The sequence below is a fragment of the Paenibacillus sp. 2KB_22 genome, assembly GCF_052115745.1.
Classification (GTDB): domain Bacteria; phylum Bacillota; class Bacilli; order Paenibacillales; family Paenibacillaceae; genus Paenibacillus.
Genome location: NZ_JBFRHG010000001.1, coordinates 1,903,158 through 2,364,530 on the forward strand (window position 1 = coordinate 1,903,158; position 461,373 = coordinate 2,364,530).

Consider the following 461,373-nt stretch of genomic DNA (forward strand, 5'->3'; position numbering starts at 1 on the left):
GCTTCAGCCGTGTACCCTTGTTGCTCATACCAATCTGCAGCAAGAGCATGTAATTCATTTACTTGTTCTGTGCCACAACGATCCAGCTCACGCTTTAGAAATGCAGAGAACAAATGATGATAACGATACCAGTGTGCTTCCCGATCAAGTGGAACAAGAAAAAGATGCTCCTTCTCCAGTTGCCTTAACAATTGTGGAGCTTCCTGCATATCACTTAATACCTGACATAGACTGCTGTTCATTCTTCTCGTGATCGCTGTTCGGAGAAGAAATTGCTGCATTTCCGGTGACTGACGCTGGAATACCTCTTCAAGCAGGTAATCCGAAATCGTCCTCTCGCCAGTTGTTCCATGATCTTCACGAGACAGAGGTGAGGATATTGAATTCATAGGGCTGACCAAAGCGTTTCCACCCCATGCGTGAGATAAAGCGAGCAGCTTTAATCCGGCAGCCCAACCCTCTGTCTGCTGTACCCATCCACTCGCATCTCCCCCGGTAATATCCAAGTGCATGATCTCTTGGCAAAATTCAATGCCCTCTTCTGGCGTAAATGCCAGTTCCTGAAGCGTAAATTGCTTCAACTCACCTCTCAGACGCATCTTTTCAAGCATGAACGGAGGATATGTGCGAGTAGACAGGACTAGATGAATGGAAAGGGGAAGATTTTCAATAAAGTATTGCATCTGATCATGAATCTCCGGCTGAGTAACTGCATGATAGTCATCCAGAATGAGCAGCGCATGTTGATTGGTCTGGGCAACACGGTTCAGCAATAATATCAATGCCGACCTGGGATCTACCGGGTACCGTTGCAAAAAATGTGGCAGTATATCCCCGCAGAGACCCTTATTGACTCGATCCAGTGCATGAATAATGTAGAGCCAAAATTGAAGCGGGTCCTGATCTTTATCATCCAGGCAGACGCAGGCTGCATGAACAGCTTCACTTCTCACCCAGCTACCTAAAAGTGTTGACTTCCCTGAACCCGCCGGGGCAGTCAACAACGTGACTTTGGATTGGAACAATTCTTTGTGTTGCAAACTTAGCCGTGGACGGTCCATTGTGTCCGCTGGCAAAGGTGGAAGTTCCAGTTTAGTTGTTAAAATCATAAATTGAAGCCAGTCTCCGTGGTGACCAGCGGTATGTTCCTGTTGCATGAGATCCTCCTGAATCAGCACCATGGTGCACTTTTTTCCGATTCATTATATGTACATTCAGATACTCTAAGTATACAAGGAACCATGACTATGCCCCACATATTTTTGAACGGAAATCAACGACAAACAAACCCTGTACATTGTGTACAGGGTAACATTGGGATTATCGAACCATTATCCGATTGGCTCTTCTATTTTCCTGTCTGAAGCAACTTATAGTTCACTACAATATAATTCAATCCCGATAACAGCGTAACACCTGCTGCCAGCCACAATAGAATTACATCAACCCGCACCTCAGTCAGCAAACTGAACGGAACATTATTCAACAAAATTGCAATGATCGCTGCCACCTGAAGCACCATTTTGATCTTGCCATATCGATCGGCTGCAAGAGCAATACCCTGCTCTGTTGCTACCATTCGTAACGCTGTAATGACTATTTCACGCCCAATAATGATTACAGCAATCCATGAACTGATCATATTCTCCTGAACCATCAGGATTAACGCTACCGCAATCAACAGTTTATCTGCCAGCGGATCAAGAAGCTTCCCCAGATTCGTGATTTGATTATATTTTCTCGCTACATATCCATCCAGTTTATCCGTACCTGCCGCTACTGCAAATATAACTAGTGCAAACATCAAGCTATGCTGATTAAGGAAACAGATCATAAACAATGGAATCAACGCAATTCTAGCCAATGTGATTTTATTTGCCAGATTCATTGAACATCACCTCTCCTCGATTCAATGTTATCCGTGGATCAGATTCCGTGACTCTATCATCATTTCGACTCAATTCCATTATCATCCTTTTTTTCATGAGGCATTATACTTAGAAAAAGAAAAAAAGAGCAGTCTGTATATATTACAGCTACCCTTTACTCAAACTATTTTTGTTATATCAGCATACGCCTGATCCCAATTCTACAAAGCTTCCTTAATCACCCGTTTATAGTACCACACGGACAACAGACCAAAGATCGAATATAACAATGTATAGACTATCATGACAATGACCGTAGGTGTCGCCAGCTCTGTGCCAAAGAAGAACCACCCTGATTTTACGGCAAAATAACTATGGCTCAATCCCACCATGAGTGGAATACCGAAGTTGAACAATTGTTTGATCTGAATACCACGCAACAGATTGCCTTGTGTAAACCCGAGCTTTCGCAGAATGGTATAACTGCTCTTCTCCTCTTCACTCTCATTCATTTGTTTAAAGTACAAGATGCATCCCGATGTAATTAAAAACGTCAAGCCGAGGAATCCAACAATGAACATAATTAGGCCCATCGTGTTACGTTGGTTATTTCTGAACTCAATCTGGGAGAAACTTGGGGCTTCCAACTGCTGCTCCTTATATACAGCATATGCATCTTCAGCCTGTCCCTCCTTCACAATACGTACACCATAGTAGTCAGCCCTATCGGCTTTCTGCAGCTTGGGATCGATGTCCTGCTTCAGTTGCTGATATACCGTCTCATCCACGACCGCTACAGGCGTGCCCCCAGTATAGTACGCGGGAAGGACTCCATGTTTGGTCGTTCCGATCAGTTGTTGTGCCAGCCTATGTTTCAACCCGTGCAAGACGATTGGACCTTTCTCCTGAATGGAAATTAACTGCTGAATGGCATTTCCATATCCCATGAAGACCACTTCACCTGCTTGCACATCAATGTTATCTACCATGTTGTCACTCAGCACACTACTGAACAGGTATTGTTCCGTCATGGACGCATCCATCACTTCATGAGCATCAATTTCAATATAGATAGGCTCTCTATGCTTCTCTTCATAAGCAATCTGTTTGTGTTCCAACTCCGTTACAAAGCGATTTTTCACCTCAACCTGAGCAAAAGAGAAATCCTCCGGCAAACTTTCCTTAGCCTGCGCCTCTGCCGAATAATACGAAATGTAACTGAGCGACAGCATGCCAATAGCAAGCGCCGACACGGTTGTAATAATCGTGAGCAGTAAGGCATTAGACTTCATGCGGAACATGATTGAAGATAACGATAACACCTCATGGATGGATAGGTAGCCGTTTTTGCTTTTGCGAATCAGATTAAAGATAAAACTTACCGACCCCTTATAGAACAGGTATGTCCCCAGTATGACCGAGAACAGAATCAGGATCATCGTATACATCAACTGCTGCATATCCATTGCCTCACCACTGAACAACCGTGCAGACACGAAGTATCCATACACAATCAGGGCAATGCCCAAGACGCCAACAATCATCTGTCCAAACGACATCTTCTGCACCTGCTGCTCCGAAGTGGCCGACACCCGAAAGAGCGAGAGAATACTCTGCCCCTTGATAAAGATATAATTCATCAGCATGATGAGCAGATACATCATCGTAAAGACGATCACCGTTTGCATCAGTGCCATCGGAGAAAAGTACAGTTTGGTAATCGCATCCACACCGAGAATTTTGAACAATATCATCAATACAAGCTTGGACGCAAGAAACCCAATCAACACACCGATGGCCATGGAGCCAAAATAGAGAATACTGTTCTCCGCACTCAAAATACCAAAAATTCTGCCTTTCGTCAGTCCGATCAATTGAAATAATCCAATTTCTTTGCTACGCCGCTTGATAAAGATCGTATTGGCATAGAGCAAAAAGATACCGACAATGACGATTAACAGTACCGAAGATGCGCCTATAGCCGCCGCACCTTTCGTTGAAGCAGCTACCTCATCCATGGAAGGATCATACTGTAACGTCACAAAGGAAAAATATAAGGCCACACTGAACACAAGCGCAAAGACATAGAGATAATAATTCTTCAGATTTTTCCTGAGATTACGGAAGATAATATAATTCAAGCTCATTGCTGCACACCACCCAATACGCCCTGGGTTTTGATAATATCGTTGAAGAACGATTGCCGTGACTCGTCTCCTTTATTCAGCTGGGTGTAGATCTGACCGTCTCGAATGAAGATCACTCTGCTGCAATAACTTGCAGCAACCGGATCATGGGTAACCATAATAATGGTCGCCTTTCGGGTGCTGTTCATCTCACTTAACTTGCCTAGCAGATCGGAGGCAGATTTGGAATCGAGCGCTCCTGTTGGCTCATCCGCAAAGATGATACTTGGCTCATGGACAAATGCTCGTGCTGCTGAAGTCCGCTGTTTCTGCCCACCCGAAATCTCAGATGGATACTTGTCTTTCAATTCGTAGATTCCCAGTTCATTGGCAATCTGTTCAAACTTCCGGTGTGCCTCCTGTTTTGGAATGCTCGTGATCGAGAGCGGCAATAATACATTTTCCTTCACCGTAAGGGTATCCAGCAGATTATATTCCTGAAAAATAAAGCCCAGATGATGTTTACGGAACTCAGCCAGCTGTTTCTCCTTCATTCCGGTGAATTCCTTGCCCTCAATATCAATCGTGCCCTGGCTCACCCGATCGATGGAGGAAAGTACATTAAGCAACGTCGTTTTACCCGAACCCGAAGGCCCCATAATACCGACAAACTCTCCCTTGCTTACCCCAAGATCAATCCCCTTTAGCACTTCCTGTTTGTTCAATTTATTACCATAGACTTTATGAATTTTTTTGGCTTCCAGTATCCACATATCCCACTCACTCCTCTTTGAACTTCTGCAAAATGCTCATGTCTATATCATAGGCGGGATGTGTAATGTTATCGTGCGATTCACCGAACAAAACCAAAAAGCATGTGACATTGTTGTCACACGCCTGCAAGATGCACCATGTCGTTTTTTCGTGGAAAAGTAAGTGTGACGGTTGTGCCCTCGCCAGGAGAAGACTCTACATGAATGCGCATGTGAAGGGTTTGAACCACCTGTCGAACCAGATACAGCCCCATCCCGGTCGCCGCCCCATCCATTCTGCCTCGGGTAGACGTAAATCCTTTATCAAATATTCGCGGCAGATCCTGAGCCTCAATCCCCCGTCCGTGATCCTGAATCCTGAGTATGATGTGTCCATCCTGTTCCCGACTTTCAATGAGGATGTCCGATGAATCACTATATTTCACCGCATTACTCAACAACTGCCGGAGGATGAAACCTAACCATTTGCTGTCTGTAAGCACACGCGATACCATCAAAGACACATCAAAGCCAATGCCCTTGGATATGCACCATGATCTCAGCGCTCGAATCTCGCTATTCAATATTGGTTCAAATTCCGTCTCTTCGATGAACAGATCATTATGCATGAACGGAATACGCTTCTGATGAAGCTGCTGATCCAGTAACTGATGGATTCGTAACCATTCATATGTCATTTGGCTCTGTAACTTGTCATCTGGCAAACGCTCAATCATCAGTTGCAACGCAGTCAGTGGAGTCTTCACCTCATGAATCCAGGACAACATCTCGTCCTTCTCCTGTTCCAGGGCAATAAAATGATGTGACGACTCCTTACGATATCGCTGTGTCTGGGAACTCAGGGCCTCATATACGATCTGCTCATACGGACTATCGGCGATATCGAGTTCTCTCAGATCATAGGTATGATCCCAGGTGCTCAACTTTTTATAGAAACGAGTCTCTTTCAGATATCTCGCCCAGATAAAAACAAGACAGACCACCACATTCAGCACTACGATATACACCACAGATTGGAATGGAATGGACGAGTCCATGTAAGCTACCAATAAAATAATAAGTTGTATGCTTACCAGTAGACATAACCAACTAGCCCTTTCTCGTATGTACTTACCGATCATGCTTCTGCCTCTTCCGTTGCCATATACCCCTGACCTACTTTGGTTTCAATGTACTGCTCCAAGGCGATGGGTTCAAGCTTCTTTCGTAACCGATTAACATTAACCGTCAGTGTATTGTCACTCACGAAATGTTCATGATCCCACAAGCTCCGGATGAGATCCTCGCGGGTAACAATCTGATTTTTGTGCTCCACCAGCACTTTAAGAATGAACATCTCATTTTTGGTTAACAGAACAGATTCATCCCCGTAGGTCAACGTATTTTTCACATATTCAATAGCAGCACCGCGCCAGGTTCGAAGTTCAATATGCTCTGTATTATAGTTGTACACCCTTCTCAGAGTCGCTTGGATCTTGGCAATCAATACATCGAAGTGAAAAGGCTTCTGGATAAAATCGTCTGCACCCAAGTGCATGGACATGACCATATCCGCAGGATGATCCCGTGAGGACAAAAAGATAATCGGCACATTGGAGTGGGAACGAATGATCCGGCACCAATGAAACCCGTCATATTGGGGTAACTGAATATCAATAATGACCAATTGCGGCTGAATTACGCTATACTCCTGCAATACCTTGCCAAAGTCCTGCACACCATACACGTCATACGACCATTGGGACAAGCGTTCCTTGATTTCACTGAATAACGACTCGTCGTCTTCAATGAGCATAATTTTAAACAAGAGACTTCACCACGTTTCTGATCTTCTAAGGTTGAATATTCATTTTCGATCGCTGATTCCAGTGTACAGGGAAGTTGGGCTTATATCAAAAGGGTTCCATACTAATTTCGTAAATAAGACGAAATGAAATACGTATATCATATTAGCTCTCAATAGGGTGTATCACATTGTGCTTGTATCATTGTGTTTGTCCATCCGCTCGATCAACTGCATCGCTACGTCTCGTGGCGATTTTAATTGGCCTGCTTCATATACTTGATTAAACATGCCTGCAAGAGCAAACTCCTCTGCACTTTTGCCTCGTGCAGCAGCCTGTAACTCTGTATCGACCATCCCCGGATCAAAAGCAATGATCTCAACAGGGTTCTGTCGACCCGTTTGCTCTAAAGATACGCATTGGGTAAACATGTTCATGCCTGCCTTGGATGTACAATACACTGCCATTGAAGGCGCGGGATAACTTCCCGAACCCGATGAGAGATTAACAATTTTACGTCTGGCGGACAGGTGATTCGTCTGTTGAATAAAAGATGAACTCAATATCATTGGCGCTGCAAGACTGATGTTAAGACTCTGACTTATCTCTGCCGCACTGCATTGTTCTATGGGTCCTAGAGGCTCTAGCATCGCTGCATTATTAATGAGTCCAATGCAATCAGCTTCCTGAGATGGGATTTGGTCCAATAGACGTGTAACCACATCATCAATCCCGCTCAGGTCGGCTAGATCGTACTGAACATGATGGTAACGCCCTCTCCATTCCTCGCTTGATTCCAACTCGTCCGAATGCCCGCGTGAAATGCCATAGACCCAGTCTCCCCTGGCTAACAACAACTCCGCGAGCTGTTTGCCAATTCCTTTGGATGTACCTGTAATGATAAAATACCTCTGTCCCATATTCCCCCGCCTTCTCTCGCTCAATGCAATATTGGTTAAACTTCAACCTATGACTTTATAAATCTATAACTAAACGCCCGGTTTTCTCCACATGGTCACCCACAAAATCGGTAATCCAAAACAATTCTCATCCTGGCTCATCGCCTTCATTGGGCGTAATTCCACGCATTCAAATGGATCTTGCAGTAAATAACGAAGCTTTTCCTCCGTAAAGGCCAGTCCGCCTTTCATCGACTTCTCTTGATATACCTGCCAATCGTCCATGACGCTCTCCGGCCCACCTTGACCGCCAAAACCAGGAGCAAAACAAGTCATTCCAAAGTATCCTCCGGGCTTGAGCGCTTGGTGAATCATCTCTATGTAAGGAATCCGCTGATGAGGTAACAGATGGTGCAGACAACCCGAGTCGTAGACAAGATCATATTCTTGCTCCGGGGCCAGTTCAAACACGGAGCGACATTCAAAATTCACGTCCAGTTGCTCTTCTGCCGCCCTTTCCTTAGCCCAGGCAATCGCAGTCTCGGAAAGATCATAAGCATCTACCTGATATCCTTGGCGGGTCAGATACAACGCATTTCTGCCTGGGCCACAACCCAGTTCCAGTGCCTTGCCGCCTGCCAGCACACCTGCGTTCACATGCGCTACCAGATTTTCATCCGGTTTGTTAGGGAAAAAGGGTATGGGTCTGTTCCGATCCTCATAGAAAGGCTCCCAAAATTGCTTGGCAGCTCTGAAGTCCGCATCGAGCATATCATATAGATCTTGTACACTTTTAATCGTCTTTTCCACAACCACATTCCTCCTTAAATTCTCCATCCGAACCTTCATTTCCGACTATTCATTCCTCATCATTTTCATTAAATCAGCGACACTCTATTATAACATTTTTACCCATTAATTCTCTATTTTTCTTGCGTTTTTCTACTACAAAATATAAGCTTTTTCCCAACAAAAAAACGACCGACATGGATGTCGATCGTTTGCAATCATAGCGGTTTTGAGTTGTAATTTACTTCGCCCGTTCCAAGACTGCAAAGTAATTTCCTTCATTATCCGCAAAGTTGAAAACACGCCCGGTTGGCATCTCGACAATCTCTCCCACTGTTACATGTTTGCCAGACAAGTCGGCATATAACTGATCCAGATTTTCGGTGAAGAACATTAACGAAGGTGTGCCCAGATTTACCCCCGCTGACATCCGTTCGACGAACTCTTTGTCATGGAGAATAATACTCGTCTGCGAATCTGGGGTGGGCGCGATCTCAATCCATCTCATGCCCTCGTCAAGGTTTACTTCATCCACAATGTGGAATCCTGCAACTTCCGTCCAAAATGCCAATGATTCATCTTGATTGTTGACATACAACATAACCTGGCCGACTTTGCTAAACATGGATCATTCACTCCTCTAGTCATCTAATCTCTCAACGTCCTGCTTATCATTCCTCAAATTCCAATAGAGTATAACATGCAGGACGGCTTTTTATCATATTTCTTTGGAGTGAAGTGGATTTCTTTATGAGCATCAATGTTTAGTCAGCAGATGAGTTTCTTGAAGTTCCCTTATAGTGTTTTAACAAGTGAAAGTCTATGAAACCCTGAGGAATAATAATTCATATCGATACCCTTCTTTTGAAAATTCATTCGTTCATAAAATACGAGCGCTGCTTCATTTTCTTCATGATCAAGTGTGTAAAGCATGACGTCACTACATCCGAATTCAGCTACTTTTATGCATATTTCAGTAATCAGTGTACGTGCAACACCCTGTCGAAGGTGCGATTTACATGTAACAACGCCAACGATCTCATACCGGTTAACGGTAGGCTGAAAGATATAACCAGCATGACCTATGACAACATCTGCTTCGTCAACCATGACATAATAAGCACTGATACGTTCATCCATCATATTTAAGAATAAATCCCAGCGCGCAGGATACTGATCGCGTATAAACGAAGGGAACTGAAAATTATGATCCGTCATCATTTTCAGCACTGCTGGCTGATCAATCGCTTGAAAAAGACGAATAGTCATCTTTTTATCACCTCGCCCTTAGTTTGCATGTAGACATCTTTTAAGTTACCAACTTCATAATATTTCATTGCCGCCACCAGTCCTTTCGTTACCTCAATAAAAAATAAAGTGTTTGATCAAAAGATCAAACACTTTGCCCAGGCGTACGGCATATAATATATGTGCTTCCTCGTGGTTCACTCCACGTTTACGCCAGTCACACACAAGAGATATTTAACAACTAGTATACATGAGTTACACTTATTACTTGCCTTTTAATTTCTTCGTAAGATAAAGCACAACATCGTCGTCAATAACTGTTTCTTCACCTGGCTGAATGTAATGATCGTGTCTGTGGACACCATGACCGTCCGGTATATATCCGCGATGGGCATATAAAACTTGCGCTTTGCCATAATCGGAAAATACACCTACACCAATACCTGCCACATCCGTTCGTTCCGAAATAACTTCCTCTGCGCGGTCCATCAACCGTGAACCAATACCTTGGCGTTGGAACTTGATCAGCACATTGAAATCGTTAATTTCAGGAATGCCTTGTTCCCTGAAAGACGGGTATTTGGAATGCCACAATACATTCACGTACCCAGCAAATTCTCCATTCAACTCGGCTACCAAGGTTACACGGTCCCCATTCTGTTGTTCAGCCAAGTAATGAAGATACTGCTCAGCGTATCTCCCCCACCCCTGCTCCTGAAACGCCTTTGATATGCTTACAGGATCACTCTCATTTAATAATCTGATATGTACAGTCATTAATGAATTCTCCCTAATAAGATATTTTGCCTAGCTATATTCCCAGTCGATCTCGAAGCGATGTGATATGCGCAACATGGTGTTTGCCATGCCAAGCATACATGCCCAGATTATAATCCAGTCTCGTGGTTTCTTGCGATGAGGGATGATAGAATTGTTTGGCATAATCTGCATCTGTTAATGCGTTTAACAGAAACACCCAACGACGATGAAGTGCATCCAGAATCTGAAGCGAGAACTCAACATCCAGGTCCCTTGAATCACTCAGTTCAGCCCAACGCTCTTCATAATACGGTCGAATCGTAGGTGTATCCTCTGTCAGTGCCAATTTGAAACGAATCATACTGTTCATATGGCTGTCTGCCATGTGGTGAATGACCTGTTTGAGCATCCATCCGCCTTCTCGATAGGGTAGACTTAATTGCTCTTCACTCAGTCCCTTCACCGCTTCTCGCGCGTGCTCAGGCAACTCAGCAATGTCCTGAATCCACTTCTCCCGCTGTGCCAAGGTAACTTCACCTGTGTGTACAAATGGTCCTATCGGAAATCGTTCGTCCATCTATTATTCCTCCTTGTTTGTATGATTCAAAATAACTTTTAATTATCTAAGGAGCATATTCCATGAGCCAGCAGTCTCTCATCTGTCCTTCATGCTGCTCATGTTTCTCCAACAGTTTAATCCTTTGAAAACCACATTTCTCATAACAGAATATCGCTCGCAAGTTCCAGGATTGAGGGTCCATAACCACTTTACGGGCTTCTTTTTCATGAGTCAGATAAGCCAGCATGGATTGCACCAGCAATGTTCCGATACCTTTGTTCCAATAATCTATCTCACCAATGAACTGATCCGTTCCATAGATGATCTCATCCGTGTCTCCATAACCATACTCCGTTCGTTCTTCTTCCTCAAGCTTATAGAACTGAATGTATCCTATGGGACTTCCTGCATACTCAACGATACAACGGGTAGCATCATCATCCTGATTGTAGAAATGCTCTCTTACCTGCTCCAGATCATGCGGCCGATCACGGCCTTCATAGTATTGAAGGACTTCCGGGTCAGTCAGCCACTTCACCAGCTGGTGTTCATCTTCTGTTTCCAAGAAACGTACGGTGATTCCGTTTGATTCATATACGCTCATCACTCTGCATACTCCTTAATGATCTCCAGATTTTCACCCGTAACCCAACTTAGATCCTTCCCCAACAACTGCTCGTTGTGAACATAATACACGATGGGATTTTCAAGCGGTTGAGTCGTTCCATCCAAGGATCTGAGCGTAAACCTCAACTTGTAGCTCCCCATCTCATCAGGGATTGCAAATCCTATCAGATTCTCAGCTGATTTCCTCGTTTTCCCCTGCACCTTCAGATACTCTTCCAGAATGACTTGATCAAGATAGGAGCTGCCAACAGACGAAGGCACGTACCACGCATCATCTAGATCTTCAGTGAAGGTGGCTCCTCCCCACCCCGGGACAACGGGATACACCATATGTTGATCTTTGTCTTCTCTTTTTCGCGTTATCTCTAACTCTACCTCAACTGCATTCGCATCAATCTGCCTGATGGTACCTGCCATCACAACATCTTTGGCATTCACACTTGGAATAACATAGCTGTAGATGAGCAGAGTCACCAAGAGAATGATCGTTATTCCCGTAATCCACAATATTGTACTTTTACGCATCTGCCTGATCCTCCCGTCTGGTTAATCATACTTCTGGAGCTCATCCTCTGTTACAGATTGAGTTAACCTATCCAACTCAGGTGACGCCGTCCAATCACTGGATGTATTCAATCCATGTTTGATTGTATGGATCGCGCTATGTGCAGACATGTATATATTGTGGTGGATTCCAGGTTGGACAATAATATGCTCTCCTTCACGCATCACTCGAATGGAAAACACCTGATCGTCTCCATAACTGGCATAAGCAATCCATCCGGATTGCACCACATAAAACTCCGTTAGACTGATATGTACATGACTGTTTTGCCATGCTCCCTGGGAAGAAGCAACGGTTCTGCAATAATAACTGCCATCTTCTGATATCATTTTATATTTCTGTTCCCCGTTCGCCATCTGCTCAAAGCTGGTTTTGACACCAGTCTCACCATATTTCTGTTCTGAAAATTCTGTGTTCAATCGGCTTCATCTCCTGACAAAAAATCCCTTTATTCTAACATTCGACATCGGTTAAGCGAATCTCCTGTTTGAATGTGCGAATATCTTTGCCAAAATTTGAAACGTTTCCCTTCCAGCTTCCGTATTAAGGTCGAAGTCGTATGTATCCCCTATAATAAACCATCTGATCTGGAGGTTAAGCGCATGTCATTTTTCAAGAAAATGTTAGCCAGTGTAGGTGTTGGAGCAGCCAAAGTAAATACGGAATTGCATACACCAGAGGTCACGCCTGGAGGAATCATCTCGGGGATTGTGTATATTGAAGGTGGAGATGTGGAACAGAACGTAGATCGAATCTATCTTTCAATCAAAACCCATTACATACGGGAGCACGATGATCGCAAAGTAAAAGAAACAGCCGTTATCGCCAAATACCTGCTCACTGAAGGGTTCACATTACAGCCTGGAGCCAAATTAGAGAAAGAATTCTCATTTGACCTGCCAGAAAACCTGCCGATTACACTGCATCGTGCCGAAGTTTGGGTAGAAACGGGGCTCGATATCTCAAGCGCGGTGGACCCATCAGACCGGGACAGATTGCATGTTGTTCCCAGCAAAGACATGAACACCGTGCTCGATGCAATTGATATCCTTGGTTTCAAACTACGTGAAGTCACCAATGACTATGCACCAAAGTTGGGCGGAAATCTGCCATTTGTACAGGAATTTGAATTTGTACCAACAAACAAATTCCGTGGGCATCTGGATGAGTTGGAAGTCATGTTCTATCCCATGGGCGATTCGCTGGAGCTGTTATTACAGATCGATCGCCGCGCTCGTGGACTCAGTGGAATGTTCTCGGAAGCGATGGGCACGGATGAAAGTTTCGTCCGCCTGCATCTGTATGAAAGACATCTGGAGCGGGGTGCACATTCTGTCGCTCAAGGATTGGAAGAAGTTATATCCAAACATATCTAGTCTATAGTCTGGAAAAAATAAAACCGTCCTCTATCAGACAAATCTGATAAAGGACGGTTTTCCATTTTAGATAAGGGAACTTAATGGACTCAGGGCAGTTGTAATTGAGTTGCAATTGGTGTGCTGCAAAGGCACCGTAAAGGAACATGTGATATGGAGCTTATGAGGACAATCCTTCAAGAACGCTGTGTCCAGCGCTGCATTCCAGATCGAAGACCGTAATATGCTGCGGCGAGCAAAATGAATCCGGCAACAGCCATGATCATGGATGTTGAATCCCACCGAACCATAGTTCCAAAAGCAACCTTGGATTGCAATGGGTTAACGGATGAAGCGGTGTTTGTCAGATCAGGTACGTAATTCATGGTCATGATCATGCCTTGCACAACATTCCAAGCTGCAAAACCGATGATGAATAACAGGGTAACCAGAACGGATTCCATCACTAATCGTTTGTTCATGTTTGTCAATTCCCCCCCCTCTTCCCATTCAATTAGACAAGAAGTGATCCATCTCCTGTTTCAGACGATCTTTATTTGCATCCACATACTGATACAGCAGGTCGAAACTTTCTTCGTTATCGGATTGCATGCTTAGGTTGCCGGCTTCCAGTTCAATGCGCTGCAATACCTCATGAATCTGTTCCCCATGCGTTTGCAGGCTTGTCGTGATGTCATCTTCGGACAGGCCATTCACATTATCTCGTAATTGCCCGTGCGTTACGCTGCTTTCGGACAACACTTGCTCTATTTTCTTCAGGATCACGGCATCTGCATCATTGCCGATCCGTTCCATAGCTGCTATCGTCTCACCCAGATACTGCCCGCTGGCATTCTCAAGGAAACCGGTCATACCGTTCATGGACAGCTCGGTATCCAGATCGATGATTAGAATGATATCTCGCAATACTTGCGGAAGTTCCGGCCCACTCTCTCGAATCGTCTCGAATTCAGCCCGATAAAGGTCCATGGCAACACTCCCCACCACTTCTTCACCTGACATCTCTTCAAGCTGATCGAGTGGTAACAACTCCTGCAGTTCTTCTTGTAACTTGTTCATCTTTCTCTGCCTCCTGTATCTCTCTGTCTGAATAGTTTAAACGAATTTTTTACACTGGACCACTACGCGGTCAGAATAAACTTCCGATCGCTGTTATCCCCAGATTTTTTCATTCCCTTTATTAAAGAGGAAAATCCGGTGATAAAGGCGAAGTGTATGCTTCCGAAGCAGCTTTCTTGCAGAAAGCTTTTAGCTCCGCTTCTTCAGTTTTTTTCTGTCCTCTCCGTTATCGTGTAAATTACAAGCTTAACTACGCCGACACGTTATTACATCATAGCAGAATACATTATATAAGTTGAACTTATAGTAGTTAGTATTGTCTATCCCGTTATCAAATTTACAGGGAATATCGTCAAGTTAACGTGCACTTGACCTCGGGAAAACGTTCCACTGTTATGATCTTGGCATCACGAGTCTTGGGAGGGGTAATGATGCGCCTGGCCTTGTTCACAGACACCTATCTTCCTGAAACCAATGGTGTTGCTGGCACGCTCCACCGCTTGAGTAACCATCTGAACCGCAGAAGAATTGAACATCTGCTGTTTACTCCGAACTCCATCATTGAAGGAAGCCATGAGACTCAAGTCAGATCGGTTGCCAACATTCCCTTTTTTCTGTATCCAGAATGCCGCATTGCGCTACCCAACAGAGCTAACACTCACAAGCAGCTGCAAACCTTTCAACCCGATCTGCTGCATATCGCCACGCCTTTTAATATGGGGCTGCTTGGTCTGAGGTATGCGCTCAAACATCATCTTCCGCATGTTGTCTCCTACCATACCCACTTCGATCGTTATCTCGAATATTACCGGTTGAAAAGTATGATTCCTCTCTATTGGAAATATATCCAATGGTTCCACCGTGCCTGTGGTGCAACCCTGGCTCCATCGCAGGAAACTTTAAATACCCTTCAAGTCCAAGGCATTCAGCGTCTGAAGCTCTGGTCTCGCGGAATTGATTGCAACCTGTACTCCCCTGATAAACGCAGCTCGGATATCCGTGAACGATACCACATCACCGCTCCCCTTATTTTACTCTACGTTGGTCGCATTGCCCCGGAAAAAGATATCGCTACGCTCACGACTACGATGCAACAGTTGCCCCAGGAAATGCAGTCCCGTGTACACTGGGTTATCGTTGGTGACGGCCCATCTCTTCCCAAAATGCGTCTGCACTCCCCACCAAATGTCACCTTTACAGGCTATATGCATGGAGAAGAACTTGCTGTTATGTATGCTTCGGCAGACCTGTTTGTGTTTCCTTCCTCTACGGAGACATTTGGCAATGTGGTGCTGGAAGCGATGGCTTCAGGGCTTCCTGTGGTGGCGGCCAATGCCGGAGGTGTAAAGGATCTGGTGTCCCACCACCGTAATGGTGTATTGTTCGAGCCAGGTCAGGCTGATGCACTGATTCGGGAGATATGTCTCTGGGGAAATCACGTGGACCAATTGAGGATGATGGGACTGGAAGGCAGAAAGCTGGCTGAACAGCGGTCGTGGGAGCATATTTTTGATACATTGATCGTGGATTATGAGGAAGCTATAGACCATCGGAATAGACAAACGAAAAATCGAATTATTACAGCCTGATCTGGTCGTAAAGGCTTCATTCGTCAAAGACATATTATATGTTGATATAAAAAGACATGATCTCATTGAACTGGATCATGTCTTTTATTGCATACATCTATTGGTTGAATTTAGTGTATGGGACTTTGATATCTACAAATCCTTTAGCGTAGGGTGCAACCTCATAAGGATGGAATCGGATGACGATCCCTTTGTCATATAAAAAGAATTCAGATGTTTGATCAAGCTGAAAATCATAAATATTTTCTTCAAAAATTGAAACTCCTGCATTATACATGGCTAATAGACTGTTGGAGATTGATTTCTCTACCTTCTCCATCTGAATATCATCTTTAACATACTCGCTTAGCTTCAGTTCTTTCCCTGTTCTTAAATCATAGTTATATGATTTTGTCGCATCCATTCCATGTGCTCCGCCAGTGTACACATGATCTTCATATACCACAGATAACTTTTCTTTTGCATTGTATTTTACACTGGCCATGGTAATGTAGAAATAAGCTTTGTTTGATTGCTTTTCTTCTTTGTCCAGGCGAGCTGCTTTCACTGCGTGGAGTTTAAACGTCTTGTTCAGCTTATCCGTCACAGATTTCTTTCCACCTGTTAGATGTATGTATGGCTGTCCTTTGTAATATTGGACCTTCGTTTTCACTGTAATCGTGTTGCCTGCCTCTACATGACTACTCGGAAGAATTATAGCAACCAGTACAGTGATCAACAGATAATTTATCCATCTCCATTTTTTTCTTCCAGTTCTATGTTTCAATATTATCGATAACCCCCTTTCGCTCAAAATGATTTCGTTTCCTGCATTATGTTCCATATTACCTGTGGAGTGCCCTTTAAGTCTGTTCCGCCCTGAACGTTGCCAATCCAGATGTCTTCTGCTCCCGGATGTTGTAAATAGTGCCTGAGCGTTGCTTTGATCAGAATAGACGCATGCAAATCCAGTACCTCATCCAGTGGGATCCAGAATAACTCTCCTTCATCGGAGGGCACAAAATGTCGATGCTTCGTCTCTCCGAAATATACAAACTGCTGCCAAATCTCACCACCGCTAACCTCTAACAGAATAGTTCGAAGTCGAAAGTGTTCGATATCCTCTGGCTTGAATCCGGTCTCTTCTTCAATCTCCCGATAGCTGGCAGTCATCGGTGCGTTCAGTTCACCTTGTTCCAGATGCCCGCCGATGCCGCCCCAAAATTCAAAATCAAACAATCTGCTGCCTGCCTTCTTCATCATCAGCATGTCTGAGCCATTGCTCATAAACGCTGTAGCCATCTGTCTAATCTCCATATGTTCCTCGCTTTCCAGACTGTAATTATCGAAGTCTTCATCTATATAAACTGAACAAAAAAATATTTACACTCAGCCACTCCGATGACAGAACAACCTTCCGATCGCTGTTATCCTCAGATTCTTTGATTCCTTTCCTAAAGGGAAAATCCGGGGATAAAGGCGAGGTGTATGCTTCCGAAGTAGCTTTCTTTCAGAAAGCTTTTAGCTCCGCTTCTTCAGATTATTTCTGTCCTCTCCGTTTTGTGTAAATGTTATATTCAATTTATATAACCGCCTTCTACAGCAATACCTTTAGCTCACTTAGATGTGCAATCGTATGTAAAGGACCGGATGTAATGCTATCCTCCCACGGCTGGTTGACCTTCATCCAGATGGTGCTCATGCCTACGCTTGCTGCTCCTTGAATATCATTCACCGGATGATCGCCAATGTAGATGCATTGGTCGGCAGTAAGAGCGAAATGATCAAGCGCAAGCTGAAAAATCCGAGGATCGGGCTTTTTGACTCCAGCCTCTTCGGAAACAATAATATGGTCGTAGTCATCCCGGATACCGAGTTGATCGATTTTCCCATACTGAATATCAGTCTGCCCATTGGTAATTAACCCGGTTTGATATTCCCCCCGCAGATGCTGAACGACTTCTCGCGCCTGTTCCATCAGAACTGAACTTCGCACATACTCTCTGCCATAGAACTCCATCAGTTCTGCATGTGGCGGATGCTCTGCCCAAGGCAATTCATGCAACAATTCGTTGAACAGGAGGGTTTTGTCCTTATAACCATCCTGGTCTAGTTCAATAATTCGCTTGCTTATCTCTTCGGTTGACTCAAGGTGACCAAAATAGGTCTTAATCAAACTCTGTGTGAATCCGTCAAAGGTCATCGTTCTGTTTAGAATTGTATTGTCCAAATCAAAAATAACGGCTTTAATATGATTCATCGCTCTTCTCCCCCTGTTCAATAATGTAAAGCAGTGCTTATTTTTTCTTTTTATGGTAGTGATAGCCCGTGCATAGACCCTTTTGCTTGGATTTGGCTGAACAGTTATGTCCACCGTTCTTATCCAGTCTGCCTGGATGAGCATAAGCAGAAGAAGATACACCAACAAGAACGACAAGAGACAGAATTACAATAACAACCTTTTTCATAAGTCACCCTTCGATCTACACCCTATGCTTTAGGGCTTATTACGTGCTATATCATTCTACATGAAAATCCACAATTGGGATATCCTTCATCTTTTTTATACGTACATTCTTATAACATTTTAAATTGCTCCAGCGCATGGCTGACGCCATCTTCACTTGCCCGTAGAGTAACATAATCTGCGCTTTGTTTAATTCGTTCTCCGCCATTACCCATCGCAATTCCGATTCCCGCATACGCTAGCAGATCCACATCATTCTCCCCATCGCCAAAGGCCATTGTATCCTCTCTGGATATCTTCAGGTAATCGAGGACTTTCTCTGCGGCAATCGATTTGCTGACTTCGCTTGCTTCCAACACATTCACTACATACGGATGGAATCTCACGAATCGTAAAGAAGGAAATCTGGATTGGAATTTCTCCGTCTCCGTTTCATCCGCATATAAACAAATGCAGTATACATCCTGTTCCAACGTGCTGATTTTCTGCGGAGAAACCATGAGTCCAAGCGTATCTCTTAGGGCATCAGTAACACGACCATCTGTTGTACACAACCCGTTCGTCTCAAATGATTCTGTAAAATATGAAATACTGTGCCCATGCAACTCGGCAAACTCACTGAATGCTCTTACCATCTGTGCAGAAAGTACAGACTTATGTATCACTTCATCACCTGCTTTGATCAATGCCCCATTAGCCGAAATAATCGTATCGATTCCGAGATTTCTGAATTCTTCGCATAGATTATAGGGCCTACCTGTGACAAGTACGACTTGAACGCCTTTATGAATCAATTCCCGGATCGACTCTGCTGTACGCGGTGACAAACTCCGATCTATTTCGCTCAGCAATGTACCATCCACATCAAAGAACACAGCTTTCATCAAAATATCCTTCCTCCTCTAATCCGCTTCCTGGGACTTCTAGTAAAAAGAGCAAGTACAGAATAACCTGATGTGGTCTTCCTGCACTTGCTCTTGCGATTACCGGGTCTGAACATCTTGGGTACGTCCCATGTACCATAATTGAAATGATTCCGCTGTATCCAGGGGAATGTCATGTGCACGATGATGCAGTACAGGTTTGGCACGGTTTACCGTATGAATGGAAGCAACACCGAACCAGCGCTGTAACACGTTACGGGTGATCTGTACTTCGATGACTTTCTCACGCTTGGAGATGAAGAGTGTTGAAGTGAGCGCACCGGTCCGAAGTTGAATAAAATTTTGATGTAAAATGTATCTGGTATGGAAAAAGTCCATCACTCTGCTTGTTGCAATCCACACGAGCAGAATCGCCGAAATCATCCACCAGGCATGCTTCTGCCCAAACACAAATGGTTTGAAATACCACAATAAACCCGTAATCATGATCCATCCCCAGCTTGGTTTGAGCAGACGCAGCCATAGTGATATTCTCGGAAGTTTTTCCATCTCCTGCGTCACCTGATAGGATGGTAGTATCTCTTCAATCATGGTATAAGCTTGCTTCACCGGCAAGAAGGGATAGAGCGAGTTTACCTCCTGCTCGGATTCCCCCAGACTACCTGCAGTGGTCAGTTCTACTTCCGCTAGTCCAAGCAGCCTTTTCATCGGAGACTGTGTAATTTTCACGGCCTGAACTCGTTCTTTCAAGATTGAAAATGACGTTTGTTCCATCATGCCCTTCGAGATATAGATCCGCTTGGCATCCGAGGTAATCTGAAAGTTTCCATACTTCACAAAGGTTCTGACAATCCCCAGAGCGATGGATATGATCAATAAAACCAAAATCATCAAACTGGCAATCCACCAGGAATCAAGCCAGGTTAACAACAAGCTTTCTGTAACTTCTTCATCAGGGAAAAAATCTTTCACCCAGGAATAAAGCGTGATCAGAACCGGAATCAGTACGAGAAAGCTGAGCGAGGTAAACGATGCTTTGAATATGTCCTTGCGGGTAGAATGATAATGAACAACCCGTTCTTGTTTCTCTTTTGCAGGCAGAGATATGGCTTCATCGGTTATAACAGGGAGGGAGTGCTCTACTCCCTCTTCCATATCCTTAACTGCATCTAACGTATCATGTTCCTCTGTTGCTTCTACTGTTTCTGCTTCTGCATCTTCTGCCATATAACCCGATACAAGCTTCTCCAACTGTTCTGCTTCGGAAAGTGAAACAACGTGTAACTGAAAGGTAGCATCTTCTCCCTTAATCCCGGTCTCGAATCGGATCGATGTCACGTTGAACAACCGATGGAACAATGTCGTATGCCGGTTCACGTTCTGGACCTTGGTATACGGTATCGTTCTTCGAGTACGGTTGAACACCCCACTGTAGATGTGAAAGGCCTTATCGTCTGCTGTATAACGAGAGGTAAACCACTTCCAGATGATTGACACGATGCCGATCGAAATACCTGCATAAAAGGCAATTCTTCCATAGTAGAGCCATTGGGACTCTGAACCCTGGCGGAAGACAAACAAAAACAAGATGATCGCAAACGAATTCTTCAACAGTTTCCACAGACTCCACAGCATGGATAATGGATGATGTCGCTTCATATCGATCATTCGTCCACCTCATTAATCCGTGCGTAGGATGCAATCTGATGACGGAGTGCAAGCGCGACTTCCTCTGGCAATGCCGGGATTTCATGCGATGACCCCATCGTGCCAACCGATACGGAATAGAGCCCATATTTTCGCATCAAAGGTCCCTGATTTGTTGTAACCGATTGTACTTTCGCCATGGGAATAATCTGATGTACCTTGGTTAGCGCCCCACGCTTCAATTGCAGGAACTCCTCATTCACATCATAGTACCAATGCTTGTATAACCATGAAGGCTGGATGAAAATATCCCACACCGCATAGAGCACCGATATGGCCGTAACACCCCACAGGATCCAACCGACCCACGTCTTCCATCCATAGATGGAGTCGAGTATTAACAGTACGGCAAGTATCAGGAAACCTATGACATTCATTAGGATGGCGCTAATTCTCCACAGCTTTACCGCTTGAGGGGATAGCCGTTGCTCGGGTGGTTTCCACTGTATTGACATATGTTCACTCCTTTTTCCTTCAGCTACATAAAAACACACATAATACAATGTACGAATAATCGTCCACGATCGATGCAGAAAGATTCACTTAGTAAAAGAGATGACCCCTGTAAAGTACAGGTCGTCATCTCTTTTGTTCACTTCATTTTACTTTAGTGCATGTTCAAAAAGACTGGTTTTTAGTACCGAGAAGATGGGATGAAGCTAGAAATGGAGTAGCGGAGCGTAGGGAAAACTACGTGAGCAACTACAATGTTTCCGAAGGAAACATACTTCGTAAGCATCTGCTTGTTCGGCTGAGTTCCATATTCGACGTTGATGATGCAACTTGGCATCATTCGTAATCAAAAGCGGGCTTTTTGAACAACCTCTATAAAATCCCGTACTTTACACAGCCAAACCATATGATCTGTTCCTTCACCCCAATAGTTCTTCGCTATGACATAGGGTTCACCGAATTTGCGTTGCCACTTCTTCTGTGCAATTCGATAGCCGCAATCCAGGCAGAATTGCTGAATTCCCTGCTGCTGCAATTCGTTAACCAGTGCGACTATGAGCGCCGAACCAATCCCTTGCCCTTGAACCTCGGGCATCACGTACAGGCTACCCAGTTCTCCGATATCGTTCAGTCGGCCCTCTGTACATTCTCGAATCTCCTCACCACAAGGTCCATACGAGATCGTGCCTACAATAACATCTCCCCTCTTGGCGACGAGGAAAAATACACTTGCTTGTATATTGTCCTTTGCTTGCAATGCCGTGTGAATCATCGCTTTTTTGTGTGTTATTTCATCCTGAATATCATCCAGAAGCGAGCCTATTCCCTCCTGATCAAATGCTGCGGGAATGGTTGTCTCGAACACCTGATACGCTCCATCTGCATCTGATTGCTTCAAAGGTTCAATGGTAATTTTGTCATCCACAGGTTCTTCTCCGTTCCATATATCTTCTTAATCTGTACGTCGCTGGATCAGTCTTCTTAGTTGATTCGAATCCTCAAGAGGAATGCTATATCCAGTATTCGTGTCTTCCTGGTTTACTAACAGCCCTTGCATCTTGGGATCCATTCCTAATGAAAAATCATACCGTGTAACCGAACCATCTGCATTATTAATACTCATCTTGTACTGCGTACCATAATCAATAATGCCCGTCATACGCTCTGCCTTATGTATGGCCTCCATCATGATTCGAATCTCGTCAGATCGATCAAACACAACATCTTGGCATGGTTCCAAGGCGAGGTTGGGATTACACGTTAAAGTGATCAGGACAGGAAGCCCCTCTTCCGAGTCTGGTTCACTCGGTTGACTGCATCCTGCAACGAACGCGGCAAAGACAAATACGAGCAAGACTCCTACATGTTTCACCATACTGTGTTCCTCCCTGACTTCGTTTTGATTAGATTCGTAATGAATAGAGAAGTAAAGATTACAGCATCTAGTGACACAACTGCACTAACTATCTGTAGTCATATCCGTAACTCTGGGTCCCATGAAGACAACAAAGCGCACAGTCGCTCTACGACCTCTTCCACAAATAACTGAACTCTCTCACCCGTAATGAACTGAGGGGTTATTCCCGGTTCTTCCCCATTAAGAAAAGAAAACGTGTGATCCCGCCAACGGATAATCTCATCAGCAGTTAAACGATCCGTCATGTCATAACCCGGTGAGCTGTTGAGCACCTGCCATACCTCTTCGCTCCAACTCGAACCTTGATAGAGATTGAAATCGATCTGGTCCGTCTCCTGATAGTATAGACGCGCCAGTTCTTCCTTGGATCTACTCGTACCTATGGAGAAGTCTGCCTTGTTGACCCGTTCGACGAATTCAGGATGCACACTCCGGAACCAGTAATAGTCTGTCATCACATGCATAAAGTACCCACGAACAAACCACTTCCATCCTTCATCTGCACGTTGTTGCATATAGGATAAGTAGCGTTCCTTCAGTCCTCCGACGTAATCTCCTTCATCTGTCGGGTTGAAATGGGTGTACTCCTTATCATCTCTGGTTGTGCCTTCACGCATATGTATGGAATCCGGGGCGATATTCCCCAGATAGAATGAACCTCGATCAGCCTGCATTTGCAGCGAGTCAGCAATTCGATTAGCAATATTGAGATGAACCATAGGTAACGGCATAGAGTTGATCTCCTTTTTATCGGGAAGTATTCTACATTAATTAAAAAAACGATATACCTACTGGTGCAACATACAAATCACTTGATTAGTGAGACTCCGGTATCTCCACCTTTTTCAATGTAGATGCGTGATTAATTCTGTATTCTCTCCTCTTGCATTCGATCAAACAACTGCTCCAGATCCGTATGGTACTCGGGGTGCGCCTTCACAAGCAGACTAATGTATTCCGATCCACATTCATAGAACATCAAGCGGTTAAACGGGGCAGTGTCTCCCATATGATTGCTTTTCTGGCCGAATTTTGTCCGAATCAGATTCTCAATATAACGTGCGTAACCCTCGTTCCACTCCAACCAGCTCCAGTACTCGGCTTGCTCTTCATTTAATGAAGTGAACAACGCCTTTCTAGCTGTGTGTACTTGTGTTAGGTCTTTACTTTTCAAAGCAGACAACAATGAATTAATACGCTCCACAACGACTGCATCTTCGTACGGAAATTCATAATCCAGTTCCCATGTCACCCGCTTCAGTTGCGTCATTTTATGCTTAATCTGGAGACGGTCCACGATCCGTTCATCATACTTCTCATATACATAGCAATGAACATATTCGTGGAACAGGTAGACTTTCTGCTCAAGGTCTCTGAACGCTGCGTCCGTTACAATCGCACACATTCGTCCATCCATATGAGGCACTGGCATGGCTGCAAGGCATTCATCTGGAATATATAAATCGTCTGGCACCGTCTTTACCCACTCATATTGCTGCGTCTTGGACGAATAATCATAGATATATAATAAAGCTTCATAGGCGACAACCACTGGATAATGTTCTGCAAACAAAGGATGTATGCTAACCAAGTCTTTCTGAAGCTCGTTTAACTCGTTAATTTGCTCTAAAAAAGCTTCCATGTCGTGAACCTCTCTTTACTGAAATGATGCGTTAATCATACTAGATTAGAAAAGATAAAACACTGAGAGAAAAATGATAATTCTATTCGAGTATGAGATAGTGAACGTTAGAAACGTTCGCCGCGCTTCTCATACAGGTAGATATCCAGTGCCTGAATCCCGCGCCGGGCCAGCTTAATAAACAGGATCAGCGCATACACACCGAGTCCATATAACAACACATTAATCAACATTAAAAACATTGTAATCATAATTGTTATTCCTCCTATGAATCTATTAAATTATCATTTCCTATTCTAGCATATTTTTCCTCAGTTAACTTTTATGGTGGATAAAAAGGTTATTCGGTGTGCTTATTGATTCAAAACCAAAGAAACTTCCACATCCTTATGCGAAAGGTGGAAGTTTTTTAATCCGGCATACATTTTTTCTAAGTTCGTTCACCACTGACTATATGCCAATGTTGATGCTTCGAGTCCTGATAACTGCCCAGGTTAGTTATAATCTTTGATGAGCCTGTCTGAGCTAACATGTCAGCAGCTACTTTTTTGATGACCCGCATCATTTCAATAAGCAGCTCATCATTATTCTCTTCCTCTTCTGAAATGAAGGACTGAATATGTATCTTGGGAATTACAACAATGTGATGCTTGTAGTATGGCCGAGTGTGATGATAAGCCATAACGTTCTTTGTTTCCATCACAACTTTGACTTGCGTTTTACCACTTAACACCTCATCACAATAAAAGTCCTGCGTCATTATACTCCTCCATCTTCGAAATGCATACGTTAAAACGTATCCTTATGATTTGGTCAAGATTCCCTGGTCCACAGATTTCTGAATAAGCTGCTGCGCATATTCCCACAATGTCTCGGAACCGTTCGCAATCTCACGGTTTCTGTTTAACACCTGATCACTTGTAATGTTATATTTCTGCCATGTATCTCCCTCATTCTGATGGTTGTGGATAATAGGCTGCAATCGATCGAGAGATGAGGCAAATTGCGCTTCAGGCGTCTGTTTTGCTTCAAACTCCAACCATAAGTGGAGTAGTTCTTCAGCCTGTTCCTTAGGCAACATTCCAAACAGTCGATGAGCCGCTTTGAGTTCACGATCATATTTATCCGTATTCCCTACCGTATCGTAGGCGAAAGTATCTCCAGCATCAATCTCGACCAGATCATGAACGAGAAGCATCTTAATGACTTTGAGGATATCCACATCCTTGTTGGCGTGACCCTGTAGAACCAAAGCCATCATCGCCAGATGCCAGGAATGCTCCGCATCATTTTCAAGTCTATCACCATGAATAATTCTTGTTCTCCGTTCAATCGTTTTGAGTTTATCAATCTCAATGAGAAATTGAATCTGATCCTGTAACGATTCGCTCACAGCATATCCTCCTTCATATCTTAAATCAAATCTGATATTCATAGATTCTCGTCTCTTCATCATCAAGCAGATATCTTTTCCAATATAGGCAATGTTACTCTCCCTTCATATGGATCTGATTTAACATATATTCTGCATACTCCAGAAGTAAGGCTTCACTCAAATTCACATTCTCCAGATCACCATTGTACTTCGCAAGGCATTGTGAGTTGACATCCTTGTATTTAGAGGGAAGCTCTGTAAGCGCCCATTCTCCTGCTTCTCGTTTGGAGCGAATGACTGAATCTCTCACGTACAAAAGAACACGGCACAGACTCAGTACATAGTAGACTGGGTTGTCCAGAATTTCTTCTATAGCTGAACTCGCGTCCGATGTAATTGAAGCAATCATATGTTCACGATTTTCCGGTTGGAACAGGTCCAAAATGGGTTTACCATCGAGCACAATACCTCGATCATAGATGACCGCCATATGAGCTACCAGATCTGGATCTTCATATCCACCACATAGATATTGCTCATCGGTTCTATATCTCTCCCGGTGATAAGCAGAGTAATGAAACTCGAAAGGAGTAGGGTATGCCATAACAGCAACTGTAGATTCCAGTACGATACTGAGTTCAAAACCTTTCGTAATGCGCATCTCATCTTCGATATGCATTATTTTTTTTGCAATCCTTCGATAGGTGTCGGCAGATCGTTTTTCCCGGCTAACGACCAATATATCGATATCACTCTGATTCGGATGAAAGCATCCCATAGCCATAGAACCGTGTAGATAGATTCCCACTAAAGCATCCGTTAATTCTTCTTTCAAGACACGAGTAACGCTATCTAAAACAGTCTTTTCATTCAAAATAAGCAACTCCTTTATGTATATGAACATGTGTCCAATTCAACGTTTAGTTCACGCACAAAAACAGCTGTCCCCTTCATTCTGACATCCATATCTGCACCATCCCGAATCACACTCACTTGAACCTTTCCATCTCTTCCAATCTCATGCCCTTGCTCTACCACAAACTGTACCTCATCGATCTCGGGTTTCACATAGGTTAAATAATAAGCACCCATCACCCCGGAGGCTGTTCCAGTCACTGGATCTTCCGTCGTACCTGAGTAAGGTGAAGAGAAATGTCTGGCATGCATCATCGCATCAGAATCACGGGTTTCGAAACAAAAGGGATGCAGGGAAGCTTTGGGATTCTCAATTAAAATTCCTGGGAACAGGGAAGAATCCGGTTTCATTTTCATAAAAGAGTTCAAATCACGAATGGGGATTAATAATGTCCAGGCTCCTGTACTTCCATAAACGATTGGCGTAGAAAGGTCAACATCATCCAGAGTGAGGTTTATGGCGCTTACCAGCTTCTCGATATCCCCCTGGAACGGTATAAACTGCGGATGATCCTGTTTCATTTCCATGTAAATGGTGTTGTCATTTCGCTCAAATCGAATAGGTAATATGCCTACATTGGTTTCAATCGTGATTAACTCTTTGTCACCCAACATACCACGCGTCTTCAAACCATACAGTGATGCCATTGTGGCATGTCCACACAGATTAATCTCATGACCCGGCGTAAAATAACGTAATCTGACGTCAGCTACTTCCGAGTTCAACACAAATACCGTCTCATTAAAACCAACTTGATAAGCGATCTGCTGCATTGCTGTCTCACTGAAATGATCAGCGTCAAAAACCACTCCTGCAGGGTTACCTTGACCGGGAACTGTAGAGAAAGCATCATAATGATAGACCTTAATATTACTCATCACTTGACCCACTTTCTTTGCCATCTACGAGACGCACATTTCCATATAACTCTACGCTTTCACCATCAACTACAACCCCGCCTCCATCTTGGCACGCGTAGACCGCTGTACGGTGAACATGAGTATATTCTCTTAATGCATTTAGTTTATCTTCCGAACCGTCCCAATGCGGTGCAAACTCAAAATTAACGAGTTCCAGTGCTTTCATATCTTTCAGATCTACTTCGTTTTCATCAGCATCTTCCCCATACCCCGCTATCTCTATCGTAGGTGTCGTCAAAATACTTCCTGCGCTGACCCCGATCAGCATTCCGCCACTCTTCACATAGGAACGTAGCAAACCAAGCATATTTCTCTTCTGTAATAAACTTAGAAAATAAAACGTATTTCCGCCGGATAGATGAATTGCATCACACTCGAAAATAGAGCCAAATGCGCTATCCTCATACTCCAGATCAAGATCGTAATATTGAATGTTATCTATTCCTATTTGATTATAGTAACGTCTTGTGTGCTCAAAATACCTTCGCTCTGGGTCGGAACATGAAGGAATATAGCCGATGGAAGGCTGTTCACTGTGGAATAAGCTTCGTATTTTCTGATCCAATTTATCGTTAGATTCGAACACCAAATCACTTAGCAGAATCAACGTAGTCATCTTATTTCCTCCCGTACTTGTCAAACTGGCTTAAACTCTCTATCCAAAATCGAGAAAAAATACTGGTCTGTCCACTGATTGTTCCACCATAATTCTTCCTGGAAAACGGCCTCCCGTGTCATACCCACATGCTTCATCAGTGCTGCTGAGCGGACGTTTAGTGAATTGCACATGCCGACGACCTTATGAGCTTGTAACTCTTGAAATGCAAAATATAGCAAAAGTCGGGTAGCTTCACTCCCGTATCCTCTACCTGCGTATTCCGAAAGTACAGCGAATCCAAGTTCCCAGCTTTTTCGGTGATCCACATAACTCCACATCTGAACGATACCAATGGGTGTATCTTCTGGATCATTCATGCGCCGTATAACGAAATCATAAGCATACGGTTTCTCATCTGCGACAGCAAAATGGCTGCGATATTTCTCACGGACCTTTTCCTCATCCGTTTCAACAGTTTCCTCAAAGCTCCATATGCTTGTGTCACATTCAAGTTGACCTATGAAGTCGAGGTCCTGCTCTGTGACTGTTGTTATTCTTACCTTCTCTCCTACGAATTCCATGTGGCTTCATCTCCTTTGGATTATGTCATCATTCCCATAGACTACTGCATCAGACCGTTAATATATCTTCTGTGACTTGCAGATGCATCTTGAACCCATAAGTCCAACTCAACTCTACTCACAAAAAATTGATCCTGAACCTTAATGAACGGGAACATTCTCCCATCAAAGAAACCTGATACGGTAAAGCTCCCTTGTTCCGCCTTAATAATGCTCGTCACCTGTTCTTCAGTCATACTCAGATACTCGGCAGTTTCTTGCATCGTCAATAATACTTTATCGTTTGGTACTACTTGCTCTACTGCCTGAGTGAGTTCACTATTTCTCTCATGAGTGGTTAAAATTATACAGCCAATGATAAAGGAGATACCCAAAACGACACTAGATAACAGGATAGAGAGCGTTACAGATTTCATTGTTTTGGAATCTCCCACTCTGTATCAAGCAAACCTCTACTAATATTCCATTTGGCGAGTAAGGCTCTCTGTCTGTTTTCCAGATCAAGGTATGGTGCTGCAACACAGGATAACGTGTCAAACATATGGATAAAGTGCGGTCCTTCCTTGAAACGTCGAAGCCCTCCATACTCTTCATCATCCGCTGCCCATACAATCTTTTTAATGCCCGACATTAATATCGTACAGGAACACATAGGACAAGGTTCACAGGTAGTATAGAGAGTCAGGTCGTTCTTCGTGTATCTCTTCTTCTCTACATCCAGCAAATGTTGTCCGGCCTGACGTATGGCATCCACTTCAGCATGTGCAGTGGGATCGCACGCAGAGTAGACCCTGTTCCTGCCTTTACTCACGACATTCCCATCCACATCCACGATTATCGCACCAATCGGATACGTTCCTTCAATAAGCGATTGCTCTGCTTCTTCCATAGCCAAAGTTAAATATTCATAATCCGATAACTTCATTGAAGATCCCCCTAAGCACAGTTATAGTCACTTACAAACAGGTTCCTTTTCCATAAACCGGGTTACATCCGGTTCAGCGAAATGTTCATACACATCCTGCCGGTCTGCTAAGGTTAATTCTCTGAGGTACACTCGTTCAGTCTCTATTATGAGGAAAATGTGTCATGATAGGCTCTCCTTAATCGTTAAACGTTTCGGATTGTGTACTGCCCGGACTCACCAAGAAAATCACTTTTGGTTAATCCTTTTTCTCCGAGCAACATCCTGTAGTTCGTAATCGTGCCATCGTGGGAAATGATAAACGTATTGCCCCTCTGTTTCCTGCACCACTCCAGAAGCTGTTCAGCTAATATCTTGAATCGACATGCATCCATCTGATTAATACTTTCTTCCCAACAATCCAGCCCCAACTCAACCATTCTTATGCCAGGATACTTATGGCTGAGTTCTTCCTTGGAATAGATCTGATCGCAGACGAAAGGAACAAACTCCGGATTCTGAGGAAACATTCTTGGGCCAACCAGCGGGCTGAACGTAAGATTGACTCATCTTGCTGACCATCCATCAGACACTCCATCTATAAATCCCATTATGAATGAAAAAATAACGAGTCCAAGCAATAAAATCAAACTGGCTATACCCCATTTAAGCAAAATTTTCCTTTTGCTTTTTGCACCAATCCCTAACAATAAAGCTGTTACAACAATCAATGCTACTTCCAACAAGAGCATGAAAATAAACCTCCGTTATGTATTATGCTGAGCAGTTTTCATATATGTTCTGACCTGTTCTGCAAACCGAACTGCTTCCGCTTCCGTTTCAAAAGATCGTTTCGGAATCACATGTGCACTTGCCTTATTAATGAAAATAAAGAAATATTGTTTTGTCTCATTGAAGCTTTCCAAACCTTTCCACTGCGTTGCACCTGAAGTCATATCGTTGCTCCAGCGAATGTCCTGCTCTGTGATTTCAAGCTGATGATCACCCAATATCCCCTTGCTCTCACGTGCCAATTTCTTAATTTTCTTTTAGGTTCGTATGTAGGTCATACCATTGGCAAATATACTGCAAAGCAGTGCAGCAATAATAGCTTGTATCCATGAAAAATCAAGTTGTCTAAATATGATGGCAATAGCCACAGGCAGCACACAAACAGCGATCAGCACACCTTTCCCATACAGTTTAAACATCGCAAATTTGTTCATTTGCCAGTAATCTTCTTCTGTCAGCTGAATTTGCATCATGTTACTAACTTCCTCCACTCGTTATAATCTAGTCTGATATTACTCATAAATCTTGCCCATATACAGGATCTGGGCACATCTCTTCCATGGGTTATCCGGCTTCTCATAATGGATTAATCCATCTACCGACGCTTGCCCCCACTCCGCTGCTGCTTCCAAAAATGACGCTATTGAATCATTCTGCCATTCATCTGCAAGATCTTTTCGATCCTTGCTTAATTGTTGCAGGAAAGCCATAAAGGTCACTTCATCTTCGACTTCATTTACAAGCTCAAATAACGTTTTTTTCATGTTGTTTTGTTCACCTGCTCTCGATATTCTTAGCTTCGTAAGGTTACTCCAGAATTTTTTCCAGTTTGCGTCTACAAAGCTCCAGGTCATAATCAGAGTTATACAGCCATACCTTATCCATCTGAAGTAAGCCATAGATTTTGGACTCCAGCTTCTTTCTTTCCTGTAAAACTTGTACCGTACCCTGAACACCCTGATAACCCTGCGCTTGCCCAAAACCCTGATTCGTATAATAGTTAATAAAACCTTCTGACCATTCCTTCGGTCTTTCACTAACCGCCTTATCAAAGGTATAGGATATATTCTTCTGGTCGATATAGATGAGAAGCGGATTCAGAGCATGAATGATACGACTCAGTTCCAATACATACTGCACATTGTGCTCTTTGGATTGATTGCACTTTACGAGACCCATGGTTAGTGGATTCTGGATAAAACAACACTCAAATATCGTGATGCAGTCATCCTCCGTGCTTAACACGTTCTGGGCAAAACCTTGCCACTTCTCGGTGATCAGCTTCACATTTTGCCCAAAAGGAATTTCGTAAATATCTCGGCTGAAAATATCCTGTACAACGTGATCGGGGAGCTCTATTCCCCATTGTTCTCTCATCTTACGATAAGGAATCAGGTATCCTTGATCATGGGCAGTCGCATGGCTTTCCAGAATCTCTCTGTATTCTTCATGCGTTTTCAATAAGGATTCGAAGTCTCCAGCATCATAAAAAGCAACACCTTCGTAATCAGCAGGGTGATCCAGGTTCCCTTCTTGAAATAGTTGTACCTTCATGCCCTTTTCTATCAAAATTTCGGATACCATTTTGGCAATTGTTGACTTGCCTGAACCCGGTAAGCCTTCAATCAGTATTAATCGCCTTGTCATCATTACATCACCCTTTATGTTGTGTGAATGTGAAGATATAAATCTTCCATGTGTCAGACACTATGTTATTAATTAATATCTGCAATAACCCATTGCGCATCCTCGCCGTCTTCTTTCTTTTTCCAAAACTCGTATAAATAACGCATACGGGCATTCATAAATTTCAAAAGAAGACTTCCTATCTATGTAAAATTTTCTCTCAAGGTACATCATAACCCATAATGTGGGATTTGCGAACGAACGAAATTAGCCATTCTAACGTATAAGGCATCTCACGCCAAAAACACGCTTCTCTGCACAAGTTACATCATGCATAGAGCGTGGATATAAGCAGAACTTTTTCCTAACTTTTTTAACTGTCCATAGTCAATCTACCTATCGATTCCATAGCATATTCATTATGCCGACCGCTTCAATCTGGATCTCTTTTCCTTCATGATCCGAGAAAAGATAACTATACGTTGAAAAGATTCCCATATGGCGTATATGTCCACCTTTATAGTGAAGTATCTTTTCCGCACCGTCAATCGTCTGCGTGAACATCCTGCCTTCACTCACATTATACGAAGAATGGATATCATGTTCACTTGAGAGCCAGGCAACAAAATCCTCTTCGTTTGGATTGGTCATGACCAGAACAATGAACAGAACAACCAACACAACCATGGCCGTTCTTAGTCCTGCGCCCTTCTTGCTACCATGCTGCGTGTGTTCATGCTTCATCTTGATCACCCATTTCTTGAACAGAAATCTCTACGCTCTTCGCCAGAACCCAACCACTCAATCCATACGAGGATGAGATCACCATGTACTTGTATTTCTCCTTGATTAGCCGGATTTGCAATTCGTCATAGGACTCATAACTGACAGGCAAGCCTTGGCCTTTCCCCGATTCCAATAACTCGCGATTATATGGGATAAAATGCTTTAGATCCCTCTCATCCAGATCGAAAATAGTGCTGCCATGCAGCGGTGTATCAAACGCATGGGCCATTACACCAGAGAATAAAACATCCATATTTTTCGGCACAGCATGACTTGAACGAGTACGCATCCTGATTCTTTCGTTCTCTAAATCTACTTCGTAGCTTAATATGATGTTGTCATGCAAACTTGGCATACTCCCCCTCCTTCCAATATGTCCGTTAGCTCGTTTATCCTCAAACACCGTAATATCGTTTATAGTCCGAGACCCATTCCACTTTGGAGAAATTAACAAAATCATACGGCTCGCACTGTCTAAGGTACAGCAACTCCTTGTGCGCCTGTTCCCCGTCCATATTTTCCAGGTAAAACAATGTCTCCTCATATCCTGCACCACATAATAACTGCACATCAATATAACTGCTCGTATCCTGATTCTTTTGTTTGGCCTGCCAAATCAGCGTGGTGTCCTCTACATTTCCGATACAGAACAACATGATGCACAGTAGTTTCAGAACTTCGTTATCTTCTGACTGTCGATTCTCCATCTCTTGATGAAGCAACTGTCGGATGGCCTCCCGGTTTACCCCATCAGGTTCCAATCCGTACAGCTGCAATAGTTCTTTCTCGTTCATACGTGCACTCCCTGCCTACTTGAGAATGTTATTTAACTCTTCCGCTTTTTTCCTGCTATCCATTCTAGCATAAAAATAAAAAGCGATGATGTGCAGCACGATAGATAATAACCACATGCCGGGGAACCAGGGAGCAATGAACTGGAACATATCTACCGAGAACAACCATACCATCCCCATACCTCCTGCAATATTGAATGTGGAAGAAATAACGATATTCCATATCGGTTTTAACGTAAAATAGTTCCACAGTATGTTATACATCACTCCAAACAACACAGCTGCAATGATAGCAATACCCGCTATGTTCCATAGATAGGACATCTGAATGGGCAGATCACCAAAGAATATTGTTGCCAAGAGCGTGATCCATAGCGTCATCATAGTGAATACTTGAAAAAAAGAATGCCTAAGTTGAGTCATCATGATAATTTCCCCCTAAAGTTTTTAATATAAAATCGGCTCACAAAGTAACTGGAGCGATCGCTCAGGTCTACCTTAATTCGGGCATGGTCTGTTGCAGAGAATGCGGTGATGTATCGTGTATTGATGATCGTTTGATTATTGATTTTCACAAAATGAACGCCATCCAGATCCTCTTCTACAAATTTCAGACGTTTATTAAGCAAATACCTCTCACCTGAGACCACCCGGACACAGCACATCCGATCCTCTGATTCAAAGGCAACCACCGAGCTCAATTGGATCTGTATATTACGATTATTCTTGGCATGGATGACCGTTAATTGAGTTTCCGATTCGCAGATCGCCTTCTGAATACGATCCCACTTCGACTTCTCCTCCGGATGTGTAATGACCTTGGCTACCCTTTTTTCAACAGCCGTATCCTCTTTAAAAATGACTTTCATGTGTTGGCCCTCCTCTCACAACTCATATTACAAGCATAGTTACAACAATCCCACTGTATTGCGTTTTGTTGCAGGATTTTGCAAGTTTGTTGCATCGGCACTATGTAGACAATAAAAAAACCACTCCGTAGGAGCAGTTCGTCTATGTACTCATCCAGAGTATTCAAGGCATGAGCTATTCTTCTTTTATCAAGGTGCTGCCTTAACCTACTCGATCTCCAAATACATCTCCTGATTTTGCAGGATCATCTCGTTCATGTATGCAATAGCTGCTTGCGCCACGGTCTGATAGTTCGCATACAACACCTCTGTTCTCTGAAGCAAGATCGGGTCCTTCTCCAGATCAGTTGCCAGCACCTCACGCCACGTTTCATCCACTCTATTGTGGTCCGTAATCAGGCTTTCTATCTGATCCAGTACATTCACCATCTCATCTAAATGAAAAAATCGCATCCCATTTTTAATTCCATTCCAGCTCTTGATCTCAATGATGTTATATGCCGAAAACCAATAAAATTCTGCCAGACTCTTCGTGTGATTATGATAAGAATAGAACAAAAATAAAGCTTGTTGTCCCTCATGTAACTGTCGGTATATCTCTGTTTTGGCGGCCATATCTCTGCCCCGTACGGAAACAAGCATCGGTTCAATACATAACCAGCTTAATTGCTTTGAATATATATCTTCTGGTCGAATTCTAGCCTTCATAACATGCTCCTCTCTATTCACTAATTTAAGGATTCTCTGGTGTATCCACCGCCGGGTCATTCTCTCCGCCCATTCTGCGTCTGGATGTCTCCATCTTGCCTGTCGAAGGCACATGGTCAGACGCTTTAGCTAATCCGAATTTGGGCATGTTAGCGTATATGGTCTCGAAGGAACCTGACTGAGCCTTATATGTTTCATGATAGATCCCTACCGTTCCATCGGAACCAATGGAGCGGTTGAATCTTTTCCAAGCCTCCAAGTGTATTCCGCCCCGTGCGTATTTCTCCAATTCATCGTAAGAGCGCCAGTATTGAAGTAGCGTCACCCCACGCCAGCTTATAAAATACTCTGTACTCAGAAATCCGGTCTCCGGATTCATATAGAGTTCTTTAATCATCGGGCCCATGGACTGTAGAACAGGCAGCCATTTATGTATAGCCCACAGACGATTGATCCTCATTCCAATGATAAAAACAACAAATTCTCCCTCAATTTGAGCTGAATATCTTCCCTTATGAATATTGACCACGTCACTCCTCCTTCTCGTCCAACATGTACCTGCGTTCAATAAAATTGATCTTACTGGCAATATTAAAAGCTTGGCTTGTCGTCACACCCTCTTTAATTATATGACCCTCGATCTTCATCCTCCTTTATGTGATTCTATTATGCCAAATTAATTGCCGACCATGGATGCCCATCTTTCGAACGCCTCTATTGTCCTTAGACTTCAATTTCCCCCCACTGCCAATCTCCAGTCGTTACATTGTATGGTCGTCCCCACAGGGTATTCAAAATCACACTCACCAATATACGAAAAGCCCAGCTTACGACAAATGGCATTCGAAGCAGGATTCTTGGTTTTAGGAAAAGCGTGAATAAATTTATGTTTCTTCTTTTCAGAACGGATAGAAGCTATGGCCTTCGCTGTTGCTTCTGTCGCTATTCCTCTACCTTGATATTCAGATAAAACACTCCAACCTATCTCGTAAATAGATTCTTCTTTCCAGATCTGATCCCAATACCCTACACTACCCACGACTTTAAGATGCGGAAGCAAGAGAATCTTGAACATTTTCCCAGTTCCATTTTGTGCAATTTCATAATAGCGCTTATGGCGTGCTAAGATTTTCTCCTCTGTCTCTGGTCCTCCGAAGTGTACTGTCATCTCAGGCGAATTTAATTGGCGAAGCAAACCTAGATCTCCTTCGTCCCATAGTTCAATTCTTACCTCTGGCGTATTCCTTTGTTCCATCTTGTCACTCACCTCACTGTTCTTATTTTCAACCAAATTCAGAGAGTCTTCGGACCCTCTTTTGTATCATCTTCAGCCAGACCTAAAAGCGTCAGTGATGCTGCGTAAATCCTTATAAACATCCCATTTCGTATACAATTGTTTTAGCGCTAATCCTGTTGTATGTATGAATTCTTCCATAGCTTCCATGGATATAATATTTAATTCACCCGAAGGTTCGTTGTCAGGGTTGGCTAAAAACTCCAGTTTCTTTCCCCTATACTGATACACCTCAGCTTCCAGCAATCCACCTAAATCATATGCTTTTCCCACGTTCAGCTCACTTAACCAATCGTTGACCCTGTTCCAATTCCGTAAAATCAGAAATTCAAGCTTCGTGACATCCTGTGTATACATGCTTCTTCCGTTGGGATGAACTTCATAGGCAGGATATATATCGAATGTCCACACGCGATCCGTATAGATATGGGCGATGTAGCCGCACAGATAGTGCATGAATTTGGGATTTCTATAAGCTAACTTCTTGTTGGACTCAAAAAACTCTTTAAGTTCTTCGTCTGTTGCGAACCTTCCTGCCTCTGGCATGAGGTGGGTTTTTGCCTTTTCGGTACGAAGATTAGTTCTTACATGGATGGAATCAGGGGCAAGGCTTCCCAATAACAATTCAGAGGATGGCTCTGATATCAATTCCGATGCAATTGCAAAATGAACCATAGGCCAAGGCAATGTAAAAGCTCCCTTCTATATCTGAAATATTCTATTAACGCGATCACTCGCGAAGCAATTTAGTCTCTCCTTGCTTCTAGTCTACAAATATAGGCTTCTGCACATTGTTAATTGTGGCAATATCAATCTCATCCACACTTTTAAAAATAAGCTGTAATGACTCCTGTTCTTCATCTTCAAATAAAAGAGTTACCTGGTCATCACAGAGTTTTCCTTCCAACTCCGCAATAACGTCAAATAAAAACATTACAAATACTACTTCATTTCCATCCGGATACGTATAGTGCATCCTCTCGCCCGTGTAGATGGAGGCCAATTTATAAGAACTCACGTCAAGCCCTGTTTCCTCTTTCACTTCTCTAATCATGGTTTCTTCGATTCGTTCACCTGGCTCCATACCCCCACCTGGTAATCCCCAATCTTCATAATCTGATCTCTTTTGCAGCAGAACCCTCCCCATATGATCTCGAATAATAGCTCCACCCGTAACAACAATACGACTAGTCATTACTCTTGCTCCTTTCTATTAGGCTGCTTCTCAACAGATCACAATTTTAATCAGGAAACGTTCCTATTGATTCATATTCCAAAATGCACAATGCATTTCCCATTTACCTCAGCATACTTTGCCATGTTGGCAAGCGTGGTTAGATCATTGATTAATTCGACCTTATTGTATGCAAGTTTCTCGTAGTAGCCCTCCTGTTCTTCTCCATCAAAACAGTAACTCCCTGTTAGAACAATCGGATCAGTCGCATGGCTAAATAGATCAATCCAGGCTTGAATCAATTTATGAAACTTCAACAATGCATCCTGCTCTTCAATAACGGTTATTCCACAGTTGTTCAATCCACTACATCTCATACAGGTAGATGGATTCCATGTATCCAACCATCGAAGGGAATCATAGATGTATGCAATGAATTCGTCTTCCAGGGCCGCATAAAACTCTGACTTCAGCCCACTTTTATGTATGTTGCCATGAGAATCCCATGAGTAGGAGGTATGAATATTCCCGTTTACTCGCGATTTGTTTTCAATCACAAAATGATGTTTTGACATACCTACACACTTCCCCCTTACACGGCCACTCCCACAGGCTCCTCTTTCTTCATCATAACCCATGTATTGGTAAATGGAAATTGAAAAAGATCCTATCCACCTCCCAACGCAGGAGAAGCAAATCGGACCTAAAAAAAATCAATTACACTCAAAAAACCTTTCGTTTACTCAGAAACTCTGCCCCTTCCTCACGATACATCTCTATCCATTCATTGGTCACATGATCATGCCTCAGTATTCCCATACAATCTGTTCCAGGTTTCTTTGGTCTATAATCTGAATCAATCGTGTAGATATTGAAGTGTACCTCATCTTCGTCATCTGACACATCTGTATGTTCAAAAAGTGAAATCACTTCATCTTTACCGAGAAACCTAAATGGAGATTCCTGACGCTCTATAATATAAAAAGGATATGTGATGTTCTCTACCTGAACAAATTCCTGGTATCCCTTGAGCTCATCAGGTATAAGATCCATGTACTGTTTAGCTACATCTTCTGCCTGAAATACACCTGAAACCCACTTCCAATTCCCCTTGGTTGCTATGATAATAAACAAGCTAATCACCTTCTAATTTAAATATTTCTATGATATACAGGTTACTGTTTATCCAAATATCGTGTGTATACCTTTAATACGTATTCATCACCTCCATTTTTTTCATTAGTATTTTGAGTTATCTCACCATAAACATTTGACTTCAAAAAAGTTCTATAACTTCATCAGGCTCACTCATATTCTGAATCTTGCATCTGAAAGGTAGCTCCTTATTGCTATCCGAGATTAGATTAAATCTTAGTTGACTCGCCATAAAATCATACCATAGATAAAATATCATTCCACTCTGCATAGTCGAACGATTAATCTGATTCTGGCGGTTGGCTATGACGTTCATAATAAAACCATGAAAATCACTCACCCTCACCTCATTAGACATTTCTTCTGTAATTGAAATACACCACATATTCGTTTGCATTTCTTTCTGAAGTTCAGATTTAGAAGAACTTATATAGATCACATCATGAATAATTTCTTCGAGGTTCTTGAAATATTGCTCTTTAGACATTAAACATACTTGCCCCCTTCATACGTCTATAGCGTCATCCATTACAAAAGTCTGGGACACAATCCGGTGGCTACCCGGTATGTTGTCAATCTCAATGTGATATGCAGACTCGGTATATTCGATCTGATGTTGCTCATAATATTTTTTCCAGAACGAAACTGCGGCTGCATTGTTAGCGAGTTGTTCTACTTTGAATCTACCCTCAAATTGAGCAAACACCAAGTCAACCGCTTGTGCTGCCAGCCCCTGCCCCCGATATTTTTTGACCAAGAACAGCTCTTGCACGGTATAATCCACTTCTTCCGGCACATATGGGGGTGAGCACACCAGCACGAATCCAATAACCTTCCCTTCATACTGAATCAAAAACGGATGTAATTCATCGCGTTCCAGATATAGATAGGTGTTCGTTGGATCGTATGTGCCATCTTCAAGTAGATCCTCGCCAGAAAATTCAGACAGATCATATAAGTACAAGTTGTACAGGTTGAGAAACAGTTCCTTTTGTTCTGCCAAAATACTCGTAATTTGTACATTCATCTTCATGCCACATCTCCCTTAGTTAATGAGTTGGTTAGTGATCCATACACGACTTTCCCGATATCCTCAACGAGCTTGCTGCGCCCTGTTCTCAATATATCGTTTCAACTACAGCAGATATAGGCAACGTTTGGTTTAAACCATAGAGTAACCTTACTTTCACGGTGGACATGAACATATGTACAAAAAAAAGACTCCCTGCAGAGTCCAATTATTGATCTTATCTTTATTTTCCGCGCCAAGTATCCATTAGCACTTAGCTAATAATTATTGAATTATATAGGTTCAACTAAACTTTTTACACAAAAACGGAGAGGACAGAAATAACCTGAAGAAGCGGAGCGTTCGCCTTTATCACCGGATTTCCCCCTTTAAAAAGGGAATCAAAAAAATCTGGGGATAACAGTGATCGGAAGGTTGTTCTGTCATTGGAGTGTTCAGTGTAAACCTCTTTAGTTGAATTTATATAGATAATCAACCACAGGATATGAGATCACATTACGATCCCTGTACGTTGAACTCACCGCTTCGTGATGGGTGCTTAGAATTCCATTTTGCAACATTACCGGCCGGAAACCTCGCTCCATCGCTCCGTTGTAGGTGAATAGAACACATTCCTCTGCGGCAAAACCAGTGATGATCAATAGTTCAATTCCATGACTCTTCAACACCTGTTCCAGATCAGTCTGCCAGAAGGCATTGGAAGCTTCTTTGGTAACCGTGAGATCCTTCTCGTTCATATCCACCTCGGGAATGATGCGATACTCATCTGACGCAGCTTCTTCCATGCCCTCCACATCCTGAATGTGAACGACCACATGGTCGTTCGAGCGCAGCACTCCTGCAACATGATTAATGTACTCGCAAGCATGGTCTATCGAATTCTGGTCCATCTTTTTCCGCACAATACTCTCTTGCATATCAACAATCAGCAAACCTACCTTCATCCAATCTCTCCTCAAAAATCAATTTTACGCGCATGATTTAGTATCTTCTCTTGTTTACACAGATAACTTTAACTTAATCCTTAAATAATTCATTCAGCATCCGGTCACGGTTCTCCAGAAAGCTGCGGGTAATCTGATAGTGATCGGTCTCCTCATAGGTTACCTCTTGAATATGGCTATCGTCAAAGCTTAAAATCTCTGCCCCCGGATACCCCAGCAAAATGGGTGAGTGCGTCGCAATAATGAATTGCGAAGTGCCTGACAGATCATGAAGGATACGTAATAAGGAAAGCTGCCTAGCTGGAGATAAAGCGGCTTCGGGCTCGTCGAGCAGATAGATGCCTTTGGAACTGAACCGATTGACGAACAGACTGAGAAAGGACTCCCCGTGCGATTGTTCATGTAATGAACGCCCACCGTAATACCGAAGCGATTCTGGCATCTCATCGACATGTGATGCAAACTGATAGAAGGACTCCGAGCGCATGAAGAAGCCATTTGTTATTTTGGGCAACCATGCCAGTCTTAGATAGTTCCCGAGCGAGGATTCCGAAGCATGTGTCTCATAGGCATTATTCCTGCCTCCGCCTGCGGTATTGAATCCACATTGATGAGCGATGCCTTCCAGCAGCGTCGATTTTCCTGAACCATTTTCACCTACAAAAAAGGTAATGTTATTCTTGAGCTCCAATCGTTCCAACGATCGTATCGCGGGGATGTCAAAAGGATATTGGTTCCGATTCTCAATCTTGGCCGACATGAGTTCTACACTTCGAAGATACATTATTATCCTCCCCATGTGTTCTATTTCAATCTAACGCTCAGATTCATTCCCTTTCCATCGTACCCTATAACGGGGTGCATATGAAACCGTATCAACCAAAAAAGAGCAAGCCATAAGCTTACTCTTTCTTCAGGGTTAATAGACAAATCTGCGCTGGGCCCAATAGCTAAATACAAAGATGGACACCTCGGTCAATAGTTTGGCTGCGAGTAGCGGAATAATCAGTTTTTCATTATAAAAATACAGTAAACCGTAGTTTAATAACAGCACCAGCAGGACAAGTGAGAAGTATTTGGGCAAAGACTGCCGAACCTTCGAGGTTCGTCCTGCGGAGAACACATACTTCCGGTTAATCGTATAGTTGAAGATGGAGCTGCACAGTCTTGCTGCAACAACCGACAGAAACAGATTATGCGTGAAATACTGAATAACGAATAGTAATCCAAAATCAATCAGAGCAGACAATACTGAAGAAGTGCTGAACATCAGAATCGGCATATATATCCGGAACGAATCAACCAGTGGGCGAAAATGAGAGGACTCATTGTGATCCAGATACACCGTATCAATAAACTCCTCCGTAATCTCATACCCTTCCTTGTGTGCCGTTAACAGCATGTTCATCTCGTATTCAAACCGATCCCCGGGAATCTGGTTCAGCCAGTCCAGCATAGCGTAAGGAAAACCGCGCAGACCCGTCTGCGTGTCATATACTTTGGTACCTGTCGTGAGGGAAAAGACCGCCCGTGTGACGGTGTTGCCAAAACGACTCCGTGCTGGAATCTTACCACTGAAAAGACGACTGCCGAGTACAATTCCAGGTGTCGTTTGTGCGAGCAATACTTCGAAGATACGCTTAATATCATGTGGCAGATGCTGCCCGTCACTGTCTGCACACACTACACCTCCCTGAGGTCCATACTCCTTAATATACTGAAAGCCTGTCTTCAATGCTCTGCCCTTCCCGAGATTGGAGGGATGTGTCAGGACCGTACAGCCATAGGCTTCTGCCGTTTCGAAAATTCCACGGTAACCGGGCCCACTGCCATCGTCCACGATCACAATAGGTCCGAGCTTGAATGTCTGTAACTGCAAAACGAGATTCAGTAAACGCACATCGGGTTCATAAGATGGGATTAATATCGTCATGATCCTTGTCCCTCCGTCAGATATAAAATGTCACTTACACCACGTTCCTGGTTGCGCCCCAGTGGATTATTGACGACTCGGCCCATAAAATACATCGTGGATGAACCGCCGCCGTCCAGATTGTAGGCTTCGGTTGCCCCGAGGCCTTTCATGACATCGGCCAGTTCTGCCAAGGTCATGCCACGACTGTCGTCCTGCCGTCCGTCCACCACCACGAAGACGTAATGATTCGGAGCAATCATGCCGATCGCAGTTCTTGGATTCGCATCCTGGATGGAACGGTTACCGAAGTTGTTGTCAATTTTCACACTGCTAAAATCACTGACAATCTCGCCATCCTGAATCAGAATGGGCCCAAAGGATAACGTATTGGTAGCACCTTCAGCCAGCAGTTCCGAGGAAGAAATCTCGTTCTCGTTATATGTTTTCATGGTCCCATTGTTGAACAGGGCAAGTGCATCCCGCGTCGGGCTGTCCCGGTACAATGTACCATTTCGGATAATGACACCATCATCGCGGAATCCGTAGTAATCCCCATTAATGGCGAAGATCGCATTGTTGGCTGCGGCAATCTCTGACGTATTCTCGGTAATGTTCGTTCCAAAACTGTTATCCGCCAGCGCTGTTCTCAGGCTGCTTGCATCTGTTAGCTGAACATCAGCGACATAATACGTAATCTGATCCGAGCCAGATCCTGACTGTACCTTTTCAATATTGACCTTCATATCATCACTCGAATAATTCCAATCATCTGACGTTGCATTGACTTTAGTTGCGGTGGTTGAAGTGCTGGTGGAATCATTCATGTTGCCCGTTGCAGCTGTTGCCGTGTTCTCATCCGCTACAACTACCTGCACATGCCGGATCAGGTAACGGTCAGCCAGGCTGTACAGGATTCCACCTACTGCGAGCACCATGACAAGTGTGATGATGAGCCATCTTCGCTTTCTTGGGGAAATCGGTCTTTTATGTGGGTCTTTCCGGGTTGGTTTCTGATAGATCTTCATCATGTGAAGCTCACCTCTTCATCTAAGTTCTTAAGGCCATATTAGGCCGGGTAGCTTAAATGAATCTGAAACCAAATAATTGAACTAAAGAATGTTTACACTGACACTACGATGACAGAACAACCTTCCAATCGCTGTTATTGTGTAAATGAATAGTTCAATAAAATAAGGTGATCCGTTTTCCCATTGAGGAAATTAGATCACCTTTATTTTTAATCTATATAATCTTAAATGTCGCTGTTATCGTGTACATGTTTCGTTCAGCTTACAGATCAAAACATCTTCGTCAGAGCTTCCTGTTATGCGTCTGCAAAAAGAGCATCATATGCGGGACAAGGCCGCTTTTTCAAAAATTCTGTTAACGCCGGCGGCTGCTGGGTATAAATATCCTTCAACGACGTTCCGTTATAGATGTTGCCAATCACGACAGGATGGCATAACTCACAGATGAGAATATCCCCGTTGCCGTGCAAGTGCAGCTGTTTCGTGCCATCTACACAATTAGAGAAATATACACCCGGTTGTTCACGCAAATTCAACTGTTCAGCGAACCGGTCCATACAGGTGAAATAGAGCGTTGTATCTGGCTTTCTATGTTCAATCAGCTCCGTTACAGATCGAATGAGGGACTCTTTGGATACAATCTGGCTCCAGTCGGTATGCGGCATCTTAATGCTGTTCTGGATCTCATGGATGCGCACACCCAGATCATACACCTTATCGCTAATGTCCTGCATGTTCGCTTGGTTCCCTTCAAACAGTAACGTTTCCAGCACCGTCTCCAGACCGGCTTCCGTACACAATCGGATATTCTGCTCCAGTCTCTCATACATGCGAGGATGCACACGGTAGTACGCAGCATACGACTCCGCATCTGTATAATTGAACGAGATATGAATGTTGGACAAGCCTGCATCACGCAACGCGAGAATCCGTTCTTCTGTCAGCAGACTGGCATTACTGTTCAATTGTGTATCGATGCCATGTGCCGCACAGTACGCCACGATCTCCAGGCAATCCTGGTATTTCAAAGTAACTTCTCCCCCGGACAATCGCACTCGCTTAAGACGAGGAAGCTCACTAATAATACGGATGACTTCCTGACTATCGATGCACGCTCCATCGTCCCGATTGTAGGCGCAGCAGTAGTCGCATTTATAATTGCAGTTCGATGTCACTCCCACCTCAAGCCCTTCCAGCTCATATAAGCCGGGGGTCTCCAGTTCGAGTGATTTATATTTGTTTTTGGCTATCAATTCGTTGTACCTCCTGGTTCCTTCATTCTTCCAATTTATATTAACTTGAAGATTATAGCGAAAGGCATCAGGTTCACGATATGACATTATGTACGTTGGTTGCTGGAACACCCAAAATAAAACCCATTACCTCAATGTTCGGGAATGGGCCAAAGCTTGGTATATGATTATTGAATTAGACAATATAAAATACGATACCTTGACCTTTTGATGCAGCAATACGGTAGAACTTCTGAATCTCCGTCAGGTGTGATATGAGGTATTCCCAGAAGCCCTCATCATCTGCCCCTTCAAAAAGCGGATAGATTTGCTCTTCCACAAACCGTTCGCTCGAATATTTGGCTCGAAGTTGTTCCGTGGTCAGAGTGTCCAGATAGGACACTGCCTCCTGTACCTGATCATTCTTCAGATAAAACGTACTGAAATCTGATCGTTTCAGAGATTGGTCATTCAACAACGGCAGAACATAACCCTCTGGCGGTGTGCCATTGTAATCGGTATCACATAAAAGAAAGTGAATACCTTCCCATGATCGGTCGATATCTAATAAGTCATATTCGCTCCGGTCTATGTCTTTGAATAGAAGGGTTCCTTCGATTAATTGCGAGATCACTTCCTGAGGCAAAGCCAGATACTGTCCAATCAAGCTCATTTTGTTTCCTCCTTTAAGAGTTAAACTGAGGTTTATAGGCCTACTCATAGTCTGCCATTATGAAGAAGGCAAACGTCCTTTTTGATCAAAATAATGTTCTTTATTTAATACGAGTATAGAAATCTTCTTTTACAATTGCATACATCTTCAGATCCTGAAGCTCATTTTTTACCTTCATGTATTTCCTCAGCACACCTTCAAATTGCATGCCGGCCTTTTCCATGACTTTCGCGGAGCCCGTGTTCTTCACTAAACATTGAGCCTGGATTCGTTCCAATCCCACTTCGTCAAATCCAAATTGAATGATTCGTTTCACCACTTCGGTCATGTAGCCTTGATTCCAATACTGATCAGATAATACATATCCCAACTCGACTCTCCTGTTATCGCTATCACAACCCAGATAGTTACAACTCCCAATCAGTTTCTTGGTTTGTTTATCTTCAATGCCCCATGGGCCTATTAAATTCACATCATACCGGCTCATGACAAAATCCAAAAAAGCTTTGGTATCTTCTTTGCTCTGATGCGCGTCCCAAGTGGTGAACTCCGAGACAGCGGGTACAACACAATAACTATACATATCATCCAGATCATCATAGGTAAGCCGCCGGAGTATTGTCCTTTCGGTCTCCAACACCGGAAATGGTTCGAAGAAACTTTCAATCGTTTTCATAGATTCGCCCTCCCTAAGTTTGTTAAGAAAAGAAATACATAACCGTTCGATCTGCGTTGCCTACTCATCATCTGTTATACAATCAAGGCCACAATCTGCGTGTCTTCCACTGCCCATCTTGCATCACATATTGGACTCGCACATGCTTACGCTCTGAATCTCCCTGCCAGAACTCCACCTCTTGTGCATTCACGGCATATAAACGCCATTGAGGTGTAACGACATCGGGGTCACGTTGGATGTGTTCTTTCTGAGCTTCAATGGAGCTATCCAATACTTCCTCACTATCCAATACTTCACTCTGATGCCCTGTCATGGCAACTGCTCGCGCTCCAGCTGAACGTTTGCGGAAATCATCAGCGCCCGCTTGATCTCCCTGATCCTCGGCAATTCCCTTTATCCGAATCTGTCTTCCCAGGGAAGGCCAGTAGAAGGTGAGAGCCACATGGGGGTTCTCCTTCAACTGCTGCCCTTTTCGGCTCTCCGAACTGGAGGCAAAATAGAACGTTTCGTCGATTACGTTTTTCAAAATCAAAACCCGCGCATCAGGATAACCATCGTGATCCACGGTGGAGATCGTCATGGCATGAGGTTCTTTCACTTCGTTCTCAACCGCCAATCTCAACCACTCCAAAAATAGCTTCCCTGGCCGCTCCGGCAACTGCCCCATATCCCACGTTGGAAATGGTCCAGATAAAGACTTCAAATGTTGTAGCAGTTCAATGGGTTGATTACTCATGTCATCGCCTCCATCTTCTATTTTTACCATTGTAATACATTGGGGCCTATGAATCTCTACATCCTGATTAAGTCGACTGATCAGCTCTGGATCTAATAAACAACTACTCTAGATGACTTAATGCATTTGCACTGCTAAGTTTCCAACCACGCCTTCCCTTTTCAACGGTATGTACACTGGTGTTGCCCATGGGATAAAAGCTGGACTGATTGCTCCATTCCCGATGCTCAAGCAGATAATAAAGGATGTTAATCACTCCGCCGTGAGTAATTAACAGAACATTGGACTTGAGCGTATTCTCCTCTAGACCTCTGAAAAGATTCTCGAAAGCAGTGCTTATCCGGCTATAAAAGTCTCTTGGACTTTCTCCTCCCGGAAAAGGGGAATGCATCTCAAGGGTGTTGAAATACACTCCTGGATAACGCACTTCCGCATCCTTATGAAGCATACCTGCCAACTCTCCGTTATTCATCTCCCTCCATTCTTCCATGAAGATCGCCTGCATGTTTAATCTCTTCTCAATTTCCCGTGTAGTCTGTACTGCACGAGGCAAATCACTGCTAATAATCGTATGTATGTCATACTCCTCAGCATGAAGATGCAAATACTCTCCCAACCTCTTCGATTGGTTGATCCCCTGTTCCGTGAGTCCACGCTCACTCCATCCGCCTCGATAGCCTTCCTCATCCATCCCATGTCTTACCAGATAAATTTTCAAGCTCTCTCCTCCTTTTCAGATTCCACTGCACAGATTCCTTAACATACATACCTACTTTACGTTTATCGATGCTTTCAATAGAATCAAATAAACCCGACCTCAGATAGCTTCTATCCAAGATCGGGCATTTCCTGCAACCCATTTATCTTACAAAAGTGTTATGAACTCGTTCCGACTTGATAAAGTAAGGAATCCAGATGGCACAAGTGATGACAGATTTCACAATCTCCTGTATTCCATTTCCATCTTCCAATTCCCGCATCATGGGGATTTGAAGCACGAGTATATAATCAACCATATAGAGCACCAGACTCACACTGTAATAGATGATCATTAACCGGGGTAAGATTGCTTTTTTTCTATAAAAAGTTACAACTATATATACGGTGAATAATAAAAAGACCACATTATATATAGCTTCAAAAATAATGACCGGTCCCCAAAGAACGTGGTAGTATTCGGAGTCCTTGGAAACAAATAAGTCCCACATTTCGGGTGTTAATGCTGGTAAAGTGTTTTGCATCAACTGTACTGCGAGCAGAATAATGGTAAGAAATAATCCAATCTGGATGAGAATCAGCCAACCACCCAAGCCCGATACGCCTAGTGGCCGGTAATCTGTTTTTTGCTCTGGAATATGTGGTTCCACTTGGTAACACTTCCTTATACATTTTAGTTTTTCAGAGATAAGTCTTCCACGTAATCGTACTCATGCAAATCAAATCTACAGGTACTTCTTTCCCCTTACTACACGTGCGTTGTATGTATTCTCACACCCTTCTTATAGCTACCTCTCCATCCTCCTCTTATATAGAATTTTACACAACTTCCTTATTGTACTACGTGTGTCAAGGACAAACCCTCTATTTCAAAAACACCGTACTTATACACCGTGAAAGCCAAAGAAGACCTTCGCTATACTTCCGCCATGTTCAGTTTAGTACGTGCACGTCATAATCCTCTTATACAGATGCAGATGGTGACTCAGCATTTGACTACAAAGGAGGATATGGATATGTCCAATCCCAAAGTAAACCTTTTGCCTTTTGCCGATATTTCAAATTATGTCGAAGGCTTCGATATCGTTTCCACCCAGTGGGGCGGGGATGGCCTTGTCTATGTGCTGTTGATGAATCAGATCCCCGAAAGAAAACGAGGTATGTTCGTCCAAAGTAAATTGAATCAAAGCTATACGTACAAAGTGCTTATTGTGACTGATCAAACTATCGAGGAAGTTGTCATTTGGGGACAAACGTTCAATTATCATTACGTACAACCATTACTAGATCACCTGCTGCTCGTCGGAGCACGGTGTGCGAATTATGGGAATGAACAGGTTGATCTGAACGCCAAAGTGTGTGATTTAGACGGAAATACAATTCGCGAGTTTTTGTTGGGAGACGGTATTCAGAGTGTACAGGTCACCGAAAAGGGAACGATCTGGACTAGTTACTTCGATGAAGGGGTATTTGGTAACTACGGATGGAGCGATCCGATTGGATCATGTGGTCTGCTGGCCTGGGATGAGCACGGGAATAAGCTATATGAAAATCGGGAAGCTGACATTGCGGATTGTTACGCACTCAATGTGGTGAATGAGAAGCAGGTCTGGTTCTACTTCTATACCGATTTTGAACTCGGTTGTATCTCAGGGGGCACCCGTGAACCCAACGTTACATTCATGAATCCAAACATCTCCGGTTCCTCCGGCTTCAGTACGGATGGTTATCATTTTTTGTTCGATGCCGGGTACGGTAAACATGGGACGTTTGTGCTTAAGAAGATGGAGAAGCCCGGAAGATTCAGCAAGGGGCAGAAGATTGATTTATTAAATGAAGATGGTCAGCCCTTCAAGCAGGCAAGGCAGGATTTTCGCCAACATCGTCTGCTACTCAGTGAAGGTAACTTGTTGTATCGGGTAACGATGGAGGAGATTATTATTTCAGCTCCTGGTTTGGATTAGCAGAGTATTCTGAAGAGGGTTACTTCTTAAACGATAATTCCTCTTCATCCAAAGCATCTCGCAATTTAGGCATTGCAGATGGTCCGATTCCATGGAGTTTCAGGATCTCTTTTTCCGTGTACTCTGCAAGTTGCTGTAGTGTCGCAATGCCTTCATTCTCCAAAGCACGTCTGGCGGGAGCTGACAGCAAGGCTAGAAACCCATCTGTCGGTTTACGTTCAGCTTCGCACGTTGGACAGGTTGGGCAATCACTTTTTTTATAATACGAATGTCCTTGTTCGCATGTTCTGAGTGTTCCTTTATCGTTTGCCATATGGGCATCCCCTCCTGGATTAAGTATTCAACCAGTTCTTCATATCTGAAATCATGTTTTCGTATTGTTTCAAAGCCTCTAAAGTGTAAATGACTTGTGATGTTCCCACTAACTGTTCCTCTATGTCCGTACATTCAATCCACAGTGACCGTTTAAGACTATATTCGAGCCAGTCCAACTTTCCAGCAAAACCATGATCCAGAACCACTTCCCAATTGGCTGTTAGACTCCCCACTCGCTTCTCATAACCAGCTATAAAAGCCAAGAACTTTTCCTTGTTTATACTTCCAGTGCTACCTACTGACCAATACACAGCGGTCTCGACCAGATCATGCATGGGATTAATATAACCTGCCGATTCCCAATCGATAATAATAGGTATGCCTTGTTTCCACATCACATTCTTCGGCTCCAGATCTCTGTGACTAATTACCTTATCGGATGCTAGCATTGAAAATGACTTCTTAGCCTTTGTGCTCCACTCATACAGCTTATTGATATTGGAATCCAAAATATCAATCCATTCTATATTCTCTTTCTTTCCTTTGTTCAGATAAAACATCCAATCTATTGTTTTAGGATTAGTTACCTGTGAACTATCCAATTCTAGTTGTCTAAAATCCGTTTTGTGGATATCTGCAAGGATCGTACCCATCAGAGAACTGTTATTGATCGTGACTTCATCTTGTTCCAAACGTTGACCCTCAATCCAATCAAATATTAGATAGAATTGATTATCAATGTTATGCATAGAAGCGCCCTTTAACCTTTTTGCAGGTTGAGCATGGATATGTTCAGCTGCCACGTTTGCTATTTTTTCTGAATCCATATAATTCTGCACAGCAGAAGGTCTTATCATGATCTGGGGATTCAATGCCTTAACTGCATAATTAGCTTGCGTCGTTTCAATGCTGTACATTCGATGAAGAAGTCCACCTGAGATTGGTTTGGGCGAACTGATCAATTCACCAAGCTGTAATTCGCTACACAGTTTCTCGAAATTCAAATTATATTGAGTATCATTCATATGTCATCCCCTCATTTTGGCTATTTGTCTGGAGCAAAGCTTACAATCCGTACTCAGCAAAAATGGCTGCATATTTCTTTTCAAATATCGTCCAGCGCTTTTCGGCTCCGTATTTGGCATGTAGTTGCTGTAAATATTGCTTGGCTTCTTCCAGATCGCCAGCATGCAGCAGGAAACGGAAGGTTTCTTCGCTTAAATGTAGCGCTGTCTTCGCCATATAATAATGGACTATATCTCTGGCCCCTGTTAGCGAGTGTAGGAATGAAATACCCTCTTCCAAATGTGAAACCAGTTCTTTCGATAAAGCGTCTGGATTGATATCGGGCGTTAAGATATAGTGCGCCGGAGCGGAAGGGACTATTTCCTCGATCCGGCAAGTAAAATGCGATTTTTTCTCCAATACGACCCCGCTCAAAGCAACGGACTGCAACTCCGCGAGCTCGGTGGAATGGATACTACAGTTAATATAAAACTGCACGTGACTACTGCTGTTAACCTTTGATTTTCGAACGTTGAACTTGTATACGAGGCTTCCAGCCGCTTTGGAGAAATTCAGATCTTTCTTGGAATAGCCGTGTTTGGCCAATAAGGGTTTGACGTCTGTGTTGATGATCTTCTTAAACAGTTCCTGCATAAGATATCACTCCCAAGTCAGAGTTTATTGAATACGATGCTATCCCTTTTTGTTCAAAATTCATACTTGTTCTATTTTATAAAAATAAGGGCCACACATGGATTCGTGCGTATACACGTACGTCCATGTAAACGCCCGGTCGAAGATATAGATATCTTGCTCCGAATCAAAATCCGCTGCAATGATCCGATTCGCATTTTCGTATAAAAGTACCCAACCACCACTTTCATACATCACATATACTTCATCTTTCGGCTCGGCATCAAAAGCATCTCGTGCTTCATCATGTGTCAGACATTTCTGTTGTTCATAACTGAACATATGCCACTTGTACTCGCTGTAATGGATAGACTCTTTGACCACATCATCGATATTATGGGCAAACACGCTATCCCATTGCTTTACAATCCCTTCGGATTCCTCGTACAGTTCGGACACGATAACTCTCTTATCCTGCAAGTTCTTCTTGAACATATATTCCTGATGGATACGCTCAATCCCCCAGTATGCCCGGTTCAGTTCCAATTCGGGTAAAGTATCCAGCAGCTCGTTAATTTTATCTCGAATCATCATTACCTCCCTAAGGTATCGGATTTAAAATAAATGGTTCTTGCCTACCTGTTTAGCTTCTTCTCGCAGCATATGAGCCAGTTGGTACATCTCCGCAATATCATATCTGTTCTGTGCCCGAAACCTCCGAATCGCTTCATCAATCTCTACCACTTCAACAGCAACCACCTGCTCGCCATCCTCTGGATTCAGCGGATCAGCAACAAGTTCAACGTCTCCATAACCGATGATTCTTACAAAATGGGGGTGCGGGATATGCGGTCGATACGGTTCTAATGAACTCGATGTGCAATAGAATTGACCAAAAATCTGATAGGAGCGCATTTCTGCCCCAAGTTCCTCCATCAGTTCGCGCTTCAGTCCGTCCATATACGGTTCACCTGCTTCAAGCGTCCCTCCAGGCAGCTCCCAGTCTCCATTATCCAGTTGAAAGACGACACATTGATCCCCGACAAATGGAATGATGCTAATATTGCTCACCAACTTTTCATCCACGATGTCGTTTAATCTGAACTCTGCCTCAACAATACCCCAATGAATCGAAGTAGTCAGTGCCGGGAATTGTTCTGCATTCAAGCTGCTCATCCGCACCGTTCCTCTCTATGTAAAATAAAATCTCTCATTTATATACTTCTCCCAATTATAGATGAAAATGAAGAAAGAAGGCCACCTTCCCCTTGAGGGAATACATGACCTTCTTGTCCTTAACCACATCAGATCGTTCCGTTCCTGACAAACTCACCTAATCATCTAATGCTGTACCAGCTTTCCCTTTTCCAAAAAAAGAACCCGGCTACAGAGCGGCAAAATCCGCTCATCATGCGTAACCATCACTGCACTCTTGCCCTGCTCTTTCACAAGCCGTGCAATCATGCCGACAATATCCAGCCCGCGCTCCGCATCCAGGCTAGCTGTCGGTTCATCTGCGAGCAGGACAGCCGGATCGTTCATCAACGCCCGCGCAATAGCGACCCGCTGACGTTCCCCGCCAGACAGCTTCTCCGCATACGCCTTCCGCCGATGGGTCAGCCCTACGGTATCCAGCAGCTCATCCACTCGCTTCTCCGCCTTGTTTTTATCCGTTCCGGCGAGCTTCGCAACCACCATCAGTTGTTCTTCTACTTTCAGGTAAGGAATGAGGTTGGCACTTTGAAATATAAAACCAAGCTGCTGAAGCCGTACATCGGATATATCTTGTTTGCTTTTGCCCATAATAGAGGCCCCATCCAGCAGAACCTGTCCTTCCGTTGGTTCAAGAAGTGCGCCAGCAATGGACAGGAATGTACTTTTGCCAGAGCCGGAAGGTCCCATCACAGCTACAAGTTCCCCTTCGGTCACCTCAAGGTCGAGCCTATCCAGAATCGTTCGTTTGCTGCCACCATCTTCAAAGGTCTGGGTAATTCCCTGTAATACCAATCGATTTCTCATGCTGCAGTCCTCCCAATCGCATCAAGCGCATCAATTTTGGTAACCTTCCACACCGAGAATAACGAACCCGCCACAGACATCAGGATGAACAATACACAGGTCAGTGCGAGGGTGGATAAACCTAACTGAAACGGCATTGATGCCGGCAGAATGGACTCAAACAGTCGAACCAACAGTACGCTAATGACCAGACTACCAACCGATAGAATGAATACTTGTAAAGAAACACTACCCGCCAGATATCCATTCCGTGTTCCGATCGCTTTCAATATGCCGAACTGACTTGTTTTCTGAATCGTGATGACATAGAAGAATACCGCAAGTACAAACGCTGAGATGACATATAGAAAAGCGATCATCATGAGCAACGATCCCTGCTCTTCCTTATATCCAGGAATGGCCGATACGGCATCCGACTTCGTGATGACTTCCGTATCAGGCATTGCAGCACTTAGTTCGTCTACCTGCTCACCCGCGTCCTTTACCGCAATGGCATTGTATATTGGAGCATTGGCATTGGTGTCGGCCGAACCTTGTGTAGTCCGTGTCCCTCCTTGAAGCGTAAGCCATTCTTCTTCATTCAGGAACACGACCGGAGAGTGACTGAAAGACTCATTTTGTACAAATCCGCCAACGGTCCACTTCATCCCCGAAGCTTGATCGACCAGGACGGTGCCAATCGTCACACCAGATTCAGCTAACTTATGATCCACCACAACCTGCCCGTTGGTCTGATCCGTAATCGGAGTTCCTTCGGTAACCGCTGGAGCAAGCCAGCCTTCCGGATTCACCATGAACAACGTGACATCGATCTTTTTCGTGTCGCCCATTGGACTGACGGTTGTCATTTTCACACCGAGCGGCTCAGCGTTCTCTTGCCCCACCACGGAGCGAGCTTGATTAAGCTGATCCTGATCCACTTGTGACCGGGTAAACCGATGATTCGAATCCTGTTCCAGCACAAAGTGGGTTGCTGCCATATTTTTGACCGAAGCTGCGTTATCATACGCCAGCCCCTGTGCAAGACCTGTAACAAACAGTACCAGAAATGAAACCAGCACCATGATTGTAGCAATTAAGGCATACCGCCCTTTGGCATACCTCATTTCCCGAATAGCCAAGTACATGTTCTGTGACCTCCCTCTTGATAACCCAAGTATAAGAGGCGAAAATGAACGGCAAATGAATAACAGATTACATCTGCGGAAGTGTCACGGTAAAGACCGTACCCGCTGGCGAACTGGCAACCTCAATTGTACCGTCATGGATTCGAATAATTTTCTGCACAATGGCAAGTCCAAGCCCGGTTCGGCCGGAAGAACGTTCCCGCGCACGGTCCACCCGATAGAATCGATCGAACAGGAACGGCAGATGCTCCGCAGCAATCCCGTCCCCTGTATCCTTAATCTGAATCACACACTGGTTATCTATCTGCTCGGCAAGAATCTCGATGCTTCTTCCCTGTGGCAGATGATTCACCGCATTACCCAGCAGATTCATCCAGACTTGCATGAGCAGCACTTCATTGCCAATCAGCTGAATGGATTCGGGCACCGAAATCCGAAGTAGCAGTTCTTTTTCTTCCAGTTGCCATTGCAGCACCTGAACCGCTTGCCGGAATTGATCTCGCAGAGAGAACTTTACTTTGGACAGATCTTCGTTGCCTTGTTCGAGGGAGGACAGGAGCAGCAGTTGTTTACTGAGTAGGGAGAGATGACGGCTCTCCTCCTCAATGATCGATGCATAGTGCTCCCGCTCCTGTTCAGGCAGATCCCGATCCGCCACCAACTGGGCAAAACCCTGAATGGAGGTCAGCGGGGATTGAATCTCATGGGATACGTTGGATACAAACTGCTGCCGAGCCTGATCGACCCTCTCCAATTCACGACTCATGGTCATGAAATGCTGAGCCAGTTGACCAATCTCATCACGCCTTGCGGTAGGCAATTTCAGATTATATTTTCCTTGTGCAATGCGCTTGGTCGCCTCGGACAGACGTTCAATCGGATTGACCAGATATCGGGTACTGATCAGAAAGATCAGAATACTAATGCCTATGGTAAATGCGCCAATCAGTGCAAAAAAGATACGCAGCTCACCGAACTGCAGGATTACATCCGGGCGCATAAAGAGAGCGTAATTCGCATTGCCTAGCTGTAGATGAACACCCACGGTATTGCTTAATTGATTATCGAAGAAACCGGTAATGAACGGTTTACTTGGAAACTGGGCGACGCCATGGTACACCTCACCATTAAGTACCAGATCTACAGCTCGCTTGTCCAGGTCCTTCTCACGGAATTCGCGGCCGTAAAATTGGTCGTTGCCTTTTCCATCCGTCACATAGATTTCGTATCCAAGATCGGCGGCATTGTTCAAATACTGCTCCATTGTGTCCGGTTGTTGCTCAACAAATTGCTTCATTTGCGTTGCAATGCCCACCAGCTTCTCATCATTGAAGTCCTTGAGCTTCGCATGATAGTAGATATTCGACAAAAGGAAACCAAGCATGCCGCTGACCACAATCACCGCCACCGTAATGAGGAATACCCGGACGTACAAGGTCCTCAAGGTGTTTTCACCTCCATCTTGTAACCAATGCCCCGCACCGTTTGGATCACAAAATCGTCCGTATATTCGGCAAACCGATCACGGAGTCGCTTAATATGTACATCAACGGTACGGTCATCTCCTTCGTAATCTGCTCCCCAGACAAGTCGAATGAGTTCATCCCGAGAGAACAAACGCCCCGGAAACTGGGCAAGCTGTGAGAGTAATTCAAATTCCTTCATTGGTAAAAATAGAATGGATTGCCCGTCCGTAACCTCCACATTGTTCCGGTCGATCACGATCCGGTTCATACGGATGATATCACTGGACGTGCGATGGTACCGACGAAATAACGCCTTTACCCGGTAGACTAATTCTTCCGGTTCAAACGGCTTGGTCACATATTCATCCGTTCCTTTCAGATAACCGTCTCGCTTGTCAGATAGCTGATCTCGTGCCGTCAGCAACATAATCGGAATGTCGTAATGCTGCCGAATGAAATCACATAACTCCAATCCGTCCATGCCTGGCATCATGACATCGAGAATCGCCAGATCGATTGGCGTTTCTTGCATCAGTTTCACCGCTTCTACACCATCCTGCGCTTCATGTACCCGATAGCCTTCCTTGGTCATGACATGCCGCAAGAGTGCTCTAATATTCGCATCATCGTCTGCCAGCAGCAGATGTTTCATATCGTTGTCCGCCCTTCTATGTAGCGAGAACATCTCACTATGATCCTGCACAGATGGTAGCACAAAAGCAATCTCATTCGCCAGCACGTGCACGGAGATACCTTGGTATGTTTACATTTCCTTAAATCTGGTTGACACTACTATGAGGCGCAACTATAATAAAACCATAACATATGAACAAACGCTCATATATTCATTTGAAGGTGGTTAATCCTTGTTAAGGATCATTTATAGTCACACTAGAAATCATTTTACATAAGGAGCAAAGCTCCAAAGGAGAGGATTTATATGTCTGGACATCAACACAGTCATGACCATGGGCACGATCATGGGCACAACCACGCTCACACCACCAATAACAAGAAAGTCCTGTTGTTTTCCTTCATTATTATTACCGTCTATATGATCGTTGAAGCCTTTGGCGGATTCATTACCAACAGTCTCGCACTTATTTCGGATGCAGGCCATATGTTATCAGACTCCATTGCGCTCGGGATCGCTTTGCTGGCGTTCACGTTTGGTGAAAAAGCAGTGAATACCGGCAAAACGTACGGATACAGAAGATTTGAAATTCTGGCTGCCACGTTAAACGGAATCACGTTAATCGCCATTGCGCTCTACATTTTCTACGAAGCCATTGGTCGATTCATTAACCCGCCAGAAGTCGCAACCGTAGGCATGTTAATCATCAGCGTCATTGGTTTGCTCGTCAATATTCTGGTGGCTTGGATCATGATGCGTGGTAGCGATACGGAGAATAACCTGAACATGCGCGGTGCTTATCTGCATGTCATCAGTGACATGTTGGGATCGGTTGGAGCCATTGCTGCGGCATTGCTGATGATGTTCTTTGGCTGGGGTTGGGCCGATCCACTGGCGAGTGTCATTGTCGCAGCACTGGTATTGCGTAGCGGGTTCTATGTCACCAAATCATCTCTGCATATCTTAATGGAAGGTACTCCGGCCAATGTGGATGTGAATGAGCTGGTGCAGACCATCAAACAAGTGGATGGCGTCAAAGGCGTACACGATGTGCATGTCTGGTCCATTACCAGTAACCTGAACGCACTGACTGCTCATATCGTCGTAGATGGAACGATGGATGTGTATGCATCTGAGATCCTGGTTCAGAAGATTGAACATATGCTCGAGCATAAAGAAATCAAACATGTAACGCTCCAAGTGGAGTCCGAGAAACATCTGCATGACACCTCGGTACTATGTACGGTCAAAGGCGACGCACCAGATGCCCACGCACACCATCACCATTGAGATGGGTAAAAAATATTAGTTGTTTCTAAATGAAAACAGGGCAGATTCCCCGGTGAAGGGAACACCCTGTTTTTGTTTGCCTAAGTTCAGCTTTTGGGGATGAGTAGAAAATGAATAGCCTTTACCTTATAGCAGCGGGCTCTGGACTACTTGTATTTGGAGAGTAACCTCTCTTTCTTTTGATCGAATTCATATTCTGAGATGATATTTTTCTCTTTTAATTCACCCAACTGTAGCAGTTGTTCATGAACATTAACAGGGGTCTTTTTTCCCTTGCCAGATATAATCAAGGCTAGAATTGAGAAAAGCAGACCATACAGGACACCCAGAAGTCCCAAACCCGCCGCTGCCTCCGCACTTTCTTGCGAACCATCTAAAAAAACTGTTATTAATAAAAAATTGAGTACGAACCAAATAAGGCTGAAGATCGATAATGCTTTCAATGAATGTTCCTCCTACTTGTTATGTATGTTTTTATTCAACACCAGGAAAGGTCGTTCAGAAGACTAAACATTAACCTCGTCCCAGTTTGTTATGACGTATCCAAGCTGAAACAACAGGATGACAATATAACTGATGTTGATTCCCAGACTGGTCTTCACTCTCTTGGTCTGATCCCAGAATTCCTCTTTGTTCATTTTTCCGCGTTCCAACTTGGACTTCATCTTTTGTTTTTCTTTCCACAACATGTAGAACTCAAGTATAGCAAAGACTCCCCACGCCAATGGATAAACCAGTAACACTGCATTAGCAACTGACAATAGCATAAGGGAACCTTCATCCAAGCCTTTCTCCATTCCTAACTTAAAGCTTACATTTACACTCAAAGTCAGAATAACTAAACCAAAACCTATTAAACTTAAATACGGTGTGAATCTGGAGCTGCGCAATACTACCTCTCCTTTCGGATAATATAACCCTAGCACATATGCTAGGGCTCTTCGATTCAAACTCAAATTCTCTTTAAGAAACTTTGATCTTATAAACCACATAACTAATCTGAAAGTCATAGTATATAATTACTTTCGAACTGTCGATCTATTTCTTCTGTGCCTGTAACAATTGATCATTAACAAATGCTTTCAAGAAGAAAAGTTCATTCCCATTAGGCTCCCGCAGCTGATCCTTATTAAAAAGTGCTATCGCCTGCTCCAATGAAGTAGATGTAACCGCTCTACTACTAGTAGTAAGCTCTCTCCAGAATACATCCATCTCTTCCCGATCACATATAGACTCGTGTCCGAGAATGAAATGTTCTGCATCATACATTTGGATATCTTGTATCATGTGGCTGAGCAAGGATTGCTTAAAATGAAACATTTTATTCGTTGTTGTTCCATAAGGACTATCTCCGAGAAAAATAGTCTTATCATCAGGAATATAAACAACTGTCGAATCATCCGTGTGCGTACTTTGAATCCTCTCCAGCATACAGAGCTTGTTCCCCAAATCAATCTGGAAGGAATCTTTAAAGACAATACCAGGCTTATCTAGTATAAATGATTCTCGCATCGGGATTTCCGTCTGTATAATTTCCATGCAATGCGCGCTGATCATATCGGCATCTACATACTCACGAAGTGACTGATCATCGAAGGAATAAGATCTCCAGTCGTTCAAGCGCTTATTGGTTAAACGATTAACGATGATCGTCGCATTGAATTCATTCATTCCCAAAAAATGATCCCAATGCGCATGCGTAATAACCACATACTGAACGGGCGGTACATCCAGGGATCGAATTTCCTCGATAAAATCTCTGGCATGTTGAACCGAATTTCCACCATCGATCACCAGACTATATTTTTCCCCACACACCAAACCTAGTACCGGTCTTTCTCTATCATTATCGTTGGACATATAATAAATGGAATCGCTCAATTGATTTAACATGTCAATTCTTCTCCTCTACATGAGTATTTTCATATCATAGGCAGAGAAAAACCGCATGCTTATTCAAGCTAATACATGGATTTTTCTCCGTTTATGGATTTACCAATGGAATCACCTCTTTCAATCTGTAATCAATATTTCAACGCCATCTTATGACATAGCCACTATTACACTACTTATCAGCATCAACAACGTTACGGGCGCCCAGATCCTTCGTTCCCATACACTTTTCGTGATCAGATTCAATATCGTCCCCAACACCAAATACCCCACAATGAACCAAATCGCTGTCCTTGCAAAAACAGACCACTGAGACCAAAGCAATCCTGCTTTACTCAGAACAATGGCCGATAAATGCCAAAATTGCGATCTGAACTATGCAGGTAAAACGCATGGAGATGGGATATTTCCCGGGAAACTTCCCACCCATGGCGTACTCTCCCCACGGCACACCTACCGCCAAAGCAACTTGAAAGAGAATCACGATTAGAATCAAAACAGTGAATACGATTGCTGACGTTAATACGATCATGAGCATGCTCCAGTATTCAAAGTGGCAGTAGAATCACTCTCATAATAGGAATGACTTATTTCCAATCATAGATCCTTCATTCTCTACAGAAATACAAACATGATTGCTCTCTAAATTATACAGGAGATTCCACTAAATCATACTTCCTTTTTTCCTGTTCGCCTCCCCAGCCTGTCCGTTCGTGTCTCTCGATTGGGATGAATACAAATAGAGACTTTCACTAAAGGAAAGTCTCTTTTGTATTCCATATTTGTATTTTTGCTGAGCAACTACTTCACATTAAATAATAAGTTATAGGGACATTTTTACCCGTTAAGCTGTGTCATCATTTCTTTCATATAACGTGTTCCATGGACCTCGTTTTGGGGACTTACCTTTTCAATGCGAGCTAAGTCATCCGGTGTCAGTTCAATTGTTGCAGCGTTCGCGTTTTCCTCCAAATAGTTGATTCGTTTCGTTCCCGGAATCGGCAATGCGTTATTAGCTATTGTCCAAGCTAAAGCCAATTGTGCAGGAGTACACTCCTTCTCCATCGCGATCTCTTTGATTTTATCCACAACTTCTATGTTTTTGAGGAAATTATCTCCTTGGAACCTCGGCATATATCTGCGCAGATCATTAACATGCAAATCTTCGAATTTCCGTATCTCACCTGAGATAAACCCTCTGCTTAAAGGACTGTATGCAACATGTGTAATATTCAGTTCTCTCGCAGTCGGCAGAATCTCGTCCTCAATATCCCGGCTCCACAGTGAATATTCGCTCTGCAACGCAGAAATCGGATGAACGGCGTGTGCCCGGCGCATAGTGGAAGCCGATGCTTCCGACAAGCCGAGGCAGCGGACTTTTCCCTCTTTAACCAAATCAGCCATCGCACCAACGGTTTCCTCAATTGGAATCTGAGGATCTACCCTGTGTTGGTAGTACAGATCAATATAGTCAGTGTCCAGCCGGCGAAGACTTGCTTCTACAGCTTTTTTCACGTAATCTGGATGACTATTCAACGTCTCATAGTTCGGGGTATACGCAAATTTGGTAGCAATAATGGCCTGATCGCGACGTCCCTTCAGCGCTTTCCCCAATAGTTCTTCATTATGACCATTACCATACACATCAGCTGTATCTAGCAGTGTAACACCAATCTCCAGCGCGTGATGGATGGTCTTCATTGACTCCTCATCATTGGTTTCCCCGTACATCCCTGGAGACATGCCCATTATTCCCAATCCAATCGAAGATACAACAATATCGCTATTTCCCAGCACTCTTTGCTTCATTTCTCCATCTCTCCGTCCGTTAGTATTAGTCTAGTCTTTGCCGATGCTTTCCATTTGGTCTAGCAACTTGCTTTCTGAAGGAAGCTTTCCTGTCTCTATGTCTTCATAGATCGTCAATTTGTTATCCACCGCTGCAAGTGCCTCGGCAATTTCAAGTTGGCGGCGATGTAATTCCTCTTTATATTCGTGAAGGATCGCTTTCCGTTGTGGAATCGTTGAATCCCCCTCCAGCGCCAGACTAACCATATGTTTCAATGTAGATACCTTCATACCCGTTGCCCGGAAACAGGACATCAATCTCATCCAATCCAAATGTTCTTCCTCGAACATCCGATTACCATGTTGATCCCGCCTAATGTAAGGAAGCAGTCCCTCCTTCTCGTAATAACGAATTTTATGTGCAGGACAACCCAGCCGCTCGGAAGCTTCTTTTATCGAAAAAGCCATATGCTGACTCCTCCTTTATGTTCATTTTTGGATGCATTTGGCCGGTTCTTTTACATCCTAAGGCTTCATGTTCACATTAAAGCAAGCACAAATTTCAAAAAAAGAAATGAACAGACGTTCACTATTTTTAAAAAATGGAGGACATAACACACGCTTCAGTACTGGGAAGTAACGATTAGAGGAGATTTGCCGAGAAGATCGATGAAAGCAGAAATACGGAGAAAAAGAATCTGGAGATGCTGGGGTTGTTTCACTTACTTCAATCGTTGGGTGTCATAGAGTGCCCGGGCTTGATCATAATTCAATTGTTCAGTAAAAGTAGACGTCACTGCCAAGAAGTATTGCAGCTGCCATTGCTGCGTTTTGCTAGTTCAACGTTCCTGACATAGTCGTTTCCATTCCTGCCATGCCTTCAAGTATTCAGGCAGATCATCTGGGTGATGCTTGTTACTCAGCCCAATTCGGCAATATAGATGGACCAGAGCTTCCTCGATCAATCTGGATTTGTCCATTTCCACATGTTCTAACAGTTCGAACGTAGTAAATAAGGTTTCGGTGTTGATATCATCCGGCGAGGAGCTAAAAGCATATAAGAAATCATAGAGGATAGGTCCAACCATTGGAGAAGGGTCAATAACGCCGATGAGTTCATTTTGATCGTATACAAAATTATGAACCCCCGTATCACCATGTAAAAGAAACTTTTCCTCTGCCTCATGAAAGAGACGATCCACTTTGGATTGAACCAGATGATAATCATCTGTCGTTAAAATATTTCCGATATTTATCTTGGCTTCATGAATACTAATCTGATTGAATTCTTTCCATGTCTTCTGCGGGAACTCTATTCTGCCCCATGATTCCGTATCTGTAGAACGCACATAGGTATTGAACATCTCTTTCACCAGACGTGTTAACCAGTCTCTCTTCAGTCCCCGGTTGAAATGGGTTGTGCCTTCGATATAGGAGTAAATTAGATAAGTGTTGTCCCGATCAGTCAACAAAACTTCAGGCAATAACGAAGAATTCTTATACGTGTCCAAAAACTGCTTGGTCATGAGAATCTGTTTGGGTTCATCTGATTTCAGAATATAATGCTTATTCAGACTTGTACTCAACCGATAAATACGTCCTAGCGGTGGTACCTGACAATCGTTGAATTTCAGATATTTCTTCGTTGATATGATGCATCTTGAATAAGTTATTGATCTCATTTACCGTTGGATTGATTAACATATAGTTCTCCTCATATAACTAGGATCTTGATTTATTTGGTAAACATACGGTGAGGTTAGCTTCCCAATTGCACAGTGGGTTATCTTTCAAAATGGGCTCGTTCTTCTTGCTTGGAGCTAAAAATATAATCCGGATACTGGTTTGCCATGGATGGAAGCTGATCCTCGGGGAAAAACTGCAAATCCTTCATCTCTTCATTATCGGGCGTGAGTTGCCCAGATTGGATCCTGCATTCAAATACGATAGTCAAATATTCGACCTGATGACCGTTACTGTATGTAAACCGTCTTGCTTCACCACCGTATACTCCGATAATCTTCTCGGGTTCAACGACCAGACCTGTCTCTTCCAGTGCCTCTCTCACCATCGCTTGCGCCGGTGTCTCACCAAGCTCAATGGCTCCGGCAATCAAGCCCCAGGTTGATTCGTTATGTTTACGACCGAACAGGATCTCCCCTTGTTCATTTCGGATAATTCCAGCGACACCCGGCATAAAAATAAGCTCGTTGCCGATCTTTCCCCTGAGGTTTTTGTAATAGTCTGACATGCCCATACACAGTTACCTCCTGTCTTTTATTCTCTGAATTCTTTTCCATGAATGATCCATTGTACAGCGTCCCAAATATCTGCTGCGATATAATCAGGTTCGGTCTCCATCCATTTGTCTCTAAATTGGGTTAGTGAAGATTCCCCCCAGCCTGTTCTCACCATGATCTTGGTCGCTCCTACAGCATGGGCAGCAAGCATGTCTGTATCTCCCACATCTCCAATAACTACGCATTTGGATAAATCCAGACCGTGATCCTCTGAGGCCTGTAATAACATTCCGGGTTTCGGCTTTCTGCAACTGCATTCTTGTTCATGTGGACATATATAGGAGTGATCGAATCCATACTCGCGAAATTGCTCTTCAAAATCCTGAACACTTGCTTCTCCACGTGAGATTCGATATTGATTCGTAAACGCCAGTACCATAATTCCTTCTCTTTTCAAACGCATAATGGCTTCTTGAGCATTGGGGTATAATCTGAAATCTCTCGGATGAATAAAATGACCTGCACCACCGATGGTTCCATCTCTATCTATAAAAACAGCCTGCACGTTCCCATTTGGCTTCATCATGGTCTGTTCCTTTCCTTACCGAGAACATATTAATTGGATCTCTCGCCTCTGACCTAAAATTATTATTTCCCTATACTTTCTCATCGATAATATGCTTGCTATCATCTTGTTGCTTATGGTTTTGCTGTTTTTTGATTTCAGTTTTAAGATAGTGTACTTCTTTAATTAATTCATCCAACTTTTTCGATGTTTTGGATGAATCTACGGCATAACGAATTATTGCCGCAATGATAAGAACTACAATAATACTTATAAGTGAGATGATTAAAGCCCAGAAAAACTCCATATTGTTGTTCAACTCCTTGATGACTAAAAAAACATCCTTTGGTTAATAGTACCATTTCATTGAAACTAAAATAAAGGAGATATCCCTTTTCTCATCAAAAATTTCATCCACCATATATCAGAGAATTGACCAAGTAGTATATTCTATTTTCCAATGCACAATCGAGTATTTAATAAGCCATCACAATAACGTAGAATCTGCTCTAGAAATGGTGCATTTGTCAAATTCCATATCCATCAGGAACACTAGTAGAAGAATATTGTAATTATTGAACCCAGTACTATGTTTCTATCCCTCCAATTTTATATTGGAGATAAATCCTCTTTTTCGCCATTTTATACAGATTAATTACAAATAAATCCATTGTTTAGGTTGAATTACACAATCACACAATGTATAATATGGGTTATTTTCCCTATTAAGGAGAGGGGAAGGATATAAAATAAATAGACTATTATTCTGAGGAGGATTTACACGTATGAAGAAAGTCACAAGTATGCTTTTGTCTTTTGCATTGATTCTAATGTTAAATATTCCTGTTTATGCTGATAGCGGTTCTAACGATGCCCCCACGAAGTACTTAGGAACCTCAATGCCAATAAAAGAGTTCGATAAAGTATACGGTAGTAAAAATAGTGAGTCTCATGTAAACAAATTACAAAGTTCAGATGCGTTACTATTTCTTGATGAGATAACAATTGATCAAGAGAACGTTAGTTTTAATGCTGAAATTGAGTATAACAACTCTAAAAAAACATTAAATGCTAGTGGTAGTTTGCGTAGTAGTTACAAAAATGAAGATGGTATTAACAGTACCGTTGGAGAAATGATTGATCAAAGTAATGAATTTAATGTTCTTCTTTTTGAAATCTATGATGATGTTCAACCCACTAAAAATTTAATCAATAAGGAACTTGAAACTCATCCACATGTAAAATTATATCTAACTGATAGTGAATCCAATATCTTGCTTTTTGAATTAAAAATTCCTGAATCTTTAACCAGTATCGAAACAAGTAACTTGCCTCCATCTGATCCACAACACGACCTGTTTTGGTTTGTCAATGTTGTGAGTCCCACTGAACAAAAGGAAATCCCAGTAGATGATACTATGCTAAAAATTATAGCTGAAAATGAAAATGATCTCTTTACTCCAGCAGCAATAGGTAGTTTTACAGATTGGGTACATCCCACAACCTACAGTAATACTTATTATGTAGCAGGCGATGAAATCAAAAATTTCTCACTTCCATATGGATCTTGGAAATCATTAAACGTTACCCCGTCCTCTACTTGGGTAAATAGTTTTAAAATAGCCGAGCACGTTACGGTTAATGGAAAAAAGACAAATGCTGAGAACCTGTTCACATACAAAAATGTTAAACTAACAACAGGGGTAGGTGCATATTCTTCTATTGATAGATCATTTATTGATGGGAGTATGGTCGGAAAGGGGTCCGGATCAGCTTTAGCAATGAAAATCGCTGAAACTGTTTGGTCAAAAATAAATGTTGTTGGTCTCCCTTCATTAACTAACATAAAAAGCTGGATTACTGCTTCAAATCAAGCTCTTACAAGTAAAAACGTAACTTTAGGTAGCTCAAATGTCAGATTAAGTACTAATCCTGCTGCGGTATCAGGGATTTCTTCAGACAATTATACGCTCCATAAAAGTACTGGTAGCAATACCGGGCACTACTTAACACTTCAAAGTGATGTACAGTTTAATGGAAATTCGGGACAATCTGCTTCTGCTGCCAATGGTGTGATGTTCGTTAGCTGGGATACTTATTTTAATGGTTCAAAATATAATTCAGGCCAAAAAACACTTGAATTCCAGTATAAAGTGAATAATTAAGCATATAAGTTTTAGATAGCATAGACTTTGCAAGGAGAAGTGGACATCCCCTTTATATTTTGTAAATCTACTTCTCCTTGCAATTCACTTATCATAAGTATTAAGTTTATAATTAACAAATTACTTAAGTGAGAGGAGCCTAAGATGAGACTAAAAATAAATATATCTATTATTATGAATGTGTTACTAACATTGTGTCTTATTGCATTAACGGTGTTTTCTATTCACCAATACAAGCTTCAAACCTCGTATAAAGATTATTTATCGCAAAATTTATCCTATGATATCATAACATTGGCACAAGCTATTGAATCTAATAATAAGTTATATGAACAACTATTACAGACAGACACATCAACAAGTGATATTCGTATTGGGCTTAATGTCCTCTATAATAATTACAGATCAATAGCTTCCATAGCTGGCACTTATTCTTCGATGTATAATCAATTCCAAGATTTTAATGAATCTGCCTCATTGGATATTGAGAATTTATCAAGCTCTACTGTTAAAATGAGGGATTTTTTACAAGATGTTATGAAAAAAAACAGCCTAATCGATTCAAAAATTAAGACGGTTTTGGAAAAAGAGTACGCTTCTAATTCTAAATGGCTACAAGTTATTGAACAGAGTGAACTATTTTCAGTTAAAGAAAATGGGGAAATTAGTTTTAATAAAGATGAAAACTTATCTATTAATGATTTAACTTGGGTTAACTTCTTCAAAGAATTGGAGGCTAATACTAGCAATAGTTAAAGAAAATTATAAATCACTCGTCCCCTTCACTATACTCTGTAGACTCCATTTCCGCATAAGTAAATGTACATCTTGCAGAAGTGGAGCCTAAAGGAAGTTAATACCAGAGAAATACTTTTCATGCATCTCAAGATGACTAACATTTTGAACTGCCCGTTAAAAAAACATTAGTTTCAACTACAGTTATTACAACTTTTTGGAATCACCTTTATTTCAGCCGCGCTCCTCCACCACCAGAATGTCAGCACAACGAACAATTAGCTCAGGCATATTCTCTCCATCAAATAGAACATGAAGCTCATATCCGTTATCGATCCGATACAGCTCTTGATACAGCCAGTAAGTGCCTACAATCCCACCGTCTTGCTTGATGATTTCGGGTGCAACCAGCGTAAGTTTATTTATATTGGTGAAGCCCCCGCGGGTGTCAAAACGAATGAGCACTTCATCCCCTGTCAGTAGTTCCGTCACTGTACAATCATGAAATTGAACCCGGTTACGAATTTCATCGGGAATACCCGGCGCTATAATAACTTCCCGGTATTCATTTGATACGCGCTCCATCTCTCTCCTATTTTCTGCACTCAGTTTCTTTAGCTGTAGCATAACTTCTCTCGTACAGTAGCCCAACGTAAACACACGGATATCCGCAATTTGTTCAACGATTTTCTGTGGCAAATTCTCTGCCTTATATCGAAAATTCCATTCCATTGATTCTTTGTACTCTTCTTTGCATTTCTTCTCATCAAACGGAGGGCGTACATCATACTCTGCAATAAGTTTCTCGATATGCGCTCTCTTTGTTCCGGAGGCATGCGAAATACCATCTGATCCTCTTCCGTTATCTCTTCCCCGCTAAAAGCTTTCTCTACACGAGTCATGACCTGACCATCATGTTCCAGCATGAAACGCGAGTCCAAGTTATATAGCTCTCGCTCCTGCTCCACATGCGCTTTTTCCTTTCGTTTATATAGCCTTAAAAATAGATTCTCATCGAACTCATACGCTCCGCTATGTACTCTTATACCAAAATGAAGATGTGTCTGCTGACACAGCTCATACCATTCCTTCGTTAAATATCTTATATGCACCTCTCCTGCTGATTTTTAGAATCTACTTTGCGATTGAAGCGTAAAGCTTTTTAATTTGTGACGAGAATTTAGCCGCATCTGGAATATGTGTGCGTTTAAAATAAGCTGTTAATTGTTTAGGATGATTTTTGACCATATCATATTCAATGATGGTGTTAGCGATAACAGATCTCGTAAAACCTAATACCTCGACCACTTCAGATCGATCTCCTGCCTCAAGCTCCTCGCCTTCTGGAAATTCTCCATCTGGATCATCTTCCAACTGTTCACTGAATGTTAATCGAGCTAGAACATAGGACATCATATGGTTCTTGTCTCTGTCCATCTGCTCCATGATCCACTGTATACACTCTTCTTCGGTTGGAGCCGAAACACCGAAACCCTCTAGTACATATTTCCGTTCTTTAAATGAGTCCATCAGCAACGATGCTTCGAAACTGGCATGCTCGACAAATTGGACCTGAGGTTTAAGCTGAATGATTTCAGCTGTTACCTGTTTATACCAATCACTCGTTAAGAATTGCTCTATGGTTTGCATCGCTACGCCTCCCCTATCTTCAGCCTTAACCATTCCTTATACTTAACAGACGCACGGGTCTACGCCAAGGTTTGAAAAAATCTGTGTTTTATCTCTTTGTCGTTTCGCGCCGCCCATTCGTGCACAGCTTCTACACCTACGGACTCCTGGCCTCTTTGAAAATAAAAACATAGATCGATCGGCACTAACCGTTTACCGTAGAGTTTGATGCCAATCCGTCTGTAATTCACATAAATACACTCAATCTGAGATGCATCATATCTCTGATGTTTCGTAGAAATCACATGATCGCTTGCCAGCGTAATACTGGGTTTAGTGAAAAATAACCGCCAGATCAGGAAAACGATATAAACCAGAATATAGGTCAATAGAGCGATCAGGGAGTACTTCCAAATCCCATTTTTATCGTAAATACCATCCCTGAGGAGTATTGCTTCAATGACCAACATACATAGTAGGCTCAACCATGCTCTTGGATAAATCGTCTTGTATGTGATGAGTTCCACCTCCTAATCATTCTCTCCATGAATTCGAAGCCACTTGGAAGGGGCTTTCTTGGCAAAATGCTTTTCAACAAAATGCAAAATGTCATCGATGCCGGGTAATGCCGCATTGTCTTTGGCTTCGTCAAACGTCATCCATTGGTACTCGGTATGTTCATGATTTAACCGGACAGGCTGGCTTTCATCCACGTATCCTACAAATACGGGCGCGGTATAGATATACTCCTCCTTGGATGAATAATATTGTTCAAATTGATTGGCAGAATACAACCGGACTTTCGTAATGCCTGTTTCCTCGTGAACTTCTCTCAGTGCAGCTTCCCATGCCTTCTCGCCCTTCTCTATCCCCCCGCCAACATAACACCATTCATTATGCAACATACGCCCCGCCCGCTTTAACATCAGTACACGGTATTGATCGAGGCTCTTCTTCAACAGAACTACAGCCACGCCTTCACAACGAATGGGAACTGCCTGTTTCGCGTGCTCCGCACCATTCATCTTCCCGACCCCTTCTCTTCGGAATCAAAGTCCTCCAACACTTTAAACTTGTCCCCGTGGATTTTGTCCAGATGATCTTCTCCCCAATAACACAAATGGTCCAGGGCAGGCTTGAGTCCCCAGCCGTAGTCCGTTAACTCATACTCCACTTTGGGAGGAACCTCCGAATATACCTTGCGCTGCACAATCTCATCCTTTTCCAGACCTCTGAGCTGTGTTGTCAGCATCTTCTGCGTAATGTCGGGTATTAATCGTCGAAGCTCTGACGTGCGTTTCCGTCCAGTCATCAAGTGATAAATAATCAATGGCTTCCACTTCCCACCCATTACTTCCAAAGCCGCTTCCACGCCTACTTTATATTTCTTTGGAGCACTTGTTTCTCCATGTTCCGTCATTTTGAACCCCTCCATAATCAGGCTGTATCCTAGGTGAAAACATAATCTTCTTGCTTCTCTTTTTCCATTTATTCAAGCCCATTTCGGGGCCGCCATTTAGGGTACTTTGATGTTCCTATGGCACTTCATTCTTCCTATAGAACAACAAAGTGCGTACTTCCAGATGTTCTCATACCTGTTTATAATAGCATCAGCCATTGAATTATGGCTACAAGACTGCAATCCAGAAAGGTAGTGAAAGTTAATATGAACGTACTCGTTGTAGTATCCCACCCGCGTAAAGATTCGTTGACCTTCCAGGTAGCTGAACGTTTTGCAAAAGGGCTTACCGAGGCTGGTCACGGTTATGAAATATTGGATTTGCATGGAATTGGATTCGACCCGATTCTTCGTGAGATGGATGAACCAGACTATACCCAAGAGAATCAAGTGTTCTCACCTGAGGTTGTAACCGAGATGGAGCGGTTGAAGAAGCACGATGCTGTGGCTTTTGTGTTTCCTCTCTGGTGGTGGCATCTGCCAGCCATGTTGAAAGGTTATGTGGATCGTGTCATGAACAACGGGTTTGCATATGGCAAGAACAAACTTCCTCATCAGCAGATATTGTGGATCTCTCTTTCAGGTGTGACGGAAGAACAGATGCAGAAGCGCAACTATGGTGAATCGATTGCCAATCTGCTCAATGTAGGTATTGCCGATTACTGCGGCGTGTCCCGATCCAGGGTTGAGTTTTTATATGAAACGTTGGAATCCAAACCTGAGCATTATGAGGCACTGCTGAACCATGCGCATAACCTGGGACTGAACTACGCCAATGTTCCTTCGACGCTATAAAGGCATTACAACCCCGATATGAAGTCTGAAGACCTGGTTTAATTTCTGTGGCCTGAAGCCTTCTTTGTGAACATAAAAATCACGTTAACCATCACGATGACCTCTTGCGTTTACGGTAAGAGAACAACTACGCTTGAACACGGCAAAAGGGTCGCTCCGAAGAGCGACCCTTTCTGTGTGTCTTGCATTATTTTACGGTCGAGAGAAGGAACTTCTCCAACATACTGGTATCGGTGATGCTATGGTTGCAAGCTGTGTTATCCATGCATACATACTGGGCAACAGAAGATACGTTATCCGGCGTATAGCTCTTGGTCTTCACGTTGAAGAATCCGAGCTCCTGATGGCGATGACAGAACATGCAATACCCTTTCTTGTTCGTGGCTGTAAGCCGCCCCTCAATTCCGAGGAATCTGCCTTCGTGCGGATACACGATGAACAAGCGATCGGTAGCAATGTCGGTCCATCTCAGATAAGTTGTACGTGCGTAATCGATGGATTCCAGATCCGGCACTTTGAGCTTCTTTACTTTGGGAAACAGCTTCTGAATTTGCTTCGCGGATACTTGCGGAAATGGAATCAGATATGCTTCCAGCTGGTTCAGATAGGTCTGCAACTCATGTGTCTTCTCATACGTGGATAACTGCTCCAGCAGTTGCTTTTGTTCCGGCGTCAGATCATTGAAGATGCCAACGGCATTCGTGCTGACGGTATAACGGACCGTATCCAATACCTTGGGGTCCACGACCGAGCGCAGCGTTTTGAGCAGGAAATCAGCTTGTTTATGAATATAATTGAATTGATGATTGTGAATAAATGGTGTTTGCATGGCTTTCAGCCCCTTATATTTATTATGAAAATAAAGTAAGGTGCAAAGCCTTCGGGTTGAACCATGATGTTGATGTTGATTTCAGGGCAAACGATCTCATTTGTCGCGCCCTACACAAAGTCCGCCCCTATTCAGGCTTTGCGTAAGGCTTTCTAGCGAACGAGCAATCCGGCATCATCCATATTGCCACGTCATAACCCCCAATGCAGTAGATATATCGAAATTATAGCAGGATTGGGAGTATATGGGCAACGGGCTTCGTTCCGATCTCCACTTTTCAGAAATATAGCCTACAAATTACACTTTGTCTTTACATACCTCATATTCAATAATCCCATATCGACTGATGTCTCTAAGTATCCAACGATCTGGTTAAACGTAAAAACATTAAGATTTTCATCCAATATTGCGTTATCATATTCCATATCACCCAGTACATATGGAACGAATTTTTCAACATCTTTTGATTTAACCTCATCTAATTCAGGCAATGTAGGAATGTAATTCAGCGACCTTCTTAATTCATCTGTGTATCCATAATGCTCTAATAACTTCCCATTCAATATTCTGAAATCATTATGATACAGTTTATATAATTCAGCGTCTGCATCCATTCTGTTTTTTAACCAAGGCAGATTGAAACCTTTCAACCAAATATCATCAGCAATCAAATGTGTAAAATAACCAAGTACATATAAGTCTTCTGCTTGCGATCTATATTTATGTATAAAGCCTTTGTAGTCAACGTTCCTTGAAAAGTCTTGTACTTCACCAGCAAAGAAATGTGACGAATCTTTTGATGAAACAGCATCCGGAGCGATACTTCCAAGTAAAAAAGGCGTCTTATCTTTGATTGATAGGCTATCAGCAATTCTATTTGCAATTACCAGATGCATTATTCTTGAACCCATATACTCTCCTACCCTTCAACGAATATTTGAGATCGAGCCTGGATGTTTCCAGTTTAACGAAATTGCTTCAAAACCTATTGTTCTGCATAAAAGTCATGGCAAGTTATTCTTCGCAGTTATTCGAACCATGTTCTTGCTGTTATTGGATTCCCATTGAACTTCCTTACCATATGCTTCACTAATTGCTCTTAACGGCAAATAAACTCTTCCATCTACCATTAATACTTTACTCTTTAGTTCAATTCGCTTGTCGAACTCGGTAAAAGAGCTTTCTCCCACCTTAAAGGTTAACCTTGGTTTTGGATAATCATCTTTGTCGACATATGCAAATATTACACTTTTGGCTTCGTTATCCCACCATATCCCTTTACCAGGCACATCGAAATCTAGTACCTTCGTAATATAGGCTGGCGAAACGAGTATGTGGCCGTCAGAGATGATATAATCATTTGACTCTACTAATTGAAATGTTTCCAAGTTAATCGTAACTTCAATTGATTTCTTGGGAGCTTCAGCACCTGCTGGAGTCTTTAGTTCTTTTTCATTAAGTAATATATTGATCTTTTTCGGTGCGCTTGTGGCTGTAAAAGTCATGGATACGCTCAATAACGTCAAAGCAAGGGTAACAACCATAATCTTCTTCACTTTGTCCACATCCTCCTATTGGTAAATGACTCATGCTCTTAATCAACTCTCATAGTACCATTTTATTCAATTAAAGGTAATATACTTCTATTCCATAACAAAAAAAGAAGCCACCTCCCTGGCCTTCCCCAGTTCAGTGACTCCTATTTCACAGCCCTATTCTAACCCTTACATTTAACTACTCCTTAACAGCACCAACCACGATCCCAGTAACAAAGTACCGTTGCAGGAACGGATACACTAACAAGATCGGAAGTGCACTGATAAAGATCTGCGAAGCCCGAATGGTCCGTTGGGACAGGTTCTTCACCGCTTCCGGATCAAGCTTCGACATGTCGGCCTGCACGATGATCGTCTGCATGAATGTCGCGAGTGGCAGCTTTTCCGCATCACGGATGTAGATGATCCCATCAAAGTATGCGTTCCAATGCCCAACCATCATGAAGAGTGAAACCGTTGCAATAACAGGTACGGAGACCGGCAGATAGATTTTGATAAACGTCTGCAAGTGACCTGCCCCATCAATAAATGCAGCTTCCTCCAGATCCTTCGGAACGGTACGGAAGAAATTCAGCAATAGAATAATGTTGAACACCGCAACCAATCCCGGCAGGATCAAGGCCAGCAATGTGTTCATCAGACCCAGCTTCAGAATCAGGATATACCCCGGAATGAGGCCACCGCTGAACAGCATCGTGATGACAAAATACCACAGATAGATGTTACGTGCGCGGAACACCCGCGTCTCCTTGGAAAGTGCGTAGGCTGCAAGCGTATTAACGATTAACGCAAGCCCTGTACCGAGTACGGTCCGCTCCACGGATACCCATAAGGAGGAGAGGAAGTTCGTATTGGCAAATGTTTTTGCATACGCCTCCAATGTAAATCCAATCGGCCAAAACGTGACGAGACCAGCATTCGCAGGTGCAGATGCACTAAGAGATACCATGAGTAAGTGATACAAAGGCAGCAAGCAGAGCAATGAAAGCAGGGTCAGTAACACATTGTTGAATATGCTGAATATGCGGTAAGGCATCGTTTTATGATACATTCGTTTGTCCTCCTCTCTAGAAAATGCGGTATCCGGCGAATCTGTAAGCCAGTCGGTACGAGATCACAATCAGGATCAGGCTGATGACCGATTTGAACAGATTCACAGCGGTAGCGAAACTGAACTGCCCACTAAGCAGACCTTCTCTATACACAAACGTATCGATAATATCACCTTGTTGGTAAATCAACGGACTATATAAGTTAAAGATCTGGTCAAAGTTGGCGTTAAGCACATTTCCCAGTGCCAAGGTTGCAATGACGATCCCTATCGGAATAAGTGCCGGGATGGTAATATACATCGTTTGCTTCCAGCGTCCTGCGCCATCCACTTCAGCTGCTTCATACAGTGCTGGGTTAATGCCGGACAATGCCGCAAGGAAGATGATGGTGTTGAAACCAAACTCTTTCCAGACATCACTCGCGATAATCGTGAATCGGAACCAGCTGCCATCCCCCAGGAAGAAGATCGGCTTGATGCCGAATACCGAAACCAGGAACTGATTGACAATACCCGTCTGGGCCAAAATGTCGATCAGGATACCGGATAACGTTACCCAAGACAGAAAGTGTGGCAGATACACGAGCGTCTGAATCGTTCTTTTCAGCGCCATCTTCCGTACCTCGTTGAGCAATAAGGCGAAGACAAACGGAATGATTAGATTCATGACAATCTTCGTACAGGCAAAAAATAGCGTGTTCCACGTAATTTGCAGGAAGTAATCATTTTCCCACATGTACCTGAAGTGCTTTAGCCCTACCCATTCGGAATTGAAAAATCCCAGTGCAGGTTTATAATCCTGAAATGCCATCAAAATCCCGGACATCGGAATGTATGAAAATATAAAGACCATAATGGCCGCCGGCAACACCATGAAGTGCAGAATCCATGGCTGTTTATAGCGTTTTTTTCTCTTTTTCTCCAGCTTGTTCCCAACGTTTGCCTGCGGGACCCGCTTACCCTCCAATTTAGCCTCCATAGCACTGCTCCTGTTCCCAAAAAAAGTTTTTGTGTGTGATGGGGTTCTCTGATATAAATAGTATCAAGCCATACTGAGGTCTGCTATATAACATTGTTAGGCTTGATAGTGTTTTGTTAGGGCCATCCTAGGAAGAGGTTGTTTACACACGAATTATAAGGAGACTTTTTATGTATATATGGAAGCGCTTCATGCCTTTTCAAAATAAAACCAGATCCCGATTCAGTCTATTCGCCAAAATAAATCTGTTAATTGTGGTCTTGTTCATCCCCATTCTGATCATGTACACCTACTCGAACAACGTCACCTATGATGTCGTCAGCAAAGAATTGCAGATCTCTAACACGAAGCAGCTCACGTTCTTGTCCAGTCAGATCGACTCCCGTATCAATCAGATGATGGATTTCAGCCTGATTCTCTCCCGTGATCCGAATGTCAGAGCCTTCAACGGCCTGAACATGTGGGATGATCGATATGACCGGATGCAGACCCGTTATGTGATTCAGGAGAAAATGACGCTTCAGACGAGCGTTACCGATATATGGCCTACCCGATATGCGGTGTATTCACAGCAGAATGAGGATGTCATCGCCAACTACAATCGAACTACCGGATATGATGAGGCCTATTTGAAAAAAAATATGAGCGGACAATGGACCTATGGGGACCAAAGTGCGGAATCACAGGATGAGATGAAATCCTTCTATTGGTTCTATACGGACTCCCTTGCCCAACCAGGAATGCTCACGGGAAGCAATCTGGTGATTGAAGCCAGCTTCAGCTATGAGAATATTCAGAATATGCTGGATACGTATAAAGCAGGCGGACAAGGCGATCCTTTCTTATATCACAAAGGAAATGAACCCATTATGAATCGCAGCGCGGACAAGCAATTATCCGCAGCACTCACTCAGTATCTGGATACGCACTCGCCAGAGGATACCACACAGGACGTGGTCGAACTGAACGGAAAGAAATATCTGGTTAGCTCCGTGAAGTCCACCTATCTGGATTGGCATCTGGTTGACGTCATCCCGCTGTATCAGATTTTGAAACCCATCTCACTCAGTCAGAATCTGTTCTACACAAGTATGATTTTGCTACTCGTTGTGGGCATCTCGGCTTCCATCCTGCTGTACCGGAATGTCCAGTATCCCATCAAACAGCTCATCAAAGGCTTACGCCGCGTAGAGCAAGGCGATTATTCTGTCCGACTGCATAGCAAAAACCAGAATGAATTCTCATTCCTGTTCCGCCGATTCAACGATATGTCCCATCAGATTCAGGATCTGATTGAGAATGTGTTCCATGAGAAGATTAGAGCGAGGGAAGCTACGCTGAAGCAATTACAAGCGCAGATCAATCCGCATTTCCTATATAATTGTCTTGGTTATATCATCAACATGGCCCAGATGAAGGACGAACAAGCTGTGGTCTCCATGGCGCATAACCTAAGTGCGTATTATCGCTATACCACCCGTATGGAAAAAGAGACGTCTTCGCTTCAGGAAGAGATCAAGCTGCTGATCAACTATCTGGACATTCAGAAGCTGCGCAATGGCCGGATTGAATATCACATCGATATCCCTGAGGATATACTTGCCCAATCGGTGCCACGATTAATGCTTCAGCCAATGGTTGAGAATTCCGTCATACACGGCGTGGCGAAGTCCTATTCATCCGGGGAAATCCGAATTACCGGGGAGCGCAAGAACGGTTTTGGCAGAATATACATCGACGACGATGGCCCCGGCCTAAGCTCGGAACAGTACGAAGCGCTGAACTTGAAGATGCAGGAACCACTGCAAGAAGAAATGGGCTGCGGCCTTTGGAATACGAATCAACGAATCATGCACACATTCGGAAGCCATTCCTACCTCCTATTCGGCCCATCCCCACTTGGCGGATTCCGAACCGAAATTATCTGGGAGATATCAAAAGAGGACACCGATTCCGATAAAGATAATACCGATACGAATTGATACGATACGAACGATAAGTTGACGATTTAATTTTGAACAAGATCATGTACACGATAACGCAGAGGACAGAAAAAACCTGAAGAAGCAAAGCGTTCGCCTTTCAAGCACCATTTTAACCTTATATCAATTAAGTCAGAAAATGGGGCTTGAACAGCGATCGGAAGGTTATTCTGTCATCGGAGTGGCAAGTGTACATATGTCTGCGTTCAACCACCAAGGAGACAATACAAACATGCAAATGATGATCGTAGACGATGAAGCACACTGGGTCGATAACCTGTCCATGACCAAACCCTGGCATACGCTGGGGATCGAACATGTGCATAAAGCCTACTCGGCACACGAAGCACTGCAAATGATCGACACCCACCCCATCGATATCGTGATCTCGGACATCCAGATGCCCGAAATGACAGGCATAGAACTGATCGAACGCATCCGCATCCGGGACAAAAAGATAAAATGCATCCTGTTATCCGGGTATTCCGAATTCGAGTACGCCAAAAAAGCCATCCAGTTCGAAGCCGTAGACTATCTGCTGAAGCCGCCCACTGACGATGAACTAATGGGTGCTGTTCAGAAGGCCATCGATCAATTGAACAATGAATGGGAACTGGTCAGTTCGCTGACACGAACGCAATTTACATTGCGAGAGAATCTCCCTCATTTGCGAGGAAGACTGCTCCTTGGGGCTTTGCAGGGACAACGAATCGCAGCTGCCGAATGGGAGCGGAGGCTCGCCAATTACGATCTCCCTTTTCACACCGGGGATGCCGCATTAATGTTGGTTCGTTTGGAAGAAGAATTCGGACATTATGACAGCACTGATCAGACCCTGATCGAATATGCGATCATCAACATGGCGGAAGAGATTATGGGTGAGTTTATGGAAGTGTGGGGTGTGAAGGAGGAGCACGGATATCTGGTGTTTTTGCTCCAGTTGAAAGAACGGAAAGGCGATATTGGCAAAGAAACCATACTGGAGAAGCTGTCGATTCAGCTTCAATCCAAAGTAAAACAATTTCTGAAAGGCTCCCTCTCCATCGTTATCACCGAGTGGTTCACCTTCCCGGAACAGATTTACGATCGCTTCCGTCAGGCTTCCGCCTATTTTCGGCAGATCGTCGGCGACGAACGCGAATTTGTCATGCGCGTTAGCGATGTCGAGACACCTGCGGCGCAAGGCCCACTGGATGTGCTGTATACCCCACCAACGTTCATTAGTCTGTTGGAAAGCGGACAGTGGGATGCCGCCGAAGAGAAAATCCTCGCGGTCTGCGCCGAGTTGGACGAGAAATGGTCGGAATCCTGGGAACACTGTATGGAGGCAGGTTTCCTCATTACAGCATCGTTCACCAACATCGCCCACCGAAACAAGCTGACTCTGACCACTTTAATGGGAAATGATGTTGAAGATTTGCAAAGTGGTGAAGTCTTCGCTACCATCAGCAAACTGCGGAAGTGGTCGCTCAGCGTGCTCGGCAAACTCAAGGAAGGCACATCCAATGAAATCAAGGATATTCGTTCGGATTATGTGAAGAAGATTCAGGATTTTACAGATAAGAACCTGCATCTGGATGTATCTTTGCGTGTGCTCGCAGATCATGTGAACCTGCACCCGACCCACCTGTCCAAGATCTATAAGATCGAGACGGGCGAAGGCATCAGTGATTATATCTCTCGCCTGCGTATGGATCGGGCCTGTCACAAGCTGGTGACGACCACCAAAAAAGTGTATGAAATCAGCATGGAGATTGGCTATATGGACCCGGCTTATTTTATCAAAGTGTTCAAGCGTCAATTCGGCGTTACGCCGCAGGAATACAGAGACCAGCACAAATAACATGACTGAAAACCGAATTTTTTGAACTTCATTTGCACATTCACTAATAGAGTCCTATGGAAACTAACAAACTCATATAGATGCCCTCCCGCCCAAATTGGTACAGTTACATTGTAGAGGTTGTTCAAAAAGTCCGCTTTTGATTACGAAGGATGCCTAGCGGCATCATCAGCATCGAATATGGGATTCAGCCGAAATAAGCGGGAGGCTTACGAAGTATGTTTCCTTTGGAAACATTTTAGTTGCTCACGTAGCTCTATCTACGCTCCGCTACTCCATTTCTAGCTTCATCCCATCTTCTCGGTACTGAAAACCGGCCTTTTTGAACACGCATTTTTAAAGATCATACACCGTAGGGGGATTGAACAATGATCAAATTTAAAACATGGTGGTCACTGCTCATGGTTATCGCGCTCATCACGATCACTGCGTGCGGCAGTGGCGAGACAGCCAGTGACAATGGTACCGATAATACGCCGGGAACTGTCGGCTCAGCGGAAGCAGAAGCTGCTTTTGCCAAAGGAAAATATGACCCACCCATCGAGTTCAGCTCGGTATTGATGCCGAAGAAATACGTGCAAGGAGATACCAAAGAAAATAACGTGCACGATCGCTGGATGCTCGAAACGCTGGGTATGAAGCATAAAGATACTTGGTATCCGGCCAATGACGATCAATACAGACAAAAGCTTCAACTGGCTATCGCTTCTGGCGAGAAGCTCCCTGATTTTGTAACCGTACCGACCAATGCGGTACTGACCAATCAGCTGATTGACTCCGGTCAATTCATCGCCATCGATGAGTTGTTCGACAAGTACGCGAGTCAGACCCTGAAAGATCACGCAGCAGCACATCCTGAACTGTGGTATCCGTTCACCAAGGACGGCAAGAAATACAACATGCCGATCATGGAGTACACCGATAACGACGATACACTGCTCTGGCTCCGCGAGGACTGGATGGAGAAGCTGAACCTGGAAGCTCCGAAAACCATAGCAGACCTTGAGAACATCATGGACAAATTCAAAAACGAGAACCCGGACGGTCTGTCTCCAGACAAAGTATTCCCGCTGGCGATCTCGCTGAAAAATAACACCAACACCTGGATGGGTCAGCTCGACTGGTTGTTCGGTGCATACGGCACAATCGAGGAACAATGGAACAAAGACGCAAACGGCAACCTTGAGTACGGCTCCGTTAACCCGGGTGCCAAACAAGCCCTTGCCAAGCTGGCTGAATGGATGGATAAAGGTTATATCCACGCTGACTCCGCTCTGTGGGACGAAGGCAAATCCGCTGAAAGCTGGACAGCTGGCAAAGCGGGCATTCTGCCTGGCGCCAACTGGGTACCGGACTGGCCTGCACCTGACCTGCTGAAGAACGTACCTGGCTCTAAGTATAAAGCTTACCCTGTTCCAGCTGGCCCAGACGGTAAGATCGGTACAAAGTGGCAGAACTCTGGTGTCAACGCAAGTATCATGATTAACAAAGATGCGAAGCATCCAGAAGCCATCTTCCTGTATTACAACTACCTGCTGGATAACCTTGCGAACCCGAAAGCGGGCAGTGAGTATGAATACGGCTTCGCCAAAGGGTACGACTGGGATATCATTGACGGACAACCGACCAGTGACAAAGAGAAGATCAAAGACTTCTCCAACGAATTCCCTTTCCTGACCGGCCCAGCACGTATCCCGGATCTGTACATGAAAACACTCGTGAAGCTGGCCAATGGCGAGAAGCCTGAGACACCTTACGAGAAACAAATGGCCGAATTCCGTAAACCGGAAAACTGGTATGCAGGTAAAGTCGTTATGTCCCAGATCGACATCCGTAAACAAAACTATTTCACTGGCGCAGCCACACCAACCATGGTCTCCAAATGGAACCTGCTCCGCCAGTCCGAGATGGAAACCTTCAACAAAATCATCTACGGCAATCTGCCAATTGATGCCTTTGACCAATTCGTCGCCAACTGGAAATCCAATGGCGGAGATCAGATCACGCAAGAAGTGAATGATTGGTTTAAGTCGGTAAGTGCGAAGTAAGATTTTGATTTTGGAAAAGTAAAGCATTAAAAAACCAGCCGAAGCGGTAAGTTACACGCTTCGGCTGGTTTTTTGTTCAAAGATACTATAATTATGGCCATTTGGTTTCTTACTCCTGTTGTCCCCATCGAATGACCTAGCAAGATAGTATGAGTTAAATACATAAAAGAGTTTTCTGCGAGTACATTTGTTTGGAACCATCTCACAGACAAAAAACTTGTTAGAATTGAAATTGAATAACATATTTCACACAATCTTGTTTCTTTCCATTTATATCGCTACTCTCTTAACCTAACTTCTACCTAGCTTGTAGTTGTAAGGCTCGTTGATACAAGCGATCTGCTTCTTCTCCTACCTTCCTTTTAGATAAGTTCTCTAAATCAATCCCCCAATTCTTATACACTGTCGGCTTGTCCGGTTTAATCTCAACTGCCTTTTGATATTTATCAAAGGCTTGTTGATACAGGGCGTCTGCTTCCTCACCTTCCTTCCTTCCAGCCAAATCCCCTAAATCAATCCCCCAATTATGATATGCGTCATGCTTATCTGGTTTGATTTCAACTGCCTTTTGGTATTTCTCAAAGGCCTGTTGATACAGGGCGTCTGCTTCCTCACCTTCCTTCCTTCCAGCCAAATTCCCTAAATCAATCCCCCAATTATGATATGCGTCATGCTTATCTGGTTTGATCTCAACTGCCTTTTGGTATTTCTCAAAGGCCTGTTGATACAGGGCGTCTGCTTCCTCACCTTCCTTCCTTCCAGCCAAATTCCCTAGATCACTACCCCAGTTTTGATACGCTTTATCCTTATCTGGTTTGATCTCAACTGCCTTTTGGTATTTCTCAAAGGCTTGTTGATACAGACCGTCTGCTTCCTCACCTTCTTTTCTCTCAGCCAAATCCCCTAGATCACTACCCCAGTTGTTATACGCTTCATCCTTATCTGGTTTGATCTCAACTGACTTTTGGTATTTCTCAAAGGCTTGTTGATACAGACCGTCTGCTTCCTCACCTTCTTTTCTCTCAGCCAAATCCCCTAAAGCAATCCCCCAGTTGTTATACGCTTCATGCATGTCTGGTTTGATCTCAATAGCCTTTCCATACTTCTCAAACGCTTGTTGATACAGGGCGTCCGCTTCCTCACCTTCCTGGCTCTGGGCCATTCTCTTTAATGTAATCCCCCAATTACTGTAAATACCTGATAATAAGTTGTAAAGTGTATTATCCTCAGTCTCCTTTATTTTCTCTTCTATTCTCGATATTTTTTCAAAGTCGTAATCTTTAGTGATATTAAGATTAATCAATTCTTTTTTCAAGTTATCAATCTCAATTTCTTTTAAGTTTGTCTCTACGATTGCATCTTCATCTTCATATTGCTTTATGGCCTTTGAGACCTGTCTTTTTGCAATTTCTAAGCGTTCTTTAACCCCTTGGAAATGCTCTTTATCATCAATGTCAACGATTCCTTGAAGCATTTCTGCTAAAGCGGTAAACGGCTTATCAACAATACGTGGTTGTGCTAATCCTAGTTCATTATTAAGTTTCAGCATAAACGAATCTGAATCGTACCCCTTTATTAAGAATCCATTAGTGTGCGGATCAGAAATAAATTTCTCTACCTCAGGTTTAGGATCTTCATCAATGTATGTAACCCAATAAAGACCATTATCAAATCTTCCTAATTTTTTTATATGCTCAAAAATCGGATCTTCTCCACTATAACCAATAAAAACCCAAGGTCTCTGGTTCTTGATACTATCAAAAATACGAGGAATCGTAGTCTTCACTTTACCCATTTCCTCAGGCGTATTAAGCAACCATAAGCCATGACTTTGCCCATGAAGATAAACAACCGATTTCTCTTTAAATGTTGTTGTTGTTAAATCCTTCAAGATCGCCATATCGTATGTTGAAGGAAACATATTAAACATTGATAATGCCCTCAACATCAAATTATCAAAGTTAACAGTCAATATATAATCTAAATATCCTTCTTTTAATAATTGCGCTAAGTAAATATGTGTAACATTGATTTTTGCTTTTTCTATGTATCCTTTCAATAGTTCATTTCTTTCATGTGGAGCAAGACAATTCATCAAATTTGCATATGTCCTTTTTTCTTCGTCTAATTCTGTAATAAAAGGACTGTCGGGATGCTTTTTCAATATATCTTTTATGATTTCTTTTGTTAGCGGAATATTACCAGATCGCGAGGCTCCAGCACCTAAAAAGAAAATAGGTTGAGGTTTATTATGTTGCTTTGCTTTTTTCAATAAATACGCTAAATGTTCTATTTTCAACTCTTTCATCTATTTAACTCTCCTTTTATTTAAGGGTTGCTATTAACTCGCTAAATTCATTCCTCTGCATTCCGATGTGTAAATTTAATGTTAAGTGAAATTACTGTTTTAATCTTTCATTTCAATTGCAAGAAAATGCTTTTATAGAGTTTTTGATATTTCCTGTATATTTTATTTCTGTTGCTACTTCAAGAATTAAATCTTCCGAAAATGTCTTCTTATTTCATTACTTACAAGTCACTTCTCCCCCTGATAAATATGTAATAACTTCTTTTTTATTAGTTTTCAAAGCTAACTTCCATAATTTTAGCACTTTTCTTCTGCTCCATCTACTAACACTTGTAATGCATCTATAACACCATTCACTGACTTCATAGTCTCATTCCGTTCTTCGTCATTAATTGCTCTTTTTGCGTGTTATTTCCATCAAGTTAACAGGATAAAAGCACTTCAAGCTTTCATCTAAATTAGAGTTTAATTCAAAAGCATATTCCGCTCATATCATTTTCAATTTTCCAATCGTATAATCTTCAGTACCAAATACTAGTCCTTAAGACATTCAGTAAGATCAACTTTTAACTTTAATTGAATTCTCTCATTCATTATGGACGATCCATAATTAAATAATTGTATAATATCATAAAATAATCGTTACATTTACGAAGAAAAAAAGGGAGATTTCATGTTTTTCTGGAATCCCCATGACTAAACTATTCGATAAGCTTCAAATAAAAGGAAATGCTGTCTTGAAATCCATAAATTTTTCATGATTAAATCTACTTCATATACCTCCATTCATCTTCCGAGAAATAATGTAATTTACGAATTATATATTTTATTATTTACTACCCTAAACATACAAATGCCAACCCACAATAAAAGCAGCCAAGATGAACGCCGAGATGCCAGACATGATGTATATCACCTTTTGCTTTTTGCTGTAACTGCTCTTCCGCAGTTTGTAAATAAGCAAGCCAAGATACGCCACTGCTAGAAGCACATAAAGTAGGTTAAACATTAAATTGATCCGTAACGAAGAATAAGCAGGATAATTCGGAAACCTCAACTTCGTTTGTAGGATGAAAAGATTAAGAAGGAGTGCCACACCTGCAAAGTTAATTGCAAGATGATATTTATTAAAATTGGTGGTAGGATTTCCTCGTTTACGTAGTTTGTTAATAAGCATCCGGATTAAATAGCCGATCAAAGCAATTAAACTGAAAATGATGGCTAGCGCAACAGGAATAAGAGATATCTTAAGTAAGTTCACCTTTACATTCGATACAGGCAAATAATCAATGTAAGGAGTAAAAGAAATTTTCTCAACAACACCATTATGCTCGACAACGTTATAAGAACTACTTAATTCAGCTTTTGTGAATTTCTTTATATCAAGGGCAGTAAATAAATTAGTAAATTTAGATGCTGCCCGTCGTGCGGATTGAAAATATCCTCCCCCCTCCGAAGTAATTCTATTAGAATTGACGTTATTACCGAAAATCTCTTTAGTAAGTCCATAATAATAAATTTCCTCAAAAGACTGGTTTGTCATGACTACCATCCCAAATTTAGATTCGGGATCAAAGACAAGTTTGCTGGAAAACCCTTTCAAATTCCCCTCATGCATCAGTGTAGGCACCCAGTATTCCATCTCAACGAACCCATGCGCAAATCGCGGAGTAGAAGTCCCCTCATAATATAGACTTGTTGACAACATTTCGTTCAACGTATCCCTGTCCTTAAATAATACATTGCTATCATCCACAGGCATCAACGCAGCAAGAAATTTGCCTAAATCTTCTGCTGTCCCTATGGCTGCCCCTGTAGGATAAAACGTAACGTATACTCTGTTCTCAGGGATCAGTTTCAAATCTTTTGTATACCCTTCAATCTCATTCCTTCTTTGTACTAGGTCTGGATGATCTTGCCCCGTTGGATGAATTGAAGTGTCGTTCATATGAAGTGGTTTAAATATATGTTGATTGACATACTCATAAAAAGGTTGGCCACTTATCTCTTCCACGATGTAACCAGCTAGACCAACGCCGTAGTTCGAATAACCCACTATGCTATTCGGTTTATATATCTGTTTCGGCTCATTTCTACGCAACGTTTCTCCTAATTCTAACGTTTCATCCTCGGAGTAATAAAACACCTCGGCCGCTGTTTGATCTTCCCAACCCGCATTGTGATGCATCAGATTCATTAAAGTAATCGGATCATCGTATTTCAGCTTTTTGAAAAATCCCTCTGGCAGATATTCCTGGATATCCGTCTCCAAATCAAGCTTTCCTTGTTCGACAAGCTGCATCACACTCGTATAGACCAACAGTTTCGAGATTGAAGCCCATTCAAAAACAGTAGAGGTATCCGCCTTTCGCTGATTCTCAATATCTGCGTAACCATATGCCTTATTCACAATGGTTTCACCATCTTTGATAGCCACAACCGAAACGGCAGCGGTATACTTCTCATACGAGGCAACATAAGCATCAATCGTTTCCTCTAACTTGGATAAAGGAATCCTGGATGGTGTAGTCTCAACCTGTTTCTCTTCTGCGTGGGCAGGTACTGCTATTGCCATACTGAAAAATATGATTGACAGAACACAAGCGATTACTTTGTTTACCGTGTGATGTCCACGATTCATCTGCATTAGCTTCTCTCCTTTTATATTAAATGTTAATTGCATCTCTTGTTTTCGAGTATGCGTTTTCAAAAGAATCCACATGAAACTAAATTATTCTCAAATACAATCACACCCTATTCAGGAGAGAGGTCGGAGAAGTTCACCTTTCCAATTAACGATGTTTATTTCTTTGTCTTTCAAGAGGCACCAATCAATGATTTCACCTATCAACTTTGGCGTGATGATCTCGTCGCTCCATTTGGGTGTTAGTACTCTTCTGTATCCTATATATTCTGTTGTCCAGCCTTCGAATTCTTCTCCGATGATGACTATAAATGGGGGTTTGTTCTTAATACTGTGTTGTCCCACTTCATAAGTGACGATTAACTTCTTATCCTCAGAAACGATATGTAATTTGATTATCCCTTCATCGTCAATATCCGGTTCAACATACCAATAAAATAATCGATTGGATCGAACGATTTTACGTTTATATTTTTTTCTTACGCCCATAACTCACCTCGCATATTTCTTTTTTCTTTTGATCGCAGTATTTGGTCAGTTATTTAAGACACAGCTACAGTAGTTTTGGAAAGTGATATCATAAGCCACACTAAGTTTAAGGAGTAGTACTCTTGTAGAAATCAATGACTCTATCAAAGATCTCGATCTCTCGTTTTTTTATGTCCGGTAATGTCTCGCTATGCTTTACAATATGATGTATATTATCTGCTACAGTCTCTGCTTTATGAATCCCCACATACCCTGGTACGAGTTCATTAAGGTAATGGAAGTATCTCATTTGAGGTTCAATCATGCGCAGATGTTTATCAAAATTTCTTCTCGATCTTGTCTGATCCATCTCCTTTCGCTTGCGCAGCTCGTCTTCTTCCGCCCAGAATAGTACGTAAGCATCCGGTAATGATATTTCATTCTTCAATAATTTCTTTCTAAAAAAGTTCGCTGTTTCATCTAAAGATAGATGCTCATAACCATATATCCAGCTGTACCACATCTTAAATATATCGCCATCCAAAATTACATACTCATGTTGTTGATTCTTCTCATATGCTATATGCCATCTATCGATTTGTCTCTCCAGTAACCACATTATAAGTTCCTTACCTTCAAGTTGAGGAGATTCAAAAAGAAGCCCTGTTTCTGGAACAATATATGCATCATATTGTGTAGCGAACTGCTGACAAGTCGTACTTTTACCTACAGAACTGGCACCTTCGAGACAAATTATCGTCATTGAAATATATTACCTCCTGATATGACTCACAAAATAATTAATCAACCTTCACTGGCTCTTAAGTGATCATGTTGAATTTCATATTAGACTATGCATTGTAGATTTCTTTGATCTTCAGCCATGTTTCATACCAAAATGTTTTTCGTTTAAGAGGTTTTATCACCTTAATTTGGACTTCTTTTCGTTTCAAATAAACCGTGCCATCCACTTCGATGAGTCTATCGCCAAATGCAAATGCCATATCCTTGCAGTCTTTGTGATAGTGGTTCTCTCTAGTTTCTGACCACTCCGCTTTATCAATAGAATGCCTTTTTCTCATTATTTAAAATCCTCCTTTAAGGAAACACCATTTTTTACAGCAAAAAGGAAGCCTGTCCCGATATTGATGAGCCTTAAGATTCGTCTATTCCTACGACTTGTTCAGTTGCTATATTAAATTCTTTAACATTGATGTTTAATTTCATGTTTCCTTCTTTATCAAGCCCTTCGGTATCTAATCTAAAAGTACCTGTCAGTGCTTCCGAAGTATCACCATCAATTTTTTCATTTATGTCCAATTTAATATTTGTATCTATTAACCGCTCCTGAATATCCTTACTTAAGATCGGTTCAACTGTTTTTATCATGATTGATGTATTGGTTCTATTCCATAGATTGAAATGATATGTTACGACTGTTATACCTTCATCTTCTTCGCTCCCTCCCAGTCCAATTGAAATCGAGTTTATGATCAACCCATCTTCAACAATTCCATCCGTTTTCACACTGCTTGAAATACAACCACTTAGGGCTAGTATCATTAAAAGGAATAGTAAAATCATTGCATGCTTTTGATTCTTCAATTTGGAAACTCCTTTAATTTTTCTCTTCATTTTTAAGATCGATATTTGCAAGTTCAAGTGCGATCGCTAGTCTAATCTGTGTATATTTCCTAATTCCTTTTAAATAGCTATTGTCTAGTTGTTTGCTTTCAATTATAGGTTTAATATCGTGGTTGTAGCGATCGATTTCTACTTTTGCAATTGTATCGTTATTAATCAGCAACGAAAAAATGTCTTCCCCTTGTTCAGGTGTCCAAAATAAGATATAGGCAGTTTTCATTTGTGGAAAAAACCTTTTAATAACTGAAAACAATCCTGATCTTATTTCATCATTAAATAATGACTCATGCGATCCTATTAATTCTCTTCTTATATCTTCTTCAGTTTTACTGCCCTTTAATTTTATTAATTTCATAATGCCTCGCAAGTTATCCTTATTTTAATTTTTTTGACTTGTTAATTTCCTGTTACGTTTATGTATTCACGACGTCCGACGTTGTCGGACGTATCCGCTGAATTCTCAAGCTCTCTACTCAACATTATCTTCCAGATCTATTTCTTTAAAAATCTTTTCTACAATATTTTGCTTACTATTTAAGCTCTCTTTAATCCATATGTCTCCTTGCTTGGATGTATAATAATTATCGCTTGTGTCACTCACATAAAATTGCACCCACTTAATTGCAACACTCGCATCTTCAACCCCTAAGTAATACAGAGGTCTTAATGCAATTTTCATCAGCAAATGTTCAAGATCAGGTCTGTAATAACAAATATGCGAAATAATAGAGAAGTATCCTTTAGTGGCCCCCTCACAATTTTGACTTGGTTGGAATCTCTCTACGTACTGAACGATCTCTTCATCAAGGTACTTTTTAGGATCTGTTCCTATTGTCTTTAATAAGATTTGAAGTTTTTCACTTCTTGAGAACTGCTCAATCATTCAATATCTCCTTTTCAATATGTTTTGGATATTTCCTATAATCTTTGTTGATTCACGAACCCTAAAGGCCTGTGTGCAGGATCGAACGCCTAACACCGCTTCTTGATTCCTTAGTTTCTGGCGATCCAAGGACCGTTCCTTTCACAAAAGCTTTGTTTTTTTGAATGTATTTGCAGTACTTTCAAATACCTTTCCTATATCCACTAGCCAGCGACTGCCGGATTCAAGACGAATGCCCGCAGCATGAATATTATATTAGGCTCTGTCCTGCTCTTGTTCAGTCTTCTATCATCAATTCTTAGCTATAAATGTATAAGTCAAAATCAAGTTCTGCCCCTAAATCATAGATGAACTTTATGATATCTTTGTTTAAATACATTGCTGGTTTTTCATTATTCTCAATATTAATTACAACTTCAAACTTACATTCGAGATTGTACTGCCTAATTAATTTTACAACTTGATCTTTTCGATCCTGAATTAGAATTTTAACCTTATCGATCTGATCATTGATATCCAAAGATTCTTCGTACTCTGTAGCTAGCTCCCAACACGTTTCCTTACGAAATAGATCTCTCTGTATAGGATCACCTTTGAGCCAAGCTCTTGTTGGAGGAATTAACAATGTATTTGTAATTATATTGAGGTCAAATTGATCTCCAAATATACTGAATTCTACTTTTACATTCGTTCTTTCCATCTTGGAATCTCCTCGATTTATATGTCTAGCAGGTTTTCATCTAACGATGATCCTGTATTCACCACCCAGCTTATGCTGGTACCCGGCAACTGTCGGACCAAGGGCGTATGATTGATGCATGAATATAATGTTAACTAAAGTACTTAGCCTCCTTGAATACCCTTAAATAGGATCACTTCTGTATTTATTTATGTACTCTTCTAATGTCTTTCTCGCCTCTTCATATGTTCTAATTACTTCATCTAATTCGTTCTTCAGTTCTCTATGTTCTTCCCAATATTTTTGCCCTACCTTGAGCACCGAACAAAATAAATCCCCCATGTACAAATCTCCTGATCTTAATGGGTTCTCCACTAATTTCTCCAAAGCTAGAGGTAAAAGAAGATCTAGACTCATTTGTTGCCCGATCAAAAGCCTTAAATCCTCATTATTCAATTCACAGAGAGGTTTCTTTCTTAATTCATTTGTTCGGAGAACTAATCGAGAAGCAAAGTTCGGTTCATCCCACCTATCGTCTTCTAGCTCTTCAAGGGTTTTGGTTAAATCCACTTGCTGCATAGCTTCCCCCTCTTAAATAAGTGATTTCCGGCATTTCACATAACGTTGTGTATTCACGAACCCTCACTGGCTTAAGCGCATAAGCGCGGATCAGACGGACTTAGCCAGTACAGAGTTGTCCGCTTGATTCAGCTTCCCCGAAATCCCTCCTGGCGACCGAGGGCAAATGTCCGATGTGTGAATATGGTGTTATGAGATGGTGATGTCTTCTATAGACTACTTTCAAAGATCACGCTAGAATATGGTTCTATTACTTGATCCGAAAAATATTCTTTAAAGAATTCATTGGTTGTTCCAGGAAATTTATAATGTTCTAAAGATTCTTCTTGCCTATACACTGTCCTCTTAATTTCATTAATAGGTAACCATTCAATCCCAACCTGTCCAACATCAGCTTGTAGGCTTCTTAATTCATTATTTAGGAATTGAGTGCTACACTCATAAATAAAATCAATAGAATGAACTTCCTTCATTATGAAAGAGTATTCATGATTGCGCGACATGTATTCTCTTACACAAACTAACCTACTACTTAATATTTCAATACCCAGTTCTTCCATACACTCGCGACTTAAAGCCTGTTCCAATGTTTCGTTCTCTTCTTGAGCTCCTCCAGGCAGTACATAATAAATACCTATATTTGCTCTCCTTTTCTTTATTAATAGAAGATTGTCATTCTTGATAATCAATGCTCTTACTGTATTTCGAATCATCTAGAATAATCTCCCTCCATACAACCACATATCCTGCATTATATCTGAACTACGTATAGGTGGGGTGTTGTATTGGAATAACCTTTTTTTATTTTGTTAACCTTTTATATTAATGCTTCACTATAAATTTCACGCAGCTCAGTGGAGTTAACATGCCACTGAATGGGTTTACCATTGATGATTTGCACCAATACATCCAGACACCTATGCCATCCTGCAGCGGTATTCACTGCCCACGAATCATCGTTAAACGTATGGGTAAAGAACATTAAACATCCTTTATCCTCTGCCTGCAATGAAATGTTAACAAGATCATCAACTTCACGGAAACCAAATACTTATGGCTTTTCTAACTCTGTAATGGTCCCCTCATATGTCGTTCCTTCACCATCATCGAAGGCTGCCACCAAATTTGAGATCCATCTCTCCTGCTGAGAAAGGATACCATTGGGCAAAGGAACAGGCTTCGTGATCACAAGGAAAACATCTTCTGGATTATGATGAAGAAATCGTTCAAATTTTAGAGCATAACGACCGTTTAACTCATGTAATGTACCATAATCACTCATTATTAGATCCTCCTTCTTTCATCACACATATCCATCTTCAGGTTCACCAACATCAAAACCCAACACTTTTGACGCTTCCAACTTAAATGTCTCTATCCAAGATATCCAATCATCGTTATTCATCTGTGCATAAAATGATAATCCACTAGGCTCAACGGATGCTTCAATAAAAACATCATCCTCTTCAGACCCGAACCAATATGGAATTCCACTTTTATAACCCATCCACCCTGGCATACACTCATATACTTTAGAAACTTTATCCCACACCTCATCAGGCAGGTCATATCTTATATTTAGATTGCAATTATGAGAGTTTATGTTGTGCATTTACATTCTCTCCTTCTAAGTCAATTTCACCTTAGCCGTTCAAAAGAGTCTTATTTCAAAATTCACTTATGTAATTCTAATCTCTTCAAGTCAATAATAAACTGTTGTTGTTTCAGAATATCCAAGCCGAGAAGACCTTTATGATCTTTAGGCAATATGCCTACATCGATCTCTATATTCTCAATGCTGTTTGTACCTATTAAAATCCTATCCATGATTTTGGTGTAGAAAGGAATACTCCCTCCAATCCCGTATGCTTCAAAAATTGAATCCCCTGTTTCGTAAGTCACGCCAATTTCCTCTAGAACATCAGGACTAATGATCGTATGTGAATATCCAGTGTCTATAATAACATCATCTATTTTCAGTATTTTTCCTCTAAATGTAACGGTAAGTGACGTTGTAATTAGCTGTCTATCATAGTTAATTTTCATTCGTATTACGACTCACTCTCATTAATGGATCTTTACGGAGATGAATCACAAAGTCTTGATTCGAAGTATGATATACAACGTTACCAGGCTCTACTCGAAAAAATTCTTTATTCGCATCTTTTTCTGATACGGTACGAATTGGTGCAACTTCATCTACGATTTTTTTGTCATCTTCCTCATGATAATGAATGATAGAAACCAGAACAAATTGATCAGGGAACAGTTCTCTAACTTCCTGCCATTTCATGTGTTATACCTCCTTTTTTTTCTTAACGGATCAACTTTCTATCATTTTAACATATCCCCCTAACTCATATATCGTTCCTACATTATTAACACCTAGCATAGTCCAATGTGTCCTCATTCAAGTATGTAAAATGTACAAAGAAACCGTCTCCTTTGGTATATGGTTGATCTCACTTCCATTTACTAAAGAACGGTTTCTTTTGTTTTCCCTCATGAAAAAGCTTCCTGCTCAAGCCAACAACGCTTGTTCAATCTGATCCACAATCCCGTTAATCCCCATTGGCCCATAACAACCGATCCATGTTGCGGCATCTACGGGATGTATGTGCTGACGCTCACCCGTATCGAGCATCCCCCACACACGCTGTTCTGTCGCGGATATCCCATCCTGCATAAGCTCATTACTGAGCAAAAAGTAATGACTGGCTTGTACAGCCGGTAGTCTATCAACCGAGATATGATAGGCCGTGTCGGCGGTATCGGATACAAATAACGGGACAGGCAGACCCAGATCACGATATAACACAGCACCTGTACGATGAGCAGCAGAGTGAACCCGAACGAGAGAGTCGAGCGGACGGATCAGGGCTACACTTTTACCTGCCAGTACCGGAGCCAGTTCTTCAGACAGCAAAGCAGTACGTCGATGATAATCCGCAAGTATTTGTTTGGCCACTGCCCGCTTGCCTGTCAGTTCACCGAACAGACTCAGGATGGTCTGCCAGCTCTCATTACGCTTGAACATGATTACTGGAGCAATTCGGTTTAACCGTTCAACATGTTGATCATGTACCTCGGTACAGATAATCAGATCCGGCGACAATCGTTCTACAGCAAGCAGATCAGGGTACTCATACGTCCCAAGTAATTCGGTACCTTGAAGTCCTGCCCGGATGTATTGAGGGAAATTAACCACCGCACTTCCCGATCCTACACTTCCTGCTGGAGATAATCCAAGCGCGAGCAAATGGTCGGCATATTGAACATCCAATACGGCGATCCGCTGTGGTGATTCAGTAACTTGATATTCACCTCGCATATGGCAGATCACCGGACCTTGGGCCGACTCGTATGAAGAAGCTGTGCGATTCCGCAGTAAGGCTTGAGCATACTTTTCATCTGTTTCCGAAGTGGCAGCTAGTCTGTAACGCAGTGGAGGAACGCCATAATATTTCTTAAACGCCCTGCTGAAATAATACATGTCTCGGTAACCCATTTTGTCAGCAATTTCCCCAATGGAAGCATCCGTATGGAGCAACATTCGCGATGCATTCTCCATCCGCAACTGGATGACGTACTCCATCGGCCCGAGCTGCTTCTCTTGTTTGAATCGTCGCTGCAACTGCCTTACGCTGCATCCAGCGAGGGCTGCCAGCTCTTTCAGTTCCAGATTGTGGCGATAATGCGATGATATATAGGACACGACAACATCCACCATGTCGGACTCTGCTCCGCCTTGACCACGTTCATACTCCATGATCAGTTCGTAGATCATCCCCTGGAGCAACGCATTGGCATGAAAACGCTCCAGCCCTTCACCGCGACGCCATTTGGCAACGATTTTTTCCGCATTCTGAATCCATTCTGCCTGAGTCACAGGGTTCTGAATAAACGAAGTTTGCAGCGGGTGTTTGCGATACGAGGGCAACGCATGGGAGGCTCCTTCCATGGAAGAAGCCTTATACCTAATCACGATATAATAAAGTTCGTCTGATCTGGCCGTCAGTGTAAAGGATGTTCCCTTCGCCACATGACAAGCAAAAGAAGCTCCAATGTGGCAAACTTCACCATTCATTGCAAGCTCCCCTTCCCCGCCTACCGCCAGCAGTAACACATTTGAAATTAATTCGGTTTCGTGAAGAACACTGCCAGTCTGCAAAGTACCACTATATCCGTCGATCATCTTGATCGTCGTATCACTCCATAGACTTGTCTGTTCTTGCAGCGGCATTTCTCTCATCTCCTGACAATCGCATAGGTAAATTGTTGCTGTTGTCATTTTAATTGAGATTCTTTCTCATTGTCAATTTTCGGACATTTGAGACAATATTCCCCTGACATCTGGTAATAGAAACAGCAGGTGATCCGCTCACTTTTGGCAACATGCACATTGTCCTTACAATCGGTGAAGCGGGTTAACGGATTCTTCCTCTCACCAAATACCTCCCCGGATGCCACCTGCGTCAGATAAGAAAAGTCCTCTCGGATGATCTTACTTTCCTGCTCTGTCTCGGCTTCATCAGGAGCGAATAGTCGGCCAATCCGTACCATAATATTCTCCCAGAGAATGCTCATCGAAAGAGGTGCAATCGCAGCAAGTGTCTTTAACAAAGGTGTCAGCTGTACCGCAAACATCTCCTGGACCACTTTTTCCCGCCATACGTTCCTGTCTCCAGTCAGTTCTTCAGCCTGAAGCCCATTCACCGCTAGAAAAGGAAACCGTGTACCGCCCTCCTGATCTGAGAGCGCCGGATGATAGAGATAACTGTTCTCCAGCTGAAAGGTTACATGCTGATGATGAAACGTCATCGCGATCACGAGCGGAGTCGTCCATAGATAGCCAAGCCGCTTGGCCAACATGGAGGCTGCAACTTTCATGTCAGGCGCATCGATATAATTCTGAAACCAGCGGATATACTCTCGACACGCCTCTTCGTCATGCAACTCACTCAAAGCAATGGTACGGATACTATGATCAGGCGGCTCACCAAGCAAAATCGAATGATCCTCTACCGTCTCTTTCCATAAGTCTGTCGAGAGATATGGGTTCATATTAATTCGATCCGAGCAGGGCTTCCGCTGCCTGATCTACAATCAGATTAATCGCAAGCGGTCCATAATAAGCGATCCAAAGTGTTGAGTTCACGTCATACGTAAGGTTATTTTTTACAGCATCGAGGGATTTCCACACTGGATTAGTCACCATAGCTTCTGCTTCTGCCGCAAACAACTCATCCGACAGGACAAAGTAACGATCTGCCCCGATCTCAGGCACTTTTTCCATCGAGATTTCTACGGAACCATCTTCATTAATCTCCTGTACCAGAGCAGGCATTTTCAGCCCCAAGTCATTGTACATGATACCGCCGATGCGATGCTCAATACCGTGAACACGAATTCCTTCTTTTCGTGGACGAATGATCGCCATTGTTTCATCGCCCAGCTTCTCTGACAATTTTGTCTTCAGCCCAGCAATTTTGTCTTCATACGCTGTGCGCACTTTCTCTGCCTCGTCCTGCTTGTCTGTAACTTGGGCAACCGTGGCTAACGTATCACGCCAGTCTTCGTAGAAGTCGAGTACCAGGGTAGGTGCAATTTTGCTTACACTCTCATACTGTTTCTCTTGAAAGTCGGTCATGATGATCAGATCCGGGTCGAGTGCAACAATGGCTTCCAGGTTAGGCTCGTCCCGTGTACCCAGAACTTCTACGCCATTTGGTTGGTCTCCTAAATATTCTGGAAAATCCGTATTACCTCCAGCGATAACACTACCTGCTGGCTTCTCGCCAACCGCTAACATTTGATCCAGAAATTTAACATCAAGCACTGCAATTTTCTGTGGTTTTTCGTTTAGAGTGATGTCACCCTTCATGCCCTTGATCGTTACGGGAAAAGCTCCGTCCGTCTGCGTTTCCGCATTCGCAGGTGTCTCCCCTGGTGTTGTTGCAGATTGCTTACCGCTATCTGTACCTGTTGCAGCACCGCAAGCCGTCAATACAAGAATAAGGGCCAACATCAAGCCCATGAATAATCGTGATTTGTGAGCAGCATAGGCTTTGTTACTAGCCGTTTGCCCCTTTGTTCCTTGTTTCATGATGAATCCCCCTTATGTATATTACTGATAATGATTTTCATTATCGAAACATAAAGAGAGTATATACGATCTCCGTATCGGGTTACCATGTACTTTTGCGACATTTCAGCCGGACTAATGCGACATCGCGAATCACTTATCCGCCCTTTAACTTTTCTGCAATGTACGCTTGCAATCGGTAGATGTCTGAAAGAAGCTCTTCTTCCTCTGGCGTATTGCCATACTCCCCTAACCAGCGTGGTGTGCGAATATGCCACTCATCTGTCATGTATTGCTTTTTAACCCGATACTCTAAAATATGTCCCAGGAAATATTCCAGTGAGCCAAGAGATTGTTTACTGCCATCCTTAATGATGGATTGTGTTTTTTCGATGATCACCTGCAACATATGTTGGATATGGTCTTCTGGATTCATAGCTTTAGTTTCCATCGTAACCTCCCCCTATCTCTATACAAAAAAATGAATTAGTATATTATTCAAATGGGCCTCCTATTGCTAAACGTAGAATTCTATTCTGATTAAATACAATAAATCGATGCCCAAAGAGTATTGAGACATCGATTCATATCATCTAATTATGGAGGTGAATCATGAGTATGCGACCAAACATGAAGTATAGCATTATTTTTAGCGTAGTTATTATTGTCGTTGTTCCTATTATCATTGGATTTTATATGTTGAACAAGGTTGTCGATCCTGACGAGACAATGGTTACGAGAACTGAAGTTTCTCCTGAGCTTATTACTATAAAAGGTGGATTTGCAGACAGTATTAGCAGATATCACGGCTACTACCTCTCACATCATAACAATTCACTTTACATTCAGATTAAAGGCAGAAAACTTCCTATCGGTGGTAGTAAAGACTTCACAATTTCATTTTCTAATACTTATGGGAATGTTGATGAAATCTACTTATTAGGTCCTGGCAACTCTAAGAAAAAGATTTGGCCGAATCCCTAACTTTCATTGGAATGGATATCATATGATCTGACGCAATCAGCTTAAGTCTCTTCTGCTTAACTTCTTAAATGCGGAGTATTCCTGATCAGACTTGATATAACTTAATATCTTTTCCGCACATGCAGCTGAGCTAAGCTCTTCCGTATTCACTTCCAGATCATATTCATCATAGGCGTAAATGTAGTCGAATTGGGAATGGGCTAGTCCAATCTCACGATCTCCCCTGGTCTGCTCTCTTCTGGTGAGTTCTTCTTTGGAGCAGTGTACACCTACAAACAATATCGGATAATCCGATAGTAAATCATAAAAATCGTTAAACCACTTGTCATTGCTGATGACTGTATCAACGATGACATTCAGACCCATCTCCGAAAACAGTTTAATGGTTGCACAGTACAACGAATTGATGGGGTCGAACAGGATATCGGTCATCACATGGTGTTCCACTTCTCTTGTTGGATTCATATCTGGGTATGTATTGTCGATGAATTGATCATAATTATGAAGAAATTGATCTACAGATAGATGATGAAACGGAAATTCTCCCTGATTCTTCATTTCCATCGCGATGCTTGTTTTCCCCGAACTTGATGTTCCGTTCAAAAATATAATGAGTCCTTTTTCCATATCTATCACCCTTATCTATAAAATAAAAAAACGCTTCGGCTCGGCCGGATTACCACTCTCTCCATTCTTCCGTAATATCTTCATCCTCCTGGATCTCCAACCCTGCAAGCCTTGCTGCCTTGTCGATAAAATCAGCCAATTCTTCACGTTCCATCGTCTCAATAAAATAATCTTGGGCCTCATTCATTTTGTTAAATTAGATTTGTATAATTAATTTACAATAATTTTCAGTTATGTGTATAGTAGAACTGCAGCAAAATCCTTGCAAGAAACTCAAATTCACGGAGTGGGTGAGATCATGTCTCTTTTCAAAAATAAAATAATACTAACCTTTGTATTGTTATTCTTAGCTTTCTCCATAGGTACAATAGCATATATGAATGGTCAATCGAAACCGGAGAAGCCCATTCATAATGTCGTCAACCTTTCAGCTAACTCCCTAACATTTCATGAAATAGATAAGCTGGATGCATTCGCTGAACTGATCGTCATTGGTTATGCAACAGAAAATTTCAAAGATCGCGAGCATATCATAACTGCATTTGATGATGGGACCATGCAATCTTTTCACACCAATACGAATATAAAAATTGAGAAGATATTGAAGAAACCCGACGATTTCCCTTCAGATCAAAACGAATTAACGATCATCGAACCCGTCAGTCTGGAAGGAGACGTCAAGTACACAGTTAATGACTATATGGAACTACAGAAGGGTGATAGAAGTGTTCTTTTCTTGATGAAAAATACTTTTGGTAATTATGGATTGATTAATGATAACTTAGGCAAATTCAGCCTTGAAGGGATAACTCAATATAGTGTACCTCAATCCTCCACTGCACAAGCGTTATCAGAATACGAAACATTTCGTAACTCTGTCATGGAAATGTATAATATACAGCAAGTTCAATAGCAGACCACCAGCAATAGCATGATTAATTTGAGTCGAAACCACTCCAAACAGTTACTCTTCCCCATCCATTTTGGATAATAAAAAATACAATTGTATAAATAGAAATACTTTCTTTTTTTCATTGGTTGGCAAGTAAAGTTAATTCATAATGTTTTGAATGTACAAAGAAACCGTCTCTTTTGGTATATGGTTGCTTGCACACCCATTTACCAAGGAACGGTTTCTTTGGATTTTACAATTTATAATGGGGCTATGCATAATCATTTACGACTTATTGGAGCAGCCACACGAGCTGTGGGTCCATAACAGCAGATCCATGTCGCGAAATTTACCGAGTATATGCGCTGTCGCTTATCCGTGTCCATATTTCCAAGACACTTGCTCGATCGCTGATATTCCGCCCTGTATGATTGTTCAACCTTTTATACCGCTAAATGTAATGCCGCTAATAAACGTCTTTTGAAGAAAAAAGAACAGAACAATAATAGGTAATGTCATCAAGGTGGATACGGCCATTAATAGCCCCCATTCGGATCCCTTTTGACTCTGAAATTGCTGCAATCCGAGCGAAACCGTGTAAGATGGTTCATTGGTTAAATAGAGCAAGGGGCCCATGAAATCAGTCCAGCTCCCCATAAATTGAAACAATGCCACGGCTAAAACGGCGGATTTGGCGAGTGGAAACATGATCTGTAAATATATGCGGAACTCACTAGCACCGTCTAAGCGGGCCGCTTCGCGCAGGGCATCAGGCAGTCCCATGAAAAACTGCCGCAATAGAAAAATGTAAATGGGCACTCCAAAAAATTGGGGTACAATCAGTGGAAGAGGTGTCCCTACCCAACCTAATTTAGTAAACAACAGGAATAGAGGAATCATGGTCACCTGTCCGGGGATCATCATAACAGCAAGGGTAACAAAGAAAAGTAAACCTCTTCCACGGTACTCTAACTTGGCAAAACTATAGGCAACCAAGGGACAGGATATGATCACACCAAGCGTACTAACGATTGTTATAATCGCCGTGTTTTTCAGATATGTCCAGAAAGGGATATACTCAACAGCACGGGAATAATTACTCCACAGAATTGGACGCGGAATCCACTCTGGTGGGAATGTAAAGATTTGTGTGAGTGGTTTAAGAGAAGTCGAAAGCAGCCAAATGAACGGAATCATGAAAAATGCAGAAGCAACAATTAGACATACGTAGGCTAACGCACGATTGATTCTTTTGATAGCGGTAGGATTCATCCCTTACTTCCTCCTCCTTATTTTCCCTGATAATGAACCCAGCGTTTAGACGTAATAAAAATAATTCCGGTTAATGCCATAACGATAATAAATAAGATCCAGGCCATTGCGGAGGCATAACCCATTTTGAAATACCTAAATCCGTTCTCATATAAATACATGACGTAAAATGTCATGGAATTTGCAGGAGTTCCTTGCCCTTTGGTCAACGTATAGGGAAGAGTAAACTGTTGGAATGCACCAATCATTCCCATGACAAGGTTGTAGAAAATAACGGGAGTGAGCAAAGGCAGGGTTACCTTTCTCGTTTTCTGAAACCAGTTAGCTCCATCGATTTGCGCCGCTTCATAGTACTCCTCAGGGATGTCTCCTAATCCTGCGAGGTAGATAACGACAGCTTGCCCAATACCCCAAAGCGACATCAGAATGAGAGAGGGCTTGGACCACGACTCACCGCCAAGCCAAGCAGGTCCATCGATACCGATATTCGCTAACATCCCGTTCACCAATCCGAAGTTTGGATGTAACAGCCACATCCAGAGAACAGCCAGAGCTACTTGTGGCACGAGAGTAGGTAAGAAAAAGATCGTTCTGAATACAGCCATACCCTTGACCTTCATATTCAACATCATAGCGAGTGCCACACCGAAAAATATACTTAATGGAACAAAAAATACCGTAAAATAAATCGTGTTGTATATGGATTTCCAAAACAAAGGATCATGAAAAAGCTCTTTATAATTATTCATTCCGACAAATTCACCAGGCTGTAGAATGCTGTAAGTAGTGAAGCTGAAGTAGATGGACATTAGCATGGGAATTGCATAAAAGCATAGGAGCCCTATAGCCCAAGGTGAAGCAAACAGCCACCCAATCGCGTTAGTTCTGTGGAGTGCTCGTTTCCTTGCCGATGGAATTGCTTTTACTTGAACTGGATCGGCCAGTTTCGCCATGTACATTCTCCTTCCAATTGTCATTCATGAATAGGCAAGGAGAGAGAGTTCGCTCCCTGCCTACCGAGCACTCTATTTGTCGTATTTTTCTAAAGCCTTATTAACGGTCTCTGTTACTCTATCCAGGTTCTCTTTCGGAGTACCGTTACCACGGGTAGCCTTTTCCGTAGCGGAAGCTAACTCATTCCACAGCAGTTGTCCTTCAGGAATAACCGGGCGGTTATGTGAATTGGGCAAAATATTAATAAATTCCTTCATAATCGGATCGTCCTTGTAACCGTATTTGTCGTTAACCGAATCAATAACGGAAATTTGAGAGTCAGCGTTTAATAACGTTTGCCCCTCTTCTTTCCCTAAGAATTCGAGGAATTCCCAAGCAGCAGCGACGTTCTTGGCGCCTTTAGGGATAATAGCGGACCCGCCTCCCGACCATGTCGTAAAATTAGTACCTGTTGGGGTCGGTATGGGTGCAACACCGTAGTTTAAATCCGGCTTAAATTTTTCGATACCCTTCACCGTAAAGTTTCCACTTATCTTCATGCTGACTTGACCGGAAATGAACGGATCCATTTCCTCCGTACCTGCTGCACTTGTGAATCCGGCAATATCCTCGACATTGTATTTTTTGCCGAAGTCGGTCATCCATTGTAGCGCTTCCACGACTTTAGGATCATTTGCCGTAATTTTGCCAGTGGCAGCATCCTGGAATTCTCCTCCAAATGCCCATCCCCAAGTATACAGCCAGCCTTGCGAATACCATGGGATGAACCCGATTCGTTTGAATCGTTTACCTTCCTTGATGGTTAACTTATCGGCGGCCGCTTCAAGCTCGGCGATCGTTTGTGGTGGTTTGTTGGGATCCAACCCCACTTCGTTGAAATGATCCTTATTGTAGAATAGCAGGCGAGAGTCTGTATCCATCGGCATTGCATAAAGCTTTCCTTGATAACTGGACTCCTCCCATGCAAATGGATAATACGTTTCCTTACGAATTCCGGATTCTGCTGCCATCGAGGATAAATCAGTCAGAGAACCTTGCGCAGCCCAAGTACCGACCTTAAACCGATCGAAAAGTGCAACGTCAGGAGGATTGCCGCCTGCGACTGCAGTCAGCAGCTTCTGATCGGATCCCTCGTTGGATTCTGTATAAACCAAATTCATTTTGATCGTAGGGTTTTTCTCTTCAAATGCCTTCACGACTTTATTCAGATTATCTAAATCAATTGAGGTAAGACCATGCCACATCGTAACCGTTGTAATCCCCTCTCCAGCCTGATCGCTAGAGCCTCCCTTCGTTGAACAAGCCGTTACAAGTAGTAACATAACCAGAAAGCAAACAAGAATTGGAAATGCGTGTTTTTTAGATCTCCTCATTCAAAGTCCCCCTTAGTTAAATGAATTCGTTTAACTTGAATTCCTATAGGATCCACTTCATTTTCTGATCATTCACAATTTATGTAAGCGCTAACAACTCTGGTGATATGAACTATAAAATCAGAAAATGATGAACACCGTGAATTTGTTATAGGAGCCCACTAGTTATACTAAGTATATTAATATGACATTATAAAACATGTCAATTGCAATATTACGACATCACTATTCATGATGTTTGGCTATATTTTAGATATAGAGACCGACGTTTCAAGGTTGGTTAATCTCCGGCCAGGAAGGTCCATGCTTCGAAGTTTATATGTCTGATATCAAAAAAAGTGCCGATAAGCCCCCTCGGGACTTCTCGACACTTTGAACAATATCCTTGCTTTGGTTTAGCTGCACTTGTATAAACCCTACCCGTTATTTTTCACGACCATACGATGTTTAATAATGTTCAGCTCGGGAACTACTGTTCCATGCAATTGAGAGATTAACATATCCACTGCCAATTCACCCATCTGCTTCTCATCCTGTTTAATATGAGTGAAGATGGGTTGACCCAGGTGATCGTTCAGGGAGTCGAAACAAACGATCTCGAATTCCTCCAGAGATTTCCCCATCGAGTGGATGACTTGAGCCAGCATGGTAGCTATTAGAAATTCCGATGCGACAAACGCCTTTACATCAGGGTGTTGTTTCAAAAAATGCTTTACTGTTTCTTTATCACTTTCAATCGCTGTTCCGTTTATGTTCTTGGGAAGGGTGCCCTTCAAGTTCGTCAATACATAATCTTTGTTCAAATTCATTCCTTCCTGGGTGAAGGCAAACGTATATCCGAGCAGCCTTTCCTCCAATGTGGAAGTGTTCTCTTCCGGCGGAGATAAAAAGGCAATTTTTTTATGACCTTTGCTAATCAGATGACGCGTAAGATCCATGGCTGCTTTCTTATTGTCTGTATATACCGAACAAACCGGAATTCCTTTTAGATATCTATCGGCCAAAACAATTGGAAACCGATCTAATACAAGTCGGAGCAGTTCAGAATTATAGTGTTGACCATGAATGGGGGTCACAATTAATCCTTTGATGCCTAAACCAATAAATAAGTCGATCGCACGTTTTTCCTCATCCCGATCCCCGCAAGTTCGCTTGATAACGAGTTGATAATTATGCTCAGCACTCCGCTTTTCCATCGCTCTAAGAAGTTCCAGGCCAAACTCGTCAGAAAAATTCGGTATAATAAATCCGATCACCCGCTTATCGTCCTCAAGAACCAAAGTTGTTCTTACCTCTGAATAATGCTTCGGTTCTTGTCCTCCAATGAGACCATCGGCTACATATGAACCTTTTCCTTGTATTCGTTTAATAACCCCAGAATCTGCTAATTTCTCCAGAGCCTTTTTAGATGTAATACGACTGACGCCAAATTTTTCAGCCAACTCTTTTTCAGAAGAGACTCGGTCACCTTCTTTTAAACGACCTTCTTTAATCTCTTGTACAATATAGCTATATATCTGCTCGTATAAATGCAATTCCACAAAACCACCCTGACATCATAATATTAATATACTAAGTATATTACACAAGAAGTAATTCGCAAAGTTACTGAGAATACCGACGAACTTCTGTAGCACGGAATAAAAGGTCCTTAATCTACAGCTCATTCCCGTTTATCTTGTGGATATGATGGTGGTGAAGTTTCTTGAAGAAGGTCGAGTGCCTCCTAGAGGCTTGATGATTGTACAGGCTTCCTTTCTATTGTAAACGTTCTCATAGATTCAGATTCAATACGTCTTTTATCTCTTATGAACGAAGTAATTTAAATTCCTTTAGATCAATAGCAAATTCTCCTTCCGTCAGTATATCGAGTCCCAAAAGTCCGTTAATGTTGTGATATTTAAATGAAGTAAAATCTATGTATACATCCTTTAAAATAAAATCCCCTACCTGTATTTCCTCGATTCGCTTACTGAAGGAATGCTCTTTACCTCCAATCCCGTAGCTGGTTATGATTTCATCGTCCATACTCACTTGTATCCCAATCTCATCTACTTCATCCTGTGAAATCAAGCTGTGACTGGCTCCTGTATCGATCACAATGTTCGATATCACTTTCTTTTGCTTATTAAAATGGACTGTTATTTCCGTAAATAACAGTCCATCTCTATATTCAATATTCATTTAAAGATTTCTCCTTAATCCTATATTTTTCCTTACTTTCACAACGATTTGATCTTTGGAAGTATGATAAACCAAAGTCTTGTCTCTACTGTTCAATAATTCACGAGTCGCTTCTTCATCACTGATCGGGCCAATCACAGCCACATCATCAATGATCTCTTGATTGTCGGTTTCTTCAGAATGAAGAACTTCGAATTTGACGAATTGATTCGGAAAGATTTGTTGAACTTCTTGCCATTTCATCATTGTCCCTCCTCTAATTTGATGGTTATATTATACCATCTCATGCCTATAACTCTCACTGGAATTTCACCTAACATTCCTGTATTCATGACGTCTAACTACCTTAAGCCCGAAAGGCGGCTGCGGTTAGCTGGTGCGGATGTGTCCGACTGATTTCGCTTTTCTGCTGCTGCCAATTTCTTCTCCGATTCCTCATTTATCTTCTGCCGGAACGAGGGCCGAATGGCCCGAAGCGTGAATATTATGTTAGCTGGAGTTAATGACTCCCATGAAATATGCCTTCGAGTTCTAACGACCTTCTTCGTTTTCCTCCTTATAAAAACATTCTCCATTCTTACATCCATATGTAATTTTCGAGTCAAAGTCTTCGTAATATATGACTTCATTAAAATCAGCAGGTGTGGTTCCTTTAATTTTCTCTAGCAAAGCTTTGCAGGCTTCCCTTGCGTTTGTTTGATTTTCCTTTTCATCATAACCAATTGCAGGTCCTGAAGGACCTTCATAAACAGTAAAGTACCACTTACTCGTATCATCGCTTACTTCTATTAAATAATAGTAAGCATCTTCAGCATTATCTGACTTATATAACGGTTCACCAAACAAAGTAAGAAGCGATCCTCTAAACTTCGCACTTTCTTCACCCGCAATAATGCCTGTATCCAGAAATTTTGAGGATCCTAATGTTTCACTTCTTCAGTAATAGCTTTATAGGAATACATTTCATTAAGCTCCTCATTCAAAGTACGATCATTTATTACATCATTTTGTTCGGAGCTCCTTCGCGTATTATCCGAACAGCCCAACAGAACTACTAAAATCAATAAAGTTATTAACTTATACATGTTTATCCTTTCTGGAATTTAGTAAAGGTTATAACGTTTCTTCATTAATTTCAGCTAACGTTCCTATATTCACGACGTCCTCCTCCCCTAGATAGCTCCTATCTTAGGGGATCGATATGTCTGGCTGTCTATGCTTCCTCGAAACTGAAATTCCCCTTCGAATCCACTTCTAACTTCTGCCGGACCGAGGGCATATGCCCGATACGTGAATATATTGTTATAGGATGTCAGCGTCTTGATTAATTCACCCACAGATTCATTCAATTGTTAATATAGCTATAAAAATCATCTTCTCTCACATCAATCTTATTAGTTCTTGATGGGATATGGTTTTCCAACACTTTCAATATTTCTTGAAATGTTGTTTCTACATCACTACTTGAATTTATTATTCGATATTCATTCGGAAGTTTGTTCCTTCCCCTAATGAGGGAGTTCATTTTTATAGACGTTTCCCAATCAGTATAACTATTCCCGTTATCTCTATTTAGAATTCTATATTTAATCACTTCATCTTGTTCACTACAAAGTGTCAAAATAGTATAGTTATATCCTTCAAATTCTTTAGGAATATCCAACATTCTAATATCATTAAGATCTGTAATAATAATATGCTTAAACCCATGACGACTATAGTTTTTTACGACTAACATCAAATTCTCAAATGCTAATTGTTCTTCTTCTTTTTGAGTGATCTGAACTGAAGGTGCTAGAGAGCGAAATTCTGGAATCCAACCAAACTCAAAATATGGAGTCCTAAAATGTTCATGTAATCTCTGGCACAATGTTGTCTTTCCATTCCCAGGCGAACCGTGGAGAATAATAAAATCGATGTTCAAAGTCTTCACCTGCTCTTACTAAAGAATTTTCGTCTTTATGCTCTAACGCTGATTTCCTATACCGTTCCTGTGTTCACGACTCAGCACATGCTGAGTGTCCGGCGAATGCCGGACCAAGGACTATTGTCCGCAGCGTGAATATTATGTTATGTGATGCCACATCTTCTTCGAACTATCCACCTACAATTAGTTATGGATTTGAGATTTGATTTTAGAAATTTGTTTATCTATTAAGTTATAGATTTTTTCGATTTCATCTTCTTTTATCTTGTTTTTTGCCAATTCATTTTTAATTTCTTGTTGAAGGTCAATTAATGCTTCTAGTTTCAATGTTATATACCAGCCTGTCCATTCTGTAACTAGGCTATCGTCAAAGCATTCTCCATTGGTATAAAAAAACATACTATAATAACCTATTCTATTATTTTTGTAGTAAATGTCTAACGTAGATATAACCCTCTGAGAATAGTAACTGTCTGCGATCTGATAATCAGGATGAAAAATAGTTTTATACTCTATTGTATCTATTGAAGGCTTAATATCTTCCAAATTCAATTCATCAAAAAACAAACTGACTTCTTCTGGGCATTCTTTTAAGTAATTATTGAATGCTACCCAAAAACCTTCTAAAGTTCTATCCATAATTTTATATGTACCGATCCAGCTTTCTAGCTCAATATTATTCAATTTAATCACCCATTCTTTAAAATCTTATTTGGTTTCGCATAACGTTCCTGTATTCACGACCCGACGTATGTCGGGTGTCCGGCAAATGCCGGACCAAGGACGAATGTCAGCAGCGTGAATATTATGTTATAGGATGTCAGCAGCTTCTACGAGTACCCTAGCATCTATTCTTTCATTTGAAATACTTGAACAGGTCCATTCCAGCTTTCATTGTTTAAAATAACTTCTTCGTACTTCCCACCTGTAAACTCGTTAATTACCTTGTTCCAAAATAGCTTTGCTGGCCTATTTTGTGGAGTCTGTCGTACTTCCCATATCCCTTTATAGGTATTAAAAATAAAATGGGCTACTTCTTTTCCATATCCCTTATTTCTGAATTTGCGCATTATAAAAAAATCACTAATTACATTTGTCTGAGTTGATGTACTTGCTTTTACATACTCTTTAGGAACATCTGTTAAAACAAGTACGAAGCCAGCCAGTTCTCCATTAATTTTTAAGTAAAATGGCTTACGATAGTCATCTGTCCATTGATGATCTAGATACTTGTAAAGATAAACTCCATGATTAGTCAATTCATGTCCATCAAATTCACTTGAGTCATATCTGTAGAACTGGATCAAACTGTTTAAGATCATTTTATCTTCATATGGAACTCTCAAGATCTCTAACATGTTATTTCTCCTCTGTCTGAAATTTCTTATTTATTTTATGTATATGTTTTTCCATTCTGGTTTCATATACACCTTTAGTTTTTTGCTAATTTCCTATAACATCTAATTTATGTACTTCGTAAATACCACACTTCCAAAGTAATATCTGAACTACGTATATGATAACCTATGAGGCGATATATGCGAAGAAAAATTTGGTGAAAAAGGGAGAGATTTGAGATACTCAATCTCCCATGTCCATACGATCCAGTGGACTCTGAATACGCTGAATATTTTTCGTGCTCACATGCGTATATCGTTGTGTTGTTTGTGCACTCGTATGACCAAGAAGCTCCTGAATATAGCGCAGGTCTGTTCCATTTTCCAGCAAATGTGTAGCGAAAGAGTGCCGCAAAGCATGAATGCTGCATTTTTTTACAATACCCGCTCGTTGTCTAGCTTCTTCAAAAACCTTTTGTACACTGCGCTCCGTAAGATGTCGATCTGAAGACTGTCCCTGAAACAACCAACGATCGGTTTTATATTCGGCGATGTACTTCTGTACAATCTCCCAAGCAAGATGGGAGAGAAGAGTTCTTCGATCCTTTTGACCTTTTCCCTGCCTTACGATAATGGTCTGACGCTCAATGTCCAGATCACTACAGCGTAGACGAACGACTTCGCCGACACGAAGCCCTGCCGAATAGGTTAGATAAAGAATTGTTTTGTGTTTGAGATTAGTCACAGCTTTCAGCAATTGGGTGACTTCTTTTTCGGACATGACATTGGGCAACTTATTTTGTTTTTTAGGACGTATATATTGAAACTCGGCAGGATGAAGTAACACATGTTTACAATAGAATCGGATCGCACTAATCGTCTGATTTACACTGGAATGGGAGACTCCTCGCTCAAGCAATCTCAAACAATATGTCTGGACATGAGATGCACGAATTTCTGTATCGATCTGAGGAAGACTGGTCACAAATCGTTCAATCTGATTACAGTATGCTTTCATCGTTTTGCGACTGTACCCTCTCAATTTTAGAGCTTGTTGCAACTCATCTCTTCTCCATTGTGTTTTCTCTCCATGTAACTTCCATTTTCTCAATATATCACTCTCCACCCACAGCTCCGGGGAAATCTCTACATCTCGCGCATCAAAGTGCTTTGTAAACTCCTGAAGAGATGTGCCTGAATAGGGGACGACCCAACGTTTCGTGTCAGGCTCCCACCTTCTTCCTGTTACCTGACGAATGCGCTGGATATGCATCGTATTATACGGAATTTGCACATACAACTTATCATCAGAACCTTTGGTTAAAATGATGGTGTTTTCTGCTTTATCTTTCATAAAAACTCTCCCTTCAGCTTAATTGGATTTATGAGTTCTATAAAATTAAAAAAATAAAAAAGGAAGATCATCTTCATCCCGTAAGGGAATCTAGTGATCTTCCGATGCTTTCGGAAATATGGTCGCTGAACCTACATGGCAGCGGCTTCTTCTCCCAGCGGCAGCGTGTAATACTGCGCCTGCTGCCCTTCATGCTGCTGGTACACTACGACCAGCAGCGTCCGGCCTTTCGCGGCAAGCGGGCTGGCGCCAGCTAGCACACGCTCAAGCCGGAACGGAAGCACATCGAGTACGGTGTGCTTCTGCAGTTCTTTTTCGCCGAGACCAAGGTCGGCGAAAGCACGGGCACCCATGACCGTCTGTGCGGTCATGGCTGAGGTCATCGGCAACGCACGCGAAGCGTTGCCGTCTTCCCCGTCCGCCGCTCCATCCGCGGCGGACCCTGTTGCGTCGCCCGAAGTGAGCGACGCTGCATCCCCAGCTTCGCTGCCGATCACACCCGCCGCATTCGCGGCAGCGTCTTCTCCGGCAGCAGCCGAACTTGCCCCAGCGGCACTCGCACCCGTGCCGCTGCTTTCGAGCCATGCCGTGCCAGCGGCACCGGCAACACGTGGCAGACGAACGTCTTCCGGACGTTCAGCCAACGTTTTCATATAACCAGCCCACTGGTCTTTCTGGAGCGGATCTTCCCACCATATTTTTCGCGGTTTGTATTTGTGGCCGAGGAAATAATCCAGCTTCATCAAACCTAGCACAATCTCCATATGCGGCGTATTCCGCGACTCCAGGAAGCTGTGCAGACGAGTAAACAGATCTTCCAGTTGGTGCCCGATCTTCTGCCAACCCTGACCTTCCCAGTAATCCCCGAACGCCTGGAAGAAATCAAACGGCGAATTGAACTCCTGCTCCATCAGATACTTCAGCGTGTGGTCCATCCGGTGTGCGTTCCAGTATTTCTCCAATACATCCTCCAGCCGCTTCAGGCGTACGATGTCGCTGAACGGCAGCACATCACTGCCCAAAATCTCATATGGCGCGTGATCCATATACGTATAGTTGTACTTCTCCGCATCCAGACGCAGACCCGTACCACGCAGCATTTTGAGGAATCCAAGCTGAAGCTCTTCCGGCCCCAGTGCAAATACATCGTTAAATGTCTTGCGGAACGTATTGTAATCTTCCTCCGGCAGTCCGGCGATAAGATCCAGATGCTGGTCGATTTTGCCACTGGCTTTGACTTTGTTGACGGTCCGGCTTAGCTTGGTAAAGTTCTGGCGGCGTTTCACCAGTTCATTTGTCGGATCATTCGTGGATTGAACCCCGATCTCGAAGCGGAATGTGCCCGGCGGCGCATTCTCTGCCAGATAGTCCAGTACTTCAGGACGCATAATATCCGCCGTGATTTCAAACTGAAACACCGTTCCCTGATGATTCTCGATCAGGAATTTGAACATTTCGAGCGCATAATCCCGTTTGATGTTGAACGTCCGATCCACAAACTTGATCAGCTTCGCACCCTTCTCAATCAGGTACAGAATGTCCGACTTCGTCCGCTCAATATCGTAATACCGCACGCCGACCTCAATACTGGACAGACAGAACTGACAACTGAACGGACAGCCCCGACTGGTTTCAAAATAAACAACACGCTTCCCAAGCTCCGGAATATCTTCTTCAAATCGGTGCGGTGACGGCAGATCGTTCAGATCCGACTTCGGCCGTCCTGGCATGAGAATGACTTCTTCCCCTTTGCGATAAGCCAGTCCATAGACAAAGTGGAACTTCTTGCTTCCCTCCAGCTCCGTCAAAAGCTGATGCAGCGTCTCCTCCCCTTCACCCATCACGATGAAATCAACATTGGGAATCCGGTTCATCCAATATTCCGTGTCGTAAGACACCTCCGGCCCGCCCAGCAAAATTTTCACGTCAGGCATAACCTTCTTCAGATTATCAATGACCTTGATCGTCTCTTCGATGTTCCAGATGTAACACGAGAAACCAATCACGTCCGCGCCGCGCTGATATAGATCAGACACAATGTTCATGACTGGATCTTTGATCGTATACTCCGCCAGGTCAATATCAAAATCCTTCTCACTGTACGCCTTCAGACAACGCAAGGCCAAGGAGGTATGGATGTACTTTGCATTTAATGTAGAAAGAATAACCTTCATGGTTCACAACCTTTGCCTGGACACCCAGACCATATTTTTTTGGTAAAAGTAAAGCTGCACAGCCATCCTGCCCCGGATGCTGTTCATGCAAACCTCTCTAATCATAGCCATTCCACGTCTCATGGACATATCCAACTTTTGTCTTTCAAAGAGTGGACACACTTTTCAAAAAGACATATACACCCTGTCAATGCTCAAACACAACATACAGTGCGAAATCAACTAAATAAAGCTACATATTGTACATACTACTTTCGGCCATTCCTAACGCCAATGTCCACCCTTTGAAAGACAATTCACCTTAATTTGTCCACAATACAGAGACACACTATAGTCCAAGTCCATTTCAAACTTAATTGCGCTCCGGCTTTCGACAGGATTGAAGATATCCTCTGGATAGACATATAGCCTCTCTACAATCATTTAAGCTTTACGCAAATGAGCTTCAAAGACCTGAAAGCACGAATGTAACCACAATTCACACTTCATCCCAACTTGCTCAACCTGATCATACTCACTCATATCTGATTATACCTTCGCCTACTACTCATACTCGTAAAATGCATCATCATCCGTATCGACTTCTTCGCCCGATTGCTTCTGGAAAAACTCCAGGAACGGCAGTCCGTACTTGCGATACTTGACCTCACCGACCCCTTTAATATCCAGCATGTCACGTTCCGTCTGTGGACATACCACACTCATCTCGCGCAGGGTCGCGTCATTGAAGATAATGTACGACGGCACATGCTCTTTCGCCGCCAGATCACGACGGATCAGACGCAATTGTTCGAATACCGTCTCGTTAACCGCAGATGGCATTGCATCGCGTCCACGACGTCCACCATAGTTTGTACCCGAAGCCGTCGCCGCTGTCTTGCGGACGACACGTTGCATCACTTCACGCTGACCCTTCAGCACTTCCACCGCAAGTGGTTGCAGACGTACAACTGGATACTGCCCCTCGGACAGCATTAGATATCCTTCGGATACCATGACGTTGATGATCTCCGATATCTCGCGCTCTGTCCGATTGCCCATCACACCGTAGGTTGGCAGAGAGTTGAAGCCGTAATCGAGTACCTTTTTGGCACGGGAACCTTTGAGCACCGAAGCGACCAGTGATACACCATAGCGTTCACGCATGCGGTGAATGCAGCTGAATATTTTCTGCGCATCAATCGTCATGTCTACCAGCTCGCGGTCGTCCGTACAGGAACTGCAAATGCCGCAAGGTGTGTCGTCATGCACCTCACCGAAATAGTCCAGCTGTGCACTACGCAGACAGCGGGTCGTGTAACAGTAATCCACCATCTGTTGCAGCTTCCGGTAATCGTTCTGTTTGCGGTCGCCCTCCATTGGATTCTGCTCAATCAGGAACTTCTGGGTGATAATGTCCTGTGCCCCGAATAGCAGAATACACTGGCTTGGCTCTCCGTCCCGTCCCGCACGACCAGCTTCCTGCACGTATGCTTCCATGTTCTTCGGCATGCTGTTATGAATAACGTAACGCACGTTCGACTTATCAATCCCCATCCCGAACGCATTCGTTGCCACCATCACTCGGATATCATCGTACAAAAAAGCTTCCTGGCTATGGGCCCGTTCATCATCCGTCATTCCAGCATGGTAGCGCCCAGCAGGCAATCCCGCCTGCAACAAACGCTGATGCAGATCGTCCACGTCCTTACGGGTCGCGGCGTACACTATCCCCGGCTCGCTGGCATGCTCGCGCGCATAATTCAGGACAAAATCCTTCTTGCTCTCGCCGCGCAGCACGCTAAAAGCCAGATTATCCCGCCCAAGTCCGGTCACATACGTCTGCGGGTCCTGCAAACGCAGCAGCCGCAGAATATCGCCCATGACCTCGGGCGTCGCTGTTGCCGTGAAGGCCGCAACCACCGGCCGCTCCGGCAAACTGTCCACAAACGGCGCTACTGCCAGGTAGCTTGTCCGAAAATCATGCCCCCACTGTGACACACAGTGAGCCTCATCCACTGCAACGCACGAGATCGGCAAATAGCCCATCTCCTCGCGGAACCAATCCAGCTCCAGTCGCTCAGGCGCGACATAGAGCAACTTCAGCTCACCGCGCTGCGCCGCGCGGATGCGATCATTCACTTCTTTGCCGCTAAGTGTACTATTAATATACGCGGCAGCAATTCCGGCGGTCGTCAACGCATCGACCTGGTCCTTCATCAATGAGATCAACGGGGAGACAACAAGCGTCAGTCCCGAATATAACAGGGCGGGGATCTGATAACAGATCGACTTACCGCCCCCGGTTGGCATAATGCCGAGCGTATCTTCACGTTCGAGCAGGCTGGCTACAATTTTTTTCTGTCCCTCACGGAAGTCGGGGTAGCCATAATATTTTTGCAGGAGACCCTGCGCTTCTTCAATAGTAGGTGTTTGCACACTCATGTAAAGACTCCTTACTTATCACCGGTGTTCTTCCACCAGCTTGGTCCGATCCGATTCTGACATCCGAAAGCGGCTCATATACCGCATCCTTGACAACAAAATGGCGTTCTCATGACTTGTCCGTCAAGCAAACGCCGCTCCCTTTAGTTTAACGGCCCAGCCCCGAATGAGCAACCGCGTTTTACTGTAAAACGCTCGAACCTGCTTCATTAAAATAAAAACAACCGTCCTGCCCTAGTTGGACAAAACGATTGCATATAAACTTTGATTCACGAACCACACACATATTTCGCTGGTATACCCGTATCAATTCATCTGGTGAATTGGTGAACCTACTACCTTCGCAACCATCGGACTTAAAACATATGCAACATTTTAATTTATCTATCATATCTATTCTGCTTCTGCTTCTGCTTCTGCTTCTGCTTCTGCTTCTGCTTCTGCTTCTGCTTCTGCTTCTGCTTCTGCTTCTGCTTCTGCTTCTGCTTCTGCTTCTGCTTCTGCTTCTGCTTCTGCTTCTGCTTCTGCTTCTGCTTCTGATTCAAGCTCCGCTGTACTCCTCTGTCCTAATTCGTCCTTGCCCGTGCCCATCCCTCTTCCTACTTACGAGGTGACACTTCACCACGTTCTTCCCGCTCCTTCATCTCTTTACGCACTACTACTTCAAGCTTCTGCCGATTGGCAAGCAATCCGGGATCGTCGGGCAAATACTCACGGGCTTTGGTGTTATGCATCAAGGCCTGTTCCCAGTTGCCCAGATGGGCATAACAAAGGGAAAGCCGGGCATGTGGCAACCAAGTGCGGCAAGCCACAGGCACCGGGCGCAGACCCGGATCGCGGCTACTCACGTCAACTGCCTGCATATACCAATAGATCGCCGAGACGGGTTCCTGCCGTTCATGGAAACAGGCCGCAATGGCGCAACAGAAATCGGCATGTGGCAGATCATATTGGAACGACTGTAGCAATGCGCCAAGCTTACGGCCCGGATCGCCAAGTCGTTCATGACATTCCGCCAGACGCGCACAGGCAATCAGGCGATCCTCGCGGTAACCGCTTGGCTGCTCCAGCAGTTTCGCGTACCCGCGTGCCGCCGCCGCATACTGCTTGCGGTCATAACATTCGCCTGCATAATAGAACAGCAGGCGACCTTGGGCTACGCCCTCTTCGGCGATCCATTTGCGCAGAATGCGCACGTTACGCGCCGAATGATGTCCCGCTTCGCGGCGATGCGTGACGGCAATGTCTGCCGTAATGACCTCGCCCCGCGGGAAGCTAAGCTGCTCGTGCAGCCGGCCATGCCAGCGGCACCCGGCATCCCGCTTGACCAGGCGAAGGCGTCGGTCCGTCACAAGTGGACTCCCCTCCGCTCCCTCGGCCAACGTGTAGTTCAAGATCACAGCTTCCGTCTTCCCCCCGGACGGAAGCTGCTGCTTCAACACCTCCAGCTTCGCCCGTTCCGCGGGCAGCAGCACATCATCCGCATCCAGCCACAGGATATACTCCTGCGTGGCCTTGGCAAATGACTCATTCCGCGCTGCGGCAAAGTCTTCCTCCCATTCATACGTGTAGACCTGGTTGGTGTACTGCGCAGCAATGTCCATCGTGCGATCCGATGAACCGGTATCCACAATGACGATCTCGTCGGCGATACCAGCAACCGAGTCGAGACAGCGCGCTAGCGTGCGTTCCTCGTTCTTCACAATCATGCACAGACTGATAGTGATCACGTTTTGAGCCCCTTCCTGTCGTACGCGTATTGCGAAATGTCATAACGGCTTTGCTCTTTTATTGACTAGGTACTTCAAACAAAGTACTAGCACTCTCATTCCCACAAATCTCAAAGTCCAATAAAGAATACACATCGACATCATTTTCACTGTGGCTAACGAACTGAGGTGACGCTACTAGGTGTATTTCATCTACTTGGAAATTGTAACGAATCTGAGGCGTGCTATTCTTGCATTTTAGGCATTCATTCCTCGTTTATCGCAGCTTTCGGATAGAATAGCATCACTTAGATTCGTTAGATTTCTCCCCTGTCGAAAATCACCAATATAAAGTGTGTGAGATTTATTAGAACATAGAGTTGCTCCAACCCTGCTCTTACCCTTGCCGCTGTCTCTGTCTTAGGATCTCTCTGTCCCTACCTTCAATGCTGCCCTTCCCCACTCTCCTGACGGCGAAGACGTTTCACCTGCTCCACCGCACTGTCCAGTGCCTTCTTGCGCTGTTTCATGGCGCGTAGATGCTGTTGTTCCACCTCGGAAAAATGTGCATGATCCAGCTCCATCCACGTCATCAGTTGATCTAACGTTGGCGACATATGCAGCTGTGTTCTCCGCCGTCTGCGGGCCACGCAACATAGATATTTATGATGAACTTCGAGTTTCAAGACTTCAAAATATGGCATCAGGGTCATCGCCAAGCTTCCAGCATAGAAGGTTTGCTTGTGATCATAGAACGGATGATATCCATATGGCACGGTTACAACCAGCGTCCCCTCTTCTTGCAACAGCCGATGAATCTGAATCAATAACGTCTCTGGATGAGCAAAATGCTCCAATACTTCTCCAAGCAGTACCGTGTCAAAAGTCGTTCTGACTTTCCATTGCGTAATATCCAGCATCCGAAAATCCACATTGTTCCTGACGGGCCTGGATTCTTTGGCAAGCTCTTCTTGTGCATACCGGATGCTCTCTTCTTCCAGATCAATGCCAGTGACACGAAATCCTTCACGTCCCAGCAGAATTGACGTAATGCCCTGACTGCACCCGACATCCAGGATGCGTTTACCTGTCGCTTCACGGCACATCCAGTGGATACGCGTTCTCGTTGCTTCATGAGAATCTTCTGAGTTAATCTCGCCATAGTAACGTTCACTTACACGATCATGATTCGCCATGGGCATCTCCCTGATCCTTGTCGGGATCGATGGCAACTTCATGGTGAGCTGCACTATCCTCGACTGCCGCTTCTTTTTGTCCTACCCATGCTACGATCTCCTGTGGCTCGCGAACTCCCTTCACCTCAGGCCGTACAGGCTGGCCCAGTACCACAATATTTCCCCCGTGGCAGTCGGCCGTTGCGTTACGTGTATCAAAGATCAGCTTCGCATGATCTGCCATCTCCTGATAATCGAATCCCGAATGATCCGTTGTGATAATCACCAAGTCAGCCCATGCCCACAATTCCGGCACCGCCGGACTAGCGTGCAGCACTGTCCCATCATCCTTGTGGAAGACAGGCACCATCGGATCGGCGAAAACCACTTCTGCACCCGCTTCACTCAGCAGCCGAAAGACGTCCAGCGCTGGTGATTCGCGCAAGTCGTCAATGTCCTTTTTGTAAGCCATTCCCGCCAGTACAACGCGCGCGCCCCGCATAGATATTCCCTTCTGCTCCAGCAACTCCGCTGCACGCTTCACTACTTTCTCTGGCATTTGCCGATTGGTTGCATCTGCCAACTGGATGAATTGCAGCTCCGATCCCTGACGGTTGGCAGCCCAGGACAGATAGATCGGATCGATTGGAATACAATGTCCGCCGATGCCGGGACCGGGATAGAATGGCATGTAACCAAACGGCTTGGTTGCCGCCGCACCCAACACCTCCCAGATGTTCACGCCCATCTGTTCACAGGCTGGAGTCAGCTCATTTACAAGTGCAATGTTGACACTGCGAAATGTATTTTCGAACAGCTTTGCTGTCTCCGCTACCGTCGTTGAACTGACCGGAACAACTTCGTTGAGGAACGAGCCGTAGAACTGTTTACCATACTCCAGACAGGCAGGAGTAGAGCCGCCAATGATCTTTGGCGTATTTTTCACCCCATAATGCACGCTGCCCGGATCTACCCGCTCGGGAGAATAACAAACGTAGAACTGCTCTCCCGCCCGCCAGCCGTTTGCCACTTCTATCGGTTGTTTCACACGCTCTTCCGTCGTCCCCGGATAAGTCGTGCTTTCCAATATAACAAGACTACCCTCCTGCAGATATGGAATCATGCCATCCACCGCCGCCGCAATATACGAGATGTCCGGTTGGTGCTCGGCAGTCAGCGGAGTGGGCACACAGATTACAATGACATTCGCCTGTGCCATCGCTGCATAATCCGTACTGGCCGTGAACAAACCTGCCCGCATCAGAGACTTCAGGACATCATCCTCAATACCAATGACATACGAGTGCCCTGCACGCAGCTTGTTTACCTTGGAGGTATCGATATCGATCCCGTGGACCTGATAACCTGCCTGGGCCATCTCCATGGCCATGGGTAAACCTACATAACCGAGACCGATGACAACAGCTTTCAAGGAGCGGTCATGAATAGGTTTTATTAGGGTACGTGGCTGTAATTCTTCATTTCCTTCGTGCTGCTCATGCTGATGATTCTCTTCCATTCCTTCCAACTCCAAATGCTCCGCCTCCCTTCGGCGGGCGTATCTGAAAACTCCGAAAAGAAGCTTTGAGACACACCCTAATCGATATAACCGCCTGCACGCAAAAACCGGGCAATCGCTGGTTTGTTCATCATGGCACTGTCCGAACGATACTCGGTGAAGTTCACACGAGGCAGGCTGCTGTACTGTTCCGTCAGTCCCTTGTCCTGGTGCTCTGGCAGGATCACATAATACTGCGCATCGTATTGACGAGTGCGTGGTGCTTCAAAGGGCGAGATCAGCACTTCATGCAATTTCTCCCCCGGACGAATTCCCGTCACCTTGTAATCGAAGGATGGACGACCTGCCTGTTCCAACATGACGGAGGCCAGATCGGTCATCTTGCAAGCTTTCATTTTCATCACAAACGTTTCCCCGCCCACGGCTGCCTCAGCGGCCTTAAGCAGTAAATGTATAGCTTCGGTTCGTGTCAGGAAAAAACGGGTCATGCCTTTGTCTGTAATGGTCAGGCTCTTGCCTTCATCGATCTGACGACGGAACAAGGGCACAACACTTCCGCTGGTTCCAAGCACATTACCGCCGCGGATGCAGACAAACCGGGTACCTTCACTCAGCCAATTGGCACGGATCATCATTTTTTCACCCAAAGCCTTCGTCATGCCATATACGTTAATCGGATCTACCGCCTTATCCGTGGACACATCAATAACTTTGGGAATCTGCATACGGATCGCAGCCCGAATAATGTTCTGCGTCCCAATCACATTGGTCTTGAACGCCTCATCTGGCTGGTCCTCGCAGACCGGAACATGCTTCAGCGCAGCCAAATGGAAAAGCACATCCACGCCCCTGCATGCATCTTCCACTGCCCGATAATCCCGGATATCTCCAATGATGAATCGCAGACGCGGGTCATGGTTGAACTCACGCTGCATCGCAATCTGGGCGTATTCATTGCGTGACAGAAGGCGAATCTCAGCCGGGTCCTGCTCCAGCAGCACCTCGGTCAGCTTGTGACCCCAGGAGCCTGTTCCTCCGGTGATCAGAATCGTTTGTCCTTGAATCATCGATGAATCCCCCCTGATCAGATCATGAATTCGCGTAATACCTGTGCCATCTCATCCCGGCTTAATCGGTCTTTGGGCGGTACTTTTTTCACTGAAGTATTGTTTGAATGTACGATGTTGACATAATTGCGCGGAGCAAGCAGTTCATGCGGCAAGTCTATGACATTGCCATGTGTACCTCTGCCCGGAAGCTTGACCCGGTATCCGGATGCGTACTCCGCTGTTTTATACAGGTAGACATAGAATTGCGGAGAACGATGAAACGCTGGTGCCATCTCGTTGTTCACGCTATCCCAGAGATAGCCGTTCTGATTAATCAGTGCCATCGTCTGCGGCTGTGGCTGAATATCGTAGAGTTGTTGAACAAAGGTTCTATGGTACAGATCATCCGAATCCAGACGGGCAATATAGATATCCTCTGCGCCTTCAGCAAAAGCCAAAATGGCACGCACGCTTTCAATATTGGTTCCAAAACGGATATTGGAAGGAAGCGGCTCCTGATCTGCAAGAATCTCCTGCATCAAGTCCCCCGATTCCTTGGACAGCTTCACCACCGTAAGGAAATCCTGATTCGTCTGTGCCTTCAGGCAATGCAATGTGAACGTACGGAAGATGCTCATCCGACGCTCCAGCCACTCCCGCGTCAATCGCTGCGGATCCAACCCGTAATTATTAAAGTTAATCTCAATCACAACTTTCCTGGACATAACATACCTCCTCATATACGCTGCATGTTCCGCTTGGCGGATACAGACTGTTTTCATAGTATTGATGCCGTCTTCCTATGAGACATTTCTATTACATTCTGATGATTTCCAAGCAACATCTCCTTTTGAATCCAGCACTCTATAGCGTATGAAACGTTAATAGAAGCGGTACCGACAGATGTACTAACTTTCATATAAATAGATTGATATATACCAAAAGAGGCTGCCTCCGGGTCGAACGTACATATCGTTATCGCAATGACTACATAGAATAGAGCAGTTCAATTTTCAAAGGGGGTTCCACTGGAATGAATTCGATCTACCTTGAATTACAGGATGTACTTGATCAACTTGAAGCAGCCATTATGGAACAACGACCGCTGTCTCTTGTACGCGTCGGCGATGGCGAGAATATCGTCATGTCTCAAGAAACGGTGTGGACCACGGAACAGGTCCTTCAGGAGCGTTGGGCCAAGAAAGCCAATTTAGGACAAAAGGGATTGCGTCTTCCCAACCCGCAGCTCCGGGATGAAGTCGCCGCTTCCTTGCAACGGGCGGATATCGTCGGCGTTCTTCCCCGCGGTGACAGTACCATTAACGCGCCGGATTATCTTAAAAGACCTCTGACCGATATGGTGTTTGCACACTTTGGCATCTCTCCCTCACGGACTTGTCATGCCTGTGTCAATCGGGAACTGGCGCAAAACCCGCGTTTCTGGCAGATGCTTGCAGGCAAGCGTGTGCTTCTGGTTACCCGTGAGACCGAAGCCTTGCGTGCTACGCTCGAACGTGAGCCGTATCATTTAAACATTGTGACCGCACTCCCTTTCGACAGTTATGATCAAATGGGAGAAACGCTTCACTGGATTCAGACGAATCAAGATACCTTTGATGTCGCTCTCTTCTCCTGTGGTGTCAACGCGGTTATTCTTGCTGAGCGTACAGCCACACTCGCAGGTAAAGTTGCCATCGACTTCGGCAAAGCTAACAACATCATTCTGAAAGGGCGTGCCAATTGATCCAGGACACCTCCAATCTTTAGATTCGTGAGTTGTATTGAAACGCGCACAGGCTTGTATGACAAAAACCCCCGACTCCTTGAGCCGGGGGTTTCTTGCTGAGCGCCAATCGAAACATATCGCTGCACAGGTCTTGCACTTCTGGTTTCTGGGATCTGAAGCAGACTCTGCCGTCAACAAAAGCGATGATGATGTACTCTGCTATTCACATTTAAGTCCTTCACAACTAGCCAGCAGCTGCAATACCGTATAACATCTCCGGCCCCGTTCTTACCGCTGTGGACACCCCCGAGATGAATGATGTGTACACACTTTCCAGTGCTGGTGGTGCAGACAGATCCTGAGCTGTGAATGAATGAAATTCGGCACCGCCGTTCTGTCCAACCGTCCCTTCAGCACGGTAGATGACATAGAATGGATCATATAGGAATCCCCGTACCAGCTCCACAACAAAAGTATCTCCCAGTTCTCCTGTAACGCCTACTGTCCCGTTCAACGTAATAATGGGATTCACCACGCCTTGGGTCTGAAGACCAATCGCGCCGAATGCTTCCGGGGATGGACCTAGCGGTATTCCGGGCTGTCCTACGGTTCCCGAGTTCATCGAAGTTCTCATATCGAGAAACACGCCCATGAGTAACACCTCCAATGCTATGGGATACCATATCCTATGAATCTCACAACTCTTCGGATTGGATGTATAGCAGTTTCATGAACCTATTTTTATTTGTCGACTGTTAATGGTATATTGGACTGCATAACGAAATGAACGGATCGTATGCACACAAGCGGTACAGGCTGTTCAGAAGGAGATTACTATTCATGAATAAACGCAAACGTCCAACAGGCAAAACATCGGCCTCGGCCAAGGGAAAAACATACGCAGGTTCATCTACAGCACGTTCTGGCAAGTCTAACTTCTCATCTGCAAAATCATCAGGAGCTTCCGCATCACGCAATACGGAAGAGAATAAGAAACCACTAGCTGCCAAATCATCGGCCGCACCGAAGAAAGCCGGAGGTAACAAAACCAAAAATGGCAGTGCAGCCAAACGCCCGGGCAATTCCTATTATCGCAAGCAGGAACCACCACGCCAGTACAAAGTAACCGAACCGGACGAACTGCTGAACTTTCTGTTGCAGCATTTGAAATCGGGACGGAACGCGGTGAAGTCCATTCTGGGTCGTGGACAGGTGTCCGTGGATCAGAAGGTTGTAACCAAGTTTAATGAAGCACTGACGCCAGGTCAGATTGTCTACATCCGCAAAGAAGGTGCAGTCGCTGCTCCATCCTTGACAGGCATTAACATTTTGCATGAAGACGATGATATCATTGTCATTCGCAAGGAAGCTGGACTGTTGTCCATTGCTGCTGACAAGACGGATGACCTGACGGCTTATCGCCAACTGACAGAGCATGTACGCCGCACCAATCCGCTGAACCGGATCTTTGTTGTACATCGTCTGGATCGGGATACGTCAGGTGTGATGATGTTTGCCAAAAGTGAAGAGGTACAGCAGAAGCTGCAAAACAACTGGAAAGAAAATGTGCAGGACCGTGTCTACGTTGCCCTTGTTGAAGGTGCAGTAGCCAAAGAAGAAGGCACGATCTCTTCCTGGTTGAAGGAAACCAAAACATTGAAAATGTACTCCAGCTCGCGTCCGAATGATGGACAACATGCCATTACCCATTACAAACGTCTAAAGTCGAACCGTGATTTCTCCCTGCTGGAAGTGCGTCTGGAGACAGGTCGTAAAAATCAGATTCGTGTGCATATGGAAGATCTCGGACATCCGATTGCCGGTGACCGAAAATATGGTGCACGTACGAGAGATCTCGGCCGTCTCGGACTTCATGCTCGTATACTCTCATTTATTCATCCGACAACGGATGAGCTGATGTCATTTGAAACGGATATTCCGAAACCATTCCTGTATCCGTTCCGTGCAGATGCTCCACCTGCGAAGTAACTGTTTCTTTAGTGTTTGTATATATAGAAAATTCACTGATCCATTGATTATGCCTGAAAGGAGGAACGGACACTGAAAAACCTGTTGATTACCGGTTACCGGGCACATGAATTACAGATTTTTGGACAGAAGCATGAAGGTATTCCTTTTATCAAAAAGGCCATCTCTTCCCGCTTAACGCCTCTTGTCGAGGATGGTCTGGAATGGGTGCTGACGCCGGGACAATACGGTGTGGATCTGTGGGCCTGTGAAGTGGTAATTGATCTGAAGAAGACTTATCCGCATCTAAAGCTGTCAATTATTACTGCCTTTCAGAACCCCGAGGAACAATGGAAAGAAGACAAGCAGGAGTATTACCGTTCCATCCTCTCGGGTGTGGACTATTACGGTGCGATTAGCAATCAACCTTATATTGGGCCGTGGCAGTTCACTGCCCGGGATGACCTGTTGCTGCGCAAAAGCGACGGTCTTCTGCTCGTCTATGACGAAGATGCCGGGGAAGGCAGTCCCCGTTTTGTGAAGGAAAAAGCCGTGAAGAAACAACAGAACGAGGACTATACGATCATCAGTGTCACTTCAGAGGATATCCAATCGGTAGCTGAGGATGAGCGCATGAACGATATTGTAGACTTCGACGATTCTTCCTTCTGAATCATCTGGATCAATGCAGACCGTTCAAGGTCCATCCGTTCACGTCCATCATCAGAGGAGATTAGCATTTCGTATGACGTACATATGTTTTTTTTCGAGGCAGGTTGGGTATAAGTAGTATTATAACTGCGATGATATGTCGTATGGGATAAGGGGAACTGCAACCATGACAATTACGCCAGAGCAGCGCATTCAACTGCATGGATTTAACAACCTGACCAAGTCGCTGAGCTTCAATATGTACGATATCTGTTATACGAAAACCAAAGACGAACGCGAAGCTTACATTGAATATATTGATGAACAATATAACGCCGACCGGCTGAGCAAGATTCTGAACAACGTCTCCGACATCATCGGGGCCCACGTGTTAAATGTTGCTCAGCAGGATTATGTGCCTCAAGGTGCCAGCGTGACGATACTTGTCTCGGAAGGTCCCATTGTGGAGATCCCAGAGGAATCACTCGATGAATCTCCCGGTCCCCTGCCCGATAACGTCGTTATGCAACTGGACAAAAGCCATATCACGGTGCACACCTACCCAGAGTTTCACCCCAGTGAAGGCATCAGTACCTTTCGTGCGGACATCGACGTCTCCACCTGCGGTGAGATTTCACCGCTCAAGGCGCTTAATTATCTGATCCACTCGTTCGATACAGACATTATGACGATGGATTACCGGGTACGTGGCTTCACGCGGGACACCAGCGGACGCAAGCTGTTCATTGACCATGAGATCGGCTCGATTCAGAATTATATTCCCGACGAGATCAAGAACAGCTTTGACATGATTGATGTGAACGTCTATCAGGAGAATATTTTCCACACCAAATGTAAGCTGAAGGAATTTGATCTCGATAATTATCTGTTTGGGTACACCAAGGATAAGCTCAGCAAAAAGGAACAACAGGAGATTACGGAGTGGCTGAAGCTGGAGATGGACGAGATTTATTACGGCAAAAATATGAATCGTTCCACTTAAAAGTCTGTTCAAAGGCTGATCCATAAAGCCAGCCAAGGTCTAAGACAAGATTTCATGAAGGCAAGGTTCTTTTGAAGGACCTCCGGCATGTGCTTGTCTTTTTCTATGTTATGTTGACAGTGTGCAACTTTTTTTTTTATTATAGGAGTAACTGTATCAATATGCAGTGAAGGAGACTGAGCCTGTGATCGAAACGAATACCACCAGACGTAACGAATCACTGTTACAAGCGCTTACTGCACAGCACAATGCCATTACCAACAACATAGCCAATGCAGACACGCCCAACTACAAAAAGAAAACGGTAGAGTTTCAGGAAGAGCTGAGACGGATCGTTGAGAATGGCAAAACAGATCAGCTCGCTATGAAGCGGACTCATGAAAAACACTTCCCTGTCAGTGATCCCCATTCTTCCATCGTACAGTACCGAATTGTCGAGAACAACGAAACCACGATGAACAATAACAACAATAACGTTGACATTGACAAGGAAATGGCAGACCTTTCAGAGAACCAACTCATGTATAACTACATGGTTGATCGGGTCAGTGGTCACTACAAAAAAATGAAGAATTTATTGAATGATCTGAAATAATGAATGTACAAGCAGCCCGAAATGGCTGCTTTTTTTTGTTGTTTTTTAATGAGTGTAGACTGTTTAGTGCCATTTTTCGGTATCCGCTCCTGTTCGTAGTATAATGGAATGAAATGAAAGATTTCATATCGAACAAAAGAGGTGCAACATGGCTCCACGTCATTTAAATGCTTTTCAAGGTTCCAAAGTCAGACTCGCGGCCCCATGCCCGGAAGATTGCATGCGTCTCTCCCGCTTCACGGACGATTACGAATATTTGCGCAACATGGATACCGATATTGCTGTTCCATTAACGCCGGATGAGACAGGTTCCTCCTCTGTCCGTCGAGACAACGGCTTTGAATTTGCATTACGTACACTGGAGGGAAATCGATTCATTGGCTTCACCGCCCTCTACCGGATTGAATGGAACAATCGCTCCGCCCGTCTCGCCATTGGCATCGGTGAAGAAAATGATCGGGGTAAAGGATATGGCAGCGATGCCCTCGCCCTGATTCTCCGATATGGCTTCCATGAATTGAACCTCAACCGGATTGCGCTGGAAGTCATCGAATACAATGAAGCCGCGAGACGCGCATACCTCAAAGCCGGATTTCGGGAAGAGGGGCGTCAGCGTTCTGCAGTTCTGCGGGATGGCATGCATTATGACCTGATCTCGATGAGTATCCTTGCGGAAGAATGGTCGGTACAGTCCGGGCTTCCATTGTCGTTCGGATCTAATCGTTCTGCTCCTGCTGCGGAATCCGGAAAAATGGTAGCTGGTGATTTTTCACAGCGTTATGAGAACGAACAAGCTGCGCTGTCCCTGTCGGAACTACGTTCAGATCCAAAAGGTGATGCTGACATTTCACCACGCATTGGCGTAGGCGCGGTCATCCTGAATGAACGGGGCGAAGTGCTACTCGCCTGGCGGAATCGCCAGCCTGAACAGCACACCTGGAGTATTCCTGGCGGGAAAGTAGATCCCTATGAATCACTGGAGACTGCCGTCATCCGTGAAATCAAGGAAGAAGTGAATCTGGATATCGCCATCGACAGTCTGCTCTGCACGGCGGAGACAATCCAGCCACAACAGCAGGAACATTGGATATCCGTGCTCTATTCCACCAAGGTGATTGGCGGCCATGCTCGTAATCTGGAAGAAGGCGGAGCCATCGGTGAGATCGGCTGGTTCCCGCTCCATGATCTGCCCTCTCCACTCGCTTGTTTTGCCGTACCTGGGCTGGAAGCTGTGAAGAAGCTGTATAATGAATCCCTGTAATTAAATTATCTCATCAGATGGAGGTAATCCTTATGAATCATGCAGAACAGATGAATCAACTATTTCAGGCTGCACAGGCTGGAGATGTGGTAACCATTGCAGCAATGCTCGCTTCTCAGCCGGAACTCACCAATACTGAAAATCAGGATGGGTTAACTCCGCTGGGGTATGCCTCTCATTATGGACAAGCAGGAGTAGTTCGTGTTCTTCTGGAGCACGGAGCCAATGTTAACGCCCTGTCTCATTCCAAAATTTCATTTATTCCGTCCAATACTGCACTGCATGCTGCTCTTGCCGGGGAACGTTCATCCGAAGTGATCCGCCTTTTGCTCCAACATGGCGCATCCTCAAGTATTCTGGACAGCGATGGCCAATATGCATTGCACTCAGCAGCATTTCATACGGATCAGACCGAACTTATCGAGATGTTAATCCAGCATGGTGCAGATCCACATGCGCTGAACTCAGCGGGTCAGACCCCATTGGACATTGCACTTGAACGAGGTAACACGTCTACAGCTTCATGTCTGCGAGCAGCTGTTGCAGCTCAGCAGCAATAATGTTTAGGTAGCTTGGACCATAACATGAACAACCGCCAGAACTCTTTTTGCAGTACAGAGAGAAGGTCTGACGGTTATTTGTGTTGTCCTCTACGTTCTCGTATACATATGTAGTTCAACTTCTATAGAAATCGTAATACATCATATTTTTTTCAGAAAACAAGAACCGTTTGACGCATTACACGGTCTAATACTCAACATATCCATGAAAGGAGGAGCCATGTGACCCCTACTCAGCTCACTACCGCCGCACAAAAAGGGGATGCCGAGGCTTTTGCAGCCTTAATGGAATTGCATCATAACCGACTGTACCGTATCGCCTATGCCTACCTGCACAACGAAGGTGATGCTTTGGAGGCAATTCAGGAATCAACCTTCCGGGCATTCCGTAAACTCAAAAAATTAAAGGAGCCATCCTACTTTGGCACTTGGCTCATCCGCATTCTGCTCAACTACTGCGCAGACGAACGCAAACGCAAAAGTCGATTTAGTCCGGATACCACAGTTCACGAACCCAGCAGCTGGGATCGTCCTGCCGACCCTGATCTTGCTGACGCTGTATCCAACCTTGATCGGGATTGCAAACAGATTATTATCCTGAGTTATTTTGAAGGTTTCTCCCTAACCGAAGTCGCCGATATTCTGGAAATCCCGACCGGAACCGTCAAATCCCGATTACATCGGGCACTCGGACAGCTCCGGGATCAACTTGAAACGAAAGGAGATGCATCTTCATGACGGATGAACAAAAATCATTCGACGCATTGGAAGAACGTCTGAATGCTCGCAAGATGGAATACGAAACCATGCCTGTACCGGATGCTGCCTCTCAGGCTGTGCAAGCGGGAATTCGCCAAGCTGCCCGTAAGCGAAAGTCCCGGCTGCGCTGGTATATGAGTTCCATCTCGGCAGCTGCCCTCATCCTGCTGTTTACGGGATGTATCCGTGTCTCTCCCGCTTTTGCGTCCTTCGTGGAGCAATTGCCTGGCATGGAAGGCATTGTTAGCATGATTCGCCAGGACAAAGGATTAATGATGGCGATTGATCAGTCCCTCTTACAGAAAGTCGGCGTCACCGACGAGCATGATGGTACTTCCTTGACCGTTGATGGCATTATCACAGACGAGTCACGCATGGTTATTTTTTACACGATGAAAGGTATGAAAGATCCCGAGAAATTCAACTATGATATCGATTTGCTGGATGAGAACGGTAAAGATCTGCCTGTTGCGTTTACTCACTCTTATCCAACACCTTCTTCAGACGAGAATGTGAATGAGAATATGATAGACGTGATCTTCACGGATGGAACCTCTCCTCCTGAAGAGCTGAGCGTCGTGTTTAAGTCCAGAGATACAACGCGTGCACAAAAGTGGAAAATAACGTTCCCGGTAGACAAGAATCTTACCAAAGGCATGAAAAAAGTCATTCCTGTGAATCAGACGTTAACAGTGGATGGACAGCGTATTGATGTGAAACAGGCTACTCTGTATCCAACACGTCTTGTGCTTGATGTGAATTTTGATCCTAAAAATACCAAGAAGGTATTTGGCCTCAGCGATCTTCAACTAGTCGATGAGCAAGGCCGCGCGTGGAGAACAGATACCTCAACAGGTGAGGATGAACGTTCCATTTATTTCGAAAGCATGTACTTCTCCATACCGAAAAAGCTGACGTTACAGGGATCTGGCTTCTCCGGATTGGATAAAGATGAGTTGGATCTTACCCTTGATCTGAAGTCACACCGGATTACAGGCGGCCCTCCTGGATTGAAGATGCTTGGCAGCAAGGTCGAAGGCAAAGATCTAATTATTGACTTCTCCGTTGCTGGCAGGATGGACGGTGGGTTCGTTCTCACTTTCAGGAAAGTTACAGACAGTGCAGGGAAGTCATATGAAGTCCCAGGCGCCAGTTGGAGTAGTGGGGATGGGACGGATGACAGTCATACGATTGTTTCTTCTACTATCGAAAATGGAGCCAAGTTACAAGGGGAAGTGAAGATGAACATCTCCACCTATCCGATGAAAATCAAGTCACCATTCTCGTTGGATATTCCTGTTAATCCTTAATTTCTACCACTAGGCTGTGATTATCGCAAATATTCTATATAATGGAAACATTCATTATTACGAGCAATGATGTTCATAGGGAAGGTGTGTTTAGATATGAATCAACGTTCCATCCGTTATCCGCAGCCACTCGCTCCGGGAAATACCATCGGTGTAGCTGCACCCTCCAGCGGTGTAGGCGAATCCTTGCACCATTATCTTGAGGAGAGTAAACGCAACATGGATCGCCTTGGTTTTGGCGTGATAGAAAGCCCATCGCTCCGCCAGAACATTAAATGTGTGAGTGCCTCCAAAGAGCAACGCGCCGAAGAGATGAATGAATTTCTTCGCAATCCGACTATTCAAGCCATTATCCCTCCATGGGGCGGGGAGTTTCTCATGGATATCCTGCCCCTGCTGGATTGGGAAGCTTTGAAAACATTGCCGCCCAAATGGGTCATGGGTTATTCGGATATCAGCACCTTTTTATTCGCATACACCCTGCTCACCGGCACAGCGACAGCGCACGGCACCAATTATGTGGATTTAAGATCACACGCCCTTGATCCCGTAACTGCGCGCTGGATCGATGTATTACAGACCCCTTACGGCGGACAGATTACACAATCGTCTTCCACGCATTATCAATCGGAATGGAAAATGGAACTACCTGGATTTAACCTGGATACACCCTCACGCTGGAAACAGCTCGGCCATTCGGAAGATGCAGTTACCGCTGTATCGTTCTCCGGTCGACTGATCGGTGGCTGTATGGATACCATCACCTGTCTGATCGGCACCCCGTATGCACCCATGCAATCGTTTTTGGATCAGTATTGTGCAGAAGAAGGAACCATCTGGTATCTGGAGAGCTGTGAGATGAGCGCAGGAGATATTTACCGTCATCTGTGGCAGATGAGACAGGCTGGCTGGTTTGCAGGCGTGAAAGGTTTCATGTTCGGCCGACCTGCGGGTTATTCCGATACAGCGGATTTCAACTTCACTGATGCTCTCTCCTCTGCACTCGGGGATCTGGATGTTCCTGTACTGTATGACGTGGATCTTGGCCATATGCCGCCCCAGTTAACCTTTGTGAATGGAACATTGGGCAAAGTCGCCTATGAAAATGGACGCGGGAGCCTGGAGATGGCGTTTGTGTAATCACCCTTTGTAGGCAGATGCATACCTTGAAGTAAGAACTTATTTTGAGGAAGGGTTGTGCATCATGTCTGAATCCACATCCACGCCATCCATGCGTGTCGTGTATCAAGCCAATCAACCGATGCTTCAATCCGTGCAAAGTGTGCGGAATATGCTTCATCATACAGCCCGACAGCATATAGGCAAGAAGGTACAAGTCCAGAATATCGATGGTCAAGTGTGGGAAGGTGTCATCATCAGTGCAGACCGGGGGATTTTGTATCTCCAGGTTACCCCGATGCATGGATATCCTGAACCGCGCGCGTTGTTTGGACCTACGATTTTGCCGCTTGTGCTGTATGAATTGTTGGTTATTACCCTGTTGATGTAGGATATTGTTCCTGTTTATCCGTTTATATCCGAACCTGTTCCAAGAAGCTTCGCTCCTGAGATCTTCAAGTCTTGGGAACGAAGCTTTTTTATGGTCTTGGGGATGGTGCGGTATGATTCCTTGCGGGCGTGTGAAATATGATACAATGGTGTCGCACCACCCCATATCACTTATGAAACGGAGCTTGATCCGGTTGGAATACATACGTCATGATTCATCACCCGTATCACAAGTCGAGACGGGTATGATTGGCAACAACCCTACTGAACAATCCCGCGTAATTGCAATCTGTCTGCTCGCAGGCAAAATCATGCTGCAAAGTGGTGGTGAAACCTACCGTGTGGAAGATACGATGAAACGTATGGCCGCAGCGCTCGGTTTACCCCATTCACACAGTTACGTAGTGCCTACAGGCATCTTCTTCTCTGTTGATGCAACCGAACCCGCCAAGCTGATTCGTATCTCCGATCGTACGACAGATCTGGATAAGGTATCCGAGGTGAATGCGGTCTCCCGCCGTATTGGACAAGGTGAGCTATCCGCGCAGGAAGCCCATGAACTGTTGGTACAGATCGAAGGCAAGCCTTCCTCCTACTCAACGGCTGTACAGCTTACGGCCGCGGCGTTATCCAGTGGTTGTTTTACCATTATGTTTGGCGGAGGCTGGAGCGACTTTCTTCCTGCGCTGATCTGCGGGGGCATAGGTTATGCAGCCGTTATTGCCTTTCACCGGCTGGTACGGGTCAAATTTTTTGCCGAGCTTACAGCATCCTTCGTTATTGGCTTACTCGCGTTTCTCCTGATCTATATGGGAGTGGGCCATGAACGGGACAAAATTATTATTGGTTCGGTTATGCCGCTGGTTCCGGGGCTGCTGATTACCAATGCTGTACGTGACCTGATGGCCGGACATCTCGTCTCCGGACTATCCAAGGGAGCCGAGGCATTTCTGACCGCCTTTGCCATAGGTACCGGCATTGCAGTTGTATTTTCACTTTTTATGTAAGACGGAGGAATGCAGGATATGCTCCATTTTATTGAACAAGCCTTAACCAGTTTTGTCGCTTCAGCCGCGTTCGGTATTATCTTCAACGCACCACGGCGCATGCTGCTCCACGGTGGATTTGTCGGCATGATCGGCTGGATTATCTATATCGTGCTTGAATATGCAGCGGATGCGGTGCCTGCTACCCTTGCAGCGACCATAGCCGTCGGTGTCATCAGCCAGATATTCTCTCGCATGTTTCGTGCCCCCGTTATCATCTTCAGCGTTGCAGGGATCATTCCCCTGGTTCCTGGTGGGCTGGCGTATAATGCGATGCGGAGTTTTGTGCAAAATGACTACAGTGCCGCCATGGAGATGGCCGCCAAGGCACTCATGTTATCCGGCGCTATTGCCGTAGGCCTTGTGCTGTCCGAGGTATTAAACCAGATGATACGCCGAATTCCCGCCTCAATCCGGACCAAATCATCATCGAAATGATTATTTTTCCCACATATAAGGCCCGTTAGCACACAGGATGAACTCTTGTATGCCAGCGGGCCTTATGTATTACTATTCCAATTCATCCTTTTTACTTCACAAACGTATTCTTCACACGTACCGACCTCAGGAAATACGGAATGAAGAAACAACATACCAGAATGGATCGTACGATCAGATGAAAAGCCGGAGTTGCATCAAGCACATGCTGTTCTCTTGGGATTTCATTTCGCGCAATCAGAATCCAGGTCACGATGCTTATAATCACATTCATCACGTACATCACCATCATCATACGTGGAAACTGTCTCTTCCGTTTATATAAAAGAATGAGATTCACGATAACGATCATCAATAAAATGATACTGCTTATGAAGCCAAACCACAGGAGTGGACGAATCATCTCCGTGTAGATCTGCGGGTCAACACCACGGCCGACTTCCCATCGAGCAGGGTCCATGATGACATTCACCTGCGATACATCCGAGATAAGAAACACTAGGGCAAGCCAAAGACTGATCTGGATTAAAATAAGCCATCCACCTAATCCGGAGATACCAGGCCGTTCCGGTCTGATACCGGTTTTGGGTTGCAGCGAATTCATATCCGTATCTGTATCCGAGTTACTGTATTTACGTTCCATTTCATTCTCCTTTTACACTAGATAAGAAAACATATTATACATTAAAATCTAGATTCTGTGTATTTTAGAGGACGAACGGAGCGTCTGGCCTATGATCTCCCTCACTTCAACGTCTATTACATCGCTCGTTTCATTACCGTTGCGAACAAATCCGCTGCAACACCACTTCCTGACCTCATATAATGTTCTGCATCCGTATGATCAAATCCCATCCAGACCGCCGCAGTCCAGTTACTCGTATAGCCTACAAACCACAGATCCCGATTGGCCTCCCTTCCCACACCAGGTAATGCAGCCTGTGTTGTTCCCGTTTTACCCGCTACCTTGTGCTGACCTAACTGTGCCCGACTCCCTGTTCCCTGACTGACTACATTTTGCAGCATTCTGGTCATGGCATTCGCCGTGCTAGAGGAGATTACCTGCTTATTTTCCGACTTATGAGCGTAGATTGTTCGTCCACGGGAATCTGTTATCTGGCGTATCAGATGGGCTCTGTTCAACTTGCCATTATTCGCAAACACGGTATAGGCCTGTGCCATCTTCATTGGAGACACCCCCTGATGCACACCTCCCAAGGCAATCGAGAGGTTCAGGTCTTCTTTCCCCAGTTCAATACCGAGTCGTGCCGCAAATTGATGTGCATATTTCAGTCCGGTTTCATGAAGCAGCCATACGGCTGGGGCATTGATGGACTTTTGCAGAGCTTGGGACATCGATATTGAACCGCTGTAACGCCCACCCAGATTGCTGGGCTGATAGTTGCCATAACTCATGCGTTTATCCGGCAGTATGCTCTCTGGCTTGAACTTCCCTAACTCCAACGCAGGGCCATATGCAATAATCGGTTTAAAAGAAGAGCCTGGCTGCCTTGCATCCATAATCGCCCGGTTGATGCCCCCTTTCAAGGGATTACGTCCACCCATCATCGCTTTCACTTCACCGTTATGCTGGTCGATAATAACCATACTTGCCTGAACCAGTTCGTCTTGGCGATCATCGGGGAATCGGGTAATGTCTGCAAATGTTTCTTCCATCGCCATTTGCGCCTGTTGGTCCAGCCCGGTTTGAATAACCCAACCTGCCGATTGGATCTCCGCTTCACTTTTACCTGTGAGCCGGGAAGCCTCCTGAATCACAGCATCTACGGCAGAGACATATGTGGGCTCGCTCAAGCCCGATGAAGTTGCTGCATCCAATACAGTTTCAGACGGCGTGTAATCGACGCTACGAGCTTCGAGCATCTGCTTTCGTGTAATTAGTCCCTGTTCATGCATTAGTCCAAGGATAACGGCACGTCTTTGTTTGGAAAGTTCAGGATGATCTACTGGATTGTATATGGATGGACCTTTGGGCATTCCGGCCAATGTAGCAATCTGCCATAGTTCCAACTGATGCATATCCTTCATTCCAAAATACCGCCAGGCTGCCGCTTTTACACCATACTGCTGGCGTCCCATGTAGATCTGATTCAGATACATCTCCAGAATTTCATCCTTGCTGTATTTCTTCTCAAGGGCCATCGCAATCGACATCTCATTCACCTTTCGATTCAAGGTTTTATCCCCATTCAAGTACAGATTTCTTGCCAATTGCTGCGTGATGGAGCTTCCTCCCTGACTCAGATTCATATGTATAATGTCTTGCACAATGGCCCTGCCGAGACCGATGAAATCCAGTCCATCATGGTTGTAGAAACGTCGATCTTCTGTAACCAAAAAAGCCATCTTTAATAAATCCGGCATGGCGTTCAGATCAGTATATTCCGAATACCCTTTGGTCTGCGTAAGCAACCTCGAAATTTCGGTCCCCTCTGCATTCGTAATAATGGTTGAAGCGGCCACCTGCATAGCCTCGGGGCGATTGCGAAGCACCCCTTCGCCATAAGTAATCAGATAGAGATAGAAAAGCGCCAACATCACAACTCCAACCACTGCTGCATCAAATACGTAATACATCCATCGCTTGCCCCTGTGCTTCAACATTCAGGCTCCTTGTGTACCTGTTCAACTGAAACTCCGCGTTCCTGTCCATCCCGTTGTGTAATCTCCAGAGCATGTTGAAGCAGCAATGTCTGTTCATACGCCAACCTGACCCAATGCTGAACTTCTACCTCGTCCTGACAGCGCCCTTGGATGATCTCATCCAGAGAGGAACGGACGCCGTATAGGGTAAGCTTTATCGGTAAGTCAACCTGTGCAGAACTAGTCTGAGCATTCTCCTTGTCTTCTTCCACATCTTGCTTTAGTTCGGGTTGCTCATTGTTAATAGTCACACCCTCTATCTCTCTTCTCTCATGTTTCCGTTCTGATATGCTCAGCCCTTCCTCATGCAGGAGAGACGCAATCGTATTCAGATTGGTAGCAATTTGTTTTAGTTCACCACCACTTAGAACATCAATTCTTCCAGGATTGTGGCCCAAGGCAAGTTCGGCTGTTCCGCGTGCAAGTTGACTGAGATCTTCCGTAATCTTCTGGGATCGAATCCAGAAAAAGATCGCAAACAAAGCTCCGCCAATGAAGATGAAGAACGGCTTTGTGCCGATATGGTTGATTCCCCAGTTCATCATACGCGTTATCCATGCTGTATCAGGAAGGACATGGTTATGCGCAAATCGTAGCACGTGATACACGACAAAAAGGAGCGCTGCGCTCAGTAACGCGCTTGCTCCTCCAATGTATATGTATCTTAGTCTTACAGTACTGAATCGGGACTTCATATTCGGTATCCTCCTCTATACAACAATATGGTAATAGAGGTAGCATACCGAATATTTCTTAATGAGGAAGTAGTTAACTTCTTACCAAATTCTTAATTATTATTCTTCTGAGTAATTACTTGGTGGAGCAGTAGTTACAGGGAATCGGGTAACAAAATCCGTTCTGCCATTTTCACTGTAGGCAGCGATACTTCCTCGATGTAATTCAATCATCGATTTGGCAATCGCCAGGCCGAGACCCGTGCCTCCCGTTTCCCGGGAACGGGATTTATCCACACGATAGAATCGATCAAATAGATGTGGCAGATCTTGTGCCGGAATCGGTTCACCATAATTACTGATGCGGACTACAGCCTCTTGACCTTCAAGAGCCAGCCCAATCTCCATTCGTTTACCTTGCGAACCATACCGAATGGCATTGCTGAACAGATTCTCATACGCTCTTACAAGCTCCCCCGGAGCAGCTTGTATCCATAGTGGCTCTTGCCCGCCGATGATCTTATAGGTCATGCCAGCATCCTCCAGCATGGGAGCAAACTCTTCAGCCAGCTGCATCAGAAACGAATTCAGGTTCAACGCTTGCAAAGACAACGGAAGACTCCCGCCACTCACACGCGTATATTCGAATAAATCATCGATCAGCTTACGAAGAGTCAGGGATTTCTCATAGGCGATGCTAACGTAATAGCGCATCTCAATCTCATCCTGGTAGCGATCCTTCTCAATGTACTCCAGAAATCCCAGAATAGAAGTGAGTGGTGTTCTCAGATCATGTGATATCCCCGTAATCAGATCGTTTTTGGCAGCGACTGCATTACGCTCTTCCTGAAGCGACACCTGCAACTGTTCAGCCATCTGATTAATGCTTGCAGCAACCACTCCGAATTCATCCGAAGTCTTCACTTCGATGCGATGGGAAAGCTCTCCTTTGGCAACTTCCTGAATTCCTGCCGTTATTTCGTCCAGAACCCGCATCACCTTGCGAGAGAACAGGAAAAAAAACAGCACAAAACAGAGCACGCCTACCACAATCATCAAAGGCACCGAACCGATATTATTCACCAACCACCTGATCCCTTGGGCAGGAATGGAATAATCCGGATATGTCTGTGCTTCCAAGATGGTCTGCCCCACCTGACTGCCTCCGTACAACATAACTGCAGTTAATATGCCGCTCAGCAAAAATGCATAGATAAATTTCCATCGGACTGTATTAATCAACTTTGAATTCATAGTAGGAACTCCCTGAATGTGTTCATGTCAAATGACATCCTGTGGATGTACATGTTTATTGCGGTTTGATCATCTTATAACCAACACCCCATATGGTCTGAATGAACTTGGGATGTTTGCTGTCAAGTTCAATTTTCTCACGAATCTTGCGAATATGCACCATGACGGTATTGTTCGACTCCATGAATTCTTCTTTCCAGACTTGACGATAGATCTGTTCCATACTAAGTACTGAACCTTGGTGACGAGCCAGTAGTTCAAGAACAGCAAATTCACGCGGAGTCAGACGAACCGGCTGCTCATCCACCCAGACTTCATGTGTATCGGTATTAATGACCAGATCATCAATAACCCACTCGTGCTCTTTGTTCTCACGACCTTCATTAAAGGTATGATACCTGCGCAGCTGAGATTTCGCCCGTGCGACAAGTTCAAGCGGGTTAAACGGCTTGGTCACATAATCATCAGCACCGATGCTTAACCCTGTGATTTTATCCATATCCATGCTTTTGGCGGACAGCATAATAATCGGCATTTTCTGCTCTTCCCGAATTTTCATACAAGCTTCAATTCCGTCCATATTCGGCATCATGACATCCAGAATAATGAGATCAATCGACTCTTTTTTCAATTGTTCCAGCGCTTCAAGCCCATCATTCGCAGTAAGAATCCGATAACCCTCGTTGCCAAAATAAATTTCCATCAGTTTAATAATCTCCTGCTCATCATCGACAAGCAGAATGGTTGCTGGCTGTGCCACGGCATTATTCCTTTCCCTTCCATAATTCATGATCTGTTCAAAGTATACCACCGAGGGATGAAACTGCGAAAATCATCATGATCTTCACGGACACGCTCGATCTTGGTCGTCATCTCATGTATCTCTTCCAGCTTCACCTGCTGAATCCACACCACGCCAAAATCCTCTGTTATTTCACTTATATCGTGTAGTATCGTCGGTCTATTCCCACGTTAACCCATAATGTTCTCTATAACATGCTTATATGTATTCTATCCGTTTCTATCATTACCTTATGTCTCGTAGAGAATAATACCTTTCTATTTAAAAAGCACTGATTCAGGTTCTTTGCCCGTCAGGGTCAGCATTGTATACAATTGTCCTCTGTGATGATACACATGTCCCATAATCTCAAGCAACCACTCCAGCCGACTATAGGAGGCTCCCCAGTATGAATCCGTCACATGCAGTAACTCTTCCGTGTTAAACTGCCTGTATCGTTGGTATAGATACATCTGGTTATCAATCAAAGCCTGCTTGATCTCACGGAGCGAATGTACCTGATTCTCTGCATAGAATTGAGCCATCTCTTCCTCCGATGCACCTTCGGAAATATAAACATCCGCTCGGCAGATCACAGACAGATGGGCTAGAAGTTCTCCAACAGGCCGTTTACCTTCAATCGGAGTCAAAGCCAAATCTTCTTCCGACAACTGATCACATATATCAATCAACGATGTTACGGCCACGTCAATATGTTTGAACGCAGATTGAATCAACAGATACACTTCCTTTTTATTCTATTATACAGAACATATGTTCTATTATCAACCAAGATATCCCTCCCTAATATAAACCCCAAATCTATATAAATTGAACAAAACATATACACAAAACGGAGAGGACAGAAAGGACCTGAAGAAGCGGAGCGTTCGCCTACAAGCTTTCTGTAAGAAAGCTACATCGGAAGCATACGCTACCCCGGATTTCCCCTTTATAAAAGGAATTAATAAAATCTGGGGATAACAGCGATCAGAAGGTTGTTCTGTCATCGGAGTGTGCAGTGTAAATATTCTTTAGTTCAATTTATATAACAAACTACGAACAAAAAAGTCCTTCCTCCTTCTTATAGACGGGATTCGGGACATTTTGTTGCTTATATGAGTTCAAATCTTTACTCAACTTGAGTATAACGAACAATACGTATGTTCGAACCGTCCAGCCTCCAAGTCAGACTTGCGAATGAAAAATTGCAGTTCCCCGCAATCCCACCATTGAAAACCTATGGCATCATGTGTATCTATCTTCAACAGCAGCAGCGTATCAGATAGTTCCTGCCAAGTCCGATCCTCATCTCCGCCGTAATACTTGGTCAGCTTCTTCTCACACGCCTGCTCATTATAATTGTACTCTTCTCCCAGTGCGATCTGTAACAAGGCCCGATGCTCGGCATCCGGATGCTGCCCGTCAGGATATCCAAACATACCGCCCCAATTCAGCGTACTTGGATGATTCCAGCTCGACTCGAATTCAAGGTATCGGTCATACAGACTTACTTCCGCTTCGGTCTCATCGGTCTCAAGCAGAGCTGGCGAGAGCTCGTTCAGCGCGGCGGCATCAATATAAGCGTATGTAGGAAACTCAAGATTAGGCAGTACAGTCACTGAATGTGCAACAAAGGGTGCTCCATCCAGCGCGGTATCACCTTCAGGCTCTCGCCTTATTAGGTTATGAGAACTCGGCTCAAAAATCACACGATGTTCAATGGGACTAGCAGATTCATCCGTGCCAACGAAAAAGTATAACATTCCGCGTTCAGGCAAAGTCCCGCGCCCATCATTCGGCGCATACGGCGACAGATCCACCAGGTTCAACTGGGCCAGGAAAGTCATCGGAACTCCTTCTTGTGTTACGGGCCACTCCATGCCACTTGGCAAATCCGGATGTCCACCTACACGTGAGTTTCCTGTCCTGCGATATTCGTCCAGTGTGGATACATCGAGGCGAATTCCCCAGCGGCTTGAGGACAACAGCAGATCGGCAGCAACTCCCAAACCATATTCCTCAAGTGTTTTACGGGCTTTTCTGGTCAGACGTTCACATTGTTCTGGCTTAATCATATAGATCCTCCCCTTTTGACAATACACCTATGCTGAGACATATTCAGGTTCACACCTGTATATTCTTCCGCCCAGTCGTCTTTCCCTGCTTCTATATAAATTGAACTTAAGAATATTTTACACTTACCACTCCGATGACAGAACAACCTTCCGATCGCTGTTATCCCCAGAATTTTTTAGATTCACCTTTGCAATGGTAAAAATCCGGGGATAGCGTATGCTTCCGATGTAGCTTTCTTGCAGAAAGCTTGTAGGCGAACCGTATGCTTCCGAAGCAGCTTTCTTGCAGAAAGCTTTTAGCTTCGCTTCTTAAGCTCCTTTCTGTCCCCTACGTTCTCGTGTAAATATGCTAGTTTAATTTATATAGAAAAAAAGAGACTGACATTCCTTGTCAGTCTACTTCCTTATCCTATATTCCATTTAACGATTTGGATCAGAGGAATTTTCCTGGTAAGCACGCATATGCTCCTCACCGTCCAGGAATTCATGGGCCTGATGGGCTGCCATCACACCATGATAGCTGATATCCAGACCCAGATCTTCCTCTTCCTCTGTCGATCGTACAGGCACAATTTTGCCAATCAACTTTAACCCGATCCAGGTCATGGCGAACCCCCAGATAACCAGTGCTGTAAGGCCAAGCGCCTGAACACCCAGCAACCTCCAGCCGCCGCCCATGAATAAACCACCATCCGTGGCAAACAGACCTACAGCAATCGTGCCCCACATTCCTGATGCGGCATGCACCGGGAAAGCACCAACTGGATCATCAATCTGCCGACGGTCCAGCCAGTTGGTGGCTACCATCATCAATAAGCCGGATACTGCTCCAATGAATATCGCTGCTACATCGCCAACAAAAGCGCAACCTGCTGTAATTCCGACCAGTCCCGCAAGCGAACCGTTAATGACCGAAGGTGCATCTGAACGATTGAAGCGGAATAACGTGTACAGCAACGTAACTGCACCACCGGAGGCCGCGGATAACATCGTAACAATCGCAATGTGACCAATTCTTACATCCGTGGCGCTGAGTGTACTACCAGCATTGAAGCCAAACCAGCCGAACCATAACAGAAATGCACCCACAGATGCCAGTGGCAGATTGCTCGGAAGTGCAATAGCACTTACGCCAAGTGGCGTGTATTTCCCTTTACGTGGACCAATAATAATTGCAGCAGCCAGTGCCGAGAATCCACCTAGCGCATGGATCACAGCCGAACCGGCAAAGTCCTGCATCCCCAGCTGACTAAGCCAACCGCCGCCCCATGCCCAGTGTCCACCAATTGGATAGATGATCGCCGTCATCAATATGATATACAGAAGATAGGCTCGGAAGTTGATCCGCTCGGCTACCGCTCCTGAAACGATGGAAATAACGGCAATGGTAAAGGCAGCCTGGAATAACCAGAATGTCTCCAGCGATACTGGTACGTCCAGATGAGACAAATCCCCATTCAGGAAAAATCCCGTCACTCCCGCAAAACCGCCAACGTCCGAACCGTACATCAGTCCAAAACCGATGGCATAAAACAGCAACGTTCCAATCGTAATGTCAGCAAAAACCTTCATAATAATGTTCACACTATTTTTGTACCGCACAAAGCCAGCCTCGAGCAGGGCGAATCCACCCTCCATCAATAAAATCATCGCTGCACTTAGTACGACCCAGACCGTATCGATCCCGGTGCTTAACGTCTCCAAAGTCATGCTTGTACATCCTCCGTTTCACTAAGCTGTCTGAGCTCACGGATTGTATCGGGCGCAAGCTCAATCTCGTCCCGCTCAATGCTGTCCGGATGTTTGATTCGTTCTGCGATCTGATCCAATTCACGTATACGTCTGCGAATCTGTTCCATCTTGCGAAAACGTTCCTTCACCTGAACCATATATTCCACCGCCTGATGATGGGTTGCAGGGCGTCCCGCAAACCATTTGCGTACGGTCGACAACGATTGATAAGCGACCTCTTCCGCTCGACGCTTTTGTTCGAACTGTTCGATCTTCTGCTTGAGCGTTTGAATCTCATTTTCTTTTTTGACCTTCATCCGTTCGATAAGGTACAATAAATCGGACGATGATATTTGCAATGCTGTGTGGTGATAAACCTCGTCGATTACTAACATATCATGTCAGGACTCCTTACATATCAAGTTACTTGTACCGATTATAGTTTGCCGGGGTCTGCCCGTCAATCTTTTTTTGGACTTTGTATGAATTGAAATGAACCGTTCATAGAGAACGGCTTTTTTTTATTTGACACAGATTACATCTAACAAGGCTAATCTTGCCTGGATTCGCATTTACTCATTCCACTCCCTATGCTTATAGAATAAGCATCCACATTTGGGGTAATGAACATACACAGACTACCCTCATCACAGAAACTGTACCTATAAGGAGAGGATTACACGATGTTTACTCGTAATGACGATATACGTGACCAAATCTGGGAAGCCGTCTCGGGACTCGAAGAAGAACAATTGAACCGGAAGCCTTCACCCAAACAATGGAGTATTATGCAAGTACTACGTCATCTGAATCTGATGGAGAATGTAATTGGAAAACAAGCTCGCCTTGCACTAGAGAAGGAACAGACGGTGGCTGTAGACAAAAAACCATATGAATTATCGGTGGACCGCAGCCGCTCCGTCGAGGCACCACCTCATCTTCAACCTCCAGCTGCGCCTGAAGCACTCGCAGACGTTCGCACCGATCTGGACGAATCTCACCAAGCGTTAAATAACTTCGCATTGGATCATGATCCTGACCTGCTGCGCAGCAAGTCCTTTCCTCATCCCGTATTCGGTGAGATGGATCTTACCCAATGGATTGACTTTGCAAGTTATCATGAGGAACGTCATCTGGGACAGATTCAAGAGATTAAGCATCAACTTGGCGTATAAGTACAACCTGCACTTTCCCATAGCGAAGAATATATGTACGACAAAAAAACCTCCAATCCTATAAAATGGGTTGGAGGTTTTCTTCAGTGTTCTTATTTTCCGAATAAATTATGTTCCGAATAAGAACGACACTTATATTTTTTTGCCCAATATCGCCAGATCTCTATTCACACCATCCAGCACGGCTACTTCGGGATAATATCCCCACTGTTCAAAACCATGCTTGCGCAACAACCCCAGACTCGGTTCGTTATGCCCGAAGACAAATCCGAGAATGGTCGTAATTCCAAGTACAGGACACGCCGCAAATACCGTTTCGAGCAAACGTCCTCCAGCCCCAATTCCGCGGCATTGCTGATCCACGTATACACTGACTTCCACCGTTCCATTATACGCAGGGCGTCCATAGAACGAGCTGAGACTTGCCCAAGCCACCACATGACCTGTCTGCTTCATCACCCAAAGCGGACGATGATCCGGTGAATGGTCCTCAAACCAAGGCACACGTTGCTCCACTGTCACCGGCTCCAAATCCGCTGTTGCCATACGGCTCTCAATGGTAGAATTATAAATTTCCACAATCCTCGGCAAGTCCTCCAGGCGCGCATATTCAATCTGCACATCTTCCAGTTTCATCGCTATTCCTCCATCATTTCAGATCGTGCTCTTATCATAGAGGATATTATAATGGAAAATAGAAGCCTTCGTCATCCCTAACATTCTGACAGAGAATTACTCCATGATTACTCTGAAAGTCCCTGAATCGTGTTGCCACGAGTTAACTGCTGACTCTGGTCTGCCCAACGAATGTTAATGGAGCGAGAGGTGAACAGATCCGCACCATCAGACACTTGGAAATGCAGATGAGCTTCACTGGAGTTCCCTGAATTACCAAGCTCACCGACGAGGTCCCCCTGTTTGAGCTTATCTCCTTTTTTGACTGCAACACTGCCTTCCTTGATATGTCCTGTGAGGCTGTACTCTCCATTTCCATGGTCGATCACTACATAGTTCCCCGCCGGCTCTTCCGGATTCATGACACCCGGTACATTGTCCGGTATATCGTTCTTGATGTCGACAACAGTTCCATCTGCAGCTGCATAGAGCGGTTCACCAAAGGCATAGTAGTTTTCGTTTACTGTTGCATCCCCTTGATAACTGGATTGTTCTTTTGTCCGGACGATGTCCAGCGCATATCGCTGCGTTTCATGCTCATAATGATAGTTCGACAGGACATCATTGCCTCCCCAGAATACATACCACTCGCCCTTCATGGGGAAATGAAACTCGGTTTTGGTGAATTTGCTGTCCGTATCCTCATAAGTTTCTAACGGCTGAATTAAGAGACCCTCAATCTGATTTTCTGCGGAAAGATAAACTTGAACACCTTTCGTTCCAGTTTGATCCTTCCAGCTATGCTCGTTTAATTGATTCATTTCTACATTTACCACAGGCTCCCAAGATTCCACACCCTTCAGAAACTGGTTAGCAGCTTCCTTGAATTGTTCCAACGTTAAGGCTTCCTTCAATTCCGGAGAAAACTGACTATAGATCGCCTCCTTCGAACCGGTCATCAACGTATCGATGAAATTGTCTGGTGTAATTGTCATGCTCGCCTCCGAACTTGAGTTCTTCTCCTGATTGGAATTCTCGCTCGCTTCACTATTCGACGTCTGTTCGGCTGACTGCTGCTCCGCCTGTTCGGATGTAACCGGGTTACTGTTGCCGCAAGCAGATAATATCACGCAGGCGCCAAGGGCAATCGCAAGCACCTTCCAGTTTCTTTGCTTCATTTTCAACATCCCTTCTGCTAATTCATTATACTTTCCAGTTAAGTGTACAGAATGAGTCTTATCCTTCGTCTAACCCCAACTTACCAGTAGTTAAACTCACCATGTCTTCTTAGCCTGCATAATTAAGATTCCGTTAAGATTGCTGTACGCTATACAGCCCCATAGGATGGTATGATTATCATAAACACAATGGAAGCATCAGGAGGTCATTTTCAAACTATGGATAACGTCTCAATACTGCTTGTGGATGATGAACAAGCTATTCTGCATATGCTCAAAACCGTTCTGCTCAAAGAACAGTTTCTCGATATTGATACCGTTACAACAGGTGAAGCTGCCATTGAGGCCTGCAACAATAAAACGTACCATTGTATCGTGCTCGACATCATGCTTCCCGGCAAAAGCGGACTGGAAATCTGCCCTTTTCTACGCCAGGTCACCGATGCGCCCATCCTGTTTCTGACAGCCAAAACAACCGATTATGACAAATTAACGGGATTCGCCGTTGGTGGCGACGATTATGTAGCCAAACCCTTCAATCCTCTGGAAGTCGTTGCTCGAATTAAATCCTTACTAAAGCGTTATTTGCCATCAAAAACAGCTGCGATCTCGGATCTCATTCAATCGAACGTAAATACGTCATCTCTCAGCATGCCGGAAGGCATGTACGACTTTGGACGGTTTCAGGTATTGGAATGGGCTGGTGAACTTCGAGTTGAAGGAGAGTCCGTATCCTGTCCGGCACTTGTATTTCAACTGCTGCTCTTTTTCTGCAAGCATCCCAATCGCATTTTTACCAAGTCTGATCTATATGAGCGGGTCTGGGGCTCAGAAGCCATTAGTGATGACAATACCGTGATGGTTCATATTCACCGCATTCGGGAGCGCATTGAAGCCGATCCTTCCAATCCAGTGTATCTCGTTAACGTCCGAGGTTTGGGATACAAGCTCATTCAGCCGGAACATGTGTCACGCCCATGAGCATTCGTCGCAGGTTAATGACCCGGTTTATCGGGATGCTTGCTGGTACAGTCGTTCTTATCATCCTGCTTGGGTCTGTAGCCACCTACTGGGTGGTGCAAAAGATAAATGAAGTGAATCTGGTGGATGACTTTGCGCTTAACGGTCTGGACCAATTGATTAATACAGCAGAATTCATGCCAGACAATACCGTTAAATATGACCCCAAATTGCTAAAGCAAGTGGATAAATATCAAGGGTGGCTCCAAGTTTTGGATGAACAAGGCAACGTCATTGATGATTATCACGCACCCGCTGATGTTCCGACTCACTATAAACCGGGAGAATTGATTGCATACTGGGAAAATCAAAAACCTTTCCCTTATCAGATTGTCATACTCATCCGGGAGAAGAACAGTAAGAATTTCACTTTGTTGTATGGCGAGAGTAACCCGGCCAAATCGCTCATCAATAATATTCGTTCAGATCTCATTCTGACCAACGGGAAGTTTACTCTTCAACCGGGCCGACAGGAAGCCCTTCGTGCTGCTAATGCCTATCTTCAAGTATTGGATGCGTCAGGACGCGAACTCTCCTCCTTTAACAAACCAGCTGTGGGTGTACCAAGCGAATACACCCTTCAGGAGTTGGTCCTGCAGATTCGCTATCCAAGTCGATCAGGCAAGTCTACTGCTACATGGTACGATGAGAAGAATGAAACCACCTGGTTGATTGGCATCCCTGGCGATGCAAATGGTACGGGGAATTCGAATCCCTACCGTTTTATTCTGGAACCGGCATTGGTTATATTGATTGTGTCCATCATCATTCTGCTTATCTTGCTTGCCTTCTGGTATGCCAACCGATTCGGCTCGCCCATGCTGCATATGCTCCAATGGTTACAACGTCTGGAGCGAGGACATTACGAGGAACCTACCGGAGCCTTCGGAGTGCCTCGCAGTCAGCGCCGTAACGGTAAGTGGAAACGAAAATACAACGTGTATGCTGAAGTGCTTCGCTCCATGCAGGCCCTGTCTCACACATTGAAGAAAGATGAAGAACTCCGCAAACAGACCGAGTCCTTACGGGAGGAATGGATTGCTGGCATAACACATGATCTGAAGACACCCCTCTCCTCCATTCAGGGATACGCTCATATGCTTGAGGCGGATAAGTATAGCTGGACCGCGGAGGAAGTCAGGGAATTCGCAGGCATCATGCTCGATAAATCCATGTATATGGACAGGCTTGTCAACGACCTTGCCATGACTTATCGATTACGCAGTGGTGGATATCAACCTGCGGTGGAAGAAACTGACGTAAATACGTTACTTCGTGATCTGATCCAGCGCGCTGAACGAAACCCGGCATATGGGAAAGGTCGCATCCTATTCCAACCTTCTGAAGTACCTGTGTATGGACACGTCCATATTCCATCTTTTGAACGAATTGTGGATAATCTGACCGCCAATGCCCTTCTTCATAACCCGCCTGAGTCCATCTTGGTTGTCAGTGTGCATTCCGGTAAACACGCAGATGCATTCAGCATTCAGTTTGCCGATAATGGACGAGGTATGGACGCCGAGACGGTATGGAAGTTATTTGAACGATACTATCGCGGTACAGATACAGGTACATCGGACGTTGGATCAGGGCTAGGTATGGCGGTAACCAAAGGGTTGATTGAAGCGATGAAAGGGCATATCGAGGTACAGTCCACCCCGGGTGAAGGAACGATCATTCGCTTAATATGGGATGGGCCGTCCGAAGAGAATTAAAATGTTCCGCTTGACCTTTCCATTTTCAGTCTATATAATCGACACTCAATAACACCTGTTCCCATATATTAATATTGAATACAACACATTTCAGGATCATCTGATGAGTTGATCTAACATATTTGGCGATGACCAGAGACATGATTTCGTTTGCGTGCTGCCCAGAGAGAGAGGGGATTGGTGAAACCTTCTTCAGCGAACGGACCGGAATTACCCCTCTGCAGCCGTGACCTCGAACCTCAGCATTACGGACCTCCTTCGGATGTTCGGCTTGTTGCCAGTAGAGTTCACCGCCTGATCCCCGATAACGGATTCCAATGAGGGTTATGATGTTTCCTGTTCACGGCGGCTGGCCGAGAGCAGAGTGCACCATAACCAAATTAGGGTGGAACCACGAGCCAAGCGCACTCGTCCCTTTTCCGGGACGGGTGTTTTTTGCGCTTTCATTTGATGAAATGGAGAGTGGTTCACATGAGCAAACAGGAAAACAGTAACTCAGCTAGCAACATATCAGGTAACGAAGTAAACAACCAAGCCGTTGATCTTCAACCATCCAGTCGTTCCATTGAGGTCCGTCTGCAAGGTGGAGCCGTACGTTCTTACGAAGCAGGCATCACTGTCGGAGCAGTCGCCTCATCCATCAGCACAAGTCTAGGGAAACAGGCTATCGGCGGTATTGCAGATGGTCAGAATATCGATATCGATGGGGTGCTTGAGCAAGATTGCGAACTCGTCATCGTTACTTTGGACAGTGCGGAAGGTCTGTATCGTTACCGTCACAGCGCAGCACATGTGCTCGCACAGGCGCTCAAACGCATCTACGGTGCTGAACAAGTGAAACTGGGTATCGGCCCCGTCATTGAAGATGGATTCTATTACGATGTTGATCTGGAGCATGCCTTGTCCATCAGTGATCTGGCTGCCATCGAGCGGGAAATGAACAAAATCATTCAGGAGAATCATAAGATTAGTCGCCGGGTCGTTAACCGGCAGGAAGCCCTCCGTATCTTCGGAGAAATCCAGGACCCCTACAAGCTTGAACTCATTCAGGATTTGCCAGAGGACGCCGAACTTTCGATCTATGATCAAGGAGAGTTCTTCGATCTGTGTCGCGGTCCCCATCTTCCGTCCACTGGCCGGATCAAAGCGTTCAAGCTGCTGAATGTGGCTGGTGCGTATTGGCGGGGTAACTCGGATAATAAGATGCTGCAACGTATCTACGGCACTGCTTTCCCAAACAAAGCCCAACTGGATGAACATCTGCACATGCTCGAAGAAGCGAAAAAACGGGATCACCGCAAACTCGGTAAAGAGCTTGAACTATTCATGTTCTCCGAAGAAGCTCCAGGCATGCCCTTCTATCTGCCTAAAGGCATGACTGTTCGTACTGAACTGGAGCAATTCTCGCGTGAACTGCAATTACAGGAAGGTTATCAGGAAGTACGGACGCCGCTCATGATGAACAACCGGCTGTGGGAGCAATCCGGCCATTGGGAGCATTACAAGGACAATATGTATTTTTCGGAAGTAGACGATTCCACTTTTGCTCTGAAACCGATGAACTGTCCCGGGCACATGCTGATCTTCAAAAATACACTCCATTCCTACCGCGAATTGCCGATTCGCATGATGGAATTCGGTCAGGTTCACCGCCATGAATTCTCAGGTGCCCTAAACGGCATGATGCGTGTGCGGACATTCTGCCAGGATGATGCCCATCTCTATGTCATGCCAGAGCAGATCGAGGACGAGATTAATCAGGCGATCTCACTGATTGGACGTATGTACGATATCTTTGGATTCGAATATAAGATTGAGTTGTCCACTCGACCGGAAGATTCCATGGGATCGGAAGAGCTGTGGGATCAGGCGGAACGTGCATTGCAAAATGTACTGGATCGCCGAGGTGTGGAGTATCGCATTAACGAAGGAGACGGTGCCTTCTATGGACCGAAAATTGACTTTCATATCCTCGATGCGTTGAAGCGCAGCTGGCAATGTGGAACAATCCAGCTTGATTTTCAAATGCCGGAGAAGTTCGACCTCACTTACATTGGCGAGGATAGCCTGAAGCACCGTCCGGTCGTGATCCATCGTGCCATCTACGGTTCCATCGATCGTTTCATCGGTATCTTGACTGAACACTACGCAGGAGCGTTCCCACTCTGGCTTGCACCTGTGCAAGTGAAGCTGCTGCCTGTATCGGATCATTACGCAGATTATGCGCTCCAAGTACAGAGCCAGCTCCGGGCTGCGGGCATTCGGGTCGAAACAGATCTACGAAGTGAGAAACTTGGATACAAAATCCGTGAAGCCCAGATGGAAAAAGTGCCTTATTCACTCGTGCTTGGTGAGAATGAGAAAAATGCCTCATCCGCCTCTGTCCGTGTATACGGTCAGGGAGATCAAGGCATCCAACGTATTGAAGCTTTTATTGAACTGGTTCAACAAGCTGTGAAGGCAAAAGTATAAAAAAAGTAGCGGCTCTACTCTATGGTCAATCATCCACTTGTGTTGAATTACAACTTCTCGTCAGGTTTTAGCCCAACTTGTTCTTCGCTCCACGCCCAGAAACGCTCAGCTGAAGCATCATCAACGGCATGCGCCTTCAGCTGCTGCTCTTTCTGTTGATAGAAGTAACGCCCGGTGATACCTGCAACATCAGGGCTTGTAGCCAAATAAACAGCCGTTCGCGCCCCTTCTTCAGGGGACAGAAAAAATGGAAGCTTGCCTACAAACGCCATAATGCGTGTGCCAAATCCGGTATTGCGATCTACGCCAATACTCGTGCCCACCGCACCAGGGTGTAGACAGTTCACTATAACCGATGTACCTGACAGTTTACGGGCCAGCGCTCGGGTGAACAACACGTTAGCCAATTTGGATTGGGCATAGCTTTTGATCGGATTATAACCTTTGTGCAGATGTGGATCTTCGAAGTGGATTTTGCCGGCCTTGTATGCACCTGACGACACGTTCACAACCCGGCCCTGCGTTGCAGCTTTCAGAGGTTCGATCAAAAGTAAAGTCAGCAGGAAATGTCCCAGATGGTTAATCCCGATACTTTGTTCGAACCCATCTGAGGTTTCCTTCCGCTTGACCATCACCACCCCCGCATTATTAACCAGAACGTCAAGGCGATCATGACGCTCGCGGAATGTGCGGGCAAACTGGCGTATACTTTCGAGTGAACCCAGGTCACACAGCATCAATTCAATCGCAGAAGAGCCGGACTGACGCAAAGCTTCCTGAAGAGCCTCCTGTCCGCGCTTCTCACTGCGGCATGCCATGATTACGCGATATCCTTGTCTTGCAAGTTCAATGGTGGTCGCCAACCCCATACCTGAGTTAGCTCCAGTTACAATTGCTGTCTGATTGGACATGAGGTACTTCCCTTCTGAACCTGAGGTTCTGAAATTAGAGGCGCGACGACGGACAATATGAGATAATGATAGGATCACATCTCGGTTTCCATGGGAGGACAAGTATGCTGACCAAAGAAGATTTTAAAAAAGTTAAAAAACAAGCCAAACTTGAAATCGCACTACTCGAACAGGAATATCAGGAAATCTTGCAGAACGTTGATTCTACGCTGTATGAAAAATACGGTATTTTGGACAAAGAAGAAACACGTGAGCTCACCCGAAAACGCAAAAACCGAAGATATGCTTCACTGGTCATCGAACTATGCGCCATCATAGAACAGATGTTACATCAACTGTACAGACACGTATATCAGAAAAAGTTTAATTCGACCCAGCTGATGAAAACTCCTGCCTACCGTTCACGCTCCAACATGGAGATGATTCAAGCCGAACTGAGTAAAGAGTTCATTGCTCTGGAATCCGAAAAAGAACACTTCGCTGAAGCCCTCGGTCTGGTATTTCAGACAAGAAACAAACTTGTTCATGATAACTTCTCGTTTGTCTCCATCGTTAAGGATGGCAGTAATGAAGAAGAAACGTTCGAATCACTGCTCCATACGGTAAAAAAATATAGAAAACACTTAAAATATAATCGCCCTGAATAACAACAATTATCGCTAAAAAAGAAAAGGAGGTGTACCGGACTACGGTCCGGATAACCATGAGCCATTCAACAACTTCGATTACTGTGCTAAATCTTCAGATTCCCACACCTTCCGGGAACAGCCCCATATTCCCCGTCATGCTTCGTGATGAAGATGGCGTTACCTTGGTGGATACGGGCATGATTGGCCAATTTGCTGAACTTCAATCCGCATTAGAACACGAGGGCGTACAACTCTCGGACGTCAAACGTGTGATTATTACACATCAGGACATCGATCATATCGGTAATCTGGGCGCTCTTCTGGATGCCATCCCCGATCTGGAAATCTGGGCGCATGCCGATGAGATTCCATATCTAACCGGTGAGAAACCTTTGATCAAGTTCACGCCTGAACGTCGTGCTCTGCTGCCTGCGCCCGTTCTGGCACTGGCAGACCAACTGCTCTTGCAGCTGCCCGAAGTGAACATCAGCAGAACGCTCGCAGACGGAGACCTGTTACCCCTGCAAGGAGGCACACAAGTCATTCATACACCTGGACATACCCCAGGTCATATCTGCTTGTATTTCGGTGAGCAGCAGTTCCTGCTTGCCGCCGATGAACTTCGTGTGGTTGATGATGAACTGGTCGGCCCTGCGCCACCTGCGACACCGGACATGCCTGAAGCGCTGCGAAGCCTGAAGAAACTGACAGACCTTAAACTCGATAAGGTTCTCTGTTATCACGGTGGAGAGTATACGAATGATCCGGCTCAGCGCATTGCCACACTTGCGGAGAGCGCAGAATAAGTAAAGAAAGTGGACTTGTGAGTATTTTTGGAACGATAACGCATTCTCATAATGTTTGATAATTTAGTGTGGCAACCCTATGTTGTGCCACATTCAGGATTAGGTTGACACATCCATTACAATCAAGGAGCTGTCCCATAAGTCATGAATTTGACGGGACAGCTCCTTTGATTAATTAAGCATGTGTATCTACTACCGTACTGGTGTTGACCGTATGGCAGATCCTATTGCGCACGATATGCACGCAGTATCTTATGTTACACCACGGCATGTGCACAGTATCTTTCCCCTGCCCGTTTGGCAAAACAATTCACCGAAAAATCCGTAACGTAAGTGTCTGATTTTTTTGACAGAGTTCCGCCTGTAATGAATTGGGCACACTCCAAACGCTGTAGCTGTTCTGTAACGAATCTCAGACACTCTATACGCAGAATTTTGAGCATTAAGATTTTCTAACGAACTCCAGACACCTTATTTACTCACTTCGTTGATTTTCCCGCAGGTTTCGAGTGAATTTTGGCGATATAACATGGCTGAGGTTCGTTCCATTCTACAAACGCCATTAAACCTCTATTTAAGGTGCGTCAGGTTCGTTAGAATAAATCAACTCTCCGGAGTAAGTACAATCAGCTTGTCATCCCCATCACGTGGCGATCCTCGTCCATCCCGATTGTTCGTAAGCACGTATAACTTTCCGTCCTCGCCAGCACTCACATTGCGAATCCGGCCCCATTCATCTTCGAAGATGGGTTCCACCTTCTCTACCTGTGTGCCATCTTCCGAAAGAGTGATCTTCAGCAACTGTTCTCCACGCAAATTCGCTGCAATCAGCGAGCCGGCCCAAGGTCCTTCCTCAACAAAAGCTACACCGGACGGCGCCCATGTATCGTTCCCACTATGTGCGAGCGGAGCCTGGTATGCGCCATTGTCATCGTCGTCTCCCTCCACCTCAGGCCAGCCATAATTCTCACCAGCTACAATCCGGTTAATCTCATCATGATTACGCTGACCATGCTCAGTAGCATAGAGATAACCGTTGTCCGGGTTCCAGGCCAGTCCCTGTGCGTTGCGGTGTCCCATACTGTATACAGGTGAATTCGACCATGGGTTGTCAGCAGGGATCGATCCATCGAGACCAATCCGTAATATTTTACCCCCAAGGCTATCTTTGTTCTGTGACAGTTCCGGTTCATACCGCTCACCTGTCGTGATATAGAGCAACTTGTCCGGGCCAATTTTGATCCGCCCACCATTATGATTCGTTCCGCCCGGAATGTTACCGAGCAGTTCTTTGTCTATAACCGCTTTCCCGTCATTCACCTTCAAACGTAGCACTCGATTGGCAATGTCGTCGCCTTCCAGATAGGAGTGGTACGCATACAAGTAACCGTTCTCCTCAAAGTCCGGATCAGCTGCAAGACCCAACAGACCTCCTTCCCCTTCTTCATTAAATGGGGCTGAGAATTCAATCAGTGGTTCAGGGGCTAGTTTTCCATCCTCAATAATCCGAATTGCACCAGGGCGTTCCGTTACAAACATCCGACCATCAGGCACACTTACAATCTCCCATGGTGCATTCAGTCCTTCAACCAGAACGGAAGCCTGATACGGAATAACCGCCTCTCCCTGCGCTCCACTCTCAGTTCCACTCGCACCGGTATTGCCTCCGTTGGCTGTCTGTCCCTGACCTGTTCCCTGCCCCTGAGACGTCTGCTCTACTCCTCCCGTTGAGGGTTCGCCTGAAGAGCATGACGCGGTCAACAGTGCCACACTTAATAATGAAGCATACAGTGGAACGTTTACTCGATTATTCATGATTACATCTCCCTTCGCATATCGTTCTTTTGTATAAAATAAATAAGCCATGTTTCAACGTATTGTTAATGTATTGCTCTCTATTGTTGTGACGCTATTATTCATGTGTAAAGCGGTTTCGCCCTGTATTACCCTTCATACTAGCCGCTTAAACCGAGAATTCAAGGGATTCAACCGATCTGAAATCACTCCAGTTTGGAATTCCTTCATAATCTTCTATAATAGAAGGATAGTATTGAATGGAAAGGTGGACAACTACACTTATGAATCAAAATCCTTTATCTCGTCTTGAAGCCGATCTGTCCGGGCAAGGATTGGACGCCATGTTGATCACAGATCCAAAACATATCTACTATTTAACTGGATTTGCGAGCAATCCGCATGAACGCTTCCTTGGCTTGGTTATCGCACGTGGCGAAGAACCCCTGCTGATTGTACCCGCTCTGGACGCTGAAGCTGCCGCAGCCGCTTCCTCGGTAGCCAACATTGCGACTCACACAGATACGGATAATCCGTATGCTTTGTTTGATCGTTATCAGGGGCGCTTGGGCCGGGTAGGTCTCGAAAAAGAATACGTGACGGTCGCACGTTATGAGCAGCTGACCGCAGCGCTGGGCGCTGCCAGCTTCCAAGATGTCGGCCCCCTGCTTCGCACATTACGTGTAAAAAAAACACCCGATGAAGTAGCTCGCATTCGCCATGCCATTCACCTGATCGAAGAAACATTGCGTCAAGGCCTCTCTCATGTTCGCACAGGCGTAACCGAGATTGAACTTGTCGCCGAGATGGAGTATCAGATGAAAAAGCTGGGTGCTGACGGCCCTTCCTTTGATACCATGGTGCTCACTGGACCTAAAACAGGTCTGCCACACGGGACACCGGGTGAACGGAAACTGCAACATGGAGACCTGTTGATGTTTGACATGGGTGTATATGCTGGCGGATATGCCTCGGATATCACACGTACATTCGCCTTTGGTGACATCTCACCTGAACTCAAAACCATCTATAACACGGTGCTCGCAGCGAACGAAGCTGCTATCCAAATCGTAAAACCAGGCATCACCTGCGCTGAAGTGGATCGTGCAGCACGTCAGGTCACGGAAGAAGCCGGGTACGGAGAGCGCTTTATGCATAGAGTAGGCCATGGACTGGGGATTGACGTACATGAGTATCCTTCTCTCCATGGAGAGAATATGGACATTCTGAATGAAGGTACCGTGTTCACAATTGAACCGGGCATATATACCGCAGCAGGCGGCGTTCGTATCGAAGATGATGTGATTGTGACCGAGACAGGTGTCGAAGTTCTGACAACATATCCAAAAGAACTGCGAATCCTTACCGACTAGTCCAATTGTGATCTAAGTCCAAAACACCATATATATCAATGCTCAGCCGATATTATCTATCATGAACTAAACTGCACGGAACTGCGCTGAACTGTAACTTCAAAATAATATACTCTTTTCGCGTACTCCTTAGGCCTGTATACAGAAAAAGTAGCAAGTATACACGCAAACGCAAAAATCCCGCAAATCCATGGTATCATGGGTTGCGGGATTTTATTTATACGAAACATATTCTTAAATTACTTCGTCTGCATCCTACGTGTCTTATTCCTGCTTACTCATTAACCATTAGTCAAACTCATGCGTGATATCCTGCCAGGATTCCAGCTGTGGCAGCTGTTGCTTCCCCCAATAATCCAGAAACCATTGAATAATCGCAGTCGGATCTGTTGTGCTGTAGCTGTAATGCCGGAAACCGTCCTCGCCTTCCTGCAAACGAATCTCCGCCACCATTTGCCCTGGTTCCTCAAGCGCAGCAGCCTGCATATACATACTTCCCTCCACCAGCTCCGAAGGTGCAAGTACTACGTAGTCCTGCAATTCCAGATTGGTGATCAACTCCACCAATAACGAGGCATTAATGCTATCATTCTCGTAGGTTGTGCCATTGCTTTCCAGTGTATAACGCAGTGTAGAGTACATGTGCGATTCCCCCCTTTATATGTAATCATCGTTGGCTAATGATACACGCTCATAACGACAGGTCGTTTATATTATAACTTTTTCATAATAATGTAAAAAGGGTTTTTCTTGTTTCGGGGACATGTGTTTTCTATAAAAAAATCCCCTTGCAGAGTCCGAATTACAATGGACTGCGCAAAGGGTGATTTTAAGTGATCCGCTTTGAATATTGTCTAAGCTTCATCTTTAAACTTAAAGCTACGTGCAGCATACAGGAACGGTGTTCCAACCGCAGTTAATACGAATTTGATAATATACGTCGTCAGGAAGATTTCCAGCCATACATCCCAAGGATAGATGAAGACAAAGGCAACCGTGCAGAACACCAATGTATCCACGAATGAACTTATGATTGAACTACCGTTGGTACGTATCCACAACTGATTGCGTCCTGGTGCTACCTTGCGTAACCAGGAGTATAATCGTACATCCAAGAACTGACTGATGAAATATGCAGACAAACTGCCGAGCGCCAATCGTGGCAGCAGACCAAACAATTTTTCCATGGATTCCTGTGCAAAGTCCGTCGGTGCCGGGTCAAAGTACAACACCATCTGCATCAGCACCGTCGTCATGATCAACGTAAAGAATCCGAACCATACGGCTTTGCGCGCCTCACCTGGTCCATACTTCTCATTCAGTAGATCACTGGTCAGATACATGCTGACATACATCGTGTTGCCAAGCGTCAGTACAATTCCCATGATATCTATCGTTTTGGTCACCTGAATGTTGGCTATAACCGTAGCCACACCAATCCAGGCATAGAGACCTTTTTTACCGAACAAGCGGTAACACAGCAGGAAAAATCCATAAGTTACGAGAACAAAAACTGCTCCCCACCCTAAGTTAAACATAAATACATACACTGCCTTCCTAGTTTTGATTACGCGGGATGGTTACGAACCGCGGTTTGGCTCAGGGCCAAAACATGAATACTCTATCACATTTCTCGTCCCATGAACAGAACTAAATAACTGCAAGTGTGCCTGAGTACTACGATTCCTCCTATATTCCTCCCGTGTTCCTCTCGACCATACTACGCTTTTCCTGCCTCCCTCTCTCTTACTACGAGTATCAAAAAGTAGATGGCTTCACACAACATGCACAGGTATGATGATGCGATTGCTACAAAAAAAACCGCCCTCCGGATTCCTCCGAAGGACGGCTTTTCTCACTTGGCTTGCAGACGGCTCTAGCTATCTTAATATGAGCCTCTATCTAATCCATTCTGTATTAAGCCTGAACAGCTGAATCCAGCTCACGACTCTGATCATTGAATGTGTCATGATCATTTTCTTTCAAAATTTTGCTGGTTACAAGTCCAGAAGTCATGGACCCGTTCACGTTAAGCGCTGTACGACCCATGTCGATCAGCGGCTCCACGGAAATGAGTAGTCCAACCAGAGCCACAGGCAGATTCATGGTGGACAATACAATTAGGGAAGCGAAGGTTGCCCCGCCGCCAACGCCAGCCACACCAAACGAACTGATCATGACTACGAGGATCAGAGTCACAATGAAGTCCCAGCTCAGCGGGTCGATGCCGACCGTCGGAGCAATCATCACCGCCAGCATGGCCGGATAGATCCCGGCGCAGCCGTTTTGCCCAATAGTAGCACCAAAGCTTGCAGACAAGTTGGCAATACCGTCGGATACGCCCAGTTTCTTCGTCTGTGTCTCCACATTCAGCGGGATCGACGCTGCACTTGAACGGGATGTAAAGGCAAATACCAGTGTTGGCAGAACCTTTTTCACATACGTAATCGGGTTGAACCCGGACAGTGAGATAATGATCAAGTGAATGATAAACATCACGATGAGGGCCACATAGGACGCAATGACGAATTTGATCAACTTGAGAATTTCATCCGGATTCGTTGTCGCCGTTACTTTGGTGATAAGGGCAAGAATCCCGTATGGTGTAAGCCTGAGCACCAATGTTACAATCCGCATAACCACCGCATATACGGCATTAACCATACCTCGGAATGTTTCCGCCTGTTGTGGTTTTTTGCGATCCAGTCCAAGTACGGCTACACCGATGAACGCGGAGAAGATAACCACCGCCAGTGTGGATGTACGACGTTCTCCTGTCATATCTGCAAATGGATTCGAAGGAATGAATTCCAGCACTTGCTGCGGGATTGTCTGATCCTTCACATCGACAAGCCGTTCCTCCACCTTCTGAATCTGCGCATTCTCCCGGTCTCCTCCTTGGATCTCAATGGAAGTCAGGTTAAAGCCAAGGCTCGTTACAATGCTGACCCCTGCGGCAATCGCTGTAGTGATCAACAGAATGGCAATAATGGAAACACTCATCTTGCCGAGATTTTGCTTCCCCTTCAAATTCATGATGGCTGAGATGATTGATACCATGATCAATGGAATCACGACCATTTGCAACAAACGAACATATCCTGAACCGACCAGATTGAACCAATCGACTGATTTTGTAACTACATCAGAACCTGATGTGTACACCAATTGAAGAATAACCCCGTACACAATCCCCAGTCCCAGACCCGCAAATACGCGTTTCGTAAAGGAGATATGCTTTTTCTGCATCCAGTAGAGGATGCCAAGTAAAGCAAGCATAACCACTACATTCAATATGACTAGAAACGTATCCATTTCTTTAAATCCTCCTCAGGCATGTGTGTAACCGGAACATATCCGATTCTCTTCTATTTTTTATACTTCCAACAAGACATTTTACAATATACCATATAACAAACTATTCTGGTAGGTATTAATTGATATTATGTAATATGCATGTAACAGATTCATCTATTTCTGAAAAAAATACACCAATTCGTGAAAATTGTTCTATTCAACCTCCGGTTAATTTTGTAATATAGGTATATCCGCTTATTCCCAAGTTTTCTCAACCTATAATTTAGGTCTTTCTTCATTGGTAGATAGGTCTTATGAGTACGGAAAAGCGACAATGTTAATGAACTTGACGTGAAAGGATGATCATATGTTTCGTAATCGCACCGTTGCCGGTAAAATCAGAGGCACCTTGTTCCTCGTTCTGCTGGTTGCTTCCCTGTTGTTCAGTATTAGTTTCTATGCCGTATCGATGAATATTATTCAAAGTTACGTTCTTCCGCAGTTCGACAAAGTCCTAAACACGTCCATTCAGGATATATACAAGAACACTTCGGCATCCAAAATCCTACAGGTACAGAGTGGCGGAGCCGGTGCTGAAGGTGCTGCCATGACCGTGGAATCGTATCTGGCAGATAAAGCAAAAGAACATAATCTGGATGCAGCTTACGTTGTCGCTATCCAGGATGGCTCAGCCAAAGTTGTTGTGGCCAACTCTTCCTCAGGTATGAAAGCCCAGGATGATATCACGGTAGAGCCAGCAATGAATACAGCCATCGAGAGCAAAGAAATGGTAATCAGCGAAGTCTATTCCGATTCCTTCGGTGTACATAAGGCAGCATTCATTCCAATTGCAGGAAGTAACATGATTATGGCTGTAAGCATGGATGCCCAATTCATTCAGGATAAGATTACCCAGATTTTCTGGCTATGTCTTGGGATTACAGCATTAGTCTTTGTACTCGGCTGGCTTATCACCACTAGTATGATCAAAAGAGTAACCAAACCGATCATCAAGCTCGTCCAACATAGTAAACAAATATCCCAAGGTGATCTGACCGCTGAACTCCAGATCAAAGGCAAAGATGAAATTGCCCAGCTCGCTTCAAGCTTCCAGACGATGACGCATAATCTGAAAGAAATGATCAGCCGTGCCTTGTCCACGTCCAATGAAGTTGTGTCAGGCTCCAATGACTTGCTTCAGCGGGTTGAATCGATGTCCGGTATGGTTCGAAACTCCAGCCGCTCCGCTGAAGATGCAGAGAAAGGTAGCATCAGCATTGCGTCAAGCGCATCCGAGAACGCCAGAGCCATGGAAGAAATTACGCAAGGTATCATGCATATTGCTTCTTCTTCCGCTGAAGTGTCTGACCAGATTGGTGAAGCAGCCAACGAGGCAGTTAACGGTAACCGACTGGCTCAGAATGCCATTGAGCAGATGGAGCGTGTAGGCCAGACAGCAAGCGAATCGTTGCGATATGTGGAAACCATGAATGAACGTTCGGTAGCCATAGGCACCATTGTTGCTTCCATTTTTGAGATCACCAAACAAATTAACATGCTGTCACTTAACGCCTCTATTGAAGCAGCACGTGCCGGAGAGCATGGCCGCGGATTCGCTGTTGTTGCTGGAGAAGTTCGCAAACTTGCCGAGCAATCCAAGACAGCCACCGAAGAAATTTCGGATTATCTGGGTACCATTCGTGAAGATGCTGAACGTTCCGTTGACGCCATGAACCGTGTAACCCAGGAGATTGGTTCAGGTACAAATGTTGTTCAACAAGCAGGTTCAGCCTTCAAGCAACTGAATGAGTTGATCCAGAACGTCAATCTGACCATTCAGACCGTCTCTGCTTCGACACAACAAGTATCCGCTGGTGCTGAAGAAGTGAGTGCGTCCGTTGAAGAAACGGCACAGATTACGACCAAATCCCGTGAGAGCATGTTACAGATTGCTTCAACAGCAGATCTTCAGCTCAGCGAGATGGATTCACATTCGAATACGGTTCGCCATCTGCATGAACAAGCTGTAGAGCTGCAATCCGCTATGAAGAAATTCAAAATAAACTAACAGGTATACCATTAACCCATCATCACCTGATTTAAACCTCATTTAATCATAGGATATACAATACCCCCATGCCGCTAACATTCCGTTTCCAAAGAACGGTTTGTCGGACATGGGGGTATTGTTGTATATAACGATAATGCCTTAGCTGTACTAATGATGTTCACTCCGGTAACTTAATACCCATAATCTCGTACACACGCTTCATATCCAATGCCGAACGCAATGATTCGGCTACCCGATCGAACTCCATCTCCTTACGTTCATGTACACTATATGTCTCCTGAAGTGGAGCCAGTCCCTTTCCTGCACGCAAACCATTAAGCCACGAACGGCGGAACAGATCACTTTCAAACAAACCATGCAAGTAGGTTCCCCACACGCTGCCATCCGCTGATCCCCAGCCCTCTTGGAAAGGTTGCCCACCTGGATGTGAGATTTCAAACAACGTGGTTACACGTTCAGGCTCGTGGCACTCCGTAACGCCCATATGAATCTCATATCCGTTAACAGGTAATGAAGCATCTGTTACATCTAGCTCACCATACAGACGAATAGGGTGATTAGGCTGCACCCGTCCGGAAGCTCTGACGGTCTGCTTGTTCTGAAGAAACGTTGTCGATAGCGGGAGCCAACCAAGCCCTTTCGCTTCCTGGATCTGATTCGCTTCCACAGCGAACGGGTCCTTCAGATGACGTCCCAGCATCTGGTATCCGCCACATATGCCTACGAGCTGAACATTCTCACGCTCAGTCTGGCTGGCAATCGCTTGCTCCAACCCTGACTCTCGCAGAAACGCCAGATCCCCTATTGTATCCTTCGTACCCGGTAGCAGAATGGCATCCGGACTGCCCAATTCCTCTGACGAGGTCACGTAACGCACATTCACATCCGGTTCACGAGAAAGGGCATCAAAGTCTGTAAAGTTGGAAATTCGCGGATATCGGATCACCGCCAGATCCAGCTCGGTTTTGCCGGACTTCCCATGACGCATGGAGTCCAGCACCACTGAATCTTCCGCTTCAATCTGAATATCTCTTATGTAAGGCAATACACCTAATACTGGAATGCCTGTCCGTTCTTCGAGCCAGTCTAGTCCCGGTTGCAACAGGGACAGATCGCCGCGAAACTTGTTAATTATGAATCCTTTGACACGAGCTACTTCATGCGGTTCCAGCAGCTCCAGCGTACCTACGATGGAAGCAAACACCCCGCCCCGATCAATATCGGAGATCAGAATCACCGGCGCATCGGCCCAGCCTGCCAGATTCATGTTGACGATATCCCGGTCCTTCAGATTGATCTCGGCAGGACTGCCCGCTCCTTCCATCAGCACAATATCATAGGTATCCCGTAGCCGGTTCAAGGCATCCATAACCGTCTGCTTTGCTTCAGGCAGGAAATGCTGACGGTAGTCCGAAGCACTCATCTGGGCAAAAGGTACACCGTGTACCACGATCTGCGAATGCATGTCCCGCACCGGCTTGATCAGGATCGGGTTCATGTCGGTTGTCGCCTCAATACCGCAGGCCTCTGCCTGTGCCCCCTGGGCCCGACCGATCTCCTTGCCATCTTCCGTCACATAGGAATTCAGTGCCATATTCTGTGACTTGAACGGAGCAGGCTCGAAGCCATCCTGTTTAAAAATTCGGCACAATGCCGTTGTAATCACACTTTTACCTACATCGGAAGCCGTTCCTTGCAGCATGAGTACTGCCGCTGTTTGCTGTACAAGCTTACCCTCCACGATCTTTCCCCCTGTCTCCGTGTTATCTCCAGATCACCTTGCTGCCAACCTCATGCGTAACGCTATCCAAACTGCTTCACACTTCAAAAGTTAAAGCCAGAACAGTCCTTGAAGCACGCTCAGCACGGTCAACAAAACCGCCTCCAACAGCTCATTCATGGCACCATACGTATCCCCGGTTAAACCGCCGAGCCGCTCACTGATCCGGGCAGCCACGAATCGGCCGATGTAATAACACGCCACAGGCAGTATAATAACCGCCGTCATCGGGTATAGCCACCATGGCAGTGTTCCCAGACCACTCACCATGGCATCTGCAATCCCCATATCCGGCTTGAATAGCCACACCGCGGCAAACGTAACTGCCCCTGCGATCAAGGTCAGCCCCACGGCTGAGCTGCGTGCTCGCTGGACTTCCTTCCGCTCACCGAGACCTTTGAACAATACGGCAAGTCCATCATCTCGGCGCGCATTCGGCCAGGCTGACATGGCATACACCATGAACCAGCGGCTCCAGATCATGGGCAGGATCAGCAGCGCACCGTACACCCAGTGGCCCCGGGCAATAAAGTCGGCGATCAGCGCCGCTTTCATCATCATCAGCAAGACGCAGGCGATCACGCCCATGGCCCCCACTCGGCTGTCCTTCATAATCTCAAGCATCCGCTCACGGGTACGATAACTGAGCAAGCCATCCGCCGTATCCATCCATCCGTCAAGATGAAGGCCACCAGTGAGCCATACCCATAACGTCAAGGTCAGGACAGCAGCCGGAAAGGCTGGAAGCACTGCACCGCTTAAGGCTCCCGCGAGCCAGACACACAGACCGATTGCAGCACCGACCAGCGGATAAAAGACAACACTTTCCCGCAGCAGCGGCGGGACAAAATCGATTTGCATTTTGACAGGGAAACGGGACAAAAATTGAAAAGCGGCTGCCGCCGCCGTATGTTTGCGCTGAGGAGCAGGCGTGCCATCCTTCATAAGCGATACTCCTTGCTTTTTAGCTCAATCGCGATGCCTACGGTCACCAGGAACACTTCACCGCATATCGCCGCAATGCGCTGATTCAGTAGACCGGCCAAATCCCGATATTTCCTGCCAAGGGCATATTCTGGTACGATTCCGTCCCCCACTTCATTCGTAACCAGAACAAGCAAACCGGGATAGGTTCGAATCGCTTCAACCAGCGCGTCCAAATGTCCCTGTAACACCTGCTTCTCGTCATGCTCATGTGCTAACAAAACATTCGTCAGCCACAGCGTCAGGCAATCCACCAGAATGGTGGGTGCAGAAGTCCCTGTATGCCCTTCACCCATGCGGCTTATCAAAGCAGGCAGATGTATCGGCTCTTCCATCGTATGCCACAGATACCCTGATGCCTCGCGCTGATGCTGATGCATGGCGATACGCTCACGCATTTCATCATCGTACGCCTGGGCTGTCGCCACATACCAGGCCTCCGAGGAACGCTGCATGCAGAGACGTTCGGCAAAGGAGCTTTTGCCACTGCGTGCCCCGCCCGTCACCAGTACACTCATCGGGAACCCTCTCTTTGCACGGATGAGTCATCCGACGCAGCAGAGTCCAGAGCAGGGCTTGTCCCGTCCGAGACACCCGCGCTTGCAAAGGTTGCCATCTCGTTCAGAATAAGACATGCTGCGTCAATTAGATGAAGACTGAGCACACCACCTGTGCCTTCACCCAGACGCATGTCCAGATCCAGCATCGATTTCAGGTCCAGTTCACGCAGCAGCGCTCCATGTCCATTTTCATGTGAAGTATGAGAAGCGATCATATAAGCTGTGCTCAGCGGTGCAAGTTGTCTCGCAACCAGCGCTGCTGCGGTAGAGATGAACCCGTCTACAACGACCGGGCAACGATGAGCAGCTGCTGCGAGGATAACCCCCGTGAGTCCGGCAATCTCCAGTCCACCCACCTTGCACAGAACATCCAGTGCATCTTCCGGGTTCGGTGCGTTTACGCTAAGCGCCCGGCTGACTACAGCAGCCTTGCGCTGCAAGCCTGCATCATCAATGCCGGTACCTCTCCCCACGGCAGCGGCAGGGGCAACTCCGGTTAGTGCGCTCATTACCGCAGCACTTGCAGTGGTGTTGCCAATTCCCATCTCCCCAGTGACAAACAACTGTGTTCCCTTCGCCACCTCTGCCGATACAACTTCGGCTCCCGCAAGGATAGCCCGAACTGCCTCATCCCGGGTCATCGCTGCGCCTCGGGCCATGTTGGCCGTGCCTTTGCGAATTTTACGGGTGAGCAGGCCCGGATGTTCAAGATCGGCATTCACCCCGATATCCACACAGATCACATCAGCACCTGCGTGACGTGCAAGCACATTCACGGCTGCGCCCCCAGCGAGGAAATTCATGACCATCTGCGGGGTTACTTCAGCAGGAAAAGCACTGATGCCTTCTTCCACTACGCCGTGATCTGCGGCCATGACAATGACCGCCCTGTGATCAAAACGCGGACGTACATTGCCCGTCATGCCTGCCAGGCGGATTACCAACTCTTCCAATTTGCCCAGACTCCCCGGCGGCTTCGTCAACGAATCCACGTGCGCAGAGGTCTCTGCCGCCACTTCCTGGTCAGGAGCGGTAATCCTTTGGGTTAATTGCTCCAACACCTGTTCATTATTCATACAACCAGCACTTCCTTCATCAAAATATGGGTTGCCCGCTTCAATTAATCGATGTCCCGCCGCAGCAGCAGTTGAGGTATCGCATGGTCGGGATGGGAAACAATTGCGGGTTTGACGCGAAATATGTCCTGAATATTCTCATCGTTGATTAACGTATGAGGCGTCCCCTTTCCCACCGCTACGCCCTCTCGCAGCGCCAGAATGTGATCGCAAAATAACGCGGCGAGATTCAGATCATGCAGCACAGCCACAATCGTAATGTTATTTCTCTGTCGCCATGCCGATAACAATTCCATGAATTGCAATTGATACTTAATATCCAGAAACGTAGTCGGCTCGTCCAGCAGCAGCAACCGCGGCTCCTGAGCCATAACTTTGGCAAGTGCGACCCGTTGTCGTTGCCCGCCGCTGAGTGCATCCAGCGGTCTGTCCGCCAGCTCCGTCAATCCCAGGTCTTCAAGCACTCTGTCTACCACAAGTGCCCCATCACCCGCTTCCCGCCCCAGCCAGTTCTGGTACGGATATCTCCCCATCTCCACCACATCTCGTACGGGATAAGAGATGGGTGGCAAGCCGTCCTGCTGCAATACAGCGATCATGCGCGACAGGTCCTTACGGCTGTATGAGCCGATGTCTCGACCATCGATACGGATCTGACCTTCGCTTAACTGTTCCGTTCCGGCAATAAGCTGGATCAGAGTGGACTTGCCGCTGCCGTTTGGACCGACAACGCCCCACCAGTCACCTTCACCAACATGCCAGTCTACACTACGCAATGCCTGGTGATTGCCATATGACTTCCCTGCTCCCTTAATGGAAATAAGGGAAGTTGAGTTTGAATCGGTACTGGAATTCATGGCATCATCCCCTTCTGCAACTTTTTGTTCCGGTGCAGCAGGTAAGCAAAGAACGGCGCACCAACAAAGGCGGTGACGACACCGAGCGGAATTTCAGTTGGCGCAAGCAACGACCTGGCGATGGTATCGGCCCACACCATGAAGATTGCTCCACCAATGGCAGACAAAGGTACCAGCAGTCGATAATCCGGCCCCACCAGCAGCCGCAACATATGCGGGATCACTAATCCAACAAATCCGATGACACCTGATACCGAGACAGCACCTGCGGTCAGCAGTGTGCCGACTGCCAGCACGGACAGCTTAAGCCTGTCCACGCCAATCCCGATATGTGCCGCTTGACGTTCTCCCAGCGCAAGCACATTCAACGAGCGTGCCCGGCTCCAGAGAAAGACCAGCCCTAACAGAAAATACGGGAAAAGGATGGCCGTATACGACCACCCACGCAGAGCCAGACTTCCCATCGTCCAGTATATAATTTCATTAATCGTCTGTTTCGACATGGTCGACAGGAAGGAAACAACTGCGCCCAGGAAACTTTGCATGACCACACCAGCCAGAATGAGGCTATGTGTAGGTATTTTGCGCCCTTCACGAGCCAGTGCCATAACAAACCATAACGTGATTACACCCGTCAAAAATGCAATCAAGGGTAAGGTCCAGATTCCAATCAGTGCATACTGCAATCCGAAGAAAATCAGGAAAGCAGCCCCCACCGATGCACCGGATGATACACCCAGCGTAAACGGATCGGCCAGCGGATTACGCAGCACCCCCTGGAAGCCCGCACCCGCAATGGCTAGTGAAGCACCCACGAGCACAGCAAGCAGTACGCGCGGAAAACGGACTTTCCAGATAATCTGTTCGGCCGCCTTATTCCAATCCGGTGTAATCCAGTCGCCTACCCAGGGAATTTTGTGAATCAGAATACCTGCAATATCCCGGATTGGCAACGCTACTGAACCAATGCCCGTGCAGATGAGCACAGTGAGCACCAGCAGCACCATGCCCGTCGTCCCGAACAGGATCAGCTTTTTACTCATTGGAACAAGTCAGGGTAGATCGTTTTGGCTACTTCTTTCAACCCTTGAGTTACCCGTGGACCCGGACGGCTCAGCAGGTTGGCATCCAGGCCAATAACCGCGTCATTTTTCACAGCAGTAATTTGATCCCAGCCGCTGCGCGCCTTGATGATTTGATCCAGTGTTTTGGAGTTCTCATCAATCACATCGTTGGCATACAGGATCACATCGGGGTTGGAGGCAATCACGTTTTCTTCATTAATTTCATACCAGCCCTCTTTGTCCGAAGCAATATTGCTACCTCCGGCTACAGTGATGAGTTCATCCATGAATTCGCCTTTACCTACAGTCCAGCCTGGGGAGAACTCAACGTATACTTTTTTCTTATCTTCCGTTTTAACGGCCTTCACCGCTTCGGTTACATCCGTCACATCCTGTTTCATCTGAGTGATGATTTCTTGTGCTTTTTCCTGATGATCGGTGATTTTACCGAAGGTTTCGATATTGTTCATCACATCGTCGATGGATTTAGGATCCGTTTTGAAAATGGTAATACCCAACTCGCGCAGCTTCTTCACGGCATCCTCGCTCATCGAGATACCTGTGAAGACGATGTCGGCTTCAGCTGCAATGATGGACTCTTCATTGGGCTTGGTGATCCCGCCCATTTTCGCTTTGGTTGTTGCTGCTTCAGGATAATCATCATAGTCGGATACACCAACGATCTGTTCATCCAATCCAAGGGCAAACAGGGACTCTGTCTCAGCCGGAGACACGGATACAATTTTGGCTGGCGCCTTTTCAAAAGTAAACGATTCACCCGTTGCATCTGTAACGGTAAGTGGATATTGTGTTTTGAGGTCCGTCTGCGCCTGGCCTTGGGACTGCTCCTGTGCCGGTTGCTGTGAAGTACCTGTGCCCTCGTTCGTTGTTGCATTGCCACATCCGGCCAAAGCCAGTGCGAGTGCCGCTGCACTTAGCAGGGACGCTACGCTTTTCCAATTCTTGAAATTCATTCTGTTATTCTCCCCTTCTCTATTTGTGCTATTTTCTTGCATCGTGCTTAAACTCCTGCTCCCATGCCTTGGTGTTCCTGTATAAGGTTTGAACTGCAACATTTACACGTTAACGGAGAGTGCAGAACCGATCTGAAGAAACGAAGTGTTCGCTTAAAGCTTTCTACAAGAAAGCTAAATCGGAAGCATACGCTTATCACCGGATTTCCCCTTTCAAAAAGGGCATCAAAAAATCTGGGGATAACAGCGATCGGAAGATGGTACTGCAATCGTAGTGACCTCGTGTAAAATTGGTCTCGTTCATCTTACATGAACAATAAAAAATCCCCAATCCATACGTCCAGGATCAGGGATGACGTCTCGCATATGGCGATCTGTACATGTTCAACCAAAGGTTGTCCATGCGCATAGAATAGCCCGAAACGCTGTCCTTTCCTCGAAGGAACACCGGTTTGTACGTCCAGGGCAGGTAACCTGACTTACAGGAATCATCCTGTTTTACAGTGGCGGGACCGTGCCGGATTTGCACCGACTTCCCCATTTCACCCTTGTGTGTTTCACGACTCGTACTAATCTGCCATGAAAACAGCCTTCACACGCGGGACCCTTGGTCGCTGATATGGTAAACCATTGCCGTGTAATTTCTGCATGTTGCATACTCGTTGAGGCTTCACTGCCTGAGCGTATCTGTATCCATGCTGAAGTCACACTTCTGTTGTGATTATAGGGTATATTGTACATCCTTACAACCCGATTGGCGGAAAAGTCACTCTGCTGCCAAACCATTGATTCCCCTGTCGATCAAGCTGAACCTGAATCGCCTGTCCCGGTACGACATGTGTATCCCAGAACCCAAGCCCGGCAATCAGACGGGACAAGGCATACCGGATGACACCACCATGCGTAACCACAACCATGGTAGGAACTTGCCCCTCATCAACGTGGATCGAAGGACGACCCTCCAACAACATCTCTTGAAGAAAGGAATCCATTCGCCCCGTAAACTCCTGCCACGATTCCCCACCGGGCGGAGTGACCTTCTGCGGCGCATCAATCCAGCTTCGGTACACAGGGTTATCCTTGAGCTGCTCATACGTCAGCCCTTCCCACTGTCCAAAATCATTCTCGCGCAGGCGCGAGTCGAACTTCACCTGTCCGCTGGCATCAGGAAGAATCTGTTCCAGCGTCTGCCGGCAGCGAAGAAGATCACTGCAATATAGCTCGTTCCACGGAACATTGCTCAATTGTTCATGAAGCGGAGCCAGTTCTTCTTTGGCATCTGGCAGCAGACCGATGTCGGTATGCCCCAGGTATCTTTTTTCCACATTCCACAGCGTTGTCCCGTGACGGACCCACAGAATGTTTCGTTTCAGCGGACCGGGTTGATCCCTATGTACTTCATTGCCTGCATTTCCTTCATTTACGGCCATAACAGCGTCCCTCCTGCCAGCCACATACCCAGCGTTATGAACACGCACAGTACAACAAAAGCCCCTGCCGACCAGAACATCAGGCGTGATGTTCGCACAATATCCTCGGCTTCCATCGGCCGTTTGGCCTCCCCCATGTAGGCGCGAAACGAAGCAACTCCATGATACACGTTATGTCCACCAAGCCGGATGCCCAGTGCTCCAGCCACCGCTGATTCGGGAAAACCGCTATTCGGACTTGGATGCAGTCTTGCATCCCGTGCGACCATGCGTGCTGCTCCTTTGGCGTCCATCTTCATCACCCACGCACCCACGATTAATAGCATCGCGGTCAACCGGGCAGGTATCCAGTTCGCCACATCATCCAGACGGGCCGAGGCCCAGCCAAGATGCAAATACTTGTCATTTTTATATCCAACCATGGAATCCAGCGTGTTGACGGCACGATAAGCCATAGCAAGCGGAGCGCCTCCAATAAGCGCATAGAATAACGGGGATACAATGGCATCAACGATATTTTCGGCAACCGTCTCTACCGTTCCCCGCACAACCTCCGGTTCATCCAGATGCGCTGTATCACGTCCAACAATCATGCCCAGTGAACGTCTGGCCGCCGGCCAATCCTGCTGCTTCAGATGACGATACACTTCCATACCTGCATCCTTAAGCCCTTTTGAAGCAATGGTCGTTGCGATGAGCACTACTTCAGCTGCCACCGCAATGACAGGATGAATCAGCCCAAGCACATATACAAGTCCCCACGTGATGGCAAAAGACCCCCCCGCGATCACAATCGGAAACAACAGCCCTGCTCTCTTCAGCCCCGAATCTGTGCTCACACGCGAGCGAATGACACGCTCCAACGCCGAGATGCCTTTTCCCATGCCAATCACCGGGTGGGGAATCCAGCGCGGATCTCCGATACATCGGTCCAACAGGTACGCCAGTATAATAATCCAGGCTCCCGCCATGCCTGTCCAGAACGGCCAAGTCCATAGATGCTCCACCTCAAAAGTCATTTGTGCCTGATCCTCTCTTTCCGTACAGTCCGGCCTGAAGGCTCTCCGTCACCGTGTCGTATACCAGTCTGCCAATCGCCGCCCCTGCCGTAGTCGCTGTCCCGGCATAAGCGATCATCGGTTGTGTTTCCTCCACTGCCTGACGTACCGCAAATACAATGGCATCAGTTGTGGTGCCGGTGGCGGGCAACCCGTTCTCCGAATCCAGAACCCCCGCATCCGCCAGCGCTGCCGCTTTGGCTTCCACCGCCGTCTGTACTGCATTCACCATTGCCCCGCTGGTCATGCGTCCATTCAACCAGAGCATGATGTTAATTGTACCTGGGACATAGGATGGCATCGTCAGATTCCGTGCTGAAGGAGCAGAGCGCTCCCTGCCGGAAGACATCGTCTTATTTCCTGCCGCATCAAATACCGTTCTCTCCGACCCCGCTCGTGCGGCATTTGATACACCCGCAGTGGTACAGCACAGAAGGCCAAATTCATCACTTGTATATTCCTGAATGGAAGTATGCTCCAGCCTTACGGCCGTCAATAATCCGGCACATTGATCCCGCGGCTCTTGCCATTCGTTCAGCGCTTGTTCGATATCACGCGGCGGATCATCACAGCGGTAATGCCTGTCCACATAGATGTTAAATATGCGATCCAGTTCAAGCATCCCGCCGCCATATACCGCATTCGACAGCGCTTGGGCTGCCCTTGGACTCTGTGCTTTGATATGTCGTTCATGTGCAGATATGTTCAGTCCTGGCCAGGAAAAGGCCGCATACTCATTCTCGTCTGTTTCTCCATTCGTAAAGTAGTTATAAAACGGGAGTGTCATTGCCGCTTCCCTCCCTGTTCCTGTTCCGAATCTTTCGCCTTCTCCTGCTGACTGGATTCATGAATGGAAGACTGATCGACATTTGGATATCCCTTGGTTTCCAACACGCTGCCCAGCACTTCGAGCAAAGTAGCATTGGCGTCTGCATCCTTGACCGCGAAACGCACATGGCCTTCGTCAAGCCCCGGATACATGGCACAGCTGCGAATCAGGATACCCCTTTGCCCCAGCGCCTCCTGCATGGATGCTGCTGTCCAAGGGGCCGGCACACGTGCCAAAATAAAGTTCGCCTCTCCCGGTGTCACCGCACATCCATACGCCTGCAGCCCAGCGATGAGATGTCCCCGTTCCCGCGTGATCTGTGATAGGGTCTCCAGTTCGTACCGTTCTCCACTGCGCAGACAGGCTTCACCTGCCATAAGCGCCAGACCGTTGACACTCCAGGTCACCTGTTTCTTCGTCATTGCCTGAATATATTCCGCACGGCCCAAAGCATATCCTAGACGCAAGCCCGGAATGGCATAAAACTTCGTCATCGAACGAATGATGATCACATTTGGATAGTCGTTCAGATGTGCTGCCAGGGACTGGCGCCGGGCTACCGGAATAAAATCGATAAAGGCCTCGTCAATGACGAGTACGGTTTCCGTTTTTTCTGCTTTACGGGCAAGTCTTTGCAATACTTCAAGCGGATATTGTACACCGTTCGGATTGTTGGGCTGGCCAAGGAAGAGCAGGTCTACCTTTTCCATGAGCTGCTCAATGTCATTGGGTTCCGCTCGCCACGCCAGCTCTTCCCTGCCCTCCGTATGCACAACCTCGGCACCGAATTGTCGGGCCAACGCCCGGTACTCCGAGAATCCCGGTTCCACCGTACCCACCTTGCGCGGGGCAAGCCCCAGCAGAATGAGCGCCATACTCTCGGCTGCACCGTTGCCCACGGAAATCTGCTCCTGCATCACACCAAGACGCTCGCTCAGCAGTGCTTTGAATCCCCGATGCCCCGGATCGGGATACCGAATTACCGACTGCAATCCTTGCTGTATAGCCTCCAGCACCTCTCTGGGCGGACCGAGCGGATTAATGTTGGCACTGAAATCCAGAAAATCAGTGGCGGCCCTCCCGAATCGTGACGCAGCCGTCTCCACGTCCCCGCCATGTCCGAACACTTCGATATAACCGGTCATTCTTCCGTCATCCTTTCTGTATGTCCTTTTTATTATGGATGGCACGGGAGGTGTGGGTCAATCCTGTTTTCTTTGTGTCCCAACCATAATTCGTTTACAATAGAAGAGGAATTTCGGTTCCGTTTGATATACAAGGTTCACTACATAAGGGACTAGCAATCCCTCACATACATTAATGGAGGAATGACCATGCTGTTTGTAGACAATCAGGGCATTACAGATCCTTCTGTAAACCTGGCGATTGAGGAGTACATTCTGAAACATCTGCCGATGGAGGATGACAGCTATCTGCTGTTCTACATCAACCGTCCGTCGATCATCATCGGAAAGCATCAAAATACCATTGAAGAAATTAATATCGAGTACGTTCAGGATAACGGTGTGCAGGTGGTTCGTCGTCTATCGGGAGGCGGAGCGGTATATCACGATCTGGGCAACCTGAATTTCAGTTTTATTACAGCCGATGACGGTCAATCCTTCCACAATTTCCGCAAGTTTACCCAGCCTGTCGTTGAAGCATTGCACGAGCTTGGTGTAAATGCTGAGTTGACCGGGCGTAATGATCTGCAAGTGGGTGAAAAGAAAATTTCGGGCAATGCCCAGTTTTCCACGCGTGGGCGTATGTTCAGTCATGGCACCTTGATGTTTGATCTGAATCTGGAGCATGTTCAGGCTTCCCTGAACGTCAATCCCGAGAAATTCAAATCCAAGAGCACCAAGTCCGTGCGCAGTCGGGTCGCCAACATACGGGATCTGATTGACACCAACCTGACGATTGAGCAGTTCCGCGATGAGCTGTTACGTCACATTTTCAGAATGGAGCCACAGGACGTCCCGCAATACAAGCTGACTGACAAGGACTGGGACAAAATTAAGGAAATCTCCGCTGAGCGTTATAACAACTGGGACTGGAACTATGGCTTGTCTCCGGAAAGCAATGTGAAGCACACTCGCAAATTTCCTGTCGGCATCATCGATCTGCGCATGAACATCAAGGATGGACATATCGAAGATATCAAAATCTTCGGCGACTTCTTCGGTGTAGGCGATGTAGCGGATATCGAAAATATGCTGCGCGGCAAGCGTTATGAGGAATCCGATGTGCGCACTGCACTTGAGGGCCTGGATGTAAAACATTACTTCGGTAACCTTGAGCTGGAAGACTTTATTGGCCTTGTTTTCCTGGAAGAGTAGGATTTAGATGGAAGTATAGTTTTAGAACGAAGTCTAAGATTACACGTTAACGGAGAAGACAGAATTTATCGGAAGAAGCGAAGCGTTCGCCTTTATCAACGGATTTCCCCTTGGGGAATGGAATCAAAAATCCGGGGATAACAGCGATCGAAAGATGAATCTGTATTCGGAGTGGCCTCGTGTAAAACTTATTTTTTCGTTCGTTAGTATAGATACAGATAAAAAAGGAGAGAAACACAGATGACCTATAAATTAATCGCAATCGACATTGACGACACACTGATCAACGACAACAAGGAAGTAACCCCTGCTACACAGACTGCACTGGAACAAGCAGTTGCCCATGGTGTAACTGTAACGCTCGCGACTGGACGTGCTTATGCTTCAGCACAAGCGCTTGCTCGTCAAACCGGACTTAACGTACCCATCATTACGTATCAAGGTGCTTTGGTAAAAAACCTGCTGGACGAAAAAGTACTTTATGAGCGTTACGTTCCACAGGAAGCTTCCCGCAAATTGTATGATTACTGCCTGGAGAACAATCTCCACCTTCAAACATACATTGACGACAAGCTGTATGCCCGTGAGGAAAACGACAAGCTGCGTGATTATGCCAAATTAAACGGCACCCAATATTATATCGAATCTGATTTCATCAAAGTCATCGAACAAAAAACACCGAAGCTGCTTATTATCGATGAGCCAGACTACTTGGATAAGGTTGCCGTTGATTTGCGTGAATTGCTCGGACCTCAAGTGCATATCACAAAGTCCAAACCTTACTTCCTGGAGATCATGCATAATGAAGGAACGAAAGGCCATGCCCTGACCTTCCTGGCTGATCATTTCGGTCACCAACTCAGCGAGTGTATTGCCATCGGCGATTCCTGGAACGACCACGAGATGCTCGAAGTTGCTGGACTTGGTGTAGCGATGGGGAATGCCATCCCAGCTCTTAAAGAGCTGGCGGACTACATTACGGCAAGCAATAACGAAGACGGCGTAAAAGAAGTTATCGAGAAGTTTGTGCTGAACGCAGAGTAAATAAGATCAATGAACAGCCCTGTCGGCGAATTTCGCTGTACAGGGCTGTTTTTTTGATTTTAAAAATATGTTCATTATCCTGTTTACACGATTATATTAGGTATATTTCTCTGTTATTTTTTATGTTTTGAGAGCAACAATGCGGTAATCAAGGATAATTGTAGTGAAATCGTAATCGCCACAGATAAGATGACACGATTTGTATCTTGGACATCGGCAAAAAACAAAACAATAAAAAATACAATGAATGAGATTACAATGCTAGCTATGAAATTTAAAGTTATTCGTTTCATGTTTTGCCCACTTTCACGCACCACGGAGTATTGTCTTACTTGCTCAAGGCATGTTGAAAAGACTCCAGCAGTTTCTTGATTCGACCATCAGACTCCAGCTGAAAAGACGGAAGGATCTCATCAATTCTATGCTGGAACCGCTCCGGATCTTGGACACCAAGCTCCGCTCTTAACTCCATTTCTTCTTCAGAACCATTGTCGTTCAGGATCATGTTCAGGATTTCACCTTTAAAGTATTCACTTGGAGGAAGGATTAGAGCATTCATCAGGAACTGGGTAAAAAAGAGATGTTTATTATTTTCCTGACTCGCCTTTTTCATGGCCTGCTTGTTGAACAAATTGATATATTTCTGCGCAAAGGCAACCCCTTTCATTCGGGAAGTCCCGACATGTTCGACCCCTTTCCAACGCAGATCAGCTACAGAACTAAGCCACCAGGCCGGTTCAATGGCCTGCTGCATACGAAGCAGCACTTGGCGCTCAAACTGCGGCTCAGGATGCATTCGCTGCTCATCCAGACATTTTCCTATGGTCTCGGCTTCAATTGCAGCGACCGTCATGCCTTGGCCATGAATCGGATCGAAGCTGCAAAATGCATCACCAAGGACGAGTAATCCGGAGGGCCAATTCTCCATGAGTTCAAAATGTTGACGGACAGACTCGGAAATACGGTATCCCCGCGGCCCTTGAAAAGGCTCCAGCTGGTTTTCCAACGCTACGATTTCATCCGAAGCAAACAGATGTTTGATTTGCTCTTGGAACTCATCCGGATGGGTTGAAGGATATTCATCTCCTCCTGCGTTGAACAGTAATAGTCCAGCGATATCATTTTCAATGCGCCACAACATGCCCGCACGAATTCCTTGCGCAGGATCGGACTCTGTTATCACCGTTCCCCAGTTATTTTGAATAGAGGGTGGTATCTTATAATAGCGGGTGCTGTAACCAAGAGACACCTTCAGCACTTCCGGCTCAGGCACGGACAGCCCTATCTTATCAAGCCATCTGATTAATTTGGAAGAACGTCCCGCGGCATCAATAACCATATCCGCCGCAAGCATTTCTTCCCGGTTATCCCGACCTCTTTCTTTGGTATACACACCTGTAATGGAACGCTGATCTTCTGATGCCATTAACCCGGTAACTTCTGTACTCGTTAAGAAGCTTATATGATCTATGTTCTGGACTCGCTGACGCAGTACCCATTCCAGCAGGGCTCTGCTACTCGATGCAATTTTGAATGAGGAAACAGCATTCGCCTTATTGACTAATGTACCGTAGCGATTTGCAATCACAAATTTCTCTTCCTGTGAAGGAATGGCGCCAAGTGCGACCAATTCGTCATTGTATCCGGGAAAGTAATGTTCCAGAATGAGTCCGCCGCGCGGTAATACACGATGCGGATGAAAGGATTGAGGCACACCTTGCCGATTCGCCGGCTCAGAAGGCAATTCATCTCGCTCAATGATACATACCTCATCATAATAATCAGATAACATCCTTGCAGTGATTAACCCTGCAATACCTGCCCCAATTACCACAGCTTTTTTCATATCGGGCATCGTCACTTCATCCTCTCTGATCCGTCAGATTTTATCTACACTTGTAGCACTATCAAAAAATTACTTATAATACCAATATACACTTCAAATCTCGTATCAAGTAAGAATCAATATCAGGATACTATATAGCTAAACTACAATAAGGAAATGGTGTAGATGAAAATGATTAGTAAAAAGGTGGATTTGAGAGTTACCCGAACTCATAAATTGTTAACGATAGCACTACTCGATCTGTTATGTGAGAAAGGCCAGCTATTCAGCAACATCACGATTAATGAAATATGTGACAAAGCTATGGTCCACCGGACCACGTTTTACAAACATTTTAAGGATAAATTTGCTCTACTGTCCTCCACCCTAACTTTGGTCCTTCGGGATTATTTACAAATGAATGTAGAAGATCGACTACAGCAGCCTTTGCAAAGCATATCTAAAATTTTGTTCGGCAATGTACTGGAGACCATCGTGCAGAACCAACAGAAGGATGAGGGCTTTAAAAACTTTTTCATACATTTTATCGGAGAGATATTCAGAAGAGATTTGCTGGAATTGAAGAGAAGAGGTAAACAATTTTCACTTCCCATAGAACTGGTAGCCGAGTTTCACTCGGGGGTAATTCGTTTACTTGTGACGTGGTGGATACAACATTTCGAAGAAAATGTTACAGCAGAACAGATGGATGAATATTACTACCAACTGGTTAACGAGAACATCATGTTTGAATAACAAACAGCTCAACCTAAAATCAAGGGCTGATTTTGAGATTGAGCTGCATACTATTAGTCTTTACCTACTTTAAAACAGTTTCGGAAGCCTGTACTGTCACCCTCGCACGCTTTCCTTTTTTCAACCAGCCGCTCACCTTCTCATTCATCGTCAGCAGACCTGAAACGACCAGCACCACACCGATCCACGTAATCCAGCTGACATGTTCACCATAGACAACAGCGCCAAGACCAACGGCAATGGGCGGAGAAATGTATAACCAGGTTGCCGGGAACAGCGGATTGGTACGCGACATGATCCAATAGAACAGACTATGTCCAACCATCGAGCCAACTACAGTCAAATATATCACGGACGAGACAGCAGGAACCCAATCCAAAGCAGACATGTTCCAGGATTCTGTCACCGCTGAGAGCAAGCTTAACAACAGTCCCCCATACATCATCTGTACTGCGTTAATCGCGACGGGGTTTGCTTCTTTGAACTGATTAATAACCTTTTTGGAGTACAATGCACCTGCCGAATAACAGACTTCCCCCACCAGTACTGCAATACATCCCCACATGAACAGGGAACCCGCACCAAGCGATACACCTGGCAGCACAACCAAAACCACACCGGTGAACCCGATTAGGCAGCCTACCATCATACGGGCAGATGTTTTTTGCCGTAACAGCGCCGTCTGCATCAACATTATCATCAGTGGCCCTGTCGCTGACAGAATGGCACCCACACCCGAGCTCACATGCTGTTCAGCCCAATATAATGTGGCAAAGGTACCGAAGGTCAGACCCGCTCCTGTCAACAACATCTCCTTGCGGAACAGGAGGGACCAGCTCACTTTGCCCTTCATCCACATCCATGCAAACATCAGCGCTCCCGCAACTACAAATCGCAGTCCGGCTGACAGAAAAGGCGGCATGCCTGCCTCCACTCCAATTTTAATAGCCAAAAACGTTGTACCGAAAATAAGACACATGACCGTAAATGCAATACCCACCATGATAACCACTCCTTTATCTGTTCTTCATCATATCTCATGGTCTACAGAACAGAATGAACAAAACAGAACAGTTGTCGCCTATTAGCTGTTACAATAGAGTTCAAAAGGAGTGTGAGCCGGATGGGCAAAACCTTGATGATGACAGATAACAGCCTGAAATTATATGAGCAAGTCATCCACTATCTCGTTGTACGAATTGAAGCGGGAGAGTGGGTTGAACATGAAAAACTGCCATCTGTACGAAGCCTGTCCGAGCTACTCGGCGTACATCGGCTGACCGTTTTCAAAGCCTATCAGGAGTTAAAGGAGCGTGGGAATGTTTATGTGAAGGATAAGTCCGGCTATTATGTCAGTCCAGCAACTCCATTCTCAGTAACGGATCAGGCGGATGATCCCGCCGTGTCTGCCTGGCTGCATTGGGACTCCCTCGCGCGTGTACAGTCGCTTGAAGCCGAATTCCAGTTTTCCAAATCACTGATTGATCCCGCCCTGCTTCCCAATCGGTATTGGGGAGAACTGATGCGTGATCTGCTGGATCAATATCCACGTCTGCTCGGAACGTACTCCACGATTCAGGGAGATCTGGAATTGCGTAGTGCGATGGCAAGCCATCTGACAACCAAGGAACGCTTCTACCTCTCCGCAGACGAGGTGTTAATTACATCGGGTGCCCAGCAAGCGATCGACGTCATCTCTCGAACGCTGGTCAAGCCCGGGGATCGGGTCTTGATGGAACGGCCTACGTATGGACCAGCAATGGAGATTTTCCGTAAACAAGGTGCTCGTCTGATCTTTACAGATATTCACTCGGACGGGTATGATCTGGAGCAGATCGAACATCTGATGAAGAGTGAGAAGCCGCGCCTCTTTTATATGACACCGACTTTTCAGAATCCAACCGGCATGAATGTTCCAGTAGAACAGCGCAAGCAGTTACCCGAACTTGCAGAACAGTATGGTTGTTTTCTGCTCGAAGACGACAGCACCTATGATATCTATTTTAAAGAGAAACCTCCTGCACCCATTTTCACCTACGACACCACAGGACACACCCTGTACATCCGCAGTTACAGCAAGTATGTTGCACCCGGGCTACGGATTGCAGCCATCATATGCCGTCAGCGTTTCATGCCAGGACTACAGGCCGTAAAATCACTGACAGATAACGGATCGCCTCTCCTGAACCAGAAGCTTTTTCTCCGTTATTTTCAATCAGAACGTATGCATCAGCATCTGTCTAAGCTGCGGACCGCCATCCAGCTACGGATGGAAGTGATGGAACAATATCTGCTGGAAACGGACTGGACGTGGACCCGGCCGGAGGGCGGACTCAACTTTTGGGTAGAGCTTCCTGAGGGTGTGGATACAGGGAGACTGCTTCACCGATGCATGGAACAATCCGTTGCCTTTGTACCCGGAACCGTATTTGATTCTTCGGATCATTCAGCCAGTCGCAAGCTGCGCCTGTCCTTCTCTTATGCACATGAGCAGCAGATTCGGGAAGGCATGAGCAGGCTTATTACGCTTGAAAAAGAAATGTAAGGTTTGAATTATAAATCAAAAAAGCCCGAAAGGTCACATGACCCTCCGGGCTTCTGTTATGAGCTGGATATGACTTTATCCACCAATCCATATTCGACTGCTTCAGCAGCGGTGAGGAAATAGTCTCGATCCGAATCCTTCTCAATCCGCTCAATTGACTGTCCTGTATGTTCGGCTAACAGCTTGTTAAGACGTTGACGATGTTGAATGATGCGGTTAGCATGAATCAGCATATCCGACGCCTGCCCTCGCGTACCGCCATGTGGCTGATGGATCATGATTTCACTGTTGGGCAACGCCATACGCTTACCTTTTGTTCCACCCACCAACAATATCGTACCAAAACTTGCCGCCATACCTGTACAGATCGTGGAGATATCCGGCTTCACGAATTGCATCGTGTCATAGATCGAAAATCCCGCGTTCACCGACCCACCAGGGCTGTTAATGTACATCTGAATATCTTTTTCCGGGTCCTCGGCGGTCAAAAATAACAGCTGAGCCACGATGGCATTGGCCATCTGATCTTCAATCTCCCCGGACACCATAATGATTCGGTCTTTGAGCAAACGTGAATAAATATCATAACTCCGCTCACCGCGAGCGGTCTGTTCCACTACATAGGGTACTACATTCATATGTGTCGCCTCCTTGGTTTAGGCAACCATGTTGGCCGTGTACCCACCTCCATACGACATCGCATTCGTTCCGGAAGCGGCGTACCCGTACATCACTGGCTGCATGGATGGAGACGGCAGAGTCTGCTGCAAAATACTACCCGCCACAGCCATCGGATCATCCGTCCGATTCAGGCACAGATCAATGATGCGAGCGGTATCTCCCGTGCGGAATGCCAGCAGATAGCTGCGTAGCTCCTCCCGATTGTCCTCCACTGCGCCCTCTTCATACTGCAATTCAGCGTCCGAATGTTCCAACTTGTGCCTCACTTCAGCTATGGCTGAACGGGCACGACTTAACGCCGCTTTCACAGCGCCTTCTGTCGTCTCCAGCATATCCGCAGTCTCTGCCGCCTTATAACCCATAATTTCACGTAATACATATATGGCTCGCTGCCAGGGTGGTAATTCGCTAATTAATAACTGAACAGCAGATTCTAGCTCTTCAAAATGCTCTTCCTCTGCGAACTCTCGCATAACAGGCTTCAAGCCATCCAATATGGAATGCAATCTCTGCTGCTTCCGAAGCATATCAATCCAGCTGTTGCGAGCAATTCGGATCAGATAAGCCTCCCAGTTCATCTCTTTCATCGTCTCGGAAGATTGCACCGCCGTGGACGACAATACTTTGAGACAGGTATCCTGAACCAAGTCCTCGGTCTCGGGTACAGATCTGGTCAGAGATAAACAATATGCATATAACGGACCCATCAGGTCGGTTAAGACGGCATGAATGCCCTGGTTAACCGGATGTCCGGCGATATCACCGGATTCCAGATCAGGTTTATTTTTTAGATCATCCTCTTGTGGTCTGTTCATGCGGCAATTCACGGACTTCACAAAGGCCATATCGGGGGCCCCCCTTTGCTGGTTCCTGATTATTGTGACTTACACTATGTAAACGAAGAACCTCCTCCAAAGGATACGCTCTTCTAAAATCATTTTTTCCCTGCTCCCACTTTTAAGATTAAAGGGTTCCAAGCAGCACTTTCATCCCGGTATGGGCAATCGTAATACCTTGATTCAGATTATAATTCTGGCGTACATCAACGTCATGGGACATATGTGTAAAATAGGTATGACCCGGTTTCAGTTCCCGCAGCAGCTCCTGCGCCTCACGCATATCGTACACGGAACGTGTGGAGAATTCCGCATGTTCATGCACAAAACTTGTTCCCAGCACCAGCATATCCAATCCGTGCAGCGGCTCTTTCTCGGATGCCTTCAGGTCAATGGCATCTGAACAGTACGCCCAGCTATACCCAACCCGATCCAGCCGATACGCGTACGAATACCCGTTATGCCCATGGCACACTTTCCAGGAATGCACCTTCCATCCCCCGAGTTCAATATCATCATCCGTTTCCAGAAAGTCCATATGACGCCCCAACCAGGGAAACTGTCCCTGAATGGTGGATATCACTTCACGCGGTGCATACAAACGTCCCTTTACACCCAACCAGCGGCACGCATCTGCCCATTCCGGCAATCCTCCAATATGGTCAAAATGGGCATGAGTGATGAGCAGCGTATGCACCATACGCAATCCCTCATCCTCCATCTGTGATCTCCAGTCCGGCCCGCAGTCAATCATGAACTGTTCACTCGCACCATCGCCACCATAGTCAATCAGAACGGAAGAGCGTTTCCGTTTATTCTCTCCCGTAAGCCTCGCCTCTGTACATACTTCGCAATCGCAATACACACGTGGAACGCCCATCGCATCGCCAGTGCCCAGAAATGTTAGCTGATTCAATCTGCATTCCCCCCTGAATTCATGATATGTAAATTGTAATCGTGCACCTCTTTTTTTGCAAAAAAAAGACCATCCCGCCGCAGTTATCCTCTGCAATTCGGGACAGTCTGTGGTCTGACTGTTCACCGTCAGACTCCATCTCCATGCTTCGCTCCATTCGGGAGCGAGCGCTCATCTAAATTTGGTGCGCCCTTTAATAAGCCGGTCGCCCGCATCAAGAGCAGGCCTTACCTTTTCCAGAAGCCACGAGCTATTGTTTCAACTCATATTAATTCAACGCTCGAACTACACCAGTGCTCGCAGCTTCAATGTCAATTCCTTACCCGCAGGTACATCCTTTGTATTGGTAATGACCCAGTTCGACGCAAGTCGCTCAGCCAGCACCTCTGCCTGTTCCGGTTTCAACTGTAGTCCGGTCACGATTCCTTCGCCCACCGTGAAGTCTTTCTCTGGCTGCACCTTAAAGGCCTTTTCCAACCAGATTCCGAGCCCACCACGCGTGTTAAAGGTAATCCGGTAGCCGTCTTTCACTGCTGCCTCCACATTTTCACCATGCTCGTCCGCATACGAGAAAAATTCATTATATCGGTATTCCTCTTCAGACACTGCGTCAAAAGCGGAAACGTCTTTGGCTTGAATGGCTTTTAGAATATCTTCCTCGGACATCCCCTTACCGCGGGCCTGCTCCAGTCTAATCGCTGTACTTTGGGATAATTTAATCTCTGAACTCATCCAACTCACACCTTCCTGCACTATGTAACAATTATGGTCTAGTATACCTCTATTATATCCTATTGGCAGTAAAAAACCTCCATCTCATCTTCCATTGAAATGAAGGTTTAGTATCCACACGCTCGGTTACCTGTTCTTGATTACAACGATACTCATATTCCCGCAAGCACCTGATACCACACGCCACGTTTGGAGTACAGCGTACTACGTACCTCATCCCATCCCCCCAGATAGTTAATATCAAATAACCCTTCGGGCGTTGGGAATGTCGACTCCGTCTGTGCAAATACATCCGGGTCTACTGAACGAAAGCCATGCTTAGCGAAAATCTGCTGGGCTTCTGGTGTACGCAAATATGCGACAAAAGCTTCAGCCAGTTCACGATTCCCATGTTTATCGGCATACTTATTCACTACAACTGCCGGATTCTCAATCAGGATCGTATTTTTCGGAATAACGATGTCATAATCCACACCTTTGGCGATCCGGGCAAGCAATTCATTTTCATACGTGACGATTACATCACCCACACCATATTCGAATGCCGCCATCGAAGACCGCCCACTCTTGTCCAATGACTCAACGTTACGATGTACCTGTTCAAGAAAAGCCTTGGCTGCAGCAGGATCTTTCTTCCCTTCTTGCTCCTCCGACAGTTTCAATCCGGCACCGTAAATGGCATTAATATCCCATTGTGCCCCACCGGATGTCTTTGGATTAGGGTAGAGTACCTTCACTCCCGGCTTGGTTAAATCCTGAAAATCATGAATTCCAAGCGGGTTGCCTGCTCTTGTGCCCAGAACAACAATCGAGCGGGTGATCATGCCCTCATTAGGGGCCTGTTTCCAATCGGAGCTAACCAGATCGGCTTTGACCAGCTTGTCGATATCACTCTCCATCGCGAGCAAGGCCACATCAGCCTCGAATCCACCAACGATGGCTCTTGCCTGTGTACCCGATGCTTCATAGGATTCCTGGAAGTTAATCGTCTGTCCAGTCTTCGCCTTCCACTCCTCCTGGAACTTGGGTAGCAACTCGCCTACAGCATCTTTCGCTACACTATAAGCACCGATCACCAGCGTATTGGATGAATCGTTACCAGCGGGCTTGTTCTGTTCGCTTGACTCCTCCTGCTTGCTGCATCCAGCGGTCATGCAGACGAGCAGAAGCATGAGGGCGACATATAAAAGGTTGATTTTCTTCTTCCTCGTCTGCATGGGCAGCCCCTTTCTTCCACTTGACTAAATCATCACCGGCATCGGATCTTCCTTCAGTCGGTTCTCAACCACCCAACTGTTGGAGTCATTGAACAGGTATGCACGATGTACCAGGACACGAATTTCTTGACCGATCTCCAATGTCGTTTTCTCCAGGGAACGATATGTGATTAACTTGTGCCCCTGTACGTCCACCTCTACCATCCATTGACTGCCGCGGAAATGAAGATGTTTGACTGTACCTTTTTCCGTTGCAGACAACATGGTGAACTCGTTTTTCAAGCCGATCTCAATATACTCCGGTCGGATTAGCGCTTTGGTGTGTTCACCCTCGACGGCATGTTCGAATCCTTTCAACTGGGAAGCATCCTCCACAACCGTAGACTCCCCGATAAATGTAGCGACAAATGGTGTCTGCGGGTTTTTGTAGATATCCCAAGGAGTGCCCTTCTGTTCCAGACGACCTTGGCTGATAATCATAATCTCGTCCGCCACTTCAATCGCTTCATCCTGGTCATGTGTTACAAAGATCGAAGTAATTCCCACTCGCTCGATTAGCTCCCGTAACCATGAACGCAGTTCCTGACGAATTTTCGCATCAATGGCCGCGAACGGTTCGTCCAGCAATAACAGCTGCGGCTCCGGGGCGAGTGCTCTGGCAAAAGCAACACGCTGACGCTGCCCACCAGACAACTGGTGTGGATAGCGCTGTTCGAAACCTTTTAACCCGGTCAGTTCAACAAGTTCCATAACCCGATCACGGATCTGGGCTTTCGGTGTCTTCTTGACCTTGAGTCCAAAAGCAATATTCTCAAATACCGTCATATGTTTGAACAGGGCATAGTTCTGGAATACAAATCCGATTCCGCGCTCCTGTGGAGGCAGATGGTTCACGACTTTCCCATGAAAGCGAATCTCTCCGGAACCCGGATTCTCCAGACCCGCAAGCATCCGCAGAATGGACGTCTTCCCGCCTCCGCTGGGTCCAAGCAGACCGATCAGATGGCCTTTGGCAATATCGAATGAGACATCTTTTACCGCATGAAAATCACCGAAATGTTTGTTCAGATCACGGACTTCTACATGCATATCAATGCACTTCCTTTCGCTTCTTGGCCCATTCCATCATGAGCAGCAGCCCGACGGAGAAGGTGACCAGCACCAATGCAACACCATTTGCGGCAGCCACATTAAAATTCTCAACATCCTGATACACCAGGGTTGTTGCTGTCTGCGTTTTGTTCATAATATTACCGGATACAACCAGCACTGCACCGAATTCCCCAAGCGAGCGCGCAACCGTCAAGACTAGACCATACACTACCGCCCAGCGGATCGAAGGCCATGTCACACTCCAGAACGTTCTCCAGCCGTAGGCGCCAAGTGTAGATGCGGCCTCCTCTTGCTGAGAACCGAGTTCCTGCAGGACAGGCATAACCTCTCTTACCATCAGTGGAAATGTAACAAATAACGTTGCGATTACCATACCCGGGAAGGCATAGACCACATTGAATCCAATCCCTTCAAAAAAAGCACCCATAATGCTGTTAGGTCCCAACATCAACACAATCATCAAACCGCCAATGACAGGAGATACGGCATAAGGCAAGTCTACAATGCTGTTCAGCAACCCTTTTATCCGTTCACTCAACCATCCGGCACGAACCAGATACAGAGCCATCATGATGCCAAACAATGTATTTAACAGGGTGACCACCAGGACCACCAGTCCGGTCATCATCAAAGCGTGTAGCGCCTCAGGGCGCATCAGCCCTTTCAGGAACCCACCTGCCCCGTCTTCAAATGCACCAATAAAAATGCGTCCAAGCGGGATGATCAACAGTACAATAAATACCGCAAACGTCAGTCCGATTAAGAGTCGTCTCATCGTCTTCTCCCCCGCATCTGCACCAGATTGATCAGCCAGAGGATCAGGAAGGAGAGCGTTAGGAGCAACACGGATACTGCAGCCGCTCCCGTTGGATTATCACTTTCAATCTCCCCATATATAAATACGGAAGCAGTCAGTGTTCTTCCCGGAATGTTACCAGCCACCAGCACGACAGCCCCGAATTCAGCCAGTCCTCTGGAGAAAGCCAACATCCCTCCACTGATCATGCCAGGTGCCATGGACGGCAGAATAACCTGCATGAACGTGCGCGCCTTGGATGCCCCCATCGTGTATGAGGCCTCTTCCTCGGAAGGATCGATTTCTTCCAGCAAAGGCTGCACCGCACGGATCACAAACGGAAACGTGACAAAAGTCATCGCGATAACAATTGCGGGCTGGTGAAATACAATCTCAAACCCCATGGATTCTGCCAGTTTCCCGATGGCACTGACCGGACCCAATAGCAGCATAATCATCAAGCCGCCCACCGCTGTTGGCAGTGCAAACGGGAGATCAACCAGACTGTTAAGAAACGATCGGCCTACAAAGCGATACCTTGTCAGCACCCAGGCAATCATCGTGCCCAGAACCACATTAATCAGCGTAGCAATCACGGCCAGCCGAATCGTCAGCAGTACGGCTTTCCACGCGATGGGGTCCATAATGCTCTGAACAAAGTTGCTCCATCCTTCAGAGAAGGAATTGACGTACACACCGATGATTGGAAGTACAATAAGTACGATAAAATATAACAAAACGGTACTGCGGAATCCCCAAGTCCATCCCTTATGACGAAGAACGGTATTCATTGCTGCGTTCCCTCCCAGCCTCCGGCTTTAGCTCCGGTCGGCAGTCTTCCTGGATTCAATACGACATTTCCCTAAGTTGGATGATATTACTTTATTATTATTCCCATTAGTCTACTTGGTTTTGCTTTTCTGATACTTTACCAGTTTGCAGTGCCAATCGTCAATGCTTTTATTGAATATAATTAGGCCAGATATAAGATCAATTAATTAAAATCGCACCTGTACACTGCGAGGCCACAACAACCTTCCGATCACTGTTATCCCCAGATTTCTTTAATCCCCTTTTATTAAAGGGGAAATCCGGTGATAAAGGTGAAGCTTATGCTTCCGAAGCAGCTTTCTTACAGAAAGCTTTTAGCTTCCGCTTCTTCAGGTTATTTCTGTCCTCTCCGTTATGAGGCGATTTTCTTTTTTCACCTTACATATGTGGTTTGTTTGGTATGTAGTGGTTAAGGTACAATCGAGGGTAAGAACAGAGATGATAAGGAGTGATTAAACATGTTATATACGAAGAATATATCCACTTCCACACGAGATGAAATGAAGGATATCACACGGGACGTGAAGCAGCTTGTCCAGAGTAGCGGTGTGCAGAATGGGACGGTGCTCATCTACTGCCCACATACAACAGCGGGTATCGCCATCAACGAAAATGCTGACCCGGATGTGAAACACGATGTCTTGCTCCGTCTGGACGAAGTGTATCCTTGGGAGCATCCCGAGTATCGACATGCCGAAGGCAATACAGCCTCTCACCTCAAATCGATCACAACAGGGCCATCACAGACGGTGATTATTCACGAAGGCAGGCTGCTGCTTGGCCGCTGGCAAGGCATTTATTTTTGCGAATTCGATGGACCACGTGAGCGGGAGTACTTCCTCAAAATCATGGAAGGCTAGTTCCAGTCCAACAGGCCTGCATCCGTTCTTTCGTTTTTGCATACACAAACAGGCGGTCCACCCTCATACCGGGTCGGAGCCGCCTGACTTGGTCTTCTGCACTCATTAACTTTCGCGAGACAATGTGATAAAGAATTAAAGCTATGACAAATCACCGCCCTGAAGTGTAGGGGTGCAACAATTGCGCCATTATTGGCCGCCAGACTCAGGCTGCTGACCCAGATTGCGGCACAGCACTTTGACATGAGACAGCGCAGACGATTCAATCTCCTCAAACGTTAAACGGTCCTGAATGTAATAAGAAATGAATCCGTGCATAGCCAAAAATAGCGTACGCGGTACCCTTTGAATATCCTCTTCCGTACAGTTCGCTTCATTCATATACTGCCTTATAATCGATGCAAATAATTCGAAGCAGCGTCCCTGTTCGGTACGACAATAAGACAACAGTTCTTCGTCCCTGATCATAAACATAATCTCGTATTGATAGGGATTCTCCAGACCAAAACGAATAAACTCCATCATAATGTGCTCTACCTTGCTCACATCATCACGAACCGGCCTGACCATAGCTTGCAGCAGCAAATGCCCCAGATAATTGAAATCTTCAACCACGATGGCATAGAACAGCTCTGCCTTTTCCTTAAAGTGATAATACAGCGACCCATGACTATAGCCTAGATGCTGGCCGATGCTTCGCATCGAAATGGCGCGGTATCCTTTGGTAATAAAAAGGTGCCTCGCCGCCTCCAGTATCCGCTCCCTCGACAACTCCTGTTCGACTGCTCTTCTAGCCATATATTTTATTCCCCTTCAATAAAATAAAGCCGCTGTCCCTCCGTGATCCGGGATTGCCCTTGCGTCAAATCCGTGATCCAGGCTACAAAAGCCTCGGTTTCACTATCCGGCGGAAGACAAGTCAACGTAACCTTATCGGTGAATCCAGTTTCACCTGTACGGACTTCCCGGCTCCTTAACTCATTTTCCACTTTACCCAACCATGTATAATCCAGTTCAACAAACACTTCACGATGCAGCACGTTGGTAATGGCTTCTCCGGCTTCAATGGCTGCTACAGCCCCATCCGTATAAGCGCGAATTAACCCACCGGCTCCAAGCATGATTCCCCCAAAGTATCGTGTAACCACAATTGCCACATTTTTTAATTTCTGATTTTTGATTACTTCAAGAATGGGTTTCCCTGCTGTTCCGCTAGGTTCCCCGTCATCGGATTGCTTCTGGATCTCATCCCGCTCCCCAATCATGTACGCAGAGCAGTTATGAGTCGCATTCCAATGTTTTTTCTTGATATCATCAATAAAGGCAACGGCCTCTTCCTCTGTCGTGACCGGCATAATATGTCCGATAAATCGCGACTTCTTGATTACAATTTCCAGATTGCCCGGTCCTCGAACCGTGCGATAACGTTCAATCATCCCAAATCCAACTTTCTAGTCTTTTCCTGAGTCCCATTTTACAAGAAAGCAGTTCCCCGCGTGAACGCGGACGAACTGCCCTGGTTATCTATATCCGGGAACCCTGCATTATACTCAACAGTAATCCCCGGATAGATTTACATTAGCTTATTTAACTATATGAGCAGACCGATGAATTATTCGGAAAGTCTCGCTTCGAGCGCTGCTTTCTGTTCTTCAAAGCCTGGTTTGCCCAGCAATGCAAACATATTTTTCTTGTAAGCTTCCACGCCTGGTTGGTCAAATGGATTGACGCCCAGCAGGTAGCCACTGATGCCGCATGCTTTTTCAAAGAAGTATACCAGATATCCGAAAGAATATGGAGTCATATCTGGAATGTTCACAATCAGGTTTGGTACTTGACCATCAGTATGTGCAAGCAGTGTTCCCTGGAACGCTTTTTTATTAACAAAGTCCATCGTTTTACCTTCAAGGAAGTTCAGACCATCCAAGTCATCCGGATCGGATTTGATCGAGATATGTTCCGCAACTTCAGTAACCTGAATCACGGTTTCGAAGATATTCCGGCTACCTTCCTGGATGAATTGACCCATGGAGTGCAAGTCTGTAGAGAAATCAACAGATGCTGGATAGATCCCTTTGTAGTCTTTACCTTCACTCTCTCCGAATAACTGTTTCCACCACTCGGACACGAAGTGCAGGGATGGCTCATAGTTTACAAGAATCTCTGTGCCTTTGCCTTTACGATACAATGCGTTACGAACAGCTGCATATTGATATGCTTCGTTCTCAGCTACGTTCGGGTTGCTGTATTCCTTGGATGCGTCAGCCGCACCTTGCATCATTTCTTCGATGTTAATACCAGCTGCTGCGATTGGCAGCAAACCTACAGCTGTAAGAACAGAGTAGCGTCCACCTACATCATCCGGAATAATGAAAGATTCATATCCTTCAGCATTTGCTAGTTCTTTCAGTGCACCACGCGCTTTGTCTGTTGTTGCATAGATGCGTTTGCGAGCTTCTTCCTTACCATATTTCTCTTCCAATGCTGCACGGAAGATACGGAAAGCGATTGCCGGCTCTGTTGTTGTACCGGATTTGGAGATAACATTTACGGAGAAATCTTTGCCTTCAACCAGATCCAGCAAGTGAGTTACATATGTGGAACTGATATTGTTTCCTGCAAAATAGATTTCAGGTGTTTTGCGTTTATCTTTTGGCAGGTTGTTATAGAAAGAGTGTGTCAGCATCTCAATCGCTGCACGTGCACCCAAGTAAGATCCACCAATACCGATAACGATCAGTACTTCGGAGTCGCTTTGGATTTTGGCAGCTGCTTTTTGAATGCGGGCGAACTCTTCTTTGTCATAAGCCGTTGGCAGGTCAATCCAGCCCAGATAGTCGGAGCCTGTTCCTGTTCCGTTGTGAAGCTGCTCATGAGCCAAACGAATCGGTTCAGCGAAATAATCCACTTCGTGCTGATTTACAAATTGCAGTGCCGTGCTATAGTCAAATGTCACTTTTTTTGCCATGATCTCAAAAACCTCCTGATTTCGTTTATAAAGCGGTCTTTTTGAACAACCTCTTATATTATTTCCGTATTCCATTCTAAACAACTTGCCTTAAGGATACTTCAAATCCACGGGGCTGACAAGCTTGCCGCTCGAACTTTGTCGTTCGTATTCAAGAAGCAAAAAGGGTAAACCGAATCCGCGGGTTGCGGTTCTGCTTACCCTTCTTATGTTATTCCGCCGGGTACGAGCAGACGTAGTCAGTAACGCTGCGTATCTCCAGTTTAAATTTGGATTCGGCAGGCACGTGGAACGTAGCTTGGCCTTGAATCTCTTGCCACTCTTCTTCTCCGGGAAGCAATACTTTCAGATCTCCGGACAGAATCTCCATAATTTCACGGGAATCCGTACCGAATTCATAACTGCCTGGAAGCATGATGCCCAGAGTCACTTTGCTGCCATCCCCCAAAATAACTGTTCTGCTGGTTACCTGACCATCATAATAAATGTTGGCCTCTTTCACTACACTGACTTGATCGAATTGTGACATGCGTACCCGCTCCCCTGAAGTTAATGAAAACAAAAGGCAAAACAGATCAGGGCGATAACATTTACCGCCCATGTTCTGCGGAAATAACTTGCTGCCATGGATCAGGACAGCATGATGCCCTCCCAACCATAGCAGCGCTTATGAAACTATAGGTGCGTGTTCAAAAAGTCAGGTTTTCAGTACTTTTCGGCTGAATCCCATCTTCGACGCTGATGATGCCGTGAGGCATCCTTCGTAATCAAAAGTAGACTTTTTGAACAACCACTATTACAGCAATGCTTTTACGCGGCTAACTACATTGTCCACTGTAAAGCCATACTCTTGGATAACACGGTCGCCAGGCGCGGAAGCACCGAATGTGCTGATTCCGAGAATGTCACCTTGATCTCCAACATATTTCTCCCAGCCCATTGGATAAGCCATTTCAATTGCAAGACGAGCTTTAACATCCGGAAGAAGAACGGACTCTTTGTAAGCTTTATCTTGTTTCTCGAACAGATCCCAGCTTGGCATGCTGATTACGCGAACTTGAATGCCTTGTTCAGCCAGTGCTGCTTGAGCTTTAACAGCCAGTTGCACTTCAGAACCTGTAGCGATGATTTGTGCTACCGCTTTGCCATCTTTTGCATCAGAGACAACATAAGCACCACGTTTCACGTTCTCACGTGAACCTTCAACGGTACCTTCGAGGATCGGCAAGTTTTGACGAGTGAGTACGAGTGCAACTGGATTGCTCTTGTTCTCAAGCGCGTAAGCCCAAGCAGCCGAAGTTTCATTACCATCAGCCGGACGAATAACCGTCAGGTTAGGAATGATACGCAGGGATGCCAGTTGCTCGATCGGTTCGTGCGTAGGACCATCTTCACCAACAGCGATACTGTCGTGAGTCAGAACATACGTTACAGGCAATCCCATCAGGGCAGCCAGACGAACAGCCGGACGCAGGTAATCGGTAAATACGAAGAACGTACCTCCGAATACTTTCACACCGCTGTGCAGTGCCATACCGTTCATTGCTCCAGCCATACCGAATTCACGGATACCGAAGTAGATGTTACGGCCAGAGTAATCTTCAGGTGTGAAGTTCTCCAGGTTGTTCAAGTGAGTCATTGTGGAGCTTTCCAAGTCAGCAGATCCACCTGTCAGTTGTGGCACGTTGTGTGCCAGACCGTTCAGCGCGTTACCGGACGCTACACGAGTGGAGAGCGCTTTGTCTGTTGCTGCATATTTAGGAAGATCACGGTCCCAACCTTCTGGAAGGTCGCCGTTAATCGCTGTTTCAAATTGAGCTGCCAGCTCAGGGTATGCTTTTTTGTACTCGGCAAATTTCTCGTCCCAAGCTTTGTTAGCAGAGATACCACGATCTTTCACTTGTGCAAAGTGATCGCGAACTTCAGCTGGTACGTGGAAGTTTTCTTCGTAAACCCATTTGTAATACTCTTTAGTCAATTTGGCTTCGTCTGCACCCAGTGGAGATCCGTGAGTACCGCCGTGACCGCCTTTACCTTGTTTGTTCGGGCTACCATAACCGATAACCGTTTTAACTTCGATCAGTGTAGGACGCAGCGTATCTGCTTGACCTTCCTGAATTGCTTTTTCAATTGCAGGCAGATCGTTACCATCTTCTACGCGCAGCACTTGCCAGCCATAAGCTTCAAAACGCTTCGCAATACTTTCGGAAGAAGACAGATCCAATTTACCATCGAGTGTGATGTCATTGGAGTCGAACAACATGATCAATTTGCCCAAGTGCAAACGTCCAGCCAGGGAAGCTGATTCATGCGATACGCCTTCCATCAAGTCACCATCACCACAGATTGCGTAAGTGTAGTGGTCAACTACGTTGAACTTATCTTTATTGTAAGTTGCGCCCAGTTGAGCTTCAGCCATCGCCATACCTACAGCCATTGCAATACCTTGACCCAGTGGGCCTGTAGTTGCATCAACACCTGCAGTATGTCCGAATTCCGGGTGACCCGGTGTTTTGCTTCCCCATTGACGGAACTGTTTCAGTTCTTCCATTGGAAGATCATATCCGCTCAGGTGCAGCAAGCTGTACAGCAACATGGAGCCGTGTCCTGCAGACAGGACAAAACGGTCCCGGTTAACCCAAGTTGGGTGGTCCGGGTTATGAGTCATCGTTTTTGCAAAAAGTTGGTACCCCATTGGAGCGGAGCCCATAGGCATACCCGGATGTCCGGAATTTGCCTTCTCAATTGCATCAATCGCCAAAGTACGTACGGTAGTAATCGACAGGTTGTCGATCGTGCTGTTCTCGTCCTTTTGAATCGCTTCGTTCTTGTCAGTCATGGTTTGTCCTCCTCATGTCTTTAGATAAGTCGGGCGCGCAAGCGAATCCCTCTCATCATACAAGCAAACCGAATTTCACAATAAGTGAATCCGCTTGAGTGTTTCATTTTGACTTATTCACTTTTGTATTGTATCACTTGGCGTGAAGCTTTTCCATAACCTTCTTTGAGAAGTTCATGAAAAATTGGTTGTTTGTGATGAATAATCCCTTGCCAATCAAGCAAAAACCGTACCAGGACAAGGAATTAAATTCCATAAACAGACCTATTAAGCCTCGCAAATCCATCGCATGAAGTATAACCTTTAACACGAAAACCATACACTTTTTAGATATCCAAGTTAAATTTACATAACATATCCTGAATATGGATTCGAAAGCGGGACTGTGGTTTACTTTTCAAAGTAAGCATCAATCATAGGAGGTTGTTATCATGTCTGTACCTGCTGCTCACCCTACTGGGTACTCAAATCGTTCATTACCCTGGATCTCGGGCATTTTAACAGGTATGGTTTCCGGAGTTGTCCTTGGATTATTCCTCAAAATAATTCAGCTTTACACTGGTGAAAAGGTATATACCCTGCTTCTGAATATTGATTTTGTACCTGGACTTCCGCCAACACTTCCCGAATGGATTGAATTTTCTCTGCATCTCTTCGTGTCCGTGTTCATTGGCATCTTCTATCTATGGTGGGTAAGGCATTCTGGTCACCCGATGTTCAAAGGAATCTTGCTTGGTGCTGGATCGTCCCTGCTCTACATCCCGCTCTCTCAACTATCTTCACGTGTACCAAACCTTTACGATATAACTGCCATTCTCTACTGGGTAATCGGACATCTGCTATTCGGTATTGTGCTCGGCTTGTGTGGAAAGTATATAAGCGCGAAAAAAGCGACTCACCGTTCGTAAACGAATGGGGTCGCTTTTTTCTCAATCTGTTATGTGGTTCCGAATCAACCTTGCACAGTATTAAAGTGTAAACTTAAAATACGACCGTCTTATTTTCATGAACGAGAACCCGGTCTTCAACATGCCACTTCACGGCACGTGCAAGCACAACACGCTCAATGGTACGTCCAATGCGCTTCAGTTCGGTGACATCATCCCCGTGGCTTACACGTTGCACGTCTTGTTCAATAATCGGGCCGCCATCCAGTTCTTCCGTAACATAGTGCGCTGTCGCACCAATGATTTTGACACCACGGTTATACGCTTGTGCATACGGTTTACCACCCACAAAGGCTGGCAGGAATGAATGATGGATATTAATGATTCGATTGCGATAGTGCTCAATGAACATTGGAGAGATGATCTGCATGTAACGAGCCAGAATGATCACATCCACATCGTTGCCGATGACGTCGAGTTGACGCTGTTCCGCTTCTTTTTTGGTATCTGCTGTAACCGGAATATGATGATATGGAATGCCAAATGATTCTACATAATCCTTCATGTCCAGATGGTTGCTGACCACAAGGGCAATATCTGCATCCAGGTCGCCTGCCTGCCATTGCCACAACAATTCAACCAGACAATGATCTTCTTTGGATACAAAGATAGCCAGTTTCTTCTTGCGGCTAACCGCAGATAACGTCCATTCCATTTGGAAACGGCTTGCCACTTCTGCAAAATCAGATTCCAGTTTCGGCAAATTGACCAACAATTGCGGAAGATCAAACTCAATTCGCATAAAGAACATGCCGCCAGCAGGGTCCATGGTGTACTGGTCCGACTGAACAATGTTCGCACCATGCTGGTGCAGGAAATGAGATACCGCAGCTACAATTCCTGGACCATCCGGACAGGAAATGAGCATGCGCGCACGGTCGGCGCGGTTTTTAGAATCAGGGCGTACTTGTTTAGCGTGGATCTCCATCGGGTTATTCTTCCTCCTTCAATTAAGCCATGACCTGCGGGGTTAACCCGCAAGCCATGCAATCAAGCGATGATTCAGTTGTTCTTCATTCAAATGTGGGAACAACGCAGCTTCAGTCACCATGTCATAGAGGCGTTCCAGCGGTTCGCGCGGGTCTGCCTTTTTGGCTTTGGCATCATTTTTGAGCAACGTCCACACATCCAGAATATACGAACGGGACTCAATCTCTTTACCTTTGAAAAAGTGTTGCAATTGTTCTACTTCTGTCAGGAATTCCTGGCCGAATCGACCAGCAACATCCCCACGAAGCAACGCAATCTCCACCTCATACATTGGACGCTGTGTTTTGGCCTCTTTGCCAATCCAAGGTGTCTCCAGAATAAATGGACGTCCTTGAAGCTTCTCATGGTTAACAATGCGGTTAATCGCTTCAAACCCAATCCAGCCAGAGCCAATTGGAGTATGACGGTCCTTGTGCGCACCCACAGCATTCTTACTATCATTAATATGCATTACGGCAATGCGGTCAAGTCCTACAGTGCGATCGAATTGTTCCAATACACCGTCAAAATCGTTAACGATATCGTATCCGGCATCGTGAATGTGGCATGTATCCATACACACAGTCAGGCGTTCGTTATACGTTACTTTCTCGATAATCTGGGCAATCTCTTCGAAACTGCGACCCATCTCCGTACCTTTGCCAGCCATGGTTTCCAGAGCGATGTTCACATCTGTCTCTTTCACACCTTCCAGCACTTCATTCAACCCTTCTGCGATCCGTCCGATTCCATAGTGGGCATCTTTATCTGTAAAAGCACCGGGATGTAATACGATGTTTTTGACACCAATGGCATGTGTACGACGGATCTCTTCCTGAAGGAAATCTACAGCGAGTCTATACGTGTTGTCTTTGTATGAGCCAAGATTAATAATGTACGGTGCATGGACAACGATATCTTCCATTCCACCCTCTTGCATGGCAAGCTTGCCTTCTTCAATATACATGGATTCAATTGGCTTGCGACGTGTATTCTGTGGTGCACCCGTATATATCATAAACGAACTGGAACCGTACGAGGACGCTTCCTTCGTTGCACTCAATAATCCCTTGTCCGAAAAGGAAACGTGGGAGCCGATTTTCAGCATTATTGATCCCCCTTAATCTGAATTATCCCTTATTCTAACGCGATTATCGAAATAAATCTAGAAATGCGTTATAATTCGGGATAGAGGCTATTTCTGACAGCTAATTTATGGAACATGGGTAGGCGGCGGAATCCGTCTTTCCGTGAAAATCAATGAACCGAGGTGACTCCGCAATGATTTTCGACTCCTACACGATGATACTGACCAGCAGTTCCCCCAGCAATTGGTTTATGAATACGATCGCATTCTGGACTTTTTTATTGCTTGGCAGCATGTGTATCGGTGGATTTTTCATGATGCGCAAGTTTTTGAAAGTGCTACCAAAAGCAGACGGCAAGTCCAAACTAGATTGGCAGAATTATTGGGTGGAAGCCAGCCGTCACTTGTGGACTGATGAAGCCAAAGCTTTTTTGGATCAACTCGTCGAGCCTGTACCTGGGCCATTTCGTGACATCGCCAAACATTCCATTGCTGCAGAGATCGGTAAAATTGCAGTTGAAGACAACGCCACGGAAGTATCGAGAGATCATTGTATCAAAGGATACATTATTGCCACACCGAAGCGGGATAATAAGTTTTTGGTAAAATTCTTGGAGAAAAACAAAATCGATTATTCCCCTTATCAACATTTGATTAAATAAAATATAAATATAAAGATGAGTTAAGCCATATATAGATTTGGTTAATTTACAGATATGCTCCGTCAGGTAAGTCGTTCCCAACAGGCATTGCTTACCGTACGGGGCTGTTTGTCGATTCATAGGTGTATATTAGGGCAGTGAAAATATAGAGAGGATGTTTGTTATGAAAATTGCCATTTGTGGAGGTACCGGATTTGTGGGAGGAGCACTTGTAGATTACTGGCTGCAAGCCGGGCACCATGTGAAAGTTATTACACGAAAACTGCCTGACCTGCATAATCCAAGTAAAAATCTTACATATATATCATGGGAGCAAATCGAAGAACAACCTCACTTGCTGGAAGGTATGGACGCTCTCGTTAACCTTGCCGGCGAAACGCTGAATCAACGTTGGACAACCAAGGCGAAGCTGGAGATTGTTGAATCCCGAGTAACGACCGTAGCGCGGGTAGCCCGATTGGTGGAATCTCTGGAGCAAAAGCCGGAAGTAGTCGTTCAGGCTTCTGCCATGGCCATCTATGGAACCTCACCGAACGAAACCTTTGATGAGAGCAGTCCGCAAAAATCCATGAATTTCCCATCCCGGGTTTCGGAACAATGGGAAGTTGCTGCAGATGCAATCAAGAATGTAAGACTCGTTAAAATCCGGGTGAGTTTGGTTCTCGGTCATAAAAAAGGTGCTTTTCCATTGATGAAACTTCCTTATATGCTGGGTTTTGGCGGCAAGATCGGCAGTGGCAAGCAGTGGACCAGCTGGATTCACATTATGGACATCGTAAGACTTATTGATTTTAGCATTCAAAATAAACAAGTGTCAGGTCCGGTCAATGCTTCCTCCCCGAACCCTGTCACTAATGATGAATTCGGTCGTACAGTAGGCAAGGTGTATCATCGCCCTCACTGGTTCCCTGTACCCAGCTTTCTGATTAAAAGCTTAGTAGGTGAACTATCCGTTGTTCTGCTTCAGGGGCAGAGAGTCATTCCGCAAAAAGCACTCGACCACGGATTCCAATTCACCTTCCCTACGTTAACTCAAGCGCTGGAAGACTTGAAACATCGTGGATTATCCGATTAATACAAATGCGGGACTGAACGTTGCTTATCCAATCGACCGATAGGTGTAGACAGACTCCGCCAATGTAAATGTATCTCCATCCGCCAAGGGATACTCCTTGTAAGGAGCAAGAATATTACCCTGAAGAATAGTCCCATTCACAGAACCCAGATCCTTAATGACATAGCCCGATTTGTTCCGGCTCAATTCCACATGAGCACGGGACACCCCGGTCGCTGTATCCACCCACTGAACCATATCCGCTGATCTTCCGATGACAAAAGATGCTCCTTTCACATCCATCCGTTCATTTTGGTCACTGGTGCCGGATCTTCGTTCAAGATAATAAGACGCCATCACTGGGCCTTCCCCTTTAAAGTTACCTTTAGCCACATTCTGTAAGTTCACGGTTGCTTCCGCAACTGTATCATGTCGGATTAGCTCTGAAGTTGAAGCTACCATCTCCACAGGCCGCTGAACGAACGGTGGTTCGGAAGGTTCTGTTGCCATATGCATACGTTGATAACGGGAATGTTCATTTCCATCTAATATCGGTTCAATCGCTTGTTGTACACGTTCCTCTTTCCTATCAGCTGTATTCCATCGCCAACTTTCCTGAAATGGTTCCTCTTCATCTTCCGCTTGCTTCCCTTTGTTCTTACCTAAATTGAATGAAAAAGACCGCTTATTCTCTGGTTCATTATGAGAGCTCCCCTTACGCTTCCACGTCCATCCTGCTACACCAAGCAAACCAAGGCTTAGTACCATGCACAGGATCATCTGCGTCTGTCCCGGTTGCTCCATGTAAATGAATCTCCACACCAGTGCCATGGCAACCATGTAGCCCAATATGATATAGGTAACTTTGGAAGATTCGGACTTTTCCTCCGTTTCCATATCAACACGCTCTAGCGAATCATAAGAGTTACTCAATCCATGATGTACACCGCGTGAGTCCTCCAATGAAGATTGTCCAGGTGAGCGCCTGTTTGGAAAGGTTCGAGATCTCACCGGAAAGTCTTCAACCTCGGATTCACTCGTTTTTTGCGGCTGACGGAAATTTAGTTGCGACTCCATAGCATTTTGAACGGGAGCACCGGGTTGATCTGGACGAGAATAACCAGTGGATTGCCTGCTATCACGCCCAGTAATTGACGAATGAAGATTACCTCCTGGCGGACCATCGACGATTTCCGACGTTCTGGACGAGAGAAATGCCGCTCTTCCTCCGCTCTCTTGCTCGTCTGCGTATAACTCCAGTAGAAGCTCTCGCAATTGTCTAATATCCCAGCGTTCATGGTCACATAACTGCAGAACACGCTGAATTCCTTCTCCCTGCAGTTCCTCTACATGAGCCATCAGCCTGATTACCAGCTCACGGAATTGCTGAGGCATCGGATCAACATCAACGGTGTCCAAGATAGGCACATATACCATGCCAAGCTCACCCTGTTCGAATGAACTGTTGATGAATAGGTACTCTTCCTGGATCAATAATTTACGAGGCTCCAGCATATATTGTCGACATTCCGTGAAGGCATCGGCTAATTGGAACAACAGACCATACAGAACACGCAACTTGATTTTGCTTGACTTTAACATCTGGGATAACATCTTGTAGCCGGATATGTCGTACTGCAAAGTTACATTACGGTCCACTTCCCGAATATGAACAGGAAGAAGTCGCGGAATCTGATTGGAGGACAACATCCCCATCTGTACCCGGCTCAATTCCTCCATTCGTAACCCTTCCTTTTTCTCCAAAACCATGAACGCTCCGCCGTTACGAATAAAATCTCTCGTTAATCCATACATGCCAATCCTCTCTTTCCATTGTTATATAGGATCAACTAAAGAAAGTTACACTGGGCACTACGATGACGGAACAACCTTCCGATCGCTGTTATCCCCAGATTTCTTGATTCCCTTCTATAAAGGGAGAAATCCGGGGATAAAGGCGAGCGCTACGCTTCTTCATTTTTTTTCCGTCCTCTCCGTTCATGTGTAAAAAGTTTAGTTGATATAAGTTGAGTTACAATATGTTACACTCTGCCATTCCAATTGTAGTGCCATCTTCTATCACTGTTACTCTCAAAACTTCTTTACTCCTTCACTCAAGGGAAAATTCCTGAGATAAGCACCGTGATAAACCCAGGCAATACGGCTAGCATGAATGGAAACTTCAATGTCTTCTCTTTGTTCAGCAGCTTGAGGGAACCAAGCATAAAGAACCCGGCAAGATTACCTGCCATGCCCCGAATCCGTTTCGCTGAGTCCTTGCGGAATAGAAGTATCACTAAACCAATGGCTCCTGCATACAAAACGGAGTAAATAATCACATGAATGCCAAAAGCAAGTCCCGTCCATGCGCCAATCGCACCAAACAATTTCACATCTCCTGCCCCTACTGCGCCAATCGCATACATCAGAAACAAAATACCAAAACCTGCTCCAAATCCAGCGGCTGAGAACAAGAAACCATCCCAACCACCCCATATGATATGGGCCAGTACGCCTGCAACAGTCACGGGTAAAGTCAATCGATTTGGAATTTTCATGAAACGAATATCTGTAACAAAAGCTGCAATAATGTATAGGCCACAGGCAATGTAGAACCACTCCACCTCCATCATCCCCTTCCTTATTTCCTGGAGGCCACGTTAAACGTAGTCTCCGTCTTGGCACCGTCTCCTGTCTCGACAACAAAACTCCATGTTCCTTCTGTTGTCCGAGTACCAACAAACCAGGTCCATTCGATCATTCCATTCTCATCCGCGGTGGCCCAGCCGATGTGCTTCGCGGAACTTTCACCTGACTTGTAAAATATCGTTAAATTGGCTGTTGCTCCTGGTTCCACCTTCACCTTGATCGTTGCATTGTTGCCTATGTAAGCTGGTTCAGGCTTCGATAGTATCGTTGCTGAACCCGCAGTATCCCCATCTCCTGCGCTGCCATCTGCCCCTTCTCCGGTATCTCCAATCCATACCCGTTCTGCCGCAGCAGCCTGAATCCGAAGCGGTTTACTGAGAAAGGGGACTTTAACCGGCAATTCATAACTCAGTTCAAGTCGGAAATATGGATTTGTTTTGTTTTTGAGATCAGGTATGGAAATCCCATTCACATGAACCCGTTCCATATCCAGCAGAGTTGGCTCGATAAATGGTTGAAGCAGCGGTTTTACCGTGGGATCAAGTACGGTTTCCAAGACGGATGTCTTGATCTCCTGTAGTGGTTGTTCACCACTGGCAGCCGCTGAACGTACCCAATTACTTAATGGCTCGGGCAGAGAAGAAGCATAACCTTCTGCCCACTCTGTCAGAGACAACTCCGGTATCTTCCACCCTCCTCCAGAGCCTTCACCACCTGCAGAATCCGAAGGTGTAAATGCAAGGGAAACGGGATATATTTTCGTTGATAACTGCTTCACCGCTTCCCCTGCTGTGCTCTGTAGCGCTGTGAAGATTAGAGTCATTTGCACAATGAAGATAAGAAACATGATAAAGAACAGAAAGACAGGTAACACCAGTGAGGCTTCCAGAACCATGCTGCCCTGTTCTTTTTTCGGAGGACATATCTGCTTATTCAGAGACTTCAAACGTTGCAATCTGATTATCCTGGTTAACCGAATCTGTAATTGTGCACTTTCTTTTTCATATTGTTGCTGCTTATCCATAATCCCTCCACCGAAACGATCCTGATCACTCAATAGGAATAATCCGCCTTCCGCTCAATGAAAATTCGCCCATCTTCAACCTGGTCTGCACTCCCCATAACTGCACCTATGCTTCTAACTACCCCTGGCAAAAACCACAGCTTGATGCTGCTGCGCATGTTACCCGAAGCGTATGTCTGTTTCTCATCTGGGTTCACACCCGTATTCAATCGAATTAACGCCAGCATGCGGGACATTTTGCGTTCATTGTTGCTGTGCATCAAGAGGAACAATCGAAGATGATCCCTGTACGTTAATTTGACTTTGATATACTTGGACAATTCCACACTGCCCTCTTTTGCTAGTTTCACCATATCGGCAATGGCGTTTGTAATTCCGTATAAAATGGCAGCCGATAACACCAAAAGTGGATTCCCCAACTTGCTGTGTTCAATTAACCCTTCTGCGGTTCGAATAGCGAGGCGCATCCCGAAGATTTCCGCATATGCCGCAGCGATGTTACCCGATGGATTATGAAACCCGTAAACGATATACTCCAGTTCCTGATTTTCCAGTTTGAAGACATCACCCGCATCTCCACCACCTTCAGTCCAGGTAAATAGTTGACCAAAATCCATGGAGTTGAAATAGGCTAGAGCGTATTCATTCTGGAACAATTCGTCGCCAAGACTATCCAGCAGACCTGACATCCCGCCAAACAAACTGTCCATTCCCTTCATGGCATCGCCACCAGAGTCATAGGGATCACCAGCAATCTCTGCCTTTTTGGATTCCTCACGACTAGCCTCATTAAAAGTAATATTAGCGTTGTAATACTCCTCCAGCTGTTTGAAAGCGTCCATGGAACCAGCACTTCCATTCTGAATCTGCGACAAGATTCGTTTAACTTCCTTTAATTTCCCTTTGGATTCCTTATCATTCGCTTTGCGCTCAGCATCCGACCCACGACCACTCTCCAGCTGCTGCTTACTTTGCAGGATGAGATTAGCAGGACCGCTACGCACATAGGTGTCCATATATCGTTCTGTAACCTGACTTGCCTGTCTGACTGCCGGTTTAATCGGAACACCACTCATACCCGTGACGCTACGAAGCTGTGTATTCAATTCCATGTTGTCTCTTCTGACGTTAGAGAAGTCCGAATTCTGGGAAACAACTCGTGCCTTCAACTGATCGAATAGGCTATCTGCCCTCACAAGCTCCGAAGCAAGAGAACGTGTACTTTTGGCTTCAGTGCCTGATCCTGTAGATGCGGGACTCGTTCCAGGCAGATTCGAGTTGCCCACGTTGTCGTAACTGGCATTCTGCGAACGGTTCTCCCCCTCCGCGATCACACGTTTCATTTCCTCATTGATCTTGCGTGCTTCTTCGATCTTGGACTGTGCTTCCTCCAGCTTCGTTTGATGGGCCTGTAACGCCGGTTGTATGACCATGCTGATGCCTGTCACCACATTACCAACACCAGTCCGATAACGAGCCAGTTCCAATATGTATTGTTGCTCTCTGAACGGCAATCCCTCATCCGCCTGTTTCTTGTTAAGATAATCTGCATAACGTGCCGCTGCCTCGGCAGCTGTCTCTGGTGTTTCTTCCAACATTTCTTCATAGATGCCCTGTGAAGGCGGGTCCATGATTAACTTCGGAAGATTCTTCAGGTTCTCCGCGGATTCCGTCTGATTGGCAATGGCTTCATCCAACAATTCTTCACGTTTGTCATATAACTTCTGCAATTTTTTCAACAAGTCTACCGTGTGCGAGGCTTCCTTCATCTCGTCTGACATCGGTTTGAACCGATTGATCACTTCAAGGGTAAAGTCAACCGGAGCCCGATACTTCATATCCTCCTGAATCTGCCGATTAAATATATCGTATCTGCCCAGTTCACGCTCCATGCTCAGCTTAGTTGTATCCCACTGGATATCCAGAATGGGGAATCCATCTTTCACAGATGAAGGCCTCACACTATCATTCAGCACTTTAGCCATAATCGCATCCCCACTACTGTCGCCATACCCGAATAAACCATACTCCCTCAGTGAGGTGTCATAGGCTGACATGACGGATCTCATCGCAGCATGAGTCATTCGTTCAGTCTGCACCTTGAATGCCGCTATACGAGCATAATCAATAAATATAGCGACAAACATATAAACTCCGGCCAAGATTAATATTAAAAAAAGGGTTACGGCCCCCAACTCACCGTCTTTTTTTCTAAACAGCTCCGCCCTCCTCCTTTTCTCACTTTTTGCTTTTGCCAAAATGCTGCACAACCTGTCCTGCTTCCGCCGCAGTACTCGCGGCTTCTCCGCCTTTGCCTTTAAACTTGGCTGCGTAATAACGGACCAGATCTACCGTTCGAATGAATTCCACCGGTTCAACAACCGCGGATGATCCTTGGGTCAGCACACGGTTACCTGAATCGAACAGAAAAGAAGGAAGAGGCAAAGAGATTACTTGTTCCAGCTTGGTCGTTACTTTCCGCTGAATCAGAGAATTCTGATACTCAATTGTTCCTTTCATGACTGAGGGCATCTGTTGAACTGCTTGTGCTAATTTCTGTTCCGAGAGACTTCCGCCTTCACCAGCAGGTACAGATACGCTAACCTGATTGTCCGCTCCCGCCCAGCCAAACAGCGCTCCAAGCATACGATCATCCGTCAGTCTCCAGTACAGACTGTCATGTTCTCCAGCAACATATTCACCCGTCATCGCCTGTTTGTGACTGTTGTCCCAGCTGTAGGCTGCACGCTCAGAAGCTGCATAGGCATGTTGATTCAGGAATGTCTTTTGATACATGTACATGGTAAAGAAGAGCAACAACACAAGAATAAACAGCACGACAGGGAAGATCAGGGAGGCTTCAACGGTGAAGCTCCCCTCTTCCTTCTTCAGCCTGTTAACCCGGGAAAAATTCATTACTTTTTGTATCCACTTTGCTAAGAAGAGACTTGATTAGTGCCGTTATTTGGTCTTTAAAAATCAAAGCAATAATGATAATAACCCCGATGATCAGAATCAGCTCCAACGTACCAAGTCCGTCCTCTTCCTTCCAAAATGCGTTTACCTTGTTTTTCAACATTTCCATCATCCCAATTCCTCCTACATATTCATCATCATAAAAGCAGGTGCACCGATCATGACCACAATCGTAAAAAAGATCAGTACCATCGGAAACACCAGTTTGGAAGAAGCCTGTTCTCCCTTCGCCCGACTGACAGCTTTGCGTTTCTCCCACAACACATGTGACAGATCCCGCAGCGCCAATACAAAGTCACCTCCCCCACGCCGGAAATTCAGCAGCACCGTTGTTGTAAAAATCGTCACTTCCTGTACACCGCAGCGGCGACTGAACTGTTCAAATGATTGTTGAAACGAGTACCCATTATTCCAATCTCCCACGGTCTTTCTAAGTTCGTTGTACAGCGGATGATCTCGTTCCCCCTGGCTTGTGACACAGTGAACGATGGCACGCTGAACAGTCTCCCCAGCGCCCACTAATAGAACAATTCGGTTCAATAGTTCGGGCAGCTCCATAAGGATGTCCTGATCTCTCCGCTGGACCTTGGTATTGAGGTCTCTATAGAGTGCAAAAGGTAAAGCTATTCCTAACGCTAGTCCACCCACCATACCCCCGATGCCCATAACTCCAACAAGTGTTAACAGACAACCTGCCAGTAACATAAGCCACGTGTAGGTTAACATTTCAGCGCAATAGAGCATCGTTTTCTCCCCACTGTGCTGTATGCCATACATTTTCTGAATGGCATGTTGCATCCGAAACATGAGCACAGGCAATCTGCGTCCAATCTCGAACTTGTCCAATATAAACAGGAAGGGACCATGCAATTTCTTCAGTCGTAATCCTTCCATATCCAGCTTGCGCAGATGCCGGTAGGTCTGTCCCCGGGTTCGATCCAGCGCCAGCCATCCCGCTCCGAGCATCCCTGCGACTATAACGGGAAGCAGCATCGTTTCAGCTCCTTATACTTTGATATCCATAATGCGATTAATCCACAGATAACAGCAGGCGAGTACTGCCAAGGCACCGCTAGAGATGAGGTAACCCATCCCGCTATATAACGGCTCCATAAAGTCCTTGGCGGTCAGATTGAGGAATATCAAAAAAATAAATGGAGCGGCAAACATCACCTTCGATTCGAACTTTTTCTGTGATACCGCGACCATAATATCCTGCTGAATATCCAGTTTCTCACCAATCACCGCAGAGGTACGGCGCACAACCTCAACCAGATCACCGCCAGTTCGTTTGCACGTAATGAACACATCTGCAAAATTCGTAATATCCTCAATCTGCGCCCGATCCGAGAAATCCTGTAGTGCTTCTTCAATCGGTTGTCCATACTCCATCCGTGTCCGCAATATCGTGAACTCACGAATCAGATCGGTATCCGCTTCCGGGTTCAACATTCGCAGATCCTCCACGGATTCCTTGAATCCATTTTCCACCGATTTTCCTGCGGCAAGTGCCGAAGATAATGCATATAATGCTTGCTTAAAATGTAAACTGAGTGTCATTCTTTTTCGTTCCAGCAGCACTTTAGTCCAATGTTTTGGTACCCATATGCAACCCGCAGACAGGATAGCTCCAGCCAACCAGTGATGGTAGAACAGAATTCCGATGCCAAAAAAAAGCAGACCACTAATCAACATACAAACCATTCGTTGTCTCCGGGAAAGCGTATATACGGTGTAATCCGTCAACATCTGTCTGGCTTCACCCAACAGTAATCACCTTCCAATGACTTTAATTCACGTTGTTATCTGATGAATCTGATTCAACTCTATATTGTTCTATGTATTCATCCAGCCATCCCCCGAGCCCAGCCATTTGAATTTTATCCACCTGATTCAACTTTCCAACCTGTACTAACCCGCCAATAATTTTGCCTTCACGCTCTTCTTGTTCCTGGAAACGAAACAGTGGATTCAACAAAACCTCACCATTCTGCATGCCAATCACTTCACTAATTTCTGTCACCCGCCGTGAGCGGTCCCTTAGCCGGGATAAATGTACAAATATATCGATCGCCGAACTAATCTGCTGCCTTACAACCGCAATAGGAAGATCCGCACCACTGAGCACCATCGTTTCGAGTCTGCTAATCATGTCGGAAATCGTGTTCGCGTGCCCTGTAGACAATGATCCATCATGGCCGGTGTTCATGGCCTGTAACATATCCAGCGCTTCTGCGCCCCTGACTTCCCCAATCACAATCCGGTTCGGACGCATCCGTAAGGAAGACTTGATCAGATCCCGAATGGATATCTGCCCTTTGCCTTCGGTGTTAGCATTCCGCGTTTCCAGTGATACCAGATTCGGTACCGTAACAATCTGTAACTCAGCCGAATCCTCAATGGTAATAATCCGCTCATCGGCAGGGATAAACTGTGATAGTGCGTTCAGAAAGGTCGTTTTTCCCGATCCGGTCCCGCCTCCAATGAAAATGTTATATTTGCTCCGTACCAACTGTTGCAACAGTTCTGCGGCTTCTTCATGCAAGGCACCTTTTTCAATCAGATCAGACATCTTCATCGGTTCACTGGGGAATTTACGAATCGTCATCGTGGGGCCTTTCAAGGCAATAGGAGGCAACACGATATTGACCCGTGAACCATCCTTTAAACGGGCATCTACGATTGGTGAAGACTCATTCACAATCCGGTTTACCCCGGACACAATCATCTGAATAATATCCTCGAGCCGTTCCCTTGACTCAAATTCAAGGGTGATCTGGCTGACTTCACCTTCCTGTTCCACAAAAATCTCCTTGTGACTATTGATCATAATCTCCGTAATATCGGGATGATCCACGAGCGGCTGCAAAATATCCAATCCACGAAAGGAGTCAAACAATCGCTGCACCAGCGTATGACGCTCTCCTGAGGTCAGATCATCCAGCTTCGGGTCAGTGAGAACTTTACGTTCTATCCCCTGCCACAGTTCATCATCTCCTGCGGAAGAGGTTAGATCGAGCCCAGCCCTGACTTCCCTGCGCATCATCTGAAACTGTTCTTCACGCTCCAATATTCTATTGGATGAATCCATCATAGTGCCCACCGATCCTGCTTCTGAATTCGTCCCGTCTGCTTCAATTCTTCTTCACCATCTTGTACCAGCATGGCACATAATCTCTTCACTTCACGTTGGAAGATCGGTGAACTAAGCATGACTTCCTCCTGACTGAGTTGTTTCCAAGAAGGGATAAAGGGCAACACTGCATCCAGATGCAGATCAGGACGTGGGAGTGCATTGACGACATTGTCCCGATATTTGTTAACCACAAAGCGTGAACGCTCCAGCATACTTTCGTACAAATCTGGCTTCGTTCGTTCAGCATGCTGCAACCATTGTCCCCATCGATGCATGGCAGATATATCATCCTCAACCAACCAGACAAATGCATCTGCTGTATCCAGCACCCCTTCACTGCGCCCATCCCAACCGGAATCCCCATCCAGGATCAGCATGTCATATTGTCCGCAATCGGTTAAATAACGAAGCAGATTCGACGTATTCTCACGAGTCATTTGCAACAATTCTTTCCGATTCGATAATGGCCAGAACACATCGGATTTCAATGCTTCATGCCGGACCACATATCCATCTACGCCCTTCGATAGCGCCTGTAACTGCTTGCCGGATTCCTTTCTGCCCACCTTCAGATCGTATAACAGGCGTGACAATCCCGTCTCCGCATCCGGGTGGCGCTGCCCACTTCTAGTTAGTCCCTTTTCCAGAAACGGGAGCGCACTGTCCAGCGTCTCCAGATTCAGATAGAGAACAGCATAACCTGCAAGTCCCAGTTGCTTCGCCATATGCAGGGCTACTGCCGTTTTGCCACTTCCACCCGAAGCGGATATTACACCGATGGAGAGAGTCTCTTGCCCTGGATGGTGTATCTTCTTGCGGCGTGGCTGCCGACAAGCATGCATCACAGCATCCAGCAAAGCAGGCAAGGGTTGGTATTTCATCAGCCGCTTGGCCTCTTCCACCTCTTCCATCCCTTCACTAAGCATCAGCCAAGGTACACCTGATCCTTCTCCCCCGTTATTGAGCCAGTCATTCAGAAACTCCGGTTCCGCAATAACCAGATCCGGTAATTCACGACCTTCCTGCTGATTCATATGATCCTTGAACGAATCCCCTTGGGAGAATGCCGTGAAACGCACATGGAAACCAGACGAATCTCCCTGTACATAATCAAGCCAGGCGCTAATGTAATCTCTATCCTTTGAAACCAGAACAACCTTCAGTACAATCAATTTTTCCTTCCCTCCCTGTCAAAAAGCACAAAAAAGCACCGCCCAATAACCGCATGAATATGCAGTATATGGACGGTGCTTCCGTCACGTGCTATGAATGTATGGATAATATAGCATACAATTTCTGGTGGAGCAAGGGATTTATTCTAACCCTGCACCCTTAGGATTGATATGGTGAATCGAACTCAATAATGTTACGGTCGGGATCAAGTACAAAAATCTGTGCGAATCCCGCTACACTATTAGGTCTCGCTTCGTACTCAATTCCCTGCTGCTCCAACCAAGCTATAGTCCCTGAATAACTGGTCACCCAGATCGCAAAGTGGCCGTCTGTTGTATCAATCCCAGCCTCGCGTAACGTGTGACCCTCGGGGTGCTGTAACAGATGAAGCTGCTGGCTACCGATGGCATACCATGTACCTGTGGAGCGGAAAGGCGGACGTTCAATCTCCTGCATTCCCAGTAACCCCGAATAGAACTTTTTCGCGATTTCCAGATCACGTACAGCCAGACTAACATGGTGGATGTGTGCATATTCGATCATCTTTGATCTCCCCTCTCTACTTCAATATGACTATACTATAACACCTTGGACCCTGAACATATTCTCCTCTAAAAAGAAAAACACCCCTGTTTGAATCCGGTAAACCTCTCGGTTCACACAGATCTAGTTCAGAGGTGCCTGTAAACGGTACACAATGATGTGCGTTCATCGCTTTAAATGATCTTCAGCATTTCATTTGGCAATTGTGCTAGCCAACTTATTTAGCGCTATCCAATGCTTCTTGTGGTATCTTGATCTCTTCCACTTGATCATGGTTGGAGAACGTACTGTTCATCTTCATGTCCATCGTCATTTTCTGTCCATTCTGTTCCATCTCCATGACCATGGTTACATCCGTACTTGCCGGCAAATACGTTTCTTTGTTGATCATGTATTTCATCTTCATGCTGGTAATATTCATCTGATCAAGCATAGCTTGCATCTGGGCATCCGAGCCGTTTTGCTCCATCACGGCTTTGGCCAGTTCTTTTACATTATCACCGGATACGTCAGCGTTAATCACATAATTGTCGCCTTCTTCGGTTACTTCAGTATCTTCTTCGATCTTTTTGAATTGCTCCAATTCACCTTCTGGATTCATGCTTGCTTTCATCTGCTCAATCAATGCAGCAGTTTGAGCTTCAGGAATCGCAACCCATTGCTCCCCAACTTGGGAGTAGATTTTATCCGAAGTGATATACTGCTTCACATTCTGAGCTTCCTGTCCCGACATTTCCATATTCATTTCTTGATAGATCATCATTGGATCTTTGATAATATCCATCTTGAGCGATGTTTTGACCTGTTGATCCTGGGACTGTTCACCAGCATCCAGTTTCAGATTCTGATCAATGTTTGCTTCAGTTGTGAAGCTTTTCATTTCTTTCGTTGCTGCATTGGTTTTGGTAATCAATTCGTCTAAGGTAGGGATCTTTGTTTCCTGCTCCGCAGGTGTATTGCCCTCGTTGGATGTTTCGTTGTTAGTTGCTGGCGGCGTTGCCGTATTATCTGTGTCGTTACCACATGCTGCCAAGCTCACTGCTAATAATGCCCCGATAAATAATGTAGTCCACTTCTTCAAGTTGTTGTCCTCCCAAAATAGATATGATCTGTAGTCATTACCCAATTATTTCCGTTATTAATCATAAAAATCGATCTTTGATCTCCGGGGTAGGCAACATGCACGCCTCATCCTTGCCAAACCAGCGATAACGGTTGCGAGCAACCCAATTATAGATTGCATTACGAATAAATTTCGGTACAATAATGAACACATATAACAATGGATAAGGAAACTTCAGACCTTTAGCCAATCGTAGTGCGGCCGTTGAACGTGTATAGTATTTTTCATTTTCAATCAAAACAAAAGTATCCATACTGTCTGTCGACAGATTGCCCTTCACTAGCAGTGCCTTGGCTACATCCGATTGGAGCGAAGCAAAATGATATTTCCCTTCCGGGTCACGTTTGATAATCCATTTGGTTAAGCCCTGGCAGAAGTGACAGACGCCATCCACCAGTACGATGGGATGTCCCTGATGCACATCTGTTTGATTTGCTGTCATATTGACTGCCTCCTATTGTTGCGGTTAGAGTAACTTACCCAATCTGAGCCTTCTTGTTCACTAATTCTAAATTTATTTCTTCTAGAGGTAGTTCAAAAAGTCCGCTTTTGAACACGCATTGTTAGGAAATAAAAGAAAAAGAGCGCAGGCACTGTGCCCACGCTCGTATCTGTCCGGCAATTACTCAGCAATTGCCTTTTCCATCCATTGGTCATCGATCATTTGTTGATGCAGGTCACTTGCCCACTGGTCCATACATTTGCAAATGAAATCTTTGCGACATACTGGACAAGGCGTTTTCTGCAGACGGCTGATATTGGTCATCTTCCATTCCGGAGAACGGGTGTAGAATACACGGCATTTTGTACCGTCTACCAAATTCATTTTGAATTCATACAATCCGTCTTCCTTGTTACCATAAGCTAATTCTAAATCTGCAATACGCGGTCTATAAGACATGGATATCACCTGTTTAATTCAAATTTGGTTCATGCAATGACACTACTCAGTACTAAGTTATATTAAAGAAAATTCAGTTCAATGTCAACTCGCGCATGTCTACCCGCCAAACAGAATATCCAGAATCGTCCCTACCTGTCCTTGTTTTTTACCTTTCAAAACATCCGGATCAAATACTTCAACATAGCCGCAGGAAGCACAAGCCACAAACAGGTAGTGGTTATGTTGTATATCGAACATCTTGCTCAGGCCTGCTCCTGACATGGAAACTTCCTTAATGTTACAATCCGTGCCCCTGCATTTTGTACATACAAATCGGCGCTCAATCATCTCTTCAATACTCATCTTCGTTCCCCCTTTATGGAATGTGTAGCATGAAGTGGGAGTGCAATTATGTAAAAAGTACGCGATCTGGCATCTGATCTCCTGCATCCTGTCCTTATATTATAATCAACACAAAACCCTGCCGATTGCCAGCAGGGCTTTGTAGTCGAACATCAGGTATCTGGGATACCCTGCTCTATATGTTCCCCTTTACTTGGCGGGAGTCAAATCTTAGACTACGTTTAAAACAACATCAATGTTGCCACGTGTCGCTTTGGAATATGGACAGAAATCATGTGCCTTGCGGGCCAGATCTTCTGCTTGACTGTGATCCACACCAGGCATACTCACGTCCAAGCGAACAGATAATTGGAAACCGTCATCCGCAGGGTCTTTACCAATGGATACGTTACTTGTAACGACCACATTCTCCAATTTCACACCTGCTTTACGTGCTACATTGGCAAGGGCACTTTCATAACATGCTCCATATCCAGCGGCGAAGAGCTGTTCAGGGTTGGTACCTTCACCACCGGGACCTCCGAGCTCTTTGGGCATTTTCAGATCATGTTTGAGCACGCCATCCGAAGAAGCCACAGAACCTGTACGTCCACCTTTAACTGTTGCTACTGCTGTATATAAAGCTTCCATTAAGAATCTCTCCCTTATCCATATAGTTTTAAATGCCTTCAATTGAATTTAAACTTCTGGCTCAATTTGAAACGCATTTTATATCTTTATCAGCTTTTACATCTTTATTATTTTCATGCATCCTATCTCCATGTCTGTATTTTTTCTGAGGTTGGGTAATATAAAAAAGGGCATTTTCAAATTAGAACATAAATTTTGTGTTAATACATAAAAGTTGCACTAGACAAAAATTATTGAAGGAGTACAATGTAACAATAAACATAAAAATTTAGATATATCTTGAGCGGTTCGTCCCGCATCACTATTCCAAAGAGTCAGGTGATAAACGTATGAGTAAAGAAAATCCATTCAACGCTCCTTCAAGAGAATCATTGTCTACTGCAGGCATGGCCCCTTCACTCGGAGAAGCACATAGTTCCATGAAAATACCGCAGAATGCGGCATGGTGGAAGAAATTCCTCGCTTTTGTAGGGCCAGGTTACCTCGTTGCCGTAGGTTACATGGACCCCGGCAACTGGGCAACAGATATCGCAGGCGGATCGCAGTTCGGGTATACCTTGTTATCCGTCATCCTGCTCTCGAATCTGATGGCCGTTGTGCTTCAATCGTTGGCTGGAAAGCTTGGAATTGTCACTGGACGGGATCTGGCCCAAGCCTGCCGCGAACGCTTCAGCATGCCTGTTGTCGTCATGTTATGGATTCTGTGTGAACTGGCCATTGCAGCTACCGATCTGGCTGAGGTCATAGGTTCTGCCATCGCATTAAAGCTGTTATTTAACATCCCCATGTTATATGGCGTTATTATCACCGCAGTTGATGTACTCCTGATTCTTGTACTGCAAAACAAAGGTTTCCGTGCTTTGGAGACTCTCGTCATTGTGCTAATGGCGACCATTGCCCTCTGCTTCGGTATTGATCTCTTCCTGGCGAAACCCGATATGGGCGGTGTTCTCCATGGTTTTGTACCAAATGTTGAGATTTTGCAAAACCCGGCCATGCTCTATATCGCTATTGGTATTATTGGAGCAACTGTGATGCCGCATAATCTGTATCTGCATTCTTCCATTGTGCAGACCCGTCAGATCGAACAGACCCCACAGGGCAAAAAAGAAGCTATTCGGTACTCGACCATGGATTCTACAATCGCGTTGACACTCGCCTTGTTCATCAATGCGGCCATCCTGATTGTATCAGCTGCTGTATTCCATAGTGCCGGCATGACGCAGGTTGCCGAGATCTCAGATGCCTACCACTTGCTCACACCCCTATTAGGGACTACAATCGCAAGTATCCTGTTCGGTGTGGCGCTGTTAGCATCAGGCCAGAATTCTACCCTTACAGGTACACTCGCTGGGCAGATTGTTATGGAAGGTTTCCTCAACATTCGGATTCCGGCTTGGCTGCGCAGACTGGTCACACGTCTGATCGCTATCATCCCGGCAGTAATTGTCACAGCAATCGCAGGAGAACACGGCACAGAAGAACTGCTCATTTTGAGTCAGGTTGTGCTGTCTCTTCAATTACCTTTTGCAGTAATCCCTCTGGTGATGTTCACGAGTGATAAAAAAAGCATGGGTGCATTCGCCAACAAAATGTGGCTCAAAATCATCTCATGGGTCATTACAGCGATTATCGTTGTGCTGAATGTGTATCTGATCATTCAGACGATCCGGTTATTCTGATCTCGTTCTGATCGACTAAATACTAAAAAGGCTGATCAACTCCGGTATTCAATACCAAGTTGATCAGCCTTTATTGTTGCAGTACAGCAACGTGTTTCTTTTTGCAGTAAAACTCTAGCTCTAACAAACAATCATCTAATCCTGATCCGGCACAAGTAAAGGCAGAAGTTGATCCAATGAATCCACAGTCCAATCCGCGCGTTCATCATCCGATCGGTCTGGCTGGAATCTTCCATAACCCTGCATAATTCGAATCGTATGCATGCCCAGCTTCCGGGCAGGAATGATATCGTTATCAATCCGATCCCCGACCATGACGGCTTCCTCTGGCGCACAACCTGCCTGTTTCAAGGCTACAGCGTATAACTCTGGATCTGGCTTGGACACCCCTTCTTCAGCCGAGCAGGCCAGAACATCAACATACTTCCGCAGTCCGTAACTCTCCAGTCTTTCTTCCGTTCCAGGACTTTGATTGGCAATAATGCCAATGCGATAATACCGCGACAACTGCTGAAGAACGGAATCCGCTGAAGGAAAAGGACGTTCAAGATCTTTTTGAAACTTCAGCTTGTCCTGAATCTGTTTCTGATGTCCCTCGTCTTCAATGAATGTGCGGATCGCCACCCTCATAGGCCATTGCTCATATTTCTGGTAACAGTTCGCGAACAGTTCGCGTACCGCCTCAATCTTTACCGGATACCCCAAAGCACTGGCTTCGCGGACGAACTGTCCGATAATATCATCAACCGGCTCCCATTCGTCCACCAGTGTATCTCCAACATCAAAAAACAACCACTTTAATCCACTCACATCCGGCACGCCAATTCCTCCTTGTAAGCATAAAAAAGAAGACTCACCATCATGCATGAGTCTCCTCAAATTTCCGTTTATCGATACTTTCAATTATAACAGGCACCTTACACCTGAGCAATCACAAGCTATGGCATTAACCATTGAGGAGAAAGCCGACCTCTCCGTTAAGCGAATATACAATCCGGTCTGCACCCATTCCCCGATAGATTCCCTTCGGATGGCTTTGCTCCGTAATGACGCACAGGGATTTCGATGTCCATGATCGACATATCTGTAAATAACGACAGGTCAGGTTCAGGCTATTCTCGAAAATAAACACGTTGCCCACACTGCCCTGCGGCAAAAACCATTTTTGAGCTGCAGCCGTATTCATGCGAATGACATGCTCTACTCCGATTCTACGGAGTCTGCGCTCTTCCCCTGCACTGTTGGTTAGAACGGCAAACGGCATTTTTTTGTACATCAGCAATTTGATAAATTTGCGTCCTGCTTCATTAGGAGCAGTCACTAAGATCATCTCAGTATCCATCATTCGTTCCTCCCTTGGCGTGAAAAGACAACAAAAAAGAAGCGTGGGGGACCAAGGCCTCCCGAACGCTTCTTAAAGAACCCATGGCGAAAACGCCATGAATCAGCGTACGGCTTGTTGCCTCTCCCTTTAACGCTTACGAGGTTAGCTGACGGATTCGGGCGCGAGAGTCGCCCTATTTCCGGCTGTCACCGGAAAATTCACCCCATGAATGCCTACTGTCCAAGACAGCGCATTCTGTTGGTTCCCCCGTTTCCCACTCATGAATGAATGGAAACTCAGCGATTAAAACATCGTTCGTATATCTTAAGTTAAGATCGAGCGATATTATCGTTTGTTTCGTTTTTCAAGTACAATTTAGTTTAAATTGAAATTACGTTATGAATCATACACCCGTGCCATGGCGGTGTAAAGTCCGGACAGATCACCGAATCGACAGATTTTCGCCATTATTCATATATAATAACGCTTACAATATGGTTATACTCTATCTACCTCTTCAAGGCTATCTAATTCTCACTCTGGTGAAAATCACTTCGCAATTCATTCACGCAATCTGCACAACTTGCCTGTTTTGATTCATTTAACACCATATAAGTTTTGCATTAATTAATTGCAACCAATATAATAAGAGGTATCAGATGATATCATGGAGGCGATTGAGATGACAGTCTACGATTACAAAGTGAATACCCTTCGCGGTCAAGAAGTTGAAATGTCCGACTACCGTGATAAAGTGTTACTGATTGTGAATACGGCAAGCTCATGCGGACTTACTCCTCAATTCAAAGGTCTGCAAGAACTGCAAGACAAGTTCCAGGATGCGCCATTTGAAGTCCTTGGTTTTCCAAGCAACCAGTTTGCACAGGAAAAAGGATCTTCCGACGATATCGCCGAGTTCTGTCAGATGAATTATGGCGTAAGCTTCCCGATGTTTGAGAAAATTGATGTGAACGGCTCAAGCGCTCACCCTCTCTTCCAGCACCTTAGCAAAGAAGCACCCGGCCTGCTCGGCTCCAAAGCAATCAAATGGAATTTTACCAAGTTCCTCGTGGATCAGAACGGACAGGTAGTTAAACGTTATGCTCCCAAAACAACACCTGACAAAATTGAAGAAGATATCAAGAACTTGCTGCAAAAATAATACATGGGCCGCCATAGCTGGAAGGGAAGGTACAATCGTCCCCGGTAATGGATGGCCTTTTTTTCTCAAACCTTGATGTCAGACTGTTCAAAAAAGCAAAAAAAGAAGCTTTCCATTAATGGAAAGCTTCTTCTTAATCGTTCATATGATGCGGTCGAGAGGACTCGAACCTCCACGGGCATACGCCCACTACCCCCTCAAGATAGCGTGTCTGCCATTCCACCACGACCGCATGTCGTAAATAATCGGCAACAGAATTGATTATACCGGGTTCAGAACTAAAAGTAAAGTATTTTTTAAACCTTCTTTTTGGGTAGGCATTTTCCTCAAAAAACGCATATTCTCGTCATGTTTATCCATGAACTGCATATCATTAGATTCGATCCCCTCTTTTTTCGGCTAGAGCCGATTTTGTTGATTCATTATATATAGTCCTCCCTGCAACTCACAACTTACATTATACGTAATATAAAATAACACATATAACTGAATTTAGATTTAATACATTAAATCCCACCAATTCTATTGACAAAATGCGGACATTTATGGGATGATAACTATCATATAATTCGGATTTTCAAACATAAAGCAAACAAAAAAGAATATAAATGTCACTTAATATGACATTTAACGAACACAGGAGGCGAATGATTGTGAACCGTGGGAATAAGCTGCTCGATTATGTCAAACTGCTTGATTCCTCTATTCAGGTTGGAGGGTTTACCCATTCCTTCGGCATGGATATCCATATCAGGGAGGGTACCATTCGTAATGCTGAAGATCTCGAATCATTCATGCGTTGTCAGTTGCATCCCAGCATTGTTCGTCTTGAAGGCATGGCCATCAAAGGCATCTATACCGCAGCAGATCACAAGGATACATGGCGGATAGCTCTGATCGACAAACTGGTCCATGTTCAGCGAACTCCTGGAGATCTCAGAGAACAAGCTGCCGCCATGGGAAAACGATTGATCAGACTGGCACGCGCTCTGCACCCCTGGATTGATTTCAGCCAGCTCGAACAGATCTTCGCCAAATACGATTCGGTTGGCTGCCTCTCCACTGTTCACGCCTGGATTAACCACCACCTCGACATCCCGGTTGAGGAAGCGGTCCTTGGTTACCTGCATTCAGCCATGAATGCCTGCATAACCGAAGCCTCCAAAGTCATTCCCCTGAACAACGATACAACCAAAGATCTGATGGTCCGCCTGGCCACGGATCTTGAGAATGAATGGAATACCGTCAGCGCCTCCGCTGCGGATGGACTGGCACAACCAACCTCGATGTCCATGAAATCATTTTTCCCCAGTTTCCATATGCTTGGAGCTGGACTTCATGCCTATAGGGCCTAGTTCTCTTCCTCATCAAACCTCCCCCTTCATTCAGACAAACTAAAAAACACGCGGCAACCTCCTTGCCGTCGTGTTTTTTGTCATTTTATTTGTTTATTTAACGTATTTACGCCATTAAACATCACAAAATACACTTTTTTCCGTCTTTTTTAATTGTTAGATGACGCATTTACGTATATAATGAAATATACAGCTCGCATTTCTATATATTCTACATGAAGAAAGGGCGACTGAATACTACATTCTAACCAGGGGTGAACCCTTTTGAACAAGAACAAGAAAAAACCAGTGACTCCGTTCGGATGGGCCATCAAACGACGGCTAACCGAACTACAAGTGGACCAGAAGACCTTTTGTGAACAGCACGGCATTCCACCCTACCGTCTATCCAATCTCATTCACGGCACACGCAAAGCAACCCGATTCAGGCACATGGTCGCTGATATTTTGGATATTCCAGATGAACCGAGATAAGATTTCTGTCAAAGGAGGGTCCCATCCATGAGACATGTTACATCCGATCTGGAAAGGCTGTCGTTCCAGTCCATACGTCACCAGCTCATCATCGTTGATCACAATTGGATCATCCACAGTTGTAACCGTGCCTGGCAACAGGGACTCGGCCAACCATCACCTAACCCGGATGCGAATATTAATCATAAACACTACCTGCATCTGACGGAAGCCTGGGCAATACGAAGCAAGAACGCAAACATGGCACTTGTCGCACAGAATTTGAAAGAACGCGGAATACCCTTTAATCGAAATCATACATATGACATCTGCGTGTATACTGCATACAACGAAGAGAGGTGGTTTCGCGTGGATCTCACCCCTCTATCTCATACGAATTCAATTCTGGATACCGATCTCGCTTTGATTGCACACATGGATATTACCGAACAGAGGAAGACAGAACACCAATTAAAGAAGGCATTGTCTGAAGTGCGCACATTGCGTGGACTGTTGCCTATTTGCGCCGTCTGCAAACAAATCAAGGACGAAGAGGAACATTGGACCTCCGTTGAGAGTTATCTGGAGAAGCACACCCACGCCGAATTCACCCATGACATCTGCCCGGAATGCATCCGGCGGTTATATCCGAAATACTCGAATATCCTGGACAAGCGTTCCTGAACCTCTCTACTCAACACGCTAAATACAACTACACGGACAGATGGTGTTCAAACTGTGACATATCCAGTTCTTGCGGTGTCCCATGCAGGGTGATGGTTCCTTTGTCCATGATATAGATATAATCTGCGGCACTCTTTACAAAATCAATACTCTGCTCCACCAGCAGAACAGAGAGGTCTCCCTTTGCCTTGAGCTGCAAAATAACCTGCCGAATGTCCTCCACGATAGAAGGCTGGATGCCTTCTGTCGGCTCATCAAGTAGTAACAACCCCGGACGTGAAGCCAACGCCCGGGCGAATGCCAATTGTTGCTGCTGCCCACCACTCAGATCCCCGCCCTGCCGTCCATACATCGTAGCAAGCACTGGAAACATCGCCAGCACATCCTCTGGGAACGTTTTTACACCCGGCGCACTTGTCTCCAGGCCAAGCAACAGGTTTTCTTTCACCGTAAGCTGCGGGAAAATCTCCCGCCCCTGCGGTACATAACCGATTCCTGCCCTTGCGCGCTTAGCTGTGTCCAAGGTGGATAACTCCTGATGTTGCCACTGAATACTGCCCTTGCGTGTTTTGAGCAGCCCCATTAATGTTTTCATCAACGTGGTTTTACCTACACCGTTACGGCCCATCAGACACACCACCTGTCCAGGCTGTACGTCCAGATTCACACCACGAAGCACATTGCTCTCCCCATAGCCGGATTCAATTCGTTGCAGCGACAGCATGGTCATCCCTCCTTTTGCCCAGATACACTTCTGCCACTTTCGGGTCTGCCTGTACCTCCGCCATCGTACCTTCCTTCAGCAGTTTCCCTTCATGCATTACCGTTACCTTGGCTGCGAACTCTCGCACAAACTCCATATCATGCTCCACCACCACAACCGAGCGTTCACGCGCAATCTCTTGCAGGAGTCGCCCTGTCTTGTGGGTTTCTTCATCCGTCATTCCCGCGGCTGGTTCGTCCAGTAACAACACACGTGGCTCCTGTAGAAGCAACATGCCGATCTCCAGCCACTGCTTCTCCCCATGCGATAACGCTCCTGCACGAGTCTCAACGCGGTCTTGCAGACCAATCTGGAGGGTAACACGCTCCATGGCAGCACTCATTTTCCCATATCGACGAATACCGATGGCTTGCAAAGGGGAACGGCGAGTCTCCGCTGCCAGCGTCAGATTCTCCTGCACCGTCAGACCCGCGAAGATTGACGGCGCCTGGAATTTGCGTCCTACACCTTTGCGAACAATCTGGTGTTCCTTCAGTCGCGTCAAGTCCACGCCATCCGCCATCTTCACCGAGCCGGACAACGGTTTGGTTTTACCACAGATCACATCCAGCATCGTCGTTTTCCCTGCACCATTCGGTCCAATCAGAAAATGCAGATCATGCTTAAGCAGCTTCAGATTCATGCCTTTGACAGCAACGAACCCGCCAAAGGCCACCGTAATATCCTCAGCTACCAGGACCGCCGAATCCTTAGTAGACTTCAGGTTTTTCCCGAGTGACTTGGACATGCGCTCTCTCTCCTCTCCGCTTCAGCAAGCGAACGACATGACGATACACACCTACAATACCGTTTGGCATGAACAAAACTACCGTTACAAATAGCCCACCAATGACAAACAGCCAGCCTTCGGGGTAAGCCTCGCTTATACCTGTTTTGGCTGCATTCAGCACCACCGCTCCGATGACCGCTCCAATAAGCGTACCGCGACCACCCAACGCGACCCACAGGACCATCTCAATGGAGGGTACAATCCCCATCATGGATGGTGAGATAATACCAACTTGAAGAACAAACAACATGCCCGCGATGCCTGCAAGCGCACCGGAAAAAGCAAAAGCCAGCGTTTTATATCCTGCCGGATCATATCCGAGGAATCGCACCCGATTCTCTCCATCACGTGCAGCTTCGAGCACTTGGCCGAACCGACTGTTCACCATTCGACGACAGAGCACATAAGCGATCACTAGAACAGCAAGCGTTATATAGTAGAGAGCAATTGTTGTTCCTGCCGAATGAAGTGTAAAACCAAAGATTGAATTATACCCGGTAATGCCATTCGTTCCACCCGTCCATTCCTGTTTACCAACAAATAATGTCACCGTAATGAGAACCAAGGCTTGTGTAAGAATAGTAAAATATACACCAGTGATCCGGTTACGGAACGTAAACCATCCCAGGGCAAAAGCAAGCAATGCCGGAAGGGCTATCCCCAACAATAGCGCCACCGGGAAAGAACGAAACGGTTCCCAGAACCACGGCAGACCGCTGAGACCGCTCCACCCCATGAAGTCAGGAAGCGTTGATCCACTGGCCTGGAGCTTCAGATACATTGCCATCGCGTAACCACCCAGCCCAAAGAACACGCCGTGCCCTAAACTCAGCACACCCCCATATCCCCAGATCAGATCGAGACCAATGGCCAGGATCGCCAGCGCCAAAAACTTGGCTAACAGACTCAGACGAAACTCCGTGGAGATCAGTGGAGCAAGACACATCATGATGAGCACAACCGCCCAGATGATCCTCATTTTCAGACTGCCAGTCTTGAGTAATGCCGACATGAACTAACCCCCTTCTTCACGTTAATCGAGACTCCGTGTACGCATTGCGACCAAGCCACGTGGTTTCCATTGCAGAAAAGCAACGATACACACAAATACCAGCACCTTGCCAATGGAGGCAGAGGTATACGTTTCGAACAGCGTGTTGAACATACCAATTCCCAGTGCACCACACACAGTTCCAACCAATTTCCCTACGCCGCCCAGAACAACGACCATGAATGCATCCACAATATAATACGTGCCAAGGGAAGGGCCAATTGGACCAATGAGCGTTAATGCACAACCAGCAATTCCGGCGATGCCCGAACCAATGGCAAAGGTCATGCCATCCACCCGCCGAGTCGAAATTCCAAGGCACCCTGCCATACTCCGATTCTGCATCACAGCCCTCATTCGTCTTCCGGATGATGTTCGATAGATATACAGATACATACACAGCAGCACAACCGCAACCAATGCGATAATGAAAATTCGCTTGTACGGAAATACAATGCCATCCGAGATCGCCAATCCTCCATTGAGCCAAGCCGGACTGGATACCCCCACATTCGGCGCTCCGAATATCGTACGGGCCAGTTGTTGCAGCATCATCCCTACGCCCCATGTCGCAAGCAGACTGTCAAGCGGCCTGCCATATAGATGCCTGATCAGCACCACTTCGAGCAACCAGCCAATCAGAGCAGCTACGATGAACGCAATCGGCAAAGCCACAACAAAGTAGGCACCAAACCACGCTGCTGGAGCATAGGACATGAACAGATTCTGTGTTACATATGTGGCGTACGCACCGATCATGATCAGTTCACCGTGAGCCATATTGATGACATTCATCAACCCAAACGTTACCGCCAGACCGAGTGCAATCAACAACAGAATTGAACTGATACTCAGACCATTGAACATCTGCAGGATAAACATATCCATCGCTATCCCCTCCTCCATACGTGAGTCTCGCTATGCACATGACTTCATCAGCCCCAGTCACATACACACATATAGTTATCGCATCAACGCTTTACCGCAATACGGTGAGAGGATGTGTTGTCACACCCTCGTTTCTGTTCGGGTTGCTTTGAAGCGAGTTACCTGTGTTTATTACGAGGTTTCTATGTTATTTGGCGCTAAGGGAAGCTCCCCATTCATACGTTTTCAGATAAGGGTCCGGCTTGACAGGTGTGCCAGAATTCCACAATTCCTTGAACTGCCCATCTTCTTGCACCTCACCGATCCGTACAGTTTTGTAGATATGCTGATTCTCTCCATCCACGGTTACCTTACCTTCCGGGGCATCAAACTCCAGACCCTTGGCAGCCGCCTTCACCTTCTCTACGTCAGTTGATCCTGCCTTTTCCACTGCTGCCTTCCACAGATATACCGCAACGTATCCCGCTTCAATCGGATCTGCTGTCACCCGATCAGCACCGTATTTTTCTTTATACTTGGCAACAAATGTTGCATTTTCAGGCGTATCCGTTGTCTGATAATAATTCCACGAAGCCAGATGCCCCTTCAATACGTCTGCGCCAATACCACGGATTTCTTCCTCCGCTACACTTACTGACAGGGTCGTCATCTGATCTGAGGAGATTCCGGCATCCTTCAATTGTTTGAAGAAGGCCACATTGCTATCTCCGTTCAGCGTATTGTATACAATATCCGGCTTCGCAGCCTTGATTTTGCTAATGATTGTACTGTAATCGGTATGTCCCAGCGGTGTGTATTCCTCACCCACCACTTCGCCGCCCTCAGCCGCGAGTTGCGCTTTGATGACCTGATTGGCCGTTTTTGGAAATACATAATCCGAACCGAGCAGATAAAACGTCTTGCCCCTGTTCTCCAGTAACCAGGTTACGGATGGAACGATCTGCTGATTGGTTGTTGCTCCTGTATAAAAAATATTTGGCGACGATTCCAATCCTTCATATTGCACCGGGTAAAACAATAGACCTTTGTTCTGTTCGAACACCGGGAGCATAGCCTTCCGACTTGCAGAGGTCCAACCGCCAAATACAGCAGCAACCTTATCTTGTTGCAGCAGCTTTCCAGCCTTCTCCGCAAAAGTGGGCCAATCCGAAGCGCCATCCTCAATTACCGGCTCGATCTGCTTACCCAAAACTCCACCCGCGGCGTTAATCTCTTCAATAGCAAGCATCTCGGCATCTTTAACAGATACCTCACTGATTGCCATCGTTCCGCTGAGGGAGTGAAGAATGCCCACTTTAATCGTATCACCGGATGCAGCCTGCTCTCCTGTACCACCCGAACCTGAGACTTCAGGTGGAGCTGTACCCTCCACACATCCTGTCATGACAATGACCGCACCCAGCAAAATACTCCATAACTTGACCGTCCTCTTCTTCAATAGCCTACACTCCCTTTTTTTAGTCTATTGCCGAACATTAAGGTCATTTACACCGGAAATGTTCGTTGATCCAAATTATGGAGCGTTACACTCATCATGTCAATATAGCTAACATAATTTTATTTTATGCCTACTCGTTTCATGCATGCTGCTAATAAGCTTTGAAGCTTATTGACAAAGGATTCACCCTGTGTGAGTATATTTAACATACAATATGTTCCACGAATATATCAGACTCTATAAGCGAAAGGTCGGATTACCTTGCACTGGACTGAGCAGGAAAAGGAAAAACTCCTGATTACCGTGGCCGCCAACCTCGCCCGTGAACGAAGAGCACGCGGACTCAAGTTAAATGTTCCCGAAGCCATCGCTTTATTGACCTCCGAACTCATGGAACGGGCACGGGATGGAATGAGTGTTGCCGATTTAATGAGACACGGAGGCACCATCCTGACACGCGAAGACTGTATGGATGGCGTTCCTGATATGATCCCTGAAGTACAGGTAGAAGCCACATTTCCTGACGGCACCAAACTCGTTACCGTACATGAACCTATACGCTGAGAAAGGCAGGAGAAGCTATGATTCCTGGTGAATATCGCTTGAAGCCAGATGACGATATCATCTGTCATCCGGATCGTCCAACCCTAAGCCTGATTGTCCTGAACCGCGGCGACCGTCCCGTCCAGGTCGGCTCTCACGTTCACTTCTATGAAGTTAATGCCGCGCTGGACTTCGATCGCACTTCAGCTTTTGGACACCGTCTGCATATTCCGGCAGGCACCGCCGTCCGTTTCGAACCTGGTGAAGAGAAACCCGTCGAACTAACGACCTTTGGCGGCAAACGCCAGATTCACGGGTTCAATGGATTAACGGAAGGCTCAGCGGATCAACAACCCGATCCACAGAAACTGGAGGCATTCCTGAAGACGTTCTCCCCTCCCATACAGGATGGAGGTGAGCCTTCATGAAACGAATGAGTCGCGAGCAATATGCTTCGATGTTCGGACCCACAACTGGGGATGCCGTAAGACTAGCAGATACCGAACTATGGGCAGAGATCGAACATGACTATGCTGTATACGGAGATGAGAGCAAGTTCGGGGGTGGCAAAGTCATCCGCGACGGGATGGGCCAGTCCACCTCCGCCCTGCGCAGTGACGGTACTCCTGATACCGTTATTACCAACGCCATCATCATTGATCATTGGGGCATTGTAAAAGCAGACATCGGTATTCGGGATGGTCATATCTGCGCCATTGGCAAATCAGGTAACCCGGATACAATGGATGGGGTTCACCCCGCGCTGGTCATCGGCGCTTCCACCGAAATCATTGCTGGTGAAGGCATGATTGTAACCGCTGGCGGAATTGATACCCATATTCATTTCATCTGTCCACAGCAGATTCAGACTGCATTATCCTCCGGGGTAACGACCATGATTGGCGGTGGAACAGGACCAGCAACAGGAACCAAAGCCACCACCTGCACACCAGGGGCCTGGCACATTCACCGAATGCTGGAGTCCGCAGAGGCTTTTCCCATGAACATCGGTTACCTCGGCAAAGGCAACAGCTCCAGCACCGCACCTTTAATCGAACAGATTGAAGCGGGTGTAATCGGTCTGAAGCTGCATGAGGATTGGGGAACTACCCCGAGCGCTATCGATGCCTGCCTGACTGCCGCCGATGAACATGATGTTCAAGTCGCTATCCATACCGATACACTGAACGAAACCGGATTTCTCGAAAACACCCTGGCCGCGATCAATGGCCGGACGATCCACACGTACCACACGGAAGGCGCTGGTGGCGGACATGCACCGGATATTATTCGGGCCGCTGGGGAGTCCTACGTCATCCCCTCATCCACCAACCCAACACGACCGTACACACGCAACACTGTAGAAGAACATCTGGATATGTTGATGGTGTGCCATCACCTGGACCCTTCCATTCCGGAAGATGTGGCATTTGCCGATTCGCGAATTCGTCCCGAAACGATTGCAGCCGAAGACATTTTGCATGATCTTGGGGTGTTCAGCATCATCAGTTCGGATTCACAAGCCATGGGCCGAGTGGGCGAAGTCATTATACGCACTTGGCAGACAGCCGACAAAATGAAAAAACAGCGCGGCAAACTTGAACTCAACCCAGATTCACCTTCCGATAACGATCGGATCAAGAGATATGTCGCCAAATACACCATCAATCCAGCGATCGCTCATGGAATCGGACACCTCGTCGGTTCGGTGGAAGTCGGCAAGCTGGCAGATCTAACCATATGGAAACCAGCCTACTTCGGTGTAAAACCCGAGATTGTCATCAAAGGCGGCATGATTACATTCGCCCAGATGGGTGATCCCAATGCATCCATCCCGACACCTCAGCCGGTTTTTGGCAGACCGATGTTCGGAGCCTATGGAAGCGCCATTGCCAACGGATCAATCACCTTTGTCTCCCAAGCCGCAGCAGATGCGGGAATCAAAGAGATATTAGGGCTGAAAAAGCGGGTTGAACCTGTTAAAGGCTGCCGCTCGGTAAGCAAAAAAGACATGATTCATAACGACGTCACCCCTATCATTGAAGTCGATCCCGAAACCTATGAGGTACGCGCCGACGGCGAGCTGCTCACCTGTGAACCCGCAGACGAGTTGCCTATGGCACAGCGCTACTGTATGTTTTGATCTGAATACGGTTAGCTGAGAAGGGGGCACTCATGATGAATAGCGGCACGAAGCTACTTCGTTACGTTCAACTGCTGGATTCAGCCCTGCCCATCGGTGGTTTCTCCCATTCCTTCGGTCTGGAAGCTTACACACATGACGGCACCGTGCGGAATACCGCGCAACTTGAACAGTTTATTCGCAGCCAGCTTCATTCCAGTCTAGTGCGAATAGACGGCCTTGCCATCAAAGGAGTCTATCAGGCAATACATCAGCAAGATGCCGCTCTACTTGCCCTGTATGACAAACGTGTCCACGCCCAGCGCTCCCCTCGGGAACTCAGGGAGAGCGGCCACAAAATGGGAAAGCGACTACTTAAACTCGCCCGTTCACTCTATCCATGGATGGACTTCACCCTGATAGATGAGGCCATACGGGAATACGGCGCGTATTGTGGCATCACGACCATTCACGGTTATATCAACTATCAATTGGAGATTGAATTGGATGAAGCCGTTACCGGGCACCTGTATACCTCAGTTAACGCTTATGTAAACAGCGCACTTCGCCTTCTGCCCATCGGTCAAACCGAGGCGCAAATGCTGATTCAGAAACTGCTTCATGACATTGAAGCGGAATGGACTCTCATCCGGGAGAATGACCCGGAGGACATGCACAGCTTTGGAATCGCCCAGGAAATCTACGCCATGCGGCACGAGATCTTACCCGCGCGGCTGTTTATGTCTTAACTACAACTTATATCTAACCTAGGAGGAATTGTTATGTGTGGAGGAGCTAATCATACGCATCATCCGGAGTGGGAACGTAAGGCATTTGATCGGAGTCGTCCGATGCGAATTGGCATTGGCGGACCGGTAGGTTCAGGCAAAACAGCCCTTGTCGAGAAGCTGTCCAAGGCACTGCGTACACGTTATAGCCTCGCTGTCATCACAAATGACATTTATACCAAGGAAGATGCCGAGATCTTGCTGCGTCAGAATGCATTGGCACCAGAACGTATTATCGGTGTAGAGACAGGCGGATGCCCGCACACGGCTATTCGTGAGGATGCTTCCATGAATTTCGAAGCGGTTGACGAGTTGATTGAACGTTTCCCAGACCTGCAACTGATCTTTATCGAGAGCGGTGGCGACAATCTCTCCGCTGCATTCAGTCCGGAACTCGCTGATGTGTTCATCTACATTATCGACGTTGCCCAAGGAGAGAAACTTCCTCGCAAAGGCGGTCCTGGCATTACGCGTTCAGATCTGCTGTTAATCAACAAAACCGACCTCGCCCCTTACGTCGGAGCAAGCCTGGAAGTTATGAAAAATGATACCGAGCGGGTACGCGAAGGCCGCCCTTATGTCATGTCCAATCTAATGAGCGGTGAAGGTGTATCCGAGATTGTCCACTGGCTTGAACATCAGTATATGGATGACGATGCTTCCGCTGCACATCTGCATTCACACAGCCATGAACATGGCACTCACTCACATTAATTCATCTTCTGTTCCCACCGGGACAGAGATGAATCGGAACGAAAGTACAGGTGAGCCCGTCACGCGCCGCAGCGAGCTTCGGGCCACCTTTGCCTTTCAAGGCGAGCGGACGGTTATGACCGATCGTTATTACAGCGCCCCTCTCCGGTTTAGCCGATCCTTTCGACCTCCCGGAGGCGGAACCGAATTATGTGTGTACACGTCAGACGTCTCTCCCGGAGTCCTTAACGGGGATCATTATCATTCCGAGTGGGAATTAGGTGAAGGCACGCATGTCATGCTGAGCAGTACATCAGCGACCAGGCTTCATCCTACACCTTCCCTTCCCTCATCCGTTAATCATCACTTTCGGTTGGGAAAAGGAGCCACACTGGAATACTTCCCGGAATGCGTCATTCCCTTCAAGGGAAGTTCTTCTTCACTCGCTGTAACCTTTGAGCTGGAAGAACAGGCCATTCTTGCCTATGCGGATATCTGGTCTGCCGGACGGATTCATCGGGGAGAAGCGTTCCAGTTCGAACGCTACCGCAGCTTGACGGAGATATGGCAAGGTGAGCAACTGGCTGTCTGGGATCGCTTCGGACTCGTACCGGAAACCGATGACCCCAAACACTCAGCGTCCCTCCTTCACTACACTCATACCGCTGCATTGTGGATAATCGCCCCGGGGCTTGGCACTGCGGAGTTGGAACAAGTCAGATCCGCGCTGCCACCCGATGGACGAATGCTCGCAGGTGCGAGCTTGCTGGCAACTGGGGGTATCGGTATTCGACTTCTTGGCATGGCCGCTTGGGAGCTTCAGGAACAGTGCCTTCAGATCTGGAACACACTTCGTCCCCAGCTGCTGGGCAAAGAAACTCTTGTCTTTCGCAAATAAGGACATGAAGCATAGTTAACACCAAAAAACCTCTGAACTTTTTCCGAGTGATTCGGATTAGTCCAGAGGTTTTTGTTCATTCAGTCTATGGATGCTGCTCATATCACTTACGCTTCGTTCTCATCAGAATTGTTCTCTGATTTGTTCTCAGGCTTATAACGATATTCGCCTGCATCCTTGCTTTCCTTGGATTTGCGGTAACGGGTGAACTCAATATATTCGCTGATAAAAGACTGTTCCACAGTCGATAATTCACTTTCTTGGCAATTCAATTGCCGCAAAACGTCAAAAAAATAATCCTCCCGTTTTTCCCGAACCATCGCTTCCTTCGATGGACGCCCAATCATGAGCCAGTCAAGGCTCACATCAAAAAACGAAGCAATCTCAATTAATTTATTCGTACTCGGAATAGACTTGCCACGTTTCCAGTCACCCAGATTGCCTGTGCTAATCTTCAGCTGTTGGCAGAAAGCCTTTTTGGTCATTCCTCGTTCGGCAATCAGGTGTTCAATTCGCTCATAGATCGACTGCATACAAGAACCGCCTTCCAACCGTAATAATCAACTCATCTGCTTAAATTATACCACATTATTCCTGAATGCTCAGCCTTTATATACCCGGAACAGGATAAGGTATATCGTATAACATAAAGATAGACTTCCACGAATGATCATGGAAGTCTATCTTATAACGTTGTTGCTGTGATGCGGTCGAGAGGACTCGAACCTCCACGGGTATACACCCACTACCCCCTCAAGATAGCGTGTCTGCCATTCCACCACGACCGCATATTCAATTGTAAAAATGGTGAGCCATGAAGGGCTCGAACCTTCGACACCCTGATTAAAAGTCAGGTGCTCTACCAACTGAGCTAATGGCTCTTGCTGTAAACTTCACCGGATGTGCCATGCTTCATTCTTGTCTATAAGAGCAATGACTTAGAGGATTTCTCATCGAAAATATAAATCTCATGAGGTGGTGAAGATATGACCCGTAGGGGATTCGAACCCCTGTTACCTCCGTGAAAGGGAGGTGTCTTAACCCCTTGACCAACGGGCCTTAATAACAAGTTGTCTTTCTTGGCGACAAGAATGAGTATACCACAGGACAATTTGAACTTGCAATACTTTTTTTAAAATTTATTTTTCAAGCCTTTTTCCTTTGTAAACTGCTTATCAGAGACCATTATAGCCGCCTCCACATGCACGCCAATGTCACCCCTGTACGGGAAAAATGTAAACCATCCATCAAAACACTTACAAAAACTTACGTTAACTTATAATATTGCAAATCACATTAAGAATACTTATAATTAAAGTATCATGATAAGTACGGTCATCCATACACTTGGAGGTGACATGTTTGTTTCAAGAAGAACGAATGCAGCTCATTGTTGAACATCTACACAAACACAATCGCATCTCAGCCGATGATATTGTCACTTTGTTTGATGTATCACGGGATACTGCTCGCAGGGATCTGATCAAGCTCGAGGAACAGGATGCCATCATTCGAACACGTGGCGGTGCAATTCTCCCCCCTCCTCCGCAAAAGTTCAGATCCTACAAAGACCGTTTACTCGATGTATCTGAGGAAAAAAGAGCCATCGGCAAACTCGCTGCCGCTATTGTAAGACAAGGCGAGATCATTATTCTGGATTCTTCCACGACCGTGCAGGCCTGTGCCGAGAATTTGAACGGCAAATCCTGTACTGTCATTACCAATTCGATTCATTCCGCTGATCTTCTCTCCAATCACACGGCTGTCCAGATTCGTTTGCTCGGTGGCAAAGTCGATAAGGAACAACGTTATGTCTACGGTACCTCTGTGATCGAGACCCTCTCCCACTATTATGTAGATAAAGCCTTTATCGGAATTGGCGGTATCACCATGGACGGCTTCAGCGCTTCCGAAGAGGAAGGCAAAATAAAACACCAAATGATGAAGGCTGCCAAGAAAGTCATTGTTCTTGCAGATCAATCCAAGTTTGATAGACGTTATGGTTATCGTTTTGCCGACTGGTCATTGGTAGATGTATTGATTACGGATCAATGGCCAACCAAAGAATGGCTTGTTTTTCTAGCCGAGCAACAGGTCGAGATTCTCATTCCTGAACCTACAGATGATAAGGAGTTGTAAATATATGAAATTATTTGCCACAGATTTAGATGGAACTTTGTTGAACAGAGATAGCCAGATTAGCCCGGAGAATGCCGCAGCCATCCAAAAGGCCCAGCAATCGGGTATGAAAGTTACCATTGCTACAGGGCGTGTCTATTCCGATGTTGTGACCATCAGCCGCGAAGGCAGAATCAAAACCCCAATTATCGGCTCCAACGGAGCGACGATTCATGATGCCGACGGTGAACGTCTATTCCATCTTCCACTTGAACGTGACACAGCAGCTTCCGTCATGCAGTGGCTGGAAGATCATGATGTCTATTATGAAGCTTCAACGCAACAAGGCATCTACGCCCCGCTTAGCAGCCATGAGACCTTGCTCGCCGAGATGGAACGTGTTCTTGGTTCGAACCCTGGTGAGGACATTGCACGCATGATTCGGGGCATTAAGAAACACTATGAAAAAAAAGACTACCACCGCGTAAACAGCCACCTCGAAATTCCGGCAGAAGCCTATATCTATAATATTATGGCCTTCTCCATGAATCCGGACAAAGTAAAAACAGGACGAGAATACTTCGCTTCCCGATCCGATGTCGCTATGGTTGTATCCTTTGAGCATAACTTCGAAATGCAGCACCCTGACGTTTCCAAAGGTAATGCCCTCACCAAACTGGCGGCTCACCTGAGCATCTCCATGGAAGATACAGTAGCGATCGGTGATAACTTCAACGATGTCTCCATGTTACAAATGGCAGGACTCGGCATCGCCATGGGAAATGGCGAACCCGAAATTCAGGCACTAGCCAAAGCCATAACGCTGACTAATGTGGAGCACGGTGTTGCCCATGCCATCGAGTGCCTGCTTGAAGGTAAGCCGGTGTCCCGTCCAGAAACGATTGTCGGAGAAGGTCAGTAATTGAACCCATACTGAATTAAACACTAAACCTGCATGGTCGCCTATTGAGCCATGCAGGTTTTCTTCATTTTAACTCAGCAGATCGAACGTGAGGCACGTCCTGTAACAAAATAATCAGTTGCTCGCCCCGATATGAACCCGGCAGTTGCAACGTGAACTCAAGCACAGTCTCTTCCACGGAGTCTGTGCTTGTTTGCTGTTCTGTCTTAAATCCGACGACCGAGATCTTCTCCTGTCCCAGCAGTGCCAGAACACGTTTCAGGGCCTCCCCCTCATTCTGCAGATGGATGGTTAACGTCTCTGTTCGGGCGGATACCAGCCAGCGTGTGGGCCTATGCAGTAACATCTGTGCCACGACAATAAGCAGTGTCACGCCTGCACCAGTCCAATACAGGCCTGAACCCACAGCAAGTCCCATGCCCGCTGTAGCCCATATGCCAGCCGCTGTGGTCAATCCCCTGACCGTGTGTCGCTGTGTGAAGATCATGCCTGCTCCAATGAACCCCACACCACTAACGACCTGTGCCGCAATCCTTGATGGATCAAGCGACAGATTGGCCCAGCCAGCCTGATCCTGGAATCCATACTTCGACACAATCATCATCAGGGCCGCACCGACAGCGACCACAAAATGAGTACGGATTCCCGCCTCTTTCATTCGATTCTTGCGCTCATATCCGATTAACACACCACATATTCCAGCTATGAGTACACGCATCAAATATTCCAATTCCATGCACATCACCTCTTTTACTATGTATATGCTTACATGTGTCTATCTTTACTATTACCCAATCTTTCCATGACTACATAAGTTGAACTAAAGATTATTTACACTGGCACTACGATGACAGAACAACCTTCTAATCGCTGTTATCCCCAGATTTTTTCCATTCCCTTTCCTAAAGGGATAATCCGGTGATAGCGTATGCTTCCGATGTAGCTTTCTTCCAGAAAGCTTATAGGCGAGTGTATGCTTTCGAAGTAGATTTCTTACAGAAAGCTTTTAGCTTCGCTTTTTCAGGTTTTTTCTGTCCTATCCGTTATCGTGTAAATGATTAATTCATCTTATATAATAAAAAGCCTCCACTCAGGTCATTTCTCTGCCCGAAAATTGCCCCCTTGTCTCTCTCCCAATCCGTAATAATGTCTGAAATTATATATCAGAGGATGCCATTCTTCTGGATTAACCTTGTTTGGTCCAGATATCAGTCGTGTGTGCGCGTGCACCTTCAACGCTTTCACTTCCACAATCGCCATGAACGGTGTATGTTCGGGAATGCGTATGTGTTGTACAGCCGCTTCAATCTGGAGCGGACATTCGACTATTTTATCTGGAGCCACCTGAACCGAGCATTCGGATGTCAGTCCAGCCACAGTGAATTTATCATGACAATATTCATAGCCCATCTGCCTTTTCTCCTCAGGAACCGGGTTGACTCCCGTATAACGTCCTAATGCCTCAACCTGTCTCCACATGGTCGCATCTGGTAAATTAATCACACACTCCGGATGTCGACTCAGATTCTCATAGGCTTTACCCTGTGTACCTAGACCGAGAACGAGACAGTCCCCCAGCGCCCAAGACGAGGACAGTGGAGACAAGTTGGTTGACCCATCCTCATTTAATGTACTTAGCAGCAATACAGGCGTACCATAATATAAAATACTGGGATTAATCGTTTCATGTCGTACCACTGCGGAAATTTTGTTCAACTGCTCAGTGGCAGCGTCCGTTTTCATTATCTTGTTCATCTTGTACCTCTCCTGTTCCAATCCATTCGTTTATAAGCTCCATCTGACCCGTATGGGACGATACAACAGAATTGTAATACAGTAATAGTTCAGATATGATCGAAGTATGAATGTATATCCGAATATTACTGTTATTGCGTCGTTAATCGCTGATCCAAGTCGCTCCATTTTTCTGTCATCCTTACTGGATGGCCGGGCGTTGCCCGCAGGTGAGCTTGCTCATATGGCAAGTGTCACTCCCCAGACGGCAAGCAGCCATCTAGCTAAACTCGTAGAGGGAGGATTACTTGAAGTTGAACAGCAAGGCCGTCACCGATACTACCGTCTTGCAAACAAGGAAATTGCTAATCTGATTGAAACCATGGCCAGTATTGCCCCGCCTGTACAGATCCGCTCTCTCAAACAATCCGATCAGCTTCAACAACTGAGTTATGCACGGACCTGTTATGGTCATCTGGCCGGGAAATTGGGAATCTCGCTCTGTGAAGCCTTAATACAGAAGGGTTATCTTGCAGAGCCCGAAGAAACACTCAGCAAGGATTATCAAGTTACAGAGAAAGGAACGCAGTGGTTCACCTCGTTCGGTATTGAACTTCAAGTGAAGCCGGGATCACGCCGGGCCTTCGCTCGTAAATGTCTGGATTGGAGTGAACGCCGTCATCATCTCTCAGGCATGCTTGGGGAACAACTCAGACATCGATTATCGGAACTGGACTGGATTCGTCAAAAAACAGGAAGCCGCTCTGTCGAAGTAACAGAAGCAGGCAAGAAAGGTTTATACGAGGTTCTGGATATTTCATTCTAGATTCGTGTAATTGAGAGATGACCAAAGAGGAGAACGCAAAAAATCCCCTTCACAGTGACCGTTAACCAGTCAAATGTGAAGGGGATTTTGGGTTGAATCAGAACGGAGAGAGAGGGATACTCTCACTTCGTTCGAGACTGCGAAGTATTGCTAACGAAGTCTATGCTCCGACGAACCTTTAGGGTTCTCATCCCTTTGCAGAGAAGTTATTACAGAACGGAGAGAGAGGGATTCGAACCCTCGCACCGCTTACGCAGTCTAACCCCTTAGCAGAGGGTCCCCTTATAGCCACTTGGGTATCTCTCCAAGAAATGGCTCCCCGAACAGGGCTCGAACCTGTGACAACTCGATTAACAGTCGAGTGCTCTACCAACTGAGCTATCAGGGAAAATTAACTTGAATAAGATTAATTTATCATGATTAATAATCCAAGTCAACATGCCTTCCATCACTTTCTCCAATACATTGAATGATACTCACATCAGATATTCTGAAGGCCCAGCTTTCCCGCGCAACGACCACAGCGGTAACGCTTCGGATCTATTTTCCGCTTGCGCAAATATTCCGTCCCACAGCTCTTGCACACCAGCTTATAACGATATGGCAGCGGCTTTCTGCCTTTGCCATCAGGCAGAGATTGACAGTAACGCGAACCGCCCACCTTCTGTAATAAAGCCTTGAATTCCGGGTCACGATGCTGATAGCCGCGCCCTCGAATATGCAGATGATAGTGACACAGCTCATGCTTGATGATTTTTTCAACCTCATCTCGCCCGTAGGCTTCGAGTTGATGCGGATTGATCTCAATCCGGTGACTTTTGAGCATATAACGCCCTCCCGTAGTGGTCAGACGACTGTTAAACAACGCTTCATGGGTGAACGGCACTCCGAAATGATCCAGTGATACCTGTTCAATCCATTGTTGCAATTCCTCATTTTCCATCGGTATCCTCTCCTTGCACCCCCTCGGAGCATTTGTTTTTCCGGCATAATACTTGAATTTTAACCGTTTCGTAGGCTACACTGTCAAGTAGAATGTATGAGGGGAGATTATTACTCGTTATGCCTACAATGCGCTATGTCATCCTGCAGCAGGAACAACAATTGCAGTTCGTGGAAATGCCGGCGGATTACGCCTATCAACTAAGTGCGCTCAATCTGCGCCTTCACAAGGAGATAGATAAACTCACGGCAGCAGATGTCCCTGTCCTGCCTTGGGCGATCGCCGAATGTGACAGCCTCGATCTCCTGAACGAAAATCTTACTATCATTGGCGGCCTTGATTATATCAATGCGCTTGAAAAATCTTTTGCAGCACTACGTGAAAGCCATTATCCTTTGATTTCTCTGCTTACCGAAATCCGGGCGCTCCAAGCTCAATTGGAACAATGGTATGAAGAAGAGATGGAAGCCCTCTAATTCATCTGAGGTATCATTTTAAAATGACAAGTTCAAAAAGCGCAACTCCCTGCATTGGGAATTGTGCTTTTTGGCGATTGAGATAATGATTTGGCGGAGCTCCTCACTTAAGCCGCACAGTCCAGGCTATTGCCACATATGCTAACGTACAGATGAATTATGCAAGAGGAGGAGATACCCTTGCCTCAATGGCTTTGCAATCAACTGATGCGTGCATTTCACAAAAAGGATAGCCGGCAAATCAAGTTGCTGAACGAATGCTGGTTCTTTTATCGCAACAAACCAGCAAGTGGCACACCACGTAGTGCAGAGAACGAACTTTAAGAGGTTTCCTAAAGTCTGCTTTGGATTACGAAGGATGGCCTTTAGAACTCGCACTTTAAGAGAATGCACATATTCCCACCGTACTTACCAGAGGAATTAGAACGGACAACGGGACCTATTACTGTTGACAACAAACAGCCTTCCCTGGTCAGGGAAGGCTGTTCTCCAATCCTAATGCTTAAGAAGACTGTTGCGCAGAGGCAGGCTTCTTCATCGTAAGGCCGACACGGCCTTTTTTGGTATCCACATTCATGACCCAGACCGTTACGTTATCCCCGACAGATACAACATCCATCGGATGTTTAACATATCCGTTGCTGAGCTGTGAAATATGGACAAGCCCATCACTCTTAATCCCAATATCAACAAAGGCACCAAAATCAATAACGTTCCGAACTGTACCTTGCAGCTCCATGCCTTCCACCAGATCCTCAATTTTCAATACATCCGTACGGAAGATTGGCAACGGCATCTCCTCACGCGGGTCACGACCCGGACGCTGCAAGCTGTCCAGAATGTCACGCAATGTAGGTACACCTACGTCCAGTTTCACAGCCAGTTGCTCCGGCTGTTGCTTTGACAGTAACACCGACAGTTCCTTGCTGCCCAGCTTGTCCAGTGCAACCTGAAGTTCCTTGAACAGCTGATCCACAACCTTGTAGGACTCAGGGTGAATTGGTGTACGATCCAATGGATTCTCACCCTCACCAATACGCATGAATCCTACGCACTGCTCATAGGTTTTGGCACCCAGACGCGGCACCTTCTGAAGCTGACGGCGGTTCGTAAACCGGCCATTCTCTTCGCGGTACTTCACAATGTTTTTGGCAATCGTAGCGTTAACTCCGGCAACATATGACAGCAGCGAAGGTGAAGCCGTATTCACGTCCACACCCACATGGTTAACTGCGGATTCGACAACAGCCTTCAGGCTTTCTTCCAGAACCTTCTGGGAAACGTCATGCTGATATTGCCCCACACCAATGGCTTTGGGATCAATCTTAACCAACTCCGCAAGCGGGTCTTGTACCCGGCGAGCAATGGAGGCTGCACTACGCTCCGCAACATCCAGATCCGGGAACTCTTCCTGGGCCAGCTTGGATGCAGAATACACACTCGCCCCTGCTTCGTTAACAATCAGATACACAAGACTTTCATCACCGTTCTCCTGAATGATCTCTGCAACAAACTGCTCCGTTTCACGCGATCCGGTACCATTACCAATGACGATCAGTCCGATATCATATTGCTTGATCATGCGGTGGAATACTTCCGCAGCTTCACGTTTCTTGTTGTGTGGGGGCGTTGGGTAGGTCACAGCCACTTCCAGCAGCTTGCCCGTATCATCTACGACAGCCAGTTTACAACCCGTACGATAGGCCGGATCGACACCGAGGACACGTTTGCCATGAATCGGTGGTTGAAGCAACAGATTACGCAGATTGGCGGAGAATACCGAGATGGCCTGATTTTCACCTTTTTCCGTCAGTTCTCCACGAACTTCACGCTCGATGGAAGGCGCGATAAGCCGCTTGTATGCATCCTCAATCACGTCACGCAGGATATCCTGCACAGCAGAAGCACCACGAATGATCTGTCCTTCCATATGACGATGGGCCGGTTCTGCCTGTACGTCCAGGCCGACCTTCAGAATACTCTCACGTTCACCGCGATTAATCGCGAGAATCCGGTGTGGAGGCATCTTTTTGGATAGTTCGCGGTAATCATAATAATTTTCGTACACGGACTCCTCTTGAGCATCCTTCGCTTCTGAAGTCAACATCCCGTGATCCAAGGTGTACCGACGAATCCATGCACGAATGGCAGCATCGTCTGCGATATTCTCAGCAAGAATGTCTTTGGCTCCCTGAAGCGCCGACTCCGCATCTTCTACACCCAGTTCAGCATTGATATATTTCGCAGCTTCCTGGAGTGCATCGCCTTGTTTCGGTTGACCCCAGATCCATACAGCAAGGGGCTCAAGACCTTTTTCCTTGGCCACACTCGCACGCGTTTTCCGCTTCTGACGGAACGGACGATACAAGTCTTCCACTTCCTGCAGCTTCACCGCTTGGGTTATGGATTGCTTCAGTTCTCCGGTCAGCTTGCCCTGTTCCTCTATAATACGGATGACTTCCAATTTGCGATCCTCAAGATTGCGCAGATAGACAATGCGTTCTTCAATGGATCGCAGCTGGTTCTCATCCAGCTCTCCAGTCATTTCTTTACGGTAGCGGGCGATAAATGGAATCGTATTGCCTTCGTCCAGAAGCTCCGACGTCGTACGGACCTGCTTCAAGGACAGTGACAGTTCCTTGGCTACCTGTTTGATGATTCGTTCATGGCGTTCTGCCTTTATTGTTTCTTCATTGGGTTCCAGAACCGTTTCCTGTTCAGACAAATAAATCCCTCTTTCCTTCCTGAATCGTTCGTTACAATCATTTCAGGGCAGCTTTGCTGCTGTAATTGCAGTATAGTTGAACCAATTGTTTCTTCCACTCTACCTATATTATCACAAAATCACGCCTAGATTTCCATCAATCCGCAAGCATACAAGTTCTGACAGAATGATGTCATCCTCCAGCCTTCCCCATTACGGCAAAAAAAGACCGAAAAACGTCATCACGACGCTCCTCGGTCCTCCTTTATTTAAAACTCTATACACAATAGCAATCTATAAGTGAAACTACTCATTTACACCATGACGGAGAGGACAGAAAAAACCTGAAAAAGCGAAGCTACAAGCTTTCTGCAAGAAAGCTACTTCGAAAGCATACGCTATCCCCGGATTTTCCCTTTGAGAAAGAGAATCAAAAAATCTGGGGATAACAGCGATTGGAAGGTTGTTCTGTCATCGCAGTATCCGTGTAAATAACTGTAGTTCACTTATCTAGACGCGCTCGAACCGGAACAGTTCGCTCAGATAGTCTCCTGATGCGCTACCTACCGAAATACCGCCATACATCAGGGCATCGCCGGTAAAGGTCTCTGATCCGCCTTTCAGACGATAATCCGCATTCGGGTCCAATCCTTTCAGCTTCAGGCGCTGAAGTGGCGCATTAGGCTCAGAGAGCACACGGAAGTAGAATACAACAGCTTCGCTTCCGTCTGGTGCAATAAACATCCACGCCGTCTCATTGCCTTCAAACGGACTGAGTAAGCGACGGAATGTTCCATATTGGACCGTTCCACGGATCTCCTTGTACAGTTCAACCTGGGCTTTCACGATGTCGTTCTCTTCCTCCGTGAATTTCGTCAGGTCCAGCTCATACCCGAAGTTGCCCGACATCGCCACATGTCCCCGAATCTCTAGAGAAGTGATCCGGTTCACCTGATGATTCGGTACCGCCGAGATATGGGATCCCATGGAGCTCACCGGATACACAAGACTGGTACCATATTGAATCCGAAGACGAGAGATCGCATCGGTGTTGTCACTTGTCCAGGTCTGTGGCATGTAATAGAGCATACCTGGGTCGAAGCGGCCGCCACCACCTGAACAGCTCTCGAACAGAATGTTCGGGAACGCCGAAGTGATCCGTTCCATGACGTCATACAACCCCAACATGTAACGATGTGCGGTCTCACGCTGTCTATCTGCCGGAAGTAACGCAGAACCCACTTCCGTCATATTGCGGTTCATGTCCCATTTCACATAAGTGATTGGTGCAGAACCAAGTACGTCTGTTAACATGCGTACAATCTCATCACGTACATCCTGACGAGAGAAGTCGAGTACCAATTGTTGACGTCCTTCTGTCCGGCGACGATCAGGCACATGCAGACACCAGTCCGGGTGCGCACGGTACAGCTCACTGTCTGGTGAGATCATCTCAGGCTCAAACCACAGTCCGAACTGCATGTCCAGACCTGTTACGCGGTTAGCCAGATCATCCAGCCCCTGTGGCAATTTGTTTTTATCGACAATCCAGTCACCCAGCGAGGAGTTATCACTGTCCCGGTGTCCAAACCAACCATCATCCAAGACAAACAGCTCAATACCCAGCTTCTGTCCAGCGCGAGCAATCTGTTCAATCTTGTCCGCATTAAAACCAAAGTAAGTCGCTTCCCAGTTATTGACCAACACCGGACGCTCCGCATTGCGGAATTTGCCGCGTGCCAGACGCTCCCGATACAATTCGTGGTAGGACTGTGACATGCCATCCAAACCTGCAGCCGAATACACCATAACTGTCTCAGGTGTCTGGAAAGCTTCCTGTGGCTCCAGCTTCCAGCTGAACTCGAACGGGTTGATCCCAAGCGATACACGGGTGGTGTGGAACTGATCCACTTCAGCCTGTGCGGTGAAGCTACCACTGTAGACGAGACTGAATCCGTAGACTTCACCCTGATCTTCGTCCGTACCTGGTGTCATCAGCGCAATAAATGGATTTTGCTGGTGACTGCTTGAACCGCGACGACTCTCAATTCCTTGAAGGCCTGACGCAAGCGGTCTGCGCACGATATCACGTTCCCGTGTCCAAGCCCCTGATAATTGCAACAATTCATAATCAGCATGCGGGAAATCGACAGAAGAACTGAGCGCACGCACCACATTCACAGCGGTAGCGCTCTCATTAACGATACGCATAGAGCGTGTAATCGCATTAAATGCCGTAAAGGCTGTATAAGAAAGCTCGATCTTGATACCAGCGACGCGGTCTTCCAGCTCGATAACCAGCGTCTCTGCTTCGTCATCGGATTCAACGTATGTTGCTGGCAGTCCGGTAAGCGCTGCCTTTCCTTTGACCAGTCGATGACCTGTATACGTAAACTCTGAAACCGTTGAGCCATTCTCAAGTTCCAATTGGATTGCAGGGTTACGGAAATCACTCGTGCCATACACTGGCAATTCCACTGGCAACGTATCGAAGGAGATCGTACGATCCTCTGGCACCGGGTTAGGGCTAAAGGACGCTCGTTCTGTCCGAACATGCAACCAGCTCAGATCGGTGTCACGTAATTTTTTGCCATAATACAAATGCACCAAATATCCTGAAGGCAGTACCTGAAATACGTAACTGGCCTCACGGGTCTGTAAATGAAACTGAAGTTTCTCCTGATTGATGTAAATGCTCATATGTCTCCTCCACCTCTATATATAGGTCTTTCGGGTAAACGGTTTCTCAGGTTTCATTATAGCGAAAAGATCGCCAATGTTCTACGCTTTCATCAAGCTTTAATCAAAAGAGCGTACAACAGCCCGAAGGATGTCATACGCTCTTTTGGTTACAGTCTGAATTCAGTGTGTTCCCTTACAGGAACATCCATTGCCAACGGACAGCAGATCAGCGTACAAGACGCTGGTTACTGCCTTAAAAATCGATTAAACCAAGACTGATCTGTAAGGCTTCGTTGACCAATTTCATGGTCTCCTCGTCCAGATGGGTAATCTTGTCAGTCAGCCTCTGCTTATCGATCGTCCGTATTTGTTCGAGCAAAATAACCGAGTCCCGGTCAAAGCCATGTGCCGCCGCATCAATTTCAACATGCGTTGGCAGCTTTGCCTTCTGGATCTGGGCGGTGATAGCCGCCACAATACAAGTTGGACTGAACCGGTTGCCGATATCATTCTGGATCACCAGAACCGGCCTGACTCCACCTTGCTCGGAACCGACAACGGGAGAAAGATCCGCAAAAAAAACGTCACCACGTTTTACGATCAATGTCTACACCCCGCTAACTAAGCGGTCCAGAGTGCTGTCCGCATCTTCCTCCGCATGAAAGGCTTCGGATGCCATGGTCAGATTAATTTTTGCCATCTCCATGTACCCTCGCTGCATCGTTTCACGGATGTAACGTTTCTTACGCTCCGTTAAATACAGCTTCATAGCCTGCCTAATCAATTCGCTGCGGTTGGAATTCTCCAGCGCTACGATGCCATCCACTTCCTGCAAAAGATAATCAGGTAAACTGATCATGATCCGCTTGGTGTTCTGCAAGTTGGCCACCTTTCTTCCACCCCCACAAACCTTTCGCCATTGTGAACCAGTATTACGTTTTTCCAGAACTTTTATACAAAGGAATATATATGCCCCGAGTATATCAAGTATGCTGTACTCCATTATAAACACGGGGAACAATATTCGTACAGACCAAACATCTCAATTTAGGAATTAAATCCTTACCGTTATACAACATTCGAGATGCTCCGACAGTTTTCCTTCTGTTCTGAAAAAAAGTTTATTGGTAATGACGTCCAGTTTACTTGTCAGGATGTCAAAAGTGGATTGATTTTGGCGACTACTGCTCCACCACGGGTATATACCCGTGGAATGCGGTGCGCCATCATGCAGATCACTTCATAAGCAATCGTACCGAGCTGGGATGCCACCTCGTCTGCGGTTATAACGCCACCAGACTGATGACCGATGAGGACAACCTCTTCGCCGACTTGAATTTCTTCCGCTTCTTCCGCGAAAGATTGTAACGACACCATACACTGATCCATGCAGATTGTACCGACGACAGGGACGCGGCGGCCGCGTACAAGCACTTGTGCTTTACCTGTCAGCATTCTTGAGAATCCGTCTGCATATCCGATCGGCAGGGTCGCTATTCGTTCGTACCCTTGCGTAAAATAACGGGTTCCGTAACTGATCCCCCAATGGGGTGGCAGTGTTTTGACCAGAACCGCTTTCGTCTTCAGCGTCAATACCGGGGACAGCTTCACCACCTGATGATTCACCTCAGCCGAAGGATACAGTCCGTACAGGCTTATTCCCACACGTACCATATCATAGGACAATTCCGGTGTATCAATGGCAGCGGCGCTATTCGCCGTATGTATAATCGGGATGGAACATCCCTGATCCCTGAGCGCATGAACCACGCCTTGGAACCGTCGATACTGCTCCAGTGTATAGGTTTTGTCTTCTTCATCCGCTCTGGCAAAATGGGTAAACATGCCTTCCAGCATCACCTGATTGAGCGAAGCTACTTCCTGGATGAAAGCCAATGCCTCATCGCCAGGTAACAGACCTAATCGGCCCATGCCGCTGTCAATTTTAATATGAACCTTCAGTTTGTTCGCGAATGTGCTCGCATCCAAATGTAGAATAGCGTCAAGCACTTCCCTGCTGAACAGCGTGATGGTCACATCATGTTTCCATGCAACAGCGATCCCTTCAGGCGGCGTATAACCCAATACCAGAATTGGAATCGTAATCCCATGTTGTCGCAGTTCCAGAGCTTCGTCAAGAAAAGCAACACTTAAGTAATCCACACCCATTCGTTCCAGTTCTCTGGCCATCTCCACCGCTCCGTGCCCATAGGCATTGGCCTTCACACAGGCGAGGAATTTCATGCCCTGAGGCAATGCCTTGCGGAAAGCTTCTACGTTAGTACACAAATGATCCAAATTGATGTCCGCTTGGGTCGGCCGATATTGTCCTTGCACGTTAAGTCACCTTCTCTAATCATCTTAATCCGGCTCACGTCAGACTCCATCGTAATGCTCCTGCATGTGACTGTCAAATGAACCGAAGTTTCGCATTCAAAAACAGGTGCAAGGCGCGCCGTTTGAGGAACCAATGTGAATACAGAAGAAGACCGATAAGCGAGATTGACAGGGCATAATTTCACTTTCAACCCCATCAAAGAGCTGCTTATATCGATTATTTACCCGGTTCCCCCTGCATAGAAGCGCATTTTGCATTATTGGATGATGGGAGTAGGAGAAACGGTTCCAGATGAATACCTATCTCTCATCAAACAAAGCACCGGAGAACGGGTCTCCGATGCTTCTTAGCATTCCTTATGTTTATGCTACTATTCGTTCTTTTGTGCAAAAATCATTTGCCTGACTCTTCCTGCATCGATGTTGCAATACGTACCATTTCGTTCTGAGGCAAGTCTGCACTGGTGATTCGATATTCTATGCCATCTGTCATCCATGTCAGAGTCTTCAATGCATCTCCGCTGATCATCCCCAGTGTGAATCCAAGATCCACTACACTGGATGGAGCAAGCGATACAGCTCGATCCTGCGGTCTGGCTTCGAATATCGTGTAATTATATGTTCCTTCATAACGAAGCATTACCGAATAGTCTTCCGCTTCTTCCAAGATCTGATCATCCTTGAGCTGTACACCTTCCGGCGCATAGGTCGGCTGAATTACACCGAAGCTGTCTGAACCTTCCGGTTCTGCGAGGGTTGGCTCTTCGCCTTCCTGGCCTGTTGCAGCACCTTCTGTACCTTGCTGCTCTGTGTCCCCACCTACACCCGTCTGTCCATCAGTAACAGCTCCGTCAGGTTCAGGCGCAGTCTGAGGATTGGCTGGTTCTTTGCCGCCCTCATTACCGGTTTGCTCCACAGGAGTCACACCGGAGTCGGTTCCTGTTTTGCCGCCTTCTTCTGAAGCTGCTGTCATGTTACGTTGCATGTCAAAGGCATCTTTCTCAAATTCAGTCCCGAATTTGAAGGAGTCAAATTTCACATCGACCACAACATTGGCATTGGAGTCGGATACCTCCACCTGTTTAGGTGCGTAATCCGATTTGTTCAGCCAAATTTTCTGTCTGACAAGTGCATGTGTATTATAATTGGCAGCTACATCAAATACATAGCTCTCCTTCTCGTCCGCAAACTGACGGGTTGTATCCCCCGTGATGCTCCGAATCAATGTTTCATAGAGGTATACCTGTCCCTGATTATCTGGCCAATTGCTCTGAAAACGGAAGCTTTTGTTCTGGCTCGGTGTCAAAACAAACACGCCTTCATCGTTACGCAGTACAATCTGTGTTACATCCTTTTTGGCATTCGTTAACGCAATACGATAATAGGAAGGCTTCTGATGCCATACCTCGACCTTGTACTGCTGCGGCGTATCTCCGGTATGCAGCGTCATCACGCCTGCCCCCTGGTAACTTTCCATCTCTCCTACGACTTCGTTCAGATCTTTGACCACAGCTGCCGCATCCTTCTTCCCGCAGGCGGCAAGCAAGACCGATAAGACCAATACCATGGCAAGCATCCATGATATTCGGCGCATGACATCATCCCCTTTAGCACATGTTTTCACTTCAGGATTGTGCTTGCAGCAGAACCCCTACTTGATTAGTACATGTTATGAGGGACTTGTTCGATATATGCGGACTAGTTTGACAAGCAATCGATGAAGTCGGTTAATACGGCACTGCTACGCAAAATCAGTCTCAGGGAGGATGTTAACTTTATCCAGAAAAGGCATAGTGGATTGTAGGAGATTATTCGTTTTATTGACTATTGGGAGGGAAAAGTATGACGACAATTCAGCTTCGCGCATCACTGGAAGGACTGGATGAATTCATCAACGATCAACTTCAACTATGGAATGGTGTCGGTACAGCTGTGGCTGTGATCCATAAGGATGAGGTCATCTGGCAAAAAGGCTACGGTTATCGTGACCTGGAATCCAAACTTGAAGTTACCCCTAATACGTTGTTTGCCATCGGTTCAAGTACCAAAGCCTTTACCGCAGCAACCGCTGCTCTGCTTGTTGATCGGGGGATACTGGATTGGGATATCCCTGTGAAGTCATATATGAAGGATTTCAAAATGTTCGATCCAGTCACAACAGAACGTCTAACTATTCGCGACATGTTGTGTCATCGTTCCGGTCTTCCAAGGCATGAGTTGGTATGGTACAACTCCCCACGTACAAGAGAAGAACTTGTGCGTGCATTACAGTATCTGGAGCCAAATCAAGATTTCCGTAACAAATGGCAGTATCAGAACCTGATGTACATGACAGCAGGTTACCTTGTTGGACAGCTCAATGAAACTTCGTGGGAGCAGATGGTTCAGAAGTCCCTATTTAATCCGCTCGGTATGAACTCAAGTCTGTTCTCAGTTGAAGAGATGCAACTTCAGTCTGACTATGCTTACCCTTATATGGAGAAGGATGGTCAGAATACAAGAATACCTTTTCGAGCCATTGATGCCGTAGGACCTGCTGGTTCCATTAACAGTAATCTAGTCGATATGATCGCATGGCTTCAATTCCAGTTGAATCAAGGTCAATGGGAAGGAGCGTCACTGATATCTAAGGAACAGATGAAGATTATGCATAGTCCTCAGATGACTAGTGATTCGCCGTTCATAAGCCAAGAACTGCCTGTGAGTACTTATGGTTTGGGTTGGATGATTGAGCCTTATCGTGGACATGCCATGATTCATCATGGTGGGGCTATTGATGGCTTTGCATCACAAGTTGCCTTTTTGCCAGAGGAGCAGATTGGAATCGTGGTTCTGAGCAATACCAACGGAAGTATAATTCCGTATACGGTTGCTTTTCATATTATGGACCGACTGCTTGGACTTGAGCCCGTCAATTGGAGTTCCAAATTGAGCAAATTAATGGGGAAAGAATCAGCAGAAACGGAGGCTAATCCGGAGAATCCTTTGGAAGTACCTATTCAAGCAGACACTGCCGCTGAGGAAAAAATGGAAGACCCTCTCATCATACCTTGTGATCGCCCTTACACCGCTTATGCGGGTATTTACACGCATCCTGGTTATGGCGAGATGTCTATTCAGGAAACAACGAACGGGTTGCAGGCAACCTTTAACGCCATCGAAATGCCCATGGATTACACCGGAAAAGATACGTTCTCTGTCGAACTGGTCACATTCGGGCAAAATTTTACATTTACGTTCACCCTGAATGAATCAACAGAAGTTGCTCAATCCATCTCTATTCCTTTGTTGCTTGAGCCGGGTACAAAGCCTATTGAATTCAACAGGATTTCGTAAATGATCTGTACCTATATAAATTGAACTAATGAATATATTTACACTGGTCACTCCGATGACAGAACAACCTTCTGATCGCTGTTATCCCCAGATTTTTTTGATTCCTTTTCATTAAGGCGAAATCCGGGGATAAGCGTATGCTTCCGATGTAGCTTTCTCTTAGAAAGCTTTCAGGCGAACGCTCTGCTTCCTTAGGTTATTTCTGTCCTCTCCGTTTTGTATAAATTTTTAATTCAAGTTATATAGAGAATTCCTGATATTTTCCGTTGTGGTAGGTAACCATCCATACCTACCACAACGGAATATACACCGGATAACTCGCATCCTCTTGCTCGGCACCAGGCCTTCTCTTCACCCACAGTCTGCGCAGATCAGGCAGACCATACCCCGCAACACGATAATCTCGCAGAGAATCATGATGGGCATGTTCTTCCCTGAAGCTGTACGCGGGCAGAAACAACGCCTCCTGTATCAGTCGATCTTCCAGCTGAATCAATCTTCCCAACCGTTCCGCAGGTTTCTGAATCATAACCACTCGTCCGCATTCCTGTTCCAGTTCATGTCTCCAGTAATCATTCATGGCGATCAGGAATAATGTGTTCCGAAAGGTATACATCGTCACGAGACTCAGCATGACATGATCATTGAAGACTTCTCCTGTATAGATCAGATCACAGTCCCCGAACCCATCTTGATAGACTGCATGGACCGGATCTCCTGGCACAATGTTGATATGCAGGCCAATCTGTTTACATCTCTCTGCAAACCAGACCATGTCTGCCTCCATCTTCTCTCCTTCTTCCACCCACAGACTTAAACTCTGCCCTTGGTAAGAGCTACGACGCAATAATGCTGATGCTCGCGCCAGCGAGGACTCCATGGAAAGTGCGGGTACAGGTGTGACAGAACCATCCGGTTGTTCCGAATGCTTTCTCCATAGCTCCCCTTGATCCGTACTCATCGTTAGATGCTGCTCCTGTACTCGTCCTCGAATCAAACTATAAGCAGCCTGTGTGTTTGTGCTCCCGAGCGCTTCCGACAGCTCATACGCATTCAATAACTGTTGAACAGCCCGGCGAAAATTCACATCATGCTGTGGCCCTTCCTTTTGCATATTAAACGTCATATACACACCGCCCTGCATCTCATGCTGCACTGAACGTGGTTGTGCATCCGGAAATAAATCATGCTTGATGATGGATTCCGCCTTTGCCGAGTGGGGGAGCTGCCACACTTCAACGCGATCTACATAAGCACGCCCTCTGAAATAAGCAAGGAACACCTCAAGCACGAGCAGCTTCGAATCATGACGAGTCAATCGATAAGGTCCTGTTCCGATCGGATGAAGCGGGTTCATCTCCACATCTCTAGGCAGGATAGATGCACACATACTGCTCATCAGATCCGGGAACATGAAGTTCGGCTTATTCAACACAAAACGTACCGTCAACAGGTCATACGCCTCTATGCTCTCAATGGAACCAAACAGCGGCCTGCACGGGTTACTCTTGTCAGAGATAATGCGATCAAAGGTAAACTTGACGTCCTCTGCATCCAGTATCCTTCCATGATGAAAAGGTATGCCTTTATGCAGATAAAAGGTCCATTCCCTTCCATCCGCATGACTCTCCCATGCCATAGCCAGACTCGGTTCGCACACTTGGCGTTCAGCATTATAACGAACCAAACGATCAAAGACCTCTGCAATAATGAATACTTCTCCCCACATCCCCGTCTGCGTCGGGTCGAGAGTCTTAAAGGGTGTATTCTGCGGAATCCGCAATGTATCCACTCGGCCTCTGTCCCCTTCATTCGAACGCATGCCGAATTGAGTCTGCATTTGCTGCATCAGATGTTCTCGCATCGTAATTGGCAAGGTGGCGGCCAGTTCATAGGCATCCTCCATCCTGTTGCCATTCAGTAGATCGTCGAACCGTCCAAGCGCCACTTCAAGCAACGGGACACAAAATACCAGCATTGATTTTTTGCCTCTGCCACGCTGCGGGTTCCACCTGACCCATCTGTTCTCCTTGAATTTGTTCATAATGAGGTTCATATTGCGCATGGTACAACATAAAAGATCAGCGAGTTCACCTACCGTTGTATGTACTTCTTGTTCATCATGCACATGTGGAAAGTTCAACCGCAGTTGAATGTAATGTTCTGATACGTCCATATATGCCCTTCCTTCTTCTCATTCTAATCTCTATCTTTTAGTTGCCTTCCTCGTTCTGCTAAAATACGAAATCCACCCGGATGCTTCTACAGTTTTTCTTCAGGTTTTCCTCCATTATACTCAGTAACATCAACATGACCAGTGGGAAGGAAGAAGAACAATTTATGAAATACGCCGATCTGCACCCTAACATCAGGATACGTATCATTACAGATTTTTTCACCGATCTGACCCAAAAGTCCATCATTCCATTCATGGCGATCTATCTGAGTATTCAAATTGGCGCAGGTGTGGCAGGGTTATTGCTGACAGTCAATATTGTAGCTTCCATGATTGTGGGATTGTGGGCAGGATATTGGTCGGATCGAATTGGACGGAAGAAATTAATGGTCATTGCACAAACTTTGCAGGTCGTGGCTCTACTTTGTTTGGCCATCGCCAACTCGCCGTGGATGGATTCGATCATCGTCACTTGTCTCATGTTTCTGTTCAGCAGTCTAAGTTCAGGGATCACCGTGCCGATTGCTAATGCCATGATTGTCGACGTGAGCAGTGAACATGAACGTCATTATGTATATGGGTTGCAATATTGGACAACGAACGTTGCTGTAACCTTTGGCGCACTGATGGGCGGGCTATTTTTCGAATCATTTCGTTTCCTATTGTTCAGTCTGGTATGCCTGGAAAGCATAGCTACCCTGTTTATTTTGATCTTTATAATTCGTGAAACAATGGATAAACATGTAATGGGTCGTGCCGATCAATCCAATGATCCCGGTCCATCCACCACTCCAATGCAGGCTGATGCTCCCATCCAGAGGAACATACTGAAAACGTACTGGGCGGTCTTTCAGGACAAACGTTTCATGGTATTTTTCACGGCTACGGTCCTTGCTGTCTCCTTGGAATTTCAGTTGGATAAATATATTGCGGTTCGTCTAAAAAGTGAATTCACCGCCCAACTGTTCGGCTCAGATATCTCAGGTCTGCGTATGTTCAGCCTGATCATGATCATCAACACCGTACTGGTTGCATTGGTTGCAATCCCATTCTCCAGATGGATGGGCCGCTTCCAGTTCCGATCTATTATGACTGCCGGTATGTGCCTGTATACCGCTGGCTTCGCCGTTCTTGCTTTCAGCAACTGGGCCTGGTTACTTATATCATCCGCTATATTGCTGACCATTGGAGAATTGATGTACGCCCCTGTTCGTCAGGTCATGCTAGCCGGTATAATTCCAGATTCGGACCGTGCCGCCTATATGGCTGTTGACGGGTTGAGCTATAACGTGGCTGCACTACTCGGAAGTATCGGGTTAACCATTGGAGCCTTCCTGCCCTCATACGTAATGGCTGTTCTGTATGTACTCATGGGGTTTTGGGCGCTCATCTTTTTCCGAATGTTATTTCGGAAGGCAGAGGAACAGCATCAACATCTGGCGTGTGCAGATGCATCTTGATTTCACTTTTTCGGCAACAAAATAATCATCCAAGGGAGCCGGGCAGGCTCTCTTTTTCATGTCCAAACTCGACGCATCCAAGTAAATTATCATTAACATTTTGTATATTATAGTTTACATTTAGTTAAATATCATGTACATTGACTTCATGGAGGTGAGCAAGTGGAAGAATTGCACAATCACGTTCGGGAGTTACGAGCCAGAGACCGACTGTCCCAAGCGGAACTAGCCAAACTCATCGGCGCATCCCGCCAAACCATCGCCCTGATTGAACGTGGAGATTACTCTCCATCGGTCGTCTTGGCATTAAAAATAGCCCATGTCTTTCGTGAACCTGTCGAAAAAATTTTTGAATTAAAAGGTGGAGATTAAGATGAACAGAACAACTTCCCCGTCCAAAAAGAACAAGATGCGTCTTCCGTTGTATGCGGCAGGTGGTGCTGTGGTCGGTTTTCTCGGAGCCAGCGGAATCAACAAAATTCCATCTAATTTGAACTGGACGCTGTCCATTTACTATGACTATGATCTTTTATTTGCATTACTGGCTGCTTCAGTGGTGGTTATGATGTTGTGGAACACGCTCAGTCTTGTTCGTACACCATCTGTGCCTCCAACGGAAGATGAGGTGTATGGAGATTCTGACTCACTCATCTCTCCTGCTGAGCGTTCCCTCGGAAAAGCGATGATCCTCAGCGGATTGAGCGTTATTGTTGCGTTTACCTGGATCGCACTTGCTCTGTCCTTAAACGCTTCCAACAGAAACATGCCGAATTTTCCCGAACTGTTTAACCTCATGAATCTCTTTGCTGCGTGTATCTCTATTATTATCGTTGTAATACTGCAAACACTGACTGTGAAGCGATACAATCTCTATTTCCCTGATCGCGCACTGGATCTGAATTCACGCAACATGAAGAAGGATCACTTCGAGAAACTGGATGAAGGTGAGAAATGGATCGTATACCGTGCAGCCTATCGTTCTTTCCTGATGATGAACATTTTGCTTGGGATCGGCATGGTCTCCATGGTGTTATATTCAGCCCTCTTTAGCTTTGCTCCATTTCCAATCGTAATGCTCTCTGTGATCTGGATCGCCAACATCGGAATCTATTATCGTGAAACCTATCGTGCGAGTAATCAGTAATACATGGGTAAGTAACTATTTTGTAAATATTTTCATAAAGGAGTGTTTGCATGCATTTATCCAAACGAAATACACGCGTCAGGTTCACCTCCCTAACCGGAGCTTTCATGGCTGTAGTTCTGTCTCTCAGTCTGTGGGTACCCGCAGTTCAGGCGGAGACTGTGACTCCAGTAGCTGCCGAACAAGGTAAGACGAAAGCGCTGACAACCGAAACGGCTACAACATTTCTCGATTCATTCTTCAATTCCGCTGAGGCAAAACCTCATTATGTTGGAGCTTCCGTTGTTGTCGTGAAGGATGGTAAAGTTCTGGCGGAAAAAGGATACGGCTATGCTGATCAGGAGAACAAAACGCCTATCGATCCGAAAAATACGGCCTTCCGTGTAGCCTCTGTCTCCAAGACATTCACGGCGGCAGCCGTGATGCAGCTGGTGGAGCAAGGCAAGGTTGACCTGCAAGCTGATTTTCAGACCTATGTGAAAGGGCTCGAATTCGATAATCCCTTTGACAAACCTGTAACTGTGGAGAACCTGCTCACACACACGACCGGATTCGAGATCCGTGATCCCCAGCAGGAAGACATCCATACTGATTTTGATAAGTACATAGCGATGGAGGAATACGCGCAGCAACATATGCCTCCTGTCGTTCGAGAACCTGGTAGCGCCTACATGTACGATAACTTCTCGTTTTTGCTGCTCGGCATGATTGTTGAAAACGTAAGCGGCGAGCCCTTTGAATCCTATATGCAACAACATATCTTCAAACCACTCGGCATGGACAACAGCAGCTTCATCCTGGACGAAAAGTTCCAAAAGCAGCTTGCTATAGGCTATGATGCGGCACACAAACCGCTTGATCTGTACACCCTCTCTCCAACACCAATGCCTCAAGGTGGCATGTTGTCTACCACAGAGGATATCGGAAAATTCATGATTGCGTTCCTGAATGATGGCGTGAAGGGCAACGAGCGTATTCTCAAGGAATCTACAGTGAAAAGCATGGAGCAGTATCGTTCCTCCATTCATCCATTGCTGCCGGATACCACTTACGGGTTCGAAGCACCGTTTCAGCTTCCTGGGGCAGGAAGCAGTTCCAGCGTGATTACCAAAGCAGGCGACCTGACAGGATTCAGCTCTTATCTATTTTTTATTCCTGAGCAAAACACAGGCGTCTTCCTGACCTATAATCAAAATGGAGCACTTCGTAATCTGTTCTACCCGGCATTCATCCAGAATTTCTTCCCGCAATATGCAGAGCCAGTGCAGTTCAAGGATTACACGCCACAATCCGCAGCTGAGCTGCAACGCTTTACCGGATTGTACGCAGATCTTCGACTTAGCACGATTGTAAGTTCCCTGAAAGGTGGCGGCGATAAGCCAGGTCAACTGAGCATTAACGATGTGTTTCTGGGCCAACGCAATCTGATTCAAGTGGAAGATAATCTTTTCAAAGACGAATTGACCGGTCAATTCACAGCATTCAAAGAAAATGCAGATGGCACCACATACCTGAAAGAACCTTACCTCAACCCAATGGGTTATGAGAAAAAAGGACAAAAGCCTGCGGGCTTCCGGGATGTTCGTGAGAACAGTCCTTATGCTGAAGCCATCTATGCAATACAATCTCTTGGATATTATGAGAATGATGCCAACAAGTCTTTCCAACCGAAAACGGCGGTGACACGAGCTGAATTTATTGAGAACAGCCTTAAACTGAGTGGTTTGAAACCTAGCAAAACAACACCTCCTGCAGGCACCGACTGGGCAGACCATTCGGCAGCGGGATATATTCAACTTGGATATGAATTGGGTATGATTACGGGCACGGACGAACAGCAGTTTAAGCCGGATCAAGTCATTATCCGACAGGAAGCCATGGTCATGATGTGGAGAATTATGCAACTGCAATATCCTAGTGAACTGTTCAAGGATGTGAAACTGGCGGGGCACACAGATGAATGGGCTGTACCAGCCATTCAGATGATGTATACGCTCGGTATTTATGGACCTGAGGTGAAGGTATTGGAAGATGGATCCGTTGATTTCCTTTCCCGCAAACCTCTGATTCGTCAGGAAGAGGCGGCAATCATGTATGCGCTGCTTACACAGCCGACAGATCGAATCGTCGCTGAACTAATGGCTGCTCAGCAGCCACAAACCGAACCTGCTGAAGGAGCCGAGCCTGCAAAGGAGACATCAGAAACTGCACCAGTTCCATCACCAGCGGCGGCCCCTTCTGAAGTATCGGGACAATAAAAATAAAATATCTTCATATTGATAAGATTTATCATGCTTATAAATGAGAAAAACAGGCTTGTTCAGAAGGATACAAACCTTCTTGAACAAGCCTGTTTCGTTACTTTTCTTACGTTATTATAGCTATCTGTTACATGTTACGGAGTTATAGCCGTCTTTATTGGATCAACGAGGATACATGTGTGTTTCCATTACGCTGATCAAACTTGGCTGCAACGGTCTGAGCATGCTCCGCAAAGTAATCCGCCAGCTTGAGCAGATCTCCCGGATCACCTTCATACGGGAAGGATGCTGGCAGGCGCATGCGATAGCCTTCCGACTCTTTTTCTTCAGCCCAACGCCGCAATAACGGGGCTGCCTTCGCATAATACAACATTTTGGCATACGCATCTTCATGATCGGTTGCGAGCACCAGTGTTTCTTCGAGGACATCAATGCCTTTGGCAGGGTTCGTATGCGTGAGATACTCCATCTGCTCGGAAAAACTCTGCACAAAATCGTTCTCACCCTTGATCAAGCGGTATCCCTTGACCTGATATTTATCGGCTTCCTCCGTCCGCCCCAGACGATATAGCGGCATCAGAATTTCCGACAACGTTAGATGCGGAATCTCCGCACAGCTCATGCGTCCTTTGAGAATAGGCTTGGCCACTTCCAGCACCTTCTCGTCGTCTCCTTTTAACATAAAATAACGCATAATCTCATCCTGCTCACACGCCTCACAGTCACTCATGAAGTCGCGGTCTAATGTTCTGAACTTGTCATAACTGCGTCCTGATTCCTCCAGCTCTCCGAAATCCATAAAGATGCGGAAACGATAGTACCAGTAAGAACGCTCACTGTAACCATAAGACTTGAACCGTGCTCCGAAGTCCTCCAACAGCTCCATAATCTTCTCGCGTGAGATTTCAGGGAAATCGGGCATTTTACCGAGAATCCATTTATAAGACCACAATAACGTCTCTTCGTCATACAGCTCTGGTTGCTGATCGAACTTGCCAAGTTGCCAGGAAAAAGCGATCAAAGCTTTCATCGGATATCCACAGAAGGTGGCTACATCCACAATCTCGGAGCGTGCTTCGTACGCCTCCTCAACCATACCATTAACATCGGCTACCCGCGCTGCTTCCTCCAAAAAACCGAGCTTTGCAGGACCATTAGGCAGTTGATAGGCCTCTTCCATCAAATCTTCAAAATCCATCTCTGTCTTCATCACGCATCCCCCTTACGATCTGTATTTGCCCGCAAACCCCAATCAATGAAACGAACAATGCCCTGATTTAACACTTCAAGCTCCTGCTTGCTCATGGCATAATGCCCCATCATCAATGCATTGACGTATAACATCTCGATGGCAATTGGCGTCATCTGGTTATCCGGTGATGTCAGTACCCGCTGAATGATCGGATTACTCACGTTCAAATATAAGGTTGAGTACCCTGCTGAACTACTCATGTTAGATGACAATGAATCTAGAACAGACGAGAACAGGTCAGTGCTCTGTTCGCTCGCCTTTTCCAGCGCACGCAGTGTAGATGACTCTTGAGATAAGGTGAATAACACCGGCAGTTCTTCTGGCTTGAAACCTTTGACCTCGGTTCGGCAACGGAAACGCTGCAGAGCCGAATCTGCCAACCGCAGCGCATCGTAATACTGGTTGCGCTCAGCAGGTGGTACATCGGTGAACGTCATGGAGACTTCGTCCGGTTCCAGCTGCTCGGACTGCACGTTATGCAGAACCATAGGCAGCTTAGCCATAAGCTCCTTGTCGTAGATGTAACCAGCGTTTACAACGAGCATCGACTGTGCGGAAGCGACATGGTGGATCTGACGATATTCATCAATGGATCCTGTGTAGTACAACGTCTCTCCTTCATCGATAAGCTCACCCAGTTCACGGTGTCCTCTCGTACTCTCAAAAGGCAGCCAGCGATGAATCATCGCGTAGAATGCTTGATCCTGCACAGCCAGCGCCTTCATGGACAGAGCATGCAGACGAATCAGCTTCTGCAGCCGTTCCGTCTGGCCCTCAGCCATGTCGACAAGTCCCTTGCGAAGTGCGTCTCCGAGTTCGGAGCGAACTTCCTCCAGCTTTTCATTTTCATAAAAATGTTCTCTGGAAGCCGTTGGTTGAAGCTCATCTGTCCATATCAGGCATTTCACAAAGAACGCCCACTCTGGCAAGATGTTCTCAGCCTTCTCCGAAATCAGCATTCGCTTCAAGTAAACCCGGTGAGAACGCTTGGCATTCAGATTCACTGCATGTGGCAGTACAAAAGCAATGCCTCCGGTACGGCCTGAAGCCGTCGTCAACGGAATGAAGTCCTGGAACTGCTCGCCAAGCAGACGTTCACCAAATGCCAATACCTCCGCTCTGCGTGAACGTGCGAGTGCAGGGTCCGTCAGCCAGATCGGTGTCTCGCTGTTCACCACATCTTGCGCGCCGTCATGATACAGCGTGACCGGATACGGCAATAACGCTCCGTAATAGAACAGAGCTTCTTTCACATACTCTGGTTCAAAGTAATGCGCCGCGTCCGGTGTGCAGCGCAGATATACTTTGGTTCCTGGGGACAGCTGTGTGTCCAACTGTCGAATCGTATAAGTGCCATCCGGCTTGCCCCGCCACTCCATCGAAGGGCCACCCTTCGCGGATTGCGTCAGCATGACAATCTCGTGACTCACCATGAAACAGGATAACAATCCAATCCCGAAACGTCCGATAAACGAAGTCTCTCCATCCAGCAGGGCTTGCTGCCCCCGCTTCGAGGATTGTCCAATCATGGCCAGGAATTCGTGGATATCAGCTTCAGTCAATCCGATCCCGTTGTCCTCCACCATCATGGTCAGTTGCTCACCTGTTCCTGTCAATTCCACTCGAACTTTGCCCTGATACCCTGGCTCTGCCTCCGTTCGTGCGGTAATCGCATCCGTCGCATTCTGCATCAGTTCGCGCAAGAACACCTTAGGACTGCTATATAGATGGTTGGATAAAATCTGGATCATCCCGCTCAGGTTCACCTGAAAACGATATTCATTGGATGCTGTCATGACTCACTCACCTTCCTCTACGTCCAGACACAATATGTACCCATACGATGTATTCGTATGGATGTGTTAGACGAATTCATTATGTAATCGTTAAAAACAGACGTTCCCGTTGCAGGTACGTCCAAAACATCACGCCAAGCCGGTCCTGGATTACCAAGACCGGCGTTAGATGAATATTACAGACATTCATGAGACGTAAGGTCTTAACTTTCATTACCACATTATGAATAGCAATGAAACGGATGTTCTACCCTAAAATAAGGATACATGTTACAAGCTATAGTGAAAACAAACCTGAGACCCGATTTCAGACAGACTTCAGGGTAAATATGCATCCTGCATTCGGGACTATTGAAGGAGAGATATATCTTTTTTGTCGTCCATTTGAACGATATCAGCCTACCGCACGTATAATCTCCAAACTCAGATCGGACGGTGAATATAGATGATCGAAGCAACTAACATATCCAAGCAATTCAAGGTGCATCAAGCACTTCAAGATGTCAGTTTCACCGTTAAACAAGGCAGTGTCACCGGGTTAATTGGGCCAAACGGTTCGGGCAAAACCACACTGATCCGCATCATGAATGGTGTCTTGGGTGCTTCCAGTGGACAGGTAACCATTAACGGATTGGACACCGCTCGTGAGGCGGAGAAAGTACTGGCCATATGTGGCACCCTTACCGAACAAAGTGGACTATATGAAAATATGAGTGGCCGTGACAATCTGACTTTCTTCGCAGATGTTTTTGGCCTGAAGCATGCCCAGAAACGTATTGACGAGCTTGTAACTCTGTTCGAGTTGCAGGATTATCAGCATCGAAAAGTCGGCACCTATAGCACAGGCATGAAGAAACGATTGGGCCTTGCACGAGTACTCCTGCACCGTCCTTCCACCCTGTTCCTGGATGAACCTACCAATGGCCTGGATCCGGATGGAATTCAGATGGTACTGCGTATCATCCGTCAACTAAATCAGGAAGAAAAGATGACGATTCTGGTCTCATCCCACGTGCTGTCCCAGCTGTCAGCCGTCTGTGATCGTTATATTTTCCTGGAAAAGGGGCGCATCGTTGAGGAAGGCACGGAACAGGAGATTGTTAGCCGGTACCTGTCCACTCCGAAACTCGAAGTCGAAGCCGACATGCCCGATGGATGGCACACAGCAACTGACTATACACCTGAAATAATCTCCGCACATCAAGCGATGTTTCAGCTTACATCTCGTGAAGATATTCCATTACTGCTAAGGCAATTAACGGAGCACGGTCAAGTCTATCAGGCCCGCATCACGGGCAGTGATCTGGAAAGTATCTATTTTGCCATAAGGGAGGCACACCACCATGAATAATCGTCAAGCCATACGTGCACTGGTACGTAAAGATATCCGGTCCGTCACAGCCAGCGTTCAGCTCTGGTTGCCTATGTTGATCGTTCCACTGATTATCGGAATCATCATGCCTTCTGCCCTCCTGTGGGCGGCCTCCAGAATGGAACTTCGTTCTCTGGGCAACATCAGCTTTTTGCTCGAATCATTGGATGCGTTAACCCATGGCGGACAGATTCCTCAGCTTGCTTCCATGCCTACAGATAATCATCGTATTGTCTATTACTTGGCCATGTATATGTTCGCTCCTTTGTTTCTCATCATTCCGGTGATGGCCTCCAGTATTCTGACGGCCAATAGTTTCGCTGGTGAGAAGGAACGCAAGACGCTGGAAGGTTTATTGTTCACACCGATCAGCATGGACACTCTTTTTAAAGGCAAAGTATTGGCTGCCCTAATCCCTTCCCTTCTATTATCCTGGGTTACTTTCCTGATCTATGGAATCATTGCCAATATTCTGATGTACCCCATGTTTGGAACGTTGATGTTTCCCAATCTGAACTGGATCATACTTGTGGTGTGGGTTGTTCCAGCTTGCAGTCTTATGGTCATTCTATTAAACGTATTGATCTCGGCCAAGGTTCGCGGTTTCCAGGAAGCCTATCAGCTCGGCGGATTGATTGTCCTTCCTCTGATGGCCTTAGTCGCTGGTCAAGCCAGTGGAATGCTGCTGATCGGTCCTTGGATGTTACTAATGATTGGAGCATTGCTCCTGCTCATTAGTATGGTTCTTCTTCGTTTCGTCACCCTATGGAATAGTCGTCAGCAGCTGGCGGAAAGTCAGATCTGAGATTGAGCAGATTGAGAAATAGATAAACGCAGGTTATGATGTGGAGACATGTACTTTCGGAAGATAATAGAGAGGGATGGAACAACCGCATGGAATCCAAACTGCTTCAAAAATTAAAATATGCTCCACAATTAACGGCACAAGAGAAGCATATTGTGGACTACATCCTGAACAATCCCGAAGTTGTATTTGGTTCTACAGCCCATGAACTGGCTCAGCAAACCTATACAAGCTCATCTACCATTGTTCGTCTATGCAAAAAGCTGGGTACCAAGGGGTACCCAGACTTTCAGTTAAAGCTTGCTCTTGAATATCAACAGATGCCTTCCGCGTTGCAGACGCAGGATTGTCCAATTGCACAACAAGGCAACGTGCTTGGTGCCATTGACTCGGTTCCTTACCTGTACCAGCAAGCGCTAGAAGATACACGCCGGATGTTAAACGCTCCTGTTTTGCTACGAATCTCTAACTGGGTCAAAGAATCTGGACGCATCGATATCTATGGCAGTGATATGAACTATTATCTGGCGCAACAGGCTTGTGCCAAGTGGAATGAACTCGGTATATCTGCGATTGCTCATAATAGTCCCAACATGCATTACATGAATACGATGAACCCCAATAGCAATACACTGTCTTTTGTTATCTCGCACACAGGTGAGAACCAATCCATGATTGAAGCCGCCAAAGTGCTGAGCAACAAACAGATGAAAGTCATTGCGGTCACAGGCAAAAACCATTCAACCCTGTCCAAACATTGTGATGAGACTCTACTGGCATATGGATACAATGAACAATTAAGGCTGTCCAAAATGTCTTCAATGGTTTCTGTACTTTATATTTTCGACATGTTGTACATGAGCAGCATTAGTGACACGTATTAACGATTACTGTATATCTGCTGCGAATACAATTCCGGCATCCTTACGCGCACCCATGAGTACACTCATCACAGACTGGCTGTGTTCCAGCAGTTCGTAACACCGGTTGTAATCCCCACCTGCATGGATGTCCCTGAACGCTTCCCACTCATAGTACAGCCAATTGGACTTGGTCTGGGCATTATACTCCTCAGCAGGCTCATTCCCGATCTGAAGCTTGATCTCCCGGCAACCGTTTGCTCCCCCGACAACGTGAAGATACCCTTTTTCTCCCTGAATGAGGACAAAGTTCATGCTGTTTGTATCTTTGGCACCCACACATTCAGCGATAAACTCTGGATATTGGAGAACCACTACTCCGGATGTATCAATGCCGTTTGCATGTTGGTTTGCGGTATACGATACGGCATTCGGACTGCCGAACAGATTCATGACCAGATGAAGATTATAAATATTGATATCCATCAGCGCTCCACCAGAAAATTGTGGATTAAATACATTCGGTGTCTGCCCTGCAAGCAGATCATTGTACTTGCGTGAGTATTGACTGTAGTTACATTGGATGAGTTTGATCGGACCAAGCTTTGGTAGTTGCTCCTGTATAACTTTGATATTGGGCAAATGAATGTTAGAGATGGCTTCAAACAGCAACAGATTCTTTTCTTTTGCAAGTGCAATCAGCGTTTCTGCTTCGTGAAGCGTGGACGTGAACGGTTTTTCGCAGACGACATGTTTGCCATGTTGAAGTGCCTGATAGGCCTGTTCGTAGTGCATGCTGTTTGGTGAAGCAATATATACGAGATCTACATTTGTATCTGAAAATAGGGATTCCAGGTCCGTATAGATGGTATCGACCTCATACTTCCCCGCAAGCTCCTGTGCTGTCTCTCTCTTCCGGGAGTACATCGCTGTACACGTAACATCATCCAATTCATTGATCGCAGCTAAAATGGCATCCACAATGGACCCTGTACCAATCGTTGCTATATTCATCATATCGTTTCGCTCCTGTCGTTGGTTGTGTATCAGTCAGCGATCTTCGCTGCTTCGATTCCGTCATGTAAAATATCCAATACATATAAAACCTCTTCATCCTTGACCGGTTTATCACCGTGATGTCGAATGGCTTGAAACAGTTGATCATATAAGATGCCATAGTCTGTCGCTTCCGAAGGAACTTTCTCCGTATGTGATGTTCCCTCATGGTCCACATAACTAAGCGTACCCCAGTTATTTTCGGGTTCAGCATGAATGGATACCCTGGTTCGTCCATCTCCATTTTTCGTTTGATGCCCGCTGCTGTATTTAACAAAGCTCCCTCGATCCCCGTGTACAATGAATTTTGGATGCTCAATCTTCACAAGCAGGCTACACTTAATCGTAGCCTTCATTCGTCCATAACGAAAATCAATATCGATATAATCATCGGATTCACCCGGCGCGATCAAACTCCGAACATCATAACCAATTCGATCAGCTCTGCCATATATGGAGATTAATTGATCAATGGTATGCACGGCCAAGCCATGCAGCAATCCAAATCCGCTTCTGGCGTACTGTGGATGGAAATAATCATAATGGGACTGGATTTCAACAATATTCCCCAGTTTGCCGCTCTCGATCACTTTTTTCAATGTCAGGAAGTCCCCATCATATCTGCGATTTTGATTCGCCATGGCGATGAGATTTTTACGTTTGGCCAGTTCAAAGATATCTTTGGCTTCCGCAGAAGTAGAGGCAAAAGGTTTCTCGACCAGCACATGTTTGCCGTATTCTAATGCCAGCTTGGCGTATTCTACATGGCTATCCACATGGGTGGCAACAACAATCAATTCAATCTCATCGTCCTGTAATATGTCCTCGATATCGGTCGAAAAAGTAATCTCGGGATAGCGTGATTCACGCTCTGTATCGCCAACCCGATCTTCCTCCCGGCGGTATATCGTTTTCACTTTAATATTTTCTTTCTTGTCCAGATAAGGCAGATGATAATTCACCACTGCGTTCCCAAATCCGATGATCGCTATATTCAACACCATGATCGCTCACTCCTCTGCTCTGGTTGAGTGTAATGTTATCACGATCATGTCAGGCAGAAAATGCTTTGGGACGGGATTGGCAGCATCATGCGCAATTTGATTTCAGGTTGGAATGTGTATGAAATTCAATTTCATTCTCTGTTTTTTTCATGTATTAGACCTAACATATCTTCCATAGTTTACCGATATAACATAAGGAAATAACGACATACATACACGAACGAAGGGGACGATGAAAGCATGAAAACAGGGTATACATACGTACAACGCACCATCTGTACATTGCTGTTATTTACACTCATTGCAGCAGTGACATTCGGAGGCGGGGGCGCAGCGCAGGCAGCTTCACTTAGCCAATCTACTGTGTATTATGAGTCCGATGGAGTTTTGTACAAAGTATCCGCGGATGGCAGCAATACAACAGAAGTATTAATTGATTTCCAAGGTGTGGACTTGCTCGCGGCAGGTTCTTATCTCTACTACACCCAGACTGCTTCTTCCACAACGTTACTTCGGGTTCCGAATGACGGGTCCAGCGATGAAGCAGAGACATTTGCAACAGATGTGCTCAGCTATTATACGGATAACGGATTCATCTATTATCTGGATGCTACAGGCACGATTTATCGCGCTAATGGCAACAGTGATGCTTCAACTGTCACCAAGATTGCTGACAAGGCCGATACCGATTTTCCGTTTCTCGTGGTAGCCAAGGGGCGGGCTTACTATAATGCACTGGTTAATGGAAACACGTGGATCGTGTCCAAAACGTCCAATGGTTCTGGAGCTGTGCAGCGGATTGCCGCAGGCGCAGTGGAAGGTCGTTATTTTACGAATCAAGCCAAAAACGAACTGCAACTGATGGTTAACACAGACCCATACGAGCAGTACTACTCCACCAATGCCGTTGTCATGTATAAGGTGAATTACAACACAGGCAAAGCCACTGCGGTTAATCCAAAAGCGAAACTGGATGTGAACGCTGTATATTCCGGTGGTTGGGGAAACAATCTTTATGTGTATAACAAGGGTATCGATCTCGACAGCAATAAGGATTACAATTATGCCAAAGGCAAAGCGTTTGCGTTAACAACTTCAGCCAAAACACTTCAGCTTCATAACAAAAGCGTTCGGGAAGTAAGTGCCCTTGGTACAGACAAGGTTGTCCTTATTGATGCAGACAAAAAAGCTTATGCCAAAACGATCTCCGGCAACAAAGTAACCAAGTCCACCAACCTGAACCTGAACAATGTAACGTATGTTGCGAATCAACTGACCAACGGCACACCTACGGCTGCTTACATCTCGGGCAACAACGGTCTCTATTCGGTCAATACTGCTCTCAAGGTAACCAAACTTACCAATGACGAATGGGATGCATTCCATATCAGAGATGATGTTGCGGGCCTGTTCTATATCAATGCCAAAGATCAATATCGCTTGTATCACGTGCAAACGGGTGGAACAGGAAAAAAAGTACTGAGTGACGTTTTCCTCGACAATATTCTATTGGTAACACCGTACTAACATATCCTGTTGATTCAGGCATATAGCCCATTCAACGGACTTGTCCATAACAAAAAGGATTACCTGGTAGCCATAACGGCTCTTGGTAGTCCTTTTTTGGTTGTCGAAAACTATTTTTCAAAAACATCTTCCATATGAGAATGATAATTGTTATCATTAAGAAAATAAGACAAAAGGATGGTCCGTATGACTGAACAGTTTCCCTTCATTGCTGAAACCTCATCTCTACCACTCCTCTCCTCCATGTGCCGTGTGCGTCGTGGGGAGAATTTCCGTGTGCAAGGCAAGACGGTGTCACGGCCCATGCTCTGTCTTATTTTGCAAGGAGACGGTGTTCTGGTCCTGAATGATACAGTCTATACGGCGCAAGCGGGCAACTTGTTTGTACTGAAGCCAGGAACAACCATTGAGGCCGCTGCACGCTCGAATGTGACCGAATGTATATTGCTAAGCATGAATACGGTTTGTTTGCATCAAGTGCGCGGTGAATGGAAAATGACCTCATCACCCGCCTTCCCGCTAGATTGGCAGACAGGCAGGTTGCTGGTTCGTCATGAGCAGCAGGCTGTATTACGTTTGGAACAACTGTATGAAACCTATCGAGGTCTTCAACCGGATCACTTTATCAGCATACATAGCCAGCTGCATGAACTGCTGCAATTTCTCTCAGAGAACCGGCTGGAAGCCAATCATGAGAAAGTAGACCCTGCCTTGGAACGCAGTATTATGTATATGCGACGTTACATGAGTGAAGGAATCAGCATGGATCAGCTTGCCAAGATTGCTGGACTCACACCAAGCTCTTATTCACGCAGTTTCAAGAAGGCCAAAGGCATGTCACCGACCGATTACCTGAATCGTTTACGTATAGACGAAGCCAAGAAACAGCTGACAGAGGAATCCTGTGTCCTCAAAAACGTCGCGGTATCTGTCGGGTATGGCAATGAGTATTATTTTAGCCGCAAATTCAAACAAACCTTGGGGATTGCTCCCAGCGTATATATGAAAAGAGATCAACTTCGCGTAGCTACGGCATCCATTATGGGATTCCATGAGAACTTGGCCTCGCTTGGACTGCGCCCGGTAGCTGTGCTGGAAGGTCAAGGTCTGTTTGACCGAGAATCGGATGAATATGAACAAGAACGCCGATTAACCAGACAATTCGATCAACTTCGGCAGGCGAAGCCAGACTTGATCATCGGTGACTTTTACCACAAGCCCTATTATGATCGTCTGAAAAGTATTGCACCCACCATCATCTTGGAGTCCACGGATGACTGGAAAGAGAACCATCTTCGCATAGCCGAACTGGTCGGACGTGAGAAGCAAGCGTTGCTGAACTTCAAGGAACTTGAGTTTCGTAAGCTCGAAGCAAGCATGAAACTACCATCCTATTTCGGACAAAAACGGTTGGCGCTGATGAAGATTACGAATCAGTTCATCCGCTTACAGGGGACTGGCGAGCATCCATTAAATCACTTGTTGTATGCTGAGTTGGGACTCCTGCCTGCCCAGCTTGTATCTCCCGAAATCTCCCGGAATGATTATGCAGCAGATAGTATTCCCGTGCTGGACACAGATTATCTGTTGATCCACCGTGCTTCGCTTCAGCCTGCCAGTGAAAAGGTGTTCCGGCGCATGAAGCAAACGGCATCCTGGAATCGTTCCCCTGCCGTGTTGCATGGTAACGTTCACGATATCTCAGATTGGCAACGGTTATGCTGGACTCCGGCTGGCCAAATGCAGATACTGAATGAACTGCAACAGATCTCACAGCAGCCTGTAGCCTTTCCTCAAGCAGGTCTGATTGGACATTAAACGAAACTATCAGCTTGAAACGATGTGGAATTTTTTCTTTTCCATCGTGTTCCTTCATTAATATAAAGAGAGTATATAACAAACCAAAAGGCCCCTCCTGTGACGGAAAGGGCCTTTTGCATGTAATTATGAGTGTTCCTTGATCTCTTCTTTTGGAACAAGCTTGTATATCTCTTCATTTTCCATGGTATCGATTAACCGATCCAACCATTTGTAGTATGCTTCCGCTTGCAAAATCTTATGTTTGTCTTCCATCAGGATGTGGATCAGTTCAGCATCCGCCTCTTCATCCAGATCTTCGACTAACCGATTCATTTCTTCAATTGATTTTCGCAGAACCTGAAGATTACTCTCCACGGCCTTTTTCCATTTGATCGCAAAATAATCCGTAAACGTTTGATGCCAGTCATATTCCACTTCATATAGGTCTTTCCTGGAGCCCTTGCTCCACACTTTGTTCACCATCTTCAAATCCAGCAGTGTTCGTACACCTGTACTCATACTCGTTTTGCTCATTTCCATTTCCCGTCCCATATCGTCAAGGGTCATTGGTTTGTCTGCAAAAAATAGCAATCCATATAAGTGTCCCGTAGACAGCGTAACGCCGTAAAGATCCATATTACGTCCAATGGCTTCGATGACACGCTTACGAATCTTCAGCACGGATGCCTGCTGTTCCTCTTGTAAATGGTCCAAGCCCATGCTTGCAACCTCCATTCTGAACATTCCACAGTCTTGGCAAAATAATTGCAACACTTTAAAGTCCTGCTTACATGGGAAAGCATCCGGCCGGACATCCTATATGCCAGAGGGCTTTCTTTCACCCAATGTATGAAAATGGGAACTTTACCAGGCTACATTTGCCTATGACTATCTTTTAACCAAAAAATTCAGCTTCAATTCAGCTCATTTTCTATTGTAGGAAAAGCAATGTCAAATGTAAAGCTGCCTTATTAGCCAGAAAAAGGAGAACGACGGAGTATATGGACGAAAAACTTTGTACAGTTTTTACTGTACAAACATTATGTACTGTTTATTCAGTTGATATACTGGTTAAGTATTGTTAGTATTAAAAACGTTACCCAGAAAGACGGGAAGCGAAGCAACAATTACCGGATTTCGTGGCTGGGCGCATAAGTGTATGGGCTTATGGATGCTGAAAGCCGTTCGAAGTGCACAACACATCAGAAGGGGTGAAAACATGACCATACTTGAAGTGAAAAACGTAAGTAAATTGTTTGGACCCCAAACCGAGCAAGGTCTGCAATTACTGGAGCAAGGTTGGGGGAAAGAAAAGTTGGCCAAAGAAAAACAGATAACGGTTGGTGTCAACCGGGTCAACATGGATATTAAGGAAGGCGAAATCTTCGTTATTATGGGACTGTCCGGGAGTGGTAAATCCACACTGGTTCGGATGTTTAATCGTCTGATTGAACCAACATCCGGAGAAATTCTGGTCCATGGTAAGGATCTACGCAAGATGAACAAAGAACAATTGCGCGAAGTGCGTCGGAAAACGATCAGCATGGTCTTCCAGAAGTTTGCGTTATTCCCGCACCGTACCGTTCTTGATAATGTGGAGTATGGATTGGAAATACAGAAAGTAGATAAGGAAGTACGCCGCGAAAAAGCAAAAACCTCACTTGAACTGGTCGGCCTTAAAGGCTGGGAAGATAAAATGCCAGATGAACTCAGTGGCGGTATGCAGCAACGTGTCGGCTTGGCCCGTGCACTTGCCAATGACCCGGAAGTACTATTGATGGATGAAGCCTTCAGTGCACTTGATCCATTGATTCGCCGTGATATGCAGGATGAATTAATCGAGCTTCAGGATAAAATGAAAAAGACCATTATTTTCATTACCCATGACTTGGACGAAGCGCTGCGCATCGGCGATCGGATTGCACTCATGAAAGACGGCGCAGTTGTGCAGATTGGTACACCGGAAGAAATCATGATTCAACCGGCCAACTCATACGTGGCCCGCTTCGTCGAAGACGTGGATCTGTCCAAGGTCCTTACAGCCTCTCACGTAATGCGTCGCCCTGAAACCATTACGCTTGACCGTGGTCCTCGTGTTGCCCTCGAATTAATGCGCGAACGTGGTATTTCCAACCTGTTTGTCATTGACCGTTCGAAAAAACTGCTTGGTGTCATCACAGCTGAAGATGCTACCCGTGCGATGCGCGAAAATAAAGTATTGAACGACATTCTGATCACGGACGGGCCGACTGTTGCGCCTGAGACCCTGATTCATGAATTGTTCGAAATGGTAAGTTCAGCCCATGTGCCTCTCGCTGTTGTTGGTGAGACTGGCCGTCTGCAAGGTGTTATCGTCCGCGGTGCCCTGCTGGGTGCACTTAGCGGTGAAGTTGCAGTAAAGGAGGAACTTGTGAATGATTCCCAAAATACCACTAGCATCGTGGATTGAATCCATCGTTGACTGGATGAGCTCCTCGCTCTCCGGATTGTTTAATATCATCTCTGTTGTTATTCAGGCAGTGGTCGGATTCTTCTCCGGGCTGTTCATGTTGCCCCATCCGCTTCTGTTCATTGCGATACTGGGTGTTCTAGCGTTCCTTGTGGGTCGCCTCCCACTTACCCTATTCACGGTGATTGGATTCTTGCTCGTAGATAACCTCGGGTACTGGTCCCAATCTATGGACACACTCGGCTTGGTTATTACTTCAGGATTAATCTCGATTCTGATTGGGGTTCCAGTCGGAATCTGGCTGGCATATAGCAAAACTGCAGCACGCATTATTACACCGCTGCTTGACTTCATGCAGACAATGCCTGCATTTGTCTACTTGCTGCCTGCGGTTACATTCTTTAGCCTTGGTGTCGTTCCAGGTGTTATCGCATCCGTTATTTTTGCGATTCCACCAACGATTCGTCTGACTCATCTGGGTATCAGACAGGTATCTGGCGAATTGGTTGAAGCAGCTGATGCTTTCGGCTCGACTTCCATGCAAAAGTTATTTAAAGTACAGCTTCCTCTCGCTCTGCCTACCGTGATGTCAGGTATTAACCAGACGATCATGCTGTCACTATCCATGGTTGTTATTGCATCCATGATCGGTGCACAAGGTATTGGTGCGGAAGTCTATCGTGCGGTTACACAGCTGCAAATCGGTAAAGGTTTTGAAGCCGGTCTAGCCGTTGTTGTACTCGCGATTGTATTGGACCGTTTTACACAAAATCTGTTTATGCCAGGTCGCAAAAAGACCTCACGTATTACAGCAAAGCAAAAAGTATGGATCACGGCTGCGGCAACATTCCTTGTGCTTGTAGCTGGTTTCTCACAATACTTCGTTGGTGGTACAACTTCCGCTGGTGGCAACAATTCGGCAGCCAATGCTGTAGGTGAAGAAGTGAATTATCAGATTATTGGTATCGATCCAGGGGCTGGTATCATGAAGTCTGCTGCAAAAGCGATTGAAGACTATAAACTGACTGACTGGACTCTTATTGAAGGCTCTGGTGCAGCCATGACAGCCACGCTGGACAAAGCGCTCAAAAATGAAGAACCAATCATCATTACAGGTTGGACTCCGCACTGGATGTTCAACAAATATGATCTAAAATATTTGGAAGACCCTGAGAAATCTTTCGGTGATGCTGAAGAAATTCATACCATCGCTCGTAAAGGTCTGAAAGAAGATCACCCTGTTGCGTTTGAATTCCTGTCCCGTTTCCAATGGACATCGGATGAAATGGGTGAAATGATGACTGCCATTCAGGATGGCACATCCCCGGAAGAAGCAGCTAAAGCATATGCCGAGAAACATGCCGATCAGATTGCTGAGTGGACTAAAGGTCTGACTCCAGTGAACGGTGATGCATTCAAACTTAGCTATGTGGCTTGGGATTCCGAAATCGCAAGTACCAACTTGCTGAAATATGTGATGGAAAACGAACTTGGTTATAAAGTTAACGCTCTGCAAGTCGAAGCTGGACCGATGTGGACGGGTGTTGCCTCAGGCGACGTAGATGCCTCTCCAGCAGCTTGGCTGCCATTGACACACGCAGACTACTGGGAACGTTACAAAGACCAGGTAGACGATCTGGGTGCCAATATGACTGGTGTACGCACAGGCCTCGTGGTTCCTAAATATATGACTGATGTAAATTCGATTGCAGATCTGGAGACAGGTGCTACTTCCTCCGCTCCATCGGCAAGTGCCAATGTGGGTAAAGAGGTCAATCATCAAATTATCGGTATCGATCCGGGTGCCGGAATTATGAGATCTACAGCAAGTGCCATTGAGAAATACGGTTTGTCTGACTGGAAACTGGTTGAAGGTTCAGGAGCCGCAATGACAGCTACGCTGGATAAAGCAGTTAAAAATAAAGAACCGGTCATCGTTACTGGTTGGACACCACATTGGATGTTCAACGCATATGATCTGAAATATCTGGAGGATCCAGAAGGTGTCTACGGTGAAGCCGAACAGATTCATACCATTGCCCGTAAAGGGTTAAAGGAAGACAAACCTGTCGCTTATGAATTCCTTGATCGCTTCTCTTGGACAACTGAAGATATGGGTGAGATTATGATCGCTATTCAAAATGGAGAAGATGCTCAGCAAGCTGCTGCCGCTTATGCAGAAAAGCATAGTGACCAAGTGGCTGAGTGGACCAAAGGTCTAACTCCAGTGAATGGTGACCCCATCAAACTAAGTTATGTAGCCTGGGACTCCGAAATCGCAAGTACCAACTTGCTGGAGTATGTTCTGAAGGAAAAACTCGGTTACAACGTCACTTCTCTTCAAGTTGAAATCGGTCCAATGTGGACTGGCATCGCCAACGGTGATGTAGATGCTACACCAGCCGCATGGTTACCACTTACTTCATCAGATTATTACAACAAGTATAAGGATCAGATCGATGATCTGGGTCCAAATATGGACGGTGCCAAAACAGGTCTGGTTGTGCCAACCTATATGGACATCAACTCTATTGAAGATTTAAAAGATAATTAAACCAGTTTGAGATGGTTAAACCTGAATCTGGTAAAAAGACCACCGAAATTTTTCGGTGGTCTTTTTGAGTGTAACTTTTACTTGGGAATGTCTTCAAACCTAATGAAGACCTCAATGTACCTGAAGTACCGTTAAAGAGGATTTTCAGTTCAGTACAAGTGCTAACGAACCGGAGACGCCTTATTCAAGGATATCAAGTGATTCCAGAAATCTAAAGAACCTTAGACACCGCTATCAGACTAAAACAGTCGTTTGCAGTGTTTTTATTAGAGATTCCAGTAAATAACGTGCCTGATGTTCCTTACTTTGTAAAAAGAAGAGCTGAAGGCGAAATAAGGCGTCCTAAGTTCCTTAGAAAATCGGCTCCCTTTCCCCAGGGGATAAGGCTTGGGCTTCAAGACATTTTAAATGCTAATCTCCACACCTAAGTAACCTCGAATCTCAAGCATAAATCTAAACGTACTAATCGTTACCTTCTACATTAAAGGCTGTGAAACTGAATTATGTACTCAGGCTCTGCATTTTTTTCTTTCTTCTCTATTCCTACACTTTACCAATCAGTAACAGCAGTACACCAATGACAATCAGGACAACACCGAGAATACCATATACTACTCTTGCGCCCTGCCGTCCAATGGTCTTCACAAAGATCCCTGCTCGAAAGCTCTTCATAAACCAGTCCCAGTTGTTAATTCCTCCGAGCAAACTAAAAATTCCTGCTGCGATGGCAAATAGTGCGATTAAAACGGGTTGATCTTGCATTACGACAACACTCCTTCCATATAATCCTGTCTACTATACCTTCCTCTGGTAAAAATGAACAGGTATGAATTAGTAAAAAAACAGCTTGCAGATGGAAGCCTGCAAGCTGTTTTCATTAGCGTAAAGGAGTTTAGCGCTTAAGGTTAAAACTGGTTTTGGCTTCCTTTTCATAGGAAGATTGAATAGTCTTTATTTAACCTGCAACTCACTTGCCGACAATAGCAGGGTCACCACTTCAGCACGTGTTGCTTCAGCGAGAGGGTTAAATCTATTTTGCCCTGTTCCCTTCACCAGCCCTGCATCATATGCCGCAGCGATATACGGAACAGCCCATGCAGGTACTTTATCTGCGTCCGCGAAACTCAGTGTCGGATTGGACTGTACTGGAAGACCGAGTGCTCTAACCAGCATAACCGTCATCTCTACCCGTGATACTTTGCCCGATGAACGGAACGTATCATCCGTATACCCACTAATGATTCCTTGATCGACTGCCTGAGCAATAAAGGATTGCGCCCATGCAGGTATCCCAGCCGCATCCTTAAACGTCAATACCTTGTTGCTTGCTGGAAGTTCAAATGCTCTTCCCAACATAACAATGAATTCGGCGCGGGTGGCTGGTGCATTCGGACGGAAATTACCATCCTGATACCCGTTCACAATTCCCCGGGAAATGGCCTGCTCAATGGCAGCCGCAGCCCAGTGATTACCGATATCTTTCAGGTCCACAACCGGAGTCGTTGGATTAGTCCCTCCTCCATTGCCCGGAACGGTTGGTGTAGTTGGGTTCGTAGGATTGGTTGGTGTAGTCGGTGTGGTTGGAGTTACCGGCTGAGTAGGTGTTGTAGACCCTCCACCACTGTTACCACTGCCCGGATTACTGCCATTATTGCCACCACCATTACCAGGATTGCTTCCATTTCCGTCCCCAGGAAGTGGCTTGCCCTTAAGATCCGTACTGCGTCCTTCCGTCTTTTGATCAACTGTACCTACACGGTCCAGATGTTCATGGAAGATTTCATAATCGACCAGATTCAATTCGTAGAATCGATTATCATCTTTCGCCATTCTCATCGCACGATAGAAATCTCCACCGTTAGCCATGAATGAATTGGTAGCAACGATATAATACCCGTTCGGATCGATATCCGAGTACGTCCCATCTGCATTTTTAATCTGAACCTTGACCACACGTTGACCGATTTGGGTTACGGTGTTGGTCGTGGCATCAATTTTTTCGCCTGGTTTCGTGGAATCGTAGTAGAACCGCATGCCTGCCACTTGCGGGAAGCGCCCTTCTCCCGTTTCCACACCACTAACCCCATTTTCTAACGCGGCTGTGATTTCCTTACCTGTCATTTTCAACGCAGACAGATTATTCCCGAATGGCATCACAGTCAAGAGATTACCCAGCGTAATATCACCTGTCTGGAATGAAGCTCGAATGCCACCGCCGTTCTGGATCGCGACGTATCCTTTGACATCGTTCTCCTGCACAATGGATTTCACTTTCTCCAGCATACCGTCGGTCATCAGGTTTCCTAAATTGGTTTCCTGTTTCCGCACAGTACCACGTTCTCCATCCAGGAAGACATTCGTTTTACCGATAACCGTTTTCTTGAATTGTTCCAACAGTGGAGCATATTCTTTCAGCTTGTTTGCGGCTTCCACATCATCAGCATAGACGAATTGACCGTTAGCATCTTTCGCATCCAGACTCAGCAATTTGCCGTTCCACTTTTTCAATATACCTGCTTCATCAAACGTAACATCCAATTGACCAAGAGACACGTCATATTCACCAGTTTGTACAACCAAAGTTGGGTCCGCATGGGTATCCACCAATACAGGTGTGTTCAGAATGGTGTGTGAATGCCCACCTACCACAATGTCGATTCCTTCTACGGCCTCAGCCAATTTGAGATCTTCTGAGTAGCCTAAGTGAGTCAAAGCAATAATTTTATTGATACCTTCATTTTGCAGCATCTCTACAGTTGCTTGTGCACTTGCTTTATAATCTACAAACTTCAAGTCATCTCCCGGTGAAGAAAGAGATACTGTGTCCGGTGTCGTCAGTCCGAAAATACCAACTTGCTCACCATTCACTTCCGTAATAATCGCCGGATAGATACCGGCTTTCTCACCTGGATTACCGATGGTATCGTTGTACAAACCACTCAAACTCGCATCCTTTGAATAGTTAATATTGGCGCTCACAAATGGGAACTCTGCTTTTTCGATAAATGCTTTCAGTACGCTCGGACCTTTATCAAACTCATGATTGCCGAAGGTCATCGCATCGTATCCGATCATGTTCATGAACTCCAGATCAGCCAGACCGTTAAACAGATTGAAGTACAATGTGCCTGAGAATACGTCTCCTGCATCCAGCACCAACGTGTTACCATTGCGCGCTTCCTTGATTGCCGTTACTCGGCGCGGAATGTTATCCAAATGCGCATGGGTATCATTCGTGTGCAGTACGCGCAGGTTGAAGTCCCCTTCTTCCACTGGCTCTCCAATACTTAATTGTGCGAGTAGTGGATCATGGTCACTCACCCGTCCATCCGCTGTCTCAAAATCGGCATTCACATGCACCACTTCGATGGCTGCCGTTTCAGTCAGGTTTTTACTCACCAGAATATGATCCAGTGTCTGAGAATTACCATCATAGATATAGGAGTAGCGCTGATTTTCTGGCAGTTCGTTTACCAGATTGTCCAGTTCATTACCCTCAACAATGTTCAAGGTATTTGAGAATTGAAAGTCATTGAAGTCACCAAGAACAGCAACATTTACTTCAGGGTCTTTGTTCAGTAAATCTTTCACAAAGCCATTCACCAGCGCAGCTTGCTTCGCACGTTGAACTTCACTGCTTCGAGTCGCAGGTTGTATATTCCCAAAAGGCTTCAGGTCTCCGCCTTTGGAATTAAAATGGTTGGCAATTACCACTACACGTTCACCATTGAATTCGAATTCAGCGGCAAGCGGTTTGCGAGAGCTGGCAAATGCCTCATCCCCTGGTGCAATACGACCCGGATTATTGGAGAGACTGCCGTCTGCGCTTACCTGAATTGCTGTTGTCGCACTTCCTTTAATTCCTTCTTTCAAGGACACACGTGATTCATTATATAGGAACCCTAATCGAATGTTGGCACCTGGTGCTCCGCCATCCTTGTTATTTTCCGGAGCGATATCTGTGTATTTATACGTAGGACCACCCTTATTAGCAATCGCATCAATTAAAGTCTGGAAACTCGCATCCGCAGCAGTTGTTCCACTGTCGGTTGCTCCATCATTATCTTGCACTTCCATAATGCCGATAATATCTGGATTTTTCAGATTATTCACAACAATGCCGCCAATTTTAACAGCTCTAGCCGCATCCTTTTGACTGAAATTCTCTACATTGAACGTTGCAATCGTCAATTTGTCATCGGTAGGTTGAATATTTGTTATTGCTTGTTCAAGGGGATTCGGTGTGATTGCTGGAAGATTACCTTCAGGAACCACTTTAAAGTTCCCATTAGAGTAAGTCATAACCCCATTAACAGAGCCATCTAGCTTGTCTCCCGTTTTGACAGCTTGGGACGGTTTTTTATTGATAAACAGTCGTTGCGGATTAAGTGAACTCTCAAACGGCTCTGCACCATCCCCTGTCAGAATGACACCACCCGCAGGAGTGCGCAATGGATTGTTCGCACCATTATCAACAACAACAGCGAGACCCGGTTCACTGGAATACGGACCGATAATGGTAGCATTATCGAGTTGTACTCTCATTCCTTCTAGACTCTCATAAAAATCAATAGCATCCTTATCCGGATTAAACTCGCTGAATTGATCGGAATCAATTACAGTAGGAATCATTCGGCCGTTAGCACCCAAAACCACAGGTTCAGGCAGATCTTTATTACTATCTTCAACCGTAATCGCTGTAGCCACTATTTCTGTTGTCGCCAGTTCGGTCGTTGCTGTCGCATATTCCTTCACTTGACCGGATACGCTGACTTTGTTGCCTACAGCCATGCCATGAGTCGATTTATAAATAAGGATACCCTCAGATGTTTTTATGTCGTCATCTTCCATGCCAGGAATCTCCTGCATATAGAACGAACTTGCATTGACAACATGAGTCACGATACCTTCAACATTTTGCACAGCCAGACCATCATACAGGGAGTTATGAGATGCGCCTTGTATATCGTGAATTCTGAGATTGTTTAGTTCCCGAAGAACTTTGTAAGTAAAGCTATATACATCACTTGTATTTCCACCTGATACGGCGATCGCTTTAACAACCATATCTTCGTCTACTGTAATCGGACCACTATAAAGTGTAGATGTTTGGGTTGGTTCTGTTCCATCAACCGAATAATAAATTTCCGCTCCTGCTGTTGGTGAGGATAAGGTCACGGTTGATCCTTTGACAATACCACCCGACGGAACACTAGCTGTAACAGAAAGCAGATTTTCGACAACATCCGTTGCTGTACGCGGGATTAGTTCCAAACCATAGCTTGTGTGATAAGTCATCACACCTGTCACTTTTTCGTAGGTTTTGCCTGTTGCTAGTGCAGTGGGGCTATTTTTGGCATAGATCGTGATCTCACCACCATCGACATCTGTCGCAAAAAAGGTGGAACTACTACTTCTTGTCACTGTAACCGCATTAACTTCGACAAGCATTCCTTCATAGATGCCGCCTGCACCCTTACCTCCGCCTTCAGCAGGTGTAAAATCCTTGGAAGTCAATACAAGCGGTTCAGGAATTTCTTGTGCTTTGTCTAAAATCTTGATATATCCGCCTGGAAATCCTGCTTTATCCTTCTCGATCTGGAGCAGACCGTTATAAATGGTGAGCGGACCATATGCTTCTATCCGGTCACCGGGCTCCACGGTTGAATCCGTGCCCCGAATGACGATACCGGCATTCTCATCCTGAATGTATAGATTCGCCATCCCTCCGGATTCCTCTCGGTAGGTGACAATCCCCTGAACGGTAACCGAAGCGTTTTCCGGTTTGTTTCTGGCATCAGAGATTGAGATTGGTGTATTGTCCACGATGGTGTAATTAAATAAAGCAATTGCACTATCCAACAAGCCTTCTTTATGTGCATAAGCTTCAATGTGTATGGCATCATTTACCGTGATGGGAACTGTGTAAGGAAGAAACGCATTTTCATCATTTAACTTGTAATATACGGCAGCACCGACTGTAGTTGTTCCTAAAGTCACCTGTGTTCCTGCCGGAACTTCCCCTGGAGATGGGTTAGCTGTAACATTGGCTACTTCCGTTTCCGGTGTGTCATCCATGAGTTGAAAAGTTGTTGATGCAACGGAGCGAATACCTTTAGAAGTGAAATATTGAGATAACGTACCGTTGTTAATACGCACTTTGGATTGATACAAGGAGGGATTGCTTAGTAGTCCGAACGTGCTGCGAGGAGCAGATGTGGGTACTTGAACAGGCATCATTTTGCTAATATCTTTTTCGGTTGGACTATCTGCAATAGCAAAATTGGTGTCTACAGTAAAGGGTGGATTCGAATTTATACTTGGACCGTTGCTGTAGGTCCCTACAACATAACCTTCAACTGTAGCGGTTGAATCATCCGAACCAAGAGCGAGCGCCTGTGTAACCGTTAATGGCTCATCAGCTGCGGCAGCTTTGCTGTTGAATAAGCCAGCAGGTATAGCTCCGGTAATCAACAGCACCACAGCTAAGAACAATCGAAGCCAACTCTTTATTTGCTTACTTTGCATCTTTTTCCTACCCCCATGTTTTGAATTTTCAATCATTTGTTCAGATAGCTTGTACATTAGTTCAAATATAAGATAACTGAATAACAGACTTGTGTAAACAATATTTCTTTAAAATGAAAGAAAATAGAACACATACATAACAAAAATAAATCATTTTTCTATTATTAAAAGCGAAATAGGACTAATTTTAGACCAAAATTATGTATTTTTGATCTTTTCGAGTTATATCCATGTGCACATTAAACTATTTACGTTAGGTAAAATGACATTCATAATATAAATCGTTTAGTATTTCGACATTTATTTACAGCATCTTTCTATCCCTTCTCACAAAAATCAGACTTACGTCTTATATAATTTCAAGACACAGACATAAGAATACGACGATCAGGATTGATCGCCGCATCTTTATTTGGAGATTAACCTACAGTTATTTCTTCACCGTACTGTTATATTGCGCAATCTTGTCTGTAATTTGTTTAGCTGCTGCATCCAATGCTTCTTGTGGTGTACCTTGTCCATTCAGGACGGTTTCAATCGCTCCTTCGACAACTTGTCGAGCTTCCGGGAATACGCCCATCAAAGCCCCGGATGTTGCTGTCGAATCTGCTGAAGCGTGTAATTGGTCGACGGCCGTCTGGAATTGCGGGTACTTCGCCATATTATCCTTTAATACTTGCTCATTGTAGGCTGCTGTCGTAATAGGGAAGTATCCTGTCGCCACACTCCAATTCGCTTGCACCTCTGGTGTAGCCAAGTATTTGATGAATTCCCATGCCGCTTGTTGTTGTGCTTCCGATTTGTTGTTCATGATGTACAAGCTTGCTCCACCCACCACAACGCCGCCTTCTTTGGCATCAGCCGGACGAGGAAGGAAGCCTGTTCCCAGTTCAAACTTGCCACCTGAACCTTCTACGATTTTACGCAGGCCAGCCGTGGAATCCAGGGTCATACCGATCTGCTGAGCGGTAAATGCTGCTGTTGTATCGTCTGTGCTACGTCCCAGATTAGAGAGGGTTTTCTCGTCGATCATCTTTTTCCACCACGTTAACGTCTTCACTCCTGCTTCGGAATTCAGCAGAGACTCTGTAGCTGCTTCGGTTCTTCCGTTACCATTGTTTACATAATCTGCATTCTGGTTTGCAAAGAATTGTTCCATAAACCAGCCGTAGATCGCCATGGACGCACCTGGCTTACCGTCTTTCGCCAATGCTTTTGCTGCTTGCTCAAACTCTTCATACGTCTTCGGCGGGTTCTCCGGGTCCAGACCTGCTGCTTTGAACATATCCTTGTTGTAGTAAAGGATTGGATTGGATGTGTTAAACGGCATGGCGTTCAATTTGCCATCGATGGTGTAATATCGGATGATGTTCGGTTCCAATTGGGACAGGTCGAACTGATCCTTGTCGATGAACTGTTGTACTGGCGTAATCATGCCCGAATCAATCATGAACTTGCTGCCGATCTCATAGACCTGGATAATGTCAGGACCGCTGTCTGAGCCCATGGATGCTTTGAGTTTGTTCAGACTCTCATCGTACTTCCCTTGATAGATGGGCTTCACCTGAATATCCGGATGGCTGGCGTTAAAGTCGGAAGCTAGCTGATTAATGGCTTTCTCCCCTGCGCCAGACATGGAGTGCCACCACGTCAGTTGTGTTGTTTCGGCGGCAGCCGCGTCTGCTTGAGCTCCACTCGCCGGGCTGCTTGTTTCAGCTTTTGTTCCGCAAGCGGAGATGACCAACATGAGTGCTGCCAGCATTAATGCAAATGTTCCTCTTTTTTTCAACCGAAATCGCTCTCCTTTTATATGGCTCGCGTAACAATAAGTGCATAGGTGCTGCAAGATGGCCGTTCCGGATATGAATCGTTCTTTTGATCGCTGTTATCCCCGGATTTTTTTCAATCCCCCTCTCAAAGGGGAAAATCCGGTGATAAAGGCGAACGCTTCGCTTCTTCAGAATCGATTCTTCTCCTTCACTACTTTTGCAGCTCTTCAAGAGACTTATTGAAAATGCGAGCTTCATTTTATTCGCTCCGGGTATCCAAACCGTAGACCTTGTGCGAAGATACAAGGTTTAAATCAAAATCTTTAATACAGAACCTTTAGTTTAAAAACTTAAGATCAAAACCTTCAGATATTCCATTCACTTGAATACTTGTGAAATACTCCCCCCTTTTACCCCTTCAGCGCGCCTGCAGCCATTCCGCGGACAAGCTGTTTCAACCCGAAAATCAATAACAGTAAGGATGGTAGAATCACCATTGCGGTTCCGGCAAATACCAGATTCCACGCGGTGGATTCCTGGAACTCCAGCATGGAGATCCCGATCTGTGCGGTTCTCATCTCCGGTGTATTTGTCACCAGCAGCGGCCAGAGATACGAATTGTACATGCTTAAGAATGAATAGATTGCCAGTGTACCAAGTGCTGGACGGGACAATGGCAGGACATGCGATATGAAATAGCGAATATGACCACAACCGTCGATCCTCGCTGCTTCGAACAACTCCTTGGGCAGCTGCATGAAGAACTGTCTGAGCAGGAATGTACCAAACGCTGTTGCCAGAAATGGCACCGTAAGCCCCTGGTAACTATCCAGCCAGCCCCAGCTGCGAACCGTAAGGTAATTCGGGATCATCGTCACTTCCCATGGAATCATCATCGTTGCGACAAACATGCTGAAAATGACGTTTTTGCCTTTGAACTGCATTTTCGCAAAAGCATAGGCCGCCATACTCGCTGTAATCAATTGACCAATTGTTGTCAGTCCTGCGACAAGGAAGGTATTACCGATAAATCGACCGATCGGAACAATATCGAATACTTCGCTAAAGTTGGACAGATCGATGGAATTTGGAATGATATGCGGCGGATAAGCGCTCGCATCTTCCGGCGTCATGACAGCCATGAAAAAGGTGTACATCACCGGATACAGCACAAGCGCCGCACAGATCGTCAGTAATCCATACAACAGCGTTTTGGTCCATGTTGCACTCATTGGTAATGCACTTTCCTTTCTACCCATTTGAACTGGATCAGGGTCAGCAGCATAATCACCACGAACAGAATCAGTGCCTGTGCACTACCTGTACCAAAGCGGAAATTAACGAAGGCTTCCTGATAGATGGAATAGACAAACACATTCGTACTATCCATCGGTCCACCCCGGGTTAGAATGTTGATCTGACCGAACGATTGAAAAGCACCAATGATCGATACGACCGTAACAAAAAATAACGTTGGTGACAGTAGCGGCATTGAGATTTTACGAAACGTAAGCAATGCTCCTGCGCCATCAATCTTGGCACTCTCGTAGATCTCATCCGGTATGCCTGCCAAACCACTATATAGAATAATGTAGTTAAATCCGAGGTTCATCCAGATGGTCATGATGGAGATCGAGATCAATGCCCAATCCGGGCTGGTGAGCCAGGGAATTGGATCGATGCCTACTTTGCCAAGCAGATAATTCAGCATGCCCAGGGTCGGATGGAATAGAAACTTCCAGATGACCGCTGACGATCCGACCGATAATACCACGGGCAGAGAGAACACAAATTGAAATACACGCATTCCCTTGAAACGGTTGTGAGTCAATGCAGCCAGAATCAGAGCAGCCAGCATACCCGTAGGTACTGTAAACAGGACAAATAGTAACGTCACTTTCATGCCTTGCATAAACAGTCCCGATTGGAACACCGCCTTGAAATTATCCAGCCCCACATAAGCCGCAATCTGCCCCGTCGGATCTGTGGAATGCAGACTGAGGTACACGGACTTAAACATCGGGTAAAACAAAAACACTGCAAACAAAAGCAGCGATGGTGCCAGGAAACCATAGGCCAGCAGATTCTCCCGCATTCGCTGCACACGCAGCGAGGTTGCCCGGCGCTCACTCGTACCTGATACACGCCGTTTGGCCGCGGGCAAGCTGATCCGGTTATCAAGCTCACTCATCGGATTTTCTTCCCCCTTGTTTCACGCATTCAGTGTGTGTGAAATGTTACATCCACTTCAGCACCACGTTATCTAGTGTAAGAGTCGAATGTCACAGCAAAATTCATTCTTAATCAACGTAACGTTAATCATGGACAAGGGACTTTACGCAAATGTGCATCCATTCGAAAGCGGTATCCAGACCGGATTTCACGACAAAAAAACCGCAAGAACTCTCCTTTTTGGAGATATCCTTGCGGTTCGATGTGTAAATGGAATATGAACGTATACCTATTAAAGAACGCGACTCATTTTACAATAATCTGTAAATCTTCCAAACGGGGTGAAGCGTTGAACCGTTCGAGTTAACGATTAAGATGATATGGCACCGTGGTGACAATCACGTCTTTGTAATTGATCAGATAAGCCCGGATCATGAAGCTGGTCTGGTTATGCAGTACATTTTGCCACCAGTGCTTGGTGATGAATTGCGGAATCAATACGGTGATGTGATCAGTCTCGGCCGTTTTCCATTCTACGGTATCAATGAATTTCTTCAGCGGCCCCATAATGCTGCGGTATCTCGATTTGATCACGACCAGACGAACACCTGGATTCCACTCTTCCCACTTCTGCTCCATCTTGCGTATGGCCTCATCATCGAATCCAATATACAGCGCGACCACGTGATCCGACATCGTCTGCGCATAACTGATCGTATTCATGACGACCCGGGTAATGCCTGCGACAGGAATGATAATGGTATTGCCTTTGTGGGCTGGTTTTTCCACCTGAATGTCAATTCGCAGCTCATCAGCAATGTTGCAATAGTGACGGTGAATGCGCATGAACACATAGACAACGACCGGCAAAAAGATAAAGATGACCCATGTCTGCGTGAACTTGGTGAAAATAAAGATCAGGGTAATCGATAGTGTAGTCAGCATACCGACCGTATTAACGAGCAGTTTCATCTGCCAACCGGACGGCTTGACTTTGATCCAACGAATCATCATACCCAGCTGCGACAGGGTAAATGGAATGAACACCCCTACCGCATAGAGCGGAATCAGGCTTTCCGTATTTCCTTTGAACCCGACCACCAGCAGCGCAGACATCACACTAAGAAAAATGATCCCGTTCGAGAAACCAAGGCGGTCTCCTCTGACCATAAATGCATGCGGCATGTATTTGTCCTTCGCCATCATGAAGGATAGTAGCGGAAAAGCCGAATATGCTGTGTTGGCAGCCAGGAACAGGATCAATGCTGTTACACCCTGAATGATGAAATACATCGTGCCCCTGCCAAACGTAGCTTCAGCAATCTGGGAAATGACCGTTGCTTTGGGATCAGGCTTCACTCCGTACCCATAAGCCAGTAAGGTGATGCCGATGAACATGGCTCCTAATATACAACCCATAAGCAGTAATGTACCCGCGGCATTTTTCTCGGCAGGCTGCTTGAAGTTCGGGATCGCGTTACTTACCGCTTCCACGCCAGTCAAGGCCGAACATCCGGAGCTGAATGCTTTCAATAACAGAAACATACTCACATGGGATAGACTTGTTCCGAATTCTGGTGCAGCTGCTTCCATCCCCCCGGCAAGAAATTTGATTCCGCCCGAGATAATCAGAATTGCAATCGAAAAGATAAACAGATATATGGGGATCGCCAGCACAGACGCCGACTCCGTCACTCCCCGCAGATTCATAATAGTTAGAAAAACAATCATAATGAGTGCAATCACAACACTGTAGTCATGCAGCATAGGAAAAGCCGATGTAATCGCATCCGTGCCTGCGGACGAACTTACCGCAACGGTCAAAATATAATCGACCAGCAGAGATCCTCCGGCGATTAGGCTGGATGTTGTACCCAGGTTATCCTTGGCTACGATATAAGCGCCGCCCCCTGTTGGATAAGCAAATATCGTCTGGCGATAGGAAAAAATTAAAATGACGAGTAATCCCAACACGGCGATGGAAATCGGAACAGAATACCACAGGGCGGCGAATCCGGCCGCAACGAGCACCAGCAAAATCTGTTCCGTACCGTAGGCAACGGACGATAGGGCATCAGAGGACAGGATGGCGAGTGCCTTCCATTTCCCCAATTTTTCTCCATCCAGTTCAGCCGATTTCATTGGCTTGCCTATTAAGATTCTCTTCATTTTGCCAAGCATGATCATAACTTCCTTCCGTCTCTCATCTGTGAAGCATTGTTATTATGCAAAATCGCAGAGCCGTTGACAATACGTCATTTCACCCGAATTTCGCCAGCGCGTGATAATGCATTCTACGATTCAATAATCGATAACAAAGCCATTCTTGTTCAGCAATTTGAACTTTTTTGAACCAAAACGACGTTTGCTCGTCAAAAAAAAGGAAATGGCCTTCGGTTCAATGAACCAAAGACCACTTCCTTGATCTATGCGTTGACTATTTTAACTGCCGAGAATACCAGGACGAGGGGTGACACCAAACGCTTGCGCCAGGGTAGTCAGCTGCTCATCTGTAATTCTCTGCCGGATCTCGTGACCAGCAACCAGCATATATACCTGGGCTGCCTTCTCAATAGTCTCAATCAGACCAAAAGCCTCGTCAATCGTTGTACCCGTTCCAAAGATGCCATGTTGCGGCCAGATGACCGCGTGGTATTCTTTCATTTTCTCAGCCGTTTCGCGGCCAATCTCGTTCGATCCAGGAATCATCCATGGAATAATGCCAATGCCATCCGGGAATACAACTACACACTCCGTGCACATCTGCCAGAGGGTCTTTGTGAATTTCGCCTCATCCAATTCGTGGATAAACGTCATGGCCAATACATGAGTGGCATGGTTGTGCATGACAACCCGATGGTTCGGGTCCAATTTCAGACGTTCAATATGGCTCATGAAATGTGTAGGTAATTCACTGGTTGGATTCGCGCCCGACTTCAATCCCCAGAGCAATTCCAGCTCCTGCCCATCTTGCGATACACGCAGCAACCCCAGATTGCTCTCGGGATCAGCGAGTACATTTTTGAAATATTTGCCCGATGCGGTCACGATAAAATACTTGCCTGCCAGCTCCTGCACCGAGAATGCCGGTTTGATCTTGCGGATCACATGATGGATATCGATATATTGGGCTACTTCCTCTTCCTCCAGCAGATAGCTGACATTACCACCATTGCGCTCATCCCAGCCATTTTTCCACATATGCTGTGTAATCTCGGCCATCTCTCGAACAAATGGAATATCGAAACCTGCAGCCTGTGTTGTGTCATTCGTAAGGGTCACGTTCATGATCAATCTCTCCTTATATTAAAAATCATAAGCTTGCCACGTACATAGTAAGTTCCTTTTTTCACATTTATTATACCTTTGTTTATCTTTGATAGTCAATAATAAACACAGAAATATTCTTTTATTTATTTTTGTTTAGTTTTGTTTATTTGAAAATAAAACAAAAAAATACCCCACCGGCGCCCGGCGGGGTCAGTCACACATCTATTTAACACGAGAAGGGGTTTACAAGAATTATCATACCTCCGCTACCTTAATAGAAGCTGAAAGCGAAATAAAAAAAGCATGAAAAGCAAGCTGAGCCAGTATGGACCGCGTACCTCTTTAGATCGAATTCACGTTAAGCGTGATACGCTGAGGCTTGTCCATACTGGAAAGAGATTTAAGAACTTTGGAGCATATACGAAGGATGCATCTTTCCTGTCGGTTCATAGCGTTCATCACCTGTGTACTCGAATCCCAGCTTGATCAAGATGTGACGTGACACGTCATTATCCGGATGATGCCCGGCAAACAGTGCCTTCACGTTCATTTCGTCAAAGGCATAATCAATTACCGCCCGCGCTGCTTCCTGGGCATACCCTTTGCCCCAGTGATCCCGGGTTAGATGAAATCCCAGTTCATAGATATCCTCTTCTGGAGAATACGGACGCAGGCCACAGCAACCGACAAACACCTCCGATTCTTTCTCAAAGAGCGGCCAATATTGCACCCCCGCTTCCTTCTGCCTTTGAATCTCCTGTGTTAATCGCGCCTCCACTTCTTCCTCGCTCAGTAATCCATTGCTGCTAATCCATTTGGCAACCTCATGATCACCCCACAACGCAAATGCCAACGCACGATCTCCTACATTCCACGTCGCACATACCAGTCGTTCCGTTTCAAATAAGATTGTTCTGTTCATCATCCACTAACCTCCTGTATGCCAACACCAGTCTGCGTGCCGCCTATACTTTAAATTAATCGAATGAGCGTCAGGGTAAACAACATTTATAATCTGTACATGTTATTTCCTTGTACTAACCCTTATAATTGCTTAGCCAATTTCTCAAATTGATTAATGTGAGGCTTGATCTCTTTTTCTATGCTTTTAATAAAAGAACTAAATTGCTTAGGATTATACTCATCTCCAACACCAACACTTTTATATACTTTTCCCTTTTGATATGTAAACGAGAAGAAGTAGTTATTCTTCAATCCATTCAAAATATTTCCGGCATCTCCCAAGATTTTAAGACTCAATTTCGAATCTTTGTAAACAAAAGAATATGGCGGATCATATTCTCCATTTCGTACATCATAACCTGCAATCCACTGATCTTTGGCAAATGTTCCTGTTTGGATTCGTGATTCCAGCATTTCTCCAGTCAAAGCTATTTCGTTAATCTCAAGTTTACCTTGACCATCTTTCTTGTCGTTCTTCCAGTTCCCGTCATACTTGGACTCTATAATTCTGTCCTCAGCGCGTGTTATCACTTTATATACGCCATGTCCTGAACGTTCCCCTTGGGCCCAGCCTCCTTTATAGGTTTTGGTTTTTCCCCAGGTCATGGTTCCACTTCCGTGAGGTTTTCCATTTTTGGTCTCTCCATAATATGTAGCCCCATTGCCATACTCTAGGGTGGTCATCTCAGTCGTCGCCTGAGCAACATGTGGTGACAAGATTACAGACAATCCTAAGGTTGCCCCCAAAATGCAGATGAACAACTTTCTAAACATCAAATCTCCCCTTCTCTCGCTGTATAAGAAATTCATTCTTATAACAACCTATTAATCAAATAATAAGACTCTAGTATAATATCACTTTCAATCCAGAAGGTTCCACATAAAAAAGAAGACCCCCGTCGACAAGATGTCCGACAGAGGTCAATTAGACCCGCAACAACAATTAGAAATCAGATGTTGCCACTTGAATCGTACCTGTTGAAGCACCAGCTGCACTAGTCAATAAGGCAGCTACGAGCAGCAAGTGTACAGACAGTGTAAGGCTGTTGCCGGCAGGAATTAAATACGTGATGACAGGTGCATTCACGCGAGTAACAACCAACTCAACTGCAAACGGACCAAAGTTGTTAACCGTGATACTGGCATTAGTGCCCCCAGCCAAATTCTCATAGTAGGATTTGCCCACACCTGCTGCCAAATTATAAAACTGTTGTGGTAAAAGGATGGCCATTGAAATCACCTCCTTTTGCTTTGATACGGTATTCTATGCTTGAAATCTATTAAAGCAACGGTGAATTACCAGCGTCATAATGTCCAATTTTAATAGACTTCATAGATTGATAGACGAATGTACGCAAAAAAAGCCCCACCGGACCATCCGGTGGAGCCAACTCAGCTTACTTTAATAGTACAAGTCTAACTACGCATACAGCATGTAGAAATTTAATTCATGACCCTGCTGCTTGAGATAGTTATAGAGCTGCGAACGGTGATGGAACACATGTGTCAACGTTTCAATCTGCCATTGCGCCTGCAAATGACCGTGTTCCATATAGAAAGCTTTGGTAGAGCGGTTCAAATAATCTTCTTCACTTAATCCCGTGATATAGGCTTTGTAGGATTCGAAATTACTCCACAATGTTGCTTCCAGCTTCTCAATATCCTGGTTCCCGGACAGACTGTTCTCCACTAGCCCAACCTCAGCTTCACCTTGTTCTTGCATGATGGCAAGGTCCGATGCGGTGATCTGGATAAAATGATGTACAAGCTCTACCAGTGAACGCATATTCTCCTGTGGACGATACGACCAATCCTCCGAACGGATCAAGCGAATTAACGAAGCTCCCGTCCTTACTCCTGTTTCCAACTCATTTAACAAGTGATCCCGAATCTGCAATGTTCCATTCATATATGATGTCTCCCTTATCTTTTATTCTCACGACTTCAGTATAACCGAAGGTGCTACAGATCTATTGTACAAATCGGACAACATCCTGCCGTGCTCTCTGGCTGCCGTCAACGGAGTCTCTCCATAAAACTTGCGAAATTGCCGAATCAGATGGGCTTGGTCAAAAAAACCATGATTCTGGGCCAGCATTGCCCAGTCTGCCGTGTTCCCCTGATGAATATCCCTCAGCACACGATGAAAACGAACCACCTCACTGAATCGCTTCGGGCTGATTCCGACCCATTCCGAGAACTTGCGATGCAACTGCCGTTCACTGATCACTTCACGCATCGCCAGCTCTTGAACACTCATACGTCCCCCATCTATAAAAATCCGGTGCAGCACGTTTTTCATCAAATTGTTCTCAGATGTGGTTGTCTGCACGGATAACGGATTCAAATATGCGTTCATGACCTCTACCCGTTCTGCAAAACGATTCGTTCCAGCCATCCGCTCCTGAAGCTCGTTCAGCCCCTTCCCCTCCGGCCAACATTCCTGAAGGGCAATTCGCTTATCCGTAAACCATTCCAGAGGCATGCCATGGAAGACATGCGCCCCACCTGGAAAGAACCGGACACCAAAGGTGTAATCTCCAGCAGGAGGACCATCATCGGATTGCTCAGGTACAATGAACGGCTGTGTATAATTGCCACAGTAAGCATAGGTATGCACGGAACAGACGGGGTCGTATGTAATCAGCATATCCGTACAACCATCCGGCAATACCCGAGCAGGTACTGTCATCACTGATGGCTCTTGATCTTCTCCCATAACCCCCTGCTCATGTGTGTATGGAAGAGATCCCGATTCCCAATAACAGGCCACATACGCCATTAAGCCGGGAGCGGGTATTTTCTCAACATAATAACTGTTAGAATACGTTCCATTCATCTGAATCGGCTTAAACAACGGGTGCAAGCTGTGATCCACTACGCAATCCTCCGATCACTAGAGTTGGTTACACATTATGTATTTATCTATCATACCATCAACCGAACAAATGAAGAAAAAAAGTGCCCTACCGGAGGACAATCCGATAGGGCCAGTCACACATCTATTTAACACGAGAAGGGGTTTACAAGACTTATCTTACCTTCGTAACCTTAATAGAAACTGAAATTGGGATGAAAAGAACATCAATTTTTCTAAAGTGTCTTGATTAATATCGACGCAATCAACACGGACGCCGTTGTGACCGTTGTGAACCCACCCACCAGCATTGGCGTTAAAATCTCATCGAGGATGGCTTTGCGTTCACTTTCATCACGTCCAACCGAACGACTTACTTCCTCACAGATAATATAGTCCCCCGGAAAACCGAATAGTGCGGTCAGTGCCACAGGCAGTCCTTTGAGCGGGTCCCATTTGAACAGCTTGGAACCGACAAATCCACCGATTAGCACCCCAACCACTCCGATCGCGATAATGAACAACACCGGAATAATGGAACTAACCACCGCATCGAAAGTAATTGACTCCATACTTGTCATAACGACTACGATCAGACCTGTCATCGCAATCCCCGATGTACTTGCTTTATCCAGCACACGAGATGGGAATACTCCGATCAGATGTCCCAGAACCCCAAGCAACAGTGCCCAGATACTATAGCTAAGTCCGGTTACATTTCCTAGATAAATGGAGAGACTGCCCATAATGAACAAAAGCAACAGCAGAATAGGTGCGGTTTGGAAACGTTGTGGAAGGAATGTTTTGGCATTCGCTTCTTTAATGTTCACATTGGATTCCCCTGCAACCTTGTGCTCAAAAGCGCCCTGTTTCTGTAGTTTCAGCGCATATCTGCGTAACATGTTGGTTGCAATCGGCATCCCCACGAGAGAATGAATACCCAGAATAACAGCCGGAATTGTAATCAGATGACCCAGATTCATCTCTTGCAACTTCGTCGTTGTGATTAGATATGAGATAATGCCACCGACAACCGGACTTGATCCGGCAACAGCCGTAGGATAACCGTAGAACGGTGATACGATTAACAGGATAAGACCGGTCGCCGTGAGTGATGCGAACAATGAGATCAGTATGGCTTTATATTGGGAACGTATTAATTTCAGCGGTATTAATGTGCCCATGTGTACAATCAGCGGAGCCACCATGAGAGCCCCGAACGCAGTCAGAGCAGAGCTGGAGACCACACCTTTGGGAAATGCCCCCGCCCAGTTGAGCAGCAAATATCCGATCAGAATCACAAGCAAGGAAGGAATTCGTGCTTTGGACCAGATCGAAACCAGTTCCCCTATAGCTAAAATAACAAGTAATACCGTGGCGATATATATCGGTTGACTAAACATGGTGGCTTCTCCCCATTCTCTATGTTGTCAGTGCAGTACACGCAGAACCATCTTTCTCTTTCTTATTTCAAGCGTTCACCTGATAAATAGACCTGTTCGATATTCTCTGTGTTTTCGAGCAGTCCAATATCCATCAACGGATTCACATTTAATACAAGCAGATCAGCAGCTTTGCCGGGTTCAATCGTACCGATCTCCGCTTCCATCTGCATGGCCCTTGCCGCATCCCTTGTTGCAGCCACAATCGCTTCCATCGGCGTAAATCCAACATCTTCCACAAGCAATCGCAGTTCGAGTGCATTCCCGCCATGCTCAACAGGTGCACACGTGCAAAAATCTGTCCCTACCGCAATGGTTACGCCTGCCTTACGCGCGATAATCATGTTCTCAATGTGCTCCTGATATACACTTTTGGCTTTACGAATGCCAAATTCGGGAACACCGTATTTATGCCCTTCTTTGATGATCCGATGTACAATGGCCAACGTTGGAACCAGAACCGCCTTTTGATCCAGCATCATGCCAATACCTTCTTCATCGATGTAGATCCCGTGTTCAATAGTGCGTACGCCCGCTTCCAGCGCATTTTTGATCCCCTGTGTACCTTGCGCATGTGCAGCCACATATGACTGTACCGCTTCCGCTTCATACACGATTGCCTTCAGCTCATCCAAGCGGAATTGCGACCAGCGAGGGTCATCTTTCTCCGAAAGCACCCCGCCTGTGGAACACACTTTAATGAAATCCGCCCCCTCACGGAACTGCGTACGTGTCGCCTTAATCACTTCCGGAACGCCGTCACACACCGTGAACATATTCAGTTCCGTTGGAATCATATGAATATCTGCATGTCCACCCGTCTGAGAGAGCATATGACGGGATGTTTTAATCCGCGGCCCCTTCACCACACCTTCCTTGATCAGATCACGAATGTATACAGCAACATGGCTGCCCACATCCCTGACGGTTGTAAAGCCCGCGTTGATCAGCTTCGGCAGATCCTGAAGTGCTCTCCCCATTTGAAGTTCATTAGCTTCCAACGCCACCGCAGCCATATTCAGATTTTTGGCCCCGTGCACATGGACATGGGCATCGATTAAACCGGGGATTACCGTTTTACCCGATACATCAACAAGCTTGGCATTTTCCGGAATTAGAACAGTTGCCTTCGCACCCGCAGCTATGAATTTCCCATTCTCAACCAGGACCACACTATCGAAAACAGGCTCTCCACCTTGTCCATCAATCAACAATGCACCTACAAAAGCAGTAATTTGACTCATCTGTACTCCACCTCATTTTCAGACTTGGTTGTCAGTTCAACTAAAGAATATTTACACTCTCACTCCGATGATCCTTACCTGTTCGATTTACAGCTCTATTGCTGTACTACGATGAAATTGTATTGTGTTAAAGTTAATGACATTATATAAGTTGCAAATGTATAATGTCATTGTTGATAACAACAGCATTTTGATATTTATTATGGTGATATGCACAATATCGAATATAAATTACACAGCATAGTGAAGGTCATGTTATATATGTAAGCATTTTGCCATGTGAATACGAAAGGAGTACGTTTGCTATGATTCATGAAGCGGTTCGCTCATTTATGGTTCAGGTCTTTGGATCTGCTTCGTACGGAATCTGGATGAAGGACGAATACGATTTCCAATGGAATAACTGGTTGCGTGAAGGAGAGGTACCTGAATATACAGATCAAGAACAGATCGAGTCATCCTGGAAGATTCTCAGGTATACGTTTGATTTTTTGTCCAATATTAACATTCGTGTGGTTATCGATACCCAGAAGCAACTTACCCTGCTACAAAGTGAACGTCTGGAGTCCTTGATTCGGGAAGGACTGCTGAAGCAGCAGATTGAGATGGAACGTGCGCACAATGATCGATGGTTGACCGGACTGCGGGAGCTGACCTGTTCCCTGGAGTTGAATGACTTGTTATTCAAAATCATGGAAAATGCACTGCATGTCATCCCCTCTCTTTCCTGCGGACTGTTCATGATGGTTGATCCGGACTCTGGCAAGATGATTCCTAGAGCCAAGGTCGGTTTTCAGGATAGTGTGTATCAATATCAGGGCGAGCTGAATGAGGGAATTACGGGAAAAGTATACGAGGAAGGCATTGGCCGAATGTATAGCACACCGGATGATGCCTTTAAGGATATGGGCAATGTTAGTCAGGAGAATGCGGATATCATTGTACGTTCACTGCCTGACGGTATTATGGCGAAAGGGCTTATCGTCGTTCCCGTGACGATGAACACCCATAAAATCGGGGTAATGCTGGTATACCAATTTGAACAAAACAGACGATTTGCACCACATGATCTGAATGTGATGCAGGGATTTGCGGATCAGGCAGCCATTGCCATCTCCAATGCCACCATGTATTCAGAACTGCTGGAAACGAACCGATATCTCGTTAGCCGCAACGAAATTCATAATCAATTCACGGCCCTTTCCATTGAACATGTGAGCCTTGGACATATCATTGAGACGGTTGGATCGATGCTGAAGCTTCCCACCTATTATGTGGACATGGCGAGAAATGACTGGTATCCACTCATCCCCGAAAGTGTCTTGCTAAGTGAGCTCGATATCTATACCGCTCTAGACAGTCAGTTTAACCCCATCACCTTATCCAGTGGAGCGGATCATAACGATTATTACCTGTATCCGATTGTAAATGGATCTCTGATGCTTGGCTGTTTTGCCATCCAATTAGATCATCCGTTAGGTCAGTTGGATCATGTGATTTTGGAACAAGGCGGAGCTATTGTCATGCTGGAGATGATGAACACCTACTCCCTCACCGAAATGTCCTATCGAAAAAACCATGATTTCTTCAGCGATCTGGTGCAATATAGAGAACCCCAGCAGTTGGAAGCCAGACTTTCCAGCTTCCAGTTGCCAGCACACCAATCCTTGTTCGTCACTCAATTGCAGCTCTATGGGGAACATCCCGATATGAAAACAACTGAAAATTGGGTGCGCAAGTTGATTGGATTTATCGAAAAGGAACTAGGCACCCGTGAACATCTGTTGTTCAGTGCACATCACAAAATTACGATCTTGGCTGCTGCATCCGAGCCCAAGGTCAGACACTGGATCATCAGCAGGCTGGAAACAGCTGTGGATAAATGGACCACCTCCAAGACTCCTGCTCTATCCATCGGTATCGGCGGACTTTATCAAGGGCTTGAGTATGTGTCCAAAAGCAATGATGAGGCTACACGCTCATTGTCCTTTTTGCTTAAACAAAACAAAGCTGGCCTGATGCTCTATGAAGAAATCGGGATCAATCGGCTGTTTCTGAATCAGGAACCGTCCGATATTGAGAACTACATTCATGAAATTCTGTCCCCTCTTCAACAGCAAAAATCAGGAGAGCTTGAACTCACACTCAAAACCTATATTGCGGCGAATCGATCTGTGCAAGCCACAGCAGAACGTCTGCATATTCATACCAATACGCTGTATCTGCGCCTGCGAAAAATAGAGGAGATTCTAGGTGTTGATCTGAACGATTCCGAGGGTTGGATGAAGGTGTATCTGGCATGTCATTTAAGTGAAGTGTACTCTTTTGCTCCTACCGCAAACGGAGCATTAAAATTGTAACTTCATCAATTCAGTCCGTGCAATTTGCGAAAACGTTCCGGACTCATGCCTGTATGTCTCTTGAACATCGCACAGAAATAACTGGCGTTCTCGTAACCCACTCGATCAGCAACTTCATATATTCGGAGCTCTCTCTCACTGAACATAAGTTGTTTGCTCCGATTGATCCGTTCCTGGTTCACATAAAATACAGGTCTGATATGGAGCGCCTTCTGAAACAGCCTGCACAAATATTGGGGAGATACTACAGCCACATCGGCCAGTTCCTTCAGCGAAAGCGAACGATCCAGATGCTCTGCAATATAACGCAGCACAGGCTTCAAACGCTCCAGTTCATCATTATAATTGGCGGAGGCGATGAGCAGTGGCTTCAGATCCAGTAGCAGGGCATATAATTGTTTGGAGCATTCCACATCGTAATCTGTGTAATCCGTCGTATCCCCATTCTCTCCTCTAACCAGAAGTTGCTCCAGGCCACATAACAGCGTGGCTGTTCTGAGTCTGCACACGCGTGAACCGGTTATTCCCGCATAAGATAATAACTGGCTGGCCTCTCTCCCCTGGAACGACACCCAAGCCAGCTCCCAACGATCACTGATGGGCATATATCGATGCGGGACATCAGGATACAAAAAGAAAACGTCACCCGGTCCGACGATATACTCGTCTTCTTGTATAATCAGTCTCCCCTGCCCATGAATAATCTGATGGATCTGATAATCCGGGAATCCCTCTGGACGCTCGGTTTCATATTGGTGTTCCCAGTAACCAACCGTGGTCATATAGATCGGCAGGCGAGCAGCTTCTTCTGTTTTACCAAAAAAAATCCGGGTATCCATCCAGTACACCACTTTCTTCATCGTTAGTTTCATATTGTGATATATATGGGCAATATTCTTTATTCTCTAAGTCATCATTCAATTCTATAATGACAATATTATAACATTTCAGAAGGAGTTGCTGTTATGCGAAACAAACTGGTATACACCCCTCCGGCAAATGGATACCCGGAATGGAACAACAATCCCGAGACTTTTCAAGTAGGCCGTCTACCCGCACATGCGTCTATGGTAGCGTTTCCATCTGTAGCAGAAGCGTTATCCAATGAATCCAGCGCATCGCCATGGTATGCATCACTGAATGGTCAGTGGAAGTTTGCCTTTGCAGAGACACCGGAGCAACGGATCTCTTCCTTTTATGAGAACAACTATGATGCAAGTGACTGGGACGAGATCTCCGTTCCTTCCAACTGGCAGCTACAAGGTTACGATTATCCCCAATATACGAATATGACGTATCCGTGGGTCGAGCGCGAGCCTGAATTGAAGCCACCCTTTGCACCAACGAGTTATAATCCGGTGGGTTCGTACATCCGTACGTTTACGGTTCCTGCGGACTGGAAAGACCGGCCTGTCCTGCTGCACTTTGAGGGCGTTGAATCTGCCTTTTATGTATGGGTCAATGGGGAGCTCGTCGGTTATAGCGAAGACACGTTCACACCCGCAGAATTCGATATCACTCCATATCTGACGGAAGGTGAAAACAAGCTGGCTGTGGAGGTATATCGCTGGTGTGATGCGAGCTGGCTGGAGAATCAGGATTTCTGGCGGCTAAGCGGCATCTTCCGTGGTGTGTACCTGCACTCACCTTCACCGGTTCAGATCGCCGATTTCTTTGTTCGCACTGAACTGGATGATGCCTATCAGGATGCGGAGCTACTGCTGGATGTGAAATTATTTAATCATAATGCGGTGCAGACTACTGCCGGATTGTCCGTTCAGGCACAGCTCTATGATGCACAACAGCAGACTGTATTGAAGCAACCACTTACTGCAGCGGTCACTTTCCAGGGCGAGGATGAACTTTCATTCCAGTTGTCAACAGAGGTTATGAAGCCGCTTCTATGGAGCGCCGAGACCCCTCATCTATATACACTTGTGCTGTCCATTCAGAATGAATCGGGCGAAATACTGGAGGCTGTTCGCAGCCGGATCGGATTCCGCAAGTTTGAACTGAAGGACGGCCTGATGCAAATCAACGGCAAACGCATTGTGTTCAAAGGCGTCAATCGTCATGAATTTTCCCCGGATACCGGTCGAGCCATTGGTCGGGAAGACATGATCCGTGACATCGAACTGATGAAGTCCTATAACGTTAACGCTGTGCGCACATCCCATTATCCGAATCAGTCACTCTGGTACGAACTGTGTGATGAATATGGCCTCTATGTCATTGACGAAACGAATCTGGAGACTCACGGCACTTGGTACTATGGGCAAAAGGAAATGAATGAGAACAATATTCCTGCGAGCAAACCGGAATGGCGTAACAACGTTATCGATCGCTGTAATTCGATGTTCCAGCGGGACAAGAACCATCCGTCCGTTATTATCTGGTCTCTGGGTAATGAGTCCTTCGGTGGCGATAACTTCATCGCCATGTACGATTATCTGAAACAAGTCGATCCGACCCGTCTCGTTCATTATGAAGGGACTTTCCATTATCGACCTTCCGATTCGGCAAGCGACATTGAATCGACGATGTATATCAGTCCTAAGGATGTGGAGAATTATGCTCGCATGCAAGGACCGAAGAAACCTTATATTATCTGTGAATACAGCCATGCCATGGGTAACTCCTGCGGCGGACTGCATCTGTATTGGGATCTGTTCGATAAATATGATGTGTTGCAAGGTGCATTCATCTGGGACTGGGTCGATCAATCCATTCGTACCACGACGGCAGACGGTGTAGAATATTTCGCGTATGGCGGTGATTTCGGTGAATCCCCTCATGATGGCAATTTCTGCGGAAACGGACTCATTCTGGCCGATAAGACGGTTACACCGAAGCTGGAAGAAGTGAAGAAATGTTATCAGAACGTTCGGATGGAAGCTATTGATGTCAAAGGCGGCCTGCTGCGTATCCGAAACCAGTTCCTGTTCACGGATCTGAGCGAATATTCGCTTCTATGGACAGTAACGCACGATGGTGTATCCGTAGAGAATGGCAAGTTGGACATCGCGGTACCTCCAGGGGAAACGGCTGAAGTCCGCATCCCTTACACACCATCATCCGATCTGTTCGAGGAAGCGGTATTGACTGTATCTCTGGTTACGAAAGTCGCAACCAAATGGGCAGGAGTAGGTCATGAGATTGCCTGGGATCAGTTCGTGGTATCTCCGCGATTGCGTCCAATCCAACCGATACACCAAGGACAAGGCAATGCGCCGTTGGTACAGGATCTACAAGATGAATTGAAAGTGACTACAGGCCAAGTCACGTTGAGTTTCAACCCGGCTACTGGCGCGTTGACGTCTTATCAGATCAATAATCAGGAGCAATTGCTGGCACCTGTCCGCCCGAATTTCTGGCGAGCCATGACAGACAACGATATGGGGAACAAGCTGAATATGCGTTCTGCCTTCTGGAGAGATGCTCACGCTACCAACAGATTAATTCGCTTCGAGCACCATTCAGACGAGCAAGGCATTCTCGTAACGAACGATTATACGTGGGATCAACATCCGGGATGTACGCTGTCTATTACGTACCGAATTAACCCGGATGGCGTATTGGAAATCAGTCAAACGCTTATTCCAGGCGAAGGCCTACCTGATCTTCCGGAATTCGGTATGCTGATGCAACTGAGTAACAGCCTGGATACAATCTCTTGGTACGGCAGAGGGCCGCATGACAACTATGCAGACCGTCTGACCAGTGCACGTCTCGGCTATTACACAGGTGCGGTTCGAGATCAATTCGTTCCTTATCTGAAACCACAAGAGTGTGGCAACAAAACCGATGTACGCTTTGCTGAAATTACGTCAGCGGATGGTCAACGTGGTCTGCATATTGAAGCCACCATCCCATATGAAATTAATGCGTTGCCGTGGACACCTGAGGAACTGGAAGCCAATGACCATGTGTATAAATTGCCTCAGAGCACGCAGACTGTGGCACGCATCAATTACAAACAAATGGGTGTCGGTGGAGATGACAGTTGGGGCGCACGTACCCATGCTGAATACACCTTGCCGGCCAACCGAGCGTATCACTTCACATTTACGGTAAGACCTGTATAACATCAAGAAAGCACTGCTGGCAGTATGCCGGCAGTGCTTTTTTTTGTATTCATACACCCTTACATTTTTGAAAGATTCGTGAAAGGTAGATACATAGGAGTTACAACCAACATTGAATATACTTTAAATAAACAAGATGCTGACAATGAACATAAAATAAATGGAGGGGTTACAAATGGATCTAATACAAATTATAGACAGAATATTGCCTATCTTAGCTATTGCATTGGGTGCGGGAGTTGTTGTAATCGGTATTACTTATTCAGTATATATTGCATACAAAAAAAGAGGGGGTAAAAGAAACATAACCCGCAGGCAATTTATAGCGTCATTTTTGCTCTTGGGTTGGTTTGTCATTGTCATGACTTTAACCACATTTAGCAGAGGGGCTAATTATGAGGGTTGGGTCAATTTAGAGCTATTCAGTGGCTATATCAATGCATGGAATCAATGGTCGTTGAGCGAATTCCAGCTCATTATTTTTAACATGTTGATGTTCGCACCACTCGGTTTCATACTTCCGCATATCGGAATGAAAACGCGTCACGTTAAGCCCGTGCTACTCATATCGCTGTTGGTAACGTTGGGTATCGAAATTTTTCAAATGGTCACCGGCAGGGGAATATTTGAACTTGATGATATTCTCCATAATACACTAGGTAGTATGGCAGGATATTTGTTGATGAGAGCGATCCTCGACAGTGTTGAGCAAAGAAAGATCACCTTAAGGTCACTATTGAAGGCCCTCTGCATACCACTAGCTTTTACGATGCTTATTTCTAGTGCTTTTATCATTTATCACAACAAAGAACTTGGTAATCTCTCCATACGTCCAGCTATTTCTCAAAATATGAATCAAGTCGAAGTAACGCTTAACACAAGATTACCGGATGAGGCCGAGAAAGTGTCTCTTTATCGCAGTAGTGAAATTCACAACCTGGAATATGCCAAACGAGTTTCCTCTCTAATGAAGGATTATTTTGAATTACATCAGAAAGGCAGCATATCTATTGATGGATACAACCGGATTTGGAGTCTTCTTGACGATGCGGGAACAGAATATACATTTAATTATGACGTCAGTAGCGGCACATGGTGGCTGTCATCTAATATCAAAGCAAGCACTCCTGTAGAGCCGGAAGACTTAATTAAACAAGGACAAGAGTATGGCAGTTGGTTGATTCAGAATGACTTATTGCCTAAGAATGCGATATTCAGCTCGCAAAATGGAGACACGGTTCGATGGGATATCGAAAAAACAGTTACAGATATCGCTAAGGGTGACCGCGATTATGATACCGGAATAGTTATGATTGTCCCATCAGCAGAACCTATGATTCCTCAGGATTTATTTTACTCTCTGAATAAAAATATTTATGTGCGAGTGATTGATATTATCAGTCCAGCTGAGGCATACGAAGAAATTCCCAAGGGAAACTTTTTGATCTATAACAACTTAAAAAAAGGGGACAAACTAAATGTGAACAAGTATGAACTAACTTACACCTATGATTCAAAAGGTTATTATCAGCCAGTTTATCGATTCGAAGGAGAGATCAATGGAGAGAATTGGGATGCTTTGATCCCAGCAGTAATGAATTGATTTCAGCTTCTACGTGCCTTGATGAAGCATACCAACCTGAAATGCTTGACAGACATTGGCTTGCTTTTGTTGAGTGGTAAGTAGTATGAGTTTGAGTTTGAAGTTTTTCATGAGAACATTATAATTAATGGGGTGCTAGAAAGATGAAAATTATTTTGATTACGAGGTGAGTATTTGCAATATCTGTTTACCGCTCTTTTCATTCTTGGTTTCATTGCTTTCTTGGGATTTCTTGTTCTGATGATCTTATCTATTCGCAAAGGTAATAGGTTGCCGTTCAAATACATTTTTCTAACGCTGGCCTGTTTTGCGATTGCTTCAATTGGGTTGTATGGCATGCTGACTTTATCTTCGAACTCTGCTCAGTCTGGAGAAGATCAGCCCCCTTCATCTCAGATCAAACTTTCTGGCCTCCATATGACTGCCGATGAATTCCAAAACAAGTTTAATGGCGCCGTGGGCAAATACCGATTGAATGGTTTGAGTATTACCCGTTTGAATATGAAAGAGTCATCCGAGCAGGGCACTGGCACTTTCGAGTATGCATTCAATGACGAATTGCGTTTGGTTGGTGTAGTGAATGCAGATGAGAGCGTACAGGAAGTCAGGTTATATGGAACTGGTGATACGAGAGAACCAACGGATGGAAGTTTTCTGACCGCTATTGCCACACTCATCCTCACAACCCATAGTGAGTATACGTATAACGATGCACAAGATGTCATTCAGGATATCGGTCTATTAGATCGCAATTTGAATCAGCTTGATTTTGATGGGGCAACAGTTCGAAATGGATTGCAATATCGCTTCAGCGTACAGGATCATGAACAATCTACTTTTGAGATCTCTGTTGCGAAGTGAGATGCATTGGAGTAAAAGGCCGCTCCATGAAGGAACGGCCTAACGAGTATATGTACTATAGAATGATTCAGTAAGTTTACTTGCGATCTTTTCTTTTAAGGATTAAAGAGTCCTAATATTAAAGTAACCAAGATACAAAAAAGCGTTACAGGATACACTATCCATTTACTGATCCTGTCTTTGAACGTGATCATCAAACAAATAATGCATATCCACGCAATTAATAGTTGCCACCAAACCAATGATAACACCTCCACCATGCGAGAGTTACTCAAAAGTTATAATCTCGCTTTGATTGTTCCAACTCATTTTAAAGGTAATCGGATCTTTCATTTTCTCCGTCTCAGTAATTGTTCCCGACATCGTGAACGGTACCCCTTCTTCTTCAAGTGATTTCCCCTGTTGTGATAAATTGTTGCCAGTAAGGTCAAAAACAAAATCCTTTATACGCTTTTCATCACCGATGTAGGTTATAGTATAGATCCCTGTCGATCTCTGAAGAGATATATTCCAGTTATCGCTCTTTCCGCGAATTATATCATCCGCACCACAAGCTGAGACAATAGATACAAGCACTATAACACAAAGAATAATTGGCAATTTAAATAATTTCATAAAATCCCTCCTTTTAGGAATATACCCAAAAATGTGAGATGTGATCTACTATTGAATTTCTATTGTAACGATCATATTGAACACCTCAACCATTCTCTTGTTTGTTTTACTTGATTACAACTTTTCCCAAAAAAAATCAACATTAAAAAGACTCCCTTACGGGAGCCTTTACTCATTGCAGCATAGGTTGCATGTAACTTAACTTTGATCCTAAGTATGTTCGTTTGTTATTACCTGGTGTATCGATCAATGTCATCGATCGCAGATTCGTGCTCTCTTCTATGATGGTCTTCATGCTGATGAACGTCGTTCTTTAACTTCGCTAAGAATCCCCATCCCATAAAGGCAAGTAACAGCACCGTAATCAGTGCATACGCAAAGCTATATAGATTCATAAAGAAGTTGATAAAAATTGCAGCGAGCATCAAGCCCAGAATCCATAATACCCACTTTGTACCCTTTCTCAAATCATTTCCTCCTCAAGTCGTTACTGATAAGCTCTCTATGTATCACAGTACATACGAAACCATAGGAACGAGGTTTCAATCTTAGGGCTTCCTGTTCAGAGCATCCTATCTAATTATATAAAAAAGGCTCCCTCTCGGGAGCCTTTCATCTAATCGGCATTACAAAGGTTTTTACACCTTTATTACATCATGCCGCCCATTCCACCCATACCGCCCATGTCAGGCATTCCGCCACCAGCACCTGCAGGTTCTGGTTTGTCAGCGATAACCGCTTCAGTAGTCAGGAACATTGCCGCTACGGAAGCCGCGTTTTGCAATGCATAACGAGTTACTTTCGCAGGGTCAACGATACCAGCTTCGATCATGTTAACCCACTCGCCAGTTGCAGCGTTGAAGCCGATGCCTGTTTGTTCTTTTTTCAGACGTTCCACGATTACGGAACCTTCTTCGCCAGCGTTAGCTGCGATTGTGCGGATTGGTGCTTCCAAAGCACGCAGGACGATGTTTACGCCTGTTTGCTCGTCACCGGACAGAGCTACAGCCGCAACCGCGCTATATACGTTCATGAGCGCTGTACCACCACCGGATACGATACCTTCTTCAACCGCAGCGCGAGTTGCGTTCAGGGCATCTTCGATGCGAAGTTTGCGTTCTTTCAATTCTGTTTCAGTAGCCGCACCAACTTTGATTACTGCTACACCGCCGGACAATTTAGCCAGACGCTCTTGCAGTTTCTCTTTGTCGAACTCGGAAGTTGTTTCTTCCAGTTGTGTACGGATTTGGCTAACACGTGCATCGATATCGGATTTGTTACCAGCACCGTCAACGATGATTGTGTTTTCTTTGGTTACGCGGATTTGACGAGCTGTACCCAGTTGTTCCACAACAGCGGATTTCAGGTCCAGACCCAGTTCTTCCGTGATCAATTGGCCACCAGTGAGGGCAGCGATGTCTTGCAGCATTGCTTTACGACGGTCACCGAATCCTGGAGCTTTAACAGCTACAGCATTGAATGTACCACGCAATTTGTTCACAACCAGCATAGCCAGTGCTTCGCCTTCGATATCTTCAGCGATCAATACCAGCGGTTTGCCTTGTTGAACGATTTTCTCAAGCAATGGCAAGATATCTTGCGTGCTGGAGATTTTTTTGTCTGTGATCAAGATGTACGGATTGTCCAAAACAGCTTCCATTTTGTCCGTATCAGTGATCATGTAAGGAGAGATGTATCCACGGTCGAATTGCATTCCTTCAACCACTTCAAGCTCTGTAGCGAATCCTTTGGATTCTTCTACTGTGATTACGCCATCTTTACCTACTTTTTCCATAGCTTCAGCGATCAATTCGCCTACTTCTTCGTCAGCTGCAGAGATTGCTGCAACTTGTGCGATGGATTGTTTGGAATCGATTGGTTTGGAGATGGATTGCAATTCTGCAACCGCAGCTTTAACCGCTTTGTCGATCCCTTTACGGATACCGATTGGGCTAGCGCCTGCAGTTACGTTTTTCAGACCTTCTGTAATCAGCGCTTGCGCGAGTACAGTTGCTGTAGTAGTACCGTCACCGGCAACATCGTTGGTTTTCGTTGCTACTTCTTTAACCAGTTGTGCACCCATGTTCTCGAATGCATCTTCCAGTTCGATTTCTTTAGCAATGGTTACACCATCGTTAGTGATGAGCGGGCTTCCGAATTTTTTCTCCAGAACCACGTTACGGCCTTTAGGACCGAGTGTTACTTTTACTGCATTAGCCAATGCATCCACACCACGAAGCATGGAACGACGAGCGTCTTCACTGAATTTAATGTCTTTAGCCATGTTAAGAAAACCTCCCTAGTTTTTGTTGGAAAATGGTCGTGCTATATGGTTCGGTTATCCGATTAAATTTGAATTAGTCGAGAATCGCGTGAATATCGCTTTCTTTCATAATCAAATATTCTTTACCTTCGAACTTGATTTCTGTACCGGCATATTTGGAGAAAATAACGCGATCTCCTTCTTTCACTTCCAGAGCCACACGTACGCCGTCTTTCAATGCTCCAGCACCAACTGCAATGATTCTACCCTCTTGCGGTTTTTCTTTGGCGGAGTCCGGGAGTACGATCCCGAAAGAAGTTGTTTGCTCTTGCTCCAGTGGTTCTACCAATACGCGTTCACCTAAAGGTCTGATCATGAAAAATAGCCTCCTTTTGAAATTATATAACGTTACATTGTAGGTTGTAGCCATATGTATTAGCACTCGACAGTGTTCAGTGCTAACAACCAACTTTATGATACTCAACTTGAAGCATGATTTCAAGTCCTTTTGACGAATTCCTGCGAGAATTTACGTTGAATTTACACGAACATAGCTAAAGTACACCCGCTGTGCCTGGTTCTATGTGGAAATTCACTATTTTTATTCTACGAAATTCTTGAGCCCTTCTGCAACGTTAGCAGACAGTCCCTTTCCCATTGTATCCATTGTTGAACATAATATGCCTGCTTGTCCTGCCTAGCAGTGGAACAATCTACAACAATAGCCCGGAAAAGAACAGTCCGTCTTCTCCGGGCACATTACAGTTACAGATCATCCTCATTCACACGCATACCCATCATACACCAGCTATGAATGAGATATCCTGTGTTCCATTTTGATACCAACTTATGTCCTAACCCACATGTTTCTTATCCTCGGCACGAACGTAGCGGGATTCAATCTCTTCATCGGCTGCAAGCTGCTTGCGGTAGACAATTGCAGATAATAACACACTGATCTCATATAACAGAAGCAAGGGAATCATCACCAGCAGATCGGAAATAAAGTCTGGAGGTGTAATCACCACAGCAATGAAGATCAGAACAAAATAAGCAACTCTGCGCATCTTGCGAAGGCGAATCGGATTCAGAATCCGCAGTCCTGTAAGAAACATAATAAGTAAAGGAAGTTCGAATAACAGGGACACAGGCAGCACAATGCCAAACAGGAAGCTGAAATACTGTTTCATCCCGTAGGTCTCCACAAGCCCCATCTTTTCCGTAATCGCAGTTGTGAAGGCGAGTGCCATCGGAAATATAACATAATACGAAAAAGCCATCCCTATAAGAAATAACAGAAATACATAAGGCACATACTTCAACGTTGCTTTTCGTTCGCGCTGTTTCAGGCCCGGACTAACAAACTTCCAGATCTGATACACCGTAAACGGCAACGTAATGATAAGTGAAAACAAACCGGCAATCTTCATGTAGATGCCAATCCCGTCCCAGAACGAGAAGGCATGCAGTACAAAACCTTTGGCCGACTCTGACTTGGTCAGATATTGGTATACCGGGTCTGCTACAAAAAATCCTGCAATAAGTCCCAACACAAAAATAATTAATACATAGATCAGCCGCTTCCGCAGCTCACTCAGATGCTCCGTAATCGACATTTCTTCCATTTGCTGCGTCATGCCTGCCCCCCATTATTGCCAGCTTAAAATACAAAACCCTTCCGGCAGGAAGGGATTTCTCTTTCATTGCCGTCAAGATTATTCCGGCAGGCGTTTATCAGCAGGCTTGTCTGCAGGTGTGCTCTCAGCCGCCAGCGGTTTTGCTTTCTCCTGCTCTTTGCGATTGGATGAGTCATCCTCAGAGATAATCTCGCGAGCGCCCTCTTTGAATTCACGGAAGGTACGCCCAACTGCACGTCCCAGTTCCGGAAGTTTGTTGGGTCCAAACAACAGCAATGCAATCACGGCCAGCAAAATAAAACCAGTTGGTCCAATGGAACTAAACATTGATATTCCTCCTCGTCTCAAGCTTCAAAGATGCGCATACTCGGCCAGATGTTCATAGATGTCTCAGCTGCGTTCTTGATTTACGCCCATCATACCATAGATGTAACCACTTACATAACCCGCAAAATTCACAAATAAGAGTTGTCCTCGATTATTGTTTGAACTGACCCGTAACCATCAGCAGCGCTTCTGGAAGCTGATCCATAATGGCAGCCAGATGTTCGTGCACACCCTTTGGTGTACCTGGGAGATTGACAATCAGCGTGCGTCCACGAATGCCACATACCCCACGGAACAGCATGGCAGAACGGTTTTTGCTCATTACACTGTACCGCATGGCCTCTGCCATCCCGGGAACTTCCCGTTCAATTACGCGCCGGGTCGCTTCCGGAGTAATATCACGAATGGCCAGCTCCGTGCCACCGGTAGTCAGCACCAGATCGGCGTGAAAATAATCCGTCATCTCAATCAAAGCCGCAATAATCTCATCGGGTTCATCCGGAACGATACGGTACTCCACGATTTGACCACCCAGCTCTTCTTCCACCAGCTCCCGAATGACTTGTGCACTCGTATCCTCACGTTCCCCGCGGGCTCCTTTGTCACTGGCTGTCAGGATTGCTGTTCTCCACACCATAAAGATCACCCTTCTCCTCTATGAAAATAAATATTGCCTATCGGCTGTAATCACCGTTTTTGCCACCACTCTTGGAATTCAGCATGGTTGGACCGATAATCATATCTTTTTGCATGGCCTTGCACATGTCATAGACCGTCAGTGCTGCAGCCGAGGCAGCCGTGAGCGCCTCCATCTCAACACCCGTTTTGCCTTCGGTTTTGACAGTAACTTCAATGTGTAATTCATCCACTCCGTTATCATGAAAACGAATATCCACACCCGTCAGTGCCAGCGGATGGCACATTGGAATCCAATCCGACGTTTTCTTCGCGCCTTGAATCCCGGCAATCTGAGCCACAGCCAGAACATCACCTTTGCCGATTCGGCCCTCCCGAATCGCCTCCAGTGTATCTGGATTCATCGTTACCTTGGTTACGGCCACAGCCGTACGCACGGTAATTTCCTTACCTGAAATATCAACCATCCGGGCCCGCCCCTGTTCATTAAAATGGGTCAGTTTGCCACCCGAAGCCTGGCCGTTGTTCACTTCTGAACTCAATCACATCACAACCCTTTATTCGATATGTAATATACCTTCGGTTGTTATCAACAAATCCATCCGCAGATCGAGCAGGTCCATCGGGATCTCCTCTTGCAGCTGACCCGGCAATACCATCGCAGCCATCAAAGGTTTCTTGCCCGTCATCACACATGTTGCTGCAAGCGTCTCGGCAAAACGATCATAATAACCGCCACCATAACCAATACGCCCTCCATGCAGATCATAACCAAGCCCCGGTACCATTACGAGATCGATATCCGGCCAATCTTCAGGCTTGAGGACTTCACAGGAATCCTTGGGTTCCGGTATCCCCCATATGCCCGGCTCCAGATCCCGTTCTCCGGTCACTCGCAGTAGCTCCATTCGAGGTGGATTCGCCAACACTTTCGGTGCAAACATCACATCTCCATGATTCCAGCCCTCTTGAAACAGAAAAGCTGTGGATGCTTCGCTTCCATAGGACAAATAACTGAATATGACGAGTGGTCTGTTCAGGACCTTACTCTTGGCCTGTCTAAGGCGCTCCAGCTCCCGCCTCACTCCAACGTTAATCTTAGTCATCGCCTGCTGATGCATGCTCACATCCATCAGATCACGGCTCTGTCTCAGTCTGGATCGAAGCTGGCTTTTCAGTTCCGCATGATCCTGCATATCCTTGAATAACCTCCTGTTGATAGGGAAGGTAAAAAAAGCTCTCATTGAAAAACAAATTATATGTTATGACCAGTTGTCATCTTGTTGAAATGGTTAAAATGATTCATTTTCTGCAAAATCCTCATGTAATAACATGCCTTCTTTCAGTTTATCATTGATTGATCAAAAAGACTACATGCCCCATGCGTTCCCAATCGGTGCAATTGCTCTGTATTTCATGTAAACTGGGATATAGTTGTCATATCAAGAACTGGACCTATGGAGGAACTTAATTTTATGCTGCTGCAAGTATCCGGAATTATCAAACGTTTTGGTGTCGATCCAATCCTGGACGGCGTGAACTTACAAATATTAGAACGCGAGCGCATCGGCCTCGTTGGTGTAAACGGTGCAGGAAAATCCACTTTGCTCAAAATTGTAGCTGGTGAAATGTCTTATGACGGGGGACAGATTTTCAAATCCAAAGAAACGACGCTTGGTTACCTGGCTCAGAACAGCGGGCTGCAATCCGATCGCAGCATCTGGGAAGAAATGATGAACGTATTCGCTCACCTGACACAGGCTGAAGCCGATTTGCGTCAGATGGAGCGCGATATTGCCGACCCTGCCCAGATGGAAGACGAGAAAAAGTACGCGGACCTGCTGGAACGTTATGCGAAACGCTCCGACTGGTTCAAGGACCATGGCGGTTATGAGATGGAAACCCGCATTCGCAGCGTACTGCACGGGATGGGATTCGGCGAATTTTCGCCAGACACCCCCATTGCTACGCTGAGCGGCGGACAGAAGACACGCCTTGCACTTGCTCGCATTTTGCTTCAGGCACCCGATCTGCTCATGCTGGACGAGCCTACCAACTATCTCGATATCGCCACCCTTACATGGTTGGAAGATTATCTGAGAGGTTATTCAGGCGCACTGCTCGTGGTATCCCATGACCGGTACTTCCTCGATCGGCTCGTAACAACCATCGTAGAGATCGAACGGCATCGCTCCAAAAAATATACGGGCAATTACAGCCGTTATATGGAACTCAAAGCTGCCGAATATGAGACTCAGATGAAGCAATATGAGAAACAACAGGGTGAAATCTCGAAGATGGAAGATTTTGTCCAGAAAAATATTGTACGTGCGTCGACGACCAAACGGGCTCAAAGCCGCCGCAAGGCCCTCGACAAAATGGAGCGGCTTGATAAACCGATGGGAGATTTGAAAAAAGCACATTTTTCCTTCGAAACAGCCGTTATGTCAGGCAAGGAAGTACTTCGTGTGGATCAGCTGTCCGTTGCTTATGACGAGGCTTCTCCATTGTTCCGCAATGTATCCTTCGATCTGCGGCGCGGGGAAACCGTTGCTCTGATTGGTCCAAACGGTATTGGCAAATCTACCATGCTGAAGTGTCTCACCGGAAGTTTACGTCCGGTATCCGGGGATATCCAATGGGGAACGAAAGTCCAGATTGGATATTATGATCAGGAACAGACGGGGCTTAATCCTTCCAACACGGTTCTGGAAGAACTGTGGAGTGCCTATCCCGGGATGGAAGAAGCACGTATTCGGACCGTACTCGGGAACTTTTTGTTCAGCGGTGACGATGTGCTCAAGAAAATCTCCTCCCTCAGCGGCGGCGAGAAAGCACGGGTCTCTCTATCCAAGCTGATGCTGAAGGAAGCCAATATGCTCATTCTGGATGAGCCTACGAACCATCTCGACCTGTTTGCCAAAGAAGTGCTGGAAGCGGCGTTAATGGATTATGAAGGTACCCTGCTGTTCATTTCCCATGACCGATACTTCCTCAACAAAATGGCCGAGCGCATTGTCGAGCTTCATCCAGGTGGAACGGAACACTATCTTGGAAATTATGATGATTATGTGGAGAAGAAGCAGGAGCTTGAGGACATAGCACGCGAAGCTGCTGAGGCACGTCAGGCATCATCCAAGAACTCGTCCAAATCCGATCTGAGTACAGCCACAATCGAAAAATCTGGAGCGGCTTCATTTGAAGCAGAAAAACAAGCAAAGCGTGAGGAGCGTAACCGGCAACGCAAGCAGGAAGCTCTGGAACAACAGATTGCGGAACTGGAAACGAAGATTACAGAGCTTGAGGAGCAGATGGCTCTGCCTGAAATCTATCAGGATTATATGAAGTTGCAAGAACTCCAGCAACAATCGGAGGAGCGGAAGGCAGAGCTCACCAAGGCATATGAGGACTGGGAAGAACTAGCTATGGAATAGTACGAACTCAGAACATGGCTTGAACACGTCCTTACAAGTATAGTTGTACCCCGGCTGATTCCTTATTGGGATCAGCTTTTTGTTTAAGTCGGGAGACATGTTTTGGCTTTTGTCAAATTTACTCGAATGAAAAGAAATATTTTTACATACCTATCCCTCATATTTATCCACAGCAAAGCAAGATAGCAAGCACATTAATATGCTTAATTATACAGCGGTAGAATAGCCTTTTACACACAAAAACCATATTTATCCACTAAGTTATCCACGTTATCCACAACTTTATGGATAGTAAGGAGTCGTTCTATCCCCTAAACCCTTTTCGTTTCGAAAACTGCACTGGTTTGACTTTATCCCAGTTACCCACAATTTTCACTGGATATGTGGATAACTATAGTCACACCTTGACAAATACACTTCCCCTCTCTTCATTGTTCCTCCATAAAAAGACAAAAGCAGACCTCTATCGTTCAAGGCCTGCCCGTTGTTTACTCACTTGATGCAATGTAGATCAAATCGAATCGCGATTGGTACTATACCTGCTACACATACGATCTGACCCAGATGATCTACGCATGTGCTTGTTCATGATGTTCGGAAGGCTCCGCCTTCAGCCCAGCAGCATTGCAGGCCGCTACATAAGCCAAACCGGCAGCCATGACGATATCATTATGCGTTGCCGTCCCCCGGAACTCACGTCCTGCACGCTCCACAGTAACTACAGCCTCCGCACTTGCTCCCTCTCCCCCACTCAAGGCATGCATCTCCATATCGACAAATGCAATATCGTCGGAAATGCTCTGACCAATAGCACGAATGGTTGCATCTACGGGTCCCCCGCCAACGGCAGAATAGGATTGTTCCCCCGCACTTGTGCGAATACGAACGGCGGCCATTCGATCCGTCATGCTGCCCGCCGTCACCTGCAATTCAACCAGCTCATAATCCTGTGCAGGAATATTCATGGTCTGGCTAACCATCTGCAGCAACTGGTCGTCACTGACCACTTTTTGCTGGTCTGCGGTTTCTTTGAACACCTCATACAATTGCTCCATCTGTTGCTCATCCGGCTCAAAGCCGTATTTGCGAACCCGATCCTTCAGGGCGTGACGACCGGAGTGTTTGCCCAGAATAATCATGCTGCGCGGGATACCCAGCGCTTCCGGGTCCATAATCTCATAGGTACTCCGATTCTTCAGCAGACCATCCTGATGGATACCAGATTCATGCTGGAATGCATTACGTCCCACCACCGGTTTGTTGTATGCAATCGGGAAGTGCATGGCACGGCTAATCTGACGAGAAGTCTCATACAGCTGGTTCAGCTTAATGTTGGTCGTTGCACCAATTGCATCTCCCCGGGTCTCCAGGGCCATAATCAGTTCTTCCAGTGCACAGTTCCCCGTCCGTTCTCCGATACCATTGATCGTCACTTCAATCTGGGAAGCCCCATTGGCAATTGCAGCCAAACTATTGGCTACGGCCAGGCCCAGATCATTGTGACAGTGTGCACTATAGCGAACCTGATCGCCGCCTCTTGCACCCTCACGTACCCGGCGGAACATCTCGCCATACTCATGTGGCAGGGCATAACCGACCGTATCCGGCAGATTGATAATACTCGCTCCAGCTTCAATAGCGACTTCAACCATTTCAATCAGATCGTCCATCTTGGTACGAGCCGCGTCCATAGCAGTGAACTCTACGATGTCCGTGAACTGGCGTGCATACGATACCATCTCACGAGCGGTAGCCACCACTTCACTACGCGGACGGCGCAGCTGATGTTCTATATGAATATCCGAGGAAGAGATAAAAAGGTGAATTCGGCGCCGTGCTGCATCCGCTGTTGCTTGAACGGCTGCATCAATATCACCTTTGACCGCACGCGCGAATCCACAGATCTCCACGTTCTGCAACTGTCTCGAAATCGCCTGAACCGCCGCGAACTCACCTGGACTGGAGATCGGGAATCCAGGCTCAATGACGTCGATACCCAGAGAAGCCAGTTGGTGTGCCAGTTCGATCTTCTGCTCGGGTTGCAGACTCGCTCCCGGTGCCTGTTCCCCATCGCGCAGCGTTGTATCAAAAATCTCAATCATACGTTTGTTATTAATCGTTGTCATATTCATCAACCTCCATCAAATTTTATATTCATTTTTGTTACAATCCACGAGCCACAGAACACCCGCTGATCGCCATCAATGTTGTTACATGTTTTGTTTGTAAATGCGTATGTCGTTTGTAGCTTAGTCCTTGGTAATCAGTAAAGCCTGTTGCATGTTTAGTGCCTATACTTGATGTTCCATGTTCATTTAATTGATGTTCCATATTCATTGCTCGTTCGTTGATGATCCTGCTTGCTTGTGACAGGGTATACGTCGACTTACACCCTGTGCTTCTTAATTTTGAATCTCCATATGGTTCATTCCCATGCCCACCCTGCTGCCGGCAGCAAACACAAATAACCCGCCATCTCATATAAGAGACGGCGGGTTATTATCCCCTCCGCGGTACCACTCTCGCTTGATGGGCCGGACTTACGCCAGACTCCATCCACCTCGTCGTCTCCGAAATCCGTTGGATGTGTGCGCACGTACGACATCACTGGAATTCGGAGAAACACCCTATAACGGGGGTTAACCGTTGCTGTGTAACACATGTCGTTGTCCATCAGAACAACGGGGCAATTGATATCGTCCCCATGCTTCCACAGCTCTGTTCCCGGGCGAGATTCGAATGACTCAAGCCACTGCGTCGCACCACCCCGCAGCTCTCTGAGCGCCTTATCATTCTACTGCTCCCGTTCATCACATTTATTATATGGCCTAACTTCATTCATCCTTATTTTGAAAATCAAAAAAAGCCTGCCACCTCATGCAATAATGCAAGAGACGACAGGCTGTTCACCTTCGCGGTACCACTCTTGTTGACTTCCTTCCTGTTCATTCAAGAGAACCCCTAGATGCTTTCGCACTTCCGGATCACTTGAAGCAGCCTGAAAGCCCCCTCAGTTATTGTCGGTAATCCTTGTAATAACGGTCCATCCGACAACGGCCCATTCACGGAGGCAACCCGTAACCATGTACTTTGGGCCATAATCGGCCTTCGGATTCTCCCGGGGAGTCACCGTGTTCCATCGTTCCGCTTCCAGGTGAGTTTCAGGTTTCCTTCGACTGCGTTGCACCATACCGCAGCTCTCTAGACCGGGAATTGACCTTACTATTCCTGTTCATCGCGTTTATCCATTCAGGAAAATAACTTCCTGTTTAAATTTGTAACTAATATACATTCTTCACATGCAGGCTGTCAACTCTTATCTCCAACTGCCTGTTTATATAAACTATAAGTGCGTGTTCAAAAAGATCGGTTTTCAGTACCGAGAAGATGGGATGAAGCTAGAAATGGAGTAGCGGAGCGTAGTCAAAACTACGTGAGCAACTACAATGTTTCCGAAGGAAACATACTCCGTAAGCCTCCCCCTTATTTCGGCTGAATTCCATATTCGATGCTGATGATGCCGCTAGGCATCATTCGTAATCAAAAGCGGGCTTTTTGAACAACCTCTATAAGGACTGAACGGACCATGCCTCCAGGGAAAGCCCCGGATCAGCTTTGGCATCAAATTCAGAGATTTCTCCCCGCTGCCATTTCAGATACGCAGCCGCTCCAATCATTGCCGCATTATCCGTACAATATTCCATTGGCGGGATTAACAGCTCAAGCCCTTCCTTCGTGCATCGCTCCTGTAATGCAGAGCGCAATCCACGATTTGCCGCAACACCACCACACAACAGCAATTGTTTTGAACCATACTCACGAACTGCTCTTACGGCTTTCTCCACCAGCACTTCTACGACAGCTTCCTGGAAACCACGTGCAACTGCAGACGGCTCCAAGGTTTCTCCGCGCATTTTAGCCTGATTGAGCGCATTCAGTACAGCAGACTTCAGACCACTGAGACTGAAATCATACGAACCTGCTTCCAGCCATACCCGTGGTAGTGGCACCACATCCTCCGCTTCAGACGCCATCCGGTCCACATGTGGACCTCCCGGATAAGGACAGCCCAATGCACGTGCTACTTTGTCATACGCTTCGCCTACGGCATCATCTCGCGTACGACCAATCAACTTGAACTTGCCCTCGGATTCCATATGCACAAGTTCTGTATGTCCACCGGATACGACCAGTGCCATCGCTGGATATTGCAGTTCATGAGTAAGTCGGTTGGCATAGATATGCCCCGCAATATGATGTGTGCCAATGAGTGGTTTGCCCAGTGCCATCGCCATCGTTTTGGCCGCAACGATACCCACCAGCAGTGCTCCGACAAGCCCAGGCCCCTGTGTTACGGCGATTGCACTTAGATCACGTGGACGAATGCCGGACTGTTCGATCGCTTGTTCCAGCATCAACGTAATGACTTCAACGTGTTTGCGTGAAGCCACTTCAGGTACCACTCCGCCAAATGCCTTATGCGTCTCGATCTGACTTGAGATCAGATTGGACAGCACTTCTCTCCCATCCTTAACAACAGCTACCGATGTTTCATCACAGCTTGTCTCCACCGCCAAAATGTAGGATGGTGCAGAATTTATTTTTTCATTCAGTTCGTTCATGAATCCAGTACGCTTCCTTCCTCTTCGCCGCTCCGGCCTGCAGACGGCAAGTTCGCCCACATAATCATCGCATCTTCCCCATTATCGGAGTAATACCCTTTACGAAGACCCGCCGATTCAAACCCTTTTTTCTGATATAAACGCTGAGCAATGCTGTTAGAGACTCTTACCTCCAGCGTCATTCGTTCCATCCCGAGATAAGCCGCTGTACTCATTAATTCATCCAGTAACTTTTCACCAAGCTTGCGTCCACGATACGCGCCTCTGACTGCAATATTGGTAATATGGGCTTCATCCATGATGGTCCACATACCTGCATAGCCAATGGCTTTTCCTTCTAATTCCATCACCATATATTTAGCAAAATGATTGTGTGTCAATTCATTTTGAAATGCTTCTTCCGTCCAGGGCAGGGTAAAGGCCTCATGTTCAATCTCCATCACATCGGGAATATCCGCGAGTGTCATGAACCTGAACTGAAGCGTTGCTTCCTGCTTATTATTCGCCACGTTGTCCATCTGCTTCCCCCCTTTAGTGCGTGTTCAAAAAGACCGATTTTCAGTACCGAGAAGATGGGATGAAGCTAGAAATGGAGTAGCGGAGCGTAGGAAAACTACGTGAGCAACGGACATTTCGGCTGAATTCCATATTCGATGCTGATGATGCCACCAGGCATCCTTCGTAATCAAAAGTGGACTTTTTGAACAACCTCTTTTAGCTTTTGCGCAGCAGATTGGCTTCCGCTTCAGACAACTGTGTGTAGTTCGGCACCAGTGCATGCACGTCATCACGCTGACCTGCAAGCAGCGCGGCGGCGCCAAGGCGCCCAACCCAGCGGCCTTCCAGCTCATAAGGTACGAGCTGGAAGGCCGTTCCTGCGGGGCAGCGAAGCTCCGCGGCTGCCGCAGCATGAGGGCCCGTCTCGCCGACGAACCAGACGGCTGCGGGCCGCTCTTCCGGCGCCGCCTCCGCCATGCGGGCGGCGAGGGCTTCCAGCCATCCGTCCATCTTGCGGATGGCATCAGGCGCCAAACGCCGGGGCGCATCGCTCCCGGCGGAGGCAAACAGCGCGGTGCACGCTTGACCGCGCCGTGCATCCACAAGCGGAACGATCCAGTGGACAGGGGCAGCACCTGTGCTGCCCTGGTCCGCGGATGGCGTTCCGCCAGCCCCTGCTGCGGCATCCTCTGCCGCAGCTTCTGCCTTGGCGGCAAGGCCGCTGTGCCAGCCGCCCCAGGCGATGGCCTGAAGGCTGGACACCCCGGCTACGGGGATGTCCCACGCCCAGGCCAGTGTCTTCGCCGCGGTCACCGCAATGCGGATGCCCGTGTACGAGCCTGGCCCAACGCCAACGGCAATGCCGTCCAGTTGGCCAGGGTGTGTGCTGCTGGCGGCCAGCAGCTGTTCCATCACCGGTACAACGTGTACCGAATGGTTGCGCTCAGCCCGTTCATTGCGTTCTTCCAGAAGCGCATGACCTTCCATCATCGCAGCAGCCATTACTGCGGTGGATGTATCCAACGCCAAAAACCGCTGACGCGGCTCTTTTTGTAAATCTTCCATCATCATTTGACCCCATTCTGTCTGAACTGTCGGCACAAGGCTGCATAAGTCTCGCCGTACCCATCCAGTGTAATCGTTCGATCCTCCAGGCCCGTTGTTTCAATCTGCACATGCAAGTGCTCTTGCGGCAGCAATTCGGGAATGATACTCGACCACTCCACCAGACTGACTCCGGCTCCATAGAAATATTCATCAAGTCCAAGCTCATCCGCTTCTTCCAGCGATATGCGATATACATCCATGTGATATAAAGGCAGACGCCCTTCGTACTCCTTGATTAGCGTGAATGTGGGACTGCTCACCACATCACGTACACCCAAATGCCAGGCAAATTTCTGCGAAAATGCCGTTTTACCCGCACCCAGATCACCATCCAAAGCAATCACCATGCCGGCGTTTGCCTGTCTGGCGAGTGCGGAAGCGAGTGCTTCTGTATCTGCAATGCCATGGGATAAAAACACCCACTGCTCGTGCGTCTGATTCAATATTCGCCCCACCTTTGGCGGTCTAGCCGCCTGAGTTCACTTTGAACCTTATTATATCGGTCCCTTTCTTCCCCCGCAACAACCCTAGCAAAAACCAAAAACCGGCACCTCCCGGTACCGGCCGTGTTATACATATATTCAGCTTTTATTCATTCTCGAATTGCTTAATAACAATATGCTACTTGTACCTACTCCTCCAAGCGATCCACACGTACCGTCTGGGTATTTCCTGGTCTGCTGCCAACCTGAACGGTCGCCATACCATTGGCTTCATCCACGTTCTCGATCCAGACCGGATCTCCTTCCAGCGTAACGGCAATCGTATCCTTGGAATCATATATCGCTTTGGCACGCTTTGCATCCATCATCTTATTCATACTCCCCTTCCGGATCCTCATGTGATTCTCGAACCATGCTATCTGTCGTACTTTCACCAATATAACCGTTATCGTCCGTAACTTGTCCCCCGCCTAACCCTTCATTCACCATCCGGTCAATGTCGAGCATGAACGACTCCCGATCAAGGGGCAATTTTTCTGAGGTTACCGCTTCCCAGTTCACAGCTGTAGCGGGTGTATAGAATTCTTCTGCGCTTTCGGCTTCCGCAAGAGGATACGGAGAAAACGCATGCTTGTGCGCTTCCTCTTCATCCCGTCTGTTCTTCATTTCAGCACCTCCCAGCTTAATCATTGTGAGATCACTTCTGTTATCATCCCCGAGTCTCGAAGAACCATACGAATTCGTTCGTCCATAAGACGATTATCCCTTGCGCCATATGCCCATACTATTGAATATAAATCCGTGTTCAACAAATCCGGTTTTCAGTAACGGACATTCGGCTGACGTAATCAAAAGCTGAATTTTTGAACACCCTTTCGAAAGGAGCCGACCTATGCATACCGTCTGGAAAGGCGCAATCAGTTTTGGCCTTGTTCATGTCCCTGTCAAAATGTTCTCGGCTACCGAAGACAAAGACATCTCCATGCGCTATATCCATAAAGTCTGCGGCAGCCCGCTCGCTTATGTTCGCCAATGTCCATCCTGTGAAGTGGACGTCAAATGGGAAGAGATCACCAAAGGCTATGAATATGAAAAAGGAAAGTTCGTACTCTTCGAAAAAGATGAATTAGAAGCGTTAAATGATTCCACCAACAAAACCATCACCATACTGGATTTTGTAGACTTAACTGAGATTGACCCGATTTATTTTCAGAAAACATATTACCTTTCGCCCGATCAGGCCGGGGGAAATGCCTACCAGCTGTTGATGAACGCGATGCGGGATACCGGCAAAATCGGCATCGCCAAAATCTCCATTCGTTCCAAGAGCAGTCTGGCTGCCATACGCGTGTTGGAAGATTGCCTCTCCATGGAGACGATTTTCTATCCAGACGAGATTCGTCCTGTCTCCCAGGTGCCCAACTTGCCGGAAGTGCAAAACGTGAATGAGAAGGAACTCACGATGGCAAAGCTGTTGATTGATCAATTGTCTACGCCTTTTGAACCTGGTAAATACACCGATGACTATCGCAACAAACTGCTGGATCTTATCCAGCACAAAGTGGCAGGCGAAGAAATCAAGATTGCTCCAGCCAAACCTGAAGCCAATGTGATGGATTTGATGGCTGCCTTACAGGCAAGCATCGAGGCGGTGAAACCTATTCCGGCTGACCCTGGGACAACAACGGCCAAACCGAAGAAACGCGCAGCGCGAAAAACGTCCGCTCAGGCGGCTGCCGGAGGGGAATCCGATGCACCTGCACCAGCCAAAAGGAAAAAGGCAGCACCCAAACCAAAAGTTTGAATGTCGTCAAGGCAAGAACGATTTTGTTATCTGCTCATGTAATGAAATTTACTCCAATCCGGCTTCACAGTCGGATTTTTTTGTTTTTGTAAAATGCGATTGACGAAAGCTGATTTATATTTTATATTAACTTATGAAAAGTAACTTATTTATGAATATACAGTCACTCTGCAATCCTGCTTTAACAACATGCAATCTAATAATACATCTTCAACGCATATACACATTCAAACGAGAACCCATATTATTTATTATCAGGAGGAAACAATCATGAATACGCCGTATCAAATCCCTGCCACAACCCATCTGGGTGAAGTGAGTCTCCGAATTATGAACCTGGACCGTTCGATTAAGTTCTATACCGATGTAGTTGGATTGAAATTACTGGAGCGGAGTGACAAAGTGGCTACGTTGACAGCTGACGGAAAACATTCCCTGCTGCGATTGGAAGAGCTCACGGATGGCATTACCCTGCCGGAACGCTCACACGCTGGCTTGTATCATTTCGCCATTCTGCTGCCTGACCGTAAGTCCCTGGGTCTCGCTCTTCGTAATCTGGCTGCATCCGGTATCGATATCGGTCAAGGCGATCACTTGGTTAGTGAAGCCTTCTATATCTCCGATCCTGATCAGAACGGAATTGAGATCTATGCTGACCGCGCACGTGATACCTGGAAACGGGATAGCGACAATAACTACGTGATGGCAAGTGATCCGGTTGATGTGGAAAGCCTGTTTGCCATATCGGAGAATGAACCTTGGCAAGGTCTGCCTGCTGGCACAGTTATCGGTCACGTTCATTTGCACGTCCGCAGCCTGGAAGAAGCCCGCAACTTCTACACCGGCATACTCGGTTTTGATATCGTGGGTAACTTCGCCAACATGTCAGCACTATTTGTATCCGCAGGCGGCTATCATCATCATCTGGGACTCAATATCTGGGCAGGAGTGAATGCACCTGTCAATCCAGATAACGCTACAGGAATTGATTACTTCACCATTGTGTACGCCACCAAGGAACAATTGGAACAGGCACTTGAACAATTACGTCAATCCGGTGCAGTCGTTACACCAGTAGAGGACACTTGGTTTACGGTAGACCCACAGAATATTCGTATACGTCTGACAACTGCGAACTGATTCTATGTAGCCGTTATAATACAATATGATTGCTTAACCACATGTTAATAAGCCCGGGTAACTGATTTCTCTACATCACAGAGAGATCGGCTGCACGGGCTTTTTACGTTGGCTTTTATAAAACTGGCACAATTGGTGCATTCTAACCAATACATAGACATGATCTGTTAAGGAGATACCTCATGATCGAAAAGGGACGTTTGACTGTTAGACAGCTCGCTTCACTTATGTTCCTGTGCACCATCGGGGAGCAAATTCTCGTCTTCCCTTCCATGATCACATCCTATGCTCATCAGGATGCCTGGTTATCAGCCTTGTTGGGAGTCGCAGGGGGCCTTGGAATACTCTTCATTATGCTTGTTGCCTACAGAACGCATCCCCGGCTGAATCTGATTCAAAATGCCCTTCGAACATTGGGACCCTGGATCGGGACATTGTTTGGTTCTTTTTATATTTTTTATTTCCTAATCAGCACCTCAACGTTCATTAGGGAGATTGGCGATTTTATGTCTACCCAGATCTTGCCGGAATCTCCATTAATGATCCTTCATTTGGTTTTTATGTGTGCGCTTGTCTGGGGGCTTCTGTCCGGTCTGGAGAGCATTGGTAAGACTGCTGAAGTCTTTCTTCCTCTGATCGTATTGTTTCTGCTTTTTCTGACGGTATTTCTAATCCCCCATATACGTATAGCTAACATCCAACCTGTGCTTGCACAAGGCTTTCTTGATCCATTCAAAGGTTTTGTTGCTGTACTCACCTATCCTTACTGCGAGTTGTGCATCTTCATGATGCTCTTTCCCTACACGAAAGATGAGCCCCATCTGCAAAAGGACATTCTGTTCGCTGGCATGATTGGTGGATTGTTACTCACATTGACGCTAAGCATGTGTCTGTTCGTTATGGGACCATGGATGACGCAGCATCACTGGTTCGCTTCATTCAACCTTTCACAGAAGATCAATATCGGAAACTTTATGCAACGCGTCGAAGCCTTCATAACATCGGTCTGGATTATTGCTGTTTTTTTCAAAGCCGCTCTGTTCTTCTACGGTTTTATCCTGGGCGTCGCTCACCTGTTTCACTTGTCCAGTCACCGTTCTCTGATCCTGCCGGGTTCCATGCTTATTCTCGCCATGTCTATTCTAATCGCTCCAAACGAGACATTTTATCTCAAGGTCATCATTCCCTATTGGATTGATTGGGATCTGACCTGTGGTATTGCACTGCCGTTACTGCTCATTCTGGTGCATCATATGAAGTCCCGCTTCCAAAAAATATAACAAAATTCTGAATGAACCTGCGCCAGCTCATTAGGGCGAGGAAGGAGTTCCCCCATGTTCAAACCGCTGATTCCGTTCGAACCCATCTCCAGGGATACCTTGCCCACAGGACCGCAATGGATTGCACAGGTCAAGTGGGATGGAGTCCGTATGCTTGCTTATGAGGACGGGCATGAGCTTCGCCTGGTGAATCGCAGGTTACATGATCGAACCGCACAGTATCCCGAGTTGGTCACACCACGCAATTTATGTTCAGGAGCATCCTATATCTTGGATGGAGAAGTAATTGCACTAGACCCGGACACCGGCAAACCTTCGTTTTATCACGTTCTGCGGCGGGATCGCATGAGCAGACCGGAAGGCATCGCCCAAGCCATACATCAGATTCCGGTCACTTATATGGTATTTGATATCTTGTTCTATGAGGGACAATGGGTGACAGATCAGCCTTTGGCAGATCGACAGCGCCTGTTGCACGAGGTTCTTAACAGCGCTCCCCATGTTCAGGAGGTTACCAATACACTTGATGCCGCATCCCTGCTTACGGTCATGAGACAGCATCAGATGGAAGGCATCGTCTGCAAGGATCTCACCAGCACTTATGGCATACAGGGTAAGGACCAGCGCTGGCAGAAGGTCAAAATCATGCATGATGTATATGCCATGATCGGGGGAGTCACGTACCGAAGCGGTATTGTGAACGCCATCGCGGTTGGCGTATATGATGGGCCTAACTTTGTCTATATTGGTCATGTCGGGACTGGCAAGCTGAACTCCAATACTTGGCGTGAACTCACCCATCAGGTTGAGCCTCTGATTAGGCAGGACCGACCGTTCCATAATGTACCCGAACGCAGTGCGGAAACCACCTGGGTGGAACCACGAATAGGTGTCAAAGTGCAATATATGGAACTGACGCATCATCGCACATTACGCCATCCCAGTATTCAGACCTTCGCAGAGGTAACCCGTGAGGATTGCCCGGCGAATCAGCTTCTTCAATGAATGAGTTCGTATATAGATTACGTATAGGAGGTGTTCGGTGTGGCCCCTAAGATTCAAGGAACCATCATAATAGAAGGCACAGAGCTAACCGTTACGAACCCGGACAAGCTGTTATGGCCGGAAGCGGGTGTCACCAAAGCAATCTATCTGCAGAAGCTGGCTGCTCTAGCTCCATATCTGCTCACATATACAAGCAATCGACTACTAACCACCATAAGGTACCCCCATGGAGCTGGAGGGACATTTTTCTACCAAAAGAATGCCCCTGAACCTGTCCCGGATTATGTACGGACTGAAGTTCACGATGGCATCCGTTATGTCGTGATGAATGGACTCCCCGAATTGTTGTGGCTTGGCAACCTGGCGGCACTTGAATTCCATCCTTCTCTTCATGCTGTGGGAAGCCTGCTGCCCTGTGAATGGATGATTGATCTGGACCCCTCTCAGGAACATGAGCCACGAATCATGCAGGCTGCACTCATCGTTGGAGAGACCCTGACTTCGCTTGGTCTAAGGTCCATCCCCAAAACTTCAGGAGCAACCGGAGTTCAGATTATAGTTCCTATTGTGCAAGGTATAACCTTTGATGAACTGCGGGATATTGGTTATTTTGTTGGCAAATATGTCACTCAGAAGTACCCCGATCTGTTCACACTGGAACGACTCAAAAAGGACCGTGGAGACCGCATATATTTTGACTACCTCCAGCATTATGGTGGCAAGACCCTTGCGGCACCCTATACACCTCGTGCCAAATCAGGGGCCACCGTTTCTACTCCACTTACCTGGGATGAGGTTCGAAACAACGTCTCAATCCAGGATTACCATCTGATGAACATTGTTGAACGCCTGAATGATACTGGTGATTTGATCGCTGCCGTCGAGCCGCAACCAGTTGAACTCATTCTCAAGCATTTGAAGAAAAAATAGCCGACCCCCTTATCACAAGGGAGTCGGCTATTATCATATATGCGTGGATAAATCGCTAATGGATACCTTTTTTCTTGAAACGTCCGCCCTTCACGTCGTGAATGTTACCGATCGCCACAAAGGCTTGCGGGTCCCAATCTTCAACGATGGACTTGAGCTTGGCTTCTTCCAAACGGGTGATTACAACGAAAATAATCTTCTTCTCATCCCCGCTGAATCCGCCCTCTCCATCCAAGAAAGTCACACCGCGACCGAGACGGTCTGTCAGGGCTGAACCGATATCACGATACTTCTCACTGATGATCCATACCGATTTGGACTGGTCCAGTCCTTCATTCACGATATCAATCATCTTCATCGCAATATAATATGCAATCATGGAATACAGGGCATTCGGCCAACCGAATACAAATCCTGCGCCTGCGAAAATAAATACGTTAATGAATAATACGATCTGTCCTACAGACAACGGCGACTTCTCACTAAGCAGGATGGCCACGATCTCCGTACCGTCCAGTGAACCACCAGACCGAATAACGAGTCCAACACCCACACCCAGGATCAATCCGCCAAAAACAGCTCCCAGCAAAGGCTCACCCGGTGTTAATGCAGGAACATGGTGCAATAATGACGTCCCGATGGACATGACCACGATTCCCAGCAGCGTGGATAATGCAAATGTTTTACCAATCTGCTTGTAACCCAGAATCAGGAAAGGCAAGTTGAGCAAGGTCAGGAATACGCCGAGTGGCAGATGTGTAAGTTCTGACACCATAATTGAAATCCCCGTAATTCCACCATCAATAACGCCATTCGGTACGAGAAACACTTCAAGCGACACAGCCATCAGTGCAGCACCGATCAGAATCATCACAATACGTTGCAGCAGCTTTAATGTAAACACCGAGCTTTTGACCCCGCGGTCAGCTGGCTTGGCTGTTAGTTCTTTCACCGTTACATTGGACATGGTATCCCCCCCGTTAAATCAGTGTGTGAATCCATTTTATAAATCATTTAAATACTCAGGGTGAATCGACATATAGAAAACAGCAAAATGCGTTCTACATGTACCCCGGCTATACAAGCACAAGCATCTAAAGGCGATATAAAATGGATTCAAAATGGTCTTTATCCCGGTTTGTACTTTCAAAAGAGAGCAAAAGGGAGCCTGTTTTCCCGCAGACTCCCCTCCTTCGCCAAGACATGATTTATATATCTATTATATCATAAAAGATCAAATTTGCGCAAAATACTCAGCAAAAAGAAGATAAATTCACAAAAAGTGAACTTATCTTCAGAAATCTGTCCTAAATCGGCTAAAGAAGCGGAGAAAGCATCCGAGAAAGCATTTCTGCGCCTTTTTGCCCCCGTGAACGCTTCTGAAATATCTTCCCATCGATCTGACTGCATTCCCCGAGATCACGTTCAAAGTCAGTAATCAAACGATGGATCGCAGAGGACTCAAACAGGACCGCCGTCAACTCGAAATTGCAGAAAAAACTGCGCATATCCATGTTGGCTGTTCCGACTGTAGCGAGCAGCTCATCTACAATCATCACTTTGGCATGTACAAACCCTTTACGATATTGGAAAAACTGCACACCTGCTCGCAACAGTTCCTCCACATATGAAAGTGACGCCAGGTGCACGAGTTTTGAATCGGATTGATACGGAATGATAATTCTCACATCAACGCCACTGACTGCAGCTGTTTTGAGCGCCTCATATAGTGCAGGATCAGGTATAAAATAAGGTGTGGTAATGTAGATTCGGTCACAGGCTACCGAAATGGCCCCAAAACACATCTCCTGAATCGCATCCCAGTCCTGATCCGGTCCACTAGCCAATATCTGAATTCGCTCTTCCCCGCTACAGATATGCGGAGGAAATAATTCTGCAAGCTGGGGTTCGGTAATTCGCTCACCAGCAGCCAGTTTCCAGTCGTTAAGGAACGTACTTTGCAGAAAGTATACAGCGTCTCCCTCAATCTGCACATGTGTATCCCGCCAGAAACCCACCTCTGGATATTGTCCAAGATAATCATCACCTACATTAATGCCTCCCACAAAGCCAACTTGTCCATCCACAACAACAATTTTGCGGTGATTCCGGTAGTTCACTCTGCGGTCAATTGTAGCGATCAGCGGTGGGAGAAAATAATGGAATTCCACACCGGCATCCTGAAGTTTGCGGATAAAGCTTCCACTCATCTTGTGGCTGCCGAGACCGTCGCAGATAAACCGAACCTTCACACCCTCTTGCGCCTTACGAATCATGACATCCTGAAACTTGGTGCTGATGACATCATCACGAAAAATGTAAAATTCCACATGCAGATGGTGTTTTGCTTTTTCCATTTCTCTCAGCATTGCCGCAAATGCTTCTTCACCATTGGTGAGCACCGTACTGTGGTTACAACCCGTGATCGGGCTCTCCGACAGATGGGTTAACAGGTTAAACAATCGATGCTGATGGCTGAAACGATCGCCAGGCATCTGTTCGACATCTCCAATGATGTGGGCTTGTTTCCAGATCGTTTCCTTCATTTCACGGAAAATTCGCGATCCACCCTTGCGGAGTTTTTTTCGTTTGTTATAATCCTGCGCCACGAAATAATACACAACAAAACCGATCAAAGGCACGCAGAACAAAATAAACAGCCAAGCCACAGCTTTAGCCGGATTCCGAAATTCCAGCAAAAGAATCGTGGCTGCCTGAAAAATAAATACGACTAATATAATGACCAGCCAGAACATTCGGCTTCCTCCTTAGGTGGCAAGCTTCATGACCTTGCCGTTCTCTCACTTACACAGCTTTGACGATTATGCATACAGCTAATCATAGATACCCAATGTAGCCCCTATTCGTAACGTTCGCTTAGATAAAACTTTACATAAGCCGACGGAATACTTGATTCTGGTAATCCGAGTGTCTCATCATAGGTTGTATATTATGACTGTGTTACCTTCTACATATCAGATTAATCAGGATACAGAACCGCATTGTAGCGCCAATCTGCTCACTATCCCTTCCAGACTCTTCCTCTTTTCTTCATGAGAAGGTGGTCTTCTTACGTAAAATTAGATATAATACTCGTTAAAAACTTATTACTTAAAGGAGAACAGTAGTGAATGGACAGTGAGAGGTATGCGTTAAATTTAATATTGGTTGCGTTTTTGATAGGACTTTCGGCGTTTTTTGTTGCAGTGGAGTTCGCTCTGGTACGGGTTCGTCCGAGCCGGATCGACCAAATGATTGCGGAAGGAAACAAGCGTGCGCTGGCTGTGAAACAAGCCGTTGCCAATCTGGATGGATATTTGTCCGCCTGCCAGCTCGGCATCACGATTACCTCTCTGGGACTGGGTTGGCTGGGTGAACCGACGGTAGAGAAGATTCTCCACCCTGTGTTCGAAAGCTTGCAAATTCCTGAGGCAGTTTCTTCATTCTTATCGTTTGTTATTGCATTTGCTTCCATCACGTATCTGCATGTTGTGGTTGGTGAACTTGCTCCAAAAACGATTGCAATCCGCAAAGCAGAGACTGTTGCCCTGCTGACGTCTACACCTATCATCTGGTTTAACCGAATTATGTATCCTTTTATCTGGCTGTTAAACGGCTCAGCGAACCAACTGGTGAAACTGTTCGGAATCAAACCTGCTTCCGAGCACGAAGATGCACACTCCGAAGAAGAGTTGCAGATCATTATTAATGAAAGCTTCGAAAACGGTAAAATAAACCAAGCCGAGTTCGGTTATGTAAGCCGGATCTTTGCTTTTGATGAGATGTTAGCCAAAGAAATCATGGTACCCCGGACCGATATGGTCTGCCTTTATGTAAATAGAACGAATGAGGAAAACCTGGAGATTATTCGTGAAGAGCAGTATACCCGTTTTCCAGTAGTTAATGAGAGCAAAGACGATATTATCGGTATCATTAATACGAAGCAATTCTTCCTGGAACTATACGGAAATGATGAACCTGTCGATCTGTCTTCCCTGATTCAGCCTGTATCCGCTGTTCACGAAACAACTCCTGTAAAGGACTTGCTCAAGAAAATGCAAAAGGATGGCGTACACATCGCCGTGCTGGTTGATGAATATGGAGGAACATCCGGAATTGTAACCATCGAGGATGTGCTTGAACAGATTGTCGGTGAAATCCGCGACGAGTTCGATGCAGACGAGGTAGAGGATATTCAGGTCATCAATGAGAACTATGTCATTATGGACGGCAAGGTTTCCTTATCGAAGGTGAACGACATGTTTATGTCCAGCCTGGATGCAGATGAGTGGGACACCATTGGTGGATGGCTCTATAGCCATCGTCCCGAGATGAACGAACAGGAAGAATATGAGTTCGAGAATCTAACTTTTGTTTTGCTGGAAAAAGACAAGAATCGGTTCTACAAAGTGGCCATCGTTCCCAAGGAACCATTGACTATGTCTGATTACACCGATGAAGACGAGAAAGAGTCCAATTGGTTAAATAAAGCAAATTCATAAATAAGAAGAGGAGCTCTTGCCTATTTGGGTAAGTGCTCCTCTTCTTATTATATCTCGCCCTATCCGTCAATTCTCCAAATTATCATTCAAACCAAGAATGGAACTCCCGTTTTTAGTTTGATTTTAATACCCACTTCGCAATATCATCGATAATGGCTTTGGAGACATTAGATGGCTCAGCGTACTCTTGACCGATTGAAAGTCCATTATAGTTGGATAAAAGATGATTTACCTTTGGATAGCTATTGTACGTTACATTGGAATGACCTTGAAGAGCCGATTTCCAGGTTTGGAATTGATTCATAGACACTTGCACATCGTTTTCGCCTTGTATAACAAGCATAGGTGTATTTTGTGTTTTAGCCAGTTCCGCAGGCACATAATCTCTTTGCTCAAACCACCAATAAGCAGGTTGAAGCGGAAACGTCTCAGGAAGATGATCTACAGAATATTGTGGATCTTTAACCATCGCAGCTACATTTTTATAAAAATCAGCTTGCCCTTGAATGACATCCGTGTCTAAACCAAGCTGCTTCATCCGCTCTACCAATTCGTCCTGCTGCTCGGTAAGCACATCCACAAAGCTACTACTTGGTGCAGCAAGTAGAATACTTCCTGCAATATCATGTTGTTTATCCTCAGCAATGATTAACGGCATTGCAAACCCACCTTGACTATGTCCAGCTACAAAAATCGCTGTAGAATCAATATGTGCATTCTTTTTAAGTAATTCCACTGCATCGTTTACCTGATCTACGCTCTCTTGTTTTAATGTGAATTTAGGCTGAGAAGCGACCTTATAGGTATGCTCATACGTGACCTTATCGTATCTTAATACAGCAACTCCTTGTGAAGCTAAACCTACCGCAAGATCGCGAAATGGCTTTGCACCACCAATGGCAGCATCTTGATTGCTAGGCCCAGATCCGTGTACCAGAATAACAACTGGGAAAGGTCCCTCTCCCTTTGGCAAAGTTAATGTCCCTGGTAAAGCTAAATCACCCTGACCAACCGTAATCTCTTGTTCTGTATAGGCAGATGGGTCGTCGTAGCTTGGTTTTTGATACACATCTGGAGTAGTGGCGGCAATATGCAAATCATCCACAAGTCCGTTATGATTCATTCTGACCGTAATATTTAAACGAGTCAGCTCTGTTTTGAACGTATAGGTAACATTGCGATGCACTGTATTATCTTCTACATGCTTAGCTATGGCTTCACTTGTAATTTTGCCATTTTGTCCTTCTAAAGCTCCCCACAGCTGACTCAACAACGTGGGTGACAACACTCCACTCACAGAGGTATGAACATACTTGGCAGCCTCCTTGCCATCGCCCTCACTAATAAGGGAAATGAATATATCCTCAGGTGCTGCCTTCAGCGTCTCGGAAAGAAATGCCCCATCCATAAAAGTAACTCCTTTCGTTAACTGAACAGGATTGTTTAAGGATATGGCTTGCCCATTCACCATCGCCTGTTTCTCTCCTACCTTAACTACAATTGTAAGCTCACTTTTTCGTATTGTGATTTCTCCTGTCTTTTGTTGCCAAGATACCTCTGCCCCATTCTGTTCTGCAATCTCACGAATAGGAACAAGATTTTCACTACCAGCGGATTTTTCAGCAGCTTCTGAGATGGATGTCACCGGAAGAATGAGACCTACGAAAGTAAGAGAAAGTAATAGCTTTTTCCAATTGTTCATTGTAATAACTCCTCCTAATAATTAATTTCATCTATTATATGCATAGAATTATGAGCATTTATTGGCTCAGAACTCTGCTTAAAACAACAATAGCAATAATGAATAACACTAGGACCCAAGATAGTGGACGAGCGAAGTTAATCGTCCAACCTATTCCATAACGTTTTTCTACGGTAAAAGAAGGGTCTTTGGGATTGAAGTAAATAAAACCAAGTTTCCAATATTCATCGTCATTCACAGGCTGCTCCTTGGACCGTTCGCGATCTTCCTGATGGTTCCTAATTTTTCCACCGCCTTGTCTGCCTGTAAGAGACAGCAATATAGCGCCTAATAAGATCGCCACTGAGGTGATCAGACTAATCGCTGTTAACAAGACCTGATTAGGAACGAACATATTTATCTGAATGAAGGCAAATAAGATGGTAAGAAGCATGCCTGTTATGATCGTAAATAGGGACCACTTACGGCGGAAACGGATATGATCAGCAGCAAATTGGGCAGCATTAGATGGAGTAAGCTGTTGTTTGCTTGTTTTAATACTCCAGTTCACCAACATCATCAGTGCAATGATTCCTAGCTGTACAAGGTTAATAGCCAGTACCGAAAAGTAGGTTTTGGGCACACTGGAAGTGACATTACCCTGAAGATCATATTTCATCGGAATGACGTTAGGTAGTGCGTTATAATTCAAGATTGTAATGATCGCAATGGCTACAATAATAGCTATGTGAACGAGAAACCAATAGTTGGAATAGGTGAGTTTATTTTGGCGGAAGGTGGTATCGATTTTAACCCTTTGAGGTGCTTCTACAGTTGTAAGTGTTTCTTTTATCTTTTTCATCTTGAAATGAAATACTATGTGTAGTGCGGCCCAGTACACAATGAATATCATTGTGCAAACACCGGTGATCATTGCGGTAGACTCTTCATTGGCAGATGGGAGTACATACAGACAGGCAAGAATAATCAACCCGTTTCCGATCAGACTTACAGTAGCAAACGTCCTCCGGAGCTTACGTAAGACTGGTGTGTAGTAATTATATTGACTCACCGTAACCCCAAAGCTGATTGTTTCCCTTGTCACATAAGGTGCAAAGGATAGAAGTAAGGCTAATGGAGCAAAGATTAAAATGATAGGCAATATACTAAATAGTTGCATACATAACACACTCCCTTGATTCTTTATTCTTTGTTGTGACCCATCTTTACATCATCATACATTTGGTCTAATACCGCAGACAGTTCCTCTTTGGTCATTCCGCGACATATCGCTTCGGCAATAATCGGTCTTAATTCTCTTTGCTGCTTTTTCAAAAAATCATCCGTTAAATCAGGCATTCCATCAGGGTTTACCACAACTCCCTTTTGTCTATGAACCAGAATGTACCCGTCTTGCTTGAGTATTGTATAAGCCTTGTTGACTGTATGAAGGTTAACACCAATATCTGCGGCCAAATTCCGAACCGAAGGTAACGCCTCACCTAGCTGTAACTCGCCACTGGCAATGCCTTCAATAATTTGATAAACGAGTTGCGAATATATGGGAAGTTCAGATTGCATATCCAGTTGAATAATCAAGGGTTCACCTTCTTTTTGTTATCTGTTATATATCAAGTATAACAGATATAACAAACGTGAGCAATACGTGTGAAAACAAAAAAAGCCGCATATCCATCGTGAGGGCCAACTTACCTGACCCATCACCATTGATATACGGCTTATCCTATTGAGCTTATCTATGTGATTTGAGAAAACCTTTAGTGGTATCATATGACAGCGTGATATTTCTAATTCCATTCATAGTTCAGTCTTATCTTCGACAATTCGATAATGGATTTTGCGAACAATAATTTTCAGAATCATATACAGCGGAATAACGATAATCATGCCCAGGATATTACCCAGATCGGCACCCACGAGCAATAGAATAACGGTAGTCAGAGGATGAATATCAAGCTGCTTGCCATAAACGTAAGGTGAGATCAGGTTATCCTGAATTTGCTGTGCGATCACAATGATCACCAGTGACCAGATCGCCATCGAAGGGGATTCGATAAACGCGACAATGACAACCGGAATAGCTGCCAGCAAAGCACCCACATACGGGATAAAGTTCAGAATAATCGATACAACAGTCAGCAGCAATGCATACGGCAAACCCAAGATAAGAAAACCGATGTACATCAGAATTCCCAGAGCAACATTAACAATAACCCGACCAACGATATAGTTGCTTAGTGCTTCATCGATCTCATGGACGGTTTCTTCCCCATCCTTCCGATAATGCCTTGGCAACAATAAGGTCAGATTCGTTCCAAACTTGCTGCCTTCTTTGAGCATGTAATACAGCATGATTGGGAACGTCGCCAGAATAATAACCAGATTCGATACTACGGAGAATAACCCGGAGACATAATCGGTTACCTGCGTGATCCCTTGGCTCAGAACATCGGATAATCGTGAGAATAGATTGGAATCATCAGGCAGGTATCTGGATACAAAATTGCTCTTTTCAAGTGCATTCAACTGATCGCTGAGCGAAGTAACCAACACAGGAGCATTCTCCACAAAATTCAGCAACTGCTCTCTCAATGAAGGCCATACCAGTACACTGAAACCTGCAATCATCAATGCAGTCACGACATAAATAATCAGAACTGACAATGCACGCTTAATCTTGTGCCTTTCCATATAATCGACGAGCGGTCGCAGCAGATAATAGAAGAAACCAGCAATCAGCAGCGGAATGATGATGATGTGAATCAGTGAGGTCAGGGGGCTGAAAATAAAGTTTACTTTATCCCCCAGGTACACAATGAGCAGCAACAGAATAATTGCTGTACATATGCGGTAGAACTTGTTGTTAATCAAGAAACGTGATCCCTCCATGCGCTGCTTTGCCAAAGTGACCTGCGGCGTTCATATGTATATCTAGTCATTTACTTATGAGAGCTTTTTTCATAAATCCCCTGAGCGGTGAAATTTGAATGATGAAAACGCTACTGCTACTAATTACCCTTAAATGACAGTCATGCCACAGGCGATGCTGAATATACACTTTTTTCTTCCCAAAACGCCATTAGAGCAAAAAAAAGAAGCAGGCGTTAGCCTGCCACATCTCTTTTGCTGAATACAACCCAGGAAATCACCATGAAAATAACGTAATACACCGCCAGGACTGCAATGGAGAAACCAAGTGTCATTCCTGCACTCGGACCACCCATTAGCGCAAAATCCGCCCCGGTATTCATGTATTTGCTAAGATCCATGTTGTTGAACAGAACATACTTGGCCCATTCATAACGAACCGGATTGAATATGAGTGAGAAGATACTTTGTGAGAACATAATGAACAGGGATAATCCAATCGCAAGTGCGCCTGAACGAAATACGGAGGACACCATAAAGGCAATTGCAAGTGTAATGAACAGATCAACGTACAAATATCCCCATAACGTTAGTGCATTCCCACTTCCCGAAGGACCATCATGCGAGAACAACAAATAGGACATACCTGTTGCCATTACAATGACAACCAGAGTACTCAATATGCTAAAGATGATCACAGTGAGATATTTGGAAGCCAGAATTTTGCTTCGTGACCATGGACGAATAAGCAGCAATTTGATTGTTCCCCAAGTAAATTCTCCAGCTACCGCTTCCGCTGCAATCACAACACAGAAGATCGTATTCAGAAAGAATACAATTTGCACAGTGGTTACAGCCGCTTCCCAGAATGGAACACCAGCGGAGCCCATTCCTTCTCGCAGTAACACTGGCATTAACAGCGAGATCAGCACCAGAATGGATAACATGATCCAGGTACGTGGACGACGGAATATTTTCATATTTTCATTCAATATCAGATTACCGAAACTACCCAATGCCTCCACCCCCAGTTACTTGCAAGAATTGTTCTTCAAGGGTATGAGTCACGTTACGAATACCGTATACCTGAAACCCTTCGCTAACCAGCTTGGCATTGATATCTGGAATCTGCTCACGAGACACCCGCGCCACCAGGACATTGCCCTGTACAGTAGCACCCTGAATCAGGTCCGCAGCGCGTTCTGCATCATTCACTTCAAAAGCTACTTCAATTAATGCGTCCGCACCCGTTTCAGCTCGAAGATTTCTTACATCAATCAACTTGCCGTTCTGGATAATTGCCACCGTATCACACATCAGTTCCATCTCCGACAGCAAATGGCTGGAGACGAAGACCGTAATGCCTTCCTCTTGGGTGAGCTCACGCAAATAGTCCCTCAGTTCCCGTATGCCCTGTGGGTCCAGTCCATTGGTTGGCTCATCCAGTACAAGCAGCTTCGGTTTATGTAATATCGCTTGCGCGACACCCAGACGCTGGCGCATACCCAGTGAGTAGGTTTTGACTTTATCGTGAATACGGGCGGTAAGCCCCACACGCTCAATCGTTTCCGCAATCCGTTCTTTGGTAACTCCAGGTGACATGCGGGCAAAGTGTACGAGATTCTGGTACCCGGTCAGAAACTTGTACATCTCCGGATTTTCCACAATGGCTCCTACCTGCGCTACCGCCTGTTCAAACTCATTCTTCACACTGTGTCCCGAGATCAAAATGTCACCCTTACTGATGGACATCAGTCCAACCATCATTCGGATCGTCGTTGTTTTCCCCGCGCCATTAGGTCCTAAAAAACCAAAAACCTGCCCCGGAGAAATATCCAGAGTCAGGTCACTGACCAATGATCGGGAGGATATGATTTTGCTGACGCCCTGAATCCGGACGACCGGCTCCTGCTGCATTCAATCCCCTCCTTCATGGACGAGCACATACCTCATGCCCGTTTCTCATATGCACATAGTGTATCATAATCTTTAGTATATTGTCCCGCAAACTGGGATTTCCCCTGACGTTTCGCTTCAACTACACACGCTTCACAGCATCCAAGCGGCATTTCACTCCGATAGAATCCGGTGCGAAATACGTGATTGCCTCCATTGCCCTCTTCCTTCATTTCGACAGAGCTTCTAGCGACCGACACAATCATCCCACAACTGACACAGTAAAAGCGGCCCGTTTCGATCAATGATATTCCTTCCCCTCACAAGGAGCTTAGAAGTCCTTGTTATTTGTCGTTAGACGCTGAAAATTGATACATTTTGTATCTATCTCGTAATTTACTTGACACCGGGACTATTGTCAAGGCTTTACAGCCATAAAAACAAGTAAAACACAAAAAAAGCTCCATAAATGCGACAAAAGTCTCGCATTTACAGAGCTTTATGTTAGGTAAATGATACAATTCGGTTCAAAGTATGGGTGAATATCATCATGTCGGAGTTCCATTCTCTTTCACAATGATCCCACGATGCCTGATCAGTCACTATTGTCGACATGGGAGGTATCCTCATTCTTCTGATTTGGATAATACCAGAGTAATGTCCACTCATCTCCATCCTCTACCAGATAACAGGTCTGCACAATATCGAATTGGCCAAAGGTACCTGAGTACTTCTGGGTGACACGGATTCTGTAGGCTTCAGAAAATGGCTTAACGCCATCGATCACAGTTACATCGAACTCGCGCTCCGGCTTTTCCATCTCCAACTCAAAAGTTTCCACGCCAAAATGCTGCATAAATATATGTGCTCTGTTCTGAACGTAAGCACTCTTGGGAAACCTTTCTTTCATCAAGGGATGAAAGAGTTCCCACGAACTGCCGAAGTCACCCGTCTGCTCATATTTGTAAAACTCTTCGGCAACAGCAGCAGCTTCATCCGATGTATCTGCCTGAAACAGATACGGAATGGTTCTGGCAATCAACCACAGCAATATTACAATGATCGCAATGAACCCGATCTTCTTGAGCAAAACATTCCGGTTCCTTCTTCGCAGCATGTCTCCGCCCTCCTTGTCCTCCATCCATATCTATGATCGATGGAGGACAAGTAGAAGTAGGGGTCGCACAGCATTTCCTGGGAAATCACGTTCTTTAGCGATGAGAGCGTCTAAATGATCTTAATTTCCGATAGAGCGCTACGGCCGCTATCCACAACATAACACCACAGAGACCACCAATCAGATCAACTCCCACATCTCGAATGGAAGCTGTCCGATTGGGGCTGAATTGCTGGATATATTCATCAATTGATGCGATTACAAACACGGTAGCCAGTGCAGTTCCTATACAGGTTTTTATACCACTTCTTCGATAACGCATGCCACAATAGACAAGTACAGCAAGCACAGCATAGACAAATACATGCGCACTTTTACGGAATATAAATTCGACAAAGTCGTAGGGGCGTGCATTCAGTGAGTAATGATGCTCACCATAAGTGAACTGGATGTCAGGCAAGCTTAATATCCATTGGATTTGCTCAGACCATTGATGAAGCCAAGGCTGAATCGTTTGTTGCTGATAGGATTGTGCGGACATGGACCAGATGAACAAAATCCACGATATAATCAGAAGCACAGAGATCAGGTATCCGTATCTTCTTCGCTTATGATTATGTCGTCTACTCCGGGAGCCCTCCTCTATTAGGATTGTAATCACCACTTTCATTTCTCTTTCTATACTTCCTATAGATTATTGAACAAAAGAGCCTGTAAATAATCCACGCCCATTTGTACCTACATAGACCTTTCCATACATCTGGCGGTCGGCTTCCATCACTTGGGGCTCATTACCGATACCAATTCCCGTTGTGGGTGTAATATTCTCCCAGCTGAGCCCCATGTTGTCGGAACGGAAAAATCCCTTGACCTGGTTGACCGTGCCATAGATAAAGACAGCAGGGTTAACTCCGCCCGATTTCCCTTTTCCAAAAGCAAATAATTCGGATGATTGTACATTTTGTATTTTGGTGAACGCAGCACCGGAACTACTGGAAGCATACAAGCCTGCTCCCCCCAGACTCACCCAAACTACGTTTTCCATTCCTGGCGCAGCCTCCACCTTGATTTTGTCACTTTGCGGCAATGCAACGATGTTCGCCTTAATCCAGTTAGCTCCACCGTTAATTGTTCGATACAAATGTCCAGCGGAATATGCATAAAACTTATTCCCATTTGTCCGATCAGCTGCCAGGGTCTGATTATACGTGAATATGGACTCTCCTCCAGTATTGTTTGACGGAAGTCCATTCATACTTTGCCAGGTTACACCTTTGTTGGTGCTCCTCACTGCCTTTCCTTTCTGCGGAAAATAAATAATTAAATCCGGATTGGAAGCCGAATAAGCTATACGCCCCAATTGAGATCCCGCTGGAACATCTACAGAGGTAGTTGTCATTCCGTTATCGGTTGACACAAATAGCTTGGTAATGGTTCCATACCAATCGTTGCTCCCCAAAAAAATGATCTGATTGGGATCTGCCTCATGATAATCAACGCTAACCACTTCCTGCATTCCTGCAAGCGGGAGCTTTTGGATGGGTGTGTTAAATATATCCGAATGCCTGAATCCTACCTGATCGGCCAGACCACTAAAAAAAGCTGCTCCTTGAGGTGGCGTCGCAGCTGAAAGGGCTACGACTTCCTCATGCCCATCTGTAATCGCATCCCATTGGGTCATCGGCTGTGTGATGTCATCTGTCTTAAATACACCCGACCAATCGGAGGCATATACTCTACCCGGATGATGTGGATCAAACACGATACTTGAAGTCGCCGAAAAAAACATGTTAGATGTCCACCATGGGGGTCTGTCATTTAACGTTTTGTTCACGATGGTCCAAGTTTGACCACTATTGGTAGAGCGATATAAGGGTAAGTTACTGCCGCCCGTTCGAACAGTGGCCAAAATGTGATTATCATTGGAGGGATCAATACTAATCCCATAATAAGATGAATATGATGCACTCGGGGTAATATTAGTCCATTGCTTACCATTATATTTTTGGATTCCACGGTTATCTGTTGTCACATACAAAGTACCGCTTTTGGAAACCGTCATTCGCGCTGTACTCTCAGGGCTATTTCTAATCAACTCCCACGTCATCTGACCGTTGCTTCGTTTCATTTTGGCAAAGATTCCAATGCCTCTTACCCCGGCATACACAACTTGCTCATGCTTAGCTGCCGGGTTAACTCCATATACAACACTTCGGATCCCCTGCCCAGAGAGCCCGTAGGGAACTTCACGTACTTGGCTCCATGTATCTCCGCCATTACTGGATGTATATAATCCATCGTATCTTGTACCTACATGCAGATAATTCGAGTTTGATGGGTTGACAGCAATGCTCTCTCCCATGGCCCTATGAATATTTCCATTCGAAACATTACGAAGATTTAATCCCGTTCGAGTCCACGTGGCGCCCCGATCTGTCGACTTCAAAATGTCACTGGGACTCCCATTCGCATACTTTCCGGCAGCAACATAGATGATATCCGGATTCTGATAATCCAGTTCAATTCCATCAATGCCGTATAGATTACTTTCATCCGACTCAATATGATCCAATAAAGGAATCCACCTGTTATTTACGGGATCGAGCCGATAGACACCGCCAATATCCGTACGAGCATAGACCAAATCAGGTTCCGTTGGGTGAACAACAACCGCTGTAACGTAACCTCCACCGCCAATGGGTATTTGATCCCATTGATAACTTTCAGCAGACCGAACAACATTACTGGTTGTTGGAATCATAAGTGTATACATTAAAATAACGATCAACACCAATTTTGGCAGTCTGAACATACGCATGTGCTTCACCCCTTATCCATTTAACCGGAGTGTTCTTTGATCAACTGATGTATCCGATTTTTCTCAGACTGTTCCACCATATAGTAATATACTCCGTCTATTTTCTTACCTGTGCCTATAATCTCAACCGATTCCACATGCTCCAGGACGTTACGATAATTACTGAGCATTTGCTTCATCTCATCAAACGAAACGTCTGTTTTGACATGTTCGCTCACTTCTCCAAGCAACGATTCCAACTGAAATACAGTCGATATCTGAACGGTATTTTTCAAAACCTGTTTGATAATTTCAAGCTGTCGATCATTACGCCCCAGATCCCCCTTGGGATCATCGTAACGCATACGTGAAAACCCCAATGCACTCGCACCATCCAAGTGAAGGGTTCCCTTCTCAAATCGATGACCCTCATATTCAAAAGCAAACGGATTGTGGACATCTACCCCACCAACCAAATCGATGACCTTAGAAAATCCTTCCATGTCAACTTTCAAATAATAATCTATAGGTACTCCGAGGAATTGTTCAACCGTTTGCACAGACATGTTCACACCACCAAAGGCATAGGCATGGTTGATTTTATCCTCTGTTCCATGTCCCACGATGCTCGTGCGTGTATCGCGGGGGATATTGAACATGAGCACTGATTTTTGAGCCGGATTCACACTGAGCACGATCATGGTGTCAGAGCGTCCACGATCATTGGCTCGCTCATCCACACCCAGAATCAAAGCATTGAAAGGTTCCTGATTCTCCATGTCAATCGGGAACCTGCCTCCCCTGTTGTCCACAATGGATACTTGCTTGATCGGTTCTCGAGGCTCATAGATGTTGTCTGCAGCTGATTTCACATGGAGGTACAGATAGATTGCATAACCAATGACAATGGCAATCATAAAAATGAGAACTGTTAACGAAATTTTGATCCCCAGTTTGAGTTTCATGTTCATGCCTCCGGCTACAGAACTGCGGTTTTTCTTCCATCAATATTCGTTAAACCCGGACGACCTACAGAGTAATATTGAAATGCTGTATCCTTGATCTGATCTTCTTCATAAATATTTCTTCCATCGATTAGAATCGGTTGCTTCATATGCACTGCCAGTTCGGTCAAATCCACCTCCATAAACTCCTTCCATTCAGTTAGAACACAGAGCGCATCAACACCCTTGGCAGCTTCCATTGCACTGGAGGCCCAGATAATTGCCGGTGAATCGACCTCCTTCCGGAAGTTTTCAGTAGCAATGGGATCGTAAGCTTTAACCGTTGCACCCTGATCAAGTAGACGCTGAATTATTTCAACCGCAGGTGCATCTCGTACATCGTCCGTGTCCGGTTTAAAAGCAAGACCCCAGACTGCAATTTGTTTGCCATCCAGTACGTCTAATGCCTCTTCCAGCTTACGAATCACGTTGAAACGTTGATCCTTATTCACTTCCACCACCGATTTCAACAGTTTGAAGTCATAATCTACATTACCTGCAATTTGAATCAGAGCTTGTGTATCCTTAGGGAAACAGGAACCGCCGTAACCAATGCCTGCCTTAAGAAAGGATGAACCTATTCGTCTGTCATACCCCATGCCTTCAGCTACACGACTGACATCCGCTCCTACCTTTTCACAGATATTGGAAATTTCGTTGATAAAGGAAATCTTGGTTGCCAGAAAGGCATTGGATGCATATTTAATCATTTCGGCCGATCGAATATCCGTAACAATAATCTGATCGGTTAGTGGCTGATGCAACTCCTTCAAGATGGTAACTGCTCTCTCACTGTTTGTTCCAATTACAATTCGATCAGGGTACAATGTATCCTTCACCGCCGTGCCCTCCCGAAGGAACTCAGGTACCGATGCCATATCAAACGGATGACTCGTCAAACTGCTGATCCATTCCTGTATGCGATCGTTGGTTCCGACAGGAACAGTGCTTTTAGTCATTATTATTTTATAATTATCCATATAAGAACCAATTTCTCGCGCAACAAGCTCAATATAACTCAGATTCGCTTCGCCATTTGGCAATGATGGTGTGCCTACTGCAATAATAATAATATCTGAACGATGGATGGCATCCTGAATGTTACTGGTGAAGGACAGCCGACCTGCTTCCATATTGGAAGTCATGACTTCCTGAAGTCCCGGTTCATAGATTGGAACATGACCACCTGTCAGCATATTCACTTTTTCAACATTATTGTCGACACAGATCACGTTATTTCCCAGTTCCGAAAAACATACACCCGATACCAAACCTACATAACCTGTGCCAATCACCGTAATATTCATCCATAATCTCCCCCATGTCCTATTGTGTTGTTTACGCGTGCTTAACATATGTCTGAACAATGTCCTTCCATTCGGTAGACACTCTAACGATGTCTTCCTCGATCAACTGGCTGCCGATCTGTACTTCGATGATGTCTAGTTCCGTAACGGCTCTGACGGAATGAAGCATACTCCGGTCAATGACCACCGTATCTCCCTGCCCGATCATTCGGCTCCCCCCATCCAGAATCAATTCCCCTGTCCCCGATACAACTGTCCATACCTCGTTGCGGAGCAAATGGTATTGATAACTCAGGTTTTTACCGGCACTGATGCAGATTCGTTTGGTGAGAACCTCGCCGCCAGCTTCGTTTTTTGTATAATCCAAAACTCGGTAGCAACCCCACCTGCGCTCCTCATACATGGGACGTTGATCCTCATTCTTCAAGATTTCCTTTATGCGTGGACTCGCGTCTTTGTCACTGACCAGAATGCCATCCGGACTCACAGCTACCACCACACCCGATAACCCCAAGACGGCAACCGGGATGTTCAATTCATTGATCAGATGTGTATCATGAGAATCATCCGTAATCCAGCCTTTACCTACAACCGAAGTTCCCATCTCTTCAGTGAGGGTATTCCAGGTCCCAAGATCTTTCCAGAATCCATTGTAAGGAACGGCAATAACCTGATTCGCCTTCTCGACAACCTGGTAATCAAAACTGATTTTTTGCAATCGTCCATATTGTTTCAGCATCTCGTCGTACTGTATGGGCAGCTCCATCTCAATGAGCAAATTGATCAAATACTCCAGCTTAAAAGCAAAAACCCCGCAATTCCATAATGCAGCCTGCTCAATCATGAGGACCGCATCGGATTCGCAGGGTTTCTCCTGGAACTTCGCTACATTTACGTATTCATCGTTAATTTCACTGGAAGATTGGGATTGCGGAATGATATATCCGTACTTCTCTGACGGATAGGTCGGTACCACTCCCATTAAAGCCAGGTCGGCACCTGACTTATTGAGCATCTCAGGCAATGTGGCCAGAACCTCGAAGAATTCCTTTTCGACAAATGGATCTACTGGCAGTACAGCAACCGTTTCACTCAGGCTCACACTCTCCACCGAATACAGGTAGGAAGCGGCGAGCGCAATGGCAGGAAACGTATCTCTGCGCTCTGGCTCCACGACCAGCTTCACATCGTCCCCAAGCTGTGAAGTCAGAATCTCCACTTGAGGCAGACTGGTGGCAATCAGTGCCTGTGATGCAAGTCCGGCATCGTTCAGTTGCCTCCATACCCGTTGCACCATCGATTCCGAGTTGCCCTTAGGCCCATGGAGCACTTTCAGAAATTGCTTGGACCTTGCATCGTTGGATAACGGCCAGAGACGTTTGCCTGAACCACCGGATAACAAGATACTTCTCATAGCGCTGCTCCATCCGAGAGTACAACCGCTCCAGATCCTTTACCTGCCTTGGATGTTTGGTTATACGTGCTGGTCTGACCGGCTTCCAGTCTGCCTACCGGATTGTTCCGTGTCCAGGCTGTATAATAATTCGAGTTCTTACCATACGAATTGTCCAGAAGAATGTTAGGTTGATCCAGAAGACAAGCCAGAATATGTCCATGAAGACGAGATGTCGTGACGGTTTTGTATTTATTGAATTCCTTTACGGCTGTATGTACCATCCGGTCAGAGTATTTGTACCACAACCAGCGGGCGAGAGCGTTGCCTTTACCGGATTTCAATCGGGATGAAATCATGCGAATGATTTTCCGGTCTACCCGGTTGTACAGTGTCTCCCAGTCTTTGAACGTGGCCTTGGGCCCACGGATGGATTCGTAATGTACTTGATTCTGGGTTTTCTCAATATCTTTCCGAAAGAAATAGAGCATATCGGCAACAGGTTGGCTCTTGGACTTGAGGGGCCATAACTGATGCGCCATATCAGGAGAAAGATATACGTTCGTTTGTTGAAACTCTCTACTGGCAATCTCATACGATAAGGTATCCCGGACAAAAAAGTGTACATCCTTATGACGGCTAAATACCTGGGCTGTCTTTTTCAATTCAATATCACTTTTGTAAAACATCGTCTGAGGCAGAATAACGATCCGATGATTCGGATGTTGGGCAATCATTCGTTCTCTTAACTTCTGATGGGCCGGGTACAGATCCCCAAAGTTACCTCCGCCGTGCAACACGATCGTAATACCTTCGGGTACCTTAAGTGACAAAGGGCAATCCAGTATGCTATATCTGGCAAGTACATTAATATGATTGTCTCGGAAGAAAGCTTCCGTACCTTTCATAATTAACAAATCTCCACCATTGCTGTGAACCGGGTAATCCAGATAATAGATATTGGTACGCGGTGGAATAACCTTCAGTATTTGAAGTAAGTGTCCCTTCAACTCTTCCATGGGATGAATAGTATTAGTGCCCAGCATCTCCATCTCCTCCTTGGGTAACTCTTCTTTTTTTATTCAACCGTTCAGCTAGGAAAGATATATCCTTTTTGTCAAAAAACATGCCACTGAACTTGACTTTAAATGCAATTTTCATCGCTGCAACGGTAACCAGCATACGCACGATTGATCCGATAAGTAAGGCGATGGCGATACCGTTCAAGCCCCATAGGGGAGTCAGTACAAAAAACAGACCAATTGTGACAGACAACGCAATAAGTTGCCTGATCATAACCAGTCCGGGTCTTCCCAAAGCATTGAATGCAGAAGCGAGAATCCAGGAACCGCCGCCAATGATACATTCGAATGCCAAAATATAAAATGCCTGACTCGCTTCCAAAAACTCTTTTCCAAACAAAACACCCATCAGCCAGTTCCCCACAAACATGGTGGGTATAACGATGATCGTCATGATAATTAAAGAGAGTCGAAATGCTCGCCCAACGGTACGAATGACCTGATCCTGTGGTAATCCGGTGACCTTGGGGAACACCACACTGCTTATGGCATTTTGCACCGCATTATAGATGCGAGATAACGCAAAGACGACGGAATAGAGTCCGAAATCTCTAGGGGTAAGCAGAGCCAATATAATAATCTTATCGAACTGGGTGTAGAGGGTACCGAGCAGTTCCACACCAAAAACCCGACTCCCGTAACCAAACAGATTTTTGGCTGCCTTTCGATCAATCGCCTTGGTAAACCACCTAAACTTCAGGCTTTCTCTAAGCGTATACGCCGCCCATGCGACAACAATCACTGAACTCGCTATGGACACAAAAGAAGCCATTCCAATGCTCATCGCACCAAGCAACCATAAGGAAATCATGACAATCACTTTCAACACCGGATTATATAACCGTATTCCGTTATAGACCTGGAATCTGTCACGACTCTGCGACAGGGCAGATAACAGATTAATCAGGATTAGTACCGGAATACTGGTGACGGTAAACCAGCGGGCAATTGTAATGACCTCTGCCGGATAATCGGCCATCCATGAAGGCATATAGATCCAGGCAATCGCCCCAAGGATAACGCTGATCGGAATCTGGACCATGAAGCTAAGTCGCAAATATTCAGCGCTTTTCTCCGCGGCTTCCCGTTTCAGGTTATAGATAATTGAGGTTGGAAGTCCCCAACTTACCAGACCAATGAGAAATGTCGGCCAGAACAAGATCGCCGAAAAAGCTCCCTTACCTTCAACACCAAACATCCGCGATGTAATAATTGAGGTAATCGTGGTAAAGACCATAATAATGACGTTTGTTCCACTGGTATGCACAATGGTCTGCAACAGACTATTGCTTTTTAAGAGTTTTGGAAGCGCGAGTTGTGACATGAATTATTCCTCATTCCTTACTGTTATATCTGAGTATCCCGATGATCAAACCGTTTCGGTAGCAGATTTGGGCGAGTTGCCGGGTGAAACGCTTCGGGCTATAGATGCATAATAATGCTCGAATTACGCCTTGCCCCAAACGGATAGCATGTTTGATCGTTCGAATCGCACCCTTGTCTTTTTTACGGACAGCATCGCTGACACCTTGCCAGAAGACACGCCTCAAGAACCAGTTCTTGGTCGTTCGTTCTCTGGATACTTTGTGTTGAACGGAGCCAAAAGGCGTGTAAAACACTTTATGTTGGACCCTGATCCGAGAGATCAGCTCACTCTCTTCATTGGATAATAAGTTCTTCCCCACTCTGCCCAAGTCCTCACGAAAAGGTGCAATATCCTGAAAGAGCTGTGTACGAAACGCCACATTCGCACCAAATGGTATGGACGGATTAGGCATCTCAATCACATGGTCTGCATAATCCAAAATGGTATAAAGCGACAAGTTCTCGCTAGGGATCCAGTCTGGCTTCTGGCTCTCCCAGAGAGGTTCAATCTTGCCCCCTACACATCCGATGGAAGAGTCACTTTCGAATACGTCAATGATATGTTGAATCCATAATGGAGATGCGATTGCATCATCATCCAGGAACAGAATGTACTCCCCGCGCGCTTCACGAATGGCTCGATTCCTTGCAGCCGATAAACCCGGCTTTTTCTCCAGAACATACTTGACGTTATCTACACCTTCGCTGTCCTGAATCTCCTGAACAAGCTGCGCTGTGTGATCGGTCGAATTGTTATCAATCACGATAATTTCAAAATCATATTCAACATGTTGCCGAGTGGCACTAAGAACAGATTCACTCAGGTCATAAGCTCTGTTATACGTGCATATGGCTACAGTGGCTTTCATTCGATCGTCCCCGCATCTTCATTGATTTAGATCGTATAGAGCGAAATTGTTCGCTTCGCGATCCCTGACCATTCCAACTTGTCTAACATAGATTGGAAGCCCTTGCCTTCTCTGAACTCATCATCCTTGGCTCGGATCTTCTTCATCGCTTCTTCCAGCCCTTCCTGATCAGAAGGGTCATATAGCACTGCACAACTCTCGGGCAAGTACTCTTCCATGAGACCTATTCTTGGGGCAACGACAGGTTTACCAAAAGACAGTGCGAGAATTGCACTGCCTGATGTCGCAATATTTTTATACGGTAGAATCATCGAATCAATAGCTTCAAAATAATCCGAGTACTCTCCATCCTGAATAAAATTGAAATACGTGTGAATCCGATCCGAATGGCGTATCGAATCCTCCAGATCATAGTCAGCTGCCTTCTTGCCAGCGATGAGCAGATGCGCATCCTTCCAATCCAGATGGTTGAACGCCTTAATTAGATCATCCACCCCTTTATACGGTGAAACCTGACCAAAAAAAGCAAAGACATAGTCATTTGCCGGGATGTTAAAGAGGTCTCTTATGTTCTTCCCTGTTCGCCCGTATACCCCCTGATAATGTCCGTGAGGGATGACTTCAATCTTGTTCTCAGGCACATGAAACGTCTCACTTACGCTGCGAATGAGCGGTTCGCCCATCACAATCAGTTTGGTACAATTCCGCACCAGAAACCTTCTTATCCAATAATCATGCCATGTTCTGCCGCTGTTATGCGGCCATATGTTATGAACCGTCCAGAACAACTTCGCACCCTTTAGTCTTACATACATAATCATGAGAATGAATAATATGGACTTGATGAATGTCGAGAACGCGTTGTTTCCCTTGTAATAAAAACTCGGCCAGTGAAAGTGAAGCACATCATTTTTACGGATATTTTTTAAGTCTTTTTTGGAAAAATGCTTCACATCCCATCCCTGATCTTCGATGGACTGCGATAATAATTCATTAAATTTGTTCGTCTTGATCATTTTGGGCAACATGTACACTACGGGTTCACGCATGACTACACCTCTGCTTTAGGCTGTTCCTTTATACTCTTCTTTGCTTAACATTTCGCTTCGGAGCTGTTTTCTCAAACGATAACCAACCAAAATGGTCCTGATATTGCGTTTAAACAACGTGAAATTCTTCCACCATGGATAAAGAGTCAACGTATTTCTGAGAAAAAGAACATTTCGTTTCGGATTTTTGGACCATTCCATCATGCGATAATGATGAAGTTGCCGCCTCTTTTGTTCCTCGGTCATATCCTTGTAATACTTAATCAGTACTTTTCGTTGTCCCTGAAATTTTTTCTTGGATGAGGTAGAGATTCGTGGGCCCTGATGGATATAGATATGCACAAGGGCTTCCTTGATATTGATTGCATGATGCCCTCTTTGCAGAATACGAAGATAGAAATCATAGTCTTGTGCAGATGTTAATTGTTCATCAAACATGACGGAGCGCGCCAATTGGGTCTGCACCATAATTTTGGAGGTTTCACCGATCCAGTTGTAGGTCAGCAAATCCTGATAGAATACAAGTTCCCGAGATTCTACAGACACCTTCCTGCGCGTCACCTTGTGATCCTGATCTACATAGACAAGGACTTTACTGCAAAAGCAAAAAAGTTCCTTGTTTTGCTCCAAGGCTTGAGTCTGGGACTGAATTTTATCAGGCAACCACTGATCATCGTCATCCAGGAACGCAATATATTTCCCATTGGCACGTTGTATCCCTAAATTCCGGGCATGATTGGCACCTTGAGCATATGGAACCTGGATATACTGTATTCGGTGATCTTCCTTTGTCCATGCTCTGCATACCTCTTCGGTATGATCCTGTGAGCCATCATCCACAATAATAATTTCCAGAAAGGGATAGGTCTGTGCCAACACACTTGCCATGGCCTTCTTCAATAATTCAGCGCGATTATGCGTTGTTATAATACAGCTTACCAATGCTTCCATAGAACCACCTTTCCCTTGAAACTAGGACACTTTCATGTGCACCTTGTCATAGATGGACGATAAATTTTCAATGAGACTGTTCATATTGAACTTGGATGTGACCAGTTCCTTATTGTTCAATCCCATTTGCACTCTCAGTTCCTTATCCAGAATAAGTCTCTCTAGAACAAGGGCCAGAGCTGTTACATCACCGGGTTCAACGAGAAAACCATTCAACTCATCTGTAATCACTTCAGGTATACCACCCACTCGAGTCGAAACAATGGGCAAACCTTCATTCATAGCCTCCAGAATCGCCATTGGAAGCCCTTCGTGATAGGAAGGTAGAACCAGTAAATCTGCTTCGTGGAGCAAACGTTCCTTCTCCTCGCCTCTAATCCATCCCGGCACTTCCACGTTTTCTGTGATACCGTAACGCTCCACCAGCGCACGAACCTCATCAACTTCCCCATCGCCGGCCAACGTGAAGACCGCTTCGACCCCTCTTTGCTTCAATTGTTGAATAGCTAACAGGAGATCATACACACCTTTTCTCTTGCCAAGGCGGCCCATAAACAAGCAACGTGGAACCTGGCGTTCTTCTCTGATCGGAGGTTCTTTAATGAATACACCGTTATAGAGCACTTCAATTTTGGATTCAGGCACGATCTTGGAAAAAAAACTCTTCCATGTATACGACAGTACAATTAATTTATCCACTTGGTTCAAGACATACTTGCACAGCTTCTGCTGTAAGGGATGCCGATTATAGAACACATCGAAGCTGGACGCATGAATATGGACAATGACTGGCACCCTGAATATTTTGCGGCCAACGAGAATGAACAACGCTTTACGATAGAAGCTTCCGTTGTATGACATATGAATATGAATCATGTCCGGTTTGAATGTAACAAGCTTCACGAGAAATTGAAGAAAACCTTTGATAAAGATAATTAGTCGTGCAAGCACGCTACCTGTAATATAGGTTTCAATCCGCTGTAGATTGTACTGCTCGGCGATCAATGAATTTTCAATATTTACAATGACACTTACAATTCCACCCATGTCCTTCGTAGAAGAACCTATGACCAGCACCTTAGGTTTCATCATTCCACTCCTTTTGAATCGTAACGAACCCATCCCATCAAAGAGAATTAATATAACCCTTAATAGAGGAGAGCAACTGCGAGTTACTTTTCACATAGGGTTGAAAGTCGAGTTTATCAATGTTGGCAATTAATGCGTAGAGTTCATCTTCATTCTGGGCCACCGAAATATAACCTTTATCTTGAAAGACCTTTGCGATCTCCAGCTGATGATTATCCACATGCTCCCCATGATCCTTCCGCCTTGGCATCACGATGACCTTTTTGTTCATCTGCAGTGCACTCGTAATAACCCCTACTCCCGCGTGGGAAAGGACAAATTCACTTTTCGCAATATGATCATTCATCTCTTCCTGATTAAAAAAAGGCTTTTGTTGATAATGCAGAGGCTTATATTCACTGTAACCGGATTGCACAAGGACGTCCGAAGGCATCTGCCCTTCCTGGATGAGATGATCGATGGCTTTTAACAGACGGTTAAACTGGAATCGCTGTGTTCCTAGCACGACAAAGATCAAAATAAAGCCCCCCTATACTTCGCGTTCGGATAGGCCTCCTGAAGCGTCTCCCATTGGATATAAAATTCATCGGCAAACTTGTAAATCATTCTCCCTGTCAGGGTCGGCGAATATATTTTGGCGTAACTCTCCACAAAAACAAGCTTGGCTCCCATTAATTTCCCAAGTAAACACATGGGATACACAGCTCCGGCGCCAGTGGTAATCAGAACTTTGGGTCGTTCTTTCAGCAAAATGAACAACGAAGCCATAATATTGCGCAGTACAATAAACAGGAACAAGATATTCTTTCGCTCCTGCTGAGACAGGAAATAGGTTCGATTGGAAAGATTCAATTTGCTACTTGCTTCACTTCTTTCCGTTACCAAAAAGTAATCATGATCTTCCACCGCAGGGATCAGGTTTAACAATTGATTCAGATGGCCTCCAGTGGAACTTACCAGACAGACTTTCATTGCATGATCTCCTTTCAATGGACAAACTCCTGGGAGTTATCAGGGACAACATGTTTCTCATCACTGATCTGATATAACGCATTAAGATACACACAAAAAGGAGCAATTAAATGAATGGTGGATAATGTGTTATCGACAAAAGAGTAGATGGAGAATCCAACAATCATTCCAACGAAATAAGGCTTCACGAGACGATTCAACTTGCTATATACCTTTTTAAACACAAATAATAAGGCCCCAAAAATCAGCAAAGCCCCCACTAATCCCCCATCATAATAAAAGCGAATATATTCATTATGGGGAACGGTAAAGCCCGAAAAGATACTGCCATCATTGGCAACCAATGCGGAGCCCAGTCCCTGACCAAAAATAGGGTACTCATTCGCTTTTCTGATGAAAAAGGCCCAGGCAGAGTCTCTCCCTGATAATCCCTTGCTCTCCTGCCTCAATTCATAATTATCCCACTGTAAAACAACCATTACGGAGACGGCTGCCAGAAATAAAACAACAGGAAGAAGAGCACTCGTTCTGCCCTTCACAAATTTCCTTACATGATCAAATAAATACATGCACACGATGGGAATCAGTGCGAGTAAGGGCCCCCGGGTTCCCGTTTGAATCAAAATAATAAAATGGGTTAGTGTAAGAGCATAATTCAAAATCACCTGATTTTTGTATCGAATCTCCATCAGACACACACAGATCGAAATAAAACAAAGCATTCCCAAATGTGCTGCGATATTGGCCCCCTGTAAACGACTGACGCCTGAACCTTCCAGATTGGAAATGGATAGCATGCCAAATTGCTGTAGAATAAGACCACCTATCAAACTAAACACCGGAAGCCAGGCCAGCACTCTGATGATCCTTTGGCTAACTGCCTTTGGAAAATTCACCATCAATAACAGGAAAGGAACAACCAATCCCAAAAAGGCTTTAAAGGGATCGAGCGGACTCATCTTGCCTGGCATGACAGATAAAAAATAACTCTGAATAAAGAGATAACCTACAGCTAAAGCTGGATAAATGAATTGTTTCTTCAATCCATACCTCAAAAAAATAGGCAGTATGAAAAATAGAATCAACAATTTGTAAAAGGAAGAAGCATCAAAACCCATCATTTGCATTCTGAAGATTTTGTCCATCGATAGCGAGAATGTACCGATCACGATCATATAGACCCAACTTGGATGTTTCATGTATATCCCAAACAGAATCAGTAGTGCCAATGCCATGATCGAAATGAATGGTAAGTATACTGCCATACCAATAATGAACAGTGAGGAAAGAATGATATATAACGTATTCCCTCTAGAAGAAGCGAAATAGTCTGTTTTTTGCATATCTGCTATGCCACCTCAAAGCCAGAATCGTGTTTCAAAACGCATCCTTCGAACCTACCAGCACCTTGAACGTTCTGAAGATAATTTTGATATCCACCATCATGCTGCGTTCACGGGCATACGTCAGATCCAGCTCTACCATTTCTTCAAACCCAACACTATTTCGACCGCTGACTTGCCATAATCCCGTACAACCTGGGATCATCTGCAGGCGTTGTCTGTCATAGGAAGTGTAGTTCTTCACTTCTCTGGGCAGAGCCGGTCTGGGTCCAACGAGACTCATCTCACCTCTGAACACGTTCCACAACTGAGGCAACTCATCCAGACTGGTTTTCCGAATGAACTTGCCAATGCGGGTAATGCGGGGGTCGTTTTTCATTTTGAACATATTCCCGTTCACTTCATTCTGATCAATCAGTTGTTCCAGCAAATCTTCAGCATTTGCAACCATGGACCTGAATTTGTACATATGAAATTCTTTCCCATTCTGTCCGACCCGTACCTGACGAAAAAAAACAGACCCCTGAGGGGCCTCGATTTTGATTAGTAATCCGATGACCGCAAACAAGGGGCACAAAATGATCAAACCTATGAAAGAACCCAGCAAATCGAGCATTCTTTTCATAAATAGATACACTTTATCCGCATTTTGTCCTGACATCGTTGATGCATTGTACCCCAGACTTGGGTCCATAACAATCTCCGCTTCCTTCGTTTGGGGAGATGGACTCATTCAAACTCCCCCCCGGCTGCATATTCTACCGACTCTTTTTCCAGGATATGTTGCAGTGCTTGCAGCATTGGAATTCTAAGTTCCTGTTTTTGCAGAGCGAAGTCGATGGTTGTCAAAATGAATCCCAGTTTCTCGCCAACGTCATAACGTACTCCCTCGAAATCGTAAGCATACACTCCTTGTGTCTCATTTAAACGCTGAATCGCATCTGTTAATTGAATCTCTCCCCCTTGACCAATCTCTTGTTGCTCCAGATGTTCGAAAATCTCTGGACTCAGTACGTATCTCCCCATAATCGCCAGGTTGGAAGGCGCTGTGCCTTGGGCAGGTTTCTCTACGAACCTGAGAACCTCTGTCAAACGACCATCCGATTGAAGCGGGTCCACAATACCGTATCTGTCTGTTTGTTCAGCAAGAACGGTTTGTACGCCAACAATGGAATGTTGAACCTGATCATATTGATCAATCAATTGTTTGGTGCATGGCACTTCCGATACGACGATATCATCTCCGAGCAACACGGCAAAAGGTTCGTCACCGATAAAGTTACGTGCACACCAGACAGCATGACCAAGTCCTTTGGCCTCTTTTTGTCTTATGTAGTGGATATCCACGTTAGAGGATTTGCGAACCTCTTCAAGCAGGCCCAGCTTTCCTTTTTCCAGCAAGTTATGTTCCAGTTCAAAAGCGTTGTCGAAATGATCTTCAATCGCGCGCTTCCCTTTACCTGTTACGATGATAATGTCTTCAATACCAGAGGCAATGGCTTCCTCAACGATATACTGTATAGTTGGTTTGTCCACAATAGGGAGCATTTCTTTGGGCATCGCTTTCGTGGCTGGCAAAAAACGTGTACCCAGTCCAGCTGCAGGAATGATTGCTTTTCTCACTTTTTTCATAAATACCACCCTATCCTCTTTTTTTTAAGTTTAAAAGTTGAACCAGGGCATCTAACCCGTCCTCACGTCATACCTTCGACGATTAACGTCTAAGGTTCACTGAACCCACAGCATGACCGAGTGCCTACAGTGATAAAGGTGCAGTAGACATTACCTGTTTACCTGGAACAACGGACAGAACTTTACTTCTCTCCGTAACCCACCGGAACTGCAACGTTTTTGATATTGTTCAGGATTGCGCCCAGGATTCGTGCATTCACATGCTCCAGAGCAGCCTTGGTCTTCTTCACCAATTCCTTCTTAACCTTGCCTGAGTTCACGACCAGCAGCACACCATCACACAGCGAACTCACAATGAGCGCATCCGTTACTGCGAGCACCGGTGGTGTGTCAAACATGATGACATCATATTGATCCTCTAACTTCTCCATCAGCTTTTTCATCCGGTTGGAACCGATCATCTCGGATGGGTTCGGCGGAATCGGGCCAGAAGTGAACAATTGGAGATTATCGATATAGCTCTCTCTGAGCACTTCTTCCACACTGTACTGATTAGACAGCACACTACTAAGACCGATATGATTGGGTACGGAAAACACCTGGTGCAAGGAAGGGTTACGCAGATCGGCATCGATTAACAGAACCTTTTTGCCTTCCTGAGCATAGGTTACCGCCAAGTTGCTAATGGTTGTGGTCTTGCCTTCGCCGGCTTCGGCCGAAGCCACCATGATCTTTTTGATATGACTGTCGATTGAGGAGAACTGAATATTGGTCCGTAATTTACGGTATCCCTCCGAGATTTGAGATTTGGAGTTAAAATAGGTCACCAGACTGTTATTTTCATTGGTTAGCCGCGACATATTTGCCATCCCCCACTTTCTGTTGAGATACGTAATTTTTCGTATTTTTCAGATCATCTTTTTTCATTTTGGATATAACCGTAAGCACAGGCAGGCCCAGTTCTTTTTCAAGTTCGGTTTCGGATTTGAATGTGTCATCCAGATAATCCATCAGGAATACGAGTGCAATCGCGAGCACAAGACCTGCGAACAGGCTGACAATGATGCTTAATGTGGTTTTCATATTAATTGGAGATGCGTTACTATCCACTTTGGCTTCACTGAGGATAGCCACATTATCGATTTTCATGATTAGGGGGATTTGAGATTGGAACACGTTGGAGATGGCATTGACCGTTTTTGCGGCTTTTTCGTAGGTAGTCCCTTGTACAGTTATGCTCATCACTTGGGATTCGCTGGCTGTAGAGACGGAGGTGCTATTCATGAGCTGTGCTGAGGTTAATCCCAAGTCCGGATACGTGGTAGCCACTTTATCCATAATGGCGGAAGATTTTATAATTTCTCTGTAGGAGTTAATGAGTTTGATATTCGTTTGAATCATGCTGAAGTCCATCATCGCCTGGCCTTGAACGTTAGAGGTCTGATTCACGATAAGCTTGGAACTTGCCTCATAGATCGGTTGGGTGAAGAAAATACTTTTGACCCCTGCACCCACACCCGCTACCAGAGCTATTGCAACAATCAACCACAGTTTCTTTTGTAAGAGTCGAAAATATCCTTTCAGTTCCACTTTCATTCCTCCTATACGTTGTGATCTATCCTATGTAACTACCAGATGGACAGTAGCCATTTGCGAGGTTTCCAGCGTTCCGTGACCAGACACGAATTCGATAGGATGTGCGACGCATTCTCTGCCAGCCTCTTAACGGCTTCGGTTCCAAAACGACGCTCGATGACCCGCTCCCCTTCACTTATGGCAAATGTCCTTTTGCACGTATCATGTGCATCTGATGAAATGAAATGAAACCCGTTTTCTTTGCAAAAATGAAAACACCACTGCCGAACTTTCCATCCGAAAAGCCCAGTGAAAGATTGAGCCGTAAGCTGACATAGTCCGCCTTGACTCAAGTAATCAGCCAACAACTTTGGCTTCTTCAAGATGATACGATTGCGTTCCGGATGAGCAATAATAGGGGTAATTCCCGCTATTCGTAATTCATGCAGTATCCTGGGGAACTGTGAGGGAATATGACCAAAGGGCAGTTCCAGCAACATGTAACGACTTCCGGCGAGTGTGCAGCACTTTCCTGCATATAAGTCTCCAATCAGGTTGTCATGCACCCTGATCTCCTGTCCGGGACGGATCTCCAGGCGAATGTTACGTTTGCGAAGTTCTGCATGAAGCAGGTCCACGGCCTGATTAACCACCATCGGTTCATTGTTGTATTGCCCGTTCAGGTGATGCGGAGTAGCAATAATGGAGGTGATTCCAGAGGCTGCCGCCTTCTCAGCCATCGCAACGGACTGCTCCATTCGAACAGGACCATCATCCAGACCGGATAATATGTGGCAGTGCATTTCAACCATATCCAAACTTCCTGAAATAGTATGAGCCCCCTCGCCCCTTTATTCATTGCGCAAATGCTTTTGGTGTTAAAGAACTAATGCATAACGCTATGAAATATAGTAAAATGGCGTTAAGTACATGTTTTGTTCAGAAAATGTTAAGAATCGACTTGGAATTATATGGTGAAATCAATGTAATGATAGGTTTCCTGCAGAGCCCTCTGCTCTGTTGCCTTTTCATACTGTAAACGGGAAACCGTGGGAAACTGAACTTCAGTAAGCATTGTGTTTAACTGTCCAGTTATATATAGTTTCTGTTCGTGCTGAATATGCAAGTTTGAATGATACATTGTGAGCTCTCCGAAGGGCTGTTTCCATTGCAACCTTGCGTGAAGTCTTACACATACATGATGATCTTCAACATCCAAACCTATGAGCATTTCTGATGATACTGGCAAGTTCAGGTCGCTCAGGAATGTGATTGCTTGAGTGTCCATTCCAAGTAACAGAACAGGGCGTCTTTTGCGGTCTACCATTTTCCCATGAAACTCCTGAATGTACATATGGACATTTAATTTCATATCAGCCCATTCCTGAATCATTGAATACATGGTTTCATTCCTTTAGAATGGATTCGCCTACATGGACTGCTTCTACTTCCTTCTCACAGGTATATGGTCCAGGCAACAAGGAGATACTTAAAATATCCCAAATGATACATTTTGTAACTCCATACGTTCAATTTACGATACAATACGTATCATGTCAAGCGGTATTTGGACATGGTTCTTTTGATTTACGACAATTTGAGATGTCCTTAGACAGACCTATTTACAAATGGAAATGGGTTAATGGAAACACATGAGGAGTTACTCTTTTGCAGGAAAGCTGCCCTGATCAAAAACTTGGCTCAGGATTGTTTCAATATATATTTGATGTCGTTCAGGGGGAAATAGCTTATGAGCTACGGAAATCGCATTGCTGAATTACGGGAACAGCGGGGACTTACTCAAGAAGAACTTGCGAGCTCCATTCATATTACCAGAGCTGCTCTCTCCCACTACGAGAAGAACCGACGTAAACCGGATTTCGAAGTGTTAACGAGACTTGCTGACATCTTTGATGTGTCTATTGATTATCTTATAGGACGTACGAAGCAAAGCGATGTCGTGATGGATGAAGACGTACGTGAATTCGTTGATACCTTGGAGTTATCGGACAAAGAAGTGTTAGAACGCTTCGATCTGATGATTGATGGGAAGTCCTTAACGGAAGAAGAGGCACGTCGTTTTATTGCGTTTGTCCGAATGGAACGCAGCATGGACTAAACCCGAAAAGAGGACCCAGTTCCCGAGAGATGATATCTCTGGCTTCTGGGCTTTTTTTTGTGTCCTTATTCCCCTCCATTCCATGGTTATCTATTGTGTCAAGGACGCTTGTTGTTGACGGAGGATATGAAATGGTTCCAACGCTCCGGGTCGATTCCGCATTGCAGTAAAACTTTCATGATGTCCATCTGGGTTGCTTCGACTTGTTTACCTGTCGGCCTACGATCGTCCCTGTTTGGATGCTTCATATTCATTCCGCTAACCTCTCTTATCTATATACTTTCCCTGCCCTCCAAAACTAGCCTTATTATACTTGAGAACGTTCCTCGATGTTGTCGTCTCATGACGATAACGTTTTTTGAAGGGGTTCTAATTTTGTCGAAAACCAAATAGGAGCTATATGATGCCAAAATGGCAACCATATAGCTCCTATTATTCTTAATACAACCTGTTCATGCACTTCCACCTTTGAACAAGGAAGTTATTAACCCCCGGCACGTGCAAGTTCACGCATATTCGCTTCAAACGCTGCAAGCAGTGCTGCTTCTCCAGTCAGGCCTGTCGCCTGAACCCGTTCAATCTGCTCTGTCATACGCTTGAAGTCCTTCGGAATAACCCGAACGAACTGGTTCACCGCATCTTGCCAGTTATCCAGAATGCGCTGACCGACAGCACTTCCTGTATTGGCAACATGACGTTGAATCATGCCTCGCAGATCTGCACTTTCGGCCACATCTTCGATACGCTCCAAAAGAACCATTTCCAGATTACAACGTTTCAGGAATGTGCCTTCTGGATCATAGACATACGCAATACCTCCGGACATCCCTGCTGCAAAGTTACGACCTGTATCGCCGAGTACAACGACACGTCCACCTGTCATATACTCACAGCCATGGTCTCCTACACCTTCAACGACTACTTTGGCGCCAGAGTTACGTACAGCAAATCGCTCACCCGCAATACCACGGATATACGCTTCACCACTTGTTGCGCCGTAGAGAGCCGTGTTACCAATAATGATGTTATCTTCGGCCTCAAACGTTGCTTTCGGAGAAGGCATCACGATAAGTTTACCTCCGGACAGTCCTTTACCTACGTAGTCATTGGAATCCCCTTCAACGGTCAAGGTCATGCCTTTAGGTACAAAGGCCCCAAAGCTTTGTCCGGCAGAGCCGACAAATTTGAATTTAACCGTATCTTCAGGCAATCCTGCGAGTCCATATTTACGTGTGATCTCACTACCCAGAATGGTACCTACTGCACGGTTAACGTTCGTAATTGGAAGCACCGCTTCAACCGGTTGACCGGATTCAATAGCAGACTGTGCCAGTGGCAACAATTGCTGCATATCCAGCGTTTCTTCCAATTGGTGGTTCTGATGCTGTGTACGGTAACGTGCAGAGCCTTCCGGCATTTCAGGCACGTGCAGCAATACAGACAGATCCACACCTTTTTTCTTCCAGTGATCTACGGCTTCTACCGTTTCGAGGCAATCTGTACGTCCGACCATCTCCTGAATAGTACGGAAACCAAGATCAGCCATGATCTCACGCACATCTTCAGCAACAAATCGCATGAAGTTAACCACATGAGCCGGATCACCCATATAGTTTTTACGCAACTCCGGATTCTGTGTTGCTACACCAACTGGACAGGTGTCCATTTGACAGACACGCATCATGATACAGCCAAGTGCAACGAGTGGTGCTGTTGAGAAACCATACTCTTCAGCTCCAAGCAAGGCTGCAATCGCCAAGTCACGGCCGTTAAGCATTTTGCCATCTGTTTCGAGTACGACACGATCACGCAGATTGTTCAGCATCAACGTTTGATGTGTCTCTGCAAGACCAAGTTCCCACGGCATACCCGCATGTCGGATCGAACCTTGCGGTGATGCACCTGTACCACCGTCATAACCGCTGACGAGGATAATATCGGCACGCCCTTTGGCTACACCTGCCGCAATGGTACCCACGCCCACTTCCGATACGAGCTTCACGTTGATCTCAGCACGCGGATTGGCATTTTTCAAGTCATAGATCAGCTCTGCCAGATCCTCGATCGAGTAGATGTCGTGATGCGGCGGTGGCGAGATCAGACCTACACCCGGTGTTGAACCACGGACTTCAGCAACCCAAGGATACACTTTGCGTCCTGGCAGTTGTCCGCCTTCACCCGGTTTTGCTCCCTGTGCCATTTTGATCTGAATTTCGTCGGCATTAACCAAGTAATTGGATGTAACACCGAAACGTCCAGATGCGACCTGTTTGATGGCACTGCGACGGGAATCCCCGTTGCTATCTTTAATGAAGCGAGCCGGATCTTCTCCACCTTCACCAGTATTGGACTTACCTCCAACACGGTTCATCGCGATGGCAAGATCTTCATGCGCCTCTTTACTAATCGAACCGAAGGACATTGCACCCGTTTTGAAACGACGCATGATATCTTCTACGGATTCAACTTCTTCAAGTGGAATGGAAGCTCCAACCGGTTTCAGTTTCAGCATGGAGCGAATGGTCAACAGCTGATCATTCTCACCTTGCACAAGTTTGGAATATTTTTTATACAGCTTATAATCCCCGGTACGAACTGCGTGTTGCAACGTATGAATGGTTTGCGGATTGAACAGATGCTCTTCTCCATCGTTTCGCCATTGATAATCTCCACCGGAATCCAATACTTTGTCGTTACCGTCTTTCTCTGTAAAGGCACGGTTATGATGTGTCAGCGCTTCGGCTGCCACTTCTTCCAACCCAATTCCACCGATACGGGAAGGTGTCCAGGTAAAGTAACGATCAACGAAGTCTGATTTCAGACCCACCGCTTCGAAGATTTGAGCGCCACGATACGATTGAATCGTAGAAATCCCCATTTTGGACAACACTTTAGTAACGCCTTTGGTAGCTGCTTTAATGTAGTTTTTCACTGCTTTCTCATGCGAAATGCCACGCAGCAACCCTTGCTGAATCATGTCATCCAGCGTTTCAAAGGCCAGATAAGGGTTCACAGCACTTACACCGTAACCCAGCAGTAATGCGTAGTGGTGAATATCACGCGGCTCTGCTGATTCAAGCATAATGCTGACTTTCGTTCTGGTTCCCTGACGAATCAGATGGTGATGCAGACCTGCTACAGCAAGCAATGCAGGAATGGCAGCATTCTCTGCGTCCACACCGCGGTCAGACAGGATCAGAATGTTATGACCTTTGTCGATGACACGGTCTGCGGCTTCGAAGAGAAGTTCCATCGCTTTACGAAGTCCTTCTGCTCCTTCCGCAGCAGTGAAGAAGATTGGAATCGTCATGGAGCGGAAGCCTGGGCGACGCACATGGCGAATCTTCGCAAAGTCTTCATTGGACAATACCGGTGTATCCAGACGGATCTGGCGACAGCTCTCCGGTTCAGGGTTCAGCAAGTTGCGCTCAGGACCAATGGTTGTAGCTGTAGAAGTTACAATCTCTTCACGGATTGCATCAATTGGCGGGTTGGTTACCTGGGCGAACATCTGTTTAAAGTAGTTGTACAGGCGCTGCGGACGATCCGACAGCACAGCCAGTGGTGCATCATAACCCATCGAACCTGTAGCTTCCATACCTGTTGTCGCCATTGGCTCCAGGATTTTGCGAAGCTCTTCAAATGTATATCCATATGCCAGCTGAAGCTGGGTCACATTATCATGTTTTGGATCAGGAAGTTCCGGTGCTTCCGGCAGCTCGCTCAGATCCATCAAATGCTCATCGAGCCAATCCTGATACGGATTCTCGGCTGCAATGAGTGCTTTTACTTCCTCATCAGCGATGATGCGGCCTTCTTGTGTATCCACAAGCAACATCCGACCTGGACGCAGACGATCTTTGTACAGGATCTCTTCAGGTGCGATATCAAGTACCCCAACTTCAGAAGACAGGATAATGCGGTCATCTTTGGTTACATAATAACGAGCTGGACGCAAACCGTTACGGTCAAGTGTTGCACCAATTTGCAAACCGTCTGTAAAGGCCATTGCTGCAGGTCCATCCCAAGGCTCCATCATCGTGCTGTGATACTCATAAAATGCCTTTTTGGCAGGGTCCATGCCCTCATCTGTGCTCCAAGGTTCAGGAACCATCATCATTGCCACGTGTGGCAATGAACGGCCGCTCAGATACAGGAACTCCAGTGTGTTATCGAACATCGCTGTATCGGAACCATCCGGGTTAATGACCGGTTTCACTTTGGCGATGTCGTCACCGAACAATTCACTCTCAAACAGGGACTGGCGTGCATGCATCCAGTTCACGTTACCACGCATCGTATTGATCTCACCGTTGTGGATCATGAAGCGATACGGGTGGGCACGTTCCCAGCTAGGGAAGGTGTTCGTACTGAAACGGGAATGTACGAGTGCAATCGCAGATTCCACGAGATCTTGCTGTAGATCCAGATAGAATTCTCCCACCTGTTCCGTTGTCAGCATGCCTTTGTAAACAATTTTGCGACAAGACAAGCTTGGCAGGTAGAATGAACCGCCTTCTGCTTCATCTGCCGAATATCGAATAGCCAGCTCAGCGCGTCTGCGAATAACATACAGTTTACGTTCGAATCCAAGCTCATCCTTCACATCTGCTGATCTTCCAATGAACACCTGACGTACATAAGGTTTCGCTGCAAGTGCAGAACGGCCAAGCATTTCATCAAAAGTAGGAACATCCCGGAAACCCAGGAACGTCTGTCCTTCTTCTTCAATAATCTTCTTGAGGCTCTCTTCGTGCGCACTACGGATGGCGGGGTCTTGGGACATGAACAACATCCCTACGCCATAGAAGCCCTGTTCAGGTAATGCAAAACCAAGACGTTCCGCTTCCTGTGCAAAATAACGATGTGGAATCTGAATCAGGATACCTGCTCCGTCACCGGAATTCGGCTCACTTCCCTGTCCTCCACGGTGCTCCATGTTACTGAGCATGGTCAGTGCCTGACTAACGATATCGTGTGAAGGTACTCCTTTGATGTTGGCAACAAAACCCATTCCGCATGCGTCTTTTTCGAACTGCGGGTCATACAGACCCTGTTTTGGAGGTAATCCGATGTGTCTCATGGAACGCAACCTTTCTATAATGAAGTATTTCGGAAAGATCAAGAACATAGGCAACAGGCAACAATGAAACGGGAGGAGCTGGCCTTTCGCTTGCGATAGAGCCTGCTAGATAGAAGAGGTGACAGCATGAGACTGTCAAAAATAATGCCTTGGGCAGAAGCCATTGAATGAGATGAGCTGATCCGGACGATCCGGCAAACAGCATGTATAAATCAACACGCAGCCGCTGGCACGGCTACTGAAATGGAGCGACGTTTTTTTGATATAGTTCTATTATTTTAACACCGACCTAACATCAGCGCAATTTAAACTTTTTAATACCTCTGATAAGAAATGTTTTGCAGTACAGCTTTACAGTAGTGACGTTTAAATTCATCTCTTTTTCGAATAATTATACACTTTTTAAACCAGAGTACAACTGAATTAAATTGCTGACAGAAGAAAATCGTTCCATGTACAGCCTACGTTTATCCATAATTCAACCAAATTTTCACTGCTTAAGCCAGCGAATCTTTACTTCTTTATGCATTTGTATACAAAATAGCCTGCAACCCCTTTTTGGGGCTGCAGGCTATTTGCACTATTTGACTACTATATTGCATAATTTCACTACAATAAAATAAAGTTTTTTTTCAGAAATATGACTATGCTGAAGATCAGGTTCGACTTATGCCGTCACAACTTGACCAGAATCAGCCTGTTCGACTTCTTTTTTCGGACGTCTGCCATTCCAGAGGAAGTAAGCAAGCGTCAGTAGAATGGATACACCTGCATAGATACTAAGAATTCCTGCCTGATGCCACATCACATCCAGATTACCACTCGATACAACGGCTTTGAAGCCCATAATGCTGTGTGTCATTGGCAACCAAGGGCTAAATGCCTGAAGCCACGATGGAATCAGTTCTACCGGGAAGGTTCCTGCACTAGCCGCAAGTTGGAAGACCAGCAGCAGAATGACAACATAACGTCCAGGCAGATCCAACCAGGTTACAAGCGCCTGAACGATCAACATGAAGGTCAGCCCTGTAATAATGGTAAACAGATAGAACAGCCCTACGCTGTGCGTCTCCAGTCCAAGACCATATAACATGAAGCTTGCCACGATAACTGATTGGAAAATACTCACGGAGCCAAATACCAGTGTCCGGCTGACAAAACGATTCCAGCCTGTTGCACCCGGTACGGACGTTTCACGCATTTTCAATACAATCGTGGAAATCAATGATCCTACAAACAGACCGATCGACAGGAAGAACGGTGTCAATCCTGTACCATAATTGCTCACGTTCTCTGCTGTGTTCTCCGAGGAGTTCACCGGTTCAGCGAACATGTTCACCACATCATCCGTTTTCTTCACTTCGGATGTTTTCTGAGCGGCATCATTCAGCTTGGTTGCCAGTTCACTTGAGCCATCTTTTAGCTCGGTAAGACCGTCAGCCAGTTTGCCCGCGCCATCACCCAGTTGCTTGGAACCATCGGTTAGTGAATTAACGCCACCACTGAGTTTACCTACACCCGTTTGCAAAGCTGTTGTCCCTGAGCCCAGCTGCTTGGCACCATTTGCTAACAACGTACCGCCACTTGCAGCATCGCCCAATTTACCACTGAACTGCTTCAGACCATCGGAGAGTTTCGCTCCTCCTTGACTAAGCTGCCCTGCACCAGCCAGCAATTGCTGCTGACCATCCACCAGCTGGTTTGCACCAGCAAGAAGTTGCTTCTGGCCACCATGAAGCTCGGATGCGCCCGCGGCCAGCTGCTGATTGCCCTGATGCAGCTGATCTGCACCCTGTGCAAGCTTCTGCTCGCTCTCATGCAGTTGCGCACTGCCATCGGCAACCGCTTCACTCGCCGCAAGCAGTTTCTGTACATCAGCACTTTCGGCAAGTTCCGGGTTCGATGCAGCAAGCTGCTTCAATCCGGCGGCTACGCTCTGTGCTCCATCAGCAACCTTACCACTGCCATCTACAGCCGATTGCAAGCCTGTTGCCAGTGTACCGCTGCCCTGAACGGCACTTTGCAGACCGTCAGACAGCTTCGCACTGCCCTGTTCTGACGATTTCAGGCCAGCCTGCAACTTACTTGTACCATCCAGTGAAGACTGAAGTCCGGTTTCCAACTTGGCGCTGCCATCCTTCAACTGATCTGCTCCGCTCTGAAGCTGGCTCGAAGCGGCTGCCTGAAGCTGTTGCAGACCGGATACAAGATTCGTTGTTCCACTCTCAAGCTTGGTCGCGCCCGTGTGCAATGCGTTAACGCCATCACTTAATGGAGAAAGTCCTTCCTGAAGTTCAAGCGTTCCGGATGCAAGCTTCGCCAGGTTATCCTTGAGCTTAACAGCACCGTCATCCAGTTTGCCTGCGCCGGTATTCAGTTCACCTGCTCCATCACCTGCCTCCGCCAAGCCATCGGATACTTCGGAGAACTTGTCGAGCAATGTCTCTGCATAGGATTCTGTTACTTTGGCTGAGACTTTTGCTTTCAGATCCTTAATAGCGGTCTTACCGATCTGTGCACCGACAAAGCTGTAATTGCCGTTTGGTTCATAGATCAGATCAGCCGGCTCCGGCTTGTCATCGAGCAACGTTGTTGCTTGGGATGAGAAGTTCTCCGGAATCGTGATTTGCATATAATATTTGTCATTACTCATGCCTTCTTTGGCTTGACTCGCACTGACAAAGTCCCATTTGAAATCAGCATTTTTCTTCAGCTCATCGACCAGATCACTACCTACATGAAGTGATTTGCCCTCCAGCTCTGCACCTTTATCCAAATTGACTACGGCAACTGGCATCTCATCCACATGACCATATGGGTCCCAATAAGCTGCCAGATAGATGCCACTATACAGGATCGGTATAAACATAATTGCAATAACAGGGATCAACACCTTCGGGTTTCTCACGGCCGATCCCACATCCTTGAAAAACACGGATAAAGATTTCATGTCACTTTCTCCCCTTAATCTCTCTGCTTCATGAGCAGGAATAACTATAATGAAATAAAATGTCGCATTCCAGAAAAATTACCGAAACACGGACTGACCACTTTCCTCAAACAGTCAGTTTAGAGCAAAAAAACAAACCTGTCTTCCGACAAGCCTCGCTGCTCTGCACGCATAATAACCCTTATTTATAGTAGATTAAATTCGGATTACGTTACAGCAGCAATTCCTTCCATTAAGAAAAGGCGAAAGTAAGTCTTAATTTCCTCTTTGCTCAGCGGTTGATGTTGTTTGTTCCAGTCTGAGGTCAGTGCAATATACAGGCGGATCATCATAAAAGCGACAACTTGTGGATCACAATCCCGAATCTCTCCATTGTCTTTTGCCTTTTCAAGCTCCCGAGCCAGAAAGTCGGAAATGACCTTCTCCACTTTGTCCAAACCATCCTTGGCTTGCAGTGTACCAAAGTCCTTCAGTTCCTGTGATAGCTTAACCAGCAGATCGTGATCACGGCGGAACTCTAACAACGCATCCAGCACCCGAAACAGATTATCAAAAAATGCACTTTCCTGATGCACTTCACGATGCGCGATGTTCTTCATTTCCTGAATGACTTCTACCAAAATCTGATCAAACAATTGTTCCTTATTGGTGAAAAACGTATAGATCGTTCCTTTGCCAACGTTCGCAATCTTGGCGACCTGATCCATCGTGGTTGCTTTGTATCCAAACATGGCAAACGACTGGGCTGCTGCATGAATAACCTGCTGTCTCCTGTCAATCGGAGCCATCGTATCCCTCCTTTAATCTCATTCAGTGTTCATTCGTCCTACATAAATGACCAAAAATACAATTCGGTCATTCGGTCAAAATATACATTACCACCTTGGTAATAAGATTGCAACCCTAACATTTTAAAAATTGTGTTAATTTTTTTTAACCGAAATGCAGTGGAAACTCCTTCTGTCCTCGTCTATAGTGTAAGATGACTCAAACAATACGTATATAAATGAAGTCAGACTGTCTCAGAATAAGATATATGGTGTAAATATTCATGGATGAAACATGATTCTGCGCTTCAATGTATATTCATGTAGTAATGTAATCCATAGCGAGAATAAATGATAAATATCTTAATCTTGAATTTAAACTTATGAATAAAGGTGAACTCATGCGAAAACCAAGAGTGCTCTTATTATCGGAAGGATTCGGTACCGGTCACACTCAGGCCGCTCATGCGCTGGCACATGGCATCAAAAAAGTCAGTCCACATGTTCACAGTCGTGTCATTGAACTAGGCAAATTTTTAAATCCAACGGTAGCTCCATTAATCTTTTCTGCATATCGAAAGACACTGTCGGTTCAACCCAAACTGGTCAGTCTGTTGTACCGCACACAGTACAACAAGTCATTAAATGGCTTTACCAAGTTGGCGTTGCATCGAATTTTCTATACACAGACAGCACAGGTCGTATCCCAACTGAAACCGGATGCGGTGATCTGTACCCATCCTTTTCCAAATGCAGTGATCTCCCGGCTCAAACGCCAGGGTCTGAATATTCCGCTCTATACCGTCGTGACGGATTATGACGTGCATGGAACATGGATTAATCCGGAAGTGAATAAATATCTGGTCTCTACCCCTCAGGTCAAAGCATTGCTTGAAATTCGGGGGGTTGATCCCTCCCATATTCAAATCACAGGAATTCCTGTGCATCCTGACTTCTGGGAAGCGGGCGACAAAGTAACGCTGCGAGAAGAAATGGGGCTTCAGAATATGCCTACCGCACTGCTTATGGGTGGAGGCTGGGGACTCTCTTTTGATGAGGATCATATGAAAGCTCTCACGTCCTGGGCAGATCGTGTTCAATTGGTGTTTTGTCTTGGAAGCAACGAGAAAATGATTGCAAAGATGAAGGAAATGCCTTGCTTCCAGCACCCTAATATTCGTATTCTGGGATATACCCGTGAAGTAAGCAAACTGATGGATGTATCCGATGTGCTAATCACGAAGCCTGGTGGCATGACATGTACCGAAGCGTTGGCGAAGCGGTTACCCATGCTGTTCATACCTCCGCTGGCGGGTCAAGAGGAAGAGAACTGTGAATACTTTGTACAAGCCGGATACGGCCAGGTCATTCACTCTGCCGATGTGATCACCAAACGTTTCACCCAACTATGTGAGCAGGCATCCACTCAAGCTGAAAGCCCGCTGAACGTAGCACATATTACCGGCAACCGTCCAGCCTATGATCCAACGTGTTGCGCCCAAGCTGTTCATGACTTATTATTCCCGACGACAGCCGAAGTTACAAAAGCACCCGTAGAGCGCTTCTCAGCCGGAATTGCTGCCACGTCCTTGTCAGGTACCAGAATACCATTCTGACGTCTCTATGGACCTGTAGAACAGCTCTCACGAGGTGTTATAGAGGACAAGACAAGTCCTCACGATATATAAAGAAGGTTCCCTTCCGAATTATTGGAAGGGAACCTTCTTTTATTTTCATTGATTCGACCGTATGATTTGGCAGAAAAAAGGGTAATTTAGAGTATAACCATATTTTAAATAACGAAATAAAACTACGATTCAGGCTTTTTGAAGGGCCGTGTGATGCACACACTGTTAACTACCCTGCCTGTTTGCAGAATTTACGGGTCGATTACTTGTAAAAAGTATGATGACCGATCGTTTTTACTTTTTTCTGCGAGCGGGCAACTGTCAGATCATCGGCAAGCGTCAATGATAAGAAATAATACGTATCATCGGCAACTTCCTTCTTCCCGTTCAGCGCAGCATTCACTGCTTTGATACTGTCCTCGTTGGGAACTACACGTTTCAAACGTCCGTTCGCTACAGGACTGAACTGGGATTTCTGATAGATCACCTTGTAAATGGTATCGGGAAAATTGGCTGACCGCAGCCGGTTTAAGACAACATTGGCAACTGCCACTTTGCCTTCGTACGGTTCACCTTCCGCCTCTGCCATGACGATTTTTTGCAGCAGATGCAGTTCTTTATCGGACACACTGTATGACCAGGTTGCGAGTTTCGAGTCTTCCTGGTTCAGAAGTTTGGTCCGCGTAAAGTATAGTTTTTGGGGGGGAGTTGTTACAGCAGCCACCGCTTTGGCACGTTCCACTTTGGCCAATTTCAGTGCAGCTTCTTTTTTGGCTTTGGCCGCAGCTATAGCTCTAGCTTTGTTCTTGGCCTTGGCTTCTTGCAATTCCTGCTTTTCTTGAGCAGTCGTCAACCAGTTCTTCGCTGGCAGAGATTCAGTCCAGGCTACGGTTTGTGTAGACAGACTTGTCCCATCTTCCATCATGCGCCTCTCTTCTTGCGTAGATGTTTGGTTATTTTGCACAGAAGCCGCAAGTTCGGTCATCTGTTTACTATCACTAGCTTCGTTCCACTTCCCCGTCGCCTGAACGACATTTACCCCCACTATACATACAAGCAGCACTGATAACATCGGTGCTACCCAACGATTCTTGCTTATAATGTTCATTCGAAGATTCCTCCTGTCGAAACATTTCCCTTATCTAAGTAACCCAAAAAAAAGAATTTGAATAACGATGGCTAATATTACATAGGGATAAACGTAATGTCAATGTGATTTTATGGCATAAAAATGATTATCAGGAAAAAGAGAATGTGTCTACGACCTCATACATTGGCGATTTTCCCAGCCTTGTCACATAAAGTACAATGTCCTCCACCATCCATGAATTAACACCTGTGGTATGTTCCAGAAGCACTCCAGATACCCCTTTATTCTCATTACCTGGAAGTTGTCCCAGATATTTTCTAGCAATGGTAATGTGGGGAGAATAAGGTCTTAATTCAGCTTCGAATCCAAGGGACGATGTGGCCTGCACGATTTGTTTTTGCAGTGAAATCAACCGATCAACCTCTCCGCTAACACCTTTCCATAACACTTTAGGCGCTTCTTCAAGCCCAAATGTGCCCCAATCCGAAAGCTGAAGTTCAAACGCGTGGAATTCATCTGCTACTGAGCGCAATGCTTTCCGAAGATGCCCAATGTCACTAACAAGTGTATCCCCAAGAAATTGCAAGGTTATATGATAATCCCGATGATCTGTCCATTTACGAAAATCAAGCTTGTTCTGTACAAGCCTCGCATCCATCTGAAGAGACTGCTGAACAGCAACAGGAAGACGAATCGCTACAAACAATCTTTCCCGTCGGGATGAATGATCCTGATGTGATTGGTTATTCATTGCATACACCTCTCTAAAGTTCGCTCTATTATTTCATAACTATACATATCGTTTCAAGTTGGGTAAGTATAGAGTGACACAAAGATAACCATTTGCAAATAAGGCTAGATTCCTGCATTTACCACCTTATGCACATCCAACATCAAATCTGATACACTTCAATTATCAAACTTATCAAACTATTGATCTCAGGAGGACCACACATTATGGGTAAAATTGTATGTTTTCCATCTCTATCCGAAGAACAGCAACAACGCATTCAGAATGCTGCACCGGGGTACACCCTGAAAGTCGGAAAAGCCAAGGAATTGGACCCCGCTGAGTTGAACGAGGCTGAGATTATTGTCGGTTGGTCACCCCTTGTCGCTGAACATGCATTGAAACAGGACAGCCTGTTGAAGTGGGTTCAGGTCTGGTCCGCTGGTGTGGACAGTCTCCCATTTGCAGATTTGCAGAAGAAGAACATTCAGGTCACTAGTGCAAATGGAGTTCACGCGATTCCAATTACCGAAATTATTCTGGGCATGATGTTATCCCACAGTCGCTGGCTGAGACAAGCCATGTTGCATCAACAGCAGTCCGAATGGAAAGCTCCCGCCAAACCACTACCAGAACTGCACGGCAAAACAGCGGTCATCGTTGGTGTAGGCGAGATCGGAACCGAAACAGCCCGCATTCTCAAAGCACTCGGCATGCGTACGATCGGAGTTCGTCGCTCAGGTAAAGATGTCCCTAACGTGGATCAGATGTACGACATGACCGGACTGCATGAAGCCTTGAGCCAAGGCGATTATGTGATTAACATTTTACCGTTGACCGATGAAACCAAACATATATATGATCAAACTGCATTTGAGCATTTCCAATCCGGTGCATGTTTCGTCAATGTGGGCCGAGGCCCCAGTGTGAAAACGGAAGCCTTGCTGAATGCACTCCAAAACGGCCAGATTGCCTTCGCCGCACTTGACGTGTTCGAAGAAGAACCACTTCCGGCAGACCACCCGCTATGGGGCATGGATAACGTCTTAATTACGCCACATATCGCAGGAAGTACAGAGCAATATACGGATCGTGCAATCGATATTTTCATCAAAAATCTGGAAGCTTATGTTGCTGGTAAGACCCTTCCGCTTAACCTAGTGGATTATAGTCATAAATATTAACACAAACATCCGTTCCCATGCAATATTGTGCAAATCAACATCAAGGATATAAATTAAATATAAAAAAACTCCACCTTTGGAAATGTAATATCTCCCAGGTTGGAGTTTTTTATTCTTATACTTACACACACAACCAAATATGACGTATAAACGTGCCTTTGTTTACTGTTCGGTACTCTTTTACCGTCCATCCCGCTTCCAACAAGTGCTCTTCTACCCACTCTGTGGAAACAACTACCGCCCGTTTTGCCAATCTGCGCAAGCTCTCCAGCATGGCTCGTTGCTCAGCATCTGGAAGTACAGAACAGAGATTATAGGGCATGTCCAGAATTGCTGCATCATACCAATCTTGCAGTTCATTCATATCCCCCAATGTGATTCGATCCGAATCATATCCATAATGCGGCAGATTGATACGAGCACCTCGGACAGCCAGAGGATTCAGGTCGTTACCTCTCGCATCAATTCCCATGGATAAAGCCTCAATGACAACCGTTCCCATGCCGCAGCACGGATCAAGTAATCGATGGTTTTCCACGTATGGAACAGCAATATTCACCAGTGCTCTGGCGAGTGTGATGCCAAATCCAGTCGAGTAATTTTGCGGCTTCTGCCGATGAATCTGCCATGATCGATCAGCTTCTGTCCACTGGCCCAAGATCCATTTTTCTCCTGTTTGGATTAGGCCGAAAGTCACCTTTGGTTGCTTCATCTGTGCCTTGCCTTTAATGCACATGCCGACTTCTTTTTCCAGTTGACGAGACTGTGCATAATCAGGGGCATGATCCCCTTCTTTCAGACAAATCACCTTAAATGTCTCTTCTGGCAACAGCTCAATCTCTTTGGCAAGAGGGAGCAGATCAGTCACCGTGTCCCCTTCACCGATCACATCTAATCTGCCATGGATAAAAGGACTTCGTCCAGGTGATATACATCGTTCGGACCACACATATGCTCCCCTATCCATACCGATCTCTGAACTCGGTTCAAGCAACGTATTCAGCTCCAGCATGCATAATTCGCGCTCGTTCTCGTGACAAGCAAAGGTGTAGAGGTATTTCCCGGAAGTAGCGTAAATACCAAGTGTTTCATCAGGCAAAATTCCCCTCCCCTTCCTTCATTAATCATGTTTCTTCTATATAAATAGTAGCTCATTGTAGACATATCAAATATCAGCTGTTACGAATGCTTCAGGTAGTCATTGTATACAATGTTAGACTGCTAGACAACTATCCATTTCTTTGTACGTAACTATCTGGAAAGAAAAAAATAAGGTGTTCCCATGATTGAGGAACACCTTATTTTATTTAGAAACTCTCACCAATCGCCGCATGCATGAGCCAGTTTCTTCTATTATAAGAAGAAGATTATATTTTTAATTTTTCAATGGATGTTAGCAAATCTTCCGATAATTCTTTCAGACTTTGAATATTGCCGCTAATCGTTTCCATGGAACTTACCTGCTCTTCTGCCGATGCCGAAACTTCTTCCACACTCGCTGCAGATTGCTCCGAAACAGCGGAAATCTGCTGACTGAAATCATTCATTCGTCCGCTTGCTTCCTGCATGCCTGCGAGGCCATCTGTCATGGTGCTGATCACACCCACCATGCCTTCCACCGATTCATTAATTGTACGGAAGAGCTGACCTGAAGCAAGTACATGTTCCTGACCCAGTTCGGTCTCCTGAACGCCGGTACGTAATTCTGCAACCACTCCTTGTGACTCCTGCTGAATATCCTCGGTAATCGCCGTGATCTCTTCAACCGAAGTCTGCACAGCCTCAGATAACTTCCGCACTTCTGATGCCACTACGGCGAACCCGCGTCCACTCTCTCCCGCACGGGCTGCCTCAATGGAGGCATTCAGTGCCAGCAGATTGGTTTGGCGTGCAATGTCATGAATGACCTGAACCAGCTTGGAGATATCTTCATTTTTACGATTCAACCTTTCCATCTTGTTCATGGAAGTTGAGACTGATCCGGAAATCTGTTGCATCTGCTGCACGGACTGTTCCATCGCCTTGCGACCATTCAGCCCTTGCTCCAGTACAAGATCCGACATGACGCGCAGCTGGCTGCCTTGTTCCGTATGATTCTGAATGTGATCATTCAGCGCTTCAACTGTGCGGGCTGATTCCACCGCTGTCTCTGCCTGGCTTTCCGCGGCCTTGGCTGACTCTTCCATTGTCACAGCAATTTGGCGACTACCAATCTTAACCTCTTCGGAGGAGATTGCCAGTTCCCCACTCTGCCGATTGACAGCTTCCGCAATTCGTCTGACGCTCAGAACCATGGAAGTCAGGTTACCTTTCATGTCATTCACTGCTTTGGCCAGAACACCGACTTCGTCCTCATGTTTGGTATGTATATCCTGAACATTCAATTGGCCTTCTGCAATCAGTTTAACTGCACTAATAACACGCAGTAGTGGTTTCACAACCTGTGAACGAATAATCGGAATACTGATCGCTGTAATGACAATCATGACAAGAACACCGATAATGATGATTATTCTGCCATCCTGAACGGATCTGATCGTTTGGGCCGCCGCAATATTGGACTGCTTCTGATTGTATTCCACAAGATAATCCAGATCGACTTGCATGGCGTCAAAGGAGTCTGCACCTTTTTCAGCCACTTCCTTGGCCAGCTGTGTCTGACCCTCATCACTCAGCTTGATTGCTTGCGTATTAATCTTAAGATACGCTTCCCATTTGTTCTTGAACGCAGTCCAGTGATCGAGTTCCTCCGTAGACTTTTCCTGCTGGTCATAAATTTTAATCGCCTGTGTCGTTTCACGAATATACTTGGTACGCTCTTCTGACAAGGCTGCCTTGTCCGTTTCATCTGCGTCAAAGTGACGATAACTTAGCGAAAGAACATGCTCCGTAGTATAGTTTAACCGGTTAATTTGCTGGATTGATGGCATCCAATTGTTCGTAATCTCATTAGTGTTGGATTCGATTGAATTCATACGGGTGACAATGGTGACACTCAAAACAATTAAACAGAGGATTAACAAGTAGAACGCGATGCTGATACGCAGACCGATACTTTTGATCTTAAATCTGCTGAACATATGATTTCCCCCTTGACCTCTTCGGTCATCCCGAATTCAGGTGCTTTTGTCATTGTTTTCCCCTTCTTTTGACCTCTTGTCAGAAGAACTTATCTATATTATATCGATAGGAAAATAGACGTAAAGTATTATAACATTATTTTGTTATTAAGAAGCTTAATTTTGTAAAATATTGTTGAATTTTGGCACATTCTAAAATAAAAAGCTGCAGCATACGGTGAAATCCCGATCTGCAGCTCTCCGCTTTATTCGAATTTTAACGGTTTGCATCATAAAGTGCTTCGCCCGCTTCAAGATTGCTGTCTCTGCTCGGCCAGCAATCGGTAAGAATTCAGCCTGCGCTCATAATCTGGTCCTGCCGTAACCAGAAGCAACCGCTTCGTATCCAGCCTGCGACTTACTTGTTCCAATTGACCCCATACCTGCTCAGGTGTACCTGCATAGTGCCGCTCTGATTCATGATGATCAGCACTGGCTGAGTCATTCGTGCCGGAGACCTCGATACCACTCGAATTCAGCTCGCTTGAACGTTCTCTTCCATCCGCCTTGCGTCTCTCCGCAATGTCACGACTCCAGGCCAAGGCATCCGTCTCTGACTCCGCACACAATACGCTGACTGCCACCATAACCTCAGGCTCCTTCATGGTTGCACTGGGGGTGAATCCTTCCCGGTATCGCCTTACAGCCTCTGTACCATCAGCATCACTCATGAATTGACCAAAGACATATCCCATGCCAAAGCGTGCCGCAAATTCTGCGCTCTTCACGTTGGTCCCAAGCATCCAGAGCGATAATGGAAGCTTGGGAATCGGACGAGCCGTCACAGGATGATCCTCGTAGGTATATCGATCTTCAAGCAGTTCCGTCAGTGCTGCGAGTGATTCGGGCAGCTTGGACACATGTTGCAAGTAATTGCCACTGAGTGCCATCGTCGCATGAGGTCCACCGCCAGGAGCACGTCCGAGCCCAAGCTCAATGCGCCCCGGATAGAGGGTAGCCAGCAGACGGAACGATTCTGCAACCTTGAGCGGACTGTAGTGCGGCAACAAGACTGCACCTGAGCCAAGCTGGATCGTTGTCGTCTTTGCTCCGATATGCGAGAGCAATACTTCGGGAGAGGCCGATGCCAGTTCAGCCATGTCATGATGCTCTGATGTCCAGTATCGGGTGTATCCCCAAGCCTCAGCCTGTTGCGCAAGTGCTACCGATTGCCGGAGCGCATGTTCCGCTGTGGCATCGTTTAACCTTGGAACAAGGTCAAGTACGCCCAGACTGAATTTATCACTCATTCTTGTAGCCAAGCGTCTCATCTCCCTTTATATCGGTTCATTTTAATCCAGATCGTAGATGGAACCCACCTTCAGCCCATAAAGTTCATTGTATATTTTCTCGGCAAATGCATCCGTCATTCCTGCAATATAATCGATGACCATGTGTTCCCAAGTCCAGATTGGCTGGGCTTTGGCCTGATCCTTCTCATACCGCTGCAGCCAGTCAGATGGAATAATAGATTTGGACGTTTCCGGATCAAGAAATGCATCCCATAATCGCTTAATCATCCATTCACTTCGCTTCTGTAGCCGTTGCACACGCAGGTCACGAATCATCGTCACCCAGGCAAAACTCTTGAGCACACTCACCGTACGCAGCATATCAAGGTCTTCAGCCCCTTCACGGACAAAGGTAACCTTCTTCCAGTCGCCATCGTCAATAACGCCAAGACTGCCTACAAAAAAGCTCACCCAGTAGGCTTTCACCTCACGTCGGGTACGCGAGTAATCATGCTCGCAGAACGGCATCTTCTCATTCCAGATGCGCAGGAACGAAGCGAGCACCTCTTCTACCTTTTGCCCAATTGCTTCTCGGGTCCATCCGTCCCAGAATAGATCCTCCAACGTTGTAATCTTATCCACAATCAGTCGATTCACATGCGGATCTTGCAGGAAATGCTCGTGTACTTCAATTTTGCCTGCTTTGATTCCATCCTCCAGGTCATGCGAGGAGTACGCAATATCGTCGCAGAGATCCATCAGCTGTGCTTCCAGCGTCTTCTTGCCTGCCGGCACTTTCCAACGATCACGGATCTCACGAATATATTGCCACTCATGATGATACATGCCTTTCTTGCTCTCTGTCCCGGGGTACGGATACTTGTTGATTCCTAGTAATACCGCATCAGACAGGTTCAGTCCGTCGATATCTTCACGCTTCTCCAAATGCATAATGAGACGGAAATTGTGTGCATTTCCTTCAAAATGCTCGTATTTCCGTTTGAGCTCAGCACGGACTTCAGACTCCACCTTGGGAACTTTGGCGCTGCGGCTTTTTTTCATAATTTTCTTAGCCTCGGTGTTAATGAGGTCATCCAGAATACCATCTAATACTTCTTCACCTTTATGTCCAAACGGCGGGTGACCGAAATCATGTGCGATTGCAGCACACTCCACTACTTCTGAGTCAATAATAAGGCCGGGGTTATCCGCACGGTCCCAGTCCACCTCGGGAAAACGACGAATCAGGCTGCGGGCAGCCTCTCGTGCAATCTGTGCCACCTCCAGGGAATGGGTCAAACGAGTACGATAATAATCCCCCGTTCCTGCGCCAAACACCTGTGATTTGCCTTGTAACCGACGGAAGGTCGGTGAATGAATGAGTCTGGAATAGTCCCGTTCGTATGCTGCACGAGATCCATCCAATTTGGTTAGTTCAGGATATTGTCTATGTTCTCTCAGATCGTTCCATTGCATGGGGATCACTCCTAGCCGACTGTCTCTATTTTGAGTGATTATACACAACATCTGTGGTTTCGAAAAGTAAAACCTGTCTGCGATTGTCATCTCTTCTTACATCAACTTGTAATAAACAGTCCTATTCTTTTATTATACCCTGCCAGACTATCATTCGTGCACCTAAATGATCATGATTCTATATTGAATTCATTATTCACATATGCTTGCTCACATGGCAGAACAACCCTAAGTATTCACGGTGCCAGCAGGTGGCCGTTCCGGTTACGGATCGTTCTTATGATCGCTGTTGTCTCCGGGTTTTCTGAATCCCCTATATTAAGGGGAAACCCCTGAGACAAAGGCGACCGCTCCGCTTCTTCAGAATCGATTCCGTCCCCTTCACTACTTTTGCTGTTTGATTCACACCCGATCTAAATGAAATTACATTCCCTATAAAGGGGATTTCGTAAAGATTTTGAAAGTTTAAAGAATCCCATTAACATGTTCATCCATCACTTCAATGATAGTCTGCCTCCCCGCACCCTCCCCGTTGTGGTTAAAAAAACAAAAACCGACAGGACGGAAATGCCCTGTCGGATGATTATGGTGGATGCAGCGTTGCGATTTAGCTACTAAACTTAATGTTCACACAGTGTACTCTTAAAACTACGTTAATTTTTGCATAAAGGATATATTATCGCACCCTTGTACGCCGGATTTTTACACCATAACCTTACAGATATCGTTAGTGAACTCTACTGGGTCCTGAATTGGCAATCCCTCGATCAGCAATGCCTGATGGTACAGCAGGCTTGTGTAGAGGTTCAGTTTTTCCTGATCCTGTGCAAAAGCGTCTTTCAACGATTTGAATACATCGTGATTCACGTTGATTTCCAGCACTTTGTCGGCTTGTACGTTTTCACTGTTCGGCATAGCTTTCAGGATTTTCTCCATTTCAATCGTCAGTTCACCTTCGGTGGACAAACATACCGGGTGGCTTCTGAGACGTTTGGAAGCTTTAACCGCTTTGACTTTACCGGCCAATTGAGCTTGCATCGCTTCAAACAACTCTTTGTTATCGTTGTCCTGAGCGTCCGTTTCTTCTTGGTCCGCGCTATCTTCGATACCCAGGTCACCACTGGAGATGGATTTGAATTCTTTCTCCTTGTAGTTCATGATCATCTTAATTGCGAACTCATCGATGTCATCGGTAAAGTACAGTACTTCGTACCCTTTCTCAAGAACACCCTCGATCTGTGGCAGTTTCTCAATACGGCTAATGGACTCACCGGATGCATAGTAGATGTACTTCTGATCTTCCGGCATTCTGGAGACGTATTCGTCCAGGCTCACGAGTTTGCCCTCTTTGGAAGACGTGAACAACAGCAGATCCTGCAATGTATCCTTGTTCACACCATAGTCACTGTATACACCATATTTCAATTGACGACCAAACGCTTGGTAGAACTTCTCGTAGTTCTCACGCTCGTCCTTCAACAGGCTTTGCAGCTGGCTCTTGATTTTGTTCTTAATGTTTTTCGCGATCAGGCTAAGCTGACGGTCATGTTGCAACATCTCACGGGAGATGTTCAGGGATAGGTCTTCCGAATCCACCATACCTTTGACAAATCCGAAGTAATCTGGCAACAAATCTCCGCATTTATCCATGATTAGCACGCCGTTAGAGTAGAGTTCAAGGCCTTTTTCATACTCTTTGGTATAGTAGTCAAACGGCGTATTCTCCGGTATAAACAGGATTGCATTGTATACCACTGCGCCATCTGCGCTGATATGCAAATGTTTGAGCGGTTTGTCAAAACCGTAGCGTTTTTCCATATAGAAGTTATTGTAATCTTCTTCGGTCAACTCGCTTTTATTTTTACGCCAGATCGGCACCATGCTGTTCACGGTTTGTTCTTCTTGGTATTCCTCGAACTCGTTCTCCGTGCCCTCTTTCGGACGTTGACCCGTCACATCCATCTTGATCGGGTAGCGAATGAAGTCGGAGTATTTCTTGATGATGGATCTCAGGCGGTACTCTTCCAAAAATTCGTCATACGAATCTTCTTCCGTATTTTCTTTGATCGTCAGGACGATTTCTGTACCTACGGAATCTTTCTCAGCCGGTGTAATGGTGTAACCATCCGCGCCTTCGGATTCCCATTTCCAAGCCTCGTCGCTACCCAGCGTTTTACTTGTTACGGTAAGCTTGTCCGCCACCATAAATGCCGAGTAGAAACCAACCCCGAATTGTCCGATGATGTTATGGCCGTCTTTGGCTTCATTTTCCTTCTTGAACGCCAGGGAACCACTCTTCGCGATAACCCCCAGATTGTTCTCCAGCTCTTCCTGTGTCATCCCGATTCCGGTATCCGTCAGTGTGAGCGTGCGATTCTCTTTGTCGATCGTAAGCTTGATGAAGTAGTCCTCTTTGTTGAAAACGAGCGTATCGTCTGTCAGTGCTCTGTAATAAATTTTATCAATGGCGTCACTGGAGTTGGAGATCAATTCTCTCAAAAAGATTTCTCTTTGGGTATAAATGGAGTTGATCATCATATCCAGCAAACGTTTGGATTCTGCTTGGAATTCTTTTTTAGCCATGAATGGTTGGACTCCTTTCAAATTTGGATATCGAATGATTTGATTGAAAATAGAAATAACTGAGATATTCCTGCGACCATTAGTAGACTCTAAAACCTTCGAGCGCTCTAGTCCACAGATAATATGACTCACTCTAATGAGTCATTGCAAAAAATAAGTGCATGACGTTCTGCAATGTAGCCGTTCCGGTTACGAATCGTTTTTCGGATCGCTGTTATCCCCGTATTTCTTTGATTCCCTTTTTTAAAAAGGAGAAATTCGGTGATAAAGGCGAACGCTTTGCTTCCTCCAAATCGATTTCGTCCCCTGCACTACTTCCACATTTGATCAGCGACTATTTTTTAGCATAGAGATCATCAACGAATTGAATCTTTTATTAAACGTGGAATACCGCTTCAGGTCTGTAGCGCCCGTTGGCTCCGCATGGCCTCCTCAGGTTCAATATCTATTTTCAAAAACAGAATCATTCCATATGTAGGCGTATAGTAAAAACATCATTTGTTAGCACTCTAATGATCGGAGTGCTAAACCCTTCCTTTTATATAACATATGGGAAAATTGGGTGTCAATACGCAGGCGGTTATTTTAACAAAAAGATCGAATAACCCTTCAACTTTGACACATCACCAATCATTTTAACGTAATCCCGTAGGTAAAACAAAAGCCGCCTCGAACCAAAGTTCGAACCGGCATAGAAGAAACAATTACGGTTAGAATTAGAAACTTCTACTTTTTGGCCATTTTCGGATCAAGGGTATCGCGTAGTCCATCACCCATTAGGTTGAAGCCGAGAACGGTCAACATGATGGAAACGCCGGGGAAGATCAGTGTCCACGGTGCTTTTTGTATAAACTGACGGGAGTCCGACAGCATTTTACCCCACTCCGGGTCGGGTGGTTGCGCACCCATGCCCAGAAATCCAAGTGCAGCGGCCTCGATGATCGCCGTTCCAATTCCGAGCGTACCCTGTACAATCAGCGGAGTAAGGCTGTTGGGTAAGATGTGGCGAAACAAGATTCGCCCGTTGCCCGCCCCAAGTGTCCGTGCCGACGTAATGAATTCCTCCTGTCTCAAGCTGAGTACCCGTGAACGCACCAATCTTCCGTAGGTCGGGATGTTCACGATGGCGATGGCGAGCAGTGCATTTTGCAACGACGGGCCCAATATCGCCACAATGGCGATGGCTAGCAAAATCCCCGGAAATGCGAGCAAGATATCAAATAAACGCGAGATGAGCATGTCCGCCCATTTTCCATAAAATCCGGCAATCAGACCAAGCAGCGTACCCGCAATAATGGAACCAATGACGGAGAAGAAGCCCACCCACAAGGAAATACGCGCCCCATGCAGCACTCTGGAAAACACGTCACGCCCCAGATCATCCGTACCAAACCAATGCTCTGCCGAAGGGGCCTGTAGCCGATCCACCAGCACCTGTTCCTTGTAATCGTAAGGTGCGATGTATGGCGCGAGGAAGGCCAACAGGATAAAAAACACGATAATAATCAAGCCCGCAAGTGCAAGCCGATTTTTCCGAAACGTCCTCCAAGCTTCACGCCATGGACCGGATGTGCTTGCTGTTGCAGCATCAATCGATGTTCCGGTATTGGTCGATAATTTGGCCATGCGGCGTCTCCTTTCTTGGATATGAATGATTATTCCTATTTATAACTGATACGAGGATCAAAGACAGCGTAGAGCAAGTCCACAATCAGATTGATTACCACGAAAAAAAATGCCACGATCAGAATGCCACTCTGGATCACTGGATAGTCCCGCGAACTAATCGCTTCATATATATAACGTCCCACGCCCGGCCAAGCAAAAATCGTTTCGGTCAACACTGCACCCCCGAGCAACGATCCAGTCTGGATGCCGATAACCGTAAGCACGGGGATAAACGCATTTTTGAGCGCATGTCCATATACAACAAAAAACGGACCCAGTCCCTTCGCCTTTGCTGTACGAATGTAATCGGAACTCATCACTTCCAGCATGCTGGAACGAGTCATCCGGGCAATAACAGCCATCGGGATCGTGCCGAGCGCAATACTCGGAAGCAACAAATGTTTCGTTACGGTCCACAACTGATTCCATTGTCCAGCAATCATCGTATCCAGCACATACAAGCCCGTAATGGCATCCACCGGATCACGTGCATTCATGCGTCCAATCGACGGCAACCACTGTAACTTGTTCGCAAACAGCCATTGTTCCATCAGACCGAGCCAGAAGATTGGCATGGATACACCCACTAGAGCAATGACCATACAGCAATAATCAAACCAGGAGTTGTGCTTCCATGCACTGACAATCCCGGCATTCACCCCAATAATGACAGCAAACAACATACTTGCCATCGTTAATTCGAGGGTAGCTGTCAGATAAGGCACAATTTCCTGGGCAATAGGCACCTTGGTGCGGATGGATGTTCCGAGGTCGCCTTTGAGCAAATCGCCCAAGTAGGCGAAATATTGCTGGAACCAGGGTTTATCCAGACCGAGCTGGTCACGAAGGGCCTGCTTGGATTGTTCGGTTGCCTTTTGCCCAAGTATGGTCTCAGCCGGGTCACCCGGAATGGCGTGGATGATGGAAAAGACAATCAGGGTCATGCCCAGCAGTACGGGCAGCAACACAAGCACACGTTTGACAATATAGCTGTTCAATCCTGTTCACCTGCCTTCGACGTTTCATGCAAAATAAAAAGCGCTGGCAGATACGCATGCTTTGGATAGTTACGTCCGGATGTGGGTTCAGCCAAGCATTGCGTCTCACCAGCGCTTTGATAGAAAGAATGGTTAATGCGTTAGATGCATATTCAGATTCAACTTACCTCTGCGCTATTCGAAGTAGGCACCAGCATAGGATTCACTGCCCAGCGGAGATGGTACAAAACCTTTCAGGTTCGATTTACCCGCCAGAATTGGCGTGGTGTGCACGAGTGGAATCCACGGTGCGTCTTCCTTGATAATTGCCTGCGCTTGTTTGTAAAGCTCCGCACGTTTCTCCTGATCCGTTTCTTTTTGCGCATCCGTCAGCAACACATGCAACTCTTCGTTGACGTAAAAGCTGCGGTTGTTGCCCGGAATGGCGTCTTTGTCCAGCAACGTGTACAGGAAGTTATCCGGGTCCCCGTTGTCTCCCGTCCAGCCGAGCATGTAGATATCGTCTTTCTCCCCGGCTTTGGCATCATCCAGATACGTCGCCCATTCTGGGGATTCAATGTTGGTGGTCACGCCAATTTTCTCAAAATCAGCCTGGATCGCTTCCGCAACCTTCTTGCCATCAGGCATATACGGGCGGGATACTGGCATGGCATAGAAGGTTACCGGATCAGGCAAACCGTCAGGGAAGCCAGCTTCGGCGAGTAGAGCTTTTGCTTTTTCCAGATCATATGGGTAATCCTCAATGGTATCGTTGTACCCCCACAGCGTTGGCGGCATCGGGTTCACAGCAGGCTCAGCTTGTCCAGCAAAGAACGCATCAATAAGGGCCTGCTTGTTCACCGCATGGTTGAGGGCTTGTCTGACTTTGACATTATCAAATGGTTTCTTCTTGAAGTTAAAGCCGATATACGCCACGTTGAACGGTGGACGCTCAATCTTCTGCAACTCGCTATTGCCTTCAAGGATGGACAGATCGTCCGGGTTCAAGTCTTCCATGACATCAATCTCACCGTTTTGCAGGGCATTGAAGCGAGCGGTGTTGTCCGGAATCGAACGCACGATTACTTTGTTCAGCTTCGGCAGTCCTTCTTTCCAATAATCCGCGTTTTTCTCCAGGGTAATGGAGTCGTTACGCTTCCACTCTTTGAATACAAATGGGCCGGTGCCCACAGGCTCGCTCTTGAAGTTTTCTTTTTTCTCCTGAATCGCTTTCGGGCTGGCAATTCCAAATGGCGTCATCGCAATATTTTGCAGGAAAGGCGCTTGTGGCTGGTTCAATGTGAACTCTACCGTTGTCTCGTCCGTCGCCTTCACTTCCTTGATCACACGTCCGTCCTCTGGACCAAACATGGAGTCGTAATAATCGAAGGAATCCCCTTCGAATTTATATTCACTCGCCGGATCGCCCCATCGGTTGAAGTTGAACACAACAGCCTCAGCGTTGAAGTCGGTACCGTCATGGAATTTCACACCGGACTTCAGCTTAAACACATACTTGAGTCCATCCGCCGAAATCTCCCAGCTCTCTGCCAGTCCAGGAACGACCTCTGTTCCACCTTCCTTGTAGTCCAGCAATGAATCAAACACCTGATGTCCAATCTTCAGCGACTCTCCATCAGTTACAATCGCCGGATCGAGTGCAACGGAATCCCCGCCACGCCCCATAATCATCGTATCTTGCGCTTCTGTCACTTCGGCTGGTGGCTCGCTGCCTTCCGCAGGAGCAGGCGAATTCCCAGCCCCCTCATTGCTCGAACAGCCTGACAACACCAAGACGGTACTCAAAGCCAGAGTCAAAAAACCGGACATCCATTTCTTTCTCATTCGCATACGTACAACACCCTTCCCTGTCTCATAATGTGTGTGATGCTGGCATGAAAAAACTTCAATGATAGCCATTGGTTCGGTGCTTGCTTGTATCAATGAAAGGCTTTAGGTGCCTGTGATACCTGAATTAAGGTTCCGGGAAAAATAAGGCATGTATATAAAATGTAAAAACAGCATGGGAGACAGGTAAATACAGGTAAATACAGGTAAATAATGGATATAAGTAAAAGTCAGATCATCATGCCATGGATTACGGATATGGACGATTTACTTTTATAGAAAAAGAAAACATACAACGAAAGAAGTATCTTGTGAGATGAATCTATGCAAGTGAATGAGATTGTTGCGATTTATTTGAACTAAGGTCAATAAGTGATAGCAAACTGTTACGGACCAGTAAGACCAAGTTCAAGTCAGTGGATTTAGAAATACAGATGGGCATATGGATACTATGCTGCTGGGTACCAATAACGTCTGTTCCTTGAGCGGGTCGCGGGTCCTATTAAGTATGCAGTGTGGGAGCTGGACTAGGTATCGTTTGCAATACGGACGAAAGAAACTGAACATAGGCTAGGTTGTTTAGATCGTGTAAGTATTTTTAATACGGTGGTTGTCTCTTGCAGATTGGATGTGTATAACGTATGAACGAGTCATCTTGAGATGTTGGATTGTACAACAGGGAGACATTACAATAACTTCTTATGTTATGGTTTTGTCATGATGAGGAGGATTGTGTAAATAAACCGTAGTGAAAAACAATTTCGTGTAACTTACTTTACATCACATTAATCAAATAGACAAGAGATTTACAGACATAAGTCTTCAACTTTATTATATGCGTTAATATTACTTACACAAAACACAAAAAAGGAACACAGTTCGACAAAAAGCGTCTTGTGTCCCTTCTCCACTCAATCCACATTTATATAAAATCAACATTTTAATTTGCTAAGAATCAGCTCACTTTTTAAACAAACCTCTGCGATGCATCACGGTAATAAAACGGTAAAAATCATAACTCGCCCCATTATCGATGCTGAACAACGGATTTTTGGTGTCATACGCCAGTGCAGCATCCACAGCAGCTTTCGCCCATACTGGAACTTCCATTTGCTGACGCGCCTGCAGTTTGTCGACCTGGGATTTGAGCGCGTCAAACGCTGCTTTCTCTTCGGCTGTCATCGGTTCGCCCCCTTTCGGTGGTTCGGTTGGTGGATTCGGGTTGGTTGGATTCGTTGGATTGGTTGGCTCCGGTGGTTTCGGAGTGGCCGCTGCGTACCTTGCTCTGAGCTGTGCCGCTGTGCCCTCGAATTCATTCATATCCACGTTGCCACTAATGCCATTCACCTTACCTGAATCCGTATACTGCCAGAACGTCCAACGCTTCCATGCCGGCTGGTCGTCCGGTACACGGGTGTTGCTGTAACGTGCAATCCACAGATCGTATGAGCTGAGTGATGTATCAAAATTCCCGGCAAATGAATTGCCCGTGTATATGATTGGTTTTACACCTGTGAGGCGTTGTAGTTCGGTTAAAAAAGCTTTGGCAACCGTATTCATCTGCGTTTTGCTCAGGTTGCCGGGGTTGTTCTCGTAATCCATGACAGGTGGCAGTTGTAACGCCTTGGCTCCTCCAACTTTGTTCAGGGTATTGGCGTAATGCGTTGCTTCTGCCTTGGCACCATCGGTAGAGGTCGCGCGGAAGAAATGGTACGTTCCCACCAGCATACCCGCCGCCAGAGCGCCTGTTACATTTTTCTGGTAATTCGGATCAGTATACGTCTGTCCCTCGGTTGACTTGATGAATACAAATGTCATGCCACTTGCCTTCACTTTGGCCCAGTCAATATTGCCCTGGTATCGGGAGACGTCAATGCCCTGTGTGTTGCCAGAACTTCTCGTTTGCATGTTTCTCACACCCTTTATGCGGCAAATTGCCGTTTGTATATAGTTAATGCGGTTGGATCAGGGGTTGCTTGTGTGCGTGTCCCTTGTTGATGGTAATAGCTATATTCAATGAGTATCTATCCTCTTAGGAAAAAATATCAATCCGGTTACGCGACCGTTCCAGATACGGATCGTTCTTATGATCGCTGTTGTCTCCAAATTTTTATGATTTATTATTCTAATAGTTAAAATTTAGAGACAAAGGCGACCGCTCCGCTTCTTCAGAATCGATTCCGTCTCTTTCACTACTTGTAGGCTACGACTTTCGACTCTGTAGTGCTCTATATCCGCCACAGGACAATTTTGAATAAATGCTGAGCCTTTACTTCGTTTCATCTCTAATCTGTTGATCAACGTCCTCATGATCTGACTGTACAAAAGATTCTCTGGAATCAGGAGTATAGTTACCTGAGATCCCCCCGGATCCCCCTTTCCCTTTAAGCACTTCAATGGCTTGCCGAATCACAGGCGGAATCGGAGCACCCAACTTGCCCCCGTTTTCGATAATGGACAACAACTCATTTGCGATATAAAAAAAGGCGACCGCATCCCTGAACAAATGTCCGTCTCCCAGAACACCGTCCACTAGATGAGCCACCGATACCATCGCAAATATAAATACCTTTCGTGCGATGCCGAACATCCCAACATTACTCTCTAACTTGCCTCTCATACCCGCCGCCGCGATGCCAGTAAGGTAGTCGAGGATGACGAACACGAGTAGTACGCCGAGCACGCCTGACCAACCTCCGAAGAAGTAGGTTACTGAGCTGGTTATTAGGGCGAGGAGCCATTTCCATATGGTATCCCATCGTTCCATGGTTTCACCTCCTTTCTGTTTTTGATAGTGGATGCCTAAGTAGCTTACAACGCTAATTCTATTCTACTGTCGTTTGGATGAGACAACTCATTTTGTAATCTCCCCGATGAAATCCGACTTTGTAACGGCAGGTACATATAGTTGCAGCAGCTCCTGATATGTCTGGAACTGCGTGGTCAAAGACAAACACGGATATTTGCATTTAAAAGCCTCTCGATTAAACACGGATCCGCCCCCTTAAATATGAAAATCCCCCTGACTCCAGAGGGCATAATAAAAGCGCACCACTTGGGTACGCTGCTTAAATTCCTTCAGTTTTCTCTAAAATGTAATCCTCGACTGCTTGCCGATAATCGGCGTTTGTGATGTCATTAAGTAAATACACTTGACCAGTCTTTGGATTAAGTCTCATTCAGAATTCGTTCAGCAGCAATCCGTACTACAACTTCATTTACCATTACAAAATCCCTCCTGTATTTTTCATTGGCTAATAACAAGATTTGGTCTTCTAATTCCCTCATCTTCTCTTCTGGAGTTAATTTGGGATGAATTCTTTCAATGGCTGGCTTTTTGGTTTCTGGATGGATCTTCACAAATCGATAAATGTTATAGTCGATTTCGTCATATTTCAAATCAACGTATTCCAATTTTCTAATCTCGTTTCGAGCGAACCGTCACCTTGCCAAAATGATGTTACAATTTCACCATCTTGATCGTATATAATCCTCACACCCACTGCTCTCTCTATGTCAACCGTAAGCTTCCCAAATAACCGTCTCCCCAACTGTTGCTGTTATGGGCAATAAAAAGGAATCCTTAGCTACCCATGCATTTGATGTGGAAGTGCTTGCGTCCAAATATTCAAACACTCTGAAAAGGTATACGGTGTAATTATCGTCTGCATTCAAATGACAAAGGTTGTAATCAGCTCCGTTTGAAGATGGGGCAGCACTTCTGGAATTAAAATCATATATAACGCCCATTCTGGTTGCGGTGATTGATGTACGTAAGAATACCTTTTTTGGCCTAAATGGCAACCCCGTAACTTGAATCGACCTATAAGAATAATTGCTTCCATTTTCTCTCAAGAAGTTACGAGCGTTACCCGGAACTGTGGCAGTTCCTGTAGCGTATTTAACTTTGTCGTCAGGATCACGCAACATGTAATTACCAAGTGAAAAATTATCAAGTGTCGGCATTAGGTCACCTCTTTACCACTGATGTAACAATTTAGTGCTCCTGCCGTTGCGGACCCAGAAATTGTTTCGCCGGAGAGCAAAACTTGGTCCATAAAAGGCAGCGTGATTGTCTCAGATGGTTTAATAGGGTAATTACTAATTACATATGTTCCAGCAAACAACAAAGTTAAATTAACAACAATTGAATTGGAGTTACATACTGTTAGTGCCTTAACCATGGTTGTCACACCATTAGGAACTGTATAAAGCACGGTTGACGTTGTTGGAATAGCATTGCTTTTCACCAATCTTTTTGCTACTGCTGCCATCTATAACGCCCCCCATAGGTTTTCTTGATCTATATAAATCTTTATTGACTCCATAACGCCCATACGTGCATTAACCTGTTGTATGTCCTGAACCAAGTTGGTTAGCAGCGCCTTTTCGTTGTCTGGGACTGATCCGACAAATGGAGCTATCGGGAACGTTTCCAGCATCAGGTATGTGACACTGTAGGCTGCTGACGGATCATAACTTGCGTTAGCTGAATATGCTCTCTGATTACCATAAGCTGACCCATCTGTTCTGGTCACGACGCTCCAAGCGTTATCAGTCCGCGAGTTTCGATAGATCTTCATTATTAAAGCAGCTTTGTTTTTTAAGGGAGTATTAATCGAACTACTTACTATATTGATTCCCCAATCTCCATTTCCTCCCTGAGCTGGTTTCATACTCTCACGCAATACAATCCCTGTTCCCACTTCCACCTGATTATCTCCCTCAATCAACGTCAATTGTCCCTCGGACGTGATCGGCTCGACAGTTGGTATTGCAAGTTGATATACAAGCTGGTATGACGAAATTGTCCCATCTTTAATAGAGGGAGAACTCTCGTTTACTGGTACTGACGTTCTTAAATGTGCCCATGTGCTATTCCAGTTGGCCGGAGGTGAGTATCCTATCGGTGTCCATGTTTTTTGAGACGCGTTTGTCGGATCATTGTAATTGCTGGCGCTCATGTTACGCATCGTCCAGCCCATGAAATACGCCTTAATCTCATTGACTGTTGGCGTGTATGCGTCTCCCCATCCACTGTCTGCGTTGGGAACGGAAATTGCAAAATTATTATTGAGTTTATCAATAGCCCATCCGTCTGCAATTGCCTCGTGAGACCCCCACGTTAAAATTTTCCCATCGTATTTAACAGCGGCGGACGCCGCCATAGAAGAATAGCCATAATTGGCGCCTTCTAACTTAGGGTATAGAGTTTTAAATCCGGATTTGTTGCCTAAGATAGTGCTTGTAATTCTGCTTCCCTCAAAATCAACTTTGTACCACTTTTTCATCTTGTAATACTGTCCACCCTGCTCAAATACTTCATCACCATTCTCACCAGTTACTGGATCAGCATATAAATCCGTTTGTAGTGTGTGCATAACGTCTTTACGTGGTTTAAATGATTTGGCTTCATTACCGATATTGAATATCGGGTTAGCAAAAGTAAATAATCCAACTACAGCCCCATTCGCATCCACTGTATTTACAACAATCTCTACGTAAGATGCTCCAGCGGGAACGGTAATAGACCTGTTTGTGATCTTATTACCTACCCTTTGTTTGCTTGCATCACAAGCGTACATATAACAAGATCCATTCACTCCTGAATCGGATATAGTAACAGATAAGGCATAGGTTTGTCCTATCAAAACGGGAACATAATACCTTGCATATTGGCCCCACGTAGTGCTTGTATTTGAGATGCTAATTGTATACGGAGATGACAGTGTATATGACCCTTGAGATGTGTTAATCTCCCACTCATAAAATGGGGGCAACAGATTCTCTCCATACCTAATCACGTATGGATTTAGCACAGGTTGTACACTATCAACATAAGGATACTTAATAGCTACCTGTTCCGGATTCATGCTGTCGAGCGCATTGTACTCGGATTCGCTGATTTCATAAAGGCGACCGGAGTCAAAGTAACCATACTGATTCGGGTTTCCAAAAACTGCGAAATCAATAATTCCACTCCCCTGCGTAGAAACTTTCTTCTTTGCCCATACCGTAACAAATTTATCAGTTGTCTTAACGAATGTTGAATATGGTCCGCCAAAGTCTCCACCGAATCCAATAGTTGCCCCTTCTATTGAATTTCCGTTTTTTACATTTGCAACTAATACGTAAAAGCTATTCGCTTTAAAATTAGGAAGAGACACTGTAGCAACACCCGCCGCACTAGGAGAAGCAGCGGAGTTAATCGTAACCTTTAGTCCACTGCTCCCGTCTACTTTATTCATCAGGTCCAACGAAAGATTAGATCGAATGGCATTCAAGCCAGTTAAACTCTCCATACCTCCTGCACGCCCTAACAAATTCACCAATGTGCGCCCCTTCAAACCTTCCAACTTAAACGCCGAGGCACGCTCCGCATTAAAAATCTGCAACCCGGGCTCCAACGTCACGGATCTACGCTTCTCCGTATCCAACCGCTCCTGAATACTACTCACCTGTGCTGCGGTTTCCTCAGCCTTTTCTTCCACTTGCCCTACACCTTCATCAACCTTCTCCCAGTTCTGATCCAAATACTTATCCAGATCAAAATAAGTCGTCGATGGTGAAGAACGGTCAATCTTATTCAACCCCAAATTTGGTGTTTTTGGTTCATTCATTTAAGCTCCACCTCCTGCAAATTTATCCTGTCGGGTCTGTTCGATCTCATCCAGCGTCATACTTTCAACCTCCGCAATCGTCAAATACCGCAGACGGTAGTCCACGGTCATATGTGCTGGTTTGATATCCTCAATCGCTGCCTTCAAATCGTCCAGATTGGGCGGCAAGCCCCATGTGTCGATGAAGCGAATTCGGATCAAGTACTTCTCGGGCGAAACGGATACATCAATCCCGCCACTTTCGTAGGCCTGCGCCACGTTCTTGAGCATGGAGCCAGAAACTTTGCCGCTGCCGCGCATTTTGGAAATGATTACGGATCTCCGCTGGTCGTCAGGCTTGGCTTGATTCGTCTGAATCTGCAAATCCCGCTCATAACGTTCCAATGCCCAGGTCGCAGACTCCGGGTAGAATTGATCCAGCACACTTTCCAAACCCACTGTAAGCTTGTCCAGCTCAACACCTTCTGTTTCTGTGAGAAGCTGCATCTCCAGCACATTTTCATACAACGGGGGCAAAAGAATCATTAATACCTCTGCTTTACTCATGTCACCTTCACCGTCCCAAGAACAGCTACTGCGCCGGGGGCAATCTCCAGATTGGACATACCACCATTCACCAGCAGATCGCTATAATCGATTACGGGCGGGATATCCAGAATGACATTCGCAATCCGTGTCCAACGAACCAATGGATCGGCAAAAGCCAGTTCTTTCAGATATGCCGTAACTCCCGTTTCAATCAGTGTCTTCACGCCCTCATACGTTGAACCGGAAGCAAGCGTGACCTGTACCTCCACATCAATAGGAACCTCTTCCGCTCCCACTACTGTGACCACAGGTCCAATTGGAGCTGCACCTTCGCCCATTCCATCCTGAGTTGGATCGATATATTCTTGCACCGCCTCAATGACCGCCTCAGCAGGTGTTTGCATTTCGTTATTCAATAACGCCACCTTGACTGTACCTGGCCCGTCCCATAGTGGAAAAGCCTTCGCTTTGCCAACTCCGGAGTTTTCCCGGGCCCATAATTCATACTGATATTTGTTGGCACTCGTGACCGGACGGGATACTTTATCCTGATAACGGTCATAAAGGGCCTGGTCCGTTTCCTCGTCTTCACCAGGAACCAGCAACTGTGTCAATTCAGCCGTCGTCAAGCCGTTAATATAATCAATGGGCAGCAGTGCCCCCGTATACTCATTACCTTCCCCTCCCGAGACTTCACATTCCAACACATATTGCCCTGCCGCGATGCGTTCCACAACAACATACACCCGATCCCCCGTGGAAAAACGACTCTCCAAAGGAACTTCAACAGGCTTACCTTCATTATCCCGAAAACGGCCAACCCAACGTGCCTTCGTGGCCGCTTTTCGACTAATGCCAGACCAAGCTACTGCGCGATCCAGATATTCTCCAGAAGCTGTATCCGCAAACTTCAGGTTGGCGTTCACATCCAGCTCGATATACATCTGAGCCATTTCCACTGCCGCTGGCGCAAGCGCATCATAGATAATGCTGCCTTCACGTTTATCTACACCATTCGGCACTCTGTCCAGCATTCGATTTAAAATAATTTCAAACGTCTGCTCTTCATACATCCATGTTCACCTCCGTTTCTTGCCTGAAGCTGCCAAAATCTGTTTCCACGGCAAACGAAACCCTTACGCCATCGGCCCCGTGGACAAAATCGAACTCCGTTACATCCGAAATGCGATCATCCGGAAGCAACGCTTCGCGAATCCAGCGTTCCAGTTCAGATTCAACCATGGATCTCCCGGCCATTCCTTCCCAGAACCACTCCATGCCGTAATCCGAAGAATAGATTAGATGTTCGTAGCGGCGTGTGGACAACGCTTTAAACACCGCCTGTTTTACCGCATCTTTTCCATCCAGTTGCAGCCTTCCAATTCGCTGTCCAGAAGCTTGAAACACATATGTCAGACTTGGAAGTACAGCAGCTTCTTCCTGATCTTCTGCGCTAATCTGCGCACCCTGTGGAATCATGGATTCACCAGCCGATCCAGCACAACAAAGCTGTCTCCGCCTTGAACACGTAACAACAAGACATGGTCACCTACGGTCCAAGTTTTGTTCACTACGGATTCCGGCAGTACCAGAAAAGGCTCAGCCAATGCCAGCCGTTGTTCAACGGTGATCTCCAGAGGCTGTGTGTTTGTCACGCTTCCGTACATTATCTGAACGGGAGATTTGGCATCTACAGCGGCCACCGCCGCCTTTTTAATCACGTCCAGCATCATTTATCGTTACACCACCTTCAAATCCAGTGACATCGTGTGCACGCCGCCCTGTACCTTATGTGTACATTCGTCTACCAGAAAATATTGATTAATCTTGAGTTCATCGATCTGGATGTTGACAAAACTGCCCGCCCTCACCTTGAAATCACCAAGCGCATCCACTTTCAACGTCTGCGTCTCGCGGTTACGGAGGGTCATCAGGGTCTTCAGCATGTCATCAATCTGGCCTTCGTTCAGGCCATCATCCGCTTTTTGGTACAAAAAAAGCAGCCCCCATTGACGGATGCTGCCTGAGTCCTGATGAACAAACGTTTCTCTTTTTCCCGTATCCTTGTTATCCCGGTACAGCTTGATCTTGTTATACGTCTGGTCGTCAATCGACCTTGTATAGTTGTAATCCGTGAGCAGACTGTTATCCCCAATGACAAAGCCGTAAGGCATCTCTTCCACATCCCGAAGTACAAGCTTGCCGAAATCATCGTAGAAGATGTAGTTTTTGCCGCCATAGATCAGCGTTCGGTCGAGCGCCTCACAGATCATGTCGATCAGCTTTTTGTTATCAAATACCATGCGCGGAATAACGTATTTTGGCTGGATCAGATCACCTGTTTTCAACAGAAAGTCTTTGGAAATTCGTTTGATCACATCCGTAGCCGTTGCGTTAACGAACTTGTACGTCTGATTCGCGGTTAGATAACGAGTCTGGTCGTAGGCTTTGATTTTGACACTTTCGTCCTTGCCGCTATCCACCGAGAAGATATACCCGTAAAATATGCCTACCTCGTTGCTGATATATTTCACAACATATCCATTCTCATAGGTGAATTTCTTATTTTGGTACAGACTGCCCTTGATCAACGTGAATTCCAGAGAGGAAGGCTTGCCGATGCGGGAGGTTTTGTACGTAATGTCACCAGCAATTTCGCTAATGTCCCAGATGTTGCCCAGTTTGTCATCCAGCAATAACCGCTCCTTCATGTTGACCAGCTTATCATCCAACCTGATCTGCTCTTGCATATTCCCTCTCCTTTCACGGAAGCTTGATCACAAGTCCAATCGGCAGCTTCTTCAGTTGTGCATCTTTGATGCCATTCAGCTTCTGCAGCTCTTTCCAGCGAGATCCATCCCCCAGATGGGCTTTGGCTACAGACCACAAGGAGTCTCCAGCTTTGAGTGTGACGGTCTTGGGCTGGATTTTTTCATTGGGCCGGGAAGCTTTGGTTTTTGTTTTCGAAGCAGCATTATCCTTGCTGTCCTTGAGCGGCACTACTTTTTTGGCGGCATAGAAAATGAACTGCTTCAGCTTGATATCATACTGGATATCCCCCACCGTACCCGCAGTCTCCTTCCAGTCGAAGCTCTCGATGGAAACCGCCATATTAATGGTATACCTCGCACTGGAAAAGAACAGCCTGACGGGTCTGCCCATCTGCATCCAGCGGATGACCTTTTTCACATATTCATAGGGATCACGGTAAAACTGCTTCTGAATTGCCGGATGTCTTGCATCGTAGTTCAGATGATACGGACTGTAGTCTGCCGGAAAGATTCCGCTGAAACTGACTTCTCGCAGCTTCGGCGACTTGATCACGTTAATTTCACCCAAAGCGCTCACGTTAAACGAACTGCCGTCTCCCGAATCCGAAAACTCAATGCTCTCTGGTGTCACCGGGAAAAACATGTATTCGGAGCGGTTATTGTAGCTGAGTTGAATATAATATTCCACTTATCCATACACCCCCTGGGCACTGGAGACGATCTGACTGTTCAATCCATCAGTGATTTTGCTGATGATGCTGTCCACGTCATGTCCGCTGTTGATATCACCCGTGGTGACCTGAACAGTTGGCGTCAGACTGACAAATCGCTGAATCGCCTGCATCTCTGCAAGCTCACGCATCAATTTCAAGTCCTCGCTCGTCACATCCACTGTGCCGTCCACGTCACCGATCTTGTCCACCTGCCCAATATTGTTGATTTTGTTGATGTTACTCATGTTGCTGTTGGGAACAACGGTGGGAGCAGGTGCAGTTGGGATCGAAGGTGTTTTGGGTATTTCGGGTGTGTAGTCTTGGCCAAATTTATATGGTAAATCTTTATCCTTGGAGTCATCCTTCGGTTTAGAAGAGAACTTAGAAACCCACTCCTCCGCCTTTATCTGACCTTCCCCATATACACTGGGATTATATTCTCCATCCATTCTCACAGACTCAAATACATTTTTGTCGCTCTGTGGCTCCATAGACTTCAGAGTGTCCATCCAACTCTTAATGTTCTTGCTGCCAATGTTAATATCCGATTCGGACATCACACTCAGGTTCGTACCAAAGGTATCATTGATAAATGAAGCAACATCGCTAATGGCCCCTACAGCTCTTTTAAGAAAATCCTCGATACCTACCATAACATTGTAAAGAGTTTGTAAAACAAACATTCCTAGATCATAGAACAACTTTTGAATTGCATAGACAGGATCAATAAAAAGGTTAATCAAGAAGTCTGCCAATGAAGCAAATATGTTCCACACCGTAGCAATTACCACTCTGATGATCTCGCCAAGCATCATAAATGTACCAATTATAGCCCCGAGAATATCGGTACCAGTTGCTCCGAACATTTGGAAAATCATAATCATCGCAGCAATTGCTGCGATGATTAGCAATATAGGCCAGTTTACAGCCAACCATGCTACAGCAAGCAAAAATACTTCAGCGATCACAATACCAAGTGAGATAATCATGTTGTAAAGCAGCACCATAGCAATAGCAGTCAAAATAGGCGCTATGATAGCCCAATTTTCTTGCACGACTGTAGCAAAATTGATGAACCCATCCACAATAAAAGCTACAACTTGAGCAATAATTGCGAAGGCCCCACCAATCCATTCGATGAAAGCACTGAACTGACCTGAGCTTATGGCTTCGTTTAATCGGTCAAGCACTGGAGAAAGCACTTCCAACGCCTTAGTACCGATCTCAGACAATATCCCATTGAACTGGTTCACAAGAGCCGTCCATTTTTGCAATGGAGAATCCAGCATTGTATCAAAGGCTTCTTGTGTGTAGCCCTGCATTTCAAGTACCGTCTGCAATCCCTGTATGAAGCCGTCCAAGTCCTTTGTCTGTATAAATTCATCCAATCCAGCCCCGGTCAATGCACTTTTCGGGATGTTAAATTGACTAGCCAAATCCCCGTTATCGCCATTCATGGCACTAAGAAGGGCACCAGACGCATCGGACAGACTTTGTCCATCCGGTGACAACATACTCAGACGTTGAGTTAATTGATTCAATTGATCCACCTGACCTGTATTCTGAGCCAAAGGTAAGAAGCCTAGCGAAGATTTGAGCGAATCGTTGACATCCTGACCGCTCTTGGCGGCTTGCTCGCGATACTTATTATAGATGCCTTCCCCGAGCACCGGATCTTCTGCGGCAACCATATAACGATATTTGAAGTCTTCTTGTTCAGCAGCAGCTTTTAACACGACGCTTCCAGCCGACTTTACCATTTGCATCCACTTGGAGAGCTTGTTCAGATTATCACCTAACGAATCACTTGTATCATCAGCCGTATCCTCCAGCTTTTCCATCAAATTAATCGTTACATTCATTTGTTGATTTATTTGATTAAAGTGATTGGATATGTTCGTTTGGTTAAATTGATTCAAATTAACATGGTTAATCTGATTGAAGTTGTTCAAAATTTCGGTTGTTTTCACCTGAATTAGATTTAAGTTATTGATCAGATTATTTACGGATGGAGGATTAATTACATTGATACTTGTATCGGACATTCATTTCTCCCTCCTTTCCTTTTTATTTCTTCCGGGCGCGATTCTTGGACCGTTCTTTCTTCTCTTCTTCCACCCGGATGGAGATCATCGCATAGATCGCCGCTCGTTCTCGCATGGAGAAAGCCATTAGCTCGTGCGGCAAAATGTTTAATTCATGGAGAGCGTAATAAGCCAGATTGGCTTCGGAATCGCCCTCTTTAATTAGTTTTTTACGTCATCCACCAGTTCGTTCATATCCTGATTGAAGCCGTTCAGCTTCTGAACCTGTTCCCCAAGCGAAGCAAATTCCCCAGGCAACAGCATTTTCCGCAAAAGCGATTCCGCCCCCATTACGCCATATGAACGCTGAAGTTCTGCATTTTTCAGATCGGGATAAACCACGCTGGCACTCATCAGGCGAGCCATGTAATCATTCGCATCGATGTCGGGTGTGTAGACACCGTTCTTGCCCTTGATTTTGCGGGTAGCCGCTTTACGACATTCCTGGTTTTCATCCTCGGTCATGCTGCGCAGTTTCCAGGCAACCGGTTCGCCTTTCTCATCCTTGAAACGGGGGGACACGATATACTCCTCCGTTGTATCCATTGCTGCATTTTGGGCAAAAAACATACTCAATCCACTCATGTATTGTTCCTCCTCTAAAGTTAGGCTCCCCGCCGCCACAAGCGGCGAAGAGCAGAATTATGACACGCCAAATAGCCCGTAACACAGGCAAGTTGAACAGGTTTCTTTTACAAACCCGCTGTTAATTTATTCTCTTTATATCTTAGAGTACTAAGCTTTCCAAGCCACATTTACTTCGGCAGATTAAACGATACAGGCATATCGACATCTTCAAAGGTAAAGCTCACTTCTTCCTCCAGCGCCTCCGCCTCGGTATCCAGGGATGCCATAATTACACTATCGAGGTTGACGCCTTTGAGGGTCACGGTCTGTTTGCCAATCGTAGACGAAGGATCTTCGTTAGTCACTTCAATGTCGAAGTACGTGTCCACACCATTTTGCATGTACTGGAGCATCAGCTCGCGGAAACGGGATGTGGTATAAAAGATCGTCATGGAACCTGAGCCAGACCAACCGGTTGCTTTGTGCTGTACACCGCGGCGGCCCAACGTTTTGACCTCTGCTTTTTGTTTCTCCACCGTTGCTTCCAATGTCTTCACATAGAACATTTCTTCCGTCTGTCCGTTAATCGTTGCGTATGCACGGCCTTCCTGGCCGGAGATCGTGTCGCTTGCTTTCAAAAATGCCATCTTAAACCACCTTCACTTTCATATATACTTTTTCAACGGAATCCACAGGCTGGACCTGAATCTCGATCAGAATACTGTCGGTTTCATTGCCCGGAGCAACAGTAATATCTGTTTTGGAATCAAAATTTTGAATCGCCCCAATATCCTGAAGCTGCTTCAGGTAAGTGACACATTGGGAACGGAACAGGCTGCGCCCATCTTCGTTATTGTTCACTTTGCCGATGTAGTAGGACTCGAAGATCCGTTTCATATCATTAGCAATGCCATCGAGAACACGGACAACACGGTTTTTGGCAAAATGACGCGCCTTATCCGGTGTCACGGAACGGAATGTATTCACATCCTGCTCTACCACCGCACGGTTGCTGCTCGCTGTAAACACAAACTCACCATTACGCAGGGCTGCTTCTGTCTCGCTGTGTGTCAATCGTCCATTAACATCCACGGCATCATCATACGCACGGAACGTCAGGGATTCATTCAGGTTAGCTCCCGCTGTTGCACCGGCAGTCCAAGCTACCGTTTGTTTTGGCGTAAGAACGGTACCGTCTGCGAGCACAACACCATTTTTCACACTGATAATACCTTCATGATCTGCTGCCGGATAATCGGACAGAACCAGTTGCACCTTCTTGCCTTCGGTATCACGCAAACGCTTGATATAAGCTGTGTAGACTGACTTGAGTGTGGCATCGTCTGAGATCAGACCAACCGTATTAAAATCCAATACTTCCAGCTTGGTCAGGAAATCAGCATGCTCCTGGTTCGTTGCTGTGCCATCCAATCCACCCGTTAGTGGAAGTGACGCTGTAGTTGTGAGTGCACCTTCACCAGTAAATGTGATGTATGCGTTGGACTCCAGAGCTTCGATGGTGGATGAAGTTTGTTTGTCCACTGCTTTACCCGCTAGCAACGTGGAAACGTCCAATTGTTCCGGGTCATTGATATTTGCTGAGATTACAACAGCCAGATCATTACCACGCACACCACCGTGTTGGGCTGTCACTGTCAGTTTGTCCAAGGTTGCCTTGGCTTTGGTCCCTGCATTGAGTCGATACAGAAGCAAGGTCTGTGCCCGTTTCAATGCCTCACGGATCAGCAGCAATTGCGGTGCTGTCCAGTCATAGCCCAATTTGGCTTGTACATCTTCACCTGCTTGTACCGTCAGGATTGTACCAGCTTGCCCCCACGACAATGGAAGTGCCAAAGCCACCGTTCCCCGCTCCCCTACCGTACCCGGCAATGCGCCCTCTGATGCAAAATTCATATATACGCCGGGGCGTACCTTGTTTTGTGTCGTCCATGTTCCTCCAGCCATTATTGTGCCTCCCCATTCATAAATTGTTGGATGTGTTCTTGTGCTTCTTGCAAGGTGTACGTCTGTTGGTCCAGCAGAACTGCTGCCAAAATATCTTTCTCCATCCGGCTGAGTTGCCGGGATTCGGCGAACTGTGATTTGCTGTATTTTTGGTTGTTTTTCTGTGGAGTGTCTGTTTTTTTAGGGTCCGGTTCTTTTTTCGTAAACATTGCCAATGCGCCTCCTATTCCTTTCATGTAGATCCCCTCATTCGGTTAGTTAAGTTCAACTAAAGAATAGTTACATTTGCCACTCCGATGACAGAACAACCTTCCGATCGCTGTTATCCCCATATTTTTTTGATTTCCTTTTTAAAGGTGAACTCAGGGGATAAAGGCGCACGCTCCGCTTCTTCAGGTTATTTCTGTCCTCTCCTTTTTCGTGTAAATGTTAGTTCAATTTATATAGTTATTCTTTAGCAGCTTTAAGCGCTGTAGGTCGCTGTTCCAGTTGTTGCATGGTAGCGGCGGACTCCGACACTTTGGTGGTTCGCATGGTGTAGTACACCAGCATTCGTGATGTGTCGTTCTCCGTCTCCCAACGTAATTCCGTTGCTCTATAGGGGGTACCCTCCACGTCGATGGTCTCCAGCGCTTCGAACAACTCGTCCGGTAGAGTTGCCGGGATGCTGTCTTTTTCAAGCCAGCGGATTTCAAACGTGTGAGATTGCACGAAGCGATCGCTACGTTCCCGGGTAAGTTGGGCGGACAGCAGGCGGTAGGAGATGCCCGAGGTGGAACTAGTGCCCGTTTGCGGGAGGATCGGGATGTTCGGGAAGTGCTGAGTTAGTGTGTTTGCGATGGCAGTGGTTAGTTGGTTTGTGGTCATAGTTCACCTCCTTTGGAGTTAAAATATGAAATAAGTTAGTCGTTCTATAGGACAGGAATTACATCAGATTTTACGTATTATAAATATAAAGCAGCTTAGATACCTACAGCCATAATCCATTTAACCTACTGTCTCCAACTCATTTCCCCTGAATTCATTATGAGAATTCTCTTAACCACTTCAGAGGGAATAAAAATAACGCACCACTTGGGTACGCCTCACTAAACGTTGTCCTTACTAACCAAATCTTCTCTACCTTGCTGAATAAGGTACGCGTCGATCCCATCTCTTAAATCTGGTCTCCTCTCACATACGTACTTATATGTGAAAACTCCTTCAATGATTCGCATACCCATATACGCAGCCATTACAAGACACCTCCCATGATCAAATCATCTATGGCACTCTTCATCACATTTTGTTGCGAAGCCATTCTACTGACTAACTCCGATAATGTTTCAGGTCGGGCATAGTTATAGAACATCACGTTAGTTTCGGTGTTAATGTACAACGTAGCCTCCATCCAAGGAATTGGTTCAGGTAGAGGAACGTCTATATCTGTGAGAATCATTTTTTCTGTTAACACATAGTTAGTTGGGTTGTGCTCAATACTTAGCACCAAGGCATTCGGTTTATTCCCGTCATGGTTTATGATTTTCAATGTGTTATACCTCCTTATTAAAACTCGTTTAGAATTAGACCCTCATATCTGACAACTCCACCAGAAAATTCAGCGGCTGCCCTACCAATAGAATTTCGCTTAGATACGGACAGTGCTAGTTGAACAATGGCTACATCAGATCGTGGGGTTACACTGAGTGTGTAGGTAGTACTATCTAAAACATAACTAATGGTTCCGGTTGGTAGATCTATGACAATGCTACCTAAAGCCCTTCGTGAAGATGTACCAACGGAACTTGATGAAACGGCACTGGTAAACGATGACGGTAGTAACCATGTACCTGCGTTACTCACGATGGCTAATCTACTATATGCTTCATCACCTTCGGCGTTAGCCATAGACCGAATATATGATTTGTTAGCGTCAGCCGTTTGGATGGTTAGAACGTTACGCTTCTTACCGTCCATTTCTAAAATGGTGGTGTATATGGTTTGGTCTTGACCACCACCATAATTAGTCCTTGAAAATGCAGGATACTCTGTGACCTTGTTGGGTACCAAGGAACCAGAAACCCCATAGATGGACTTGTTCACCAGGATGTTATCAGCGATCATGTTTGGTTCACCTGGAACAGTGATAGCCGAACTGTAGTAACCTGCGGCTTTGACCTGATTGGATACCCCAGGTGTAACATTCCCACCGGCACCACGATTGGGAATTGTGCCTACTCTTCCATTACCACTTGCATTGCTAAATGTCGCACCTGCCAAAACTTGCGACACTGTTGCGTTACCTGTTGCCCGGATCACTCCCGCCATCTTAGCAATGAGTGAATCCCATGATTCACCTGTGGATGCCGATACTCCTATGGAGTTGAGAGTGGCAACCACATCGCTTTTTGTCTCAACCCCAAGCTGCTTTGCTGCAACAGCCTCGTCATATGCTAACTTAACAGCATTTGGTGTCGCTGCCTTGTTCTTTGACGTTTCATTAATTGCATCCGACAACTGCACCTTCCCTTTTTGCGTCAAAGACGCATCGGGAATATCCATCTGACTTACCGCTTCACGAAGCGCATCCAAATCCACTTGCGTCGCCACACCTGCATCAATCTTCTCAAAAATTCCATTAATACTCTCCCGGGTCACATTCTCGTTCCCCAAGGGAAGAGGTAATTTCAGTCGATCTGTTTCCTGTGGCATTACGCCCACACCTCCAGTTCATTCCACGTCAAGGACGCGGCGTCCAGTTCATCCCATGTTTTCTGCTTTTTGTCCAGATCGTCCCAGACCAAATAGCGATACTCATACTCCACGACCATATGGGCCGGTTTCAATTCCTCAATCGCCCGTTTGAGATCATCGATATTGGGCGGAATGCCCATCGTATCCACAAAGCTCACCGTAAACCTCCACGCTTCCGGCTGAAAAGTTACATCCACCTTGCCCCCGGCATACGCCTCGGCAACATTTGCAACCAACCTGCCAGAGAACTTCCCGGCACCACGCAACTTCGATTCCAACACGGCACGCCTTTGTTCCATAGGTTTGAGACGATCTGTCTCAATGCCGAGCTCCTGCTCCCAGAAGTCCAGACCCCACGTCGCCGTGCGGACAAAAAACTGCTCCAGCGTCTCATCCAGCGCCTTGTACAGCAGATCCATTTCACTGCCTTTGGCCTGCATGTCGGCCTGCATAACGCGAGAAGTCTCATAATAATTTGGCAAATACGAGAACAACTCCCGCCCTTTCTCACTCGTCAGTCCAGCATCTACAGTAGAAGGAGCACTCATGCCCTGTCCCCTCCCTTCCTTGCCCATCATCATGGAGCGTCTCGCTCACCAGATCCAACCCAGATCGGCGTATTTCTCCCAATCTCCCTTGGTCTCCGCACTCCCAAACTGCGTCCTCATCCACCATCTGCCCAACACTACTCATGCACATCCACCGTCCCCAACACGGCCACCTGACTCGGGGTCATCTCAATATTCTGGTCGCTCACACCGTTCACGGTAAGCTCCGAATAGTCGATAATGGGCGGAATGTCCAGCAGGATCGCAGCAATGCGAGTGTAACGAACGAGCGGATCGGTAAAAGCGAGCTGCTTCAGATACGCGGTCACCCCGCGTTCGATCAGTGCCCGTACATCAGTCAGTGTCGCATCACTTGCCAACGTCAACTTGACCTGAATATTCATCAGTACTTCCTCGGCTGGCATCACGGATACCACTGGCCCCGCCGGCGCAACACCTTCACCTTGCCCATCCTGCGTTGGGTCAACGTACTTCTGCACCGCTGCCACCAGATCGATGCCCGCAGCACGTTTGTCCGTGTCAAGCAGATACAATCCCACCGTGCCTGGCCCCTGCCATAACGGAATAACACGCGTTGCACCAACACCTGGCACTTCACTGGCCCATTGCACATATTGCGACTTGTTGCCGCTTGTCCCTTGGTTGCGGACTTTGGCATAAAAGCGTTCCAGCAGTGCCGTATCGGTCTCAATATCCGCACCGCCTTTGATCACCTCAATGTTCGTGACAGAAGTCACGCCACTTACAGGTGTAGACAGCACCGTTACCGTGCCCGCAGGCACATTGCTTTCTTTTCCGGCAACAAGCGCTCGCACGCCTACCCCCCCGGAGCCCTCAGCATCCAGTTCCAAACGTCCCACCGTTTCATATTCGAGCGAAGCTTCAGCAGATACTTCATCCGCGAGCGTAGCCACGACCGTTCCCGCAGGCACCACTTTCCCCGGCGCACCTACGAACCGCACCGAACCCTGTGCCGCCACCGCAGCCCGCCGCGTAATGCCGTGCTCTCCCGCCCGCAGATCCAGTTCTTCCGAACGAAAATTCGGATCACTGCTCGCAGCCGTACTTGCAAACCCCCGCCGGAGTAATTCCTGTGCCCACAAAGCCGCTTCAGACAGCATAAACGCAACCGGAGCCTCCGCATCCCACAGAAACGATCCTTCCGACTTATCCAGATCCGCGGGCAGACGATCCAGCATACGCTGCATAATCTGTTCCTCCGTCTGGTCCTCCAAATAACGCGGAATCTCAGCCATCCCGTCAGATCACCTCACTTTCCAGAATAAACATCTCTTCCTGCACACTCGCCACCCGGCACGAGAACATGCACTGCTCCCGATTCCAATTGAACGTGAACTGGTCTACCGAATCCGTGCGTGGATCAGCCAGCAGCGTCTCCGTCACCATCCGGGTAATCTCACTTTCCATCACACCCCGACTGTCGCCCTGCCCCACCAGATCCTCCAGCTCCGAACCATAGTCCCGGGAATAGATCACATGTCTGTACCTTGGCGTTTTCACGGCCTTGATGCACCACTGCACCCAAGCTTCATGCCCACTCGCCGCAGCTACTTTGCCACTTGGGGTCAGCACAAAATCCCCTGCATCGTAATCAAATCGCCAGCTTCGTCCAAAGGGTACCTCTTCCGAATCCGCCCCCGACAGATCCTCCTCATCTCCCCAGACCACACCCGTTTCCGGGAACAAACTAGGCATACGCACTCACCACCTTACACAGCACCACAATGTCGTTACCGCCATTCACCCGCATCGCCAGTACGCGATCTCCCGCTTTTAATCCCTTACCAAGAGACCACACCGCTTCTTCCACTTCCTCTTCTTGCAAAAGAAACCGTCCCGTGCCCGTCGTTCCTCCGTTTGCCACGTCAGATATACCCGAGATCGCGCCAGTAGCCTCGCGCTCCGGCAGTCCAAGCGTGCCCGGCAACTCGGCCACGAGATAATCCTGCACTTCGTGCTTGAAATCATCCAGCTTCACGCCGGATGAGGTCATCGTACCCAGTACCGCTCCCAGACCGCTCACGGCCTGACGGGAATGTGTACTCATCGCGCCCCGCATGACGTCGGCAAAATGCCCATACGGATCATCTTTATTCAAGGTAATACCTCCTTTTCACCATCTCAGCTGTACCCAGTTCCAACGTCATCGTTCCAGGCCCGGCAGACAAATCACGGCTGACCGACATGACGATTAGCTTCAGTCCTTTCAACAACACTGCGTCCCCGGCGCGAATCGTATTGATATCCGGTGCCGATATCGTAAAGGTCTCCTGAATACCCGTCAGATGACTTTTCGCCAGTTTTTTCGCGGCGGTTGTGGATTTCACCTGATCGTCCTCTACCAGCTTTTGTAATGTGCCCAGTTCTTCCACACGATCCTGCTCAATCGCAAGCACTTTGGATGGGACTTCCTTGCCACTCGTAGACTCCGACGCTGCCAGCACTTTCACCTTGGTGACCGCCCCTTCGAGCGTGCGCATCTGGGTCAGATCAATCAGTCGATCCAGTTCATGCACCTTCGCGTTACTGCCCACCTGAAAGAGCTGCAACCCGCCGGGTGTCATCCGTGGATGATACATCTCCCCACCAGACTTGGCCGTTTCTTTCAGATCGGCAAACATCATCGAAAAGATCGTCTGTGAACGATACACGGCTTTGCCCAGCTTGGTCTTGGTATCCGGCAGTGTAGCGTATGGAATCTTCCACTCTTTGGCGTAGGTTTTAAGTCGCTGCGTAGCCGTCTGATCCTTCGGCAATAGGAACTCGTCCTCTGATTTTTCCAGATAGATCATCCGGTCGTACACCGTGAGAGACAGCCGCTTGGTGCCGCTGTTCGAGCTTTCCACCTCCCAGATGACCGCAGGATGCAGCAAGTGAACCATTGATTTTTCGCCAAAAGGAACCCCGCTAATCCGCACCGCCATGCCCGGTGAGATCGAAGGCAGACCCGAAGATGCAGACACCGCCAGCCGGATGTTGGCCTGATACGCAATCTGGTCCAGCGAGTCCTTCAGCGTAATTGTCTCCACCAGCTTGGTGACGTCATATTTGTCGTCAACAATGACCTTGTAGGTCATGGCATCACCAGCTTTTGCCCCGGCTTGATCCGGTTCGGATCAGTGCCGATGATCTTGTTATTGAGCTTGTAAATCTCGTTCCATTTGGAACTGCTGCCCAGCTCAAGCTTTGCTATTTTGGACAGGGAATCACCAGATTTGACGGTGTAGGTCTTGCTAGACTTTTTCAAATCGGTACGAGAACCTGACTTGCTACCTGATGCCGCAGAGCCCACCTTCTCCACCTTGGAATCCCGCCATGTGCGCAGGGTCAGGTCGAAATAAATATCCCCTGTCTCCCCCCCACGAAAGCTCGAATTCAGCGAAACAATAAAAACAGGCACGTTCACGCCCGTCCCTGAAATGATGAAACGCAGCGGCTTTTTGGAGATCAGAAACGTGTTCAGGACATTCATCGCCACACGCGGATCAGGCAGACCTTCTTTGTACATGCAGTAGAAGGCATCATACTCTTTGGGAAAAAAAGAAGAGAAGGTGATCTCCTTTACCTTCTCCCCCTGCGCAAAATCAAACTCGCCATGCTCCAGCATATTAATCGTTTCATACCCTTTGGACCTGGAGATACTCACCTCTTCCGGGTTCACCGGGAATTGAAATGGAGTGCCGCCATCCTTCAGCGTAAATGACATTTCGTTAGGCCCTACTTCATCTTTAAGTACAGACATACACGGCCTCCTTTCTGCTTAGGCCATAATCGTTTTGCGATTTTGCATCGCACGGCGGAACTCGTTAGAGATCCGTTGCCCCACCTGGTGAGAAACTGCGTCATAATCAATTGCGTTCTCACGAACCGTCACCTGTACCGTTCCCGGTGCAATATTTATCGCAATCTGATTGGTAGTTTCGGTTTTGAAATCCTTCAAGTATCCGGACAGACTGCTCATCTGGTCTTCAGATATCTGTACCGTCATCGTGGACGATTTTCCATTGGTCTGCGCACCGTTACCAAGCGCCATCGCTTGGCTCTGCATCATGCTTGTTCCCATGAATCCAGCAGATGTAGGCTGAGCGACTTTGCTGTTCATATAAGCCGTTGGGCCTGTCATGGTCAGTGCCGGTGGCATATAGGCAGGTGCCATCTGCGGGCCTGTTGCAACTGGAGACGGTGCAGCCACCGTTGCTGCCGAGACCGTCTTTTCTTCTTTTTTAGAACCAAATCCAAAGAAGCCGGATATGCCATCGGTGATTTTTTTTGTTTTCTCAGAGACATAATCCGCCGCACCGGACAAAGCATCCCCTACACCCTCGGTAGCACTAGACATAAAGTTTCCAATATCCTTCGCTTTGTCTCCGATCCAACCGCCTGCTGCACTTCCGGCCCAACCACCTACTGCACCACCAACCCATGTCCCGATACCAGGTAAAAGAACACTACCGATGGCGCTACCAATCGCAGTACCTGCCGTGCCGCCAATCATGGAACCCACCGCTCGACCGCGCTCTTCCGGGGGTGCTGTCGCTACGTTCGCCACATCAGCAAGCACGCTGATGGGTCCGAGCAACCTTTTAGCTCCTTTGGCAAAACCACTACTTAAATTATCCATCAATCCATTACCAGCCAGCATGTCGGTTAAAGATCCCAATGCACCATCCGCAAATCCTAATCTACCGCTTCCTCGTATTCTTCTACCGCCTCCCCTATTACGGTTGCGATCGGCCGGAGGAGTTGGAGTATCAGGTACAGGATTGGGTACTGGAGATGGGCCCCGATTCGAACGGTTACTAGACCTTCTACCGCTTCGATAATTTCGTCTTCCACGATCTGAACCACCACCATCCGCATTCGGAGAACGGACTCTGCGGTTTTTGCCCATCTTTCCACCTGTGCAACAGCAGCACTTGGATGCTGGACTTCTGGTTGGATCTGATGCAGGACTCTCTTCTTTTTTCTTTTTGAACAATTTAAAAATATCTCCTACATTAAAGGCTGCATCCTTCAAATCATTGAATGCTTGGACCACTGCAAGTACGTTTTCCCACCACTTTTTAGGTTCTTCTTCCTTCGTATTGTTAGTAATGTTTTTGTTGTTCTGGATAATGACAGCCATAGTTGGGCCAGTTGGCCCAACTTTGCCCATCGCCACTTCGATCTTCTGCCGAACCTCAAGCGATACTGTGCCCGAAGCCGTAACCATCTGGTCCCTGAAACTGTTCAGTTTCGCCAATGCGCGATCCAGTGCTGGACTGAGCTTATCAATCAACCCAATCGTCGGTGTAATACGCAGCCTGCTAATTCGCACAGCCATACTATATATACTTTCCAACCTGCGCCCGGTCGTTCTCAGTTCATTATTCACCTTAATCAGACTCTGATAACGAACTCTGCCCAGACGTTCCGTCGAGCGCTGGATCTGATCTAGGTATCGAAGGGTTGTCCGCATTTCGGCATTGGACTTGGATAGACCTACAATCATTTCTGCCATTTTTTCACCTCCTGCCTTATATGGTTATCGATTCATTTGTGAGGTGATCGCTGACATTTCTTCTTCAGAAAATGCAATCAACAGCGAACGCTCCCCGCGTGGCAAAGACCAGAATTCTCCGGGCCGGAGATGATGACGGACCCACATGTGATACAGGAACGTGGTCATCCCGCCGGAGTGAATCAGTTTTTTAGGTCTTCAATCTCCACACCGAAGCCGGACAGCTCCAGCACTTTATCGCCTACGGCATCCAATTCACCAGCGAGCAACATACGGCGAACCGCCTGTTCTCCACCAGACAGCTTCATGCGACCGGTAATGCGGGTGTCTCCCCAGCCCGAGAGTTCCAGGCTGCGAACTTTCAATTTCACCGTTGCTTCGGAAATAAGCAGCGCGTTAAACGTTTCGGTGTCCACCTTTTCCTCGGTGCGGCCTTTGGTCGTTTTTCGAATCGTGCAGCGCTCACGAATGTGATCCACTTTGGAGGACGTCAGTCCACGCAAGGTCAACAGCAGATCCAGACGCTGAATCCGCACATTCTCCTCTGGCAAACGTTCTGCTGCTTCAAACAACTGATCCAAAATCTGTTCTTCGGACATATTTTCATTCATACTCATCTGGCGTTATCTCCTTCTTGTTTCACGAATGGGTTCATCTATACCATCTTCCAAGCCTGTAGAGACAACAAAGAGACCGAGATCATCTCGGCCTGCAATGGTGCCCATATTATTAATGAAGTAACTATGCAATCACGCTGGAGCAAACTAACTCCAACACGTGACCACTTCCAACCTTTAGTTCGCCACAATTGGATTCAGCAACTCAAATCCTTCAAACGTAAAGCCCGTTTCCTCTGGTACTTCCTCACCCGCTGTCCAGTTTGCAAGCTGGATTTTGTCCACCATGCAACCTTTCAGCAAAACACTCTCATGTCCATATGATTCAGGGTCGTTCAGCTTAGAAATGATCTCGAATTTGGTGAAGCCGCGCTGGATCATATCGGATGTGACTTTGTAGCCCGTCATCGTGCCTGTTCCTTTTTTTGCGCCGTTCTTGTGCACTTTCCAGTCGTTACCGACCAGGTTCAGCTCCCGCTTTTCAATCTCCACACTCGCTTCCAGCTTGTTAATGTTCGTCTGCCACACACCATCGATATGCAGCTGACCATGGGTACCGAGAATTACTCTTGACGCATCCAACATATATTTTCCTCCTTGGGTTCGTTGAACTAATAAATATTTACACGGTATAACTCCGCGGGCAGAACAATCTTCCGATCGCTGTTATCCCCAGATTTTTTTGATTCCTTTTCATAAAGGGAAAATCCGTGGATAAAGGCGAGCGCTTTGCTTCTCCAGATTTTTTCTGCCCTCTCCGTTATCGTGTAAACCATCAGCTCAACGTGTAGTAATTATTCTAGAAAACGGTTCTTTCCTCTCACACAACCTTATTGCACGTAAAATGTACCGAACAACTGCTCCATCACATCCGTCAGCTTCACATTCCATTGCAGGAATACCTGATCTGCCTCCGGTTTGAGAACTGGTGCAGCACCATAATACGCCGGGTCAAGAATGACATCGTAACCGTCAGCTTCAATCACATTGCTCTGTGCGAGCAACGCCAAATAGGCCTTCATGGCACTAATCAGTGCCTGACGACCCTCTTCGGTATTGTTTACTTTACCGATATACGTATCTTCCGCGGAGCGTTGCAGATCCGTGTTGATGGCGTCCAACACACGAATGGATCGGATTTTTTTCCACGCATTATTCTGGCCAGCGGCTGGAGTTACGAGTGTGTTTACACCGCGAAGTGCTTTCACCTGACGTCCATCATGGAAGAAAATAAATACGCCGTTCTGTACCGCCTGCTCCTGTTCAGTACGCGTCCAGCGACGTGTCACATCATCGAACGGAGTAGCTGCATAGGTGGTGGACTGGTTCAGACGTTGTCCGGCGATCAGTCCTGCTACATAGGCGGATGTTTCCGCGGAGCTGTAGAATGCATTTCCAAGGCGTACCCCTGTACCGACATTAATCACACCTTCATGGTTGAGCCCAAGCGAACGTGCTGCTGCCTTTTGTGCTGCTGTAGCGGAGGTATCATCCGCTGCGGAACCGCCAAATACAGCCATCACCGGCTTGCCTTCACCACGCACACGTTTCACCCATGCCGCAAAGCTCGCAAGCAGAGGTGCATCAGCCGCCTGATCCAAAGCCAAGACGTCGAATTGCTCCCCTTCCAGCGCACCCTGCACAGCAATGTATTCCGCATTGGTTAGGTCATCATTGCCACTTACGCCGCCTTTGAATGCCGCACCCGCGACAGTCGCAACTACACCTGCACCATCACCAATCGCCTGCGCCGTCACCCAGACATTTCGTTCATCCGCGTTAATTTCTTTGGCCAGAGAAGCTGCTGAAATATCCGCAGTCAGGAGCGCATACAACATCCGGTTACCTTCAAAAAGGCGCACTTCATGTTTCGTATTATCAATCACACCTGGCTGGATGGTAACGTAGAATCCATTCGCACGATCCCCCGGATACTTCGCATCCAGTTGCAGCACATTGGCATCACTGCTGTCCTTCAAAGTAAGCGTAGCTGCTTTGGCCGCAGCACTTGCTACCCGATAAGCGAGCAACTTCTTCGGCCCACCCAACAGGGCAAGCTTCAAGGACGTATACGCCGTACCATTGTCCAGCACATTCGCCGCATAAATGCGTTCAATCGCCGCTTCGCTCCCTACTTCAACAAAAGTCCCCACAGGGCCCCAGTTGGCCTTAACCGGCACAACAACCGTTCCTCGCGTACCCGCTTGAATGGCCGAGGATGCTGCCGCCTGAAAATTCATATATAAGCCCGGAAGGACCGGACGATTCGTTTGTTCCCAAGTTCCACCTGCCATTATGCCTTCACCTTCGCTTTCATAAATTGGTTAATTCGTTCCTGCGTTTCTTCAATTGAAAACATCTCTTGCGCCGCTTCGTACAGCGCACCGTATAGCACCTCTGCCTTAACGGCAAAGAGGGCTTCTGCATGATTCATCAATTCGGCCCGTGTATACCGCGGGGCTGTCTGTTTACTTTTTTTCACTGAGCTTGCCATAGCCATCTCACCTCATTTGTTGGACTACTAATTTCGTGAACATTGATCTTAAGCGTAACCTATGAATTTTCGACCTTATGAACCTATGAATTTGAAGCTACAATGTTGAAGCTATATCAATCTACTCCAAGCTATAATCTGGAACCACTCTTAATAGTGCATGTTCAAAAAGATCGGTTTTCAGTACCGAGAAGATGGGATGATGTTAGAAATGGAGTAGCAGAGCGTAGGGAAAACTACGTGAGCAACTACATGTTTCCGAAGGAAACAATCATCGTAAGCATATGCTTTTTCGGCTGAATTCCATATTCGATGCTGATGATGCCGATAGGCATCCGTTGCAATCAAAAGCGGGCTTTTTGAACAACCTCTAATAGAAGGTTCCTCTCGACTAACGTTTACTCCATGCCTTTGGTATGGTGAATCTCACGAATGAAAGGTACATTCGTACCCGGACGACGAATCCGTTGTTGCAACGTCAGGCGAATCTGACCATTCAGGTACGCATCCGTCTGTAAATCTGCCGTGACTTCATCCACTGTGATATATCGCGTGTTACTTTGGTGCTCTGCGCTCTCCGTTTCATTGACAGCAAGGCGAGCTTGCACCGCAAGTTGTCGGACCAAGCGAGTAACCGTATTCCGTGTTAGCACCGAATGATCGGTGAGCACATGCCCAATCCACTGTTGTCGAACCTCCAATGCTGAAGTGCCCGCCACAGACGTGCTGCATCCGGCCAATCGCCATAACACAGACGGCATCTCATATCCTCCAGGCCAGGCATCCCCATATACCGACCAGTTCGAGCCAAGTTCTTGCTGTGTCCAGTCTTGAAGCGCAGCTAACCATCCATCTCCCGTTTCAGTGAGAGAAGGCCTCGAGTCTTCAGGAATATACACCCCAAACCGCAGACTGCGCGTAACCATGCCAGACCCGGCATCCACTCGATCACTATCTGAAGAACCCAGATAGATGCAGGTGAAAGCTCCACCTTCTTCGTCAATCAACCTTACCTGATGCAACCTTTTGATTAGTTCAGCGGACCAAGCTTCCACTTGTTCAGCGCCACCCTCTTCCGGGCGAGCGTAGGGTGAGATTTTGATGATCCTTCGATATCCCGCCCAGGCAGACTTCGGCACTTCTTCGGCAAACGCAACCACTGCACAAGGGCCCGCCAACACTACGCCTGACGCAAGTACATCCAGCACACGACCTTCCCAATCGGGAACAAGTACAGCAAGCTTCTGTTTTAGCGTTTTTTTAATGAGCGTACTCAATGTACTGGTGCTTATGGCAGTGCTAATCTCATTATTCATAGACACATTCATTTCGCCCCCTTTGGCTGCAAGTTTGAGATCTGCCCACACCGTGCAGCGACAATGCAGCAGCAGTAGACTCCCCCTTTGAACTTAGAGTCTGTATTGCTATCGAACCATTACCGGGACTACTTCACCGCATCAAAAAGACCGGCCATTTGGCCGGTCTGTACATTAGCGTATGTGCTTTCGGTGTGTCCCTGGCTATTGATTCGATAATACAATCTTACACCCTTTCATCCCTAGCGCGGATGGTGTTCCGTACGGCTTCGGTGCGATTAAGGGAGTTGTTCGGGTGGAAAAAAGACGATTCTGGAATCATCAGTTTAAAGAATAACCAGCCAAGTAATAATATCAATAAAATTGATAAATTTATCCAAATAAATTAATATCTAATTATCAAATTCGTTGTCGCTCACATATAAGAAGGAGGAATACCTATGAGTAAAAAACTCAAGATCGCTTCACTTGCTGTCTTCATATTTATACTCGGGATATCCTGCTGGGCCTACTTGGGACTATTTGGTAATCCGTTCAAGATAAATGATGCTGAACAACAGGTAACCACTTACCTGATTCAACAGAAAGGTTATTCACCCGAGCAGCTTATCGAAGTAAAAGGTACTTACTCCTCAAAAAGCTCTGAAGCACCTTACGGTGCCTCAGTAACATTCGCAGATGAACTCAAAGCGCAGTATCAATACATCATTTATAACGACGGAGAGATTAAGCAGTACAGTCATACCAGTGATCACCCTAAACACGAGGAGCCCATGGTGAGGTAACAGTTTAGTTCAGCGTAACTTTCGGGTTCAACGTAATCTCAAATGCACGGCCCCAGATGAAATCGGGATTCGCATATTCCAACAGTGCACTAGCATACGTGACATAGGACAATTCGTCATTACAGATCTGCTTAATCGCCACATTGCCTGTCTGGAAGGCTGTCTTATTTGCAAGTGCCGTGGTATACGTCTGCATCAGATCACGGAGCAATGTTTGCAAATGGGCATAGTCTTCCTCCGAATTGAACAGCAGCATATTTTGATCCGAAAGGGTAGCCACGTTGGTATACAGCGCATGGGCTCGGGAATATGTGCGGATCTCTGCAATCGCTACCGCTTTGTAGTAATAATCCTTCAGGAAACGTTTAAACAACAGTGAGCCATGTGCATTCATTGCATCACGCAACTTATGCTCATGCTTCTCTGTTGTGATCAACGCGTACCTCGACTGTCCCATGCCTACGGCAATACCGATCTTGTTGCCCGGTGTATTCCACGCACTGTAACCCAGCACCCGTCCGGTATATGGACTGCTCAGCAACGCTTCAGCCACATCGACATTGGCTGGTCCTTTCCCCACAAAATCAATCAATATCGTAGGCAGACCTTGCTCACTATTCAGCGTCAACTGCTCCAACGCAGCTTGCACCTGATCCAGAGCGGTAATCGCAATAATCTCGATGTCGATGCCTGTATTCTCTCCGGAATTTCCTGAGTGACCCTTCGTCATACGGTCCAGTTCGGAGGCCATGTCAAATGGAACAACTTGCTCGGCTGTTACAGCCACCAGCTGTTCATTTTCCACACTAGCCATCGGATTCGGCACCACCTCCGGTTCAGGATATGCCGAATCGGCCACAAGCACACCGCCCACAATATCCACGTGACGAACCACATTCTCGTGTACATCCATGTATTCATACGTGTTAATGATGGTATTTCCGTGAGGACCAAAATATTTTACTGCGTAACGTGTCTTTGCCCCGCCTCGGAATAGCTGGTTAGCCATACGAGCAACCAAAGCGTGTCCCAGACCATCCGCATCCGGCAGAATGATGGCCCGATCCGGATTTTGTCCATTGGTTCCACCCAGCCATTCATTGATCCGCGCTTCCACATAGTTGATTTCATTAATCTGAACACCCTGCGTGTTGGCATCGTCGACACCCACGGCGAGGAAATCGATATAACCTGTGCGAGCCAACTGATCCAGAATGTACAGATTTGTTTTGAATTTATGCTGTCTTGTATTGTAATACTGTTCTTTATCAAAATAGGTTGTTGTCCCATACTCCACTCCATCCGGAGACAGGTTATAACCTTCAATAATATCTTCAAACTCGGTGTATGTCTGACGTGGCTGCTGCATCAATGCACGGGACTCATTATATGCATCGAGTGCCAAACCATCTGCAAACGAGGTTGTAGCCAGACGCATGATGGTATCCATTACGAATACAGGTTTACGTGGATATTTCTGCTTGATTACGCGGATCACATCCAGCAAACGCGTGGTTTCCCCATCGTATTCTGGATAGGAACCTCCCCCGTCCTCACGAAGCTGACGACTGCCAATCAGACCGCCATAGGCGAGCATATCGGATGAGATAATGAATCCATCGACTTTGGCAGCATGTTTCAGAATAAAGTCATGAATATTGGACGGTTTGCCATACACCGGCGTGGAGGTGCCGAGCAGCGTTGTGCCATCTACGGTTTTCTCCGAGTCCAGACGATTCTTAAGATCATTCAGGTGCGGTGTAACGATATGGATACCGGCTGCTTTCCCTTGCACAATCACATCATCCAGATTCGCTGGACGATCGTCCAGTGGAACATACAATACTGTTTTCATATCACGTAGCCTCCTGTTATCTATTTAGTCTTATTACCCGATCAGGGCAAGGATGCAATCACCGAATTAAAAAACCGGCCCCATGGCCGGTCTGTACTTTAGCGTATGAGCTGTCAGTGTTGTCTGCCTTGCTGCTGATCCGATAATACCATCTTACCGCCTTTGCCCACTCGCGCTGATGGTAAACGGGATGAATTACGCCTGAATGTAGTCGTCTCTATGGCGGTTAAATGCTGATTTATCGTGAGAAACTCTATCGATAACCCAACCAAACCCATCCTGTTGATGTTTATATGACGTAGGCAGCTTTCAAATTCTACGAACAATAAAGGATGGATATGACCATGAAGAAAAGGTATTTCTTCTATCTTTGGATTGCTGTCACCAGTTATATGGCGGGCCCCGCTATGTATGCGTTGACGATGTACATCTTATATCAGGAAACAGATGTTGTAACAACATCTCTCATTGGATGGACCACGGCAACATTCTTATCTGTGGGTATCCTGTTTATCCTGATCATAGTCATCATGCTACGAGTGTTCAACATCTATTACTTCTGGCTGCAGACCCTGCTTTTCGAGCTGCTTTTCCTTGCGCTTGTCTATATGACCGCTGTTTTTCTTGGGGCTGGCAACACAGGTCTGCCCAAGTTATCCTTTCCATTTACACCCGATGGCGTTTCCTTATGGATGTTCTGGGGGAGTATTGCACTTATGAGTTCCTGGGGTATATGGGCAGCACGTCAGCCTATACGAAAATCGCCATACATGTTGGTGTCCCGAGTCATTCTGATCCTGTTTATCCTTGAAATTTGGCCCCGTTAAAAAGATACAGCCTGCCGATGATTCAGTAGAACAGAATAATGCCAAAAAGGATGTCCTCCGTCAAACTCCTGACATACGGACACCCCTTGTAAAATGTATGTTTTATCTCACGCGATGATATAACGAAAGTTCTCCCATGTTTCCGGTACAGGCTCCCCGTTCTTGGCATGATGATAGAAGCTAAACGGGAATTTGAACACATGACCTCCGTTCCAGTCACGCGAACGTCTGTCGGTGAGCCAGTATTCCAGTTCATGAGGAAGCGCGACCGATCGTTCCGCCCGTTCTAGTGGCAGCAGATCTACGGGTGATTGCAATGTCGGCATCGCCTGTTCAATATCCACATCTCGGCTTAAGCGTAGTGCCTTCACCATGGTAAGGAAAGGCGGGATGCCTTTATGGAATAATGCCGGATAACCCAGTTCATATAATATGTTAAGCGCATGTCCATAGGTCAACATATGACCAATCAGGTCATGATGCGCTTCCGCGTGATAGATGGTCTGAAACGCACCAAGTTCATCCAGAATCAGGCGTGACAATTGAACGGGATCTTCGATCTCCGGGAAACCATCGCTCTTTTCCGCCTTCAGACTGCGAATTTCTTTCACGGTTGTATTCATCCAGGATCTTCCCGGGATGGTTTGATCGAATGAATCGATCAGTTCAACCAGCCGACCAATCTCCTCCGCAGTGCCCCATCCATCCAGTTCGCGAATGGCTTTCAGACTGATTGCCCCGTAGATGGCCTGGTGTCCCACCCAGTGCAGCTCTCCAATGGTTCTATCCAATGCGTCCGTAATACGCGCTTCGGCATCTTCCCTGGGCATCATCTCACCTATTGGAGAGGTCTGATCAGGGCTGATTCCATGCTGACGAAGCATGGCTTTTGCTTCGGCGGTAACACTGCCGGCGGCAAGGGCAGTGAGACGATTTTCCCGTACCCAAAAATATGCCGCAATCGCACCCGCCCCATAATGGGCGTGCCATAGATCTCCTGTACGTTCCCGACTGGAAACGATAATCGATAGTCCCTCTTCCAACAAACGTCGATCCAAACTTGCCACCACCCTTCATCATCTGTATTACGAAGTAGCTTTCTTTCAGAAAGCTTTTAGCTTCGCTTTTTCAGATTTTTTTTCTGTCCTCTCTGTTATCGTGTAAATGTAGTTCAACTTATATATCCTGGTTAATAAATAAAGCGTTTACTTCTATAACATGATGGAATTGCTCCACATATGCCCGTTTTGCCCCGGAATGCAAAGTTTAGCCTATTCGAAGCTTGCCCACGCCATGGATGGATACTTCCAGCGGATAGATCTGTGCTTTTTGCGTAGAGAAAAACCACGTCCGCTCCTTCTTCACCACAATAAATAAACCATGTACATCTCCTACAGGAGCAAAGGTTTCACTAACCTCACCCCAGCGCGTGAGTCCCATCTGCTGAAGCTCATTCACCGTAGACAGAACATCATCCGACACCAGGCCAATCTCACACACCTGTACTATGTCACTAGTGGAGAAGTCATGCGCGCTCTCGTTCTGAATACGATGATGAGCAATCAGCTCAATAATATTGCCTGCCGGATCTTCAAAATAGAGAGAGTGGGAATCCCAATTGGAGGAGTACGTCTCATCCCGACCCTCATCCCTGCTTAAGGTTACACGCGATGTAGCCCAACGCTTGGCTTGCTTGAATTGATTCGTCGGAATCATCCAGGCCACATGATAGAAGGGCTCATGCTCCGTCTCACACTGTTTGAATATCATCCTAGTCGATCCAACCTGCAGGTGGAAGGCCTGATCCGTCGCGTAGGACACCTCCATGCCTAACGTACCACTATAAAAATGCTCGAGCTCCTCCAGCCGAGTTGTATATAACTGTAATTCTTCGATCATCATACGCCTCGCCCCCGCATCTCCTCCCACTGACTCCATGGCACCATGCCAAGTTCAGGCTTCGCTTCATCCGGGAGCATGGCGATGAATTCAAGCGAATGACCATCCGGATCAGTAAAATACACAGATACCGCAGGCATCCAGCTGAAGACGTACAGTTCACCGATATCATCATTCAGGAAGTTGTGTGTCTGGATCCCTTTGTTCTCCAAGTGAGCCACCGCATGTTTCATATCCTCGAGAGATACATGAAAAGCAAAGTGCTGACGCTGCACCTCGGAGGGTTCCTTTTGCCACAATCCCAGCATGGCATTGCCTTTTCCGCCTATCCAGTAGAAAGAGTTTCCGCGTTCTTTCTGCCCATAGGCATGGGGTAAACCCAAGATCGTTTCATAGAAATGATGGGATCTCTCCAGATCCGTCACGTTTAGATGTGTTTCAAATATGCCTTTAATCATCATGCTCAACCTCTTTCTTTTCCCTTTCTTTTTCTTAACTCGTGGATGCATTCCGCGCATTCGTTAACGTCTGGGCCAGATTCAAAAACGATCCAATAACCCTCTGCACCCGGTCCTCTATATCTTGACTGCCTTCGTATTCTTCATATCCGTCAAATGTCGCTTCGAATCGTCTTCGCTGTGCACCACCAATGGAGATCCATTCTTGGGCGTTAATACCATGCAGATTACGAACAATCGCTTGCAGTTGTAAAAGGGAACTCACCCCCACTGCTCCACCAGAGGAGCTAATGGACAAGACAGGCTTGCCGCTGAAATGAGCCTGACTCAGGTGATCCAGTGCATTTTTGAGCACACCACTTATACTGCCATGATACTCTGGTGTAGACAGGATGATCGCATCTGCCGCGAGCATTCGCGTGTTCAGGTCTGCCAGATGTTCGTGATCCGCCTGCTTATCATCAGGTGCGTAGAATGGGAGTGGTGACGTATACAGATCAAACAGGCTCGCCTGATGTCCCTGACCCCGAATAATCTCCACCGCATACTCTCCCAATCGTGTACTGGTTGCATTATTTCGATTGCTGCCTGCCAAAATAACAATATTCATTCATATCACTCTCCTTGGTTTTTTTATTGATTCAAATGCTAACGTTCCTTCAACCGATCCGTCTTTGGCTATCTTTATCTTACCTTTTTTTCGCATTCAATTCGTCAGCAGATAGACTTAACTTGAAATACCAAAAAAACTCAACCTTTAGGTTGAGTTTATACGACTTAAGTATGAAGATATGTCGGAAATGGTCAGACAACCCAGCCGTTTCTTACGGCGTGAAGAGCCGCTTGCGTCCGATCCGCCAGACCCAGTTTGTCGAGCAGATGACTAACATGGGTTTTGACCGTTTTTTCGGTAATGACCAATTGAACCGCAATTTCCTTGTTGCTAAGCCCTTGAGCAATCAGTCCCAAGACCTCTTGTTCACGGCGAGTGAGCATATCCGGACCACCAGGAGATGTCTCCGTTGGTTTCTCCACCTGCTTCAGCTCTTGAAGTTGACTGTCTGCTGACTGATCTGCCGGGATATGCTTTGATAACTGTTCGCTCATCGACCAATCGGATGAAGCCATCACATGCATCAATTGACCTGCGGCGGCAGGATGTAATTCCACCTGACCCGCATGCACATTACGAATGGCCACAGCCAGGTCCTCTGGTTCAATATCCTTGAGTAGATATCCTTTCACCCCTGCGCGCACAGCAGGAACGACATGATCCTGATCCGAAAAAGATGTGAGTACAATGATTCGCGTTGCTGGCATTAATGTGCGCAGCCGTCTGGCTGTTTCGATTCCGTCCATGACCGGCATATGCAGATCCATTAATACCACGTCGGGCTTTAATGCTTGCACTTGCGCCAGTGCTTCCTGCCCGTTCGATGCTTCACCAACAACCTCCATGTCTTGCTGTGTGGTCAAAAAAACATGCAGTCCTCGCCTCACCATCGCATGATCATCTGCGAGCAAAATCGTAATCGGCATCTCTTCTTCCCCCTGACTTTATACAGATTCGAACGGAAGTGGAATGACTGCCGTTACTGTTGTTCCCTTGCGGGAAGAACTAACTATTTCTAACCTGCCCCCAAGCGATTCAGCCCGTTCCTTCATAATGGACAGGCCAAGTGAATTTCCAGACGATGCTTTTGGCCTTTGCGCCCCGCCTATTCCCTGATCTGTAACGTTGAACACCACTTCATGATCACTTAACTTGAGGGTGACCTCAGCAGAAGGAACATCCGCGTGTTTCCGTATATTATTCAGCGCTTCCTGTCCGATTCGCCACAATGCTTCTTCTATATTACGCGGTATAGACCGCATTCCATTTCGAGCCACCACGACTTGTAGACCCTGGCTAGTACCATATTCCTGTAGCGCATGGAGCAGCCCTGCTTCCAGTCCCGCGGGACGTAGCTGCATAATCAATGCGCGCATTTCCTTAAGAGCTTCCTGAGACAAAGCCCGAATATCCTTCATCGCTTCCGCTGCCGGGTGCAACTGTTCAGATACGGACAACATACTTTCCGCACCTTTAGCAGTTAACGATAGTGAAAATAGAATCTGATTAACCGAATCATGAAGATCGCGAGCCAACCGGTTTCTCTCTTCCAGTCGTGCCAGTTCGCGGCGATTCTCCACCAGCTTCAGACTCTCCCATGAGGCCGCAATATGCTCGGCCAAAGCCTCCAGTACTTCACGATCTGCCTGCGCAGGACCTGCTGTTCCTATTCCGATTACCAGAATTCCCGTTTCCCCTGGTGTATGGTACGGAAGGGGAGCAGCAATTCCCGAGGCAATGGAATGCATAGTCTGGTCAGGCTCACACAGAGTAAGGATCTCAGCCATCTCTATTGTAGACAGAGATGTGGCACGGTGACTATGGATTACTCGGTTCATGTGGTTTGCCGCTTCTGAAGATACCAGAACACTTGATAATGCTAGAACCTTATCATCTGCATAGGCTGCCTGCAAAACGAACATTCCGTTTTTTTGTTGAATGATTGCGGCAAAAGGCCAGTCATAATGCTGCCCAAGCAGCTGTACAACTTTTACAGAAAAAGCATCAGCATTGCTGCATTCGTTCACCGCAAGACCCAAGGCCGCACTGAACTCCCCCAGCTTGGCATACAGATCAGCTCGTTGCTGCTCCGCACGATACAATCTCATCCGCTCCATCGCACTACCAATCTGGTACGCCACGCCCTGTAACAGTGCCAGTTCACTGTCGCTGAAATGTTCCTTGGCTGGCGCAGCCACGTTGAGCAAGCCCAACATCTTATCACCTGACCGCAGCGGAACGGTCGCATGGTGGGTAATATCATGGGTATCTCCCCATTGGAATTCCACGGCATCCTCCAACCGTTTACAGTTAATGATGTTGACCGCATGATTCAGACGACCGTCCTTGAAGCGGTTCACACACCAGCAGGTACCCGTTCGCATGGGCTCTTTATCTTTACGCAGTAATGCCGGGGGCAGATTGTAATCCGAAACACAGGCATAGTCTCCACGTTCATTAATCAGAAACATCCAGCCTGCTGTTAATCCGGTCAACTCCAGTAATTTGCCGACCACGGTATCCAGCATGAAGTTCAGATCATTGGATGTATTGAGCGTTTCTGCGATTGTCTTCAACGTGACCATTTCCTGCATTCCGACTTCTTCCGACATGGCAGATTTCTCTCCTTTGGGTAGGGCGAGTCTGGAAACTCCGAAGGAAGCAGATTTTGCCGAATTTTCGTTCCAAGCAAGGAAATTTTTCGCAGGCGTGCCGGGGCACGTCAAGGGAAAGTGACGCAGCAGGGAGCGAAAAGGCGGTAAAAGATGCACTTCAGCGAGTTTTCAGACACAACCTAATGCGAACTGTGGTTTGTTCAACTATTGTAACCAATCCACCTTGGATATTAAAGGATCAACTTCTTCACTCGCTCACTTAGCCCAGCTTCTGCCGCTCTTTGCGGGACACAGACAACGGCTCCATATTAATCAGACCTCGATCTGACAGAGCCAGCGCCATTTTGTAGAAAGCACGCGTACGAATCTTCGTATACGTATCCTTGCTGACAGGCGGATCAAACACATGGTTATATACTTTATAGTCAAACACATCATCGTCTTTCAGATATCGTTCGCATACGAGTACACGTTCCTTTTCACTCAGGCGGGACACCACAAAATCAATCGTATCGCAGTATGCCTGACGCGCACGCTGCACATCAACATTGTAAATCGCCGTTCTGGCCGTGGAATCCCCCGTCACATTGGTTGCACCATGGAAACGCTCGGCATAACTTGCCGTCACCATAACCTCTCGTTCTTCAAATGCAATCGTTTTATAGATTCGATATTTCTCCAGCGCAGCTTCAACAGCCGTTTGCGTTTTGCGTCGGTCCAATTCGGGCAGCATCAATTCCATATTTATCTTCCTCCTTCAGTATTTTTTACTCCATTCATATCTCTCACTCTATCATTCACGTCATGTTGTTTTGCTATCGTTCTTTGCACGATGGCAAAACGCTCTTATTCATAGAGTTGTCCAGTTTCCTAAATAAATAACGACATGTCTTCAATTTCCCGCTGTTGCCTTTTGGAATCACTCCAAATGGGTATAATCCGGGGAATTTCCTTCTTCAAAGGGCGATTTCTTAAACTCCAACCTGTGTCAATGTTACATTTTGTTCGTATAGTGTTCGTATTTCTATTTGAGGATACCACTTTCTGGAGATCGGAGTAAACCTTCATTTTGGTTCGTTTTGACGATAAAATAAAACCTTCGCTCTCATTTCCTATGCCTTTTGGCATAATTGTTTCATATCTCTTTACCTAATGGTATATATACGTTATAGTACTGTTTAATTAATGAACTTCCGTATAAGTCATTTGATTTTTATAAGTTAAGATTTGGATTAGATATGCACGTTAACGGAGAGGACAGAAAGAACCTGAAGAAGCGAAGCGTTCGCCTTTATCACCGAAATTCCACCCATGAAGAAATACATTCAGGAAATTCGGGGATAACAGCGATCGGAAGGTTGTTCTGTCATCGAAGTGATCTGTGCAGCACAAGCTCTCTTAATTTATAATTCAAACACTTGTACGAATCAAAGGAGTTGGCATACATTGTGGAGCACGCTTTTGGTCCTTATATGAAACAACTGCGCGAGCAACAGGGATACAGCATCAATCAGCTCGCCGAAGCAGCCGGAATAAGCAACTCACAGATTTCACGTATTGAAAATGGGGTCCGGGGTGTGCCCAAACCAGCGACCATCCGCAAGATTTCAGATGCACTCTCGGTGCCCTATACAGAAATGATGAAGCAGGCTGGTTATATTGAACCTGGGAGCGCCACTGAACTTCAGGAAGTACCGGAATGGGCTACATACAAAGACCGTCGTGATTTCAAAAAGATGCTGGAGGACGATGATGATCTGATGTTTGACGGCATTCCACTCGATGAAGATGACAAGAAACGAATCAAGGATGTACTGACAGGTCTGTTCTGGGAAGCCAAACAGATGAACAAACGCAAAAAGACAGACGAATCGGACAATCGCCCATGAGGCACGACGAACTGAATTTAATGAAGCAGCAGGTGAGATCATATGGATGACATCGTAACAAAGCTGATTCGAAAACACCGGACCAACTGCCCTTTCAGCATTGCCCGCGCGGTTGGAATACAGATTCGTTTCACCAATTTGGGAAAATCCACCAAGGGACTGTACTTCCGCAAGCTCCGGCGCAGGTTTATCGTCATACACAATGATTTGCCGCCGGAATGGCAACGGTTCGTGTGCGCCCATGAGCTTGGCCATGACCGGCTTCATAAAGGAATTAATCGATTTTTTCTGGAGGAACATTCCTATTTTGCTCCAGGCAAGCTGGAAAGACAGGCTAACCGTTTTGCCATTCAGCTGCTAACCTCCGGAGTGATGCCTGAACCGGATGAATCCTTGGAGAAATTTTGTTTACGTACCGGACTGCCACGTGAAGTGCAGCATTTTTTTTACACCATTTAAGAACATATGTTCCTTACGAAGATTATATTTTCCAATAGCAGATTTACATGTCACTTTCAGGTTACTTATTTTTACGTGATTCGCGAGATTTCCTAATAATAGTCTGTTAAAATACTATATGAGCTATGTAAACGCTCAAGTAGATTATTATTTTGGGAGGTTTCGGATTCATATGAAAATCTGGAAGAACTACGTTTCACTTCTGCTAACGGTCTGTTTGCTGTTTGGCAGTGTAGGTATTGCCGCGGCTGCAACGGACACCACTCCGGGCACAGGCAAACACATTACCATTCTACATACGAATGATACGCATGCCCGTGCAGTTGAATCTTCACCTGCCATGGGTTTTGCCAAAGTAGCTGGAATCGCTGACAAATATCGTAGCGAAAACCCGAACACACTCCTGCTGGATGCTGGAGATGCTGTACATGGTACAACTTTTGCCACTCTCGTTAATGGTGAGAGCATCGTGAAAGTCATGAATGAAATGGGATACCAAGCCATCGTACCGGGTAACCACGAATTCAACTATGGTTCGGATCGCCTGATCGAACTGGCAGACATGATGAACTTCCCCATGCTGAGTGCCAACGTGAAGAAAAAAGACGGAACACGTCTCTTCGACCCTTACCTCATTAAAGAGGTGGATGGTGTGAAGATTGGTATCATCGCTTTGACTACACCGGAAACGTTGTACAAAACGAATCCGAAAAACGTAGAAGGTCTTGATATTACAGATCCATCTGCGGAAGCCAAAGTGCTGGTAAACGAAATCCGTAGCAAAGTAGATGTTGTTGTTGTACTGGGACACCTTGGTCAAGATGCGTCCAGCACGGATACCAGCTTTAAAGTCGTTAAAGAAGTTCCTGGCATTGATGTATTCATCGATGGTCACAGCCACACTGTACTGCAAGATGGCCTTGTATCCGATAATGGAACATTGATTGCAAGTGCAGGGGAATACACCAACTATGTAGGTGTCATCGATCTGTGGGTAGACGGTGGTAAAGTAACGAAGAAACAAGCAACTTTAATTGATGAAACGGAAGCAAAAGACATCAAACCGAATGAGAAAGTTGCAACTCTCGTAAATTCTATTCAAAAAGAACAAGAACCGATTTTGAAAGAAGAAGTAGCCAATACAGCTATTCTGCTGGATGGTAAACGTGAACAAGTACGTGCAGGTGAAACTAACCTGGGCGACCTGCTTGCAGACGCCATTCGTGATGTCAGCAAAGCCGATATCGCCCTGACTAACGGTGGTGGTATCCGTGCTTCCATTGAAAAAGGGATCGTAACCAAAGGTGATATCATCACAGTGCTTCCTTTTGGTAATCAAGTGGTAACTCTTGAAGTGAAAGGGTCCGATATTCTGGCAGCCCTTGAAGTCGGTGTAGCTTCCTATCCGGAACCAAGCGGTGGATTCCCGCAAGTATCTGGAATCAAGTTCAAAATCGACACTTCCGCTGCTGAGGGTAGCCGTGTACATTCCGTGACTGTTGGCGATAAAGCCCTTGATCCGGAAGCAACATACACGCTGGCAACCAATGATTTCACAGCTGTTGGTGGTGACGAATACACCATGTTTGCCAAATACCCCACAACAGGTATGTATGGCGCGCTGGACGAAGCATTGATCAATTACATGCAGAAGCTTGGCGCAGTAAACATCAAAACAGATGGTCGGATCAGTGAAGCAAAAAAACCTGCAGTAGAGCCGGAAACTCCGGCAACAGAAACACCAGTTCCAACCAAGCCACAACCAGAAAAACCAAAACCGGAAAAACCGGTTAAACCAACACCAAGTAAACCAGCTCCAGCCAAACTGCATGTTGTGAAATCAGGAGATTCCTTGTACTCTATCTCCAAACAATACGGCACGACTTGGCAGGCATTGCAAAAGCTCAACAATATCAAAAATCCACACTGGATTTATCCAGGTCAACAATTGAAATTGCCTGCAGCTTCTTAAGCTCAGCAAAGTGTATATAGGCATGACCGCTTATATGGTGCAACCACCACATAACAAATCTATCTTGCCATAACAAAAAGGGTGTCCCCAAGCCAGATTACTGGTTGAGGGACACCCTTTTTTTGTATTCCAGTTTTTAAACAGCAATCCATACCAGGTACTTGAACATTTCGCGCGGACATACAATGCTATTCTTGACAATCACCTGAGGCAAAAATAAATCCCAGCCCGGACTTTACGGACCAACTTTATCATGTGCCTTTGACACCGAACTATACTAAAACTCTCCGGAATTACCGTGTTCATGCGGTTATTGTACATTAAATTTCGACATCTCTGTCTTCTCAAAATTGCATACTTGCACATAAATCTGCCCTGAGCATGTTTATCTTCAAATCCTTAATCATAAAATCATTTGTATACTGAATACAACTATCCAAATTTAGTTATTTCGTATGATATTACTCATAAAATCATACCAATTTGTATGCCAATAGCCCTCTTTTTCATGCTCACAATGGAACTTCAGCAATCAAAATCATCTACCGCATTATATTCGGTACTATTATATAAACTCATATAATCAGCGAATTTCTTGAATCTAGGAAGTGAGCTTTTCCCTCACATAACGCACAGCCTCCTGTGCCGTTAACCCGATTCGTTTTGATTCACCTGATGCTGCAAGTGCGTGTGATCCCAGTTCGACCTGCCCTTCTGCTGCTCCTCGGCCAATAACGATCTGCACAGGCAATCCGATTAGCTCCGCATCCTTGAATTTCACACCTGGTCGTTCATCCCGGTCATCGACCAATACCGTGTAACCGCCATCGATTAATTGTTGTTCCAGTTCCAGGGTGAGTTGACGCTGCTGCTCATCCTTCCAGCTTACCGGGATCAAATGCACATCATATGGCGCCACAGCGGCAGGCCATCTTATGCCTTCATCTCCTGCATACTGCTCAGCTATAGCGGCCATCAGGCGGGATACGCCAATGCCGTAACATCCCATGACAGGCGCACACTGGCGACCATTACGATCCAGGAATGAAGCGCCCATGGCATCACTATATTTCGTTCCCAATTTAAAAATGTGTCCAACCTCAATGCCTTTGGTAAAACCAAGTGGTGATCCACATGTCGGACAAGCATCCCCTTCAGCAGCAAAGCGAATTCGTTCTACTCGCTCCAATGCAAAATCAATGCCTGGGCGTACGCCGGAAACATGCATATCCACTTCATTGGCTCCTGTGATTGCACTCTTCATCACTGCCACGTCAGCGTCTACCACCATCGGCAGATTCAGTCCAATCGGACCCAAAAAACCTACCTTCAGATTCGGATGTGCCGCAATGGCCGCATCGTCTGCCAGGATCAGTTCCTTTGCACCCAACACCTGCTTCAATGCGATGTCATTCAATTCATGATCTCCACGTACAAGGGCAGCAACCAGCTGACCGTCTGCCAGATAAAGCAGCGTTTTGATCATTTGTTCAGCACCTTTACCCACAAAGGAGCTTAACTCTGCGATCGTACGAACGCCAGGTGTCGAGATGCGTACTACGTTTCCCGCTCCTGAATGCTCATCCGTTTGAAGAGCGGAGTCTGCACTCGCAGAGTCGGCTGGAACTTCCAAGTTTCCTTCTTTTTTCTCCGTATCTCCTGAAGTCTGATAGCCAGCTTTCTCCAGATTCGCAGCATATCCGCAATGTTTGCAAGTTACAATCGTGTCCTCACCCACATCAGCAAGAGCCATGAACTCGTGTGTTTCCCCTTGACCGCCAATCGTTCCTGCGTCCGCCTCAACACGGATATAGTCCAGACCACAACGCTCCAAAATGCGACTATAAGCTGTGTTCATCGCCTGATAGGTACGATCAAGCTCTTCCCAATCGGAAGCAAAAGAGTACGCATCTTTCATGATAAATTCACGACCGCGCAGCAATCCAAATCGAGGACGGCGTTCATCCCGGAACTTGGTTCCGATCTGGTACAGTGTGAATGGCAGCTTACGATACGAGTTCACCTCATCTCGCGCTAACGCAGTTACAACTTCTTCATGTGTTGGTCCAAGAGCAAATTCTCGTGCATGCCGATCCTTCAGACGCATTAATTCAGGACCATACTGTGTGTACCTTCCGGACTCTTCCCACAGTTCGGCTGGCTGCATAATCGGCAGTAATACTTCCTGACAACCGGCACGATCCATCTCTTCTCGAACGATCCGTTCAACGTTCAACAATATACGGCGTCCAAGAGGTAGGTAACTGTAGATCCCTGCTGCCAGTTGGCGTATCATACCGGAGCGCAGTAACCAGCGATGTCCTGCCGCATCTGCCTCCGCTGGTGCTTCACGTAATGTTGGAACAAGCATTTCACTTTGACGCATCTGAACACACTCCCAATCTTCCTTTTTTTATCAAAATACGGCGTGTAAACAGCAAAAAGACACATCCGTCAAGGGACGAATGTGTCGTGGTACCACCCTTGTTTAACTGCAAATTAATCCGTTCGCAACTTATGCGATCTGTAAAATGTAGTCCTACGGGGCATAACGGGCCCTGCCGGCGGATGTTGCAACCCTGAATGGGTATTCTCTTCCGCAGCTCGCGAGGTAGGAATTACGAAGCAGCTACAGGAACCTTACACCACACAGTCCCCTCTCTGTTGAAGCTGACTTGCACAATCATGTCCTCGTTATAACGCTGTTATCATTTTTGATCACATTAGTGCATTTACAAGTAATTGTCAACATACCGTGTTAACATAAAGTACAATGAATTCGGTAGCGATGGCTGACATGGCAGCACGTTCCCTGTAATATAGAGAAATAGAAATCTACCACAGGTATTAATTGATAAAGGAGCTTGTCCTATGCCATATATCATATATGATCTTGAATTCACGGTAAGCCGCAATACTCGCTATTCTTCTGAAATTATTGATATCGGTGCCGTCAAAGTTACGGAAAGTGGGGATGGGTTGGCCGTAACGGATACGTTCCATACGTATGTTCGTCCTTCGAACAAGTCTGTTCTGTCCACTGACACGATTCAATTTACAGGTATCACGCAGAAAGATATTGATGCAGCCCCACTTTTTCCGGAAGCATTGAACCAATTCATTGCCTGGATGGGAAGTGACCCCTATTACATGTGTTCCTGGGGACCCGATGACCGCAGCAAATTGATCTCTCATTGTCGCACCCATCAACTTGATGTGGCCTGGATCACCAATCATAACGATCTCCAGCAACAATGGTCGCGCACCGTTCGCAAAGAAGGCAAGTTCCGTCAACTCGGTCTCGCTCAGGCTCTTGAAATCTGTGGCATTGAATTCGATGGTACCCAGCACCGCGCATTGGATGATGCCATTAATACAGCCAAGGTATTTATGCATCAATTCGACCGATTCACGCTGGAAAACAACTGTGCAGCCGATGATGAAGGCATTACATCCAAGGTTGTCTATTCCAGCTCTACAGAAGACGAAGAGAAAGAATCCCCATTCGGCAATCTGGCAAACCTTTTCAAAACCAAAGAGTAGTCGTCCACAGCACGGCATCTAATCGTGTTTTGCGTTAGGATAGATGGCATTCTAGTCTCAACTTCTATTGTACATTTGTTGCCAACGGTTCAGGCGTTCTTTCATCTTGATGCGGCAGATCTCAGGCTCGAGAATTTCCGCATCAGGTCCATATTTAGAAATCCATTCGATAAATTCCTCAGCATCAATTAATATGGCTTCATATAACAGGCTACCTTCCGGTTCTATGGTTAAGATGGGGCGTATATAGAATTGCTCCTGCATCACACGCTCTACAGCATGGGGTGCAAATCGAATTTTGAACGCAGTCCACTCCGTACTTCCCTCGTATGCCAAAGGAATGCGGAAATGTGATTGTATCAGATAATCCTCTTTGCGAAACGTACGTGGCAATATCCGTATCCTTTGCAACCGGCTTACCTGAAATACTCGGAGTTTCTCGGACAGGTGACAATACCCTAACAGCTCAAATCTGTATTCTTGCGGGATAAGACAGTAAGGATCTATGCGTACAATCCCTTTTTTACCTTGAGACAGATACTCCCCTTCAATGGTGTTCTGTGAAATGCCAGCCTGAAACAAGGCAATCAGGGATTGATTCTGTGAATCGTTGTTTTCATTGTGCCATGCGGGCAATCCCAATTTGAATAATCCACTAATTTGTTCCGACCATTCCACGCGTTCTGTTTTGTTTTTCTGACTCGCAGCAACCACTTTCTCATAGGCGCTCTCAAAAGCAGGTTTCAGCAAAGGACGAATATTCTCCATAACTTCAGCAAGATGCATGAAAGCCTGGGCTTCTTCATCAGTCCAATTAAGCGGATACATGGCAAAATGGCTGATAAACATGTACCCTTGTCCGTGTCCCATATTGGCGATCGGGATATGCATTGCACTGAGGGCCTCCATGTCACGGTATATCGTCCTTTCCGTCGTCTCGCATCGCTGGGCAAGCTCACGAGCCAGAATGCCCGGCTTGGCTTGTACCAGCGTGATAATGCGCATTAATCGGATTAGTCGGTCTGTCATTTTGCCGGACCCTCCACGATGTTGTTTCAATAAATTCAGTACAACTCCATCCATTTTTATGATTATGTGTTGTTTAGTACATTCGACTTATTGCTGAACTTCACCTTCATAATAAATATATGTAGAAACGTCCTCTCTCCTACCCTTACCACCAGAACTCAATCTTATTCACCTAACATAGTTTTTTCACGATTATGATACGCGGTCGTAAACGTGATTTCGTAATGATACCGTAGCTTCTCGACGATCTCGGCTTCTGTGTAATAATCCAGATCCTGCTTGCGCGCAGCTTCAATTAACAGAGCATCTGCATGGCGACGCAACATATGACTCCCCTCTTGAACCCGGCCTCTTTCATAAGCACGCAAGGCTTGCTTAATCAGTGGTACGGTTTCATTTAACTTGATGGTCTTTTCCACCTTCGGATCTTCCGGCTGTCGCAGCATGCCGAGATGACTGGTGTACTGAATATACAACTGCTCTCTCCGTAACAATACGCGTTGACTTTGCTTCAACTTCCTTGTACTCCAGTAGGCTGAACATACCGCTGCTTTTCCAGATACATGGGGTCCCATGACGAATTCAAGCAAAATTTGTTTGCTCTCCCCTTTGTACACATCACCAAGCCTAAGTAACCAACCAATATCCGTTTCTTTGGAGCGACATCCATAGATCCCTTTGAGTTGTACCCCATATTCCGGTTTGAGCAAAAGTTCCAAATCTCTTGATACAATTTTGGGTGCTATTTTCCTAAGTCTTTTGGCAGGGGCACCGTTACGCCACTCTACCATCATATATACGGGGTCGGCTCCCCCTGTCGGTATGGCCTCTTTATTCCACGAATAAGATACTTCAAAGACTGAGTTCACTGGTAGTCTCTCCCCCGATTTATGTGTATTATCTTCTAAGTTATCAGGGTGAATGGACACTATATTGTCACGGAACACATGTTCTCATTAAATTTTTCCAATATATTAGTTTCTCCTCCCCAAATCCGCCTGAATACGACAATAAACGACGAAAAAGCCTGGCGCTATGCCAAGCTTTTCAATCACTTATCTATGACAAGTCCCAAATCAAACAGTAGGATGACTAATTCCCATTTTGTGTAAATATTGTGTGCCATCCGCTTTGGTTACTGGAGCATAGGTGACACTGTCAATGACCAGCTTACGCCCTACTGGCTCTCCGTTAACAGTGATCATGATTGTTTTGGTTGATGGGTTCTGATCTGTTGTATACATATGTTTTTACTCCTTCATGTTCACGATCTTATATTCAATCGGATATATTGGTATCGTTCATTAAATTGCGTATTTGTGAATAGCATGCACCCGGAACTGAAGTAAAAGTTCTGTTAAAACGGTCCGGTGTGCTTGCCTATCGTTCTATTACCCCACAGATTTATATGCTAAACAGCCCTGTTCCTAAATCATTTTAAATATTTCGGGTAATAAAACGATATCATCTTGAACCCATCGTCCCGATTTTGACGTATAATGTAAGAGCCGTATTTCAACAATAGACGACGATTTCGGCGATTGATCGAACTAACCGAAGAAAGAGGTGTTAACGATGCCAAAATCCATTCAGGGTTATTTCATTCGGGTGTTATTCACCACATGCATTCTATTTACCGTTTCGATCGCTTCGACAGTAAGTGCAGCCAGTGCCAATATTTTTACGGATATATACAGCGGCTGGGAACGAGTCTCCGAACTGCCTGGAGAAGTGAACGCTCTGCAGGAAAGTTATAAACAAACGATGGAGCAATTAAATCAAACGTCCGCTCAGTTGGGACAAGCCCAGGCGAATGTCGAAGCATTTAAGACCCAGAACGAACAGCTACTGGCTCAGAACCAGAAACTTACTGAAATGGTAAGTAAATTGCAAGATGACCAGAATGCCAAAGCGGCTGCCAGCAAACGAATTCAGACGATGATCATCACGGTCGTTTCTCTCATATTGGGTTACTTTGTTCTGATTCGTGTGATGCGTTGGGGAATGCGTCGCCGTTCAGGCCGAGTATAAAAGAACAGGAGCAACTGCATGAACATACACCTGAACAATGCTGAAGCAGGCGGAGCTGGACAAGTCGTCACATTTTCACTGATTAAAGATGACCGCCTTCATATCTTGCATCCACAGCAAATAGTGGCCTTCCGCGGTCCAAGTGGGAGCCGCAATGATAAATTCATGAATATCACGGGCATATATCGCAAAAAAAAGCTGATTAAATCCGAAATTACCGGACCTTGCCAATTTGTGGCTGCCCTGCCTCCCGGATTCACTATGAAGGAAGTGGAGCTCACGGAGGACAGTGATCTGCTCTATGACTTCCGCCACCTGTTCTTCTACTCGGATGGTGTAACCATGCATACCAAAATTCAGAAAATCAAAAATATGCTGATTACCCGTGATGCAGTGAAAATGAAATTTTCTGGCAAAGGTAAAATCGGATTGCTCACTCAAGGCCAGGTCTGCCAACAGGAACTTCACCCAACAGCACCGCTGTATGTGGATGCCGGCAGCATCATTGCCTATCCTGAAAATGCACATCTGGAACTCACAGTATATGGTAACAACCTTGCAAGTCAGCATATGAATTATCATTGGAAGATGACAGGACATGGATCTGTACTCTTTCAGGCTGGACGTGAGAATCGCCGCTTGGAACAGGATCTCAACGATGAAGGACTGTTCAAACGAATTCTGAAAGAAGTTATCCCTTTTGGTAATGTACTGATCAAATAAGCTGTTAGTTGATGTAGCCGACCTATTATCTGGCACTATGCTCCAGTGGGGTGGTCACCACGCGGTTTCATGTTATAATGGTTCAGACAATTGAAGAAGAAAATCCATGCCGATGGCATGGGAGAGGTTCGCGAACTCCCTCTATAAGACTTGACCATGTGATGGTCAGTATAAGTCTTGCGTACACATTACTTAACGTAATGTACGTAAAAAACTAAGGACACTTGCTCAAGGCTGCTTTTTTGAAGCGGTTATCGAGAAGGTGTGTTTTTTGATGGATGCCAGTTCATGAACTTCTCTGTTCTTCCGACACTCTATGCCTACGCGCATGGTTTGATCTCAAGAAGATAGAGAGGTTTTTTTATGTTGAACGAAGAAAAAGCAGTCGTTGTATTCAGCGGCGGTCAGGATAGTACCACGTGTCTGTTCTGGGCAAAACAACAGTTTGCCGAAGTCGAGGTCGTTACGTTTGATTACGGTCAGCGCCACAAGCTGGAGATTGAATGTGCATCCGAGATTGCTCGTGATCTGGGCGTACAGCAAACCGTACTCGATATGAGCCTGTTAAACCAGCTTGCACCCAATGCCCTCACTCGCACGGATGTGGAAATCACACATGAAGATGGCGAACTGCCAAGTACATTTGTGGATGGACGGAATCTGCTGTTCCTCAGTTTTGCAGCCATTATGGCCAAACAAAAAGGAGCTCGTCACCTGGTTACAGGTGTATGCGAGACGGATTTCAGCGGATATCCGGATTGCCGGGATTCATTTGTAAAGTCGATGAATGTGACACTTAATCTGTCGATGGACTATCCATTTGTCATTCATACGCCGCTCATGTGGCTGGACAAAGCCCAAACGTGGAAGATGGCAGATGATCTCGGTGCCTTTGAATATGTCCGTGAGCGTACCCTGACCTGTTATAACGGCGTGATTGGCGATGGATGCGGAGAATGCCCTGCTTGCAAACTGCGCAAAGCCGGACTGGATCGTTATGTACAGCAACGTACTGCTGCTGAATCGGCGGGAGTAGATGTACGATGAGAGAGCCGGGAACATTCCGTATTGTGGAACATCTGCAACGCATCGGTGAAGATATTCTACCCACCCAGCTGCGCTATCACCGCAAACGTGTGCTTGTAAGCAAAGAATTCACCTTTGACGCTGCACATCATCTGCATTGTTATGAAGGCAAGTGCAAAAACTTGCACGGTCATACGTATAAAGTGATATTTGGCATCAGCGGTTATCCGGGTGAAACCGGGCTGACGGTTGATTTTGGACATATCAAAGATATATGGAAAACTCAGATTGAGGGCTATCTAGATCATCAGTACCTCAACGAGACACTTCCTTTAATGAATACAACGGCTGAAAATATGGTCGTGTGGCTGTTCGAACAGATGGAAAACGCGCTCCAGACGGAGCCCTATGCCGGGCTGACAGACGGCGGACGGACAGAGTTTGTAAGGCTCTTCGAGACACCAACCAGTTACGCGGAAGCGAGACGGGAGTGGATGATCGATGAGTAGTGTTCAGAGTCCTTCGCGTGAACGCAACCAAGAGGCTCGCATCCCTGTGATGGAGATTTTTGGCCCGACGGTTCAAGGCGAAGGCATGGTCATCGGGCAAAAAACGATGTTTGTTCGCACCGCGGGCTGCGACTATCGCTGCTCCTGGTGCGACTCGGCCTTTACCTGGGACGGCAGTGGCAAGGACCAGATTCAGATGATTACGCCGGAGGGCGTATGGGATGAATTGCGCCGCATTGGCGGCACACGTTTCTCCCATGTCACCATCTCTGGCGGTAATCCCGCCCTGCTCGCTTCGCTGGGCGGATTGGTTGCCCTGCTGCGGGAGAACGGCATCCGCACCGCGGTGGAGACGCAGGGCTCCCGCTGGCAACCTTGGCTGACGGACATTGACGAAGTCACCGTCTCGCCCAAGCCACCCAGCTCCGGCATGGACACCGATTGGGCCGTGCTGGATGATCTGATCGGACGGTTGGCCGCTGGCCCGGTAGAACGAAGTCATAGTCTGAAGATCGTAATCTTCGATGAGACAGACCTGGACTATGCCCGCCGTGTGCATGCACGATATCCGGGCACGGATCTATTTTTACAAACCGGGAACCCGGATGTGACTTCCGCCGATACGCCAGATCTGGCCTCCTCGCTGCTAGCTCGTTATGAGTGGTTGATCGACCAAGTCAGTGCATCTGATGACCTGAATGAGGTTCGTGTGCTTCCACAGCTTCATACGTTGGTATGGGGCAACAAACGCGGCGTCTAATGGGCATTATGGGTGAAATGGGCGGCATGATGTACGGATGAGAACGAAATGTCCTCAGACAATGAAGTGAATTCAACAGGCAAAATGGCCTATTCATATATACCGCGAAGCTTCGGGCTTTGACGGAAACAAGGAGCGTTTAATAACCGATGAGACAACCTGATGAGATGCAAGATGTGACGTTGCTGGGCAACCAGAACGTAAAATATACGTTTGAATATGATCCGGGCATTCTGGAGAGCTTTGATAACAAACATCCGTACCGTGATTATTTTGTGAAATTCAACTGTCCGGAGTTCACCAGCCTGTGCCCGATTACGGGTCAGCCAGACTTTGCAACGATCTATATTAGCTACATTCCTGATATCAAAATGGTGGAGAGCAAATCACTCAAGTTGTACCTGTTCAGCTTCCGCAACCATGGTGATTTCCACGAGGATTGTGTGAATATCATCATGAACGACCTGATCAAGCTGATGGACCCGCGCTACATCGAAGTATGGGGCAAATTCACACCGCGTGGTGGTATTTCCATTGACCCTTATACAAACTATGGTAAGCCGGGAACCAAGTACGAGCAGATGGCCGACCACCGTATGATGAATCATGATATGTATCCGGAGACGATTGATAATCGTTAAAGTAGTCAGGTTCATGCAATCTGTATAAAATAGAATCATAGAACGCCAAAAGCCGAATTCTGCTATATAAGTTGAACTAAAGATTATTTACACTGACACTACGCTGACAGAACAACCTTCCAATCGCTGTTATCCCCAGATTTTTTTCCATTCCCTTTCTTATAAGGGGAAAATCCGGGGATAAAGGCGAACGCTTCGCTTTTTCAGGTTTTTTCTGTCCTCTCCGTTATCGTGTAAATTATTAATTCAGCTTATATAGCTTAAGAAGTTCGGCTTTTTAGTATAAATCTGTAGAACCTCAGTGTCTCAATCCTAAGCTTGGAGACACTTTCAAGTAGACTGATCGTCCTTCAGTTTTTTTAATTTTTTAATGTAATGTCTCAACATCAGCACACCAATCGATTGAAAAATGATAAATATGACGATAGCAGCAGATAGAGATTTCGATGCAACATAGATAGCCTGAAACGTGATTACAGCCATATATAAAATGGTCATCACCAGTTCACGTTGAGCTGATTCATAAGGCGATAAGGATTTCATTTTCGTCCCTCTCCTTTCCTTTTCACGCTTAAATATGGGATTTCTTAATATAAAGGCTAAAGTAATACATTTCTTTTGTAAATGTACGTTTTCTCTTGTTCCCCTTGTCGGCCCAATCAATCTATCCTATTATGTAACAATATGCTTACATGCATAGAATACAACATCAGGCGCTGATCCCTCGTGACCGCGACCAAAGGAGAATTGTACATGTCTACACAAAACTCATTAACCAAGGACGCCACAGCGCGTTCGAAAGCCCCACCCGGATTGGATGCCCAAAGCACCGTTTACCGGATACTTATTGCGATTAGTCTGGTTCATCTGTTCAATGATTCGATCCAGTCGGTCATTCCAGCCATCTTCCCGATTCTGAAAGACTCGATGCATCTCACGTATACTCAGATCGGATGGATTTCTTTTGCAATCAACTTTACCGCATCCATTATGCAGCCTGTCGTAGGCTGGTTTGCTGATAAAAAACCGACACCATCTATCCTGCCCATTGGCATGGGTTTTACATTTACCGGCATGTTGCTGTTGGCCTTCGCTGACAGTTATATGGCTGTCCTGATATCCGTTATCTTTGTCGGTCTGGGTTCTGCCGCTTTCCATCCGGAAGGTTCGCGGGTATCCCATATGGCTGCCGGTCAGCGTCGTGGACTGGCACAGTCCATCTTCCAGGTCGGCGGTAACGCCGGGCAATCCCTTGCCCCATTGCTTACACGCTGGATCTTTATCCCGTTCGGACTGTTCGGTGCCATTGGATTTACAGGCATTGCTGCCATGGGAATTGCCGTTCAGATCTATATAGCCCGTTGGTATGGCCGCATGCTGCAATCTGGAGGATACCTGCGTAGACAGGCTGCTGCCCGTCGTGCACCCAATCCTGCTTTACGTAAAAAGATTACTGCAGCCATTACGCTATTGATCTTGCTTGTCTTTGTTCGTTCCTGGTATATCGCTTCCATTGGCAGCTTCTACGCGTTTAATCTGAAAGATACTTTTGCATTATCCACAGAGGATGCGCAGATCTATATCTTCCTATTCCTGGCTGCGGGAGCACTCGGTACGTTCTTCGGAGGACCTCTTGCGGATCGATTCGGCAAACGTAATCTGATCTTCCTGTCCATGGCCGGAGCTGCTCCACTTGCTCTGTTGTTACCTTATGCGAATCTGTTCTGGACAGGTGTACTGCTAACCATTATTGGTTTTATCATGTTATCGAGCTTCTCGGTTACGGTGGTATATGCGCAAATGCTGATTCCGGGCAAAATCGGAACGGTTTCCGGTCTGATCACAGGTCTGGCATTTGGTATGGGGGGCCTGGGTGCACTCGTGCTAGGGAACTGGATTGACGTTTTTGGTGTATCACCTGTGATGCAGATGTGCAGCTTCCTGCCCCTGCTCGGGATCTTCACATTTTTGCTTCCATCCGATAAATTACTGAATATCTGGGCCAAAGAAAACGGTAGCGAAGAATAAGGAATACTTCACTTACACGTGGCATCATGCCATTTATACGATTTTATGCTGCGCTAACGAACCTGACAGTTCTTATTTGAACGAATACTGCCGTTTTCGTAACCTAAAGAATCTGAGCAACGCTTTCTCCGAGTAAAAGGCCGAAAACCTTGGAATATGCGTGTGAAATGAGTAAATAACGTGTCTGAGATTCTTTAGAAATCAGGATGAGTGAATTATCGCCAAATAGTGTCTGCTGAGTTCGTTAGATATCACTTCGTCACCTACATTTGCAGTTAAATAAAAAGTTTGAACCATAACAAAAGGGGTTCTTGCCGACTCTGTATGCACAGACTGGCAGGAACCCTTTTTCTATAATTGTTTTTCCCCTCATTAAGCTTCAAACGTTTTATTCCACGTCACACATGACAACGCTACTACCTTGAGCTAAAATAAGTTCCTTCACATCTTCAAACTCAAGGAATACCGTCGCCGTATTTTCCATGGGATGAATTCCGATTTTCTGACCAACTATATCCTTGTCAAAGACAACGGTCACGTTTTTCTGTATGTTATTGAAAACCCCCATTGGATTTACATGGCCCTTTTCCAATCCGAGGAATTCCAATAAATCCTTTTCGCTGGCAAAACTTAGTTTGCGGCTAGGTATCTTCTCGCTTAAACTTCTCAAATCAACTGACTTCGTTCCAGCAATCGTCACCAGATAATAGTTGCGCTTCTTGTCATCACGCAGAAACAGATTTTTAACGATATGTTCTGTATGTGGAATCTGATAAGAGAATATTTCCTCCATCGTATATACTGCGGGATGTTCAACACTCTCGTAAACGATATTATTGCGATTTAAAAGATCATAGAAACCCTGTTTGTTTAACATGTCAAATTCATCTCTTTCAATGAAGTATTCTTCTGTAATATTACTTCTTCTCTAATATTTATTACTTCAAGCGCTGAAGGATCAGACGTTTTTTGTACAGCATTTTACCTGCTTCAGCTACATCACGGATCGTATTTTTGTTACTCACGGAACCAAACACCATGCCGGCAATCGGCACGAGTTGGAACAGCTTCTTCCAGCCAAAAGATTCACTGTAGGAGTTAAATACTTCTCGCCAGCCCTGCATCTGTGATACCACTTCAATAGGCTTGTCCGGATCGTCGTAAGCGGCCAGTTCTTCAATAATCGCTTTCTTGCCTACAATATCGGCGGAAGAGAATTGCAGACATTTGACGATAAAGATACGCTCCAGCGGTTCGTCTGGATCATAGCCGTAACATAGTGCCATCTCTTGCAGTACTTTCAGAGAAAGCCCCATCACCATGGGAATATCTGCTGCAATAGTTACAATGCCACCAAACCCTGTAGCTGCTCCCTGCGCCGCAGCAAATTTGGTTCGGCTCTCGGTAATGTTATCAGCCACCTGGTCCAGCACTTGAAGTGGCAGATTCTCCACACTATGAATCTTCGCTGTCCCCTCCGCTTCAGCTTCCTGCTCCAGACGATAGGTCGTATCTATCATGGAATAACCGGACTTCTCGGCTTCCTCTTGCAGCAGCTTGGCTACTTTTTTCTTCTGTACGAGGAACTTGCCCCCATTTTGCACATACTGCCCGACGTCGTTCAGGGAATCCCCAATCTTCTGTTTTAACGCTTTAGGCATCACTTTATCCAACATCGCAAAGGGCAAACGCCCAATTTTATCCCATATAAACAAGTCCTTCTGTTGTTTTTCCCATTTCAAAATCTGTTCCAGTTCCTGGTCCAATGTCTCGCGTGAATCCATATATGATCCTCCTAATAGGTTGTTCATTGTAATCTGTATCTTTTTCATACGCAGAAATTATCGTTGTGGTTGCTTTGTTTTATATCAAGACATCGATACGCAGACTGCTCTTTCTTATCGTTTACATACGAAAGAGTCCCTAATCAGCACCATTCGCTAATTAAGGACTCTCGTATTAAGGTGCACTACATCTTATTTCGCTTCTGCTACTGCTTTCCCATCCGGTACCGGAATACCAAAATCAGGTGTGCCATCTTCACGCCAGCGAATCACTTGAGCACGGGCGTGACGGTTTGGATCATACAACGGATCGCCCTCGATATCTTTGTAATTACGCGCATGATAGATCAAGATATCCGTCTTGCCATCCGGTGACACGGTAAAGCTGTTATGGCCCGGACCATACTGCCCATTCGCTTCACAGGTCTGGAACACCGGCTTGGGTGACTTCACCCAACTCGCCGGATCAAGCAGGTTGGCATCTTCATCTGCGGTGAGCAAACCCATACAATAATTGTAATCGGTCGCGCTCGCCGAGTATCCAATGAATAACCGTCCATTGCGATGCATCACCGCTGGGCCTTCGTTCACTTTAAAGCCGATGATTTCCCAATCATACTCCGGTGTAGAGATCATGACCTGTTCGCCGCGTAGCGTCCACGGGTTTTCCATTTCGGCAATGTACAGGTTCGAGTTACCTACAATATCAGGATCTTTCTGTGCCCAGACCAGATAGCGGATTCCCTTATGTTCAAAGGTCGTTGCATCCAGTGCGAATGATTCCCACCGTGTGTAAATCTGTCCCTTTTCAACCCACTCTCCTTCGAGTGGATTCTCGGAATCGTTCTCCAGAACATACATCCGATGATCGAACAGGCCTTCGTTGGTCTCACTGGTGTGAGCCGCAGCGTAATGTATGTACCATTTGCCATCGATAAAATGAATCTCCGGTGCCCAGATGTTGGCACTCATCGGCCCCTTATCACGCTTGGTCCAAGCCGTTACCGGCTCAGCATCTCTTAACTCTTCCAAAGTCTTTGCTCGTCGGATCTCGATCCGGTCAAAGGCTGGTACGGAAGCGGAAAAATAATAGTAGCCGTCTGTATGACGGTAGACCCACGGATCAGCACGTTGCTCCAGAATGGGATTAGTAAAGGTAATAGAATCAGTCATGGGAATGCTCCCCTTTCAAATGTTGTTTGGCTCGAAGTTGGGGATGTAACGCATACGAGAAAAGAACAGGCAAGACATGGTGCACAGCGGACGTTCGGGGGTGGTAGGGCCTTGGTGCTCTCTTGTCCTCCGATTTCTTTTTTCACCGCTCCTGGCGGTTGAAATCGGATACCAAACTCACTCCTGCGGCTCCTTCCTCCCCCTCACTGCTTGTGCACCTTTGGTTCAGCAGCTCGGCTCTTTTCGCGTTCGCTGAGTTACACAACCTCACTTCGAGCCTTATATTGGCTCGATCTAATGGGGTTGACCGCTTTGCAGGGTTAACTCTCCCCATGTATACAGAGCTGGCCGCAGAGCTATAGGCCAGCTTTTACTGCATAGCGGACGTTCGGGGGTGGTAGGGCCTTGGTGCTCTCTTGTCCTCCAATTTCTTTTTCCACCGCTTCTGGCGGTTGAAATCGGATGCCAAACTCGCTCCTGCGGCTCCTTCCTCCCCCTCACTGCTTGTGCATCCTCGGCGCAGCAGCTCGCTCTTTTCGCGCTCGCTGGGTTACACAACCTCACTTCGAGCCTTTTTGTTGGCTCGGTCTAATGGGGTTGACCGCTTCGCAAGGTCAACTCTCCCCATATTTATTACATGTTTGGCCGTAAATACAGGCCAGTCAGATGTATCTTGAGTGGCTAAAGGCAGTAATACCTTGGCGTTAACGCGCCTTAACAGGAAAACTTTGGCATACACAGCGGACGTTCGGGGGCAGCAGGGCCTTGGTGCTCTCTTGTCCTCCAATTTCTTTTTCCACCGCTTCTGGCGGTTGAAATCGGATGCCAAACTCGCTCCTGCGGCTCCTTCCTCCCCCTCACTGCTTGTGCATCCTCGGCGCAGCAGCTCGCTCTTTCGCGCTCGCTGGTCGCTCCCCTTACTCTTCAGCTGCGCTAATCTGCTTGCCCCAGACCGCTACGCCGTGGTCATCGAAGCCTGTTAACACCAGCGCAGGCTGGCTTCGCTCCCAGTCCCATGACGGGAGCAGCTTCAGCTCTTCTGTGGAAGCTCCGCCCCATGGGCTTTCTTTCCACTTCAATGTCAGTGTTTGTTGGCCATCAAACGTCCAGGTTCCAGAACCGTTTTCGCTTTTAATTTTACCGTTGCTTGTTAGGGTATAAGGCACCGCCTGTATCTGCCCGTCCACGGACGGATCAAGTGCCATGCCTTCCCACTCCCCGGCAATCATGGACTTCGGTATATCCTGTGCTGTCTCACCGGCGTACCGTTCAGGTGAAACCACAGGCCAGCCGTCCTTCGTCCATAACATTTTGCGTACATGCAGATATGGCCAGTTTTTATCCGTCTCACCCCGAGCATGATGCACGATATAATAATCGTCTCCGTCCTTCAAAACGGAGTTATGTCCGGGCGCTACCCAGCCCTCACCTTCTGTGAAGCGATAACCCCCCAGAATTTTGGTGCCGATCTCATATTGAGGCAGATGTTCTGTATCCAGCATGTTCATGCCATTCATGTCCGTGTACGGTCCTGTGATTGAATCGGCACGCGCAACCCGTACGTTATAATCTTCAAATAAGGAATCATAGGAGACGAACAGATAATACTTTTTGAACTCCGGGTTATACACAATGTATGGACCTTCGACTGCACCCTCTTCGGTTGCACGATCCCGTGCAGCAATGCGGGTACCATAACCCTCGTCCTTGAATTTTCCGGTATCCGGATCGAGTGGGGCAATATAGATGCCATCAAAAAACGAACCATATACCATCCACGAATTGCCCTCGGCATCCACAATGGGATTGGCATCAATGGCATTCAGTTTATCCTGTTCATTCGCAAGGGTTTTCACAACCAGTCCTTCATCTGTCCATGGCCCTTCGGGAGATGACGATGTCTGAAGACCGATGGCCGACTGGGTACTACCGAAACTGGATGCCGAATAGTACATCCGATAGGTGTCACCAGCCTGAATCACATCCGGTGCCCACAGGTTCACTGCACCTGTCCAATCCAGCGCTTCTTGCGGAATGCCTGGCAGAGCCTGGCCTACCCATGTCCAGTGGATCAGATCATCCGATTTGCGTACCATGACGCCGGGTTTCGGTTCTCCCGCTACACGAACGTCTGTGGAATAGACGTAGTAACCCTGGTTTGTTTTGATAATGGCTGGATCATGCGCATTGTTTACCGTCCAACGGGATTCGTCATCCAATATGGAGGTGTTATACAACAGCGTATCTTGAGGAGCTTCAGGAAAGACCGGACGGGACACCGTTTCTCCTGCTCCAGAACAACCCGTAGCTCCAACAATCATCATCAGCAACATGGAAGCAACCACCCCTCTCTTCGAAAATGTCCAACCCCGGAATCTCTTCCGCTGGTTCATCCCTTCACTCCCGAGATCGCAACCGATTCAATAATTTGTTTCTGGAAGATCAGGAAGATGATCAACACTGGTAACAGGGCTACAATCGATGCCGCCATAATGAGCGGGTAATCGGTTTGAATCGCATACGTGGCATTAAAGTTTGCTATAACGAGCTGTAACGTCTGCTTCTCCGGTGAATTCAGATAGATAATTGGTGCCAGATAATCGTTCCAGATGCCCATGAACCAGAGAATCAACTGTGCAGCAATCGCCGGTTTGATCAGCGGAAACGTAATGCTGGAGTACAGCCGGAAATAGGAACTTCCATCGATTTTGGCTGCTTCGATAATGGCATCAGGCACACTAAGCAGGTATTGGCGCAGGAAGAAGATCATGATGACGTTACCGAACAGACCAGGAACGATCAGTGGCAACAGCGTATCCACCCAGCCCAGCTTCGCAAACATGATGAATTGCGGGATCATGACGGTCGGATAAGGAATCATCATGGATGCGAGCAACGCGAGAAACAGTTTATTTTTGTGCGGGAATCTTAATTTGGCAAAAGCAAATGCAGCGATACTGGACGTAAACGTACCCACCACCGTTACACTCACCGCAACAATGAGGCTGTTTTTGATCCCGCTGAGCAGCGGCCCTGCTTCCCATATTTCTTTATACTTTCCAAACTGGAATACTTCAGGTATCCATACAGGCGGAAGCGCGAACACATCCTGCTTCTCCTTCAATGACGTGGACAACATCCAGATCAGTGGTGCAATCATCGCAATCGCACCAATCGCGAGTACGATAAAAATGATCGAATTCGTTAATTTCCTCTTTTGACTGTAAGACATCTCCGGTTCACTCCTTTCCTTGACAATCAATCCCCATCATAGGCTGATTTTTCGTTCATTTTGAATTGCACCAGGGTAATGACAAAAATGAAAATACCCAGAATCATGGCCATCGCTGAGGCATAACCCATCTGCAAGTTACTGAAGGCCTTCTGCCAGATGTAGAAAACGATTGATGCCGAAGAATATTCAGGACCACCCGTAGGTGTCATAATGTTCATCTCGGTGAAGATCTGAGAACCGCCAATGATATTCGTAACGATAAGGAAAAAGGTAACCGGCTTCACCATCGGCCAGGTGATATTGCGGAAGATTTGGAACCCGTTCGCTCCATCCAGCTCTGCCGCCTCGTAATATGTACGTGATACACTTTGCAGTGCTGCCAGGTACAATAACATCGTGTATCCCAAGCCTTTCCACACCGTCATAATAATCAGAGCAGGTTTGACGGTGTCTTTGTTCGCAAGCCAGTTAGGACCTTTAATCCCAAACAGGTCAAGGAACTGGTTCACCAGACCGTAATCTCCGTTGTACGCCCAGTTCCACATGATGGACACGGCAGCGAGGGAGGAAATAACCGGAATGTAATAGATCACTCGGAATGTCGTTGTGCCCGGGATTTTACGATTCAGCCCCATGGCCAACAACAATGCGAGCAACAGACCAATCGGGATACCAAGCATCAGGAAAAATGTGTTAAACATCGCTTTGTAAAAGAGGTCATCCGTGAGCAGATCCTTGAAGTTCGCCAAACCAATAAAATTCATCTGTCCCAGTCCGTCCCAATCCGTAAAGGAACCATATAGGGAGTAGAGGAACGGGAACATGACAAAGATCAGCAATCCAAGAATCGGAGGTAAAATAAACAGATATCCGTACAGCATCTCTTTGCGATACAAACTCGATTTCGTAATCACGGTGTTCACCCCTGTTTCTAGTATCAGCATGTGGCATTCTTCGATTGAACCTTGCCGATCAACGAATGCCACATGCCCGTATGGAATCCAATAAGTCCCAATACGAATGATGCCAGCAGCATGATTGCAGGCTGCCGGCATCACCCTTTCCTATCTACTATTTCTGAGATTTCTTTTCCTGTTCAACCGCTTTGTCGAGCAGTTTTTGCATTTTTGGTTGTTGCTGCTTCACATAGTCTGCGGCTGTAATCTTGCCATCCAATACCGGCTGAATGTCGGTGAAGAACAGATCATACCATTCCGCATTGTACGTGTAGTTACCTGGCAGTGCCCGGCCGTAATCCTCAACGATATCAATGAATTCCTGTTTGTTGGCTGGTTTTGTGGATGTATCTTTGGCCCACTCGTCTGCCATATCAAGCAAGTTTGGAATCTGTACCTTGGCATCTACCAGTTGCTGCATGCCTTCCTTGGAAGCTGTAAGGTAATTCACCAATGCAGCAGCTTCTTCCGGATGTTTCGTTTTCGCGGATACCCCGATTCCCAGAGATCCGATCCACGTTGCCGATTTGCCAGTAGATCCCGCAGGGAAAGGCAGCAAATCATAATCGAAAGGCAGTTTCTCAAATGTACTCATATCCCATGGTCCAACAGGGAAGAAAGCCATCTCACCTTTCATCCAGCGTTGGTACGTATCCAATGTTTGCGCTTCCTCAATCGAAGGTGTGATTTTGTATTTGTTTTGCATATCCGCGAAGAATTGCAGTGCTTCCGCGAATTTCGGATCATCAATCGTTACTTTTGTTTTAGTCTCATCCAACCAATCGCCGCCATTGCTCCATACAAAGGATTGCAGTGCCCACTGTACGTTGAAGCCGGTACCGTACACATCGGGTTTACCGTCCCCATTGGTATCCTTGGTCGCTTGCTGGTTTACTTTAATGAACTCTTCCCATGTGTATGGTTTATCCTTGTCAGGGAATGGAATGCCCTCTTTTTCAAACAAAGTTTTGTTGTAGCCCAGTGCAAATGGCCCCAGATCCTTCGGCATACCGTAGATGTCACCTTGCCCTGACATTTGGCCATCATAACGGTACAAGTCCACGCCGTATTTCCAGATATTATCAAGATCAACATCCGGGTTATTTTCAACATACGGTGTAAGATTCATCAGTACATTACTGTTCACATACGCTTTCACATCGCCCGGATTGATGTAGAATACATCAGGCAAGCTGTTGCCTGTAATTGCCGCTCTCAGCTTGGTTGCATATTGATCCGCAGCCGTTACAATGATTTTGACTTTCACACCCGGATGATCTTCTTCGAATTTCTTGACCACCGCCTGGTATGCTTTCTGCTCGTCCGTACCGCCGCGGAACATGAACGTTAACTCCTTGTCCCCACTTGAACCGCTACTTCCTCCTCCGCAGCCCGCAAGTACCAGTGCACTTACCAGCATTAGAAGCATAAATGTGACCCAATTCTTTTTCTTTACCATCTGAACCCCTCCTGATCTGGACTTGTAACCGTATTCAATTGGATGAAATAAGATTTCTGTTGTTAAATTTATCAAATCCAGATCACTTTAGTCAATACTTTTATAAAACATTTTATATTTATATAAAACAAATCAATACATGGGCCAGCCATTCGCATCCCAAAGCAAGTCATTAATCAGCAATTTCGGATTGCCATTATCCTCTGCATCATAGGCGTGTCGTGCTATGACATTGCCATTGTACACGTCCTGACCACCTGGTCCTTTCCATTTCACATTGCCTGTATCCAATATCGTACCGCCACCATTCAGCATATTGACTCCGTTTTTGTCCACATAAGGGCCTGTTATGCTGGTCGAACGTCCATAGACCATTTTGTATGTGCTGTTCACTCCTTGGCAGCAAGAATCGATGGAAGCAAATAGGTAATAATAGCCGCCACGATATACAACACTTGGTCCTTCAATAGCACCTCCGTTGTTCGGGCGCGCAGCAATGGAAGTTATGCTGCCCGTCGGTTTCATCGTATTTTTGTCCAGCTTGACAATCTTCAGACCGCTCCAGAAAGAACCGAAGGCCAGCCATGGATTGCCTGAAGCATCAATGACCAGATTCGGATCAATAGCATTATAATTATTGGCGGTCGTTGTCTGAAGCACCAACCCTTCGTCCTTCCACTGCCCTGCACCGATGCTGTTCGCGGATGCAAGACCTATCGCAGACCGATTAGAACCAAAGGTGGAGATTGAATAATAGAGCCACACTTTTCCGTTATACTGCTCTACGTCCGGTGCCCATACATCCAATCCGCTCTGTCCCGGAACGGCAGAAGCCCACCAGGATGGCTTACTTAGGAAGATTTGTGGGACCCGATACCAGGACGATCCATTGTCCGATTTCAACACTTGAATGCCCGGGCCAGTTGAGAAGGTGTACCAGGAGTTGCCCTCTTTGATAATTGATGGATCATGAACAGCGGTATCTCCAGTCAGATTCCAAAATGCCGCAAAAGCCCGTGATTGACCTGCAAGCAACAACACTACGACAAGCAATGCGGGTAACGCCCAACGTTTCCTTTTGAACTTTTGCACCGTCTTCAACTTATCCAAACCTAACTCCACCTTTCAAATGGTTAATTTGGTTCATGATGTATTGAATCAATTTAGGTATAATAGGATTATAAAAGCGGTTACATTACATTTCAATGGTATATTTCAAATATATATGAACTGATTAATACTTATTTTAACCGGAATAGTTAACAAAAAGTAGATTACATTTTCATATTTGCGCTATACAGAAGGGTTTTGGCTTCTATTTCTCTGCCCTTCCCTTCCATGAGGGAATGATTTATAATTATCTGAAATAAAACATATAAATGTGCAAATGTCTGCATTGAAAAGAGACTTTGTTCAGAACGGGGAAAGGAATCCACCTATGATTTATATTAAAGATCTGATGTCGGGTGTGAATATCTTCAAAGCGCTCAGTTCGGAAATCCGGATTCAGATCATCGAGCTGCTGGCCAAGAACCAAAGTCTTAATCTCAATGATCTCGCAACCAAACTGGGGCTGAGCAATGGCGCTATCACAATGCATATCAAGAAGCTTGAGGAGAGCGGATTGATCGAGATCAACACCGCTGTTGGCAAACATGGCATTCAGAAGATATGTTATCTCAATGAGGAAAAATTGATGGTTGATCTGCGTTCGCAGGAAATTAATAATCGTTACGAGGTTGAAATTCAGGTAGGCCATTACAGCGATTATCAAGCTGCACCTACATGCGGTATCGCTACCCGGGACAGCATTGTTGGAGAGTTCGACGATCCGCGTTACTTTGCTGATCCACTGCGAATTGATGCGGAGATGATCTGGCTGGCTGAAGGTTACTTGGAGTATCGTATCCCCAACTACCTCAAGCCCAATCAGTCGTTTAGCGAAATTCAGTTATCCATGGAACTGGGTTCGGAGGCACCTGGCTTTTGCGACAATTACCCTTCGGATATCTATTTCTACATCAACGGTATTGAGATTGGCTGCTGGACGAGTCCAGGCGATTTCGGCAATACACGTGGTACCTTCAACCCGGAATGGTGGCCCCCCCACTTGAATCAGTACGGCATGCTGAAGCTGATCCGGATTACGCAGGAAGGCAGCTATATCGACGGATGCCGCATCTCGGACGTAACACTGGACCAGATTGGGCTGGATTACAAGAGCGATATTCACTTCCGCATTGCGGTTACGGACGGACCTTTGAACAAACGGGGCTTAACGATCTTTGGCAAAAACTTTGGTAACTATGGACAGAATCTGCTCGCTCGGGTTCTCTATAACGTGCAAGAAGAGTAGAGCCCACTCTACTATAAACGCGGGAAATAATAGCTCAACCAACTGCTAACTGTTCCATACAACAACAACAACAACAACAACAACAACAACAACAACAACAACAACAACAACAACAACAACAAGTATGTGTCTTCGAAAAGGGTGCTATCCAGCACTCTTTTTTTCATCTCGCCTAAGAACTTATTCAACCAAGCTGGAATAAACACACTGGATGATATGACTTTTATGAACCCTTTGTATTCATCTATGCGGTTCATCATGTCATGATATAATATAGGCCTGTAATGACAAAATGGAATAACGGGCGGGGATATTTCTTGAAATTGGAGCGATTAATCTCAATTATATACAAACTGCTGAACCACGAAGTGTTGTCTGCTTCCACCTTGGCAGAAGAGTTCCAGGTGTCCCCAAGAACGATCTATCGGGATATTGATGTGATCTGTGCAGCCGGCTTCCCCGTCATTTCCCATCAAGGACTCAAGGGCGGCTACGGCATGATGGACGGATATAAAATGGATAAAAGCTTGCTTGGTTCATATGATGTCGATTCTCTGATTACGGTTCTTAGCAGTCTCTCCACGGTCTTTGAGGATGCACGTGCACAGGGCACAATTGAACGACTGCAAACGATTGGACCGGAGCATCAGACCTCAAGTCTATCTGTGGATCTGGAGACTCGCCGAACGGAGCCAGACGCACTCCCTCATCTGCGTAAGGGTATTACGGAACATCAGGTTGTGCGTTTTGACTACATCAATACGAAAAATGAACATACCCCTCGCCATCTGGAACCGGTAAGACTCCATTTCAAATACCGTAATTGGTATGTTTATGGATTTTGCCAGACACGGCAGGATTATCGCGAATTCCGACTGTCCCGGATGATGAATGTGACCCTGACATCAGAACACTTTCACCCCCACCTTGAGCTTCCCCAAGAGAATGTTGTGTCAGATCCATCATGGCAAGATCAGGTAAATGATGTTGTATTTCGAGTGAACCCGGAAGGGCTAGCGGAAGCGATGGATCATTTTCAACAGGCAGATAAGCAATTTCACGAGGATGGAAGTATGACGATGCGCATCTCGGTTCATCAACCGTTACAAGCCAAGTGGTTATGGTCGTTTCTGCTTAGTTTGGGAAGTGGCGCTGAGGTGCTTGAACCGATTGAACTACGAGGTATTCTGAAAGAACAGCTTCGAGACGCACTTAAACTCTATGAAGAAGTATGACACGCTGTTGTCATACTTCTTTTTTTATAATCATTTTAGTAAGTAACCACATTCCTCGCCAAATTAAAGGAGACGATCATTCATGAATCATCCGGAACAAATGTATAACTACAACGCATGGGCTAATCAAACCATCCTGAACAGAATCAAAGAACTCCCCTCTTCTGTGCTGAGTCAGGAAGTGAACAGTTCATTTCCAACCATCGCCCATGCCCTCAGCCATATCTATGCAGTGGATAAGATGTGGTATCTGGTGTTAACGGGCACCGGTATGCCCGAGGCACTCCAGACATGCATGCCTCTCAATGGTGAAATTCATGGTTCAATAGATGAGTACATGCAAATGTTTGCCGATCTGTCGGCACAATACAGCGAATGGCTCCAAGGCCAAACTAATCTGGAACAAACCGTGCTGCTCGATAATCCATTTGCCGGCGTCCGCGAAACCAGCTTATCGGAAATGGTATTCCATCTGGTCAATCACGGGACCTACCACCGAGGCAATGTATCTACGATGCTGCGTCAATTGGGGCACGCCTCCATCATGAACGACTATTCTCTCTTCTGGTATCAAGAACCGGCTCAAGTATAGACAACGATGCGATGGAGAATGTACATTGTATCCCCGTGACATCGAGGGAAGAATTGAGAAGTTGGTTGCAGGAGCATGGAAAAGTCCAGAAATCTTGCTGGGTCATGGTTAGCTTGAAACCCACTCCAGATACTCTGTTGTATTTGGATGTGGTTGAGGAGTCGCTGTGCTTTGGCTGGATCGATGGGGTCAAGAAGAAAATATCCGACACTCAATTAGCACAGAGAATATCTCCCCGAAGCAAACGTAGCTCATGGACTGAACTGAACAAGGAACGTGTCCGTCGCCTTGAAAAGTTGGGCCTCATGCATGACGAAGGCAGAAAAGCGCTACCTGTGATGGACCCGAGTGCTTTCATTATGGATGGTGTAATCGAACAAAGGTTGAAAGAGAACCCGCAGGTTTATGCGAATTTCACGGCATTCCCTACCCTGTATCAGAAGGTCAGGATTGACACGATTCAAAGTGTTAAACAGCAGCCCGCCTTATTCCAGAGCAGATTGGATAAATTCATAAGCAACACCAAAGAGAATAAAATGTACGGTCAGTGGCATGATCACGGACGGCTTCTGGATTATTAAAAGGCCTTGAAAATACGAAAGCAGGACCTCCTCGTAGGATGGTCCTGCTTGTTTTTTTGGGATTTATACATTGGTGAATCTCGACCTAGACTTTCTGTTCACCTCTCCCCGCTCACACATCATATTCATTCGGGTGTTAATGATTCTGCCTGTATGTTTTGGGAGACTTACCAAAGGCCTTCTTGAACTGGCGGGTGAAATAATTACTGTCGTTGAATCCACATTCATACGAAATTTCCGTGATGGACAGATTCCCGTTTTTCAACAAATGACATGCCTTCTCCAAACGCAGCTTCTGCAGATAAGACATCGGGGTCATCTGATAATAGGATCGGAAAATCCGATTCAGATGCCTTATGGAGATATTCGACTTCCCCGCAATATCCTCCAACGACAGGGGCTCTAGATAATGATCTTCAATAAATGAAATGGCATTGGCCAGATGCATCAGATTATTACCCTCGATCCCTTTCTCCTGCGTATCATATTGTCTCGACAAATAAACAACCATCCCCGTGAGACGTGAGATCAACATCGTCTGATACCCTTGCTGTTTACTCTGATACTCCTCAATCATGAACGATATCAGTGATTCCACATACTCCAGACTGGAAATGGATAACGAAAGTTTACTCGGAAATGAATGAATATTTCGATAAAACGGTTCCAAAACAAACAGAGCCTGGAAGCCGTTCGATTTTCTCAGATCGGGCCCAGCCGAAGCAAGCATCTCAGGACTGAACATAATGTTACAGATCCTAAAATCATGAGGGTCTTTGTACGCGTGATGGGTGTCGCCATTAATTACAAATACGTTCCCCTTTTTAATAAAAAACTCCTCGGTGTTCACCACATGGGTTGCATGACCACTCAGAACAATGACAAGTTCCGTAAAGTCCACATGATTATGAAGCTCCATGTCTTGGTCGTGTCCACCATACTGAATGAAAAATGGAAATTGCTGATCCGAAGTAAACCATCTCAAATATGCATGACTCAAAAGCATTCCCCTCCGCAAACCATGTTGGGTTGAATGTCTATATCATGCTATTCGAGGACCAAAAAATCAAGGTTGTAAATGATTCAAAACGATATAATTCCCCTTGTAGCAAGGATATCTCTCATACGTTTAGGTCCATATTATACTCTCAAAATGAATAGGAGCATCACATGATGAAATATACCAATCCGGTCATTCCGGGTTTTTATCCAGATCCAAGTATCTGCCGTGTAGACGATGACTATTATCTGGTAACGAGCACCTTTGAATATTTCCCTGGTGTGCCCATCTTCCATAGCAAAGACCTTGTAAACTGGCGACAGATCGGCCATGTCCTCACAACAACGGAGCAACTCCCTCTAGCGAATGCAGGCAGCTCTGGCGGCATTTATGCCCCAACACTCCGGTACCATGATGGCTGGTTCTATATGACAACAACCAATGTCAGCGGCGGCGGAAATTTCTATGTACGTAGTGCCCAGCCCGAGGGACCATGGTCTGCTCCGATTTTTGTTGATCAGGACGGTATTGATCCCTCTTTTCTCTTCGATGAAGATGGACGAGTGTATTTCCAAACAGCCTTCAACGGTGATGAGGGCGAGGGCATCTATCAGTGCGAGATAGACCTTAAGACTGGAACGAGACTGACGGATAGCCGACTAATCTGGACCGGAACCGGAGGAGCAGCCCCCGAAGCTCCCCACATGTATAAAATAAACGGCCTCTACTATCTGATGATCGCCGAAGGTGGAACCGAGTATGGTCATATGGAGACCATTGCTCGAAGCACAGATCCATACGGACCATTTGATCCATGTCCACATAATCCGATTCTGTCCAATCGAAGCATGAAAGCCAGCATCCACGCAACCGGTCATGCAGACCTTGTCCAGATCCAGGATGGAAGCTGGTGGGCTGTATCGCTTGGCATTCGTCCAGCAGGTTACCCCATGCGGCATCATCTGGGACGCGAAACGTTCCTGGCCCCTGTCACTTGGACGGATAATGGTTGGCCCGTGATTGGTGTGGACGGACATATCGGGCAGGAGATGACCCGGCCTTTGTTAGCTGAGCACCCTTGGTCACCTCAGGCTATTCGAGATGATTTTGACGAAGCATCACTGGGCATGAACTGGATCTTCTTACGTAACCCGGCTCCGGATAGTTGGACGCTCACTGAAAATCCCGGGCAACTCATCCTGCGGGGAAATTCTGTATCGCTCGATGATGGCAGAAATCCAGCCTTTGTCGGGCGTCGATTGAGCCATTTCTTGTGCAAGTTGGGGACCGAGCTAAATTATGAGCCGAGTGTGAACGGTGATGAAGCTGGATTAACTGTATTTATGAATCATAAATATCATTACGATTTGGCAGTCACACAGATCGACGACCTGAAGAAAATCGTATTGCGGCGAACCGTCGGCTCTATGCGAACCGAACAGGTGCTTGACTGTGACAAGGGGCGTGTTGTATTACAAATCAAGGCTGACCGTAATGACTTCACGTTCCTCTATCAGCAAGGTTCATCCGATGCCATTGAAGTGGGTTTAGGAGAAACACATCTGTTATCTACCGAAGTGGCGAGTGGTTTCACAGGTGTAATGATAGCCATGTACGCTTATGCTCCGTCAGAGGAGTGTACACCTGCAAGTTTCGATTGGTTTGACTATGAACCGCTGGATGAATAATCGTTTTAACTCCTATATTCAGTAATAGAAAATATAATATATGATCAGCTAAAGTTATCCCCTTAAAGTAGATACTCTTACCAAAGCCTTATGTGGTAGCATAAGGAAATGAGTGAACTTTGAGGGGATTTTGCTATAGCTATATCTTTCTTACGGATTGCATTGGAATTTATAAAAGAACCATTGCTTTATTAGAGAAGTTCTCCTAGTATTTTTAGTAGAAACATCCAGCAGCTCGCATCATGGCAATAGCCACCGTCCATATGAGAGCGCTATCGCTGCAGCACGAATGAAAATGGGAGGTTGCAGATATGAAATGGAATCACTTCAAGTCCAAGCTTCTGCTTAAGTACACACTATCCTATATCTCCATCTTCCTTATCCCTCTTGTTATATTAACCATCATTATTTATCACAATGCTGTGAACACGCTCCGTTCAGAGATTGAACAGACCAATGTCAATCAGCTAACTCAAGCCAAAACGGTCATTGATGATCGCATGAAGGAATTACAGGACATCGCGTTTCGCATCGCCTATGATGAGCAGTTAACGCGGTATTGGACCCACCATCCGTACTATAGCCGAGAATCCATTGGTGCATTGGTCAAATACAAAGCCACCAGTTCCATTATCGATGAGTTATTCCTGTTCTTCCGTGGAGATGATAATATCTATTCTTCTCAAGGCTCTGAGAATCTGAATGTATTCACTGGCCGCTACAAATTTAATACCTGGAACCAAGCAGACATGATCCGGGATTTGAATAGCGTTCGATCCCCTACGATCCGACCAGCCGAGCAGGTCGTCCAGGGAACCAAAATACCCAATTCCATGTTGGCCTACCTTGTACCGATTGCACCTAATAATACGCCCGCCCACGGAACCGTGATGTACCTGATCCACGAGTCTAATCTGACTGGCTTAATTGATTCGATCCTCAGTGACTATCACGGGATGACTTACATTTTCGATAATTACGGGCAAGTACTGGCAGCCAATTACAAAGGAGAAATCATATCCGAACAGGAAGTCAACGCTCTGTTTGCACTTGAACCCGGAACGCACAGCATCTCCTTAAATCAAGAACCCCACTCGGTTGTATCCGTTAAATCGGATGCGGGTTGGACTTATGTCACCGCTATGCCAAGCAACCAGTTTTTCAGCCGAATTGTGCATATTCGGACCTTTATTATCCTTGTATTTTCCTTTGTGGTGACGATGGGTACGATCCTTGCCATCATGTTGGCACGAAGACAATACCATCCCATTTCAGACTTAATGGAGTTCATTCGGTTGAAGAATGATCCTGATACGTCCTCAACCAACGAGCTGGAATGGATCAAGAAAACACTGCATGATTATAGTCAGCGCGTAGATCTTCAGGAGCCCTATGCGCGCAATCATATTTTGCTTATGTTGCTGAAGCACGGTCACACCGGAGATTTCCCTGCTGAGTTTACGGATAAGCTTGGCATACGCTTCAACCGATCCCATTATTTTGTCATGACCATGGGCTGGGAAATGCATGCTTTTCGTATCGGGGATAACCCCGAGCAGCCTACGGTCATGCAACTGATGAACGATGTGGAGCTGCCGGAGTTGTCTGCATATGCTTACGGAGTGGAGCTTCCACAGGCAGACCAATTGGCTCTTATCGTGGGATTCGATGCCGAAATTGGGCATGAAGGTAGCCTCAATGCCCGTATGGAGCCTATTGTTGAAAAACTGCAATGGATGGTGGTAGAACACACCGGGGTCGCGCCTGCAATCGGGATAGGCAATCGATACACTTATCCGAAACAGCTGAATCAGTCCTACATCGAGGCATCGACCGCTCTGGAAGCATCGATGCTGCACGGACAGGGAAGCAGTACATACTTTAACGACCTTTCCGGTTCCGCTGTACAGGATTCTTCCTTCTGGGTCCCTAAGGATGTGTTATTAAAGCTGGTCCAGAGCTTAAAACAGGGCAGCTATGATGTGGCGGTTCAGATGGTTTCGACCGCGTTGAACAATTTGAAAGCTGAAATGCCATCTGTACCGCTACTGCGTTGCATCTGCTTTGATATCCTGAATACTATGCTCAAAACCGCCTCGGAGCTTGGAATCCATCATGTGGTTGATCAACTTCCAAGGATCACTTCCTATGACTCACTGGAGGATCTGGAAAAGAAGCTGACAGGCCTTGCCGCCGAAATCTGCGCCCATGTCGAGGCGAAGAGTGAGACGGAAGAAAGCTCCCTTATGGATGAAATCGTTGCTTATATTGATGCCAATTTCTCGGATTATGACCTCAGTCTCGGTACGATTTCATCGAAATTTACGATCTCTTCATCCTATTTCAGTCGTTCTTTCAAAGAAAAGATCGGCATGAATTTCACCCAATATATCTGGCAGAAACGGGTGGATGAGGTCATTCGGCTGCTGCTGCATACAACCGATCCGTTAAAAGATATCATCACCCGCGTCGGTTATCTGGACACACCAAACTTCATCCGCAAATTCAAGAAAGAAACGGGTTATACCCCAGGGCAATACCGTAAAATGCACCGCCCTAACGGCTCCGCCGATTCCCCGGATGATGATGACGAGGAGTGTATTGGATAAAAGGTTCATCAACGAATAAAAACCTCCCCTGACCACATGGTTAGGGGAGGTTTGGTATTGGGATCAGTTCGTATACGTATATCGATCCGTGGCGACCGGTGTAATGATCCTATTTTTCAGCCGGGAAATGATGAAGTCCTTGATGCACTGCATCCAGCAAACGGCCGGTCGGATCACAGCTGTACTCCCAGAACATGATGCCGGCCAGACCTTGCTCCTTTACATAAGCACATTTGCATTGGATCGATTCTTCGTCATCATACGATATGAGGCTGGACCCATTGAACAGAAATGGTGCACAGGCTTCCTCATCCCAATAACGGGTGTAACCATTCTTGTTGATGTACTTCGCTTCCAGTTCGGCAAAGGACGGACCGTAGCCGCCTGTGCTGCCAGCCATTTGATGAAGCCCGTGATTTCGGTTAGGAACCTCAGTCCAGATCCGGGAATAGAACGCTGCACCGATCACAATTTTCTCCTTGGGAACGCCGGCACGAACAAACAGGTTCACGGAAGCATCTGTACTAATTCGGAACAGATCTCCGCCTGGCGTGTACAGATTCGTATGATGCCCCGTCAGAACCTGAAAACCGCCGCGCATATCATAGGTCATCAACTGCACGTAGTCCAGATAACACTGCACCTCAGCCATCTCTGTACCGTCTACATAGTATTGATCAGCCCCTGCCGCAATGGTGAGCAGATAATGACGACCATCCACTGCGCCCTTGGCATCCATTGCCTCCCGGATCGTCTTGAGAAGCAAGGTGAAATTCCGTTTATCATCAGGGCTGGATGCAATACCGGCTTCACCGTAACAAGGATATTCCCAATCCAGATCGATCCCGTCAAAAGAATATTCCTCCAGTACCCTAACCGCCGATCCAGCCATGCTCTCCCTTCCAGACTGGGTTGAGGCAGCTTCGGAAAAACCGCCCGCACTCCATCCGCCTACAGACAGCAGCACTGTAAGATTCGGATGATCCCGCTTGATGTTCCGGATTACATAGCCGTTTTTTAAATGCTCGGTGGTGATCGTATCATTCTTAACATGTCCGAAGGCTACGTTCAGATGTGTTAACTTCAACAGATCCTCATGTGTCATGTCAGGAAGAACAGAATCAACGACATACCCCACTGCAATATATTTCGTCACCCGCTTCACTCCGATCCATTCGATGATTGATATATCGCAGCAGCTATCTGCAAGGCTTCCTTCCCAGTACCGATCTTGTACCCGGAAGCCGAGTAACGAATCTGAAGCTGGTTATCCAGCACAAACAGATGCGGGTAGCCTGCTTCGTGAGCTGCAGGTTTCGAAATGAAACCAGACAAGGAAGCATAATTGGAATCCCGTACAAAAACCGTGCGTATTGGCAGCTTAGGATAACCAACAGGGTCAGAGGAAGCGTTCCATTCCATATCTCCGATCATGAGTACGATGGGTATGCCCAGCTTATCCAGCGGCTCTGCCAGCTCGCCCAGTTCACGAATCAGATGTTTGGTCGGTTCCCGCTCCGGTTCAATCCATGCAGCAATGGCGCCCTCCGATCCCAGAAGTTCTTCCAACTCCACCTCCGAGCCATTCAGATGGGTCAGTATACTTCCTGGTGCAAGTTTACCCAGTACTGCAATATCAACCTCAGTCTCGCGATAAGTTAATACAACCTCAGTTGTATCTCTGGCGTTCACGGTAAAGTATACGAAGCGTACGTTTACCGTCCCATCTTTCAGACGAATGCCTGTCGTTAAGCGATAAGCGCCTGGTTCAACCTCATATGGCTCGCTATAGACATCCGTACTGCCATAAGGATAAATCAGTGTCTTGTAGACGCCATCTTCCAGACGGGCAAACGAGAAGTTCTCAAAATAGGATGCTGCAGGGGTATCCTGCGGGGCTTTTATATCCCTATGAAGTTGGAGCTTTCCCCAGGTTGTACTTACCTGAGTTTGAGGTGAGGTGAGACTAAACACCGTGTCCTCCCATCCTCTGTCACTTAGATACTGTGGTTTCTGAGCGCTCGGATGTAATCGGGCCGGGATACCCAAACTGCGACATACAGCCACAAACAAAATATCCAGCGACTGAGCGTCCCCCTTCATTAAACTAAAGGTCCCTGCGGGATTCCCTTTGCCTTTTAGATTAGGAAGATCGTCATAGTACTCATATTGCTGTTCCAGCATTCGGGCAAGTGTCGTGGGATTCTCCCTGAACGCTGCCACCTCATCTGCCGAAAAGGCATTGTGGAATACACCTCGATAAGGGACCAACATCTCATAGGAAATCCGCGGACACAGAATGTATCTCACAAACGTATCTTCCGCCCAAGATCCTTGTTGCGAGAGCGCACCAATCAGATGATCGTGCAGCGTCTGGCGAGAGGTATCAATTAAATCTTTTTCATTCAACGATTCCAGTAACCGGAGCGGCCACTCACCGTATGGATTGGAGCATTCCTCTAGGAAAGCTGCAATTTCACGACTGTTCCCTCGTGCCTTCTGGAGAATATCCCATACACGCACCTGGGGCAGGCCAACCGAATGAGCCAGTGAGACAGCCTCCTCTTGACTCAGGAAAGTGTCCTCATACCCGCTTCGGGTCTGTGCTCCTTCCTCCAGACGACGATTGTGAATCTGAATCTGCTCTTCCGATAACGCAACCGCGTTCTCTCCCTCCCCTTCTGGAGGAGGAACCATATCAAAATCCACTACCCCTGCCGGCTGGTCTGACGAGTCCAGCCAAAGCTCTACATGGTCGTTTCCCTGAGCTTTGAATAAGATCTCACTCCACTTGCCCCCACTGATCGCACGAATCAACAGGTCGCCATAGCCTGTCTTTAAGGACGCTTCCCCTTGTGCGTCCGTCCTCACTTCGGCAATCGGATAGAATTCAGCCGCATTATACAGCTCGAAGCGAACGCTGGCACCGGGTACGGGCTCTCCCTGCTCATTGTTCACTTTCACATAGATGTTGCGTGTGGGCGCATAGTTCTCAAGCAAATTAATTTCCGTAAATCCCTTTTCCGAGAGCGTAATATCCTCTGGTCCGGGATAGTCGGCATAGATCCTTGTATTAATCAGCATGGCCCTGCGGGCTGGCGGGCTGAACCACCCTTGGTTCAGACGGGCTTCCGGCTCACATGCCCCGATGTAATACCATTGACCATCTGCCCAAGCTTCTACCCAAGCATGATTACTGTCACAGTGAGCCCAGCGCGGTGTGTACACCTGACGGGCAGGGATGCCGATGCTGCGAAGAGCAGCCACCGCCAGCGTGGATTCCTCGCCGCATCGACCCCGAGCATTCCGGATCATCGTCAGCGGTGATATCGTACGCAGATCGCTGCCAATATAGGTCGCTTTCTCATGACACCAGTAATTCGTCTCCAGAATGGCATCTGCCATGGATAACTTCGCTGTCCGCTCAGCTAATTCGTCATAGATCAAGCCGCGAAAATCTTCAATATTTTCTGTATTTATCCGATAAGGTAACACAAAATGAAGGAACAGATGATCCGGAACGCGATCTCCCCAAGGCACACGTATGCGGGTGTCCAAAGCCCACCGTACATGGCTCAAGAACAGGTCCCCGTTATAATCAGCCATGTCGTTTACCGGCATATAGGCATAGACATATTTCAACGCCCATGTCTCTTCTTCCGTTAGCTCCTGCTGAAAAATATCAAACAACTCCGATTTGCGGGCCTCTGCAAAACGTACCTTCTCCTGGAACTTCTGCTCGATCCTCTCCAATGACTGTGCATCAAGGGAAAATACCAAGGTTTGACTGGTCATTATGTTCTCACTCCTTCCACAGCTTTCCGTCTTCCCGAATACAGATCAATGCCGTGCCGTCCGAAGAAGGCGCAGTAATCTGGAACAGGCTGCGCGTCGTTTCGATTACAGGCTCACAACTCCACGAATCCTCACCCATAAGCAACTTCATATCTTGGGTAAATTCGCCATGGGTTTCATAATAATTGCGTTCACGGTAATAGAGCTTGCGAAGCTCCCATTTAATTCGTTCATCTTCCGGCAACTCAAACGGCTCATCCGTTCCGTCATCCGAGAATACAACATACCCCCATAACTCCGGGTAGTGCATGTTAATAATGCCCATAGGTGACCAAACCCAGTTGTCCTCCGGATAAGGTCTGCCTGTCTCCATATTCAGCACCTTACGGTACTCACCGCCCTGTACCTCGGTCTGCCACTCCACACGTGAGAAGTTGACACGCCAGAACTCACCTGGCGCAGGCGGACGGTTTCCTTCGGCGCACTCCTTTAGACTGTTCCAGGGAATCGCGACTTCCAAGCTCCATTTGCGGTTATCAGCCCCAGGTACGTTCAGTTCTCCATCGATATATACGGCCGTCCTGAGACCGCTGATATCCCAACCGTTAACCGGAGGCCCACCATCCCGATAAGGCTTCACTAATAACAGGTCCCATACCGTATTAAGCGCATTGATCTCGAACTCATAATATTGATGGGAATCCCCGTCGGGATCGATAAAAATCTCGAAGTCATTATCATAAAAAATAACGGAATCACGCTCCGTCAACGTAGCCCATATCTGATCTTCCATCAGCTCGGCAGCAAAGTAGAAATAGTCGTCATCCCACAGCATTTTTACCCGCGTCTGTTTCTCTGGCTTTGGACGAATATCACCTTCGATATCAACGAAATCATCTGTCCAATGTGCCGTATCCCAAAATGCCTTATCCACACGGCCGTCCAATACTAGCGGTTCCTGCGCACGATTGCATATATAATGTTTGGGAGCATACTCAATCCTGGGCTCTGGCACTCCACTTCTGTTCATGTCACTCTCTCCAATTCGTAAGGGAGGGCATGCGTCTATCGGCACACGCCCTCCCCGTAATAGTTAGTTATGGGTGACAACGGCTCCAGCGCCGCCGTACATTTCCAGCTCCTCATCGAATTCGAGCTTAAGAACGGTCACCTGTTCATGTGTGTCCTCCGGGGTAATCTTGATCCACGTTGTTCCCGGGATATTGAACCATGGCACGCCTCCATGAATCTCATGATGAAGCTCTTTGCCTGAATGCATCACAGTAATCTTCTTGATCTGATTGCAGAGACCTTTGATGCACACATTCTCTTTTGGATCATCATACACAAACAGATACAGTGTCTTTCGATCCTCGGATACAGTGCTGCCCCCCAGATAATAGCGGGACATAATACCTTCACCCGTTCCAAAGACAGCCTCTTCATGGGTTCGGATCCAAGCTCCCAGCCCAAGCAGAATATCCTCCTGCCTCTGATCGATGCTGCCATCTTCACGCGGACCGATATCCAGCAACATATTACCGCCCATCGAAATACAATCACAGAACATCCGAATAATCTGATTCAGGGATTTATATTTATGATCGGTTGGCACATAACCCCAAGATGTGTTGATCGTGGTACAGAATTCCCAGGGTCCCTCCGGTCTTGTAATCGGAATGCCCTGCTCAGGCGTTTTATAATCCCCGTAACCTTGAAGGCGGGAGTTAATGATGATATCCGGGTTGAAGGAGTGCAGGTAATGTTTGAACTCCGGCAGATCCCACTGCTGGGCACTCCGTTCCCAATCCCCATCAAACCATAGCAGATCCACCTTTCCGTAATTCGTTAAAATCTCTCCTAGTTGATGGTTATTGAATTGCAAGAACTTCTGCCACTTCTCCTGATCTTGAACACCGTCCACAGGACTTGAATACCGATTGACACTGCCGAGATCTTCCGGTATTTTCCCACCTTCATATACACTAGGATAATCGGGATGTGACCAATCAATGAGCGAGAAATACATCCCCAGATGAATCCCCTTCTCACGGATCGCTTCCGCATACTCCCTCACGATATCCCGATTCGCTGGTGTCTGTTTAACTACACTGAGGTCACTATATTGCGTATCCCATAACGCAACGCCATCATGATGCTTCGTTGTCAGCACCGCATACCGGGCTCCAGACTTTTCAATCAGGTCCGCCCACTTCTCCGCGTTGAATTCCGAAGCCGTAAACCCATCCAACTGCTTCATATATTCGTCGTAGGACATCCTGCCATTATAGAAGGACCAAGACTCCGCAACCCCGTCTACCGCATAGATGCCATAGTGGATGAATATCCCCAGCTTGGCTTCTTCAAACCATTTTTGCATATCTGATCACACCTCCCCCGAGCATTGTTATATACGAAAAATATGAAAATCAATGAACCTAGCGGTTATCTTTCTTCCTCCCTGGGGAGTATGTTGACAGCCTTCTTTTATTGCCCGGAATTCCAGCGATCATAAGCCCCTTGATATAGTTCGATGATACGGTCACTGCCCATTTTCTTCATCTGTGCAATGTACTTATCCCAGTTCTCAAGAGGTTCCTGACCCGTCACAAACTTTGCTTCCATCTGTTTAACGTACGTATCCAGATCAGACAATAGAGCGGTTGCTTCGCTTTGCTCTTCATTTGTCAAATAAACGTTAGGAAATGGTGCTTTTCCGATAGGTACCAACTTCTCTTGATTCTGCTGGTCAATCCACTCATCAAATTCGGTGCGAAGACCCTTCGCTACTTCAGGATCATTAATGCCCGGTGTCAGGATACCAAAGTTCGGCGTGATTTTACCTCGGTATTCCTCACGATCCCCACCCCCAGGAACGGGCAGCCACTCTTTTACGTGATTTTCCTTGTCTTTGAATTGCCATAACACACCTTCCGGACCTTGATTGAACAGAGTCGCACCTTCATAGCTGTACAAGTAATCGATCCATCGCATCGTCGCCTCAGGTGACGGGTTGCTGCTCGTAATCGCAAAGGTACCGCGAGCCGACATACCCGGGTGTTTGCCGTATACCGGAGAGTCTGCCACTTCGCTCTTCACTGGTGTCATCAGCGGGTGATCCGTGCTGGGTTCACCACCGAGTGTGAAGTATGGATGGTAATCGTTGAACAGTGCAAGTTTGTTGCTTTCACCTT

456 protein-coding genes, 6 tRNA genes, 1 pseudogene, 3 riboswitches and 2 other annotated features (2 of these 468 running past the window's edge) are annotated in these 461,373 nt (G+C 45.9%); of the genes and pseudogenes, 103 read left to right on the plus strand and 360 right to left on the minus strand.

The annotated features are described in order from the left end of the window. From AB4111_RS08190 to AB4111_RS08260, 15 genes are all read right to left on the minus strand, one after another. Window positions 1–1,157: the 5' end (the start) of a LuxR C-terminal-related transcriptional regulator gene (locus AB4111_RS08190; RefSeq protein ID WP_442031113.1), read on the minus strand. Its footprint begins 1,513 nt before the window's first position; 1,157 of the gene's 2,670 nt are visible here — the first part of the coding sequence; the start codon lies at window positions 1,155–1,157; the stop codon falls past the left edge of the window. Between the two features lie 191 nt (window positions 1,158–1,348). Next, the gene (gene pgsA, locus AB4111_RS08195) at window positions 1,349–1,888 is read right to left on the minus strand and encodes a CDP-diacylglycerol--glycerol-3-phosphate 3-phosphatidyltransferase (protein ID WP_339303341.1); all 540 of its coding nucleotides are present in this window, start codon (window positions 1,886–1,888) and stop codon (window positions 1,349–1,351) included. Between the two features lie 201 nt (window positions 1,889–2,089). After that, complete coding sequence (locus AB4111_RS08200; RefSeq protein ID WP_442031114.1) at window positions 2,090–4,015, minus strand: FtsX-like permease family protein; 1,926 nt, start codon at window positions 4,013–4,015, stop codon at window positions 2,090–2,092. Next, window positions 4,012–4,767: an ABC transporter ATP-binding protein gene (locus tag AB4111_RS08205; RefSeq protein ID WP_339259915.1), complete on the minus strand. Its 756-nt coding sequence runs from the start codon at window positions 4,765–4,767 to the stop codon at window positions 4,012–4,014. Before AB4111_RS08205 ends, AB4111_RS08200 begins: the two co-directional genes overlap by 4 nt. A gap of 116 nt (window positions 4,768–4,883) precedes the next feature. Continuing rightward, entirely contained in the window at window positions 4,884–5,888 is a 1,005-nt protein-coding gene (locus tag AB4111_RS08210) for a sensor histidine kinase (protein ID WP_442031115.1), read from the minus strand. Then, window positions 5,885–6,574, minus strand: coding sequence for a response regulator transcription factor (locus AB4111_RS08215; RefSeq protein WP_442031116.1), 690 nt, complete (start codon window positions 6,572–6,574; stop codon window positions 5,885–5,887). The genes AB4111_RS08210 and AB4111_RS08215 overlap by 4 nt, the downstream gene beginning before the upstream one ends. 162 nt (window positions 6,575–6,736) lie before the next feature. Beyond that, a complete protein-coding gene (locus AB4111_RS08220; RefSeq protein ID WP_442031117.1) occupies window positions 6,737–7,471 on the minus strand; it encodes an SDR family NAD(P)-dependent oxidoreductase in 735 nt (244 codons plus the stop codon). Window positions 7,472–7,540: 69 nt separating this feature from the next. After that, a complete protein-coding gene (locus tag AB4111_RS08225) occupies window positions 7,541–8,260 on the minus strand; it encodes a class I SAM-dependent methyltransferase (RefSeq protein ID WP_442031118.1) in 720 nt (239 codons plus the stop codon). A gap of 220 nt (window positions 8,261–8,480) precedes the next feature. After that, window positions 8,481–8,864, minus strand: a complete 384-nt coding sequence (locus tag AB4111_RS08230) for a VOC family protein (protein WP_442031119.1) — start codon at window positions 8,862–8,864, stop codon at window positions 8,481–8,483. Window positions 8,865–9,034: 170 nt separating this feature from the next. Further along, entirely contained in the window at window positions 9,035–9,508 is a 474-nt protein-coding gene (locus AB4111_RS08235; RefSeq protein ID WP_442031120.1) for a GNAT family N-acetyltransferase, read from the minus strand. A 128-nt stretch (window positions 9,509–9,636) separates the two neighbouring features. Further along, window positions 9,637–9,718: riboswitch (ZMP/ZTP riboswitch) on the minus strand. Window positions 9,719–9,751: 33 nt separating this feature from the next. Beyond that, on the minus strand, window positions 9,752–10,264 hold the full coding sequence (locus AB4111_RS08240; RefSeq protein ID WP_442031121.1) for a GNAT family N-acetyltransferase: 513 nt from the start codon (window positions 10,262–10,264) through the stop codon (window positions 9,752–9,754). Between the two features lie 34 nt (window positions 10,265–10,298). Beyond that, window positions 10,299–10,823: a YfiT family bacillithiol transferase gene (locus tag AB4111_RS08245; RefSeq protein ID WP_253432508.1), complete on the minus strand. Its 525-nt coding sequence runs from the start codon at window positions 10,821–10,823 to the stop codon at window positions 10,299–10,301. Window positions 10,824–10,869: 46 nt separating this feature from the next. After that, window positions 10,870–11,409 (minus strand): GNAT family N-acetyltransferase, encoded by a 540-nt coding sequence (locus tag AB4111_RS08250; protein WP_442031122.1) that lies wholly within the window; start codon window positions 11,407–11,409, stop codon window positions 10,870–10,872. After that, window positions 11,409–11,957, minus strand: coding sequence for a hypothetical protein (locus AB4111_RS08255; protein WP_442031123.1), 549 nt, complete (start codon window positions 11,955–11,957; stop codon window positions 11,409–11,411). Before AB4111_RS08255 ends, AB4111_RS08250 begins: the two co-directional genes overlap by 1 nt. Window positions 11,958–11,978: 21 nt before the next feature. After that, window positions 11,979–12,416, minus strand: coding sequence for a hypothetical protein (locus AB4111_RS08260; RefSeq protein ID WP_442031124.1), 438 nt, complete (start codon window positions 12,414–12,416; stop codon window positions 11,979–11,981). Window positions 12,417–12,599: 183 nt separating this feature from the next. Here AB4111_RS08260 and AB4111_RS08265 point away from each other — a divergent pair, with 183 nt between their 5' ends. Then, window positions 12,600–13,373, plus strand: coding sequence for a sporulation protein (locus tag AB4111_RS08265; protein WP_442031125.1), 774 nt, complete (start codon window positions 12,600–12,602; stop codon window positions 13,371–13,373). A 176-nt stretch (window positions 13,374–13,549) separates the two neighbouring features. On the opposite strand, the gene AB4111_RS08270 is transcribed toward AB4111_RS08265, so the two are convergent. Further along, entirely contained in the window at window positions 13,550–13,834 is a 285-nt protein-coding gene (locus AB4111_RS08270) for a hypothetical protein (protein ID WP_442031126.1), read from the minus strand. 28 nt (window positions 13,835–13,862) lie between these two features. Then, window positions 13,863–14,432 carry a DMP19 family protein gene (locus AB4111_RS08275; protein WP_442031127.1) on the minus strand — a complete coding sequence of 190 codons (570 nt, stop codon included), beginning with the start codon at window positions 14,430–14,432 and terminating at the stop codon, window positions 13,863–13,865. A 428-nt stretch (window positions 14,433–14,860) separates the two neighbouring features. On the opposite strand from AB4111_RS08275, the gene AB4111_RS08280 reads away from it, so the two are divergent. After that, window positions 14,861–16,021, plus strand: a complete 1,161-nt coding sequence (locus tag AB4111_RS08280) for a glycosyltransferase family 4 protein (protein WP_442031128.1) — start codon at window positions 14,861–14,863, stop codon at window positions 16,019–16,021. Window positions 16,022–16,118: 97 nt separating this feature from the next. Here the strand turns inward: AB4111_RS08280 and AB4111_RS08285 are convergent, their stop codons facing one another. From AB4111_RS08285 to AB4111_RS08530, 50 genes are all read right to left on the minus strand, one after another. After that, a complete protein-coding gene (locus tag AB4111_RS08285) occupies window positions 16,119–16,787 on the minus strand; it encodes a DUF3298 domain-containing protein (protein ID WP_442031129.1) in 669 nt (222 codons plus the stop codon). A 23-nt stretch (window positions 16,788–16,810) separates the two neighbouring features. After that, complete coding sequence (locus AB4111_RS08290; protein ID WP_442031130.1) at window positions 16,811–17,302, minus strand: NUDIX domain-containing protein; 492 nt, start codon at window positions 17,300–17,302, stop codon at window positions 16,811–16,813. A 295-nt stretch (window positions 17,303–17,597) separates the two neighbouring features. Further along, window positions 17,598–18,260: an HAD family hydrolase gene (locus tag AB4111_RS08295; RefSeq protein ID WP_442031131.1), complete on the minus strand. Its 663-nt coding sequence runs from the start codon at window positions 18,258–18,260 to the stop codon at window positions 17,598–17,600. Window positions 18,261–18,297: 37 nt separating this feature from the next. Beyond that, the gene (locus AB4111_RS08300; RefSeq protein WP_094030640.1) at window positions 18,298–18,468 is read right to left on the minus strand and encodes a YHYH domain-containing protein; all 171 of its coding nucleotides are present in this window, start codon (window positions 18,466–18,468) and stop codon (window positions 18,298–18,300) included. A 109-nt stretch (window positions 18,469–18,577) separates the two neighbouring features. Continuing rightward, window positions 18,578–19,354: a Cof-type HAD-IIB family hydrolase gene (locus AB4111_RS08305; RefSeq protein WP_442031132.1), complete on the minus strand. Its 777-nt coding sequence runs from the start codon at window positions 19,352–19,354 to the stop codon at window positions 18,578–18,580. 96 nt (window positions 19,355–19,450) lie between these two features. Further along, window positions 19,451–21,019, minus strand: coding sequence for a PH domain-containing protein (locus AB4111_RS08310; protein WP_442031133.1), 1,569 nt, complete (start codon window positions 21,017–21,019; stop codon window positions 19,451–19,453). Beyond that, window positions 21,016–21,513, minus strand: coding sequence for a PH domain-containing protein (locus tag AB4111_RS08315; protein WP_442031134.1), 498 nt, complete (start codon window positions 21,511–21,513; stop codon window positions 21,016–21,018). Before AB4111_RS08315 ends, AB4111_RS08310 begins: the two co-directional genes overlap by 4 nt. Before the next feature lie 344 nt (window positions 21,514–21,857). Next, complete coding sequence (locus AB4111_RS08320; RefSeq protein ID WP_442031135.1) at window positions 21,858–22,436, minus strand: GNAT family N-acetyltransferase; 579 nt, start codon at window positions 22,434–22,436, stop codon at window positions 21,858–21,860. Between the two features lie 27 nt (window positions 22,437–22,463). Next, entirely contained in the window at window positions 22,464–22,886 is a 423-nt protein-coding gene (locus AB4111_RS08325) for a hypothetical protein (RefSeq protein ID WP_442031136.1), read from the minus strand. A 98-nt stretch (window positions 22,887–22,984) separates the two neighbouring features. After that, on the minus strand, window positions 22,985–23,659 hold the full coding sequence (locus AB4111_RS08330; protein WP_442031137.1) for a zinc dependent phospholipase C family protein: 675 nt from the start codon (window positions 23,657–23,659) through the stop codon (window positions 22,985–22,987). A 131-nt stretch (window positions 23,660–23,790) separates the two neighbouring features. Beyond that, complete coding sequence (locus tag AB4111_RS08335; protein ID WP_442031138.1) at window positions 23,791–24,570, minus strand: hypothetical protein; 780 nt, start codon at window positions 24,568–24,570, stop codon at window positions 23,791–23,793. Window positions 24,571–24,677: 107 nt separating this feature from the next. Then, window positions 24,678–24,821, minus strand: a complete 144-nt coding sequence (locus AB4111_RS08340; RefSeq protein ID WP_181155325.1) for a hypothetical protein — start codon at window positions 24,819–24,821, stop codon at window positions 24,678–24,680. Window positions 24,822–25,000: 179 nt separating this feature from the next. Next, window positions 25,001–25,330: an HIT domain-containing protein gene (locus tag AB4111_RS08345; protein ID WP_179198453.1), complete on the minus strand. Its 330-nt coding sequence runs from the start codon at window positions 25,328–25,330 to the stop codon at window positions 25,001–25,003. A 42-nt stretch (window positions 25,331–25,372) separates the two neighbouring features. Further along, window positions 25,373–25,963, minus strand: coding sequence for an HD domain-containing protein (locus tag AB4111_RS08350; protein ID WP_442031139.1), 591 nt, complete (start codon window positions 25,961–25,963; stop codon window positions 25,373–25,375). Between the two features lie 94 nt (window positions 25,964–26,057). Continuing rightward, window positions 26,058–26,819 carry an aminoglycoside adenylyltransferase domain-containing protein gene (locus tag AB4111_RS08355; RefSeq protein WP_442031140.1) on the minus strand — a complete coding sequence of 254 codons (762 nt, stop codon included), beginning with the start codon at window positions 26,817–26,819 and terminating at the stop codon, window positions 26,058–26,060. Window positions 26,820–26,833: 14 nt separating this feature from the next. Continuing rightward, window positions 26,834–27,739: a PhzF family phenazine biosynthesis protein gene (locus AB4111_RS08360; RefSeq protein WP_442031141.1), complete on the minus strand. Its 906-nt coding sequence runs from the start codon at window positions 27,737–27,739 to the stop codon at window positions 26,834–26,836. Then, the gene (locus AB4111_RS08365) at window positions 27,732–28,397 is read right to left on the minus strand and encodes a Type 1 glutamine amidotransferase-like domain-containing protein (protein WP_442031142.1); all 666 of its coding nucleotides are present in this window, start codon (window positions 28,395–28,397) and stop codon (window positions 27,732–27,734) included. The genes AB4111_RS08360 and AB4111_RS08365 overlap by 8 nt, the downstream gene beginning before the upstream one ends. Window positions 28,398–28,417: 20 nt before the next feature. Then, window positions 28,418–28,960 carry a GNAT family N-acetyltransferase gene (locus AB4111_RS08370; RefSeq protein WP_442031143.1) on the minus strand — a complete coding sequence of 181 codons (543 nt, stop codon included), beginning with the start codon at window positions 28,958–28,960 and terminating at the stop codon, window positions 28,418–28,420. A gap of 41 nt (window positions 28,961–29,001) precedes the next feature. Further along, on the minus strand, window positions 29,002–29,376 hold the full coding sequence (locus AB4111_RS08375; RefSeq protein ID WP_442031144.1) for a hypothetical protein: 375 nt from the start codon (window positions 29,374–29,376) through the stop codon (window positions 29,002–29,004). Continuing rightward, complete coding sequence (locus AB4111_RS08380) at window positions 29,373–29,885, minus strand: nucleoside deaminase (RefSeq protein WP_442031145.1); 513 nt, start codon at window positions 29,883–29,885, stop codon at window positions 29,373–29,375. The genes AB4111_RS08375 and AB4111_RS08380 overlap by 4 nt, the downstream gene beginning before the upstream one ends. Before the next feature lie 185 nt (window positions 29,886–30,070). Beyond that, the gene (locus AB4111_RS08385; protein ID WP_442031146.1) at window positions 30,071–30,394 is read right to left on the minus strand and encodes a hypothetical protein; all 324 of its coding nucleotides are present in this window, start codon (window positions 30,392–30,394) and stop codon (window positions 30,071–30,073) included. 36 nt (window positions 30,395–30,430) lie between these two features. Then, window positions 30,431–30,616, minus strand: a complete 186-nt coding sequence (locus tag AB4111_RS08390) for a hypothetical protein (RefSeq protein WP_339259864.1) — start codon at window positions 30,614–30,616, stop codon at window positions 30,431–30,433. 15 nt (window positions 30,617–30,631) lie between these two features. Then, window positions 30,632–30,874 carry a YcxB family protein gene (locus AB4111_RS08395; protein WP_442031147.1) on the minus strand — a complete coding sequence of 81 codons (243 nt, stop codon included), beginning with the start codon at window positions 30,872–30,874 and terminating at the stop codon, window positions 30,632–30,634. A gap of 39 nt (window positions 30,875–30,913) precedes the next feature. Beyond that, window positions 30,914–31,129 carry a hypothetical protein gene (locus AB4111_RS08400; protein WP_442031148.1) on the minus strand — a complete coding sequence of 72 codons (216 nt, stop codon included), beginning with the start codon at window positions 31,127–31,129 and terminating at the stop codon, window positions 30,914–30,916. A 39-nt stretch (window positions 31,130–31,168) separates the two neighbouring features. Next, window positions 31,169–31,420, minus strand: a complete 252-nt coding sequence (locus tag AB4111_RS08405; RefSeq protein WP_442031149.1) for a DUF7660 family protein — start codon at window positions 31,418–31,420, stop codon at window positions 31,169–31,171. A 43-nt stretch (window positions 31,421–31,463) separates the two neighbouring features. After that, window positions 31,464–32,306, minus strand: coding sequence for an adenylyl-sulfate kinase (locus AB4111_RS08410; protein WP_442031150.1), 843 nt, complete (start codon window positions 32,304–32,306; stop codon window positions 31,464–31,466). 372 nt (window positions 32,307–32,678) lie between these two features. Then, window positions 32,679–33,026 (minus strand): hypothetical protein, encoded by a 348-nt coding sequence (locus AB4111_RS08415; RefSeq protein ID WP_442031151.1) that lies wholly within the window; start codon window positions 33,024–33,026, stop codon window positions 32,679–32,681. After that, a complete protein-coding gene (locus tag AB4111_RS08420; protein WP_442031152.1) occupies window positions 33,016–33,423 on the minus strand; it encodes a hypothetical protein in 408 nt (135 codons plus the stop codon). The genes AB4111_RS08415 and AB4111_RS08420 overlap by 11 nt, the downstream gene beginning before the upstream one ends. Window positions 33,424–33,463: 40 nt before the next feature. Next, window positions 33,464–33,862: a hypothetical protein gene (locus AB4111_RS08425; RefSeq protein WP_442031153.1), complete on the minus strand. Its 399-nt coding sequence runs from the start codon at window positions 33,860–33,862 to the stop codon at window positions 33,464–33,466. Between the two features lie 15 nt (window positions 33,863–33,877). After that, window positions 33,878–34,288 (minus strand): hypothetical protein, encoded by a 411-nt coding sequence (locus AB4111_RS08430; protein ID WP_442031154.1) that lies wholly within the window; start codon window positions 34,286–34,288, stop codon window positions 33,878–33,880. Next, the gene (locus AB4111_RS08435; protein ID WP_442031155.1) at window positions 34,285–34,731 is read right to left on the minus strand and encodes a LytTR family DNA-binding domain-containing protein; all 447 of its coding nucleotides are present in this window, start codon (window positions 34,729–34,731) and stop codon (window positions 34,285–34,287) included. Before AB4111_RS08435 ends, AB4111_RS08430 begins: the two co-directional genes overlap by 4 nt. Before the next feature lie 207 nt (window positions 34,732–34,938). After that, window positions 34,939–35,439 carry a hypothetical protein gene (locus AB4111_RS08440; protein ID WP_442031156.1) on the minus strand — a complete coding sequence of 167 codons (501 nt, stop codon included), beginning with the start codon at window positions 35,437–35,439 and terminating at the stop codon, window positions 34,939–34,941. A gap of 25 nt (window positions 35,440–35,464) precedes the next feature. Beyond that, entirely contained in the window at window positions 35,465–35,968 is a 504-nt protein-coding gene (locus AB4111_RS08445; protein WP_442031157.1) for a DUF4188 domain-containing protein, read from the minus strand. A 201-nt stretch (window positions 35,969–36,169) separates the two neighbouring features. Beyond that, on the minus strand, window positions 36,170–36,694 hold the full coding sequence (locus tag AB4111_RS08450; protein WP_442031158.1) for a GNAT family N-acetyltransferase: 525 nt from the start codon (window positions 36,692–36,694) through the stop codon (window positions 36,170–36,172). A 72-nt stretch (window positions 36,695–36,766) separates the two neighbouring features. Beyond that, the gene (locus AB4111_RS08455; protein ID WP_442031159.1) at window positions 36,767–37,408 is read right to left on the minus strand and encodes a hypothetical protein; all 642 of its coding nucleotides are present in this window, start codon (window positions 37,406–37,408) and stop codon (window positions 36,767–36,769) included. An 88-nt stretch (window positions 37,409–37,496) separates the two neighbouring features. Beyond that, the gene (locus tag AB4111_RS08460) at window positions 37,497–37,928 is read right to left on the minus strand and encodes an NUDIX domain-containing protein (RefSeq protein ID WP_442031160.1); all 432 of its coding nucleotides are present in this window, start codon (window positions 37,926–37,928) and stop codon (window positions 37,497–37,499) included. A gap of 71 nt (window positions 37,929–37,999) precedes the next feature. Further along, the gene (locus AB4111_RS08465; RefSeq protein WP_442031161.1) at window positions 38,000–38,482 is read right to left on the minus strand and encodes a hypothetical protein; all 483 of its coding nucleotides are present in this window, start codon (window positions 38,480–38,482) and stop codon (window positions 38,000–38,002) included. Between the two features lie 148 nt (window positions 38,483–38,630). Then, window positions 38,631–39,041 carry a hypothetical protein gene (locus AB4111_RS08470; protein ID WP_442031162.1) on the minus strand — a complete coding sequence of 137 codons (411 nt, stop codon included), beginning with the start codon at window positions 39,039–39,041 and terminating at the stop codon, window positions 38,631–38,633. 142 nt (window positions 39,042–39,183) lie between these two features. Beyond that, complete coding sequence (locus tag AB4111_RS08475) at window positions 39,184–39,549, minus strand: hypothetical protein (RefSeq protein WP_442031163.1); 366 nt, start codon at window positions 39,547–39,549, stop codon at window positions 39,184–39,186. Between the two features lie 18 nt (window positions 39,550–39,567). Continuing rightward, entirely contained in the window at window positions 39,568–40,095 is a 528-nt protein-coding gene (locus AB4111_RS08480) for a GNAT family N-acetyltransferase (protein WP_442031164.1), read from the minus strand. Between the two features lie 446 nt (window positions 40,096–40,541). Beyond that, window positions 40,542–41,036, minus strand: a complete 495-nt coding sequence (locus AB4111_RS08485; RefSeq protein WP_442031165.1) for a cysteine hydrolase family protein — start codon at window positions 41,034–41,036, stop codon at window positions 40,542–40,544. A 73-nt stretch (window positions 41,037–41,109) separates the two neighbouring features. After that, a complete protein-coding gene (locus AB4111_RS08490) occupies window positions 41,110–41,820 on the minus strand; it encodes an AAA family ATPase (protein ID WP_442031166.1) in 711 nt (236 codons plus the stop codon). A 135-nt stretch (window positions 41,821–41,955) separates the two neighbouring features. Continuing rightward, window positions 41,956–42,969, minus strand: a complete 1,014-nt coding sequence (locus tag AB4111_RS08495; protein WP_442031167.1) for a GtrA family protein — start codon at window positions 42,967–42,969, stop codon at window positions 41,956–41,958. Continuing rightward, window positions 42,966–43,979 (minus strand): phosphodiester glycosidase family protein, encoded by a 1,014-nt coding sequence (locus AB4111_RS08500; protein WP_442031168.1) that lies wholly within the window; start codon window positions 43,977–43,979, stop codon window positions 42,966–42,968. The genes AB4111_RS08495 and AB4111_RS08500 overlap by 4 nt, the downstream gene beginning before the upstream one ends. A 296-nt stretch (window positions 43,980–44,275) precedes the next feature. Further along, window positions 44,276–45,232 carry a radical SAM protein gene (locus AB4111_RS08505; RefSeq protein ID WP_442031169.1) on the minus strand — a complete coding sequence of 319 codons (957 nt, stop codon included), beginning with the start codon at window positions 45,230–45,232 and terminating at the stop codon, window positions 44,276–44,278. A gap of 175 nt (window positions 45,233–45,407) precedes the next feature. Then, window positions 45,408–45,884, minus strand: a complete 477-nt coding sequence (locus tag AB4111_RS08510) for a YfbM family protein (protein WP_442031170.1) — start codon at window positions 45,882–45,884, stop codon at window positions 45,408–45,410. Window positions 45,885–45,984: 100 nt separating this feature from the next. Continuing rightward, on the minus strand, window positions 45,985–46,560 hold the full coding sequence (locus AB4111_RS08515; protein ID WP_442031171.1) for a GNAT family N-acetyltransferase: 576 nt from the start codon (window positions 46,558–46,560) through the stop codon (window positions 45,985–45,987). Window positions 46,561–46,642: 82 nt separating this feature from the next. Next, window positions 46,643–47,299 carry a pyridoxine/pyridoxamine 5'-phosphate oxidase gene (locus tag AB4111_RS08520; RefSeq protein WP_442031172.1) on the minus strand — a complete coding sequence of 219 codons (657 nt, stop codon included), beginning with the start codon at window positions 47,297–47,299 and terminating at the stop codon, window positions 46,643–46,645. A gap of 103 nt (window positions 47,300–47,402) precedes the next feature. Beyond that, window positions 47,403–48,017 carry a histidine phosphatase family protein gene (locus tag AB4111_RS08525; RefSeq protein WP_442031173.1) on the minus strand — a complete coding sequence of 205 codons (615 nt, stop codon included), beginning with the start codon at window positions 48,015–48,017 and terminating at the stop codon, window positions 47,403–47,405. A gap of 142 nt (window positions 48,018–48,159) precedes the next feature. Then, window positions 48,160–48,666 (minus strand): DUF2569 domain-containing protein, encoded by a 507-nt coding sequence (locus AB4111_RS08530; protein WP_442031174.1) that lies wholly within the window; start codon window positions 48,664–48,666, stop codon window positions 48,160–48,162. A 366-nt stretch (window positions 48,667–49,032) separates the two neighbouring features. Here AB4111_RS08530 and AB4111_RS08535 point away from each other — a divergent pair, with 366 nt between their 5' ends. Then, window positions 49,033–49,980: a hypothetical protein gene (locus AB4111_RS08535; RefSeq protein ID WP_442031175.1), complete on the plus strand. Its 948-nt coding sequence runs from the start codon at window positions 49,033–49,035 to the stop codon at window positions 49,978–49,980. A 19-nt stretch (window positions 49,981–49,999) separates the two neighbouring features. On the opposite strand, the gene AB4111_RS08540 is transcribed toward AB4111_RS08535, so the two are convergent. The 9 genes from AB4111_RS08540 to AB4111_RS08580 form a co-directional block, all read right to left on the minus strand. Beyond that, complete coding sequence (locus tag AB4111_RS08540; RefSeq protein ID WP_442031176.1) at window positions 50,000–50,293, minus strand: RNA polymerase alpha subunit C-terminal domain-containing protein; 294 nt, start codon at window positions 50,291–50,293, stop codon at window positions 50,000–50,002. A 19-nt stretch (window positions 50,294–50,312) separates the two neighbouring features. After that, the gene (locus AB4111_RS08545) at window positions 50,313–51,320 is read right to left on the minus strand and encodes a phosphotransferase (RefSeq protein WP_442031177.1); all 1,008 of its coding nucleotides are present in this window, start codon (window positions 51,318–51,320) and stop codon (window positions 50,313–50,315) included. Between the two features lie 40 nt (window positions 51,321–51,360). Next, complete coding sequence (locus tag AB4111_RS08550) at window positions 51,361–51,954, minus strand: DUF4304 domain-containing protein (RefSeq protein WP_442031178.1); 594 nt, start codon at window positions 51,952–51,954, stop codon at window positions 51,361–51,363. 60 nt (window positions 51,955–52,014) lie between these two features. Further along, window positions 52,015–52,527 carry a DUF4275 family protein gene (locus AB4111_RS08555; protein ID WP_442031179.1) on the minus strand — a complete coding sequence of 171 codons (513 nt, stop codon included), beginning with the start codon at window positions 52,525–52,527 and terminating at the stop codon, window positions 52,015–52,017. Between the two features lie 21 nt (window positions 52,528–52,548). Further along, window positions 52,549–53,109 carry an NUDIX domain-containing protein gene (locus AB4111_RS08560; RefSeq protein WP_442031180.1) on the minus strand — a complete coding sequence of 187 codons (561 nt, stop codon included), beginning with the start codon at window positions 53,107–53,109 and terminating at the stop codon, window positions 52,549–52,551. 165 nt (window positions 53,110–53,274) lie between these two features. Continuing rightward, window positions 53,275–53,952, minus strand: a complete 678-nt coding sequence (locus AB4111_RS08565) for an ABC transporter ATP-binding protein (RefSeq protein WP_442031181.1) — start codon at window positions 53,950–53,952, stop codon at window positions 53,275–53,277. Continuing rightward, a complete protein-coding gene (locus tag AB4111_RS08570) occupies window positions 53,949–55,079 on the minus strand; it encodes an ABC transporter permease (protein ID WP_442031182.1) in 1,131 nt (376 codons plus the stop codon). The genes AB4111_RS08565 and AB4111_RS08570 overlap by 4 nt, the downstream gene beginning before the upstream one ends. Before the next feature lie 67 nt (window positions 55,080–55,146). After that, the gene (locus tag AB4111_RS08575) at window positions 55,147–56,523 is read right to left on the minus strand and encodes an ATP-binding protein (protein WP_442031183.1); all 1,377 of its coding nucleotides are present in this window, start codon (window positions 56,521–56,523) and stop codon (window positions 55,147–55,149) included. Then, complete coding sequence (locus tag AB4111_RS08580) at window positions 56,520–57,197, minus strand: response regulator transcription factor (protein WP_442031184.1); 678 nt, start codon at window positions 57,195–57,197, stop codon at window positions 56,520–56,522. The genes AB4111_RS08575 and AB4111_RS08580 overlap by 4 nt, the downstream gene beginning before the upstream one ends. 288 nt (window positions 57,198–57,485) lie before the next feature. On the opposite strand from AB4111_RS08580, the gene AB4111_RS08585 reads away from it, so the two are divergent. After that, the gene (locus AB4111_RS08585) at window positions 57,486–58,469 is read left to right on the plus strand and encodes a cation diffusion facilitator family transporter (protein ID WP_442031185.1); all 984 of its coding nucleotides are present in this window, start codon (window positions 57,486–57,488) and stop codon (window positions 58,467–58,469) included. Window positions 58,470–58,615: 146 nt separating this feature from the next. Here the strand turns inward: AB4111_RS08585 and AB4111_RS08590 are convergent, their stop codons facing one another. The 10 genes from AB4111_RS08590 to AB4111_RS08635 form a co-directional block, all read right to left on the minus strand. Continuing rightward, window positions 58,616–58,912, minus strand: a complete 297-nt coding sequence (locus AB4111_RS08590) for an SHOCT domain-containing protein (RefSeq protein ID WP_442031186.1) — start codon at window positions 58,910–58,912, stop codon at window positions 58,616–58,618. A 63-nt stretch (window positions 58,913–58,975) separates the two neighbouring features. Continuing rightward, a complete protein-coding gene (locus AB4111_RS08595) occupies window positions 58,976–59,236 on the minus strand; it encodes a hypothetical protein (RefSeq protein ID WP_442031187.1) in 261 nt (86 codons plus the stop codon). A 271-nt stretch (window positions 59,237–59,507) separates the two neighbouring features. Beyond that, on the minus strand, window positions 59,508–60,362 hold the full coding sequence (locus AB4111_RS08600; RefSeq protein WP_442031188.1) for an MBL fold metallo-hydrolase: 855 nt from the start codon (window positions 60,360–60,362) through the stop codon (window positions 59,508–59,510). 331 nt (window positions 60,363–60,693) lie between these two features. Beyond that, window positions 60,694–60,894: a hypothetical protein gene (locus AB4111_RS08605; RefSeq protein WP_442031189.1), complete on the minus strand. Its 201-nt coding sequence runs from the start codon at window positions 60,892–60,894 to the stop codon at window positions 60,694–60,696. Window positions 60,895–61,199: 305 nt separating this feature from the next. Beyond that, the gene (locus AB4111_RS08610) at window positions 61,200–62,171 is read right to left on the minus strand and encodes an aldo/keto reductase (protein ID WP_442031190.1); all 972 of its coding nucleotides are present in this window, start codon (window positions 62,169–62,171) and stop codon (window positions 61,200–61,202) included. A 30-nt stretch (window positions 62,172–62,201) separates the two neighbouring features. Continuing rightward, window positions 62,202–62,618, minus strand: a complete 417-nt coding sequence (locus AB4111_RS08615) for a MerR family transcriptional regulator (protein WP_442031191.1) — start codon at window positions 62,616–62,618, stop codon at window positions 62,202–62,204. Window positions 62,619–62,989: 371 nt separating this feature from the next. Beyond that, the gene (locus AB4111_RS08620) at window positions 62,990–63,736 is read right to left on the minus strand and encodes a phosphotransferase (protein ID WP_442031192.1); all 747 of its coding nucleotides are present in this window, start codon (window positions 63,734–63,736) and stop codon (window positions 62,990–62,992) included. A gap of 197 nt (window positions 63,737–63,933) precedes the next feature. Then, window positions 63,934–64,407 (minus strand): NUDIX domain-containing protein, encoded by a 474-nt coding sequence (locus tag AB4111_RS08625; RefSeq protein ID WP_442031193.1) that lies wholly within the window; start codon window positions 64,405–64,407, stop codon window positions 63,934–63,936. A 20-nt stretch (window positions 64,408–64,427) separates the two neighbouring features. Continuing rightward, window positions 64,428–64,976 carry an HAD-IIIA family hydrolase gene (locus tag AB4111_RS08630; RefSeq protein ID WP_442031194.1) on the minus strand — a complete coding sequence of 183 codons (549 nt, stop codon included), beginning with the start codon at window positions 64,974–64,976 and terminating at the stop codon, window positions 64,428–64,430. 70 nt (window positions 64,977–65,046) lie between these two features. Continuing rightward, the gene (locus AB4111_RS08635; protein WP_442031195.1) at window positions 65,047–65,262 is read right to left on the minus strand and encodes a hypothetical protein; all 216 of its coding nucleotides are present in this window, start codon (window positions 65,260–65,262) and stop codon (window positions 65,047–65,049) included. 478 nt (window positions 65,263–65,740) lie between these two features. Between AB4111_RS08635 and AB4111_RS08640 the strand changes: the two genes are divergently transcribed. Both AB4111_RS08640 and AB4111_RS08645 read left to right on the plus strand, forming a co-directional pair. Continuing rightward, window positions 65,741–67,120 (plus strand): hypothetical protein, encoded by a 1,380-nt coding sequence (locus tag AB4111_RS08640; protein WP_442031196.1) that lies wholly within the window; start codon window positions 65,741–65,743, stop codon window positions 67,118–67,120. A gap of 144 nt (window positions 67,121–67,264) precedes the next feature. Continuing rightward, a complete protein-coding gene (locus tag AB4111_RS08645; RefSeq protein ID WP_442031197.1) occupies window positions 67,265–67,876 on the plus strand; it encodes a hypothetical protein in 612 nt (203 codons plus the stop codon). A 213-nt stretch (window positions 67,877–68,089) separates the two neighbouring features. Here the strand turns inward: AB4111_RS08645 and AB4111_RS08650 are convergent, their stop codons facing one another. The 5 genes from AB4111_RS08650 to AB4111_RS08670 form a co-directional block, all read right to left on the minus strand. Beyond that, window positions 68,090–68,587: a DUF4085 family protein gene (locus AB4111_RS08650; protein WP_442031198.1), complete on the minus strand. Its 498-nt coding sequence runs from the start codon at window positions 68,585–68,587 to the stop codon at window positions 68,090–68,092. A gap of 402 nt (window positions 68,588–68,989) precedes the next feature. After that, a complete protein-coding gene (locus AB4111_RS08655; protein ID WP_442031199.1) occupies window positions 68,990–69,505 on the minus strand; it encodes a hypothetical protein in 516 nt (171 codons plus the stop codon). Between the two features lie 59 nt (window positions 69,506–69,564). Continuing rightward, on the minus strand, window positions 69,565–69,954 hold the full coding sequence (locus AB4111_RS08660; RefSeq protein WP_442031200.1) for a hypothetical protein: 390 nt from the start codon (window positions 69,952–69,954) through the stop codon (window positions 69,565–69,567). Window positions 69,955–70,014: 60 nt separating this feature from the next. Beyond that, on the minus strand, window positions 70,015–70,509 hold the full coding sequence (locus tag AB4111_RS08665; RefSeq protein ID WP_442031201.1) for an NUDIX hydrolase: 495 nt from the start codon (window positions 70,507–70,509) through the stop codon (window positions 70,015–70,017). After that, entirely contained in the window at window positions 70,506–70,904 is a 399-nt protein-coding gene (locus tag AB4111_RS08670; RefSeq protein ID WP_124113551.1) for a winged helix-turn-helix transcriptional regulator, read from the minus strand. Before AB4111_RS08670 ends, AB4111_RS08665 begins: the two co-directional genes overlap by 4 nt. Before the next feature lie 246 nt (window positions 70,905–71,150). On the opposite strand from AB4111_RS08670, the gene AB4111_RS08675 reads away from it, so the two are divergent. Next, window positions 71,151–71,738, plus strand: coding sequence for an NAD(P)H oxidoreductase (locus AB4111_RS08675; protein ID WP_442031602.1), 588 nt, complete (start codon window positions 71,151–71,153; stop codon window positions 71,736–71,738). 187 nt (window positions 71,739–71,925) lie between these two features. Here the strand turns inward: AB4111_RS08675 and AB4111_RS08680 are convergent, their stop codons facing one another. The 5 genes from AB4111_RS08680 to AB4111_RS08700 all read right to left on the minus strand — a co-directional run bounded on the left by AB4111_RS08680 (window position 71,926) and on the right by AB4111_RS08700 (window position 76,048). Beyond that, complete coding sequence (locus AB4111_RS08680; RefSeq protein ID WP_442031202.1) at window positions 71,926–72,567, minus strand: FusB/FusC family EF-G-binding protein; 642 nt, start codon at window positions 72,565–72,567, stop codon at window positions 71,926–71,928. Between the two features lie 290 nt (window positions 72,568–72,857). Beyond that, window positions 72,858–73,478: a zinc dependent phospholipase C family protein gene (locus AB4111_RS08685; protein ID WP_442031203.1), complete on the minus strand. Its 621-nt coding sequence runs from the start codon at window positions 73,476–73,478 to the stop codon at window positions 72,858–72,860. Window positions 73,479–73,571: 93 nt separating this feature from the next. Next, complete coding sequence (locus tag AB4111_RS08690) at window positions 73,572–74,123, minus strand: stalk domain-containing protein (protein WP_442031204.1); 552 nt, start codon at window positions 74,121–74,123, stop codon at window positions 73,572–73,574. A gap of 178 nt (window positions 74,124–74,301) precedes the next feature. Further along, window positions 74,302–75,174 carry a carbohydrate ABC transporter permease gene (locus AB4111_RS08695; protein ID WP_253432288.1) on the minus strand — a complete coding sequence of 291 codons (873 nt, stop codon included), beginning with the start codon at window positions 75,172–75,174 and terminating at the stop codon, window positions 74,302–74,304. 16 nt (window positions 75,175–75,190) lie between these two features. Then, complete coding sequence (locus tag AB4111_RS08700) at window positions 75,191–76,048, minus strand: ABC transporter permease (RefSeq protein ID WP_179086446.1); 858 nt, start codon at window positions 76,046–76,048, stop codon at window positions 75,191–75,193. A gap of 275 nt (window positions 76,049–76,323) precedes the next feature. On the opposite strand from AB4111_RS08700, the gene AB4111_RS08705 reads away from it, so the two are divergent. From AB4111_RS08705 to AB4111_RS08715, 3 genes are all read left to right on the plus strand, one after another. Further along, window positions 76,324–78,135, plus strand: a complete 1,812-nt coding sequence (locus tag AB4111_RS08705; protein ID WP_442031205.1) for a sensor histidine kinase — start codon at window positions 76,324–76,326, stop codon at window positions 78,133–78,135. A gap of 232 nt (window positions 78,136–78,367) precedes the next feature. After that, window positions 78,368–79,978 (plus strand): response regulator transcription factor, encoded by a 1,611-nt coding sequence (locus AB4111_RS08710; protein WP_442031206.1) that lies wholly within the window; start codon window positions 78,368–78,370, stop codon window positions 79,976–79,978. Window positions 79,979–80,346: 368 nt separating this feature from the next. Then, a complete protein-coding gene (locus AB4111_RS08715; RefSeq protein WP_222216034.1) occupies window positions 80,347–82,026 on the plus strand; it encodes an ABC transporter substrate-binding protein in 1,680 nt (559 codons plus the stop codon). A 298-nt stretch (window positions 82,027–82,324) separates the two neighbouring features. On the opposite strand, the gene AB4111_RS08720 is transcribed toward AB4111_RS08715, so the two are convergent. The 19 genes from AB4111_RS08720 to AB4111_RS08810 form a co-directional block, all read right to left on the minus strand. After that, complete coding sequence (locus tag AB4111_RS08720; RefSeq protein ID WP_442031207.1) at window positions 82,325–84,334, minus strand: SIR2 family protein; 2,010 nt, start codon at window positions 84,332–84,334, stop codon at window positions 82,325–82,327. An 841-nt stretch (window positions 84,335–85,175) separates the two neighbouring features. Further along, complete coding sequence (locus AB4111_RS08725) at window positions 85,176–86,981, minus strand: serine hydrolase (RefSeq protein ID WP_442031208.1); 1,806 nt, start codon at window positions 86,979–86,981, stop codon at window positions 85,176–85,178. 111 nt (window positions 86,982–87,092) lie between these two features. After that, window positions 87,093–87,467, minus strand: coding sequence for a hypothetical protein (locus tag AB4111_RS08730; RefSeq protein ID WP_442031209.1), 375 nt, complete (start codon window positions 87,465–87,467; stop codon window positions 87,093–87,095). A gap of 106 nt (window positions 87,468–87,573) precedes the next feature. Continuing rightward, entirely contained in the window at window positions 87,574–88,209 is a 636-nt protein-coding gene (locus AB4111_RS08735; RefSeq protein WP_442031210.1) for a chloramphenicol acetyltransferase, read from the minus strand. A gap of 88 nt (window positions 88,210–88,297) precedes the next feature. Further along, window positions 88,298–88,528, minus strand: coding sequence for a hypothetical protein (locus AB4111_RS08740; RefSeq protein WP_442031211.1), 231 nt, complete (start codon window positions 88,526–88,528; stop codon window positions 88,298–88,300). 73 nt (window positions 88,529–88,601) lie between these two features. Continuing rightward, entirely contained in the window at window positions 88,602–89,051 is a 450-nt protein-coding gene (locus AB4111_RS08745; protein WP_442031212.1) for a hypothetical protein, read from the minus strand. A gap of 13 nt (window positions 89,052–89,064) precedes the next feature. Beyond that, window positions 89,065–89,445, minus strand: coding sequence for a hypothetical protein (locus tag AB4111_RS08750; protein ID WP_442031213.1), 381 nt, complete (start codon window positions 89,443–89,445; stop codon window positions 89,065–89,067). Window positions 89,446–89,559: 114 nt separating this feature from the next. Beyond that, window positions 89,560–89,973, minus strand: a complete 414-nt coding sequence (locus tag AB4111_RS08755) for a hypothetical protein (RefSeq protein ID WP_442031214.1) — start codon at window positions 89,971–89,973, stop codon at window positions 89,560–89,562. A 298-nt stretch (window positions 89,974–90,271) separates the two neighbouring features. Continuing rightward, complete coding sequence (locus AB4111_RS08760) at window positions 90,272–90,673, minus strand: DUF4279 domain-containing protein (RefSeq protein ID WP_442031215.1); 402 nt, start codon at window positions 90,671–90,673, stop codon at window positions 90,272–90,274. A gap of 162 nt (window positions 90,674–90,835) precedes the next feature. Next, window positions 90,836–91,231: a contact-dependent growth inhibition system immunity protein gene (locus AB4111_RS08765; RefSeq protein WP_442031216.1), complete on the minus strand. Its 396-nt coding sequence runs from the start codon at window positions 91,229–91,231 to the stop codon at window positions 90,836–90,838. 209 nt (window positions 91,232–91,440) lie between these two features. After that, the gene (locus AB4111_RS08770) at window positions 91,441–91,944 is read right to left on the minus strand and encodes an NUDIX domain-containing protein (protein WP_442031217.1); all 504 of its coding nucleotides are present in this window, start codon (window positions 91,942–91,944) and stop codon (window positions 91,441–91,443) included. Between the two features lie 338 nt (window positions 91,945–92,282). Next, entirely contained in the window at window positions 92,283–92,513 is a 231-nt protein-coding gene (locus AB4111_RS08775; protein ID WP_442031218.1) for a hypothetical protein, read from the minus strand. Window positions 92,514–92,534: 21 nt separating this feature from the next. Continuing rightward, on the minus strand, window positions 92,535–92,843 hold the full coding sequence (locus AB4111_RS08780; RefSeq protein WP_442031219.1) for a hypothetical protein: 309 nt from the start codon (window positions 92,841–92,843) through the stop codon (window positions 92,535–92,537). A gap of 62 nt (window positions 92,844–92,905) precedes the next feature. Beyond that, complete coding sequence (locus tag AB4111_RS08785) at window positions 92,906–93,277, minus strand: retropepsin-like aspartic protease (protein WP_442031220.1); 372 nt, start codon at window positions 93,275–93,277, stop codon at window positions 92,906–92,908. Beyond that, a complete protein-coding gene (locus AB4111_RS08790) occupies window positions 93,267–93,524 on the minus strand; it encodes a hypothetical protein (RefSeq protein ID WP_442031221.1) in 258 nt (85 codons plus the stop codon). Before AB4111_RS08790 ends, AB4111_RS08785 begins: the two co-directional genes overlap by 11 nt. A 228-nt stretch (window positions 93,525–93,752) precedes the next feature. Further along, entirely contained in the window at window positions 93,753–95,474 is a 1,722-nt protein-coding gene (locus AB4111_RS08795; RefSeq protein ID WP_442031222.1) for a helix-turn-helix domain-containing protein, read from the minus strand. Window positions 95,475–95,518: 44 nt separating this feature from the next. Next, on the minus strand, window positions 95,519–96,295 hold the full coding sequence (locus AB4111_RS08800; RefSeq protein ID WP_442031223.1) for an IucA/IucC family C-terminal-domain containing protein: 777 nt from the start codon (window positions 96,293–96,295) through the stop codon (window positions 95,519–95,521). Window position 96,296: 1 nt separating this feature from the next. After that, a complete protein-coding gene (locus tag AB4111_RS08805) occupies window positions 96,297–97,337 on the minus strand; it encodes an ABC transporter substrate-binding protein (RefSeq protein ID WP_442031224.1) in 1,041 nt (346 codons plus the stop codon). Window positions 97,338–97,473: 136 nt separating this feature from the next. After that, window positions 97,474–97,767, minus strand: a complete 294-nt coding sequence (locus tag AB4111_RS08810; protein ID WP_442031225.1) for a hypothetical protein — start codon at window positions 97,765–97,767, stop codon at window positions 97,474–97,476. A 161-nt stretch (window positions 97,768–97,928) separates the two neighbouring features. Here AB4111_RS08810 and AB4111_RS08815 point away from each other — a divergent pair, with 161 nt between their 5' ends. Then, complete coding sequence (locus AB4111_RS08815) at window positions 97,929–98,300, plus strand: hypothetical protein (protein ID WP_442031226.1); 372 nt, start codon at window positions 97,929–97,931, stop codon at window positions 98,298–98,300. A 36-nt stretch (window positions 98,301–98,336) separates the two neighbouring features. Here AB4111_RS08815 and AB4111_RS08820 read toward each other — a convergent pair whose 3' ends face one another. Continuing rightward, window positions 98,337–98,927, minus strand: a complete 591-nt coding sequence (locus AB4111_RS08820) for a chloramphenicol phosphotransferase CPT family protein (protein ID WP_442031227.1) — start codon at window positions 98,925–98,927, stop codon at window positions 98,337–98,339. Between the two features lie 49 nt (window positions 98,928–98,976). Beyond that, entirely contained in the window at window positions 98,977–99,114 is a 138-nt protein-coding gene (locus tag AB4111_RS08825; protein WP_442031626.1) for a hypothetical protein, read from the minus strand. Between the two features lie 111 nt (window positions 99,115–99,225). Between AB4111_RS08825 and AB4111_RS08830 the strand changes: the two genes are divergently transcribed. Then, the gene (locus AB4111_RS08830; protein ID WP_442031228.1) at window positions 99,226–99,840 is read left to right on the plus strand and encodes a hypothetical protein; all 615 of its coding nucleotides are present in this window, start codon (window positions 99,226–99,228) and stop codon (window positions 99,838–99,840) included. 414 nt (window positions 99,841–100,254) lie between these two features. On the opposite strand, the gene AB4111_RS08835 is transcribed toward AB4111_RS08830, so the two are convergent. The 19 genes from AB4111_RS08835 to AB4111_RS08925 all read right to left on the minus strand — a co-directional run bounded on the left by AB4111_RS08835 (window position 100,255) and on the right by AB4111_RS08925 (window position 120,995). After that, a complete protein-coding gene (locus AB4111_RS08835; RefSeq protein ID WP_091015157.1) occupies window positions 100,255–101,091 on the minus strand; it encodes a carbohydrate ABC transporter permease in 837 nt (278 codons plus the stop codon). 17 nt (window positions 101,092–101,108) lie between these two features. Beyond that, on the minus strand, window positions 101,109–102,044 hold the full coding sequence (locus AB4111_RS08840; RefSeq protein WP_442031229.1) for a carbohydrate ABC transporter permease: 936 nt from the start codon (window positions 102,042–102,044) through the stop codon (window positions 101,109–101,111). A 72-nt stretch (window positions 102,045–102,116) separates the two neighbouring features. Next, on the minus strand, window positions 102,117–103,418 hold the full coding sequence (locus AB4111_RS08845) for an ABC transporter substrate-binding protein (protein WP_442031230.1): 1,302 nt from the start codon (window positions 103,416–103,418) through the stop codon (window positions 102,117–102,119). Between the two features lie 416 nt (window positions 103,419–103,834). After that, window positions 103,835–104,959 (minus strand): GntR family transcriptional regulator, encoded by a 1,125-nt coding sequence (locus AB4111_RS08850; RefSeq protein ID WP_442031231.1) that lies wholly within the window; start codon window positions 104,957–104,959, stop codon window positions 103,835–103,837. A 265-nt stretch (window positions 104,960–105,224) separates the two neighbouring features. Then, window positions 105,225–105,602, minus strand: coding sequence for a retropepsin-like aspartic protease (locus AB4111_RS08855; RefSeq protein ID WP_124113507.1), 378 nt, complete (start codon window positions 105,600–105,602; stop codon window positions 105,225–105,227). Further along, on the minus strand, window positions 105,603–105,845 hold the full coding sequence (locus AB4111_RS08860; RefSeq protein ID WP_062326752.1) for a hypothetical protein: 243 nt from the start codon (window positions 105,843–105,845) through the stop codon (window positions 105,603–105,605). Window positions 105,846–106,133: 288 nt separating this feature from the next. Further along, entirely contained in the window at window positions 106,134–106,448 is a 315-nt protein-coding gene (locus AB4111_RS08865; protein ID WP_442031232.1) for a hypothetical protein, read from the minus strand. Between the two features lie 499 nt (window positions 106,449–106,947). After that, complete coding sequence (locus AB4111_RS08870) at window positions 106,948–107,526, minus strand: hypothetical protein (protein WP_442031233.1); 579 nt, start codon at window positions 107,524–107,526, stop codon at window positions 106,948–106,950. Between the two features lie 186 nt (window positions 107,527–107,712). Continuing rightward, entirely contained in the window at window positions 107,713–108,213 is a 501-nt protein-coding gene (locus AB4111_RS08875) for a hypothetical protein (protein WP_442031234.1), read from the minus strand. A gap of 164 nt (window positions 108,214–108,377) precedes the next feature. Then, window positions 108,378–108,887 (minus strand): GNAT family N-acetyltransferase, encoded by a 510-nt coding sequence (locus AB4111_RS08880; RefSeq protein WP_442031235.1) that lies wholly within the window; start codon window positions 108,885–108,887, stop codon window positions 108,378–108,380. A 223-nt stretch (window positions 108,888–109,110) separates the two neighbouring features. Further along, complete coding sequence (locus AB4111_RS08885) at window positions 109,111–110,220, minus strand: tyrosine-type recombinase/integrase (RefSeq protein ID WP_442031236.1); 1,110 nt, start codon at window positions 110,218–110,220, stop codon at window positions 109,111–109,113. A gap of 131 nt (window positions 110,221–110,351) precedes the next feature. After that, complete coding sequence (locus tag AB4111_RS08890) at window positions 110,352–112,394, minus strand: B12-binding domain-containing radical SAM protein (RefSeq protein ID WP_442031237.1); 2,043 nt, start codon at window positions 112,392–112,394, stop codon at window positions 110,352–110,354. 543 nt (window positions 112,395–112,937) lie between these two features. Further along, complete coding sequence (recQ, locus tag AB4111_RS08895; RefSeq protein ID WP_442031238.1) at window positions 112,938–114,818, minus strand: DNA helicase RecQ; 1,881 nt, start codon at window positions 114,816–114,818, stop codon at window positions 112,938–112,940. 393 nt (window positions 114,819–115,211) lie between these two features. After that, window positions 115,212–115,409 carry a hypothetical protein gene (locus tag AB4111_RS08900; RefSeq protein ID WP_442031239.1) on the minus strand — a complete coding sequence of 66 codons (198 nt, stop codon included), beginning with the start codon at window positions 115,407–115,409 and terminating at the stop codon, window positions 115,212–115,214. Between the two features lie 8 nt (window positions 115,410–115,417). Further along, window positions 115,418–116,548, minus strand: a complete 1,131-nt coding sequence (locus tag AB4111_RS08905) for a glycosyltransferase (protein WP_442031240.1) — start codon at window positions 116,546–116,548, stop codon at window positions 115,418–115,420. 422 nt (window positions 116,549–116,970) lie between these two features. Next, the gene (locus AB4111_RS08910; RefSeq protein ID WP_442031241.1) at window positions 116,971–117,723 is read right to left on the minus strand and encodes a class I SAM-dependent methyltransferase; all 753 of its coding nucleotides are present in this window, start codon (window positions 117,721–117,723) and stop codon (window positions 116,971–116,973) included. Beyond that, window positions 117,710–119,236: a nucleotide sugar dehydrogenase gene (locus AB4111_RS08915; RefSeq protein ID WP_442031242.1), complete on the minus strand. Its 1,527-nt coding sequence runs from the start codon at window positions 119,234–119,236 to the stop codon at window positions 117,710–117,712. Before AB4111_RS08915 ends, AB4111_RS08910 begins: the two co-directional genes overlap by 14 nt. Before the next feature lie 62 nt (window positions 119,237–119,298). Continuing rightward, window positions 119,299–120,288, minus strand: coding sequence for an SDR family NAD(P)-dependent oxidoreductase (locus AB4111_RS08920; protein ID WP_442031243.1), 990 nt, complete (start codon window positions 120,286–120,288; stop codon window positions 119,299–119,301). A 17-nt stretch (window positions 120,289–120,305) separates the two neighbouring features. Further along, window positions 120,306–120,995, minus strand: coding sequence for a glycosyltransferase (locus tag AB4111_RS08925; RefSeq protein WP_442031244.1), 690 nt, complete (start codon window positions 120,993–120,995; stop codon window positions 120,306–120,308). A 308-nt stretch (window positions 120,996–121,303) separates the two neighbouring features. Here AB4111_RS08925 and AB4111_RS08930 point away from each other — a divergent pair, with 308 nt between their 5' ends. Next, window positions 121,304–122,014 (plus strand): GT-D fold domain-containing glycosyltransferase, encoded by a 711-nt coding sequence (locus AB4111_RS08930; protein ID WP_442031245.1) that lies wholly within the window; start codon window positions 121,304–121,306, stop codon window positions 122,012–122,014. Between the two features lie 226 nt (window positions 122,015–122,240). Here AB4111_RS08930 and AB4111_RS08935 read toward each other — a convergent pair whose 3' ends face one another. Continuing rightward, complete coding sequence (locus tag AB4111_RS08935; RefSeq protein ID WP_442031246.1) at window positions 122,241–122,648, minus strand: hypothetical protein; 408 nt, start codon at window positions 122,646–122,648, stop codon at window positions 122,241–122,243. Between the two features lie 188 nt (window positions 122,649–122,836). Here AB4111_RS08935 and AB4111_RS08940 point away from each other — a divergent pair, with 188 nt between their 5' ends. From AB4111_RS08940 to AB4111_RS09000, 13 genes and pseudogenes are all read left to right on the plus strand, one after another. Beyond that, window positions 122,837–123,985, plus strand: a complete 1,149-nt coding sequence (locus AB4111_RS08940; protein WP_442031247.1) for an RluA family pseudouridine synthase — start codon at window positions 122,837–122,839, stop codon at window positions 123,983–123,985. Between the two features lie 72 nt (window positions 123,986–124,057). Further along, a complete protein-coding gene (locus AB4111_RS08945; RefSeq protein WP_442031603.1) occupies window positions 124,058–124,636 on the plus strand; it encodes a DUF1273 domain-containing protein in 579 nt (192 codons plus the stop codon). Between the two features lie 166 nt (window positions 124,637–124,802). After that, the gene (gene speD / locus AB4111_RS08950) at window positions 124,803–125,618 is read left to right on the plus strand and encodes an adenosylmethionine decarboxylase (protein WP_442031248.1); all 816 of its coding nucleotides are present in this window, start codon (window positions 124,803–124,805) and stop codon (window positions 125,616–125,618) included. A 184-nt stretch (window positions 125,619–125,802) separates the two neighbouring features. Beyond that, a complete protein-coding gene (gene flgB / locus AB4111_RS08955; protein ID WP_253432078.1) occupies window positions 125,803–126,213 on the plus strand; it encodes a flagellar basal body rod protein FlgB in 411 nt (136 codons plus the stop codon). A gap of 148 nt (window positions 126,214–126,361) precedes the next feature. Beyond that, window positions 126,362–126,850 (plus strand): annotated as a pseudogene (locus tag AB4111_RS08960) (GNAT family N-acetyltransferase); the annotation flags it as partial. A 219-nt stretch (window positions 126,851–127,069) separates the two neighbouring features. Further along, entirely contained in the window at window positions 127,070–127,474 is a 405-nt protein-coding gene (locus AB4111_RS08965; protein ID WP_442031604.1) for an NUDIX domain-containing protein, read from the plus strand. Window positions 127,475–127,506: 32 nt separating this feature from the next. Next, window positions 127,507–128,034 (plus strand): ankyrin repeat domain-containing protein, encoded by a 528-nt coding sequence (locus tag AB4111_RS08970; RefSeq protein WP_442031249.1) that lies wholly within the window; start codon window positions 127,507–127,509, stop codon window positions 128,032–128,034. Between the two features lie 222 nt (window positions 128,035–128,256). After that, window positions 128,257–128,772, plus strand: coding sequence for an RNA polymerase sigma factor (locus AB4111_RS08975; RefSeq protein ID WP_442031250.1), 516 nt, complete (start codon window positions 128,257–128,259; stop codon window positions 128,770–128,772). Then, window positions 128,769–130,103 (plus strand): DUF4179 domain-containing protein, encoded by a 1,335-nt coding sequence (locus AB4111_RS08980; RefSeq protein ID WP_442031251.1) that lies wholly within the window; start codon window positions 128,769–128,771, stop codon window positions 130,101–130,103. The genes AB4111_RS08975 and AB4111_RS08980 overlap by 4 nt, the downstream gene beginning before the upstream one ends. A gap of 96 nt (window positions 130,104–130,199) precedes the next feature. After that, window positions 130,200–131,243, plus strand: coding sequence for a S66 family peptidase (locus tag AB4111_RS08985; protein WP_442031252.1), 1,044 nt, complete (start codon window positions 130,200–130,202; stop codon window positions 131,241–131,243). A gap of 64 nt (window positions 131,244–131,307) precedes the next feature. Next, window positions 131,308–131,613 carry a hypothetical protein gene (locus AB4111_RS08990; RefSeq protein ID WP_091015194.1) on the plus strand — a complete coding sequence of 102 codons (306 nt, stop codon included), beginning with the start codon at window positions 131,308–131,310 and terminating at the stop codon, window positions 131,611–131,613. Window positions 131,614–131,857: 244 nt separating this feature from the next. Then, window positions 131,858–132,619, plus strand: coding sequence for a threonine/serine exporter family protein (locus AB4111_RS08995; RefSeq protein ID WP_442031605.1), 762 nt, complete (start codon window positions 131,858–131,860; stop codon window positions 132,617–132,619). An 18-nt stretch (window positions 132,620–132,637) separates the two neighbouring features. Next, window positions 132,638–133,096 (plus strand): threonine/serine exporter family protein, encoded by a 459-nt coding sequence (locus AB4111_RS09000; protein ID WP_253432060.1) that lies wholly within the window; start codon window positions 132,638–132,640, stop codon window positions 133,094–133,096. Window positions 133,097–133,187: 91 nt separating this feature from the next. Here the strand turns inward: AB4111_RS09000 and AB4111_RS09005 are convergent, their stop codons facing one another. The 9 genes from AB4111_RS09005 to AB4111_RS09045 all read right to left on the minus strand — a co-directional run bounded on the left by AB4111_RS09005 (window position 133,188) and on the right by AB4111_RS09045 (window position 142,673). Continuing rightward, the gene (locus AB4111_RS09005) at window positions 133,188–133,739 is read right to left on the minus strand and encodes a DUF2569 family protein (protein WP_442031253.1); all 552 of its coding nucleotides are present in this window, start codon (window positions 133,737–133,739) and stop codon (window positions 133,188–133,190) included. 116 nt (window positions 133,740–133,855) lie between these two features. Beyond that, a complete protein-coding gene (locus AB4111_RS09010) occupies window positions 133,856–135,721 on the minus strand; it encodes a transglycosylase domain-containing protein (RefSeq protein WP_442031254.1) in 1,866 nt (621 codons plus the stop codon). After that, entirely contained in the window at window positions 135,715–136,455 is a 741-nt protein-coding gene (locus AB4111_RS09015) for a hypothetical protein (protein WP_442031255.1), read from the minus strand. The genes AB4111_RS09010 and AB4111_RS09015 overlap by 7 nt, the downstream gene beginning before the upstream one ends. 99 nt (window positions 136,456–136,554) lie before the next feature. Further along, window positions 136,555–137,688, minus strand: coding sequence for a sensor histidine kinase (locus tag AB4111_RS09020; RefSeq protein ID WP_442031256.1), 1,134 nt, complete (start codon window positions 137,686–137,688; stop codon window positions 136,555–136,557). 55 nt (window positions 137,689–137,743) lie between these two features. After that, window positions 137,744–138,478, minus strand: a complete 735-nt coding sequence (locus AB4111_RS09025; RefSeq protein ID WP_442031606.1) for a response regulator transcription factor — start codon at window positions 138,476–138,478, stop codon at window positions 137,744–137,746. A gap of 269 nt (window positions 138,479–138,747) precedes the next feature. Further along, window positions 138,748–139,206: a DinB family protein gene (locus tag AB4111_RS09030; protein WP_017689934.1), complete on the minus strand. Its 459-nt coding sequence runs from the start codon at window positions 139,204–139,206 to the stop codon at window positions 138,748–138,750. Between the two features lie 399 nt (window positions 139,207–139,605). Next, window positions 139,606–140,547 carry a YwqG family protein gene (locus tag AB4111_RS09035; RefSeq protein ID WP_442031257.1) on the minus strand — a complete coding sequence of 314 codons (942 nt, stop codon included), beginning with the start codon at window positions 140,545–140,547 and terminating at the stop codon, window positions 139,606–139,608. Between the two features lie 420 nt (window positions 140,548–140,967). Next, complete coding sequence (locus tag AB4111_RS09040) at window positions 140,968–142,257, minus strand: ammonium transporter (protein ID WP_442031258.1); 1,290 nt, start codon at window positions 142,255–142,257, stop codon at window positions 140,968–140,970. Then, complete coding sequence (locus AB4111_RS09045) at window positions 142,254–142,673, minus strand: hypothetical protein (RefSeq protein ID WP_442031259.1); 420 nt, start codon at window positions 142,671–142,673, stop codon at window positions 142,254–142,256. The genes AB4111_RS09040 and AB4111_RS09045 overlap by 4 nt, the downstream gene beginning before the upstream one ends. A gap of 288 nt (window positions 142,674–142,961) precedes the next feature. On the opposite strand from AB4111_RS09045, the gene AB4111_RS09050 reads away from it, so the two are divergent. Further along, window positions 142,962–143,453 (plus strand): DinB family protein, encoded by a 492-nt coding sequence (locus AB4111_RS09050; RefSeq protein ID WP_442031260.1) that lies wholly within the window; start codon window positions 142,962–142,964, stop codon window positions 143,451–143,453. A 132-nt stretch (window positions 143,454–143,585) separates the two neighbouring features. Here AB4111_RS09050 and AB4111_RS09055 read toward each other — a convergent pair whose 3' ends face one another. Together AB4111_RS09055 and AB4111_RS09060 are read right to left on the minus strand one after the other, a co-directional pair. Then, window positions 143,586–144,089, minus strand: coding sequence for a GNAT family N-acetyltransferase (locus AB4111_RS09055; protein ID WP_442031261.1), 504 nt, complete (start codon window positions 144,087–144,089; stop codon window positions 143,586–143,588). 107 nt (window positions 144,090–144,196) lie between these two features. Beyond that, window positions 144,197–145,246, minus strand: coding sequence for a peptidoglycan DD-metalloendopeptidase family protein (locus AB4111_RS09060; RefSeq protein ID WP_442031262.1), 1,050 nt, complete (start codon window positions 145,244–145,246; stop codon window positions 144,197–144,199). A 219-nt stretch (window positions 145,247–145,465) separates the two neighbouring features. Here AB4111_RS09060 and AB4111_RS09065 point away from each other — a divergent pair, with 219 nt between their 5' ends. The 3 genes from AB4111_RS09065 (at window position 145,466) to thrS (ending at window position 150,456) form a co-directional block, all read left to right on the plus strand. Then, window positions 145,466–146,227, plus strand: coding sequence for a response regulator transcription factor (locus tag AB4111_RS09065; protein WP_442031263.1), 762 nt, complete (start codon window positions 145,466–145,468; stop codon window positions 146,225–146,227). After that, on the plus strand, window positions 146,224–147,984 hold the full coding sequence (locus AB4111_RS09070) for a sensor histidine kinase (RefSeq protein ID WP_442031264.1): 1,761 nt from the start codon (window positions 146,224–146,226) through the stop codon (window positions 147,982–147,984). The genes AB4111_RS09065 and AB4111_RS09070 overlap by 4 nt, the downstream gene beginning before the upstream one ends. A 471-nt stretch (window positions 147,985–148,455) precedes the next feature. Next, entirely contained in the window at window positions 148,456–150,456 is a 2,001-nt protein-coding gene (gene thrS / locus AB4111_RS09075) for a threonine--tRNA ligase (RefSeq protein WP_442031265.1), read from the plus strand. 47 nt (window positions 150,457–150,503) lie between these two features. Here the strand turns inward: thrS and AB4111_RS09080 are convergent, their stop codons facing one another. After that, the gene (locus AB4111_RS09080; RefSeq protein WP_442031266.1) at window positions 150,504–151,367 is read right to left on the minus strand and encodes an SDR family oxidoreductase; all 864 of its coding nucleotides are present in this window, start codon (window positions 151,365–151,367) and stop codon (window positions 150,504–150,506) included. A 104-nt stretch (window positions 151,368–151,471) separates the two neighbouring features. Between AB4111_RS09080 and AB4111_RS09085 the strand changes: the two genes are divergently transcribed. Both AB4111_RS09085 and AB4111_RS09090 read left to right on the plus strand, forming a co-directional pair. Next, window positions 151,472–152,014: a hypothetical protein gene (locus AB4111_RS09085; RefSeq protein WP_442031267.1), complete on the plus strand. Its 543-nt coding sequence runs from the start codon at window positions 151,472–151,474 to the stop codon at window positions 152,012–152,014. Window positions 152,015–152,070: 56 nt separating this feature from the next. Continuing rightward, window positions 152,071–152,802, plus strand: coding sequence for an MBL fold metallo-hydrolase (locus AB4111_RS09090; RefSeq protein ID WP_442031268.1), 732 nt, complete (start codon window positions 152,071–152,073; stop codon window positions 152,800–152,802). A gap of 603 nt (window positions 152,803–153,405) precedes the next feature. Here AB4111_RS09090 and AB4111_RS09095 read toward each other — a convergent pair. Continuing rightward, window positions 153,406–154,617 (minus strand): PQQ-dependent sugar dehydrogenase, encoded by a 1,212-nt coding sequence (locus AB4111_RS09095; RefSeq protein ID WP_442031269.1) that lies wholly within the window; start codon window positions 154,615–154,617, stop codon window positions 153,406–153,408. Window positions 154,618–154,880: 263 nt separating this feature from the next. Between AB4111_RS09095 and AB4111_RS09100 the strand changes: the two genes are divergently transcribed. Next, window positions 154,881–155,969 carry a M24 family metallopeptidase gene (locus AB4111_RS09100; protein WP_442031270.1) on the plus strand — a complete coding sequence of 363 codons (1,089 nt, stop codon included), beginning with the start codon at window positions 154,881–154,883 and terminating at the stop codon, window positions 155,967–155,969. Window positions 155,970–156,257: 288 nt separating this feature from the next. Here AB4111_RS09100 and AB4111_RS09105 read toward each other — a convergent pair whose 3' ends face one another. The 3 genes from AB4111_RS09105 to AB4111_RS09115 all read right to left on the minus strand — a co-directional run bounded on the left by AB4111_RS09105 (window position 156,258) and on the right by AB4111_RS09115 (window position 159,284). Beyond that, window positions 156,258–156,611 (minus strand): hypothetical protein, encoded by a 354-nt coding sequence (locus AB4111_RS09105; protein ID WP_442031271.1) that lies wholly within the window; start codon window positions 156,609–156,611, stop codon window positions 156,258–156,260. A 212-nt stretch (window positions 156,612–156,823) separates the two neighbouring features. Then, window positions 156,824–157,507, minus strand: coding sequence for a queuosine precursor transporter (locus AB4111_RS09110; RefSeq protein ID WP_442031272.1), 684 nt, complete (start codon window positions 157,505–157,507; stop codon window positions 156,824–156,826). A 379-nt stretch (window positions 157,508–157,886) separates the two neighbouring features. Next, window positions 157,887–159,284 carry an L-cystine transporter gene (locus tag AB4111_RS09115; RefSeq protein WP_442031273.1) on the minus strand — a complete coding sequence of 466 codons (1,398 nt, stop codon included), beginning with the start codon at window positions 159,282–159,284 and terminating at the stop codon, window positions 157,887–157,889. A gap of 349 nt (window positions 159,285–159,633) precedes the next feature. On the opposite strand from AB4111_RS09115, the gene AB4111_RS09120 reads away from it, so the two are divergent. Further along, on the plus strand, window positions 159,634–161,334 hold the full coding sequence (locus AB4111_RS09120; RefSeq protein WP_442031274.1) for a methyl-accepting chemotaxis protein: 1,701 nt from the start codon (window positions 159,634–159,636) through the stop codon (window positions 161,332–161,334). A gap of 160 nt (window positions 161,335–161,494) precedes the next feature. Here the strand turns inward: AB4111_RS09120 and AB4111_RS09125 are convergent, their stop codons facing one another. From AB4111_RS09125 to cobD, 11 genes are all read right to left on the minus strand, one after another. Beyond that, window positions 161,495–163,039: a cobyric acid synthase gene (locus AB4111_RS09125; protein ID WP_442031607.1), complete on the minus strand. Its 1,545-nt coding sequence runs from the start codon at window positions 163,037–163,039 to the stop codon at window positions 161,495–161,497. A gap of 129 nt (window positions 163,040–163,168) precedes the next feature. Continuing rightward, window positions 163,169–164,062 carry an adenosylcobinamide-GDP ribazoletransferase gene (gene cobS, locus AB4111_RS09130; RefSeq protein WP_442031275.1) on the minus strand — a complete coding sequence of 298 codons (894 nt, stop codon included), beginning with the start codon at window positions 164,060–164,062 and terminating at the stop codon, window positions 163,169–163,171. Further along, window positions 164,059–164,619, minus strand: a complete 561-nt coding sequence (gene cobU / locus AB4111_RS09135; RefSeq protein ID WP_442031276.1) for a bifunctional adenosylcobinamide kinase/adenosylcobinamide-phosphate guanylyltransferase — start codon at window positions 164,617–164,619, stop codon at window positions 164,059–164,061. The genes cobS and cobU overlap by 4 nt, the downstream gene beginning before the upstream one ends. Beyond that, on the minus strand, window positions 164,616–165,737 hold the full coding sequence (cobT, locus tag AB4111_RS09140; RefSeq protein WP_442031277.1) for a nicotinate-nucleotide--dimethylbenzimidazole phosphoribosyltransferase: 1,122 nt from the start codon (window positions 165,735–165,737) through the stop codon (window positions 164,616–164,618). The genes cobU and cobT overlap by 4 nt, the downstream gene beginning before the upstream one ends. Window positions 165,738–165,781: 44 nt before the next feature. After that, window positions 165,782–166,594 (minus strand): ABC transporter ATP-binding protein, encoded by an 813-nt coding sequence (locus tag AB4111_RS09145; RefSeq protein ID WP_442031278.1) that lies wholly within the window; start codon window positions 166,592–166,594, stop codon window positions 165,782–165,784. Next, window positions 166,591–167,637 carry a FecCD family ABC transporter permease gene (locus AB4111_RS09150; RefSeq protein WP_307414522.1) on the minus strand — a complete coding sequence of 349 codons (1,047 nt, stop codon included), beginning with the start codon at window positions 167,635–167,637 and terminating at the stop codon, window positions 166,591–166,593. The genes AB4111_RS09145 and AB4111_RS09150 overlap by 4 nt, the downstream gene beginning before the upstream one ends. Then, complete coding sequence (locus AB4111_RS09155; protein WP_442031279.1) at window positions 167,634–168,632, minus strand: ABC transporter substrate-binding protein; 999 nt, start codon at window positions 168,630–168,632, stop codon at window positions 167,634–167,636. Before AB4111_RS09155 ends, AB4111_RS09150 begins: the two co-directional genes overlap by 4 nt. Window positions 168,633–169,079: 447 nt before the next feature. Continuing rightward, a riboswitch (cobalamin riboswitch) is annotated at window positions 169,080–169,229 on the minus strand. A 146-nt stretch (window positions 169,230–169,375) separates the two neighbouring features. After that, entirely contained in the window at window positions 169,376–170,062 is a 687-nt protein-coding gene (locus AB4111_RS09160) for a histidine phosphatase family protein (protein ID WP_442031280.1), read from the minus strand. Further along, window positions 170,053–171,033, minus strand: a complete 981-nt coding sequence (cbiB, locus tag AB4111_RS09165) for an adenosylcobinamide-phosphate synthase CbiB (protein WP_442031608.1) — start codon at window positions 171,031–171,033, stop codon at window positions 170,053–170,055. The genes AB4111_RS09160 and cbiB overlap by 10 nt, the downstream gene beginning before the upstream one ends. A 37-nt stretch (window positions 171,034–171,070) precedes the next feature. Next, window positions 171,071–171,907, minus strand: coding sequence for an adenosylcobinamide amidohydrolase (locus tag AB4111_RS09170; protein WP_442031281.1), 837 nt, complete (start codon window positions 171,905–171,907; stop codon window positions 171,071–171,073). Beyond that, window positions 171,904–173,094, minus strand: a complete 1,191-nt coding sequence (gene cobD, locus AB4111_RS09175) for a threonine-phosphate decarboxylase CobD (protein WP_442031282.1) — start codon at window positions 173,092–173,094, stop codon at window positions 171,904–171,906. The genes AB4111_RS09170 and cobD overlap by 4 nt, the downstream gene beginning before the upstream one ends. Window positions 173,095–173,283: 189 nt before the next feature. Here cobD and AB4111_RS09180 point away from each other — a divergent pair, with 189 nt between their 5' ends. Continuing rightward, complete coding sequence (locus AB4111_RS09180) at window positions 173,284–174,288, plus strand: lipoate--protein ligase (RefSeq protein WP_347388155.1); 1,005 nt, start codon at window positions 173,284–173,286, stop codon at window positions 174,286–174,288. Window positions 174,289–174,528: 240 nt separating this feature from the next. After that, window positions 174,529–175,332: a Cof-type HAD-IIB family hydrolase gene (locus AB4111_RS09185; RefSeq protein ID WP_062833159.1), complete on the plus strand. Its 804-nt coding sequence runs from the start codon at window positions 174,529–174,531 to the stop codon at window positions 175,330–175,332. A gap of 328 nt (window positions 175,333–175,660) precedes the next feature. Here AB4111_RS09185 and AB4111_RS09190 read toward each other — a convergent pair whose 3' ends face one another. Then, entirely contained in the window at window positions 175,661–177,187 is a 1,527-nt protein-coding gene (locus AB4111_RS09190) for an NAD(P)/FAD-dependent oxidoreductase (RefSeq protein ID WP_442031283.1), read from the minus strand. Between the two features lie 156 nt (window positions 177,188–177,343). Between AB4111_RS09190 and AB4111_RS09195 the strand changes: the two genes are divergently transcribed. After that, on the plus strand, window positions 177,344–177,913 hold the full coding sequence (locus AB4111_RS09195) for a TetR/AcrR family transcriptional regulator (RefSeq protein ID WP_442031284.1): 570 nt from the start codon (window positions 177,344–177,346) through the stop codon (window positions 177,911–177,913). Between the two features lie 64 nt (window positions 177,914–177,977). On the opposite strand, the gene AB4111_RS09200 is transcribed toward AB4111_RS09195, so the two are convergent. Then, complete coding sequence (locus AB4111_RS09200; protein ID WP_442031285.1) at window positions 177,978–178,916, minus strand: DMT family transporter; 939 nt, start codon at window positions 178,914–178,916, stop codon at window positions 177,978–177,980. 120 nt (window positions 178,917–179,036) lie between these two features. On the opposite strand from AB4111_RS09200, the gene AB4111_RS09205 reads away from it, so the two are divergent. Then, complete coding sequence (locus AB4111_RS09205; protein ID WP_442031286.1) at window positions 179,037–180,458, plus strand: aminotransferase-like domain-containing protein; 1,422 nt, start codon at window positions 179,037–179,039, stop codon at window positions 180,456–180,458. A gap of 56 nt (window positions 180,459–180,514) precedes the next feature. Here AB4111_RS09205 and clpP read toward each other — a convergent pair whose 3' ends face one another. The 8 genes from clpP to cysT form a co-directional block, all read right to left on the minus strand. Further along, the gene (clpP, locus tag AB4111_RS09210) at window positions 180,515–181,096 is read right to left on the minus strand and encodes an ATP-dependent Clp endopeptidase proteolytic subunit ClpP (RefSeq protein ID WP_442031287.1); all 582 of its coding nucleotides are present in this window, start codon (window positions 181,094–181,096) and stop codon (window positions 180,515–180,517) included. A gap of 18 nt (window positions 181,097–181,114) precedes the next feature. Further along, a complete protein-coding gene (locus tag AB4111_RS09215) occupies window positions 181,115–181,984 on the minus strand; it encodes an RNA polymerase sigma factor (RefSeq protein ID WP_442031288.1) in 870 nt (289 codons plus the stop codon). Window positions 181,985–182,102: 118 nt separating this feature from the next. Beyond that, on the minus strand, window positions 182,103–182,891 hold the full coding sequence (locus AB4111_RS09220) for an MBL fold metallo-hydrolase (RefSeq protein WP_442031289.1): 789 nt from the start codon (window positions 182,889–182,891) through the stop codon (window positions 182,103–182,105). Between the two features lie 285 nt (window positions 182,892–183,176). Continuing rightward, window positions 183,177–183,623: a hypothetical protein gene (locus tag AB4111_RS09225; protein ID WP_442031290.1), complete on the minus strand. Its 447-nt coding sequence runs from the start codon at window positions 183,621–183,623 to the stop codon at window positions 183,177–183,179. Between the two features lie 152 nt (window positions 183,624–183,775). Beyond that, complete coding sequence (locus AB4111_RS09230; RefSeq protein ID WP_442031291.1) at window positions 183,776–184,840, minus strand: sulfate ABC transporter substrate-binding protein; 1,065 nt, start codon at window positions 184,838–184,840, stop codon at window positions 183,776–183,778. Between the two features lie 24 nt (window positions 184,841–184,864). After that, window positions 184,865–185,929: a sulfate/molybdate ABC transporter ATP-binding protein gene (locus AB4111_RS09235; RefSeq protein WP_442031292.1), complete on the minus strand. Its 1,065-nt coding sequence runs from the start codon at window positions 185,927–185,929 to the stop codon at window positions 184,865–184,867. 1 nt (window position 185,930) lies between these two features. After that, the gene (locus AB4111_RS09240) at window positions 185,931–186,728 is read right to left on the minus strand and encodes a sulfate ABC transporter permease subunit (protein ID WP_017689977.1); all 798 of its coding nucleotides are present in this window, start codon (window positions 186,726–186,728) and stop codon (window positions 185,931–185,933) included. Then, complete coding sequence (gene cysT / locus AB4111_RS09245; protein WP_017689978.1) at window positions 186,725–187,540, minus strand: sulfate ABC transporter permease subunit CysT; 816 nt, start codon at window positions 187,538–187,540, stop codon at window positions 186,725–186,727. The genes AB4111_RS09240 and cysT overlap by 4 nt, the downstream gene beginning before the upstream one ends. Window positions 187,541–188,038: 498 nt before the next feature. On the opposite strand from cysT, the gene AB4111_RS09250 reads away from it, so the two are divergent. After that, window positions 188,039–188,440, plus strand: a complete 402-nt coding sequence (locus tag AB4111_RS09250; protein ID WP_442031293.1) for a secondary thiamine-phosphate synthase enzyme YjbQ — start codon at window positions 188,039–188,041, stop codon at window positions 188,438–188,440. 189 nt (window positions 188,441–188,629) lie between these two features. On the opposite strand, the gene AB4111_RS09255 is transcribed toward AB4111_RS09250, so the two are convergent. The 5 genes from AB4111_RS09255 to tkt all read right to left on the minus strand — a co-directional run bounded on the left by AB4111_RS09255 (window position 188,630) and on the right by tkt (window position 194,247). Further along, complete coding sequence (locus tag AB4111_RS09255) at window positions 188,630–189,238, minus strand: TetR/AcrR family transcriptional regulator (protein WP_442031294.1); 609 nt, start codon at window positions 189,236–189,238, stop codon at window positions 188,630–188,632. A 5-nt stretch (window positions 189,239–189,243) separates the two neighbouring features. Next, window positions 189,244–189,876: a YigZ family protein gene (locus AB4111_RS09260; RefSeq protein WP_253431918.1), complete on the minus strand. Its 633-nt coding sequence runs from the start codon at window positions 189,874–189,876 to the stop codon at window positions 189,244–189,246. 176 nt (window positions 189,877–190,052) lie between these two features. After that, window positions 190,053–191,408 carry a glucose-6-phosphate isomerase gene (locus AB4111_RS09265; RefSeq protein ID WP_442031295.1) on the minus strand — a complete coding sequence of 452 codons (1,356 nt, stop codon included), beginning with the start codon at window positions 191,406–191,408 and terminating at the stop codon, window positions 190,053–190,055. Between the two features lie 211 nt (window positions 191,409–191,619). Further along, the gene (gene ppnP, locus AB4111_RS09270; RefSeq protein WP_017689983.1) at window positions 191,620–191,937 is read right to left on the minus strand and encodes a pyrimidine/purine nucleoside phosphorylase; all 318 of its coding nucleotides are present in this window, start codon (window positions 191,935–191,937) and stop codon (window positions 191,620–191,622) included. 267 nt (window positions 191,938–192,204) lie between these two features. Then, window positions 192,205–194,247 carry a transketolase gene (gene tkt / locus AB4111_RS09275; protein WP_442031296.1) on the minus strand — a complete coding sequence of 681 codons (2,043 nt, stop codon included), beginning with the start codon at window positions 194,245–194,247 and terminating at the stop codon, window positions 192,205–192,207. A 431-nt stretch (window positions 194,248–194,678) separates the two neighbouring features. Here tkt and AB4111_RS09280 point away from each other — a divergent pair, with 431 nt between their 5' ends. After that, the gene (locus AB4111_RS09280) at window positions 194,679–195,155 is read left to right on the plus strand and encodes a hypothetical protein (protein WP_442031297.1); all 477 of its coding nucleotides are present in this window, start codon (window positions 194,679–194,681) and stop codon (window positions 195,153–195,155) included. 73 nt (window positions 195,156–195,228) lie between these two features. Here AB4111_RS09280 and purU read toward each other — a convergent pair whose 3' ends face one another. Both purU and AB4111_RS09290 read right to left on the minus strand, forming a co-directional pair. Continuing rightward, the gene (gene purU / locus AB4111_RS09285) at window positions 195,229–196,122 is read right to left on the minus strand and encodes a formyltetrahydrofolate deformylase (protein ID WP_442031298.1); all 894 of its coding nucleotides are present in this window, start codon (window positions 196,120–196,122) and stop codon (window positions 195,229–195,231) included. Window positions 196,123–196,164: 42 nt separating this feature from the next. Beyond that, on the minus strand, window positions 196,165–197,271 hold the full coding sequence (locus AB4111_RS09290) for a deoxyribonuclease IV (protein ID WP_149846393.1): 1,107 nt from the start codon (window positions 197,269–197,271) through the stop codon (window positions 196,165–196,167). A gap of 173 nt (window positions 197,272–197,444) precedes the next feature. Here AB4111_RS09290 and AB4111_RS09295 point away from each other — a divergent pair, with 173 nt between their 5' ends. Both AB4111_RS09295 and AB4111_RS09300 read left to right on the plus strand, forming a co-directional pair. Then, window positions 197,445–197,912: a DUF2621 domain-containing protein gene (locus AB4111_RS09295; protein ID WP_442031299.1), complete on the plus strand. Its 468-nt coding sequence runs from the start codon at window positions 197,445–197,447 to the stop codon at window positions 197,910–197,912. Window positions 197,913–198,075: 163 nt separating this feature from the next. Further along, complete coding sequence (locus AB4111_RS09300; protein WP_442031300.1) at window positions 198,076–198,987, plus strand: TIGR01777 family oxidoreductase; 912 nt, start codon at window positions 198,076–198,078, stop codon at window positions 198,985–198,987. Between the two features lie 24 nt (window positions 198,988–199,011). On the opposite strand, the gene AB4111_RS09305 is transcribed toward AB4111_RS09300, so the two are convergent. From AB4111_RS09305 to AB4111_RS09380, 16 genes are all read right to left on the minus strand, one after another. Further along, window positions 199,012–200,781 carry a DUF6382 domain-containing protein gene (locus AB4111_RS09305; RefSeq protein ID WP_442031301.1) on the minus strand — a complete coding sequence of 590 codons (1,770 nt, stop codon included), beginning with the start codon at window positions 200,779–200,781 and terminating at the stop codon, window positions 199,012–199,014. 299 nt (window positions 200,782–201,080) lie between these two features. Next, window positions 201,081–201,596, minus strand: coding sequence for an A24 family peptidase (locus AB4111_RS09310; protein WP_442031609.1), 516 nt, complete (start codon window positions 201,594–201,596; stop codon window positions 201,081–201,083). 11 nt (window positions 201,597–201,607) lie between these two features. After that, window positions 201,608–202,639, minus strand: a complete 1,032-nt coding sequence (locus AB4111_RS09315) for a pilus assembly protein (protein ID WP_442031610.1) — start codon at window positions 202,637–202,639, stop codon at window positions 201,608–201,610. Window positions 202,640–202,668: 29 nt separating this feature from the next. After that, a complete protein-coding gene (locus AB4111_RS09320) occupies window positions 202,669–204,897 on the minus strand; it encodes a hypothetical protein (protein WP_442031302.1) in 2,229 nt (742 codons plus the stop codon). Continuing rightward, window positions 204,878–205,555 carry a TadE/TadG family type IV pilus assembly protein gene (locus AB4111_RS09325; RefSeq protein ID WP_442031303.1) on the minus strand — a complete coding sequence of 226 codons (678 nt, stop codon included), beginning with the start codon at window positions 205,553–205,555 and terminating at the stop codon, window positions 204,878–204,880. The genes AB4111_RS09320 and AB4111_RS09325 overlap by 20 nt, the downstream gene beginning before the upstream one ends. Beyond that, window positions 205,536–205,727, minus strand: coding sequence for a Flp1 family type IVb pilin (locus AB4111_RS09330; RefSeq protein WP_442031304.1), 192 nt, complete (start codon window positions 205,725–205,727; stop codon window positions 205,536–205,538). Before AB4111_RS09330 ends, AB4111_RS09325 begins: the two co-directional genes overlap by 20 nt. 11 nt (window positions 205,728–205,738) lie before the next feature. Continuing rightward, complete coding sequence (locus tag AB4111_RS09335; RefSeq protein WP_442031305.1) at window positions 205,739–206,608, minus strand: type II secretion system F family protein; 870 nt, start codon at window positions 206,606–206,608, stop codon at window positions 205,739–205,741. A gap of 12 nt (window positions 206,609–206,620) precedes the next feature. Continuing rightward, window positions 206,621–207,364 (minus strand): type II secretion system F family protein, encoded by a 744-nt coding sequence (locus AB4111_RS09340; protein WP_442031611.1) that lies wholly within the window; start codon window positions 207,362–207,364, stop codon window positions 206,621–206,623. A gap of 40 nt (window positions 207,365–207,404) precedes the next feature. Further along, window positions 207,405–208,706 (minus strand): CpaF family protein, encoded by a 1,302-nt coding sequence (locus tag AB4111_RS09345; RefSeq protein WP_442031612.1) that lies wholly within the window; start codon window positions 208,704–208,706, stop codon window positions 207,405–207,407. Continuing rightward, complete coding sequence (locus tag AB4111_RS09350; RefSeq protein WP_442031306.1) at window positions 208,706–209,923, minus strand: nucleotide-binding protein; 1,218 nt, start codon at window positions 209,921–209,923, stop codon at window positions 208,706–208,708. The genes AB4111_RS09345 and AB4111_RS09350 overlap by 1 nt, the downstream gene beginning before the upstream one ends. 160 nt (window positions 209,924–210,083) lie before the next feature. Beyond that, on the minus strand, window positions 210,084–210,467 hold the full coding sequence (locus tag AB4111_RS09355; protein ID WP_442031307.1) for a VOC family protein: 384 nt from the start codon (window positions 210,465–210,467) through the stop codon (window positions 210,084–210,086). A 217-nt stretch (window positions 210,468–210,684) separates the two neighbouring features. After that, on the minus strand, window positions 210,685–211,548 hold the full coding sequence (locus AB4111_RS09360; RefSeq protein WP_442031308.1) for a DUF6612 family protein: 864 nt from the start codon (window positions 211,546–211,548) through the stop codon (window positions 210,685–210,687). 61 nt (window positions 211,549–211,609) lie between these two features. Continuing rightward, window positions 211,610–212,032 carry a thiol-disulfide oxidoreductase DCC family protein gene (locus tag AB4111_RS09365; protein ID WP_442031309.1) on the minus strand — a complete coding sequence of 141 codons (423 nt, stop codon included), beginning with the start codon at window positions 212,030–212,032 and terminating at the stop codon, window positions 211,610–211,612. 180 nt (window positions 212,033–212,212) lie between these two features. Continuing rightward, window positions 212,213–212,491, minus strand: a complete 279-nt coding sequence (locus AB4111_RS09370) for a hypothetical protein (RefSeq protein ID WP_264931978.1) — start codon at window positions 212,489–212,491, stop codon at window positions 212,213–212,215. Window positions 212,492–212,590: 99 nt separating this feature from the next. Then, the gene (locus AB4111_RS09375; protein WP_036610816.1) at window positions 212,591–212,836 is read right to left on the minus strand and encodes a zinc ribbon domain-containing protein; all 246 of its coding nucleotides are present in this window, start codon (window positions 212,834–212,836) and stop codon (window positions 212,591–212,593) included. Between the two features lie 210 nt (window positions 212,837–213,046). Next, complete coding sequence (locus AB4111_RS09380; protein WP_253431868.1) at window positions 213,047–213,466, minus strand: organic hydroperoxide resistance protein; 420 nt, start codon at window positions 213,464–213,466, stop codon at window positions 213,047–213,049. A gap of 386 nt (window positions 213,467–213,852) precedes the next feature. Between AB4111_RS09380 and AB4111_RS09385 the strand changes: the two genes are divergently transcribed. Then, window positions 213,853–215,148, plus strand: a complete 1,296-nt coding sequence (locus AB4111_RS09385; RefSeq protein WP_442031613.1) for an Nramp family divalent metal transporter — start codon at window positions 213,853–213,855, stop codon at window positions 215,146–215,148. 135 nt (window positions 215,149–215,283) lie between these two features. On the opposite strand, the gene AB4111_RS09390 is transcribed toward AB4111_RS09385, so the two are convergent. Both AB4111_RS09390 and AB4111_RS09395 read right to left on the minus strand, forming a co-directional pair. Then, entirely contained in the window at window positions 215,284–215,967 is a 684-nt protein-coding gene (locus AB4111_RS09390; protein WP_442031310.1) for an HAD family hydrolase, read from the minus strand. Window positions 215,968–216,094: 127 nt separating this feature from the next. Beyond that, window positions 216,095–216,493, minus strand: a complete 399-nt coding sequence (locus tag AB4111_RS09395) for a hypothetical protein (protein ID WP_235193755.1) — start codon at window positions 216,491–216,493, stop codon at window positions 216,095–216,097. Between the two features lie 115 nt (window positions 216,494–216,608). Continuing rightward, window positions 216,609–216,784: riboswitch (cyclic di-AMP (ydaO/yuaA leader) on the minus strand. Window positions 216,785–217,154: 370 nt separating this feature from the next. Here AB4111_RS09395 and AB4111_RS09400 point away from each other — a divergent pair. Continuing rightward, on the plus strand, window positions 217,155–217,634 hold the full coding sequence (locus tag AB4111_RS09400) for a glutathione peroxidase (protein ID WP_215076520.1): 480 nt from the start codon (window positions 217,155–217,157) through the stop codon (window positions 217,632–217,634). Window positions 217,635–217,783: 149 nt separating this feature from the next. Here the strand turns inward: AB4111_RS09400 and AB4111_RS09405 are convergent. Further along, window positions 217,784–217,866: transfer RNA gene (locus tag AB4111_RS09405), tRNA-Leu, on the minus strand. 421 nt (window positions 217,867–218,287) lie between these two features. On the opposite strand from AB4111_RS09405, the gene AB4111_RS09410 reads away from it, so the two are divergent. The 3 genes from AB4111_RS09410 (at window position 218,288) to AB4111_RS09420 (ending at window position 220,126) form a co-directional block, all read left to right on the plus strand. Beyond that, complete coding sequence (locus tag AB4111_RS09410) at window positions 218,288–218,989, plus strand: urease accessory protein UreF (RefSeq protein ID WP_442031311.1); 702 nt, start codon at window positions 218,288–218,290, stop codon at window positions 218,987–218,989. Window positions 218,990–219,253: 264 nt separating this feature from the next. Continuing rightward, the gene (locus tag AB4111_RS09415) at window positions 219,254–219,463 is read left to right on the plus strand and encodes an XRE family transcriptional regulator (protein ID WP_442031312.1); all 210 of its coding nucleotides are present in this window, start codon (window positions 219,254–219,256) and stop codon (window positions 219,461–219,463) included. Window positions 219,464–219,490: 27 nt separating this feature from the next. Further along, a complete protein-coding gene (locus AB4111_RS09420; protein WP_442031313.1) occupies window positions 219,491–220,126 on the plus strand; it encodes a hypothetical protein in 636 nt (211 codons plus the stop codon). Between the two features lie 28 nt (window positions 220,127–220,154). On the opposite strand, the gene urtE is transcribed toward AB4111_RS09420, so the two are convergent. The 5 genes from urtE to urtA all read right to left on the minus strand — a co-directional run bounded on the left by urtE (window position 220,155) and on the right by urtA (window position 225,002). Beyond that, window positions 220,155–220,850 carry an urea ABC transporter ATP-binding subunit UrtE gene (urtE, locus tag AB4111_RS09425; protein ID WP_442031314.1) on the minus strand — a complete coding sequence of 232 codons (696 nt, stop codon included), beginning with the start codon at window positions 220,848–220,850 and terminating at the stop codon, window positions 220,155–220,157. Then, window positions 220,828–221,637 carry an urea ABC transporter ATP-binding protein UrtD gene (urtD, locus tag AB4111_RS09430; RefSeq protein WP_442031315.1) on the minus strand — a complete coding sequence of 270 codons (810 nt, stop codon included), beginning with the start codon at window positions 221,635–221,637 and terminating at the stop codon, window positions 220,828–220,830. The genes urtE and urtD overlap by 23 nt, the downstream gene beginning before the upstream one ends. After that, entirely contained in the window at window positions 221,600–222,691 is a 1,092-nt protein-coding gene (urtC, locus tag AB4111_RS09435; RefSeq protein WP_442031316.1) for an urea ABC transporter permease subunit UrtC, read from the minus strand. Before urtC ends, urtD begins: the two co-directional genes overlap by 38 nt. A gap of 21 nt (window positions 222,692–222,712) precedes the next feature. Next, on the minus strand, window positions 222,713–223,618 hold the full coding sequence (urtB, locus tag AB4111_RS09440; RefSeq protein WP_036610830.1) for an urea ABC transporter permease subunit UrtB: 906 nt from the start codon (window positions 223,616–223,618) through the stop codon (window positions 222,713–222,715). 187 nt (window positions 223,619–223,805) lie between these two features. Further along, window positions 223,806–225,002 carry an urea ABC transporter substrate-binding protein gene (gene urtA, locus AB4111_RS09445; RefSeq protein WP_442031614.1) on the minus strand — a complete coding sequence of 399 codons (1,197 nt, stop codon included), beginning with the start codon at window positions 225,000–225,002 and terminating at the stop codon, window positions 223,806–223,808. A gap of 315 nt (window positions 225,003–225,317) precedes the next feature. On the opposite strand from urtA, the gene AB4111_RS09450 reads away from it, so the two are divergent. Genes AB4111_RS09450 through AB4111_RS09475 form a run of 6 tightly spaced genes read left to right on the plus strand, consistent with a single transcriptional unit; the run spans window position 225,318 to window position 230,100 of the window. After that, window positions 225,318–225,620 carry an urease subunit gamma gene (locus tag AB4111_RS09450; RefSeq protein ID WP_253431836.1) on the plus strand — a complete coding sequence of 101 codons (303 nt, stop codon included), beginning with the start codon at window positions 225,318–225,320 and terminating at the stop codon, window positions 225,618–225,620. Window positions 225,621–225,637: 17 nt separating this feature from the next. Beyond that, window positions 225,638–226,027, plus strand: coding sequence for an urease subunit beta (locus tag AB4111_RS09455; RefSeq protein WP_442031317.1), 390 nt, complete (start codon window positions 225,638–225,640; stop codon window positions 226,025–226,027). Beyond that, window positions 226,024–227,742: an urease subunit alpha gene (ureC, locus tag AB4111_RS09460; protein WP_442031318.1), complete on the plus strand. Its 1,719-nt coding sequence runs from the start codon at window positions 226,024–226,026 to the stop codon at window positions 227,740–227,742. The genes AB4111_RS09455 and ureC overlap by 4 nt, the downstream gene beginning before the upstream one ends. A 32-nt stretch (window positions 227,743–227,774) precedes the next feature. Then, complete coding sequence (locus AB4111_RS09465) at window positions 227,775–228,470, plus strand: urease accessory protein UreF (protein WP_442031319.1); 696 nt, start codon at window positions 227,775–227,777, stop codon at window positions 228,468–228,470. 33 nt (window positions 228,471–228,503) lie between these two features. Then, window positions 228,504–229,223, plus strand: a complete 720-nt coding sequence (gene ureG / locus AB4111_RS09470; protein ID WP_017690021.1) for an urease accessory protein UreG — start codon at window positions 228,504–228,506, stop codon at window positions 229,221–229,223. Beyond that, complete coding sequence (locus AB4111_RS09475; protein ID WP_442031320.1) at window positions 229,129–230,100, plus strand: urease accessory protein UreD; 972 nt, start codon at window positions 229,129–229,131, stop codon at window positions 230,098–230,100. The genes ureG and AB4111_RS09475 overlap by 95 nt, the downstream gene beginning before the upstream one ends. A gap of 107 nt (window positions 230,101–230,207) precedes the next feature. On the opposite strand, the gene AB4111_RS09480 is transcribed toward AB4111_RS09475, so the two are convergent. The 4 genes from AB4111_RS09480 to AB4111_RS09495 all read right to left on the minus strand — a co-directional run bounded on the left by AB4111_RS09480 (window position 230,208) and on the right by AB4111_RS09495 (window position 231,159). After that, on the minus strand, window positions 230,208–230,633 hold the full coding sequence (locus AB4111_RS09480) for a helix-turn-helix domain-containing protein (RefSeq protein WP_442031321.1): 426 nt from the start codon (window positions 230,631–230,633) through the stop codon (window positions 230,208–230,210). Between the two features lie 172 nt (window positions 230,634–230,805). Continuing rightward, window positions 230,806–230,888, minus strand: a tRNA-Leu gene (locus tag AB4111_RS09485). Window positions 230,889–230,905: 17 nt separating this feature from the next. Further along, a tRNA-Lys gene (locus AB4111_RS09490) sits at window positions 230,906–230,981 on the minus strand. A gap of 106 nt (window positions 230,982–231,087) precedes the next feature. After that, window positions 231,088–231,159: transfer RNA gene (locus AB4111_RS09495), tRNA-Glu, on the minus strand. A 303-nt stretch (window positions 231,160–231,462) separates the two neighbouring features. Between AB4111_RS09495 and AB4111_RS09500 the strand changes: the two genes are divergently transcribed. After that, window positions 231,463–232,239, plus strand: coding sequence for a DeoR/GlpR family DNA-binding transcription regulator (locus AB4111_RS09500; RefSeq protein WP_442031322.1), 777 nt, complete (start codon window positions 231,463–231,465; stop codon window positions 232,237–232,239). A gap of 4 nt (window positions 232,240–232,243) precedes the next feature. Further along, window positions 232,244–233,140 (plus strand): Cof-type HAD-IIB family hydrolase, encoded by an 897-nt coding sequence (locus AB4111_RS09505; protein ID WP_442031323.1) that lies wholly within the window; start codon window positions 232,244–232,246, stop codon window positions 233,138–233,140. A gap of 64 nt (window positions 233,141–233,204) precedes the next feature. On the opposite strand, the gene AB4111_RS09510 is transcribed toward AB4111_RS09505, so the two are convergent. Further along, on the minus strand, window positions 233,205–233,876 hold the full coding sequence (locus tag AB4111_RS09510; protein WP_442031324.1) for an MgtC/SapB family protein: 672 nt from the start codon (window positions 233,874–233,876) through the stop codon (window positions 233,205–233,207). Window positions 233,877–234,235: 359 nt separating this feature from the next. Then, complete coding sequence (locus AB4111_RS09515) at window positions 234,236–234,895, minus strand: flavin reductase family protein (protein ID WP_442031325.1); 660 nt, start codon at window positions 234,893–234,895, stop codon at window positions 234,236–234,238. Window positions 234,896–235,001: 106 nt separating this feature from the next. Between AB4111_RS09515 and AB4111_RS09520 the strand changes: the two genes are divergently transcribed. Next, complete coding sequence (locus tag AB4111_RS09520; protein WP_442031326.1) at window positions 235,002–235,700, plus strand: ArsR/SmtB family transcription factor; 699 nt, start codon at window positions 235,002–235,004, stop codon at window positions 235,698–235,700. A 217-nt stretch (window positions 235,701–235,917) separates the two neighbouring features. Here AB4111_RS09520 and AB4111_RS09525 read toward each other — a convergent pair. The 3 genes from AB4111_RS09525 to AB4111_RS09535 form a co-directional block, all read right to left on the minus strand. Beyond that, window positions 235,918–236,006: transfer RNA gene (locus AB4111_RS09525), tRNA-Ser, on the minus strand. Between the two features lie 6 nt (window positions 236,007–236,012). Beyond that, a tRNA-Asn gene (locus AB4111_RS09530) sits at window positions 236,013–236,088 on the minus strand. Window positions 236,089–236,181: 93 nt separating this feature from the next. Then, a complete protein-coding gene (locus AB4111_RS09535) occupies window positions 236,182–236,643 on the minus strand; it encodes a SprT family protein (RefSeq protein ID WP_036669054.1) in 462 nt (153 codons plus the stop codon). A gap of 119 nt (window positions 236,644–236,762) precedes the next feature. Between AB4111_RS09535 and AB4111_RS09540 the strand changes: the two genes are divergently transcribed. After that, window positions 236,763–237,119, plus strand: a complete 357-nt coding sequence (locus tag AB4111_RS09540; protein WP_433583199.1) for a hydrolase/acyltransferase — start codon at window positions 236,763–236,765, stop codon at window positions 237,117–237,119. Between the two features lie 180 nt (window positions 237,120–237,299). Further along, on the plus strand, window positions 237,300–237,443 hold the full coding sequence (gene cmpA, locus AB4111_RS09545) for a cortex morphogenetic protein CmpA (protein ID WP_105408244.1): 144 nt from the start codon (window positions 237,300–237,302) through the stop codon (window positions 237,441–237,443). A gap of 178 nt (window positions 237,444–237,621) precedes the next feature. Here cmpA and AB4111_RS09550 read toward each other — a convergent pair whose 3' ends face one another. From AB4111_RS09550 to AB4111_RS09575, 6 genes are all read right to left on the minus strand, one after another. Then, window positions 237,622–239,844: a Tex family protein gene (locus tag AB4111_RS09550; RefSeq protein ID WP_442031327.1), complete on the minus strand. Its 2,223-nt coding sequence runs from the start codon at window positions 239,842–239,844 to the stop codon at window positions 237,622–237,624. A gap of 489 nt (window positions 239,845–240,333) precedes the next feature. Then, on the minus strand, window positions 240,334–242,523 hold the full coding sequence (locus AB4111_RS09555) for an alpha-galactosidase (RefSeq protein WP_342572191.1): 2,190 nt from the start codon (window positions 242,521–242,523) through the stop codon (window positions 240,334–240,336). Window positions 242,524–242,758: 235 nt separating this feature from the next. Then, complete coding sequence (locus AB4111_RS09560) at window positions 242,759–243,109, minus strand: type II toxin-antitoxin system PemK/MazF family toxin (RefSeq protein ID WP_024630714.1); 351 nt, start codon at window positions 243,107–243,109, stop codon at window positions 242,759–242,761. 3 nt (window positions 243,110–243,112) lie between these two features. Further along, window positions 243,113–243,394 (minus strand): CopG family ribbon-helix-helix protein, encoded by a 282-nt coding sequence (locus AB4111_RS09565; protein ID WP_017690037.1) that lies wholly within the window; start codon window positions 243,392–243,394, stop codon window positions 243,113–243,115. Between the two features lie 260 nt (window positions 243,395–243,654). Further along, on the minus strand, window positions 243,655–244,842 hold the full coding sequence (gene alr, locus AB4111_RS09570) for an alanine racemase (RefSeq protein WP_442031328.1): 1,188 nt from the start codon (window positions 244,840–244,842) through the stop codon (window positions 243,655–243,657). A gap of 394 nt (window positions 244,843–245,236) precedes the next feature. Then, on the minus strand, window positions 245,237–246,436 hold the full coding sequence (locus AB4111_RS09575; RefSeq protein WP_442031329.1) for a DUF4367 domain-containing protein: 1,200 nt from the start codon (window positions 246,434–246,436) through the stop codon (window positions 245,237–245,239). A 248-nt stretch (window positions 246,437–246,684) separates the two neighbouring features. On the opposite strand from AB4111_RS09575, the gene AB4111_RS09580 reads away from it, so the two are divergent. After that, the gene (locus AB4111_RS09580; protein WP_442031330.1) at window positions 246,685–248,178 is read left to right on the plus strand and encodes a serine hydrolase; all 1,494 of its coding nucleotides are present in this window, start codon (window positions 246,685–246,687) and stop codon (window positions 248,176–248,178) included. 289 nt (window positions 248,179–248,467) lie between these two features. On the opposite strand, the gene AB4111_RS09585 is transcribed toward AB4111_RS09580, so the two are convergent. Further along, entirely contained in the window at window positions 248,468–250,354 is a 1,887-nt protein-coding gene (locus AB4111_RS09585; protein WP_442031331.1) for an ABC transporter substrate-binding protein, read from the minus strand. 164 nt (window positions 250,355–250,518) lie between these two features. On the opposite strand from AB4111_RS09585, the gene AB4111_RS09590 reads away from it, so the two are divergent. From AB4111_RS09590 to AB4111_RS09605, 4 genes are all read left to right on the plus strand, one after another. Continuing rightward, window positions 250,519–251,814 carry an MDR family MFS transporter gene (locus AB4111_RS09590; protein ID WP_442031332.1) on the plus strand — a complete coding sequence of 432 codons (1,296 nt, stop codon included), beginning with the start codon at window positions 250,519–250,521 and terminating at the stop codon, window positions 251,812–251,814. Between the two features lie 162 nt (window positions 251,815–251,976). Further along, window positions 251,977–252,186 carry a helix-turn-helix transcriptional regulator gene (locus AB4111_RS09595; RefSeq protein ID WP_017690042.1) on the plus strand — a complete coding sequence of 70 codons (210 nt, stop codon included), beginning with the start codon at window positions 251,977–251,979 and terminating at the stop codon, window positions 252,184–252,186. A 1-nt stretch (window position 252,187) separates the two neighbouring features. Beyond that, a complete protein-coding gene (locus AB4111_RS09600; protein ID WP_442031333.1) occupies window positions 252,188–252,958 on the plus strand; it encodes a DUF3169 family protein in 771 nt (256 codons plus the stop codon). Window positions 252,959–253,008: 50 nt separating this feature from the next. Beyond that, window positions 253,009–255,216, plus strand: a complete 2,208-nt coding sequence (locus AB4111_RS09605) for a serine hydrolase (protein ID WP_442031334.1) — start codon at window positions 253,009–253,011, stop codon at window positions 255,214–255,216. 157 nt (window positions 255,217–255,373) lie between these two features. Here AB4111_RS09605 and AB4111_RS09610 read toward each other — a convergent pair whose 3' ends face one another. Both AB4111_RS09610 and AB4111_RS09615 read right to left on the minus strand, forming a co-directional pair. Beyond that, complete coding sequence (locus AB4111_RS09610) at window positions 255,374–256,429, minus strand: hypothetical protein (RefSeq protein ID WP_442031335.1); 1,056 nt, start codon at window positions 256,427–256,429, stop codon at window positions 255,374–255,376. Beyond that, window positions 256,429–258,267 (minus strand): HSP90 family protein, encoded by a 1,839-nt coding sequence (locus tag AB4111_RS09615; RefSeq protein ID WP_442031336.1) that lies wholly within the window; start codon window positions 258,265–258,267, stop codon window positions 256,429–256,431. The genes AB4111_RS09610 and AB4111_RS09615 overlap by 1 nt, the downstream gene beginning before the upstream one ends. Before the next feature lie 445 nt (window positions 258,268–258,712). On the opposite strand from AB4111_RS09615, the gene AB4111_RS09620 reads away from it, so the two are divergent. The 3 genes from AB4111_RS09620 to AB4111_RS09630 all read left to right on the plus strand — a co-directional run bounded on the left by AB4111_RS09620 (window position 258,713) and on the right by AB4111_RS09630 (window position 261,328). Then, on the plus strand, window positions 258,713–259,618 hold the full coding sequence (locus AB4111_RS09620; protein ID WP_442031337.1) for an ABC transporter ATP-binding protein: 906 nt from the start codon (window positions 258,713–258,715) through the stop codon (window positions 259,616–259,618). After that, a complete protein-coding gene (locus AB4111_RS09625) occupies window positions 259,611–260,444 on the plus strand; it encodes an ABC transporter permease subunit (RefSeq protein WP_442031338.1) in 834 nt (277 codons plus the stop codon). The genes AB4111_RS09620 and AB4111_RS09625 overlap by 8 nt, the downstream gene beginning before the upstream one ends. A gap of 89 nt (window positions 260,445–260,533) precedes the next feature. Further along, window positions 260,534–261,328 carry a MurR/RpiR family transcriptional regulator gene (locus AB4111_RS09630; protein ID WP_442031339.1) on the plus strand — a complete coding sequence of 265 codons (795 nt, stop codon included), beginning with the start codon at window positions 260,534–260,536 and terminating at the stop codon, window positions 261,326–261,328. Between the two features lie 3 nt (window positions 261,329–261,331). Here AB4111_RS09630 and AB4111_RS09635 read toward each other — a convergent pair whose 3' ends face one another. Both AB4111_RS09635 and AB4111_RS09640 read right to left on the minus strand, forming a co-directional pair. After that, complete coding sequence (locus AB4111_RS09635) at window positions 261,332–262,318, minus strand: Gfo/Idh/MocA family protein (RefSeq protein WP_442031615.1); 987 nt, start codon at window positions 262,316–262,318, stop codon at window positions 261,332–261,334. Window positions 262,319–262,350: 32 nt separating this feature from the next. Further along, window positions 262,351–263,364, minus strand: a complete 1,014-nt coding sequence (locus AB4111_RS09640; RefSeq protein WP_442031340.1) for a Gfo/Idh/MocA family oxidoreductase — start codon at window positions 263,362–263,364, stop codon at window positions 262,351–262,353. A gap of 240 nt (window positions 263,365–263,604) precedes the next feature. On the opposite strand from AB4111_RS09640, the gene AB4111_RS09645 reads away from it, so the two are divergent. Then, window positions 263,605–264,891 carry a DUF5050 domain-containing protein gene (locus AB4111_RS09645; protein WP_442031341.1) on the plus strand — a complete coding sequence of 429 codons (1,287 nt, stop codon included), beginning with the start codon at window positions 263,605–263,607 and terminating at the stop codon, window positions 264,889–264,891. A gap of 186 nt (window positions 264,892–265,077) precedes the next feature. Continuing rightward, complete coding sequence (locus AB4111_RS09650; protein WP_442031342.1) at window positions 265,078–266,709, plus strand: helix-turn-helix domain-containing protein; 1,632 nt, start codon at window positions 265,078–265,080, stop codon at window positions 266,707–266,709. A gap of 126 nt (window positions 266,710–266,835) precedes the next feature. Here the strand turns inward: AB4111_RS09650 and AB4111_RS09655 are convergent, their stop codons facing one another. Next, window positions 266,836–267,411: a GbsR/MarR family transcriptional regulator gene (locus tag AB4111_RS09655; protein ID WP_442031343.1), complete on the minus strand. Its 576-nt coding sequence runs from the start codon at window positions 267,409–267,411 to the stop codon at window positions 266,836–266,838. 499 nt (window positions 267,412–267,910) lie between these two features. On the opposite strand from AB4111_RS09655, the gene AB4111_RS09660 reads away from it, so the two are divergent. Continuing rightward, window positions 267,911–269,140 carry a quaternary amine ABC transporter ATP-binding protein gene (locus tag AB4111_RS09660; RefSeq protein WP_253431748.1) on the plus strand — a complete coding sequence of 410 codons (1,230 nt, stop codon included), beginning with the start codon at window positions 267,911–267,913 and terminating at the stop codon, window positions 269,138–269,140. Further along, a complete protein-coding gene (locus tag AB4111_RS09665) occupies window positions 269,106–271,694 on the plus strand; it encodes a glycine betaine ABC transporter substrate-binding protein (protein ID WP_442031344.1) in 2,589 nt (862 codons plus the stop codon). Before AB4111_RS09660 ends, AB4111_RS09665 begins: the two co-directional genes overlap by 35 nt. A gap of 543 nt (window positions 271,695–272,237) precedes the next feature. Here AB4111_RS09665 and AB4111_RS09670 read toward each other — a convergent pair. The 14 genes from AB4111_RS09670 to AB4111_RS09735 all read right to left on the minus strand — a co-directional run bounded on the left by AB4111_RS09670 (window position 272,238) and on the right by AB4111_RS09735 (window position 291,939). Then, the gene (locus AB4111_RS09670) at window positions 272,238–272,456 is read right to left on the minus strand and encodes an immunity 17 family protein (RefSeq protein WP_253431741.1); all 219 of its coding nucleotides are present in this window, start codon (window positions 272,454–272,456) and stop codon (window positions 272,238–272,240) included. Between the two features lie 189 nt (window positions 272,457–272,645). After that, a complete protein-coding gene (locus tag AB4111_RS09675; RefSeq protein ID WP_442031345.1) occupies window positions 272,646–278,222 on the minus strand; it encodes an S-layer homology domain-containing protein in 5,577 nt (1,858 codons plus the stop codon). Window positions 278,223–278,652: 430 nt separating this feature from the next. After that, window positions 278,653–279,984 (minus strand): ABC transporter substrate-binding protein, encoded by a 1,332-nt coding sequence (locus AB4111_RS09680; RefSeq protein ID WP_442031616.1) that lies wholly within the window; start codon window positions 279,982–279,984, stop codon window positions 278,653–278,655. 417 nt (window positions 279,985–280,401) lie between these two features. Next, window positions 280,402–281,223, minus strand: coding sequence for a carbohydrate ABC transporter permease (locus AB4111_RS09685; RefSeq protein WP_091015359.1), 822 nt, complete (start codon window positions 281,221–281,223; stop codon window positions 280,402–280,404). Beyond that, window positions 281,220–282,182, minus strand: a complete 963-nt coding sequence (locus tag AB4111_RS09690) for a carbohydrate ABC transporter permease (RefSeq protein ID WP_442031346.1) — start codon at window positions 282,180–282,182, stop codon at window positions 281,220–281,222. Before AB4111_RS09690 ends, AB4111_RS09685 begins: the two co-directional genes overlap by 4 nt. Before the next feature lie 344 nt (window positions 282,183–282,526). Beyond that, window positions 282,527–284,344 carry an APC family permease gene (locus tag AB4111_RS09695; RefSeq protein WP_253431733.1) on the minus strand — a complete coding sequence of 606 codons (1,818 nt, stop codon included), beginning with the start codon at window positions 284,342–284,344 and terminating at the stop codon, window positions 282,527–282,529. 261 nt (window positions 284,345–284,605) lie between these two features. Further along, window positions 284,606–285,451, minus strand: coding sequence for a rhamnulose-1-phosphate aldolase (gene rhaD / locus AB4111_RS09700; RefSeq protein WP_442031347.1), 846 nt, complete (start codon window positions 285,449–285,451; stop codon window positions 284,606–284,608). Window positions 285,452–285,833: 382 nt separating this feature from the next. Then, on the minus strand, window positions 285,834–286,358 hold the full coding sequence (locus AB4111_RS09705) for a GNAT family N-acetyltransferase (RefSeq protein WP_442031348.1): 525 nt from the start codon (window positions 286,356–286,358) through the stop codon (window positions 285,834–285,836). A 119-nt stretch (window positions 286,359–286,477) separates the two neighbouring features. Continuing rightward, window positions 286,478–287,170 (minus strand): hypothetical protein, encoded by a 693-nt coding sequence (locus AB4111_RS09710; RefSeq protein ID WP_442031349.1) that lies wholly within the window; start codon window positions 287,168–287,170, stop codon window positions 286,478–286,480. Window positions 287,171–287,339: 169 nt separating this feature from the next. Continuing rightward, complete coding sequence (locus AB4111_RS09715) at window positions 287,340–287,627, minus strand: hypothetical protein (RefSeq protein WP_091015368.1); 288 nt, start codon at window positions 287,625–287,627, stop codon at window positions 287,340–287,342. Between the two features lie 189 nt (window positions 287,628–287,816). After that, entirely contained in the window at window positions 287,817–288,305 is a 489-nt protein-coding gene (locus AB4111_RS09720) for a DinB family protein (RefSeq protein ID WP_105597687.1), read from the minus strand. A gap of 27 nt (window positions 288,306–288,332) precedes the next feature. Continuing rightward, window positions 288,333–289,274, minus strand: a complete 942-nt coding sequence (locus tag AB4111_RS09725) for a helix-turn-helix domain-containing protein (RefSeq protein ID WP_442031350.1) — start codon at window positions 289,272–289,274, stop codon at window positions 288,333–288,335. 215 nt (window positions 289,275–289,489) lie between these two features. After that, window positions 289,490–290,656, minus strand: a complete 1,167-nt coding sequence (locus tag AB4111_RS09730) for a hypothetical protein (RefSeq protein ID WP_442031351.1) — start codon at window positions 290,654–290,656, stop codon at window positions 289,490–289,492. A 62-nt stretch (window positions 290,657–290,718) separates the two neighbouring features. Then, on the minus strand, window positions 290,719–291,939 hold the full coding sequence (locus AB4111_RS09735; RefSeq protein WP_442031352.1) for an amidohydrolase family protein: 1,221 nt from the start codon (window positions 291,937–291,939) through the stop codon (window positions 290,719–290,721). Window positions 291,940–292,244: 305 nt separating this feature from the next. Here AB4111_RS09735 and AB4111_RS09740 point away from each other — a divergent pair, with 305 nt between their 5' ends. Continuing rightward, on the plus strand, window positions 292,245–294,299 hold the full coding sequence (locus AB4111_RS09740; protein ID WP_442031353.1) for a helix-turn-helix domain-containing protein: 2,055 nt from the start codon (window positions 292,245–292,247) through the stop codon (window positions 294,297–294,299). A 5-nt stretch (window positions 294,300–294,304) separates the two neighbouring features. Here AB4111_RS09740 and AB4111_RS09745 read toward each other — a convergent pair whose 3' ends face one another. Then, entirely contained in the window at window positions 294,305–295,159 is an 855-nt protein-coding gene (locus AB4111_RS09745) for an AraC family transcriptional regulator (RefSeq protein ID WP_442031354.1), read from the minus strand. Between the two features lie 105 nt (window positions 295,160–295,264). Here AB4111_RS09745 and AB4111_RS09750 point away from each other — a divergent pair, with 105 nt between their 5' ends. The 3 genes from AB4111_RS09750 to AB4111_RS09760 all read left to right on the plus strand — a co-directional run bounded on the left by AB4111_RS09750 (window position 295,265) and on the right by AB4111_RS09760 (window position 300,848). Further along, window positions 295,265–298,384, plus strand: coding sequence for a glycoside hydrolase family 2 TIM barrel-domain containing protein (locus tag AB4111_RS09750; RefSeq protein WP_442031355.1), 3,120 nt, complete (start codon window positions 295,265–295,267; stop codon window positions 298,382–298,384). A 175-nt stretch (window positions 298,385–298,559) separates the two neighbouring features. After that, a complete protein-coding gene (locus tag AB4111_RS09755; protein ID WP_442031356.1) occupies window positions 298,560–299,987 on the plus strand; it encodes a VanZ family protein in 1,428 nt (475 codons plus the stop codon). Window positions 299,988–300,161: 174 nt separating this feature from the next. Further along, complete coding sequence (locus AB4111_RS09760) at window positions 300,162–300,848, plus strand: hypothetical protein (protein WP_442031357.1); 687 nt, start codon at window positions 300,162–300,164, stop codon at window positions 300,846–300,848. Window positions 300,849–301,115: 267 nt separating this feature from the next. On the opposite strand, the gene AB4111_RS09765 is transcribed toward AB4111_RS09760, so the two are convergent. From AB4111_RS09765 to AB4111_RS09805, 9 genes are all read right to left on the minus strand, one after another. After that, entirely contained in the window at window positions 301,116–301,463 is a 348-nt protein-coding gene (locus tag AB4111_RS09765) for a hypothetical protein (protein ID WP_442031358.1), read from the minus strand. Between the two features lie 230 nt (window positions 301,464–301,693). Then, window positions 301,694–301,930, minus strand: a complete 237-nt coding sequence (locus AB4111_RS09770) for a hypothetical protein (protein WP_442031359.1) — start codon at window positions 301,928–301,930, stop codon at window positions 301,694–301,696. A 182-nt stretch (window positions 301,931–302,112) separates the two neighbouring features. Further along, window positions 302,113–303,747, minus strand: a complete 1,635-nt coding sequence (gene groL / locus AB4111_RS09775) for a chaperonin GroEL (protein WP_036611259.1) — start codon at window positions 303,745–303,747, stop codon at window positions 302,113–302,115. A gap of 73 nt (window positions 303,748–303,820) precedes the next feature. Beyond that, entirely contained in the window at window positions 303,821–304,102 is a 282-nt protein-coding gene (gene groES / locus AB4111_RS09780) for a co-chaperone GroES (RefSeq protein ID WP_153977313.1), read from the minus strand. A gap of 478 nt (window positions 304,103–304,580) precedes the next feature. Next, window positions 304,581–305,363, minus strand: a complete 783-nt coding sequence (gene tatC, locus AB4111_RS09785; RefSeq protein ID WP_442031360.1) for a twin-arginine translocase subunit TatC — start codon at window positions 305,361–305,363, stop codon at window positions 304,581–304,583. 78 nt (window positions 305,364–305,441) lie between these two features. Further along, window positions 305,442–305,690, minus strand: coding sequence for a twin-arginine translocase TatA/TatE family subunit (tatA, locus tag AB4111_RS09790; protein ID WP_036668966.1), 249 nt, complete (start codon window positions 305,688–305,690; stop codon window positions 305,442–305,444). 151 nt (window positions 305,691–305,841) lie between these two features. Further along, the gene (locus AB4111_RS09795) at window positions 305,842–306,327 is read right to left on the minus strand and encodes a MogA/MoaB family molybdenum cofactor biosynthesis protein (RefSeq protein WP_017690080.1); all 486 of its coding nucleotides are present in this window, start codon (window positions 306,325–306,327) and stop codon (window positions 305,842–305,844) included. 37 nt (window positions 306,328–306,364) lie between these two features. Beyond that, window positions 306,365–306,868, minus strand: coding sequence for a cyclic pyranopterin monophosphate synthase MoaC (gene moaC / locus AB4111_RS09800; protein WP_223869015.1), 504 nt, complete (start codon window positions 306,866–306,868; stop codon window positions 306,365–306,367). Between the two features lie 15 nt (window positions 306,869–306,883). Beyond that, complete coding sequence (locus AB4111_RS09805) at window positions 306,884–307,522, minus strand: 5-formyltetrahydrofolate cyclo-ligase (RefSeq protein ID WP_442031361.1); 639 nt, start codon at window positions 307,520–307,522, stop codon at window positions 306,884–306,886. 279 nt (window positions 307,523–307,801) lie between these two features. On the opposite strand from AB4111_RS09805, the gene AB4111_RS09810 reads away from it, so the two are divergent. Continuing rightward, window positions 307,802–309,760, plus strand: coding sequence for an ABC-F family ATP-binding cassette domain-containing protein (locus AB4111_RS09810; protein WP_442031362.1), 1,959 nt, complete (start codon window positions 307,802–307,804; stop codon window positions 309,758–309,760). Between the two features lie 569 nt (window positions 309,761–310,329). Here the strand turns inward: AB4111_RS09810 and AB4111_RS09815 are convergent. From AB4111_RS09815 to AB4111_RS09845, 7 genes are all read right to left on the minus strand, one after another. Further along, entirely contained in the window at window positions 310,330–311,886 is a 1,557-nt protein-coding gene (locus AB4111_RS09815) for a 2-isopropylmalate synthase (protein ID WP_253431642.1), read from the minus strand. A gap of 355 nt (window positions 311,887–312,241) precedes the next feature. Further along, window positions 312,242–312,580, minus strand: a binding site (T-box leader). 67 nt (window positions 312,581–312,647) lie between these two features. Next, window positions 312,648–313,005 (minus strand) — a binding site (T-box leader). 321 nt (window positions 313,006–313,326) lie between these two features. Next, window positions 313,327–314,382: a tRNA (adenosine(37)-N6)-threonylcarbamoyltransferase complex transferase subunit TsaD gene (gene tsaD, locus AB4111_RS09820; protein ID WP_442031363.1), complete on the minus strand. Its 1,056-nt coding sequence runs from the start codon at window positions 314,380–314,382 to the stop codon at window positions 313,327–313,329. Beyond that, on the minus strand, window positions 314,379–314,900 hold the full coding sequence (rimI, locus tag AB4111_RS09825; RefSeq protein ID WP_036668955.1) for a ribosomal protein S18-alanine N-acetyltransferase: 522 nt from the start codon (window positions 314,898–314,900) through the stop codon (window positions 314,379–314,381). The genes tsaD and rimI overlap by 4 nt, the downstream gene beginning before the upstream one ends. Window positions 314,901–315,096: 196 nt before the next feature. Next, window positions 315,097–315,945, minus strand: a complete 849-nt coding sequence (tsaB, locus tag AB4111_RS09830; protein WP_442031617.1) for a tRNA (adenosine(37)-N6)-threonylcarbamoyltransferase complex dimerization subunit type 1 TsaB — start codon at window positions 315,943–315,945, stop codon at window positions 315,097–315,099. Between the two features lie 2 nt (window positions 315,946–315,947). Next, on the minus strand, window positions 315,948–316,430 hold the full coding sequence (gene tsaE / locus AB4111_RS09835; RefSeq protein WP_339240310.1) for a tRNA (adenosine(37)-N6)-threonylcarbamoyltransferase complex ATPase subunit type 1 TsaE: 483 nt from the start codon (window positions 316,428–316,430) through the stop codon (window positions 315,948–315,950). A 188-nt stretch (window positions 316,431–316,618) separates the two neighbouring features. Then, complete coding sequence (locus AB4111_RS09840; RefSeq protein ID WP_026081228.1) at window positions 316,619–316,795, minus strand: H-type small acid-soluble spore protein; 177 nt, start codon at window positions 316,793–316,795, stop codon at window positions 316,619–316,621. Window positions 316,796–316,799: 4 nt separating this feature from the next. Next, window positions 316,800–317,096 (minus strand): hypothetical protein, encoded by a 297-nt coding sequence (locus tag AB4111_RS09845; RefSeq protein ID WP_339240309.1) that lies wholly within the window; start codon window positions 317,094–317,096, stop codon window positions 316,800–316,802. A 226-nt stretch (window positions 317,097–317,322) separates the two neighbouring features. Between AB4111_RS09845 and ku the strand changes: the two genes are divergently transcribed. The 5 genes from ku (at window position 317,323) to ligD (ending at window position 322,589) form a co-directional block, all read left to right on the plus strand. Continuing rightward, window positions 317,323–318,234 carry a non-homologous end joining protein Ku gene (gene ku, locus AB4111_RS09850; protein WP_339240307.1) on the plus strand — a complete coding sequence of 304 codons (912 nt, stop codon included), beginning with the start codon at window positions 317,323–317,325 and terminating at the stop codon, window positions 318,232–318,234. Window positions 318,235–318,504: 270 nt separating this feature from the next. Then, entirely contained in the window at window positions 318,505–319,374 is an 870-nt protein-coding gene (locus tag AB4111_RS09855) for a VOC family protein (protein WP_342572157.1), read from the plus strand. A gap of 182 nt (window positions 319,375–319,556) precedes the next feature. Beyond that, window positions 319,557–320,654, plus strand: coding sequence for a GerAB/ArcD/ProY family transporter (locus AB4111_RS09860; RefSeq protein WP_442031364.1), 1,098 nt, complete (start codon window positions 319,557–319,559; stop codon window positions 320,652–320,654). Between the two features lie 54 nt (window positions 320,655–320,708). Then, on the plus strand, window positions 320,709–321,659 hold the full coding sequence (locus AB4111_RS09865; protein ID WP_442031365.1) for an ATP-dependent DNA ligase: 951 nt from the start codon (window positions 320,709–320,711) through the stop codon (window positions 321,657–321,659). Between the two features lie 39 nt (window positions 321,660–321,698). Further along, window positions 321,699–322,589: a non-homologous end-joining DNA ligase gene (gene ligD / locus AB4111_RS09870; RefSeq protein WP_442031366.1), complete on the plus strand. Its 891-nt coding sequence runs from the start codon at window positions 321,699–321,701 to the stop codon at window positions 322,587–322,589. A gap of 55 nt (window positions 322,590–322,644) precedes the next feature. Here ligD and AB4111_RS09875 read toward each other — a convergent pair whose 3' ends face one another. Then, the gene (locus AB4111_RS09875) at window positions 322,645–323,556 is read right to left on the minus strand and encodes a YitT family protein (RefSeq protein WP_253431608.1); all 912 of its coding nucleotides are present in this window, start codon (window positions 323,554–323,556) and stop codon (window positions 322,645–322,647) included. A gap of 349 nt (window positions 323,557–323,905) precedes the next feature. After that, a complete protein-coding gene (cls, locus tag AB4111_RS09880) occupies window positions 323,906–325,345 on the minus strand; it encodes a cardiolipin synthase (protein WP_442031367.1) in 1,440 nt (479 codons plus the stop codon). A 375-nt stretch (window positions 325,346–325,720) separates the two neighbouring features. Here cls and AB4111_RS09885 point away from each other — a divergent pair, with 375 nt between their 5' ends. Beyond that, on the plus strand, window positions 325,721–327,091 hold the full coding sequence (locus AB4111_RS09885; RefSeq protein WP_442031368.1) for a hemolysin family protein: 1,371 nt from the start codon (window positions 325,721–325,723) through the stop codon (window positions 327,089–327,091). Window positions 327,092–327,203: 112 nt separating this feature from the next. On the opposite strand, the gene AB4111_RS09890 is transcribed toward AB4111_RS09885, so the two are convergent. The 28 genes from AB4111_RS09890 to AB4111_RS10025 form a co-directional block, all read right to left on the minus strand. Beyond that, window positions 327,204–328,793, minus strand: coding sequence for an alpha/beta hydrolase family protein (locus AB4111_RS09890; protein ID WP_442031369.1), 1,590 nt, complete (start codon window positions 328,791–328,793; stop codon window positions 327,204–327,206). Between the two features lie 58 nt (window positions 328,794–328,851). After that, entirely contained in the window at window positions 328,852–329,952 is a 1,101-nt protein-coding gene (locus AB4111_RS09895) for a DUF1648 domain-containing protein (protein WP_442031370.1), read from the minus strand. A gap of 23 nt (window positions 329,953–329,975) precedes the next feature. Continuing rightward, a complete protein-coding gene (locus tag AB4111_RS09900; protein ID WP_253431596.1) occupies window positions 329,976–330,371 on the minus strand; it encodes a GntR family transcriptional regulator in 396 nt (131 codons plus the stop codon). Window positions 330,372–330,590: 219 nt separating this feature from the next. Continuing rightward, window positions 330,591–331,664 (minus strand): AI-2E family transporter, encoded by a 1,074-nt coding sequence (locus AB4111_RS09905; protein ID WP_442031371.1) that lies wholly within the window; start codon window positions 331,662–331,664, stop codon window positions 330,591–330,593. A 233-nt stretch (window positions 331,665–331,897) separates the two neighbouring features. Then, window positions 331,898–332,677, minus strand: coding sequence for an ABC transporter permease (locus AB4111_RS09910; protein ID WP_253431592.1), 780 nt, complete (start codon window positions 332,675–332,677; stop codon window positions 331,898–331,900). Then, window positions 332,670–333,578 carry an ABC transporter ATP-binding protein gene (locus tag AB4111_RS09915; protein ID WP_253431590.1) on the minus strand — a complete coding sequence of 303 codons (909 nt, stop codon included), beginning with the start codon at window positions 333,576–333,578 and terminating at the stop codon, window positions 332,670–332,672. The genes AB4111_RS09910 and AB4111_RS09915 overlap by 8 nt, the downstream gene beginning before the upstream one ends. 32 nt (window positions 333,579–333,610) lie before the next feature. Then, entirely contained in the window at window positions 333,611–333,862 is a 252-nt protein-coding gene (locus tag AB4111_RS09920; protein WP_143023589.1) for a hypothetical protein, read from the minus strand. Window positions 333,863–334,152: 290 nt separating this feature from the next. Then, on the minus strand, window positions 334,153–334,674 hold the full coding sequence (locus tag AB4111_RS09925; RefSeq protein ID WP_442031372.1) for a hypothetical protein: 522 nt from the start codon (window positions 334,672–334,674) through the stop codon (window positions 334,153–334,155). Between the two features lie 94 nt (window positions 334,675–334,768). Then, complete coding sequence (locus AB4111_RS09930; RefSeq protein ID WP_442031373.1) at window positions 334,769–335,344, minus strand: VanZ family protein; 576 nt, start codon at window positions 335,342–335,344, stop codon at window positions 334,769–334,771. A 24-nt stretch (window positions 335,345–335,368) separates the two neighbouring features. Continuing rightward, the gene (locus tag AB4111_RS09935; protein ID WP_442031374.1) at window positions 335,369–337,492 is read right to left on the minus strand and encodes a YCF48-related protein; all 2,124 of its coding nucleotides are present in this window, start codon (window positions 337,490–337,492) and stop codon (window positions 335,369–335,371) included. 20 nt (window positions 337,493–337,512) lie between these two features. Then, window positions 337,513–338,436, minus strand: coding sequence for an LCP family glycopolymer transferase (locus tag AB4111_RS09940; RefSeq protein WP_442031375.1), 924 nt, complete (start codon window positions 338,434–338,436; stop codon window positions 337,513–337,515). A gap of 14 nt (window positions 338,437–338,450) precedes the next feature. Next, window positions 338,451–339,782 carry a UDP-glucose dehydrogenase family protein gene (locus tag AB4111_RS09945; protein WP_442031376.1) on the minus strand — a complete coding sequence of 444 codons (1,332 nt, stop codon included), beginning with the start codon at window positions 339,780–339,782 and terminating at the stop codon, window positions 338,451–338,453. Window positions 339,783–339,813: 31 nt separating this feature from the next. Continuing rightward, the gene (locus tag AB4111_RS09950; protein WP_442031377.1) at window positions 339,814–341,196 is read right to left on the minus strand and encodes a sugar phosphate nucleotidyltransferase; all 1,383 of its coding nucleotides are present in this window, start codon (window positions 341,194–341,196) and stop codon (window positions 339,814–339,816) included. Further along, entirely contained in the window at window positions 341,193–342,221 is a 1,029-nt protein-coding gene (locus AB4111_RS09955; RefSeq protein WP_442031378.1) for a polysaccharide pyruvyl transferase family protein, read from the minus strand. Before AB4111_RS09955 ends, AB4111_RS09950 begins: the two co-directional genes overlap by 4 nt. Next, window positions 342,208–343,581 (minus strand): lipopolysaccharide biosynthesis protein, encoded by a 1,374-nt coding sequence (locus tag AB4111_RS09960; RefSeq protein WP_442031379.1) that lies wholly within the window; start codon window positions 343,579–343,581, stop codon window positions 342,208–342,210. Before AB4111_RS09960 ends, AB4111_RS09955 begins: the two co-directional genes overlap by 14 nt. Before the next feature lie 10 nt (window positions 343,582–343,591). Further along, window positions 343,592–344,491, minus strand: a complete 900-nt coding sequence (locus AB4111_RS09965) for a glycosyltransferase (RefSeq protein ID WP_442031380.1) — start codon at window positions 344,489–344,491, stop codon at window positions 343,592–343,594. 26 nt (window positions 344,492–344,517) lie between these two features. Beyond that, window positions 344,518–345,540, minus strand: coding sequence for a glycosyltransferase (locus AB4111_RS09970; RefSeq protein WP_442031381.1), 1,023 nt, complete (start codon window positions 345,538–345,540; stop codon window positions 344,518–344,520). A gap of 15 nt (window positions 345,541–345,555) precedes the next feature. Then, window positions 345,556–346,491, minus strand: a complete 936-nt coding sequence (locus AB4111_RS09975; protein ID WP_442031382.1) for a glycosyltransferase family 2 protein — start codon at window positions 346,489–346,491, stop codon at window positions 345,556–345,558. Between the two features lie 21 nt (window positions 346,492–346,512). Continuing rightward, window positions 346,513–347,583: a glycosyltransferase family 4 protein gene (locus AB4111_RS09980; RefSeq protein ID WP_442031383.1), complete on the minus strand. Its 1,071-nt coding sequence runs from the start codon at window positions 347,581–347,583 to the stop codon at window positions 346,513–346,515. Between the two features lie 34 nt (window positions 347,584–347,617). Continuing rightward, on the minus strand, window positions 347,618–348,097 hold the full coding sequence (pssE, locus tag AB4111_RS09985; protein WP_442031384.1) for a PssE/Cps14G family polysaccharide biosynthesis glycosyltransferase: 480 nt from the start codon (window positions 348,095–348,097) through the stop codon (window positions 347,618–347,620). Then, a complete protein-coding gene (gene pssD / locus AB4111_RS09990) occupies window positions 348,094–348,570 on the minus strand; it encodes a PssD/Cps14F family polysaccharide biosynthesis glycosyltransferase (RefSeq protein WP_442031385.1) in 477 nt (158 codons plus the stop codon). The genes pssE and pssD overlap by 4 nt, the downstream gene beginning before the upstream one ends. Continuing rightward, window positions 348,567–349,895: an O-antigen ligase family protein gene (locus AB4111_RS09995; protein WP_442031386.1), complete on the minus strand. Its 1,329-nt coding sequence runs from the start codon at window positions 349,893–349,895 to the stop codon at window positions 348,567–348,569. The genes pssD and AB4111_RS09995 overlap by 4 nt, the downstream gene beginning before the upstream one ends. 34 nt (window positions 349,896–349,929) lie before the next feature. Then, complete coding sequence (locus AB4111_RS10000; protein WP_036668903.1) at window positions 349,930–350,628, minus strand: sugar transferase; 699 nt, start codon at window positions 350,626–350,628, stop codon at window positions 349,930–349,932. Next, the gene (gene galU / locus AB4111_RS10005; protein ID WP_253431548.1) at window positions 350,625–351,527 is read right to left on the minus strand and encodes a UTP--glucose-1-phosphate uridylyltransferase GalU; all 903 of its coding nucleotides are present in this window, start codon (window positions 351,525–351,527) and stop codon (window positions 350,625–350,627) included. The genes AB4111_RS10000 and galU overlap by 4 nt, the downstream gene beginning before the upstream one ends. Window positions 351,528–351,709: 182 nt before the next feature. Then, entirely contained in the window at window positions 351,710–352,387 is a 678-nt protein-coding gene (locus AB4111_RS10010; RefSeq protein WP_253431545.1) for a CpsD/CapB family tyrosine-protein kinase, read from the minus strand. Next, window positions 352,368–353,117 (minus strand): YveK family protein, encoded by a 750-nt coding sequence (locus tag AB4111_RS10015; protein WP_413405054.1) that lies wholly within the window; start codon window positions 353,115–353,117, stop codon window positions 352,368–352,370. Before AB4111_RS10015 ends, AB4111_RS10010 begins: the two co-directional genes overlap by 20 nt. A 38-nt stretch (window positions 353,118–353,155) precedes the next feature. Further along, window positions 353,156–353,914 carry a tyrosine-protein phosphatase gene (locus tag AB4111_RS10020; protein ID WP_442031387.1) on the minus strand — a complete coding sequence of 253 codons (759 nt, stop codon included), beginning with the start codon at window positions 353,912–353,914 and terminating at the stop codon, window positions 353,156–353,158. A 155-nt stretch (window positions 353,915–354,069) separates the two neighbouring features. Beyond that, a complete protein-coding gene (locus tag AB4111_RS10025) occupies window positions 354,070–354,504 on the minus strand; it encodes a hypothetical protein (RefSeq protein WP_442031388.1) in 435 nt (144 codons plus the stop codon). A 348-nt stretch (window positions 354,505–354,852) separates the two neighbouring features. Here AB4111_RS10025 and AB4111_RS10030 point away from each other — a divergent pair, with 348 nt between their 5' ends. Further along, the gene (locus AB4111_RS10030) at window positions 354,853–355,221 is read left to right on the plus strand and encodes a helix-turn-helix domain-containing protein (RefSeq protein ID WP_047841965.1); all 369 of its coding nucleotides are present in this window, start codon (window positions 354,853–354,855) and stop codon (window positions 355,219–355,221) included. 98 nt (window positions 355,222–355,319) lie between these two features. Here AB4111_RS10030 and AB4111_RS10035 read toward each other — a convergent pair whose 3' ends face one another. From AB4111_RS10035 to AB4111_RS10050, 4 genes are all read right to left on the minus strand, one after another. Then, the gene (locus tag AB4111_RS10035; protein WP_215078381.1) at window positions 355,320–355,475 is read right to left on the minus strand and encodes a hypothetical protein; all 156 of its coding nucleotides are present in this window, start codon (window positions 355,473–355,475) and stop codon (window positions 355,320–355,322) included. 230 nt (window positions 355,476–355,705) lie between these two features. Beyond that, window positions 355,706–360,304: a glutamate synthase large subunit gene (gene gltB / locus AB4111_RS10040; protein ID WP_442031389.1), complete on the minus strand. Its 4,599-nt coding sequence runs from the start codon at window positions 360,302–360,304 to the stop codon at window positions 355,706–355,708. A 667-nt stretch (window positions 360,305–360,971) separates the two neighbouring features. Further along, complete coding sequence (locus tag AB4111_RS10045) at window positions 360,972–363,254, minus strand: YhgE/Pip family protein (protein WP_442031390.1); 2,283 nt, start codon at window positions 363,252–363,254, stop codon at window positions 360,972–360,974. A 206-nt stretch (window positions 363,255–363,460) separates the two neighbouring features. Beyond that, window positions 363,461–364,042, minus strand: a complete 582-nt coding sequence (locus AB4111_RS10050; protein ID WP_253431525.1) for a TetR/AcrR family transcriptional regulator — start codon at window positions 364,040–364,042, stop codon at window positions 363,461–363,463. A gap of 380 nt (window positions 364,043–364,422) precedes the next feature. On the opposite strand from AB4111_RS10050, the gene AB4111_RS10055 reads away from it, so the two are divergent. Further along, the gene (locus AB4111_RS10055) at window positions 364,423–365,637 is read left to right on the plus strand and encodes an MGDG synthase family glycosyltransferase (protein ID WP_442031391.1); all 1,215 of its coding nucleotides are present in this window, start codon (window positions 364,423–364,425) and stop codon (window positions 365,635–365,637) included. Between the two features lie 274 nt (window positions 365,638–365,911). Here AB4111_RS10055 and AB4111_RS10060 read toward each other — a convergent pair whose 3' ends face one another. Continuing rightward, window positions 365,912–366,757 carry a cell wall hydrolase gene (locus AB4111_RS10060; RefSeq protein WP_442031392.1) on the minus strand — a complete coding sequence of 282 codons (846 nt, stop codon included), beginning with the start codon at window positions 366,755–366,757 and terminating at the stop codon, window positions 365,912–365,914. A 130-nt stretch (window positions 366,758–366,887) separates the two neighbouring features. After that, complete coding sequence (thpR, locus tag AB4111_RS10065; protein WP_442031393.1) at window positions 366,888–367,490, minus strand: RNA 2',3'-cyclic phosphodiesterase; 603 nt, start codon at window positions 367,488–367,490, stop codon at window positions 366,888–366,890. Between the two features lie 206 nt (window positions 367,491–367,696). Here thpR and AB4111_RS10070 point away from each other — a divergent pair, with 206 nt between their 5' ends. Beyond that, a complete protein-coding gene (locus AB4111_RS10070) occupies window positions 367,697–368,653 on the plus strand; it encodes a D-2-hydroxyacid dehydrogenase (RefSeq protein ID WP_442031394.1) in 957 nt (318 codons plus the stop codon). A gap of 121 nt (window positions 368,654–368,774) precedes the next feature. Here the strand turns inward: AB4111_RS10070 and AB4111_RS10075 are convergent, their stop codons facing one another. The 40 genes from AB4111_RS10075 to AB4111_RS10270 form a co-directional block, all read right to left on the minus strand. Beyond that, window positions 368,775–369,752: a TRM11 family SAM-dependent methyltransferase gene (locus AB4111_RS10075; protein WP_442031395.1), complete on the minus strand. Its 978-nt coding sequence runs from the start codon at window positions 369,750–369,752 to the stop codon at window positions 368,775–368,777. Window positions 369,753–370,020: 268 nt separating this feature from the next. After that, on the minus strand, window positions 370,021–371,733 hold the full coding sequence (locus AB4111_RS10080) for a methyl-accepting chemotaxis protein (protein ID WP_253431506.1): 1,713 nt from the start codon (window positions 371,731–371,733) through the stop codon (window positions 370,021–370,023). Between the two features lie 290 nt (window positions 371,734–372,023). Continuing rightward, complete coding sequence (locus tag AB4111_RS10085; protein ID WP_442031396.1) at window positions 372,024–373,043, minus strand: MsnO8 family LLM class oxidoreductase; 1,020 nt, start codon at window positions 373,041–373,043, stop codon at window positions 372,024–372,026. A gap of 21 nt (window positions 373,044–373,064) precedes the next feature. Further along, window positions 373,065–374,480, minus strand: coding sequence for a deoxyguanosinetriphosphate triphosphohydrolase family protein (locus tag AB4111_RS10090; RefSeq protein ID WP_442031397.1), 1,416 nt, complete (start codon window positions 374,478–374,480; stop codon window positions 373,065–373,067). 702 nt (window positions 374,481–375,182) lie between these two features. Next, entirely contained in the window at window positions 375,183–377,063 is a 1,881-nt protein-coding gene (gene htpG, locus AB4111_RS10095) for a molecular chaperone HtpG (RefSeq protein WP_339240249.1), read from the minus strand. A gap of 726 nt (window positions 377,064–377,789) precedes the next feature. Further along, on the minus strand, window positions 377,790–378,689 hold the full coding sequence (nikC, locus tag AB4111_RS10100; protein ID WP_442031398.1) for a nickel transporter permease: 900 nt from the start codon (window positions 378,687–378,689) through the stop codon (window positions 377,790–377,792). A 35-nt stretch (window positions 378,690–378,724) separates the two neighbouring features. Further along, complete coding sequence (locus AB4111_RS10105; RefSeq protein ID WP_442031399.1) at window positions 378,725–379,729, minus strand: ABC transporter permease; 1,005 nt, start codon at window positions 379,727–379,729, stop codon at window positions 378,725–378,727. A 174-nt stretch (window positions 379,730–379,903) separates the two neighbouring features. Further along, window positions 379,904–381,553, minus strand: coding sequence for an ABC transporter substrate-binding protein (locus AB4111_RS10110; RefSeq protein ID WP_442031618.1), 1,650 nt, complete (start codon window positions 381,551–381,553; stop codon window positions 379,904–379,906). 963 nt (window positions 381,554–382,516) lie between these two features. Next, window positions 382,517–383,464, minus strand: a complete 948-nt coding sequence (locus AB4111_RS10115) for a glycoside hydrolase family 25 protein (protein ID WP_442031400.1) — start codon at window positions 383,462–383,464, stop codon at window positions 382,517–382,519. A 361-nt stretch (window positions 383,465–383,825) separates the two neighbouring features. Next, the gene (locus AB4111_RS10120) at window positions 383,826–384,323 is read right to left on the minus strand and encodes a phage holin family protein (protein WP_442031401.1); all 498 of its coding nucleotides are present in this window, start codon (window positions 384,321–384,323) and stop codon (window positions 383,826–383,828) included. A 401-nt stretch (window positions 384,324–384,724) separates the two neighbouring features. Then, window positions 384,725–384,970 carry a hypothetical protein gene (locus tag AB4111_RS10125; RefSeq protein ID WP_442031402.1) on the minus strand — a complete coding sequence of 82 codons (246 nt, stop codon included), beginning with the start codon at window positions 384,968–384,970 and terminating at the stop codon, window positions 384,725–384,727. A 102-nt stretch (window positions 384,971–385,072) separates the two neighbouring features. Then, on the minus strand, window positions 385,073–385,522 hold the full coding sequence (locus AB4111_RS10130; protein WP_442031403.1) for a hypothetical protein: 450 nt from the start codon (window positions 385,520–385,522) through the stop codon (window positions 385,073–385,075). Next, the gene (locus AB4111_RS10135) at window positions 385,522–385,830 is read right to left on the minus strand and encodes a hypothetical protein (protein WP_442031404.1); all 309 of its coding nucleotides are present in this window, start codon (window positions 385,828–385,830) and stop codon (window positions 385,522–385,524) included. The genes AB4111_RS10130 and AB4111_RS10135 overlap by 1 nt, the downstream gene beginning before the upstream one ends. After that, the gene (locus tag AB4111_RS10140) at window positions 385,831–388,176 is read right to left on the minus strand and encodes a hypothetical protein (RefSeq protein WP_442031405.1); all 2,346 of its coding nucleotides are present in this window, start codon (window positions 388,174–388,176) and stop codon (window positions 385,831–385,833) included. Next, window positions 388,177–388,722 carry a putative phage tail protein gene (locus AB4111_RS10145; RefSeq protein ID WP_442031406.1) on the minus strand — a complete coding sequence of 182 codons (546 nt, stop codon included), beginning with the start codon at window positions 388,720–388,722 and terminating at the stop codon, window positions 388,177–388,179. Next, complete coding sequence (locus AB4111_RS10150; protein WP_442031407.1) at window positions 388,719–389,777, minus strand: baseplate J/gp47 family protein; 1,059 nt, start codon at window positions 389,775–389,777, stop codon at window positions 388,719–388,721. The genes AB4111_RS10145 and AB4111_RS10150 overlap by 4 nt, the downstream gene beginning before the upstream one ends. Next, window positions 389,770–390,183, minus strand: coding sequence for a DUF2634 domain-containing protein (locus tag AB4111_RS10155; protein WP_442031408.1), 414 nt, complete (start codon window positions 390,181–390,183; stop codon window positions 389,770–389,772). Before AB4111_RS10155 ends, AB4111_RS10150 begins: the two co-directional genes overlap by 8 nt. Next, on the minus strand, window positions 390,180–390,437 hold the full coding sequence (locus AB4111_RS10160) for a DUF2577 family protein (RefSeq protein WP_338591875.1): 258 nt from the start codon (window positions 390,435–390,437) through the stop codon (window positions 390,180–390,182). Before AB4111_RS10160 ends, AB4111_RS10155 begins: the two co-directional genes overlap by 4 nt. 6 nt (window positions 390,438–390,443) lie before the next feature. After that, window positions 390,444–391,454, minus strand: coding sequence for an XkdQ/YqbQ family protein (locus AB4111_RS10165; protein ID WP_442031409.1), 1,011 nt, complete (start codon window positions 391,452–391,454; stop codon window positions 390,444–390,446). Between the two features lie 13 nt (window positions 391,455–391,467). Further along, entirely contained in the window at window positions 391,468–392,163 is a 696-nt protein-coding gene (locus AB4111_RS10170) for a LysM peptidoglycan-binding domain-containing protein (protein ID WP_442031410.1), read from the minus strand. Then, window positions 392,164–394,233, minus strand: coding sequence for a hypothetical protein (locus tag AB4111_RS10175; protein WP_442031411.1), 2,070 nt, complete (start codon window positions 394,231–394,233; stop codon window positions 392,164–392,166). Window positions 394,234–394,434: 201 nt separating this feature from the next. Continuing rightward, complete coding sequence (locus AB4111_RS10180; RefSeq protein ID WP_421887370.1) at window positions 394,435–394,857, minus strand: phage tail assembly chaperone; 423 nt, start codon at window positions 394,855–394,857, stop codon at window positions 394,435–394,437. Window positions 394,858–395,027: 170 nt separating this feature from the next. Further along, entirely contained in the window at window positions 395,028–395,486 is a 459-nt protein-coding gene (locus AB4111_RS10185; protein WP_017690162.1) for a phage tail tube protein, read from the minus strand. A gap of 1 nt (window position 395,487) precedes the next feature. Beyond that, on the minus strand, window positions 395,488–396,804 hold the full coding sequence (locus AB4111_RS10190; RefSeq protein WP_442031412.1) for a phage tail sheath family protein: 1,317 nt from the start codon (window positions 396,802–396,804) through the stop codon (window positions 395,488–395,490). Continuing rightward, window positions 396,804–397,013, minus strand: coding sequence for a hypothetical protein (locus AB4111_RS10195; protein ID WP_442031413.1), 210 nt, complete (start codon window positions 397,011–397,013; stop codon window positions 396,804–396,806). The genes AB4111_RS10190 and AB4111_RS10195 overlap by 1 nt, the downstream gene beginning before the upstream one ends. Before the next feature lie 238 nt (window positions 397,014–397,251). After that, the gene (locus AB4111_RS10200; RefSeq protein ID WP_442031414.1) at window positions 397,252–397,671 is read right to left on the minus strand and encodes a phage tail terminator family protein; all 420 of its coding nucleotides are present in this window, start codon (window positions 397,669–397,671) and stop codon (window positions 397,252–397,254) included. A gap of 367 nt (window positions 397,672–398,038) precedes the next feature. Further along, on the minus strand, window positions 398,039–398,332 hold the full coding sequence (locus AB4111_RS10205) for a hypothetical protein (protein ID WP_442031415.1): 294 nt from the start codon (window positions 398,330–398,332) through the stop codon (window positions 398,039–398,041). 17 nt (window positions 398,333–398,349) lie between these two features. Beyond that, entirely contained in the window at window positions 398,350–399,495 is a 1,146-nt protein-coding gene (locus AB4111_RS10210) for a tail fiber protein (protein WP_442031416.1), read from the minus strand. Beyond that, complete coding sequence (locus AB4111_RS10215) at window positions 399,495–400,085, minus strand: YmfQ family protein (RefSeq protein WP_442031417.1); 591 nt, start codon at window positions 400,083–400,085, stop codon at window positions 399,495–399,497. The genes AB4111_RS10210 and AB4111_RS10215 overlap by 1 nt, the downstream gene beginning before the upstream one ends. A 137-nt stretch (window positions 400,086–400,222) precedes the next feature. Beyond that, the gene (locus AB4111_RS10220) at window positions 400,223–401,362 is read right to left on the minus strand and encodes a baseplate J/gp47 family protein (protein ID WP_442031418.1); all 1,140 of its coding nucleotides are present in this window, start codon (window positions 401,360–401,362) and stop codon (window positions 400,223–400,225) included. 4 nt (window positions 401,363–401,366) lie between these two features. Continuing rightward, the gene (locus AB4111_RS10225) at window positions 401,367–401,822 is read right to left on the minus strand and encodes a DUF2634 domain-containing protein (protein ID WP_442031419.1); all 456 of its coding nucleotides are present in this window, start codon (window positions 401,820–401,822) and stop codon (window positions 401,367–401,369) included. Beyond that, a complete protein-coding gene (locus tag AB4111_RS10230) occupies window positions 401,815–402,225 on the minus strand; it encodes a hypothetical protein (RefSeq protein WP_442031420.1) in 411 nt (136 codons plus the stop codon). Before AB4111_RS10230 ends, AB4111_RS10225 begins: the two co-directional genes overlap by 8 nt. Next, window positions 402,218–403,204, minus strand: a complete 987-nt coding sequence (locus tag AB4111_RS10235) for an XkdQ/YqbQ family protein (protein ID WP_442031421.1) — start codon at window positions 403,202–403,204, stop codon at window positions 402,218–402,220. The genes AB4111_RS10230 and AB4111_RS10235 overlap by 8 nt, the downstream gene beginning before the upstream one ends. Beyond that, the gene (locus AB4111_RS10240) at window positions 403,201–403,833 is read right to left on the minus strand and encodes a LysM peptidoglycan-binding domain-containing protein (protein ID WP_442031619.1); all 633 of its coding nucleotides are present in this window, start codon (window positions 403,831–403,833) and stop codon (window positions 403,201–403,203) included. Before AB4111_RS10240 ends, AB4111_RS10235 begins: the two co-directional genes overlap by 4 nt. Before the next feature lie 54 nt (window positions 403,834–403,887). Beyond that, window positions 403,888–405,627 (minus strand): hypothetical protein, encoded by a 1,740-nt coding sequence (locus tag AB4111_RS10245; RefSeq protein ID WP_442031422.1) that lies wholly within the window; start codon window positions 405,625–405,627, stop codon window positions 403,888–403,890. A gap of 182 nt (window positions 405,628–405,809) precedes the next feature. Continuing rightward, window positions 405,810–406,244: a phage tail assembly chaperone gene (locus tag AB4111_RS10250; protein WP_017690174.1), complete on the minus strand. Its 435-nt coding sequence runs from the start codon at window positions 406,242–406,244 to the stop codon at window positions 405,810–405,812. Between the two features lie 177 nt (window positions 406,245–406,421). Next, the gene (locus AB4111_RS10255) at window positions 406,422–406,829 is read right to left on the minus strand and encodes a phage tail tube protein (protein ID WP_124117078.1); all 408 of its coding nucleotides are present in this window, start codon (window positions 406,827–406,829) and stop codon (window positions 406,422–406,424) included. 245 nt (window positions 406,830–407,074) lie between these two features. After that, entirely contained in the window at window positions 407,075–408,538 is a 1,464-nt protein-coding gene (locus AB4111_RS10260) for a phage tail sheath subtilisin-like domain-containing protein (protein ID WP_442031423.1), read from the minus strand. Next, window positions 408,538–408,738 (minus strand): hypothetical protein, encoded by a 201-nt coding sequence (locus tag AB4111_RS10265; protein WP_442031424.1) that lies wholly within the window; start codon window positions 408,736–408,738, stop codon window positions 408,538–408,540. The genes AB4111_RS10260 and AB4111_RS10265 overlap by 1 nt, the downstream gene beginning before the upstream one ends. A gap of 398 nt (window positions 408,739–409,136) precedes the next feature. Beyond that, window positions 409,137–410,060 (minus strand): hypothetical protein, encoded by a 924-nt coding sequence (locus tag AB4111_RS10270; RefSeq protein ID WP_442031425.1) that lies wholly within the window; start codon window positions 410,058–410,060, stop codon window positions 409,137–409,139. A 434-nt stretch (window positions 410,061–410,494) separates the two neighbouring features. On the opposite strand from AB4111_RS10270, the gene AB4111_RS10275 reads away from it, so the two are divergent. Beyond that, on the plus strand, window positions 410,495–410,839 hold the full coding sequence (locus AB4111_RS10275) for a DUF3139 domain-containing protein (protein WP_442031426.1): 345 nt from the start codon (window positions 410,495–410,497) through the stop codon (window positions 410,837–410,839). A 4-nt stretch (window positions 410,840–410,843) separates the two neighbouring features. On the opposite strand, the gene AB4111_RS10280 is transcribed toward AB4111_RS10275, so the two are convergent. After that, entirely contained in the window at window positions 410,844–412,694 is a 1,851-nt protein-coding gene (locus AB4111_RS10280) for a DUF4127 family protein (protein ID WP_442031427.1), read from the minus strand. A gap of 344 nt (window positions 412,695–413,038) precedes the next feature. Between AB4111_RS10280 and AB4111_RS10285 the strand changes: the two genes are divergently transcribed. Beyond that, window positions 413,039–413,521: a hypothetical protein gene (locus AB4111_RS10285; protein WP_442031428.1), complete on the plus strand. Its 483-nt coding sequence runs from the start codon at window positions 413,039–413,041 to the stop codon at window positions 413,519–413,521. 107 nt (window positions 413,522–413,628) lie between these two features. Here AB4111_RS10285 and AB4111_RS10290 read toward each other — a convergent pair whose 3' ends face one another. The 7 genes from AB4111_RS10290 to AB4111_RS10320 all read right to left on the minus strand — a co-directional run bounded on the left by AB4111_RS10290 (window position 413,629) and on the right by AB4111_RS10320 (window position 419,848). Continuing rightward, window positions 413,629–414,588: a hypothetical protein gene (locus AB4111_RS10290; protein ID WP_442031429.1), complete on the minus strand. Its 960-nt coding sequence runs from the start codon at window positions 414,586–414,588 to the stop codon at window positions 413,629–413,631. A 199-nt stretch (window positions 414,589–414,787) separates the two neighbouring features. Then, window positions 414,788–415,423 (minus strand): VOC family protein, encoded by a 636-nt coding sequence (locus tag AB4111_RS10295; protein ID WP_442031430.1) that lies wholly within the window; start codon window positions 415,421–415,423, stop codon window positions 414,788–414,790. Continuing rightward, window positions 415,420–415,881 (minus strand): VOC family protein, encoded by a 462-nt coding sequence (locus AB4111_RS10300; protein ID WP_442031431.1) that lies wholly within the window; start codon window positions 415,879–415,881, stop codon window positions 415,420–415,422. The genes AB4111_RS10295 and AB4111_RS10300 overlap by 4 nt, the downstream gene beginning before the upstream one ends. 31 nt (window positions 415,882–415,912) lie before the next feature. After that, window positions 415,913–416,488: an NADPH-dependent FMN reductase gene (locus tag AB4111_RS10305; protein ID WP_442031432.1), complete on the minus strand. Its 576-nt coding sequence runs from the start codon at window positions 416,486–416,488 to the stop codon at window positions 415,913–415,915. Between the two features lie 194 nt (window positions 416,489–416,682). Further along, entirely contained in the window at window positions 416,683–417,417 is a 735-nt protein-coding gene (locus AB4111_RS10310; protein WP_442031433.1) for a response regulator, read from the minus strand. Between the two features lie 18 nt (window positions 417,418–417,435). Next, window positions 417,436–419,103, minus strand: a complete 1,668-nt coding sequence (locus AB4111_RS10315; RefSeq protein WP_442031434.1) for a GAF domain-containing sensor histidine kinase — start codon at window positions 419,101–419,103, stop codon at window positions 417,436–417,438. Window positions 419,104–419,365: 262 nt separating this feature from the next. After that, window positions 419,366–419,848 carry an ArpU family phage packaging/lysis transcriptional regulator gene (locus AB4111_RS10320; protein ID WP_017690187.1) on the minus strand — a complete coding sequence of 161 codons (483 nt, stop codon included), beginning with the start codon at window positions 419,846–419,848 and terminating at the stop codon, window positions 419,366–419,368. Between the two features lie 703 nt (window positions 419,849–420,551). Between AB4111_RS10320 and AB4111_RS10325 the strand changes: the two genes are divergently transcribed. The 3 genes from AB4111_RS10325 to AB4111_RS10335 all read left to right on the plus strand — a co-directional run bounded on the left by AB4111_RS10325 (window position 420,552) and on the right by AB4111_RS10335 (window position 423,426). After that, complete coding sequence (locus AB4111_RS10325; protein ID WP_339240212.1) at window positions 420,552–420,995, plus strand: helix-turn-helix domain-containing protein; 444 nt, start codon at window positions 420,552–420,554, stop codon at window positions 420,993–420,995. A 42-nt stretch (window positions 420,996–421,037) separates the two neighbouring features. Continuing rightward, window positions 421,038–421,454, plus strand: coding sequence for an ImmA/IrrE family metallo-endopeptidase (locus AB4111_RS10330; RefSeq protein WP_339240211.1), 417 nt, complete (start codon window positions 421,038–421,040; stop codon window positions 421,452–421,454). A 172-nt stretch (window positions 421,455–421,626) separates the two neighbouring features. Further along, complete coding sequence (locus tag AB4111_RS10335; RefSeq protein ID WP_253431378.1) at window positions 421,627–423,426, plus strand: 5'-nucleotidase C-terminal domain-containing protein; 1,800 nt, start codon at window positions 421,627–421,629, stop codon at window positions 423,424–423,426. Window positions 423,427–424,027: 601 nt separating this feature from the next. Here the strand turns inward: AB4111_RS10335 and AB4111_RS10340 are convergent. Further along, window positions 424,028–425,812 (minus strand): proline--tRNA ligase, encoded by a 1,785-nt coding sequence (locus AB4111_RS10340; protein WP_442031435.1) that lies wholly within the window; start codon window positions 425,810–425,812, stop codon window positions 424,028–424,030. 485 nt (window positions 425,813–426,297) lie between these two features. Here AB4111_RS10340 and AB4111_RS10345 point away from each other — a divergent pair, with 485 nt between their 5' ends. Then, window positions 426,298–426,969 carry an exonuclease domain-containing protein gene (locus AB4111_RS10345; protein WP_442031436.1) on the plus strand — a complete coding sequence of 224 codons (672 nt, stop codon included), beginning with the start codon at window positions 426,298–426,300 and terminating at the stop codon, window positions 426,967–426,969. A 57-nt stretch (window positions 426,970–427,026) separates the two neighbouring features. Here the strand turns inward: AB4111_RS10345 and AB4111_RS10350 are convergent, their stop codons facing one another. The 3 genes from AB4111_RS10350 to AB4111_RS10360 all read right to left on the minus strand — a co-directional run bounded on the left by AB4111_RS10350 (window position 427,027) and on the right by AB4111_RS10360 (window position 429,242). After that, a complete protein-coding gene (locus AB4111_RS10350) occupies window positions 427,027–427,998 on the minus strand; it encodes a helix-turn-helix transcriptional regulator (RefSeq protein ID WP_442031437.1) in 972 nt (323 codons plus the stop codon). A gap of 164 nt (window positions 427,999–428,162) precedes the next feature. Then, window positions 428,163–428,867, minus strand: a complete 705-nt coding sequence (locus tag AB4111_RS10355; RefSeq protein WP_253431366.1) for a hypothetical protein — start codon at window positions 428,865–428,867, stop codon at window positions 428,163–428,165. Window positions 428,868–429,074: 207 nt separating this feature from the next. Continuing rightward, on the minus strand, window positions 429,075–429,242 hold the full coding sequence (locus AB4111_RS10360; RefSeq protein WP_442031438.1) for a hypothetical protein: 168 nt from the start codon (window positions 429,240–429,242) through the stop codon (window positions 429,075–429,077). A gap of 331 nt (window positions 429,243–429,573) precedes the next feature. On the opposite strand from AB4111_RS10360, the gene AB4111_RS10365 reads away from it, so the two are divergent. The 6 genes from AB4111_RS10365 to queF all read left to right on the plus strand — a co-directional run bounded on the left by AB4111_RS10365 (window position 429,574) and on the right by queF (window position 433,688). After that, the gene (locus AB4111_RS10365; protein WP_253431362.1) at window positions 429,574–430,029 is read left to right on the plus strand and encodes a hypothetical protein; all 456 of its coding nucleotides are present in this window, start codon (window positions 429,574–429,576) and stop codon (window positions 430,027–430,029) included. Between the two features lie 18 nt (window positions 430,030–430,047). Continuing rightward, window positions 430,048–430,752 (plus strand): AIM24 family protein, encoded by a 705-nt coding sequence (locus AB4111_RS10370; RefSeq protein ID WP_253431360.1) that lies wholly within the window; start codon window positions 430,048–430,050, stop codon window positions 430,750–430,752. 366 nt (window positions 430,753–431,118) lie between these two features. After that, on the plus strand, window positions 431,119–431,799 hold the full coding sequence (gene queC / locus AB4111_RS10375; protein WP_442031620.1) for a 7-cyano-7-deazaguanine synthase QueC: 681 nt from the start codon (window positions 431,119–431,121) through the stop codon (window positions 431,797–431,799). Then, window positions 431,796–432,287: a 6-carboxytetrahydropterin synthase QueD gene (gene queD, locus AB4111_RS10380; protein ID WP_253431357.1), complete on the plus strand. Its 492-nt coding sequence runs from the start codon at window positions 431,796–431,798 to the stop codon at window positions 432,285–432,287. Before queC ends, queD begins: the two co-directional genes overlap by 4 nt. Further along, on the plus strand, window positions 432,280–433,047 hold the full coding sequence (gene queE, locus AB4111_RS10385) for a 7-carboxy-7-deazaguanine synthase QueE (RefSeq protein WP_442031439.1): 768 nt from the start codon (window positions 432,280–432,282) through the stop codon (window positions 433,045–433,047). Before queD ends, queE begins: the two co-directional genes overlap by 8 nt. 149 nt (window positions 433,048–433,196) lie before the next feature. Next, the gene (gene queF, locus AB4111_RS10390; RefSeq protein WP_017690202.1) at window positions 433,197–433,688 is read left to right on the plus strand and encodes a preQ(1) synthase; all 492 of its coding nucleotides are present in this window, start codon (window positions 433,197–433,199) and stop codon (window positions 433,686–433,688) included. A gap of 330 nt (window positions 433,689–434,018) precedes the next feature. On the opposite strand, the gene AB4111_RS10395 is transcribed toward queF, so the two are convergent. Then, window positions 434,019–434,231 (minus strand): hypothetical protein, encoded by a 213-nt coding sequence (locus AB4111_RS10395; RefSeq protein WP_442031440.1) that lies wholly within the window; start codon window positions 434,229–434,231, stop codon window positions 434,019–434,021. A gap of 210 nt (window positions 434,232–434,441) precedes the next feature. Between AB4111_RS10395 and AB4111_RS10400 the strand changes: the two genes are divergently transcribed. After that, window positions 434,442–435,716, plus strand: coding sequence for an MFS transporter (locus AB4111_RS10400; protein ID WP_442031441.1), 1,275 nt, complete (start codon window positions 434,442–434,444; stop codon window positions 435,714–435,716). Window positions 435,717–436,104: 388 nt separating this feature from the next. On the opposite strand, the gene AB4111_RS10405 is transcribed toward AB4111_RS10400, so the two are convergent. From AB4111_RS10405 to AB4111_RS10440, 8 genes are all read right to left on the minus strand, one after another. Beyond that, window positions 436,105–436,593 carry a prolyl-tRNA synthetase associated domain-containing protein gene (locus AB4111_RS10405; protein WP_442031442.1) on the minus strand — a complete coding sequence of 163 codons (489 nt, stop codon included), beginning with the start codon at window positions 436,591–436,593 and terminating at the stop codon, window positions 436,105–436,107. A 61-nt stretch (window positions 436,594–436,654) separates the two neighbouring features. Next, window positions 436,655–437,500, minus strand: a complete 846-nt coding sequence (locus tag AB4111_RS10410) for an EcsC family protein (RefSeq protein ID WP_442031443.1) — start codon at window positions 437,498–437,500, stop codon at window positions 436,655–436,657. 192 nt (window positions 437,501–437,692) lie between these two features. After that, window positions 437,693–438,673 carry a glycoside hydrolase family 43 protein gene (locus AB4111_RS10415; protein WP_442031444.1) on the minus strand — a complete coding sequence of 327 codons (981 nt, stop codon included), beginning with the start codon at window positions 438,671–438,673 and terminating at the stop codon, window positions 437,693–437,695. A gap of 917 nt (window positions 438,674–439,590) precedes the next feature. Beyond that, window positions 439,591–441,006 (minus strand): arabinan endo-1,5-alpha-L-arabinosidase, encoded by a 1,416-nt coding sequence (locus AB4111_RS10420; RefSeq protein ID WP_442031621.1) that lies wholly within the window; start codon window positions 441,004–441,006, stop codon window positions 439,591–439,593. 56 nt (window positions 441,007–441,062) lie between these two features. After that, window positions 441,063–441,905, minus strand: coding sequence for a carbohydrate ABC transporter permease (locus AB4111_RS10425; RefSeq protein ID WP_036611483.1), 843 nt, complete (start codon window positions 441,903–441,905; stop codon window positions 441,063–441,065). A gap of 26 nt (window positions 441,906–441,931) precedes the next feature. After that, window positions 441,932–442,822 (minus strand): carbohydrate ABC transporter permease, encoded by an 891-nt coding sequence (locus tag AB4111_RS10430; protein ID WP_036611613.1) that lies wholly within the window; start codon window positions 442,820–442,822, stop codon window positions 441,932–441,934. Window positions 442,823–442,979: 157 nt separating this feature from the next. After that, window positions 442,980–444,323: an ABC transporter substrate-binding protein gene (locus AB4111_RS10435; protein ID WP_442031445.1), complete on the minus strand. Its 1,344-nt coding sequence runs from the start codon at window positions 444,321–444,323 to the stop codon at window positions 442,980–442,982. A 132-nt stretch (window positions 444,324–444,455) separates the two neighbouring features. Beyond that, entirely contained in the window at window positions 444,456–445,433 is a 978-nt protein-coding gene (locus AB4111_RS10440) for a glycoside hydrolase family 43 protein (protein ID WP_442031446.1), read from the minus strand. Window positions 445,434–445,761: 328 nt separating this feature from the next. Between AB4111_RS10440 and AB4111_RS10445 the strand changes: the two genes are divergently transcribed. The 4 genes from AB4111_RS10445 (at window position 445,762) to AB4111_RS10460 (ending at window position 449,087) form a co-directional block, all read left to right on the plus strand. Then, window positions 445,762–446,679: an ArsR/SmtB family transcription factor gene (locus AB4111_RS10445; protein WP_442031447.1), complete on the plus strand. Its 918-nt coding sequence runs from the start codon at window positions 445,762–445,764 to the stop codon at window positions 446,677–446,679. Between the two features lie 317 nt (window positions 446,680–446,996). Beyond that, a complete protein-coding gene (locus AB4111_RS10450; RefSeq protein WP_442031448.1) occupies window positions 446,997–447,914 on the plus strand; it encodes a helix-turn-helix transcriptional regulator in 918 nt (305 codons plus the stop codon). 82 nt (window positions 447,915–447,996) lie between these two features. Then, the gene (locus AB4111_RS10455) at window positions 447,997–448,506 is read left to right on the plus strand and encodes a DinB family protein (RefSeq protein ID WP_442031449.1); all 510 of its coding nucleotides are present in this window, start codon (window positions 447,997–447,999) and stop codon (window positions 448,504–448,506) included. Window positions 448,507–448,517: 11 nt separating this feature from the next. Continuing rightward, window positions 448,518–449,087: a YdeI/OmpD-associated family protein gene (locus AB4111_RS10460; RefSeq protein WP_442031450.1), complete on the plus strand. Its 570-nt coding sequence runs from the start codon at window positions 448,518–448,520 to the stop codon at window positions 449,085–449,087. Between the two features lie 136 nt (window positions 449,088–449,223). Here AB4111_RS10460 and AB4111_RS10465 read toward each other — a convergent pair whose 3' ends face one another. After that, window positions 449,224–450,087, minus strand: coding sequence for a helix-turn-helix domain-containing protein (locus AB4111_RS10465; RefSeq protein WP_442031451.1), 864 nt, complete (start codon window positions 450,085–450,087; stop codon window positions 449,224–449,226). 173 nt (window positions 450,088–450,260) lie between these two features. Between AB4111_RS10465 and AB4111_RS10470 the strand changes: the two genes are divergently transcribed. Next, window positions 450,261–451,775: a glycoside hydrolase family 43 protein gene (locus AB4111_RS10470; protein WP_442031622.1), complete on the plus strand. Its 1,515-nt coding sequence runs from the start codon at window positions 450,261–450,263 to the stop codon at window positions 451,773–451,775. A 311-nt stretch (window positions 451,776–452,086) separates the two neighbouring features. After that, window positions 452,087–454,384, plus strand: coding sequence for a helix-turn-helix domain-containing protein (locus tag AB4111_RS10475; protein ID WP_442031452.1), 2,298 nt, complete (start codon window positions 452,087–452,089; stop codon window positions 454,382–454,384). A gap of 109 nt (window positions 454,385–454,493) precedes the next feature. On the opposite strand, the gene AB4111_RS10480 is transcribed toward AB4111_RS10475, so the two are convergent. The 5 genes from AB4111_RS10480 to AB4111_RS10500 all read right to left on the minus strand — a co-directional run. Beyond that, window positions 454,494–455,540: a glycoside hydrolase family 18 protein gene (locus AB4111_RS10480; protein WP_442031453.1), complete on the minus strand. Its 1,047-nt coding sequence runs from the start codon at window positions 455,538–455,540 to the stop codon at window positions 454,494–454,496. 5 nt (window positions 455,541–455,545) lie between these two features. Beyond that, window positions 455,546–458,179, minus strand: coding sequence for a transglutaminase domain-containing protein (locus AB4111_RS10485; protein WP_442031454.1), 2,634 nt, complete (start codon window positions 458,177–458,179; stop codon window positions 455,546–455,548). 7 nt (window positions 458,180–458,186) lie between these two features. After that, entirely contained in the window at window positions 458,187–459,209 is a 1,023-nt protein-coding gene (locus AB4111_RS10490; RefSeq protein ID WP_442031455.1) for a carbohydrate-binding family 9-like protein, read from the minus strand. A 63-nt stretch (window positions 459,210–459,272) separates the two neighbouring features. Continuing rightward, on the minus strand, window positions 459,273–460,559 hold the full coding sequence (locus AB4111_RS10495; RefSeq protein WP_442031456.1) for an alpha-L-fucosidase: 1,287 nt from the start codon (window positions 460,557–460,559) through the stop codon (window positions 459,273–459,275). Between the two features lie 107 nt (window positions 460,560–460,666). Beyond that, window positions 460,667–461,373: the final stretch of an extracellular solute-binding protein gene (locus tag AB4111_RS10500; RefSeq protein ID WP_442031457.1), read on the minus strand. The gene runs 889 nt beyond the window's last position; only the last 707 of its 1,596 coding nucleotides appear in the window; its start codon lies beyond the right edge, outside the window — the gene reads right to left on this strand; it ends in the stop codon at window positions 460,667–460,669.

Bases quoted from the DNA above. Each gene is read 5' to 3' on its own strand.
- tkt (WP_442031296.1), bottom strand. From the start codon at position 194,247: ATGACTGACAAGAACGAAGCGATTCAAAAGGACGAGAACAGCACGATC.
- AB4111_RS08300 (WP_094030640.1), bottom strand. From the start codon at position 18,468: ATGAAAAAGGTTGTTATTGTAATTCTGTCTCTTGTCGTTCTTGTTGGT.
- AB4111_RS08550 (WP_442031178.1), bottom strand. From the start codon at position 51,954: ATGCAGGAACTGTTTAAGAAGATCATCAACACAGACGTCAAACCCTTA.
- AB4111_RS08250 (WP_442031122.1), bottom strand. From the start codon at position 11,409: ATGAGCGTATATGAATCAAACGGAATCACCGTACGTTTCTTGGAAACA.
- AB4111_RS09720 (WP_105597687.1), bottom strand. From the start codon at position 288,305: ATGAATGGAACATTGCAGATTCGGGATCACTTGTTAAATGAGTTGGAA.
- AB4111_RS09125 (WP_442031607.1), bottom strand. From the start codon at position 163,039: ATGCTGCAAGGAACGGCTTCCGATGTAGGTAAAAGTGTGATTACAACG.
- AB4111_RS09935 (WP_442031374.1), bottom strand. From the start codon at position 337,492: ATGCGTATGTTCAGACTGCCAAAATTGGTGTTGATCGTTATTTTAATG.
- AB4111_RS10295 (WP_442031430.1), bottom strand. From the start codon at position 415,423: ATGATGATCGAAGAATTACAGTTATATACAACTCGGCTGGAGGAGCTC.
- AB4111_RS10160 (WP_338591875.1), bottom strand. From the start codon at position 390,437: ATGATGCTGGACGTGATTAAAAAGGCGGCGGTGGCCGCTGTAGATGCC.
- AB4111_RS10195 (WP_442031413.1), bottom strand. From the start codon at position 397,013: ATGTTTACGAAAAAAGAACCGGACCCTAAAAAAACAGACACTCCACAG.
- AB4111_RS09370 (WP_264931978.1), bottom strand. From the start codon at position 212,491: ATGTCTTATAGACCGCGTATTGCAGATTTAGAATTAGCTTATGGTAAC.
- AB4111_RS08415 (WP_442031151.1), bottom strand. From the start codon at position 33,026: ATGAAGCATGAACACACGCAGCATGGTAGCAAGAAGGGCGCAGGACTA.
- AB4111_RS09340 (WP_442031611.1), bottom strand. From the start codon at position 207,364: ATGTTGACGGATTACACCGTATATACGCTTTCCCGGAGACAACGAATG.
- AB4111_RS08935 (WP_442031246.1), bottom strand. From the start codon at position 122,648: ATGGGCGTGTTTCTCGATATGAGAACTTCGATGAACTCGGGAACCGTA.
- AB4111_RS09710 (WP_442031349.1), bottom strand. From the start codon at position 287,170: ATGTTTAGAAAGTTGTTCATCTGCATTTTGGGGGCAACCTTAGGATTG.
- AB4111_RS10120 (WP_442031401.1), bottom strand. From the start codon at position 384,323: ATGGAACGATGGGATACCATATGGAAATGGCTCCTCGCCCTAATAACC.
- AB4111_RS09810 (WP_442031362.1), top strand. From the start codon at position 307,802: ATGCTGCTGCAAGTATCCGGAATTATCAAACGTTTTGGTGTCGATCCA.
- AB4111_RS10470 (WP_442031622.1), top strand. From the start codon at position 450,261: ATGAAATATACCAATCCGGTCATTCCGGGTTTTTATCCAGATCCAAGT.
- AB4111_RS08325 (WP_442031136.1), bottom strand. From the start codon at position 22,886: ATGGTGAAACATGTAGGAGTCTTGCTCGTATTTGTCTTTGCCGCGTTC.
- AB4111_RS09300 (WP_442031300.1), top strand. From the start codon at position 198,076: ATGAAAATTGCCATTTGTGGAGGTACCGGATTTGTGGGAGGAGCACTT.
- AB4111_RS08290 (WP_442031130.1), bottom strand. From the start codon at position 17,302: ATGGCTACAGCGTTTATGAGCAATGGCTCAGACATGCTGATGATGAAG.
- AB4111_RS08995 (WP_442031605.1), top strand. From the start codon at position 131,858: ATGATTGGCAACAACCCTACTGAACAATCCCGCGTAATTGCAATCTGT.
- AB4111_RS08565 (WP_442031181.1), bottom strand. From the start codon at position 53,952: ATGAGAAATCGATTGGTATTACAGGGAATTACCCAGACCTTTGAAGAT.
- AB4111_RS09765 (WP_442031358.1), bottom strand. From the start codon at position 301,463: ATGAAATTATTTAAATTGCCAATTATTCTTTGTGTTATAGTGCTTGTA.
- AB4111_RS10475 (WP_442031452.1), top strand. From the start codon at position 452,087: ATGAAATGGAATCACTTCAAGTCCAAGCTTCTGCTTAAGTACACACTA.
- AB4111_RS08900 (WP_442031239.1), bottom strand. From the start codon at position 115,409: ATGGGCACGGGCAAGGACGAATTAGGACAGAGGAGTACAGCGGAGCTT.
- AB4111_RS08650 (WP_442031198.1), bottom strand. From the start codon at position 68,587: ATGGAATGGAATTTTCGATATAAGGCAGAGAATTTGCCACAGAAAATC.
- AB4111_RS10275 (WP_442031426.1), top strand. From the start codon at position 410,495: ATGAGTAAAAAACTCAAGATCGCTTCACTTGCTGTCTTCATATTTATA.
- AB4111_RS08990 (WP_091015194.1), top strand. From the start codon at position 131,308: ATGTCTGAATCCACATCCACGCCATCCATGCGTGTCGTGTATCAAGCC.
- AB4111_RS10090 (WP_442031397.1), bottom strand. From the start codon at position 374,480: ATGCAATGGAACGATCTGAGAGAACATAGACAATATCCTGAACTAACC.
- AB4111_RS08780 (WP_442031219.1), bottom strand. From the start codon at position 92,843: ATGCACAACATAAACTCTCATAATTGCAATCTAAATATAAGATATGAC.
- AB4111_RS10280 (WP_442031427.1), bottom strand. From the start codon at position 412,694: ATGAAAACAGTATTGTATGTTCCACTGGACGATCGTCCAGCGAATCTG.
- AB4111_RS08860 (WP_062326752.1), bottom strand. From the start codon at position 105,845: ATGAAATGGCAAGAAGTTCAACAAATCTTTCCGAATCAATTCGTCAAA.
- AB4111_RS08200 (WP_442031114.1), bottom strand. From the start codon at position 4,015: ATGAGCTTGAATTATATTATCTTCCGTAATCTCAGGAAAAATCTGAAG.
- AB4111_RS08675 (WP_442031602.1), top strand. From the start codon at position 71,151: ATGAACGTACTCGTTGTAGTATCCCACCCGCGTAAAGATTCGTTGACC.
- AB4111_RS09230 (WP_442031291.1), bottom strand. From the start codon at position 184,840: ATGCAGACGAGGAAGAAGAAAATCAACCTTTTATATGTCGCCCTCATG.
- AB4111_RS09365 (WP_442031309.1), bottom strand. From the start codon at position 212,032: ATGACAGCAAATCAAACAGATGTGCATCAGGGACATCCCATCGTACTG.
- AB4111_RS10455 (WP_442031449.1), top strand. From the start codon at position 447,997: ATGAATCATCCGGAACAAATGTATAACTACAACGCATGGGCTAATCAA.
- AB4111_RS08425 (WP_442031153.1), bottom strand. From the start codon at position 33,862: ATGAACGAGAAAGAACTATTGCAGCTGTACGGATTGGAACCTGATGGG.
- AB4111_RS08635 (WP_442031195.1), bottom strand. From the start codon at position 65,262: ATGGAGTTTTTCTGGGCTTTAATCATCTCACTTATAAGTATTATTGTA.
- htpG (WP_339240249.1), bottom strand. From the start codon at position 377,063: ATGGCTAAAAAAGAATTCCAAGCAGAATCCAAACGTTTGCTGGATATG.
- AB4111_RS10155 (WP_442031408.1), bottom strand. From the start codon at position 390,183: ATGATTCCACAGGGTGCGCAGATTAGCGCAGAAGATCAGGAAGAAGCT.
- AB4111_RS08280 (WP_442031128.1), top strand. From the start codon at position 14,861: ATGATGCGCCTGGCCTTGTTCACAGACACCTATCTTCCTGAAACCAAT.
- AB4111_RS08345 (WP_179198453.1), bottom strand. From the start codon at position 25,330: ATGACGCAGGACTTTTATTGTGATGAGGTGTTAAGTGGTAAAACGCAA.
- groES (WP_153977313.1), bottom strand. From the start codon at position 304,102: ATGATCAGACCTTTAGGTGAACGCGTATTGGTAGAACCACTGGAGCAA.
- AB4111_RS08830 (WP_442031228.1), top strand. From the start codon at position 99,226: ATGTCTCTTTTCAAAAATAAAATAATACTAACCTTTGTATTGTTATTC.
- AB4111_RS09295 (WP_442031299.1), top strand. From the start codon at position 197,445: ATGATTTTCGACTCCTACACGATGATACTGACCAGCAGTTCCCCCAGC.
- AB4111_RS09400 (WP_215076520.1), top strand. From the start codon at position 217,155: ATGACAGTCTACGATTACAAAGTGAATACCCTTCGCGGTCAAGAAGTT.
- AB4111_RS09205 (WP_442031286.1), top strand. From the start codon at position 179,037: ATGGGCAAAACCTTGATGATGACAGATAACAGCCTGAAATTATATGAG.
- AB4111_RS09345 (WP_442031612.1), bottom strand. From the start codon at position 208,706: ATGGATTCATCCAATAGAATATTGGAGCGTGAAGAACAGTTTCAGATG.
- AB4111_RS10320 (WP_017690187.1), bottom strand. From the start codon at position 419,848: ATGGAATTGATGCTGCCCGAATTGGACCGACGCAAAACGCAAACGGCT.
- AB4111_RS09590 (WP_442031332.1), top strand. From the start codon at position 250,519: ATGAAATACGCCGATCTGCACCCTAACATCAGGATACGTATCATTACA.
- AB4111_RS09925 (WP_442031372.1), bottom strand. From the start codon at position 334,674: ATGCTGCGAAGAAGGAACCGGAATGTTTTGCTCAAGAAGATCGGGTTC.
- ku (WP_339240307.1), top strand. From the start codon at position 317,323: ATGCATACCGTCTGGAAAGGCGCAATCAGTTTTGGCCTTGTTCATGTC.
- AB4111_RS08615 (WP_442031191.1), bottom strand. From the start codon at position 62,618: ATGGCTTTTTCGATAAAAGAAGCTTCCGAGCGGCTGGGTTGTCCTGCA.
- urtD (WP_442031315.1), bottom strand. From the start codon at position 221,637: ATGTCCAAGTCACTCGGGAAAAACCTGAAGTCTACTAAGGATTCGGCG.
- AB4111_RS08330 (WP_442031137.1), bottom strand. From the start codon at position 23,659: ATGCCGTTACCTATGGTTCATCTCAATATTGCTAATCGAATTGCTGAC.
- AB4111_RS10250 (WP_017690174.1), bottom strand. From the start codon at position 406,244: ATGAGTATGAATGAAAATATGTCCGAAGAACAGATTTTGGATCAGTTG.
- AB4111_RS08380 (WP_442031145.1), bottom strand. From the start codon at position 29,885: ATGAAGTTATCGGATTATGAATATTTAACTTTGGCTATGGAAGAAGCA.
- AB4111_RS10145 (WP_442031406.1), bottom strand. From the start codon at position 388,722: ATGAGTAAAGCAGAGGTATTAATGATTCTTTTGCCCCCGTTGTATGAA.
- AB4111_RS08340 (WP_181155325.1), bottom strand. From the start codon at position 24,821: ATGATTACAATGTTTTTAATGTTGATTAATGTGTTGTTATATGGACTC.
- AB4111_RS10460 (WP_442031450.1), top strand. From the start codon at position 448,518: ATGGAGAATGTACATTGTATCCCCGTGACATCGAGGGAAGAATTGAGA.
- AB4111_RS08540 (WP_442031176.1), bottom strand. From the start codon at position 50,293: ATGGCAAACGATAAAGGAACACTCAGAACATGCGAACAAGGACATTCG.
- AB4111_RS08420 (WP_442031152.1), bottom strand. From the start codon at position 33,423: ATGCCAAGTTTGCATGACAACATCATATTAAGCTACGAAGTAGATTTA.
- AB4111_RS09420 (WP_442031313.1), top strand. From the start codon at position 219,491: ATGAGACATGTTACATCCGATCTGGAAAGGCTGTCGTTCCAGTCCATA.
- AB4111_RS09465 (WP_442031319.1), top strand. From the start codon at position 227,775: ATGATGAATAGCGGCACGAAGCTACTTCGTTACGTTCAACTGCTGGAT.
- AB4111_RS09855 (WP_342572157.1), top strand. From the start codon at position 318,505: ATGAATACGCCGTATCAAATCCCTGCCACAACCCATCTGGGTGAAGTG.
- speD (WP_442031248.1), top strand. From the start codon at position 124,803: ATGACAATTACGCCAGAGCAGCGCATTCAACTGCATGGATTTAACAAC.
- AB4111_RS09705 (WP_442031348.1), bottom strand. From the start codon at position 286,358: ATGATGAACAGAACAATCTTATTTGAAACGGAACGACTGGTATGTGCG.
- queE (WP_442031439.1), top strand. From the start codon at position 432,280: ATGAGTAGTGTTCAGAGTCCTTCGCGTGAACGCAACCAAGAGGCTCGC.
- AB4111_RS09625 (WP_442031338.1), top strand. From the start codon at position 259,611: ATGAATAATCGTCAAGCCATACGTGCACTGGTACGTAAAGATATCCGG.
- AB4111_RS09260 (WP_253431918.1), bottom strand. From the start codon at position 189,876: ATGATTGAACGTTATCGCACGGTTCGAGGACCGGGCAATCTGGAAATT.
- AB4111_RS10240 (WP_442031619.1), bottom strand. From the start codon at position 403,833: ATGTCATTTACGCTGAAGGATGGCGGCACTCCATTTCAATTCCCGGTG.
- AB4111_RS08390 (WP_339259864.1), bottom strand. From the start codon at position 30,616: ATGCTCTTGTTGGAAGTAGCATTGATTGTTGTAACAGCTTTATTGTTA.
- AB4111_RS08750 (WP_442031213.1), bottom strand. From the start codon at position 89,445: ATGAAATTAATAAAATTAAAGGGCAGTAAAACTGAAGAAGATATAAGA.
- AB4111_RS10445 (WP_442031447.1), top strand. From the start codon at position 445,762: ATGATTTATATTAAAGATCTGATGTCGGGTGTGAATATCTTCAAAGCG.
- AB4111_RS10035 (WP_215078381.1), bottom strand. From the start codon at position 355,475: ATGAATATGAAGCATCCAAACAGGGACGATCGTAGGCCGACAGGTAAA.
- nikC (WP_442031398.1), bottom strand. From the start codon at position 378,689: ATGGCCAAATTATCGACCAATACCGGAACATCGATTGATGCTGCAACA.
- AB4111_RS10395 (WP_442031440.1), bottom strand. From the start codon at position 434,231: ATGAAATCCTTATCGCCTTATGAATCAGCTCAACGTGAACTGGTGATG.
- AB4111_RS09335 (WP_442031305.1), bottom strand. From the start codon at position 206,608: ATGCTGCTTCCCGTTATAGTCGCAGGGATGCTCGGAGCGGGATGGCTG.
- AB4111_RS10050 (WP_253431525.1), bottom strand. From the start codon at position 364,042: ATGGCTCCGATTGACAGGAGACAGCAGGTTATTCATGCAGCAGCCCAG.
- AB4111_RS09580 (WP_442031330.1), top strand. From the start codon at position 246,685: ATGACGACAATTCAGCTTCGCGCATCACTGGAAGGACTGGATGAATTC.
- AB4111_RS10180 (WP_421887370.1), bottom strand. From the start codon at position 394,857: ATGAGTGGATTGAGTATGTTTTTTGCCCAAAATGCAGCAATGGATACA.
- AB4111_RS09735 (WP_442031352.1), bottom strand. From the start codon at position 291,939: ATGAGTCAAATTACTGCTTTTGTAGGTGCATTGTTGATTGATGGACAA.
- AB4111_RS09060 (WP_442031262.1), bottom strand. From the start codon at position 145,246: ATGAAGCAAAGAAACTGGAAGGTGCTTGCGATTGCCCTTGGCGCCTGC.
- AB4111_RS08500 (WP_442031168.1), bottom strand. From the start codon at position 43,979: ATGATGAAGATCTATCAGAAACCAACCCGGAAAGACCCACATAAAAGA.
- AB4111_RS09585 (WP_442031331.1), bottom strand. From the start codon at position 250,354: ATGGACGTATCAGAACATTACATTCAACTGCGGTTGAACTTTCCACAT.
- AB4111_RS09355 (WP_442031307.1), bottom strand. From the start codon at position 210,467: ATGATCGAATATGCACACATCCACCATGTTAGTCTGGCTGTACGTGAT.
- AB4111_RS08655 (WP_442031199.1), bottom strand. From the start codon at position 69,505: ATGCAAACCATAGAGCAATTCTTAACGAGTGATTGGTATAAACAGGTA.
- AB4111_RS09860 (WP_442031364.1), top strand. From the start codon at position 319,557: ATGATCGAAAAGGGACGTTTGACTGTTAGACAGCTCGCTTCACTTATG.
- AB4111_RS09380 (WP_253431868.1), bottom strand. From the start codon at position 213,466: ATGGAAGCTTTATATACAGCAGTAGCAACAGTTAAAGGTGGACGTACA.
- AB4111_RS10010 (WP_253431545.1), bottom strand. From the start codon at position 352,387: ATGTCGCGGCTAACCAATGAAAATAACAGTCTGGTGACCTATTTTAAC.
- AB4111_RS08985 (WP_442031252.1), top strand. From the start codon at position 130,200: ATGAATCAACGTTCCATCCGTTATCCGCAGCCACTCGCTCCGGGAAAT.
- AB4111_RS10305 (WP_442031432.1), bottom strand. From the start codon at position 416,488: ATGAATATTGTTATTTTGGCAGGCAGCAATCGAAATAATGCAACCAGT.
- purU (WP_442031298.1), bottom strand. From the start codon at position 196,122: ATGGAGATCCACGCTAAACAAGTACGCCCTGATTCTAAAAACCGCGCC.
- AB4111_RS09520 (WP_442031326.1), top strand. From the start codon at position 235,002: ATGAATGTATATCCGAATATTACTGTTATTGCGTCGTTAATCGCTGAT.
- thpR (WP_442031393.1), bottom strand. From the start codon at position 367,490: ATGAATAACCAATCACATCAGGATCATTCATCCCGACGGGAAAGATTG.
- AB4111_RS10405 (WP_442031442.1), bottom strand. From the start codon at position 436,593: ATGTTAAACAAACAGGGTTTCTATGATCTTTTAAATCGCAATAATATC.
- AB4111_RS10080 (WP_253431506.1), bottom strand. From the start codon at position 371,733: ATGTTCAGCAGATTTAAGATCAAAAGTATCGGTCTGCGTATCAGCATC.
- AB4111_RS09115 (WP_442031273.1), bottom strand. From the start codon at position 159,284: ATGGATACGTTTCTAGTCATATTGAATGTAGTGGTTATGCTTGCTTTA.
- AB4111_RS09890 (WP_442031369.1), bottom strand. From the start codon at position 328,793: ATGAACAATTGGAAAAAGCTATTACTTTCTCTTACTTTCGTAGGTCTC.
- AB4111_RS10175 (WP_442031411.1), bottom strand. From the start codon at position 394,233: ATGTCCGATACAAGTATCAATGTAATTAATCCTCCATCCGTAAATAAT.
- AB4111_RS08310 (WP_442031133.1), bottom strand. From the start codon at position 21,019: ATGATCGATATGAAGCGACATCATCCATTATCCATGCTGTGGAGTCTG.
- AB4111_RS08610 (WP_442031190.1), bottom strand. From the start codon at position 62,171: ATGAAGCAAAGAGTGCTGGGAAATAGCGATATTGTTGTATCTTCGATT.
- AB4111_RS09290 (WP_149846393.1), bottom strand. From the start codon at position 197,271: ATGCTGAAAATCGGCTCCCACGTTTCCTTTTCGGACAAGGGATTATTG.
- AB4111_RS09695 (WP_253431733.1), bottom strand. From the start codon at position 284,344: ATGCTTGGCAAAATGAAGAGAATCTTAATAGGCAAGCCAATGAAATCG.
- AB4111_RS10000 (WP_036668903.1), bottom strand. From the start codon at position 350,628: ATGAGTCCATCTCCCCAAACGAAGGAAGCGGAGATTGTTATGGACCCA.
- AB4111_RS09095 (WP_442031269.1), bottom strand. From the start codon at position 154,617: ATGAATAATCGAGTAAACGTTCCACTGTATGCTTCATTATTAAGTGTG.
- AB4111_RS09640 (WP_442031340.1), bottom strand. From the start codon at position 263,364: ATGGTGTTGAATATAGCGATCATCGGATTTGGGAACGCAGTGGTGAAT.
- AB4111_RS09190 (WP_442031283.1), bottom strand. From the start codon at position 177,187: ATGCCCGATATGAAAAAAGCTGTGGTAATTGGGGCAGGTATTGCAGGG.
- AB4111_RS09630 (WP_442031339.1), top strand. From the start codon at position 260,534: ATGGAATCCAAACTGCTTCAAAAATTAAAATATGCTCCACAATTAACG.
- ureG (WP_017690021.1), top strand. From the start codon at position 228,504: ATGTGTGGAGGAGCTAATCATACGCATCATCCGGAGTGGGAACGTAAG.
- AB4111_RS09120 (WP_442031274.1), top strand. From the start codon at position 159,634: ATGTTTCGTAATCGCACCGTTGCCGGTAAAATCAGAGGCACCTTGTTC.
- AB4111_RS09280 (WP_442031297.1), top strand. From the start codon at position 194,679: ATGTCTGTACCTGCTGCTCACCCTACTGGGTACTCAAATCGTTCATTA.
- AB4111_RS08495 (WP_442031167.1), bottom strand. From the start codon at position 42,969: ATGACGATATTAATCCCATCTTATGAACCCGATGTGCGTTTACTGAAT.
- AB4111_RS08515 (WP_442031171.1), bottom strand. From the start codon at position 46,560: ATGAAAACGATTGAAAGTTTCTTCGAACCATTTCCGGTGTTGGAGACC.
- AB4111_RS08715 (WP_222216034.1), top strand. From the start codon at position 80,347: ATGATCAAATTTAAAACATGGTGGTCACTGCTCATGGTTATCGCGCTC.
- AB4111_RS09310 (WP_442031609.1), bottom strand. From the start codon at position 201,596: ATGGAGGTGGAGTGGTTCTACATTGCCTGTGGCCTATACATTATTGCA.
- AB4111_RS10190 (WP_442031412.1), bottom strand. From the start codon at position 396,804: ATGGCTGGAGGAACATGGACGACACAAAACAAGGTACGCCCCGGCGTA.
- AB4111_RS09105 (WP_442031271.1), bottom strand. From the start codon at position 156,611: ATGTACTCTACACTGCGTTATACACTGGAAAGCAATGGCACAACCTAC.
- AB4111_RS09680 (WP_442031616.1), bottom strand. From the start codon at position 279,984: ATGCTGGCAGCACTCATGTTGGTCATCTCCGCTTGCGGAACAAAAGCT.
- AB4111_RS09665 (WP_442031344.1), top strand. From the start codon at position 269,106: ATGATTCCCAAAATACCACTAGCATCGTGGATTGAATCCATCGTTGAC.
- AB4111_RS10185 (WP_017690162.1), bottom strand. From the start codon at position 395,486: ATGGCATTTTTGAAAGCAAGCGACACGATCTCCGGCCAGGAAGGCCGT.
- AB4111_RS08695 (WP_253432288.1), bottom strand. From the start codon at position 75,174: ATGTATCATAAAACGATGCCTTACCGCATATTCAGCATATTCAACAAT.
- AB4111_RS08885 (WP_442031236.1), bottom strand. From the start codon at position 110,220: ATGAAAGATAAAGCAGAAAACACCATCATTTTAACCAAAGGTTCTGAT.
- AB4111_RS09750 (WP_442031355.1), top strand. From the start codon at position 295,265: ATGCGAAACAAACTGGTATACACCCCTCCGGCAAATGGATACCCGGAA.
- AB4111_RS08700 (WP_179086446.1), bottom strand. From the start codon at position 76,048: ATGGTGTTGCCGGCGGCCATTATGGTCTTTATATTTTCATACATTCCG.
- AB4111_RS09225 (WP_442031290.1), bottom strand. From the start codon at position 183,623: ATGAGTTCAGAGATTAAATTATCCCAAAGTACAGCGATTAGACTGGAG.
- AB4111_RS08790 (WP_442031221.1), bottom strand. From the start codon at position 93,524: ATGAAATGGCAGGAAGTTAGAGAACTGTTCCCTGATCAATTTGTTCTG.
- AB4111_RS08835 (WP_091015157.1), bottom strand. From the start codon at position 101,091: ATGAATCCTACCGCTATCAAAAGAATCAATCGTGCGTTAGCCTACGTA.
- AB4111_RS10265 (WP_442031424.1), bottom strand. From the start codon at position 408,738: ATGGCAAGCTCAGTGAAAAAAAGTAAACAGACAGCCCCGCGGTATACA.
- AB4111_RS08665 (WP_442031201.1), bottom strand. From the start codon at position 70,509: ATGAATGGTGCGGAGCACGCGAAACAGGCAGTTCCCATTCGTTGTGAA.
- AB4111_RS08255 (WP_442031123.1), bottom strand. From the start codon at position 11,957: ATGCGTAAAAGTACAATATTGTGGATTACGGGAATAACGATCATTCTC.
- AB4111_RS08480 (WP_442031164.1), bottom strand. From the start codon at position 40,095: ATGAAGATGAATGTACAAATTACGAGTATTTTGGCAGAACAAAAGGAA.
- AB4111_RS08485 (WP_442031165.1), bottom strand. From the start codon at position 41,036: ATGAAGGTAGGTTTGCTGATTGTTGATATGCAAGAGAGTATTGTGCGG.
- ppnP (WP_017689983.1), bottom strand. From the start codon at position 191,937: ATGTCACAATTCGATCAAGTCAGTGTAGTGAAAGAGGCCAACATTTAT.
- clpP (WP_442031287.1), bottom strand. From the start codon at position 181,096: ATGAATGTAGTACCCTATGTAGTGGAACAGACCGCTCGCGGTGAGCGG.
- AB4111_RS09005 (WP_442031253.1), bottom strand. From the start codon at position 133,739: ATGGAACGTAAATACAGTAACTCGGATACAGATACGGATATGAATTCG.
- AB4111_RS08265 (WP_442031125.1), top strand. From the start codon at position 12,600: ATGTCATTTTTCAAGAAAATGTTAGCCAGTGTAGGTGTTGGAGCAGCC.
- AB4111_RS10425 (WP_036611483.1), bottom strand. From the start codon at position 441,905: ATGTCTTACAGTCAAAAGAGGAAATTAACGAATTCGATCATTTTTATC.
- AB4111_RS08560 (WP_442031180.1), bottom strand. From the start codon at position 53,109: ATGAGCAGCTTGAATGCAGAACAATTCCCGGCACTGACTACTTCGATT.
- AB4111_RS09510 (WP_442031324.1), bottom strand. From the start codon at position 233,876: ATGGAATTGGAATATTTGATGCGTGTACTCATAGCTGGAATATGTGGT.
- AB4111_RS09885 (WP_442031368.1), top strand. From the start codon at position 325,721: ATGGACAGTGAGAGGTATGCGTTAAATTTAATATTGGTTGCGTTTTTG.
- AB4111_RS09715 (WP_091015368.1), bottom strand. From the start codon at position 287,627: ATGGCCATCCTTTTACCACAACAGTTTTATAATTTGGCAGCAGGTGTG.
- tsaB (WP_442031617.1), bottom strand. From the start codon at position 315,945: ATGGAAGATTTACAAAAAGAGCCGCGTCAGCGGTTTTTGGCGTTGGAT.
- AB4111_RS08725 (WP_442031208.1), bottom strand. From the start codon at position 86,981: ATGCAGATGAATCGTGGACATCACACGGTAAACAAAGTAATCGCTTGT.
- AB4111_RS09670 (WP_253431741.1), bottom strand. From the start codon at position 272,456: ATGCAAGATCAACCCGTTTTAATCGCACTATTTGCCATCGCAGCAGGA.
- AB4111_RS09865 (WP_442031365.1), top strand. From the start codon at position 320,709: ATGTTCAAACCGCTGATTCCGTTCGAACCCATCTCCAGGGATACCTTG.
- AB4111_RS10140 (WP_442031405.1), bottom strand. From the start codon at position 388,176: ATGAATGAACCAAAAACACCAAATTTGGGGTTGAATAAGATTGACCGT.
- AB4111_RS10415 (WP_442031444.1), bottom strand. From the start codon at position 438,673: ATGACTGATTCTATTACCTTTACTAATCCCATTCTGGAGCAACGTGCT.
- AB4111_RS09755 (WP_442031356.1), top strand. From the start codon at position 298,560: ATGGATCTAATACAAATTATAGACAGAATATTGCCTATCTTAGCTATT.
- AB4111_RS08605 (WP_442031189.1), bottom strand. From the start codon at position 60,894: ATGATCGTATTAACGTCAGCAATCGTATTCACTGTTTTGATTCTAATC.
- AB4111_RS08210 (WP_442031115.1), bottom strand. From the start codon at position 5,888: ATGATCGGTAAGTACATACGAGAAAGGGCTAGTTGGTTATGTCTACTG.
- AB4111_RS10310 (WP_442031433.1), bottom strand. From the start codon at position 417,417: ATGCCGATTACGATTTTGCTCGCAGATGATCATGCGATGGTGAGGCGA.
- AB4111_RS08920 (WP_442031243.1), bottom strand. From the start codon at position 120,288: ATGATTCAAGGACAAACGATTCTGATCACCGGAGGAACAGGCTCCTGG.
- AB4111_RS09455 (WP_442031317.1), top strand. From the start codon at position 225,638: ATGATTCCTGGTGAATATCGCTTGAAGCCAGATGACGATATCATCTGT.
- AB4111_RS08335 (WP_442031138.1), bottom strand. From the start codon at position 24,570: ATGGAAGCTTTTTTAGAGCAAATTAACGAGTTAAACGAGCTTCAGAAA.
- AB4111_RS10340 (WP_442031435.1), bottom strand. From the start codon at position 425,812: ATGCGTCAAAGTGAAATGCTTGTTCCAACATTACGTGAAGCACCAGCG.
- AB4111_RS09845 (WP_339240309.1), bottom strand. From the start codon at position 317,096: ATGAAGAACAGACGGGATGAAGAGGAAGCGCACAAGCATGCGTTTTCT.
- AB4111_RS08630 (WP_442031194.1), bottom strand. From the start codon at position 64,976: ATGATGAAGCCAAATGGGAACGTGCAGGCTGTTTTTATAGATAGAGAT.
- AB4111_RS10350 (WP_442031437.1), bottom strand. From the start codon at position 427,998: ATGACAGACCGACTAATCCGATTAATGCGCATTATCACGCTGGTACAA.
- AB4111_RS09195 (WP_442031284.1), top strand. From the start codon at position 177,344: ATGAAAATGATTAGTAAAAAGGTGGATTTGAGAGTTACCCGAACTCAT.
- AB4111_RS08825 (WP_442031626.1), bottom strand. From the start codon at position 99,114: ATGAATGAGGCCCAAGATTATTTTATTGAGACGATGGAACGTGAAGAA.
- AB4111_RS10045 (WP_442031390.1), bottom strand. From the start codon at position 363,254: ATGAAATCTTTATCCGTGTTTTTCAAGGATGTGGGATCGGCCGTGAGA.
- AB4111_RS09000 (WP_253432060.1), top strand. From the start codon at position 132,638: ATGCTCCATTTTATTGAACAAGCCTTAACCAGTTTTGTCGCTTCAGCC.
- AB4111_RS09255 (WP_442031294.1), bottom strand. From the start codon at position 189,238: ATGGCTAGAAGAGCAGTCGAACAGGAGTTGTCGAGGGAGCGGATACTG.
- AB4111_RS08720 (WP_442031207.1), bottom strand. From the start codon at position 84,334: ATGAAAGAGTTGAAAATAGAACATTTAGCGTATTTATTGAAAAAAGCA.
- rhaD (WP_442031347.1), bottom strand. From the start codon at position 285,451: ATGAACGTGACCCTTACGAATGACACAACACAGGCTGCAGGTTTCGAT.
- AB4111_RS10025 (WP_442031388.1), bottom strand. From the start codon at position 354,504: ATGTATTCAATGATTCAGGAATGGGCTGATATGAAATTAAATGTCCAT.
- AB4111_RS10085 (WP_442031396.1), bottom strand. From the start codon at position 373,043: ATGAGACGCTTGGCTACAAGAATGAGTGATAAATTCAGTCTGGGCGTA.
- AB4111_RS08785 (WP_442031220.1), bottom strand. From the start codon at position 93,277: ATGAAAATTAACTATGATAGACAGCTAATTACAACGTCACTTACCGTT.
- ureC (WP_442031318.1), top strand. From the start codon at position 226,024: ATGAAACGAATGAGTCGCGAGCAATATGCTTCGATGTTCGGACCCACA.
- AB4111_RS09330 (WP_442031304.1), bottom strand. From the start codon at position 205,727: ATGATGGAAATGTTGAAAAACAAGGTAAACGCATTTTGGAAGGAAGAG.
- AB4111_RS10060 (WP_442031392.1), bottom strand. From the start codon at position 366,757: ATGAACATTATAAGCAAGAATCGTTGGGTAGCACCGATGTTATCAGTG.
- AB4111_RS08465 (WP_442031161.1), bottom strand. From the start codon at position 38,482: ATGTCAAAACATCATTTTGTGATTGAAAACAAATCGCGAGTAAACGGG.
- AB4111_RS09660 (WP_253431748.1), top strand. From the start codon at position 267,911: ATGACCATACTTGAAGTGAAAAACGTAAGTAAATTGTTTGGACCCCAA.
- AB4111_RS09020 (WP_442031256.1), bottom strand. From the start codon at position 137,688: ATGAATTCAAAGTTGATTAATACAGTCCGATGGAAATTTATCTATGCA.
- AB4111_RS09090 (WP_442031268.1), top strand. From the start codon at position 152,071: ATGAGCCATTCAACAACTTCGATTACTGTGCTAAATCTTCAGATTCCC.
- AB4111_RS10200 (WP_442031414.1), bottom strand. From the start codon at position 397,671: ATGACCACAAACCAACTAACCACTGCCATCGCAAACACACTAACTCAG.
- AB4111_RS09605 (WP_442031334.1), top strand. From the start codon at position 253,009: ATGCATTTATCCAAACGAAATACACGCGTCAGGTTCACCTCCCTAACC.
- AB4111_RS08680 (WP_442031202.1), bottom strand. From the start codon at position 72,567: ATGCAAACACCATTTATTCACAATCATCAATTCAATTATATTCATAAA.
- AB4111_RS09015 (WP_442031255.1), bottom strand. From the start codon at position 136,455: ATGAAGTCCCGATTCAGTACTGTAAGACTAAGATACATATACATTGGA.
- AB4111_RS08600 (WP_442031188.1), bottom strand. From the start codon at position 60,362: ATGTTAAATCAATTGAGCGATTCCATTTATTATATGTCCAACGATAAT.
- AB4111_RS08855 (WP_124113507.1), bottom strand. From the start codon at position 105,602: ATGAATATTGAATATAGAGATGGACTGTTATTTACGGAAATAACAGTC.
- AB4111_RS08705 (WP_442031205.1), top strand. From the start codon at position 76,324: ATGTATATATGGAAGCGCTTCATGCCTTTTCAAAATAAAACCAGATCC.
- cobS (WP_442031275.1), bottom strand. From the start codon at position 164,062: ATGAAGGATGGCACGCCTGCTCCTCAGCGCAAACATACGGCGGCGGCA.
- AB4111_RS09915 (WP_253431590.1), bottom strand. From the start codon at position 333,578: ATGCAGCAGGAGCCGGTCGTCCGGATTCAGGGCGTCAGCAAAATCATA.
- AB4111_RS08710 (WP_442031206.1), top strand. From the start codon at position 78,368: ATGCAAATGATGATCGTAGACGATGAAGCACACTGGGTCGATAACCTG.
- urtE (WP_442031314.1), bottom strand. From the start codon at position 220,850: ATGCTGTCGCTGCAACGAATTGAATCCGGCTATGGGGAGAGCAATGTG.
- AB4111_RS08555 (WP_442031179.1), bottom strand. From the start codon at position 52,527: ATGATGATTCGAGATAAAATTAACGAGCTGCTGGATACTTTACCCGAA.
- tsaD (WP_442031363.1), bottom strand. From the start codon at position 314,382: ATGAACGAACTGAATGAAAAAATAAATTCTGCACCATCCTACATTTTG.
- AB4111_RS10055 (WP_442031391.1), top strand. From the start codon at position 364,423: ATGCGAAAACCAAGAGTGCTCTTATTATCGGAAGGATTCGGTACCGGT.
- AB4111_RS08370 (WP_442031143.1), bottom strand. From the start codon at position 28,960: ATGGAATTCGTAGGAGAGAAGGTAAGAATAACAACAGTCACAGAGCAG.
- gltB (WP_442031389.1), bottom strand. From the start codon at position 360,304: ATGAGACACATCGGATTACCTCCAAAACAGGGTCTGTATGACCCGCAG.
- AB4111_RS08770 (WP_442031217.1), bottom strand. From the start codon at position 91,944: ATGATTCGAAATACAGTAAGAGCATTGATTATCAAGAATGACAATCTT.
- galU (WP_253431548.1), bottom strand. From the start codon at position 351,527: ATGAAAAAAGTGAGAAAAGCAATCATTCCTGCAGCTGGACTGGGTACA.
- AB4111_RS09840 (WP_026081228.1), bottom strand. From the start codon at position 316,795: ATGGATGCAAAGCGTGCCAAAGCGATATATGATTCCAAGGATACGATT.
- AB4111_RS09055 (WP_442031261.1), bottom strand. From the start codon at position 144,089: ATGAAACTGGAAGATGTGCAGATTGAATATGCGCGCCTGGAGGACTTG.
- AB4111_RS09945 (WP_442031376.1), bottom strand. From the start codon at position 339,782: ATGAATATTACGGTGATTGGCACAGGTTATGTAGGTTTGGTATCGGGT.
- AB4111_RS08820 (WP_442031227.1), bottom strand. From the start codon at position 98,927: ATGGAAAAAGGACTCATTATATTTTTGAACGGAACATCAAGTTCGGGG.
- AB4111_RS08270 (WP_442031126.1), bottom strand. From the start codon at position 13,834: ATGAACAAACGATTAGTGATGGAATCCGTTCTGGTTACCCTGTTATTC.
- AB4111_RS10260 (WP_442031423.1), bottom strand. From the start codon at position 408,538: ATGGCAGGTGGAACTTGGGAACAAACGAATCGTCCGGTCCTTCCGGGC.
- AB4111_RS10235 (WP_442031421.1), bottom strand. From the start codon at position 403,204: ATGACCTACAAGGTCATTGTTGACGACAAATATGACGTCACCAAGCTG.
- AB4111_RS10330 (WP_339240211.1), top strand. From the start codon at position 421,038: ATGGATGACATCGTAACAAAGCTGATTCGAAAACACCGGACCAACTGC.
- groL (WP_036611259.1), bottom strand. From the start codon at position 303,747: ATGGCTAAAGACATTAAATTCAGTGAAGACGCTCGTCGTTCCATGCTT.
- AB4111_RS10285 (WP_442031428.1), top strand. From the start codon at position 413,039: ATGAAGAAAAGGTATTTCTTCTATCTTTGGATTGCTGTCACCAGTTAT.
- AB4111_RS09185 (WP_062833159.1), top strand. From the start codon at position 174,529: ATGACCTATAAATTAATCGCAATCGACATTGACGACACACTGATCAAC.
- AB4111_RS08730 (WP_442031209.1), bottom strand. From the start codon at position 87,467: ATGGGCGTAAGAAAAAAATATAAACGTAAAATCGTTCGATCCAATCGA.
- AB4111_RS08440 (WP_442031156.1), bottom strand. From the start codon at position 35,439: ATGAAGGCTAGAATTCGACCAGAAGATATATATTCAAAGCAATTAAGC.
- AB4111_RS08235 (WP_442031120.1), bottom strand. From the start codon at position 9,508: ATGACTATTCGTCTTTTTCAAGCGATTGATCAGCCAGCAGTGCTGAAA.
- AB4111_RS09010 (WP_442031254.1), bottom strand. From the start codon at position 135,721: ATGTTGAAGCACAGGGGCAAGCGATGGATGTATTACGTATTTGATGCA.
- AB4111_RS08545 (WP_442031177.1), bottom strand. From the start codon at position 51,320: ATGAATGATACTCAATATAATTTGAATTTCGAGAAACTGTGTAGCGAA.
- queD (WP_253431357.1), top strand. From the start codon at position 431,796: ATGAGAGAGCCGGGAACATTCCGTATTGTGGAACATCTGCAACGCATC.
- thrS (WP_442031265.1), top strand. From the start codon at position 148,456: ATGAGCAAACAGGAAAACAGTAACTCAGCTAGCAACATATCAGGTAAC.
- AB4111_RS09235 (WP_442031292.1), bottom strand. From the start codon at position 185,929: ATGCATGTAGAAGTCCGTGATCTGAACAAACATTTCGGTGATTTTCAT.
- AB4111_RS08890 (WP_442031237.1), bottom strand. From the start codon at position 112,394: ATGAAGGTTATTCTTTCTACATTAAATGCAAAGTACATCCATACCTCC.
- AB4111_RS09950 (WP_442031377.1), bottom strand. From the start codon at position 341,196: ATGAGAAGTATCTTGTTATCCGGTGGTTCAGGCAAACGTCTCTGGCCG.
- AB4111_RS09160 (WP_442031280.1), bottom strand. From the start codon at position 170,062: ATGGCCGTAAATGAAGGAAATGCAGGCAATGAAGTACATAGGGATCAA.
- AB4111_RS08815 (WP_442031226.1), top strand. From the start codon at position 97,929: ATGAGTATGCGACCAAACATGAAGTATAGCATTATTTTTAGCGTAGTT.
- AB4111_RS09650 (WP_442031342.1), top strand. From the start codon at position 265,078: ATGACTGAACAGTTTCCCTTCATTGCTGAAACCTCATCTCTACCACTC.
- AB4111_RS10360 (WP_442031438.1), bottom strand. From the start codon at position 429,242: ATGTATACAACAGATCAGAACCCATCAACCAAAACAATCATGATCACT.
- AB4111_RS08400 (WP_442031148.1), bottom strand. From the start codon at position 31,129: ATGATGCAAATTCAGCTGACAGAAGAAGATTACTGGCAAATGAACAAA.
- cysT (WP_017689978.1), bottom strand. From the start codon at position 187,540: ATGAATACCGTTCTTCGTCATAAGGGATGGACTTGGGGATTCCGCAGT.
- AB4111_RS10130 (WP_442031403.1), bottom strand. From the start codon at position 385,522: ATGCCGACACTTGATAATTTTTCACTTGGTAATTACATGTTGCGTGAT.
- AB4111_RS10135 (WP_442031404.1), bottom strand. From the start codon at position 385,830: ATGGCAGCAGTAGCAAAAAGATTGGTGAAAAGCAATGCTATTCCAACA.
- AB4111_RS08840 (WP_442031229.1), bottom strand. From the start codon at position 102,044: ATGGCGAAACTGGCCGATCCAGTTCAAGTAAAAGCAATTCCATCGGCA.
- AB4111_RS10210 (WP_442031416.1), bottom strand. From the start codon at position 399,495: ATGCCACAGGAAACAGATCGACTGAAATTACCTCTTCCCTTGGGGAAC.
- AB4111_RS09745 (WP_442031354.1), bottom strand. From the start codon at position 295,159: ATGAAGAAAGTGGTGTACTGGATGGATACCCGGATTTTTTTTGGTAAA.
- AB4111_RS09980 (WP_442031383.1), bottom strand. From the start codon at position 347,583: ATGATGAAACCTAAGGTGCTGGTCATAGGTTCTTCTACGAAGGACATG.
- cbiB (WP_442031608.1), bottom strand. From the start codon at position 171,033: ATGGCGGGAGCCTGGATTATTATACTGGCGTACCTGTTGGACCGATGT.
- AB4111_RS08645 (WP_442031197.1), top strand. From the start codon at position 67,265: ATGAGACTAAAAATAAATATATCTATTATTATGAATGTGTTACTAACA.
- AB4111_RS09675 (WP_442031345.1), bottom strand. From the start codon at position 278,222: ATGCAAAGTAAGCAAATAAAGAGTTGGCTTCGATTGTTCTTAGCTGTG.
- AB4111_RS09065 (WP_442031263.1), top strand. From the start codon at position 145,466: ATGGATAACGTCTCAATACTGCTTGTGGATGATGAACAAGCTATTCTG.
- cobU (WP_442031276.1), bottom strand. From the start codon at position 164,619: ATGAGTGTACTGGTGACGGGCGGGGCACGCAGTGGCAAAAGCTCCTTT.
- AB4111_RS10315 (WP_442031434.1), bottom strand. From the start codon at position 419,103: ATGTCGGAAGAAGTCGGAATGCAGGAAATGGTCACGTTGAAGACAATC.
- queF (WP_017690202.1), top strand. From the start codon at position 433,197: ATGAGACAACCTGATGAGATGCAAGATGTGACGTTGCTGGGCAACCAG.
- AB4111_RS08240 (WP_442031121.1), bottom strand. From the start codon at position 10,264: ATGACTGTACATATCAGATTATTAAATGAGAGTGATCCTGTAAGCATA.
- AB4111_RS08230 (WP_442031119.1), bottom strand. From the start codon at position 8,864: ATGTTTAGCAAAGTCGGCCAGGTTATGTTGTATGTCAACAATCAAGAT.
- AB4111_RS09645 (WP_442031341.1), top strand. From the start codon at position 263,605: ATGAAAACAGGGTATACATACGTACAACGCACCATCTGTACATTGCTG.
- AB4111_RS09940 (WP_442031375.1), bottom strand. From the start codon at position 338,436: ATGAAACTCAAACTGGGGATCAAAATTTCGTTAACAGTTCTCATTTTT.
- AB4111_RS08595 (WP_442031187.1), bottom strand. From the start codon at position 59,236: ATGCTATTGTCAGTTGCTAATGCAGTGTTACTGGTTTATCCATTGGCG.
- AB4111_RS08685 (WP_442031203.1), bottom strand. From the start codon at position 73,478: ATGGGTTCAAGAATAATGCATCTGGTAATTGCAAATAGAATTGCTGAT.
- AB4111_RS09080 (WP_442031266.1), bottom strand. From the start codon at position 151,367: ATGTCCAATCAGACAGCAATTGTAACTGGAGCTAACTCAGGTATGGGG.
- AB4111_RS08455 (WP_442031159.1), bottom strand. From the start codon at position 37,408: ATGGTTCATTTTGCAATTGCATCGGAATTGATATCAGAGCCATCCTCT.
- AB4111_RS10485 (WP_442031454.1), bottom strand. From the start codon at position 458,179: ATGACCAGTCAAACCTTGGTATTTTCCCTTGATGCACAGTCATTGGAG.
- AB4111_RS08640 (WP_442031196.1), top strand. From the start codon at position 65,741: ATGAAGAAAGTCACAAGTATGCTTTTGTCTTTTGCATTGATTCTAATG.
- AB4111_RS09540 (WP_433583199.1), top strand. From the start codon at position 236,763: ATGCCTACAATGCGCTATGTCATCCTGCAGCAGGAACAACAATTGCAG.
- AB4111_RS08810 (WP_442031225.1), bottom strand. From the start codon at position 97,767: ATGGAAACTAAAGCTATGAATCCAGAAGACCATATCCAACATATGTTG.
- AB4111_RS08385 (WP_442031146.1), bottom strand. From the start codon at position 30,394: ATGTTTCCTCAGAATCCGGAGTTTGTTCCTTTCGTCTGCGATCAGATC.
- AB4111_RS09930 (WP_442031373.1), bottom strand. From the start codon at position 335,344: ATGAAAGTGGTGATTACAATCCTAATAGAGGAGGGCTCCCGGAGTAGA.
- AB4111_RS09975 (WP_442031382.1), bottom strand. From the start codon at position 346,491: ATGGAAGCATTGGTAAGCTGTATTATAACAACGCATAATCGCGCTGAA.
- AB4111_RS08845 (WP_442031230.1), bottom strand. From the start codon at position 103,418: ATGAGGAGATCTAAAAAACACGCATTTCCAATTCTTGTTTGCTTTCTG.
- AB4111_RS09240 (WP_017689977.1), bottom strand. From the start codon at position 186,728: ATGAGACGACTCTTAATCGGACTGACGTTTGCGGTATTTATTGTACTG.
- tatC (WP_442031360.1), bottom strand. From the start codon at position 305,363: ATGACGCAGCAAATGGAAGAAATGTCGATTACGGAGCATCTGAGTGAG.
- AB4111_RS09385 (WP_442031613.1), top strand. From the start codon at position 213,853: ATGGCCCCTTCACTCGGAGAAGCACATAGTTCCATGAAAATACCGCAG.
- AB4111_RS09575 (WP_442031329.1), bottom strand. From the start codon at position 246,436: ATGCGCCGAATATCATGGATGCTTGCCATGGTATTGGTCTTATCGGTC.
- AB4111_RS08430 (WP_442031154.1), bottom strand. From the start codon at position 34,288: ATGATGACTCAACTTAGGCATTCTTTTTTTCAAGTATTCACTATGATG.
- AB4111_RS08660 (WP_442031200.1), bottom strand. From the start codon at position 69,954: ATGTTGGTCATTGAAGCAATACTCCTCAGGGATGGTATTTACGATAAA.
- AB4111_RS09965 (WP_442031380.1), bottom strand. From the start codon at position 344,491: ATGAAAGCCACTGTAGCCATATGCACGTATAACAGAGCTTATGACCTG.
- AB4111_RS09325 (WP_442031303.1), bottom strand. From the start codon at position 205,555: ATGAATTTTTCCCGGGTTAACAGGCTGAAGAAGGAAGAGGGGAGCTTC.
- AB4111_RS10070 (WP_442031394.1), top strand. From the start codon at position 367,697: ATGGGTAAAATTGTATGTTTTCCATCTCTATCCGAAGAACAGCAACAA.
- AB4111_RS08520 (WP_442031172.1), bottom strand. From the start codon at position 47,299: ATGAGTAATCAACCCATTGAACTGCTACAACATTTGAAGTCTTTATCT.
- AB4111_RS09265 (WP_442031295.1), bottom strand. From the start codon at position 191,408: ATGGCAAAAAAAGTGACATTTGACTATAGCACGGCACTGCAATTTGTA.
- AB4111_RS10400 (WP_442031441.1), top strand. From the start codon at position 434,442: ATGTCTACACAAAACTCATTAACCAAGGACGCCACAGCGCGTTCGAAA.
- AB4111_RS09085 (WP_442031267.1), top strand. From the start codon at position 151,472: ATGCTGACCAAAGAAGATTTTAAAAAAGTTAAAAAACAAGCCAAACTT.
- AB4111_RS08535 (WP_442031175.1), top strand. From the start codon at position 49,033: ATGTCCAATCCCAAAGTAAACCTTTTGCCTTTTGCCGATATTTCAAAT.
- AB4111_RS09960 (WP_442031379.1), bottom strand. From the start codon at position 343,581: ATGTCACAACTCGCGCTTCCAAAACTCTTAAAAAGCAATAGTCTGTTG.
- AB4111_RS08245 (WP_253432508.1), bottom strand. From the start codon at position 10,823: ATGGACGAACGATTTCCGATAGGACCATTTGTACACACAGGTGAAGTT.
- AB4111_RS08910 (WP_442031241.1), bottom strand. From the start codon at position 117,723: ATGGCGAATCATGATCGTGTAAGTGAACGTTACTATGGCGAGATTAAC.
- AB4111_RS10495 (WP_442031456.1), bottom strand. From the start codon at position 460,559: ATGCAAAAATGGTTTGAAGAAGCCAAGCTGGGGATATTCATCCACTAT.
- AB4111_RS09805 (WP_442031361.1), bottom strand. From the start codon at position 307,522: ATGCAGGATCATGCGGAACTGAAAAGCCAGCTTCGATCCAGACTGAGA.
- AB4111_RS09535 (WP_036669054.1), bottom strand. From the start codon at position 236,643: ATGGAAAATGAGGAATTGCAACAATGGATTGAACAGGTATCACTGGAT.
- AB4111_RS08375 (WP_442031144.1), bottom strand. From the start codon at position 29,376: ATGAAATCTGTAACGCTCTCTATCCTGTTATCTAGTGTCGTTTTGGGT.
- AB4111_RS10030 (WP_047841965.1), top strand. From the start codon at position 354,853: ATGAGCTACGGAAATCGCATTGCTGAATTACGGGAACAGCGGGGACTT.
- AB4111_RS10165 (WP_442031409.1), bottom strand. From the start codon at position 391,454: ATGCAAGAGCAGATCAGGTTGGATGATAAGCTGGTCAACATGAAGGAG.
- AB4111_RS09050 (WP_442031260.1), top strand. From the start codon at position 142,962: ATGTTTACTCGTAATGACGATATACGTGACCAAATCTGGGAAGCCGTC.
- AB4111_RS10345 (WP_442031436.1), top strand. From the start codon at position 426,298: ATGCCATATATCATATATGATCTTGAATTCACGGTAAGCCGCAATACT.
- urtB (WP_036610830.1), bottom strand. From the start codon at position 223,618: ATGGATATGTTTATCCTGCAGATGTTCAATGGTCTGAGTATCAGTTCA.
- AB4111_RS09685 (WP_091015359.1), bottom strand. From the start codon at position 281,223: ATGAGTGCAACATGGACCAAAACGCTGTTGTATGGATTACTGACGATC.
- AB4111_RS08940 (WP_442031247.1), top strand. From the start codon at position 122,837: ATGAATAAACGCAAACGTCCAACAGGCAAAACATCGGCCTCGGCCAAG.
- AB4111_RS08980 (WP_442031251.1), top strand. From the start codon at position 128,769: ATGACGGATGAACAAAAATCATTCGACGCATTGGAAGAACGTCTGAAT.
- AB4111_RS08930 (WP_442031245.1), top strand. From the start codon at position 121,304: ATGAATTCGATCTACCTTGAATTACAGGATGTACTTGATCAACTTGAA.
- AB4111_RS10020 (WP_442031387.1), bottom strand. From the start codon at position 353,914: ATGGTTGAAATGCACTGCCACATATTATCCGGTCTGGATGATGGTCCT.
- AB4111_RS09635 (WP_442031615.1), bottom strand. From the start codon at position 262,318: ATGAATATAGCAACGATTGGTACAGGGTCCATTGTGGATGCCATTTTA.
- AB4111_RS10245 (WP_442031422.1), bottom strand. From the start codon at position 405,627: ATGGCAGAAATGATTGTAGGTCTATCCAAGTCCAATGCCGAAATGCGG.
- AB4111_RS08405 (WP_442031149.1), bottom strand. From the start codon at position 31,420: ATGAAAAAAACGTTATTTGAGCTTGTAAATGAAGTCGAAGATGAAGTG.
- AB4111_RS08475 (WP_442031163.1), bottom strand. From the start codon at position 39,549: ATGTCTAAAGAGCAATATTTCAAGAACCTCGAAGAAATTATTCATGAT.
- AB4111_RS08275 (WP_442031127.1), bottom strand. From the start codon at position 14,432: ATGAACAAGTTACAAGAAGAACTGCAGGAGTTGTTACCACTCGATCAG.
- AB4111_RS09100 (WP_442031270.1), top strand. From the start codon at position 154,881: ATGAATCAAAATCCTTTATCTCGTCTTGAAGCCGATCTGTCCGGGCAA.
- AB4111_RS08510 (WP_442031170.1), bottom strand. From the start codon at position 45,884: ATGAGCTTGATTGGACAGTATCTGGCTTTGCCTCAGGAAGTGATCTCG.
- AB4111_RS10435 (WP_442031445.1), bottom strand. From the start codon at position 444,323: ATGGTAAAGAAAAAGAATTGGGTCACATTTATGCTTCTAATGCTGGTA.
- AB4111_RS10225 (WP_442031419.1), bottom strand. From the start codon at position 401,822: ATGCCTAGTTTGTTCCCGGAAACGGGTGTGGTCTGGGGAGATGAGGAG.
- AB4111_RS10115 (WP_442031400.1), bottom strand. From the start codon at position 383,464: ATGCAAACGAGAAGTTCTGGCAACACACAGGGCATTGACGTCTCCCGA.
- AB4111_RS09035 (WP_442031257.1), bottom strand. From the start codon at position 140,547: ATGATTAAGCCAGAACAATGTGAACGTCTGACCAGAAAAGCCCGTAAA.
- AB4111_RS09040 (WP_442031258.1), bottom strand. From the start codon at position 142,257: ATGACTTTGGAGACGTTAAGCACCGGGATCGATACGGTCTGGGTCGTA.
- AB4111_RS10215 (WP_442031417.1), bottom strand. From the start codon at position 400,085: ATGAGTGCTCCTTCTACTGTAGATGCTGGACTGACGAGTGAGAAAGGG.
- AB4111_RS08775 (WP_442031218.1), bottom strand. From the start codon at position 92,513: ATGAGTGATTATGGTACATTACATGAGTTAAACGGTCGTTATGCTCTA.
- AB4111_RS08805 (WP_442031224.1), bottom strand. From the start codon at position 97,337: ATGAAACAAGGAACAAAGGGGCAAACGGCTAGTAACAAAGCCTATGCT.
- AB4111_RS09515 (WP_442031325.1), bottom strand. From the start codon at position 234,895: ATGAACAAGATAATGAAAACGGACGCTGCCACTGAGCAGTTGAACAAA.
- AB4111_RS08670 (WP_124113551.1), bottom strand. From the start codon at position 70,904: ATGACGGAACATGGAGAAACAAGTGCTCCAAAGAAATATAAAGTAGGC.
- AB4111_RS08735 (WP_442031210.1), bottom strand. From the start codon at position 88,209: ATGACGATAATTTGTCTCGAAGGTGCCAGTTCTGTAGGTAAAAGTACG.
- AB4111_RS09690 (WP_442031346.1), bottom strand. From the start codon at position 282,182: ATGAGTGAGCTTGATAACCGGATCAGCTTGCCCGCGGCCAAACGGCGT.
- AB4111_RS09110 (WP_442031272.1), bottom strand. From the start codon at position 157,507: ATGTTTAACTTAGGGTGGGGAGCAGTTTTTGTTCTCGTAACTTATGGA.
- AB4111_RS09655 (WP_442031343.1), bottom strand. From the start codon at position 267,411: ATGGGCTTGGACCATTTACAAGAGGAACAGCAGGCATCCGTGCTGAAG.
- AB4111_RS08435 (WP_442031155.1), bottom strand. From the start codon at position 34,731: ATGAAAGTCATTTTTAAAGAGGATACGGCTGTTGAAAAAAGGGTAGCC.
- AB4111_RS09615 (WP_442031336.1), bottom strand. From the start codon at position 258,267: ATGACAGCATCCAATGAATATCGTTTTCAGGTGAACCTGAGCGGGATG.
- AB4111_RS08800 (WP_442031223.1), bottom strand. From the start codon at position 96,295: ATGAACCCATATCTCTCGACAGACTTATGGAAAGAGACGGTAGAGGAT.
- AB4111_RS09025 (WP_442031606.1), bottom strand. From the start codon at position 138,478: ATGAATTATGGAAGGGAAAGGAATAATGCCGTGGCACAGCCAGCAACC.
- AB4111_RS09480 (WP_442031321.1), bottom strand. From the start codon at position 230,633: ATGCAGTCGATCTATGAGCGAATTGAACACCTGATTGCCGAACGAGGA.
- AB4111_RS09995 (WP_442031386.1), bottom strand. From the start codon at position 349,895: ATGCAAAAAACAGACTATTTCGCTTCTTCTAGAGGGAATACGTTATAT.
- AB4111_RS08760 (WP_442031215.1), bottom strand. From the start codon at position 90,673: ATGGAAAGAACGAATGTAAAAGTAGAATTCAGTATATTTGGAGATCAA.
- AB4111_RS09150 (WP_307414522.1), bottom strand. From the start codon at position 167,637: ATGAGTAAAAAGCTGATCCTGTTCGGGACGACGGGCATGGTGCTGCTG.
- AB4111_RS10410 (WP_442031443.1), bottom strand. From the start codon at position 437,500: ATGGATTCACGCGAGACATTGGACCAGGAACTGGAACAGATTTTGAAA.
- AB4111_RS10370 (WP_253431360.1), top strand. From the start codon at position 430,048: ATGAACATACACCTGAACAATGCTGAAGCAGGCGGAGCTGGACAAGTC.
- cobT (WP_442031277.1), bottom strand. From the start codon at position 165,737: ATGAATAATGAACAGGTGTTGGAGCAATTAACCCAAAGGATTACCGCT.
- AB4111_RS09600 (WP_442031333.1), top strand. From the start codon at position 252,188: ATGAACAGAACAACTTCCCCGTCCAAAAAGAACAAGATGCGTCTTCCG.
- AB4111_RS09795 (WP_017690080.1), bottom strand. From the start codon at position 306,327: ATGGTGTGGAGAACAGCAATCCTGACAGCCAGTGACAAAGGAGCCCGC.
- cls (WP_442031367.1), bottom strand. From the start codon at position 325,345: ATGTTCTGGCTGGTCATTATATTAGTCGTATTTATTTTTCAGGCAGCC.
- AB4111_RS09875 (WP_253431608.1), bottom strand. From the start codon at position 323,556: ATGTCCAATGTAACGGTGAAAGAACTAACAGCCAAGCCAGCTGACCGC.
- AB4111_RS08460 (WP_442031160.1), bottom strand. From the start codon at position 37,928: ATGACTAGTCGTATTGTTGTTACGGGTGGAGCTATTATTCGAGATCAT.
- AB4111_RS09250 (WP_442031293.1), top strand. From the start codon at position 188,039: ATGTTATATACGAAGAATATATCCACTTCCACACGAGATGAAATGAAG.
- AB4111_RS10300 (WP_442031431.1), bottom strand. From the start codon at position 415,881: ATGATGATTAAAGGCATATTTGAAACACATCTAAACGTGACGGATCTG.
- AB4111_RS08205 (WP_339259915.1), bottom strand. From the start codon at position 4,767: ATGTGGATACTGGAAGCCAAAAAAATTCATAAAGTCTATGGTAATAAA.
- AB4111_RS08410 (WP_442031150.1), bottom strand. From the start codon at position 32,306: ATGATGACAAGGCGATTAATACTGATTGAAGGCTTACCGGGTTCAGGC.
- tatA (WP_036668966.1), bottom strand. From the start codon at position 305,690: ATGTTTAGTTCCATTGGACCAACTGGTTTTATTTTGCTGGCCGTGATT.
- AB4111_RS08925 (WP_442031244.1), bottom strand. From the start codon at position 120,995: ATGTCCAGGAAAGTTGTGATTGAGATTAACTTTAATAATTACGGGTTG.
- AB4111_RS09730 (WP_442031351.1), bottom strand. From the start codon at position 290,656: ATGTTTAGTCAACCGATATATATCGCCACGGTATTACTTGTTATTTTA.
- AB4111_RS09170 (WP_442031281.1), bottom strand. From the start codon at position 171,907: ATGACACTCCCGTTTTATAACTACTTTACGAATGGAGAAACAGACGAG.
- AB4111_RS08315 (WP_442031134.1), bottom strand. From the start codon at position 21,513: ATGTCAATACAGTGGAAACCACCCGAGCAACGGCTATCCCCTCAAGCG.
- AB4111_RS09155 (WP_442031279.1), bottom strand. From the start codon at position 168,632: ATGAATTTCAAGAATTGGAAAAGCGTAGCGTCCCTGCTAAGTGCAGCG.
- AB4111_RS09395 (WP_235193755.1), bottom strand. From the start codon at position 216,493: ATGATGGATACTGAGATGATCTTAGTGACTGCTCCTAATGAAGCAGGA.
- AB4111_RS09215 (WP_442031288.1), bottom strand. From the start codon at position 181,984: ATGGCCTTTGTGAAGTCCGTGAATTGCCGCATGAACAGACCACAAGAG.
- AB4111_RS08450 (WP_442031158.1), bottom strand. From the start codon at position 36,694: ATGGAACAAAGGAATACGCCAGAGGTAAGAATTGAACTATGGGACGAA.
- AB4111_RS09955 (WP_442031378.1), bottom strand. From the start codon at position 342,221: ATGCTGGGCACTAATACTATTCATCCCATGGAAGAGTTGAAGGGACAC.
- AB4111_RS09895 (WP_442031370.1), bottom strand. From the start codon at position 329,952: ATGCAACTATTTAGTATATTGCCTATCATTTTAATCTTTGCTCCATTA.
- AB4111_RS08755 (WP_442031214.1), bottom strand. From the start codon at position 89,973: ATGATTGAGCAGTTCTCAAGAAGTGAAAAACTTCAAATCTTATTAAAG.
- AB4111_RS09315 (WP_442031610.1), bottom strand. From the start codon at position 202,639: ATGGATAAGCAGCAACAATATGAAAAAGAAAGTGCACAATTACAGATT.
- AB4111_RS08765 (WP_442031216.1), bottom strand. From the start codon at position 91,231: ATGCAGCAAGTGGATTTAACCAAAACCCTTGAAGAGCTAGAAGACGAT.
- AB4111_RS08880 (WP_442031235.1), bottom strand. From the start codon at position 108,887: ATGTTAGAGATCTTGAGAGTTCCATATGAAGATAAAATGATCTTAAAC.
- AB4111_RS09610 (WP_442031335.1), bottom strand. From the start codon at position 256,429: ATGAAGACAGAGATGGATTTTGAAGATTTGATGGAAGAGGCCTATCAA.
- AB4111_RS09305 (WP_442031301.1), bottom strand. From the start codon at position 200,781: ATGTATGGATTAACGAGAGATTTTATTCGTAACGGCGGAGCGTTCATG.
- AB4111_RS08570 (WP_442031182.1), bottom strand. From the start codon at position 55,079: ATGTACTTGGCTATTCGGGAAATGAGGTATGCCAAAGGGCGGTATGCC.
- AB4111_RS10255 (WP_124117078.1), bottom strand. From the start codon at position 406,829: ATGTTGGATGCGTCAAGAGTAATTCTCGGTACCCATGGTCAGCTGCAT.
- AB4111_RS08580 (WP_442031184.1), bottom strand. From the start codon at position 57,197: ATGAAACATCTGCTGCTGGCAGACGATGATGCGAATATTAGAGCACTC.
- AB4111_RS10150 (WP_442031407.1), bottom strand. From the start codon at position 389,777: ATGTATGAAGAGCAGACGTTTGAAATTATTTTAAATCGAATGCTGGAC.
- AB4111_RS10490 (WP_442031455.1), bottom strand. From the start codon at position 459,209: ATGAACAGAAGTGGAGTGCCAGAGCCCAGGATTGAGTATGCTCCCAAA.
- AB4111_RS10335 (WP_253431378.1), top strand. From the start codon at position 421,627: ATGAAAATCTGGAAGAACTACGTTTCACTTCTGCTAACGGTCTGTTTG.
- rimI (WP_036668955.1), bottom strand. From the start codon at position 314,900: ATGGACAACGTGGCGAATAATAAGCAGGAAGCAACGCTTCAGTTCAGG.
- AB4111_RS09505 (WP_442031323.1), top strand. From the start codon at position 232,244: ATGAAATTATTTGCCACAGATTTAGATGGAACTTTGTTGAACAGAGAT.
- AB4111_RS08220 (WP_442031117.1), bottom strand. From the start codon at position 7,471: ATGGGACAGAGGTATTTTATCATTACAGGTACATCCAAAGGAATTGGC.
- AB4111_RS10220 (WP_442031418.1), bottom strand. From the start codon at position 401,362: ATGGCTGAGATTCCGCGTTATTTGGAGGACCAGACGGAGGAACAGATT.
- AB4111_RS08360 (WP_442031141.1), bottom strand. From the start codon at position 27,739: ATGAGTAATATTAAGGTCTATCATTATGATGCTTTCTCTACAGTTCCC.
- AB4111_RS09145 (WP_442031278.1), bottom strand. From the start codon at position 166,594: ATGAATTCCAGTACCGATTCAAACTCAACTTCCCTTATTTCCATTAAG.
- AB4111_RS10110 (WP_442031618.1), bottom strand. From the start codon at position 381,553: ATGAGAAAGAAATGGATGTCCGGTTTTTTGACTCTGGCTTTGAGTACC.
- AB4111_RS08365 (WP_442031142.1), bottom strand. From the start codon at position 28,397: ATGACTACGTTGATTCTGCTAAGTGATTTGGTGTTCGAATCTAACGAT.
- AB4111_RS09740 (WP_442031353.1), top strand. From the start codon at position 292,245: ATGATTCATGAAGCGGTTCGCTCATTTATGGTTCAGGTCTTTGGATCT.
- AB4111_RS09620 (WP_442031337.1), top strand. From the start codon at position 258,713: ATGATCGAAGCAACTAACATATCCAAGCAATTCAAGGTGCATCAAGCA.
- AB4111_RS08970 (WP_442031249.1), top strand. From the start codon at position 127,507: ATGAATCATGCAGAACAGATGAATCAACTATTTCAGGCTGCACAGGCT.
- AB4111_RS09200 (WP_442031285.1), bottom strand. From the start codon at position 178,916: ATGGTGGGTATTGCATTTACGGTCATGTGTCTTATTTTCGGTACAACG.
- AB4111_RS09375 (WP_036610816.1), bottom strand. From the start codon at position 212,836: ATGAGTATTGAAGAGATGATTGAGCGCCGATTTGTATGTACAAAATGC.
- pgsA (WP_339303341.1), bottom strand. From the start codon at position 1,888: ATGAATCTGGCAAATAAAATCACATTGGCTAGAATTGCGTTGATTCCA.
- AB4111_RS08585 (WP_442031185.1), top strand. From the start codon at position 57,486: ATGTCTGGACATCAACACAGTCATGACCATGGGCACGATCATGGGCAC.
- AB4111_RS08795 (WP_442031222.1), bottom strand. From the start codon at position 95,474: ATGCCGCTGCAAGAACAGACAAGTCTATGGAGTGATACGACGATCAAG.
- AB4111_RS09555 (WP_342572191.1), bottom strand. From the start codon at position 242,523: ATGAGCATTTACATCAATCAGGAGAAACTTCAGTTTCATTTACAGACC.
- AB4111_RS08625 (WP_442031193.1), bottom strand. From the start codon at position 64,407: ATGGGCATGTCAGACTATTACAAAAACCTCAGGGGAAAGATCGGCAAC.
- AB4111_RS09045 (WP_442031259.1), bottom strand. From the start codon at position 142,673: ATGTTAGTAATCGACGAGGTTTATCACCACACAGCATTGCAAATATCA.
- AB4111_RS08490 (WP_442031166.1), bottom strand. From the start codon at position 41,820: ATGTATCTTCGAAGTGTAGAACTCATGTCGGCCAAGATTGAGAATCGG.
- cobD (WP_442031282.1), bottom strand. From the start codon at position 173,094: ATGACCGGTTATATCGAAGTGTTCGGACATGGCGGGGACGTGGAGACG.
- urtC (WP_442031316.1), bottom strand. From the start codon at position 222,691: ATGTCGGCATTACTCAAGACTGGCAGTCTGAAAATGAGGATCATCTGG.
- AB4111_RS10420 (WP_442031621.1), bottom strand. From the start codon at position 441,006: ATGTTGCTGATGATGATTGTTGGAGCTACGGGTTGTTCTGGAGCAGGA.
- AB4111_RS08740 (WP_442031211.1), bottom strand. From the start codon at position 88,528: ATGAGAAAAAGGCATTCTATTGATAAAGCGGAGTGGTCAGAAACTAGA.
- AB4111_RS09180 (WP_347388155.1), top strand. From the start codon at position 173,284: ATGCTGTTTGTAGACAATCAGGGCATTACAGATCCTTCTGTAAACCTG.
- AB4111_RS09970 (WP_442031381.1), bottom strand. From the start codon at position 345,540: ATGCGTGAACCCGTAGTGTACATGTTGCCCAAAATGATCAAGACGAAC.
- urtA (WP_442031614.1), bottom strand. From the start codon at position 225,002: ATGACAGGATGTGTGGAGGGTACAGCTCCACCTGAAGTCTCAGGTTCG.
- AB4111_RS10365 (WP_253431362.1), top strand. From the start codon at position 429,574: ATGCCAAAATCCATTCAGGGTTATTTCATTCGGGTGTTATTCACCACA.
- recQ (WP_442031238.1), bottom strand. From the start codon at position 114,818: ATGAGTGTGCAAACACCTACTATTGAAGAAGCGCAGGGTCTCCTGCAA.
- AB4111_RS09815 (WP_253431642.1), bottom strand. From the start codon at position 311,886: ATGACAACGATTAATAACAAACGTATGATTGAGATTTTTGATACAACG.
- AB4111_RS09070 (WP_442031264.1), top strand. From the start codon at position 146,224: ATGAGCATTCGTCGCAGGTTAATGACCCGGTTTATCGGGATGCTTGCT.
- AB4111_RS08295 (WP_442031131.1), bottom strand. From the start codon at position 18,260: ATGAATCATATTAAAGCCGTTATTTTTGATTTGGACAATACAATTCTA.